This window comes from Spirosoma flavus (genome assembly GCF_054778555.1).
In genome coordinates this window covers 346,028-807,400 of record NZ_BAAGZL010000003.1, presented here as the reverse complement: position 1 = coordinate 807,400, position 461,373 = coordinate 346,028, and the positions used below count along the sequence as shown (strand labels likewise).

General features: G+C 48.4%; 351 protein-coding genes, 1 tRNA gene and 1 pseudogene. 170 read left to right on the top strand and 183 right to left on the bottom strand.

Annotation, left to right across the window (positions count from 1 at the left end):
• Window positions 1-53 precede the first annotated feature (53 nt).
• Complete coding sequence (locus tag ACYVF1_RS19790; protein ID WP_461082017.1) at window positions 54-785, top strand: 3-keto-disaccharide hydrolase; 732 nt, start codon at window positions 54-56, stop codon at window positions 783-785.
• Window positions 786-878: 93 nt separating this feature from the next.
• The gene (locus ACYVF1_RS19785) at window positions 879-1,751 is read left to right on the top strand and encodes a hydroxypyruvate isomerase family protein (protein WP_461082015.1); all 873 of its coding nucleotides are present in this window, start codon (window positions 879-881) and stop codon (window positions 1,749-1,751) included.
• 30 nt (window positions 1,752-1,781) lie between these two features.
• Here ACYVF1_RS19785 and ACYVF1_RS19780 read toward each other — a convergent pair whose 3' ends face one another.
• From ACYVF1_RS19780 to ACYVF1_RS19755, 6 genes are all read right to left on the bottom strand, one after another.
• On the bottom strand, window positions 1,782-2,660 hold the full coding sequence (locus ACYVF1_RS19780; protein WP_461082013.1) for a glycosyltransferase family protein: 879 nt from the start codon (window positions 2,658-2,660) through the stop codon (window positions 1,782-1,784).
• 94 nt (window positions 2,661-2,754) lie between these two features.
• Complete coding sequence (locus ACYVF1_RS19775; RefSeq protein WP_461082011.1) at window positions 2,755-3,882, bottom strand: endonuclease/exonuclease/phosphatase family protein; 1,128 nt, start codon at window positions 3,880-3,882, stop codon at window positions 2,755-2,757.
• 39 nt (window positions 3,883-3,921) lie between these two features.
• Entirely contained in the window at window positions 3,922-4,872 is a 951-nt protein-coding gene (locus ACYVF1_RS19770; protein ID WP_461082009.1) for a hypothetical protein, read from the bottom strand.
• Window positions 4,873-4,948: 76 nt separating this feature from the next.
• Window positions 4,949-6,331, bottom strand: a complete 1,383-nt coding sequence (locus ACYVF1_RS19765; RefSeq protein ID WP_461082007.1) for a sensor histidine kinase — start codon at window positions 6,329-6,331, stop codon at window positions 4,949-4,951.
• A complete protein-coding gene (locus ACYVF1_RS19760; protein WP_461082004.1) occupies window positions 6,331-7,011 on the bottom strand; it encodes a response regulator in 681 nt (226 codons plus the stop codon). The genes ACYVF1_RS19765 and ACYVF1_RS19760 overlap by 1 nt, the downstream gene beginning before the upstream one ends.
• A gap of 121 nt (window positions 7,012-7,132) precedes the next feature.
• Window positions 7,133-8,770, bottom strand: a complete 1,638-nt coding sequence (locus tag ACYVF1_RS19755) for a CotH kinase family protein (protein WP_461082002.1) — start codon at window positions 8,768-8,770, stop codon at window positions 7,133-7,135.
• A gap of 234 nt (window positions 8,771-9,004) precedes the next feature.
• Here ACYVF1_RS19755 and ACYVF1_RS19750 point away from each other — a divergent pair, with 234 nt between their 5' ends.
• Entirely contained in the window at window positions 9,005-10,237 is a 1,233-nt protein-coding gene (locus ACYVF1_RS19750; protein WP_461082000.1) for a hypothetical protein, read from the top strand.
• A gap of 2 nt (window positions 10,238-10,239) precedes the next feature.
• On the opposite strand, the gene ACYVF1_RS19745 is transcribed toward ACYVF1_RS19750, so the two are convergent.
• The 3 genes from ACYVF1_RS19745 to ACYVF1_RS19735 form a co-directional block, all read right to left on the bottom strand.
• Window positions 10,240-11,871: a CotH kinase family protein gene (locus ACYVF1_RS19745; protein WP_461081998.1), complete on the bottom strand. Its 1,632-nt coding sequence runs from the start codon at window positions 11,869-11,871 to the stop codon at window positions 10,240-10,242.
• 154 nt (window positions 11,872-12,025) lie between these two features.
• Window positions 12,026-12,595: a type 1 glutamine amidotransferase domain-containing protein gene (locus tag ACYVF1_RS19740; protein ID WP_461081996.1), complete on the bottom strand. Its 570-nt coding sequence runs from the start codon at window positions 12,593-12,595 to the stop codon at window positions 12,026-12,028.
• 133 nt (window positions 12,596-12,728) lie between these two features.
• A complete protein-coding gene (locus tag ACYVF1_RS19735) occupies window positions 12,729-12,890 on the bottom strand; it encodes a pyridoxal-phosphate dependent enzyme (RefSeq protein WP_461082308.1) in 162 nt (53 codons plus the stop codon).
• A 247-nt stretch (window positions 12,891-13,137) separates the two neighbouring features.
• Here ACYVF1_RS19735 and ACYVF1_RS19730 point away from each other — a divergent pair, with 247 nt between their 5' ends.
• Window positions 13,138-14,790: an autotransporter outer membrane beta-barrel domain-containing protein gene (locus ACYVF1_RS19730; RefSeq protein ID WP_461081994.1), complete on the top strand. Its 1,653-nt coding sequence runs from the start codon at window positions 13,138-13,140 to the stop codon at window positions 14,788-14,790.
• A gap of 51 nt (window positions 14,791-14,841) precedes the next feature.
• Here the strand turns inward: ACYVF1_RS19730 and ACYVF1_RS19725 are convergent, their stop codons facing one another.
• Window positions 14,842-15,579: a LytR/AlgR family response regulator transcription factor gene (locus ACYVF1_RS19725; RefSeq protein WP_461081992.1), complete on the bottom strand. Its 738-nt coding sequence runs from the start codon at window positions 15,577-15,579 to the stop codon at window positions 14,842-14,844.
• A 32-nt stretch (window positions 15,580-15,611) separates the two neighbouring features.
• Entirely contained in the window at window positions 15,612-16,685 is a 1,074-nt protein-coding gene (locus ACYVF1_RS19720) for a sensor histidine kinase (RefSeq protein WP_461081990.1), read from the bottom strand.
• A 269-nt stretch (window positions 16,686-16,954) separates the two neighbouring features.
• On the opposite strand from ACYVF1_RS19720, the gene ACYVF1_RS19715 reads away from it, so the two are divergent.
• Window positions 16,955-17,590 carry a dioxygenase family protein gene (locus ACYVF1_RS19715; protein WP_461081988.1) on the top strand — a complete coding sequence of 212 codons (636 nt, stop codon included), beginning with the start codon at window positions 16,955-16,957 and terminating at the stop codon, window positions 17,588-17,590.
• 124 nt (window positions 17,591-17,714) lie between these two features.
• On the opposite strand, the gene ACYVF1_RS19710 is transcribed toward ACYVF1_RS19715, so the two are convergent.
• From ACYVF1_RS19710 to ACYVF1_RS19670, 9 genes are all read right to left on the bottom strand, one after another.
• Window positions 17,715-18,353 carry an ankyrin repeat domain-containing protein gene (locus tag ACYVF1_RS19710; RefSeq protein WP_461081986.1) on the bottom strand — a complete coding sequence of 213 codons (639 nt, stop codon included), beginning with the start codon at window positions 18,351-18,353 and terminating at the stop codon, window positions 17,715-17,717.
• Between the two features lie 93 nt (window positions 18,354-18,446).
• On the bottom strand, window positions 18,447-18,593 hold the full coding sequence (locus tag ACYVF1_RS19705; protein ID WP_461081984.1) for a hypothetical protein: 147 nt from the start codon (window positions 18,591-18,593) through the stop codon (window positions 18,447-18,449).
• Window positions 18,594-18,596: 3 nt separating this feature from the next.
• Window positions 18,597-18,956, bottom strand: a complete 360-nt coding sequence (locus ACYVF1_RS19700; protein ID WP_461081982.1) for a glyoxalase superfamily protein — start codon at window positions 18,954-18,956, stop codon at window positions 18,597-18,599.
• A 200-nt stretch (window positions 18,957-19,156) separates the two neighbouring features.
• On the bottom strand, window positions 19,157-19,648 hold the full coding sequence (locus ACYVF1_RS19695; RefSeq protein WP_461081981.1) for a cupin domain-containing protein: 492 nt from the start codon (window positions 19,646-19,648) through the stop codon (window positions 19,157-19,159).
• Between the two features lie 379 nt (window positions 19,649-20,027).
• The gene (locus ACYVF1_RS19690) at window positions 20,028-22,700 is read right to left on the bottom strand and encodes an ABC transporter permease (RefSeq protein WP_461081979.1); all 2,673 of its coding nucleotides are present in this window, start codon (window positions 22,698-22,700) and stop codon (window positions 20,028-20,030) included.
• Between the two features lie 5 nt (window positions 22,701-22,705).
• Window positions 22,706-23,044 (bottom strand): PadR family transcriptional regulator, encoded by a 339-nt coding sequence (locus ACYVF1_RS19685; RefSeq protein ID WP_461081977.1) that lies wholly within the window; start codon window positions 23,042-23,044, stop codon window positions 22,706-22,708.
• 213 nt (window positions 23,045-23,257) lie between these two features.
• Window positions 23,258-23,644, bottom strand: a complete 387-nt coding sequence (locus ACYVF1_RS19680; RefSeq protein ID WP_461081975.1) for a VOC family protein — start codon at window positions 23,642-23,644, stop codon at window positions 23,258-23,260.
• Window positions 23,645-23,698: 54 nt separating this feature from the next.
• On the bottom strand, window positions 23,699-24,076 hold the full coding sequence (locus ACYVF1_RS19675; RefSeq protein WP_461081973.1) for a helix-turn-helix domain-containing protein: 378 nt from the start codon (window positions 24,074-24,076) through the stop codon (window positions 23,699-23,701).
• A gap of 8 nt (window positions 24,077-24,084) precedes the next feature.
• Entirely contained in the window at window positions 24,085-24,456 is a 372-nt protein-coding gene (locus ACYVF1_RS19670; RefSeq protein ID WP_461081971.1) for a hypothetical protein, read from the bottom strand.
• A gap of 216 nt (window positions 24,457-24,672) precedes the next feature.
• On the opposite strand from ACYVF1_RS19670, the gene ACYVF1_RS19665 reads away from it, so the two are divergent.
• On the top strand, window positions 24,673-25,413 hold the full coding sequence (locus ACYVF1_RS19665; RefSeq protein ID WP_461081969.1) for an SH3 domain-containing protein: 741 nt from the start codon (window positions 24,673-24,675) through the stop codon (window positions 25,411-25,413).
• Between the two features lie 45 nt (window positions 25,414-25,458).
• On the opposite strand, the gene ACYVF1_RS19660 is transcribed toward ACYVF1_RS19665, so the two are convergent.
• Window positions 25,459-27,843, bottom strand: a complete 2,385-nt coding sequence (locus tag ACYVF1_RS19660; protein ID WP_461081967.1) for a beta-N-acetylhexosaminidase — start codon at window positions 27,841-27,843, stop codon at window positions 25,459-25,461.
• 206 nt (window positions 27,844-28,049) lie between these two features.
• Here ACYVF1_RS19660 and ACYVF1_RS19655 point away from each other — a divergent pair, with 206 nt between their 5' ends.
• Complete coding sequence (locus ACYVF1_RS19655; RefSeq protein WP_461081965.1) at window positions 28,050-28,406, top strand: hypothetical protein; 357 nt, start codon at window positions 28,050-28,052, stop codon at window positions 28,404-28,406.
• 94 nt (window positions 28,407-28,500) lie between these two features.
• Here ACYVF1_RS19655 and ACYVF1_RS19650 read toward each other — a convergent pair whose 3' ends face one another.
• From ACYVF1_RS19650 to ACYVF1_RS19635, 4 genes are all read right to left on the bottom strand, one after another.
• Window positions 28,501-29,238 (bottom strand): DUF1223 domain-containing protein, encoded by a 738-nt coding sequence (locus ACYVF1_RS19650; RefSeq protein ID WP_461081963.1) that lies wholly within the window; start codon window positions 29,236-29,238, stop codon window positions 28,501-28,503.
• 14 nt (window positions 29,239-29,252) lie between these two features.
• Window positions 29,253-30,068: a molybdopterin-dependent oxidoreductase gene (locus tag ACYVF1_RS19645; RefSeq protein ID WP_461081961.1), complete on the bottom strand. Its 816-nt coding sequence runs from the start codon at window positions 30,066-30,068 to the stop codon at window positions 29,253-29,255.
• A complete protein-coding gene (locus tag ACYVF1_RS19640; RefSeq protein WP_461081959.1) occupies window positions 30,065-30,835 on the bottom strand; it encodes a cytochrome b/b6 domain-containing protein in 771 nt (256 codons plus the stop codon). The genes ACYVF1_RS19645 and ACYVF1_RS19640 overlap by 4 nt, the downstream gene beginning before the upstream one ends.
• Before the next feature lie 171 nt (window positions 30,836-31,006).
• The gene (locus ACYVF1_RS19635; RefSeq protein WP_461081957.1) at window positions 31,007-31,873 is read right to left on the bottom strand and encodes a helix-turn-helix domain-containing protein; all 867 of its coding nucleotides are present in this window, start codon (window positions 31,871-31,873) and stop codon (window positions 31,007-31,009) included.
• Between the two features lie 205 nt (window positions 31,874-32,078).
• Between ACYVF1_RS19635 and ACYVF1_RS19630 the strand changes: the two genes are divergently transcribed.
• The 13 genes from ACYVF1_RS19630 to ACYVF1_RS19570 all read left to right on the top strand — a co-directional run bounded on the left by ACYVF1_RS19630 (window position 32,079) and on the right by ACYVF1_RS19570 (window position 55,418).
• The gene (locus ACYVF1_RS19630) at window positions 32,079-32,915 is read left to right on the top strand and encodes an MBL fold metallo-hydrolase (RefSeq protein ID WP_461081955.1); all 837 of its coding nucleotides are present in this window, start codon (window positions 32,079-32,081) and stop codon (window positions 32,913-32,915) included.
• A gap of 72 nt (window positions 32,916-32,987) precedes the next feature.
• Entirely contained in the window at window positions 32,988-33,767 is a 780-nt protein-coding gene (locus ACYVF1_RS19625; RefSeq protein WP_461081953.1) for a patatin-like phospholipase family protein, read from the top strand.
• A 348-nt stretch (window positions 33,768-34,115) separates the two neighbouring features.
• Window positions 34,116-37,409 (top strand): SusC/RagA family TonB-linked outer membrane protein, encoded by a 3,294-nt coding sequence (locus tag ACYVF1_RS19620; RefSeq protein WP_461081951.1) that lies wholly within the window; start codon window positions 34,116-34,118, stop codon window positions 37,407-37,409.
• Between the two features lie 63 nt (window positions 37,410-37,472).
• Window positions 37,473-39,194 (top strand): SusD/RagB family nutrient-binding outer membrane lipoprotein, encoded by a 1,722-nt coding sequence (locus tag ACYVF1_RS19615; RefSeq protein WP_461081949.1) that lies wholly within the window; start codon window positions 37,473-37,475, stop codon window positions 39,192-39,194.
• Window positions 39,195-39,262: 68 nt separating this feature from the next.
• Entirely contained in the window at window positions 39,263-39,955 is a 693-nt protein-coding gene (locus tag ACYVF1_RS19610; RefSeq protein WP_461081947.1) for a hypothetical protein, read from the top strand.
• A gap of 81 nt (window positions 39,956-40,036) precedes the next feature.
• On the top strand, window positions 40,037-41,296 hold the full coding sequence (locus ACYVF1_RS19605; protein ID WP_461081945.1) for a monooxygenase: 1,260 nt from the start codon (window positions 40,037-40,039) through the stop codon (window positions 41,294-41,296).
• Window positions 41,297-41,692: 396 nt separating this feature from the next.
• The gene (locus tag ACYVF1_RS19600; RefSeq protein WP_461081943.1) at window positions 41,693-44,992 is read left to right on the top strand and encodes a SusC/RagA family TonB-linked outer membrane protein; all 3,300 of its coding nucleotides are present in this window, start codon (window positions 41,693-41,695) and stop codon (window positions 44,990-44,992) included.
• Between the two features lie 84 nt (window positions 44,993-45,076).
• A complete protein-coding gene (locus ACYVF1_RS19595) occupies window positions 45,077-46,720 on the top strand; it encodes a RagB/SusD family nutrient uptake outer membrane protein (RefSeq protein ID WP_461081941.1) in 1,644 nt (547 codons plus the stop codon).
• Between the two features lie 382 nt (window positions 46,721-47,102).
• The gene (locus ACYVF1_RS19590; RefSeq protein ID WP_461081939.1) at window positions 47,103-50,135 is read left to right on the top strand and encodes a SusC/RagA family TonB-linked outer membrane protein; all 3,033 of its coding nucleotides are present in this window, start codon (window positions 47,103-47,105) and stop codon (window positions 50,133-50,135) included.
• Between the two features lie 25 nt (window positions 50,136-50,160).
• Window positions 50,161-51,534 carry a RagB/SusD family nutrient uptake outer membrane protein gene (locus ACYVF1_RS19585; protein ID WP_461081937.1) on the top strand — a complete coding sequence of 458 codons (1,374 nt, stop codon included), beginning with the start codon at window positions 50,161-50,163 and terminating at the stop codon, window positions 51,532-51,534.
• A gap of 42 nt (window positions 51,535-51,576) precedes the next feature.
• Complete coding sequence (locus tag ACYVF1_RS19580) at window positions 51,577-52,434, top strand: hypothetical protein (protein WP_461081935.1); 858 nt, start codon at window positions 51,577-51,579, stop codon at window positions 52,432-52,434.
• A gap of 46 nt (window positions 52,435-52,480) precedes the next feature.
• The gene (locus tag ACYVF1_RS19575) at window positions 52,481-52,969 is read left to right on the top strand and encodes a hypothetical protein (RefSeq protein WP_461081933.1); all 489 of its coding nucleotides are present in this window, start codon (window positions 52,481-52,483) and stop codon (window positions 52,967-52,969) included.
• Window positions 52,970-53,048: 79 nt separating this feature from the next.
• Window positions 53,049-55,418, top strand: coding sequence for a M43 family zinc metalloprotease (locus ACYVF1_RS19570; protein ID WP_461081931.1), 2,370 nt, complete (start codon window positions 53,049-53,051; stop codon window positions 55,416-55,418).
• 43 nt (window positions 55,419-55,461) lie between these two features.
• On the opposite strand, the gene ACYVF1_RS19565 is transcribed toward ACYVF1_RS19570, so the two are convergent.
• The 4 genes from ACYVF1_RS19565 to ACYVF1_RS19550 all read right to left on the bottom strand — a co-directional run bounded on the left by ACYVF1_RS19565 (window position 55,462) and on the right by ACYVF1_RS19550 (window position 64,583).
• A complete protein-coding gene (locus tag ACYVF1_RS19565; protein WP_461081929.1) occupies window positions 55,462-56,175 on the bottom strand; it encodes a hypothetical protein in 714 nt (237 codons plus the stop codon).
• A 72-nt stretch (window positions 56,176-56,247) separates the two neighbouring features.
• Complete coding sequence (locus tag ACYVF1_RS19560) at window positions 56,248-59,556, bottom strand: PA14 domain-containing protein (protein WP_461081927.1); 3,309 nt, start codon at window positions 59,554-59,556, stop codon at window positions 56,248-56,250.
• Window positions 59,557-60,098: 542 nt separating this feature from the next.
• Window positions 60,099-61,454 carry a RagB/SusD family nutrient uptake outer membrane protein gene (locus tag ACYVF1_RS19555; protein WP_461081925.1) on the bottom strand — a complete coding sequence of 452 codons (1,356 nt, stop codon included), beginning with the start codon at window positions 61,452-61,454 and terminating at the stop codon, window positions 60,099-60,101.
• 30 nt (window positions 61,455-61,484) lie between these two features.
• Window positions 61,485-64,583, bottom strand: coding sequence for a SusC/RagA family TonB-linked outer membrane protein (locus ACYVF1_RS19550; protein ID WP_461081923.1), 3,099 nt, complete (start codon window positions 64,581-64,583; stop codon window positions 61,485-61,487).
• A gap of 395 nt (window positions 64,584-64,978) precedes the next feature.
• Between ACYVF1_RS19550 and ACYVF1_RS19545 the strand changes: the two genes are divergently transcribed.
• Window positions 64,979-66,253, top strand: a complete 1,275-nt coding sequence (locus ACYVF1_RS19545) for an OmpA family protein (RefSeq protein ID WP_461081921.1) — start codon at window positions 64,979-64,981, stop codon at window positions 66,251-66,253.
• Window positions 66,254-66,313: 60 nt separating this feature from the next.
• Complete coding sequence (locus tag ACYVF1_RS19540; protein WP_461081919.1) at window positions 66,314-66,976, top strand: endonuclease III domain-containing protein; 663 nt, start codon at window positions 66,314-66,316, stop codon at window positions 66,974-66,976.
• A gap of 9 nt (window positions 66,977-66,985) precedes the next feature.
• Here ACYVF1_RS19540 and ACYVF1_RS19535 read toward each other — a convergent pair whose 3' ends face one another.
• Window positions 66,986-67,513, bottom strand: a complete 528-nt coding sequence (locus ACYVF1_RS19535; RefSeq protein ID WP_461081917.1) for a hypothetical protein — start codon at window positions 67,511-67,513, stop codon at window positions 66,986-66,988.
• Between the two features lie 167 nt (window positions 67,514-67,680).
• On the opposite strand from ACYVF1_RS19535, the gene ACYVF1_RS19530 reads away from it, so the two are divergent.
• Window positions 67,681-68,229 (top strand): dihydrofolate reductase family protein, encoded by a 549-nt coding sequence (locus ACYVF1_RS19530; protein ID WP_461081915.1) that lies wholly within the window; start codon window positions 67,681-67,683, stop codon window positions 68,227-68,229.
• Window positions 68,230-68,244: 15 nt separating this feature from the next.
• Window positions 68,245-68,769, top strand: coding sequence for a DinB family protein (locus ACYVF1_RS19525; RefSeq protein ID WP_461081913.1), 525 nt, complete (start codon window positions 68,245-68,247; stop codon window positions 68,767-68,769).
• Window positions 68,770-68,840: 71 nt separating this feature from the next.
• On the opposite strand, the gene ACYVF1_RS19520 is transcribed toward ACYVF1_RS19525, so the two are convergent.
• Window positions 68,841-69,185, bottom strand: a complete 345-nt coding sequence (locus ACYVF1_RS19520) for a nuclear transport factor 2 family protein (RefSeq protein ID WP_461081911.1) — start codon at window positions 69,183-69,185, stop codon at window positions 68,841-68,843.
• A 186-nt stretch (window positions 69,186-69,371) separates the two neighbouring features.
• Here ACYVF1_RS19520 and ACYVF1_RS19515 point away from each other — a divergent pair, with 186 nt between their 5' ends.
• Both ACYVF1_RS19515 and ACYVF1_RS19510 read left to right on the top strand, forming a co-directional pair.
• A complete protein-coding gene (locus tag ACYVF1_RS19515; protein WP_461081909.1) occupies window positions 69,372-69,632 on the top strand; it encodes a hypothetical protein in 261 nt (86 codons plus the stop codon).
• A gap of 119 nt (window positions 69,633-69,751) precedes the next feature.
• Complete coding sequence (locus ACYVF1_RS19510) at window positions 69,752-70,483, top strand: SDR family oxidoreductase (RefSeq protein ID WP_461081907.1); 732 nt, start codon at window positions 69,752-69,754, stop codon at window positions 70,481-70,483.
• Between the two features lie 74 nt (window positions 70,484-70,557).
• On the opposite strand, the gene ACYVF1_RS19505 is transcribed toward ACYVF1_RS19510, so the two are convergent.
• The 3 genes from ACYVF1_RS19505 to ACYVF1_RS19495 all read right to left on the bottom strand — a co-directional run bounded on the left by ACYVF1_RS19505 (window position 70,558) and on the right by ACYVF1_RS19495 (window position 73,159).
• Window positions 70,558-71,304, bottom strand: a complete 747-nt coding sequence (locus ACYVF1_RS19505; protein ID WP_461081905.1) for an SDR family oxidoreductase — start codon at window positions 71,302-71,304, stop codon at window positions 70,558-70,560.
• Between the two features lie 33 nt (window positions 71,305-71,337).
• The gene (locus ACYVF1_RS19500) at window positions 71,338-72,174 is read right to left on the bottom strand and encodes an SDR family NAD(P)-dependent oxidoreductase (protein WP_461081903.1); all 837 of its coding nucleotides are present in this window, start codon (window positions 72,172-72,174) and stop codon (window positions 71,338-71,340) included.
• A gap of 82 nt (window positions 72,175-72,256) precedes the next feature.
• On the bottom strand, window positions 72,257-73,159 hold the full coding sequence (locus ACYVF1_RS19495; protein WP_461081901.1) for a helix-turn-helix domain-containing protein: 903 nt from the start codon (window positions 73,157-73,159) through the stop codon (window positions 72,257-72,259).
• 152 nt (window positions 73,160-73,311) lie between these two features.
• On the opposite strand from ACYVF1_RS19495, the gene ACYVF1_RS19490 reads away from it, so the two are divergent.
• From ACYVF1_RS19490 to ACYVF1_RS19480, 3 genes are read left to right on the top strand one after another with little or no spacing between them, the layout of a single operon-like run.
• Window positions 73,312-75,351 (top strand): glycoside hydrolase family 127 protein, encoded by a 2,040-nt coding sequence (locus ACYVF1_RS19490; RefSeq protein ID WP_461081899.1) that lies wholly within the window; start codon window positions 73,312-73,314, stop codon window positions 75,349-75,351.
• A 35-nt stretch (window positions 75,352-75,386) separates the two neighbouring features.
• Window positions 75,387-76,388: a glycoside hydrolase family 43 protein gene (locus ACYVF1_RS19485; protein ID WP_461081897.1), complete on the top strand. Its 1,002-nt coding sequence runs from the start codon at window positions 75,387-75,389 to the stop codon at window positions 76,386-76,388.
• 12 nt (window positions 76,389-76,400) lie between these two features.
• The gene (locus ACYVF1_RS19480) at window positions 76,401-77,714 is read left to right on the top strand and encodes a nucleoside hydrolase-like domain-containing protein (RefSeq protein WP_461081895.1); all 1,314 of its coding nucleotides are present in this window, start codon (window positions 76,401-76,403) and stop codon (window positions 77,712-77,714) included.
• A 56-nt stretch (window positions 77,715-77,770) separates the two neighbouring features.
• Here ACYVF1_RS19480 and ACYVF1_RS19475 read toward each other — a convergent pair whose 3' ends face one another.
• A complete protein-coding gene (locus ACYVF1_RS19475) occupies window positions 77,771-78,109 on the bottom strand; it encodes a winged helix-turn-helix transcriptional regulator (RefSeq protein ID WP_461082306.1) in 339 nt (112 codons plus the stop codon).
• Window positions 78,110-78,229: 120 nt separating this feature from the next.
• Between ACYVF1_RS19475 and ACYVF1_RS19470 the strand changes: the two genes are divergently transcribed.
• From ACYVF1_RS19470 to ACYVF1_RS19460, 3 genes are all read left to right on the top strand, one after another.
• Window positions 78,230-78,640 (top strand): DoxX family protein, encoded by a 411-nt coding sequence (locus tag ACYVF1_RS19470; protein WP_461081893.1) that lies wholly within the window; start codon window positions 78,230-78,232, stop codon window positions 78,638-78,640.
• An 88-nt stretch (window positions 78,641-78,728) separates the two neighbouring features.
• Window positions 78,729-79,646, top strand: a complete 918-nt coding sequence (locus ACYVF1_RS19465; protein ID WP_461081891.1) for a helix-turn-helix domain-containing protein — start codon at window positions 78,729-78,731, stop codon at window positions 79,644-79,646.
• Window positions 79,647-79,738: 92 nt separating this feature from the next.
• Window positions 79,739-80,623, top strand: coding sequence for an NAD(P)H-binding protein (locus tag ACYVF1_RS19460; RefSeq protein WP_461081888.1), 885 nt, complete (start codon window positions 79,739-79,741; stop codon window positions 80,621-80,623).
• A gap of 58 nt (window positions 80,624-80,681) precedes the next feature.
• Here ACYVF1_RS19460 and ACYVF1_RS19455 read toward each other — a convergent pair whose 3' ends face one another.
• Window positions 80,682-81,272, bottom strand: coding sequence for a Crp/Fnr family transcriptional regulator (locus tag ACYVF1_RS19455; protein WP_461081886.1), 591 nt, complete (start codon window positions 81,270-81,272; stop codon window positions 80,682-80,684).
• A 133-nt stretch (window positions 81,273-81,405) separates the two neighbouring features.
• On the opposite strand from ACYVF1_RS19455, the gene ACYVF1_RS19450 reads away from it, so the two are divergent.
• Window positions 81,406-82,290, top strand: a complete 885-nt coding sequence (locus tag ACYVF1_RS19450; protein WP_461081884.1) for an SDR family oxidoreductase — start codon at window positions 81,406-81,408, stop codon at window positions 82,288-82,290.
• A 51-nt stretch (window positions 82,291-82,341) separates the two neighbouring features.
• Here ACYVF1_RS19450 and ACYVF1_RS19445 read toward each other — a convergent pair whose 3' ends face one another.
• A complete protein-coding gene (locus ACYVF1_RS19445; RefSeq protein WP_461081882.1) occupies window positions 82,342-83,322 on the bottom strand; it encodes a GlxA family transcriptional regulator in 981 nt (326 codons plus the stop codon).
• A 132-nt stretch (window positions 83,323-83,454) separates the two neighbouring features.
• Between ACYVF1_RS19445 and ACYVF1_RS19440 the strand changes: the two genes are divergently transcribed.
• Entirely contained in the window at window positions 83,455-83,895 is a 441-nt protein-coding gene (locus tag ACYVF1_RS19440) for an SRPBCC family protein (protein WP_461081880.1), read from the top strand.
• Between the two features lie 62 nt (window positions 83,896-83,957).
• The gene (locus tag ACYVF1_RS19435; protein ID WP_461081878.1) at window positions 83,958-84,731 is read left to right on the top strand and encodes an SDR family NAD(P)-dependent oxidoreductase; all 774 of its coding nucleotides are present in this window, start codon (window positions 83,958-83,960) and stop codon (window positions 84,729-84,731) included.
• 163 nt (window positions 84,732-84,894) lie between these two features.
• On the opposite strand, the gene ACYVF1_RS19430 is transcribed toward ACYVF1_RS19435, so the two are convergent.
• Genes ACYVF1_RS19430 through ACYVF1_RS19420 form a run of 3 tightly spaced genes read right to left on the bottom strand, consistent with a single transcriptional unit; the run spans window position 84,895 to window position 88,844 of the window.
• Window positions 84,895-87,021, bottom strand: coding sequence for a xanthine dehydrogenase family protein molybdopterin-binding subunit (locus tag ACYVF1_RS19430; RefSeq protein WP_461081876.1), 2,127 nt, complete (start codon window positions 87,019-87,021; stop codon window positions 84,895-84,897).
• 13 nt (window positions 87,022-87,034) lie between these two features.
• Window positions 87,035-88,042 (bottom strand): FAD binding domain-containing protein, encoded by a 1,008-nt coding sequence (locus ACYVF1_RS19425; protein WP_461081874.1) that lies wholly within the window; start codon window positions 88,040-88,042, stop codon window positions 87,035-87,037.
• Window positions 88,043-88,061: 19 nt separating this feature from the next.
• Window positions 88,062-88,844, bottom strand: a complete 783-nt coding sequence (locus ACYVF1_RS19420; protein ID WP_461081872.1) for a 2Fe-2S iron-sulfur cluster-binding protein — start codon at window positions 88,842-88,844, stop codon at window positions 88,062-88,064.
• Window positions 88,845-88,984: 140 nt separating this feature from the next.
• Between ACYVF1_RS19420 and ACYVF1_RS19415 the strand changes: the two genes are divergently transcribed.
• Window positions 88,985-90,046 carry a S66 family peptidase gene (locus tag ACYVF1_RS19415; RefSeq protein WP_461081870.1) on the top strand — a complete coding sequence of 354 codons (1,062 nt, stop codon included), beginning with the start codon at window positions 88,985-88,987 and terminating at the stop codon, window positions 90,044-90,046.
• Window positions 90,047-90,220: 174 nt separating this feature from the next.
• A complete protein-coding gene (locus ACYVF1_RS19410) occupies window positions 90,221-91,231 on the top strand; it encodes an SDR family oxidoreductase (RefSeq protein ID WP_461081868.1) in 1,011 nt (336 codons plus the stop codon).
• A gap of 72 nt (window positions 91,232-91,303) precedes the next feature.
• Here ACYVF1_RS19410 and ACYVF1_RS19405 read toward each other — a convergent pair whose 3' ends face one another.
• The gene (locus tag ACYVF1_RS19405) at window positions 91,304-91,591 is read right to left on the bottom strand and encodes a hypothetical protein (protein ID WP_461081866.1); all 288 of its coding nucleotides are present in this window, start codon (window positions 91,589-91,591) and stop codon (window positions 91,304-91,306) included.
• Between the two features lie 123 nt (window positions 91,592-91,714).
• Between ACYVF1_RS19405 and ACYVF1_RS19400 the strand changes: the two genes are divergently transcribed.
• Window positions 91,715-92,656 carry a helix-turn-helix domain-containing protein gene (locus ACYVF1_RS19400; protein ID WP_461081864.1) on the top strand — a complete coding sequence of 314 codons (942 nt, stop codon included), beginning with the start codon at window positions 91,715-91,717 and terminating at the stop codon, window positions 92,654-92,656.
• 95 nt (window positions 92,657-92,751) lie between these two features.
• Window positions 92,752-93,498, top strand: a complete 747-nt coding sequence (locus ACYVF1_RS19395) for an SDR family NAD(P)-dependent oxidoreductase (RefSeq protein ID WP_461081862.1) — start codon at window positions 92,752-92,754, stop codon at window positions 93,496-93,498.
• A gap of 104 nt (window positions 93,499-93,602) precedes the next feature.
• Here the strand turns inward: ACYVF1_RS19395 and ACYVF1_RS19390 are convergent, their stop codons facing one another.
• The gene (locus ACYVF1_RS19390; protein WP_461081860.1) at window positions 93,603-94,166 is read right to left on the bottom strand and encodes a dihydrofolate reductase family protein; all 564 of its coding nucleotides are present in this window, start codon (window positions 94,164-94,166) and stop codon (window positions 93,603-93,605) included.
• 146 nt (window positions 94,167-94,312) lie between these two features.
• Between ACYVF1_RS19390 and ACYVF1_RS19385 the strand changes: the two genes are divergently transcribed.
• The gene (locus ACYVF1_RS19385; RefSeq protein ID WP_461081858.1) at window positions 94,313-94,741 is read left to right on the top strand and encodes an EVE domain-containing protein; all 429 of its coding nucleotides are present in this window, start codon (window positions 94,313-94,315) and stop codon (window positions 94,739-94,741) included.
• Between the two features lie 13 nt (window positions 94,742-94,754).
• Here ACYVF1_RS19385 and ACYVF1_RS19380 read toward each other — a convergent pair whose 3' ends face one another.
• From ACYVF1_RS19380 to ACYVF1_RS19365, 4 genes are all read right to left on the bottom strand, one after another.
• Window positions 94,755-97,289: a heavy metal translocating P-type ATPase gene (locus ACYVF1_RS19380; RefSeq protein ID WP_461081856.1), complete on the bottom strand. Its 2,535-nt coding sequence runs from the start codon at window positions 97,287-97,289 to the stop codon at window positions 94,755-94,757.
• A gap of 125 nt (window positions 97,290-97,414) precedes the next feature.
• Window positions 97,415-98,665 (bottom strand): efflux RND transporter periplasmic adaptor subunit, encoded by a 1,251-nt coding sequence (locus ACYVF1_RS19375; RefSeq protein WP_461081854.1) that lies wholly within the window; start codon window positions 98,663-98,665, stop codon window positions 97,415-97,417.
• Window positions 98,666-98,725: 60 nt separating this feature from the next.
• The gene (locus tag ACYVF1_RS19370) at window positions 98,726-103,234 is read right to left on the bottom strand and encodes a CusA/CzcA family heavy metal efflux RND transporter (RefSeq protein WP_461081852.1); all 4,509 of its coding nucleotides are present in this window, start codon (window positions 103,232-103,234) and stop codon (window positions 98,726-98,728) included.
• Window positions 103,235-103,337: 103 nt separating this feature from the next.
• A complete protein-coding gene (locus tag ACYVF1_RS19365) occupies window positions 103,338-103,670 on the bottom strand; it encodes a DUF6660 family protein (RefSeq protein WP_461081850.1) in 333 nt (110 codons plus the stop codon).
• Window positions 103,671-103,839: 169 nt separating this feature from the next.
• Between ACYVF1_RS19365 and ACYVF1_RS19360 the strand changes: the two genes are divergently transcribed.
• The 3 genes from ACYVF1_RS19360 to ACYVF1_RS19350 all read left to right on the top strand — a co-directional run bounded on the left by ACYVF1_RS19360 (window position 103,840) and on the right by ACYVF1_RS19350 (window position 104,987).
• Complete coding sequence (locus ACYVF1_RS19360; RefSeq protein ID WP_461081848.1) at window positions 103,840-104,025, top strand: hypothetical protein; 186 nt, start codon at window positions 103,840-103,842, stop codon at window positions 104,023-104,025.
• 291 nt (window positions 104,026-104,316) lie between these two features.
• Entirely contained in the window at window positions 104,317-104,769 is a 453-nt protein-coding gene (locus ACYVF1_RS19355; protein ID WP_461081846.1) for a PAS domain-containing protein, read from the top strand.
• Window positions 104,766-104,987 (top strand): cysteine-rich CWC family protein, encoded by a 222-nt coding sequence (locus ACYVF1_RS19350; protein ID WP_461081844.1) that lies wholly within the window; start codon window positions 104,766-104,768, stop codon window positions 104,985-104,987. Before ACYVF1_RS19355 ends, ACYVF1_RS19350 begins: the two co-directional genes overlap by 4 nt.
• 159 nt (window positions 104,988-105,146) lie before the next feature.
• Here ACYVF1_RS19350 and thrA read toward each other — a convergent pair whose 3' ends face one another.
• Window positions 105,147-107,603, bottom strand: coding sequence for a bifunctional aspartate kinase/homoserine dehydrogenase I (gene thrA / locus ACYVF1_RS19345; RefSeq protein ID WP_461081842.1), 2,457 nt, complete (start codon window positions 107,601-107,603; stop codon window positions 105,147-105,149).
• Between the two features lie 246 nt (window positions 107,604-107,849).
• Here thrA and ACYVF1_RS19340 point away from each other — a divergent pair, with 246 nt between their 5' ends.
• Both ACYVF1_RS19340 and ACYVF1_RS19335 read left to right on the top strand, forming a co-directional pair.
• The gene (locus ACYVF1_RS19340; protein WP_461081840.1) at window positions 107,850-108,563 is read left to right on the top strand and encodes a ferritin-like domain-containing protein; all 714 of its coding nucleotides are present in this window, start codon (window positions 107,850-107,852) and stop codon (window positions 108,561-108,563) included.
• Between the two features lie 18 nt (window positions 108,564-108,581).
• On the top strand, window positions 108,582-109,322 hold the full coding sequence (locus ACYVF1_RS19335; RefSeq protein WP_461081838.1) for a ferritin-like domain-containing protein: 741 nt from the start codon (window positions 108,582-108,584) through the stop codon (window positions 109,320-109,322).
• A 105-nt stretch (window positions 109,323-109,427) separates the two neighbouring features.
• Here the strand turns inward: ACYVF1_RS19335 and ACYVF1_RS19330 are convergent, their stop codons facing one another.
• A complete protein-coding gene (locus tag ACYVF1_RS19330) occupies window positions 109,428-110,999 on the bottom strand; it encodes an FG-GAP repeat domain-containing protein (RefSeq protein WP_461081835.1) in 1,572 nt (523 codons plus the stop codon).
• Between the two features lie 186 nt (window positions 111,000-111,185).
• On the opposite strand from ACYVF1_RS19330, the gene ACYVF1_RS19325 reads away from it, so the two are divergent.
• The 6 genes from ACYVF1_RS19325 to ACYVF1_RS19300 all read left to right on the top strand — a co-directional run bounded on the left by ACYVF1_RS19325 (window position 111,186) and on the right by ACYVF1_RS19300 (window position 128,555).
• The gene (locus tag ACYVF1_RS19325; RefSeq protein ID WP_461081833.1) at window positions 111,186-111,539 is read left to right on the top strand and encodes a ribosomal maturation YjgA family protein; all 354 of its coding nucleotides are present in this window, start codon (window positions 111,186-111,188) and stop codon (window positions 111,537-111,539) included.
• A gap of 48 nt (window positions 111,540-111,587) precedes the next feature.
• A complete protein-coding gene (locus ACYVF1_RS19320; RefSeq protein WP_461081831.1) occupies window positions 111,588-112,967 on the top strand; it encodes a neutral/alkaline non-lysosomal ceramidase N-terminal domain-containing protein in 1,380 nt (459 codons plus the stop codon).
• Between the two features lie 109 nt (window positions 112,968-113,076).
• Window positions 113,077-115,668: a glycoside hydrolase family 9 protein gene (locus ACYVF1_RS19315; protein ID WP_461081829.1), complete on the top strand. Its 2,592-nt coding sequence runs from the start codon at window positions 113,077-113,079 to the stop codon at window positions 115,666-115,668.
• Window positions 115,669-115,955: 287 nt separating this feature from the next.
• Window positions 115,956-118,829 carry an ATP-binding protein gene (locus tag ACYVF1_RS19310; protein ID WP_461081827.1) on the top strand — a complete coding sequence of 958 codons (2,874 nt, stop codon included), beginning with the start codon at window positions 115,956-115,958 and terminating at the stop codon, window positions 118,827-118,829.
• A gap of 223 nt (window positions 118,830-119,052) precedes the next feature.
• On the top strand, window positions 119,053-128,070 hold the full coding sequence (locus ACYVF1_RS19305) for a putative Ig domain-containing protein (RefSeq protein ID WP_461081825.1): 9,018 nt from the start codon (window positions 119,053-119,055) through the stop codon (window positions 128,068-128,070).
• Between the two features lie 197 nt (window positions 128,071-128,267).
• Complete coding sequence (locus tag ACYVF1_RS19300) at window positions 128,268-128,555, top strand: hypothetical protein (RefSeq protein ID WP_461081823.1); 288 nt, start codon at window positions 128,268-128,270, stop codon at window positions 128,553-128,555.
• Between the two features lie 55 nt (window positions 128,556-128,610).
• Here the strand turns inward: ACYVF1_RS19300 and ACYVF1_RS19295 are convergent, their stop codons facing one another.
• From ACYVF1_RS19295 to ACYVF1_RS19275, 5 genes are all read right to left on the bottom strand, one after another.
• A complete protein-coding gene (locus ACYVF1_RS19295; RefSeq protein ID WP_461081821.1) occupies window positions 128,611-129,822 on the bottom strand; it encodes an ATP-grasp domain-containing protein in 1,212 nt (403 codons plus the stop codon).
• Window positions 129,823-129,953: 131 nt separating this feature from the next.
• The gene (locus tag ACYVF1_RS19290; protein WP_461081819.1) at window positions 129,954-131,429 is read right to left on the bottom strand and encodes a leucyl aminopeptidase family protein; all 1,476 of its coding nucleotides are present in this window, start codon (window positions 131,427-131,429) and stop codon (window positions 129,954-129,956) included.
• 72 nt (window positions 131,430-131,501) lie between these two features.
• Window positions 131,502-132,578, bottom strand: coding sequence for an alpha/beta hydrolase (locus tag ACYVF1_RS19285; RefSeq protein ID WP_461081817.1), 1,077 nt, complete (start codon window positions 132,576-132,578; stop codon window positions 131,502-131,504).
• A gap of 89 nt (window positions 132,579-132,667) precedes the next feature.
• Window positions 132,668-133,069 carry a response regulator gene (locus ACYVF1_RS19280; protein ID WP_461081815.1) on the bottom strand — a complete coding sequence of 134 codons (402 nt, stop codon included), beginning with the start codon at window positions 133,067-133,069 and terminating at the stop codon, window positions 132,668-132,670.
• Window positions 133,070-133,521: 452 nt separating this feature from the next.
• Entirely contained in the window at window positions 133,522-136,023 is a 2,502-nt protein-coding gene (locus tag ACYVF1_RS19275; protein WP_461081813.1) for an ELWxxDGT repeat protein, read from the bottom strand.
• Between the two features lie 493 nt (window positions 136,024-136,516).
• On the opposite strand from ACYVF1_RS19275, the gene ACYVF1_RS19270 reads away from it, so the two are divergent.
• The 4 genes from ACYVF1_RS19270 to ACYVF1_RS19255 all read left to right on the top strand — a co-directional run bounded on the left by ACYVF1_RS19270 (window position 136,517) and on the right by ACYVF1_RS19255 (window position 142,829).
• A complete protein-coding gene (locus ACYVF1_RS19270; protein WP_461081811.1) occupies window positions 136,517-137,692 on the top strand; it encodes a DUF4856 domain-containing protein in 1,176 nt (391 codons plus the stop codon).
• 39 nt (window positions 137,693-137,731) lie between these two features.
• Window positions 137,732-138,943 (top strand): imelysin family protein, encoded by a 1,212-nt coding sequence (locus tag ACYVF1_RS19265; protein ID WP_461081809.1) that lies wholly within the window; start codon window positions 137,732-137,734, stop codon window positions 138,941-138,943.
• Between the two features lie 123 nt (window positions 138,944-139,066).
• On the top strand, window positions 139,067-140,416 hold the full coding sequence (locus tag ACYVF1_RS19260) for an HTTM domain-containing protein (protein ID WP_461081807.1): 1,350 nt from the start codon (window positions 139,067-139,069) through the stop codon (window positions 140,414-140,416).
• The gene (locus tag ACYVF1_RS19255) at window positions 140,394-142,829 is read left to right on the top strand and encodes a TonB-dependent receptor domain-containing protein (protein ID WP_461081805.1); all 2,436 of its coding nucleotides are present in this window, start codon (window positions 140,394-140,396) and stop codon (window positions 142,827-142,829) included. Before ACYVF1_RS19260 ends, ACYVF1_RS19255 begins: the two co-directional genes overlap by 23 nt.
• A gap of 222 nt (window positions 142,830-143,051) precedes the next feature.
• Here the strand turns inward: ACYVF1_RS19255 and ACYVF1_RS19250 are convergent, their stop codons facing one another.
• The 8 genes from ACYVF1_RS19250 to ACYVF1_RS19215 form a co-directional block, all read right to left on the bottom strand.
• A complete protein-coding gene (locus tag ACYVF1_RS19250; protein WP_461081803.1) occupies window positions 143,052-144,701 on the bottom strand; it encodes a SulP family inorganic anion transporter in 1,650 nt (549 codons plus the stop codon).
• A gap of 202 nt (window positions 144,702-144,903) precedes the next feature.
• The gene (locus ACYVF1_RS19245) at window positions 144,904-145,194 is read right to left on the bottom strand and encodes a hypothetical protein (protein ID WP_461081801.1); all 291 of its coding nucleotides are present in this window, start codon (window positions 145,192-145,194) and stop codon (window positions 144,904-144,906) included.
• 130 nt (window positions 145,195-145,324) lie between these two features.
• Window positions 145,325-146,692: a HAMP domain-containing sensor histidine kinase gene (locus ACYVF1_RS19240; RefSeq protein WP_461081799.1), complete on the bottom strand. Its 1,368-nt coding sequence runs from the start codon at window positions 146,690-146,692 to the stop codon at window positions 145,325-145,327.
• Window positions 146,693-146,694: 2 nt separating this feature from the next.
• Complete coding sequence (locus ACYVF1_RS19235; protein WP_461081797.1) at window positions 146,695-147,378, bottom strand: response regulator transcription factor; 684 nt, start codon at window positions 147,376-147,378, stop codon at window positions 146,695-146,697.
• 168 nt (window positions 147,379-147,546) lie between these two features.
• A complete protein-coding gene (locus tag ACYVF1_RS19230; protein ID WP_461081795.1) occupies window positions 147,547-148,608 on the bottom strand; it encodes a cytochrome-c peroxidase in 1,062 nt (353 codons plus the stop codon).
• A gap of 81 nt (window positions 148,609-148,689) precedes the next feature.
• The gene (locus ACYVF1_RS19225) at window positions 148,690-149,904 is read right to left on the bottom strand and encodes an exo-alpha-sialidase (RefSeq protein ID WP_461081793.1); all 1,215 of its coding nucleotides are present in this window, start codon (window positions 149,902-149,904) and stop codon (window positions 148,690-148,692) included.
• A 44-nt stretch (window positions 149,905-149,948) separates the two neighbouring features.
• A complete protein-coding gene (locus tag ACYVF1_RS19220; RefSeq protein ID WP_461082304.1) occupies window positions 149,949-152,261 on the bottom strand; it encodes a TonB-dependent receptor in 2,313 nt (770 codons plus the stop codon).
• 143 nt (window positions 152,262-152,404) lie between these two features.
• The gene (locus ACYVF1_RS19215) at window positions 152,405-152,782 is read right to left on the bottom strand and encodes a hypothetical protein (protein WP_461081791.1); all 378 of its coding nucleotides are present in this window, start codon (window positions 152,780-152,782) and stop codon (window positions 152,405-152,407) included.
• A 190-nt stretch (window positions 152,783-152,972) separates the two neighbouring features.
• Here ACYVF1_RS19215 and ACYVF1_RS19210 point away from each other — a divergent pair, with 190 nt between their 5' ends.
• Window positions 152,973-153,431 carry a hypothetical protein gene (locus tag ACYVF1_RS19210; RefSeq protein ID WP_461081789.1) on the top strand — a complete coding sequence of 153 codons (459 nt, stop codon included), beginning with the start codon at window positions 152,973-152,975 and terminating at the stop codon, window positions 153,429-153,431.
• A 38-nt stretch (window positions 153,432-153,469) separates the two neighbouring features.
• On the opposite strand, the gene ACYVF1_RS19205 is transcribed toward ACYVF1_RS19210, so the two are convergent.
• A complete protein-coding gene (locus ACYVF1_RS19205; RefSeq protein ID WP_461081787.1) occupies window positions 153,470-154,324 on the bottom strand; it encodes a hypothetical protein in 855 nt (284 codons plus the stop codon).
• 87 nt (window positions 154,325-154,411) lie between these two features.
• Here ACYVF1_RS19205 and ACYVF1_RS19200 point away from each other — a divergent pair, with 87 nt between their 5' ends.
• From ACYVF1_RS19200 to ACYVF1_RS19190, 3 genes are all read left to right on the top strand, one after another.
• Window positions 154,412-155,998 (top strand): McrB family protein, encoded by a 1,587-nt coding sequence (locus tag ACYVF1_RS19200; RefSeq protein ID WP_461081785.1) that lies wholly within the window; start codon window positions 154,412-154,414, stop codon window positions 155,996-155,998.
• Window positions 155,999-156,039: 41 nt separating this feature from the next.
• Entirely contained in the window at window positions 156,040-157,071 is a 1,032-nt protein-coding gene (locus ACYVF1_RS19195) for a galactitol-1-phosphate 5-dehydrogenase (protein ID WP_461081783.1), read from the top strand.
• A gap of 102 nt (window positions 157,072-157,173) precedes the next feature.
• Window positions 157,174-157,707, top strand: coding sequence for a CAP domain-containing protein (locus ACYVF1_RS19190; RefSeq protein ID WP_461081781.1), 534 nt, complete (start codon window positions 157,174-157,176; stop codon window positions 157,705-157,707).
• Window positions 157,708-157,709: 2 nt separating this feature from the next.
• Here ACYVF1_RS19190 and ACYVF1_RS19185 read toward each other — a convergent pair whose 3' ends face one another.
• From ACYVF1_RS19185 to ACYVF1_RS19175, 3 genes are all read right to left on the bottom strand, one after another.
• Complete coding sequence (locus ACYVF1_RS19185; protein WP_461081779.1) at window positions 157,710-159,203, bottom strand: hypothetical protein; 1,494 nt, start codon at window positions 159,201-159,203, stop codon at window positions 157,710-157,712.
• A 132-nt stretch (window positions 159,204-159,335) separates the two neighbouring features.
• Window positions 159,336-160,811 carry a sugar ABC transporter ATP-binding protein gene (locus tag ACYVF1_RS19180; RefSeq protein WP_461081777.1) on the bottom strand — a complete coding sequence of 492 codons (1,476 nt, stop codon included), beginning with the start codon at window positions 160,809-160,811 and terminating at the stop codon, window positions 159,336-159,338.
• On the bottom strand, window positions 160,808-161,833 hold the full coding sequence (locus tag ACYVF1_RS19175) for a Gfo/Idh/MocA family protein (RefSeq protein ID WP_461081774.1): 1,026 nt from the start codon (window positions 161,831-161,833) through the stop codon (window positions 160,808-160,810). Before ACYVF1_RS19175 ends, ACYVF1_RS19180 begins: the two co-directional genes overlap by 4 nt.
• 114 nt (window positions 161,834-161,947) lie before the next feature.
• Between ACYVF1_RS19175 and ACYVF1_RS19170 the strand changes: the two genes are divergently transcribed.
• The 7 genes from ACYVF1_RS19170 to ACYVF1_RS19140 all read left to right on the top strand — a co-directional run bounded on the left by ACYVF1_RS19170 (window position 161,948) and on the right by ACYVF1_RS19140 (window position 169,882).
• Entirely contained in the window at window positions 161,948-162,970 is a 1,023-nt protein-coding gene (locus ACYVF1_RS19170) for a GntR family transcriptional regulator (protein WP_461081771.1), read from the top strand.
• A gap of 28 nt (window positions 162,971-162,998) precedes the next feature.
• Entirely contained in the window at window positions 162,999-163,865 is an 867-nt protein-coding gene (locus ACYVF1_RS19165; protein WP_461081769.1) for a sugar phosphate isomerase/epimerase family protein, read from the top strand.
• On the top strand, window positions 163,862-164,695 hold the full coding sequence (locus ACYVF1_RS19160; RefSeq protein ID WP_461081767.1) for a phosphogluconate dehydrogenase C-terminal domain-containing protein: 834 nt from the start codon (window positions 163,862-163,864) through the stop codon (window positions 164,693-164,695). Before ACYVF1_RS19165 ends, ACYVF1_RS19160 begins: the two co-directional genes overlap by 4 nt.
• 126 nt (window positions 164,696-164,821) lie before the next feature.
• A complete protein-coding gene (locus tag ACYVF1_RS19155) occupies window positions 164,822-166,210 on the top strand; it encodes a glycoside hydrolase family 140 protein (protein ID WP_461081765.1) in 1,389 nt (462 codons plus the stop codon).
• 81 nt (window positions 166,211-166,291) lie between these two features.
• Window positions 166,292-167,233, top strand: a complete 942-nt coding sequence (locus ACYVF1_RS19150) for an ABC transporter permease (protein WP_461081763.1) — start codon at window positions 166,292-166,294, stop codon at window positions 167,231-167,233.
• Window positions 167,234-167,248: 15 nt separating this feature from the next.
• Window positions 167,249-168,250: a substrate-binding domain-containing protein gene (locus ACYVF1_RS19145; protein WP_461081761.1), complete on the top strand. Its 1,002-nt coding sequence runs from the start codon at window positions 167,249-167,251 to the stop codon at window positions 168,248-168,250.
• A 66-nt stretch (window positions 168,251-168,316) separates the two neighbouring features.
• Window positions 168,317-169,882 (top strand): M81 family metallopeptidase, encoded by a 1,566-nt coding sequence (locus ACYVF1_RS19140; RefSeq protein ID WP_461081759.1) that lies wholly within the window; start codon window positions 168,317-168,319, stop codon window positions 169,880-169,882.
• 438 nt (window positions 169,883-170,320) lie between these two features.
• Here the strand turns inward: ACYVF1_RS19140 and ACYVF1_RS19135 are convergent, their stop codons facing one another.
• Genes ACYVF1_RS19135 through ACYVF1_RS19115 form a run of 5 tightly spaced genes read right to left on the bottom strand, consistent with a single transcriptional unit; the run spans window position 170,321 to window position 174,719 of the window.
• The gene (locus ACYVF1_RS19135; RefSeq protein WP_461081757.1) at window positions 170,321-171,103 is read right to left on the bottom strand and encodes a LytR/AlgR family response regulator transcription factor; all 783 of its coding nucleotides are present in this window, start codon (window positions 171,101-171,103) and stop codon (window positions 170,321-170,323) included.
• A complete protein-coding gene (locus ACYVF1_RS19130) occupies window positions 171,100-172,251 on the bottom strand; it encodes a sensor histidine kinase (protein WP_461081755.1) in 1,152 nt (383 codons plus the stop codon). The genes ACYVF1_RS19135 and ACYVF1_RS19130 overlap by 4 nt, the downstream gene beginning before the upstream one ends.
• A 40-nt stretch (window positions 172,252-172,291) precedes the next feature.
• The gene (locus ACYVF1_RS19125) at window positions 172,292-173,209 is read right to left on the bottom strand and encodes a hypothetical protein (RefSeq protein WP_461081753.1); all 918 of its coding nucleotides are present in this window, start codon (window positions 173,207-173,209) and stop codon (window positions 172,292-172,294) included.
• Window positions 173,210-173,545 carry a YrdB family protein gene (locus tag ACYVF1_RS19120; protein WP_461081751.1) on the bottom strand — a complete coding sequence of 112 codons (336 nt, stop codon included), beginning with the start codon at window positions 173,543-173,545 and terminating at the stop codon, window positions 173,210-173,212.
• A 37-nt stretch (window positions 173,546-173,582) separates the two neighbouring features.
• Window positions 173,583-174,719: an acetamidase/formamidase family protein gene (locus tag ACYVF1_RS19115; protein WP_461081749.1), complete on the bottom strand. Its 1,137-nt coding sequence runs from the start codon at window positions 174,717-174,719 to the stop codon at window positions 173,583-173,585.
• Between the two features lie 125 nt (window positions 174,720-174,844).
• Between ACYVF1_RS19115 and ACYVF1_RS19110 the strand changes: the two genes are divergently transcribed.
• The gene (locus tag ACYVF1_RS19110) at window positions 174,845-177,253 is read left to right on the top strand and encodes a family 78 glycoside hydrolase catalytic domain (RefSeq protein ID WP_461081747.1); all 2,409 of its coding nucleotides are present in this window, start codon (window positions 174,845-174,847) and stop codon (window positions 177,251-177,253) included.
• A gap of 65 nt (window positions 177,254-177,318) precedes the next feature.
• On the opposite strand, the gene ACYVF1_RS19105 is transcribed toward ACYVF1_RS19110, so the two are convergent.
• From ACYVF1_RS19105 to ACYVF1_RS19095, 3 genes are all read right to left on the bottom strand, one after another.
• A complete protein-coding gene (locus ACYVF1_RS19105; protein WP_461081745.1) occupies window positions 177,319-178,401 on the bottom strand; it encodes a GntR family transcriptional regulator in 1,083 nt (360 codons plus the stop codon).
• 285 nt (window positions 178,402-178,686) lie between these two features.
• Window positions 178,687-179,094, bottom strand: coding sequence for a hypothetical protein (locus ACYVF1_RS19100; RefSeq protein ID WP_461081743.1), 408 nt, complete (start codon window positions 179,092-179,094; stop codon window positions 178,687-178,689).
• Window positions 179,095-179,108: 14 nt separating this feature from the next.
• On the bottom strand, window positions 179,109-180,344 hold the full coding sequence (locus tag ACYVF1_RS19095) for a sulfite oxidase (protein WP_461081741.1): 1,236 nt from the start codon (window positions 180,342-180,344) through the stop codon (window positions 179,109-179,111).
• 272 nt (window positions 180,345-180,616) lie between these two features.
• On the opposite strand from ACYVF1_RS19095, the gene ACYVF1_RS19090 reads away from it, so the two are divergent.
• From ACYVF1_RS19090 to ACYVF1_RS18995, 20 genes are all read left to right on the top strand, one after another.
• Window positions 180,617-181,015: an FtsL-like putative cell division protein gene (locus tag ACYVF1_RS19090; RefSeq protein ID WP_461081739.1), complete on the top strand. Its 399-nt coding sequence runs from the start codon at window positions 180,617-180,619 to the stop codon at window positions 181,013-181,015.
• Entirely contained in the window at window positions 181,005-183,119 is a 2,115-nt protein-coding gene (locus ACYVF1_RS19085; protein WP_461081737.1) for a penicillin-binding protein, read from the top strand. The genes ACYVF1_RS19090 and ACYVF1_RS19085 overlap by 11 nt, the downstream gene beginning before the upstream one ends.
• A gap of 144 nt (window positions 183,120-183,263) precedes the next feature.
• Window positions 183,264-184,742 (top strand): UDP-N-acetylmuramoyl-L-alanyl-D-glutamate--2,6-diaminopimelate ligase, encoded by a 1,479-nt coding sequence (locus ACYVF1_RS19080; protein WP_461082302.1) that lies wholly within the window; start codon window positions 183,264-183,266, stop codon window positions 184,740-184,742.
• Between the two features lie 99 nt (window positions 184,743-184,841).
• The gene (mraY, locus tag ACYVF1_RS19075; protein WP_461081735.1) at window positions 184,842-186,050 is read left to right on the top strand and encodes a phospho-N-acetylmuramoyl-pentapeptide-transferase; all 1,209 of its coding nucleotides are present in this window, start codon (window positions 184,842-184,844) and stop codon (window positions 186,048-186,050) included.
• Between the two features lie 124 nt (window positions 186,051-186,174).
• Window positions 186,175-186,618, top strand: a complete 444-nt coding sequence (gene rplM / locus ACYVF1_RS19070) for a 50S ribosomal protein L13 (protein WP_461081733.1) — start codon at window positions 186,175-186,177, stop codon at window positions 186,616-186,618.
• 6 nt (window positions 186,619-186,624) lie between these two features.
• Window positions 186,625-187,011, top strand: a complete 387-nt coding sequence (gene rpsI, locus ACYVF1_RS19065; RefSeq protein WP_461081731.1) for a 30S ribosomal protein S9 — start codon at window positions 186,625-186,627, stop codon at window positions 187,009-187,011.
• 153 nt (window positions 187,012-187,164) lie between these two features.
• The gene (gene rpsB / locus ACYVF1_RS19060; RefSeq protein ID WP_461081729.1) at window positions 187,165-187,998 is read left to right on the top strand and encodes a 30S ribosomal protein S2; all 834 of its coding nucleotides are present in this window, start codon (window positions 187,165-187,167) and stop codon (window positions 187,996-187,998) included.
• 214 nt (window positions 187,999-188,212) lie between these two features.
• Window positions 188,213-189,046 (top strand): translation elongation factor Ts, encoded by an 834-nt coding sequence (gene tsf, locus ACYVF1_RS19055; RefSeq protein WP_461081727.1) that lies wholly within the window; start codon window positions 188,213-188,215, stop codon window positions 189,044-189,046.
• Between the two features lie 496 nt (window positions 189,047-189,542).
• A complete protein-coding gene (locus tag ACYVF1_RS19050; protein WP_461081725.1) occupies window positions 189,543-190,148 on the top strand; it encodes an RNA polymerase sigma factor in 606 nt (201 codons plus the stop codon).
• Window positions 190,149-190,368: 220 nt separating this feature from the next.
• On the top strand, window positions 190,369-191,199 hold the full coding sequence (locus ACYVF1_RS19045; RefSeq protein WP_461081723.1) for a mechanosensitive ion channel family protein: 831 nt from the start codon (window positions 190,369-190,371) through the stop codon (window positions 191,197-191,199).
• A 65-nt stretch (window positions 191,200-191,264) separates the two neighbouring features.
• Entirely contained in the window at window positions 191,265-192,287 is a 1,023-nt protein-coding gene (locus ACYVF1_RS19040) for a DUF3078 domain-containing protein (RefSeq protein ID WP_461081721.1), read from the top strand.
• 72 nt (window positions 192,288-192,359) lie between these two features.
• Window positions 192,360-192,692, top strand: a complete 333-nt coding sequence (mscL, locus tag ACYVF1_RS19035) for a large-conductance mechanosensitive channel protein MscL (RefSeq protein WP_461081719.1) — start codon at window positions 192,360-192,362, stop codon at window positions 192,690-192,692.
• An 89-nt stretch (window positions 192,693-192,781) separates the two neighbouring features.
• Window positions 192,782-194,134, top strand: coding sequence for a UDP-N-acetylmuramoyl-L-alanine--D-glutamate ligase (gene murD, locus ACYVF1_RS19030; protein WP_461081717.1), 1,353 nt, complete (start codon window positions 192,782-192,784; stop codon window positions 194,132-194,134).
• A gap of 65 nt (window positions 194,135-194,199) precedes the next feature.
• Window positions 194,200-195,321 (top strand): FtsW/RodA/SpoVE family cell cycle protein, encoded by a 1,122-nt coding sequence (locus ACYVF1_RS19025; RefSeq protein ID WP_461081715.1) that lies wholly within the window; start codon window positions 194,200-194,202, stop codon window positions 195,319-195,321.
• A gap of 39 nt (window positions 195,322-195,360) precedes the next feature.
• Entirely contained in the window at window positions 195,361-196,452 is a 1,092-nt protein-coding gene (murG, locus tag ACYVF1_RS19020) for an undecaprenyldiphospho-muramoylpentapeptide beta-N-acetylglucosaminyltransferase (protein WP_461081713.1), read from the top strand.
• Between the two features lie 71 nt (window positions 196,453-196,523).
• Window positions 196,524-197,909, top strand: coding sequence for a UDP-N-acetylmuramate--L-alanine ligase (gene murC, locus ACYVF1_RS19015; protein WP_461081711.1), 1,386 nt, complete (start codon window positions 196,524-196,526; stop codon window positions 197,907-197,909).
• A 37-nt stretch (window positions 197,910-197,946) separates the two neighbouring features.
• Window positions 197,947-198,720 (top strand): cell division protein FtsQ/DivIB, encoded by a 774-nt coding sequence (locus ACYVF1_RS19010; protein WP_461081709.1) that lies wholly within the window; start codon window positions 197,947-197,949, stop codon window positions 198,718-198,720.
• Complete coding sequence (ftsA, locus tag ACYVF1_RS19005; protein ID WP_461081707.1) at window positions 198,717-200,138, top strand: cell division protein FtsA; 1,422 nt, start codon at window positions 198,717-198,719, stop codon at window positions 200,136-200,138. Before ACYVF1_RS19010 ends, ftsA begins: the two co-directional genes overlap by 4 nt.
• Before the next feature lie 75 nt (window positions 200,139-200,213).
• Window positions 200,214-201,698 (top strand): cell division protein FtsZ, encoded by a 1,485-nt coding sequence (ftsZ, locus tag ACYVF1_RS19000; protein ID WP_461081705.1) that lies wholly within the window; start codon window positions 200,214-200,216, stop codon window positions 201,696-201,698.
• A 60-nt stretch (window positions 201,699-201,758) separates the two neighbouring features.
• Window positions 201,759-202,463: a DNA alkylation repair protein gene (locus ACYVF1_RS18995; RefSeq protein ID WP_461081703.1), complete on the top strand. Its 705-nt coding sequence runs from the start codon at window positions 201,759-201,761 to the stop codon at window positions 202,461-202,463.
• A gap of 85 nt (window positions 202,464-202,548) precedes the next feature.
• On the opposite strand, the gene ffh is transcribed toward ACYVF1_RS18995, so the two are convergent.
• Complete coding sequence (ffh, locus tag ACYVF1_RS18990; protein WP_461081701.1) at window positions 202,549-203,868, bottom strand: signal recognition particle protein; 1,320 nt, start codon at window positions 203,866-203,868, stop codon at window positions 202,549-202,551.
• Between the two features lie 294 nt (window positions 203,869-204,162).
• Between ffh and ACYVF1_RS18985 the strand changes: the two genes are divergently transcribed.
• Window positions 204,163-204,465: a hypothetical protein gene (locus ACYVF1_RS18985; protein WP_461081699.1), complete on the top strand. Its 303-nt coding sequence runs from the start codon at window positions 204,163-204,165 to the stop codon at window positions 204,463-204,465.
• Between the two features lie 137 nt (window positions 204,466-204,602).
• Window positions 204,603-205,445: an endonuclease/exonuclease/phosphatase family protein gene (locus tag ACYVF1_RS18980; RefSeq protein WP_461081697.1), complete on the top strand. Its 843-nt coding sequence runs from the start codon at window positions 204,603-204,605 to the stop codon at window positions 205,443-205,445.
• 65 nt (window positions 205,446-205,510) lie between these two features.
• Here the strand turns inward: ACYVF1_RS18980 and ACYVF1_RS18975 are convergent, their stop codons facing one another.
• Complete coding sequence (locus ACYVF1_RS18975) at window positions 205,511-207,229, bottom strand: amidohydrolase (protein ID WP_461081695.1); 1,719 nt, start codon at window positions 207,227-207,229, stop codon at window positions 205,511-205,513.
• A 174-nt stretch (window positions 207,230-207,403) separates the two neighbouring features.
• Between ACYVF1_RS18975 and ACYVF1_RS18970 the strand changes: the two genes are divergently transcribed.
• The gene (locus ACYVF1_RS18970; RefSeq protein WP_461081693.1) at window positions 207,404-208,624 is read left to right on the top strand and encodes an NADP-dependent isocitrate dehydrogenase; all 1,221 of its coding nucleotides are present in this window, start codon (window positions 207,404-207,406) and stop codon (window positions 208,622-208,624) included.
• A gap of 139 nt (window positions 208,625-208,763) precedes the next feature.
• Window positions 208,764-209,171 (top strand): Dabb family protein, encoded by a 408-nt coding sequence (locus ACYVF1_RS18965; RefSeq protein ID WP_461081691.1) that lies wholly within the window; start codon window positions 208,764-208,766, stop codon window positions 209,169-209,171.
• A 96-nt stretch (window positions 209,172-209,267) separates the two neighbouring features.
• Here ACYVF1_RS18965 and ACYVF1_RS18960 read toward each other — a convergent pair whose 3' ends face one another.
• From ACYVF1_RS18960 to ACYVF1_RS18950, 3 genes are all read right to left on the bottom strand, one after another.
• On the bottom strand, window positions 209,268-209,507 hold the full coding sequence (locus tag ACYVF1_RS18960; RefSeq protein ID WP_461082300.1) for a T9SS type A sorting domain-containing protein: 240 nt from the start codon (window positions 209,505-209,507) through the stop codon (window positions 209,268-209,270).
• Window positions 209,504-210,421, bottom strand: coding sequence for an FG-GAP-like repeat-containing protein (locus ACYVF1_RS18955; protein ID WP_461081690.1), 918 nt, complete (start codon window positions 210,419-210,421; stop codon window positions 209,504-209,506). The genes ACYVF1_RS18960 and ACYVF1_RS18955 overlap by 4 nt, the downstream gene beginning before the upstream one ends.
• A gap of 71 nt (window positions 210,422-210,492) precedes the next feature.
• Window positions 210,493-214,434 carry a hybrid sensor histidine kinase/response regulator transcription factor gene (locus ACYVF1_RS18950; protein ID WP_461081688.1) on the bottom strand — a complete coding sequence of 1,314 codons (3,942 nt, stop codon included), beginning with the start codon at window positions 214,432-214,434 and terminating at the stop codon, window positions 210,493-210,495.
• A gap of 528 nt (window positions 214,435-214,962) precedes the next feature.
• Between ACYVF1_RS18950 and ACYVF1_RS18945 the strand changes: the two genes are divergently transcribed.
• Window positions 214,963-218,421, top strand: coding sequence for a M36 family metallopeptidase (locus ACYVF1_RS18945; RefSeq protein ID WP_461081686.1), 3,459 nt, complete (start codon window positions 214,963-214,965; stop codon window positions 218,419-218,421).
• Between the two features lie 48 nt (window positions 218,422-218,469).
• Here the strand turns inward: ACYVF1_RS18945 and ACYVF1_RS18940 are convergent, their stop codons facing one another.
• The 3 genes from ACYVF1_RS18940 to ACYVF1_RS18930 all read right to left on the bottom strand — a co-directional run bounded on the left by ACYVF1_RS18940 (window position 218,470) and on the right by ACYVF1_RS18930 (window position 221,946).
• Window positions 218,470-220,662 (bottom strand): S9 family peptidase, encoded by a 2,193-nt coding sequence (locus ACYVF1_RS18940; RefSeq protein WP_461081684.1) that lies wholly within the window; start codon window positions 220,660-220,662, stop codon window positions 218,470-218,472.
• Between the two features lie 101 nt (window positions 220,663-220,763).
• A complete protein-coding gene (locus ACYVF1_RS18935; RefSeq protein WP_461081682.1) occupies window positions 220,764-221,351 on the bottom strand; it encodes a YcxB family protein in 588 nt (195 codons plus the stop codon).
• Between the two features lie 190 nt (window positions 221,352-221,541).
• On the bottom strand, window positions 221,542-221,946 hold the full coding sequence (locus tag ACYVF1_RS18930; RefSeq protein ID WP_461081680.1) for a DUF4783 domain-containing protein: 405 nt from the start codon (window positions 221,944-221,946) through the stop codon (window positions 221,542-221,544).
• A gap of 135 nt (window positions 221,947-222,081) precedes the next feature.
• On the opposite strand from ACYVF1_RS18930, the gene ACYVF1_RS18925 reads away from it, so the two are divergent.
• A complete protein-coding gene (locus ACYVF1_RS18925) occupies window positions 222,082-222,594 on the top strand; it encodes a phosphoribosyltransferase family protein (RefSeq protein WP_461081678.1) in 513 nt (170 codons plus the stop codon).
• 63 nt (window positions 222,595-222,657) lie between these two features.
• On the opposite strand, the gene ACYVF1_RS18920 is transcribed toward ACYVF1_RS18925, so the two are convergent.
• The 3 genes from ACYVF1_RS18920 to ACYVF1_RS18910 form a co-directional block, all read right to left on the bottom strand.
• Window positions 222,658-222,834: a hypothetical protein gene (locus ACYVF1_RS18920; protein WP_461081676.1), complete on the bottom strand. Its 177-nt coding sequence runs from the start codon at window positions 222,832-222,834 to the stop codon at window positions 222,658-222,660.
• A 93-nt stretch (window positions 222,835-222,927) separates the two neighbouring features.
• Window positions 222,928-225,921, bottom strand: a complete 2,994-nt coding sequence (locus ACYVF1_RS18915) for a DEAD/DEAH box helicase (RefSeq protein ID WP_461081674.1) — start codon at window positions 225,919-225,921, stop codon at window positions 222,928-222,930.
• 283 nt (window positions 225,922-226,204) lie between these two features.
• Window positions 226,205-227,059 carry a DUF481 domain-containing protein gene (locus ACYVF1_RS18910; RefSeq protein ID WP_461081672.1) on the bottom strand — a complete coding sequence of 285 codons (855 nt, stop codon included), beginning with the start codon at window positions 227,057-227,059 and terminating at the stop codon, window positions 226,205-226,207.
• A 102-nt stretch (window positions 227,060-227,161) separates the two neighbouring features.
• Here ACYVF1_RS18910 and ACYVF1_RS18905 point away from each other — a divergent pair, with 102 nt between their 5' ends.
• The 3 genes from ACYVF1_RS18905 to ACYVF1_RS18895 all read left to right on the top strand — a co-directional run bounded on the left by ACYVF1_RS18905 (window position 227,162) and on the right by ACYVF1_RS18895 (window position 230,730).
• Entirely contained in the window at window positions 227,162-228,133 is a 972-nt protein-coding gene (locus ACYVF1_RS18905) for a Gfo/Idh/MocA family protein (protein ID WP_461081670.1), read from the top strand.
• Between the two features lie 83 nt (window positions 228,134-228,216).
• Window positions 228,217-229,383 carry an AIR synthase related protein gene (locus tag ACYVF1_RS18900; protein WP_461081668.1) on the top strand — a complete coding sequence of 389 codons (1,167 nt, stop codon included), beginning with the start codon at window positions 228,217-228,219 and terminating at the stop codon, window positions 229,381-229,383.
• A 66-nt stretch (window positions 229,384-229,449) separates the two neighbouring features.
• Window positions 229,450-230,730: a T9SS type A sorting domain-containing protein gene (locus ACYVF1_RS18895; RefSeq protein WP_461081666.1), complete on the top strand. Its 1,281-nt coding sequence runs from the start codon at window positions 229,450-229,452 to the stop codon at window positions 230,728-230,730.
• 85 nt (window positions 230,731-230,815) lie between these two features.
• Here the strand turns inward: ACYVF1_RS18895 and ACYVF1_RS18890 are convergent, their stop codons facing one another.
• From ACYVF1_RS18890 to ACYVF1_RS18875, 4 genes are all read right to left on the bottom strand, one after another.
• Window positions 230,816-233,905 carry an efflux RND transporter permease subunit gene (locus ACYVF1_RS18890; RefSeq protein WP_461081664.1) on the bottom strand — a complete coding sequence of 1,030 codons (3,090 nt, stop codon included), beginning with the start codon at window positions 233,903-233,905 and terminating at the stop codon, window positions 230,816-230,818.
• A gap of 97 nt (window positions 233,906-234,002) precedes the next feature.
• Window positions 234,003-235,064, bottom strand: coding sequence for an efflux RND transporter periplasmic adaptor subunit (locus tag ACYVF1_RS18885; RefSeq protein WP_461081662.1), 1,062 nt, complete (start codon window positions 235,062-235,064; stop codon window positions 234,003-234,005).
• Window positions 235,065-235,122: 58 nt separating this feature from the next.
• A complete protein-coding gene (locus ACYVF1_RS18880; RefSeq protein ID WP_461081660.1) occupies window positions 235,123-236,502 on the bottom strand; it encodes a TolC family protein in 1,380 nt (459 codons plus the stop codon).
• A 47-nt stretch (window positions 236,503-236,549) separates the two neighbouring features.
• Complete coding sequence (locus tag ACYVF1_RS18875; RefSeq protein ID WP_461081658.1) at window positions 236,550-237,164, bottom strand: TetR/AcrR family transcriptional regulator; 615 nt, start codon at window positions 237,162-237,164, stop codon at window positions 236,550-236,552.
• A 191-nt stretch (window positions 237,165-237,355) separates the two neighbouring features.
• Here ACYVF1_RS18875 and ACYVF1_RS18870 point away from each other — a divergent pair, with 191 nt between their 5' ends.
• The 3 genes from ACYVF1_RS18870 (at window position 237,356) to ACYVF1_RS18860 (ending at window position 241,638) form a co-directional block, all read left to right on the top strand.
• On the top strand, window positions 237,356-237,976 hold the full coding sequence (locus ACYVF1_RS18870; RefSeq protein ID WP_461081656.1) for a thioredoxin family protein: 621 nt from the start codon (window positions 237,356-237,358) through the stop codon (window positions 237,974-237,976).
• Window positions 237,977-238,096: 120 nt separating this feature from the next.
• Entirely contained in the window at window positions 238,097-238,654 is a 558-nt protein-coding gene (locus ACYVF1_RS18865; RefSeq protein WP_461081654.1) for a sll1863 family stress response protein, read from the top strand.
• Window positions 238,655-239,517: 863 nt separating this feature from the next.
• Window positions 239,518-241,638 (top strand): peptidylprolyl isomerase, encoded by a 2,121-nt coding sequence (locus ACYVF1_RS18860; protein ID WP_461081652.1) that lies wholly within the window; start codon window positions 239,518-239,520, stop codon window positions 241,636-241,638.
• Between the two features lie 112 nt (window positions 241,639-241,750).
• Here the strand turns inward: ACYVF1_RS18860 and rdgB are convergent, their stop codons facing one another.
• The 3 genes from rdgB to ACYVF1_RS18845 form a co-directional block, all read right to left on the bottom strand.
• Window positions 241,751-242,329: an RdgB/HAM1 family non-canonical purine NTP pyrophosphatase gene (rdgB, locus tag ACYVF1_RS18855; protein ID WP_461081650.1), complete on the bottom strand. Its 579-nt coding sequence runs from the start codon at window positions 242,327-242,329 to the stop codon at window positions 241,751-241,753.
• A 64-nt stretch (window positions 242,330-242,393) separates the two neighbouring features.
• Window positions 242,394-243,311 (bottom strand): FKBP-type peptidyl-prolyl cis-trans isomerase, encoded by a 918-nt coding sequence (locus ACYVF1_RS18850; RefSeq protein WP_461081648.1) that lies wholly within the window; start codon window positions 243,309-243,311, stop codon window positions 242,394-242,396.
• A 97-nt stretch (window positions 243,312-243,408) separates the two neighbouring features.
• A complete protein-coding gene (locus tag ACYVF1_RS18845; RefSeq protein WP_461081646.1) occupies window positions 243,409-244,440 on the bottom strand; it encodes a DHH family phosphoesterase in 1,032 nt (343 codons plus the stop codon).
• 179 nt (window positions 244,441-244,619) lie between these two features.
• Here ACYVF1_RS18845 and ACYVF1_RS18840 point away from each other — a divergent pair, with 179 nt between their 5' ends.
• Window positions 244,620-245,039, top strand: coding sequence for a nucleoside-diphosphate kinase (locus ACYVF1_RS18840; protein WP_461081644.1), 420 nt, complete (start codon window positions 244,620-244,622; stop codon window positions 245,037-245,039).
• A gap of 82 nt (window positions 245,040-245,121) precedes the next feature.
• Here ACYVF1_RS18840 and nth read toward each other — a convergent pair whose 3' ends face one another.
• The 3 genes from nth to ACYVF1_RS18825 form a co-directional block, all read right to left on the bottom strand.
• On the bottom strand, window positions 245,122-245,781 hold the full coding sequence (nth, locus tag ACYVF1_RS18835) for an endonuclease III (RefSeq protein WP_461081642.1): 660 nt from the start codon (window positions 245,779-245,781) through the stop codon (window positions 245,122-245,124).
• 132 nt (window positions 245,782-245,913) lie between these two features.
• Entirely contained in the window at window positions 245,914-246,165 is a 252-nt protein-coding gene (locus ACYVF1_RS18830; protein ID WP_461081640.1) for a hypothetical protein, read from the bottom strand.
• Window positions 246,140-246,739, bottom strand: coding sequence for an RNA polymerase sigma factor (locus ACYVF1_RS18825; protein ID WP_461081638.1), 600 nt, complete (start codon window positions 246,737-246,739; stop codon window positions 246,140-246,142). Before ACYVF1_RS18825 ends, ACYVF1_RS18830 begins: the two co-directional genes overlap by 26 nt.
• 452 nt (window positions 246,740-247,191) lie before the next feature.
• Between ACYVF1_RS18825 and ACYVF1_RS18820 the strand changes: the two genes are divergently transcribed.
• On the top strand, window positions 247,192-249,372 hold the full coding sequence (locus tag ACYVF1_RS18820; protein ID WP_461081636.1) for a tetratricopeptide repeat-containing sensor histidine kinase: 2,181 nt from the start codon (window positions 247,192-247,194) through the stop codon (window positions 249,370-249,372).
• A 24-nt stretch (window positions 249,373-249,396) separates the two neighbouring features.
• Window positions 249,397-250,275 (top strand): SAM hydrolase/SAM-dependent halogenase family protein, encoded by an 879-nt coding sequence (locus ACYVF1_RS18815; protein WP_461081634.1) that lies wholly within the window; start codon window positions 249,397-249,399, stop codon window positions 250,273-250,275.
• Between the two features lie 35 nt (window positions 250,276-250,310).
• Here the strand turns inward: ACYVF1_RS18815 and ACYVF1_RS18810 are convergent, their stop codons facing one another.
• A complete protein-coding gene (locus ACYVF1_RS18810) occupies window positions 250,311-252,143 on the bottom strand; it encodes an ABC transporter ATP-binding protein (protein WP_461081632.1) in 1,833 nt (610 codons plus the stop codon).
• Window positions 252,144-252,560: 417 nt separating this feature from the next.
• Here ACYVF1_RS18810 and ACYVF1_RS18805 point away from each other — a divergent pair, with 417 nt between their 5' ends.
• Window positions 252,561-253,133 carry a DUF4136 domain-containing protein gene (locus ACYVF1_RS18805; protein ID WP_461081630.1) on the top strand — a complete coding sequence of 191 codons (573 nt, stop codon included), beginning with the start codon at window positions 252,561-252,563 and terminating at the stop codon, window positions 253,131-253,133.
• 98 nt (window positions 253,134-253,231) lie between these two features.
• The gene (locus ACYVF1_RS18800; RefSeq protein ID WP_461081628.1) at window positions 253,232-253,513 is read left to right on the top strand and encodes a hypothetical protein; all 282 of its coding nucleotides are present in this window, start codon (window positions 253,232-253,234) and stop codon (window positions 253,511-253,513) included.
• Between the two features lie 138 nt (window positions 253,514-253,651).
• Here the strand turns inward: ACYVF1_RS18800 and ACYVF1_RS18795 are convergent, their stop codons facing one another.
• Window positions 253,652-254,578 (bottom strand): DUF6607 family protein, encoded by a 927-nt coding sequence (locus ACYVF1_RS18795; RefSeq protein WP_461081626.1) that lies wholly within the window; start codon window positions 254,576-254,578, stop codon window positions 253,652-253,654.
• Between the two features lie 166 nt (window positions 254,579-254,744).
• On the opposite strand from ACYVF1_RS18795, the gene ACYVF1_RS18790 reads away from it, so the two are divergent.
• Genes ACYVF1_RS18790 through ACYVF1_RS18770 form a run of 5 tightly spaced genes read left to right on the top strand, consistent with a single transcriptional unit; the run spans window position 254,745 to window position 258,834 of the window.
• Complete coding sequence (locus ACYVF1_RS18790) at window positions 254,745-256,832, top strand: TonB-dependent receptor plug domain-containing protein (protein ID WP_461081624.1); 2,088 nt, start codon at window positions 254,745-254,747, stop codon at window positions 256,830-256,832.
• Window positions 256,833-256,848: 16 nt separating this feature from the next.
• Window positions 256,849-257,553: a DUF4198 domain-containing protein gene (locus ACYVF1_RS18785; protein WP_461081622.1), complete on the top strand. Its 705-nt coding sequence runs from the start codon at window positions 256,849-256,851 to the stop codon at window positions 257,551-257,553.
• A gap of 26 nt (window positions 257,554-257,579) precedes the next feature.
• Window positions 257,580-257,939: a hypothetical protein gene (locus ACYVF1_RS18780; RefSeq protein WP_461081620.1), complete on the top strand. Its 360-nt coding sequence runs from the start codon at window positions 257,580-257,582 to the stop codon at window positions 257,937-257,939.
• Window positions 257,940-257,951: 12 nt separating this feature from the next.
• On the top strand, window positions 257,952-258,158 hold the full coding sequence (locus ACYVF1_RS18775; protein WP_461081618.1) for a hypothetical protein: 207 nt from the start codon (window positions 257,952-257,954) through the stop codon (window positions 258,156-258,158).
• A 43-nt stretch (window positions 258,159-258,201) separates the two neighbouring features.
• A complete protein-coding gene (locus ACYVF1_RS18770; RefSeq protein ID WP_461081616.1) occupies window positions 258,202-258,834 on the top strand; it encodes an HmuY family protein in 633 nt (210 codons plus the stop codon).
• A 69-nt stretch (window positions 258,835-258,903) separates the two neighbouring features.
• Here the strand turns inward: ACYVF1_RS18770 and ACYVF1_RS18765 are convergent, their stop codons facing one another.
• The 3 genes from ACYVF1_RS18765 to ACYVF1_RS18755 form a co-directional block, all read right to left on the bottom strand.
• The gene (locus ACYVF1_RS18765; protein WP_461081614.1) at window positions 258,904-259,434 is read right to left on the bottom strand and encodes a ferritin; all 531 of its coding nucleotides are present in this window, start codon (window positions 259,432-259,434) and stop codon (window positions 258,904-258,906) included.
• 113 nt (window positions 259,435-259,547) lie between these two features.
• Complete coding sequence (locus ACYVF1_RS18760) at window positions 259,548-259,904, bottom strand: hypothetical protein (protein WP_461081612.1); 357 nt, start codon at window positions 259,902-259,904, stop codon at window positions 259,548-259,550.
• Window positions 259,905-259,981: 77 nt separating this feature from the next.
• The gene (locus ACYVF1_RS18755; protein WP_461081610.1) at window positions 259,982-261,355 is read right to left on the bottom strand and encodes a peptidoglycan DD-metalloendopeptidase family protein; all 1,374 of its coding nucleotides are present in this window, start codon (window positions 261,353-261,355) and stop codon (window positions 259,982-259,984) included.
• A gap of 158 nt (window positions 261,356-261,513) precedes the next feature.
• Between ACYVF1_RS18755 and ACYVF1_RS18750 the strand changes: the two genes are divergently transcribed.
• Entirely contained in the window at window positions 261,514-262,314 is an 801-nt protein-coding gene (locus tag ACYVF1_RS18750; RefSeq protein WP_461081608.1) for an RpnC/YadD family protein, read from the top strand.
• Window positions 262,315-262,325: 11 nt separating this feature from the next.
• On the opposite strand, the gene ACYVF1_RS18745 is transcribed toward ACYVF1_RS18750, so the two are convergent.
• On the bottom strand, window positions 262,326-263,102 hold the full coding sequence (locus ACYVF1_RS18745; RefSeq protein ID WP_461081606.1) for a LytR/AlgR family response regulator transcription factor: 777 nt from the start codon (window positions 263,100-263,102) through the stop codon (window positions 262,326-262,328).
• On the bottom strand, window positions 263,099-264,163 hold the full coding sequence (locus tag ACYVF1_RS18740; RefSeq protein WP_461081604.1) for a sensor histidine kinase: 1,065 nt from the start codon (window positions 264,161-264,163) through the stop codon (window positions 263,099-263,101). Before ACYVF1_RS18740 ends, ACYVF1_RS18745 begins: the two co-directional genes overlap by 4 nt.
• 252 nt (window positions 264,164-264,415) lie before the next feature.
• Between ACYVF1_RS18740 and ACYVF1_RS18735 the strand changes: the two genes are divergently transcribed.
• The 3 genes from ACYVF1_RS18735 (at window position 264,416) to ACYVF1_RS18725 (ending at window position 268,883) form a co-directional block, all read left to right on the top strand.
• Window positions 264,416-267,085: a TonB-dependent receptor gene (locus ACYVF1_RS18735; protein WP_461081602.1), complete on the top strand. Its 2,670-nt coding sequence runs from the start codon at window positions 264,416-264,418 to the stop codon at window positions 267,083-267,085.
• Between the two features lie 60 nt (window positions 267,086-267,145).
• Window positions 267,146-267,739 carry a YceI family protein gene (locus tag ACYVF1_RS18730; RefSeq protein WP_461081600.1) on the top strand — a complete coding sequence of 198 codons (594 nt, stop codon included), beginning with the start codon at window positions 267,146-267,148 and terminating at the stop codon, window positions 267,737-267,739.
• A 208-nt stretch (window positions 267,740-267,947) separates the two neighbouring features.
• On the top strand, window positions 267,948-268,883 hold the full coding sequence (locus ACYVF1_RS18725; RefSeq protein ID WP_461081598.1) for a polysaccharide deacetylase family protein: 936 nt from the start codon (window positions 267,948-267,950) through the stop codon (window positions 268,881-268,883).
• A 108-nt stretch (window positions 268,884-268,991) separates the two neighbouring features.
• On the opposite strand, the gene ACYVF1_RS18720 is transcribed toward ACYVF1_RS18725, so the two are convergent.
• The 3 genes from ACYVF1_RS18720 to ACYVF1_RS18710 all read right to left on the bottom strand — a co-directional run bounded on the left by ACYVF1_RS18720 (window position 268,992) and on the right by ACYVF1_RS18710 (window position 273,768).
• The gene (locus ACYVF1_RS18720; RefSeq protein WP_461081596.1) at window positions 268,992-269,831 is read right to left on the bottom strand and encodes a ThuA domain-containing protein; all 840 of its coding nucleotides are present in this window, start codon (window positions 269,829-269,831) and stop codon (window positions 268,992-268,994) included.
• 109 nt (window positions 269,832-269,940) lie between these two features.
• Window positions 269,941-270,966 carry a sugar phosphate isomerase/epimerase family protein gene (locus ACYVF1_RS18715; protein ID WP_461081594.1) on the bottom strand — a complete coding sequence of 342 codons (1,026 nt, stop codon included), beginning with the start codon at window positions 270,964-270,966 and terminating at the stop codon, window positions 269,941-269,943.
• A 57-nt stretch (window positions 270,967-271,023) separates the two neighbouring features.
• Entirely contained in the window at window positions 271,024-273,768 is a 2,745-nt protein-coding gene (locus ACYVF1_RS18710) for a PQQ-dependent sugar dehydrogenase (protein ID WP_461081592.1), read from the bottom strand.
• A gap of 132 nt (window positions 273,769-273,900) precedes the next feature.
• Between ACYVF1_RS18710 and ACYVF1_RS18705 the strand changes: the two genes are divergently transcribed.
• The gene (locus tag ACYVF1_RS18705) at window positions 273,901-274,674 is read left to right on the top strand and encodes an NUDIX hydrolase (protein WP_461081590.1); all 774 of its coding nucleotides are present in this window, start codon (window positions 273,901-273,903) and stop codon (window positions 274,672-274,674) included.
• A gap of 49 nt (window positions 274,675-274,723) precedes the next feature.
• Here ACYVF1_RS18705 and ACYVF1_RS18700 read toward each other — a convergent pair whose 3' ends face one another.
• Window positions 274,724-277,030, bottom strand: a complete 2,307-nt coding sequence (locus ACYVF1_RS18700) for a TonB-dependent receptor (RefSeq protein WP_461081588.1) — start codon at window positions 277,028-277,030, stop codon at window positions 274,724-274,726.
• A gap of 234 nt (window positions 277,031-277,264) precedes the next feature.
• On the opposite strand from ACYVF1_RS18700, the gene ACYVF1_RS18695 reads away from it, so the two are divergent.
• From ACYVF1_RS18695 to ACYVF1_RS18685, 3 genes are all read left to right on the top strand, one after another.
• Window positions 277,265-278,386, top strand: a complete 1,122-nt coding sequence (locus tag ACYVF1_RS18695) for a PepSY-associated TM helix domain-containing protein (protein WP_461081586.1) — start codon at window positions 277,265-277,267, stop codon at window positions 278,384-278,386.
• Between the two features lie 34 nt (window positions 278,387-278,420).
• On the top strand, window positions 278,421-278,963 hold the full coding sequence (locus ACYVF1_RS18690; protein ID WP_461081584.1) for a YdeI/OmpD-associated family protein: 543 nt from the start codon (window positions 278,421-278,423) through the stop codon (window positions 278,961-278,963).
• A gap of 147 nt (window positions 278,964-279,110) precedes the next feature.
• Entirely contained in the window at window positions 279,111-279,833 is a 723-nt protein-coding gene (locus ACYVF1_RS18685; protein ID WP_461081582.1) for an SDR family oxidoreductase, read from the top strand.
• Between the two features lie 96 nt (window positions 279,834-279,929).
• On the opposite strand, the gene ACYVF1_RS18680 is transcribed toward ACYVF1_RS18685, so the two are convergent.
• From ACYVF1_RS18680 to ACYVF1_RS18665, 4 genes are all read right to left on the bottom strand, one after another.
• Complete coding sequence (locus tag ACYVF1_RS18680) at window positions 279,930-282,125, bottom strand: TonB-dependent receptor (protein ID WP_461081580.1); 2,196 nt, start codon at window positions 282,123-282,125, stop codon at window positions 279,930-279,932.
• A gap of 94 nt (window positions 282,126-282,219) precedes the next feature.
• A complete protein-coding gene (locus ACYVF1_RS18675; RefSeq protein WP_461081578.1) occupies window positions 282,220-283,506 on the bottom strand; it encodes a sensor histidine kinase in 1,287 nt (428 codons plus the stop codon).
• Window positions 283,503-284,186: a response regulator transcription factor gene (locus ACYVF1_RS18670; RefSeq protein ID WP_461081576.1), complete on the bottom strand. Its 684-nt coding sequence runs from the start codon at window positions 284,184-284,186 to the stop codon at window positions 283,503-283,505. Before ACYVF1_RS18670 ends, ACYVF1_RS18675 begins: the two co-directional genes overlap by 4 nt.
• A gap of 84 nt (window positions 284,187-284,270) precedes the next feature.
• Entirely contained in the window at window positions 284,271-285,242 is a 972-nt protein-coding gene (locus tag ACYVF1_RS18665; protein WP_461081574.1) for an aldo/keto reductase, read from the bottom strand.
• Window positions 285,243-285,350: 108 nt separating this feature from the next.
• Between ACYVF1_RS18665 and ACYVF1_RS18660 the strand changes: the two genes are divergently transcribed.
• Together ACYVF1_RS18660 and ACYVF1_RS18655 are read left to right on the top strand one after the other, a co-directional pair.
• A complete protein-coding gene (locus tag ACYVF1_RS18660; RefSeq protein WP_461081572.1) occupies window positions 285,351-285,647 on the top strand; it encodes a putative quinol monooxygenase in 297 nt (98 codons plus the stop codon).
• Between the two features lie 161 nt (window positions 285,648-285,808).
• Complete coding sequence (locus tag ACYVF1_RS18655; protein WP_461081570.1) at window positions 285,809-289,351, top strand: carboxypeptidase-like regulatory domain-containing protein; 3,543 nt, start codon at window positions 285,809-285,811, stop codon at window positions 289,349-289,351.
• 9 nt (window positions 289,352-289,360) lie between these two features.
• Here the strand turns inward: ACYVF1_RS18655 and ACYVF1_RS18650 are convergent, their stop codons facing one another.
• Window positions 289,361-289,894, bottom strand: a complete 534-nt coding sequence (locus ACYVF1_RS18650) for a hypothetical protein (protein ID WP_461081568.1) — start codon at window positions 289,892-289,894, stop codon at window positions 289,361-289,363.
• Window positions 289,894-290,403, bottom strand: a complete 510-nt coding sequence (locus ACYVF1_RS18645) for a GNAT family N-acetyltransferase (RefSeq protein ID WP_461081566.1) — start codon at window positions 290,401-290,403, stop codon at window positions 289,894-289,896. The genes ACYVF1_RS18650 and ACYVF1_RS18645 overlap by 1 nt, the downstream gene beginning before the upstream one ends.
• A 137-nt stretch (window positions 290,404-290,540) precedes the next feature.
• Between ACYVF1_RS18645 and ACYVF1_RS18640 the strand changes: the two genes are divergently transcribed.
• On the top strand, window positions 290,541-291,005 hold the full coding sequence (locus tag ACYVF1_RS18640) for a hypothetical protein (RefSeq protein ID WP_461081564.1): 465 nt from the start codon (window positions 290,541-290,543) through the stop codon (window positions 291,003-291,005).
• A 2-nt stretch (window positions 291,006-291,007) separates the two neighbouring features.
• Here ACYVF1_RS18640 and ACYVF1_RS18635 read toward each other — a convergent pair whose 3' ends face one another.
• The 5 genes from ACYVF1_RS18635 to ACYVF1_RS18615 form a co-directional block, all read right to left on the bottom strand.
• Window positions 291,008-291,655 carry a Uma2 family endonuclease gene (locus tag ACYVF1_RS18635; protein WP_461081562.1) on the bottom strand — a complete coding sequence of 216 codons (648 nt, stop codon included), beginning with the start codon at window positions 291,653-291,655 and terminating at the stop codon, window positions 291,008-291,010.
• A 39-nt stretch (window positions 291,656-291,694) separates the two neighbouring features.
• A complete protein-coding gene (locus ACYVF1_RS18630) occupies window positions 291,695-292,249 on the bottom strand; it encodes a leucine-rich repeat domain-containing protein (protein WP_461081560.1) in 555 nt (184 codons plus the stop codon).
• A gap of 108 nt (window positions 292,250-292,357) precedes the next feature.
• On the bottom strand, window positions 292,358-294,076 hold the full coding sequence (locus tag ACYVF1_RS18625) for a GMC oxidoreductase (RefSeq protein WP_461081558.1): 1,719 nt from the start codon (window positions 294,074-294,076) through the stop codon (window positions 292,358-292,360).
• Between the two features lie 106 nt (window positions 294,077-294,182).
• The gene (locus tag ACYVF1_RS18620; RefSeq protein ID WP_461081556.1) at window positions 294,183-294,896 is read right to left on the bottom strand and encodes a gluconate 2-dehydrogenase subunit 3 family protein; all 714 of its coding nucleotides are present in this window, start codon (window positions 294,894-294,896) and stop codon (window positions 294,183-294,185) included.
• Window positions 294,897-295,151: 255 nt separating this feature from the next.
• Window positions 295,152-295,907, bottom strand: a complete 756-nt coding sequence (locus tag ACYVF1_RS18615; protein WP_461081554.1) for a cupin domain-containing protein — start codon at window positions 295,905-295,907, stop codon at window positions 295,152-295,154.
• Window positions 295,908-296,276: 369 nt separating this feature from the next.
• Here ACYVF1_RS18615 and ACYVF1_RS18610 point away from each other — a divergent pair, with 369 nt between their 5' ends.
• Both ACYVF1_RS18610 and ACYVF1_RS18605 read left to right on the top strand, forming a co-directional pair.
• Window positions 296,277-297,050, top strand: coding sequence for a LytR/AlgR family response regulator transcription factor (locus ACYVF1_RS18610; protein ID WP_461081552.1), 774 nt, complete (start codon window positions 296,277-296,279; stop codon window positions 297,048-297,050).
• Window positions 297,035-300,082, top strand: coding sequence for a ligand-binding sensor domain-containing protein (locus ACYVF1_RS18605; protein WP_461081550.1), 3,048 nt, complete (start codon window positions 297,035-297,037; stop codon window positions 300,080-300,082). Before ACYVF1_RS18610 ends, ACYVF1_RS18605 begins: the two co-directional genes overlap by 16 nt.
• A 193-nt stretch (window positions 300,083-300,275) precedes the next feature.
• Here ACYVF1_RS18605 and ACYVF1_RS18600 read toward each other — a convergent pair whose 3' ends face one another.
• The 4 genes from ACYVF1_RS18600 to ACYVF1_RS18585 all read right to left on the bottom strand — a co-directional run bounded on the left by ACYVF1_RS18600 (window position 300,276) and on the right by ACYVF1_RS18585 (window position 302,082).
• Window positions 300,276-300,689 carry a hypothetical protein gene (locus tag ACYVF1_RS18600; RefSeq protein ID WP_461081548.1) on the bottom strand — a complete coding sequence of 138 codons (414 nt, stop codon included), beginning with the start codon at window positions 300,687-300,689 and terminating at the stop codon, window positions 300,276-300,278.
• Window positions 300,690-300,707: 18 nt separating this feature from the next.
• Entirely contained in the window at window positions 300,708-301,220 is a 513-nt protein-coding gene (locus tag ACYVF1_RS18595; RefSeq protein WP_461081546.1) for a DUF3592 domain-containing protein, read from the bottom strand.
• 99 nt (window positions 301,221-301,319) lie between these two features.
• Window positions 301,320-301,628 (bottom strand): hypothetical protein, encoded by a 309-nt coding sequence (locus tag ACYVF1_RS18590; RefSeq protein WP_461081544.1) that lies wholly within the window; start codon window positions 301,626-301,628, stop codon window positions 301,320-301,322.
• Window positions 301,612-302,082, bottom strand: coding sequence for a globin domain-containing protein (locus ACYVF1_RS18585; protein ID WP_461081542.1), 471 nt, complete (start codon window positions 302,080-302,082; stop codon window positions 301,612-301,614). The genes ACYVF1_RS18590 and ACYVF1_RS18585 overlap by 17 nt, the downstream gene beginning before the upstream one ends.
• A gap of 550 nt (window positions 302,083-302,632) precedes the next feature.
• On the opposite strand from ACYVF1_RS18585, the gene ACYVF1_RS18580 reads away from it, so the two are divergent.
• Complete coding sequence (locus tag ACYVF1_RS18580) at window positions 302,633-305,896, top strand: putative Ig domain-containing protein (protein WP_461081541.1); 3,264 nt, start codon at window positions 302,633-302,635, stop codon at window positions 305,894-305,896.
• Between the two features lie 212 nt (window positions 305,897-306,108).
• Window positions 306,109-306,867, top strand: coding sequence for a hypothetical protein (locus ACYVF1_RS18575; protein ID WP_461081539.1), 759 nt, complete (start codon window positions 306,109-306,111; stop codon window positions 306,865-306,867).
• A 65-nt stretch (window positions 306,868-306,932) separates the two neighbouring features.
• On the opposite strand, the gene ACYVF1_RS18570 is transcribed toward ACYVF1_RS18575, so the two are convergent.
• Window positions 306,933-307,484, bottom strand: coding sequence for a hypothetical protein (locus ACYVF1_RS18570; RefSeq protein ID WP_461081537.1), 552 nt, complete (start codon window positions 307,482-307,484; stop codon window positions 306,933-306,935).
• 243 nt (window positions 307,485-307,727) lie between these two features.
• Window positions 307,728-308,171 (bottom strand): response regulator, encoded by a 444-nt coding sequence (locus tag ACYVF1_RS18565; protein WP_461081535.1) that lies wholly within the window; start codon window positions 308,169-308,171, stop codon window positions 307,728-307,730.
• A 170-nt stretch (window positions 308,172-308,341) separates the two neighbouring features.
• Between ACYVF1_RS18565 and ACYVF1_RS18560 the strand changes: the two genes are divergently transcribed.
• The gene (locus ACYVF1_RS18560) at window positions 308,342-308,764 is read left to right on the top strand and encodes a response regulator (protein ID WP_461081533.1); all 423 of its coding nucleotides are present in this window, start codon (window positions 308,342-308,344) and stop codon (window positions 308,762-308,764) included.
• Window positions 308,765-308,854: 90 nt separating this feature from the next.
• On the opposite strand, the gene ACYVF1_RS18555 is transcribed toward ACYVF1_RS18560, so the two are convergent.
• The 3 genes from ACYVF1_RS18555 to ACYVF1_RS18545 all read right to left on the bottom strand — a co-directional run bounded on the left by ACYVF1_RS18555 (window position 308,855) and on the right by ACYVF1_RS18545 (window position 310,807).
• Window positions 308,855-309,331 (bottom strand): response regulator, encoded by a 477-nt coding sequence (locus ACYVF1_RS18555; protein WP_461081531.1) that lies wholly within the window; start codon window positions 309,329-309,331, stop codon window positions 308,855-308,857.
• A 314-nt stretch (window positions 309,332-309,645) separates the two neighbouring features.
• A complete protein-coding gene (locus tag ACYVF1_RS18550; RefSeq protein ID WP_461081529.1) occupies window positions 309,646-309,939 on the bottom strand; it encodes a TIGR03643 family protein in 294 nt (97 codons plus the stop codon).
• Window positions 309,940-310,105: 166 nt separating this feature from the next.
• Window positions 310,106-310,807, bottom strand: a complete 702-nt coding sequence (locus ACYVF1_RS18545) for an SDR family NAD(P)-dependent oxidoreductase (protein WP_461081527.1) — start codon at window positions 310,805-310,807, stop codon at window positions 310,106-310,108.
• 230 nt (window positions 310,808-311,037) lie between these two features.
• Here ACYVF1_RS18545 and ACYVF1_RS18540 point away from each other — a divergent pair, with 230 nt between their 5' ends.
• Window positions 311,038-312,459 carry a cryptochrome/photolyase family protein gene (locus ACYVF1_RS18540; RefSeq protein ID WP_461081525.1) on the top strand — a complete coding sequence of 474 codons (1,422 nt, stop codon included), beginning with the start codon at window positions 311,038-311,040 and terminating at the stop codon, window positions 312,457-312,459.
• 64 nt (window positions 312,460-312,523) lie between these two features.
• On the opposite strand, the gene ACYVF1_RS18535 is transcribed toward ACYVF1_RS18540, so the two are convergent.
• From ACYVF1_RS18535 to ACYVF1_RS18515, 5 genes and pseudogenes are all read right to left on the bottom strand, one after another.
• Window positions 312,524-313,150, bottom strand: coding sequence for an MOSC domain-containing protein (locus tag ACYVF1_RS18535; protein ID WP_461081523.1), 627 nt, complete (start codon window positions 313,148-313,150; stop codon window positions 312,524-312,526).
• 14 nt (window positions 313,151-313,164) lie between these two features.
• Window positions 313,165-313,509 (bottom strand): annotated as a pseudogene (locus ACYVF1_RS18530) (DUF1348 family protein); the annotation flags it as partial.
• A gap of 12 nt (window positions 313,510-313,521) precedes the next feature.
• Entirely contained in the window at window positions 313,522-313,710 is a 189-nt protein-coding gene (locus ACYVF1_RS18525) for a hypothetical protein (protein WP_461081521.1), read from the bottom strand.
• Window positions 313,711-314,038: 328 nt separating this feature from the next.
• Window positions 314,039-314,782 (bottom strand): IclR family transcriptional regulator, encoded by a 744-nt coding sequence (locus tag ACYVF1_RS18520; protein WP_461081519.1) that lies wholly within the window; start codon window positions 314,780-314,782, stop codon window positions 314,039-314,041.
• Window positions 314,783-314,874: 92 nt separating this feature from the next.
• Window positions 314,875-315,645 (bottom strand): SDR family oxidoreductase, encoded by a 771-nt coding sequence (locus ACYVF1_RS18515; protein WP_461081517.1) that lies wholly within the window; start codon window positions 315,643-315,645, stop codon window positions 314,875-314,877.
• 279 nt (window positions 315,646-315,924) lie between these two features.
• On the opposite strand from ACYVF1_RS18515, the gene ACYVF1_RS18510 reads away from it, so the two are divergent.
• The 15 genes from ACYVF1_RS18510 to ACYVF1_RS18440 all read left to right on the top strand — a co-directional run bounded on the left by ACYVF1_RS18510 (window position 315,925) and on the right by ACYVF1_RS18440 (window position 337,846).
• On the top strand, window positions 315,925-319,089 hold the full coding sequence (locus tag ACYVF1_RS18510; RefSeq protein ID WP_461081515.1) for a SusC/RagA family TonB-linked outer membrane protein: 3,165 nt from the start codon (window positions 315,925-315,927) through the stop codon (window positions 319,087-319,089).
• A gap of 14 nt (window positions 319,090-319,103) precedes the next feature.
• Window positions 319,104-320,516: a RagB/SusD family nutrient uptake outer membrane protein gene (locus ACYVF1_RS18505; RefSeq protein ID WP_461081513.1), complete on the top strand. Its 1,413-nt coding sequence runs from the start codon at window positions 319,104-319,106 to the stop codon at window positions 320,514-320,516.
• 29 nt (window positions 320,517-320,545) lie between these two features.
• On the top strand, window positions 320,546-321,244 hold the full coding sequence (locus tag ACYVF1_RS18500) for an SGNH/GDSL hydrolase family protein (RefSeq protein ID WP_461081511.1): 699 nt from the start codon (window positions 320,546-320,548) through the stop codon (window positions 321,242-321,244).
• Complete coding sequence (locus tag ACYVF1_RS18495; protein WP_461081509.1) at window positions 321,241-324,036, top strand: GH39 family glycosyl hydrolase; 2,796 nt, start codon at window positions 321,241-321,243, stop codon at window positions 324,034-324,036. Before ACYVF1_RS18500 ends, ACYVF1_RS18495 begins: the two co-directional genes overlap by 4 nt.
• 13 nt (window positions 324,037-324,049) lie before the next feature.
• Window positions 324,050-324,976, top strand: a complete 927-nt coding sequence (locus tag ACYVF1_RS18490) for an alpha/beta hydrolase (protein ID WP_461081507.1) — start codon at window positions 324,050-324,052, stop codon at window positions 324,974-324,976.
• Window positions 324,977-325,204: 228 nt separating this feature from the next.
• On the top strand, window positions 325,205-326,359 hold the full coding sequence (locus ACYVF1_RS18485) for a hypothetical protein (RefSeq protein ID WP_461081505.1): 1,155 nt from the start codon (window positions 325,205-325,207) through the stop codon (window positions 326,357-326,359).
• Window positions 326,360-326,366: 7 nt separating this feature from the next.
• Window positions 326,367-327,890 (top strand): GH39 family glycosyl hydrolase, encoded by a 1,524-nt coding sequence (locus tag ACYVF1_RS18480; protein ID WP_461081503.1) that lies wholly within the window; start codon window positions 326,367-326,369, stop codon window positions 327,888-327,890.
• Window positions 327,891-327,901: 11 nt separating this feature from the next.
• Window positions 327,902-329,536, top strand: coding sequence for a glycoside hydrolase family 28 protein (locus tag ACYVF1_RS18475; protein WP_461081501.1), 1,635 nt, complete (start codon window positions 327,902-327,904; stop codon window positions 329,534-329,536).
• Between the two features lie 21 nt (window positions 329,537-329,557).
• Window positions 329,558-331,069: a glycoside hydrolase family 28 protein gene (locus tag ACYVF1_RS18470; RefSeq protein WP_461081499.1), complete on the top strand. Its 1,512-nt coding sequence runs from the start codon at window positions 329,558-329,560 to the stop codon at window positions 331,067-331,069.
• 2 nt (window positions 331,070-331,071) lie between these two features.
• A complete protein-coding gene (locus ACYVF1_RS18465; protein WP_461081497.1) occupies window positions 331,072-332,790 on the top strand; it encodes a sodium:solute symporter family protein in 1,719 nt (572 codons plus the stop codon).
• Between the two features lie 25 nt (window positions 332,791-332,815).
• The gene (locus tag ACYVF1_RS18460; RefSeq protein WP_461081495.1) at window positions 332,816-333,517 is read left to right on the top strand and encodes an SDR family oxidoreductase; all 702 of its coding nucleotides are present in this window, start codon (window positions 332,816-332,818) and stop codon (window positions 333,515-333,517) included.
• Window positions 333,517-334,224: an RraA family protein gene (locus ACYVF1_RS18455; RefSeq protein WP_461081493.1), complete on the top strand. Its 708-nt coding sequence runs from the start codon at window positions 333,517-333,519 to the stop codon at window positions 334,222-334,224. Before ACYVF1_RS18460 ends, ACYVF1_RS18455 begins: the two co-directional genes overlap by 1 nt.
• On the top strand, window positions 334,224-336,323 hold the full coding sequence (locus ACYVF1_RS18450; RefSeq protein WP_461081491.1) for a heparinase II/III domain-containing protein: 2,100 nt from the start codon (window positions 334,224-334,226) through the stop codon (window positions 336,321-336,323). The genes ACYVF1_RS18455 and ACYVF1_RS18450 overlap by 1 nt, the downstream gene beginning before the upstream one ends.
• Window positions 336,324-336,362: 39 nt before the next feature.
• On the top strand, window positions 336,363-336,767 hold the full coding sequence (locus tag ACYVF1_RS18445) for a VOC family protein (RefSeq protein WP_461081489.1): 405 nt from the start codon (window positions 336,363-336,365) through the stop codon (window positions 336,765-336,767).
• A 62-nt stretch (window positions 336,768-336,829) separates the two neighbouring features.
• Window positions 336,830-337,846 (top strand): zinc-dependent alcohol dehydrogenase, encoded by a 1,017-nt coding sequence (locus ACYVF1_RS18440; protein WP_461081487.1) that lies wholly within the window; start codon window positions 336,830-336,832, stop codon window positions 337,844-337,846.
• Window positions 337,847-338,045: 199 nt separating this feature from the next.
• On the opposite strand, the gene ACYVF1_RS18435 is transcribed toward ACYVF1_RS18440, so the two are convergent.
• Window positions 338,046-338,771: a LytR/AlgR family response regulator transcription factor gene (locus tag ACYVF1_RS18435; protein WP_461081485.1), complete on the bottom strand. Its 726-nt coding sequence runs from the start codon at window positions 338,769-338,771 to the stop codon at window positions 338,046-338,048.
• Window positions 338,764-339,801: a sensor histidine kinase gene (locus ACYVF1_RS18430; RefSeq protein ID WP_461081483.1), complete on the bottom strand. Its 1,038-nt coding sequence runs from the start codon at window positions 339,799-339,801 to the stop codon at window positions 338,764-338,766. The genes ACYVF1_RS18435 and ACYVF1_RS18430 overlap by 8 nt, the downstream gene beginning before the upstream one ends.
• A gap of 192 nt (window positions 339,802-339,993) precedes the next feature.
• Here ACYVF1_RS18430 and ACYVF1_RS18425 point away from each other — a divergent pair, with 192 nt between their 5' ends.
• Window positions 339,994-340,800, top strand: a complete 807-nt coding sequence (locus ACYVF1_RS18425) for a hypothetical protein (protein WP_461081481.1) — start codon at window positions 339,994-339,996, stop codon at window positions 340,798-340,800.
• 38 nt (window positions 340,801-340,838) lie between these two features.
• On the top strand, window positions 340,839-341,996 hold the full coding sequence (locus tag ACYVF1_RS18420; RefSeq protein ID WP_461081479.1) for a DUF1624 domain-containing protein: 1,158 nt from the start codon (window positions 340,839-340,841) through the stop codon (window positions 341,994-341,996).
• Between the two features lie 497 nt (window positions 341,997-342,493).
• Here the strand turns inward: ACYVF1_RS18420 and ACYVF1_RS18415 are convergent.
• The 3 genes from ACYVF1_RS18415 to ACYVF1_RS18405 form a co-directional block, all read right to left on the bottom strand.
• Window positions 342,494-342,565 (bottom strand) — tRNA-Arg (locus ACYVF1_RS18415).
• A gap of 62 nt (window positions 342,566-342,627) precedes the next feature.
• Complete coding sequence (gene hflX, locus ACYVF1_RS18410) at window positions 342,628-343,926, bottom strand: GTPase HflX (RefSeq protein ID WP_461081477.1); 1,299 nt, start codon at window positions 343,924-343,926, stop codon at window positions 342,628-342,630.
• Between the two features lie 126 nt (window positions 343,927-344,052).
• The gene (locus ACYVF1_RS18405; protein WP_461081475.1) at window positions 344,053-345,438 is read right to left on the bottom strand and encodes an MATE family efflux transporter; all 1,386 of its coding nucleotides are present in this window, start codon (window positions 345,436-345,438) and stop codon (window positions 344,053-344,055) included.
• On the opposite strand from ACYVF1_RS18405, the gene ACYVF1_RS18400 reads away from it, so the two are divergent.
• The 5 genes from ACYVF1_RS18400 (at window position 345,431) to ACYVF1_RS18380 (ending at window position 354,883) form a co-directional block, all read left to right on the top strand.
• On the top strand, window positions 345,431-345,598 hold the full coding sequence (locus ACYVF1_RS18400; protein WP_461081473.1) for a hypothetical protein: 168 nt from the start codon (window positions 345,431-345,433) through the stop codon (window positions 345,596-345,598). The genes ACYVF1_RS18405 and ACYVF1_RS18400 overlap by 8 nt on opposite strands.
• Before the next feature lie 302 nt (window positions 345,599-345,900).
• On the top strand, window positions 345,901-346,446 hold the full coding sequence (locus ACYVF1_RS18395) for a GNAT family N-acetyltransferase (RefSeq protein ID WP_461081471.1): 546 nt from the start codon (window positions 345,901-345,903) through the stop codon (window positions 346,444-346,446).
• A gap of 93 nt (window positions 346,447-346,539) precedes the next feature.
• Window positions 346,540-353,337, top strand: coding sequence for a hybrid non-ribosomal peptide synthetase/type I polyketide synthase (locus ACYVF1_RS18390; protein WP_461081469.1), 6,798 nt, complete (start codon window positions 346,540-346,542; stop codon window positions 353,335-353,337).
• Between the two features lie 173 nt (window positions 353,338-353,510).
• On the top strand, window positions 353,511-354,356 hold the full coding sequence (locus tag ACYVF1_RS18385) for a sugar phosphate isomerase/epimerase family protein (RefSeq protein WP_461081467.1): 846 nt from the start codon (window positions 353,511-353,513) through the stop codon (window positions 354,354-354,356).
• Window positions 354,357-354,487: 131 nt separating this feature from the next.
• Entirely contained in the window at window positions 354,488-354,883 is a 396-nt protein-coding gene (locus tag ACYVF1_RS18380; RefSeq protein ID WP_461081465.1) for a hypothetical protein, read from the top strand.
• Between the two features lie 112 nt (window positions 354,884-354,995).
• Here the strand turns inward: ACYVF1_RS18380 and ACYVF1_RS18375 are convergent, their stop codons facing one another.
• The 5 genes from ACYVF1_RS18375 to ACYVF1_RS18355 form a co-directional block, all read right to left on the bottom strand.
• Window positions 354,996-356,363: a PhoPQ-activated pathogenicity-related family protein gene (locus ACYVF1_RS18375; protein ID WP_461081463.1), complete on the bottom strand. Its 1,368-nt coding sequence runs from the start codon at window positions 356,361-356,363 to the stop codon at window positions 354,996-354,998.
• Between the two features lie 54 nt (window positions 356,364-356,417).
• Entirely contained in the window at window positions 356,418-357,686 is a 1,269-nt protein-coding gene (locus ACYVF1_RS18370) for a hypothetical protein (protein ID WP_461081461.1), read from the bottom strand.
• A gap of 78 nt (window positions 357,687-357,764) precedes the next feature.
• On the bottom strand, window positions 357,765-359,408 hold the full coding sequence (locus ACYVF1_RS18365; RefSeq protein ID WP_461081459.1) for a SusD/RagB family nutrient-binding outer membrane lipoprotein: 1,644 nt from the start codon (window positions 359,406-359,408) through the stop codon (window positions 357,765-357,767).
• 21 nt (window positions 359,409-359,429) lie between these two features.
• The gene (locus ACYVF1_RS18360) at window positions 359,430-362,831 is read right to left on the bottom strand and encodes a SusC/RagA family TonB-linked outer membrane protein (protein WP_461081457.1); all 3,402 of its coding nucleotides are present in this window, start codon (window positions 362,829-362,831) and stop codon (window positions 359,430-359,432) included.
• Between the two features lie 554 nt (window positions 362,832-363,385).
• Window positions 363,386-363,931: an RNA polymerase sigma factor gene (locus ACYVF1_RS18355; protein WP_461081455.1), complete on the bottom strand. Its 546-nt coding sequence runs from the start codon at window positions 363,929-363,931 to the stop codon at window positions 363,386-363,388.
• A 927-nt stretch (window positions 363,932-364,858) separates the two neighbouring features.
• On the opposite strand from ACYVF1_RS18355, the gene ACYVF1_RS18350 reads away from it, so the two are divergent.
• Together ACYVF1_RS18350 and ACYVF1_RS18345 are read left to right on the top strand one after the other, a co-directional pair.
• Window positions 364,859-365,746 carry a gliding motility-associated C-terminal domain-containing protein gene (locus ACYVF1_RS18350; RefSeq protein WP_461081453.1) on the top strand — a complete coding sequence of 296 codons (888 nt, stop codon included), beginning with the start codon at window positions 364,859-364,861 and terminating at the stop codon, window positions 365,744-365,746.
• A 31-nt stretch (window positions 365,747-365,777) separates the two neighbouring features.
• Window positions 365,778-366,758: a PorP/SprF family type IX secretion system membrane protein gene (locus tag ACYVF1_RS18345; RefSeq protein ID WP_461081451.1), complete on the top strand. Its 981-nt coding sequence runs from the start codon at window positions 365,778-365,780 to the stop codon at window positions 366,756-366,758.
• A 744-nt stretch (window positions 366,759-367,502) separates the two neighbouring features.
• Here ACYVF1_RS18345 and ACYVF1_RS18340 read toward each other — a convergent pair.
• Window positions 367,503-368,222, bottom strand: coding sequence for a LytR/AlgR family response regulator transcription factor (locus ACYVF1_RS18340; protein ID WP_461081449.1), 720 nt, complete (start codon window positions 368,220-368,222; stop codon window positions 367,503-367,505).
• A gap of 1,146 nt (window positions 368,223-369,368) precedes the next feature.
• On the opposite strand from ACYVF1_RS18340, the gene ACYVF1_RS18335 reads away from it, so the two are divergent.
• Complete coding sequence (locus ACYVF1_RS18335) at window positions 369,369-369,833, top strand: hypothetical protein (protein WP_461081447.1); 465 nt, start codon at window positions 369,369-369,371, stop codon at window positions 369,831-369,833.
• A gap of 109 nt (window positions 369,834-369,942) precedes the next feature.
• Here ACYVF1_RS18335 and ACYVF1_RS18330 read toward each other — a convergent pair whose 3' ends face one another.
• A complete protein-coding gene (locus ACYVF1_RS18330; RefSeq protein ID WP_461081445.1) occupies window positions 369,943-371,688 on the bottom strand; it encodes a sensor histidine kinase in 1,746 nt (581 codons plus the stop codon).
• Between the two features lie 708 nt (window positions 371,689-372,396).
• Between ACYVF1_RS18330 and ACYVF1_RS18325 the strand changes: the two genes are divergently transcribed.
• From ACYVF1_RS18325 to ACYVF1_RS18315, 3 genes are all read left to right on the top strand, one after another.
• Window positions 372,397-374,655 carry a ligand-binding sensor domain-containing protein gene (locus ACYVF1_RS18325; RefSeq protein WP_461081443.1) on the top strand — a complete coding sequence of 753 codons (2,259 nt, stop codon included), beginning with the start codon at window positions 372,397-372,399 and terminating at the stop codon, window positions 374,653-374,655.
• Between the two features lie 33 nt (window positions 374,656-374,688).
• A complete protein-coding gene (locus tag ACYVF1_RS18320) occupies window positions 374,689-376,908 on the top strand; it encodes a hypothetical protein (protein ID WP_461082298.1) in 2,220 nt (739 codons plus the stop codon).
• A gap of 85 nt (window positions 376,909-376,993) precedes the next feature.
• Window positions 376,994-377,518 carry a DinB family protein gene (locus ACYVF1_RS18315; protein WP_461081441.1) on the top strand — a complete coding sequence of 175 codons (525 nt, stop codon included), beginning with the start codon at window positions 376,994-376,996 and terminating at the stop codon, window positions 377,516-377,518.
• Between the two features lie 110 nt (window positions 377,519-377,628).
• Here ACYVF1_RS18315 and ACYVF1_RS18310 read toward each other — a convergent pair whose 3' ends face one another.
• From ACYVF1_RS18310 to ACYVF1_RS18295, 4 genes are all read right to left on the bottom strand, one after another.
• Window positions 377,629-378,516, bottom strand: coding sequence for a sugar phosphate isomerase/epimerase family protein (locus ACYVF1_RS18310; RefSeq protein ID WP_461081439.1), 888 nt, complete (start codon window positions 378,514-378,516; stop codon window positions 377,629-377,631).
• A gap of 86 nt (window positions 378,517-378,602) precedes the next feature.
• Entirely contained in the window at window positions 378,603-379,379 is a 777-nt protein-coding gene (locus ACYVF1_RS18305) for an SDR family NAD(P)-dependent oxidoreductase (protein ID WP_461081437.1), read from the bottom strand.
• A gap of 3 nt (window positions 379,380-379,382) precedes the next feature.
• Window positions 379,383-380,408 carry a zinc-binding dehydrogenase gene (locus ACYVF1_RS18300; RefSeq protein WP_461081435.1) on the bottom strand — a complete coding sequence of 342 codons (1,026 nt, stop codon included), beginning with the start codon at window positions 380,406-380,408 and terminating at the stop codon, window positions 379,383-379,385.
• Window positions 380,409-380,448: 40 nt separating this feature from the next.
• Window positions 380,449-381,153, bottom strand: a complete 705-nt coding sequence (locus tag ACYVF1_RS18295) for an orotidine 5'-phosphate decarboxylase / HUMPS family protein (RefSeq protein ID WP_461081433.1) — start codon at window positions 381,151-381,153, stop codon at window positions 380,449-380,451.
• A gap of 233 nt (window positions 381,154-381,386) precedes the next feature.
• Between ACYVF1_RS18295 and ACYVF1_RS18290 the strand changes: the two genes are divergently transcribed.
• The 6 genes from ACYVF1_RS18290 (at window position 381,387) to ACYVF1_RS18265 (ending at window position 388,944) form a co-directional block, all read left to right on the top strand.
• Complete coding sequence (locus ACYVF1_RS18290) at window positions 381,387-382,211, top strand: HpcH/HpaI aldolase family protein (protein WP_461081431.1); 825 nt, start codon at window positions 381,387-381,389, stop codon at window positions 382,209-382,211.
• Between the two features lie 23 nt (window positions 382,212-382,234).
• Entirely contained in the window at window positions 382,235-384,325 is a 2,091-nt protein-coding gene (locus ACYVF1_RS18285; RefSeq protein ID WP_461081429.1) for a hypothetical protein, read from the top strand.
• Window positions 384,326-384,432: 107 nt separating this feature from the next.
• Entirely contained in the window at window positions 384,433-385,218 is a 786-nt protein-coding gene (locus ACYVF1_RS18280; protein WP_461081427.1) for a glycerophosphodiester phosphodiesterase family protein, read from the top strand.
• Window positions 385,219-385,234: 16 nt separating this feature from the next.
• Complete coding sequence (locus tag ACYVF1_RS18275) at window positions 385,235-386,611, top strand: purple acid phosphatase family protein (RefSeq protein WP_461081425.1); 1,377 nt, start codon at window positions 385,235-385,237, stop codon at window positions 386,609-386,611.
• A 94-nt stretch (window positions 386,612-386,705) separates the two neighbouring features.
• Window positions 386,706-387,860 (top strand): acyltransferase family protein, encoded by a 1,155-nt coding sequence (locus tag ACYVF1_RS18270; protein ID WP_461081423.1) that lies wholly within the window; start codon window positions 386,706-386,708, stop codon window positions 387,858-387,860.
• Window positions 387,861-387,981: 121 nt separating this feature from the next.
• The gene (locus tag ACYVF1_RS18265) at window positions 387,982-388,944 is read left to right on the top strand and encodes an Rpn family recombination-promoting nuclease/putative transposase (protein ID WP_461081421.1); all 963 of its coding nucleotides are present in this window, start codon (window positions 387,982-387,984) and stop codon (window positions 388,942-388,944) included.
• An 8-nt stretch (window positions 388,945-388,952) separates the two neighbouring features.
• Here ACYVF1_RS18265 and ACYVF1_RS18260 read toward each other — a convergent pair whose 3' ends face one another.
• The 5 genes from ACYVF1_RS18260 to ACYVF1_RS18240 form a co-directional block, all read right to left on the bottom strand.
• Window positions 388,953-390,116: a XylR family transcriptional regulator gene (locus ACYVF1_RS18260; protein WP_461081419.1), complete on the bottom strand. Its 1,164-nt coding sequence runs from the start codon at window positions 390,114-390,116 to the stop codon at window positions 388,953-388,955.
• A 127-nt stretch (window positions 390,117-390,243) separates the two neighbouring features.
• The gene (locus tag ACYVF1_RS18255; RefSeq protein ID WP_461081417.1) at window positions 390,244-391,509 is read right to left on the bottom strand and encodes an MFS transporter; all 1,266 of its coding nucleotides are present in this window, start codon (window positions 391,507-391,509) and stop codon (window positions 390,244-390,246) included.
• Window positions 391,510-391,533: 24 nt separating this feature from the next.
• Complete coding sequence (gene pafA, locus ACYVF1_RS18250) at window positions 391,534-393,171, bottom strand: alkaline phosphatase PafA (protein ID WP_461081415.1); 1,638 nt, start codon at window positions 393,169-393,171, stop codon at window positions 391,534-391,536.
• 76 nt (window positions 393,172-393,247) lie between these two features.
• Window positions 393,248-394,084: an ROK family protein gene (locus ACYVF1_RS18245; protein WP_461081413.1), complete on the bottom strand. Its 837-nt coding sequence runs from the start codon at window positions 394,082-394,084 to the stop codon at window positions 393,248-393,250.
• Between the two features lie 53 nt (window positions 394,085-394,137).
• Window positions 394,138-396,720 carry a family 20 glycosylhydrolase gene (locus ACYVF1_RS18240; protein WP_461081411.1) on the bottom strand — a complete coding sequence of 861 codons (2,583 nt, stop codon included), beginning with the start codon at window positions 396,718-396,720 and terminating at the stop codon, window positions 394,138-394,140.
• An 86-nt stretch (window positions 396,721-396,806) separates the two neighbouring features.
• Between ACYVF1_RS18240 and ACYVF1_RS18235 the strand changes: the two genes are divergently transcribed.
• From ACYVF1_RS18235 to ACYVF1_RS18225, 3 genes are all read left to right on the top strand, one after another.
• Window positions 396,807-397,904 (top strand): acyltransferase family protein, encoded by a 1,098-nt coding sequence (locus ACYVF1_RS18235; protein WP_461081409.1) that lies wholly within the window; start codon window positions 396,807-396,809, stop codon window positions 397,902-397,904.
• 39 nt (window positions 397,905-397,943) lie between these two features.
• A complete protein-coding gene (locus ACYVF1_RS18230; RefSeq protein ID WP_461081407.1) occupies window positions 397,944-400,364 on the top strand; it encodes a hypothetical protein in 2,421 nt (806 codons plus the stop codon).
• A gap of 104 nt (window positions 400,365-400,468) precedes the next feature.
• Window positions 400,469-401,386: a glycoside hydrolase family protein gene (locus ACYVF1_RS18225; protein WP_461081405.1), complete on the top strand. Its 918-nt coding sequence runs from the start codon at window positions 400,469-400,471 to the stop codon at window positions 401,384-401,386.
• Between the two features lie 102 nt (window positions 401,387-401,488).
• Here the strand turns inward: ACYVF1_RS18225 and ACYVF1_RS18220 are convergent, their stop codons facing one another.
• The 5 genes from ACYVF1_RS18220 to ACYVF1_RS18200 form a co-directional block, all read right to left on the bottom strand.
• The gene (locus ACYVF1_RS18220; RefSeq protein ID WP_461081403.1) at window positions 401,489-402,046 is read right to left on the bottom strand and encodes a DUF4136 domain-containing protein; all 558 of its coding nucleotides are present in this window, start codon (window positions 402,044-402,046) and stop codon (window positions 401,489-401,491) included.
• Window positions 402,047-402,448: 402 nt separating this feature from the next.
• Window positions 402,449-403,543 carry a hypothetical protein gene (locus ACYVF1_RS18215; RefSeq protein ID WP_461081401.1) on the bottom strand — a complete coding sequence of 365 codons (1,095 nt, stop codon included), beginning with the start codon at window positions 403,541-403,543 and terminating at the stop codon, window positions 402,449-402,451.
• Between the two features lie 13 nt (window positions 403,544-403,556).
• Window positions 403,557-404,186 carry a hypothetical protein gene (locus ACYVF1_RS18210; RefSeq protein ID WP_461081399.1) on the bottom strand — a complete coding sequence of 210 codons (630 nt, stop codon included), beginning with the start codon at window positions 404,184-404,186 and terminating at the stop codon, window positions 403,557-403,559.
• On the bottom strand, window positions 404,186-405,040 hold the full coding sequence (locus tag ACYVF1_RS18205; RefSeq protein WP_461081397.1) for a class I SAM-dependent methyltransferase: 855 nt from the start codon (window positions 405,038-405,040) through the stop codon (window positions 404,186-404,188). The genes ACYVF1_RS18210 and ACYVF1_RS18205 overlap by 1 nt, the downstream gene beginning before the upstream one ends.
• A gap of 82 nt (window positions 405,041-405,122) precedes the next feature.
• Window positions 405,123-406,865, bottom strand: a complete 1,743-nt coding sequence (locus tag ACYVF1_RS18200; protein ID WP_461081395.1) for an FAD-binding protein — start codon at window positions 406,863-406,865, stop codon at window positions 405,123-405,125.
• Between the two features lie 147 nt (window positions 406,866-407,012).
• Here ACYVF1_RS18200 and ACYVF1_RS18195 point away from each other — a divergent pair, with 147 nt between their 5' ends.
• Entirely contained in the window at window positions 407,013-407,531 is a 519-nt protein-coding gene (locus ACYVF1_RS18195; RefSeq protein ID WP_461081393.1) for a biopolymer transporter ExbD, read from the top strand.
• Window positions 407,532-407,540: 9 nt separating this feature from the next.
• Here the strand turns inward: ACYVF1_RS18195 and ACYVF1_RS18190 are convergent, their stop codons facing one another.
• Window positions 407,541-407,897 (bottom strand): hypothetical protein, encoded by a 357-nt coding sequence (locus ACYVF1_RS18190; protein WP_461081391.1) that lies wholly within the window; start codon window positions 407,895-407,897, stop codon window positions 407,541-407,543.
• 80 nt (window positions 407,898-407,977) lie between these two features.
• Complete coding sequence (locus ACYVF1_RS18185) at window positions 407,978-409,033, bottom strand: DUF4097 family beta strand repeat-containing protein (protein ID WP_461081389.1); 1,056 nt, start codon at window positions 409,031-409,033, stop codon at window positions 407,978-407,980.
• Between the two features lie 439 nt (window positions 409,034-409,472).
• On the opposite strand from ACYVF1_RS18185, the gene ACYVF1_RS18180 reads away from it, so the two are divergent.
• From ACYVF1_RS18180 to ACYVF1_RS18170, 3 genes are all read left to right on the top strand, one after another.
• Window positions 409,473-411,542: a tetratricopeptide repeat-containing sensor histidine kinase gene (locus tag ACYVF1_RS18180; RefSeq protein WP_461081387.1), complete on the top strand. Its 2,070-nt coding sequence runs from the start codon at window positions 409,473-409,475 to the stop codon at window positions 411,540-411,542.
• A gap of 13 nt (window positions 411,543-411,555) precedes the next feature.
• Complete coding sequence (locus ACYVF1_RS18175; RefSeq protein WP_461081385.1) at window positions 411,556-412,335, top strand: response regulator; 780 nt, start codon at window positions 411,556-411,558, stop codon at window positions 412,333-412,335.
• Window positions 412,336-412,487: 152 nt separating this feature from the next.
• Window positions 412,488-418,631 carry an Ig-like domain-containing protein gene (locus tag ACYVF1_RS18170; protein ID WP_461081383.1) on the top strand — a complete coding sequence of 2,048 codons (6,144 nt, stop codon included), beginning with the start codon at window positions 412,488-412,490 and terminating at the stop codon, window positions 418,629-418,631.
• Between the two features lie 93 nt (window positions 418,632-418,724).
• On the opposite strand, the gene ACYVF1_RS18165 is transcribed toward ACYVF1_RS18170, so the two are convergent.
• The 11 genes from ACYVF1_RS18165 to ACYVF1_RS18115 all read right to left on the bottom strand — a co-directional run bounded on the left by ACYVF1_RS18165 (window position 418,725) and on the right by ACYVF1_RS18115 (window position 432,008).
• Complete coding sequence (locus tag ACYVF1_RS18165; protein ID WP_461081381.1) at window positions 418,725-419,798, bottom strand: OmpA family protein; 1,074 nt, start codon at window positions 419,796-419,798, stop codon at window positions 418,725-418,727.
• A gap of 185 nt (window positions 419,799-419,983) precedes the next feature.
• A complete protein-coding gene (locus ACYVF1_RS18160; protein WP_461081379.1) occupies window positions 419,984-421,057 on the bottom strand; it encodes an OmpA family protein in 1,074 nt (357 codons plus the stop codon).
• A gap of 115 nt (window positions 421,058-421,172) precedes the next feature.
• Window positions 421,173-423,578: an ABC transporter permease gene (locus tag ACYVF1_RS18155; protein WP_461081377.1), complete on the bottom strand. Its 2,406-nt coding sequence runs from the start codon at window positions 423,576-423,578 to the stop codon at window positions 421,173-421,175.
• 189 nt (window positions 423,579-423,767) lie between these two features.
• Entirely contained in the window at window positions 423,768-424,061 is a 294-nt protein-coding gene (locus tag ACYVF1_RS18150; RefSeq protein ID WP_461081376.1) for a hypothetical protein, read from the bottom strand.
• 49 nt (window positions 424,062-424,110) lie between these two features.
• On the bottom strand, window positions 424,111-426,540 hold the full coding sequence (locus ACYVF1_RS18145; protein WP_461081375.1) for an ABC transporter permease: 2,430 nt from the start codon (window positions 426,538-426,540) through the stop codon (window positions 424,111-424,113).
• A 225-nt stretch (window positions 426,541-426,765) separates the two neighbouring features.
• A complete protein-coding gene (locus tag ACYVF1_RS18140; protein ID WP_461081373.1) occupies window positions 426,766-427,947 on the bottom strand; it encodes a serine hydrolase domain-containing protein in 1,182 nt (393 codons plus the stop codon).
• Window positions 427,948-427,998: 51 nt separating this feature from the next.
• Window positions 427,999-428,847 (bottom strand): DUF4097 family beta strand repeat-containing protein, encoded by an 849-nt coding sequence (locus tag ACYVF1_RS18135; protein ID WP_461081371.1) that lies wholly within the window; start codon window positions 428,845-428,847, stop codon window positions 427,999-428,001.
• Complete coding sequence (locus ACYVF1_RS18130; protein ID WP_461081369.1) at window positions 428,847-429,710, bottom strand: DUF4097 family beta strand repeat-containing protein; 864 nt, start codon at window positions 429,708-429,710, stop codon at window positions 428,847-428,849. Before ACYVF1_RS18130 ends, ACYVF1_RS18135 begins: the two co-directional genes overlap by 1 nt.
• Window positions 429,711-429,849: 139 nt before the next feature.
• A complete protein-coding gene (locus ACYVF1_RS18125; RefSeq protein WP_461081367.1) occupies window positions 429,850-430,686 on the bottom strand; it encodes a HEAT repeat domain-containing protein in 837 nt (278 codons plus the stop codon).
• Window positions 430,661-431,206, bottom strand: coding sequence for an RNA polymerase sigma factor (locus tag ACYVF1_RS18120; RefSeq protein ID WP_461082296.1), 546 nt, complete (start codon window positions 431,204-431,206; stop codon window positions 430,661-430,663). Before ACYVF1_RS18120 ends, ACYVF1_RS18125 begins: the two co-directional genes overlap by 26 nt.
• Before the next feature lie 229 nt (window positions 431,207-431,435).
• A complete protein-coding gene (locus ACYVF1_RS18115; protein WP_461081365.1) occupies window positions 431,436-432,008 on the bottom strand; it encodes a hypothetical protein in 573 nt (190 codons plus the stop codon).
• 433 nt (window positions 432,009-432,441) lie between these two features.
• On the opposite strand from ACYVF1_RS18115, the gene ACYVF1_RS18110 reads away from it, so the two are divergent.
• Window positions 432,442-434,031, top strand: a complete 1,590-nt coding sequence (locus tag ACYVF1_RS18110) for a hydrolase (RefSeq protein WP_461081363.1) — start codon at window positions 432,442-432,444, stop codon at window positions 434,029-434,031.
• 108 nt (window positions 434,032-434,139) lie between these two features.
• Here ACYVF1_RS18110 and ACYVF1_RS18105 read toward each other — a convergent pair whose 3' ends face one another.
• The 9 genes from ACYVF1_RS18105 to ACYVF1_RS18065 form a co-directional block, all read right to left on the bottom strand.
• On the bottom strand, window positions 434,140-436,530 hold the full coding sequence (locus ACYVF1_RS18105) for an ABC transporter permease (protein ID WP_461081361.1): 2,391 nt from the start codon (window positions 436,528-436,530) through the stop codon (window positions 434,140-434,142).
• A gap of 74 nt (window positions 436,531-436,604) precedes the next feature.
• Window positions 436,605-438,956: an ABC transporter permease gene (locus ACYVF1_RS18100; protein ID WP_461081359.1), complete on the bottom strand. Its 2,352-nt coding sequence runs from the start codon at window positions 438,954-438,956 to the stop codon at window positions 436,605-436,607.
• Window positions 438,957-439,048: 92 nt separating this feature from the next.
• Window positions 439,049-441,433, bottom strand: a complete 2,385-nt coding sequence (locus tag ACYVF1_RS18095; RefSeq protein WP_461081357.1) for an ABC transporter permease — start codon at window positions 441,431-441,433, stop codon at window positions 439,049-439,051.
• Window positions 441,434-441,729: 296 nt separating this feature from the next.
• Window positions 441,730-444,117 carry an ABC transporter permease gene (locus ACYVF1_RS18090; RefSeq protein ID WP_461081355.1) on the bottom strand — a complete coding sequence of 796 codons (2,388 nt, stop codon included), beginning with the start codon at window positions 444,115-444,117 and terminating at the stop codon, window positions 441,730-441,732.
• Between the two features lie 44 nt (window positions 444,118-444,161).
• Complete coding sequence (locus ACYVF1_RS18085) at window positions 444,162-444,329, bottom strand: hypothetical protein (RefSeq protein WP_461081353.1); 168 nt, start codon at window positions 444,327-444,329, stop codon at window positions 444,162-444,164.
• Window positions 444,330-444,390: 61 nt separating this feature from the next.
• The gene (locus ACYVF1_RS18080; RefSeq protein WP_461081351.1) at window positions 444,391-444,651 is read right to left on the bottom strand and encodes a hypothetical protein; all 261 of its coding nucleotides are present in this window, start codon (window positions 444,649-444,651) and stop codon (window positions 444,391-444,393) included.
• A 99-nt stretch (window positions 444,652-444,750) separates the two neighbouring features.
• The gene (locus tag ACYVF1_RS18075) at window positions 444,751-445,314 is read right to left on the bottom strand and encodes a hypothetical protein (RefSeq protein ID WP_461081349.1); all 564 of its coding nucleotides are present in this window, start codon (window positions 445,312-445,314) and stop codon (window positions 444,751-444,753) included.
• 250 nt (window positions 445,315-445,564) lie between these two features.
• Window positions 445,565-447,973 (bottom strand): ABC transporter permease, encoded by a 2,409-nt coding sequence (locus ACYVF1_RS18070; RefSeq protein ID WP_461081347.1) that lies wholly within the window; start codon window positions 447,971-447,973, stop codon window positions 445,565-445,567.
• Window positions 447,974-448,107: 134 nt separating this feature from the next.
• Window positions 448,108-450,531, bottom strand: a complete 2,424-nt coding sequence (locus ACYVF1_RS18065) for an ABC transporter permease (protein WP_461081345.1) — start codon at window positions 450,529-450,531, stop codon at window positions 448,108-448,110.
• Between the two features lie 59 nt (window positions 450,532-450,590).
• Between ACYVF1_RS18065 and ACYVF1_RS18060 the strand changes: the two genes are divergently transcribed.
• Complete coding sequence (locus ACYVF1_RS18060) at window positions 450,591-451,061, top strand: Uma2 family endonuclease (protein ID WP_461081343.1); 471 nt, start codon at window positions 450,591-450,593, stop codon at window positions 451,059-451,061.
• Window positions 451,062-451,084: 23 nt separating this feature from the next.
• Here the strand turns inward: ACYVF1_RS18060 and ACYVF1_RS18055 are convergent, their stop codons facing one another.
• From ACYVF1_RS18055 to ACYVF1_RS18040, 4 genes are all read right to left on the bottom strand, one after another.
• Window positions 451,085-453,517 carry an ABC transporter permease gene (locus ACYVF1_RS18055; protein ID WP_461081341.1) on the bottom strand — a complete coding sequence of 811 codons (2,433 nt, stop codon included), beginning with the start codon at window positions 453,515-453,517 and terminating at the stop codon, window positions 451,085-451,087.
• Window positions 453,518-453,654: 137 nt separating this feature from the next.
• Window positions 453,655-456,120: an ABC transporter permease gene (locus tag ACYVF1_RS18050; protein ID WP_461081339.1), complete on the bottom strand. Its 2,466-nt coding sequence runs from the start codon at window positions 456,118-456,120 to the stop codon at window positions 453,655-453,657.
• Between the two features lie 55 nt (window positions 456,121-456,175).
• The gene (locus ACYVF1_RS18045) at window positions 456,176-458,581 is read right to left on the bottom strand and encodes an ABC transporter permease (protein ID WP_461081337.1); all 2,406 of its coding nucleotides are present in this window, start codon (window positions 458,579-458,581) and stop codon (window positions 456,176-456,178) included.
• 195 nt (window positions 458,582-458,776) lie between these two features.
• A complete protein-coding gene (locus ACYVF1_RS18040; protein WP_461081335.1) occupies window positions 458,777-459,493 on the bottom strand; it encodes a DUF5020 family protein in 717 nt (238 codons plus the stop codon).
• Between the two features lie 126 nt (window positions 459,494-459,619).
• On the opposite strand from ACYVF1_RS18040, the gene ACYVF1_RS18035 reads away from it, so the two are divergent.
• Window positions 459,620-460,792, top strand: coding sequence for a hypothetical protein (locus ACYVF1_RS18035; RefSeq protein ID WP_461081333.1), 1,173 nt, complete (start codon window positions 459,620-459,622; stop codon window positions 460,790-460,792).
• A 1-nt stretch (window position 460,793) separates the two neighbouring features.
• On the opposite strand, the gene ACYVF1_RS18030 is transcribed toward ACYVF1_RS18035, so the two are convergent.
• Window positions 460,794-461,333, bottom strand: coding sequence for a hypothetical protein (locus ACYVF1_RS18030; RefSeq protein ID WP_461081331.1), 540 nt, complete (start codon window positions 461,331-461,333; stop codon window positions 460,794-460,796).
• Window positions 461,334-461,373 lie beyond the last annotated feature (40 nt).

The window sequence follows — 461,373 nt, the reverse complement described above, 5'->3', positions numbered from 1 at the left end:
GTGTCCTATTTTTTAGTACTATTGTCCCGACAAAATCCAAACGATTCTTAACTATGAACCATGTGCGTTTTTCGGCGGCAGGAAGTGTAGCAACTGCCCTGCTGGCCCTTACGTTAACACTCAACGCAAATCCAACTCCCAAGCCACAAAAAGTAGCCAAAGATGGTCCCTGGGAAAACATTTTCGACGGAAAAACCCTCAAAGGATGGCATACTTACCTAAAAGCCGGTGAGCCTATATCAGAAAAATGGACGGTCGATAACGGTGCGATTCACCTGACAGCCGGTAGAGCCGGCGATCTGGTTACTGATAAGGAATACGGTGATTTTGAGTTGGAACTGGAATGGAAAATTGCCGAAGGTGGTAACAGCGGAGTTATCTATCACGTTCACGAAGATCCAAAATTCAAAGCAACGTACCAGACCGGCCCCGAAATGCAGGTGCTTGATAATGAACGCCATCCGGATGCCAAACAAGGCCGCGACGGAAACCGCACGGCTGGTGCATTATATGATTTGCAGAAGCCAATTACGCTAAATACAGCTAAACCAGCTGGCGAGTGGAACAAGGCGCGTTTGGTCGTCAAAAAAGGCCACGCTGAGCAATACCTGAACGGCAAAAAAACGGCCGATTACCCACTCAGCGGACCCGAATGGGACAAGATGGTGGAGGAGAGTAAATTTAAGGGTTGGGAAGGCTTTGGGAAGTATTCGACCGGTCATATTGCCCTCCAGGACCACGGTAACTTAGTCTGGTTCCGCAACATCCGGGTTCGTGAACTTTAATTAAAGAGTGAAAGAGCGAATGAGCGAAAAAGCGAAAAGCTGACGCGAAATTCTTCGCTCTTTCGCTCTTTCACTCTTTCACTTTTTAAAACTATGCAACGCCGAACGGCCCTGAAAACCTTAACTGGTACGGCGCTTACGCTACCCGCCCTGACCAATTCGTTTGCAAGTTCCATGACATCTTCTGAATCAACTGCTCCGCTGCTGAAAGGACGTATCAACCACGCGGTTTGTCGCTGGTGTTACAGCAAAATTTCCCTCGACGACCTTTGCAAAGCCGCAAAGGATATGGGCATTGTCGGTATCGACCTGGCTGGTCCTAAAGAGTGGCCTACGCTGAAAAAATACGGATTGACATGTTCGATGCCACAAGGAGCCGGAAAAGGCATTCTGGAAGGATTTAATGATCCAAAACTTCACGACGAGCTGGTTGCCAGTTACGAAGCCATTTTCCCGCAACTGAAAGAGGCTGGTTTAAAATCGGTGATCTGTTTTTCGGGTAACCGCCGGGGTATGAGCGATGAGCAGGGCATGGAAAACTGCGCCATTGGTCTGAAACGACTGATGCCCAGCGCCGAAAAACACGGTGTTACCATGATCATGGAGTTGCTCAACAGTAAAGTAGACCACAAAGACTACATGTGCGATCATAGCGCCTGGGGTGTTGAGCTTTGCAAAAAGGTCGGTTCGGAAAACTTCAAACTGTTGTACGATATCTACCACATGCAGATTATGGAAGGCGATATCATACGTACGATCCGTAACAATCACCAGTATTTTGGTCATTACCATACCGGCGGCAATCCCGGACGAAACGAAATCGATGAAACGCAGGAACTCTACTATCCAGCGATCATGAAAGCGATTGTTGATACGGGCTACAAAGGCTTCGTGGCGCAGGAGTTCATCCCTAAACGCGACCCGCTCACTAGCCTCAAAGAAGCCGTTATGCTTTGTGATGTGTAGAACGCTGTAGAGACAAGGCATTCCTTGTCTCTACAGTAATTTATAATTCTTGTATTCGCCTATTCGCCAGCCGGTTAGTTTCTCGATGAAGGTTAGGAAACGGACACGGGGCGAATATTTTTTTTGGCGAGTATCAAACGAAAATTTCCAGTTCTGACGGTCTACGCGGGGCTGCATCACGGCCGGATGCTTGCCCGTAAAGGGAGCTAGTGAATCGATACCGCTGTAATCGAACGTTTCGAGCGATTGGTGAGCTTGCTCCAGGGTATCGGCCTTGTGCCAGAATCGGTTGGCGTAGCGAAGTCGCTTTTTCTGCGTTTCAGGTGGTTTCACCCAGCCGTAGTGGTAAATGTACGCATCAATTAATTTGACCTTGAGTTTCTGATTGTCGCGCGTGCGAAAACCCTGCGCATCTTTATACGATACTACGTTCCCCGTATTCCGAATCACTCTTATTTCGCGCCGGTACCACCGTCTGGAATCACCAACGTAGCTAAACGAACCATAGAAATGAACGTAGTTGAAGAGTAACCCATCTACGTTCTTGTCGTTCTGATACGTCTGCATCGCTTCCCGAACAACCGGTATCGAATCTTCATGCAGCACCTCGTCGCCCTGAATATAAAAAGCCCAGTCAGCGTCGGACGAAACGGCTGCGAGCGCTTTGTCTGTTTCCTGCGCCAGAACCCGCCCGCCCGCGTGAGCCTGCGCACTTTGGTCCCAAACGGTGTGAATGATACGTATTTTGTTGGACGGGATGGATTGAATCAGTTGCAACGTATCGTCATCGGATTCGCCAACGGCAACAATAAATTCATCGCAGAGGGGCAAAACCGACGTAATGGCTTCTACAATCGGGTAATCGAATAAAACGGCATTACGGATAAAACTAAATCCGGCTACTTTCATAAAACGAGCGAGTTGACTTCGACCCGGTAAAGATACGTTCGTTTTCTGTTCGCGATGAGCCTGCTACGTAGCGATATGAACGTAATGAGTGGATTTATTGAGCTTTCAATACGTACTGCGCCAGCACGGGAAAGTGGTCGGAAAAGGAAATGTCCGATAAGGTCTGGCAGGTTTTAATCTGCCAGTGGCGGCTAACAAATTGCTGGTCGATGCGGGCGCAGTAAGGGTGCCGATTTAGCGTAAAACCCAGTCCGTGACCCGCTTCCTCGAAGGCATTCTGGAAATTCTGACTTAGTTTTCCGTACGAATAACCGATGGGCAACTCGTTGAAATCCCCACAAATCAGAACTGGGTAACGGCTGCCCACTACGTACGATTCGACTTCCTGAAGCTGTTCGTTCCGGTTTTCAAAGCCTTCTTTCAGGCGGCTGAAAATGTCGACAAAGGCCGTAAAAGACTGACTAATACGTCCTGCTTTCAACGCCTTCGTGAGCTGATCTGTTCGCACGCCCATCGACCATAAATGCACGTTTACAACCCGAATCGTATCAGAATTGTAAGCAATGTCGGCGCAGAGAAATCCATTAATTTCCGGGCCATTATTTCGATCCCATATACGGCTATACTCTCTGACAATTGGATAATTTGAGAATAGAGCCAGCCCAACCTGACGGTCTTTATCGAAGCAGGTCAGTTTTTTAAGTTTATTAACGTACTGACGCTCAACCAGCACATTCGGCGAATATTCCTGAAAACAAGCAATATCGGCCTTCAGCGCTGTTGGGTCGAAGCCACGGCCGTGTGGATTGAGCAAGAACGTTTCGCTGTTGAAACTCAGTACGTTCAGTGGCTGACTATTGTCTGCATTCAATTTGCCGGGACTGTTTCCAACCAGACGTTTGGCCACGAGAATTGAAAAGAGAATCCAAATTAAACCTGCCGTAGCAACCAGCGATTGTTTTTTATAGAACAGATACAGGCAAGCCCCAAATCCGCCCATTGCAGCCAGGGGTAAACTCATCATAATAAACCCTGTCATCCAATGATCTATCATCGGATAATAGCAAAAAGCCATCGTAAAAAATAGATAACTAAGTAGGGTATAGGCAATCGGGAATTGCCGGTATTTGCTGACAACGTAGCGGACCAGATCACGTAACGTAATGACCGAACGTAGTATGGCCGGACGTAGTAAATCCGTAAATTCATTAGCAGCAGTCATGGTGGTAGTTGTTGGGAGGAATAAGATAGAACACCGTTCCTATTTGACCTCGAAGTGAGCGTCGCCTATTTTGTATCCTTCCGCATATAGTTCTACTGCGTAAAGTCCTGACTTATAAGGAGCTTCGCGCCGAAAAAAAATGTCAACCTGCTGGTCATTATTTTCGAAGGGGACCGACTGGCGAATGCTGTAGCCAAGTTCGTGGCCGTCGTACGTAATGATGCCCCCAAAACCACTTTCGCTCACCACGGCTCCATTAGCATCGGTCAGGCGTACGTAGATGTCTTTGTTCGTTTTCGACGCAACCGGATTCGAGGGCATGATAAACGAAAATTTCAACCGGTCAATACGCGATGATTTGTAGGAGCCACCCCGGCGCTCTTTCCCATTGGCCGCCACCGCCAACACTTCCAGATTGACCGCTTTCATAGCCCCTGCCAGCGTTATTTTATTCTGTAAATCAGCGTTTTCCAGCGAGTAATCGACCAGCGTTTTGGAGAGGGCGGCTTTTTCCTGCTTTAAACCTTCGTTCTCGCTGAGAATCGTTTCTTTTTCCTGTTCAAGCGCTTTGGTCCGGCTGAGTAACGTACCATTTTGGGCTTTTAACTCACGCATACTGACCTCGTTGTGAGCCAGAAAATTCCTGTAATCTCTAATTTTGAAGTTGTACTGCTGAACCGAAAAACTTAAATCGTACTTGAGCTTTTTTTTGTCGGCCTCTAACTGACGCTTGATACGTTCCAGCTCAACAACGCTACCACCCAACTGCCTGACTTCGATGATTTTCTTGTCCAATACATTCGAAATGGAGTCAAGGCGGGCTTGCGTAACGGCAAACTGCTCAACTTTGGTAGTCAGAAGCTTCTGAATTTCAAGCGTTTCGTTACGAGAGCCGATAAACAGATAAGCCAGCAGGGCCAGTATGCCCAGCAAAGCGCCAAGGATCATGTTTAGCGCGCCCGAACGGGTAGTTGTTGCCTGGATTTCCATAAATTACCTTGAGGAAGTAGTCCACAAAACAACAACACCGAACTTAAGGAGAGCTTAAGCCTACTTTAAAATCACCTTAAAATGATTCCGAACACGGGAGAATTAACGTGAACGTAGTGCCTTTCGAACTGGAATGCACTTGAATAGACCCTTTGTGGATTTGAGTAACCTGCCAGACAACGGCTAGTCCTACACCATGCCCTTTACTCGACTGAGCCGTTGCATTGCTTCGGAAGAAAGGCTGAAAAATATGCGGCAAATCGGCGTCCGGTATCTGCTGTCCTTCGTTGAAAACCGAAATCGTTATCTTGCTTTGCTTAGAGCGGAACTCTACGTTGGCCGTGTTGATTGGCGAAAATTTGCAGGCGTTGTCAATCAGATTCATGAGCAATACTTTCAGCGACGCGCGGTTCCCTGAAACAATCAGGGCTTCTTCCTCTTCCGGAAAATCGGGAAAAGTAAGCTGAACCCGATACGTTTCGTGCCACGCCTGCACCTGCGTTTTGGCTTCCCAAAGCAGCTCGTCCATCCGAACCGGCTCAAACGGCAACGTGTCAACCCGGATTGACGTATTGGCCAGCTCCAGCAACGTATTGGTTAGTTGCGTCAGCGTGCGCGCATCCTCCTGTAGCGAACGTAACGTTCGTTCGTAAACGTCAGAATCTCGTTTCTGAATCAGCGCTACGTCGATTTGCGAGTTGATTTTCGTGAGGGGGTTTTTCAACTCATGCGATACGTTGGCAATGAACATTTTCTGGGTGGTCAGCGCCTGATCGATGCGGTCGAGCAGTTGGTTGAACGTAGCGACCAGCAATCCGATTTCGTCGGAACGGTTTGGGTGCTCAACGCGTTTTTCGAGGTTAGCCGGAAAAATAGTGTTGACCTGCTGAATAATGCCTGACATCGGCGCCAGGGCGCGGTCGGCAAACACCCATCCCGACACACCAAGCAGCAGAATAGCAACCAGAATCATAACGGTCAGAATCTTCTTCAGGTCATCAAGTGCTTCTCTGCCGGCCTGATCAATACCGCTGACAATCACCCAATTACTAGCCTTGTTTGATATCAGATGAATAGCTACGATCTGATATTCATTTTTGCGCAGATACAGCGTTTGTTGGGCCGAGTCGAGTTGCGGAATAAACTGTTCATGGAACTGCGCATTGGCCGGATTGCTGCTAAACAGTACCTGCTTGGTTTTCTGATTATAAACCGAAATACTCTCCGATAACAACGGCTCTTTGTCCGACGCATCGATGACACGCAGCACCGTGCTGTCGGTTTGTTGCAAGTCAAAAAGTAGCGTTGTGGTCGTAACGGCGCGGTCCTGAAGGCGCTTGTAGAATCGTTTTTCGAGGTAAAGTTTGCTGAAAAAATAAACCCCAAGCGAGAAAAACAGCAACACCAGCGTTACCAGAGCGATGAATTGGTACGTAAGTCGGGTCCGAATATTTACCATTACGACGCTACCTTTACTACATAGCCCATGCCAATCTGCGTATGGAGCAGTTTTGGCTCAAAATCCTTATCAATCTTTTTACGCAGGAAATTGATGTACACTTCAATGATGTTCGTGCCCGTATCGAACGTCAGATCCCATAACCGTTCGGCCAGTTCCACCTTAGAAATAACCCGTCCCTGATGGCGTAGAAAGTATTCGAGTAGCTGGAACTCCTTGGCTGTCAGGGTGATTTCTTTGCCGGCACGTATCACCTGTTTGGTATCAGGATTTAATTCCAGATCGGCAATTTTCAGCAGATTGGTAGTTTGTACCATCCCGTTGCTCCGGCGCGTGAGTGCTCTGACGCGGGCCATCAACTCGCCAAATTCGAACGGTTTCACCAGATAATCGTCGGCACCGGCATCTAGCCCCACGATTTTGTCGTCGGTAGTACCCAGCGCCGTCAATAGCAAAATAGGAGTCGCTACGTTGGCTTCGCGCAGCTTTCGGCAAAGCTCCAGACCATTGATGCCGGGCAGAATAATATCGGAAATGATAAGGGCGTAATTCGAACGGGTCGCTAACTGAAAACCCATATTCCCGTCATACGCTACGTCGACCTCCCATTGGTGTTCTTCCAGCCCCTGTCTAATACTTTGAAGCGTTTTTACTTCATCTTCGATCAGCAGAATTTTCATAATACCGCTATTTCCCTGCCCGAATGTATGGAAATAACGTAATAAACGGCTGTTTTAGGATGGTTATCGATGGATCGGCGTAAAACCGATACGTAGCAAAACGCTTGATTTTAATAATGTCTTAGAAACGTACCATTTTTCGGCTAATGGGTTTGCCGTCGGCGTTGAGTTGTAGAATGTACGTACCGGGAGCGGTGGGCAGCGCATGTGCCGGTAAGATTGCTTCATGACCGCCCGATGATTGGTTGGGCCAGGTTAAGCGTTGCACGCTACGTCCGGCCGGGTCAATAATCAGCAGCTGAACCGTCGCCCGTTGAGCTAGTTCGTAACGTAGTGTTACGTTGTCTGTGGATGGGTTGGGGCTAACGGTTACGTCAAACGTAGCCGTCGGTTCTGCCGCCAGCGCTAGTGCGCCAACACCCAAAATAGCGTTATCCATCCATTCAAGGCGGTTTTTGACCCAGGTTTTCAGATAATAGATTTCTTCCTGATACGTTTTACCGACGAATCCATTCGGCCAGACGTAGACACCAATGACCGGCCACCGCTCAAAATTGCGCGTGCGTGATTCAGTCAATACGTTGGCTGTTGAGTCAATATAAGTGTGAATCCGGTCGGTTCGGAGTATATTTTTACGTAGCGTCTGGTATTTGGTCCGAACTTTCGTGGCGAAGGCCTTGTCGCTCAGTAGCTTGTCCCACCAGGTAGGGGGCTGGTAACCATCTTGCGGACAAATACGCGTAAAATCGAAAACCCAGTCTTTGTAGTCGCCCCCCGGGCAGTAGTTGATGTTTCCGTAAGTCAGATTATAGTCCCAGATTGGCCCCATAATCAACTTGCCGCCTTTGCTGTTTTTGTCCTTATAAAAAAACGTGCTGATGCGATACCCGTCAACGTTTTTGCACAATTCGGTAAGCAGCAAATAATCGACAAACGAGTCGTCGTTAATGTATTTTCGATACTCCGCCAGCGAGTCCTGATACTGCGACCCATTAAGTGCATTCTCAAAATCAGTGATAAACTGCTTGGCATACTGGAATTGTTCTTCCGCCAGATCTTCCGGCTTCGGACGGTCGATCAGAATAGGAACTGGTTTTCCACTCCCACTAACGTAAGGCGACGTCCAGGAGCGCGATGCCGAACCTTCTGTTTTGTCGATCTTGAAAATATACCCGCCCGTCAGCGCATCGCCCGAAATGTCAGTCTTTTTGATGTTGGAGATGTCAACGCGGTTTTTGTCACGCTTGATTTTCTCGAACAGGATGTAGATGCCGTTGTAACTCCCGTTCAAAATCACTTCACAATAGCGATAACGGGGCGTATAAAATTTGCTCAGTTGCCGATTCAGGTCGTAAGTAAGCGTCTCGCGGATGAGGGTTTTGTCATTATACGTAGCGTTGAGCACCCAATCGGACTCAGCGGGCATGCCCAGTACAGAGGCATTCACCGAGTTCAGGCCGGTTGAATCGCGTAATTCAATTCCGTACGGCTTTTTCGGAAACAACGTTTGCGACGTAGAGCCGCGCAGTTCGATACCAATTTTACTGGTGAAGGACGGTTTGTCCGTTACGTTGTTCCGTTTGCCCGCGCCATTGTCGATGATACGTAGTTCAGCCACAATTTTTGGTTCGTTATAAATCGTCTGACCGTTCGTGTTAATGATCAGAATGGGAAGGTTTGACGACGTAAACGATTGAGCAACAATTGTGAAGCTAATTAGTGAGAAGCCAATAAATAAGAGCAGTAGACCAAGCCGCATAACATCGGTGCAGATTTTGATCTATAAATATACGGTTATTTTTTTGGATGAAAGTATTTTGACGCTTAAGTGAAACGAGCTTCGAGGTGGTAAATTTTTGGGTTTATAGGCTACATAATAACGCTATTCTACCGCTTAGTAAAGTCACTGAAATTCTGTTACAGGAATGAAGAAATGTGATTGTAAATGCTTCATATTGTGGATTGTAACCGTAAAATCATACTTGTACAAACCATGAAAAATTTAACCCAGTTAATTGCTCTGCTATTCATTACGTTAACTGCCTCCGCTCAGGATAATATTATAATTACCAGCCCAGTTAGCGGAACCCCAGGCTTTCAAAATGTTATGATTGGCGTTAATATTCCACGACCCAGTTCATCTATTAACAGTAATGTGATTCTTGGGTATAGGGCAGCTGCTTTCACAAATTCAGTTGAAAGCAGTGTCATTATAGGTCCATCTGCCGGTCATACAATGGGCCCGGTAAGTAGTAATGTCATTATTGGAAATGGTGCGGGGTTTAATAACCGAGCATCAAACGTAGTAACGATTGGTCAAAATGCAGGAAAGGTCAACACAGGTCCTGGCAATATTTTTATTGGAAGCGAAGCTGGCCAGAACTATCAGGGTGAGAGCAGCGTAATTATTGGTTCAAGCGCTACCAGAAGCAGTACTACGGCACTTACTAAAGGACGAGGAGCCACATATATCGGTCATGAAGTAGCTCAGGAAGATAGCGCCAGTACAACGGGAACTTATATAGGCTTCAGAACGGGTTCTAATTTTCGGACGGGTGCGTCCAATACGTTTATAGGATCGGCTGCTGGTACGGGTGGCCTTGCCCCTGCTTTTGGACGTGGCAGCTTTAATACATTTATAGGCGATAATGCCGGTGGACTGATATTTCGTACCAATGAAAACGTATTTGTAGGTTACCGGGCCGGCTTTCTTATGTCCGAGGGCAAAGGTAATGTGGTTGTGGGAACAAATGCAGCCAGCGATCCTTCAGGTATTACGCCGAGTAGATTCAACGACATAGTATTGATTGGGAATAAAGTTCAGGCTAAAAATGGTATCCGCAATGCTGGGGCTATTGGGGCGGGCGCTCGGGTAGATACCAGTGACGCTTTGGTTTTAGGGAATTCGACAATGAGGGTCGGTATTGGCACTACCAAGCCCCAGAATCGCTTAGAAATTGTTGCAGAATCGGCGAACACCAGCGGCCTTCGCCTATCGAAGCTGACCTCCCAATCGCCCGCCGATGTTACCAGCGCAAAATACCTGTCGGTTAATGACCAGGGCGATGTTATACTGGTGAATAACCCCTCAACTGACGTTACGGCTATTTTAAATCGTCTGACGGCTCTTGAGTCGGCCAATGCCGATCTTACCGCACGTGTACAATTCCTTGAATCAAGGCGCTGTTTTATTTGCTTTCCCTGTAAACCAAAAACGGTCAGATAGATTTAAAACCGTACCATTTTCCGGCTTATGGGCTTCCCATCGGCATTGAGCTGAAGAATATACGTACCGGGTGCGGTGGGCAAAGAAGACGCAGGTAACGTTTCTTCGTGATCGCCCGATGCCTGATTTGGCCAGGTTAAGCGTTGCACGCTACGTCCGGCGGCATCGGTAATCTGTAGTTGAACCGTAGCACGTTGTGATAACTTATAACGTAGCGTTACGTTGTCGGTTGATGGATTGGGGCTGAGCGTTACGTTGAAATCAGGAATCAGTTCGGTTCCAAGTACCGATGAGCCGAAAGGAAGCACGGCCTTATCCATCCACTCCAACCGCTTCTGAACCCAGGTTTTCAGGAAGTTAATTTCTTCCTGATACGTTTGTCCTAACAGGTGCGTTGGCCCGATGGGGACGCCGATAATGTCCCATCGCTGGAAATTCCGGGTGTGGGCTTCGGTCAGAACGTTGGCGACGGAGTCGATGTAAGCGTGAATACGGTCAGTTTTCAGTACGTTGGTACGTAGCGACTGGTATCTGGTCCGCACATTGTTCGCAAACCGCTTGTCGCTCAAGAGCCGGTCCCACCAGAAAGGCATCTCGAAAACGTCGTCACCGCAGATACGAGTGAAATCGAATGACCAGCCTTCGGGCAAATCGGCCTGGCAGTAGCCGACGTTGCCAAACGCAAGATTATAGTCCCAGATGGGCCCCATCACTAATCGACCATCTTTCGAATCACGGTCTTTGTAGAAGAACGTACTGAGCCGATATGCGTCGATGTTGTGGCTGATTTCGTTCAGTATCAGGTAATCGACAAACGAGTCTTCTTTGATGTATTTCTGATAACCCACCGTGGCGTCCTGATACTTAGCGCCCGCCAGCGCATTTTCGAAGTCTGTTATGAATTTTTTGGCGTACTGAAATTGCTCTTCGGTCAGATCTTCAATTTTCGGACGTTCAATCTGGATATCGACGTCGATGCCGTTTGTTTTCTGCGTCGATGTCCACGCCTTCGATTCTTCGCCGGTATATTTATCGATTTTGAAAATGTAGCCCCCGGTTACGGCATCGCCCGAAATGTCGGTTTTCTTGATGCTACTGATATCGACGCGATTCTTGTTCCGTTTGATTTTTTCAAACAGAATGTAAAGGCCTTCGTAATTACCGTTCAATATCAGCTCGCAATACCGATAGCGGGGCGTGTAATATTTGCTGACCTGGCGGCCAAGATCGTAGATGAGTGGTTCGCGAATCAGGGTTTTATCGACATACGTAGCGTTAAGCACCCAATCAGATTCCGATGGCATACCCAGTACAGAGGCATCAACAGAATTTACCCCCGATGCATCGCGTAGTTCGAATCCGTAAGGCTTTTTCGGGAAATCCTGCGACGTAGAGCCGCGCAGTTCGATGCCAATTTTACTGGTGAAGGTAGGCTTATCCGTTACGTTGTTCCGTTTGCCCGCGCCATTGTCGATGATACGTAGATCACAAACAATTTTGGGGTCATCGGGAATATTTTGCCCGTTTGTGTTAATAATCAGTATAGGCAGATTCGATGAAGTGAGCGTTTGGGCATACGTAGTAAATGACAGTAGTCCAATGCTGAGGATAAAGAAAAGAGAAGTTAACCGCATATATGCCTGTTTCGGTTGAGCGATAAAAACAGTGATGAGTGACGAACGATTAGTTTACTGATGCTAACCTATTTTGACGTAGGATCAGTAAACTTGTCACCGTTCTGGTGACTAATTATCGTTCATCACTCATCACAAACTTCTCTACACACCGCTAAGCGTGTTGGCGGTCGTGTTTTCCTTCCCGGATTTCTTCAATCATTTTCTTGTTAAATGCCGGAATATCGTCGGGTTTGCGGCTCGTTACCAGTCCCTGATCGGTTACGACTTCCTCATCGACCCAGTCGGCACCGGCATTTTTGAGGTCGGTCTGTATGGACGGGTAGGAAGTTAGTTTACGGCCTTTCACTACATCGGCTTCGATGAGCATAATCGGCGCATGACAGATAGCGGCTACCGGTTTTTTGTTCTCGAAAAAGTGCCGGACGAACTGAACGGCTTTGGGCTCCGTGCGTAGGGTGTCTGGATTCATTACGCCACCAGGTAGCAGTAACGCATCGTACTGACTCGGATCGGCGCCGGCCAGCGGCAAATCGACCGGAAACGTGTCGCCCCATTCGGTTTCATCCCATCCCTTCACTTCGCCACCTTTCGGCGCAATGAGGTGGGTGGTTGCTCCCGCATCCTGTAAAGCCTGGCGTGGTTCGGTCATTTCAACCTGTTCAAATCCATCGGTCAGTAGAATCGCCACCTTCTTTCCCTGCAATGTTTGCTGCGTTTCCATAATACGTTGAAAAATGATTACGTACTAACAACTCATTGAAGCGGAGAAGGTTGGCAGAAAAACTGAAATGGAGCAGCTTATTTAGCGTATAAATCGCCCGGCAAGGATTTCATCACCGAACCGCGGGCGACCGTTACAACCGTTTTGCCAGGGCCATGCGGTCTTTACAGGAACCGGTGGGGTTGTAATATTCCAGCTTCACAAATACGTCGTCACTTTCCGGGCCTACAACTTTATTGAGCTTTACGAGCGGTGTATGGCCTGTGCCTGAAGTGTGCTGGCAGCCGGAGTCGATTCCATCGTCATAGTCAGTTCATCAGTAAAATACGTAGTAGGTTATACATTGAATAACTAAATTTTTCGAGCGGACAGAAACCGTTTTTACTCCGTTGCCTCCAGTATGAAAAATGAAAATTAAGGCCGTTTTAATCTGAATGACCGATCCCTCAAAAGTAGCGCGAAATACAAGCTAATTCGTTGATTGACAGTCGTAAGGTCGGTAACTTGTGTTCACTTCAACCCTGTTTTAACCGGACTGCCTTATGAACAAGCATTATCTTTTCCATACGCTTTTGCTGAGTGCCCTATTCAGCTTGCCGACTTGTGTGCTGGCGCAGGCCAACTACGTAGTGAACAACTTCGGCGGCAATAACACTACGTTGGGCACGTTCAATACGTTACTCGGGCCAACGGCAGGTGGCAGCACCATCACTGGCGACCGAAATGCGATTGTAGGGTATAGCGCGGGTCGCTCGATGACATCGGGAGCCAGAAATAGCTTTTTCGGCGTAGATGCCGGTCAGCAGAATACCAGCGGATACGACAATGTATTTATGGGATATGAAGCTGGTCGGCAAAATACAACGGGTTATTATAACACATTTATAGGCCGGGGAGCGGGCCTTAACACGACTACTGCCTATAACAATACGTTTTTAGGGGGCCTTGCTGGCTATTCGAATACAATCGGGACTAGTAACGTTTTTATAGGCTACTATACCGGATTCGCCAACACCTCAGGTTCGCAAAATGCCTTCATCGGTACGGGAGCGGGTGAATACAATACAACCGGAAGTGGTAATACATTTACGGGTCATACCGCTGGTTTTAAGAATACGGTTGGCACTAACAATGCCTTTGCTGGATATGGTACCGGGCAGTCTAACACAACGGGCAATTACAATACGTTTATGGGGAGCAATGCCGGTCTTTATAATTCGTCGGGCGACGCTAATTCCTATGTTGGGTATCAGTCGGGCTATTTTAATACGACAAGCGGTCAGAACACATTTATGGGCTATCAGGCTGGCCATTGGAGCACGGCTGGCAATAACACTTACGTTGGTTACCAGTCTGGTTACAACAATACGACTGGCCTAAACAATACCTTTTTTGGGGCTCGATCGGGCTACAATAACACTACCGGCAGCAACAATATTCTGATCGGCCCAAACTCGGGTAGCGCCGTTACCACCGGTAGCGACAATGTATTGATCGGTGGTAATGTTCAGGCTGGCGAAGGTGTCGGATGGCATCATGTCATTATCGGCGGAGAAGCGGGTGGAGGTCTTTGGGCAGGTAATGGTAATACGTTCATTGGGCATCAGACCGGATCGGGGTCAGCGCAGCTTCACCATGCAACGGCTATTGGCGCGGGGGCAAAGGTGTTCGTTAGCGATGCCGTTGTGCTGGGCAATCACGCTAACGTGGGCATTGGTACGTCGGCGCCTACCGCGCGTCTGCATGTGCGTAGTGAACAGGAAAATGAATCAGGAATACGTTTCGAAAACTTAACCAGCCAAAGTCCGGCGCAGGTGCAGACTGACCAGTTTCTGACGGTAAATGAGCGTGGCGACGTAGTGAAAGGACGGTATCAGTTACGTATCAATAGTGCAAACGAATGGAGTGACAAGGTTTTTGAGCCAGCGTATTCACTACGTCCTTTGGCCTCTGTAGCCGCTTTTATTGGTAAAAATGGCCATTTGCCAGACGTACCGTCGGCTAAACAGATGGTGAAAGAAGGTGTCGATTTAGTCAGGATGAACGCTACGTTGTTAGCGAAAATTGAAGAACTGACGCTCTATAGTATTCAGCTCGAAAAGTCGAATCAACGGCTTGAAGCACATGATAAACAGCAGCAGGAACGGCTTGATACGTTAGAGATGCTGGTGAAGCAGTTACTGGAAAAGAAATAGTAACATAGCATTGCGGATTATTCTCGATTTGATACGTGCCGGTACGCTACGTTACGACCTATGATTCAACAGCGATTTTTCGACCTCTTCCTTATAATTACGGCCAAATGGAATTTGCTGACTGTCAGTCAAAATCAGTCGGTTTCGTTCGATACGTGTTACGCGAGAAACAGCTACAATAAATGATTTGTGTACACGTATAAATCGATTTTCCGGGAAAATATCGTGCATAGCTTTGATCGAGCCTTTGATTACGATTTTGCCAGTTAAAGTGTAGATTATGGCGTAATCCTTTAATCCCTGGATGTACACTACGTCGCTAAAATTCAATTTGATACGTTGTACACCACTTTTTACAAAAACCGAATCGTCTTTTAAGAGATCGGTTGGAACGCCAGCGGCAGTGTTTTCTAATCGGGCGTTTTGCTCTTTCAGCGATAAAAAATCCTGGATTTTTTCGATGGCCTGCAAAAAACGAGGGTAAGCAATCGGCTTAAGCAGAAAGTCGATGACGCCCATTTCAAAACCTTCAAACGCATAGTTCCGGTACGCCGTTGTAAAAACAGTAATGGGTGGCTGCGACAGCGATTTTAGAAAATCAATCCCATTCATACCCGGCATTTCGATGTCCAGAAACAAGACGTCGGCGTCGTTACTTTCCAGATAGGAGCGAGCTTCAAGCGCGTTGCCAAACTGACGTATTAATTCCACAAAATCCAGACGACTTAGGTAGCTTTCCAGCACTTCCCGCGCCAGCGATTCATCGTCAATAACTACGCATTTTAGCATTGCTGTCGGCTTGATTTGTTACGGTTCCTCAATCAACCTATCTCCGCAAATTGAATCGACAAAGCCGCTCGATACGTATCAGGCCGGTCTTCTGTCTGAAGCGTGTAACGTCCGGGATAAAGCAATTCCAATCGTTTGCGCAGATTTGTCAGGCCAATGCCACCTTTCTGATCCTTTGTCTTCGCTGTCGGTTTGTTGTTTTCAACCGTCATTTCAACTCGGGTCGGCTTTAGTGTCAGCGTACTATGCAGCCACGAATGTTCGGCCTGTTTACCTACTCCGTGTTTGAACGCATTTTCGATCAGGGGCAGCAGCAATAACGGCGCTATAGACTGACCGTTCGGCTTCCCATTGATTTGCAGCGCAATATCGGAATGATCGCCACAGCGTATCTTCTCCAGTTCGATGTAATTCTGCAAATAGCTGATTTCCTTTTCCAGCGGCACCTGTTCGTCATCGCTGTCGTAAAGCATATACTCCATCATTTCCGACAGTTTCAGAACCATGTCGGGCGCCAGATCCGATTTTTTGAGCGTCAGCGCATAAAGATTATTCAGGATGTTGAACAGAAAATGCGGGTTCACCTGCGAGCGGAGGAAATTTACTTCGGCCTGCAACTGCTCGACCGCGACTTTTTGCAACATCCGCTGTTGTTGGTACCAGTCGATACTGAGTTTTAGCGGCACCATCAGGCCCAGATACCACAACGTACTGAAGAAATTATACGAAAGCGTTTCAATCCAGTTCTGGCTCCGAAAGGGATTGATGACGAAACCATAAATGATGTAATCGTAGAAAGCCTGAACAAGTAAATAACCAAAAATCGAGAGCAGTATCAGTCCAAAATATCGCCTGTATTGACCCGTCAACAGGTAGCGCGGCAGAAAGTAGTGCAAATTGAGATAGGCAATGGCAATGAGCAATACTACCCGAACAAATACACAAGCGGCAAAATAAGGTAAACCAGCTTTGTAAATAAGGTAACGTTTCTCGTACAGAAAAAAGCCGGTAATCAGCACCCAATAGGCCGTGTGAATGAGCGCATACTTCATGGTGGTCGTCCGGTTCGAAAGCGGGATTTTTATAGTTCGGTCTAGGAAGTCCATATCAGTGGCTTGAACGTCAACGTCCGGGCGAGAGTAAATCTGTTCAATCCCGGACGTCAACGTCCGGGCTACTCGTCTGTAAATGAACGTAAAAGGAGAACGTAGTAAAAATTATATCGACCAACGACAAAAAAAGTAGAGGAACAAAAAATCCTCTGTCACTCGTCTATTTTTATAACCGTTGATCTACTATTTTTTGCCATGAAATTCGGGCTTCGTTGCTTTGTTCAGGATTTTCGCCGACAGGCATCCGATAAACTTAATCGATCATGAAACGTCAACAAGTGATTCTGCTGGTTGCTATGCTGTTTGCTGCGCTACCGGGATTTGGTCAGGATAAAAAAGTAGGTGGCCCCTGCGAAGGCTGCGAAGCGATTCACGAAAGTCCGGTTTCGTTTGATAAATTGGAAGCCATGGTTAAACTTCCCGATGCTACGTGGACTGGTAAAAAACCGCTGGGTGTCAACGGTGTTGTCTACAAAGCTGATGGTAAAACGCCCGCGCCCGGCGTAATCATTTATATTTATCACACCGACGAAACTGGCCACTATACGGCAAAAGCGGGTGCCACCGGTTGGGAAAAACGGCACGGTTCCATTCGTGGGTGGATGAAAACAAACGAGAAAGGCGAATATAAATTTGTTACGTTACGTCCGGCGCCGTATCCCGGTCATTCTGATCCGGCACATATTCACGTCACAATCAAAGAACCAGGTCTGAATGAATATTACATCGACGAGTTTCTGTTCGACGATGATCCGCTTCTTACTACCGACAAGCGTCAGAAACTGGAAAACCGGGCTGGTAGCGGGATTCTGAAGTTGAAAGACGTCGGCAATATGTACAAAGCCGAACGTAACATCTACCTTGGAAAAAACATACCGAACTACCCAACGAATCAGTAAAATTTGCTACGGATGCGACAGGTTGTAGAGACAGGGCATGCCTTGTCTCTACGGAGATGTACTGCTACTAAGGCATGTCTCGGCACTTGAACAGAAGAATCAGTTTCAGAGGCTTCGATACGTTCTAACTCAGCAGTTCACGCATTTCCCTATCCTGCTCATTCAGAAATTCAATTGGAGACGTGCCGCCTTTATTAGGTGCGTTTTTGTCGGCGCCGGCTGCCAGTAGCAACCGTACACACTCGACTTGATTGTGGCGATTTTCGGGGCCACCAAACTTAAACCCATGAGCGGCCCAGAGTAGTGGAGTTCCTTCAAACTCAACACACCGTTTATTGATTTCTGCATCAGCTTCAATCAGTCGCTGCACGAGCTTATCCCGACCCGTCCACGCGGCCCAGTGCAAAGCTGTTCCGCCGTAACAGCCGGGATGATTAATCGTAGCGCCTTTTTCGACGTACAAAATGCCTACCTTCTCAGCGTGTAAGCTCGCAGCTGCTACCAATGGCGAATCCTGATTGTCAGTTAATTCGTTTCCATCGACCTTGGCGCCATGTTGCAGGAAAATAGTGGCAATTTCTACGGCTTCATCATCTGAATACGTAGCACTCATGACGCCATCGCAAATACGGTGTAGTGGGTGCGCTAGTGCCGTGTTTTTCTCATCGTAAGGAATCCCGTCGTTGGCGAGATCCGGATTTTGTTCGAGCGCTTGTTGGATTGCACCCAACTCTTTGTTAGCGATTAGATTACCTAGTGTCATAGTTATTTGTTGTTTACTGTCAAGCATGGAGCTTGTCATTAGTAGACGCAATATTAAGTGCTATTAAACGTAACCTTTTTACGTTCAGATTTTTTATAGCCAACCTGCTTTACGGCGCCATTTCTGAGAATCAGAATCAGTCTTTACATCGAATAATATTCCCTCCGCCAGCAAGCGTTCCCGAACAGCCAAATCGTGGTTCGCCATCCGAATAATTTCCTGCGCTATTTCGTCAATCATTGCTTATTCGTCGGATTCACAATCGATTCGGTGTCCGAAACAAAGAAGGTTGTTGTCAGGATCTTTGATGTACATTTCCCGAAGGTTCCAGGATTGGCTTTTGGGCGGAGATATAATAGTGGCTCCTTTAGCGACAATTGTTTTATAATAAGCGTCGACATCGTTGACAATCAGGCAAATCCATGATCTGGAATGCCCGTCTGGGCTGAAGAAAATTTCTACATCATCTTTTGCCACCCCACCGAATGTAGGTGGAGATTCCCACTCCCATTTATCGTCAAAACCCAGAACGTCAGTGTAATAAGTCAGGCTACGTCGTATATCTGATACGTATAGGACAGGCGTTGTTTTTTCCAGTTTCATCGTTTCTGTTGTTTAGCCTGCCCAATACTAAATTCGATAGAACATAACCTTTTTATGTTCAGCGAATTTGTAGACGTAATAAACGCCTACAAGCCAGTCTGATTACGCAGATAGGCGGATCCGTCAGCAACAGAAAACCTTACTATTTCGGGATTCTAGAGCCGGAATAGTAAGGTTTTTACGGGTCGAAAAATGACCTTTTAGAGATAGACGCCTAACTCTTCACCTACCGATTTAAGTGCTGTAATACGTTCTGGAGAAGGTGGGCCTTGCGGAGCCGGTGGCAGCATCAGCATATAAGCTGGTTTTGCCAGGCTAGGATGAATGAAAAATTGCTCGAAGCCAGCCGGGGCAATTGTCAATACAACTTTGGCCGTGGGTGTCAACACTTTAAAGCTGTGTGGAATGTTCTTGGGCATCAGTACGTAGTCACCGGGTTTGGCCGTAAATACGTGGTCGCCGATGGTAAACTGAACAGAGCCGTCGAGCATATAATACGTCTCGTCTTCACGAGTGTGCGTATGGGTCGGGGGCTCGATACCGGGCTGGAGCGTCATTTCGAGCTGGGCATAGCGACCGTCAGTCTGCTCACCATCGGCTAGTACGTTCACCAGCGCACATCCGTACCAATAAGCGTTTTGCAGTGTGTTGGCCTGTCTGGTTACAGGGGCCATAATTTCTTGTTCGATCATGAGTATTTGTTGGTTAAAAGAGAGAGTACGCCAACAGATTGTTCACCAGTCTGTTGTGACGTAGCAAAAGTAGGACGCTACCAGCCGGGCGCGGAACGTGTATGTCCATGAAACGGAAAAAGTTGCCCATGAACTGATACAAAGACGTAACAGGCATTTTTGTCGTATTGACAGGACATTGAAGTAGCATCAAAAAAAATTTAGAAAATTTCTAACAATCTGTGGTGCTAGGTGTTTTATATATGTATTCGCTGCTAGACGGGGATGCTGTGAAAGGCACCTGCTTTTTTCAAATTAACTGATCTATCTAGCGAACAAAAAAAGCCAGGTGACTTCGCGTCGTCTGGCTTTAGTTTTTGGTACAGGTAGAGACAATGTATCATTCACTGCGCAGGCTCTTGATCGGATTCGAGATTGCCGCCCGAATCGACTGAAAGCTGACGGTGAAGAAGGCAATGATAATCGCCAGTGAGGCCGTTGCAATAAACATCCAGACGCTAATTTCAATTCGGTACGGATAGTTCTGAAGCCACTTGTCGATAGCGTAGTAAGCAACCGGGAAAGCGAATACAAAGGAGAATCCAACCAGTTTCAGAAAATCAGAGGAAAGCAACTGAACCAGGCTCGACACCGATGCGCCCAATACTTTGCGAATACCAATTTCCTTGGTACGTCGTTCGGCGGAGAGAGTGGCTAATCCGAATAAGCCAATGCAGGAAATGAAAATGGTCAGGATGGCGCCGAAAAGCATGATCTGTTTCCATTTAGCCTCTGATTCGTAGCGCTTAAGATTTTCCTGATCCAGAAATTTGTAGGTATACGGACTAATTGGAAACAGTCTTTTGAACGTCTTTTCGATATGTTGTAAACTTGCTGTTTCGGTGCCGGGCTTGATTTTAATGAATACGCGGCCATAGTCATTTTTGGGCTTCATCGTGAACAACTGCGATTTGATAGGCTGGCTCAGTGAAGCGAAATGATAATCTTTCACGACACCAATGACCGTATACTTTTCGGATTTGTCCTCCTCAAGAGCGAAATCGACCTGCTGACCAAGCGGATTTTTCCAGCCCGCTTCCTTCACAAAACTTTCATTAACTAATACTGATTGTGTTGAATCGCTGGGGAAAGCGGGCGAGAAGTTACGTCCTTGCAGAATCGGAATTTTAAAGAGCGGCAGATACGTTTCATCGACCGTTTCATAAGCGTAACTGATCAATTTTTCACCCTTGTTGATTCGGGCGCCTGATCCCCAGAAACCACCGTTTTTGGGTGCTACGTCCACAATGTTAGGATCTTTCATCAACTCGTCTTTCAGCAAACGGGCTTCGCTACGTAGCAGCTTCGACTTATTGACCATGACCAGATTTTTATCATCGTAGCCCAGCTTTGTTGTCGTCAGATAATTGAATTGCGAATAAATGGTGAGCGTAGCGACGATAAGAAACGAAGCGAGGGAAAACTGCATGACTACCAGCGATTTTTGCAGGTAATTTTTACCCGAAAGGTTGAACCGACTGTATAACGTTTGAACTGGATTGTAACCCGACAGAACCAGCGCCGGGTAAAAACCGGCCAGCAATCCCGTAAATAGAAACAGGGCAACATAGCCAAGAATAAGTTTTGCGTCGATCAGGTACGAGAAAGAAAGAGCTTTGTTGGCCAGCTGATTGAACGTTGGCAGCACCAAAACGAGCAGCAGAATGGCCGTGGCGAACGCCATAAAACACAGCACGAACGATTCGCCCAGAAACTGGATAATCAGTTGTGTACGGCCTCCGCCCACTACTTTCCGAACGCCAATTTCTTTAGCCCGTTTCAGCGAACGAGCCACGGTCAGATTCACGAAATTGATGCAGGCAATCAAGAGAATAAACAGCGCAATGCCCGACAGAATATAAGAAAAGACCGGGTTGCTTTCGTCGACCAGGCCATTGTTGGCGGGTAGTTCTTTGCTGAGGTGCATGTCCATAAAAGGCTGAAGCTCATAGACGGTTTTCGAAGTAATGTCAAAGCGCTTCGCCATAGCTTTAATACTTTCTTTCGCGTCGGCCAGGTAAATCTGATTCATTTTCGCTTCGACTGCCTGAAGATTCGCGTTCGGACTGAGAACAACGAACGTGTTCTGGAATACACTGAACCAGTTTTCGTTATTGCTGTATTCTTCCGGATTAAACAATGTTGGCATCAGTACGTCGAATTTGATCGAGGAGTTCTGAGGGCATTTCTGAGCGACGCCCGTTACCGTATATGGCTCAAATTCGCCATCGTTTTTGAAGAGCAGAACTTTGCCCAGCGCGTTAGTTGTCCCCAAACTTTTCTGAGCCATTTCTTCCGAAATCACTACTGATTTTGGATCTTTCAACGCCGTTTTGGGATCGCCACTGAGCAGTGGAAAACTGAACATTGAAAAGAAATTAGTGTCTGCAAAAAACACCGTTTGCGACTTCACCTCGTTAGGAAGCTTCAGATCCCGCTGATTTTCCCGGTAGCGAACAAACGCTTTAATTTCCGGAACGCCCGCATGAAATTTTGGCCCCGGAAAAATGCCCGTATAAGGCTGCCGATGTTCGATAACGCCAGCCGGAGTTACGTTTTTGCTCGTAATGCGATAGATGTGCGGATTGTTGGCATGAAACCGGTCATAGCTGACTTCATCTTTGGTATAAAGAATAATCAGCATGGCAGCCGCAAGGCCGATGCTCAGGCCCGTGACGTTGATGCCCGAATAAACTTTGTTGTTGCTCAGCGTGCGTAGCGCGATGGTCAGGTAATTACGTAGCATGGCAGGTTGTAAAAATGAGGGTGATGGGTAATCAGACGATTTGTTGGTACGTTGGCGCGCTTTGAAAAAATAGGGATTAACGTAGTGCAGCACCGCCCAGACGAACTCACGACGAGCTTTACCTGCGCCAACTTCCCCAATACGTTTGTCGAACACTTCATGTAAGTCGCCCTGCACATCTTCCAGAATGTGCGGAGACAGGCAGGTTTCCAGAAGCCAGTCGGCCCAGCGGGGCGGATTCTGCGGTTTGCGTTTTTCGTGTATCATACGTTTTAGCCGCCAATCAGTTGAAATTTTCCCGGTGGAATAGCCTGCCAAAGACGGCTACGCATTGCCTGAATGTCGTTCAAGGCCCGAACGCCCAGTGCTGTGAGCGTGAAAAATCGCTTCCGTCGGCCACCGCGTTCGGCCGTTGCTCCGCCCATGGTTGAAGACAGAAATCCCTTTTCTTCGAGCCGATACAACGTAGCGTGAACGGCGCTCATCGTAATGGAGCGGCCCGTCTGTTGCTGAATGTCTTCCCAGATCGTAACGCCATACGCTTCAGCCGGACAGGCGGCAACCACCAGCAGGACAATCTCCTCAAACTCGCCTAAAAAAGCCCTTCGCATACGTAGCAGTACGTTAAGAATGATTAGTTGTAATTTTGCAAAACAAATCTCCTGCCAGAAACGAAAAAGGCCTTTTTGGATAAACTGAGCCCCATTCTATGTAAAATAGTTGTCCGAAATCGTACAACGTTTGTTCAAAGTCGGACGAAAAAAAGGACGTAGCAATTAAGCTACGTCCTCAAATTTGGCCCATTATACTTATCTAGAGACCGCTCAACTTACCTGAAACAACTGAATGTTGTTGCCGCAGGTGTCGTTCAAAACCGCCAACGTAACGGCGCCCATCGGGGTCGGTTTCATGCTGAACGTAACGCCTAATTCTGTCAATCGCTTGTATTCACTTTCTACGTCATCGACCAGAAAAGCGGCCAATGGAATGCCAGCCTCAAACAGCGCTTTCTGATACGTCTGGGCGGGAGCAAAAGCCATCGGTTCCAGGACAATTTCGGTGCCGTCCTGCTCCTCCGGCGACACAACCGTAATCCATTTGTGTTCGCCCAGCGGTATCTCCGTTTTCTTGACGAAACCCAGTACGTTCGTGTAAAACGCCAGGGCTTTATCCTGGTCATCGACCAATACGCTCAACAATTTAATTTTCATAAAATGTCCTGATTTACCGGGCAAAGGTCTGTTGAAACGGCGAGAACAGATTCTTCAAAATTGCTTTTTTGAGTAAACTGTAGGCGTAAATCCAGTGAATTTTTTGAAGAGGCCAATGAACGAGGTGACGCTGGCAAAGTTGAGAACGTAGCAAATTTCGGTAGTTGATAAACCGGTCTGTGCGAGTTGTCTGGCTTTAATCAGTCGTTGTTCGGTGCGGTACTGATGAGGAGTGCGCCCGTAGCATTTTTTGAATAACCGCAGAAAATGAAATTTCGACAGCGACGCTTCATCGGCAATGGTTGCCAGGTTGATAGTTGTAGTTAAGTCACTGTCGATGAATTGCTTGGCCCGCACCACACGCCTGATTTGATACGTATTTGGATAGTGTTCATGGCGAATTTTCAGTACTTGCTGTTCGTAAAATGTCATGGTGCCTTTTACTTCAAATAATACGTTCGAACAAGTTTCATTGCTTCCTTATCATCCTGAGCGCAAACGTTGCAAAATGTACCAATGCCATTTACTGGCCCTTCATACTCCCACGCAAACGTTTTCTGATACGTTGCCTTGTCATCAAACACCTTCAAACGGTTGCCCATCGGTATTACGTTGAGAACGAGCTTGTTCGGGAATTGCACCCGAAAACCGTTCCCGAATGAAGGCATCGTCTTACTCAGGAAAATCAGTTTGGTTTCTGTCCGATTTTTGCCGTAAACGTAACGAATATCACCACGCTGGCCATCTTTAGACCAAAAACTTAATTGTTCATACGTATCTGTGCCGGGCTCGCCGAATGAAAAGTTTGCCACTTGCATCTGGGCATTTGCCAACGTGCTGAAAAGTAAACAGAAAAGAAAAACAAACGCCAATTTAGTCATGCCTGCCATAATCATTAGGTGGATGTTGCTGTATTGGTAACAAACGTATCGGTGCTGTGTTTGAGATGGCCGCCCAATAAGTGGATTCGCCGGGTTGGTTGCAAAAGTGATAGATTAGCAACGTAACACCGGAAATCTTGTAACGAAATGCCTAAAATATTTCTCCTAATTTCTGTTTTGCTGTTTTATGTGCTCCCGCTAAAACACGTCGCTACGTCAAACTATAGATCGCTTATTGACAGGCCTTTACAACCAAAGGATATCGTTTACGTACACGCGCCCAATGGTCTGACGCTACGTAAAACGGCGGCCAAAGATGGGGCTAAAGTGGTCCTGGTGCCGTTTGATGGCGCTCCGCTAACCGTACTGACTTCGCCGGAAGACCAATATACGGCGGAAACGATAGGGGCTTTCAAAATAAAAGGCGGATGGGTGAACGTACGAACGAAGGCAGGTCAGGAGGGCTACTTATTCGAAGGCTATTTATCGCGGCATAAGCCATTGAATATGGAAAAAATGGATGGGGCCGTCTCAATGATCGATGCATTTTATCGGACGATTTCGCCGGTGAAGGGCAAGCGCACTACGTTACCGAAAAAAGACGGAAACATTGAACGGTATCAATACGTCTACGCTGATGGGGCGCGGTTTGAAGAGCAGCAGTATGAAGGGGGCGTTACGCAATTTCTGGAGTTGCCAAAAGAGAAATTTACCATGCAGGAAGTGCTGGTGCTTTTCCGAACATTATGGTTTCAGAAAGAAAAAACGACTGCTACGTTCGATGCCGCTAAACAACGACTAACCCTTGATTCCGAAGGTGGTTACTCACAGTTAATTATTCAACCAAAAGGAAATCAGTGGAATCTCCAGTTTTCTACGGCTGATTAATGGAATCCCACCTTCCTTGATAAAGAGGAATCCAGAACGAGGTAGTTAATTCACCTCAATTTCATCAACGGCCAGTTGAGCTGCCTTGCCCGGATTACGCAGGCCCGCCGGTACACGCCCGACTGTGTAGGCAATGATACGTACGTAGCGTGCGGTGGTCGGCTCAAACGAAAACGGAAGTCGGACAATGCCCCGTTTACCTCCCTCGGCGGCATTGGTTTTGGTGGTCAGCACCGGGCGATACGTTTTGCCGTCTTCCGAAACTGAAATATCAACCTGTTTGGGTAAGCAGATATTCCGGGCGGTGTACTTCAAAAAACCAACCCGAACTGTTTCAATAGATTGCGGCTGTCCCAGGTCGATGACGGCGTTGATATCGGTGGCAAATGAAACGACGCCCGCAACTTCATAGCCGCCAATGCCGCAGGTCGTGCCGTCGGTAAGGCTGTAATTACGGTCGGGACGTCCGGTGGTTGGCGGATTCAGCAGGGTATACGGTTTGCTGGTGGCTTTCGAGACGATAAATTCTTTTTGAACCTTGGCCGGTTGGCTCAGCGGCTGCCCTTCCTGAAAGGAGGCCGTACGTAGCGTTGTCGTTTTCTGGAGGATAATCGGTTTATCGTATCGGGGCGACTCACCCGTTGGGATGCTACCATCGAGTGTATAATGAATCGCCGTTACCGATTTCCCCGCCGAAAGAGTCACTTCTACGTTACCTTCTGTCGTAGGTTTTCCCGTCATTGCTACGTCGTAAAGGGTTCGTGAATAGTTTGTACTAAGATTGTTCAGCCGTTCGAAATGCACGGTAAGCCGACGGGTAAAATCATCGAAATTTTTCTGCGCTAACGGCGTCCAGACAACTTCGGCCAGAGCAGCCGCGCGCGGCCAGAGCATGTATTCAAGCTGGGCGGACGTGCTGATGTATTCTGTCCAGATGTTAGCCTGTGCGCCCAGAATATGCGCGGCTTCTTTAGGGGCCAATCCGGCGGGCGTTGGGTTGTAACTATAAACGATTTCCAATGGTAGATAACTACCAAAACCAGTCGGTTCCTGAGCGGGATCGCCCTGAAAATGATCGAGGTAGCAGAACTGTCCGGGTGTCATAATGACGTCGTGATGCTGGCGGGCAGCTTCAATTCCGTTTCGAATATTCCGCCAGCTCATAACCGTTGCGTTTGGCGAAAGACCTCCCTGTAAGATTTCGTCCCAGCCGATGATACGTCGTCCCTTAGACGTAACGAACTTATCGATACGTTTGATGAAATAGCTTTGCAGACCGTTTTCGTTACGTAGCTTCAGGCGTTTGATGAGCTGTCTGCAAAAGGCGCTTTTCCGCCAGACCGTTTTAGGGCATTCATCGCCCCCGATGTGGATATATTTTCCTGGAAACAAATCAATTACCTCTGTCAATACCTCGCCCAGAAAGGCAAACGTTTTTTCGGTCGGGCAGAACACATCATCGAAGACACCCCATTTGGTCGAAACCGTGTAAGGGCTAGTCGTACAGGCCAGTTCTGGGTACGCAGCCAAAGCCGCCAGGGCATGGCCAGGAAGTTCGATTTCGGGCACTACGTTGATATATTTAGTAGCCGCGTAACGGATCACTTCCCGCACTTCATCTTGCGTATAATAGCCGCCGTAAGGCTTTCCATCAAAGACCTGAGGGTCATATTCATCATAATGACCAATAATAGTCTCGCGTCGGTGAGCGCCTATCTGTGTCAGTTTGGGATGTTTTTTTATCTCGATCCGCCATCCCTGATCGTCGGTCAAGTGCCAATGAAACTGATTGAATTTATGCAGCGCCATTAAATCGAGGTATTTCTTAATATACGCCACCGAAAAAAAATGCCGGCTCACATCGAGGTGAAGTCCTCGGTAACTATAGCGCGGGCTGTCCTGAATTCGACAGGCGGGAATAGGTAAGGCAAGCAGCATGGAACGTATCGCAGCAGAAGAATTTTGCGGAACCGATTCCTTGTTCGCTGTCGCATGCCCTTTACTCAATACTACCGGCGGCAAAAGCTGATAAAGTGTTTGAACGGCGTAAAAGAACCCTTTCGGAGTACGCGCTTCGACAACGACCAGTCGATCTGTTACGTTAATTCGATACCCTTCTTCGTGGAGTGTGGTATCCGTAGAAGGCAAAAAATCAATTATGTTTCCGCTGGAAGTCAGCCGGTTTGTATTTCGAACCGGTACGTTCAGACCGGTACTCCGGTTAATGTGCGTGGCGAACGTATCAACAATGGCTTTCAGCTCCGTCTGGGCAACCGGCACCATAATGACTGTTGTGCGGTCGATAATAAATTCTCCGGTTTGTGGTTCGAGTTGAGCCGGGCGGGGGATAATGGTGTAACGGTCGACGGATTGGCAATACGTGGCGGGTAGGACAATAAAGACAAGAAGTACTAGCAACAGGGCACGCATAATACACTAGAAAATTTATTGTCATTAACGGTTAGAAAGGGCCAAGGGTTATCGAAGATTGTCTGTAACGATTAACTCGGCCTACCCCGCCTGACAATAAAGTCAACGTTTACGCTTATCCTAAAAATCTGCCGCTGATGTAGATTGACAAATTAAATTACTTTCGCTACTGTATATTGCATAGTTCCTTGTAAAACACTTATGCTATGAAATATTTATCAATTTTATTGTTGATTGTCAGCTCGTTAGTAGCTTGTTCAGACGGAGATATTAAAATCTCTGTTACGGATTCAGACGATACGTATGAGTTTTTCGCTAAATACGATAAAAAGAAAACCCAGCGCGTTCAGGATTTTATCAACCAAAAAATGGCACCCGGCAGCAATGTGACCGGCGATAATATCGATATTACCACTACGCTGGATGATAATACGCGCTTCGAACTGGAAGAATACCCGGGAAAAGTGCGGGTTAAACTCGATAAAGAAGACAATTCAGAAGCGTCTTACCGGCGGGTTAAAGACATGTGTGAGGGTGTGAAACGTATCGTTGGCGGAAAGTAAATCCTTAGCTCCTTATAACTCCTGAATCTTCTGAGGAAGACTTCATCTGCAAGTGAACAAAGTCTTCTTCAGGGGATTTAGGGATCCTGCACAATCACAACATTTTCGCCCCCACTACCTGCCCGGTATCCGTTCGCTGAACGTAGACCAGAACGGCACTCTGTTCAGGTGACAAATCATCCGGAGCCGCCAGCGTTACGTTGCCTGTTACATCGGTTTCATCGATAGTTTTGAACTGCCTGACAATGTTGGTATTAACCAGCGTTCGTCCTCCATTTTCACCGTTACGTACTGCTGTGCGAGCTTCTTTCTGTACTAAGGCTACGTTGACGCGATACGGCCCAGCTGCGGACAATGTGTACTGAACTGACAACTGGTTATCTTTTCGGCTGAGGTTTCCATCGATACCAATAAATGACGATAGGGGTTGTTGCTGAATGGCTGTAATGGCTTGTTCGATACGTCCACGCTGACCTCCTACAATATCCTGTCGACCGTTTACAACCAGTTGGGGCGTATACGTTTGTGTTTTCAACGTGCGGTCATATTGCCGCTGGCGGGCCGTATTTTCTTTCGTACTAAATGGATCCTTCCAACCTAGTCGATCCCAGTAATCGACGTGGAAGGAGAGGCCATAAACAGCTTTCCCTGAACGGGCGGCTTCCTGAGTGATGTCCTGCAGCGCTTTATCGGCAGACGGGCAACTGGAGCAGCCTTGAGACGTGAACAATTCCAGCACGACCACTGGCTGAGCGACTGGCTTTATCGGTTTATTGATTGGAAGGTGCGTCAAGATGCCGAATAGCGCCAGAAACATGAGTTTGATGTACATGATGATTGCCTGATTTATAATCCCACATAATAATCATAGCCGCGTTCGGCCCAGAAGTCGCGGGGGCGCGAGTCGGCGAAGAACATCCGACCGATACGTTTCAGATTTTTAACGCCGTACTTGACCGGAATAATTAATCGAAGGGGAGCGCCATGTGGGGTCGTAATCGGCTGGCCATTCAGTTCGTAAGCCAGCAGGGTTTGCGGGTGTAAGGCGCTTTCAATGTCGATGCCAACGTAGTAACCTTTGTCGGGTGTTTCGAGTCCAACGTACTTAAATAAATCTGCTGTATTTTCTGGATTGGGTGCGTTGCCGCTATGGGTACCTAGTTTGTATTTTTCCATGAAATCGGAAAGCCTCGCTCCAGACCAGTGCTGCACCTGACTCCACCCTTCGATACACTTGAAATTATACACGATCTCGTGTTTGGGGAGCGCCTTTACATCGTCGATGGTGAGTAGGAGGGGAGCTGAATCACCTCGGTCTATCTGCAGTTTCCAATCCTCAGGAATAGGCGATTTCAGTCCGTCATACCCATTGACACGCGCTTGTTTTGCGGCTGCTTCTACCGGAAACGTCGGTATTAAATGTGTATCGCTAAAATACGTTCGGGCGATGCTTTCATTTACGTTCAAGACGTTACGTAGCGGACGCTTTATACCCTGGGCACCCACACTATTTTTAACCCATTCGTAAACACCAAATGGGATGGCAGAAGCCAGCGCAAACCAGCCAAATGCTTTGATCATTCGCCGACGAGCAACCGATTCTGGAAGGTCATCTTCCGGCAACTGAGGCTCGGCGGAATTAGGTTTTGTCGGCTGGCTCATGATAAAGCTGGTTTAATCGGTGATGAAATGGGCTCGGTTGGTAAATCGTCTGGTTCTATTGGTGTATCAGGCTGATCATCAATAGGTTTGTGCATGAGCGGTCGGTCTGGATCATTTGGTTTGATGATCTCGAATCCAGTGACCATCGACTGGAAATTGTTCCAGCCAGCCCGGATCACCTGTGCAATATGAATAACGAAAAAAACAACGTAACCGAGCGTTAAAACAAAGTGTTCCAGTCGGGCGGCCTCGTATCCACCGAGCAGCGTTGTCAGCCATGAAAATTGTGTTGGTTTATAAATGGCATAGCCCGTCAGTACCGATCCAACACCCATGAGCATGATAGCGAAATAAGCGATTTTCTGGGCTCCGTTGTACTTGATAAATGGCGGTTGCGTTTTGCGCAAGTGCAGGTCATAAAGTGTTACCTGTATAGCTTCCTTGAACGAATTTCGGTTAGGAACCAGATGACGCCATTCGCCCGAAATGAATGTGTATCCGACGTAGAGAATGCCGTTCAGGATGAAGAGCCATTGAAATACAAAATGCCAGGCCATACCCTCGGCCAATCGGCGTGGCACGCCAAGGGCTTTATAGAATCCATCCGGAAAAAACGACACCAACGTATAATCGCCAATTTGGATTTTATAGGGATCGTAAGCCCAGTAGATCAGCAGTCCGCTCCAGATCATAACGAACAGAACCGGGAAGTTTATCCAGTGAAACCATCGAATGGCCAGCGGGTGTTTATGAACGATACGTTTCATGCAAAAGGAGGCTTTGTGATGCTATATATACTACGTAATCAGGGCGAATGGATTGTATATTTCCGTTACGTTTGACGATTTACCAGGCAAATAGTAGCGTAACAGGTTGGAAAGCTACAAAACTCATGTCTTTTGATCGGTATCTCAATGATTGGATTGCCTATGCTGTTATCAATTCTTCCCGAAATCTGAAATGGTAATCTGTGCTTTGTCTTTAAATTCAGAAGGAGGAAGACCAGTCTGGTTTTTGAAAAAACGACTAAAGTGAGCTACCTCCTCAAAGCCTAACGTAAAAGAAATTTCCTTGGTCGATTTATCAGTGTACAACAATAATCGTTTCGCTTCCAGTACAATACGTTTGTGAATCGTCTGTAAAGGACTTTGCTGGTTATAGAGACCGAATACATTCGAGAGGGTTTTTGGCGACTTGCTCAGTAAATCGGCGTAGTCTGTTACCGAATGCAGCTTTCGGAAATTAATCTCGACCAGTAAGTTAAAACGCCGGACAAGGTCAAAGTCTTTTTCGGTAAGCGAGCTAGTCAGATACTGCATTTTAGCCAACCGAGTGAGCTTGATAATGAGCCGCTTGAGCAACATTCGCAGCATTTCGCCCTGTATGGTATCGCGTGTGGCAAATTCATCATCGAAGACCATCACTAGCGCATCGAACTTCGCCTGCTCTGCGGAATCCAGCTGAATGAACATCGGAATTTTGGCTCCGTAAAACAGAAATCCAACGCACGAAACTTCCCGATCATGATCAACGATACAGTAAAACTCCCGGTCAAACTGCCAGGCAATAATTGTTTCCGGTTGCTCAGCCAGTACAGACTGGTTCATCATCAACGGTAACAACGCCTGCTTCGGAAACATATAAGGAAGATCATCGATCATGATCATCTGCGTTTCGCCTACATTCCAGGCAATAGTCAGAAAACGTCTGTTGCGATCACTAAAAACCTGCTGACAGGCGAGCGGCTCCCGACAAATCAGGTTTAAAATGCCTTCCGTTTTCGGATCATGGTAGGAATAAAGCATAATGCGGTAACTATAATCTGTAATCAGGGGAAGTTAAGCATAAAATAGGAGGGCTGATGTTTCGCGGTTAATAAATCATTTTTAGGAACGTAGTATGGTTTTGGATACGTAGTTAACCAATCCTCCTGAGTACATTGAGACCTAGCCCGTTGGCGTATACAATACGTAGTGCGGAGAAAATCCTATCTTGCCGAAAAACGTAGATATGTCTCTTCAAACCCTTGATACAGGCTTTTTTAAACTAGACGGCGGAGCTATGTTCGGTGTAGTACCGAAACCACTCTGGCAACGATTGAATCCGGCCGACGAGCAGAATCGGTGTACCTGGGCTATGCGCTGCCTGCTTTATGAAGCCGGAAATCGGTTGCTGGTGGTTGATACAGGTATTGGCAATAAACAGGACGCCAAATTTTTTGGTCACTACGATCTTCACGGTGATGCTACGTTGCTTGGCTCCATTCGGCAAGCGGGTTATTCAGAAAAGGACGTAACGGACGTATTGCTTACGCATTTGCACTTCGACCACGTGGGCGGGGCAGTGGAACGTAGCAATGAAGCCTTGGCGCCGGTTTTTGCCAATGCTACGTATTGGGTGCATCCGGCACACTGGGAATGGGCAATTCATCCAAATCCGCGCGAAAAGGCGTCGTTTCTGCGCGAAAATATAATGCCGTTGCAGGAAAGTGGGCAATTAAGTTTTCTGACCGAAAAGCCGTTTCCGTTTGCCGACATTAATTTGCACTACGTTGATGGACATACCGAGAAAATGGCGCTGCCTATTTTTCGCATCAATGGCCGTACCGTCGCTTATATGGCCGATCTGATTCCATCCTCGGGGCATATTCCGTTGCCGTATATTATGAGTTACGATATGCGCCCGTTGCTGACGATGGAAGAGAAAACGCAGCTATTGCAACAGGCCGCTGCCGAAAACTGGATTCTGGTTTTTGAGCACGATCCCGTTGTTGAAGCCGCTACCGTGGAGATGACCGAACGGGGTGCGCGGTTGAAGGAGACAGGGAGATTGACTGAACTTCTGTAACGCGTAGATCTTGTTCGCGTCACAAACCAACCACTAAAACGTAGCGTTATCCAATCAAAGAAAGTAGCGTTTATGAAAATAGGTTTGGTATTATCGGGAGGTGGTGCGCGGGGGATTGCCCACCTGGGTGTTATTAAAGCCCTTCAGGAAATAGGAATTTCGTTCGATCAGATTGCAGGTACCAGTGCCGGGGCTATTACGGGGGCATTTATTGCTCAGGGGTATTCGCCCGATGAGAGCCTGAAAATCATCGAATCGTCTTCATTTGTTCGGCACATTCGGCCCGCCTGGAATCGGATGGGGTTGCTGCGTCTGGATACCATTGTTGATATTTACAAGAAATACATTCCACATGATACGTTCGAGGAGTTGCAGATTCCATTGCACGTAGTGGCCGTTGATCTGAACGCTGGTGAACAGGTTATATTCGACCAGGGGGAACTTATTCGGCCGGTGCTGGCGTCCTGCTGCCTTCCGGGTATTTTCGAGCCGATGCTCATCAACAAACGACAATACGTTGATGGTGGCGTTTTAAATAATTTGCCCGTCGATACCATCGAGAATAAGGCCGATTTGCTGATTGGGTCGCACTGCAACGTATTAGGGCCGCGAAAACCCATTCGTTCCATGCGGGGCGTTATCGAGCGAAGTCTGGTGCTGGCGGTTCAGAGCAAAACGAAGGACCGGTTCGCCAAATGTCAGGTTTTGATTGAACCACCTGCACTGTCGCAATATAGCACGACCGACATCAGCAAAGCGCGTGAACTGTTCCGAATTGGTTATCAGTATACGCAGGCGATGGCGGATGACATCGAAAAAGGACTCGGCCGTCCTTCTATTGAGATGATGTAACTTTAGAGCGTAGACAATTCAACATCCTATAATGACTGAGCTGAAAGATCGGCTCAGTCATTTTTTTGTCTGGCTGTCAGGATAATTGGCTCAAAAGAGAAAATTAGTTATTCAGCAAAAGATATACTACTACGTAGTTTTATCGCCTTTATTGATATTTTGATAAAAAAGATACTAAGTATTTATAACTAAAAATAAGAATAATTATAGAAGAAATAATATTTTATATTATCTTCATATATTAGAATAATAAGTGGTAATTATTATTGTAAACAAAATATTTGGTGGATATAATGAATTTATTAGATTTGTGATAAGTGTAATCTTTCTTAACTTAATCTAATTATAATGAAGCAAATTTTACTAGTGAGTATGCTATTGGTATGCTCACTCTGGGCTCCTGCGTGGGCCCAGGAGCGAACAATTACGGGTAAAGTCGTCGCTAGTGAAGACGGCACGCCTTTACCCGGTGTATCAGTAGTATTGAAAGGTGGTTCGCGCGGCACCAATACCGATGCGGGTGGAACCTACTCCATCACCATACCCGGCTCAGGGGGATCGTTAGTTTTCAGCTTCGTAGGGTCGGCCACTCAGGAAATCCAGATTGGCAACAAATCCGTTATCGATGTTAAGCTGGTCAACGATGCCAAGCAGCTTGGTGAAGTGGTTGTGACGGCGCTAGGACAACAGCGCGATAAAAAGGCCCTGGCCTACGCCGTGTCGAACCTCAAGGGCGAATCGCTTCAGCAACGTTCAGAGCCTGACCCGCTACGTGCCCTGTCGGGTAAGGTGCCGGGCGTAAATATTACGGCTGGTAACGGTGCGCCGGGTGCTGGTACACGTATCACCATCCGTGGTAACAACTCGTTTACGGGCAATAACCAACCTCTTTTTGTTGTCGATGGTATTCCATTCGACAACTCGGTGAACTCTACATCGGGCTATAACCAGAACACCGTAACGACTAACCGCGCTTACGACATCGACCCCAATAACATTGAGAACATGACCGTGCTGAAAGGTGCGGCTGCTTCGGCTTTGTACGGTTCGCGGGCGGCCAATGGGGTTATTGTAATTACGACCAAATCGGGTAGTAAATCAGCGCGTAAAGGTTTGGAGGTCAACTTTAATTCCTCGTATTCCGTCGAGAACGTATCGACCATTCCTGATTACCAGAATACGTACACGCAGGGTTCTAACCAAACCTATAACGGTGGATTTATTGGGAACTGGGGAACCGTTTTTCCTTCTGAAGTTGATCGCGTCAATGCGGCTTTAGGTTTTGAGCGGTATTCAAAAGTTGTCGATCCGGATTACCCGGCGGGTACCATTCCGCATCCGCTGGTCGACCAGACCGTTGCGTATGGAGCCGCCCGTTACCAATCGGCTTTCCCGGAACTGTTACAGGCTAACGGACGCGGTATTGCCGTTCCGCTGGTACCTTATGACATTATTGGCGGCTTTTTCCGGCAGGGGAAAGTAATGGAAAATGGCATCCAGATTACGTCTACGGGCGATAAGACATCTTTGAACGCATCGGTTTCGCATATGAAAAACGACGGTATCATTCCGAATTCGTTTACCGAGCGTACTACGTTAAGTTTCGGAGGTAATGCTACGTTGAGTAACAATATCAACGTAGCGGGTAGTGTGGCCTACACCAATACCAATCAGCAGAGTCCGCAGTCGGGAGCCGGCTACTACGCCGATTACGGTGGTCTGGCGTCTGCCGGTTCTATATACGGTCGTTTATTTTACATGCCCCGAAATTACAACCTCGTTGGTTATCCGTTCGAGAACCCAGTCGACGGATCAAACGTATTTTTCCGCGCCCTGGATAACCCATTCTGGACAGCCAAATACAATCTTTACAATTCGGCCGTCAACCGGATTTACGGGAACATGACGTTGAGCTACGACGTAACGCCCTGGCTCAATCTGACCGCTCGAGGTGGTATCAACACGTATTCCGAAACGCGTAAAAACGTCATTCGTCCGGGCGGTACGTTCGTGCCGCTGGGTTCGGTTTCTCGTCAGGATTTAACGAAAACAGAAGTTGATTTTTCGTTCCTCGCTACGTTACAGCACGATTTCTCGGAGCGCTTCAACGCTAAATTACTGCTTGGTTTTAACCCCAACCAACGTACCTACACGGAATCGGCGGTTAGTGGCTCACCTGTTATTGATCCGAACGTATTGACAATTGGCGGTACGTTGAACCAGAACGCTGGCGACTATAAATACACGCGCCGTTTATATGGGGTTTTCGGCGAACTGACGATGGGTTACAACAACTTCCTGTTCCTGACCGCTTCGGTACGTAACGACCATTCGTCTACGCTGCCAACCAGTAACAACAGTTACTACTATCCGGCTGTAGCGGCTTCGTTCGTGTTTACGGAAGTGCTGAACATGCCAAAGAACATCCTGACGTTTGGTAAACTGCGGGCCAACTACGCTAAAGTAGGTAAAGATGCCGATCCGTATCAGGTATTTACGGCTTACAACCTGGGTCGTACGTTTTATAATGGCACGGCTATTTCGACCGCTACGTTGCCCACCCAGCTTAATAACATCGGCCTGAAACCCGAATTTACGTCGGAGGTGGAGTTGGGTACTGAATTACAGTTTTTTAATAACCGGATTGGCGTTGATCTGGCTTATTTTAACCGGCTTTCCACTGACCTGATTGTTACGCGTGAATTACCCCGCGCAACCGGTTTTTCGACGGAGGTAACAAACGCGGGTAAAATATCGAACAAAGGCTGGGAATTGGGGCTGACGCTCGTTCCGGTGAAGGCCGCCAGTGGCTTTACCTGGACTTCGTTCGTCGCGTACACAAGCATCAAATCGCTGGTAGAAGATGCGGGTCCGGGTGGTGAAATCTTCATCGGCGGTACCGGCCTTTCGTCGCTGGGAACCATCTTCCGCAATGGCTTGCCTTACGGACAAATTATCGGTTCCAAAAACGCGCGGGATGACAATGGCAATCTGCTGATTAATCCCAGCACGGGCCTTCCAATCCGTGCCGCTAGCTCAGGCATCATCGGTGACCCGAACACCAAATTTACGATCGGCTGGACGAACACGGTAAACTTCAAAAACTTCACACTGTCGGTACTGACTGATTACAAAGCGGGTGGTAGCCTGTTCTCAAGCACGGCGGCTTCGCTGCTGCTACGTGGTCAGCTCAAAAGCTCGGAAGATCGCGAAGGTATGCGCGTAATTCCGGGTGTGCTGGGCGATCCCGCTACGTATAAACCATTGCTCGATGATGCTGGTAAAACCATTAAGAACACCATCGCCATGTCGGCCTTCCAGTACCACTTTACGGATGGATATGGTGCTTACGGTGCTGATGAAGTAAACATCTATGACGCATCGGTGGTACGTCTGCGGGAGGTATCGCTGAGCTACAGTGTACCTAAATCTTTCCTGCAACGCTACGCCAAAGTGCTGGGCAGCCTGCGGATTTCGGCATCGGGCCGTAACCTGTGGTTCTACGCGCCCAACATGCTGAAAGGCCTCAACTTCGACCCGGAAGTGCTGTCGAACTTCGCTGATTCGAACATTCAGGGTTTCGATCTGGGTGCGTCGCCATCAACACGCCGTTTTGGAGTCAACCTCAGTGCGTCCTTCTAAATCAATTTGATACGCCGTGCAGACGTATCAAATTCTCAACTCACTGTTAACTAAGATATCACAATGATTCATATAAAAAGTTTCAGGGCACTGGCACTGGCTGGTCTTGTCAGCGTAGTTAGCTCTTGTAATATGACGGAACTGGATATTAACGTCGACCCAAACCGGCCTTCGTCGGGTTCGTTGGGGCTGTTGTTACCCGTTGCCGAAAATGCCGCCCGTAATGCGTTTACCTCGGTCAATGGCGATGCGATGGGTTTTGCTGGTCTTCGGAATTCGGCCGATGCCTACAATCTGAGCAACACCAGCTATCAGGGAACATGGAACACGGCTTATCAGAATATGCAGAGTATTGAAGAAATGCTGAAGGCTACGGAAGACGGAAAAAATCCGCGCTACCGAGGTATTGCGCTGGTACTCAAGGCTTACTCGATGGGCAATTACGTTGATATGTTTGGCGACATGCCTTACTCGGAAGCCTGGAAAGGAAATGCGGCCACACCCAATAAATCGCCCAAATTTGACAAAGACTCGGACATCTACGAGGACCTGCTCAAACTATGCGATCAGGCGGTTACCGAACTGGCTAAAGCGCAACCTGTTGCTGTAGTAAATGATTACATGGGTGCTGGAAATGCTACTACGTGGACTCGGATTGCGAAAACCGTTAAGCTGCGGTTACTACTGACTTCGCGTAAAGGACGTACCAACGGCAATGCCGAACTAAAAGCGGCTTTTGATGCAGGTGGATTCATTACCACGCCCGCTCAGAACTGGAGCTATCTGTATTCGACGCAGGTGTCGCCCGAAGACAACCGGCACCCCTGGTATTTTACGTATGCTGGCGGTGGCGACCCAACCTACATTAACCACCAGTTGATGGGCGAAATGATTCTGAACAAAGATCCACGGCTGCCTTTTTACTTTTATCGGCAAACATCGCGGGTACTGGATCAGAGCAACCCAACCGACCGGGGTACTACGCCGTTTGGCGGTTCGTATCTGCCGCTACGTGCTACGTTCCTCGATGAGTACAAACGAGTATTTAACCTCACGACCATACCTGCAACTGATTTGGCCTATATTGCTGGTTTCTTCGGTCGCGACCGTGCCGACGTATCAGGTGCGGCTTCCGACGGTGCACTACGTGCCGCTCCCGGTACGTATCCGGCCGGTGGTGTTTATTCCGACAAAAGCACATCGGCTGTCGCTTTAACGGGTCAGGCAGCGCTGAACTACGGTGGAAATGGACAGTGGCCACTAATTCACAGCTGGAACACAAAGTATTACCAGATTGAAGCGATTCTTGACGGAACCGGCGTAACGGGCGATCCCAGAGCGCTGTTTGAATCCGCCATGCGCGAACAAATCGACGTAGTGGTGGCTCAGGGGCTTAAGTCAGACCCCAGTAAGGCAAAGGCGCCTGCTGCGGCCGATGTTACAGCGTATGTGAATTCCTGGCTGGGTCTGTACGATGCAGCGACGACAAATGCGGCTAAACTGAACGTAGTGGCCAAACAAATCTGGTTCTGCTCGTGGGGCCAGGGAATGGATATCTGGAACCTGCAACGCCGGACGGGTTATCCGATTCAGAGCCAGTTCAAGCAATTCTCGGTGGGTATTCAAGCGCCAATTTCCAAGCCTCCCCGTCAGTACGCGCTTCGGTTACCGTATCCGCAGTCAGAAGGGGCGTTGAACCCGAACGCAGCCAAATACATCACAGACGTCGTTTTCGACCGCGACCCAATTTTCTGGGACAAAGTGAAAGTGAAGTGGGAATTTTAAAATCCTATCGATTTGCCGAGCCTCTACATAAAATGAATTTCGGCGAGTCAACCAACTAAAGAACAGCAATGAAAAATATCCTTATATACTCGCTGGCCGCTGCAATTATGCTTTTGGTCGGTTGCAAAGACGAGTCGCTTGATCCAAACAAACCGTGGGAACCTGGTGTACACGCACTAGGTGTTTTCGACGGTGTGGCCGAAGCCGCTAAAGCTAATTTTGCCGCTAACGCTAAAACGTTCCCGCTAACGGGACAGGATGCGTCAAAGATCGATTTTAAAATCAGATGGGTATCGCTCGATAATAGGCTGACAGTTAGCAAGATCGTTATCAAAGTTGATATGATTGAGTCGTATACCGACCCCGACGGTAACCCTAAAACGGTGTCGCTGGGTGGTGGCGGTAAAGTGGTGAAAACGATTGATGCGCCCGCCAAAAACCGGGAGTGGAATATGTTCAGCCTTGCGCCCAATGACATTTACAATCTGTTCAAGGACGTAACGGTGAAATACGACAAAGTGAATGCCGTGAAAGTTTTCGACAATCCGGCACGGCCTCGTCCGGCGGGTGCCCGTTTGCAGGGGCCGCAGGTTGTCGGTGGCAAAACCATTGCCAATGCCGATGCCTTCGTCGTTACGTGGGAGCTGACTACCACCGATGGGCTGGTTTTCAAAGTGTGGAACGAAGACAGTATTTGTCTTGATCCAACGCCAGTATCGCAGGCCAATTCAAACTGCCGCCTGAATTTCATTGTGAAATAATGGGGTGAGTTATTTTGAAAAGCAGTAATAGGATTGGCCTGTTGCTGCTTTTTTATGAATTTTTACCTTTCATCAATCAGTATGAATAATCGGCGAATTAGGTTTTTAGGGCTATTCGGGTTGATTCTAGCGAACGTAGCGATGGCCCAAACGCCTACTTATAATGCCAATATTCAGCCCATTATTGTCAGAAACTGCGCTACGCCCTGCCATCACCCGGGCGGTGTCGGTCCCTTTAGTTTGCTGACTTATGAGGACGCTGCAAAAAGAGGAAAGTTCATCGCAAAAGTGACCCAGATACGTTATATGCCGCCGTTTCCCGCCGACCGGCAATTTCAACACTACGCCAATGAGCGAGGTCTTTCCGATAAAGAAATCAATCTGATTCAGGATTGGGTGAAGGGTGGGATGGAGCGTGGGGCTGAGCATATGCGTAAGGACATAAGAGACGTAACGGAAGGCAAAGGGAACGTAGCGAAAGCCGAACCCGCTGCCCCTGACCTGGTACTACGTATGAAACCGTATGCCATCAAGGGCGATGGGCGAGAAGATTTTCGCTATTTCCACGTACCGATGAACCTGAAGGAAGACATTTGGGTAGAGTCAATCGAGTTTGTTCCAGGGAATCGGAAACTGCTGCATCACAGTCGATTAATGATTGATTCGACAGGTACGATGGCAACTATTGATGGGATAGCAGAAGATGACCCAAAGCTGCGCGAATTCCAGAAAACACCGCTGGCCGACGAGTTTCTGTATGGTTGGGTGCCCGGAAATGATCGTGTTACGTTCCCCAGCGGAACGGCCAAACGTATTAAAGCCGGTAGCGATTTGATCTTGAATCTGCACTATTCACCTTCGGCCAAAGCCGACGAAGATCAGTCGGAGGTCCGGTTTTACTTTGCCAAAAAATCAGTTACACGCCAGGTTAAAACGCTGACATTGACGGAAAACGACGTAACAAATCAGCCCTTTCTGCTGGAGGCCAACACAAAGCCTATTTTTTACATAAACTATGGGCCACTACCCGATACGGTACGTTTGCTGTCGGTAATGCCGCACATGCACAAGTTGGGACGTAGTGTTTGGGCGTTTGCGATTACACCTGCTGGCGATGCCATTAATTTAATTCGCATTCCCGACTGGGATTATAGCTGGCAATTGAGCTATTTCTTCAAAGAGCCGCTCACGCTTCCCAAAGGCTCTACAATTATTGCCGAAGCGCAATACGACAATACCGACAAGAATCCGCTCAATCCAAATCGGCCAGCTAAGGCAGTCGGCTACGGTTGGAACTCGACCAATGAGATGATGAATCTGGTATTTTACTACGTCAGGTAACTTCATTAGCAGGCGACTGGCTAACATTTCAAATACTCCTCAAACACTCAAAAGGCATTTTGACCGCTCATGTAAAAAAGCAGGGCAGGGTGCAACTTATTGCTCAATTAAATTGTCTTTACCTTCTTGCCTAAATGGGTAATTGTACTATTCTAATTTTAATGATTTTCTGCTGTAATTACTTAGTGCTATTATATTCTGTTTTTAGGTAACGTGAAATTTAATCTGAATTAAAAAATCTGATAAATACTATAATTGCGGAATAATATTTTACTTTATAAGTATTTTGGGTGGATGATGTTTGGGGAATAAATTGTACAAAAAATTTGTGTTATCTTTTTTTACTCATAGTTTTGTAGATAGAAAAATATTTTTCAACCTAATTTAATTTGTACTATGAGTAGAATTCTATCAGTAAGTTTTCTACTGATATGCGTATTTTGGTCAACTGCATGGGCGCAGGACCGACGTATATCGGGCAAGGTTACATCTGCCGAAGACAACCTGCCGCTGCCAGGAGTTTCAGTCGTGCTGAAAGGCACAACGCGGGGCGCCAACACCGACGCGTCGGGGACTTACAGTATCGATATCCCTGGTTCTGGTGCTGCCACACTCGTGTTTAGTTTTGTGGGCGTTGCTACGCAGGAAGTAGCCGTGGGCAACCAATCAGTAGTTGATGTGAAGCTGGTTTCCGACAATCGTCAGCTTTCCGAAGTCGTCGTAACAGGGGTCGGCGTTGCTACCGACAAACGTAAACTGGGTATTGCCGTTGAGGCCGTTTCATCAAAAAACTTACCGCAAACACCAACCGCTTCTATTGATCAGGCGCTGGTTGGTAAAATTGCCGGCGCACAGATTTCAAGCGGAAATGGTACGCCGGGAGCTCCCGTGAATATTGTACTACGGGGTATTAACACCATTAACCGGGGTACAGCTCCGATTCTGCTTATCGATGGGGTACAGGTCGACGCTACCAATTATGATTCGAATGGTAACCTCAATAACAACCCCACGGCGCTGCTGAGCAGTATCGACCCCAATACGATTGATCGGGTTGAAATCGTGCAGGGTGCGGCTGCCGCTACGTTATATGGTGCACAGGGCGCTAACGGGGTTATTCAGGTATTCACCAAAAAAGGAAAATCGGGCAAGCTCAATATCGACGTATCGTCGAGTATCACACGTAGCGAATTTCTGAATGTTGGGGGTGTAGCAAAAGCGCAAACGCATGGTTTCCAGACCGATGCGTCGGGTAACGTAGTGTATCAGTCGGGTACGGATGCCAACAAAAACCCGGTCTATTCTCCGCTTGCCTTCGATCCCAATACGTTACGTTTTAATGGAAACGTACTGTACGATCCGCTTGCCGTAACGAACAAGGCCGATAAACCTTATCAGGGTAATCTGAAATACTACGACCATTACGCGTATTTCTTCCGTCCGTCTAATACATACAACAATAGCATATCTCTAACGGGAGGTAGCGATAAGGTCGATTTTGCATTCTCGGTATCAAACAACCAACAGGAAAGTAACGTCATCAATAACGGCAATTACCAACGTAGCAACATACTGTCGAACATTGGCATTCAGTTGGCTAAAGGGCTGACGTTCCGTACTACAACGCAACTGGTTTATACCAAAAGCACCATCAAAACCAACGACCGGCTCATTCTGTATGCCGTAAACAATGCTCGTCCCTTTGCTGATTTTTCGGCACTTGATCCTGACGGAAATCCGGGTGTGTATTATGGCGATGCAATTGGTGTAAACCACAACAACCCAAGCTTTTGGCAGAAATACACCAACAACAAGGATAACAAAGTTGACATCATTCAGAACTTCAACCTGAATTACGTTATCAATAAGTTCGTGACGCTGGACGCCAAATACGGGGTTAACTATTCGAAGCAGGAAATCAATACCACCTATCCGAACCAGACCAAAAACCGTAACGTAATCGCGTCGAGTAATAACCAGTACAGAGGTTATTTCGCGAACGACCCATCGGGCGAAATTGATAACAACAGCATGACCACGACGTATCAGAACTTCCTGGCCAGCGCGTTTATCAACACCGATTTCCAGAACGATTTCAAACTGAACGTACCGATTCGGACGTCTACTCAATTGGCTTTCGATTACCGCAATCGGAATTTCCGCCAGTTCTATACCTATACGCTGGGTCTGCCAACGTATGAGCCATTTACGGCTGCACAGTCGTCTACATTCCGGGTCCCAGGCGTAGTAGCGCCAACCGCAGGTCGTGCAGGTTTGCCAGGTGGTGGTGACTATACCGAGCCATTCATTACGTACGGTTACGTCTTCAACCAACGTATCGACTTCGGTGATCTGGCCGGTATCTCGGGCGGTTTCCGGACTGACTACTCTTCTGCTTTTGGTGCTGGTTCTGAGCCTTTTACATTCCCACGTGGGGATGCTTACTTCCGGTTGTCGGCGTTGAAATTCTGGGAGAACGGTACGTTAGCTAATTTCTTCCCTGAACTAAAATTCCGGGCTGCCTACGGAAAAGCCGGTATTCAGCCGCGACCTTTCGACCGCTATCAGGTATTGAATACAGTAACGCTGGGGACAACCAACGCGTTTTATATTCCAGCCAGCCAGCCCAATCCGGATCTGGACGTAGAGGTATCCTCAGAATTGGAAATTGGAACTGATCTGGCTCTGACCCCATCGAAAACGTCGAACTGGCTGAGCAGCCTGCGGCTGTCGGCTACGTACTGGGATCGTTCGACCAAAAACGCCATTTACGACGTAAGTGGTATACCTTCGGCGGGTATCAACTCGATCAAGGACAATGCGTTCTCACTGGCTTCCAATGGTTTCCAGGCTTCGTTGAATGCAACCATCGTTCGGACGAAAGATTTCTCCTGGAACTTAACGACCAACTTTGGCAGACAGACGTCGAAAATCTCAGCCGTTAAAAACAACGCTGAAGTGGTAGTTCTGTCGAGCGCGGGTAGTTCGAACTACGTCCTGAAAGCCGGTGAAAAAATTGGTCAGCTTTATGGCTACATTACCGTTCATTCGCTGGATCAGAGAGACCCCAATGGCAACCTGTATATTCCAGCCGATCAGCAGTCGCAGTACACCGTGGCCAGCAATGGCATTGTCGTAAGTAAAGCGACCAAGCAGCCTTATTTCTCGGCCGGTAAATACAGCTTTGGTGATCCAAACCCGACATTTAATATGTCGTTCATCAACGAGTTCACCTTCAAAAACTTCCTGACGTTCGGCTTCCAGTTCGATTGGGTGCAGGGTAGCCACATTTACAACCAGACGAAAGAGTGGATGTATCGCGATGGTATCCATGCCGACTATGCAAAACCACTAACGATTGATGGGCAGGAAGGTGCCTGGACAGCTTTCTATCGGGGCGTGTATGCACAACGGCAGGCCAATGGTACGAAAGATTATTTCTATGAAGATGCTTCGTTTGTTCGGTTGCGGAACGTACAAGTTGGTTTTGACCTGAGCAAAGTGGCGAATATCCCCGTACTACGTCGTGCACAATTAGTGCTGTCAGGTCGTAACCTGCTGACGTTCACGAAGTACACCGGCTTCGATCCTGAAGTTAGCTCGGGTACAGGAAGCTCTGCCTGGGACCGTGGCACCGATCACAACACGATGCCAAACCTGCGCTCGTACCAGGCTACGCTGAACATCGGACTATAAATGAATAATAGACAATGAATAATGAGTGACCGGCTGACTATCAGATAGGTATACGTTATTCATTTAATTCTCAAGAATTTATCAATGAAAAAGATACAGATTTTAGTCGCTGCTCTGGTACTGGGGTTTGCTACGTCCTGTAAAGAAGAACTGGACGTAAAGAACCCAAACCAGCCAACGGTTAGCAGTGCCAATACCGAATCCGGGATTATTAACCTGGCGCAGGGTGCCGCTTACATTAACGGTGCCAAAGAAATCAAGACCGATTTATACGATGGCGTTCCCGGTTATTTCTGGTCGGGGGCAATGGGCTTCCACGAACTGATGGGTGACATTGTTGGTGAGGAAGCCGCTAACCAGTTTGGTAACCAGATTGGCGCACCCGATTATGTAATTCTGGATGACGGGACGAAAGTAGTGAACCCGAATGCGCCGAACACGCAGTATGCGCTTATTCGTCAGGCCAACGTGAACTCGAACCAGGGCTCAAACCCGCTGTTTCACGAGTGGTGGTACATGTATTCGCTGAATAGCCAGATGAACAAAATTCTGGCCCTGTCGGACGGTGTTACGTTCTCGGGCGATGCGGCTGCCAAAAAAGCGACAATTCAGGCGTGGGCGTACTGGTGGAAAGGATTTGCGTATTCACGGATCGGGTCTATTTACTACGCCGGTATTATCAACAGCGCGGCCAATGGCACAAACAGCGACTACGTAACGAAAGAAAAGATCATTGAAGAGGCCAACAAAAACCTTGACAAAGCGGCTTCATTGCTGCCCGCCAGTTCAACGGACTATACGGCCGTTATGACGCAACTGATACCGAGTTTCAATCAGGTTGGTAAAGGTGGTGTGCCTACGCCGGATATGTGGAAACGTAGCATTAGTACGTTAAAAGCCCGCAATTTGCTGGTAAATACGCCGGTTAAAACGATGACGGCGGCTCAGTGGGATCAGGTTCTTACCCTGGCCAATGCAGGGATTGGCGCTACGGATAACGTATTTACGGGCCGCTCGAACCAGAATGGCGACTTCCTGAATCCACAAACTGGTACGGTAGCCGCTAAAGCAACGGGCGATCCATCGGCAGGTGCTACGTATAAAATCAGCGAACGCCTGATTCAGGATTATAAAACCGGCGACCAGCGCCTGGCTAATAACTTCACTCAGCGGGCCTCTCCCTGGATTGGTGAAAGCAGCCGGGGGAATGCCTTTAATACACGCTGGATGCTGGTTGACGGAGGTAAGAAAATGGCTGGTGTCAGTACGTTGAGCGATCGGACGCCGGGCGGAACGGAGTTATATCTGGCTGGCAGCTACGAAGAAAACGAGCTGATGAAAGCCGAAGCGCTCATTTATACAGGTAAAATTGAAGATGGGCTGAAGTCGATTGATAACGTTCGGAAAGCGCAGGGGGCCGGACTGGCAGCCGTAGCTGGAACTAACCTCACGGCCGATCAGGCTAAGGAAGAATTGCGTCGCGAACGTCGGGTTGGATTAGCTTTCCGTGGTTTGTCATTCTACGATGCTCGTCGTTGGGGTGTAACTGACCCGATTGCGAATGGTGGTGGTCGCAAAGGGGCTGTTATTGTCGACAAAGTGGGTAAAGTTAGCACCAACGGAACCATTGAATACCGCTTTCTGGACTATTGGGACGTACCCGATAACGAGTTGAAGTATAATACGCCATCGGCGAATAGTGCTCCAACTACGAATCCGAAACAATAAATTCAATTCATGAATGCTTTTTTGAGGCTCTCCAACGTAATGGAGAGCCTCATTCTTTAATGACGATCTATCAACTCAATACTTTCCTAAAATAGGTGGGTTAGGGTTAGTAAAAAAGAACACACTTGCATCAAACTAGCGCTAATTGACGTAACAGTTAAAGGCAGTTTAAACCGAATCAGATAAAACAAAACCCTGTTTGCATAATTCAAGCTAAATCGAAAACAGGATATGGGTATATTGTTACCGCGCTTATACAAACGAGATTATTTTTTTCGTTTGAGAAAATACCAGCTTACTTCGCTTTTTTAGTATATTGTTTGGCCTAAATGGACTAGACTAACTCAACTCTAACGTCTTTATTTGAACTGAATACCTTTACATGAGAAAATTTTACAGCCTTATTTGCTGGTCCGTTTTATTAGCCATACTACCAGGCTGGCTGCTGGCACAGGGGGTACGTATAACAGGTAGAGTTACGTCGACGCAGGACGGACAGCCGATTCCCGGCGTCAATATTGTGGTGAAAGGCACCACCAACGGTGTTAGTACCGACGCCAATGGTAATTACACCATCAACGTAGCAGACAATTCTGCTATTTTACTGCTCACATCCATTGGCCTGGTAACGCAGGAAGTACCGGTTGGTAACCGCACTGTTGTTAACGTCCAGATGCAGGAGTCTATCAACGAGCTGGCGCAGGTGGTCGTCACGGGTTATAATACGACCCAGAAAAAAGACATCACCGGTTCTATTGCGTCCGTTTCCCCCGAAAAATTCAAAGACATTCCCGTTGCCAGCTTCGACCAGGCGTTGCAGGGGCAGGCAGCCGGTGTGCAGGTTTCCCAGTCGTCGGGTACGCCCGGTGGTGGGTTGATGGTACGTATTCGGGGTAATACGTCGATCTCAGCCAGTAACCGCCCTTTGTTTATCGTTGATGGGGTGCCCGTTGAGGATGGTGCGTTGACCGGACGCGATTTCGGTGGACAGACCGACAATGCTTTCTCAATGTTCAATGCCAATGACATTGAGTCGATGGAAGTGTTGAAAGATGCGTCGGCTAAAGCAATTTACGGTTCCCGGGCGGCCAATGGTGTAGTCGTCATTACCACCAAGCGCGGAAAGAATCAGAAAACGTCGTTTACCATTGATGTACAGCGCGGTTTGTCGGAAATCATCCGGCGGCCTGATTTGCTGAATTCTTCTGAACTGCTTGATCTCCAACGGGAAGCCGTAACCAATGCCGGGCAGGATCCCGATAAATTTGGCTTGATAAAGGGCGTAACCGATGCCCAGAATACAGATTGGATTAAATCAATACTTCGACGCGGGGTTTTTCAGCAATACCAGTTATCGACCCGGGGCGGTAACGACCGCACTCAATTTTACATCAGTGGCAGCTATCGCGACGAAGAAGGTGTGCAGCTAAATAGCCAGTTTACGCGCTACACGGGTCAGATCAAACTTGACCACAAAGCCACGTCGCAGCTTTCGTTCGGAACGAACATTACCATCTCGCATGTGAAGAACAAGCGGGTGAAAGGCGATAACTTTCTGGATGGCGTGTATTCTGGAGCTATTAAGAGTCTGCCGTACTACTCGCCCTACAACGAACAAGGTCGGCTTTATGGCCCCAACGATCCAGAATACGGTGGTTTCCCGAATTTCAATCCGGTAGCGCAGGCGTTGTTACCCCGTTTCAATACGTATACCGATAAGCTGCTGGCGGGCGTTTATGCCGAATATGAATTCATTCAGAACCTGCGTTTCCGCTCAAAGCTCAGCATCGATTATAACAACGTAACGGAAGATCAGTACGAATCCTCGCAGACGGCTATTGGCGGGTATCTCGAAAGCGTGGGCGGACAGGGTTACGGCGTTTTCAGCAGTACTACGTTGGCTACATTGATCAACACGAATACGTTGACGTATAACTTTCAAAGGGCTGAAAAACACCACTTTAATACGTTACTTGGTTTTGAAGTGCTGCAACGTACCGAACGCGGTGGAAACGTACAGGGACGCCTATTCGCCAGTGATGATTTTACCTACATCAATTCGGCCGGTATTGTGGATCAGGGTGGCTCAGCCGTTGCCAACAGCGGCCTTTTGTCGACGTTTGCCGAACTCCGTTATGATTATAACGACCGCTATCTGGCTACGTTGACAGCCCGCTACGATGGGTCGTCTCGTTTTGGTCAGAGTCGTCGGTTTGGTTTGTTTCCATCAGCATCGGTGGCCTGGCGGTTATCGGGCGAGCCATTTATGGAGCAGTTCCGCTTCCTTAACGACCTGAAAATTCGGGCGAGCTACGGCTTTACTGGCAATGAACGTATCGGCGACTTCCAATTCTTAGGTACTTGGGCGTCTAATACGTACAGTGGCGCCACGGGCGTAGGTCCAGCCGCGCTGGCCAACCCAACCCTTCAGTGGGAACGTACCCGAGAAGCTAACATTGGCTTTGATGCATCGTTTTTCAACGGGCGACTGAGTGTTACGGTCGATGCTTACGACAACATGACCGACAAACTCCTGTTTGCGCAACCGATTCCGCAGACTACCGGATTTAGCTCGGTTCAGGGAAACATTGGTAAAGTATCGAATCGCGGTGTTGAACTTACTATTTCGACGGTCAATACAAACGGCCCCGTTCGCTGGACCACCGATTTGAATCTATCGCATAACGACAATAAAGTTGTCGAGCTGGCCAGCAAGGAACCTGTTTTCCGGGGCTATCAGGGAAATGGCGTTTCAAACACGAACGTTATTTTGCCCGGCCAGCCGCTTGGTACGTTCTGGGGACTTAAGTTTTTAGGCGTTGACCCGGCCACTGGAAATGCGATTTACGACGATAAAAACGGCGATGGACGTATCAGCCCGGATGATGGACAGGTAATTGGCAACGCGCAACCCAAACTATACGGAGGTTTGACGAACAAAGTGTCTTGGAAAGGCATTGACCTGAGCGTATTTTTTCAGGGCTCGCTTGGCAACAAAGTACTCAATTTCACGAACGTAACGTTGTTAAATACCGGCGCCGATTTGCAGAATAATCAGTCGCGACAAGCGCTTAAACGCTGGCGGAAAGAAGGCGATATTACGAGCGTTCCAAAGTATGTTTATCAGGATACGTATAATAATTACCTGAGCAGCCGATTCCTGGAGGATGGTTCGTTCCTGCGCCTAAAGAACGTAACGCTGGGCTACAACTTACCGAAAAAGTGGGTAAGCAAAGCTAAAATTACCAATACCCGGATTTATGCATCGGCTACTAATATCTGGACGTTGACCCGCTATTCGGGACCAGACCCGGAAGTGAGCACGCTCGATGGATCGACGGCCGCTCAGGGAATCGACTTTTTTACGTTGCCGCAGGTTAAAACCGTAATCGTGGGCCTGTCTTTAAATTTTTAATTCGCGTTGTGTGCGGTATCTCAATATGACTCAATTCATTCGATATAGCCTTGCCATTCTGCTGATTAGCCTGGCTTCGTGTCAGCAGGTGCTCGAGCCACAACCCACTACGTTGCTGGTCGATAATCTGGTTCTGAACGAACCTAATGATGTACAGCCCGTTCGTATTGGACTTTACAGCGCCTTACGTAGTATGTCGGCTCCCAACATCATGGCGGGCGATTTTACGGCCGATTACGTTCAGGCCAATGGTACGTTTACCGATAACATTGAATTTGGTACCAAACGTATCACGGCTACCAACGGCATTGTAGACGCCTTGTGGGTGAGCATTTTTCGGACTGTTTACATTGCCAATTTTATACTGGAACGCTTGCCGGCCATTACTAATATATCGGATGCTACCCGCAAAACGGTGACGGCCGAAGCTCGGTTTATGCGAGGCTGGGCCAACTTTATCGGGGCTTATACGTACGGCGATTTACCGAAAGTAACCACAACGGACCCTGTATTGAATCGGACGGTACCGCGGGTGGCAAAGGCTACTATTCTGGCGTCGGTACTCGAAGATTATCAGGCTGCTTTGACCGATCTGCCCAACGTAACATCGGCTTCAACAAATGCCACCAATAATGCTACGTATCTGAATAAAGTGAACTGCCGCGCGGCAATGGCCCGGTATTATTTATACCTGAAAAACTGGGCGCAGGCAGAGGATTTGTCGACGCAGGTGATCAATACAAATGTTTACAAGTTTGAGCCGGACTATGCCAACGTCATCACGAAAGACTTTATTGCCGAGTCGATTCTTGAGGTTGGCTATAACCTCTCCGATGATCCTGGTACAAGCGCTACTAGCCTGAATAACCTGCTGGTCGGCCGCCGGGAAATCATTCCCTCTAACCAGTACGTTAGCCTGATGATTTCGGCTGAAGCTGGTACGCGTCGGGAAACCATTACGTTCGACGCGCAGCAGCAGCGTGGTAATGACAACGGCTGGACTGTCCGGAAATATGGAACCGCGTCGGAAGACAATAATAACATTGTGTTGATGCGTCTCGCCGAAATGTATCTGATTCGGGCTGAAGCCAGAGCGCAGCAGAATAAATTGGCCGGTACCAACGGCGCTATTGCCGACCTGAACGCGTTGAGAGCCAGGGCAAAAGCGCCTGGTGTTTCAGTGACGGCCCAAGCCGACGTAATACTGGCGGTTGAGCGCGAACGTATCTACGAGCTGTCTTTTGAAGGGCATCGATGGTATGATTTAGTACGTACCGGTCGGGCGCAGGCTGTCATGTCGGCCTTTTCGCCCAACTGGAATAACCGATTCGAACTCTGGCCCATACCTCAACAGGAAATTCAGCAGAATTCGGCCCTGACCCAGAATCCGGGCTATTAACCATCAGAATCAAGCATAAAGCATTTAGTCGATCTGACGAATATGAAACATATAGACAAACAGCCCTATTCGTTTTCTGCTGGCCGCTGGCTGCTGGTGCTGCTGACTGTTACGTTGGCGGGATGGGGCATCAGCGGTTGCGAAAAACAGGATCTCGATAAGACATTCGAGGGGCCTTACTTCGTTCGATTTACGGACACAACCCTGACCTTTAAGGAAAGTCATAGCCAACCCATTGCTATACAGGTGCATAATGTTGGTCCACAATTAACCGAAGCCATCACCATCAATTATACAGTAAGTGGAACCGCCCGTGAAGGCAAAGATTACACGATTGTCGGTACGAAAGGCAGAGTAGTTATTCCGGCCAACAAGAGTACGGGTGCGATCAGTGTGAAGCTTATTAATAACGCCAACAACATTCTGGATTCGCAATCGCTGACCTTTACGTTGACCAGCGTGTCGCCGGCTTCGTTGCAGGTTGGTTTCGGGAAAGGTGAAGTGCCCGTTGGCAAAACCTTTAAACTGGTAATTCAGGACGACTGCCTGTTTGGTGGTTCGTATACCGGTGTGGGCAAAGTGGGCAATCAGAACTACACAATTTCAGACGCGGAGATAACCAGTACCGATTGCAAAACCTACACCCTGAAAAACTGGAACATTGGCCTGCTGGATTTCAACGCCATTAAACCAACGCTCACGTTTGTCGATAATGGTGATAATTCGCTGACGATACCTTCGCAGACGAGTACGGAACTGAACTCAACCGACCGAATTTCAGGGACAGGAGCCTGGAATCCTGTAGACCGTAAGATTACCCTAAATCTTCAGTTTACGCTTCGAATGACCAACGGTAAAGACACTACTATTACGTACCCACAAACATATACACCTAAATGAAAAACAACGTACCGGCTTTCGAGCAGTACGTTTAATAAGCCTGATTATGCGACAATTACTACGTCTAATTTTCATTCCAGGTATTGTTTGGGTGCTGGGTGGATGCACCGAAAAACTGGAACCTAAACTTCCTACATATTCACGAATTTTGACCGGCACTGAGAAGAAAACCTGGAAAACAGTATCGTTTCAGATTATTGATGATGGGCAGGCTTCGTCAGTGATTCCAATTACTCAAAGTGGTGTGGATAACTGTATTACCGATGATTTACTCACGTTTTACGCAAACGCAGAGCATAAATTGGAAGCCAGCGAGGGAGCGACGAAATGCACATCAACAGATCCGGATATATACGTAACGGACAACTGGGCGCTGGTGAACGCCAACGCTACGCTGGAATTTTACCTGCCTATATTAAACGGTAAATATCCGTGGACCATTAAAAATCTGACGGAGACGTCGTTGACCATCGAATATTATTTTCAGGATATCAACGCCAGTTACCGTTTTACGTTGAACTCAACAACAAAGTAACGCGGCTATGTCCGCAATAAACGTTTATCGACAAAGCAAGGCAAGGCTACGTCATAAACACCCTCAACTAATCAGGCGTATGTTACGATTATTACTCAGTTTGCTAGTGTGTGCGCTTCTGTCGATCAGCGTATTTGCGCAGACGCCCGTTCGCCAGCAGTGCGTAACCATGGAAATGGACAGCCTGCTACGTGCCCGGCATCCAGAACTTGGTACTCTCAACGATTTTGAGCGGGATTTACAAGTGAAAATGCTCGAAATCAAAAAGAAAATGCAGGCGGGGCGGTTAGCCGCTACGGTCATTACCATCCCGATCATTGTTCACGTTGTTCATAATGGAGAGGCCATTGGCTCCGGACGTAACATCAGTTTGTCGCAGGTGCAATCGCAACTAGCCACGCTGAATGAAGATTTTCGCCGGAGAGTGAACACGCGTGGGTATAATACGAACCCTGTCGGGGCCGACATCGAAATTGAATTCTGTCCGGCCGTTGTGAACCAGCAGGGACAAACAATTGCTGAGCCTGGCGTCGACCGTATTAATGGCAACCGGGCCAACTGGAACCGGAATGATATTGAAGGTGTATTGAAACCCAGTTCATACTGGGACCCCGACAAGTATTACAACGTTTGGGTTGTCGACCTAAACGAACCCGTAGCAGGAGGAGGTTCGGTGCTTGGTTATGCGCAGTTTCCCAGCCAATCGAATCTGCCAGGTATTCCGACTTCGGCTCCGGGTAGTACCGATGGTGTTGTTATCGATTATCGCTCGTTCGGCAATTCCGAAAAAGGTAATTTTCCAACCATGCGCGCTACGTATAATCTTGGCCGTACACTTACGCACGAAACGGGACACTGGCTTGGACTGCGTCACATTTGGGGCGACGCTAACTGTGGTGACGATTTTTGCGCCGATACTCCACCCCAAGCTTCGGAAAGCCGGGGTTGCCAGCCCGGTCGGGTTAGCTGCGGAAGCACAAACATGGTGCAGAACTATATGGACTATTCGGACGACGCATGCATGAATATTTTCACGCTCGATCAGAAAGCCCGTATCCGCGCGGTTATGGATGTTAGCCCGCGCCGGAGCAGTCTGCTGTCATCGAACGTTTGTGGAACGCAGGTGGCCACGAAACCCATCTCGAATTTTCGCTCTGAAACACGCCGGGTGTTGTTAGGCGGACAGGTCCGCTTTACTGATTTATCGGGTGGATTCCCGACGAGCTGGAGTTGGACATTTGAAGGTGGCACGCCTTCAACATCAAACCAGCAGAACCCGGTTGTCACGTATACGCAACCCGGTAAGTTTAAAGTGACGCTGGTGACCTCGAACGCGGCCGGCCAGTCGGACCCACTGGAGCGAGTCGAATACATCGAAGTACTAAACCAGGGCTTGTGTGCGGAAATAACCAACTTCAATGGTACGCCAACCGTATTGCCTGAACCAAATGGACGCGGTTACGTAGCAGGGCAGAACAGTAAACAGAGTCAGGCTGTTTCGGAGTTTTTTGATAATTCATTGGGGTACAGCAATCTGGCAGGCGCTGCGTTACGTTTCGGCGTAGCTAAAGCGGCAAAAGGAGCAACTACCGAATCAGTAGTAACCGTAACCGTCTGGAACGGGCGCGGTTTCCAAAATGGGCCGGGCGCTATACTGGAGCAAAAAGATGTTCCACTGAAAGATATTCTGAACGACGTAGCAGCTAACCGCCCTACCATCGTTACGTTCGACCGGAACGTACCGTTGAGTGGGCTGCCTTTCCATATTGGTGTTACGTTGCCCTACGCAGCTGGTGATACGGTTGCGCTGGTGACCACCAAAAATGGTGAATCGCTTTTTGCTACCGCCTGGCGGCAGAATAAACAAGGTAGCTGGCTACGTTATGCGGATAGCTTGGGATTAAACGTAGCGCACAACGTAACGGCGCGGATCGGTATGAAAACGTCGGTACAGGTAGCTGCATCGGCCATATTTATAAATCCGGGCGAAACCGTTACGTTGAATGCCCGTGGAGCTGGTATTTATAACTGGTCGGGCACAGGACTGAATACGAATTTAGGACCGCAGGTAGTAGCCAGTCCCACGCAGACAACGTCTTACACGGTATCCGGTTCTGGTTCTGATTTGTGCAGTACGTCGGCGGTGGTAACGATCAACGTCCGGGCAGGAACCGTTACGTCTACCACGCCCCCATCGGAACAGGCTCTACTGATAACCCCCAACCCCAGCGACGGCCAGATGATGGTATCATTCACCAGTCCGTTACGTGGCGCCCTGACGCTCGGTGTCCGAAATGTAAACGGCGCCGAACTGATACGTCAGAATCACCAAAAAACGTCCGATACGTTCCAGCAAACCCTCGACATACGAAACGTAGCAGCCGGTTTCTATTTCGTCGAAATTAGGATAGGAGAGCAGGTATTCAGAAAACGAGTAGTGAAGCAGTAAACGTAGCAGGGGCCGGATTTCAGAAATCCGGCCCCTGCTACGTTTAATGAAGCTCTACTTTTTGAATACCCCAACGCGGGTTATTCAATTCATTGAGGACTAACTTTAGGGCTTCACCTGCTGCTGATCCCGTATCCATCCGAAACACAAAATATTCACCCTTATGTCCATGAGGGTAAAAATTGTGAATATACCCTTTCCTACGAGATTGATCCAAATCAGCCTGATGATTCCAGTTGCTACGTAAGGTTTCTATTCGATTCGTGAGTTGCTCTATTACCGATGAGTCTTGCACCTGCACGTAAAATTCTACGTCTAATGAAGCAGTATCTATGTAATCAACAAATGGATAGTTCAGATACAGCCCTAACTTTTTGGCCAGATCAACAGGTTTTTTTGGGGTGGGTAGCAGACTCGGAAGAATTAATTGTAACCAGAGAAAATGGACGTCATCTTGTGAAATTTCATCAGATGGAAGTACTAACTTTTTTAGGTATTTATGTTTCCAGGAAATAACCGCTTCACCTGCAAAGTTCGCAACTAAACGGGGACTTGCTTTTAGTAAAGCCTCGCCAGTTTGCTCAACGTAACTTAAATCGTCTTGAAATTCGATAAATAGGAAGCGTACATCAAACTCTTTATTCATTAATTTACTGTACTCACTTCGCAATTCTTTATCCATCAAAGTCAAGAATGATTTTGATGGCTTGTAGCGATATTCAAAATCAGACAACCATTTAAGATTACTTTTTGCCATGTCTAAATTGAGAATTATTAAAATCGAATTGAGTGCAAAGAAGGGCTCTTCTTTGCACTCAATTCGATTACTTTATTGTAAAGCAACGCTGATTAATATAGCTCCAGATGCGGCTAGGGCTGCCGCTGGAATTGTTGCTGTACCTACACTAGCAATCTCACTGATAATACCAGTTGTTACCTCTACAATACCGATTCCTATCAGAGCTCCGATTAGATTAGGGTTGGCCCTTACAAAATTAGTAGCTAAGTTTTTAGCGTCGTCTAAATTTAATGCCATTTGTTGCAGTAACTCTTTGAGCTTTTGCCAATCATTTTCAGTTACTGCGACAGGAGCGTTTACGGGGATAGTACCAATAAGATCATATGTAATAACTCCTCCCTCTGGCACTCTATCATCTAGGTATACGACCAGTTTTTTATTTGGAGTGATCCAAGGAAGTTCAATCTTTCTTGGGAAACTTGTTCCTTTACGCCAATTTCTGGCTGAATTGCAATACAAGGCAGCGTTGGCAATATAACGTTCTATTTCGATAACGCCTTGGTCTTTACCAACTACGCTCTTTATTTCAAAGATTTCCGATGTACTTAAATTGACTATATCTGCAAAACCAGTACCGCCATTTGGGCCACTTTGGGGAATTGAATATTCTAATTCTACCTGTTCATTAGCATGCACCTGTTTATAGTATGTCTGAATTATGTAGTGGGCTGCAACTCCATTCCCTTTATAATCATCATCGCCATCTGTAAAATTAGATGGGTAGCCATATCTGTCTGTTCCTTTACAGGATTCAGGTTTCTTAATAGGCGGATTTCTGGGATCAACTGGGTATGGATAATCTCCCCCCGGATTACCTGTCGTGGGCTTACTGCAATCGCTGGATGTTGTTCGGGTTCCAATTGGATTCGGATTGTAGATTGGCATGACCATCACCGAAAGAGGACGCCCTGTTTTTAAGTGATCTGGAATCTCCCAGACAAATCCACAATCAATCGGAATATTCGGATTATTAAAGTACGCCCGTATGTTCGGTCTCGATTCCTGATTAGCTTTTATAGTAGCCACTTTATTGAATTGCCCGTAAATATTAGTCGCATAAATATCCAGATAGGCGTATCCACCTGCATTAGCAAAGGCCCAACCAGAAATTTTCTGACAATCTATCTGTTCAAAATCGGCCGTAGTTGGAATTTGCTGGTCAGGGAAAGTTGGTGTACTTGGATTTGGATTGCCGGGATTGCCACCTCCACCTTCTGGATTTGATGGATTCCCTGGATTATTAGGTCCACCAGGATCGGGTATATAAATAGGGGGAAGGTAAGTAGGGCCGGTAGGATTACCACCTGATGATCCACCGCCACAATCATCCTGATCATCGCTATCTTGTGCCCTTGGTTTTGGTGTTTTAGGAATTTTAGGGCTAAGATTGGGGCACCTTGTCGGGTTTTTAGGCCAGGGCCAGATGCGTAAATTAGTGGCATATAACTTAGTCGTTGCATCCGTACGGATAATTAATCCATCAATCTGATAGTCATACACAGTGCCTACGTTAGCAACAAAATCATTGGAAGTGGGCAGAGAATAAAGTCGACAACTGGGGATAATTTGTAATCCCTGCCCGGGGTATTCCCAATAGAGCTGCGCTTGCGCTGCACCACCAAAATCGACGAAATCAACGACTACACTGTATTTCTGGCCTGCATTCAAATAAATACTACCTTGTTGCCAGGTAGGACCATGCCCGTTCCAATCATCAATAAGTAATTGCCCGTTTACCCATAGCCGAGTGCCATCATCATTGTTGGTTTTGAATGTATAATTACCACTGACTGGTGCTTCTACCTGCCCAAACCAACGCACCGAGAAACCATCATCGCTGACAACTCCCGGTATCGGTGATCCGCCCCAGGTGAAATTGAGTTGAGCATCGTTTCTAACTGCTACCAGGTTTTGTGCTAAGTCATTGCTGTTCGTGTAGAAACCCGTAAGACCATTTCCTGTGCCGCAGCCGCTGGATGGCGGATTCGGATTAGATGGTAGATTCGTAGAACCGTTTCGTGGGTCATTCTCCGCGAAACAGCCTATCCGGCTGGGGTCGAAGCCAGCAGCCTGAAGCCAGTGCTGTGGTTTGAAACCCTGAGAGGCATCCTGGTAAGCAGCAAACAGAATGCCGTTGTAGTAATGGGCGTAAATCTGCTCGTTGTAGAACGAGAACAGAAATTGGGCTTCGCTAAATCCGCAGTTTCCCGTAGCCGGTGGATTAGGGTTGCTGGGTGGGTTGGACGTAGTAGGCGGATTCGATGTGCCCGAACTCAGATTGCAACTGGTGGTAAAACTAATCGAAATCTGGTTGCCTGACTGGCTGGCATTTCCGCTTACGCTACGTCCCTGACGCGCGTCACTTGGAAACGTGTGCGTCGCTACGTTGTTGGCATACATGGTTCCAGCAAATATGCCAGGTAGTACTACGTTAATTGGCGATCCGTCACCACCCGTCATCTGGTATTGTAATACGCCTGAGTTACAGTCATAACTCACAATCTGGAAGGCCAGACTCCCGCCCGATGGTGGATTGGGATTGCTGGGCGGGTTCGACGTAGGCGGTGGGTTAGAGCCGCCCGAAGTCAGGTTGCAACTGGTGGTGAAGTTGACTGAAATCTGGTTGCCTGACTGATTCGCGTTTCCACTCACACTACGTCCGGTGCGGGCATCGCCGGGGAAGGTGTGTGTTGCTAGGTTATCAGCGTACATAGTGCCGGCGAAGATGCCGGGGAGTACTACGTTGATAGGCGAACCATCACCCCCAGTGAATTGATATTGCAACGTACCTGAGTTACAGTCATAGCTAACAATCTGAAAGGCCAAAGGCCCGGCGCTACGTGCTCCTTTGCTGAAGCGTGCTACGTCGGCGTCGGTTACGTTTACCACTAATCGCCCTTTATCTACGAACAGGCTGGAGGCATCGGCCAGTGCGTGGCTACGTAGCAGCCGGAATTCGTTTTTCGAGCCAACTTTGGTGAAGTAGCCCTTCAGTGTATACGTAACGGTGGGTTTGGCGGCAGAGAGATCGGCACTGACGTAGTCGACGTAATCGCCACTAGTTTGCACGAAGCCTACTGGAAGCAGCACTTTCAGCCGAAACGCATTGGAGCCAGCCATTGTAAACAGCAGGTTAGGGCTGATATTGAGGTAGTATGCAACAATGGTAATCGTGAGAGGTTCGCCCACAGCTACCTGCTGCTTGTCTGCTTTGAGGGTAAAACGGATGGGGTCATTCGTTTGTGGACGGCCTAGGAATTTTGGCGTGGGAACAGCCTTTACATGCTCTTGGGGATTCTCTGACTTTTTAGGATAATTACCATTGTGGGTAAATGACAAAAGGAAAAAGGTGAGAACTGGTAATACTTTAAATAAAATACGGATTGCACGCGCAACAAGTACGTGTTTCATCATAGAATAAAATGGTCGATTTTTGAGAAGAGCAAAAGTAATTTTTAAGCCTTATTAGGATATTATTAAATAGTATAATATGATATATACAGTGACTTGTTTATACTCAATACACTGATTCACGTTATAAAATGGATGAAACCTATCTCTTGTGCTAACTATTATATATTACTTACTTATTCTATTTATTTGCCTTTTGACGATTACAATTCTGTTTTAACGCTCAATAGTTAAATAATGAGTGGGCTTTTTTGTCATTCTAACGAAGGAAGAATCTTAACGTGTCCCCATTAGAGGGTAAAGAAACCTTAAGATTCTTCCTTCGTCAGAATGACAAAAAAACTACTCATGAAAATTTCAAACGTATACTATTCTTCCAAAACAAACGGCTCCGAAATCTTTCAGAGCCGTTTTGATTTTGAGAATTAAAAATTGCGTGCTCTTACGTGGCTGAGCAGGATCAATTTAGCCTAATAACCAGCGTTTTGAACCAATTTCTTGTTCGTGTCGATCTCCCGTTGGGGTATCGGCAACACAAGGTTATTTGCATTGGCAGGCGTTGTGCCCACCGCCGTGCCATTCCGTTTGAGTTCGGGCAGAAGCTGGCCTTCGAACGCTAATTCCAGCTTACGTTCGCGGGCAATCGCATCCAGGTTGAGTTGCGCGGCCGTTAACGGCGTGGCTTTTGCACGGCTTCGGATCAGGTTTATGTCGGCAAGTGGAGTCGCACCAACGCTGGTATTCAGACGAAGATTGGCTTCGGCCCGAATCAGATACATCTCAGCTAGCCGAACCACCGGAACGTCGCCAAACTGGTCGTTGAATTTGCTGGTGAACGTATTGATACTGGCCTTATTGATAAACTGCCCACGCACGTCGTTGGCTTCATACAATTGCAAGAAAGCCTGTTGCAAGCGAATATCACCCCGTCCCTGATTCAGCGTAGAGGCAAAAAAGGTATTTAGATCATTCACGCCATCCTGTTCCGATACGACTATCTTGAAAATTACTTCAGATTGATTGGTTGCATCAGAGAAAGCATCTCCAAAATTGCCGGTCAGTTGATACGTCCCCGACGTAATTACCCGATTGGCAGCATCACGGGCCGCGGCATAATTCTTTTGCTGGAGATAAACCCGCGCCAACATCGCCTGAGCTGCTCCTTTGGTAGCGAATCCAGTGCCGTTAGCCTGTACGGCGGGCAATTGAGCTTCCGCCTTTGTGAGGTCGCTTATTAGTTGCGTATACACTTCTGCAACTGTATTACGTGCCCGGTAATCGGCATCCGATATCGCTTGAGTTGGCGTTAGCACCAGCGGCACGCCCGGATTTTGAGCGGGTGTACCATCGTTCCAGTCTTTAGCAAAGGCTTTAACCAGTTCGAAATATAGAGCACTCCGAATGAAAAGAGCTTGTCCCTCAACATTACCCCGGTTCGCTTCGCTGACTTTACTTAATGCAGTCAGTACGCTGTTGGCCCTATTGATCGTACTATATCCAAATAGCCAGAAATCGCGCACCACCGTGTTCGACGTAGTAACCGCTTTTTGTGCCAACTCAGATAATGACGAATACGTACCGGCAAAGACAACGTCACGATTATTTCCGATTAATTCGCTGATGTATTGAATACCACCACCATACAGATTAATGTCGCTCAGTCCGTCATACGTACCGGTCAGTGTAATAACGACATCCTGCTCGGTATTAAGTGCCTGTGAAGCATCAATACTTTGCGTCGGAGAAACATCCAGACGTCCGGCGCAGGCCGTGACAAGCATCGTTGTCAGACCCGCGAGAAACCAATTTTTTATGAATCTATTCATGACTTAAAAATGCCTAGTGGAGTATGTGGACTAAAAACCAATATTGATACCTCCCGTAATGGTACGTGCCTGCGGTGCTGAGTAAAAATCATAGCCCTGAGCAATGTTCGTCACCGTATCATCAGCATTCACTTCAGGGTCCCAGCCGGTGTATTTAGTAAAGGTTAGCAGGTTCTGGCCCGTTACAAAGAGACGTACCGAATTCAATTTAACCTTGTTTATCAGTGCTCTAGGTAGATTGTAGGCCAACGTAGCGGTACGTAACCGAACAAAGCTTCCGTCCTGAATGTAGCGGCTGGAGGCTTGCGAGCCGTTCGCCCGGTAGAACCGTGCTTCTGGTACGTTTGTGTTGGGGTTCTCGGGTGTCCAGGCGGCTAACTGATCGGCGGTTTGGTTATCTTCGTAAATCCCGTTAGCCGATGAGTACTGACCCACGCCGAAGAAATTGATTTTGTTGCCGAAAATACCGTTGAAAAATACACTCAGACTGAGACCTTTATAGCTGAACGTATTGGTAATACCTCCCGTCCAATTGGGCAGTGGGTTACCAATAATGACACGTTCTGCCGAATTATAAACATTCGTTGTTGTCCGATCAACGGTGCCATCGGAGCTGGTCGTGTTCTTGTACCAGAGCGCATCGCCATTGGCGGGATTCACACCGGCATATTCGCGCGTGAAGAACACGCCCAGCGGCTGACCTTCTACAGCCCGGCTCATGGCCTGGAAACCACCTTCAATTACCTGACCCTGTAGGTTGGTAATCTTGTTTTTGTTCGTGGCAAAGTTCAGGCTCGTTGTCCACCGGAAGTCACCAACCAGGTTTTCGGTGTTGAGTACGAATTCGAAGCCTTTGTTTTCCAGATTACCTACGTTACGGAATTGCGTCGCAAAACCACTCGTGCCTGGTACGTTTACACTCAGCAACAATCCGGAAGTGATTTTCTGATAGTAATCGATTTCGCCGTTGATGCGGTTGTTGAGGAAACCAAAGTCAATCCCTACGTCGGCCTGATCCGTCGTCTCCCATTTCAGGTCGGGGTTAGCCAGTTGCGAAGGCCGTTGACCGGGCAAACCAGCGTACTTGGCATCGCCTGTGTATAGCCCTAATTGGGGGAAGTTTTCAACCGATAGATTCGAGGCCGTCAGAATTTCAGCATTGCCGGTACGTCCATAGCTGGCCCGTAATTTCAGGAAGCTAACCGCATTATTGTTCTTCAGGAAATCTTCTTCTGTTAGCACCCAACCTGCCGAAACTGCCGGGAAAAAACCGTAGCGACTGTTACGTCCAAAACGAGAAGAGCCGTCGACACGAGCACTTAGGCCGACTAAATAGCGGTCGGCGAGTTTGTAGTTGGCCCGCGCAAAATAAGACAGGAACCGGTACTGGGACTGAGAAGATGTACCATCGCTTTTGATGGCGGCACTGGCAATTTGCTGGTAGGCATCCGAAGGAAAATCCCGCCCTTCGATAAAATTGATGTTACGTTCCGATTGCTGGTACGACATCCCCAACGTAGCATCAATGGCGTTACGTCCCAGTTGGGTTGTGTAGCTAAAGAAGTTGTTTGTGTTGTAGTTGTCAACGCGGTTGTAGCGATTCTGACCCAATCCTTGCGGAGCGCTGGAATTACGCGCCGTTTTGCTGTTCCAGTACCTCTCTTCCTGCTGATTCAGAATATCGAGACCAAATTCAGAACGGAACGTAAGCCCTTTCATAATCTGCAACTGACCATACACGCTGCTAATGCTGCGATAAACGGTCGTGTTGAACTTCGTGTTGCCAAGGTTGATCAGCGGGTTGTAATAAAGCGGTATGGTTGCATCGCCAGGAGGGGTGCCGGTTGGTAAACCCGTTGCCGGATCCGTAGCAGGTGTAAGCGGAACCAACGCATTGATTTGCATTGGGTTATCGAACTGGCGGTCGCCCGACAGACGCTTGTTGAGCGTGCGGGTTATGCTCGTATTCACGCCAACTTTGATGCGATTGGAAACCTGATGATCGATATTAATACGTCCTGTATACCGGTTTAGCGCATTTCCGATCAGAACGCCCTTCTGGTCAAGCAGTTGGCCCGAAATATAGAACGACGTTTTTTCGTTTCCGCCGTTCAGGTTTAAGTCGTACTGCTGAAAAGGGGCATCCTGAAAAGCCAGATCTCCCCATTTGGTATCAACCTGATTAGTAGTACCGAACGTACCCAGTGATTGGGCATTAAAGAAATCCTCAATATACGTTGAATACGAATCTGGATCTGCCGGATCAATCTGGCTGATACGGTCGCGGTTAGCGGCTGCACGGCGATAGAATTTTACGTATTCATCAGCATTCAGAAACCGAACTTTATTCGTCGGCGTGCTGGCACCGTACTGAGCACCGAAATTGACGTTTGTTCTGCCTGCTTTTCCTTTCTTGGTCGTAATCAGGATAACGCCATTGGCTGCCCGTGACCCATAAATAGCCGCTGCGGAGGCATCTTTCAAGATATCAATCGACTCAATGTCAAGCGGATTAATATCGGCCAATGGATTCGTTGGGGCGCTGTTGATACTCAGGTTTTCGGTCGTAATAGGAATCCCATCGACAACGTATAGCGGCTGGTTCGATGCCGATACCGACGACTGACCGCGAATGTTAATGCGAACGGCCTGCCCTAACTTACCCGATCCAGCATTAACCTGAACGCCAGCGGCTTTCCCCTGAATAGCCTGGTCGAACGTAGTAACGGGCTGATCCTGAATATCAGATGAGCGGACTTTAGCGATATTACCGGTCAGATCCCGCTTAATTTGCTGGCCATACCCCGTTACAACCACTTCGTTCAGGTTGCGCACATCGGTGGCTAGCTGAACGTTAATCGTCGAACGATCGCCAACGCGCTCCTCAATGGTCGAAAAACCAATAAAGCTGTAAACCAACGTAGCATCATTTTCAACACTGATGCTGTAATTACCGCTGGCGTCGGTTAACGTACCAACTGTTCGGCCTTTCACGGTGATCGACACACCCGGCAAACCAGTGTTGTCGTCCGACGTAGAGACCTTACCCGTAACCGTCCGGGTTTGTGCATAGCTTACCTGAGTAATCAGGAAAAGCAGAGGTAGAATAACACGTAGGAGTTTATTCATATACTTGAGTTTATTTGATGTAACTGTTCGCAAAATAATCAATATAATCAAATATTAAATTAGGATTAATTGCTGAATATATTGTAGATAGGTGACTTGTCGAAACGATACAGTTATATCTTTAGAATATGCAAAATAAACAAAGGTAGATCGAGTATTAGACGTAAGAGCGATGAAAAGTAACGGGCCAACAGAAAACCAGTTTGTGATAAGTACGTCGATTGAAAAAAAACTGGTTGTAAATCTGATCAGGCTTCACCCTGCAACACCGCTTTTTGCACTTTTAGCAGAATTTAAAGGCGCGTTAATCACCAATTAATAATCAGAGGCTTAAACCTTAAACTACCTGGCGTAGTCAAACGTTTATAAGGCAAATGCCTTCCCAAACAACGACAATGAACCGCCTGATATCTCTCTCTTTGTTACTTATGCTGCTGGCGTCTGGAGTGAACGCCCAGGTACAATACACAACCGAATCGCCCCGAATAGATGATATTAACGACCGTGACGTAACGATAAAGCGCGTCGAACTGACGGATCAGTATACGATCATCTATATGAAATTTCAGGCTCCGAACGGCCAAAACCGCTCCTGGCCGTTTCCGATCCCTATGCCCAATGGTAAGACGATGGACCCAACTACCCAGAATAATATTGGGTTCCAGCCCAGTTCCCGGCTGTACGTAAATCAGGGTGAACGGTCCTACAAATTTATTCGGGCTGAAAATATTCCGGCTGAAACGCGTTTACGGGTGCAACCCGGTCAACGGGTTGATTTTGTGGCGTATTTTGAACGTATCGATCCCGGTTATACGACCTTCGATCTGTTTGAGTGCAGGGATAGTAAAGGATATATCTGCTTCAATTTCTGGGGCGTACATATCATCAATCCCAAAAAGAAAGAGCCCTATGCACAACGGGCACCGAAAACCCCAACCCCTGTTCCGCCAAAGGAGCAGCCCCGATATACGCCCCGGACAAAACCTGGAGTAGGTACCGACGAACCAGCCGAAACGCCTAAAAAAGAAGAAGCGCCAGCACCGACGGCGGTGGCTATCAACGGGGTGACACGTAGCGCCAAAACCAAAGAGCCAATTGTGGCCACCGTTACGTATCGGCTAATTTCGGGCGCGGAAGCCACTGCTGACGACGTTGCTGATTCGGTAGAAAGCATCAGTCCGACGGGTAAATATCGCATTCCCATCGAGCGCCGGGGTGTTTATGCTGTTATGGCTTCAGCAAAAGGATATTTCAGTCAGAGTGATACGTTAGCAACAAACCGCGTCGATGTAGCGCGTGACTTTAACCTCGTGCCTATCGAAGCCGGCGCAAAGATCACCTTGAAAAATATCTATTTCAACGTATCGAAGTTCGACCTGAAACCTGAGTCCTACCCCGAACTCGACCGGCTGGCGGAGGTCATGCAGTCGAATCCGAGTATGAACATTCGCCTGGAAGGACACACCGATACGGTCGGCGATTTTGATTCGAACGTAGAACTATCGCGCAACCGGGTCAACGAAGTGAAGCGGTATCTAGTCAGTAAAGGAATTAGTGGTGCCCGAATCGAAACGATTGGTTATGGGCCTTCTCGCCCGATCAATACCAATAAAGGCCTGAAAGAACGCCCCGAAAATCGTCGGGTTGAAATGGTTATTGTAAAAGCGTAAACATAAAGGGATGTTTCATGTTTCAAGTTCCAGGTTTATTAACTAACCTGAAGCCGGAACATGAAGCATCCCTTCGATCTTGATATAATGCTGGCCCGAATTGAGGAGGCCATTCGCCCATACCCGAAAGCGGCCATGTTCGATCTGTTCGAACGGGGTTACAATACGTTATTCGAACAACTGATTTCGTGCATCGTTTCCATTCGCACGCTCGACGAAACTACCATTCCGGTATCATTACGTTTATTCGAGAAAGCTCGTACGCCAGAACAACTGCTGACACTCGACATTCCAACCCTAACAGAACTTCTTTACGGCACTACGTATCCCGATCAGAAAGCCTACACCATGCGGGGCATCGCCGAACGTATCGTCAATGAATTTAGCGGCACCTTACCCGCCGATTATGACACGTTGACCTCGCTAAAAGGGGTCGGGCCGAAGTGCGCCAATCTGGCATTGGGGGTTGCAACCGGCCAAGCCGCCATTAGTGTCGATATTCACGTACATCGGGTAGTGAACCGCTGGGGATTTGTGCAGACCAAGCAGCCTGAGCAGACACTAAAAGTACTGGAAACCAAAGTGCCCCGTGAACAATGGGTAAACATCAATCGACTGCTCATGCCGTTTGGTAAACACATCTGTACCGGTACGTTACCGCATTGTTCAACCTGCCCCGTACTAGACTGGTGTGAGCAGGTTGGCGTAGAACGGCATCGCTAAACGTAGCTTCTATTGCTCGCCTTCCGTCAGAGCCTCGCGCAGGCTGGCTAACGTAGCACGGCAAGCCTGGTCAAGTTGCTCGTATAATGTAGTCTGTTGCTCAGCGGCTTGTTCGGCCACGGTTTGCGTACTACCTGATTTAACCAAATCGCTAACGGTAGCGCTCGTCGGTTGAAGGGGCACAAACATGCCATTGTTATCGGCAATTAAATCGGTTAACGTAGCACGGTATCGACCGTATTTCGGTTCGATCGTCAGCGTATAGCGAACGCTCTGCTTTCCAAACGGATAAGCTCCTTTGACAAACAAAACGTTATGTTCCTGATCGAAGTGCACCTCGGTATTTGAGGTATTGCCATACTGATCGTCGGCCCAGATCCGGGCTTGCTCCATAATTTTTTTCGCGGGTCGTTTGCTATCGGGTAATTTGATAATTTCCTGATACTGAACTTGTCCGCCTTCGTTGGCTGGAAGCTGAACCTGAGCGAAGAGCGTTGCTGAATAGCAGAGTAGCAAAGTGAAAAATATAAACTTCATAGACGTAGTAATAAATCGGGAATCACCATTCTGGATAAAATGGTTTTCTATCTCCGATTTCGGAAAGAATTACAAAAGTAAGCTACGTAGTAAAGGTTCGCTAATTGTTACGTTAAAACAAATGCCATATCCGGCGGTTGTTTTTGTACGTATCAACCCTGATTTGTATGCGAAAACTGATCTATGACGTAGCGGCTTCACTCGACAATTTCATTTCCCATTCTGACGGTTCCATCGACGGGTTTCTGACTGAAGGTGAGTTCGTTGGCGATTTTCTGGAACGTATCAAATCGTACGACGTAGCGCTGATGGGCCGTAAAACGTATCAGTGGGGCTACGCGTTTGGCTTACAGGAGGGCGAACCCGCTTATACGCAGGTCAACCCCGATCTGAAGAATTACATATTCTCGAAAACCCTTACGTTCGAACCGGGGCCGTTAATTGAAGTGATCAGTCACGATGAGATTGATTTCATCCGGCAACTAAAAGCTGGCGACGGTAATCCAATATGGCTTTGTGGTGGTGGCGAACTGGCCGCTACGTTGCTGGAAGCCCAATTAATTGATGAACTGGTGATCAAACTCAATCCGGTGATTTTGGGAGAAGGCGTGCCGCTTTTCGGGTCGAGTTCTGCCAACGTTACGTTGCAACTGCTCGACTCGAAATCGTATGAAAACGGGCTGATGCTGCTACGTTATCAGCTTAATTATCAATAACAAACCCTTTCAATCATGACTAATCAGGAACTAAGTAACGAACTCAACACGCAGTTTACGGAACTGCTGCGTTTACTCTTTTCGCTGAACGAAGATGAATTGAATCAGGTGCCTTTTGACGGAAGCTGGACAGCCGCGCAAGTGGGTGATCATTTGTCGAAATCGTACGATGTCATGCCTGTTCTGAGCGGAACTACTGAACCGGCGAATCGTCCGATTGATGAAAAATTGGACGGCATTCGGGCTGTATTTCTTGATTTTACGACCAAACTACAATCGCCTGACGAAATTGTGCCCGATAGCGGACCGTTTGAGAAAGCTGAATTAATTGGTCGATTAAACACGCAAACGCAATTGCTGACTTCGTTCGCGCAGCACAACGATCTGACGCTGGTTTGCCTGGATAGTGAATTGCCACAAACCGGTACATTGACCCGGTACGAATGGCTTTCGTTTATGGGCATTCATACGCAACGACACATTCACCAGTTGAAAAAGATAATCGAGCACCTGAATCAGTTTGAGAAAAGCGAAATATAGAGGTTATTGCAGGACGCAGCTTTCCGGGATAATATCTGTAAATCACTCTGGAAAGCTGCGTGCTATTCGGGTTACTTCTTCTCCAGAAGCGGTCGTGGGTCGAATAAAACCTTGAGTGATTTCACTTTTCCGTCCTCGGTATTATACCAGCCACTACTAAAGATTTTTGGGCCGCCCATGTCGATATTATACCACAGGCAGACATCAGCGCCATCGACGAACACTTTCTGAACGTCATATTTGAACTTCATTTTCTTCATGTCCTGAATGTACACGTCGCCCCCGTCGCGGGTGCCCATTACGCCTACGAACGACATATCATCGGTAAGTAAGTCGCGGGCGCCATCAAAATCTTCGTTGTTTAATGCGTTAATAAACGCCAGCACCGCGTCTTTGGCATTAGTTGTTGTTGTCATAGCTGTATTCGTTGAAAATCCTGTCTATTTATAATGCTTACAATGGCTTTTTGTTTGGTAAGCTTTGGTTATAGAAATGTCAACAATTGGTGTACAGCCTGGTTAGATAGTTTACCGTGTCTTACTAAAAACGCTGATTTACTACGTTAAAAGCTCCAGTAATTCATAACCTAAACGACAACGAAAATGAACCTGACCCGAATTTTCGACATCATAACTCCCCTCATGATTCTCGCCTTTATGGGTGTAATCATGATTGGCTACGGCTTCGTTGATACGCAGCGGGAAAACAATGTGCTTCAGTTTATTTTCGGAATTCCGATTGCGCTGGGCGCTGCCGGATTTCATTTCCTGATCCGGCGCGTAGCCCACGGTGATACGCGAACTATATGGATTGCCGAAAGCATCATTGTTGTCGCGCTCATACTGATTTATAATGCATCATAGAAAGGAGTACGTTACTATTTGAATCTTGCAACGATTGGTTTGAATCGCGCAACGTAACGCCAACCGCTGTAGCCTACCTTTGCTGACGATTTAACCAAATCAACGTTAACAAAAAGTACATGAACGTATCAAACAATAAAATTCTGATTACCGGCGGTGCGTCAGGCATTGGCCTGGGCCTGACCGAGCGATTTGTGCAGGAAGGCAACACCGTTATCATTTGCGGACGGCGTGAAGATGTGCTGCGTGACGTAGCAACAAAACTTCCATCGGTCATAACCCGTACCTGCGATTTATCCGTTGCTGAGGAGCGGCAGGCGCTTTATGAGTGGATTGCTGATGAACACCCCGATCTGAACGTACTGGTCAATAATGCTGGAGTTCAGCAATGGATAAACATAACCGACGAAGATTTTATGGAGCGCGCTAAAAGTGAAATCACCATAAACATCGAAGCACCGCTGCACCTGACGTCTCTCTTTGCCAAACTACCGTCGCTGAATGCTATTCTGAACGTAACGTCGGGGCTGGCGTTTGCACCGTTGGCCAAAGTGCCGGTTTATTCGGCTACCAAGGCGTTTTTCCGTTCGTTCACTTGGTCGCTACGTTATTTGCTGGCCTCAAAAGGTATCGAAGTAATTGAAGTGATTCCACCTGCGCTCAACACAGATCTGGGCGGCAAAGGTTTACACGATCAGGCGCCACCGGTCAGTGGTTTTGTCGACGCTGTATTTGAGCAGCTTAAGGAGGGAAAAACTGAAATCACCTACGGCACGAGCGGCACCCGAGCCAATGCGTCGATGGACGACCTGCGCAATTATTTCAATCAGATGAATCAGGCATTCAAATAACTGATGGATGACCTTAGCACTCAACACAGGTAGTGATAAAAAATGGGCAGGTTCTAAACCTGCCCATTTTCTTTCTATATATTCTTCTGCGTTACGGGCCGGACAACCAGCTCGTTAACATCTACATCGTCGGGCTGGCTGATGGCAAAAGCAACGGCACGGGCAATGGCGTCGGCCGGTAACGTAACGGTCCGAAATTGCTCAATGGCTAATTTCTTTAACTCCGGATCAGAAATGGTTTCGGCCAGTTCCGATTCAGTTGCGCCCGGAGCCACCAACGTTACCCGAATCGGTGGTTTTACTTCCTGACGTAACCCATCACTAAGCGCACGTACTGCAAATTTTGTTGCGCTGTACACCGCCGACGTTGGCCCAACCCAGCGATCACCAACCGACGTAATGTTGACAAACTGGCCGCTGTTTTTAGCTTCGAAAACAGGTAACGCAGCCGCAATGCCGTGTAAAACGCCTTTGATATTTACGTCGACCATCTGATGCCATTCGTCCACTTTGTAATTGTTCAGGTAGGAGAGAGGCATCAGTCCGGCATTATTGACAAATACGTCCAATTTCCCAAACGTATCGAGTGCCAGTTGAACGAATGCTTTCATGCTGTCGAGTTGAGTAACATCTAACGTAGTGAAAGCCGCTTTACCTCCAGTTTCCTGAATTTCCGTTGCAATACGGTGTAGTTTATCGATACGTCGAGCCCCCAATATTACGTTGGCTCCCTGACTGGCCAGATGCCGGGCGATGGCTTCTCCGATGCCGCTGCTAGCGCCTGTAATGGCAACCACTTTACCTTCAATTGATTGATTCATGAGTTGTTTGTGATCTGATAAATGAAATGTTGTCTACTGGAAATCAGTTGATTTGGTACGTTTCTCCTGTTCCTGGAAAGTTTGACGTAGCAAATCCAACTTCTGATTGGCGCGTAGATACGCGTCGCTGCCGAGAAGCAGGTGGATAGGCGGATTGGCTTCTTCGGCGAGTTGAATGAGGATGGCTACGGCTTTTTCAGGATCACCAGCTTGTGCGCCATCCATTCGTAGATACTTATCGTGCGTGGCTCGTATTGCCGTGTAATCGTCGATGCTATGTTGTGCCAGCACCAACGAGTCGGGCGTTAGAAAACTGGTCCGGAAAGCGCCGGGCGATACGACAGTTGCGTGAATACCAAACTCTTTGACGTCCGTAGCCAGCACTTCGGTGAGTGCGATGATAGCCGCTTTGGCAGCCGCATAAACCGACCAGCCCGTTCCCCCGGTAATCCCTGCAATAGACGAAATATTGATAATATGCCCTGACCGTTGGGCTCTCAGATGAGGCAACGCCAGCCTGATTACGTTCAGCGTTCCGAACACATTAACATCGAAGCTGTCGCGGGTTTCCTGGTCGGTTAGTTCTTCAATACTACCGCCGATACCGTAACCTGCATTGTTCACGATTATGTCGATTCGGCCGAACGTAGCAACGGTTGACTGAAGCGCTTGTGCTACGTTGCTTTCGTCAGCCAGATCGACTTCCAGGGGAAGAAATTTTGGAGACTCTTGGTTTACCGCCTGGCTCAGACTGCTTTTGCTACGTGACGTAGCAGCTACCGAGTAGCCTGCCTGTAGCAGTTGTTTGACCAGACTTAGACCTAGCCCTTTGGAAGCTCCCGTAACAAACCATACTTTTTGGGTGTCCATAACTTTGCTTGTTTTGTGAGTGCAAAATTATGGGCGCGGTCAGGCGAGGACGTAGCGTACACCAAACCAATACTTACGAAATTCAAACCTTGCGGAAGCCCGATGGTGTTTGTGACGTATTCTTTTTGAAGAAGTGATTGAAGTGAGCCGGTTCGTCGAAACCTAAGCTGTAGCTGATTTCAGCTACGTTCCAGTCGCTATGTTTCAGCAGCGCTTTAGCCTCCATAATAACCCGCTCTGCAATGTGGTCCGACGTAGTTTTGCCGGTCGTCGTCCGAACGGATCGATTCAGGTAATTCACATGGACAGATAATTGCCGGGCATAATCGCTGGCCGAACGTAGCTGAAACCGTTGTGTGGGTGTCTCGATGGGGAATTGACGTTCCAGCAGTTCGGTAAATACCGCCGTCAGCCGGGACTTGGCGTCGGTGTGCTGGTACAACGTGTCGGAGGGTTGCAGCTTAAGGGCGTAATGAATCAGTTCCGATACGTAGTTGCGAATCAGGTCATATTTATACGGATAATCGGAATCAATTTCGGTCAGCATCTTCTCGTATAAACCACCTACCTGCCCAAATTGTGATTCCGACAGCACATAGGCAGGCATACCGCCGGGTTTAAACATGGGCAGTTCATGAAGCCAATTCTGGCTTGAGCTGGCAAAAAAACCTTCTCTGAAAACGCAGAAAAAACCATTGACATGCTCCGAAACCGGCTCCCATGTATACGGCACCTGCGGGTTGAAAAAGATCAACGTAGTGCCATTGATCTCCACACTTTTATCGGCGTAGTGGTAAATATTATGACCACGTAGCAGACTGATTTTGTAAAACCCCCGCCGACTATATTGGCCCGGCCCTCCCGGTGACGCCGGATAATCTTCTAACCGAAACACGTTAAAATGGCCGAGGTCCTGCTGCAAATTCTCGGGTAGCCAGTTGAACTTATGTCGGTAAAAATCTTCGAGGCTTTCTGTCGTATTCATAGAGCAAAATTACACTATTCAAACCTGCTTTGTTCAATTAACAGGTGGCAAATTGGTATATATATGGATTTGAACCAAAATCATCAGGCTCGTCCGTGTTCTATTTAATCGGAAATTCCGTTAAAAATGCTCGGCATGAAGCTTTATCGGTTATGAAAATATCTATGCGACCCTTGCACTTAGGCACCACGCTGTTGCTTAGCTTGTCGATGCACGTAGCCGTAGCGCAGCCACGTACGCACATCATTCACCCGCTGAAGCTGGAGCAGGTGAGCGTGAACGACCTGTTCTGGAGCCCGAAATTGAAGGTCTGGGATTCGAAAACGGTGTATGATGTGTTCGACAAACTGGAAGGAAATTACGAGCCCGATCGCAAAGATTTGATTGAGGAAAAAGCGAAATGGGGCCGGACACGTAATGCTTTTCTAAATTTTGATCTGGTAGCGCAGGGGAAGAAAAACACCGGCCAGCACGACGGTCCGCCCTGGTACGATGGGCTGGTATACGAAACCATTCGCGGAGCCGCCGATCTGCTGGCCGAATATCCCGACCCGAAACTGGAAAAGAAAATCGACGCTTACATCGACCGAATCGCTGCTGCTCAGGCTGTTGATCCGGATGGGTATCTGAATACTTACACTACGTTGGTAAAACCTGATCAGCGATGGGGCACGAATGGAGGAGACGACAAATGGCAGCATGACGTGTATAATGCCGGAATGCTGATTGAAGCGGCTGCGCATTATTACAAAGCGACGGGCAAAACCAAGCTGCTCGACGTAGCGACCAGATTCAGCAACTTCATGTACAAGGAGATGGGGCCATTTCCAAAAAAGAACGTAGTACCCGGACATGGCGGCCCTGAAGAAGCCATCCTGAAATTATACTGGCTGTTTAAGGACGAACCGGCGCTGAAAGCGAAGATGAGCGTACCGGTCGATGAGAAGCAGTACTACCAGCTCGCTACGTTCTGGATTGAGAACCGGGGCAATTACGGCGACAAAGACGGTCGGCACGCGCGCAAAAGTGACGAATCCTACAATCAGGACCACATGTCGGTGTTTCAACAGAAAACCATTGAAGGGCACGCCGTTCGTGCTACGTTGCTGGCAACGGGCGTAGCGGCTACAGCGCTGGAAAACAACGACCCTCGCTACGTTGAAACAGCCGATGCGTACTGGGACAATATGATTGGCAAGCGTATGTTTATCACGGGTGGCGAAGGCGCCATTGCCGACGGAGAACGGTTTGGGAAGAATTACTTCATGCCCGAATCAGCGTATCTGGAATCCTGCGCGGCCATCGGCTCGGCGTTTTTCAGCCAGCGTATGAATCAGCTGGAAGCCGACGGAAAGTATGTCGACGAACTGGAACGGGTGCTGTATAACAATCTCTTATCCAGCATATCACTGAAAGGCGACAACTATTTTTACGAAAATCCGCTAGTAGCAACCGACCACAAACGCTGGGCGTGGCATAGCTGCCCTTGTTGCCCGCCAATGCTGCTGAAGATGGTGTCGGCCATGCCAGGTTTCATTTATGCCTATGACAAAGATGCCGCTTACATAAACCTTTTCATCGGTAGTCAGGCCGACATGACCGTTGCTGGGACCAAGATCAATTTGAAACAGGTAACGCACTATCCCTGGAAAGGTGAATCGGTAATTCTGGTGAATCCTGAATCCTCGAAATCGTTTACGGTCAATGTGCGTATACCGGGCTGGGCGCGTAGTCAGGAGAATCCGTACAATTTGTATACCTCCTCTGTTAAAGAGCCAATTACGCTGAAAGTGAATGGGAAAGACGTAACAGTGCAGCCGAAAAACGGATACGTAGCGATAAACCGGACCTGGAAAAAAGGTGACCGCATCGAACTGAACTTACCGATGCAGCCACGTATCGTCTCGCCCAGCGATTCAATCCAGACAATCAAAGGAAAAGTCGCGCTGGCATCAGGTCCCATCGTATACGGACTCGAAGGTGTCGATAATCCCAATCTGAACGACATTACGTTACCAGTTGCTGCGTCCCTGAAACTGACCTATAAACCTGACTTGCTGAACGGGGTCAACGTAATAACAGGACAGGCAACGGACAAAAACGCAAAACCTGCATCATTCACCGCCATTCCGTTTTATACGTTTGGAAATCGAGGTACTTATCCGTACAAAGTGTGGGTGGCCAAGGAGTAGTTTATGAGTCAGTTTAGTTAAGCCCTTAACGAGCTATGAAAAGTAATTGGTTACTTCTGGTAGGTTTTCTGTTGTTTTCGGTTGCCCTCAAAGCTCAGGAAAACAGGACGCGAGAGCCTAGAATTAACGTTCCGCTAGATTCAATTCGGTTGAGTGATCCGTTTATTCTGGCCGATCGTCAAACCAGTACGTATTACATGACCGGGACGGGCGGTCTGCTCTGGAAAAGCAAAAATCTAAAGCTTTGGGACGGTCCCTACAAAGTCGCACAAACCGACCCGAATTCCTGGATGGGCCCCAATCCGATGATCTGGGCTGCTGAGATTCACCCATACAAAAACAAGTACTATTATTTTGCTACGTTCACCAACCGCGCTGTCAACATCGATACCGTAAAAGGACGAGCTATTGAACGACGGGCCTGCCACGTATTGGTCAGCGATAAACCCGACGGCCCGTATGTTCCGATGCAAGACGCTACGTATCTGCCCCCGAACATGCCCACGCTCGACGGTACGTTATGGGTCGATACAAACGGTAAGCCGTACATGGTCTATTGTTACGAATGGTTACAGAATCTGAACGGAACTATCGAAAAAATCGAATTGAAACCTGATTTAAGCGGTTCAATCGGTAAAGGCCAGGTACTGTTTCGGGCCAGCGATTCGCCCTGGAGCCGCGAAAAAGACGATAATGGCAAGGATCGTCCGAACAAAGTGACGGATGGGCCATATCTGTTTCATACCAAAACCGGACGCCTGGGAATGATCTGGACCAGCTGGATTTATGATGTGTATACTCAGGGCGTGGCGTATTCGAAAAGTGGTACGTTGGATGGCCCCTGGATTCATGAAAAAGAACCTATTACGCCAGCCAATTACGGTCATGGAATGCTATTTAATACTTTGGATGGAAAGCTGCTCATGTCCATACATAGTCATAAAAGTATAAATGGACGTACCATCCGTTTTCCGCATTTGTTTGAGGTAGATTTGTCCGGCGATAAGCTGGTTGTCGGAAAACCATACATACCGTAGACGCCGTTTTTGATGGAAAATAAAAGAATGATGGGTCGACTATTGCTAATTTGTTTACTGTCAATTCATTCGATTGCACTGATTGCCCAGAAACCCGTGCCGATCAAGCCGCGTATTCTCGTCAGTACGGACATCGGCGGAACAGATCCGGATGATAATCAGTCGATGATTCATTTACTGATGTATAGTGATAAGTTTAACATAGAAGGGCTCGTTTCGTCTCCTTCGTATGGCGAAGGGTCGAAAAAAGAAATTTTACGCACCATTGATCTGTACGAAAAAGATCTGCCAAAACTTAAAAAACACGTAGCGAATTTCCCGGAGCCTGATGCGTTACGTGCCGTCTGCAAACAGGGTCGGCATGGAGCCGCGCCCTACGTTGGTTACACTACGTCTACCGAAGGTTCGGACTGGATTATTAAATGTGCGAAAAAAGAAAGCAGTCAGCCGCTGTGGGTACTGGTTTGGGGTGGCCTTGAGGACGTAGCGCAAGCGTTGCACGATGCGCCTGACATACAGAAGAAGATTAAAGTGTACTGGATTGGCGGCCCCAATAAAAAATGGAGCGTCAACAGTTACGCCTACATCGCAGCCCATTTCCCAGATCTCTGGTTTGTCGAAGTCAATTCGTCCTATTATGGCTTCTTCTCGAATAATGGCGTTCCTGACAGTTTAAACAGTAAAAATTATTACGATCGGTATATTCGTGAGGCTGGTTCTTTGGGTAAAGATTTTAAAGCCAATCGCTACAAAGGAAATGTTAAAATGGGCGATACGCCATCGCTCTTGTATATGATGGACGGCGATCCGAATACCCCGATGAGAGATAACTGGGGCGGTAGTTTTGAAAAATTTACGTACAGTCCAAGAGTGATTTATAATCGCGTTACCAGCACCGCTGATACGGCAACTGTCTATTCAATTGTAGAGTTACATTTTCAAGGTCCGAAAATCAAGATACGTCCTGATACGTCCTGTTTTACGATGGCCGTGAAGGCAGGGATTGGCGAACAAAAGTGGGCGGGTTATTACCTCGGCGATGGCCACTATGCCGTAAAATATGCACCCAAGCAAACCGAAACACTGACGTACAAAATCACCTCGAACGTACCCGGTTTTCAGGAGCAAAGTGGACAGTTAGTTGTCGATAACGTTTGGCCCGGTAAACCACGTAGTACAAATTATAAACTGGGTAACAACTGGTACACCGATCGAAAAGATCCGGCCTTGTTTGACGGCATCTGGCAGGGCGCCAAAACGGTGCTGAAATGGCGGAACGAGGTTTTGCTGGATTGGGCAAAAAGGTGGAAATGGCTTCAGGAGTAAGAAACGCCTTGTTTTGCGTGCTTCCTGCATCAGCATGAATAAAATCATAATGGCAATCATTTTCCTATGATTTCCGCACGATGTGCTAATCCCCAGTAGTGTAGTTCTTCGATCACTTTCTCCAGCGACAGGCCGTGGGACGTAATGGTGTATTCGACCGTAGGCGGGAACGTATCATGGACGCTACGTTTGACCAGTTTATTAGCCTCTAAACTTTTCAATTCTTTCGACAGTGTTTTGTCGGTAATGCCTGTAACTTCTTTGGCTAGCTGCTTGAACCGTTTGGGGCCGGAGGATAAAGCAAACAAAATCAGTAGTTTCCATCGGCCTTCTACGGCTTCAAGGGCGTCTTTGATAGAAAGCATACTCTTGGGGCACCCTCCGTTTATCAGCATGACGTTACGTTGTTTGCGTGCTACGTTACTATCGTATCGGATAGCGCTATCCAAACAGGAAGTGCTTTCGATCGGATAGCGAAGATACCTACTTTTGGGCCATCCTCGTAACGTAACGCAATGGCAAACGAACAAAAATCGTCGACAATTCTTCACGTAGCCCTTTGGGTTGTACAAGTACTTTTAGCGGCTAGTTTGGTCTGGTCGGGCTGGATAAAACTAGTTTGGCCTATTGCTCAACTGGCAGCCATGTGGCCCTGGGCCGGTCAGATGCCCGCTACGTTGGTCAGGGGGACTGGCGTGGTCGATTTAGTAGGAGCTGCTGGGCTAATATTACCTTCATGGCTACGTATGCAACCAAAACTTACACCTATAGCCGCTGTTTGCATTAGTATGCTCATGGTTTGCGCTACTACGTTCCATGTGCTACGTGGCGAAGCCGCAGTTATTGGCGTCAATATCGTTTTTGCGCTTCTTGCTACGTTTGTTGCGTGGGGAAGGTTTATGAAAGCACCGATAAAGCCAACGTGAAACGACTACAACAATCAGAGATTCAGCTACAATCTTGAATTATGGTAGGCGGACCTTTGTTTGGCTAACAATAATGATTTCCCGAAATATGACCCCGAATCAACCACGGCGATTTAAAAACATCAGCGAATTTCATCAATTCAGAGGATTGCCGAAGCCGGAACATCCGTTGGTGAGTGTGATCGACGTAGCGAACATGCGAAATCTGCTCGACAAGGAAACCAGCATGGTCTATGATTTTTACACCATTACGCTGAAACGCAATTTCAATGCCCGGATGAAATATGGTCAGCAGGAATATGATTTCGATGAGGGAATTATGTTTTTTATGGCGCCTGGTCAGGTTTTGAAAATCGAAGTGGGAGTCAATGTGCCGTTGGTGCATTCGGGATGGATGTTGCTGATCCACCCCGACTTTTTGTGGAATACGGCCCTGGCCAAAATCATCAAGCAGTACGAATACTTTGATTACGCCGTGCATGAAGCCCTGTTCCTTTCCGAAAAGGAAGAAACGATCATTTCTGGCATCATGCAGAATATTCAGCAGGAATACCATTCAAACATTGATCAGTTCAGCCAGAGCGTGATTATTGCTCAACTGGAATTGCTGCTGACGTATTCGGATCGGTTTTACCACCGTCAGTTCCTTACCCGAAAAATTACGAATCATCAGATTCTCAATCGGTTGGAAACGCTACTTGCAGATTATTTCAACAGCGATGATTTGATCGAGAAAGGATTGCCAACGGTTCAGTCAATAGCCGACGCGCTGAACGTATCGCCCAATTATTTAAGTGGCTTGCTGAAAGTGCTGACCGGGCAAAGTACGCAGCAGCATATTCACGAGAAACTGATCGAAAAGGCCAAGGAGAAACTATCCACAACCGATTTGTCTGTCAGCGAAATTGCCTATGCATTAGGTTTCGAACATTCGCAATCGTTCAGCAAATTATTCAAAAGCAAAACGGCCCTTTCTCCGCTGGAATTTCGGCAGTCGTTTAACTGATCGACTTAATGAAACGGCTACAACAACCATAGATTTGGCTACAGGCACCAGTTCCGGCATTTCGACTTTTGTACAAACAAAATCGAAATAATATGAATGTTGTCATAACCGGTTCACTGGGGCATATCGGCAAACCACTGACCGAAAATTTAGTAAAAAATGGGCATTCTGTTACCGTAATCAGTAGTAATCCCGAGCGACAAAAAGATATTGAAACGTTAGGTGCTACGTCGGCCATTGGTTCGCTAGAAGATGTTGATTTTCTGATCACTACGTTTACTGACGCCGACGCCGTTTTTTTGATGGTGCCGCCCAACTTTGCTGAAACGGACGTAGTGGCTTATTACCGTCGGCTCAGTAACAAGTATGTGCAGGCTATTGCTCAAACGGGCGTAAAACGAGTCGTTTTGCTGAGCAGCTACGGCGCACATTTAGACAGGAATACGGGCTTCATTCTCGGTGCTCACCATGCCGAAATCATTCTGAATCAGTTACCGAACGTAGCAATTACCCATTTGCGTGCGGGTTATTTTTACTACAATCTGTTTGGCTTTATCGACATGATTAAAGGCGCAGGTTTTATCGGGGCCAACTACGGTGGAGACGATCAAATAGCTTTGGTTTCGCCAAAAGACATTGCGAACGTAGCAGCGGAGGAGTTGGTGAAACCTGTTACCGGCCAAACCATACGCTACGTTGCCAGCGACGAACGTACCGCCAGCGAAATCGCTCAAGTACTGGGAAACGCCGTTGACAAATCTGATTTACAATGGCTTATCCTGACCAGCGAACAGATGAAAAAGGGAATGGAACAACGAGGATTGCCACCCTATGTAATCGCCAGCTTTGTGGATCTAGGCGCTAGCCTTCACAGCGGAGCTTTGCTTGAAGATTACGAAAAACACAGACCGACGCTGGGCGACGTAAAGCTGGAGGATTTCGCTACGGAGTTTGCAGAAGTGTATCAAGCTCGGTGATTTGATTATGTACAAAGTGAAAAGACCGTCTCGTACGAGACGGTCTTTTCGATAACAATCATCCTTTTACCCCTATCGCCTGTCCCTGCCGAATTCGGGTGAGTGTCTCGCGGGATACGCCCAGATAAGAGGCCACCATGTGCAGAGGCACGCGCCGGAAAATCTCTGGATACGTATCAATAAAATACTGATATTTCTCCTCTGCACTAGCGCTGATGTTCATCAGAATTCGCTTTTGGGTGATACCCATATTTTTGGTAATCAGCTTTTCGGAGAAGGAGTTTATCTCAGGAATGGCTGTTCTCAAAGCTTCAAAATCATCATGACTCCACAGAACGACATCGCTCTGTTCCAGCGCGTCAATATTTAATTCGGAAGGCGTTCGATTGAAGTAGCTATCGGAGTCAGTTATCCACTCGTGTTCCGAAGAGAATTTCATAATGTGTTCGCTTCCGTCGGCGCTAATGTTATAGGTTCTGAGCAGCCCCCGCAACACAAATAGTTTATGATTACAAACTTCGCCTTCGTGCAATAACAGCTGCCTTCTTCGAACTTTCCTGACAACCGACTTCGAACGTATCAGCTGCATTTGCTTATCTGTAAGCCCAGGTTCGTATTGTCTGAGGTATTGTTCAAAGTCGTCCAACATGATGAAAAGAAGGGTATTTGTGAATCACAACGAAAAATAAGATAAAAATGTCCTCAGAAAAATGAGTCAAATGTCCTCGCTCTGCGGGTTCAGGTCCCGCTAGTTTTGTGTAACTATTTTAACTAAAAACCATATGCGCGTATTCGTTACGGGAGCTTCTGGATTTATTGGCTCCGCAATCGTACAGGAATTATTAAATGCCGGGCACCAGATCGTTGGTCTGGCACGTTCGGAAGAATCGGCTCAATCGCTCACTAAAGCCGGTGCTGAGGTGCTGAGAGGCACTCTTGAAGACCTCGACAGTTTAAAAAAAGGAGCCGCCAATGCCGATGGCGTTATTCATACGGCGTTTATTCACGACTTTTCGAACTACGTAGCCGCTGCCCAAACAGACAAGCGGGCTATTGAGGCCATTGGCTCCGTATTAGCCGGTTCTGACCATCCGTTTGTCGTCACCGCTGGTATCTTGGGATTACGTACCGACGGCGGTTTTATTACTGAAGACGATTTCGCTCCGCAGGGCGGTCGGGCTTCTGAAGCAGCGGCCATGTCGCAGGCAGAAGCGGGCGTACGTGCGTCGGTCATTCGGCTGCCGCCTTCGGTTCACGACGCTGGTGACTATGGTTTTGTACCTTTTATTATCAACACGGCCCGAAAAAAAGGCGTATCAGCTTATGTGGGCGATGGCAATAATCGCTGGCCCGCTGTACATCGGCTCGACGCGGCTAAACTTTTTCGATTGGCGTTGGAGAAAGGAGCCACCGGAGCTCGCTATAATGCCATTGGTGATGAAGGAATTCCGCTTCGCGAAATTGCCGAAGTAATTGGCAGGCATTTAAACGTACCAGTCGTTTCGATTTCCCCCGAGGAAGCCGCCAGTCATTTCGATTGGATGAGCCGTTTCATTACGTTCGATAGCCCGGCAACTTGTACAAAAACCAAAGCAGATTTAGGTTGGGAGCCAATTCACCCCGGACTGATTGACGATCTGAATCAAGGACACTACTTCAGAGGCTGAACAACGTAACACGGCGCCTGCTACTCATAGTAAGCTACGAGTAGCAGGCGCCTACACCAAAGCTTCTTTATTATATCTCGCTTTATAGTCAATCGGCGACATGCCTGTGATTTTTCGGAACACTTCCCGAAACGCTTTTACATCCGAATAGCCGACGTCAAACATTACTTCATTAATAGTTTTTCGGGTGGATTCAAATGCTTTTTTTGCCGATTCAATTTTAACTCGTTGGGCATATTCGATGGGTGTATTGCCAGTTGCTTTGATAAATCGTCGGTCGAAGTTTCGTCGGCCTACGGCGAATAGATTGGATAGATAATCGATCGATATTTTTTCCTGAATGTTGCTTTCAATATAGTCCTGCGCCTTTATAACCATCTCATCTCCATGCCGTTTCTGGCCGGAAAAAATCGTAAAGGCGGACTGACTTTGGCGGTCTATTTCTATCTGAAATAGTTTCGAGCAGTAAATGGCCGTTTGGCGGTCGTAATATTTCTCGATCAGGTAAATCAGTAAGTTGAGAAACGAATAGGCGCCACCGTTTGTATAAATTCCCTTTTCATCCGTAATCAGTTTGTCGGGTTGCAGTTTCACGTTGGGGAACGACTGCCGGAACGTATCAGCCGCAGCCCAATGCGTAGAACACGTTTTGCCATCCAGCAAACCAGCAGATGCCAGCATAAAAGCTCCCGTACAGATGGTAGCGATTTCTGCCCCGTTCTTATACTGTTTCACAATCCAGCCGATTAACGTATCGTTTCCCTCCATCGCGTTCTGTACGTTGTGATTCAGGGAAGGAATAACGATGAGGTTGGTTTGGGCAATGGCGTCAATGTGAGTGTGCGGCTTCACTGTGAACAAATCACCCTCGAAGACCACAGCCGGAGAAATGCCTGCTAATTCGACCTTAAACAGGTCGTTGCGGCCGGTTGCCTTCCAGTAGACATTTGCTTCCGTAAACAGTTCGTAAGCGCCAACAATGCTGCTCAGGTTGTTTTGTCCATCGGGAACAACTATAGTAATGTGTTTCACGGCTTTTTTCGTGTAAAAGTAGTTGGCTTTTTTGTCCAAATCAACCCACTACAAAGTCTATTTTACACCCCTTCACTTCTCAAATTAGACAATAGTTTTGCCCTCGAAAAACACGTAAACAACTACGACACAATGACTACATCTGATTTTACGACTACGTTGCTGATCGACCAACGTCCTGAAACCGTGTTTAATGCGATCAATAACATACGCGGTTGGTGGACCGAAAACGTTAATGGCAGTTCTCAGCATCTGAACGATACGTTTGAGGTACGTTTCGGCGATGTACATTACTCCAGACAGCAGTTAGTTGAGGTAATTCCGGCCAAAAAGGTTGTCTGGCGCATTACAGACAGTCACCTCAATTTCATCAGCGACAAAAGCGAGTGGACCGGAACTCACGTTGTTTTTGATATCACCGAAAAAGATGGGAAAACCCAGCTTCGCTTTACACACGAGGGACTGACGCCTGAGATAGAATGTTACGGAGCGTGCTCCAATGCCTGGGGCGGTTATATACGTAGCAGCCTGTTCGACCTGATTACCAAAGGAGAAGGTCAACCTGCAAAGTGAGCGTACGATTGAGTTCCAGGTAAATATTTGTTCACTGTTCCATTCATTAAATCAATTATGTCATGAAAAAATTAGAAGCAAAAAAAGCGGTAGTAATTGGCGGTAGTCGCGGTACGGGGCTGGCTATTGTGAAGGCCTTGGTTGAGGAAGGAGCCAGCATATTGGTAGTGGGCCGAAATGCGACTTCGCTGGCAGAAGTTGCCACTTCATTGCCTATGGTACAGACGCTATCGGCCGATGCAACTGATGAATCAACCATCATCAGCATTTTTCAGAACGAACCGGATATTATTGTGCTAGCCGCCGGTGCCATGCCGCCCTACCAGCCTCTGCAACAGTTGGATTGGGATACGTTCAGCACGAATTGGAATACGGATGTAAAAGTCGCTTATCTGATTGCCCATTATACCCTCAACAAACCCGTCAAGCCCAGTACGTTGGTCATATTCATGTCGAGTGGAGCAGCGTTGTTTGGCTCACCTATCTCAGGGGGGTACGCTGGCTCAAAACGAACTCAACTTTTCCTTGCCAATTACGCTCAGGAATCGTCTAACCGGCTAAACCTAGGAGTACGTTTCTTAGCCGTTGCCCCGTTGCGACTGATGGAGGGAACAGGTGTGGGCGACGTAGTGATTCCGAAATATGCTACGTATAGCGGCCTTTCGGAAAGCGATTTTAAGGCACGAATGAGTTTTCCGCAAACCAAAAAAGACGTAGCAGAGAGCATCGTTGCTGTGGCTATCCAATCTCCACCACTGGAAGCTGGAAACGTCTGGTTTGTTACAGAAAAGGGCTTGATGACCGAACCAGAATTGAAAAAGTTAATGGGTAACTAGGTTTACAAACTGACGATTGTATTAAACCCGCCCATTCTCTAATGGTCAACAAATAATTTAAAAGCGCTCGGAATGCGATACAATAAAGAACCATACAGCCCTGGCTTCATGACGTAGCGTAAACCATTAAAAGATACTAAAAGTCAGGCAGTTATATTTTATCTTACAACACCTTGTCTGGTGTAATAGGCAAGTCCCGAACCCGTTTTCCGGTAGCGTTGAAAACGGCGTTGACCACCGCAGCGGCTACGCCTACTATGCCCACTTCACCGATACCTTTGACGCCCAATGTATTGACGTGCTCGTCTTTCTCGTTAATAAAAATCGCATCCAGACTACCAATGTCTAAGTTGGCCGGTACGTGATAATCACCAAGGGAACGGGTGACAAAATTGCCCCAGCGCGGATCAACGATTGATTCTTCGGTTAACGCCATGCCGATGCCCCAGACGTTGCCGCCAATAATCTGCGAACGGGCGGTTTTAGGATTCAGAATCTGCCCCGCACCAGTCACTGCCAGAAACCGATTGACACGTATCATGCCCGTCGATTTGTTCACGGCGACTTCCGCAAAATTAGCGTTGAAACTATGCGCCGAATATTCTTCAGCGCTTTCGGGCGGTTTGCTATCAACCCGCGTCTGGTAATCCGTTATTTTTTCGGAACGCATCATTTGCGCGGCTGTCGGAGGAGCGAAAAACTGCTTGCCCGACTTGGTGACCAGTTCTGCCGTAATTTTCTGACAAGCGTCGTTCACGGCATTGGCGTAACTGGCAGCGCCTACCGACCCCACCGCACCAGCCGCGGGAGGTAGATTTGAGTCGCCAATATTCACTTTTACGTTTCGAATGGGCAGCCCTAGCGCGTCGGCGGCTGTCTGGGCGAGTATCGTATACGTACCAGTGCCTAAATCCGCAGCGGCCAGCTCGATGGTGGCCGTTACGTCCTCGCCGTTACGTTTCAGCTTTACAGATGCCGACGTAGGGCGCTGGTGAGCCGGATACGTACCAGCCGAAACGCCGTAGCCAATCCAGTAATTACCCCGCTCATTTTGACGAGGTTCGAGTTTGCGCTTCTCCCAACCGAAAGCTTTGGCGCCTTCCCGAAGGCATTGAACCGTTGTTCGCGACGACCAGGGTTTGCCGTTGGACGGATCTTTTTCGGGTTCGTTTTTAATACGAAACTCAATTGGGTCCATTTTTAGCTTGTACGCCAGCTCGTCCATTGCCGATTCGAGCGCAAAACTGCCGGTCGATTTGCCGGGGCCGCGCGTATAGGTTGGCACAATTAGATTCATAGGCACCACCCGGTACGTAATGAGCGAGTTGGGCGTGTCGTACATGATTTTCGAGCAGTCGCCACAGGGTTCAACGAATTCGTCATTGATGGCGCAGTGTGTTGTGGTTTCGTGCGCCAGCGCCGTCAGTTTACCATCCGACGTAGCGGCCAGGCTTACTTTCTGACGGTTATGCTGCCGCAAGCCTACAGAATTGAACATCTGCTGACGAGTCAGCGCCAGTTTGACTGGTCGGTTCACGTGTTTGGCCGCTACGGCTGCCAGTGCTAGATTCGCCCACTGCCCACCTTTCGAGCCAAACCCGCCACCGATGTAGGGGGAAACGATACGCACCTGTTCAGGCGTCAGATTCAACGTGTTAGCCGCAGAGCTTTGCGCACCGTTTACAATCTGGGCACTGCTGTAAAGCGTTACGTTGTCGCCGTTCCATTCAGCAATAGCTGCGTGCGGCTCCAGTGGATTATGGTGTTCGATAGGCGTTTCGTACACTTCCTCCACTTTAATCGTAGCCTGACTGAGTGCAGTCTGCACATCGCCCCGCTTGGCGTCGGCCTTGTCTTTATCCTTCGGCAGTCGGGCTTGATCGGCAACTTTATCAAAATCGACTTTAGGTTCCTTTTTATCGTATGTTACGTTGATAAGCCGCGATGCGTAACGGGCCTCTTCAAACGTTTCGGCTACGACAATGCCGATATTCTGTCCAAAGAACTCAATTTCAGGGCTTTGTAGCAACGAACCTCCCCGCAGGCCACCCTTTACATTGAGTTTCATGGTGTTCTTATACGTAATAACAGCCAGCACACCGGGCGCTTTCTCAGCAGCAGCACTGTCGATGTCGCGAATCGTTCCGGCGGCAACTGTACTCTTAAACAGAATGGCGTACGCCGGATTCTTCACCGGATGATCCATCGAATAAGCCGCTTTGCCCGTCACCTTAGCAATGCCGTCGATGCGGCTGATCGGTGTGCCAATTGTTTTGTTCGTGTCTTTCATGGGATTTGTTACGTTACGCCTTACCGCCATTCATCGCCATCTGCAAGGCCAGAACGATGCTTCGATTGCCCAATTCAACTTTAAACTTATTATGTTCCAGTGGTTTGGCATCGGCCATTTCGGCATTGGCGGCAAGCTTGAAGTTGGCTTCAGTTGCTTCTTTACCCACCAGCATTTGCTCCGCTTTCAGGGCGCGCCAGGGTTTGTGCGCTACGCCACCCATGGCGATACGTGCCTGCCTGATTTTGTTTCCATCCATGTCCAGCGCGGCTGCTACCGACACCAGCGCAAACGCATACGAAGCCCGGTCGCGGACTTTCAGGTAATACGATTTATCAGCAAAACGGTTCTGAGGCAGTTCGATGGACGTAATGAGTTCGCCGTGTTGCAGGTTTGTGTCTTTTTCGGGTTGATCGCCGGGGAGCCGATGAAAATCAGCAATCGGAATGTTACGTTCCTGTCCGTTCGTGTTACGTACCTTCACCACGGCGTCCAGAGCCGCCAGCGCAACGGCCATATCAGACGGATAAACCGCCACGCATTGCTCCGACCAGCCAAAAATGGCGTGCATCCGGTTAATACCTTCCTTCGCTCCGCAGCCGCTGCCCGATTGACGCTTGTTGCAGGGCATCGACACTTCGTAAAAGTACGGACAGCGGGTCCGTTGCAACAGGTTTCCGCCGTTGGTGGCCATGTTACGTAGTTGGCCCGAAGCGCCCGCCAAAATGGCCTGCGTTAATAAAGGGTAATTTTGACGTACCAGCGGATGGTTCGCGGCATCGGTGTTTTTGCCGAGCCCGCCAATAGAAAGGCCGCCTTTGTTGGTTCCGGACGTAACGGTTTTAATATCAGACAAGCCCAATTCTGAAATATCAATCAGCGCGTTCGGGCGTTCTACGTCTTCCTTCATCAGGTCGAGGAGGTTGGTGCCGCCCGCAAGGAATTTGGCGTTCGGATTTTCAGTCAGTAATTTGATGGCTGACGTAGCGTCTTTGGCCCGGGTATAGGTGAAAGGTCGCATTGATACGTTTGAGAAAGGGTTAAACTGACCGGAAAACCTGTTCGATGGGCTTGCCGCTATGAACCTCCTGAATAGCTGCCACTATGTTTGGATATGCCCCACAACGACAGATATTTCCCGACATCCGCTCCCGAATTTCTTCATCGGAAAGCTTCATCGGTCCGGCTGGCTGACGGACGTTTTCGGTAACGTAACTGACATGTCCTTTCCGGGCCTCATCGAGTACCGCCACTGCTGAACAAATCTGGCCGGGCGTGCAGAAACCGCACTGAAAACCGTCGTGTTTCAGGAACGCTTCCTGCACAGGATGAAGTTGATTCCCCTGCGCCAGCCCTTCAATCGTTTGTACGGTTTTTCCTTCGCAACTCGCAGCCAATGTCAGGCACGACAAAACCCGATGGCCATTGACAATCACCGTACAAGCCCCGCACTGACCATGGTCGCAGCCTTTTTTGGAGCCGGTTAGGTCGAGCCGTTCGCGCAACGTATCAAGCAGCGTCATCCGCGAATCGACGGCGAGTTTCCGAGACGTACCGTTCACTTTAAACGCTACGTTCACTGCATTTTCCAGACTGGCCGGAGCGAGTTCCGCCGGAGCTGTTTCAGCCAATGGCCGGGTCAGCAATTGCTCGGCCACCGCCGATTGGGCTGCCAGAATTCCCCCACCCGCGAGACTTAATAGTTTGAGAAAATGACGTCGGTGAATGCCTGTATCGAGAATTTCGGTCAGGTCTTCGGGCATCAGATCGGCGAACAACCGTTTTTCGTCCTCCGTCAGTTCAGGTGATTCGTGTTCGTCCATCGTAAAGGTGTTGAGCGTGAAAGGGTTTTCGTTAAAAATGAGGGAACGTATTGTATCTGAAGAGATAAGTAAGGAATATTAACAGTCGGATAAAGGCTATTGTTTTAGCGTAATTCAAGTACTTCATCGGGAACGTAATAATGAATAAACAACTCCATAAACCTGAACCGCTTCAGCCCGGAGATACCGTGGCGGCCATATCGCTTTCGTGGGGAGGGGCTGCTACGTTCCCGCATCGCTACGCGGCCGGAAAAGCGCAGTTGGAGCAGACGTTTGGGCTTCGGGTTGTGGAAACACGCAACGCGCTACGTTCTGCTGACTGGCTGTATCATAATCCGCAAGCCCGCGCCGACGATTTAATGGAAGCGTTTGCTGACCCGCAGATTAATGGAATCATCTCGATTATCGGTGGCGACGATAGTATCCGAACGTTACCGTTTCTCGACGTATCGGTTATACGTAATAATCCTAAAATTTTCCTGGGTTTTTCAGACACAACCGTAACGCATCTGGCCTGCTATCGGGCTGGTTTAACTTCGTTTTATGGTACGTCGCTGCTGGTCGGCTTTGCGGAAAACGGTGGAATGCATGATTATCAGGTTGCCGATTTGCGTCGGACTTTGTTTTCCTCTGAACCCGTTGGAATTATTGAGCCAAACAAGGGTGGCTGGACGTCGACTTTTCTCGACTGGGCAGATCCCGCAAACCAGCAACTCGTGCGTCCGCTTACGGCGTCAACCGGCTGGCGTTTTTTGCAGGGGCAGGGTAGGGCAGAAGGCCATTTGCTCGGTGGTTGCGTTGAGGTGCTGGAAATGCTCAAAGGAACGGATTACTGGCCTGCACTATCGGCCTGGGACGGGGCTATTTTGTTTCTGGAAACGGCAGAATTTGACCTGAATTCGGAGCCCCTGATACGTCCGCAACAATTATCCTGGATTCTTCGCAACTACGCGGGAATGGGCATTTTGAGCAAGCTGAACGGAATAATGTTGGGGCGGCCGTACCATAATCGCTACGTTGATGAATACGATCAGGCGCTGCTACAGGTCGTTCGGGATGAGCAAGGGCTGGATCAGTTGCCGATCATCAGCGGTATGGACTTTGGGCATACGGCCCCGACGTTTACGTTGCCTTACGGTTGCAGCGCTCGGATCGATTGCGATAAGCAGACGTTCGAATTGCTGGAAAGTGGTTGTCGATAATAAAATGAAGCCAATTTTCAGATACCCTCTTTTGTTAAAAGCACCTTTATCCTACTAAATATTGCCCGAATATAGAAAAGTATAACCTTGATGTTCTACTAGTAGTTAGCGTCTATAGTCTACAGAAATACTGTAGAATTTAACGGTTAACCATACTCAACGTTAATAAGCAAAATGATAAACGACGATCAACTGAGCCGACGCCAGGTTATTGGCGGGATTGGCAGCGGTTTAGCCGCTTCTATGATGGCAACCACGGGGTTTGCCGCTTCGAGCCCGGAAAATACGACGTCTGCACCCGCAGCACCACTTGTCGATCCGACGACAAAATACCCTAAACCACCCTTCAATACGCCCATGCAACCGTTCCCCGGGTTGGCGAGCAAAATGAACCCACGACCCGACCACGGTGAAACCAGCTATAAGGGATCGGGCCGTTTGCAGGGACGGAAGGCGCTGATTACCGGTGGCGATTCGGGAATGGGCCGGGCGGCAGCTATTGCCTACGCCCGCGAAGGAGCCGACGTAGCGATTAATTATTTACCAGCCGAAGAGCCTGATGCTAAAGAAGTTATTGACCTGATTAAGAAAGAAGGCCGAAAAGCGATTGCTATTCCCGGCGATCTTCGGGACGAAGCTTTCTGCAAGCGGTTGGTTGATGAAGCCGTGAAAGGGCTGGGTGGTCTGGATATTTTGGTCAATAACGCAGGGCGGCAGCAGCAACGCGAATCCATTCTGGATTTGACTTCGGAAGATTTCGACGCAACGATGAAAACGAACATCTATGCGCCGTTCTGGATAATCAAAGCTGCTCTGCCACATATGCAACCCGGCTCAGTCATCATTGGTACTACGTCGGAACAGGCCTACGATCCTTCGCCTAATCTCTACGATTACGCGCAGACGAAAGCCGCAACGATGAACTACGTAAAATCTCTGGCTAAACAGCTCGGCCCCAAAGGCATTCGGGTAAACGGTGTAGCGCCGGGTCCCATCTGGACACCTCTACAGCCGAGCGGTGGCGCTACGGCGGAAAAACTCAAAACGTTTGGTGGCGATACTGCACTAGGTCGCCCAGGACAGCCCGTCGAATTGGCATCTATTTACGTACAGCTAGCCGCCAGCGATGGCAGTTTCGCGACGGGTCAGGTATATGGCTCATCCGGTGGTAAAGGCCAGCCCTGATCAAACTAAAGTCATCATGCTTAAAAAGCCGCTGTCAGTTTACGATGACACGGCTTTTTAAGCATGATGACTTTAGGGATAACAATAACTAAACTGAACAATAACCGGCTCGTCATCAGGCATATAGCCATACAAAGGCGGGTCGGTAATTTCCTCGATCTCAAGCTGTGAAGCCGAACCAGCTGCATTATTAACTGCTTCAAACGCGTAGCTTTTCGCTACCTGATGAATCAGGGCTAATCGGGAAAAAAGTGCACTCGTTGTTTCCTGACTTTCAATAAGTTGATTCAGTCGGCGATTGAATTCACTGGCGGGTATATCAATAGTCTGCCACTGCCGATTTTTCTGCTGCTCTGCCATGCCTCTCTAACTCCTATTAGCGGATGTTGTTGTCCAGACATCTGTTTTGACACTAAACGTATAACAACCTTGTTGTTTCGACAAAGCCGAACGGGCTTTCAATGATCGAAACAAAATATAGTTATGCACGGTAGCTTGCTGAACGATTGTCGGCTTCTGGGTTTAGATGATACAGATTCTGCCTTTCCTATAGTATTACCAAAAGACACGGCTCAGGAAATCAGGCAGTTTGATCTGTATAATACAGATGGTATTCGGAAAATTGTTGGCGTGAAGCCGTTAACCGCCTACCCCTGTCGGGTAAACTACAAGATAAGCCTGATGCAATCACGTAGCCGGGCTGAGTATGCCGATAAAGTCATTGATATTGAGCCAAACGCGCTTATTTTTTCCAGCCCGAAAATACCCTATCACTGGTTACCGCAGGATGTCAATCAGGCTGGGACGTTTTGCGCCTTTACGGCCGAGTTTCTACAGCCCCTTAAAAGCGGAGTCGTGCTGGATGACTTGCCGATCTTCAGGGCAGGCGGCTATCCGGTTTTTCAACTATCTGACAATGAGGTAGTCCGAGTCCAGTCCATATTTAAAAATATGCAGGAAGAACTGGCTTCCGACTATGTGTACAAGTACGATTTGCTACGTACCTACGTATTGGAACTGATTCATTTCGGTCAGAAACTGCAACCGGCCCCGGCCCTGCAACCGGCACACGGAGCATCGGCGCGGGTATCGTCGTTATTCGTTGAATTGCTGGAACGACAGTTTCCCATCGAGAAACCAGATCAGCAGTTGAATTTACGTACGGCAAAAGAATATGCCGACCAATTGGCCGTACACGTTAACCACCTCAATAAAGTACTGAAAGAAACCACCGGCCGCACCACCACTGAACTGATCGGCAATCGGATTGTGCAGGAAGCTAAAGTGTTACTCGGGCAACCCAACTGGACGCTGGCCGAAATTGCGGATAGTCTGGGCTTCACCGACGTAGCCCATTTTTCCAAATCCTTCAAACAGCAAACGGCGTTGGCACCCGGCGCATTCCGAAATCGGGCGTTGGTTTGATTGCTACAAAAAACGGATTGACTTCTACAACAGCCAAACTGGTTGATTAACTGACCTTTGCACCGTCTTTATACAGTTAATTAACACAGACGGAAATGGCTAAAATAGCTTTAGTGACCGGCGGAAGCCGGGGAATTGGTAAGAATATAGCACTGAGTCTTGCCCAAAAAGGAATTGATGTTGTAGTAACGTATCACAGCCAGCAACAGGAAGCTGAGGCCACTGTCGCCGAAATTGAAGCCATGGGGCAGAAAGCCGCAGCGCTTCAACTGAACACGGCCGAACTCACCAGCTTCGAGGCTTTTTCGGAGAACGTAACAAAAACGCTGTCGCAAACCTTTGGCACAGACCGTTTCGATTTTCTGATAAATAACGCCGGTACGAGCCTCAACGCGCCAATTGCGGAAATCACCGAAGCGCAGTTTGACGAGATGCTGAACATTCACCTGAAAGGGGTTTATTTCCTGACGCAGAAGGTGTTGCCATTCCTAAACGATGGTGGACGTATTATCAATATTTCGTCGGCGGTAACGCGAACTTCGTATGTGGGCGTTTCGGCTTATGGCATGATGAAAGGGGCGATAGAAGTTTTTACCCGTTATCTGGCACTTGAACTGGGGTCGCGGGGCATTGCGGCTAACGTAGTAGCGCCGGGTGCTGTTTTTGGGGGAGGAACCATGCCTGATACGCCCGAAATGCGCGCTTTTGTAGCTCAGAATACGGCGCTGGGTCGCGTTGCATTACCTGATGATATCGGCGGTGTCGTCGCGTTTTTGTGTACCGACGAAGCAAAATGGGTAAACGGACAACGTATCGAACTGACTGGCGGAATGAATTTATAAGTCGGCCTTAATCAGAATTCGAAGTAGTCGTTTTTTGTCATCCTTCCTACAACAGGATGACAAAAAACGCAACATGTTAATCTAAGAAAATCACCGTCTCTTTCTCAAATCGACTGGTAATGCAGCAACGTAATGCCACAGTCAAACGCCTTCGCTTCGACCAGCTTCAGGTTCAGTTTGTTATAGCTGTCTCCAAAAATTGATAATCCTTTTCCAAGCGCTACGGGGTTGACAAAGAGGTAATAATCATCAATCAGATTGTTTTTGATGAGCGACGAAACGAATTCGGCCCCACCATACGCAATGATATCGCCCCCGTCCTGACTCTTCAGCGCATTGACTTCTTCGACCAGACTGCCGTTGCTCACCGTTGCATTCGTACCCTCGATGTTTTCCAGCGTCTTCGAGAAAACGATTTTGGGCGTATTGACCATCTTTTCAGCGCCGGGATCGGCTGTTGTCGTGTCTTCAAGCCGCGATTGCCAGGTCGGAATAAATCCTTGAGCTAATTTTCTGCCTAACAGAATGGTATCGACAGGTTCGGTAATACTGCCGACGTAGCGCATTACGTCTTCGCCCCAATTGAACGTCAGCCAATCCATTTCGCCATTCGGCCCTCCAATAAATCCGTCCAATGAAATCTGTACCTGCAATTTTAGTTTTCTCATGATGTTCACGCTTGTTGGTTTAGAACGTAGCACTTGTTGATTCCGACGGAAATCTACAGCACGTTACGCATAAAATTAGACTCTCTCCCGAAAACAAATGTTATATTAATACCACAGCAGGACAAACAACTGTGGCTGAGCGACGAATGAGTAACTCACAACAATACTGGATTGTCGTGGCCTCAAAAGATCACGTAATGCGCGGTGTTACGGGCGGATTTATGCAGGCCAACCACGGTAAAGAAGCTCCTCTAAAACGTCTGAAGCCCGGCGATTGGGTGATTTTCTATTCGCCAAAACGAGAGTTGGAAGGTGATGAAAAACTACAGGCGTTCACCGCAATCGGTCAGGTTAACGATGCTCAAATTTACCAGCATACCATGAGCGATACGTTCGTGCCTTTTCGCCGGAACGTATCGTTTTATGATTGCCAGGAAATGCCCATTCAGCCGTTAATCGATGACCTTGCATTCATACAAAACAAGAAAGCCTGGGGCTATACGTTCCGCTTTGGCTTTTTTGAAATTGGCAAGGAAGATTTTGAGTTGATCCGTGGACGGATGACAAAAGATTAGTCAGATGAACGTATCAATTCGTTGATTTTCCGCGAAACGCCAGCAAACGTAATGCGTTGAAAACGACCACCAACGTAGAGCCTTCGTGAGCGATTACAGCCGGTCCGATACGGGCTATGCCGAAAATGGTCAGTGGGATCAAAATCAGCACCATACCGAGGCTGATAAACAAATTCTGGCGGATGATACGTCGGGCGGCACGGCTGAGACCAATGGCAAACGGTAGCTTTTCCAATTTATCGCCCATCAGCGCAATGTCGGCGGTTTCCAGTGCTACGTCGGAACCGGCGGCTCCCATCGCGATACCGACCGTACTTTTCGCCATCGCTGGCGCATCGTTCACGCCATCGCCCACCATCGCTACTTTGCCTTCCTGCTGCCGTAACTTTTGCACCGACTGCACTTTGGCTTCGGGTAGTAAATCACCAAATGCGTCGGTCAGACCCACTTGTTTGGCAATCCCGTCGGCCACGCGCTGGTTATCGCCGGTGAGCATAATCATCCGCCGGATACCCAATCCTCTTAGCGCTTCAAGCGTTGATTCTGCTTCGGGACGTGGCGTATCCATGACGCCTAAAATGCCCAGGAATGTATCACTCTGGCGCACAATCATGGCTGTGTGGCCGCTCGCTTCCAGTTCGTCGGCTTGGCTACGTACCGCATCAGTAAGCGTTTTCTGTTCCTCAAACAAGGCTTTGTTACCGATGAAAACAGGCTTTTCGTTCACCTCCGCCTGTACCCCCCGGCCTGTCAACGCTTTTAAATTCTTGGCATCGGGAACAGTCTTTTTCTCAAGCTTTTCGGTTGCTCCCTGAACGATGGCGTTTGCCAGCGGATGGTCGCTTAGTTTTTCAACGGCAACGGCTACGCTGAGAAGTTGCTCTTCCGTTCCGTCGAGAACTACGATCTGATTAAGCTTTGGTTTTCCCTGCGTTAACGTACCGGTTTTGTCAAAAGCAACAGCAGTCAGTTCCCCCAAATCCTCCAATGGCCGCCCACCCTTGACCAGAACACCGTCGCGGGCGGCTCGAGCCACACCACTCAGCACCGCCGATGGGGTAGAAATGGCCAGCGCACAGGGGCTGGCGGCTACCAGAACAGCCATCGCCCGATAAAAACTAGCCGAAAACGGTTCGTCGATCACCAGAAAAGCGAAACACAACGTAACAACCAGAATCAGTACGGCGGGTACAAACCACTTCTCAAAACGGTCGGTAAATTGTTGGGTCGGTGATTGTTGCGACTCCGCTTCGTTGACCAGTTTGATCAGCCGGGCCAGTGTCGAATCGCTGGCGGCTTTTGTTACCCGAATTTCGAGAACGCTGGTGCTGTTGATGGTACCCGCAAATACCCGATTTTCGGCTTTTGCTGTAGCCGCGTCTGCATCTGAATCAGCCAGCGAAATTTTGTCAACAGGTACGCTTTCGCCTGTGATGGGAGCCTGATTGACAGGACCGCTGCCTTTCACCACAACGCCATCGGCGGCAATTTTACTGTTGGGTTTTACGATGATAACGTCGCCAATCTGCAAATCCGCTACGTCGATTTCCTCCGTTTGTCCATTTCGACGTACCGTGGCCGTTTTGGCGCTCAGATCAGCCAGGGCGGCAATGGATTTTCGGGCGCGGCCCATCGCGTAATGTTCGAGCGCGTGACCAATACTGAATAAGGCTAGCAGTAGTGCTCCTTCGGCCCATTCGCCCAGAAAACCCGCACCTGCCGCAGCGACCAGCATCAGAAAATCAATTTCAAACTGGCCGCGACGAATGGTTTCGATGGCTTCTTTAGCCGTAAAAAATCCGCCGAAAAAGTAAGCCAGTCCATAAAGTGCTAGGCTAACCCAGTTTGGTAACCCCGCTACGTAAGAAAGCCCGTACCCAATACCCAGACAAATGGCGCACAGAATGGCAAAAATAAGTTCGGTATTGGGGCCGAAAATGCCGCCATGTTCGTGGTCATGTCCACCGCCTGCCGAATGCGAATGCCCCGTGTGATCATGCTTTTCACCGTGCTCGTGCGTATGCCCTTCGTGATTGTGTTCATGGTCGTGGTGCTCGTGCGACGAATGTGGATGCGCTACGTTCCCTTCCGACGTTTGGGCGGACGTACCGTTTTCTTTCAGGTGTTTCAGCAACGTAGCGAGGCTGGTTTTCTGCTGGTCAAATTCCAGATGGACCGCGCCCGACGCCGAAACCGATGCTTCCAGCACACCCTGCCAATCACGAATCTGTTCCGTCACAATCCGCGCATGACGAGCGTGGCGGATGCCGTTCAGGTAACCAACGTAGTGTCCATATCGGTGCGTAATTTCGGCACCGGCCTGCCGCGCCAGCGTCTGCACCCGATTGAGGGAAATCACCTGTGGGTCGTAATGAATGCAAAGCTGAGACGTATGGTCCGACGTAGTACGTTCATTCTCATCCCGAATGTGCACTTTATCGATTCCCGCCCGCTCTTCTAGCAAGTCAATCAACCGCCGGACGCAATGATCCTTTTCATCCGGCAAATCGGGCAGCAATACGGGTAAATCTATCTGTAGTTTTTCCATTACGTTATAGGCTTCGATAGGCTCCGGCCGCTTCGGCGGTCCGATGTCGGAGTCGCGTTAGCGACTAAAAGAGTAGCTACAACCGACATCGGACCGCCGAAGCGGCCGGAGCCTGTCGGAGCCTTTTAATGTGCGTGCCCTTCTTCCTCACCGCCAGCGGCTTTGAGTTGTGATAAAATTTCGTATGCACCTTTCAAAACAACCTGCGCTTTTGTCCAATCGATACGTCCGGGCAAGGTCACTTGCGAATAGCCGCCTTCCGTAACACCTCGACGTACCGGAATCTGCTTGAACACGGTGCCGTGTTCTTCCGATTTTTCTGCTTCGTGCTTTTCACCTGCTTCGTGTTCATGCTCGTGATGCTCAGGCACTTCATCGGTTTTTATGAAAATATAATCTTTTCCTTCAGCCGATACAATGGCGTCTTCAGGAAGAGCCTTTACGCTGGTTGCTCCCACATCCAGACGCGCGTCCAGGAACGTATTGGGCGTGAGTCGAGCATCAACCTGATCGAGTTTGGCGACGACTTTCACCGAGCGGTCATTGTCGATGGCGCGGTTGATGAACGCGATACGTCCGCTACGTTCCTTACCCCCTTCATTGCTCAGCCGGATGCTGACGCGCTGGCTTTCGCGAATCAGAGGCAGGTCTTTTTCAAAAACTGTTAACTCGGCATAAAGTCCCTGATTGCTGGTGAGATGAACAATCACATCGCTCGGCTGAACGTATTGACCCGCATTCACTGCTACGTTGGTCACGACGCCCGATGCGGGTGCCACAACGACGTAGTTGGCCGTGAACGTACCATTCAGCGCAGATTGCGGAGACAAACCAACCAGTTTCAGGCGCTGAGTGAGGCCAGCCAGTCGGGCGCGGGTAGCATTACGTTCGGCAGAGGTTTGCTGGAATACTTTTAACGCACCGACGTTCTGTTCGCTCAGTTCTTTCTGGCGGGCATACTCAGCATCCAGATAGGCCAGACGACTGTGATTTTCAGCGTAGTCCTGCTGCCATTGCACCAGTTCCGGGTTTTCGATGGTGGCCAACACCTGCCCTTTTCGAACCGGCTGACCGGGCAGCAACGGCAATTTTCGAACGAAACCACCTTGCAACGCCGTAATGGCCATCTGGCTCTGCGCGGGCACCGCTAACCGACCGTGAACGGCCAACTGCTGACCCATGTTTCGGTTTTCGATCTTACCCAACTCAACGCCACCGATCCGTAGCTGGTCGTCGGTAAGCTCTACTACGTCGGATGGACCTTCTGCGTGTTCGTGCTCTGCGTGGCCTTTTTCAGCACCGCCGTCGCTTTCTGTCGATGGGTTGCAGGCCGTAGTTAGCCAAAACAGGCTGACTAAAAAAACAATTGATTTCATTGTCAAGTGAGTGATGAGCGATGAACGACAAGCGAGAAAGAACGCATCGTTCATCACTCGTTATGGTAAGCCCAGTAATTGTTCCAGGCGAATGACTGATTGGTTGTACTGACCTAAGACGTCGACGTAATTGGCGCGCGTCTGATACGTCTGAGTAAGTGCCTGCGAAAGCTGGAGATAGCCCAAATCGCCCGACCGAAACGCGATGTTTGCTTTTTCGGCTAGAAGTTGCGCCGTGGGCAGTCCCGTTTGCTCGTAATAGGTCAGGCTGCTTTGCAATTTGCGAATCTCCTGAATCAACGCGCTGAGGTCGCCCTGTAGATTTCGCTGCGTGAGATCCACAGTAGCCTGACTCAACTGTTCGCCAATCCGGGCTGCTTCGACGCGGGCCTTCTGCGGTCGGGTAAACAGGGGAATGGAAACACCGGCTGTTACGCCCTGAAACCGCTTGCCTCCTCCGTAATAAACTTCCTGCTGGCCAACGAGATACGTACCAATCAGCGACTGGTTGAAGTATCCCAGCGAGAAAGCTGGTAGCAAGCGTGCCTGCTCCACTGCCGTTTGCCGGACCGCTACGTCGGTTTGCTGACGTAGTAATGCCAGTTCGGGGGTTTGGGCCAACGTAGCGGAATCGGTCAGGGCTGGCAGATTTCGACGCACTAACGTAGTATCAGCCAGTCGAATCGGTTGATTTGTATTCAGCAACGTTTGCAGCCGGCTGATCACAATGGCCTGATCGGCTTCGGTTTGCGCCTGCAAATTCCGGACTTCGCCCAACTGATTGGCCGCTGTAGCGACTTCAACGGCAGTGCCTTCGCCCGTCTTTAGCCGAAGATCTGTCGCATTTTTAAACGCGACCAACAAGCTATCCTGAGAACGTAACAACCGACGCCGTTCGGCCAGGTAAATCAAGTCGTAATAAGCCGCTTTAACCTGAGCGCGAAGGTTATTCTGGGTAACCTTCGCCTGTATTTCACTGCCTGCTACGTTCGCATCGGCCAGCCGACCCAACTGCTTGACAAGCTTTGGGTTAGGTAGGTTCTGTGACAGGGTGAAGTTGTTGTCGAAGTTGACGCTGTTGTATTGACCACCCATCCACGAAAAATTTGTTGCGCCAATGTCGCGGGCGGCACGTCGGCCGGTTTGTTGCTGGGCGATGGCGAGGTTATTGATACGTATTGCTACGTTGCTGGTTGTAGCCTGCTGCAAAGCCGCATCCAGCGATAAGGTTTTGGCCAGCTGGGGCCCCTGCGCCATTGCCTGCGAACCCGCCAGGCCACCCAGTAGCAACAACCAAAACGTTAGATTACTGGCAACCGGAGCAGCCGTTTGGGTTAGGTTTCGATCTCGCCGGTCGGCTTGTTTTTCCCACCACCAATACAGGCACGGTAGCACCAGCAAAGTCAGCAACGTAGCAGACAGCAGTCCACCAATTACCACCGTCGCTAGTGGACGCTGCACTTCGGCACCTGCCGTTTGCGCCAATGCCATCGGTAAAAAGCCCAGCGACGCTACCAAGGCGGTCATCAGAACAGGGCGTAAGCGAGTAGCTGTTCCCTCAAGGATGCGGTCACGTAGCGAAAGGTTTGTGCTGGCTTTCAGATGGTTAAACTCGCCGATGAGTACGATGCCATTCAATACCGATACGCCAAACAGAGCGATAAAGCCAACGCCCGCCGAGATGCTAAACGGCATCCCCCGCAGCCAGAGTGCCAGCACCCCGCCGATGGCCGAGAGCGGAATGGCCGTGAAAATCAGCAGGGTTTGGCGGATGGAGTTGAACGTAAAAAATAACAGTAAAAAAATCAGGCCCAGCGCCACAGGAACGGCAATACTGAGCCGGCCTTTGGCTTCTTCCAGATTCTGAAACTGCCCGCCATACGTAACGTAGTACCCCGATGGTAATTTGAGCTGGCTGTCGAGTTTTTCCCGGAGTTCGTTTACGACGCTTTCTACATCGCGCCCACGGACGTTGAAGGCCACAATGATACGTCGTTTGGCGTCTTCGCGCTGAATCTGGTTGACGCTGTTCTGGAACGTAACGTCGGCCAGTTGACTTAGCGGAATTGCTTGGCCCTCAACCGTTGTTATAAGCAGATTCTGAACGTCTTCCAGCCGCTGGCGACTTTGTTCCTGGAGACGTATCACCAGGCCGTAGCGACGTTCTCCCTCGTATACCAATCCCGCCGACGTACCGGCAAAAGCGGCCTGAAGGTAACGGTTAGCCTCTTCAATGGACAGACCGAAATGGGCCAGCGCGTCGCGGTTGAACCGAACTACAATCTGCGGTAGTCCCGATACTTTCTCGACGTACAAATCCTGCGCACCGGCCACGGTAGCCGCGATACGTCCGATTCGGTTAGCGTACTCACCCAGCAGATTTAAATCTTCGCCGAACAGCTTGATCGCTACGTCCTGCTTCACACCAGAAATTAATTCACTGAAACGCATCTGAATTGGTTGTTGAAATCCGAAACTAACGCCGGGTATCTGGTTTAACTTGGCCTGCATTTTATCCGCAAGTTCTTCGCGATCAGTAGCGGACGTCCACTCGGAACGATCTTTCAGAATCACCATCATATCAGAAGCTTCGAGTGGCATGGGGTCGGTCGGGATTTCGCTCGCACCGGTTTTGCCAACGACTTCAACGACTTCCGGAAAATTATCCTTAAGCATACGACCCGCCCGAAGCGATGCGTCGACCGATTGAGAGAGTGACGAACCCGTCATCACGCGCGTTTCAACGGCAAAATCACCTTCATCCAGTTGCGGAATGAATTCGCCCCCCAACTGCGAGAATACGAAAACAGACCCGACAAACAAGACAACCGACGTAGCCACGACAACTCGTTTGTGAGCCAGCGCCCAACGAATAGACGGGTCGTAGATGTGGTGGAAAAACGCCATGATACGTTCCGATACGTTTCGCGTGCCTTCACGACGAGGTTTCTTGCTCAGAAACAGCGCCGACGCCATTGGTACGTAGGTGATCGACAAAATAAAAGCTCCCAAAATGGCAAAGGCTACCGTTTGCGCCATCGGCCGAAACATCTTGCCTTCGATACCCACCAGCGCCAGGAGCGGTAGATACACGATCAGAATAATGATTTCGCCAAACGCAGCCGACGAGCGAATACGACTGGCCGATTCGTAGACTTCGTTGTCCATTTCGGACTGGGTTAAAGCGGGCTTTAAAGCGCGAAAGGGCGAAAGAGCGAAAGAGTGTGTTTTCAGATCGAAGTCTGCCTCACCATCTTTCGCACTTTCACTCTTTCGCGCTTTCGCTCTTTGATCTAGGTGGTGCAGTGTCGCTTCTACAATAATCACCGCTCCGTCGACAATCAAGCCAAAGTCGATGGCGCCGAGGCTCATCAGGTTGCCCGACACACCAAATAAATTCATCATCGCTACGGCAAACAGCATCGATAACGGAATCACCGTTGCCACAACCAGCCCCGCCCGCCAGTTGCCCAGCAGCAGGACAAGCACGAAAATGACAATCAGTGCTCCTTCAATCAGGTTTCGTTCGACGGTGCCAATGGCGCGGTTAACGAGGTCGGTTCGGTCCAGAAAGGCATGGATTTCAACGCCTTCGGGCAGCGATTTTCTGATCTGCTCCATTCGTGCCTTTACGTTGGCAATCACCTCCGACGAATTGGCCCCCTTGAGCATCATCACAATAGCGCCAACTACTTCGCCATCCGCTTTTTGTGACGCTCCGGCCCGCGACATGGCTCCGTAGCGAGCGGCATGACCAAGCTGCACCTGCGCTACGTCGCGGACGAGCACGGGAATGCCGTTTTTTGTTCGGTGAACTACAATTTTTTTGATGTCGGAAAGCGTGCTGATAAGCCCTTCCGAACGAATGAAATAAGCATTTGGTCGCCGGTCGATGTAGGAACCGCCAGTGTTTTGATTGTTGGCTTCGAGCGCTGCGTAGAGTTCATCCATCGTTACACCCGACGCCCGGAGCCGCTGCGGGTCAACGGCGACTTCATACTGTTTCAGAAAACCACCAAAACTACTGACGTCGGCCACACCTTTGGTGCCCAGCAATTGCCGCCGGACAATCCAGTCCTGAATGGAACGCAGCTCCATCGGCGAATACTGTTTTTCGTAGCCAGGTTTCGCCTGGATAACGTATTGGTAGATTTCGCCAAGCCCCGTTGTGACGGGTGCCAGTTCGGGCGTGCCAGCGTTGGCGGGTATCTGCGAACGGGCCTGCTGAAGCCGTTCAAACACCTGTTGCCGCGCGAAATACACATTAACATCGTCATCGAAAACAATTGTTACGACGGATAGACCGAAGCGCGAAATGGAACGTACCTCGACTAAGTCAGCCAAGGTAGCCATGGTTTGTTCGATGGGAAAACTAATAAGCCGCTCTACGTCGGAAGCTGACAATGAGGGGCTCTGGGTAATAATCTGTACCTGATTGTTGGTGATGTCGGGCAGAGCGTCGATGGGTAGGCGGGTGAGCGAATAACCGCCCCACACCAGCAGCGCCAGCGTAAACAACCCAATCAGCAATTTATTCTGAATGGAAAACCGGATGATGCGATCGAGCATAATCGAACCTGAACAAGTGAGTGATGAATAGATGCCGTGTACACGCGAAAAGCATACGTTTTGATGAAACGCAGTGATTGTCACCTGTAAACACGGAAATGGTTCAGGCCCGAAGCTTGGGCGGCTGCCAGATACCGGACGTTACGTCGGCATGGGTAGGGGAGAGGTACAAAAAAGCCTGCCGCACGGGCATCGATTCGGGCAGTTCTACAGGAATGTAGTACCGAAACGGTTGTGGCGTTGAAAAGCCCAGGCACGTAGCACAGTGGCAGAAAGGGCTGCAAGGCGCTTTGTGGTCATGGTCGTGGTCGTCGGCAGGGCGCGACGAAGACGTAGTGGCCGCTCGGTTTTCGTGTATGTGGCATTCCGCATCCGGACAGGGTAACCCTGACAGGAGCAAGAGCCAGACCGAAAAAACATAGACGACCAAACGCATGCTTCAAATGTAGAGATTGGACGAATGCAACAGGTAGTCAAAAAGCGAATAACTTACTGGACGGTGTGATTTTCAGAGAATTATCCAGAATTAAACTGGTAAAGGGTAAAATAAAGTCTTTAATTTTGACTGCGTAAATCACTCCTCCTTAATAAGAATCGATCAGTACATGAAAATCATCCTTATCGCCTGCCTGCTGAGCGTAGTCGCTACGTTCGGCTACGCCCAGCCCCCGATCTTTCGGCTGAGTGCAAAAAACAGCTGCGGAAACTGGCCTGCCTGGCCGGTAACTGGAAAGGCGAAGCTACCCGTAAGCCCGGCAAACCGCGCTACATCATCCTACTCAACCCATTAAAAAAGACGTGGGATGAATCCGGCGAATTTGGTCGGGATGGAAATCAGCAGTTTTAAATTATCGAATTGACTTTAGCGAAACAGGGTTGAGCTTTCGACATGGGCTCAGTAGCAACTACATTAAAAAAAATGTGTAATACGCTGCCCAAAACGCTCGCAGATTAGTTATTGAATCTGTATAGATTGATGACTAAGCCTTCAGCTAACCAGGCAGGAGGAATGTAGCTTTACAATTATGAATTTTTGTGGCCCATATGACAAACAACTCGCTAAACAGAAACCACTTTCTGTTGTGACTCCATTGCTGGCGGGTTGGGAGTTCTGGCAGAAACCAGGTTTATCTGCAGATAAAGCAGAACTGATGACGCTGGCAAAAACCCAGGATTGGAGCCTATCAAAATCGGTACGTGATGAACTGGAAAAAGATATCTGGGCCATCGTTATCACTGATAGCGACCAGAACATCCAATACGTTAACACCCGATTCGAGGAAATGACGGGCTACCTGAGGCAGGAAATCATTGGTCATCGGCCAACTGTATTGCAGGGGGCGCTGACTAGTTTAAAGTCGCGTTTACGGATTCGGCAGGCGGTGACGCAGCAAAAATCGGTGCGGGAGCGACTACTCAATTATCGTAAAGATCAATCGGTTTACTGGTGTCACGTTGTAATCAAACCCGTTTTTAACCGCCAGAAAGAGCTCGTTAGTTATATTGCTTTTGAACAGGAGATGCCCGTGAAATGAACTTAAAGCCTGAACATGAACCTACGAATTGCCCTCGCTGCGGTGGTTCGTTCGCTTGTCGGGCCGATACGATCGGCCTATGCCAGTGCCAGGTCGTTCGGCTGACAGAAGACCAGCGTCAGTACGTAAGCTCGTTATTTCAGGGTTGTTTATGTGCCAACTGCCTTCGGGCGCTTGGATCAGAATACGATTGCCGGGTTTATAAGCAAAACGCATAATCCAGAATCCCCAAACAGCTCATATCAGAGTATCGTAATATCGCTCAAATGGATGATTAGAACGTAGTACTGACGGCGGGATTTTAACCGGCGTCAGTACTACGTTTATGTACCTATTATTCAGGAGAAGTCATTCCGAATCCGACACTGACTTTTACACTACGCCAGATAACTTCCGATGCTCACTACGTCGGCGAAAACGCCTGAGGCTGTTACCTCGGCACCAGCACCAGGACCTTTTACCACCAATGGTCGCTCCTTGTACCGCTCAGTCGTAAACGACACGATATTGTCGGCACCAGTTAACTGGTAGAACGGATGATCAGCGCCCACCGTTTTCAGGCCAATGGATGCTTTGTTGTTCTCAAAACTGGCCACGAATCGTAGTTTTTCGCCATTGGCTTCGGCATCGGTGAGCAGCTTTTCGAAGTAGACGTTGTTACGTTCCAGTTCGTCGAAAAACGCTGGTACGGTGGGGGCAGCCAAACAGGTTTCGGGCAAAAGATTGGTGATCGTTATGTCTTCGGGTTCCAGGGCGAAACCAGCTTCGCGGGCCAGAATCAGAATCTTGCGCGCTACGTCCTGACCACTCAGGTCATCGCGCGGATCGGGTTCGGTGTAGCCTTTTTCTTTAGCTTCCCGCACTACGTCGGCAAAGGAGCTGCCGGGACGGAACGTATTGAAAATGAACGACAACGTACCAGACAGAATCGCTTCAATCTTTAGAAAACGATCACCCGAGGTCAACAGGCCCTGCACCGTGTTGATGATGGGCAAACCCGCTCCTACGTTGGTTTCGTAGAGAAATTTAACCCCCCGGTTGAGAGCGGTACGTTGCAGACGCCGGTATTCGCTGTAGGGACCGGAATTGGCTACCTTGTTTGGCGTAACGACCGAAATATTTCCGTCGAGCAGCGACTCGTAGAATTGAACAATGTCTTTGTCGGACGTACAATCGATAAATACCGAGTTGGGTAGGTTATAGTCTTTGATTTTATCCACAAACGCCGGCAGCGACGTAGTAACGCCTTCGGTCAGCAGCCGTTCACGCCAGTCGTCGAGCGAAATGCCTTTTGGGTCGAGCAGCATTTTTTTGGTGTTGGTCATGCCCACCACACACACTTTAAGCAGTTTTTCTTCCCGCAAAAACTCCGATTGGTCAAAAATCTGTTTTAGTAACGTCTTGCCAATCAGTCCTGTACCGACCAGATAGAGGTTCAGGACACGGGCTTCTGACTGAAAAAAGATGTTATGTAGCGCGTTGAGGGCTTTCGACAGGTTGTTCTTGTTGATAACCACCGAAATGTTGATTTCCGACGAACCCTGCGCCACCGCCACAATATTTACCCCGTTTTTACCCAGCACCGAAAACAGTTTCCCGGCAATACCAGAGCTTTTTTTCATGCCTTCTCCCACGGTCGCAATCACCGACAGGTCGCGCTCGATGGTGATGTTATCGATATGGCCGTGTGTGATTTCAGTGGCAAATTCTGCATCCAGAATTGCCTTTACGTGTTCGGCCCCGCGTGGGTCAATAGCGAAACAGATGGAGTGTTCCGAAGAAGCCTGTGAAATCAGGATAACGCTGATTTTATGAGCCGCCAGTACGCCAAATAACTTGGCCGAAACGCCCGCTACGCCAATCATACCCGATCCCTGTACGTTCACCAGCGCAATGTCGTCGATGCTCGAAATTCCGGTAATCGTGTACTGCCTCCGTTCGGCAGTTCGGCTCACGGTCGTGCCCTTGTGCGACGCATTGAACGTATTAAGTACACGGATCGGGATGTTACGGGCAAAGGCCGGTTGCAGGCTGGGCGGATATATCACTTTAGCCCCGAAGTGGCTGAGTTCCATTGCTTCGGCATACGTAATGGTCGGAATGTTGAAGGCGTTTGGTACTTTGCGCGGGTCGGCCGTCATCATGCCGTCAACATCGGTCCAGATGTCGATGACCGTAGCGTTCAGCGCAGCGCCAATGACAGATGCCGTATAGTCGGATCCACCGCGGCCCAACGTAGTGGTTTCGTTTTTCTCCGTCGAACCAATAAATCCGGTAATTAATTGTAAGTCAGAGTTTTTGCTGAAATATTCCTGAATTAACTGATTGGTCAGTGTATAATTTACTTCAGCATGACCAAACTGGGCATCGGTTTTGATGAGTTGACGGGCATCGCAGAATTGCGCTGGTATGCCCCGACTTTTGATGCACTCGGTAATGACCATCGTAGAAAGTCGTTCGCCGAAGCTGGTAATCAGATCGTGTGTGCGGGGCGATAATTCGCGAATCAGCGATACGCCACGTAGCAGATCTTCCAGTTCATTGATAGTACCTCGAATGTTGGCGAAAACCTTACTCTGTTCTTTAACCGGAATCAGGGCTTTCACTACGTTAAAATGCCGGTCTTCAATCCGTCGAACTAGCTCCATATAATCGGTTTCGCCCGATGTGGCCATCCGCCCGATTTCAATAAGCTGATTCGTGACCCCGCCCATAGCTGAGAATACGACGGCTATCTGATCGTTATTCTGGCGGTGATTGTCAATGATTTGAATAACCTGCTTTATGCTTTCTACGGACCCAACCGAGGTGCCGCCGAACTTAAGAACCTGCATTTCTAGGAAGTAAATTATATCCGTTTCGTCTGATGCTCTAGCAAACAGACTGCCAATCATTCGCGCAAGTTAATCAGGAAGCCCCGGATGACGACAATTTCGGGGACGTAAAGTGAGGGAGAGCATTTTTTTGGCGTTTTCTCAGAAAATCTACAAAGCGATAAATCCAACGCCTGATCGTGTTCGTAGATACACCGAGCTGTTGGGCAAACCAACGGCGCTTTTCGACACAACTCCGTTTTACTCATGGAAAAGAAACAGCATTCATCAGGCTTGACGATGCTGCCGGGTCAACTTGAGCCGGTTATGGTGGGCCGCCGATTATTTCTGCGTTATGCAGGCGCACTTACAGCAGGGGGAGCTATTCTGTCTGCCTGTGGAAATGAAGAAAACCCAACCACGGTTTCTGCAACCGTTGATCTGGGCACGGGCGATACGGGCATTCTGAATTATGCTTATGCACTGGAGCAACTGGAAGCCGCTTTTTATACACAGGTCATTGCCACGCCATACACAGGTATGACGGACGCCGAAAAAACGTTGCTGACCGACATTCGCGATCATGAAATTGTTCACCGCGAATTTTTCAAAGCTGCTCTGGGTGCATCAGCAATTGCTGGTCTGACCCCTAATTTTACAGCCGTCAACTTCAGCGACCGGGGTAGCGTGTTAGCAACTGCCAAGGCTTTTGAAGATTTGGGTGTCTCGGCCTATAATGGGGCTGGTCCGCTTATTAAGGACGTTAATTACCTGGCCTTAGCCGGTAAAATTGTTTCGGTTGAAGCCCGGCACGCAGCAGCAATTCGCGATCTGCTCAACCCAAAATCAGCCGATTTTGCGGGCGACGACGTAGTTGCTCCCACTACAGGCCTTGATGTGGCCGCTACTCCAGCCAATGTGCTGCCAACCGCGCAAAAATTTGTAACAACGCCCATCAGTGGAGCTAACCTCCCTAAGTAAACCAACCTGAACAACGTCATGAATTTATTCAAATTAATTGCCGATATTGAGAAAGCCGATCCTGAAGTAGGCGAGCGCTTTAGTTTTTACTCGCGCCGGAGCCTGCTCAAGTTTGGGTCAAATCTGGCCGCTGCGGGTATTCCGACCTTTATGGCCGCTACGTTGAACAAAGCGATGGCTCAGTCTACGACTCCATCGCAGGCCGCTATCGACGTAGCAAACTTTGCCCTCACCCTCGAATACTTAGAGGACGATTTCTACAAAGCGGGTCTGGCCGCTGCTAATTTGGTTCCAGCATCCGACCGTACGGTTATAAGCCAGATCAGCAAACATGAAACGGCCCACGTAGCACTCCTCAAAACAGCGTTAGGAGCAGCTGCCGGAGCCAAACCAACCTTTAAATTTCCGACCGGTACGTTCACAACTTACGCAACGTTTCTGGCAACCGCCCGTGCGCTGGAAGATACGGGCGTTCAGGCATATAAAGGGCAGGCTGGTAATCTAATCAATGACAAAGCGATTCTATTGACCGCCCTGCAAATTCACTCAGTCGAAGCCCGGCACGCATCGGAAATTCGGCGGATTCTAGGATTAAAAGGCTGGGTTTCCGATACAACACAAACGACTTTCACGCAGGGTGGCGTCAATTTGAAAACGCTTCCGAACGTATCAGCTATATCGGATGATAATCTTCGCGGAGCCTTTGACGAACCGCTAACCAAAGCTCAGGTACTGGCCATTGCGGCTCCATTTTTGTAGCATTGGCAAAAGTCTTATTAGGGAGACCGGGAAACCGGTAAGGGTGACGAAGGCATCGGGGAGATTCCCCGGTGCCTTTTTGATTGTCATAATTGACCAATACCTCTACCGAGTCGTGTTTTCCAAAACAACGACGGATGGGCCGCTCGTCAGCCAGCGCTTGCCGAGCCCGGTCGTATCGCCCTGTGGGATAAAATACACGAACGATCCCAGCACCAGATCAATATCACCATCGGCATCCATGTCACCCGCATCCATGACGATCCATCGGCCGTTTGGTGCTCCTGAAAATGAGTAATCGTCAAATTTCAGTTTTCCTTTATTCTCCAGATAGACAAAGCTTTCTTCGGGGTAGCGCTGGTAGTCTGGGAAGAATGAAATAGCGGCAATATCCAGGTCGCCGTCCAGGTCGTAATCACGTACCATCGCCTTATACGCGCCGTTCAATTGGTAGAAATACGACTGCTTAAAATTAGATTTTCCGTCATTCAGAAAGATATAAATACCGTGATACGTCTTCAGAATGGGTGTTTTGTCGGCGTTGTCTCCGCAGACATACACGATATCCTCGAAACCATCCTTGTTAAAATCGGCCAGTTCGATGTATTGAGAACCATTGAGCGGCAGGAAGCTCAGTAGCCGCTTTTCCTTAAACGTACCTCCGCCCTGATTTTCATACAGAAAAACACCCTCATCGCCCTGCGCCATGAGCACATATATATCCAGTAACCCATCACGATTGGCGTCTTTCAGAATGGCCGAAATAGCACCGGGCTTCTGGCGCAGAATTCGTTTCGTGTAGCCCCCTTTTCCGTTGTTTTCGTACCAGGCCAACTTGCCAGTCTGGTTGCCAAACTCACAGGCCACTACGTCCTCCAGACCGTCTTTATTCAGATCGCCGTACGCCATCGAAACGGGACGCTGCAAATCTGAAATGGCTGTATACTCTTTGTAACCTGGCCCTGCTACGTTCTTTTCCCAACGTAGTAGGGTACCACCTGGCGCATCGGTCGGGAAAACGCCCTTGCCAGCCGTTGTCAGATACGTTTCGTTTCCTTTTTCGTAAAAATGAGTTGGGGTTGCGGTCAATGGCAGGCTGTAATTTTCGCGGAGGTCGGGGGTTAAAAACGTTAAAACGTTACGTCGGCTTTTTCCATCGCTAAAAACAATGCCCCGCTTGTCAGGCAGGATTTTGACCATCGTGGTCAGTGCAGGGCGATGCGCAAAGGGAGATTCTTTATACGTGAAATGCTTTAAACCCATTCGGATCTTGTGTTGGCGAAGCGGAGGAAGTATGGTGTCGGGGGCGTTCTCCAGAAAATACTGTTCCAGTTTACGCCAGTCTTCTCTGGCCAGAATGGGCCTTTCCGGAAATATATTTGCCTCCCGAACAACCGAACCACTTTGGCCTTCATCAAATAAACTATCAGGTCTGAATCCGCTGCTGTAGATGCCCATGCGATGGCCCATCGCCGGAAGTACATCGCGCCAGTTTGATTTTGCCAGTAGCTCGGGCTTCACAAACGCATGACAACGGCTACAGTGGGTGAAGGCCAGTTGTTTGCCAGAAAGCCCCGAAACCGGTACGTCGACAAAGTCGGTTTTGTTATCTTGCTTCTTAGCCGTACATGAGCCAAGTAAGAAAAGTAGAATACAAAACGGGATAAGTTGTCTCATAAAAAACCGAATTCGAGCTACCTTTACCAAGTACAATTTCAGACGCCTTACTGGCTATTGGTATACGTCAGCCCGACGAAAAGTACTACTGAAAGCCCGAATTGTGGGAATTTTACCAGCAACTACCTTGAGATGCCCAAAGTAGCAGTAGTCAGAAATCGAGTTGTTTACGGATGTTTAACAATCGTGGTTCTCTTGATTGGTTTGGCTTCCAGACGATTCCTGGGCGATATTTCCTTTATTCGGTTGTACGTGGGTGATACGTTGTGGGCGTTGATGATTTTCTTTGGGTTTGCTACTATTTTCCGTCGTTGGTCAACCCGAACGGTTGCGATTGCCACGCTGGGGTTCTCGTTTGGTATTGAGATTAGTCAGTTATACCATGCGGCCTGGATCGACAGTCTGCGGGCTACCCGTTTGGGCGGATTAATTCTGGGTTTTGGCTTTCTTTGGAGCGATCTGATTTGTTACAGCGTTGGCGTCGGCATTAGTGCCATGGTTGATATGTATCTTGGTTCGGTACGTTACCGAGTTCGTTAAGGTGAAGTAAAATAATATATCAACAAAAAATGACAGTTACTTTTACGAATGGCTACTAAGCAAAAGGGAATAAAGTGGTTTTTAAACGTAGTGCTCAAAGTCCTCCTCGGGCTGGTTATTTTTATACTGATTTTTCTGGCGGTTAGTCTGGCCCCTGTCGATGATACGCCGTATCAGCAGATGCCGTACTACGTTCAGACCAAAGAGCGACTCGCGCAACTCCCGTCTGCACCGATTGCCAAAACGGCTATTCAGGCAGGTTGGGCGAAGGCAAACATCACACCGCCTTACACGACGCCTACTGGTGGCTACGGCGTTCGTCGCGGCAAGCATTGGCACGTAGTGAGCGATTCGATTTTTGCGCGAGCTATTGTTTTGAATAACGGTAATTCACCAGTGGCGGTGGTTGGTTTAGATTTGCTCATTACACCCCCAACCGTTGTTGAAGCCCTGAAAAAGCGGTTGCCGGAAGTAGGATTGCGCTGGGAGAACGTGTACATTGGAGCTATTCATTCGCACAATAGCGTAGGGGGCTGGGCACCCGGATTGGTGGGGACTTTGATTGCGGGTAAATACGATGAAAAAATCGTTACGCGCATCACCGATGGTGTGCTGGATGCTATCCGGAAAGCGCAGGCCAACGTAGCGCCCGTGCAGATCGGCTACGGTCAGACCGACGCTACTGATCACATCTACAATCGCATTGGTAAATCGGGGCCAACGCGCCCGCTCGATGGCCAAGTCCGGTTGCTTAAGTTGCAGAAAGCCAACGGCGAATCGGCCCTGTTGTGCAGTTTTGCCGGTCATGCTACGTTGTTCGACGGGGGCAACGGCGATTACCTCAGCCGCGATTATCCTGGTTCGCTGGTTGATCGGCTGGAGAAAAAGTCGACCAGTTTTGCGGTATTTCTGGCGGGCGCTGTAGGAAGTACAGGACCCGAATCGCGGGGCGTAACTGACTTTCAGGAAATTCGGAATTACGCGGGCGATCTGGCGGCACGTATCGAACGAACGGTACCTGGCATTCAAACAAAATCAGATAGCACGCTGGCCATGTTTACCTTGCCGCTGGGCTTGCGCGAGCCGCACCCGCGTGTGATTGGTAACTGGCGCGTACGTCCGTGGCTGTTCTACGCCATCTATGGCGACTATCCTTCCGATCTGAAAGCGCTGCGTATCGGCAACAACGTATTACTGGGCACACCCTGCGATTATTCCGGCGAATTTGTCGCTGATTTTGCCCCGCTCGCCAAGCAGAAAAATGTTAATCTCTTCATTACCAGTTTCGACGGTGGCTATATCGGCTACGTAACACCCGATGCCTACTACGATCGCCAGACCTATGAAACCCGCGACATGAACTGGTTCGGTCCGTATAACGGGGCCTATTTTGAGGAAATGATGATGGGGCTGTTGAAAAAGATTTAATAGAATGAATCGTTTAATCGTAGCGACAAGACATACCTCCGCAACGGCGGACCGGTCTCTACAGGCGCAACCACCAATTTTATAGACTCAAATCCCGAAAATTGGGATAATGAAAAATGGTCTGATCAATATGCCCGTTCGTTTATTCATAATCATCGTTTTGATAATCAGTTTCGTAGCTTTTGAAACGCGCCATCAGGAACCATCGGCCGTAATACGTATCAACTTGCTTGGATACCGGCCGCACAGTCCTAAAGTCGCCGTTTGGGGAAGCCTGACCGAAGCGAAAATCACTCGTTTTCAACTTGTCGATGAACAAACGGGAACGAACATTTATCAAGGTACATTAGGGCAGGGGTTTGGCGCGTATGGCCCGTTTCGGCAAACGTATCGGCTGGATTTTTCGGGCGTTCAAAAACCGGGAACGTACTACGTTCAGGCTGACGATGGAACCCGTTCGCCTGCGTTTCGGATTGGTGATGATGTGTATAACGGCACGGCTGATTTCTGTTTGCGCTACATGCGCCAGCAACGTAGCGGTTTCAATCCGTTTCTGAACGATTCGTGCCACACGCATGACGGCTACACGCTCTACGGCCCAATGCCCGACAGCACGCATGTGAACGTAGTGGGCGGCTGGCACGATGCGTCTGATTATTTGCAGTACGTCACTACGTCGGCCAACGCTACGTATCACCTGCTGGCAGCCGCTCGCGATTTTCCAACTGCTTTTAGTGATCAGCATCAGGGCAACGGTTTGAAAGGTGCTAACAACGTACCGGATATATTGGACGAAGCGCATTGGGGCCTCGACTGGCTTCTGAAAATGCACCCCACCGATGACTGGCTGTTCAACCAACTCGGCGACGACCGCGACCATGCCGGAATGCGAATCCCGAAAGAAGACAGCGCTTACGGCAAAGGCTACGAACGGCCTGTTTATTTTGCGACGGGGCAGCCGCAGGGGATGTTTAAATACAAAAATCGGGCGACGGGCGTGGCATCGACGGCGGGAAAAGTCAGTAGTGCGCTGGCGTTGGGGTATCAGCTGCTACGTTCCCGCGAACCCGCCTACGCCAGTCAGCTTCGGAAACGGTCGCAGTCGGCGTACCAGCTTGGATTGAAAAAGCCGGGAAATTGCCAGACAGCACCCGGTCGGGCACCGTATTTTTATGAAGAAGACAACTACGTTGATGACATGGAACTTGCTACGGTTGAGCAACTTAATCTGTCGAACGTAGCGAATAAGCAGGTACAGAAGTTTCAAAATACAGCACTGGATTTTGCCCAGAAGGAACCTGTTACGCCCTGGATGACCAATGATACGGCACGGCACTATCAGTGGTACCCGTTTGTGAACGTCGGTCATGCGGAACTAGCCAAAAAACTGCCTGCCAATCAGCGAAAAACCGTTACGGATTATTACAAAAAAGGGATCGAAACCGTCTGGCAGCGGGCGAAGGAAAACGCTTTTTATCGGGGTGTTCCGTTCATCTGGTGCAGCAATAATTATACTACGTCGTTTGCCACGCAATGTTACTGGTACCGAACCCTCACCGGCGATGCGCAGTACGTAGCGTTTGAACAGGCGAATTTTGACTGGCTGTTTGGCTGCAATCCGTGGGGAACGAGTTTTGTGTATGGGCTTCCGGCAAAAGGCGATACGCCCGCTGACCCGCATTCGGCGTTTACGCACCTGAAAAATTACCCGATTGATGGCGGTTTAGTCGATGGGCCGGTGCGAGGCAGCATTTATAGCAAACTAATCGGCATTATGCTTTATCAACCCGACGAATATGCAGCTTTTCAGAGCAACGTAGCTGTGTATCACGACGATTACGGCGACTACAGCACCAACGAACCAACGATGGACGGAACCGCTTCGCTGGTTTACCTGCTGGCTGCCAAACAAGTTGAAAAACCGGCATCGCTACGTAACAGCGCTACGTCAAAAAAGACGATAAAATCGCTTCCCCAACGTAGCAAAAAGCCGGTTATTGACCCAAAATCGACGTATTACAAAGGCGCAAAAATTCGGGGTGATACGTCGCTACGTCGGCTGTCGCTGGTTTTTACGGGCGACGAATTTGCCGACGGCGGTACTGTTATAGCCCGAACGCTTAAGAAACATGGCGTTCGGGCTTCGTTTTTTCTGACGGGGCGTTTTCTGCGAAACGCTACGTTCGCGCCCGTTATTCGTCAGCTCATTCAGGATGGTCACTACGTTGGCCCGCACTCTGATCAGCATTTGCTTTACTGTGATTGGGGAAAGCGTGATAGTCTGCTGGTTAACCGTGAACAGTTCGTTGCTGATTTGCTGGCTAATTACGCAGCACTTGCTACGTTCACCGGGAAAGCCAATTCTACTATGTTCTTTTTGCCGCCCTACGAATGGTATAATGACAGCATCGCTACGTGGGCTAAAGACGAAGGTATTCAGTTGATTAACTACACGCCCGGTACGCTTAGTCATGCCGATTATACAACGCCCATCGACCGTAATTATCGCAGCAGCGACGTAATTCTGGAATCCATTCGTGTCTGTGAACAGAAGAAACGCTCCGGCTTGAATGGGTTTATGCTGTTGATGCACATTGGCACTGATCCGCGTCGAACGGACAAACTGTACAATTATATGGACAAGCTGCTAACAGAACTTCGCGATAAATCGTATCGGTTGGTGCGGGTCGATGAACTTTAACTAATAGTGACCCTATTTAGGGCTTCGAAAAGAAGCTGAATAGCAGCGTTTTGCCATTCAGACTGGTCTGCTGGTGCGGTAGGGAAAATGGCAAATGAAATCCTCATGTTAAGCGTACGAAATAAACTTATCGTATATAAAAATCCCGATTTTAAACTTCAACGTATATATGGCGATTTATCCATAACCATAGGCGTAACTATCTATTTAATCAGTAAAATTTGGCTAAGTTTTTGTTTGATTATATGAAATCAGTTTAACCTGTTGGTTAAGTAGCGTAACTTCGAATGCGTCCCTGCGGCTTTATTGGTTTACTTCTTTTTTTTGGCGTTTTGCCTTTTCTCAGTCTTGCTCAGACTATCTCTTCAGTGATCGACGTGGGTGACACCACCCAGGTTCTTCCGTTGGGGCGCAGGTTAGCCATTCTGAACGACAAAACAGCTAAGCTCACGTTCGAGCAGGTTCGTCGGCGAACGGATTTTCAACCAAGCCAATCCGAAACATTTCAATATGGCTACAGCAGTAGTGCTTATTGGTTTCGGTTTCAGGTGTTGAACCAGAGTCAGGAAAATATAAAACACTGGTTAATAGGCCTTCTAGATGCATCGTCTATTGAATACGCCGACTGCTACGTCGTATATGCTGATGGGCGGGTGGATCACCAGACCGGTGGGTTGAAGCGCTCCTACGTAGATCGGGGGTTTTTTGCGACAACGCCCTTCTTTCGGGTCAAACTGCCTACTAACGAGCCGGTTACAGTCTATTTTCGCATTGAAAGCAGCTTGGCGATGTTCGGGAAGGTAACCATCTGGGAAGAATACCACAATCTGAGCAAAGGCCGGGTTATCATTTTTGCCATCTGGATGTTTCTGGGGCTGTTTATTCTGCGGTCGCTGAACAGCTTCGTGCTGGCCCGATTCGTTCCTAATCGGCAATTTCGCTTTTACACAGTCTGCACGTTTCTGCTCTACCTCGCTACGCTTGCCCGCACAGGTATTTATCCGATTCTGCTGTCGAACCACACTCAGCTGCTGGATTGGGTGCATACCGGTATGGGGCGACTCATGCCGTTTGGCTTAGCGGTCTGGCTGTATACGTTACTCGACAACCGCCCAATCTTACGGCCTATGCGCTGGTTGTTACTAGCTATCGCGTTTATTAGCTTCATCGGGGTGTTTTTGTCATTTTTTGTGCAGAATGCCGCCATCGGAAAGTTCTTTGCCACGTTGGTGCTGTTGACATATATTTTATTTTTCGTGGGCACCGGTATCATCTGGCGATTAGGACCACGGGCAGCATTAATTTTTGTATTGCCGATTGCTTTTTGTACTATTCCCTTTTCACTCTACCAGTTGCAGTCGTTAAATCTCATTCGATATCATCCGGCTATTAGTCAACTGGCGTTGCTGGCGCTGGCTATCGAAATGGTGTCGATGTCGCTGGTACTGGGACGTATCGTTCAGTCATACATCAAAGAACGGATAGCGGCCGCCAATGCCCTGATTAAGGAGAAGGTTGAGGTGGATAAGTTGCAGGAGCTGGATGCGCTGAAAACGCAGTTTTTCACCAACATCTCCCACGAGTTTCGAACGCCACTTACCCTGATCCTGGCTCCAATTACCGAACTCAAAGCCCGATACCCCGCCGAGCAGGTACTCTCCCTGATGGAACGTAACGGCCGACGACTCCTCAGCCTAATCAACCAGCTCCTCGACCTGAGTAAACTCGAAGCCGGGCAGTTTAAGCCCGAACTTGAACCCGGCGATATTGCTGTATTCTTCCGCACCTTAGCCAGTTCGTTCAGCTCGCTGGCCCAGAGCCGGCAGATCAGCTTCATCTTCGAGCAAACCGAAACGGGCTGGTGGACGCTGTTCGACCGGGACAAGCTGGAAAAAATCGTTACCAACCTGCTTTCCAATGCCTTTAAGTTTACGCCGGAAGGTAACCAGGTGCGCATGAATATTCGGTATCCCCATGAACAGCAGGTTGTTATCGAGATTAAGGATACGGGTATTGGCATTTCAGAGGCTAATCTGGCCCACATATTTGAGCGTTTCTATCAGGTGGATGGGCAGATGAACCGGGCTTACGAAGGAACGGGCGTTGGGCTGGCGTTAGTTCATGAACTGGTTCGGGTGCTGGGCGGAACGATTCAGGTAGCGAGCCAGGAGGGGGCGGGCACTACGTTCACGGTAAGCTTGCCGCTGGTTGCGGCTGTAGAACCGGCTCCCAATCAATCTGATGTCTCCCCAGACGTAGCGCCCGTTGCTGATACGTATCCAGATCTTGCTACGAATGGCACGTCTTCGAATGAGCCGCTCGACGTAGCATCGGCGAACGTACTGCTGATCATCGACGACAATGCCGACATCAGGTCGTATGTACGGAGTATATTTGAAGCAGAGTATCAGGTTCTGGAAGCAGTAGATGGGCAAGATGGCTTGGAAAAAGCTACGGCGTCGTTACCCAACGTAGTGATCTGCGATCTGATGATGCCCCGGCTAAGTGGGCTGGAGTTTTGCCGCATCCTGAAAACGCAACCGGCCACCAGCCACATCCCGGTGGTGATGCTGACGGCCAAAGCCACGATCGAAGATCGCATTGAAGGATTTGACTTGGGTGCCGACGATTACCTGACTAAGCCCTTCCATCGGACGGAACTCCACATCCGGGTTCGGAGCATTCTTGAACAGCGGAAGCGTCTTTATAACTGGTTTCGTCAGCAACCCAACGTAGTGGCCACCGTGGATACGGCCGACGTGGATACGGCCGACGTAGCAGCATCTGCTATGCCGGAAACCACTCCTGCCCTGGTTACACTCACTAATGAGCAGCTATTTATTAATCAATTGACAACGGTGGTTCATCAGCATTTGGCCGAAACCACTTTTTCGGTCGAATCGCTGGCCGAATCAGTAAACCTGAGTCGTTCGCAACTGCACCGAAAACTGAAGACTTTACTCGATACGTCGCCAACGCACTTTATCCGCGACATCCGGCTGGCGAAAGCGGCCGGATTACTCACAGAAGGTGATCGGAACGTAACGCAGATTGCCTATACCGTTGGCTTCGATAACCTGTCGTATTTCGCTAAAACGTTTCAGGATCATTACGGCGTTTCGCCCTCGCAATACGGCCGGCAGCCAGCCACGCCGTCGTAAATCAGCACTTTCGTCGTATCGAACAAAAAAAGCCCGGAAATCCGGGCTTTTTTTGTTCGATGCGACGAAAGTGTTAATGAATGCGACGAGAGTGTTAGCATAAGAACATATATTGATGGTATTTAGCACCCGCATTTAAGTATGCCGATGCAGTTTATTTTAAACAATATATATCCTTTTTGAAAAGAATATTAACAATTGCTTTTTCCTCATTTCAGGCTTTATGAAATCTAAACTTTTACTTTTTCTGCTGTGTTTCTCGGCGGCTTTTACGGCCTATTGCCAGGTTAGTACAGGACAAGATGACCCTGAGCGGTTATCGGTTCGTAAAACAAAAAACAGTAGGGCAAGGCAAGCCGCGGCTGCTGACGTATGCGCGGGCACTACGCTGGCGACATCTTATATTTCCAATAATGGTAGCCGGGGAGTTATGTTCGATATTGAAGCCACCAATACTGTCACTATCACTTGTTTCGATGCCAGTCTGTATGCTTCCACCACAGCTGATTACGAAATTTATTATAAAATAGGAAGTTATAAGGACTCAGAAACTACGGCTACCGACTGGACATTTGTGGGTAGAACTAATGCTGTTTCTTCGTTAGGTGTCTTTGTTCCCACTCCCCTTCCCATCCCTGTCAATGTGGTTATCCCAGCTGGACAAAAGGTAGGGTTTTACGTGACGAATACCGTAGATGGTGGTGTTAATTATACTACTTCTGCCACGGAAGGGGTGGTGGTGGGCTCTGATGCCAATATCACGATTACAGGCGGGGTAGGGAAACGTTATCCATTTTCAGAAACATTTAGATATCGTCTCCCCAACATTACAGCCCATTACGTATCACCTCTAGATCCCACTATCACAGGTTTTGCCGCTAGCCCAAATCAGGGCTGTGCAGGAACTCCGGTTACCTTCACCGCGACGGTAGGCAACGTAACGGGGAGTTATGCGTATACAATTACTAATGGAACGAGTACCACCACAGGCATTACGTCTACTACGTCGTTGAGTCAGAATTTAACAGCGGCTGGCTCGGGTCTTCAAGCCTTCACCCTGATCGTGACGGCCAGTGGTCAATCGGCATCGGCCACCACCAACGTAACCGTCAACAGTTCACCAACGGCGGAGTTGACTAACAATGGACCACTGAGCTGTACGATGACCAACGTAACGCTGACGGCTTCCGGTGGAAATTCCTACACGTTCGTCAATCCTAATGGAACCGTATTGGGTACCTCCGGCCCGACAACGACGCGGTCGGTGAGTCTGCCCGGAACGTATTCGGTGATAGTGGGGAATGCGAGTGGTTGTACCAGCACCACCAGCACGACGGTAGCCCGATCGAATGAGGTTACAGTCAACAATATACAAAAGCCAACCACCACTACTGCCACGGTGGGGACGCCGTTTATGCAGTCGTTCTCTGTTGTGTACGCGATCACCGAGCAGGGCCAGCAAATCCCACCTGGAACCACCGTTACGCTGGAGGATGGTACGTTACCGCCAGGACTAAATTTATCCAGTACAGGTGTTTTGTCGGGAACACCTACTCAGGCGGGAAGCTATTCATTGACGGTACGTGCTACCATACCCAGCAGCGGCTGTACCGCCGTGAGTCCATTGTATACGCTGGTGGTCAATCCGGCTGCCCCACCCACCATAACCGGCTTCACTACGTTGGACAACACGGTCTGCGTGGGCCAACCCGTCACGATCACGGCTACTATCGGCAATGTGACGGGCAGCTATGATTACACTATAGAGTTCAGTAATCACGTTCTTTTTAGCTACACCGCAACATCAGGTTCGTTTAGTCAAGGTCTTGCAACTCAAGTTCCTGGCAATCAAACCATTAAATTAACTGTCATTAGTAACGGGCAATCGACTTCAGCCCTCACCAACGTAACAATCAACAGTTTGCCAACGGCGGGATTAACTAACAATGGTCCACGGAGTTGTACGCTCACCAACGTAACGCTAACGGCTTCAGGCGGTACGTCCTACACCTTTGTTAACAGCAGCGGGAACGTACTGGGTGGTAGCGGCAACACCCGCTCGGTGAGTGCGCCCGGTACATATTCAGTAACGGTAGCCAATGCCAATGGCTGTGTGAGTACCACCAGCACCACGGTCAGTAGTAATACCGCTACGTTGTTTGTGACTAATCCGAATATAACCACGGCCACGGTGGGTACCGCTTTCAGCCAAACCTTCGTTACCTCGTACCTTAATATCGAGGGCAATACGGGTACTACCCGCTATTCACTGGCTAATGGTACGTTGCCCAATGGTCTGACACTGTCAGTGGGCGGTGTTTTGTCGGGTACGCCGACTCAGTCAGGGAGCTTTTTAATTACGGTACGGGGTACGGATTCCGTTAACGGCTGTACAGACGATGGTGCTACGTATACGCTGGTGGTGAATCCAGCCCAGGCTCCTTGCGGCACGGTGGTGTATGTGACCCAGAATGGGGCCGGCAGCCAGAACGGCAGTAGCTGGAACAACGCTTTCGCCGGTACGTCCCTGCAAACGGCCATCAACACGGCGGCCACCTGTGGAGCCCAGGTCTGGGTGGCTCAGGGAATTTACAGGCCCACCACCGGCACCGACCGCAGTATCAGCTTTGTGTTGAAAGAAGGAGTAGCTATTTATGGAGGCTTTAGCGGAACTGAAGGGCAACTGGGTGATCGGCCAGGAGTGAATCCGGTGACGGGGGCACCGTCGAGCAGCACCCTGTCGGGCGACATTGGTCAGCCTGACGACAACAGCGACAATAGCAATTACGTCGTGCGCAGTGATCCGGGCCTTACGGCCAGCGCCGTGCTGGATGGCTTCGTCATCAGGGGGGGGAGCAGCACTATTGGAACATCCACTATAGAAACTGATGGACTATACAATGTAAACGCCAGTCCTACCGTTCGCAATTGCTTTTTTGTGAATAACCTCGGACATGACATATTCAATCAAAACAGCCGCTTGTTGATTGCCAATTGCCGTTTTGAGGATGGCGGATCTTACGGCTCCATCCAGAACAATGGTCCGTCTAGCCTGACGATCACCGGCAGTCTATTTCGCAATACGTCAGGAGCCATTTATAATTCGGGTAATCAAAATGCCAATTCTTTGCTGATAAAAGGCACCACGTTTCAAGGTTTAACAGAATTTGGGGCTATCTATAATAGTGGAAATTCTAATTTTAGTTTGGAGATGGAGGATTGTGTGGTGCGGGATAACCGCACTTACACATCCACTATCTATTGTAGCGGAGGGTCCGTGGTACTACGCCGTTGTCAGTTCATTGATAATACAAGAATTGAGCAGGAAGGAGGAGCAATCTCTTTAAGCGGTGGCAACCTGGACGCGACGGACTGCTACTTTACGGGTAATTCGGCCTCTGATGGTGGGGGAGCTATTGCTATGTCCAACATCACAAGTACACTGCGATTGACGAACTGTGTCTTTGAGAAAAACAAGAGTACAGGTAGTGACTGGGAAGGGGGGAGTGTGGCTAGTAACGGTACTGCTATCATCATCAACACTCGTTTTGAGAGCAATACGGCGGCCTACGGGGGAGGGCTGGCACTTACCGGAGCGAACAATAATCAGCTCATTAACTGTTCCTTTGTGGGCAACGTCGCCACCCAACAGGGGGGGGCGCTCATTGCCAGAACTTCGTTACAAGTAGCTAATAGCTCCTTCCTGGGCAATCAGGGTTCTGAAGGGGGAGCCATCTACAATGGCATTGGAGGCACCACCCAACTGGTCAACTCGGTGCTGTTTAACAACGGCGGGAGCAATTCCTTTAAGCAGGATGAACCGCTGTCCAATCCGGCGCTGGTAGCTAGCTACAGTCTGTTTGAGCCCACCGTAACCAACTTTGCCGATGGGAGCAACAACCTGACTACCACCCTCTCGCCCTTTGCCTCGACTACCTCCACCCAACTGGCGAACTGTTCACCGGCTATCAACTCGGGCAGCAACACTGCCTACAGCGCAGCCAGCGGCCCGGCGACCGATCTGGCCGGTAATGGCCGCCAGTACAACGGGAGCATCATTGACCGGGGCGCCTATGAGTACCAGGGTATCCCCACCACGCTGACGGTGAGCAACCCAACCGTGAGCACCGCTGCGGTGGGGCAGGCCTTCAGTCAGAGCTTCACGGCTAGCGGTGGCAGTGGCGCCTACAGCTACTCGGTGGTCAGCACGAACCTGCCCGCCAGCCTGAGTCTGTTGGCTAGTGGCGTGCTGAGTGGTACGCCGACGCAGGCGGGCAGCTACTCGGTGCTGGTGCGGGCTCAGGATGCCAACGGCTGCGTGGGGATTGCCAGCCAGGCGTACACCCTACAGGTACTGGATCAGACGCCGGTTATCACCAGCTTTGCGGGCAGTCCGGCAACGGTCTGTGCGGGCAGTCCGGTTACGTTCACAGCCACAGTAGGCAACGTAACGGGCTCCTACAACTATACCCTCACCAATGGCGGCAGTCCCCAGATCGGCTCTGCCAGCGGCAACTTCAGCCTGAACGTACCGGCCAGCGGGTCGGGCGTACAATCCTTTACGTTGCTGGTCAGTAGTAACGGTCAGTCGGCAACGGCGACCACTAACGTAACCGTTTCCAGTCCGGCTAGTGCCACAATTGCTTATGCGGGATCGCCCTTCTCCACGACTGCCGTTCCGGTGAACGTAACACGCACGGGTACAGCTGGTGGTACGTATACGGCCAGTCCAGCGGGTCTGAGTATCAACGCCAGTACGGGCCAGATCACGCCCGCCAGCAGTAGTCCGGGTAATTATATAGTTACTTACACCTTTGCGGCTAGTGGTGGATGCCCTGTCTTTACCACCACCACGCCGATCAGTATTCAATCGCTTTCAGCCGACCTATCCATTACTGTTACCGATGGCGTAACGACGGCCATACCAGGTGGCTCGGTTACCTACACCATCACGGCCTCCAATGCCGGTCCATCGGCGGTTACCGCAGCCCGGGTCACGGATACCTTCCCGGCGGTGTTGACCTGTACCTGGACGGCCATAGGTTCGGGAGGTGGTACGGTAACCGCTTCGGGATCAGGAAATATTAACGAACTGGTCAATCTGCCATCGGGGGGATCGGTCACCTTTACGGCCACGTGTGCCGTCAGTTCGGCGGCTACGGGCACTCTGAGCAATACCGCCCGGGTAACGGCGACCAACGGCGAGAGTGACCCTACGCCCGGCAACAACGCGGCTACGGATACCGATACGTTTACTCCACAAGCTGACCTGTCGATCACCCTGACGGATGGGGCAACCACGGTAGTACCGGGCGGTTCGGTTTCCTATACGATTACGGCTTCGAACAACGGCCCATCCAGCGCACCGGGGGCCATTGTAGTGGACATCTTCCCGACAAGCCTGACGGGCATCAGCTGGACGGCGTCGGGCAACGGGGGGGCAACCGTAACGCCTTCGGGATCAGGAAATATCAGTCAAGCCGTCAATCTGCCCGTGGGTAGTTCAGTGGTTTTTGTAGTGACGGCTACGTTGAATTCAGCCGCTACCGGCACCTTGACCAACACCGCTACGGTCAGTGCGCCGGGTGGCGTGTCTGACTCATCGCTTGGTAACAATTCGGCTACGGACAGCAACACCATTAGTTCCCTGACACCCACCATTGCCGGTTTTTCGGGTAGCCCAAACTCGGTTTGTGCGGATAGCCCGCTCACCTTCACTGCTACCGTGGGCAACGTAACGGGTAGTTATAATTATACGCTAACGAATGGTGGCAGTACATCGGTAACGGGTAGTACGTCTACTAGTTCGCTGAGCCAGACGCTGATAGCGGCTGGCTCGGGTTCGCAGTCTTTCTCGTTGCTTGTCAGTAGCAATGGTCAGCTGGCAACGGCGACTACTAACGTAACGATAAATGCCTTACCGGTCGCTACGTTAACGGCGAATTTGGGCGGTACGTTGACCTGCGCCCAATCCAGCCTGACGCTGACGGCGACGGGCGGCACTAGCTACAGTTTCGCCGGGCCGGGAATCATCAGTCAGAATGTCAGTTCAGGCACAGCGGTCGTGAGTGCGAGTGGTACGTATTCGGTGACGGCTACCACATCGGGCTGCTCAAGCACGACCAGCCTGACAATTTTCCAAGACAGCACCGTACCGACCGTGAGTATTACGCCTTCGAGTGCTACGTTGACCTGCGCTACCTCGTCGGTGAGCCTGAGTGCTACAGGTAGTAGTGGGACGTATCGCTGGAACACGGGAGAAACATCCTCCTCCATCAGTGCTACGTCGGCCGCTACCTACTCCGTTACGTTGACAGCTACCAACGGTTGTACAGCAACGGCTTTGGCCCAGATTTCCCAGGATAGTAACGCACCACTGGTGAGTATCACGCCCAATAGCGCTACGTTGACCTGTGCCAGTCCAGTAATTAGCTTGTCAGCAACCGGCAGTGGAACGTACCGTTGGAGCACCGGCGCTACGTCCCAAGCCATCTCTGTTAGTACGGCTACTACCTATTCGGTTACGCTGACGGCAGCAAACGGTTGTACAGCTACAACCAGCGTTACCGTCGTGCAGGACAGCAATGTGCCCACTGTGAGCATCACACCCAGTATTGGAACGCCGACCGGCGCTACGTTGACCTGTGCAAATTCAACGGTTACCTTGACCGCTACCGGAACAGGTACGTACCGCTGGAGCACCGGCGCTACTTCGCAGACGATCACGGCGAACACCGCCGATACGTACTCCGTTACCATAACGGCTACCAATGGTTGCACGGCTACCGCTTCAATCCAGGTCTTCCAGGACAGCAATGTGCCTTCGGTGAGTATTACGCCTTCGAGTGCTACATTGACTTGTGCGAACCCGAGTGCTACGTTGGTGGCTACTGGCAGTGGTACGTTCCGCTGGAATACCGGAGAAACATCGGCCAGTATTTCCGTCTCCGCAGCCGCTACCTATTCGGTGACCATCACGGCTTCTAACGGCTGCACCGCCACGACCACCGCGTCCGTGGTTCAGGACAATGCCCTGCCCACCATCACCATCTCGGCCAATCCATCGCTGACTATTTCGGCTGGGCAAAGTGCTACGTTGACCGCTAGCGGGGCCACGGCTTACCGCTGGGACAATGGGGCTACGACTTCGTTCATCGTGGTCAATAGCCCCGGTACGTACTCGGTGAGCGGGACAGTAGGCAATTGCCAGGCCGTAGCTTCGGCGACGGTTTATCAAGTGTCTGCCCCGGCTGGCCCCTTCGCCATCACGGCGGTGGTGACCAACACCTGCCAGCAGATTGCTAGTAATCGCTACGTTATCAGCGTTACTCCGCAGTTTGCCGGCCTCAATGGCCAACCGGTGAGTGTGTCGATTGTCAACGAGATGTTTCCCACCACGGCACCGGGACCTTACACGCTGCAACTTTACAACGACAATCCGACAATTACCTTTAAAGCCCAGCAAAGCGGTACTGTTGGTGAATCTTCGTTTGCCTACAATTGGCTGGCTGCCTGTCAGAATCCTCAACCCAACACGCCACCACGTGTTAATCAGCCGCTGGCCGATCAGCAGGCGCGGGTCGGCGAGGGCTTTGGCTACACCCTGCCCCAGACCACCTTTACCGACAATGAGTCGCCCAATAGTCTGGTGGTGAGTGTCACGGGCTTGCCTGCGGGTCTCAGTTTCAACCCGCCAACGCAAATTGGTGGTGTGCCCACGGTGGCCGGCGTGAGTTCGGTGACGGTAACGGCTACCGATCCGGGCGGATTGAGTGTGAGCACGACATTCCTGCTGACCGTCTCTGAAGCCAATGCGACTAACACCCCACCCCGTGTGGTTAATCCAATTGTCAGCCAGGTGGGTATTCAGGGGCAGCCCTTCAGCCTGAATGTGAGTAATACGTTCACCGATTCGGAGACGCCCAATGCTTTAACGTTGACGGCTAGTGGCTTACCCCAGGGGTTAAATCTCGTAGGCACGGTTATCACGGGTACGCCCTCCCAGACAGGCACGTCCACCATCAATCTGACGGCGCTTGATCCGGGTGGCTTAAGTGCATCGACCAGCTTTGTGCTGACGGTGCAACCTTCCTCGGTGACCGCCAGCGCACCCTTCGCCATCACGGGGGTAAGCCCGCTAACCTGTACCCAGATTGCCAACAACCGCTACGAGATCAGCTTTACGCCCCGCTATTCGGGTCTGAATGGACAAGCGGTGAGTTTCTGGGTGGTGAATGAGTTGTTCCCCACTACGGCGCCGGGTCCCTATAGCTTGCAGCTTTACAACGATAATCCGACGATTTTGCTCAAAGCCAAACAGGAGGGAACAGCAGACGAAGCTAGTTTTAGCTACAACTGGCTGGCAAGTTGCAGTGCGCCCCAGCCCAACACGCCCCCTCGGGTGAATATTCCGCTGACTGATCAGACGGCGAAGGTCGGGCAGGAGTTCGGCTACACCATTCCGCAAACGACTTTCACGGATAATGAGACTCCTCATAGTTTGGTGCTAAGTGTGAGCGGCTTACCCGCAGGATTAAGTTTCTCCCCGCCGACTCAGATTGGGGGCGTGCCGAGTGTAAGCGGAGTAAGTTCGGTGACGGTAACGGCCACTGATCCGGGTGGACTTAGTGTGAGCAGTACGTTTGTGCTAACGGTGAATCCGGCCAGCAACACGGTGGTGACGCCCCCCACACCGGGTGCATTTGCCATCACGGGGGTAAGCCTGGTGGAATGTCAGGCGCTGGGTGCCAACCGTCGTTCAGTGCGCTTTACTCCGCAGTATTCGGGCTTAAGTGGCGAGCCGGTGAGTTTCTCGATTGTCAACGAAATGCTACCGACGACGGCTGCTGGACCTTATACGCTGGAGTTGTACACCGATAATGCGGTATTACGGATGCGGGCACAGCAGGGCAGTACTACTACCAGTTATGACTACAACTGGCTGGCAGCCTGCAATAGTCCGGCTCGGCAGGGAGTTGCCGAACTGGTTCCATTAGGTATTGTAGTACAAGGCAATCCGGTGGAGGGTGATTACGCCACCATTAAAGTAACAGGAGCCGATGGACAGCCATTGCAACTTCGATTAACCAGCGAACAGGGGCATTCGGTGAGTGAGCAGATGTTACCAGCGGTCGAGTCGACGGCTACGTATCGGGTCCGGTTGGGTCGTTCATCAGGCGTTTATCTCCTGGATGCCAGCACACCTACCCAACGGCAGGTCGTGAAAATCCTGAAGCGATAAAAGTCAGCGGATTATTACCTTTTGAACAACGTAACGCTTCCTTATGGGCCAGGCTTGGTCTTTAAGGAAGCGTTACGTTGTTATGCCTTGCTGAATACTCATTCATAGAAAACTGTTGACCAGGAAACGTAGTTTATAAGTAGCCATCTATCCGTTACGTAGCAGATGGCTATTTACTCAACGAATTATCTTTTCTTATGAAATTTATTCCCGTTTGTTTCGCACTATGTTTAGTCAGTGCTGTCTGTTTTGGGCAGGCTGATTCCTCCAAAACAACCCAGGAACCTGTTCAGAAACAGGTATCTATTCCGGGTGTTGACACACCTACGTCGGGGCCGGGGCTAACGGCGCAGACGCCGACGGTCACGCCCCCACCTCCGCAGGATGGGAAAAAGCGAAAAACTCTTCCGCCCAGCGACCCACGCGCGTTTGGCGTATCGGTTCCTATCGGAAAAGCTAAAAACGATTCATTACGTAAAGAGTAGTTAAAAAGAGTCGTCAGTCATTATGTACAGAACTGACGACTCTTTTTCGTTTAGCTTAACTGGTTGGTTTGTCGGGAACGGGGGCCGATGCGTGGAATTCCTGGTAAATCCGGTGCATATACGTATCGAGCAGCTCCAGAATACGTTCCCGGTTGTCGGCGTTGGCTATTAAACCGACGTGGTATTCCTTTTTCATACGCCACCAGATTTCCGATTCACTAAATACCGATAAATCAGGCCATTGTTGCCGAGCTAATGAGACAATCAAGCCTGCATGCTGACCACTATCTGTCGGCGGAACGTAGTGATCTTTGCGGGCCATAGCGACCTCCAGTTTGGCCCATTCCCGCCAGAGATTAACACCCGATGCGGCTTCAACCATTTCGGCAATGTGCGCTCCACCAACCCGCGAAGCCGTTTCCAGAAAATATAATTCGCCATCGTGATCGCCCCGGATATATTCCGAATGAGAAGCACTGAAGCGCATCCCAAATGCTTCCAGTACCTGATCGTTTATCTGACGTAGTGCCGCCGTTTCATCACTATCAAGGGGCAACGTAGCCGTCCGAAAGACGCCCCCGCCGTGCGCTACTTCCATCGGCGTCGCCAGATACTGACTAACCCGCGAAAAGACAGCCTTGCCGTCAACTGATAGAGAATCAACGTGATATACTTTTCCCGGTTTAAACGTTTCAATGAGGTAATGATGCCGAAGGTCGCCCAGCAGGTGAATGGCCGACCAGGCTTCATCCAGCGAATGCACTTTGCGAATACCCGTTGTCGAAGCTTCCGAGCGCGGTTTGATGAGCCAAGGGCCTTCGGTCGTTTGCAGGAAATGCGTAACGGTTTCGTCGTGAAATATGGGACTGAAGGTCGGTACCCGAATCCCTGCCGCAGCCGCCCGCGTTCGCATCGCCAGCTTATCGCGAAAATACCGGGCTGTCGTCTGCCCCATGCCATCAATGCGGAATGTTTCGCGGATGAGCGCTCCTTTCTCTACATCAAAATCGTCCAACGCCACCACTCGATCTATCCTGCGCGACCGCATCATATGAGCCAGCCCCACAATCATTTGCTCCAGATCATTGGGTTCGTTGCTGTGCGAGGGCAGAAAAAATAGTTCATCGATAGCCTCCCGTGGCCAGTCTTCGTTGGCCAGTTTCTGGTCGGTCAGCAGATAAACTGTGTTGCCCATCTCTTTGCAGGCCCGCATGAAATCATGTCCCTTGAAAAACGTAGCAATACACAAAATAGACAACTGGCTCATAGGAAGGGAGTTTGCGATCAAGAGTACTGTTCAGGTTTCAGCGGAGCCGCCGGACAGTGGGCCAACGCGGAAACCAGGAACAACGTATCGGAACTTAAAGTACGGCAAAAAGACTAAACTCGAAATTTTTCTTAATGCATTTCTGCAATCAGATTCCGTAAATAAGCGATTAATAGCCGAATTCCAAATCCGGTAGCATTCTTCTGCGAACCAAATTCAGTATCAGCGAAGGCCATTCCCGCAATATCCAGGTGCGCCCAGGCGGGGTGTTTTTCGGTGAAAACTTCCAGGAATTTGGCCGCGCTGATGGCTCCGGCAAACGGTTTTCCACTGAAATTTTTCAGGTCTGCTACGTCCGATTTGATGTCTTCCTTATAATTATCCCAGATGGGCAGCCGCCACAGTCGTTCGCCGGTCTGGTCGGCGGCTTCGATGAGTTTGCTGGCTAACGTATCATTCGGCGTAAACATCCCGGCGGCATGATAGCCTAGAGCGGCAATTACGTTCCCTGTCAACGTAGCGAGGTCGATTAGAATATCAGGCTGGTAATTGCGAACCATGTAGCCCAGTCCATCGGCCAGAATCACCCGTCCTTCGGCATCCGTATCAATGATTTCGATGGTTTTTCCCAGATACGACGTAATGACATCGCCCGGCTTGGTCGAGCGACCGTCGATGGCGTTTTCTGTGGCGGGAACAATGCCTATTACGTGAATCGGCAAGTTAAGTTTAGCCGCTACTTCAACCGCGCCCAGCACAGCCGCTGCCCCACCCATATCGCTTTTCATGAGGTGCATACTGGCCGACGTTTTAATCGAAACACCGCCCGTATCGAACGTAACGCCTTTGCCTACCAGCCCTACTTTCAATACGTTATCGACGCCTTCCGGTTTGTAATTGGCAATAATGAGCACCGGTGGAGCCTCGCTGCCCTGACTCACGCTCAGCAATGCCCCCAGATGTTGAAGCTCTAGTTCATTTTTGTCGAGAATCGTTACGTTGTAGTTATGCGCCCGCCCCGACGTAACGGCCCAGTCGGCCAGCGTTTGCGGTTTTTTCAGGTTAGCAGGGGCATTCATCAAGTCCAGCATCTGGCGCTGGGTCTGCGCAATGGCTTCACCACGTAGCAAAGCTTCCTGCGCCGAAGCTAACTGCACTTCATCGACGTAGAGGGTTATCTGGCCAGCTTCCGAAAAGATCGCGGGAACTTCCTGTTTATCAGTCTGATACAATCGCAAGTCATAGCCGCCCCCGCGAATTCCAAGTACAACTACTTCCACTACGTCGCCCGGAAAGCCCGTTAAATCGACACCCAGCGAAGGCAATAACTTGTTTTTTTGATCGAAAAAAAACTTCCGAAAAATGCGTAACCAATCCATCGGCTGCGGGTCGGTACCCAAACCGAGTAAGTATGTTCGGCTTCCATCAGGAACGTAGAACGTCGATACGTCTTTGGCTTCTGCCTTAAAATCGCGTTGAAGTGCCGACGTATCGATAGACAGCCTCGGGGCTAGCTTCGTTAGTTGTTCAGCCAGCGTTTCTGTCTGAACAACGGGGATAAGTAGTTCACCAGTGGTTGGTGATTGGGTATTAAGTGTTATCGTCACGGAAGAAAAATTTAATGTTGTTTGCGTTAAAGCGTGGTCGCTGCGCGACGAGATACTAATGCAAACAGCTTGTCAATAAAACAGCCATTCGATGGCTTTGGGAAATTCGCGGCTCCAGTGAAACTCCTGATGCGTTCCTTCCGGATCGACCGACAGATGCAAATCAATTGGATTGCCCGCGTACTGCTGACGAATCAGCGAATCTTTAAAGCGCTGAATATTAGGAACCATATATTTGGATTCCTGTTCACCACCATACGCATAGATTTTCATGGGTACTGGCGCCTGAAAGCGAATCGCGTCGAAATAAATTTTGGGTGAAATCCATAAGGCAGGCGAAAATATCATCAATCGGCCAAATACGTTGGGGTACATCAGTCCGGCATACAGGCTGATTAATCCGCCTAACGAACTGCCACCAATGCCTGTATTACTGGCGTCGGGTAGGGTACGGAATGACCGGTCAACGATGGGTTTCAGGGTGTGGCGGATGAAATCGAGGTAATACTGTCCCCGGCCACTTCCGGCTCGAGTCCGATGAAACGTAAACTCTCTGATACGTTCATCATCCGCGTGGTCGATCGAAATCAGAATGAGTTCGTGATGGTGGTGGGCGGCCAGAATCGCCATTTTCTGGTCAATTTCCCAACTGCCGTACCCCGATCCTCCCCCGAACAGGTTTTGTCCGTCGTGTAAGTATAATACGGGATAACGCTTTTCAGATTCGTTATAATCATGCGGCAATAAAGCGTGAACCCGCCGAAAACGGTCGATTGTAGGTACCTGAAACGCATCGCCAAGAAGTTCTATTTTCGGTAAAAACGCCGGATTATAGGGCATCCCAAACCAACGCCAGTGCGGCACGTATTCCCGCTTTATTTGGGTAGTTCGGAGCACAGTTCGATTGGGAGCCGACTCACCCAGGGCATTTAGTTCGACGTGGTCCCAACCGCCACGAGTGTACTTGTATTCCAGCTTTTCGGGCAGGGGCAACTCGTGAGGAAATTCGTAGGTGAACTGGCCCGGTCCCACTGGTGTCATCTGAAAGACCTCTATATCAGGGTACCAGTCACAGAAATTGCCCGATACAAACACCGGGCGATCGTCATTATCGGGAGTTGTTAATTCTAAACGTAGTGATGAAGACATACAGACAAAATCGGATACCAGCCGCAGTTGGTTCAGATTCAGTCCGTAAAATTAGGAAGACTCCCACGAATTCATTTGCTGACAAAGCATTAAGCCAACGCCCACTCCTCGGTTAATCCCTGCACCAGACCTACCAATTGCGTGTAGCTGCTTGGTTTAGTAAGGCATTTATTTGCACCCAGCGCCATACTCCGCTGACGATCAGCGTTGTCTGAGGAAGTTGTGAGCATAACCACCGGTAGTTTCGCAAATTTGGGCGAATTGCGTAATTGAGCGAGTGTTTCGAATCCATTCTGGCGAGTCATGTTAATATCGAGCAGAATGAGTTGTGGCAATGAAGTCGAATTAGTCAGCTTAGGCAATAACTGATCGCCGTCGTTGAGGGTAAGTACACTCACCGGTTTTGTCATGTCCTCAAATGCCGAACGTAGGAAGAGACGATCATCTTCATCGTCATCAACAATCCAGACGGAGGGGGGAGTTAGAGGCAAAGTGCTAGTTGAATAATGGAAAGCCATGCTTTGACACGTAATGACGATGATTGCAGAAAGCGGTAAGAAACTCACCGACTGATTACGGCGCCAAAAGAACTAAACAGAGAAGGCAGTAAATTGTCGCAACGGATAGGTTAGCAAACTACTCAGTACCTAAATCACGCAGCAAATAAACAAAAATAACGAGGTGTAGAACCCAGAAGCAGGAATCAAAGATAGTATATCTATGCGTAGCATCCAACCGAATGACTATCTATTTAATAGTGAATTAACATGTATTAATGACAATTAAAAACGGCTCAACAGGCCATTTTAATGGAATGTTTATATTTCTTGCTACCAGAACGTCAGTTAGTAAACAAACCCGGCACACTAATCATGATCGTGTGCCGGGTTTGTTTACTAACTGACAATTGTATGGTAACCTAATACTGCTCTCCGCCAATAAATTACTGCTTCACGATCTTAATGGAAATCACTTCCTGAGCCGTGCTGACATGTAACACATACATCCCACTTATTGCCTGGCCGATATGTAAGCGTTCCTCATGGCGTAGTTTGGTTACGTTTATGGAACGATCAATCAAGGGCCGACCATTTAAATCGGTCAGGAACAGACGTACTGATTTGTCCTGCGCATTATCGATTGTTACCGTAAACTCTTCCGCTACCGGATTTGGATAAACACCTGCTTTGAGGCTAGCTATCGGCTCAATAGTCGCACTGGCCGCAAGTCGGGCGCCTACGGGACATTGCGCCCGAATATCCCAGATATAACTTACTTCCGCGCCACTCTGACGGGCACGTAGCAGAAGTGGGACTGCATCGGCGGCTGTACGTAGCTCTACGTCAACGTATTGATTGGGATTAGTTGACCAGTCAGTGATGCCAATAGAGCGAAACTCAATAGGCGTCCCATTGCCGCCACTCGTCAGGAACGTAAAGGCGCCCGTCTGGCAATCGTATTGAGGTGCCAGCAATTGCAGATTGCTTCCGCCCGGATTTGGCGGGTTACCACCGACCGGACACTGCGCCCGAATATCCCAGATATAGGTGACCTCTGCGCCATTCTGGCGGGCACGTAGCAGAAGCGGAGCAGCATCGGCGGCTGTCCGTAGCTCTACGTCAACGTATTGATTGGGATTAATTGACCAGTCAGTGATGCCAATGGCACGGAACTCAATGGGTGAACCGTTGCCTCCGCTGGTCAGGAACGTAAAGGCGCCCGTCTGGCAATTGTATTGAGGTGCCAGCAATTGCAGATTGCTTCCGCCCGGATTTGGCGGATTACCACCAACGGGACATTGCGCCCGGATGTCCCAGGTATAAAACGCTTCCGACCCATTCTGACGGGCACGTAACAGGATCGGGGCGGCATCAGCCGCAGTACGTAGTTCAACATCAACGTACTGATTAGGATTAGCTGACCAATCAGTAATGCCAATGGCCTTAAACTCGATAGGCGAACCGTTGCCTCCGCTGGCCTGAAATGTAAATTGACCCGTCGCACAATTGTAGATTGGTGCTTTGAGCTCCAGGGCGCTGGAAACCGGTGGCTGTGGCGCATTTAATGTGTAGAGTTCTCTACCCTTAACCGGGTCCGTATGCGTGAAAAATAGGGTGCCGTTAACGTTCGTCAGATTAGCGGTTGGATCGCCCGATATATAGATACTTGTGGCTTGGTTTGTGGAAGGGTCTGTTTTAAAAATTGAACCAAGACCACTAACGAAATAAAGCGTGCCATCGACATTCGTTAGGTAAGTTGGCGCAAACGCACTGGTCACCTGTACTGTGCCCTCCAGCGTACCATTCGTTTTCCAGAGCTTATTGGCGAAAACGAAATACAGCGTTCCGTTGACATTAATAAGGCTCGTTGGCGAGGTTGCCTGATCGCCGGTGGCGCCGTAGGGAATATTATTACTAAGTGGGTTATCATTCGAGGACATAACAAAAGTGGCAAAAAAACCAGTGCCCGGATTATTAGTCCCGTTTGATTTGAAAATCCCCCAATAACTGGAGCCGCCCTTGGAAATCAGGCTGGTATAATACAGCGTTCCATTAACATCGGTCAGGTTAGCCGGATTCGGTCCTTCAGCCGGATTGGCGATTCCGTCAACTAGTTTCACGGTACCAGCGGCCGTGCCATCCGATTTCCAGAGCCGATGAAAATCGCCCGCCTGTCCGTCGTTCGCGGTGAAGAAAAGCGTCCCGTTGACATTGATCAAATGCTTAATTTTATTGTTGTCGGCTGGTCCTGGGGCAATCGTTTTCACCAATTCTGTCGAAGCGATTGTACCGTTAGACTTATAGAGACCGCCCCCGTATACGAAATAAAGTGTGCCGTTAAGGTTTGTCAGTTGGGAAATTTTAGGAAAGTTTGGTGGATCTGATGGGTAATACGTAATACGGATCGTTCCGGGCGAATTTGTGCCATTTGATTTAAGTAAACCTGTATAGCTGCCACCACCGAGCGCCAGTGTATTTGAGTAATAAAGTAAGCCTCCCACATTCGTAAGATTCTGAGGATCTTTACTTTCTGGCTTGCTGCCTTGTCCATCCAGCAGCTCTACCGTACCACCCTCTGTGCCATCTGATTTCCAGAGTTCGTTGGGATAAATGCCAAATTGAGGAACGGGAATTTTCGCGCTAAAAAACAACGTACCGTTTACATTCGTCAGGTTTTGAATATTAGCGCCATCGGCTCCCGGGAAAATATCTCTGACGAGCATGGTCCCTTGTTCAGTACCGTCTGACTTCCAGAGCTCTTTCCCGTGTACGCCGTCGTCGGCCACAAAGTACAGTTTCCCGTTGATGTTGGTGAGCTGTTCAGGCAATGATGAGCCAGCGCCGGGCTTAATGTCTTTAATAAGGGTCTGAGCGACAATCGGTAAGGTATGTATACCGATCAGGTACAGCATTAGCCCTAATACTCGTTTGTACAGTCTTTTCATAGTCGTATTTGTGTTTTGATAAATGGTAAAACCACTAGCTTGAAACCGACGTAGTGTCTTAGTAAGTACAAATCAAGAAAGCAGATAGCTACCATGCATGGAGGAGTTGATAACAGGTAGGACAGACTGAATAAGAGGATGGTTTTCCCCGTCTTTTACCATAAATCATACTTATAGATTTAAATCACGCTGGAGTAGTCAGGATAGGAACAATAGTGTCTGAGTGGCCTGCTCCAAACGTACTAGCGTATTCACCGTTCAGTAAGATGAGTGCCCAACTGACCAGTTAATCCGTTAATAATCAATAGGTAATTTATCTCGGCTGCAACAGACTGACAGGGCGCTTTTAACCCTGGAACAACCTACCAACAGACGTATTTTAAATGGCTTTCTGGACTAGAGCATCAAATAATTTCAAAAACGATTTTATAATCAGTCTAAATAGTATTTACATTTGTGGCGACAATCTGCTCACTTATAAAATCCATTACTTATGGTTCATCGCCATTTACCTACCAAATTTGCATCTCTGACCCTATTAGCAGTAGCTCTGGCAGCTTGCAGTAATCCAGACGAAAACCCGAATACTGTTTCTCCTCAACTTCGCAAAAGCGTCGATTACACCAAGCTGACTGATACGACCACCTACGCCAATTATTTTGTTGATGACAAAGGTGCCAAAACTGTCGATCTGACTGTAGGTAGTGCTCGTTTGGGTATGTTTCGGGCGATCAATACGTATAACGGAACTGCCGCCAGTGCAGGTGCTACGTTGGATGCGACGGTTCTGAAAAACATGTTCTCGAACACTGGAAGCCCGTTTTCGGGTACGGCCAACACCAGCCTGAATACATCGGGCGTTCAGCTTCGGAACGTAACGGCTTCGTCGTTAGCGGCTGCTGATGCTGAGAAAGAGCGGGCTACCATCGAAGCCGCTTTCACGCCAATGGCGGCTATCAGCAAATTTGCGTCGGCTACGGCTTCGGAAGGTAAGCCCGGTAAATTAGGTACGTATCTGGTTGATGATAAAGGGATTGAGTGGGCGCAGATTATCCAGAAATCACTGATTGGCGCTTTCCAAGTAGATTACATCGCCAACGTATTGCTGAGCGATAAAAATCTGGCGCTGGATAACCAAACGCTGGTGAGCGGCAAAAACTACACGGCACTTGAGCAGAACTGGGACGAAGTTTTCGGCATCATCACGGCTAACCCTGTTTATGGAGGTAAAGCTACCACTACGTCTTCGGGCGAAAGCTTTATCGGTTCGTATCTGTGGGAATACAACAAAGAAGATTTTCCGAAACTCCATAAAGCTTTGTTGACCGGTCGTGCTGCTATTGTTAACAACGACAAAGCGCTACTAAAAACGCAGGCAACGCTTATCCGGTCGGCAATGGAAAAAGCCATTGCTGCGGCTGCTCTGGGTTATCTGGGCAAATGGAAAACGGCGGGCACCAACACAGCGGCAGCTGCTCACGCGATGGGCGAGGGCTTAGGTTTCGTTTACAGCCTGCGCTACGCGAAAATGAATAATGTCGATGCCGCCTTCTCGGACGGCCTGCTTAATAACCTGGTTTATTCAGCGCCAAACGGTTTCTGGGGGCTGACTAACGCCAAAATTGATGCAGCCGCAACGGCCATCAAATCGAAATTCAACATGCAATAAAAAAATTGATTGTCTGCCGTTTTCGGTCATCTGTTGCTGATGCATTCACAGCAGATGACCGAAAACGGCAAACGCATTTATATCATGAATCAGCTCAGGTGGAAAAAAATCGGGTTTATGTGTGCGGTTGTAGGCACGTTATGGGCCTGTGGTGGCAGTGGCGGCACCGATACGCCGACACCAACTAACCCGACGACCCCAACCGACCAAGCAACGTCGGACCGGAAGGCCATGCTCACCAACATTGCCGACAATATCATTTTGCCCAGCTACGCCAACTTCAAAACCAAGTTCGATGCGATGCTGACAAAATCACAGGCTTTTACCGCCAAACCTGATAAAACCACACTCGCCGAGTTTCGCCAGGCCTGGGCCGATGCTTACGTAGAATGGCAAAAAGTTGAACTCTTCGACGTTGGCCCGGCCGAGCAGTATACACTACGTAACTTCTTCAATATTTATCCGGCCGACGTAGCAGGTATCGAATCGTACGTAGCGGCCGGCACGGGCACGTTCGACGTACCAGCTTCCTATCCCAAACAAGGTTTTCCGGCTTTGGATTACCTGCTCAACGGCCTCGGCTCGACCGACGACGCGATTCTGGCCAAGTACACAACCGCATCTGATGCCGCCAAACGTATTGCTTACATCACCCGTCTGGCAACCCAGATGAATGCAGTTTTCAACACGGTCAACGTAGCGTGGACGGCTAATGGCTACCGCGATACGTTCATCAACTGCACGGCTCTCAACGCGGGCTGTTCGACGTCGAAACTGGTCAATGGCTACGTACTGAATTACGAACGGTACATCCGGTCGGGAAAATTCGGTATTCCGTCGGGGGCCATGACCAACGGTACGGCAGCACCTGATAAAGTGGAAGGTTACTACAAAAAAGATCTTTCGCTCGCTCTGGCCAAGGCCGCGCACCAGGCTTCAGTAGACTTTTTCAACGGGAAAAACGTGAAAACCGGGCAGGAGGGTCCGGGTTTGAAAACGTATCTGAATTCGTTGGGTGCCAAAGACACGAGCACTGGTACGTCGCTTACCGAAACGATCAGCAAGCAATTCGACGCAATCACGCAGCAACTCAACACGCTGAAACCCAATCTGTATGATGAAGTCAAGGCCAACAACACAGCGATGGTTCAGACCTACACGCAGATGCAGAAAATTATTCGGATGCTCAAAGTCGATATGACCACCGCCATGAGCATTACGATTACCTACACCGATAACGACGGGGATTAAAGGTAGGGCCGTAGGTAGGCCCCGACAGGCTCCGGCTGTCGGAGTCGCGATAGCGGCTATCACAATAGCTACAACACAACCGACAGCCGGAGCCTGTCGGGGCCTACCTAACGACGTTCGTTCATGCAGGCTTATTTCAGTAAGACCACTTCAGCCGCTCCGCTAGCCGTTTTCAGAATCCTGTTCGGGCTGATGCTGCTGGGTAGTACGTTACGGTTCTGGAGCAAAGGCTGGATTGAGGAGCTGTATATCAGGCCGCACTATTTTTTTTCGTTCTACGGTTTCGAATTCGTCAAACCGCTGGGACAATATACCTACGTTCTCTTCGCCATTTGCGGAATATCGGCTCTGCTAGTGGCGATTGGACTTTTCTATCGGCTGGCTGCGGTGAGTCTTTTTCTGAGCTTCACCTACATCGAACTCATCGACAAAAGCACGTACCTGAATCATTATTATTTCACGAGTCTGGTTTGTCTGCTGCTCATTTTTCTACCTGCTCACGCTTATTTTTCCGTAGACGCCTATCGCCGACGCAGCCTGATTGCCGACCAGATTCCGGCCTGGTGCCTCGATTCGTTACGTTTGTTTGTTACGTTGCTCTACGTCTTTGCAGGACTCGCCAAACTCAACAGCGATTGGCTGCTGCAAGCGCTGCCGCTACGTATCTGGTTACCAGCCCATAACGACCTTCCGGGGGTGGGTTTCCTGTTTAATTATCGCTGGATAGCCTACGCATTTAGCTGGTTTGGCTGTGTATACGATCTGACCATCCCGTTTCTACTCTGGTATCGTCCGACGCGCCCCTGGGCATACGTAACGGTGGTTGTTTTTCACGGATTGACGGCCATTCTGTTCCCGATTGGTATGTTTCCGTACATTATGATCGTAACGGCGCTCATCTTTTTTTCGGCTCATTTTCACCAGACGATCATTCGGCAACTAAGTCGGTTGCTATCTGTTTCGGGTACGTTCCTGCTACCACGGCGAACGTATCAGTACAGTCCAATAGCAACAAAGTTTATTCTAAGCTTTCTGGGTATTTTCTTTGTGGCTCAGTTGCTGATTCCGCTACGTTACCTGCTTTATCCGGGCGAGCTTTTCTGGACGGAACAGGGCTATCGGTTCTCATGGCGGGTGATGCTCATGGAGAAAGCGGGATACGCGCAGTTTACGGTCAAGGATAACGCCGGTAATCGGGTAATTGTCAACAACAATGATTTCCTGACAACTTTGCAGGAAAAAATGATGTCGACCCAGCCGGATATGCTTCTGCAATACGCTCATTTTCTGCGCGATCACTACGCCCGACATGGTTTTCAGCGACCGCAGGTATATGTCGATTCCTACGTAGCGCTGAATGGTAGAATGGGAAAACCACTTGTCGATCCGAATACAAATCTGGCTAACGAACAGGAATCGTTCCAGCCAAAAGCATGGATAACTCCACTCAATGATACGATTTACGGTTTTTAATTTTTTTACGTTGCTGCTGATTTTCTGTGGGATCAACCGCCGTTCATTTGCGCAACACCAGCTTTCAGGAACGATACGGGCCCGGCAGGATAGCGTAGCCGTAAAAGGCTGCACGGTCTACTTGAACAATGGCCGACGTAGTGTTCAAACGGATAGTTTGGGGGAATTCGTTTTCGATAACCTGCCCAATGGCCACTACGTATTGCAAACCGCTAGCCCTGATTTTAAAGCTTCAAAACAGAACGCGAACATCAACGGACAAAATGAGGACGTAACGATTTGGCTGGCAGGCCGCCTGGAAACGCTGTCGGAAGTGACCGTTACAGATCGTCAATCCGACTTCGGTTTTACCCGGATGCGGGGCGTTGAAAACATGGGAATTTATGAGGGTAAGAAATCCGAAGTAATTATCCCAGAGCAACTTGTCGCTAATTTATCGACGAATAACGCCCGCCAGATTTACGCCAGGGTGGCTGGCCTGAACATTTGGGAAAACGAAGGCGCAGGACTTCAATTAAGCATTGGCGGGCGTGGTCTCGACCCAAATCGAAGCTCGAATTTCAACGTGCGGCAGAATGGCTACGACATTAGTGCCGACGCGTTGGGTTATCCCGAAAGCTACTATACCCCACCCATCGAAGCCGTGGGGCGGATTCAGATTGTGCGTGGGGCCGCTTCGCTGCAATACGGCACGCAATTTGGCGGATTGCTCAATTTCGTGATGAAAAAGCCCGTTACTGACCGAAAATTTGAGTTGACCGCCCGGCAAACAATTGGCTCATTCGGATTTTATAACGCGTTCACCAGCGCCAGCGGAACCGTGGGTAAGTTGAGCTATTACACTTATTTTCAGTACAAAAAAGGTGGTGGCTGGCGACCCAACTCCAACTTTACCAACTACACTGCCTTTGCCGACATTGATTATCATTTTTCGGAGAAAACAACGCTCGGCTTCGATATAACGCAGATGAGCTATCTGGCCCAGCAGCCGGGCGGCCTTACCGACGAAATGTTTCGCGCTGACCCACGCCAGAGTAATCGCGAACGGAACTGGTTTAAGGTAAATTGGACCATGCCCGCGCTTCACTTCGATCATAAATTCAACGCCACTAACGAGTTCAATCTGAGACTGTTTGGTTTATACGCGTACCGATATTCGCTCGGGTTCCGACCCAACCGCGTGGCCAGTGTGGATGATAACAGCGAGCGCGATTTGATCAAGGGCGATTTTCAGAACTGGGGTACCGAAGCGCGTTATCTAAAGCGGTATTACGTAGCGAAAAAGCAGGCAATTTTGTTAGTGGGCGGGCGCTATTACCACGGCTACAATCATAGTATTCAGGGGTTGGGAAGCACGGGTAAAGACGCCGATTTTACCTTTATCGACAATGAGCAGGCTATTCAATCCGACTACCAGTTTCCGAATCGGAACGTAGCACTGTTTGCGGAAAACATTCTCTACGTCGGTGATAAGCTGTCGATTACGCCGGGCCTTCGGTACGAGTACATTCATACCACGGCCGACGGTTTTTACGGTACCATCACCCGCGATCTGGCCGGAAATATTCTCAGTTCGGTACGTACCAATGAACAACGTACCAACAATCGACAGTTTGTGCTGGCGGGTCTGGGAATTAGTTACAAACCGGCTGCTACGTTGGATATTTACGGAAATCTGTCGCAGAATTACCGCTCCATTACGTTCAGCGACATGCGCATTGCCAACCCGTCGATGGTGATCGACCCGAATTTGCAGGATGAAAAAGGCTATTCGCTGGATTTGGGCATACGTAGCACGCAAACTACGCTGTACAATTTCGATGTCAGCGCGTTTTATCTCAATTACAACAACCGCATCGGTGAGGTGCAGTTTTACGATCAGAACGACCGCGTGCTACGTCGCCGGGGCAACATCGGGCAGGCCATCATTATGGGCCTTGAATCTTACGCCGAAGGTGATTTTCTACGGATAGCCAATCCGCAAAATCCGAACCTGAGTGGGGTCGTGTTTGCCAACGTAGCGCTGATACGTTCGAAATATAATGCCAGCGAAGTGGCGGGTGTGGTGGGTAACCAGGTGGAATTTGTGCCGAATGTGAACCTGAAAAGCGGGTTACGCTTAGGATACAAAAACTTGAAAGCATCTTTCCAGTACACCTATCTCTCCGATCAGTTTTCGGATGCAACCAATGCTCGGGATGGGGGTGTTTCAGCAGTCATTGGCCTGATTCCGGCCTACGCCATCATGGACGCCAGTCTGTCGTATCAGTTCAGTCGGTTTCGGCTCGAAGGTAGCCTGAACAATCTGGCCAACCGCGCTTATTTCACCCGCCGAGCCACCGGCTATCCCGGTCCCGGTATTCTTCCTTCCGACGGACGTAGCGTTTATGTGACGTTGCAGGTGAAAATTTAAAGCTGCGCGACTAAAAACTAATCCCGCCATTCTGAAATTTCATTTCAGAATGGCGGGATTAACGTGATCCGGAATTAGATTTAGTTTTTCAGTGAGTTGAGTAAACCACGATGTTTTGTTAAACTTTAGACGAACTGGTTACCATGCACTACGCGGCCACGACTAATTCCGGATTCACGTTAATGACTTATTCAATCATTAGCTAGTTTCTAACCTAGCGTTTTACCCTTCTACCGACGTAGTACGTATCCCCCGTAAACCAACTTTTGCGGTTTTATGCCGATACGTATTAAATAACTCTTTCGAGGTATAAATCGGTGCCTGATCAGTAGCGGGGCCGGGCAGAAAAATAAGTTCGATGTTACGTTGCTTGGCCGAAATGCCGAAGTTCTGAATGGCCAGTACTACGTCGCTATCAATATAGGAGGAGTTACTTCCGTCGATTTCCAGAATCGAATTGTCGGGCACGCTCTTCAGCAGTTTCATCAGCTTAGCCTTACTCAGGAACGATACGTGGTCGCCCAGACTCACGTGAATGCGCTTAATGTCACTATCCCATTCCGTACGAACGCGGTGTGTGTTGAGGTAGTGATCGCGCAGGATGAAGAACACGCCCGTTACCATGCCGATACCGATGCCCGTTAGCAGGTCGGTCATCACAACGGCGATTACCGTTACAACGAACGGAATAAACCGGGCCGGACCTTCGGCAAACGTCGTTTTGAACACGTCGATGCGGGCCAGTCTATAACCCGTCACCAGCAGAATAGACGCCAGACTTGCCCACGGCATTTTGTTCAGCAGCGTCGGCAACGTAATGACGCATACCAGCAGCAACGTACCGTGAATCAGTGCGGCCAGTTTGGTACGTGCCCCGGCGTTGATACTCACCGAACTACGCACAATTACCGATGTCAGCGGAATACCGCCGATCATACCACTTATGAAATTACCGACGCCCTGCGCTTTCAACTCGTGATTGGCCGGTGTTTTCCGTTTTAACGGGTCAAGTTCATCCGAGGCCTCAATCGCCAGCAACGCTTCAAGACTGGCAACCAGGGCAATAGACACCGCCGATGTGTAGACAAGCGGGTTGTTCCACTGCGAAAAATCGGGAAAGGTAAATAGCTGGAAGAAAGCCGCTACGTTCTCAGGAACGGGCAACTGCACCAGGTGATTTCCAGAGAGGGCGCGTTCGGGTAGTAACAGTTTCACCAGTTCGTTGATGCAGATGCCTAAAACGACGACAACCAATGCCGCTGGTACGTTCTTCACGATGGCCTTCTGCTTAAACGAAGGTTGTTCCCAGATAAAAAATATGGTCAGCGATACCACCGTAATCACTACGGCAATCAGGCTAAACTGGCCCATCGCCATACGTAGTTGTTCGCCGAGGTTAAAGCCATCGGGTTGGAAAAGGGCTAGCCCTTCGGCTGCGTCGGCATCATAGCCAACCAGGTGTGGTAACTGCTTTATAATGAGCATGACACCAATACCAGCCAGCATCCCTTTTATTACCGACGACGGGAAGAAATTACTGATCATGCCCGCCCGCGCAAAGCCTAATCCAATCTGAATGAGCCCGGCAATACAGGTAGCCAGCAGAAAAGCTGGAAACGAACCCAGCGCCTGAATCGCACTCAACGTAACAACAATAAGTCCGGCTTCTGGACCTGAAATACTCAGCGCAGATCGGCTAACCAGACCAACTACCAGACCGCCGACGATACCGGCAATAATACCCGCAAAGAGCGGTGCACCGGAAGCCAGCGCGATACCCAGGCACAAAGGCACTGCTACCAGAAACGAGATAGCCCCGCCCCGGAAATCACCCATGCGACTGTTTATATCAATCGGTTGAGAAACGTTCATTTTTGTGTTCATGTCAATAGTTCGTTGTATTCGTTGAGTAATTGGTTTATGTATGATGTAGAATATGTGTAATATGCTGTCAGTTAAATATTTATATAACATGCATCCTACTTCATACATCTATTTGTGCCTGCTGCAACCGTATCAGTCCAACCTCACAGCCTCACAGGTTTTAACCCGAGTTTGCAGCAGGGCTTAATACCTATAAATCCTGAGATGTTGGAAGTTGCTGATTCGCAGACGACTGGCGTGTCGAGAGCTTGTCGGCTGCGTTGGTTTTCAGTTTCTGCAGGCGCTGTTCCAGTCGAATCGTTTCTTTATAGAGTGAGTCAGCGCGCTGGCTTTCCAGCTTATACTGCGTTCGGTAGGCTAGTTTATTCTGGCGATTATCGAAATACAGGTTGAAGGCGATACAACCAAAAACAAAACCCCAGATTGTCAGCCAGTTTACGTACCTACTGCTTTTGCCGTATTTGTTCTTATCGATATTCATAGTTCAGAACAGTTGAGTGTGACACAGGTTGCGTCTACTAGGCAACAAAGTTCTGAAACGCAAGCACGTCGTTAATTAAGCGCTCGTTAGAAGGCAATGAGAAGGTAATTAGAAGTTGATTAGAAATCGATTAGAACGACTTGGGCAGTCGTACGGTAAACGTAGTCCCCTTGTCGAGCGCAGAGTCCACACTGATCTGTCCGTGGTGTAGCTGGACGATACGATACGTTAGCGGTAGTCCCACGCCATGCCCCTGAATACGTTTTACGTTTTGCGCCCGGAAAAATGGCTCGTAAATACTTTTAATATCGCCTTCGGCAATCCCGATGCCTTCGTCGCGGAACGCTACGGTAATCCACTTCGCAGAAGCGCCGAGCGTTACGTTCACCTGCTTGTTGGGCGAAAATTTGCAGCCATTTTCCATCAGGTTAAAAAAGGCCGAATACAGCAGTGATTTGTTGCCTGCTACGTTCAACGACGAATGAACTTTTTCCATTTCGCCCTCGAAAGCAAAAATTACCTTGTATTCGTTCTGGTGACTCATCAGCATCTGGGCGGCCTGGTAAATTACTTCGTCAATTGCCACCTCGCTGAATTTCAATGGAGTAGCTTCCAGGCTTACCTGGGTTAGATTGAGCAGGTTGTTGGTGAGCTTGTTCATTCGCTGGATAACGTCCAGGGCAGCTCTCCATTTGGCCTCGTGTTCTTCTACGGTACGTCGTTTTAGAAGGGTTACTTCAATCTGGCCCGTGATGATTGTGAGCGGAGTACGTAATTCGTGCGAGGCATTCGCCACAAAATTTCGCTGTACCTCAAAAGCTTCCTGCACCCGGTCGAGCATGAGGTTGAACGTACGGGCCAGTTGGGCAATCTCATCGTGGTCATTTCCGGCCGTTAGACGCTGATTTAAATTCGACGCCGTAATCAGGTCAACTTCGCGAATTACATTCGAAATCGGACGTAGCGACCGACCGGCATACGCCCAGCCCACCATGCCTACCAGTGCCAGGCTGAACACCAATCCGCCCACCAAAATGGTACTTAAATGGCCTATCTCTTCAATGCCATACTGGTCGTAGGCCGAGGCCACCAGTACGTATTCCTGCTCGTTATGTGTATAGATAAACCCCACAATCTCAGCCTGATTCTGCCGCAGGAAAATCTCTCTCTTTTGGCGAATCCGCTTTATAATGTCGGTCCCGACAATAGAGCTGGATTGCGTTGAATACACCATTTTACCCTGCTGATCATAGATATTGATTTGCTCTTTGGGCAAGGCAGTGAGGTTGTTTCGCTCAATAATGCGCAGCAGGCGCGTGTCGATTTCTTCCTCGTCCAGATAAAGCCGGGCGATGGTTTTCGCTTTGTCGCTTAGCCGAAGGTAAAAATCCCGCTGACGGAAGTATTCGGCCGTAGCGAAGACCACCAGCGAAAACAGCAGTAAAATGGCCGCCACGACCCCTACAAACGTGAACGACAGGCGTGTACGTATTCTCATAGCTACTGTTCAGAAGCCTGCATGATGTAGCCAATGCCGCTGATGGTATGAATAAGTTTGAGCGGAAAATCTTTATCAATTTTTCGGCGCAGGTAATTCACATATACATCCACTACGTTGGTTCCAGTGTCGAAATTAAGATCCCAGACCTGCTCCATGATTTCGCTACGTGTTAGCGCCCGGTTCTGGTTTTTCATGAAAAACTCAAGCAGAGCAAGTTCGCGCGCTGTCAGCAGAATTTTCTGATTACCACGCTTTACGGCTTTACTTTGCTGGTTTAATTCGAGGTCGGCAATTTTTAAGATGGGCGCTTCAGTTACTACGTGTCCATTCCGTCGGTTGAGCGCCCGCAGCCGGGCTACCAGTTCCCGAAACTCGAAGGGTTTTACCAGATAATCATCGGCTCCCGCGTCGAAACCTTCCAGTTTATTATCGGTGCTGCCAAACGCCGTCAGCATCAGAATGGATAATGATTCGTATTTGGTACGTATCATCCGGCACAGATCGAAGCCGCTGATGATCGGCAGATTTACGTCCAGAATAGCCGTATCGTACTCGTGCTGGGCGAGTTGCTGATGAGCTTCCATTGCGTTTCCGGCAATGTCGACAGTGAAATCGTATTCTTCCAGCCCACTTTTTATCAGCGAAGCCACTTCCCATTCATCCTCAACAAGTAAAATGCGCATAGTGAAGCTGATAGCGATTGATCGGCAAGAATCGTTACGTGCCAAACATCAAAGATAAACGGAGGAGTTATAAAGTGGTAAAGTTGTAGGGTTATAAAGTACGGAGTTGGGCCAATCTGTTGTTCCGGTTCACCGACAGGACTGTCGTAACTCAATAGCTCCGCAACTTTATAACTTCTCTCTGCGATCCAAGCCTTCTTTTTCCGCAAATCGGCAGTCCTGCAGAAACGAATCGTCGGTTAGGGTACGCAAAAAAGCGACGATGTCGGTCTGTTCTTTAGGCGTGAGCGAAATGCCGAGGATACCCGTTTCACGGTCTTTTTTCAGCAGATAATCCAGCGTTTCGCCGTGCTCGACTCCCGTATAATGCGCCACGACTTCCTCCAGCGTAGCAAATCGACCGTCGTGCATGTAAGGTGCCGTTACGGCTACGTTGCGCAACGTCGGTACTTTAAACTTGTACCGATCGTCGTTATTTAACGTAATACCGTACTGGCCCTGATCGTCGTTCTGCGTTTTAGGAAGGCCCGTATTTCGAAACGAAAAGTCGGTAAATAATGGCTCTGGATGGCAGCCGCTGCACTTTCGTTCTACCAGAATCCAGCCCGCCCGCTCCGACGGGGTGAACGTAGCGCCTTCGTGGCGTACCGCCCGATCGTAGCGCGAATTGGCCGACACCATCGTGAGCATAAACTGCGACAGCGCTTTCAAAAACCGATCATTGGTGATGTCAGGGCTACCAAACGCCTTGGTAAATAGCACTGGATACGGACGCTTTTTGCGGAGCTTCTCCAGAATATTCGGCATCGACTCATTCATTTCGGCCTCATTCTGAATGGGTACCATCGGGAATTGATCCAGATCGTGTACGCTGCCATCCCACCCAAAATGACTCGACCAGGCCAGATTGACCAACGGCATGGCGTTACGTTTGGTTGGTAAAGCGTTGATGCCGCGACTCAGCGCCTGACCAGACTGGGTAAAGCCCGATGCCTGCTGGTGGCAACTGCCGCAGCTGATGGTATTGTCTTTCGAAAGGAGGGCGTCGTAAAACAGGGTTCGGCCCAGTTCGATTCCGGCTTCGGTCAGCGGGTTTTTTTCAAATGGATAGACAGGAGCCGGAAAATGAGGTGGTACGTTGAAAAGGAGCGCTTTCTGATTGGCTGCAAAGAAAACCGCCATTACCAATATCGTAACCGACGTAACGAGTATCGTAATTTTCAACTTCATGAGTTCCAACCATCAATTCATCACCAAACCAGAAGAACGCATTTCACGAGCCGACTCGGCTCCAAAATGTCTGTTAAATTACTAAAAGGTCTCGATCCGACGTACCACAATAACTGGTTTCTGATTTTCCGGGGCCTGTTCGTAGGCCATCAGAAACCCTTTTTTCGTCGCAACAATAGTCGGATACGTAGCATTAACGCTTTCTGACGTAACGTATTTTGTCGGGCTGATCGTCTTTCCGTCCAGCACACGCATGCCGATACGTTGCACAAACGACCCCATTTCGCCAGAACCATCTTTCGAAACCGACTCATCCCAAAGCCAGATCAACCGCCCAGCAACAGTTACGATCTGCGGATGTTTCGCCCGATTGGTCATCACGCCATCAACAAGTTTTGTTACACCAGGTTGAGCCAGTCGAATGCCAGCAGCGCCTTCCTTTCCTGAAAACCAGGTCATTACTACGTTATTATTCAACGTAGCAACGGAAGGCCCGGCGTGGGGACAGGCATTTACCTGCCAATTATCCGCAAATACTACATTCGGTTTACTGAATGTTTGTCCGCCATTGGTCGATACGGACGTACTGATGTCGCGCGAAGCCACTACACCTGCTTTTCCGGATGGTAGCAAATCGCGGTACGTAATGTGAATCCGTTTTTGGGAATCAATAAAGAGGTTGGTCCGGCAGCACTGACAGGCGTTATCATCGACTTGTACGGCAGCACCAAAACCTTTTCCCTTGCTCGTCTGCGCAAACACAACAGGTCGCCCTTCCCGATTCGGTAATTTTTCGTCGAGCCAGACTGCCCCGATTTCGCCGTTGGGCAAACGTATCACATCGCTAAACGAATGGCTTTTTCCGGGTGTAGCGTCCTGATGAATGGGTTTAGGTTCCATCCAGGTTTTGCCCTCGTCGGTAGACATTGTGTAGAGCAGGTCACCGGCAAACCGTGAGGCTTCCGTGGGGCGAGGTACTTCAAAAACAGCCAGCAACGTACCATCGGCCTTCACTGCAATTTTGGGCATTCCTTCGGCATGAGCCGACAGATTCGAGGGGGCTTTCACCCGGATTTTTTCGCCAAACGTTTGTCCGTCATCGGTCGATACGGCGTAGTAAAACGAGCCTCCTTTTTCGCTGTCTGTCTCGACCCAACTCAGCAGTGGATTTCCGGCTGCATCCGTCGTCAAACGCGGCACGGCACCCGTGTTGTTTGAGTTAGAAATTGGCGTTTCAGCAGACGGCTGGATGTTCGTAAGCCAGATTAATAGTGGAAGTAATAAGGTGTATATCATGATTATGATGTTTTAATAGAACCACCCGGTAGTATTGAATGAGATTATTTGCCTGAGAACTCGTATTGAATGCCGAACACAAACGTGCACGGTGCCGCCGGGGTGTAGGTTGTCCGATCGGTGGCGTTGTTGCCACGTGTCGCGTTTGTGGCAAAGAGGGCGTTTGTTACGTTCAGTACGTTGGTAAATACCTCAATGCCTCTCCACTGATACCCCATCCGGACATTTGCGAAATCATACCCGCCGTAGCTGACCGTATTGGTCTGGTTCTGAAACCAACTTGATACGTGCTGCCACTCAACGGACGTGCGGAAGTTTTTGAACCAGCTCGGGTAATAACTGATTTCGGTGTTCCAGAGCGTTCTCGGGGCCGACGGCATATCGTTCCCGTTTACGTTCTGCACAACATCGGACGCCCGCTGGCTGAGGGTAAATTCCACAAATCGATGCACTGCGTGGGTGCCGCCAAATCGAAAAAATACCTGTTTCGACGGTCGATACGTAACGCCCAATTCAACTCCCCGGTGCAGCGTTCGCCCCGCCGACTGATAATCGAAGGAGTTGTCGGGCAGGCGAATGTTGAGCAGCTCATTAGTGCCATTCATCTGATATAGAGCCCCGTCAATGTACACTTTGTTGTTCAGCAGCGATGCCCAGCCGCCTATTTCCAGATTGTCGAATTTGGCCGGTTGCAGGTTGTAGTAGAACAGATCGCCGGTGGCCGTTGGGGTAGTCCGTTTCAGGAAAATAGAGGTGAGTGCGGGGGGCGAAAATCCTTTGGCGTAGTTGGCGTATAATCCCTTTCCGTTGCCCAAATCATACGTAGCGCCAATTTTAGGCGTCATCTGGCTATACGCTTTCCCCCCCGAACTCTTATCCAGCGCATTTGTGTAATCAAACGCCATCCGGTCGTAGCGCAAACCGGCCGATAATCGAAGTTTGGACAAAGGCTCAAAATCGTATTGCAAATAAGCGGCCGTATTGTGAATACCGGCCTGATAATTAGCCAACTGCAAATCGGGCCGCTCACGTAGCTGCGTGTATTTCAGCACCGATTTTTTATCGGGACGTAGTTCGGCCGCCAATTCGGTCTGGTACGCGTAATACGTGTTCGGCGACAGATCAAGCGTAGCACCGGCGATGAGCTTACTGTTCAGAAAACCAAACCGTTGCGTGTGCTGAGCAATGAATCCGTAGCTTTTAAAATCGTTGCTGTTAATCTGCCCGCTCGCCGTCGATGCGCCACTCGTCCAGCGTATCGAATACGTCGGATTCTGGCCAACGCTATTGTTACGTATAAAAGCCGTTATAAACGATTGCGAACCATTTTTCCAGTCGTGTTCCAGCGTCAGCCGACTACGTAGCGAGAATGTTTTTCGGTACGTAAAATCTGTCGTGCTAACGTACTGTCGGGAGAAAAAAGCTGCACTATCGACACTGCCGCTGGTTTGCGAATCGTAATTATTGTACGACAGCGTACTCGTCAGGCGGGTGCGGGACGTAACGGCGTATTCGAGTCGGGCGTAGTATGAAGATTTGGTGTAATCGGAAGCCGCCATCCACGAATCGCGCTGGCGCGACACAAAACCGCCGACGTAGATACCAAACTTTCCCTGTCGCGCACCGGCTCCCACCTGCAATCGCTGATAACCCCACTGATCGAACTGAATCCCGACCCGCGCTGTCGGAACTGCCGTCGGTCGTTGCGTAATAAAATTGACGGCCCCGCCCACGGCTTCCGGTCCGTAAATCGACGAAACCGGCCCTTTCACCACTTCGATGGAACTGACCGTAAACTGGTTCATTTCGAGCAGGGCGTTATGGTTGAAAACACCCATCGGCCGAACCGGAACACCGTCTTCTAAATAAAGAAAATAAGCGTTGGTGGTCATCGGCTGACGTATCGCCATCATATGCTGCTCGTTGTTCAGGTTGACCATCAGCACACCCGGCGTTTTGTTGATGACCTCGTAAATACTCGTCGGCTTTGTTTCGTTGATGAGTTTCGGCGACAGTTTGGAGATCGCAATGGGCGTTTCGGTACGTAGCGCGGCTTCGCGATTGCCCGTAACGACCACCGTTTGCAGATCTTCAACTGCCGGTTCGAGCGCGATACGTAGCGGCTGATCAGCCTGAATCGTTGCGTTCTGGGTTCTGTAACCAACGGCGGAAATCGTTAGTTGAGACGGAGCGCCTGCTAACGAAAAACGACCGTTTACGTCGGTAATAGCACCAGTTTTTCCACCCGACCAGCTCAGGGTTACACCGGGAAGAGGTTCTTTGGTTTGTGCATCGAACACCAGTCCCTGTGCGGGTGTCTGGGCGTATGCACAGAGGGTAATCGCAGCCCATAACATTATGGCTGTGAACAATATAGAGAATTTCACTAAGGAGATAGTTTAAGTCAAGATGTAAATGCGACTAGTGCTCTCAGCCACTGACAAGCGGTGAGAATCAGCACGTTTCAGCCGGCGAATGATATGCCGTCCGACGAATTAACTTAAACCTGAGGAGGGTGAAAAAGGCCCAGAAGCGGGGCCGAATAATTGGGGAAACGATACGTTGGTAACTGTGCCAGTTGTTGGATCATCCAGACCGAGGAGAACTGAAAAGGCTGTTCGACCTCGCAAAACAGGTGGATTACGGGGCTGTTCTGCACCCGTTCGGTGGTTTCTTTATCCTGTTTATCCTGCTGGGCTTTCAGACGCTTGGCCAGATAACATTGACCGTCGCAATGCAGATCAGGCCGATTCCGGTTCTGACAAAGTACGCGAGCAATATAATCCCGGTTGGCATGATAATACGCAATCGTTCCCCACTGGCTGACCGTTGGCAGCAGTGTTGCAACAAGCAGAACGTAAAGGAGCGCAGTTTTCATGACCCGACAAAGGTAGATTGAAATACGTATCGTTTGTGCAACCAACGCATAATTTCACGATCAATCATCCAGGGGGGCGCTACGTATCACTCATTACGTACAAAGCAAAATCTGAGCCGATGCGACGTAGCTTTTTAAAACTTTGCAACTCCTTTGCAGAAACTTATCTTTACTCGAAAGACATTTATCTATGCGCTACGTTATTTTTTCTGCTTTACTAATCGGGCTGGTGGCTTGTTCTGGAAAATCAGATGCCGATAAAGCCGTTCTGGAAGAAGCGGCTCGTTATCACAACGAAGCCACGGAAGTTCAGGAGCAATTGGAGCCGATGATCGACCAGATTGATTCGGTAAAAACGCTGCTTGCCGCCAAGACCACGCCCGAAGCGAAAGCAACGACGCAATCACTCGATAGTCTGAAAACGGCCTTTGAGCAGTGGGAAGAAAATTTGGTGGAGGTTCCGGGCATGAAGCATGAGCACCATGAACACGGCGAAGGTGAACACCACCATCATCACCACAACAATAACGACGCGAAGGATATGCCTGCCGACCAGATGCGCGATTTTCAGCGTGAGTATCTGGCCAACATCAAACTCATGCAGCAACAAACGCAGCGGGCCATGGAGCGGGCGAAAAAGCTGATGTAATGCCCTTTTTACCGATTAATCTTTTTACAACGAGGTAATTACAAACACAAATACCCAAACGTTTGCCGGTTGTTTTTGGTGATGGGCGTCGTGGTTCCGGTGAGGTAAAGCAGGACTGTTTGCTCCTGGCTAACAACTTTACTGTTGGCGTCGTAAATCGGCTTGAACGTCGATGATTCAATCATTGTCCGATTGTTGCTGCTGACGTTATAAAGCTTCTGAGTAACAGGAATGTTGACATGCCAGAAACGGCCGGGTTTAGCCTCAACCGCCTGACTGAGTGCAACTAACGTCAGGAGTGGCCGCTCTGTCAGGTGCGTGTAGGGCGACGGCTTCTGATCGAACGTATACTCTACCTCCTGTTCGGCCACCACGCCACCGGCCAGCACAGATTTACTTCGCTCGTTGATCAGATTTCCTGAATTATCATAGGTGAACGTATAAGTACGCTCCGTTGCCGATGAGCTAGGTGGCAGTATCTGTCGATTTTCAGTGATACGTGTCAGATTGCCCGTCGGCGCATAGTCCATGCTAAACATAGACTGCACTTTGCCGTTTCGGGTAAACGTAGCACTGCTGGGCAACGTAGCAGAACCGTAGGCTAGGGAAATTACATCCATCCCGCTTGTGGCTCTGGTTACTACGTTGTTATTGTACTCAACCTGGAACGTGGAAGTACTATATTTTGACTGTTCCGTAAGGCTTTTCAGCGCAGTACCATTGTAGGTAAAACTCCGTATCACTTCGTCGGTGAGGCTCCCGCTGGTTTCGACCAGTTGGTCAGTAGTGCTGGTCAATTGGCAGACCGGCGTGAACACGGGCTCGTCTTTCGGCTGACAGGCGAAAAAAATGACGGGTACTAGGAGGAAGTTCAGACGTAACAGAAGTTTCATAATCGTTGGTAAAGCAGTGGGTGAACGTACTGGCTAATCTACTAATTAACGATGAAAAATTGTAAATTTGTAGGGTACAACTTTCGTATGTTAATCGAAACTAATCAGCAGCTTCTCCTCGAACGCATCCGCGACATTGGCCATCCTGAAGCTGTCCGGCGCTTTTTCGGGTTGCTTAAGGAGTTGATTGACATTGTGAACCTGCCCAACGGCGATGCTCGTCTGGCGTTTACGGTACGTAAAGATCAGCGTGCTATTACGGCCAATATCAATTTTTTCTGGGCGTTACGTCTGGTGAAACCGCACCGGGGCGAACCCGAATTCTGGCTGACGGTCAAGAAATCGTGCCAGGAAGAATTACAGGTTTTCGACGAACTGGATTTCAGCACAATCAGTGAAAAGTCGTCTTACGTTGCGGCCATTATTGGACAATCGAATTCACATCTACTCTATAAACCAGCCATTCAGACCTGCTGGCACGATTGCCTGACCGAACTGGTTGAAATCGCAAAACGCGGGCCTCATTCGGCGCGGCACAATCCGGATGTGTATCGGGCGGCCGAAGATGAAGCGTATCTGAGTGAATTGATGCGCCTTGCCAGCAATCCTGAACTTGGCGAAACGCACCTGAACGGTCATTTGGTTGAAGAATCCGAATCAACGTATCAGCCCGAACCAGATCGACCGGCGCAACCGCATAATCTGATTCTGTTTGGTCCGCCGGGAACGGGCAAAACGTTCGCGCTTCAGCCGTATCTACGTAACGAAAACGCCAGCCTCATTACGTTTCATCCAGCCTACAGCTACGAAGAATTTGTAGAAGGTTTACGGCCGGAAAGCACGAACGGTCAGATTAATTACAAAATTCGAAAAGGTGTTTTTCACAGTGCCTGTCTGGCCGCGATCCGGCTGGCGGGTTATGCTACGTTGGCCGATTGCCTAAACGATACGTCGGAACACAGGCGCCAGAAATTGGCCAAAGCACCAGCGCATTACTTGTTAATCGACGAGCTAAACCGAGCGAACGTAGCAAGCGTATTTGGCGAACTCATTACGTTGCTCGAACCCGACAAACGGCTCGGTGCCGATAACGAGTTATGGCTTACATTACCCTATTCAAACGAACGATTCGGGGTGCCCGGTAATCTATACGTAGTAGGCACGATGAACACGACTGACCGATCTATCGCCTTGCTCGACATTGCGTTACGTCGGCGGTTTGCGTTTCGGGAAATGTTACCCGATACGTCGATGTTGGGCGTTATCGACGGTATTGATCTGGCGCAACTGCTACGTACCCTCAACGAACGTATTGAATGCCTGCTCGACCGCGACCACCAGATTGGTCACGCTTACCTGACGAACGTAACGACGCAGGCTGAGTTGTGCAGTGTTTTTCGCGACCGGATTATTCCACTTTTGCAGGAGTATTTTTTTAATGACTGGGCTAAAATTCAACTAGTTCTGGGCGATAATCCAGCCTGGGGAAAAGAACCGGACCAGCGTCTGATCTGGGTGAAAAAGAAGTACACGGCTTCGACCGCCAACAAACTTTTCGGCGAACTGCCTGAGATGCTGGATGAGTTGATTACGTATGAAGTCAATCCGGATTTACAGCAGGGCAATTACGATCAGATAACACCAGAGGTATTTATTCGCATTTATCAGAAATAACCCGGACAGGATGCTGGAGCGCCAGTTCAACTAAATTACGTATGAAAGCACTAGTTCTTACCGAATACAATCAGTTTGATCTTCAGGATCTTCCCCGGCCGGCCATTCGCTCAAACGAGGTATTGGTACGTGTGAAAGCCGTTGGTATTTGCGGCTCCGACGTTCACGGCATGGACGGTAGCAGCGGCCGACGGATTCCTCCCATTGTGATGGGGCACGAAGCCAGCGGAATCATCGCCGAAGTGGGTTCCGACGTGAAAAACTGGTCGACCGGAGACTGCGTTACGTTCGATTCGACGGTGTATTCGCTCGATGACTGGTACAGCCGCCGGGGGCAATATAACCTCAGTGATGGTCGCGAAGTAGTTGGTGTATCGACACCTGATTTTAAGCGGCAGGGCGCTTTTGCTGAATACGTGTCTGTGCCTCACCATATTCTATACGCCGTTCCCGACAATGTGAGTTTCACACAAGCCGCTTTGGTAGAGCCGGTTGCCGTAGCCCTTCACGCGCTTAGCCTGACGCCCATTCAGGTGAATGACTCTGCGGTGGTAGTCGGTGCGGGCATGATTGGCCTGTTTGTGATTCAGGCGCTGAAACTGGCGGGCTGCGGCATCATCATCGCCATCGATCTCGACGAGGATCGACTGGCATTGGCGCAGAAATTAGGTGCAACGCACCAAATCAATGCGGGATCAGGCGACGTAGCGAGTCAGGTGCAGGCGCTCACGCAGGGGCGCGGGGCCGACGTAGCGTTTGAAGTTGTTGGCGCTGGTCCGACCGTGAAAACGGCCATCGATTGCGTGCGGAAAGGGGCAACCGTTACGTTGGTTGGCAATCTGGCTCCAACTGTCGAAATGCCGTTGCAGTCCGTGGTAACGCGCCAGATACGTTTGCAGGGGTCCTGCGCCATCAACGGCGAGTACGAAGCTGCGCTGGCTCTGATTTCGTCGGGACGCATAAACGTCGAAGCCATTTTGAGTGCTGAGGTTCCGCTGGAAGAAGGTGCCGACTGGTTTAAGCGGCTCTATTCCAAAGAGAAAGGTCTGATCAAAGTGGTGCTGAAGCCCTAGTAGCTTACGTTCGCCAACGTATTGAGGCCAATAAGGAGTGATCTGTATCGTTAAAGAAACAGGCCATTTTTTATTGGCCTATTTTTTGGCTCTGATAATCGCATGAATCTAAAACGTATCGGATTGATCGCTTGCCTATTACCTACGCTGGCTTTGCCGATTACAATCAATCCCAGTTTCGGTAATCGGTCTGTTTTCCGCTCAAGCCGACAAAATCCGGTTTTAAAACAGGAGGTCAACAACATTTTCTCGGCTACCAACAACGCACGAGTGGCTAAAGGCAGACCGGCGCTCCAGCAGGATGCCAAATTGATGAAGGCGGCCCAACAATACGCCGAACTAATGGCCTCTCGAGAGGAAATGTCCCATACGCTTGGTGGGCTTACCCTGCTTGATAAAGCTCAAAAAGTAGGGTACTCCTTCCGAACGCTGAGTGAAAATATTGCTACCAATACGGATTTGGATGGCCAGTTTGTGGTCGATGAGCAGTGGATGAAATCCAAGGGGCATCGCAAAAATTTACTGGCGGATGACGTAACTCAGATTGGGATAGGCGTTGCTGGCCCCGGCACTCGCACGAAACGGTATTACTACTGTCAGATTTTCGGCGCTCCTTTAACGGGCCGTGTTCGCTGAAGCTATCTGTCCGCCAAAACGGCCATCAGCGCTTCGTTATCCAGTACCCCTCGCGGCCCGTGCGTTTCAAAATACGTTACTGATTCTGCCCCAGCCTTACGTAGCATGTCAAGACTAATCCGCGTCCACTCGGCAGCAAACTCAGAATTTTGTCGGAGGTCAGCGAGGGGAGTATAACCGAATCGATTTGCTGGTAGAGCCGGATTAAATCGGGGGAACAACGTAATAGGTGATACGTGGACAGGTTTATGACCAGTCAGATGTTTTGCCGTCTGGACAACGTCGAAATGGGCAGCTGCGTTTTCCAGAATAGTTTGATTATCAATCGCGTGGGCTTGAGGGTGAGCCGCAAACGTGACAAAATCGACCCGCTCAAACTGAAACGGATTTCGGTTAAATTCCGCAAAATTGGCGTCCGTTCCCCCGCCAATCCGAACGTCGGGCAGGTTGTTCCGTATGATAGGAGCCAGCTCAGTCAACAGCGCGTCAGACGTAGTATGATTGCTTAGATCAAACAGTGACAGACTTTGAACGCCGATACGTTCTGTTACTATAAACGCCAGAAAATCACGCAGTTTTGCTGGGGCATCCTGCTCAAAAAACAAAGCCAGTTCGAGCGGTACGTTTAGCAATTCAGCATCCAGCCAGGCGTTTTGAAGATAAGTCGGCCAGTCAGGATTACCGAAAAAAACATCGGCCCGCAGATGAGAAAGGTCCAGCTTTTTCAAACGGTTGGCTTCGTCGATAGTCAAAAGCGGCCCGTCGAGCCGATGGCCTAAACCTACCTTTATTTTCGATTTTGCTACGTCTTCTTCAACTGGTGAATTGCCAGCTGAAACGTATTTATCGGAAAGTTTAACCGGTTGAAAGCGAACAACTTGTTCAATAACTGTACCTGCTTGGACGGTTACTGGAATAGGGATTGATAGCGGAGTGGAGTACGTTTTAAACGACGCGTCTGTCCAGTTACGTTGATCTTCCGTTTCAAATACATCGCCCGAAAAATCGAGCTGCAACGTATCGCCAAGAGCTGTTTCCCATCGCATAGTCTGGATGTTCAGAAACGGCTGATGAGGAATGATGAATTTCGGAAAATGGCTTGACACTTGAGCTCCATCAGGACTCGTAATCTGGCAAGGCTGACCCGTAGTTGCCACAAGCGGATGCAGAATACACAGCCCAATTCGATTTCGCTGGAACGTATTGATTGCTTCGGCCCGGAATGCTACGTCGACGGAACCATCTGCTTCGCCCGTGATGCGCATGTGCCCTTTCACCTGCATGCCAAGGTCGTGGGCAAACCAGTCGTAATCAATCTGGAACGTATCATCTTGCTGGTCAATACGTTCATTGCTGATACGTGTCGAAGCCGTATCCCATTTGGAGTCGCGGAGAGCGAAATAAATCATCCGTAAAAGCTCGCGGGAGCCTACCGAAAATGTCCGCAAAAAACCGTTTTCATAGTGAACAGTAACGGGGCCAGCTTTCAGTTGCATAGAAAATTAAGTTTGTAGTCGATGGCATTTGTTGAGGTTAGCTACTCTATAAATTTCAGAATCAGCCTGCTAACTGAAGCGTACGGTTTATAGATAAAACTGACGACTATCAACTAAAGACTATCAATTCATTTATCTCGTCGCCAGTGCCATTATTTGTTCTTCAGTGGCTTCGTCTCCGTTAATTTCACCGGTCAATTGCCCTTCGCACATAACCAGAATCCGGTCTGATAAAGCCAGTAGCTCAGGCAATTCGCTTGAAATTAGCAAAATGGCTTTACCCTCGGCGGCTAACTGACGTAGCAGGGAATAAACTTCTGATTTGGCACCAACGTCCATACCGTGCGTGGGCTCATCGACCAGCAACACGTCAGGGTTGGCGAGCAGCCAGCGAGCCAGCATCACTTTTTGCTGATTTCCGCCACTCAATTTTCCGACCCGCTCACGAACTGACGGCGAACGAATCGACAATTTTTTTCGATACGTTTCCGCTACGTTCTCACTGGCAGTTTCATCAAACAGATTAATCGGCGTTTGGGACGGACGAATGGCGACAATATTCTGCGTAATCGTCTGGTCTGTAAATAGACCCAGCGTTTTACGTTCTTCAGGCAAATACCCAATTCCTAATTTGACAGCATCGGCCGGGTGAGTTGGGCGAATGGGCTGACCGCGTAGATAAATAGTCCCCGAACTCGTTTGACTAGCTCCAAAAATGGCCCGCGCCAACTCCGTCCGCCCAGCGCCGATTAGACCGGCCAATCCCAAAATTTCGCCTTTGTTTAGTCGAAAACTGATATTGCGGAAACCCGGTCCCGATACGTTGTCAACCACTAATACGGCTTCGTTTGCGGCAACCGACGGCTGGCGTGACATTGCTACGTCGCGGCCAACCATGCGCCGAATGAGTTCGGACGGGCTGGTTTCGTGCACAATTAATGTACCCTGATAACGTCCATCTTTCAAAACAGAAATGCGGTCGGCAATGGCAAAAATTTCGTGAAGCCGGTGCGAGATGTAAACAATCGTTTTGCCTGACTCCCGCAGTTGCGCAATCAGTCGGAACAAAGTCTGGGTTTCGCGTTCAGTCAGGGAGGCCGTTGGTTCGTCGAGCAAGAGTAAATCGGGCTCCTGCGAGAGCGCCTTGGCAATTTCAACCATTTGTTTCTGACCCGCCGACAACGTACCAACTAGTTGTTTGGGTGGCAAACCGTTTAAATTCAACCGGCTTAGCAATGATTCGGCGGCCCGGTATAAATCGTGATACTGAATCAAACCCCATCGATTTCGGGGTTGCCGGTTTGCAAAGATATTTTCCGCCACGGATAAGCTATCGATCAGACTAAGTTGCTGATAAACAATGGAAATTCCCTGCTGTGTAGCTTCTGCTGGACCGCTCAACTGAATAGGATTGCCACGTAGCAGCAACTGGCCTGAGTCAGGAGCAAGGTTGCCCGTCAGGATGTTCATTAATGTACTTTTACCCGCGCCGTTTTCGCCACAAAGCGCGTGAACTTCACCCGCCTGCAACTCAAACGATACGTTGTCCAGTGCTTTTACGCCCGGAAATCGCTTGCTGATACCCGTAAGTTGAAGAAAAGGGGTCATAAGAAAATGGTTTCGTTACGTTCAGCCGAGTCGTATGCGGCATAGACTAGTCGAATGGTTTCAAAGTTGTCAGCACCAGTTGTCTCGGCACCACCCCGGCCCTGTAAATCAGCCAGTAAATTCCGATTGCAGTCGACAATTGAAGCATGAACGATCGCATAATCTGGGTCGGCCCAGGGGTAGTGTGGGGGAGGGGCTTCTAGCAGATGCGTACCTGATTTAGTAGTAATACGTAGCTGAAAATCATGCGTGAGTACTACCGAGCCAAGATTGCCTTCTACCTGAACCAACGTTTGTGGAAATGATTCTTTTTCGAGCAGCGATGCATACGACATTTCGGCAAAGCAACTCAGGCCATTGCGCATTTTCATCAACACGTTCGCTACGTCCTCACCCTTAATTGTTGGATTAACGCGCATCGTCTGGCACATAAGCCACTCGGCCTCACCAAACAAAAACCGGCAAACGTCGAGAATGTGTGAACCAATATCGGTTAGAATAAATCGATCTAGTTCGGCTAGAAACGGCTGATTATCAAATACAGGGAAGGCAGAACAGAAACTTACCCGCGCTTTAAACGGCTGGCCAATTTCGCCCGAATCGAGAATAGATTTTAGCCGACGTAACGGTGTTTGCCAGCGAAAGTTTTCATGAATATACAAGCGCACTCCCGCCTGATGGCACGTATCGCGCATTTGTCGCGCAGCTTCCAGACTTGGCCCCATCGGTTTCTGGCAAATCACGTCGAGTCCGCGTCTGGCCGCTTTTTCGGTGAAAATCGGATGTGTATCTACATCAGTGATGATGTCCACAAAATTCAGATCATGGGCGTGCTGGTCGAGAAGCTGATCGACATTGTCATATACATTTGGCACGTTGAACCGCTGAGCTGTATCGGCGGCCCTGGATCGTGTCCGGTTATACACGGCTACCAGCTCAATGCCGGATAATTCTTTCCAGGCTGGAATTTGATAATTCGCCCAGAAACCCGTTCCGATGACGGCAAATTTTAAATTTTTCATAGATTGTTGCAATATACCGGAAATGTTTTGACATTTGTCAATACAATACTGTACTCTACTGTACTAGAAATAATTGACAGATATAGATCCGAACTCATCACTATCATTATCCTGATGCAAGAAACTCTTCCCGTACTGCGTGTCGATACGGCAAATGCCCAACCTAAATACCAGCAACTTGTTGACGCTGTTTTAGAGGCTATTGAGCGTGGTGTTTTCGACCGTGGCTATCAGTTGCCTTCTATTAACGAATTGGCTGATAAACAGGGTATTGCGAAGGTGACGGTGGCTAAGGCTTACGAAGAATTAAGGCAGCGGGGTATTATTCATGCGCAACATGGGAAAGGGTTTTACGTAGCAACAACCAACGTTCGAACGCCCCTGAACGTATTTGTGCTGTTCGATACGTTGAATGCGTACAAAGAAACGTTATACGATGCCCTGAAAGCGTCATTGCCGCCCGATACGTCCTTAAGCGTTTTTTTTCACCATTATAACCAGCCCGTTTTCGAGAGTTTAATTCGTGACAACCTCGGCCGCTACAAAGCGTACGTGATTATGCCGCATTTTGCGGAGGACGTATCGGAAGTGGTTGGGTTGATTCCGAAAGATAAACTGCTGCTTATTGACCAGTCACTTCCTGCACTAACGGGCGATTACGCAGCTGTTTATCAGGATTTTGAAGCGAATACATACGAAGCTCTGACGGCCGCCTGGGAGCGCCTTCAGCAGTTTGATAGCCTGACGTTGGTGCTGGCGAAAGATCATTTTCAATACGTTCCCGAAGGAATCCTCCAGGGTTTACAGCGATTTAGCGACGAGCGGAATTATCCTTGTAAAGTAGTCGATAATTACAGCGATAATTTGATTCAACCCGGCGGAGCATACCTGCTTTTTGCTGACCGCGACCTGGTTCAATTTATCAAATATCAGCTTCGGCAGGAATGGAAACTCGGGCAGGACATTGGCCTGATTTCGTACGATGATACGCCCATGAAAGAAATTCTGGCGGGCGGTATTACCGTGATTTCGACAGATTTTGCTCAGATGGGACGTACCGCCGGAGAGTTGATTACGGGTCGTATCCGTCAGCAGGTAGCCAATCCCGGCGGGCTGATATTGCGGCAGTCGCTGTAAAGTAAGTTCTATGCACACGTTATAATCTATGCTAGTTGGCTTGAGTTCATATTCATTTCCGTGGGCGGTGGGCATTCCGAACTACGTACCGGCGCAGCCCCTCACGCACGACGATTTGCTGGAACGGGCTATCGCCTGGAATGTGTCGGCGGTGCAGTATGGGGACAATTTGCCTCTGCATGTGCTATCGGCAGATGAATGGAAGGCGCTACGTTCGAAAGCAGAAGCTAACAGTATACAACTGGAGGTGGGGATGCGTGGTCTGAAGCCAGAAAGCCTTAAAACCTATATCCGGCTGGCGTGGGAAGCCCGGTCGCCGTTTCTGCGGGTGGTCATTGACGAAGGTGATTTTCAGCCGTCGGTCGATGAGGTGATTGCCATTATTAAGGAAAAACTTCCGGCGCTACGTCAGGCAGGCGTTATGCTAGGGATTGAAAACCACGACCGATTTTCGGGGCGCGATTTGGCCCATATTGCTCGACAGACTGACCCTGACTGGGTAGGATTATGTGTCGATACGACAAACTCATTTGGAGCGGGAGAGAGCGTACATGATGTGCTGGCCGCAATTCGTGAAGAAAACGTAGTGAACCTGCATCTAAAAGATTTTCGGGCTCAGCGCATCGACAATAAAATGGGCTTTCGGATCGAAGGTTGCGAACCGGGAACAGGCGTGCTGAAAATTGGTGAACTAATACTAGGGCTGTATGGGCTCACGAAATGGGCCGACAGGAGAACCTTTCGACTCAATAAACAGGATCGACCCATTACGTTAACGCTCGAACAATGGCCGCCGTTTCAGAATAGTCTCGACGAAACCATTGCGATGGAGTTGGAGTGGGCCGAAAAAGGTATTCAATGGATTAAACAAGCAATAACGGATTTACTCAAATGACAAAAATTGCTCTGGTAGGCGCGGGCGGCAAAATGGGCTGCCGCCTGACCGACAACTTTCTGAAACTGCCCGAATACGACGTAGCATACCTGGAAGTCAGCCCAAAAGGTATTGAAAATTTAGACGGCCGGGGCGTTTTGGTTAGTGAACAGAACGTAGTGATTCCCGATGCCGACGTAGTGATTCTGGCCGTTCCCGACGTAGCAATCGGCGCTATTTCCGAAGAAATCATTCCCACGATGAAGTCGGGCGCGTTGGTGATGACCCTTGATCCGGCGGCTCCCCTGGATGGCGTTATTGCTCATCGCGACGACCTCGGCTACGTAATAGCGCATCCCTGCCATCCGTCGGTTTTCAATTGGGAACCTACCGAAGCGGCCTTTCGGGATTTTTACGGCGGGATTTCGGCGAAACAGTCGATTGTCGTGGCCTTAATGCATGGTACTGAAGATCATTACGTTCTGGGCGAACGGATTTCGCAGGCTATGTATGCACCTATTAAAGATACGCACCGCATTACGTTAGAACAGATGGCGATTCTGGAACCTGCGATGGTCGAAACGCTGGCCCAGACCTGCATGGAAGTGGTGAAAGAAGGCTACGACCGAATTGTTACGTTGGGCGTTCCCGAAGCGGCTGCCCGCGACTTTGTGTTGGGTCATCTGCGGATTCAGATTGCGGTGCTTTTCAAGGAAGTAAACGGTACGTTCTCCGACGCGGCTTATAAAATCTCGAAACGCGCCAAACCGATTCTGTTCAAGGAAGGCTGGCAGGCTATTTTCGAAATGGACGATATCCGGCAGCAGGTGAAAGACATTACGGCCAGGTAATAAAAGTTGTACAGTTATAGGGTTATAAAGTTGTAAAGTTTTGTTGCACAGGAGCCAGCTCTACGACCTTTTAACTATTCAACCTTACAGCTTTATAACTCTACAATTTCCTAATCCTACCTTTTCATGAAAAAGATTATTCTCGTTGCTATTGCGTTGATAACCAGTTTAATTTCGTATGGTCAGTCACCCTTTTCGCATGGCCGCCTGAAAGTGTCGGATAATAAACGATACCTGGTTCATCAGGATGGTACGCCTTTCTTCTGGATGGGCGATACGGCCTGGGAGTTGTTTCACCGCCTGAATCGCGAAGAAGCTGATCAATACCTGAAAAAACGAGCCGAACAGGGATTTACCGTAGTACAGGCCGTAGCCCTCGCCGAATTTGACGGATTGGTTGAACCGAATCCATACGGCAACGTACCCCTCCAGGAAAAAGACCCGACAAAACCCAATGAAGCCTATTTCAGTCATGTCGATTACATTGTCGATAAAGCCGCTCAGTACGGCATCGTGATTGCTTTTTTACCAACATGGGGCGACAAACTGTTTAAAAATAAATGGGGACAGGGACCCGAAATTTTTAACGTATCCAACGCTCGCGTGTATGGGCGCTACGTTGGTAATCGGTATAAAAACCGCGAAAATATTGTCTGGATTATGGGGGGTGACCGTAACCCTCGCGATGGTTCGGACGACGTAGCGGTGTGGCGGGCGATGGCCGAAGGCATTCAGGAAAGCGTGGGCGGGGCCGATAAAGCCCTGATTTCGTATCATCCACAACCCAACGGCATGGACGGTGGTGCATCGAAATGGTTTAACAAGGAGGCTTGGTTCGATTTCAATATTCACCAGAATGGGCACTGTCGGTTCACACCCATGTACGACCACATCACATATTCGTACAATCTCCAGCCAACGAGACCTACAATGGATGCCGAACCGATTTACGAAGATCACCCGGTGTGCTTCAATGCCAAAGACTTAGGTACGTCGAATGCGTATGATGTACGTGTGTATGCGTATCTGGATCTGTTTGCCGGTGCACACGGACACACCTACGGTTGTCACGACATCTGGCAGATGTACAGCTCTAAACGCCCCGCCGTCAATGGACCGCATATATACTGGTCCGAAGCCCTCGATCTGCCCGGTGCCAATCAGATGCGCTACGTTCGAAAACTAATGACCGCCCGCCCTCAGCTCGACCGCGTTCCCGACCAATCGCTGGTTGTTGAAAATAATCTGTCATCTGCCGAACGGATTCAGGCCACGCGCGGGAAAGATTACGCGTTCATCTATACGGCTGTCGGTAAGCCATTTACAGTAAATCCAGGTAAGATTTCCGGCAAAACCATCACTGCTACGTGGTTCGATCCTAGAACCGGCAAAACCCAGTCGGCCGCTACGTTCGATAACCAGAAATCCCAGCAATTCACCCCGCCCTCCAAAGGTTACGGACAAGACTGGGTGCTCGTTCTGGATGACGCTTCTAAAAATTACGCAGGACTATAAGACATCTGACGTAGGAAATAAGATGTATGTCGCTGGACAATTTTATACATCATATTTCCTACATCCTACACCACAACTCCTATGCTTTTACAGGAGCGTATCTACTCGCTGATGTTGACGATTGTGCTGGTTAGCATAGGCGCGGCTGTGGCCTTTCCGCAAACCTTTCCTACGTTTGGCAACCTCAGTCAGGTACTTCTGAATTTGTCCATCGATACCATTGTGGCTGTGGGGATGATGCTCCTGCTCATTAGTGGCGTTTTCGATTTGTCAGTAGGCTCTGTGGTCGCATTTTCGGGCGGCATAGCGGCTTATGTAATGATGGCGCTGGGCTGGCCTGTGCCGTTAGCCCTTCTGGCGGCTCTGCTCAGTGCTGGCCTGGTTGGGGTAATTAACGGTTATCTAATTGCTTATCAAGGTATTAATCCCATGATTCAGACGATGGCCATGATGGGTATCGTGCGAGGTGGTGCTTTGCTGGTGAGTGGAACGGATATTCAGAATCTGCCGTATTGGTTCAATGCCATCGGGCAATCCAAATTGCTGGGGCTACAAATGCCAGTTTGGTACATGCTCCTGACCGTTGCTACGTTCGCTTTTCTGGGTCATCGCAGCGTCTTTTTTCGACGCTATTACTACATTGGTGGTAATGAGCGAGCTGCTGATTTATCCGGAATTCGCGTTCAACGGATGAAGTTGTACGGCTTTCTGATTACGTCGCTGTTGGCTGGAGTAGCTGGTATTTTGTTAGCATCACGATTGGGAACAGCGTTACCCACGGCGGGCCGGGGGCTGGAACTGAGGGTTATTACGGCGGTAATTCTGGGAGGTGCAAGCCTGTCAGGTGGGCAGGGAAAAATTGTCGGCGCCTTACTTGGAGCCCTTTTTATGGGACTTATCGGCAACGTAATGATTCTGGCGCGGGTGTCGGGCTACTGGCAGGAAATCATTCTGGGCCTCATTCTCATTTCGGCCATTTGGGGCGACATGCTGCTACGTCGGCGGACCGGTCTCTACACATGACAAACGTTTCATTCTATGAAGTTACAACTTATAGCCCTGCTGTTACTAACGTCAGCCTGCGAATTGCCGCAACGTAACGCCACACAGTCTGACGCCATACGTACTATAGAGGCTGATAACGTAGCAGACACTCGTGCGGAGGAGTATGTAATGGTAACAACGGCTGTGACCATGCCCATGTACGTTCACCACGATCAGGCGGCCTTTCGTCGTTGGGGGAAACAGCGCGGAGTGAACGTATCAATTCTCGGACCGGCCGAGTGGGACGTACCAGCTCAAATCAACACCATTGAAGAAGTGATTGGAACCCGCCCATCGGGTCTGCTCATCAACGGAACCGACCCGGCTATCGCGCCCGTCATCAACAAAGCTGTTGCGGCTGGTATTCCAACGGTGGTGTATGATTCGGACATTGTGAACTCAAAACGACACGCGTTTCTGGGCACCGACTGGTATCAAATCGGGCAAATGCAGGGTCAGGAAATGGTACGGCTGATTGGTGGAAAAGGTAAGATTGCTTACATGGGAATTCTTGGTCTGGCTAACATGGAAGCCGGTTTTCAGGGATTGCTCGACGTAGTAAAAAAGTACCCCGAAATTGAAGTGGTCGGAAAATACGATGATAAAGCGAACGTGGAGGAAGCCGCCCGTATCACGTCCGATTTACTAGCCGCCCACCCGGATCTGGCGGGTTTGTGCGGATTTGATTCGAATTCTGGACCTGGCATTGGACTGGCTGTTCGCGAAGCAGGGAAGGTTGGCAAGGTGAAAATTACTACGGTCGATTGGGAGCCGGAGCATTTGCAACTGGTGAAAGCGGGTGTGATTCAGATGCTGGCGGGGCAGAAACGCGAACTCTTTACGTGGTATGGCGCTCAGTTTTTGTACGATATGGTTCACCAAACCAACCGACTGACTGACCAGGCAGGAGCAAAAGGCCTCACCAACGTACCGGCAACCGTCAACACGGGTCTGCTACGTATCACGCGTGAAAATGTAGATTCGTTCATGAAATAGTGTAAGCGTGCAAAGGACGTAACGCTACGTTCACCAATTTTGCCTGCCATGTATTAACTTGTAGGCATGAAACATCTGCTTTACGCCCTCACAATCTGCTTTTTAATTACTAATTCTGGTTTTGCACAATCTGCAAACAACAATTTACCACGTATCGCCATTGCCGGTCTAGGCATTGAATCCAGTACGTTTTCTCCGGCAGTTACCAACGAAGAAGCTTTTCATGCCCGCTACAGTGGCGAAGTATTCAATGCCTATTCTTTCCTGTTGCCGGTTTCTCCGCTACGTAAACAGGCCATCTGGTTTCCTGCTGTTGTCGGAAAATCGCTGCCGGGTGGGGCTGTTACGCGTGAAGCATACGAATCGCTGGTGGGTAAAATGCTGGATTCGCTCAAAAAATACATGCCCTACGATGGACTGTATTTCGACATTCACGGAGCCATGAGCGTAAAAGGTCTGGACGATCCGGAAGGCGATTTAATTACGCGAATTAGACAAGTTATTGGATATAAGCCATTGATTTCTACGTCGATGGATTTGCACGGTAACGTATCGCAACGATTGGCGCAGAACACCGATCTGATGACGTGCTACCGTATGGCCCCACACGAAGATGCCATGCAGACGAAAGAACGGGCCGTGGTTAACCTGATTGAACGTATCAAAAGTGGTAAAGGAAAACCCGCTTATAAAGCGCTGATCAACGTACCGATTCTGTTGCCGGGTGAAAAGACAAGTACACGTATCGAACCGGGAAAAAGTCTGTATCAGGACGTAGCGCCACTAGTAGACAAACAGGATGGGGTTGTTGATGGTGGAATCTGGATTGGGTACGCCTGGGCCGATGAACCGCGCAACCACGCGGCTGTAATGGTGGTAGGCGACGATAAACCTAAAGTAACTCAGGCCGCCGAAAAGTTAGCCGCTCATTTTTGGGATGTACGCTCGAAATTCGGTTTCGTAGCGCCAACTGGTACGTTAGATGAATGTTTAAAGAAAGCAGTCACCAGTTCAACACGTCCTTTTTACATCAGCGATACGGGCGACAATCCTACAGCCGGTGGCGCTGGCGACGTAACGTGGACCATAACCCAGATTCTAAACCGCTCAGAGTTTAAAAAAACCGATGGCCCTACGTTGATTTATGCATCGATTCCTGATCCAGAATTTGTGAAAAAGGCCTTGGCTGCTGGAGTTGGTGGACGTGTAGAAGGGAAAGCGGGTGCCATTGTTGATTCCCGTTTTGCGGGACCAGTGTCGTTGAGTGGAACAGTCGAAGCTATTCAGAAAGGGGATAAAGATGCTGAGATTGAAGTAGTTGTAAAAGTAGGCAGTGTAAGGGTGATCGTAACACAGAAACGCAAACCTTACCACGAAGAAAAAGACTTCACCCGACTGGGCCTAAATCCCCGAACAGCAGATATTGTGGTCGTTAAAATCGGCTATCTCCAGCCCGAACTCTACGAAATGCAAAAGGACTGGATTATGGCGCTGACTCCGGGAGGGGTCGATCAGGATTTATTTCGTCTGAAATACAAACGTATCGAACGGCCCATGTTTCCCTTTGATGGGAATATGGCAACTCCAGATTTATCAGCCAAACTAGTGCCTTTGTCGGGTGCAGCGAAGTGAGTTTTTTTATGGATGAGTTATTTCGATTTTGTCCTTCTGACGAAGAAAAAATCTTAAGGTTTACCAATTCTCAGATTCGTAAGCTTTAAGATTCTTCCTTCGTCAGAAGGACAAAACCATACTCTAAATTGTCTCAAAACAAGAAAGCAGTCCAGCAAAGCCAAACTGCTTAATCCTATCTATAAATCTAAAATCGTTGGTGTTATAATACGTTGGCTATAGGTTTTGCTTAATTAGCGTTTGGGGAAGGCAATTGGCACAGGCTAAGAAATGAAGCCTGGTTAACCAATTTTCGAATTACATTCGGTGCCTGTTTTCTCGCAAATTAGGCCGCAATCGCCTACTGGAGCAAACCATCACGGCCAATTCCTGATTTTAGCGGGTCGAAAGTCCAATTTTGACGGTCGAAAAAATAGTTCTGCCAAGCTATAGAGCCACTTATTTTCCCAGCCACTTCTTAAAATCGGTCAGGCGGTCGGGGCTGACGAAAACCTCGTGCCGGGGGGCGGGATGTAATGTGAGATTTAACTTGCTGCCAGAGTACGTATGAATCGATTGGATAGCTGATAAGCTGACCAGGTAGGCGCGATTTACCCGGAAAAATTGATGAGGATTAAGCAGGCTTGTTACTTTATCCAGACTGTATTCAACTACCATATTTTGTCCGTCCTGCGTGGTTAGGTACGTAGTCTTTTCTTCATAAAAAAAGTACGCAATCTGGTCTACACTGATGCTTCTAATCTTCGTCCCGACCGTAACCATAAAACGATCTTTGTAGATGGGTTGGCTGGGCGTATCCTGCCAGTTTAATAGAGTCGACCATTGGGCAGGATTGGGCGCAGTAGGGCGCTGTTTCTGTTGCGTCCATTTGAATTTATCAATGGCGGCCGCCAGCTCGTTTTCGTCAATTGGTTTCAACAAATAGTCGACACTATTCGCCTTAAACGCTTGAATAGCATAGGTTTCGTAAGCAGTGGTAAAGATGATCGGAATCGTCAGTTTGACTTTTTTGATAATGCCAAACGCACTTCCATCTTCCAGATGAATGTCCATAAATACCAGATCGGGTTGATTGGCAGGGGTTTGGTCACTAAACCACTCAATCGCTTCAGTAACGGACGAAAGCACGGCTACTACCCGTATCGACGAATCATATTCCCATAAAAGCATTTCCAGACGCTGGGCGGACAAGGATTCATCTTCAACGACGACGACATTCATTGTAAAAGCGGGATACTAACGGTAAAAGTATTGTCATTCTGTGAAACGAGCACAGGGCGATCGGTGAGCAGTCGGTAGCGATTAGTGATATTCGCCAAACCGATGCCAGTTGAATTTTCCGGGAAAATCTCATCGGGTAGCCGAAGATGTATCGGGTTGCTAATCAGTAAATAACATTCTTCAATAGCCAACGTAACAATCAGTGGATGCCTGCGTGACATCTGGTTATGCTTGACCGCATTTTCCATCAGCAGTTGCAGGGTTAGCGGAGCAATGTTAAACCGAATGGATTCTTCTTCCGAAATGCTGTTGACGAGTTGAAGCCGATCGTTAAATCGAATTGTCAATAAAAAACAATAAGCATTTAAAAATTCAAGTTCTGTTTTCAGATTTACCCGTTCGGTATCCTGCTGCTCCAGAATATAACGGTATGCACGGGAAAGATGGTTGATAAATCGAATAGACAATTTCGGATTGACGTCGACCAGCGAGGACAGAATACTCAGACTGTTAAACAAAAAGTGAGGATTCACCTGGGTCTTCAACGCGTCGAACTGGGCTTGCGAAGCTTCCCGTTTTAATTGTTCAGCGTTTACCTGTAACTGGCTGACTACCTTATCTCTACGGCGATTTGCGGCTAAATAATACGCCATCAGTAAGGCCATTACAGTTAGTGCCGTTGTCGCTTTGTGCCGTCTTTGGCCTTCGTTTCTACGAAAGAATTCTCTAATTTCTGGCTTGATCGGAGTCGTTTGGCCGGGGAACATGGAGGTTTCTGTCTGATCGAACGCTTTACGTGCCTGGCTTAAATATCCGAAAAAAGCCCAGTCAAATCCGAACGATAGCACGGCCGCAATCAGCAGAGTCATTAATTGAACAACAAATTTGCCATCCCGCTGGAAAAGCCGCCCAGAACGGCCATTTAGTTTGTTTTCCAGCCATTCTGTAAGACTCAGCCAGAAGGTAAAAAGTGCAATGGTAATAGGAATTTCCGACAGCCAGATAAACCACCAGAAAGCACTAACTTTTTCTACATCGAGGGAATTTAAATTAATGTAAAAGCGGAGTGGCCAGTAGATGGCAAATACGGTAGCGGCCAGGCGAATTTTCTGGGGTAACGTCAGATTTATATTGTCGGATGCATCCATTTTTCAGAATAGCTACGCTACGTTACTGGAACGCTATTTATTAACTATTAAAGTATGTAGACTTTTTTAATTTATTGGGGCTTAGATAAATATATTCTCTCTTTTCGTCAATTAGTACGTTGAATCTTTTCAGGATATCGCCCCCGAGAATGCTTACTTTCTGATTGCCAATTTTTCCGGTAAAAAAACCTACTGATACGTTTGTTAATTTAGTGTTTCCAAGCGTAAACGATGGTAAAACGGCTCTTTTAGTTTTTACACTATTTCCGAACGAATCTTTTAATTCCTTTTCGCTAATGACTTTTAATTTTTTGTCGATGGTATTTTCGCTGACAAATGTGTCATTAAATAGAAGCGCGCCTGAATAGCCAGAATGAATTAGAAATCTATTTTTCAAAATTCGATTTTCGATTTCACAATTTCCTTCAATAAACATTAAATCATTCTCAACGTAAAGTTTAAGCTTCTTATATTTTTTAGATTTATCAGGCAAATCAGCATGAAGTATTAATTGATTTTTATTAAAATCCAACTCAATAACCCGGTCGACGAAAAGGTCGATGCCAAATTTGCCGTCCGTTTTTGGTCCTGAATTTTTGTTCTCCCAAATCGATACGTTTGTCCAGCTCAATGGCCCTAATTGCAGCGAATTATCTTTGCTGAAGCGTGAAGAATTGCCGCTACCGCCCCAACTGCTAACACTGTCAGCTCCGGCAAACGTAATGTTCTTTATTTTTTTAACCCCATCTTCAGTTAACGTAACAGCATTTGCTGCTGTGTGAAACATCAAATCAAGAGTGTCTTTTTGATTAAGAATAGCTTTGATAGAGATGTTATTATGCTCAGTTAACTGGAAAGGAATACTATATTTTTTCTCGATGAAGGCTCTATTTATCTGCGCGAAAATTGATTGGCAGCAGCTAAGCAACAGGATAGGTAAGAAAAAAATAAGCTTCATTTATTTTAAGGAGATTGCTATAAACTCACAAAGTAAAGCTGTAATTCCCAACGTAATGGCTAGTCGCGTTTGGCCAGTTTTATAAAGCATAAAAAACGCAAATCCAAATAACGTTAAAGCGAACAAAGACCGATAAGGAAATTCTAGTCGATACGTTGAACGAGGAGCCGCAAAAAATCCCCAAAGAATAGCCGCGGCCAGTGGGAGGCCAATAGCTAAAAGGTATTTTCCCAAGGTGTGCTGACTACTGAGGAAACCAGCGTATCCAAGGCTGGCCAACATACAAAGTTCAAGCAGAAAATAAATAATTTGATTCAGGATTTTGATGAGTTGCATCTATGTAATACGTTAAAATAGATAGTAAAGTCAAACGCTACGTCCAATAGACAAATTTCTTCTTTGTGAAAATTGATTTTGGAATCATCCCATGAACGCCCAGCGTCTGATCAACAACCTGGCTTACTTCAAAATCAACAGCGGTGCTGGCAATGGATAACGCTTCGTTGAACGTAAACCCCAACTCATCCCGAATGAATGCGCAGGTTTCCGAAAGCGCATTTTTCATGGCTTTATTCAAATCTTTATCGAGTCCGACGGTGATAAAATGTGTTGGCGTTTCGGCGCGGGGAACTTTTAAAGTGTTGCCTTTATGTACGATAAATTTTACCGTCAGATTGATAGCCGTCTCAATCGCTACGCCACTTACCTCGCCGTTACCCTGCGCGCCATGCCCATCGCCCGTAGTGAACAGGCCACCCGCTACCGAAACCGGAAGGTACAACGTAGCGCCTTTGGTCAGGTGTTTAATGTCCAGATTACCTCCGTAAAAATTAGGCGGAATTGAACTCTGACGCCCCATATCGGCCGGTGGCGACAAGGCCATTACGCCCATAAATGGTTTCAATGGAATATCGATACCCTCTTTCAAGGAAGCCGTTTTGCGCTTCATGTCGTACCGATAAACGAATGTCTCGCGGGTTTTTACTTCGTCGGGAATGCCACCGCCACCCGGCCAGACGCTGTTTACACCAAACGGAGCTGGGAAAGTCATATCGAGAATACGTATTTCAAGACTATCGCCCGGCATGGCGCCTTCAATGTAAACTGGCCCAGTCAGCATATGACCTCGGATACCAGAAGGTTCTGGTTTTACCGTTTTTAAAATGGCAATAACCTCCTGTGCGTGTTGATCTAGCGGTAGATTATTTTTGGTGTAAAACTCCTCTGGATTCGTTCGGCTGACACCCGACGGATTGACGGTCTGAATCTCTACTACGTCGCCATCTTTTACGTTGGCAACGGGTGGTACATCGGCCCCGTAATAGCCCCAAACCATATTTTCGGGTAGCGAACGTACCACGTTGTCAGGCTTGATGGCAGTGGTTTGGCGAGTGGATTCTTCTGAGAACTTAGTCGCTGCTGGTAACGTAGTAGCAAGGCCACTCGTTGACAACAAGGCCAGGCCGCTTCGGGAGGATTTCTGTAAAAAAGTTCGTCGTGAAGTTTTCATCAGGTTGTAGAATTAGATTTTGAAAGATAATACCTGAAAAGACGCAATTTCATACGGTGACTCGATTAATTTTGATCCACCCAATAGCTGAAGAGCTACTTATCGAAGAAGATTATTTTGCTTGTATGAGACAACTGCTGTATTCCATTGCCCTTTTAATCACTACGTTGGCGATTGGTTTCGCTCAGACGCCAGCTACGTCGTCGAATTGGACAAACCAGTACTGGCCCGCTCGCTGGATCGTGCATCCGACGGCCCCGGTTCGGCAATATGGCATTTTTCATTTTCGCAAAGCCATCGACCTGACCCAGAAACCCGCCAAGTTTGTCGTACACGTATCGGCGGATAATCGATATCGGCTGTTTGTCAACGGAAAATCGGTGGCGTTGGGTCCGGCACGTAGCGATCTGCAAAACTGGAATTACGAAACCATAGATCTGGCTCCGTTTCTACAGGCCGGACGTAACGTTTTGGCTGCGCAGGTGTGGTACATGGGCGATGGTGCTCCCTTCGCGCAGATGAGCTATCAGGTTGGTTTTCTGGTACAAGGCGATACCGACGCCGAAAAAATAGCGAATACCGATGCAAGCTGGAAAGTGCTTCATAACGTAGCGTATTCGCCCATCAAAAACGACATTCCAAAACTTCGAACGTATATCGTAGCTGGTGATGGCGACCGGGTGGATGCGTCCAAATATCCCTGGGGCTGGGAGCAATCGAACTTCGATGATAAAACCTGGGTAGCGGCCAAACCATTTGGCTTCCCAACAAAACCGCGTGGGCTAGGAACCGACGGCAACTGGGGTTTGGTGCCACGTAGCATCCCGATGATGGAAGAAAATGTGGTTCGGCTGACGGCTGTCCGGCGGAGTGAAAATGCTAAAATGGACGCTACGTTCCTGCAAGGGAAAGGGCCAGTTACGGTTCCGGCGAATACAAAAGCCACGTTCATGCTCGATCAGAGTTACCTGACAAACGCTTATCCCGAACTTACGGTTAGCAAGGGAAAAGGCGCGGTTGTTACGTTGTCGTATGCTGAAGCGTTGATTGATGCGCAGGGTAAAAAAGGCAATCGGAACGACGTAGAAGGACGTACCATGCGCGGTTTTGACGATCAATTTGTGGCGGATGGTAGCGATAAACGAACCTTCCGGCCACTCTGGTTTCGAACGTATCGGTACCTGCAATTGACCGTTGAAACCAAAGACGAAGCGTTGACATTAGACGATCTGGTTGGGCATTTTACGGGCTATCCGTTTCAGGAAAAGGCTCAGTTTACGACGAGTGATAGTACGTTGAAAAACCTCTGGAATGTGGGCTGGCGGACGGCTCGCTTGTGTGCGGGTGAGACGTATTACGACTGCCCGTATTACGAACAACTTCAATACACCGGCGATACGCGGATTCAGGCCATGATTTCACTCTACGTATCGGGCGACGACCGACTTATGCGGAAAGCCATTTTGGACTATGACCACAGCCGTTTCAACGATGGACTGACACAAAGCCGCTATCCATCTGCTGATTTTCAGGTGATTCCGACGTTTTCGCTGTTTTGGGTTTGCATGATTCATGATTACTGGATGCACCGTCAGGACGATGAATTTGTGAAATCAATGCTGACGGGAATTCTAGGCGTGTTGAACTGGCATGAGCAACGGATCGCCAAAACCGGACTGAATGGCCCGCTGGAATGGTGGAATTTTGTCGACTGGTCGAAGTGGCAGAATGCGAAAGACGAAATTTCCGGGGGCGTTCCGAATGGCGCGCGGAAAGGCGGTTCAAGTATTTTGTCGTTACAGCAGGCCTATACGTATTTTCGGGCCGCTGATTTGCTGGCGCACTACGGCCAGAACGAACGGGCTGAATATTATCGGGATCTAGCCCGCCGATTGAACAAAACCGTATATGCACAGTGCTGGGATGCTACCAAAGGTTTCTTCGCCGATACGCCCCTGATTCCCGCTGGTCAGCCTGGAAAGAACAGTTATAGCCAGCACGCCAACATCCTGGCGGTGCTCACCAACGCCGTTCCGGTGGAACAACAGGCCGCTTTATTACAGAAAACCATAGCCGATACGTCGCTGACGCAGGCTACGTTTTATTTCAAATTTTACCTGTTCGAAGCTCTCAAAAAAACCGGCTTAGGCGACCAGTTTGTTGCCCAACTCAAACCCTGGCGCGATATGCTGGCTATTGGCCTTACTACGTTCGCTGAAAATCCCGAACCAACCCGTTCAGATTGTCATGCCTGGAGTGCCTCTCCGTTGTATGAATTTCTGTCGATAACCTGTGGTATTCGGCCCGGCGAGCCTGGTTTTAAAGCGGTACGTATCGAGCCATTTTTTGGAGATTTGACGAGTGTAGAAGGGAAAATCCCGCATCCATTGGGCGAGATTGCCGTGCAGTTTCAGAAAACGCCATCGGGTGGGTTAACCGGTAACGTAACGCTACCTAATAATTTGCCCGGTACGCTACGTTGGAAAGGCAAATCGATGACGCTAAAAGCTGGCAAACAGGCTATTAATTTGTAGTGAGCCTGTTGTCTTACTGACACGAGACAACAGGCTCATTTTAAGAAATTTAACAGTTTTATTAGCTACAACGATCCACGACGTATCATGTAGAACGGGTTCTTAACCTTGATGCGTTTGTGATCGAGCAGGAGGGAAGCGGCCGTGTAGCCCATCGCTTCAAAATCAGTCGTGACGACCGTGATGTTGAGGAGTTCCTTCAACGTGGTTTCGTTGAAGGAAATAATGCCAATTTCTCGACCGAGTTCGTAATTCGATTGGCGGGCTTTTTTTACCAACTCCGACAAATCGGTTTCCTCGACCACTACGTAGGCTGTTCCCGGCTGAAGCTGCTCATTTAGAGCGCTTTCCTTGATGGAAAATTCTTTGTTGTAATTCACGCAGAACGTACGGAATCCATGCATGGTTTCGACGCAGTAATTACCGTCGCTAGGCAGCATGAGCACCATCCGGTTGTATTTATGCAACAGATCCTGCGCGTTTTCGAGCGCATCGCAAATGTCTTTGTCGAATTTCTGATGTACACTGAGGGGTGAACCGCTTAATTCGGGAACGTCTTTGTCGAGTAGAACTAATTCATCCGACGGAATCCGTTCAAGCACTTTCATATAATTTGCTTTGTCCAGATCCTGCGTAAAATGGGGCATTACTACGTAGTAATTGTATTTCCCCAAATTCTTCTCAATAATTTCCTGAAAGTGATACGCGCTGTAATGATGTATCTGTAGGTCAACGGTCGCGTGGTCGCCAAGCGCCTTCAGAAATGAGTAATAAATGATTTTCTTATAAGAACTTAATTTGTTGAATATCAACAGGATTTTCAGCTTGGGTGCTACGTTCACCTGGACGTAATATCCCTTTCCCTGCACCGATATAATATAGCCCAGTTCGCGAAGTTCCCGGTACGCCTTTTCGACGGTATCACGCGCCAGATAATACTCAACGCTCAGTTCGCTGATGGAGGGTAACTGCTCATTATTTTTCAGAACACCCCGTTCAATATCGGTAATGACCGATTGCACGATCTGTTTGTACTTTGGGGTTTTGTCTTTGGGATTAAATTGGAGTTTATAAAGTGGAGTTGTTGTATATACGTCAACAAAATCGTTTTCCTGCCGACGGTATTGGGAAGATGATTTAGCTAACATAAAAGATACAATTTGGATTATTCGTCGATACGTTCGAGTTTCCTCTTGTTCGTCGATTAGAAAGTATAATACAAGCTTGCAAAGAATAACATAGGTAAGGAAGAAAATGTCTCTTTTTTTTATGCAAACGTTACCGATAACGTTACCGAAAAGGATTTAAGTTAGATAATTTATAAAATATTAAATGCAAAAAAGTCTAAAATAAGTACTCTGTATATCTAAGCAATCTCCAAATTTAGAATAGAATTGTACTTATTCCGGAAAAAGGCTTGGCCTACAAGCAACTTAAGGAAGTTTATACCACTGAATATCCTTAAGTGGTGCCCGTCTGGGTGATATCGTCACCTGAGCTGATTGAGGGCCGTAATGCTTCTCCAGATAATCAAGTACCACTTTTTCTGACTCACCCAAATCCCAGAGTTTGTGGTATTTCTGCATCCAGCGGATACGTTCCAGCCAGCCTGCCCGCGTAAAACGGTGCTGTAAAATCAGTTTAGAGGAGTGGCAGGCCGTGCATTGGGCTTTCACCATCGTTAAACTGGCATCGAGTGCCAGCCCACTTTCAGGATCATTCTTTACCGTATCCATCGCTACGTTGGCTGACACCGACAGTTGACGCGGTGACGTAGTTCGAAAACTAAGCATCGCTATGGACACAAGCCCGATAAAAAAACTAAGTGTTATTACTTTCATGATAATGCTACGTACTAGGTGGCTTTTACTGCAATCCGGTGGCATGCGTTATTCAGATAACCGCCCGGATTCCATTGCGGAATGACCATGGGTTGCGAAGCACCGCTACTATCGGTAGCCCGTACCCAAACTTCGTAATACCCCGGCTTTGGAAAATTGATGTTAGCCGTCCAATGCTGCCAGGCCAGCCGATTTTTGGGAGCTGCTACGTTTGCTTTTTGCCAAGTTGCACCGTAATCGATTGATGTATGTACCTCAGCTACAGACCGATCGCCCGCCCAGGCATGACCACGTAACGCGAGCGCTTTCTTGACATCGAACATAGCGCCCGTTTGCGGATACGTGATCAGTGACTTCACCGGCATGGACTCGATAATTCGGAAATTTTCAGGCGTTTCGGCCAGCTTCTCGCCCGGCTGAACGGGGCGGATAGGCATCCGGTAACTATGCCCTTCCATCTTGGCACCATCGTGCTCTTTGTTACGTATCGCAATGGTATGCAGCCATTTACCCGATACCGACGCTGGCCAGCCGCCAATCACCAGCCGTAGCGGATAACCGTGAGCGAGTGGAATATCTTTGCCATTTACGGCCCAGGCAATCAGCGTTTCGTTTTCCAGCGCTTTTTTGATGGGCACCCCCCGCGAGATAGCTACTTTTTTGGGGTCCTGGCTCAGATGCGGGTCTTTTCCGTAGTACCCGATGTACACGGCATCATCTTTCAGTCCTACGTCGGCCAGAATGTCTTTCAGACGAACACCCGTCCATTCGGCGCAGCTGACGGCTCCCTGATCCCACGGGTTGCCAGTGGTTTGCGGCTCAAATCCAGAACGGCCATTTCCGCCACATTCAAGCACGAGTTGATACGTATGGTTGGTGAAACGTTTCTTCAAATCGGCCAGCGTATAGGTTTTCGGCGCTTTTACCGATTCTCCGTTGATGGTCAACGTCCAGGTGGCCGGGTTGATAGGTTCGCTGGGAATCAGACCGTTGTTGCGGATAAACATCTTTTCGACGGGCGTAACGGCATCGTCGAGGAAATGAACAGGCGATTCTACATTCCAGGGTTTATCGCCCAATACCTTCATACCCGGCGTTTTATCTTTCAGCGGGTCATAATCAAAGGCAATTGGTACGTGATTCTGAGGTATTTTATCCGCAAAGGCAATTTCAGTACCTACCCAGGTACCCAAAGCTGCTAGAACACTTTTCTGCAAAAATCCCCGTCGGTCGTGAAGGTCGCTGATCACTGATTTCTGGTATTTAACTAATTGTTAATTACTTAAGCTGCTAATCATTTTTGTCATGCCTCGTTCAGCACCAATAGCCTGGCTTGGAATGACAAATAGTCTCATTTCGGCTGGCTGCTGGGCAGCGTAGCCTATCCGGTCCACAAAAATAACGCTGCTTCGCCAACATAGCTGTACTCCATAAACGGTTAAAATTTGTATTTCTACTAAAATATCTGTGCAACAGAAGCGAGCCTTTTATTAATTTGTGTCTTTGTTCCCCCTAACCCATCATGGCTAAAAATACCATTCGGCGGCCCGCTCAACCTGCGCCCCAGAAGAAGCAACGACGTCGGCTCCAGCTGGCTACGTGGCTCAACGACTTCATTGGCCTTGACAGGCTTTTTGGCGAGGATAATGCCTGGCCTATTCGCTACATCGACCGGATTTTGTGGGTTACCGGTTTGTTGATTCTGTACATCTTCCTCAATCACAACGCCGAGCGACTGGTTCGACGTATTCAGCGCGCTAAAAATCAGACGGATGAATTGCGGGCTCAGGCGACCGTTTTACAGGCCGATTTCGATAAAAGCGGGAAGCAATCGGAAATTAGTAAGCATGTGAGCGGATTAGGCATTGTTGATAGTCAGAAACCACCCCAAAAAATCGTAGTGAAGGCAGATGAATATTAAGCAGGACATCATTGAACGGGCCAATCACATTTTTTATATCGTGATTGTGCTGGCCGTGGGCGTAATTGTACGGCTGCTGTATGTGCAGTATCTGCATAAGGATAAAAAAGGACGGCCATGGCACGACCGCGTCGCTACGACGGTCATTCATCACGATACAATTCGGGCTATGCGGGGGAAAATTTACGCCCTCAACGACAATCTGCTCGCTACGTCGCTGCCAACTTACATAGTTGGCCTAGATCCGATGGCCGCCAAAAAAGAATACTATGCGGAAAAAATCGATTCGCTTACCCTTATTCTGGCCCGTACGTTTCGGGAACGTAGTGCTTTTGAGTATAAGGCGTTGATCGATAAGGCTCGCAAAAATAAACGGCGTTACCTTCTGCTGAGTCGTCGGCGCATTACGTTCCAAGAACGGCAGGAGCTGCTTAAATGGCCATTTTTCCGGTCAACGGCGAAGGTGGCCGCGCGCGGGGGCGTGCTACGTCCGCACTACGAGCGGTATCACCCGTTTGGGCAAATGGCCGAACGTACCATTGGAAACCTCGATGCAAAAACAAATCGGGGACTGATCGGACTTGAAGCTAGTTTTCAGCCGGAACTGGCCGGTAAAAATGCCGTCGGATTTGTTGAAGTGCTGGCCGGTGGCGTACGTAAACCCGTGAACGACGGTCCTGAGATGACGCCGGAGCCAGGCATGGATTTATACACGACGATCGACGTTAATTTTCAGGACATTGCTGAGTCATCGCTACGTTCGGCGCTGGAAAAATACAGGGCAGCTACGGGCTGCGTCATTGTGATGGAAGTAGCTACTGGTGAAATCCGCGCTATTGCCAACCTGACGAAACAGAACGACCACTACGTCGAAAATTTTAACCACGCCCTGTCTGGACGTACTGATCCTGGCTCTACGTTCAAACTGGCTACCATGATGGCGTTGCTTGAAGAAAAAGCTATTTCGCTGAATCAGATGGTGGCTACAGGCGGAGGTTCCATGACGTATCATGGCCTGGGTATTCACGATGCGAAACGGGGTGGCTCCGGTACCATTACGGCCCGGCAGGTTTTCGAAAAATCGTCGAATGTAGGTACACACCTGCTCATGAAGAGTTATTTCTATAACCGACCCAAGTTATACTGTCAGTATCTGGCCAAGTTTCACCTGACGCAGCCGACGGGCATTCACATGAAAGGAGAAGCCGTTCCCATCGTGCGAAATCCGGATATGAAAGGCTGGAGCAAGGTTTCGCTAACGTCGATGTCGTATGGCTACGAGATGCAGATAACTCCTTTGCAGATGCTGACGTTCTACAACGCGGTGGCCAACGGGGGGAAGTGGGTACGTCCGATGCTGGTAAAGCAAATTAAACGCGGTGATGAATTAATCGAGGACAATAAGCCGTATATGCTCTCTGAAACCATTTGTTCCAGAGAAACCGCCCGGCTGGCGCAGTCGTTGCTGCGGGGAGTTGTGGTTGAGGGGACGGCCAAGCACATTAATAATGCTCATTACGCGATAGCTGGCAAAACGGGCACTGCTCAGAAAATTGTGAAAGGGAAATATCAGGTGGGAAAATACTACACCTCATTTATCGGCTACTTTCCGGCTGACAGACCAAAATACAGCATGATTACGGTGGTCGATACCCCGCAGGGCGATAATATCGATCTATTGTATGCTGGTGCCGTAGCGGCCCCCGTATTTAAATCGGTAGCTGACCGAATTGTAGCAACCGACATCAAAATGCACCCTCCCATGCGGGCTAAAACGTCGCATCCAATCTCGACAACCGAGATGCTGGCCGGTAATGCTGATGATTTGAATACCCTTAGCACTACGTTGAATCTGGGGGAAGAACCCTCAACCGACGGCTGGGTGGAATCGACCGGTAACGGTCGTTGGAAATCACGCCAGACCCGCTCCGACCAGGTACCCGACGTGCGTGGGCTTTCACTACGTGATGCTATTTTCCTGCTCGAAAACCGGGGTTTCCGTGTCTCGGTTGAAGGACGCGGCAAAGTAAAAGAGCAGTCCGTATCGCCGGGTGTAGGCATTGCCAACGTAGCAGGCCGAGCTATTAGTTTGAAGCTTGGATAGATTTATAACCACTTATTTCGGCCTTACGAATCTCGTGCTACGTTCAAAAGGATAATCCAATCAATCCGATTTCAGATTAGGCATTTCCGTGCGTAAACCGTTTTTTTGCAGCCGACAAGCGGACGTATCGTCTGTTCTATGGGTATGCAACTCAAAAATCTTTTCTATAAAATTCCGCTGCTTGCTACGTCGGGTAGCATGGATACCGACGTAACAGAGCTGACATTGGATTCGCGTCGGGCCGGACCGGGTAGTTTGTTTATTGCAGTACGGGGTACGGTCACCGATGGGCACAGCTTCATCGAAAAAGCCATTCAGAATGGAGCAACGGCTATCCTGTGCGAAGAATTTCCGTCTGAGTTGAACCCCGCAGTAGCTTACGTGCGTGTGCAGGATTCGGCCCGAACAATGGGCCTAGCAGCCGCTAATTATTACGAACAGCCTTCTCGTAAGCTCAGGCTGGTTGGCGTAACGGGTACCAATGGCAAAACTTCGGTTGCTACGTTACTGTTCCGTTTGTTCCGTCAGCTAGGGTATCGCTGTGGCCTCCTGTCCACCGTTCAGAATCAGATTGACGACGAGGTAATTCCGGCAACGCATACTACGCCTGATGCAATAACTACGAACCAATTGCTGACCAAAATGCTGTCGCATGGTTGTACGCACGTATTCATGGAGGTCAGTTCGCACGCAGTGGTGCAGGAACGTATCGCTGGGCTCACGTTTGCCGGGGGGATTTTCACGAACATCACCCACGATCACCTCGATTTTCACGGTACGTTCGACAATTACATCAAAGCAAAAAAAGGCTTTTTCGACCAGTTGCCAGCTACAGCCTTTGCGTTGACCAATGTTGACGACAAGCGGGGACTAGTGATGCTTCAGAACACGGCTGCCCGCAAGGAAACCTACTCCCTGAAAACCCTCGCTACGTTCAAAGGAAAATTAATAGCAGACGGTTTGTTCGGCTTGCATATGCTGGTCGATGAGCGCGAAGTCTGGTTTAAGCTAATTGGGAAATTCAACGCTTATAATCTGCTGAGCGTTTACGGAACGGCCGTTTTGCTGGGTGAAGACCCTACCGAAGTATTGACGCTCTTGTCGGGCATTACGCCCCCGCCGGGGCGTTTCGAGCAGGTTGTTTCAGACGATAAAATTGTCGGTATTGTTGATTATGCACACACGCCTGATGCCCTTCAGAACGTACTGGAAACCATCAACAATCTGCGACAGACCAACGAACAAGGAAACCTGCCTCAGGTGATCACGGTGGTTGGTTGCGGAGGAAATCGCGATGCGGCCAAACGCCCGGTTATGGCCGAAATAGCCTGCCGGTTCAGCAACCGGGTCATCCTGACGTCGGACAATCCACGTAACGAAGAACCGATGGCTATTCTGGAACAAATGCAGGCGGGTGTTCCGCCAACCGATTTTAAGAAAACGGTCACCGTTGAGGACCGGCACGAAGCCATACGTCAGGCGGTAGCCATGGCTCATCCGCACGATATTATTCTGGTTGCCGGAAAAGGCCACGAAACGTATCAGGAAATCAAAGGTGTGAAGTACGATTTCGATGACCGGGCCGTTTTGCGAAGCACTTTTACAGAACGTGCAAATCATTAACTTTGGCGTGTAACAAAGAGCGAAAGAGCGAAAGAGTGAAAGTGCGTAACGCTATTCCCTTTCACTCTTTTGCTTTTTCACTCTTTCGCTCTCTAAAAAATGCTCTATTACCTCTTCCAGTTTCTTGACGAACGTTATAACATTCCCGGGGCCGGGGTTTTTCAATACATTTCTTTTCGTGCGTTGGGCGCTGTTGTTACGTCGCTGTTCATAGCCGCTGCCTTTGGCCGGCGGATTATTGATACGTTGCGAAACCTGCAAATCGGCGAATCGATACGTGATCTGGGGCTGGAAGGTCAGATGCAGAAGCGCGGTACGCCGACAATGGGTGGGTTTATCATTCTGGCGTCGCTGCTGATACCTGCCCTGTTATTTGCCAAACTTTCGAACGTATACGTAGTACTTGCCCTCGTCTCAACCGTCTGGACAGGGATGATTGGCTTTCTCGACGATTATATTAAAGTTTTTAAGAAGAATAAGGAAGGGCTCCAGGGCAAATTTAAAGTAGTTGGGCAGGTTGGACTGGGGCTTATTGTTGGGCTGACGCTGTATTACAATGACTACGTTAAAATCCGGAAATACGCCCCCCGCCGGCTCAATACGTCGGACGTACCAGATGTTTATACTGACATAAAATCGACGCTGACTACGGTTCCATTCGTCAAAAACATTGATTTTGATTACAGTACGTTGCTTTTCGGGTTTTTACCCGATAGTTACACTTGGATTGTCTACGTATTGGTTTGTATTTTCATCATTACGGCCGTATCGAACGGAGCTAATATTACGGATGGTATCGACGGATTGGCAGCTGGTACATCGGTGATTATTGGGCTGACGCTGGGTGTACTGGCCTGGTTGTCGAGCAATAAAATTGCGTCGCAGTACCTTACCATCATGTATATTCCGAATTCGGGTGAACTGGTGATTTTCTGCGCTGCTTTCGTAGGGGCCTGCGTCGGTTTCCTATGGTACAATTCGTACCCGGCGCAGGTGTTTATGGGCGATACCGGTAGTCTGATGCTGGGCGGAGTTATTGCCGTTTTGTTTCTGGCGATACGTAAAGAATTGATGATTCCGCTGGTTTGCGGCATTTTCCTGGCCGAAAACATCTCCGTGATTTTGCAGGTGACGTATTTTAAATACACCAAACGAAAATACGGGGAGGGAAAACGTGTCTTCCTGATGGCCCCTTTGCATCACCATTTTCAGAAAAAAGGCTATCACGAGGCCAAGCTGGTGACTCGTTTCTGGATTGTCGGAATTATCCTGGCGGTTATGGCACTGGCTACGCTAAAGCTGCGGTAAAAGGATTTATCAGCATACCCTTGTTTTTCAGCCCTATAACGTCTATATTTGCACTCCCGTTTCGTAGGCGGGAGTGCTTTTTTACAAGCAAGTAGTTAGAAATCAACCAATTAGTCTCCATAAAGTGAACACACTCAGTTACAAAACCATCTCTGCTAACAAAGAAACGGCGCAGAAGGAATGGGTTGTGGTTGACGCTCAGGGTGCAGTACTCGGTCGGCTGGCCAGTCAAATTGCATCGCTGATTCGCGGAAAACACAAAACCAACTTCACCCCGCACGTTGATTGCGGAGATAACGTGATTGTCATCAACGCCGAGAAGGTGCGCCTGACGGGCGACAAGATGACCGACAAAGTTTACGTTCGCCACACGGGCTACCCCGGCGGTCAACGTTTTGCTACGCCCCGGATTCTGCTCGAAAAACACCCTGAGCGGATTATCGAACACGCTGTGAAAGGTATGCTGCCTAAAAATCGGCTTGGTCGGCGGTTGTATACCAACCTGTATGTTTATGCTGGTGAACAGCACCCACACGAGGCTCAGCAACCTAAAGCCGTAAAATTCTAAGTCATAATGGAACGTATTAATACCATTGGCCGCCGTAAAACAGCAATCTCGCGCATTTATATGTCGGCGGGTAGCGGAGCCATTTCGGTTAACGGAAAAGATTACAAGCAATACTTTCCGACCGAAGTTCTTCAAATTATTCTGAACCAGCCCTTTGCTACGATAAACGGTGTGGGCGGCTACGACGTAAAAGTGAACGTTCGCGGTGGTGGTGTGGCTGGTCAGGCCGAAGCTACGCGTATGGCAATTGCCCGGGCACTGGTCGAGATGAACGCTGAATTTCGTCCAGCTCTGAAAAAAGAAGGTTTCCTGACTCGGGATTCGCGGATGGTAGAACGGAAAAAGTATGGTCGTCGGAAGGCGCGCCGTCGGTTCCAGTTCTCGAAACGTTAATTGGCAGAGGGAGTTTGGTCATGGGCAGAGGGATTCTCCTAATGACTTGCCTTTTTACTCCTGTGCAAATCTGTCCAGACTGCGCTTAGATGATGCCGATGCGCGGTGCTGCGTACTAGTTTATTTAATCATTTTCATTGTTCATTATCAGAAATGGCACAAATCGAATATAAAGAACTCCTCGACGCGGGCGTGCACTTTGGGCACTTAACTCGCAAATGGGATCCCCGGATGTCTCCGTATATCTTCATGGAGAAGAACGGCATCCACATTATTGACCTCAATAAAACACTGGCTGCTCTCGACGAAGCTTGCAATGCCATCAAAGGGATTGTACGGTCGGGCCGGAAAGTGATGTTTGTGGCTACCAAAAAACAGGCTCAGGAAATTGTTTCGGAAGAAGCCCGTCGCCTGAAAATGCCATACGTAACTGATCGTTGGCAGGGTGGTATGTTGACTAACTTCGCAACCATTCGGAAATCGCTGAAGAAAATGCAAACGCTGGACAAAATGCTGAAAGACGAGGAGACCGTCAAAGGCATTGCCAAGCGTGAGCGTTTGACCCGGACTCGCGATAAAGAGAAACTGGAGCGCGTACTAGGCGGTATTGCCGATCTTACCCGTTTGCCAGCTGCTCTGTTTATCGTCGACGTAAAGCGTGAGCACATTGCTGTTGCTGAAGCACACCGTCTGGGTATCCCCGTATTCGCTATGTGCGATACCAACTCAAATCCTGATTCAGTAGAGTTTGCTATTCCAGCTAACGACGATGCGTATAAGTCGATTTCGCTTATTACGTTAGCCATTGGTAAGGCCATCGAAGAAGGTCTGATGGAGCGGAAGCAGGATAAAGACGATCAGCGCATTCAGGAAGAAGAGGAAGCCAAACGTAACGAGGACCTGGCTCAGGCTCGTGCCGAAGGTGAAACTCAACCTGAGGCTGAAGTAGCGCCAACTCCAGTTGCTGAAGACGAGCAAGAAGCCTAAAAAAGTTATAATGTTACATGGTTATAGGGTTGTAAAGATTCTTAGGGCAAACCCCAACTTTATAACCTTATAGCTTTACAACTCTATAACTTCACAAATAGCCCGTAGCCAGCCGCTATGGGCTATTCTGTAACTGACGAGGCTACCTGTAAAGTCTTTGTTAGGAAATCACAGAATAGAAAACAGAAACTTAACAACTGAAAATTTCACGAAGATGGCAATTACTGCTGCTGACGTAAACAAGCTTCGGCAAGAGACCGGAGCCGGTATGATGGATTGTAAAAAAGCCCTTACCGAAGCTGATGGTGATTTTGAAAAAGCAAAAGAAATTCTGCGGAAGCAAGGGCAGAAAATAGCTGACAAGCGTGCCGATAACACAACTGCAGAAGGCATTGTGCTGGCACACGTTAGCCCAGATGGCAAATCAGGCAAGGTAATCGCTTTGGCTTGTGAAACGGAACCCGTATCGAAAGTAGCTGATTTCCAAAATTTGGCTATGGCGGTTATTAGCACAGCAGTGGCTACCGATGCTACAGATAAGGCTACGCTGCTGGCAACACCCCAGGCTGATGGCCGCTCGCTGCAAGACCACATCACTGACCTTATGGGTAAAATCGGTGAGAAAATCGACGTAGCGTCTTTCGAAACCGTATCAGCCGACAAAGTTGTTTCGTATATCCACTCGAACGGTAAACTCGGCGTATTGGTTGGACTGGATAATACCAGTGGAACTGACGTAACGGAAGTTGGTCGTGATGTAGCGATGCAGATTGCCGCTATGAAGCCGGTTGCTCTGGACAAAGATGGCGTTGACGCGACCATCGTAGAGCGGGAAATTGAAATTGGTAAGGAGCAGGCGCGTCAGGAAGGCAAGCCAGAAGCAATGCTCGAAAAAATTGCCATGGGTAAGCTGAACAAATTCTATAAAGAGAATACGCTTCTGAATCAGGAGTTTGTTAAAGACAGCTCGCTGACCATTGCACAACTTTTAGAAAAAACCAGTAAAGGTCTAACCGTTTCTAGTTTTAAGCGGGTAGCAATTGGGTAATATATTTCTAATTTTTTTGAAAAATCCTGGTCTTGCGATCGGGATTTTTTGTGTTTTAAAAGGGTAAGTTATGTAAGGTATTCAAGTTGAACTATTTAAGAATAAATACTCGAAGAAACTGTGGTCTTAATCCATAAACTTATATACATCAAAAATACATCAAAACATACATTTCAATATTACAGGCATTATAAATAACTGAAATTCAGCATACTTTGCGAATTGTTTGATTTGCAAAGTATTGTTAGAAAAGTTGAGAGGGGTATCAATTCTGTAGTGGAATCTTCATAAAGGTTACGGAGAATTATCATTTCCTTTCAAGAGGAGATTTTAACGGGTTGGAAACGTATTTTTTGCACTCAACGAGACCTATAACGTGTTGTTGAGTGCAAAAAAATGGCAATCCATACGTATCCACTTTTTACTTAAACGGAATCGTCTCCGCTACTACGTTACTTTTCTAACTTTTTGTGTCTTAATCACCATTACGTGTACTATGGAACAGATTTCGGACGAGGAATTAGTTAGATTATATATTAACACGCAGGAAAATAGATACTTTGAGCGGATATATGAACGATACTGCGATAAAGTATACCGCAAATGCCTGTCGTTTATGAAGGACCCGATTCGGGCAGAAGATCTAACGCATGATATTTTTTTGAAACTGGTCGTTAAACTGAGCGGCTTCCGTGAGCAGTCGAAATTTTCGACCTGGTTGTATTCGATCACTTACAATCACTGCACAGACCAGTTACGTTCACCCCATCTACGTCGTGAAATTTATGTGGATGAAGGTTGGGAACGAATGAATGTTAGTAGCGATGAAGAGTTGGCTGATATTGAAGAAATGGAAGCGCAGCAACTTGAACAGGCTATTCAGCGATTGGCGCCCGATGAACAGACAATGTTATTGATGAAATATCAGGATGATATTAGCATCCGGGAAATTGCTGACATTAATGGATTGACCGAAAGCGCGGTCAAAATGCGGCTTAAACGGTCGCGCGATAAACTCCGCAAATACTACCTGGAAGGAGCCGTGTTCTGGTTATTACTGGCAATTAAAGCTGTACTGTCTGCCCGCGATTTTTTCCGCTGAAACTAGTTTGTTTGCCATGGATAAACCGAATCCATTTAAGCTAATAGAGCCAACGGACCCTTGTCCTCCACGTCTGAAAAGGGAGATAGTTTCTGAAATCGATTTGATTCGGAATGCTATCACCGTAATTGACGTCTTCATTGGCGACTTATTTAGTACGGCTTCTACACTGGCAAACCCACCACACTTACATGAGAAAGAAGAAAAATAGTTTGTATGTATGAATCAACTACCCGAATTAACTGAAATATTAAGGAACACCTTTCAAAATCTGATAGATCAATTTGTTGATTTTGTTCCTCGCTTACTCTTTGCTATTATCATTCTGGCCATTGGATTTGGTATCGCCCGTTTAGTTTCTTATATAGTTCTGCGGGTGCTGGGGCAGGTAGGTTTTGATAAAATTGGTCATCGGTTGAATGAAATAAAACTCATAAAACAACTTAAAACAGAAGTTAAACTGAGTGAAATTCTCTCTAAAGTACTCTATTACTTTATTCTGCTCGTTTTTATCAAAGCAGCTACTGAAAAGCTGGGTGTGGCGGCCATCACGGAGATGGTGGCCTCGCTCATACAGTTTATTCCCAAACTGATTGCCGCTGCTATCATGCTCCAGGTGGGTGTGTTGCTGTCGGATGGGATTCGGGCTGCGGTTTTAAGCGTTTGTCAATCGTTCAATATCGCTTCTGCCCGGCTGCTGAGTACCATTGTGTTTGTGTTTTTTCTAGTCATTACTATCATCAGCGCACTTGGTCAGGCCGGTATTAATACAGAATTATTGGAATCAAGTTTCAATCTGGTTATTGGTGGAATAATATTTGCCTTTGCGGTTGGATACGGCCTGGCTTCCCGCGATTTAATGGCGAATATTCTGTCTTCGTTTTACACGAAAAATAAATACAGAGAAGGGCAAATTATACAGATTGATAACGTGAAAGGGCCAATACTACGTATCGATAGTCTATCATTGACAATACAGACCGGTGATACAACCACGGTTCTCCCGCTGCAAACGCTGCAAACAAAAAAAGTAGAAGTATTCGATAATTAAGCTTCTTTTAAAGAAAGATTAGTAACGGGTTAATCCTTCTTTAGCAGCTAAACTTCTATACTTCAATGAAAAAAAGCGCGTTGTACGTAGTGCTAAGCTGGTTTTGTTTACACCAGTGCTGGGCACAGGATTCTGGCAAAACGGTATCACCTGATTCGATTAGAGTTACCAAAAATTTTAAGGACACGGTTGCCGTAAAACCCGATACGTCCTATTGGCAAAAGTCATTTAGTGGCGGCATCAATTTCAATCAGGCGTCGTTCAGTAACTGGTCAGGTGGAGGAGTTAATTCAGTTGCTCTCGGTGCAATTGTCGCAGCCCGTGCCCTGTACGAAAAAGGCAAAACATCCTGGGATAACACGGCTGATTTGCAGTTAGGTTACGTAACGCAGTTGGGTACAACCCGTAAAGCGGCCGATCAGATTATCGTCATTTCGGTGCTGGGCCATCAGATTGCTTCGAAATGGGATATGTTCGTTTCCGGTACGTTCAATACGTTTTTTGCACCAGGATACCGATACGACAAACTACCTGCCGACCAGACTCGCCTGAAGGTATCTAACTTTTTTGCGCCTGCCCAATTCACATTTGCCGTTGGTATTGCCTACAAACCTAATGATTGGTTTTCACTACGTATGAGTCCACTGGCTCCGCGTTTCACATTCCTTTCAGATCAGAGCGTGCGGGTGAGAGAATTGGCCAATGGTACGTTTGTGCCTGACCTGACGCAGAAAGCATATGGTGTCGATCCCGGCAAAACTACCCGAACCGAGTGGCTGGCGTTTCAGCTACAGACCGTACTAAATCGAAATCTTACAGAGAATGTATCGTTAAATGCTCGTTATCAACTTTTTACGGAGTATTCGCATCTCGATAACATCAACCACCGGCTCGACTTGATTTTGACGGCCAAAGTGAGCAAATACCTCAGTACTACGTTTGGTCTGATTGCGCTTTACAATAAGGATTTCAGCTCCGAATTACAACTCCAGCAGACACTTGCCATTGGCTTAGTTTATAACATCAGTTCATTTCGTACAAAGAAGGATAGTCAGAAATCGACGGCTCCATTGCCAGGACGTTTTTAGTTTGCGTTTTATTTTTACCTTTATCGCAATTGCTTTACCGTCAGTCATTTTTAACCTAAAACTAATCCATCTATGTTAAATGAATTTAAAGCTTTCATTGCGCAGGGAAATGTGCTTGACTTAGCCGTGGGTGTAATTATTGGTGCAGCCTTCGGTAAAATCACTTCGTCACTGGTTGAAGATATCATTAATCCGATACTGGGATTAGTATTGGGTGGAATTGACTTCAGTCAACTCAAATATGTGCTGAAAGAAGCTGTTGGTACAGAGCCAGAAGTAGCCATTCGTTATGGTAATTTTTTTAATACAGTAATTCAGTTTTTGATCATTGCGTGGGTCATTTTCCTGATCGTAAAAGCCGCTAATCGGATGCGGCTTTCATCATCGATGGCTACGAAAGAATAGCAATAACCGAAGAAATTTTATGGAAATGCCCTGGCTATGGTTGGGGCTTTTTTTTTTATACGTTACTTTGCCAATAGTACGTATCGAGTATGTCAGTTAAGCAATTAGTTATTCTTGGTGGGGGCGAAAGCGGTGTAGGGGCTGCGTTACTAGCGCAGGCTAAAGGTTTCTCTGTGTTTCTTTCCGACAAAGGAGCATTAAAAGAAAGTTACCGGACAACGCTGGAAAAAGCCGGTATTCCATTTGAAGAAGGTACGCATACCGAAGCCCGAATTCTGTCGGCCGATGAGGTTATAAAAAGTCCGGGTATTCCCGAAAAAGCGCCATTGATTCAGCAACTGCGTGCGCAAAATACGCCCGTTATTTCTGAAATCGAATTTGCGGCCCGCTACACGAAAGCGAAGCTCATTGGTATAACAGGTAGTAACGGTAAAACCACTACTACGTTACTGATTTATCACCTGCTCAAAACAGCGGGCTTGAACGTAGGCCTGGCGGGTAATGTAGGCGATAGTTTTGCCGAACAAGTGATTGCCGATACGTTCGATTACTACGTTCTCGAATTGAGTAGCTTTCAGTTAGACGATATGTACGATGTGCATCTGGACGTAAGGGTTCTGCTGAATATTACGCCTGACCACCTCGACCGTTACGGCTACAATTTCCAGAATTACATTGACTCGAAATTTCGGATTTTACAAAACGCCCGATCAGACGATACGTTCATCTATTTCGCTGAAAGCCAACCGATTCAGAATGAACTTGCGAAACGTAGCATAGTTGTGAATCGACTACCCGTTTCGTTGCAGTCGCCGGTGATGCCGGGGGGCTATATTCAGGATGGCAAACTGATTGCGCAACGTAACGGGCATTCATTTGCGGTAGCTCAGGCTGATACGCCCTTACGTGGTCCGCACAATGCCATAAACATGCTGTCGGCCATATTAGTGGCGCAGACGCTGGGCGTAACGAATGAAGCCATTATGGCCGGTCTAACGTCATTTCATAATGCCGCCCACCGTCTCGAACCGGCCGGAACCATAGCTGGAATTCAATTTATTAACGATTCCAAGGCTACCAATGTGGATTCGGTTTTTTATGCTCTATCGAGTATGGAAACGCCCACTATCTGGATTGCAGGCGGACAAGATAAAGGCAACGACTATACTCAACTGGACGACGTAGTAAGCCAGAAAGTAAAAGCACTTATTTGCCTGGGCGTTAATAATCACAAATTAATCGAGCATTTCGGACGTAAAATTGCCCAAATCTTCGAAACGCAGCAGGTAGACGAAGCCATCGCAAAAGGCCTGGAGTGGGGCGAATCCGGCGACGTAGTGTTATTGTCGCCCGCTTGTGCCAGTTTCGACTTATTCAAAAATTACGAGGATCGAGGCAATCAATTTAAAGAAGCAGTAAGAAAAAAAATGGCTGATATATGAAGTAGAATATATCTATCGCACTTCTGCATTATACATCATATATCTTACATCATACATTCAAAAACATGGCTCTTCGCGACTGGATTCGTACGCATCTCAAAGGCGATCGCCAGATCTGGTGGTTTGTGCTTTATCTTTCCATTATGAGTGTACTTGTCGTATACAGTGCGACAGGAACCAAGGCATTTCGGGAACTGGACGGAAATACCGAAGTATTTTTAGTAAAGCACGGGGCTCTACTGTTGGCAGGTATTGCCTGCACTTATTTCGCTCATCAAATCAACTACGTCCATTTCGCACGATTGTCGAAATATGGCCTTTGGTTGTCGATCCCGTTACTGTTATGGGCTTTTTTTGGGGGCGAAGCACGTAACGATGCCTCGCGTTGGGTAACGATTCCATTAATTAACCAGACGTTTCAGCCGTCTGACTTAGCAAAGCTGGCGCTCATCTCCAACCTGGCGGCCATGCTGGCGAAACGGCAAAAGTTCATGAACGATCCTAGTGTTCTGTTCAACCTGATTATCTGGATTGCGCTCATCTGTTCGCTGATTATTCTTTCCAATACGTCGACGGCGCTGTTGTTGGGCGCTACGTGTTTCCTGCTTATGTACATCGGACGGGTTCCGGTACGTTACCTGGGCTATATGATTGTGGCCTGTATTATATTCGGCGGTATCGCACTAGCCGCCGGACAGCGATTGGGGACGGCGGTGAATCGGGTTTCCATGTTCGCCAAATCAGACAGTATTCCATTTCAGGTTGAACAGTCCTATATCGCTCTGGCGAATGGCGGTCTCACCGGACAAGGGCCCGGTAACAGCCACCAACGTAACACCTTACCCAACCCTTTCTCCGACTTTATTTATGCCATTATTGTGGAAGAATACGGGCTGTTGCTGGGTGGAATTCCAGTGGTGTTGGCGTACATCTGGTTTTTGTGGCGAGGTATGAAAACGATCCATAAAGCTACCCGACCGTTTGGCGGACTTCTATCCGCCGGACTTACGTTTAGTATTGTTTTTCAGGCTTTTGCGAGTATTTGCGTTGCCATTGGTATGGCGCCGGTAACAGGTCAGCCGTTGCCTTTACTGAGTATGGGTGGTACGTCGCTTATATTCACGGGAATAGCCATTGGTATTGTGCTGAGCGTAAGCCGGGAAGAAGCCGACGAAAGCAAAATTTAGAAATTAAGTGGTCGTCAATGGCCAGAGACTTATAAACGAATGAAAGTTATCATCAGCGGAGGGGGAACCGGCGGGCATATTTATCCGGCCATTGCTATTGCCAACGAGCTGAAAACCATCGATCCCGCAACAGAGATTCTGTTTGTTGGGGCTGAAGGCAAGATGGAAATGGAAAAAGTGCCCCGCGCTGGCTATACAATTGTTGGCCTGCCGGTGGTTGGCATAAAGCGTGAACTGACGCTCGCTAATCTGGGATTCCCATTTAAACTGGGCCGGAGTTTGCTACGTGCCCGGCAGATCGTGCGTGAGTTTCAGCCCGACGTAGCGGTTGGGGTAGGGGGCTACGCGAGCGGGCCGCTGCTGTTGGCGGCTTCGCTTAAAGGAGTTCCTACGTTGATACAGGAACAAAATTCGTATGCAGGGCTGACGAATAAAGCGCTGGCTCGCTGGGCAAAACGTATCTGTGTAGCGTATCCGGGTATGGAAGCATTTTTTCCGGCCGATAAACTAAAATTAACCGGCAATCCAGTACGTAGTGACATCCAGTTTGCCGATCAACAGATAGTAGCAGGTCGTGAATTATTTGCTTTAGAAGAAACTCGCCCTACGGTATTAATTATCGGCGGCAGTCAGGGGGCACGAACGATTAATGAGTGCATTGAAGCAGGATTACAGCGTTTCGTTGATGCCGGTGTTCAAGTAATCTGGCAAACGGGTGCGGGTTTCATTAGTCGTGCGCGGGAAGTAGTAGCGGCCGTTGGCTCACCGCTGGTGAAAGCGTATGACTTTATTTACGATATGGATAAAGCCTACGCTGTGGCCAATATTGTCATCTCAAGGGCGGGTGCTTTATCGGTTTCTGAACTTTGTCTGGTAGGTCGTCCAGCTATTTTGGTGCCCTTTCCGGCAGCTTCGGAAGACCATCAGACCAAAAACGCGATGAGTCTGGTAAAGAATGATGCCGCTCTGCTCGTTGCCGATCGAAATGCGCGTGAAGAACTAATTACAGCCGCTTTGAATTTGCTGAATAACCCAACACAGCAGAAGCAACTAAGCAGTCAGATAAAAACGCTGGCGAAGCCTAACGCGGCTCGTGATATTGCCGAAGAAGTAATAAAACTAACCAAATAAAGTGGATAGCGTAAACACGAACGTAGCAAAGTAAAGTGCTAAGTTCTGTTCCTACCATTCCAACTGAACGAATGACGTTAACACAGTTCAAATACATTTATTTTCTGGGCATCGGCGGAATCGGCATGAGTGCGCTGGCCCGCTGGTTTCGCATCAATGAATACGTAGTGGCTGGCTATGATCGCACATCTACTACGTTGACGGAAGCGCTTGAAAACGAAGGAATAGCAATTCATTTTTCGGAAGATGTTGAACAAATCCCGGCCTTGTTCCGCGAGAACCCGGCCGAAACATTGATCATCTATACACCCGCTATACCGAAAACTCATGTAGAGTATCTCTATTTTGTAGAAAAAGGCTTTACGTTGCAGAAACGTTCGCAGGTGCTGGGCCTGATTGCCGGGCAGATGACAACGGTGGGCGTAGCCGGTACGCACGGGAAAACCACTACGTCGTCGATGGTGGCGCATATTCTGCGGGATGCTAATGTGAACTGTGCCGCTTTCTTGGGCGGAATTACTAATAATTATGGAACAAATTTTCTGCTGAATGAGCCTGCCGATGACCTTCGTTCAGTGGTTTGCGTGGTAGAAGCCGATGAGTTCGACCGGTCGTTTCTGACGCTGTTTCCTAAATACGCAATCGTTACGTCGACTGACGCTGATCACCTCGATATTTATGGGGCTCACGATGCTGTTCTCCAATCGTTTAGTCAGTACGTTAGCCAAATTGAGCCAGACGGAATGCTCTTTATGAAAAAAGGATTAACGCTGGCTGACAAAACATCTGCTACTGTTCGGGAGTATTCACTACAAGAAGGCGATTATTATAGCCAGAATGTTCGTATTGAACAGGCAACTTTTGTATTTGATTTAGTGCATCCGAACGGAATTATTGCAGATATTCGTCTGTCAATACCTGGTTTTCATAATGTTGAGAACGCAGTTGCTGCCGGAGCCGTAGCGCTGGAGGTAGGCGTATCACCCGAAGCCATTCGCTCGGCGTTGAGCAGCTACCAAGGCGTACGTCGTCGATTTGAATACATCCTGAAAACTGATTCTGTCGTACTTATTGACGATTATGCGCATCATCCAGCAGAGGTGAAAGCGTTTCTGACATCAGTAAAGGCGTTATACCCTGATCGGGAGTTGACGGCAGCTTTTCAGCCGCACCTGTTTAGTCGTACCCGCGATTTTGCTGAAGGGTTTGCCGAAAGCCTTTCGCTAGCCGATCATGTAATTCTGCTGGATATTTATCCGGCCCGCGAATTACCCATTGAAGGTGTTACGTCGGACTTGATTTTTCGGGGCATTAAATCGAAAACTAAACAAAAATGCACCAAAGACGAATTACCCGACGTTGTGCGACAAATGAAGCCGTCATTACTGGTAACTATTGGGGCAGGCGACATTGATCAACAGCTTTCAGCCTTAAAAAGCATTCTATCGTACCAATAGATAAAAATATATCGAAAACAACTCAGCTTATTTATAGATGTTTTCTACCTTTAAATCATCCAAAAAGGTGCTGTTGGTCACCACTGGGCTTTTAAGCCTGATCGGGCTAATTGCCTTTACCGAAGTTCGGCACGGGCAAAAGACTGTTCGACAGGTTGTGATTCAGCTCGATAAGGTTGAAGGACATCGGTTTCTGACCCGTCAGGATGTGATGGGGTATTTAACCAATGAAAGCGCTGACCCTATTTTGGGAAAGGATTATGCCGATGTTGATTTTCAACGGCTTGAAAAACGGTTGAGGCAGCATGGATTAGTGAAAAACTGTCAGATATCGCGTGACTTGAACGGCGATTTGCTGGTCGTAATTGAACAGCCTCGTCCACTGGCGCGATTGATGACTTCGGGCGATGGATTGCGGTCGGTGTCAGGGCAGTACGTGAGCGAAGAAGGGCGTTTTTTCCCAATTTCGATGAATTATACGGCGCGAGTACCTATTCTGACGGGGGCTTATTTCTCCCAGAACCGTTCGCTGGCGAATGAGCGAAATCGACCGTTGCTAGATTTATTGAAGCGTATTCATGACGACCCGTTCTGGCGTGCACAAATCGCTGAATTGTCGGTGGATGAGCAGGGAGAAGTTGTTATGTGGCCTCAAATTGGCAATCACCAGATTGAGTTAGGGCCGCCGACCGAACTGGACGCAAAGTTTAAGAAATTGAAGTTAGTTTATACAAACGTTTTACCGTCAGGTAATTGGGACCACTACCGTCGTGTAAACGTTCAATACCGAAACCAAATAGTTTGCCAATGACAACCATGGGCGTAGACGGAGAAATTGTAGTAGGTCTGGATATCGGTAGCACCAAAGTTTGCGCCGTAGCCGGTCGATTGATTCGCAATAAAAAGGACCAGGAGACTCTTGAAGTATTAGGAGTAGGCGAAACATCCTTGACAGATGGTGTTGCCAAAGGTTCGGTAGTGAACGTTCAGAACACGGTAAACGCAATTCGGCGGGCCGTGGAAGAGGCTGCAAACCAGTCGAACGTCGACATTGAGCGGGTCAATGTTAGCTTCAGTGGCGCACACGTTACGTCGGTGAAGTCGAGCGGGAGCATTACGCGCTCGTCATCGGGTGATGAAGTGCAGACCGAAGACATCGATCATCTGCTCAATGATATGTATCGTACCTCAATTCCGGCCGATAAGGAAATTATCCACGTTCTGCCGATGGATTTCGTGGTCGATACAGAAGTTAATGTCAACCAACCAGTTGGACGTAATGGTATAAAACTAGGAGCTGATTTTCAGTTGATTACGGCTCAGGCTAATGCGGCACGTAACATTCGTCGGTGCATAACCCGTAACAACCTGACTCAGGATACGATGATGCTTTCGGCGCTGGCCTCTGGTTTGGCAGTGCTGACTGATGAAGAAAAATACGCGGGTGTAGCTCTGGTCGACATTGGCGGTGGCACCACCGAAATGGCGATTTACTACCGCAACGTACTACGTCACGTAGCCGTGTTTCCATGGGCAGGTAATAGCCTGACGTCGGACATTCAGACGGGCTGCAAAATTCTGCCCAACCAGGCCGAATTGCTCAAGAAGAAGTTTGGCAGCGCTAACCCGTCGGACTATAACCTGAACGAGGTGGTAGGCGTACCGGGTCTGAGTAATCGAAAACCCAAGGACGTACTGCTCAAGAACGTAGCAGTAATCATTGAAGATCGGTTACGGGAAATTGCTGCGCTTGTGCAGGCTGAAATCATCCGCTCAGGTTATGAAAATAAACTGCTGGGTGGGTTGGTACTGACAGGTGGTTCGGCGATGATCTCGGGGGCGGAACAGATATTCAGTCGGGTAACTGGTCTGGAAGAAGTTCGGGTTGGCTACCCTGAGCACCTCGAACCCAATGGCCGCGCTGATCTAGTGGCCGATCCGGCGTATGCAACCGCTGTAGGCTTAGTTTGGGCTGGGTATAAGACGCTTGACAACCGAATTTCGTTCATAACCGACCCGAACCGACCACGTACCGAAGAGTCTCATTTAGGCAATGTACCCAACGGGCAAACCAATGGTGGGAGAGATAAACCATCGGGAACAAACGGAAAACCGCCTACTCCACCACAACCACAACCGGACTCAGAGGAAGAGGGTGGTTTGTTTGGCTGGCTTCGGCGTTTGACGCGTCCCATTCGCGGGAACGAAACCGACCATTATCCGGGCTAACAAACCGGGTTTCGCTTGACGTAGTAATCGTCGACAAAAGTTTTTGAAAACCAATAGACATCATTTACCCATACGATGACTAGTCAGGGCTATAGATTCGAAATGCCAGACAACAACCCCATTATCATCAAGGTTGTTGGTGTAGGCGGCATGGGCGGGAATGCCGTTAAACACATGGATAAAATGAAGATGCAGGATGTCAGTTTTGCTGTTTGCAATACTGATCGTCAGGCTCTTATGAATAATCCAGTGAAAACGAAACTGCAACTGGGCGATGGCCTGGGTGCGGGAACTGATTGGAAAGAAGGTGAAAAAGCAGCCCGCGACAGCATAGAAGAGATCGAAAACCTGCTGGCTTCTCCCACCAAAATGGTGTTCATTACCGCCGGTATGGGCGGGGGTACAGGTACTGGTGCGGCTCCAGTTGTGGCTGAAGTGGCTCGTAAAATGGGCTTACTCACTGTAGCCGTCGTTACAGCGCCGTACTGGTACGAAGGAACAGACAAAAAAGAACAGGCTCGCGAAGGTATCGAAAAGCTGAAAGATAGCTGCGATACGGTACTTGTAGTGCTCAACGATAAGTTAGCGGAACTCTACAGCGAGCTTACCTGGACCGAAGCTTATGCCCACGCCGACGACGTACTGGCCAATGCCGTAAAAAGTATCGCTGAGATTATCACTACGCAGGGCGATATCAACGCTGACTTTGCCGACGTAAAAAAGGTACTCGAAGGCGCCGGTCAATCAGTGATGGGTTCGGCGGAAGCTGCGGGTGAAGATCGGGCGCTACGTGCCATCGAATCCGCTCTGAATTCTCCGCTGCTCAACGACCACGACATCCGGGGCGCTAAGCGTATCCTGTTAACAATTTCGTCGAGTAAACAGCATGCCATGTTGTTGAAAGAGCAAATGGCGATCTCGGAGCACGTATCCAAGAAAATTCAAAGTGAAGCCAAGATGTTTAAGTTTGGCGCTATCACTGATGATACGCTCGGCGATAAACTTCGGGTTACGATCATTGCGGCCGGTTTCGATGGTACGTCTAAGCTGATGGAACAGCTGAAGAAACCCGATGATGAAGTAGTTCAGGAGAAAACGGCTGATACGAACCCAGTTGTTGATGACAAGGACAATAACAGCGGTGATGTTGACGCACAGTTAAACGAACCAACGGGCAGTCTGGAAGGTGAAGAAGAGCCATCGGGTGACTTGGTACTAGTCGATGATGAAGGGAGCGAGGTTGATGTGAAGCCGCCGGTTACGCTCAAAAACGACGATAAGAAAACGCCAACTGGCTACAATGGATCAACTATTGTTCTGAATGAGCCTATAAACAAGTCGTATCCCGAGCCGGATTTTGATGATGATACGTTGGTATTGGACGAAGAAGAGCGCCCTGATGATACTGACCTGATCAAGCGAACAATTGAAATGTTTGTGAAGGGTCAATACCTGGCTGCCGACCTCGACAGACCGACCTTTGAACGTAATAAAACGGTGTTGTACTCCATCCCAATGCTATCGGAACAGGAGTTTATTCGCTCCAAACTGAACGATTAATCGTAAGTATTCGCTAGATTTTGGCAGAGACTCACTCGAGTCTCTGCTTTTTTTGTGTACATGGAACAAACCTACCAGACTGCTAAAACTGCCATTATTGCGCTGGCTCAGCCGGAGCGAGCTGTAATGGTAGCCCGATTTTTTAAAACTGGTCCTGGTCAGTATGGCGAAGGAGATCAGTTTATCGGGCTTTCGTTACCACAGATACGCGCCATCGTGAAGCTATTTCAAACTCTGCCGCTTGACGAGGTTGAAAAACTGGTTCAGGATCCGATTCACGAATGCCGGATGGCTGGTTTGCTGATTTGGGTAAAGCAGACAAATAAAGCTGGTTCGATGGATAGAGCCACTATTTTGGAGCGATACGTAGCGAACCGACAGTTCATTAACAACTGGGATTTAGTCGATGTTACGTGTCCGCACATCATCGGGCGTTACGTTGTTCAGGGCGACCGGTCGATCCTTTACGATCTCGTTCAGGAAGAAAATCTCTGGAGTAAACGTATCGCCATTGTATCAACACTTGCCCTGATTCGACTTGGACAGTTCAGTGATACGTTCGCGCTGGCCGAATTGCTCCTGTCGCACAAACATGATTTAATCCATAAGGCAGTGGGTTGGATGCTGCGGGAAGTCGGAAAACGTAACGTCGATGCGTTGGAAGAATTTTTGCATGACCATATCCGACAAATGCCCCGAACGGCGCTACGTTACGCTATCGAGCGCTTCGAACCTTCTCATCGACGGTATTACCTGGATTTATAAAAATCGGGGTTCAAATTCCTGAGTTTATAACTTGGAATCTGAACCCCGAAACTTTGACCTTGCATAAAGAGTCAAGCCGACAAACCTAGCGCATCATCTTGTTCAGTTTGCCTGACGCCTGCATAGTATTCATTTTCTTCATCATCTTCCGCATTTCGTCAAACTGCTTCAGCAAATTATTGACCTGCTGAATGTTCGTCCCGCTACCATTGGCGATACGTTTTTTGCGACTGCCGTCGATGATGTCGGGACGTTGCCGTTCTTTGGGCGTCATGGAGCTGATGATGGCTTCGATGGGTTTGAAGGAATCATTGTCGATATCTAAGTCTTTGATCATCTTGCCCATACCCGGAATCATACCAAGCAGGTCTTTTACGTTACCCATCTTTTTAATCTGTTGCAACTGCGACAGGAAATCGTCGAAGTCGAACTGATTCTTCCGCATCTTGGCGTTGATACGTTTGGCTTCTTCTTCATCAAAAGCCTGCTGCGCCCGCTCTACCAGCGAAATAACGTCGCCCATTCCCAGAATCCGGCTGGCCATCCGGTCGGGGTAGAAAACGTCGAGGGCTTCCATTTTCTCGCCCGTGCTGATGAACTTGATGGGTTTGTTAACGACCGTTTTGATCGAAAGAGCCGCACCACCCCGAGCGTCGCCATCGAGTTTAGTTAAAACAACGCCGTCGAAATTAAGCCGTTCGTTAAAGGTTTTTGCCGTATTCACAGCGTCCTGCCCCGTCATGGAATCGACTACGAACAGTGTTTCAGTAGGCGAAATCGCACGTTTTACTGCTTCAATTTCCTGCATCATGGCCTCATCGACGGCCAGACGTCCGGCTGTATCGACGATGACGATTTTCTTGCCAGTTTTCTTAGCCTGATCAATGGCGTTTTTGGCAATGGCTACGGCGTTTTTATTCTCAGGCTCGGAATAAACCTCAACCCCAACCTGCTCGCCCAGCACTTTCAACTGGTCGATAGCGGCCGGGCGGTAAATGTCGGCGGCAACCAGCAAAACGTTACGTCCCTGCTTTTTGAGGTAGGACGATAGCTTTCCGGAGAACGTTGTTTTACCCGAACCTTGCAAACCAGCGATCAGAATAACAGCCGGGTCACCTTTGATATTGATTCCCTGCGCTTCGCCCCCCATCAACTCGGTCAGTTCTTCCTGCACGATTTTGACGAACAACTGGCCGGGTTCTACCGAAATAAGTACTTTCCGGTCGAGGGCTTTATCGCGGATGCGGTCGGTAATTTCCTTCGCTACTTTGTAGTTTACGTCGGCGTCGGTCAGTGCGCGACGAACTTCTTTGATCGTCGCTGCTACGTTGATTTCGGTAATGCGGCCTTGCCCCTTGAGGGTTTTAATGGCCTTATTTAATTTATCCTGAAGATTCTCGAACATAATTGTGGTAAACGATAGGACAAAGATAACAGTTTCCGGTAGGCAATACGTAGCGAGTTGGCCAGAGGAAAAAATTGTGTGAGCACACGTTTTTATTTATTTATTTTTCTGGATCGTTTTTGTGCAATAAATTTTTGGCACTATAGTTGATATAGAAAATAATAATTCGATTTCTATAAATTAAACACAACTCTATGGGGCAATATTACTGTTTTGGGTTATATTTGTGATGGACGCACGTTATGTGCAGGAATCGCGAATACGACGCCTAAGTGATTCTAAACCAATTGCCCCATGAGAACTCCTTTGATGAAAAAAACGACCGGCTATCTGGCAATGGCGTCGTTAGCGATTTCCTCTTTCTTTGTGTTTAATGCTCAGCCCGTGCAGGCAGCTCCCGCTGCGTTCATGTCCATCCTTATCGATGGTCGTAAATCGGCCGATGGCCCCGTGTTAGCACGTAATACGACCTCGAAAGCGGAAACCGCGACGAAAGATCAGCAAAAGCATGATAAAAAAACAATTAGCCGGTGCTGGAAACGTATTATTACAGCGATCCGGGAAGTGAATCACGCTCATCGGAATAACCAGAAATAACCAACCTACTGAGAATAGAATCCCCGCTACGTGAGGCAACGTAGCGGGGATTTGTGTTTGTTATGCGTTAATGAAATGCTGGAAACAGGTAACGAGTTATGATTACATTTGCTTTCTGAACCCTAAACTTTTTCGCTATGCGTTTAATGATGTATTGCTTATTGGGGGCTCTGTTGATGGCTCAACCTACAATTGCTCAGAAAATGGAACCCATCACCGTTGCTACCTATAATCTTCGCTATAAGAATAAAAATGACGGCCCGAATGTCTGGGATAACCGAAAAGAGAACGTAAAAGCGCTTATTCGCTTTCACGAATTCGAGTTGTTTGGTACGCAGGAAGCTTTGCGTGAACAGTTGAACGACGTTGCTGAATTACAGGATTTTGCGTTTATTGGTGCCGGTCGCGATGACGGTAAAGAAGCGGGTGAACACTCTGCTATTTTCTATAAAAAAGACCGTTTCAAGGTATTACAATCTGGAAATTTCTGGTTGAGCGAAACGCCCGATAAACCTGGAAAAGGCTGGGATGCTACGTGCTGTAATCGGATTTGCTCGTGGGCAAAATTCAACGATCTGAAGAACAAGAAAGAGTTTTATTTCTTCAGCGTTCACTTCGATCATCAGGGTGTCGAAGCGCGTCGGCAGTCAGGAAAGCTGATGGTATCTAAAATTAAAGAAATCGCTAAAAACGAGCCCGTTATTCTGGCTGGTGATTTCAATTCCACACCCGAAACGGAGCAAATTCAAACCATCAAAACCCTGCTCAGCGACGCTCACGACGTAACGACCACCCCCCCATACGGCCCGGAAGGTACGTTCAACAGCTTCAAATTCGACGCGCCAATGGACAAACGTATCGATTACCTTTTTGTTAGCAAGCCGTTCAAAGTTTTGAAATACGGTGTACTGACCGATGCAAAAGAACAACGCTACCCATCTGATCATCAGCCTGTGATGATTAAAGTAGTGATGAATTAATACAAGGGAACACCTACAAAACACGACGTGCCCCGATTACGTAATCGGGGCTAGGTTATTAAATTTTATTCCGAGCGAGACGAAGATACTTTTGATGCGCCCGATTTTTCTTTCGCTTTGTCTTTTTCAAGCTGTTTTTTCACGGCTTCGCGCTGATCATCACGTAGTGTCGGGTAGGTAATTCCTAGCTGCTCCAGATACGTTTTGTTCGTGGATGGGTCGTAATAAAACTTCTCCAGTTTTGGCTTAAATTCAGCCATGATCTTCTTATTCAGATAAATAGCAGGCTGTTCTTTAGGCGAGATCAACGGTTCGTACTTAATATCTTTCGTTTGCTCGTCCTTGTAATACGTCCATGACTCCTTAATAAGCTCAGGCTTCATGAGCAAGTCGAGGAGCGTCATGGCTTCCGCTTTTGCGCCGTAAACCACGCCTTTATGCGCAATCGGCGTAGCCATCGAAATAGCGTTGGCCCAGTGGTGGCCCGGCAGTCCTGGAATGTTACTCGGGTAACGTAGCACAATCGTCGGCAGTGACCAGGAAATGTCGGCAATATCGTCGGAGCCACCGCCCATGGGAGTCATGGCTTGTCCGCCCATCATCACTACTGGAGCCGATGACGTCGGCATACCCATCGAATCCAGTTTGGTAGCCAACCCATCAACTTTGGGGGCTGCCAATTCAATTTGTGAAGCTCTGGCCAGTAACTGGTCTTCTTCCGACCAGGTAGGCAACCCTACTTTTTTAATGTTTTCATAAGCCGCAGCTGCCATCACTTTATTGGTGTGCACCGGCCAGGCCGATCCCAGAATTTCGTAGGTAAACTTGGTGTCGGTCATCAGGGCGGCCCCTTCGGCTATTTTCACCCCTGTTTCAAAAAGCTTTTTGATTTTGGGGTACGTCCGTTCGCGGAAATAATACCAAACGGCGGCTTTCGAGGGTACTACGTTCGGCTGGTCGCCACCGTCGGGGATAACGTAGTGCGAACGCTGGGTCAGTTCAAGGTGTTCGCGCCGGAAGTTCCAGCCGATGTTCATCAACTCAACAGCATCGAGCGCGCTACGTCCGCGCCAGGGCGCACCAGCCGCGTGCGCAGCCTGACCTTCGAAGTTAAATTTAACCGAAACAAGGCCGTTGTTACCATTATCGCCCCACGATACACCCAGATTATTGCCGACATGCGTGAAAATACAGGCGTCAACATCCTTAAAATAACCATCGCGAACGTAGAAGGCTTTCGTGCCCACAAGTTCTTCGGCAACACCCGGCCAGAGCATCAACGTACCGGGAATTTTCTCCCGTTCCATTAATTTTTTTACCGCCAGCACAGCCACAATGTTAAGCGCCTGGCCCGAATTATGGCCTTCGCCGTGTCCAGGAGCACCTTCTACAATCGGGTCTTTGTAGGCAACACCGGGTTTCTGACTGGCTTTCGGAATGCAGTCGATATCGGAGCCAATGGCAATCAGGGGCTTTCCTGATCCCCACGTAGCAATCCAGGCGGTCGGAATATTTGCTACGCCCTTCTGGACTTTGAACCCTTCTTTCTCAAGCAATCCAGTCAGGTATTTAAATGATTCCTCTTCCTGAAAACCCAGTTCCGAGAAGCTGAACAGCATATCGTTAATTTGCTGGGCCATTTTTGCATTCGCTTCTACGGCGGCTACGGCTTCCGCTTTCAGCTTAGCTAGTTTGTCGTCAGACTTAGCCGCTTTTTTAGCTTGACCGAAAATCAAAGCGGGTGTAAGAATGAGAATGATTAAAAGATTTGTACAGTTTTTCATGGGTAAAGCCAAATTTTATTGTGTATATATAGGCTATAGCTCCTAAAAATACGGAAATATCAGTATTTGCACTAATAAGGGCTTTATGATTTTTCAATTTCCCCCATTATCCCTAATTCACTACTTTTGCACCCAAGTTTTCGTATCGTTTTCAATCGTTTATAAAAAAGTCAAATGGAAAAAATTAAGGTAGCGAATCCGGTTGTCGAACTGGATGGCGACGAAATGACCCGTATCATCTGGAAATTCATTAAAGACAAACTGATTCTTCCCTACGTTGACGTTGATATTAAATACTATGACCTTGGTATTCAGTATCGCGATGAAACCGACGATCAGGTAACGATTGACGCGGCAAATGCCATTAAAGAATACGGTGTTGGTATCAAATGCGCCACCATCACGCCCGACGAAGACCGCGTTAAAGAGTTCAACCTCAAGCAAATGTGGAAATCGCCGAACGGTACGATCCGGAACATTCTGGACGGTACGGTTTTCCGCGAGCCAATCGTAATGAGCAACGTACCACGTCTGGTTACAAACTGGACGGCCCCGATCATTGTAGGCCGTCACGCGTTTGGCGATCAGTACCGCGCAACGGATTTCCTGGTTCCTGGAAAAGGTAAACTGACAATGAAATTCGAAGGCGAAGACGGTACCGTACAGGAATACGAAGTTTTCAACTTCAAAGGTCCGGGCGTAGCGATGGGCATGTACAACGTCGACGAGTCGATCCGTGGTTTTGCGATGGCCTGCTTCAACATGGCGCTGCAAAAAGGCTGGCCGCTGTATCTATCGACCAAAAACACGATTCTGAAAAAGTACGACGGCCGGTTTAAAGATATTTTCCAGGAGATTTACGAAGGTCAGTTCAAAGCGAAAGGCGTTCATTACGAACACCGTTTGATTGACGACATGGTAGCGTCGGCGCTGAAATGGAACGGTAACTTCGTATGGGCCTGCAAAAACTACGACGGTGACGTTCAGTCGGATACCGTAGCACAAGGCTTTGGTTCGCTGGGTCTGATGACGTCAGTACTGGTTACGCCTGATGGAAGCACGATGGAAGCTGAAGCGGCTCACGGAACCGTAACGCGCCACTACCGCGAATACCAGAAAGGCAACAAAACGTCGACCAACCCAATTGCTTCGATCTACGCCTGGACGCGTGGGCTGGCTTTCCGTGGCAAACTCGATGATAACCAGGCCCTCATCGATTTCGCCAATGCATTGGAGCAAGTGTGCGTAGAAACGGTTGAAAGCGGCAAAATGACGAAGGATCTGGCTCTGTCAGCTTTCCCAAATAACACAAATCTGGTGGCCGGTGAGCATTACCTGTACACCGAAGATTTCCTCGAAGCACTGGACGAGAACTTAAAAGCGAAACTAGCTTAACTCACCTAGTCATCTGAACCGGGATTTAGCTGATTTTAGGATTTTCTGGATTTTGTTTTTCGCTTCAAAGAATCGCTTAATCAATAACAAAATCCAGAAAATCCTAAAATCAGCTAAATCCCGGTTCAGATATAATCTCATGAAACACCTCCTGACCCTTGTTGCGCTAAGTTTGTTGTCAATCACGACCTATGCGCACACCTTACCTGGCGATCCGCCTGCTAAAAAGATGAAAGCAAATAGCGTTCAGCATATTGTGCTGTTTAAGTTTAAACCTGAGACTACACAGGAAAAGGTAAACGAAATCGTGGCGGCTTTTGAAGCGCTCCCCTCGAAAATTAGTCAGATCAAAGGCTTTCAGTGGGGAACCAACAACAGCCCCGAGAAACACGCGCACGGCCTGACCCACGCGTTTATTCTGACATTCGATTCCGAAAAAGATCGCGACGCTTATCTGCCTCACCCTGCCCATGGCGAATTCGGTAAAATCGTTGGGCCGTGGATTGATCAACTGACCGTCGTGGATTTCACAAATCAGGCGAAGTAACGTAGTACGATACCTTTTTAGGCTATTAAGAAACCCCTTCAACTAATCTGAAGGGGTTTCTTGTTGTGTACGGTAAAATAGAATGAGTTGAACGTATTACTGCTTAATCAGTCGAATCTCCCTACGCTGGGTGGACGTACTAACTTGTAACAGAAATACGCCCTGTTCAGCAATAGGTACCCGGACGCGCTCCTTGTCTGCTACGTATTCAAGATGAGTTTGATATATTGACTGCCCTTTCAGATTCGCTACGTTCAATTGAACAGACTGGCCTTCTGCTCCAATGATTTCGAGTTCTACAAATTCGCCTTCTATTGGATTACCCAGTACGTTCACCTGCAACTCCGACCTCTTTTCGGCTGGGCTATTGCAGGCGGAGTGAAGTTGCCTGTACCATCGTTGATGCGAAGACTCACCGTACTAGCCCCCTGGTTGGCTACTAACAGATCCAGATCGCCATCGCTGTCTACATCGCCCAATGCTACGTAATACGGAGATGAACCTACGGCGGGATTGGGATTTGTGGTGGGTGCGGTAAAATTGCCTGATCCATTATTAAGCCGAACACTTGCCGTGCCGTTACCGAAGTTAGCCGTCACAAAGTCCAGATCACCATCGCCATCTACATCGCCCACGGCTACATGATAAGGGCTAAATCCTACGCCAGGGTTAGGGTTGGTAGAAGGCGGTATAAAATAACCTCGTCCCGTGCCGCCTGTTCCTACCGTAAACTGGAACACATGGCCCCGTGCCAAATTCACACCCTGATCACTTTGGGCTGCGGACGTAATCGTAGTAAATACCGTCTCCCCTGCTCTGAAATTAGTAGTTGGGTCGAATGTGATGGTGTTGCCGTTGACGGTGGTAGTGCCTCTGGCTCCGCTTCGCATCTGTCCACCGCGTTGGGCACTGTATACCCGCATGGCGTTCAGGGTTGTTATACTACTGCTTATGGACTGGCTAAAGGTCAATTCTACATTCGTACTGGCAGAAGCGTTGCGCAAATTTCGACTAGGGTTTAGACCTGTCACAGTGGGGGCTTGAGCCTGGGAAAGCTGTATGCTCAAAAGCCCTGATAAAGTACAGAGTAGATGCCCATTTTTTACGAGAGGAATTAGGTAGCGTAGCGCTTTCAGCAGCCCGATACGTTGCTTCCGTTGGATACGTAGCGTTTGGTTCATAACGATATACAATAAGACCGTGGCGGTTGAAGGAGCCACGGTTTCAAAGCTATGGGCGCTACGTTCCATAGACTTTCACTATTGTAACATCGGCTTGACCTAAATTGTAACCTGCTCAACAAAATTGAGAAAACAGGCTTTTAACTAGCCTGAGTGGCGTAATCGGAGGGAGTTATACCGTACAACTGACGGAAACTGCGGGTAAAATAAGCCGGGCTCTCGAAGCCTACCGCATAGGCTGTCTGGCTAACGGGTTGTCCCTGAATCAGTAATTGCGTAGCCCGTTTGAGCCGGTAGGCGCGTATGAAATCCGAGGTCGATAAACCGGTTAAGGTTTTCAATTTGCGATGTAGGTGCATTCGGCTCAGGTACGCTTTATCGGCCAGTTCATCAACCCCAAAACTCGAATCGTCGAGGTGGGTATCCAGCAACGTATAAAGCTGGTCCAGAAATGGATTAGAGACGGGCGTATCGGTTGCCGGTAACGTACCATCCGGACTTGTTAATTCTTTTCGGAGCTGCTCACGGAATCGACGCTGGCGTTCCAGCAGGTTCGTAATACGTAGTCGAAGTTCGTGCAGATTGAACGGTTTCGTCAGGTAATCGTCAGCGCCTTCGGTCAACCCCTGCAAACGGCTATCTATAGCAGTACGTGCCGTGAGCAGAACAACCGGAATATAATTGGTACGTGGGTCTTCCTTCAGTTTGCGGCAAAGCGTAAATCCATCCATGCCGGGCATCATTACGTCGCTGATGATTAAATCGGGCGCCCGTTTGAGAGCTTCCTCAAATCCCTGCAAGCCATTCGTTGCCTGATGAATACGGTACGTTGACGGGAGACTGCTGGTGATAAATTCCAGCAATTCGAGATTATCTTCTACCAAAAGGATGGTAGGCGCTTCGCCGTTCTGGTGGTTGGTTCCTGAATTCGCTGCTACGTCCTCGTGATACGTTACGGGCAGTTCGGTCACAGGCTGGTTTATCAATTCAGCGACAACCCGCCGATAGGGTAAAAACACCGTAAACGTTGATCCCCGCTCCACCTGACTCGCTACATTGATCGTACCACCCTGAAGCTCAATAAATTCTTTTACCAGCGCCAGACCGATGCCTGTTCCTGTTGGTTGACTGGCAGAAATGCTACGTTCATCATCGGATGCCAATCCAGGCCGAGCCAATCCGGGCTGAGCTTGATAAAACCGGTCGAAAATATGGTCTATTTTATCGGCAGGAATGCCAATGCCCGTATCAGAAACTGTTAAATAAATGCCCGGCTTTAACGTAACCGTGATACGTCCTCCCGGCAGCGTGAATTTTAGCGCATTCGCTACCAGGTTGTACAGAATGCATTCCAGCTTGCCCATGTCGAACCAATAATCACCCTCAATTTGAGATTGGTACGTGAGTTGAATGCCCTTCGATTCGGCTTCCGCACTGAACGACTGAATACGTTCCCCAATAAATTCACCCAGCGATCCCCGGCTGTCGTTGACGCTCAGATTACCCGATTCCAGTTTCGATAAATCGAGCAACTGATTGATCAGTCCCAGCAACTGGTTCGCATTCCGGTCAATAACATCGAGTCGGCGCTGGTCGATTTTCGACCGATCTTCCTGCATCATCTGACTGACAGGCGTTAAAATCAACGTTAAAGGCGTGCGAAACTCATGAGTGATGTTGGTGAAGAAACGCGTTTTCATCTCATCCACCTCGCGTAGCTGAGCCGCTTCCTTCTGTTTAAAGAGGATGGATTGCTGCAAAAACAGTCGATTGCGATACTGCCGGGCCAGTACGAACCCAATCCAAAGAATGAGCAATACGTAGCAGATGTAGGCCCAAAACGTTGCCCACCAGGGCGACTGAATGGTTAGTTGAAGCGTGCGGATATGAGAACTCCAGTGTCCCGACGTATTGGATGCGTTCAGACGTAGTACGTAGCTGCCGGGCCGTAAGTCGGTAAATTCAGCAACCGGGCGATCGGTGTAAATCCAGTCCTCGTTCAAGCCTTCCAGCCGGTATCGATACTGAATTTTTGTCTGACGATTATACTGCATGGCGGCAAATCCAACTGTCACAAAGTTCTGGTCATGAGGCAGAACCAGTTCCTGCATCGCCTGAACGGTGAGCGAATCATGGCTGGGCTGAAACGGGCGATTATTAATCTGAATTCCGGTCAACTGAACGTCGGGCTGATATGTATCCTCGCCGATCTGTTTTGGATCGAAGGCGGTTAACCCATCCACTCCGCCCAGAATAATCCGGTCGTCCGGCAGATGCAGGTTGTGAAACCGGTTAAACTCGTCGGCTTGTATGCCATCTTCCTGGGTATAGGTACGGGTTCGAAACGTAGTACGATCAACCCGGCAAAGTCCCTGATTCGTGCCGACCCAAATGCCGCCCTGCCGATCCGGAATGGCTGAGTACACCACGTTGTTGGGCAGCCCACTCTGCGTAGTTAGCCGTCGGCACTGGCCAGTACGTTTGTCAAACCGACACAGGCCGCTACCGAACGTACCAATCCACAACAGATTCGTATCCAGCGGGTCGTCAAATAAACCAATCAACTCATTGCTGCTCAACGACGTTACGTTGGCAGGCTGAGAAGCGTAATGACGAACCTGTCCGGTGCCGCGGTCAACGCGGTAAAGTCCTTTTGAGATCGTTGCCAGCCACAGCGCCTGTTTATCGACCACCAACTGATTGACAGGCAGACCCACCGTCGACCGAATCGAGAACGGAAAGCGTTTCCAGCGCCCATCTTCCTGATAAACAACTAATGTATCATAAACGGCCCATACCCGGCCATCTGGGTCAGTAGCCAGCGAAGCAGATTGATTTAAATTTAACTCGCTCGGATTCAGCGTTATTGGAAATTGGATCGGCGTAATCTGTTTGGTGGATGGGTTCAGCCGGAGGAAGGGCGTAGTACCCGCATTGAACCAGAGTTGCCCTTGTTTATCAAACGTATACCGAAATTTATACGGCGAAGAAAGCAGGGGAAATCCAGAAAATTGGTTGGCAGATACGCCCAGAAACGAGGTCACCAGATCATTCTGGAATCCCTTTTTATAAGGCTGGGCGTCGAAGGCAGCAGCTCGCAGATTATACTTCAGAATGCCGTGGCCGTTGGTGCCAAGCCAAAGCACATCGGATCGGTCGATAAACAGGCTTCGACAGTGGCGGGAACCGGGTAATTGTTCAATTGGCTGTCCGTCTAATTTAGGATTATAACGTAGCAGTAACGTATCGAGATTGAAGAACGTATTGCCCCGGCTATCGGTCGCAAAGTAGTATTTCCACTGACTGTGATAGGATGGTAAGGGTATATGAGTCAGTAAACCTTGCTGGGGGTGCAAAATGGTTAGCTGCTGATTGGATGCCAGCATCAACAGGCCGTCGGGACGAACGTAGAGATTCTGTATGCTGTCTGGTCGAGATTGATACGTTCCGGGTTGCGTAAACCAACTCCTAAACTGGCCTGTTCGCTTATCCTGCCTATATAGTCCTGTTTTTGTGGCTACCCAGGTCGTTCCGCTACGATCCTCGCGAATGGCTACTACGTCTTTTAAAGCAGGAAACCGAGAAATGCGATTGGTCGCCAGGTCAATACAGATAACCTTTCCCGGTTTACCAAGAATCAACCACAATCGGTTTTGCTGATCTGGGTAATACTTCTCGATACGTTCCGACCCAAGTGCGGGTCGAAAGAAGGGTAAGCGAGAAAAATTAATGAACGTTTCACGCGCTGGATCGAAAATATCGAGTTCTTTTTCTTCACTCAGAATCCAGAGTCGTCCGCTTGAATCGGTCTGAATATCAGCCATCGACGAGGACGATAAAGAAATTCGTTCGGACGATGGCTGAAACACTTTGAAGTTCCGGCCGTCGTAGCGGCTTAACCCATCGCGGGTAGCCATCCAGATGAATCCCTGCCGGTCCTGAACAATGGCGGGCACAAACGCCTGCGGTAGACCCTGCCGGGCGGTGATCAGTTCAGGGCGGGGAAGATTGAACGACTGCGCCCGAAGCGTTGGGTGAATGCACGCTGTCAGCAAAAGCAAATAGCCTAGCAGGAGCATCATCTGCTTTGCCCGGTTACTACGCAAAAGCCAGCTTTGATAAACCTTTAGGGCCATATATCGTCAATCGAGTGACAGGATACTGTGTTGATCTTAGTGTAGTTGGAAAGTATAGGAGCTATCAATTGTTTGTAAAATAAAGAAAATGAAAATAGATGATTTATGATTCACCATATTCTTTTAATCTGTAAGTAATTTATAACGAATATAGGTAATAATACTTTCTTCTGTTACTAGTGAATTCTGCGATTGAACTACACTATCCGGTCAGACTTTGGTAAACAGTATTACGTTGGGTAGACCAAAATTTTCTCCTGTTTTGATGAATGTTACAATACGTCAAGTCGATGTTACAATAATGAAAGCCTGACCATTCTGACACCCCTAGTTTTGAACCCGTGACTTATTGCCTGTCACGGGTTTTTGGTTTTAAGCCATGACCCAGCTTTGATAATCCTATCCCTTAACCTTTGCTCAAATAGCGTTCCTGACGTAATCGATTGCCAGAGGTGATCTAAACACAGCACAGTTATGAAGCACAACTACAAAAGAGTTACCAGACGATTATTGCGGAACGGCTTTCTTCTATTCTTCTCCCTATTTCTGGGACGTAGCGCCTATGCTCAGGACGAAGTTGAAATGGCTCGTCAATACGTAGCATCTAACCTTACTCAGCAAAAATTAACGCCAACTGATGTCGATGGATTGGCTATTTCGAGCGCTTACCTATCACCGACTACGGGCTGGTATCACGTTTATTTCAATCAGACGTATCAGTCCATCGATGTCTACAACCGGATGATGAACGTAGTGCTGGTCGATAATCAGGCTGCGCATATGAATCACAATTTTATTGCAGGCATCGACGCTGTGCCCAAATCAGGAAACACGAAAAGCGTTATCTCGCCATTAATCGCTTTGCAGAAAGCCGTTGCCACTGTAGGATTGGCAATGACGAATCTGGCGCCTATCCAGTCGTTGAGCGCCACCAAGTCGGCCAGCGGTATCCTGACCCGAAGCGTGTATGCGTTACCGGAACTGTCGGATGAAAAGATTGATGTAAAACTTTTTTGGTTGCCCGTTGAATCGGACAGCAATTCGGAGAAAGCTATGAACCGGTTAGCCTTGAGCTGGCAAGTTCATTTTCTGACCAAAGACGGCAAGAACGGCTGGACTATTCACGTAGATGCTACGTCGGGCGAAATCCTGCAAAAGACCGATGCCGTCATTCACTGTAATTTCGGCAAACCAGGCCATCTGGCCACTCCGCACGTATGCACCGGGCGCATTCAGGATGGTTCGGCGAGTTATTTTGGTATGAAGAAGGAGTCGAGCGCCTTTGCCGCCAACAGTTATACGGTCTTTGATTATCCGTTGGAAAGTCCTAATCATGGCTCTCGCACTGCATCAATTAGCCCATATACCCGATTTGTGCCTGGCGGTGTGGGGCCAGGAGCTACGAACGGCTGGCATGATGATGGCGTGACCAGTTTTAGCATCACGCGCGGCAACAATGTTTGGACGCAGGAAGATGTGAACGGAAATGATGGCGTTGGTACCAGTCCTTCTTCTGCTACGCTGGAATTTAATTTCCCCTACACAAAAGGGCTGAATACCGCAGTCGGCAATCGGAATGCAGCCATTACGAACCTATTTTACTGGAATAATCTGATTCACGACGTTTTGTATAAGTACGGCTTTGACGAACCTAGTGGTAATTTTCAGAAGAGCAATATGGAGCGAGGTGGCAAGGGCAATGATCACGTAATGGCTGATGCTCAGGATGGATCGGGTACCAACAATGCCAACTTTTATACACCAGCAGATGGTACGTCTGGCCGTATGCAGATGTATTTGTTTAGTGCAGAGAACGGTTATCAGCCGGATTCCGACTTTGATAACGGTGTCATTTCGCATGAATATGGTCATGGCTGGTCTACTCGCCTGACGGGTGGTCCGTTGAATTCTGGCTGCCTTTACCATGCCGAATCGGGGGGCGAAGGCTGGAGTGACTTTCTGGGCCTGATGTTAACAACCAGGTGGTCGTCATTGAGCGCCAACGTAACGAGTGCGAATATTCCCCGCGGTTTTGCTACCTATTCATTAGGCCAATCTACTTCCGGGGAAGGAATTCGACCTTACCGATATTCGTATGACATGGCCAACATCAATAAGGCCGTTACGTATGGAAAAGTGAAGGATGCTGTCAATTTTCCTCAACCGCACGGAATCGGTTCGATCTGGGCGACCATGCTGTGGGACATGACCTGGGAGATCATTCTGCAGGACAAGTATATCGCGCCCAACATTTACACCACGCCCACCAGCATATCGGCGATGCGGGGCAACATAGCCGCTTTGAAGCTGGTTACGGAGGGGTTACGCCTTCAGCCCTGTAGCCCGAGTTTTGTACAGGCCCGAGACGCTATTTTTCTGGCCGACGCGTTGTTATTTGGTGGTCGTTATCAGTGTGCAATAGGAAAAGCATTTGCCCGACGTGGGTTAGGCTTAAAAGCTTCCACGGGTTCATCATCAAGTGATTTTGTTGTTACTGAGGACTTTACCCCTTTTAATGGTCTGGCACTAACGAATATTCGCGCGTTAACCCTGTGTTCTGGTACTCCATTTAGTTATACCGCCACCGCTAATAATACGGGTGTAACATTTCGCTGGAGACGGGCTGCGGTAAGTGGTATCAGCAATGCCAGTGCAACGGGTAATTCGGCCAGAATCAATGAAACGCTGGTCAATACAGCCAGCGAACCTATTACGGTTCAATATTCATTTACTCTAACAGCCCCCTCCACGCAGTGTACGCCAACGCAGTCGGCTTCGATTACGCAGATTATTAGTGTCGTTGTTCATCCGGTTTTGGTCCCGCTGGTTAAGTCCTATTCGGTTTGTCAGAATACAACAGTACCTGCCGGGGAAGGCCTTGTTGTGTCTGAAAGGCTCGTCAATAGAACCAATGGATTATTGACTGCTAATTCGCCCAACTATGTTCGGAGTTCGGGCAATAACACATCGACGTACACAGCAGGCAAATCGGTTCGTTACCAATCATTTACGTTTACAGCCCCGATGAGCGGTTCGCAAACGTTCGAGATTCTTGCGTCTACGTTCAGTGATGGTGATTCTTATTTGTCGCTTTATCGGACATCCTTCAATCCGGCCAGTCCGGCCACCAATTTTTTACGTGGCGACGATGACAGCGGTGAAGATAATTTATCCAAACTCACCTATTCGCTAACCCAAGGAACAACCTACATACTCGTAGCTAGTTCATACAATACGGGCGTGACAGGTAGCTTTACGATGCGAGCCAGTATCCCTATCTTTTCAATTACTCCTTATAACTGGTTTGCTACGTCCACAGGTGGCTCGTTGCTGTCGACAGACCTGGTGTTCAATCCGGTAGGAATAACGGGTTCCGGAATCCCCAATACGGCTACCCCCGGCACAACCGTATTTTATGTGTCAAGTCCTAACCTTGGTCTCTGTCGTACAGCCACTACGTTTACTGTGTTAAATTCGGCTGCGCCCGTAGCTTCGCCTAGTACAACCATTACGTTAGGTAACTCGACGGTCCTGAGTGCCTCTGGCTGTAGCGGTACCGACTCAAAACAGATCTGGTATCAGGCTGTCGATGACGTAGCGATTAATATGCCCATTTCACCGACGGCCACAACGCAATATTACGCCCGTTGTCAGCGAAGATTTGGTTCAAAGACTTGCTTAAGTGACAAAAGCCAAGACGTAACAGTGACCGTGCTGCCGACATCCTACAATTCGGCTCAATCGGGCAATTGGGACGTACCAACTACCTGGAGTTGTAACTGCGTCCCCGACGGTACGTTGCCGGTTTGGATTATGGAAGCGCATATTGTTACAGTACCCGATGCATACACGGCTCAGACAAAGGGGATGAAGTTGCTGGGGACTGGCCGGGTTCGTCTGGAAGGAACCGGGAAATTGAAGCTGGTGAATTGACGCATTGCTGCCCCGCGCGGGGCAGCAATGCGTCTAAAACGAATTAGACTATAAATTCTTCTCGATAAACTCGGTCATCATCGTGTACAGGTGCAGACGTGTGTTGCCGCCGTAGATACCGTGATTCCGGTTGGGATAATAGAACGACTGAAACTGTTTTCCGGCCTCAATTAAGGCGTTTTCGAAAGCGATAGAGTTTTGAAAATGTACGTTATCGTCGCCGGTGCCATGAATGAGCAGGAAAGGGCCACGTAGTTTCGAAGCATGCGTAACCGGTGAGTTATCGTCGTAACCTGATGCATTTTCCTGCGGACGTTTTAGGTAACGTTCGGTGTAAATGCTGTCGTAATATCGCCAGTTTGTGACTGGCGATACAGAAATGCCTGCTTTAAAAACGTCCGCGCCTATGGTCATACAGAGAGCCGTCATGTAACCACCATAACTCCATCCCCAGATGCCAACCCTATTCGGATCGACGTAACGTAGCGTTTTCAGATTCCGCGCTACGGCTATCTGATCTTCAGTTTCGAGTTTGCCGAGCTGCGCATACGTAACGTTTCGAAAAGCGGTTCCCCGCGCGCCCGTCCCCCGCCCATCGACCGACACAATTACGTAACCTTTCTGAACCAGTGTCTGATACCAGAAAAAATCGCGGCTGTCCCAATCATTTTTGACGGTTTGCGAACCCGGTCCACCGTACACGAACATCAGAACCGGGTACTTTTTAGCACCTGTGCTATCGAAATCAGCCGGGCGTATCATCCATCCGTTCAGCGGAGTACCGTCGGCGGCTTTGGTCTGGAAAAACTTCTTCTGGGCAATCTGATACGTTGCCAGTTGATTCTTCAGCGATTCATTTGCTTCGAGAACACGTAGGTCATTGGTGGATTTGGTATCGCGGAGGCTGACCGTTACAGGTGAATTGGCCGAGGTATGATACAGGAGATAATACGAAAAATCGGGGCTAAACGTAGTGGTATACGTGCCGGCTTTCTGCGTGAGTCGTTCCTTATTTTTTCCGTCCAGACCAATCCTGTACAGGTGGCGCTCAAGCGGAGAGGGTTCGGTGCTGGTGAAAAAAATCGTGCCATTCTTCTCGTCGATACCCGCTACGTTCGCCACTTCGAACTCGCCCGACGTAATAGGACGGATGAGTTTGCCAGAAAGATCGTATAGATACAAATGTTTGTAGCCGCTACGTTCGCTGCTCCAGATGAATGATTTGCCGTCTTTCAGATAAGTTAAATCGTCCGTGAACTCGAGGTCGACATACGTAGCACTCGTTTCTGTTAATACGTTCGTCGTCTGGCCGGTAGTCGCATTGGCGTGCAATAGGTCAAGTTTGTTCTGAAGCCGGTTCATCCGACGTATCGATAACAGATTTGAGTTCTTTGTCCACTGAATACGAGGCAAATAGATATCAGTTTCTTTTCCCGTCTGCGCCATCACTTTTTTGCCCGTCACTACGTCAGCCATCCAGACCGTCACAATAGAATTTGCTTCGCCCGCTTTTGGGTATTTGAACCGATATTCTACCGGATACAGACCGCCCCAAAGCTGCATATCATACTCAGGAACACGGCTTTCATCGAACCGAATCCACGCTACCTTACGACTATCGGGCGACCATTCGAAGGCACGCGCCATGCTGAATTCTTCTTCATACACCCAATCGGCACCACCGTTGATGACGGCGTTACGTTTGCCGTCGGTAGTCAGTTTGGTTTCTTTACCTGTTGCTAATTCCACAGCAAACAGGTTATTGTCGCGCACAAAAGCGACCCGTTTGCCATCGGGCGAGAACGTAGCGTATTGCTGTTTACCACCTTTGCTGAGTGGAGATAACCGCTTGGGTGTAAGATCGTAAACATAAAATTCGGCTTTGCTCGACCGGCGATAAATGGGTTCTTCCTGCGTAGTGAGCAGCATTTTGCGTTCGTCGTCGGCCAGTTGGTAGCCTTCAATGCGAATCTTCTGACCCGTGCCGGCAGCCGTAACCTCCCGTTCATCAAATAGCGTTTCGACCGGTTGCCCGGTTGTAATGTTGAACTTCACGACTCGACCGGCATCCAGCGTTGTGTAAAAACCGCCCGCTTTCATCCAGTCAACAGCCGCTACGGTGCGTGGTGTAAAGATGCCCTGATTACGTCCCCAGACATCGTCGAGCGTAACCGGTTTTTTAGATTGGCCAATGGCCGAAACAGTGACTAAAAAGAAGAATAAAAAGTTTGTGATGCGCATAATCAGATGAACGAAAAAATCCAACTTCGCCACAGCCCGGCTGTAACAAAGTTGGAAATTTTGATACGTATTACGTAGTAGTTGAATAAATGATTAACGTATTACTTACTCACGGTTTCGGCTGGAACGGTACCGGGCAGCAGGCTCTTACGTTTCAGAAGTGCATCCATAAAACGCAGGTCATTATCGCTCGTAAAGATGTTGAATGGCAGATAAATAAACTGCGCTTTAGCTAAACCTTTCGTCACGGTTTTGGCAATCCAGCTAGCTTTTACGTTAGCCATAGCTTCAGCGTTGTCCAGAAACAGGATGTACGCGTCTTTATCTTTAATCACACTGTCAATCTGGCTCCATTTCAGAATACCGCCTTCTTTGGCATTGATGCGCATCAGAATCTGACGGCTATCAATTTCGTAAACGTATTTCTGAAAAAGCGCCTTGCTCTGCTCCATTTGCGAGATGCCCGTAATCTGTACGGCCCAGAAAAGTACGTACAGGATAGTCAGCAGCACAATGACGATGTAAATCCAGTAATTTGGGTAGACGCCGGTCAGGCTTAGCACTACGTTCAGCAGAATCAGGGCCAGCGGCACAAAAGCCCATGTCCAGTTTTGCTTTACCCACTGACGAAGGGCGATATTGATATACGTTTTTTGTTCTAAAGCGTATTTTTTGGTCTTAACAATCATGATACCTCTGCATAAAAATGCAAAGTTAGGGATAAAAGTCGGTAGTCGTCAGTGAATCGTTTTAATGATTGATGATTACGTACCGAAGCCCCACTTTACATTGAAAATCGGGCGCTACGTCGGTAAATTGTACCAATTTCTGTGCGCGTCTTCTATTCCGCTTCGTCACCTTTTGGCGAATAGCTATTAATTATTCTTTCCTGAAATGCAGTGCGTTGATTGTAAACTGATGATTGTCATTTTGCCGCATCAGTACGTATACCGAAAATGGCTGGCCGCCAGTGACATACGTACCAGTACTATACCGTAATTTATCAGACGCGCCCCGGTAAATGAATTGAAAACTCTGGGGTGGATATTTCTTGAAAAACGACCGGAGAATCAGAGCCGCATGCGTGGATTGCACCGACGTGAACTCGACGTGTTCGGTATCAATGACCAACTCAATGTTTTTGGCAAAACGTGTGGATAGCTGACTCGCATCGCCACTACGTAGCGAGGTCCCAACAGTTTGTGTAATGTCAACATCATTTGCGGCTACGCCGGGGAGTAGCCAGATTAGGGAGAGAGAGATAAAATTAAGTATAGCGTGCATGTCTGGTGAGTAGGGAGATGCTTTGCCCGACTAGAAGGCGAAAACTATGCCAACCGGATATCCAATACGCATATTTCATTGGCTATTCGCTTTTTCTCATCTTTGCAGCGTCAATTTCCCTGATTCTGATTGCCCATGACTACCAGCCAACCTACGCTTATTCTAAATGCTGAGCAGATTCGTCAGAAAATCAGGCGTATAGCGTTTCAGATATATGAAAATAATTTCGAAGAAACGACTTTGCTGCTGGCGGGTATTGCGGGTGAGGGATACTTCCTGGCGGAAGCATTGGCACAGGAATTGCAAACCATTGCCCCCTTTTCGGTAACACTGATACAACTTACGCTAAACAAAGCGCACGCTACGCAACCCGCCGTTCAAACTGATCAGGACGAAGTTGACTATACCAATAAAGTGGTCGTGATTGTCGACGATGTTCTCTATACAGGCCGTACGCTGGCTTTTAGTCTGCAACCGTTTCTGAACGTACCGATTCAGAAACTGCAAGTCGCCGTGCTGATTGATCGGAATCACCCGCGTTATCCGGTTGCCGCTGATTATAAAGGATATGAGCTAAGCACTACGCTGACAGAACACGTAGACGTAGTATTGAGCGATGCAGCCCGAATGGGTGTGTATTTACGGTAAGTCGATAGTCAGTAACCGCTAAATCAGTTACTGACTATCGACTAGATACAACTTGACGACTTTTTACGCTCTCGTGCTACGTATCAGGCTGACCCCTGTGAAGAAAAATATGGCTCCCAGGATGAGGTAAACGAAGGAAGCCTGAGCCACTCCGCCCTTAGTGAAGTCGATGCCGCCGTAAATCAGCCCAATCAGGCCGACGAGCGTTAAAACCATGCCAAATGCGCTTTTCATATTCATGACTACGTTGGTTTTTGTGTACAGAATAGTGTGTCGGCTATATAACTAACAACAACACAGAATGTCCCGAACGTAGCGAATTCTTTTGGGGAATTACTCCAGCAACACCATGATATCTTCTTTCGTAAGCGACTTCATGAAGTTTTCTTCGGTCGTGATGAGGCTGCCAGCGAGTTGCTGCTTGGCCCGCTGAAGCGATAGGATTTTCTCTTCGACCGTGTTTTTTGCGATGAATTTATACGTAAACACCGTTTTCTGCTGACCGATGCGGTGCGCCCGGTCAACGGCCTGCGCTTCGATGGCGGGGTTCCACCAGGGGTCCAGAATAAATACGTAGTCGGCGGCAGTGAGGTTGTGCCCCAGTCCACCGGCTTTGAGCGAAATCAGGAACAGTTTTACTGAATCGTCGGTCTGGAAAAGCTCGACCTGACTTTGGCGGTCGGTGGTGGCGCCGTCCAGATAAGCATATTTGATTTTTTGCTCTTTCAGGTATTGCTGTACTACGTTTAGGTGTTTAATAAATTGGCTGAATACGAGTACTTTGTGGTGGTCTCTCATCGCGCTTTCCAGCCGCATCAATACGTCGTCCAGCTTGCCTGAATCGCCTTCGTAATCGGCATCGACCATGCGTGGATGGTTGGCGATCTGCCGGAGTTTTGTAAGCCCCTGCAGTACAATCATTTGCGATTTGGCCATGCCTTCTTCTTCGATATGCTCCAGAATCAGGTTGCGGTAATACGACTTAGCTTCTTCGTACTGCTTTTCCTGATCAGGTGTCATCTCGCAATAAAGTACACTTTCTACTTTTTCGGGTAAGTCGGTGGCTACCTGCGACTTGTTACGTCGAAGCATAAAGGGCTTAATCAGACTGTAAAGCCGAGAGGTTTTCGCTTCGTCGTGCCGCTTCTCGATGGGAATCTGGTATTCATTCCGGAAAAACGACTGCGTTCCCAGCAAGCCCGGATTGATGAACGACAGTTGCGACCACAAGTCCATTGTGCTGTTTTCCAGCGGAGTGCCCGTCAGAATAAGCCGATGCGCTGTATTCAACTGCACTACCGCTTTGGTAATGTGCGACGACGGATTCTTGATCGCCTGCGATTCGTCGAGAATAACGTAGTTGAACCGATAATCGCTCAGCAAATCGATGTCGATACGTACGATGCCGTATGAGGTCAAAATCAGGTCGTAATTGTCGAACTGCGCCGTGTTTTTGTCGCGATACGTACCCGTATACACCATCACGCGCAGATCGGGCGTAAATTTCCGGGCTTCGAGTTCCCAGTTGTATAGCAACGACGTGGGCATTACCAGCAGACTCGGAGACGTAGCGCCGGCTTCTTTCTGACCTTGCAGCATCGCCAGCGTCATTACGGTTTTGCCAAGGCCCATATCATCGGCCAGACAGCCCCCGAAATTATACTGACGAAGGAAATTCATCCAGTCGTAACCTGCTTTCTGATAAGGACGTAACGTGCCCTTGAAGTGAACCGGCACCGGAAATGATTCGATGGTGTCGAAATCACGAAGCCGTTCCAGTTTGCGGCTTATAGTCGTGGTAGCGAGGTTGTTACGTTCAAGTTCCTGGACCAGTGCGATGTGGTGCTTTTGCAGCATCAACCGTTCGTCGGTGTCGTCGTCCAGGCGTTCCAGAAAGCCGAAAAGCTCAGAATAACGCGTGAACCAAACATCGGGGATGACCGCTATTTCGCCGTTTGGTAGTTTAAACTCGCGCTTTTTGTTCAGAATCAGATTACGCAGTTTCAGGAACGGAATCTCAAACTCGCCGAAGCGGACATTGGCGTAAATATCGAACCAGTCGCGCCCCTCCTGAATCGACACGCTGATGCTCGAATAGCCCAAAAAATACCGTTTACCATCCTGAACCGCCTGCCGAACCAGAAAACCCGATTCTTTAAGCTGCTGACCCTGTTCGGAGAGCCAGGAAAATGCCTCGGCTTTGGAAAGCGCAAGTCGCCCATGGTGCATCTCCAGACCTGTATCGCGCAGAAAACCAAGCTTTTGCTTTTCCAGTCGCTGGTCGCGACGTATTTTATGGAAGATGTATTCGTCGTTTTTCTTTTCCAGACTTACGTTGGACGACGGCCCGAAATTATCGAACCGGAAGTTGAAATCGCCGTACTGAAACGACAGATCGAAAACGATACGTTGGCTCGCTTCATCATCGTCATCAATCGTACCGACGCTCGACCCGTTCTGAAATAGCGGTGTCGATACGGTCCGGCTCGATTGTACCATCTCTGAAATGGTCAAAACCGGTACGGGCGGTAGAACCTCCGAGCGGATTTCAAACCCTTTTGGAAACACATCGTATGACGCAACGAGCTGAGTAACAAAACGTTCATAGTACTGTTGCTCGATGTTTCGAGGAATAACAATGTGGTTTTTGGCGAAAAACGGACGAAGTTTTTTGCCGTCTACATTCTTGCTGAAGTGATAGAGTTTATTACCGACCATCATGTAGGCCGGTTCATCGCAAATCATCAGCGCGTCTTTGAACTGAAAATCAACCCGTTCAGTCTCCACTACGTCGCGCCCGTCGGCCGAACGTATCGGGTACCGGATGATGGGGAAATAGTGCGTTGAATCCGGATTTCGGACAAAGTGAAAGTGTACCCGCGCGGGTTCCGGCATCCACTTGATACGTTCCCAGGCCGGGTTGCCGTCGTTGCCCATAATGTAGAAAGGCTTGTCGGGCAGGAGCGCCATAATCTGGGCTTTTATGTTTTCCAGATACCCACAAATGGCTTCTTGTACCAGTTTATCGCCTTTTTGCGGGTCATAAATTTTCAGGAAAAAATCGACGGCGGGTAGTTTGCGTGTATTGAATTTCTTGACGATGGTGTCCTGCTGAATGCTGTCGATAAGCTTGACCAGTTCGAAGTCTTTTTCGTCGAGTTCCTGAGCAAATTCACCCACGTTTTGCGTGGAGAGTGTCTGGTTTTGTAGCGTCAATTCACCCCGCGCATTTAGCTGAATAACAAACGCTTCGATTAAATAACCCAGAAACTCATGGTCGAGTAACGAGTAGACAATTTGAAACGGTTGCGCGGGCGATACTTTCATGGTAATACGTCACACAGAACCGACTTCATCAGAAGCGGAACCGGGGCTGGTATAGGTGAACAACTGGTATAGAACTGTGGCTGGATACGGGTGTCAGTAAACCGCAAAAAATGGTCATAAATAACTCAAATTGAGTTCATTATGCATAAAATACAGTTTTCAACGGTTTCAAATATACGAATCAAAACAAAATGTTCAAGGAAGATTTAGACAAATTATGTAACCAAATTTTGCCACCAGGCTAAACTTTATTTAACGGTAAATTCGGTTCATCGGACGACTCTTACTTCTTCTCATAAACCAGCCCTACCGTAAACCGAAAATCATCGTTCTGACGGCCCGGTACAACCAGACTTTCGTACGCATTAGCCACCGTCGAACGTAGACTAATGATCTCGGTCAGTTTCACCTGAACACTTAGGCTGGCGTTCCAGCGGACATTATACGTACCGAGGGCGGGCTGGTAGAAAGCGGTATGGGTAACCGTCCAGCGATCTTTATCGAACTTGTATTCACCAAACAGACGTACCGAATTCCGGAAAATATAAATATCATTGAGTTCAAAAAAATCGGTGTTCTCGTGAAGAATGACGTTGGTAAGTGAAATATAGGCCCGTTGTTTGTTCACCAGCTTGTATCCGATGCCAGCAGCGGCTGTCAATCGACGCGCAATCTGGCGAAGGTTGCTACGTTCATACGAACCAAAAGCCAGGTAATACAGTCGTTTTTCATGACGAAATGTGGTTCGTAGATCGCCAAACCATTCGCGCTCAGCCAGCAGACCACTTTGTTTGCCGTAAACAAATGACGGGCTGGTCGATAACTTGAAATAATGATTTAACTGATAATCAAAAGCACCTGTAAGCTGTAATAATCCGCGGTTGACATTGCCTGACGTAAAGGTGCCGTCGGCCGTAAACTTGTATCGATATTCAATCTGGGTCGAATCGGCCATGTCTGCTTCATCTTCGCCCTGGTCGGCCGTACCCACGCTACTTGAATCAGCATCAGACGTGGCTTGGGTGCTGTCGGGTTGGGAAGGACGTAGCGGATCGGGTTGTTCAACAATCTGGCCAAACGCTACGTATCGAGCCCCAAGCAGGCTGAAAAGCAGCAGTAAGAAGCGGATATTTTTCATGAAATGCTGAGTAGTGAACCCGCAACTTAGAAAAAACGATACATTTGACCGCAGTTTAAAGCCGCAAATTATTCTGTGAATCATTAATCACATTGTCTTTTTATGACTCGTTGGGGAGTACTCGGGCCGGGACGTATCGCCCATAAATTTGTGCAGGATTTATTAACTGTACCTGGTAACCAGCTTTATGCAGTTGCCTCATCGGATCAGCAACGCGCCGACGATTTTGCCCAGCAATACGGTGCACCGCATGCGTTCGGTACGTATGAAAAATTATTGACGCTCCCAGATTTAGACGTAGTGTATGTAGCCACTCCGCACGTCAAACACCACGAACACGTATTGATGCTGCTCAACGGTGGCGTAAACGTATTGGGTGAAAAACCGTTTGCCATGAATAGCCAGCAGGTTCGGGAAATGGTTGAAACGGCGCGGGCGAAATCCGTTTTTTTGATGGAAGCGCTCTGGAGTCGTTTTATGCCGAGCATTTTGCACGCAATGGAATTGGTGGAGTCGGGTAGCATTGGTAAAGTTGTGTCTGTAAAAGCCGATTTTGGTTTTAAAGCACCGTTTCTGCCCGAAAAGCGTCTTTTTAATAAAGAGCTGGGCGGAGGGTCGTTGCTCGATATTGGTATTTATCCGCTTTTTCTATCTTATCTATTGTTGGGAAAACCGGCTACGATTAAAGCTTCTGCCAATTTTGGAATCACCGGCGTTGATGAACAATGTGGCATGGTATTAACGTATCCAAACGGCCAGTTGGCGCTGCTCGACAGTACGTTGCTGGCCGATACAGATTGCGTCGGCCTTATTCAGGGCGAATCGGGGCAGGTTCGCATTCATAACCGATTCCACGAAAGCAAAAGCGTTACGTTGCACCGCGACGGCGAAGAACCCGTTACTACGTCATTCGACCGTACTACGTTCGGGTATGATTACGAGATTCAGCACGTAGTACAATGCCTTTCTGAAGGACGTACCGAAAGCCCGCTCTGGTCGCTCGATGATAGTTTGAATCTGATGGAGTTACTGGACGCAGTTCGGGCCGAAGCGGGAATAGCTTACGGAGAATGAATAATAGAAAATGGATAATGACAAAGTGAACCTGCGTACCTTTGCGCATTAGTTATTCGACATTATCCATTATTCCTTTCTGAATGGATCGCTATGCGCAGCGCGGGGTTTCCGCTAGTAAAGAAGACGTTCACAACGCCATCGCCCAACTCGATAAAGGGCTTTTCCCGAAAGCATTCTGCAAAATTGTACCCGATACGTTGGCGGGTGATCCTGATTTCTGTACCATCATGCATGCCGATGGAGCCGGCACAAAATCTTCGCTGGCGTATCTCTACTGGCGCGAAACCGGCGATTTAAACGTCTGGCGAGGTATTGCACAAGATGCGGTGGTGATGAATACCGACGACCTGATTTGCGTGGGAGCTACCGGACCAATGCTGCTGTCATCGACCATCGGACGTAACAAAAACCTGATTCCGGGCGAAGTGATTGCTGAAATCATCAATGGTACGGAGGAAGTGCTGCAAATGCTACGTGATCACGGCATCGAAATTTATAGCACAGGTGGCGAAACTGCCGACGTTGGCGATCTGGTACGTACCATTATTGTCGATAGCACCGTCATTGCCCGGATGCGACGTAGCGAAGTGATTAGCAACGACCGTATTCAGCCGGGCGACGTTATTGTAGGACTGGCTTCCTATGGGCAGGCTACCTACGAAACAGCATACAACGGCGGAATGGGCAGCAACGGCCTGACCTCTGCCCGCCACGACGTACTGGCGCATTATCTGGCCGATACGTATCCCGAAAGTTTTGATCCGGCTGTAGATAATACGTTAATATATAGCGGTTCAAAAAAGCTAACCGACACGATTTCGTCGGTGCCTGACGGGACGAATGTTGGTCAACTTATCCTCTCACCCACGCGTACTTACGCTCCCGTTGCGAAAGTGTTGCTCCATGAGCTGCGTGAGCACATTCACGGCATGGTGCATTGTTCGGGTGGGGCCCAAACGAAAGTGCTGCACTTTGTTGATAATCTGCACATTATTAAGGATAATCTATTTCCAATTCCTCCTCTGTTCCGGCTCATTCAGGAGGAAAGTAATACAGACTGGAAGGAGATGTACAAGGTGTTCAACATGGGGCATCGACTAGAAATTTATCTGCCCGAGAACGTAGCGCAACAGGTTATTGACGTATCACAGTCGTTTGGTATTGATGCGCAGATAATTGGTCGGGTTGAAGCGCATACAGGTAAGCAGGTGACTATCCAGAGTGAAGTCGGTAAATTTATTTATTGAGTTTACTTGAGACTTTTTACCATAATTTCTGTCGTAAGGGCTTAACCACCCTAACGTAACGTTTTTATGGTGAAAATTTACACCGTCTGTACACTGGCCCTACTGGGAATCACCTCAAGAATTTCGGCCCAAACTGTCTACTTCGATCAGAATTTTTTGGCGGGTGGTCCCGTTTCCAACTACGTTAGTGCAACCCCTAACAACGGTCAGGTTAACGGAATAGCGGGCCTGAGTGCTACCATTACAAATAATGCTGTTCAGTTTTCGCGCCCTACGGATAGTGGTTCAGGATATATAACGCGTACTACTGATTTTTCGGGGCCGCCGACCTCACTACATGTTCAGTTCAGTTTTGAGGCAATCTCAAACGACGTATCAGTGACGGGTACGAATGCCGTAGTGTTTTACGTGGGCAGCAATTTTGTTGCCGGTCAGTTAAACCCAGATGTTGCGGAAACCTACGCGCGATTGTCCATTGCTTTTTCGGCTGCGGGTTCTGGCCAGTTTCGTGTACGCACGGTTCCAAATGGGGGAGGAGGTGTCACTAGTGCCTCGTTTTCCGGCCGCCAAACTATTACGTTTGCCATGAACAATTCGGGTGCTACGCTTAACTACGTATCGCCCACGGGGTCGATGGAAAGTCTGCTTAACGATACGTATGACATATGGATTGGCACCACCAAGTTTGTTAATGACCAAGCTGTTTTAACTCCCAGTCAGACGATTAGTGACTTCAAATTCAGGATGAATGATGGTGTGGGTGTTATGCAGATTGGCAACATTCTTATGCGCGACATTAGTGGCGTGCTTCCTGTTACGTTGCTTGGGTTCTCCGCCAAACCCGAAGGCAATCGCGTTCAACTGGCCTGGTCTACTACGTCGGAACGTAACGCTGATCGGTTTGTCGTCGAACGTAGTAGGGATCTGAACGAGTACGTATCAATAGGGGAGGTGACAGCTAAAGGCACGACCGATCAGCGGCAATACTATGGCTTAACCGATTTCAATCCTGAACCGGGTGCCAATTATTACCGGCTCAAGCAGATCGATCTTGATGGTACGGCGCACATTTTTAAGTCAGTGTCAGCCATTACGCAAACCAACGAACCCGTCGTCTCGGTTTTCCCAAATCCAGCTTCCCCTGACCGGATTCACCTTCGCCTTTGGAATGCTGACGGTGCTGAGATACGTTTGCTAACCCCTGCCGGTCAAATCATAAATGGACATTTGGAACGCCAGTCTGGTGAAGCGGATTGGGTACCAGATCAGCCGTTGTTGCCAGGTATTTATTTACTGGAAGTTCGCGTAAATGGGCAACGAAGAACGACGAAGGTGCTGGTACGTTGAAAACTATTATGACAGAATCGAGTCAGGAACGAATGCCATTACTCTGATTAATAGCATTCGTTCCTGACTCGATTCTTGTGAGTTATTACGCTAATTCTAATTCTTCTGTTGGAACCGCCTGCACTTCTACGTTTGGTGGAAGTAGTTTATAAAGCACTGGCGTAACAATACGGGATAATAACGTGCTGGAAATCAGGCCGCCAATAAGTACCCAAGCCAGAGGTGAATACAGTGGATTTCCTTCAAAAGCTAATGGCATTAGCCCACCGATGGCCGTCAGGGAGGTCAGTACAATTGGTACAAAACGGACTTCACCCGCTTCTTTAATCGCTTCGACTAAAGGCATCCCCTCCGCCCGTAGCTGATTCGTAAAATCGACCAGCAGGATAGAGTTTTTCACTTCGATACCAATCAACGCAATCAGCCCGATTACGGCCACAAAGGAAAATGGATTGCCAGTCAGCAACAGTGCGATAATGGCCCCAATGATGCCCAAAGGAATAACCGATAACACAATCAGCGTACTTTTAATTGTACCAAATTCCAGAATCAGAACGGCCATGAACCCGAAAATAGTAATCAGAATAATGGTACCCAATCCGCTGAATGACTGCTCACGGCTTTCTAACTCACCCGCTGCTACGTAGTGAAAACCGGTCGGAAATTTCATCGCATTCAGCTTGTTTAATACGTCGGTATAGACATTATCGACCAGATGACCGGTTTTGACGAAGGCTGTTACCGTAGCAAATCGATCTTTATCGTAATGGCGAATCTGGCTGGTGCCGGTTTCAAACTCTACATCAGCTACCTGTTTTAATGGTACAGCCCCACCCGTTAATGTGTTAACGTACAGATTGTTAAGTACGGATTGATCTGTCGTTCGGCCCTTCGGTAACGTAACGTTGATGATGTAGTCGTCCGATCCGGCGCCCTGGGCATCGTTGGCTGGCTTGAAAGTGCCGACGTTCAAGCCAGCCACTGCTAGTCGGATTGTGCGGTTGATATCGGCAATTGAGAGTCCCAATAACCCTGCTTTCTCTTTGTTGACCTTGATACGTAGGTCCGTTTTGCGATTAGCGAGTGGATTGTTTACGTAAATCGTACCCGGTATTTGCTTCAATACCGTTTCAACGCGGGCTGCTACGCTACGTAGTGTGTCCAGATTCTCGCCAAATACCCGAATGGCTACGGGCGCTTCCTGTTGTGGTCCCTGCTCGAAGTCTTTAACCTCGATTTTGGCATTTGGATACTGGGCAAATTGCTCCCGGTATTTGTCGATAATCGCCCGTTTTTCGGCTGGTTCCACATCGTTCAATTGCACAAAAAACTGCGAGAAATTAGCCGATTCGTTACGTTGGGCGATGTTGTAATAGATGCGCGGATTTCCTTTTCCAACGTTGGTGGTGAAGTGCTTAACGGATGGTTCGCGTTTCAACTGGCTTTCAACGTAGCGGGCCACGCGGTTTGTTTCGGTCAGGCTGCTTCCATCGGGCGTTTCAATATTGATCAGAAATTGCGGTTTCTCAGAAGCCGGAAACAACCCAAAGCCTACTTTGCCTGCCATTGACAACGCTCCGCCAAAAATAGCCAGCGCTACCAGCAACGTAATAACTGGTCGATCGAGTGCTACGTTCAGCAGGCGGCTGTAGGAACCACTGATGCCTTTTTTCAGCGCACGCATAAAAATATTGCCTTCAGCATTGTGCTCCTGTTTAAGGATTCGGCTCGATAAAAACGGCACAATAGTGAGCGAAACGAGCAGCGATGCTAGTACTGTTGTAACGACCGCCATCGGCAGCGAACGAATAAAATCGCCGGATGCTTCGGGTAAGAACATGAGCGGCAAAAACGCCAAAATCAACGTAGTGGTACAGCCAATAACAGCCAGCGTGATCTGGCTGGTGGCCTTGATAGCCGCTTCCTTTTTCGAGAACCCTTCACGTATATATCGCTCGATGTTTTCAACCACTACAATACTATCGTCAACCAGAATCCCTAAAGCCACGATAAGTCCAACGATGCTTAACTGATTGATACTGTAGCCAAATACGTTCAAGAGTGATAACCCGATCGCCAGCGAAAGTGGGATGGAAATCATGACCACGACGGCAGCCCGGAAACCCAGCGGCAGCAAAGTGAGTGACACCAGCAAAATGGCAATGGCAAAGTCGGTGGCGAAGTGCGAAAGCCGTTTCCCCACGCTGGCAGCCTGGTCGAAATTTTTGACAAGCTTAATGTGGGGCGGCAGGGTTTTGGCAAAGTCGTCGATAACCGGGTTGAGCTGTTTACCAACTTTATCAATGTTTTCACCCAATTTCTGGCTAGCTGTTACCAGTACCGCCCGGTGGCCGTCAAGTCGGGTAATGTGCGTTACGTCTTCAAGGTTGTAGTCAACATCAGCGATATCGCGCAGGTAAATAATTTTCTGCCCATTGGTCGATACAATAGTGTTTCGAATGTCGTCTAATGATTGGTAATCGCCAGCGGTTTTTACGTTAAATTTCCTCGTTCCTACCTGAATACTTCCGCCCGGAATTACTGCGTTTTCAGCCTGTAATGCTCCGATGACCCGGTTGGTTGGAATGCCTTCCTGCGACATTTTGTCGATGTTGAGCGCGACCCGTACTACGTTGGCGGGGTAACCCCAGTCTTTCACGTTTTTAAGGCTGGTAATCTTCTCCAGCCGTTTTTTTAGGTCGTCGGCGTAGTTGCCTAACTCCTTATCCGAAGCCACTTCCGACTGTAGTGCCACCTGCACGATATTTACGTCGGAAGGGGAGAATTTCAGAATGTCAATTTTGAAAATATCAGCGGGCAGTTCACTACGTAGCGCCCCCACTTCACGAACGATTTCCTGATATTTTTCGTCGGGATCTTCGCTGTACTCATAAGTCACCCGAAACACCGCCAGGCCGTCATCTACATTGGTTACTACGTGTTTAATGTTGTCGAGTTCATTAAATCGTTTCTCGGCGGGATCTACGACAAGTTCCTCCATATCGAGGGCGTCGGTGCCGGGATAAACGACGGCTACGGCAAATTCAGGGGCCGTAAATTCGGGATCTTCGCCCCGCGGCATGTTCATTAATGAGTTGATACCCAAGGCTGCAACTCCTAGGAAGAGTACCAGCATGAACTGCCAGTTTTTGACGGAAAAAGAAGATAGATTCATAGTTTCTCTAAACGCAGGGCCACCAAGGATTGCACGGAGATCAGTAAGATTTCCGAATAGTCTATGGTTCTACTCTGTGCTCTCCGTGTTTAAGTGATTATTTAACAACGACGCTTGACTCTTCTGTCAAGAATGCGGAACCTGCTGTTACTACGTCTTTTACGCCGGATAACCCATTAATCAGCAACACTTTATCCTTTTCCAGGAAACCAATTTGGACGGGCGTTTTGCGAACGTGTTTATGATCGTCGGCCAATACGTAGACGAAGCCTTCTTTGCCATTTCCTTCAATGATAGATTCAACCGGAACCAGCGCATACGAGCGGCTTTGGACCGGAACAAGGGTTACTTTGGCAAACAGACCTGGAGCAAATTTCACAGCGCCGGGAGTGATACGTACTTCCACTTCGTAAAGCTTGTTAACTGGATCGGCAGCCTGAGCTAATTCGCTGACGGTGCCTGTAAACGTATGACCGGGATACGCATCAAGCGTGATGCTGGCTCGATTGCCCATCCGAAGTCGCGCCCAGTCTTTGTCGGATACGCCGACTCGAACGACCCAATCGCTGGGGCGGTTCGACGAAATCAGGTAAACCGATGCGCCTGCCGAAGCAAACTCACCCACATTGGTCAGCTTGCGCGTTACAGTGCCATCGACGGTGGCGTGGATTTGAGCGTAGCTACGGTTGAACTGAGCGATGGTTAGATTCTGTTTCGCTACGTTCCGACCCGTTGTGGCATTCTGGAGTTGTTCGAGCGTGGCTGCGGTATCGGCGTAGAGACTTTTTACACGACCTAAATCGCGTTCGGCTTTTTCGTGGGCAAGCTGCGCCTGACTGACCTGAGCATTAATTTCGGTTAAATCGAGCGTAGCAAGCAGTTGACCTTTACGTACCGTTTGCCCCTCTTCGACAAACATCTGGTTAATAATGCCGCCAATTTTGAATGACAGCCGCGCTTCCTTCGCCGACGAAACTAGTCCAGAAGCTATCACCGGCTCGGCACGTACCACTGTACCGACAGGCGTTAGTTTAATGGGCACTACGTTCTCGGAGGCTGTTTCGGTCGAGTGCTGGCGTTGATTATCACCAGCTTTAGTACCGCAGGCCCAAATGCCAACGGCAATCAGAGCAGAGAGAATAAATGATAGAAATTTCATGATAATGCTAGTTTACTGAGATAGTTTTATGATTTCTGGTTGCTTAAATAGAAGGCCATTATTGTACCGCCACAGCCCGGTCGAGGGCGGCCCGTTTAACCAGTAGGTCCATTCGGGCGAGCGAATGCTGCAGTTGAGCAGTTTGCTGGTCGTTCTGATAGCGTAAAAATTCAATCAGAAGAGACTGACCGTTGCGATATTTGCTGTCGATGACTCGTAATGTCTGGTCGGCGTTGCGCATCCCGCTTTCGGTAGCTGTCAGACTCTCGTTGGCTGCATTCAGGTCATAATAAGCCTGCAAAACCTGAAGCTGAATCTGACGTTGTACTTCAGTAAGCCGCGTCTGAAGGGCCTCCGTCTGCACTTTAGCCTGTTGAATCTTCGAGCGTTTTTCGTAGCCACGGAATAAATCCCATTGCAGACCGAGCTGCGCTACTACGTATGCCTGATTCTTAAACGTATACCCAAATCCCTGGAATCCAGTGTTAGCACCTACATACACATTCGGAATTTTAGCGTTGGCTTCGTTCAGCTTTACAGCTGTTTGGGCCGCGTTGAGGGAACCGTTCAACTGCATTACTTCCTGTCGGCTATGAAGCGCAGTTTGCTGTAAATCAGTTAGATTTTCTTTTGGCTCTGGCAAAATCTTCGTTAGTGAAGAATCGACATCAATACGTTGCGTGAGATCCCGGTTGAGTAAAAAATTGAAGTAAGCGCGGGCCGTCTCCCGGTTTTTTTCGGCCACGGCTAGTTGCTGATCAATTTTACTGACTTCATAGCGAGTCGACGTAACGGTTTCTTTGGTCGCTACGTTGTTACTGACCAATTTTTCGTTCAGGCGAGCCAGTTCCGTTAACACATGGCGCGAATTTTCGAAAATGCGAATGGCGTCGAGCGTTTGTAGATATTGATAATAAGCCGTGGCGATGTTATAGCGCAATTCGTTTTCAACAACCCGTCGGCGGGCTTCCTGCGCTGATAGTAATTGTTTCTGAATCAGAAAATTATATTGAATGTCTGTATTGAAAATAGCATACTGAATACTCAGTTTGGTGTCGTGAAAGTTATTAGGAGCCAGCAGTTGGTTTACATTCTCGATATTGGTTGGAAAGCGATCGGTACCAGTGAGCTGGTTGAGTGCTTTATACGCTGGATTGAGCATATCGCCCACCGGAAACTCCAATCGTCGCCCGCCAGCCGCCAGCGAATACGTCGGGTTAAAAGCCACTCGTGGATAAAACAACGACCGTGCCTGATTCAATGACTCCGTCACACGGCTGATTTCTAGCGATTCCTGACGTAGTGCCAGATTATTTGCCAGCCCCTCCCGAACGTAGTTCTCCAGAATAATCGACTGACCTGATGGCGCCGGTTGGGCTGCTGTACTGATTGGCAGAAGCAGCGCCAGATAATGGATGTATCTGTGAATAAGCCTCATAATCGATTGTTAGTTAATGAACAGTGTTTAGTGAATGGGTAAAAAATTTATAAGCCTCTTTTTATTGTTGCAATGAACAATTCGAACACAGTATCAACTAGCGTTTGAGCGTCTTCTTCAAACATACTCATGCGCTTCCGTAGGTGTAAGGCTACCAGCCCATGAACCGTGCTCCAAATCATTAAACCTGCCTGGTCAGCATTGGGGTGTTTGATTGCGCCAGCGTCAATACAGCGTTGCACAACCTGTTGTAAAAGTCCGAATGCCCGATGACCATCTTCCCAGACATCCTCCCCGCAGGCAAGGTTATCGATAGGAGCGGTCATAATGAACATCAGGTCATATAGTTCAGGGTTTTCAAAAGCAAATCGCAGGTAGATCCGGCCCATTTCGATAAGCGTTTCCATTGGGTCCTGAATGGTTGCGATAGGGGTGAATTCGTCGATCAGTTTTAGGAATGCTTTCTGATGCAGTGCAAAAAACAGTTCGTTCTTATCTTTAAAATACAGATAGATAGTTGCCGGGCTATACTCAATTTCGTCCGCAATGTTGCGAATGCTCACTTTATCGAAGCCATTAGTAAGAAATAACTTTTGCGCTCCTTCTAGAATGAGCTTCCGCATTTCTTCCCGTTCCCGTTCTTTTCGCTCTACAATACCCATAATTAATCTCAATGAACGACGCAAACTTACTGAACACTGTTTAGTAAACAAGTTTTTTCGCGAAAATTTTTCGTAACAAGTTTGATTTTCTCCAGACTAACTCGTCTACTGTGACAATTAATCCTTTTAATATGTTACGTATCTAATCGTTGATTAGGCTTTTACGCGGACGGAAGTCTGCAAAACTTAAGATGAAGAAATATTTTTTTCGGCTAATTCTGGTTCTATGTGTTCTGTTCCTAAACCAGCAAACTACATGGGCTCAACTCGCTAAAGGCTACAATCTTGGCGACGCAATTGCTGATTTTCAACTGAAAAGCGTTGATGATAGAACAGTTTCGCTGGCGAATTATAAGGGACAAAAGGGGTTGATTGTTGTGTTCACTAGTAATCATTGTCCGTTTGCCAAAGCCTATGAAGACCGTATTATAGCGTTAGACCGCAAATTTTCGCCACAGGGATACCCGGTACTGGCCATCATGCCGAACGATCCAGCTGCCTACGAAGACGATACGTTCGAACAAATGAAAATTCGTTCCCGCGACAAAGCATACCCATTTATTTATGCAATGGATGATACGCAAGCCGTAGCTCGCTCATTTGGTGTTATTCGTACCCCTCAGGTATACGTACTGAACCAACGCGACGGTCGCTTCATTCTCGAATACGTTGGGGCGATTGATGACAATCCGCAAGACCCAGTAAACGTACAGCGACGCTACGTTGATGAAGCAATAACGAGTTTGCTGACCGGACGACCCGCTCAGTCTCCACTTACAAAACCAATTGGATGTGCTATTAAATGGAAGTAAACGTAGTTGGAAAATGTACGTACTGCTACGTTATCAATTATTTTCTAGTTGCTTCTTCTTCTGTTTTGGCATGTCATTTGCCAATGGGGTTTGTAACAATCAAACTACACACAAACGGTTATGAAAAAGTCACAATTAATTATGAAACGGGTTAAGTATGTTGCTGGTACGTTGTTGCTGGTAGCTTCGCTGACATTTACACAAGCCTGTAGGTCAGATAATAAAGATGAGTCGCGAACGGAAGATGCACTCGAAAAAACCGGTGATGCCATCAGTGCTGACGCCAAAGATGCCGCTGCTGAAGCTAAAGAAGATATCCGAGAAGCAGGTGATAAAGCCGAAGCCAAATCTGACGAAATATCGGCTGATTTCAAGCGTGAACGCGATGAAGCCGTTGCAAAAATGAAAGTGGAAAAAGACAAACTGGACGCTAAAATCGCTGATATGAAGGCTGATATGAAGCGCGACGGTGCTAAAGCAAAAGCAGAATCAAAAGAGCAGCTCGCCAAACTTGAAGACGAACGTGAAGAGCTTGGTCATGATATCGACAAGGCCCAAAACGCTACCGCAGCTGCTTGGAAAGATATAAAAGCTGGCTTTAAAGAGGCCGGTAGAAATGTCGGTGATGCCTTCGATAAAGCGGGCGACAAGCTAGACCGTGATGGCAAAAAAGACTAATAGGTAATCTTATTTTGCAAAAAATGCCGACCTGTCAGGTCGGCATTTTTTGTGGAGTTTTGTGGCATTATGTCTACAGTTTTTTCTTGTAGAATCAGGCTGTAGAGATAGAGCCATACTTTTTATACATGTTTTTTAGTGGCCGAAAATTGCCGCTTTCATTACTAAAGCGACTGGCTAAATTGATTTGCTATCTGCAGATTGATTGTTATGTAACGGAACTCTTTTTGCCGAAAAATAACTCCTTTTTGTTCAATTAGACTTACTTATGCGTAGGTTCAAAATGAGACGCCTGTCTATATTATCGACAAAAAAGTCGCGGTTATTTAAAAAGCTGATTACTACTTTGGGTTTACTAACTGTTAGGAGTAGCTGCGTGGGTAAATGCGTATATTGATACGTTAAAGAATCGGTTCTATCCGGTGGGTCACGCGCCCCGCGGTTGGTACATCGCTCCGTTTGTGCGGTAAGCTAGTATGGGGTTTAGTTACCTTAGATTCTCCGACAATCACTGCTACGTTAAATGGGCAATATTATGCCATTCGCGCTTTTGGATTGGCGCGAGCCTACGATTTTTTAGTGAATACAATTAGAAACGTAACTTAGCATGGGCTATTAGGGCAATCGTTCTAGGAAAACAGGCTAAAAATATGTTACGATTTGACAAACAGTTTGGTATAAAGTTTGCCCATTAATGAGAGGAAATAAGCAGAGGAGAGCCAACTAAAACGTATGTTGATACACATTTGTTTGTTGCCAATTAACCATTTTTAGGAAAAAAGCCGGTACGCAGTTCCCAAAACCCTTGTATTCGAGGAGGGAAAATTGTTATTTTGCGGGCTAAATTGTTTGTTAAAAGCGAAATGTCTGTCATTAATAAGATCAGAGAGCGTTCAGGATTAGCAGTTGGTATTATTGCCGTCAGCTTGATTCTGTTTATTGTGGGTGGTGATTTGCTGGGTGGCCGCAGCCTTTTGTTCGGTGGAGATCAGCAGAAAGTCGGTGAAATTGACGGCAAATCCGTCGATTATCAGGAATTTAACGCCAAAGTAGATGAAATCCGGGCGCAGTATGAGCAACAGACAGGTCGCCCGCCGGGTGATCAGGAAATGACTCAAATTCGTGAGCAAGCCTGGAATCAGCTGCTGTTTGAAATTGCTTACCAAAGCGAATTCGACAAACTTGGTTTGAAAGTATCACCCGAAGAGTTGGTTGATATGGTACAGGGAAATAACATTAGCCCTACCGTACGTCAGGCCTTCACTAACCCACAAACGGGTGTTTTTGATAAAAGCTCGATCATCAGCTACCTCAAAGGGTTAAAGAATTTGCCCCCTCAACAACAGGCTGCCTGGGCAAGTTTTGAAAAAAACCTAAACTCGGATCGCCTGCGTGACAAATACGAAGGGCTGATGCGCTTGTCGGTTTATGCAACCACGGCTGAAGCACAGAAAGAATATCAGGCGCAGAATTCGAAGGCAAATGTAAAGTTCCTTTTCGTGCCTTTCCACACCATCAACGACACGACGGTGAAGGTAACGGATTCAGAACTTCAGGACTATCTGGATAAGCATAAGGATGAATATCCAGGTTCTGATAGCCGATCACTTCAATACGTAACGTTTTCGGTAACACCCTCGAAAGAAGACAGTGCTACGCTCTATAATGACATTAAGTCGTTGGCGCGTGGCTTAGGTGCCGCTAAAGACGATTCAGTTTTTGCTCAGCAAAACAGCGATGTTCGCGTACCGCTCTACCTAACCGCAGGAGAAATGCCTGAACAACTACGGGCTTCTATTGCTACGTTCGCGCCAGGTGGTATTTATGGGCCTTTCCGTGAAGGAAATACGTATTTCATCTATAAATACGGCGGCACGAAAAAAGATACCAGCTTTACGGCTCGCGCCAGCCACATCCTGATTCAGACCAAAGGACTGGCAGATTCGGCTAAAGTCCAGGCGCGTAATCGGGCCGAAGCCTTACTGAAGCAGATTCAGGGTGGCGCTAATTTCGAAGCTCTCGCACAAACCAACAGCGAGGATGGGTCGCGGTCGCAGGGTGGTGACCTCGGTTATTTCAAAAACAACGGGCAAATGGTTAAACCGTTTGAAGCGGCTGTGTTTGGCGCTACGTCGGCCGGTTTGATTCCCCGTCTGGTAGAGACCGAGTTCGGTTATCACATTATCAAAGTAACCCAGCCGAAAACCAACGTATTATATCGCATTGCGGGTATTGGCAAAACCATCTCACCAAGTCAGACAACTCGTGATGAGGCCCTTCGGAAAGCTGACCAATTTGCGTCGGAAGTTCGGACAAAGGAGCAATTTGATGCAAAGGTGAAAGAAGATAAATCGGTGGTTGTTGCCACGGCAGATCGTTTACCCGAAAGTGCTGCTCAAATCAATGCTTTGGGAGGAACTGAAGTTCGGCAGATTATCCGCTGGGCTTTTGATAAAGGAACCGACATTGGTGAGGTATCAGAACCATTTATTGTTGGTGATCAATACGTTATAGCTGTGTTAACCAAAAAGTCGGAAAAAGACAAAGTGACCGTAGATGATTTCCGCACGGAATTAACGACGAAAGTACGTAATGAATTGAAAGGTCAGCAGATCGTCGCTAAGCTTGGAAATGCTACTGGTTCTCTGGAAAGTATCTCGCAGAAATACGGTGCTGGTGCGCTGGTTGAAACTGCCGACGATATTAATCTCGCAACTGGTTTCTTACGTAGCGCTGGTGTTGATCCTGTAGCTTTAGGAAAAGCATTTGGTTTAAAAGTTGGCAAGCGGTCGAAGCCGTTTGTAGGTGAAGGTGGCGTTCTAATTATGGAAACAGAAGCCATGATTCCAGCACCTGCGATTGCTGACTACAACATGTATAAGACGCAGCTTCAGCAAAACAATACGTCGCGGGTTGGTTTCTACATTAATGAGGCTATTAAAGATGCTGCTAACGTAGAAGATCGCCGGGCTAAGTTTTATTAGTCATTTGCTTAAGTAAATCGAAACGCCCGCTTCTGACGTTCAGAAGCGGGCGTTTTTGTAATGTGGATGGTAATCCGCAGTATCAGGCTCAAAACTGCAAGTATTATTCACGTTACTTAATTTGTTGCTGCAGGTACGTTATCATCTTTGCCAGTGCACGTGAGCGATGGCTAATACCGTTTTTCTCAGTAATGCTCATTTCGGCAAATGTACGGTCATACCCATCTGGCTGAAAAACTGGGTCATAACCAAATCCTCCATTGCCACGCGGCTCCAACTGGATTTGCCCCGTAATGATACCTTCAAATTGGTGTTCAACGCCATGCAAAATCAGCGTAAAAACGGTTCGGAATTGTGCTTTTCGGTTCGTTACCTCCGAAAGGTTTGTAAGTAGTTTCTCAACATTTTTCTTGAAATCCCGGCTACCGGAGTAAAACGCAGAGTCTACTCCTGGTTCGCCATTAAGGGCGTCGACTTCTAAGCCTGAATCATCGGCAAAACAGGAAATTCCGAAATGCGTCCAGACATAATCAGCTTTCTGGCGAGAATTACCCGGAATAGTACCAGTAGTTTCTGGCAATTCCTCATCGCAGCCAATTTCACGTAGCGTTTTCAGAGCGAATAACTGGCCAAGCTGATCAGCAACTTCGTCTATTTTGTGTTGGTTATTTGTGGCAAAGCAAAGTTCCATAGTAAACAAAAAAAGCCGTTTACAGCTAGATCTGCAAACGGCTTTTAAATGAAATAAGAAAAAATTAGCGACTTGGAGGTGCTTGCGGCATACCTGGCTGAGGAGCCTGCCCTTTCTGAATATCCATTACTTCAATATCAAAAAGGAGAACCGAATTCGCTGGAATTGCCTGATTTCCACGAGCTCCGTACCCCAACGTTGATGGAATAATGAGCGTCGCTTTTTCACCTTTATGAAGTTGCATAATACCGTCTTCCCAGCCTGGAATAACCATCCCAGCACCTAATTGAAGCTGGAAAGGTTTGCCCCCCGCTTGTGGATTAGTGCGTGAGTTATCAAACTCTTTTCCGTTCAGTAATCGACCTGCGTAATGAACCGATACTACGTCTCCCGGCTTAGGATTGGGTCCCGAGCCAGGCTGATTTACAATGTAATAAACTCCTGATGGTGTTTTCTTCACTTTATCCGTCATTCCGTTTTTAGCAACATAGGCTTCAATGGTTTTGGCATCGATACCTTTTTGTTTTTCGAAATCAGCGGCTTGTGTTTTCTTATACTCGTCTTCGGTTTGAATGTTCAACACCTTCACGGCAATGCCGATGTCAGTGCCTTTCTGAACGCCCGGAGGCAGTGGCTGCATGGCTTTGGTGAAGATAGAGTCGGCGCTTACGTAGAACGTAGCACTATCGCCTTTGCCCAGCATAGTCAGGCCTTCTTCATAAGATCCTTTAAAAGGAGGAACTTGAAGCAGCATCTGAAAAGGAGCTCCTTCTTTGTGCGTATCCCGTAGCACCGAATCCTTATTGTTCAGCAACGTAAGATGCAGTGTCAATATATCACCAACTTTACCTTTGCGGCTTCCTTCCGATTGTTCGTGAATTTGATACTTCAGGCCGTTGTCCGTCATCTGGACGCGGTTTTTACCGCAGGCAGCTACTACAGCGACGATCAGGGCGGCTTTCCCGAAATTTTTAAGAGACATGAGAGATTGCTTGGTTGTTATGTTGTTTTTTATTTCAGGGTTAACGTATCAGGCTTTACAGAGGTAACAGCATTGGCGGTCTGGAACCTACAACAGATTATACAGTTTCCAATAGTTTTTGCTGATAAAGCGGAATCACTTCTAGTAATTTCTGTTCAGTTTCTACCAGCGATAGTTTTGAACGACCACCTGCAGCATTTCGATGGCCTCCACCTTCAAAATGTGTGCTAGCCAAATCGCGTACAGAAAAATCGCCAATAGAACGAAAGGACAACCGAATTTCATCGATCCGATCGATGAGGATAGCGGCCATGACAACGCCCTCAACGGCTAGTGCATAATTAACTATGCCTTCGGTGTCGCCCATCTTTGATCGATATCGTTTTAATTCGGTATCTGTTAACGTAATGTAAGCGAACTTGTATTCGGGCAGAACCTTCAATTTTTCATTCAGAACGTAGCCCAGCAATCGAAACTTATCGAGTGTTACGTTATCGAAAATACGTCGGTGGATTGTACTGACATCAATCTTTAAATCAACGAGTTCGGCGGCCATCCGGTGTACGTTACCCGTCGTATTTGAGTGCCGGAATGATCCCGTATCTGTCATAAGACCTGAATAAAGACATTCCGCAATCGGTACGTCAATAAGTTCTTTATCGCCTAACTCGACGATGAGCCGAAAAATGAGTTCGGCCGTGGCCGCTGCCTCTGGGTCCCAAAGGGTCAGATCAGCAAACGATTCGGGTTCGAGATGGTGGTCAATAAGAATCTTACGTGCCCGCGACTGACGTACCATAGGAGCCAGTTCGCGAATACGGTCGAGACTCGAAAAATCAAGGCAGAAAATAATATCTGCTTCGTCGAACAGCTGACTAACAGGAATACGTAATTTCTCTTCAAACGCAATAACCTCATCATTACCTGTCATCCAATACAGATTCGACGGGTAATCGGTTGGGGTAACAACAGTAACGCGATGGCCTTTTTTCCGAAGGTAGCCTGCCAAACCCAGTGATGAGCCCATGGCGTCGGCATCGGGATTCTGATGAGTCGTAATCAGGACGGTTTGCGCGGGTCCGTTGGGTGGTTGCTGAATAGCCGCGCCAATCGCTTCAATATCTTGCATATGTAAACGGGCACAGCCGTAATCGAAACACAAAAGTACTAATTATTTCTATATGCGGGACCTGCCGATCTACAGCGTATAGTGTGCTATGCGCTACGTGTTTTTTAAGACTTTGCCTACTGCTAAATCAAATCTGCTTACCTTTGCGGCCAAATAAAATTTGGACATAACTATTTAGAATGGCAACGAATCGCACATTCACCATGATTAAGCCCGATGCCGTAGCGTCTGGGCATTCTGGAGCAATTATTAAGATGATCGAAGAAGCAGGTTTTCGTATCGTATCGATCAAAAAAACATTGTTAACCAATGAACGCGCTGGTCAGTTTTACGCTGTTCACCGGGAGCGTCCTTTCTACAACGACCTCCGAACATATATGTCGTCGGGGGCCATTATTCCGATGGTTTTAGAAAAGGAGAACGCCGTAGCCGATTTTCGGAAACTGATTGGTGCCACAAATCCGGCTCAGGCAGAGGAAGGAACAATTCGGAAATTATATGCAAAGTCAATGGAGGCAAACGCAATCCATGGTTCTGATTCGGATGAAAACGCCGAAATAGAAAGCAATTTCTTCTTTGCTGGAACAGAGCAATATTAACAAATATCGATTGTCTGAACCGGGGTTTTTAGGATTAAAAAAATTACGGGTTTTTATCGCCTGTAATTGATAATGAATCTTTTTAATCCTGTAAAAATCTTGGTTCAGATTTCTGATAGTATTTACAGAAATCCTTCAACTCGCACACTCCGCAACGAGGGGCGCGTGCAAGGCATACGTAGCGTCCGTGTAAGATAAGCCAGTGATGTGCTTTTGGAACGTACTGCTTCGGAATATAGGGCATAAGTGCCTTCTCAACGGCTAGAGGAGTGGTTGCCGTTAATGGTGCTAAACCAAGTCGATGTGAAACACGAAACACATGTGTATCGACAGCCATGGTCGGCTCATTATACACGACTGATAAAATAACGTGAGCCGTTTTGCGGCCTACTCCCGGTAAAGTCTGAAGCTCTTCCAGTGTAGCCGGAATTTCCCCGTTAAATCTTTCCATTAAGGCTTTGGCCATACCGACCAAATGCTTTGCCTTGTTGTTTGGATACGAAACACTACGTATGTACGCAAAAACTTCGTCGACGGAAGCGGCTGCTAATGACTCGACTTCCGGAAAACGGGCAAACAGCGCCGGCGAAATCTGATTGATACGTTTATCGGTGCATTGCGCCGATAGAATAACCGCCACCAGCAATTCATAAGGATTGCTAAAGTTCAGCTCCGTTTTTGGCTCTGGATAGTGTTGGGTAAAGTAATTGAGGAAGCGCTGGAAGCGTTCTTTTTTAAGCATAACAAGAAAGTAGCGCGATTAGAAAATCGCACAGCCAAAGGATAACCTCATAGTTGCTATTCTACAAGCCTCTACCAGATTAACCTACGGCTAGACGGTTTTCCAATCGCGTTACATGACCCACCGACTCGCCTACAACTGAGGTTGGCGAGTTGGTGGATTTGACGGATGGTTCTTAGAATAATTAAGAATAGACTGAATCGTATTGACCCGTGGTTCCCGTTCTATCTTATTCATCAGCGCACGAAGTTCCAGCGCTTCCAGAAAGAACGTCATCAGGTCCGGCTCCGACATCAGGGCGTCTTCAATGAGCAGATTCTCCTCAGGTGAGGTCTCCTCATAGACATATCGGATTACATCATCTTGGGTAAATGTTTTTATCATAACTCGGCGAACGTTTGCTCAGTTGTTTGCGCAGATTGATCAGCGCATAACGCATACGTCCTAATGCCGTGTTAATACTGACGCCGGTTGCATCGGCAATCTCTTGGAAACTCATTTCCTCGTAGTGCCGCATGATGAGCACTTGACGTTGTTGTTCAGGCAGTCGCTGAATCAATTCGCGCAAATGCTCGTGTGTTTCCTGGCGAATTTGTAGCGATTCAACCGAATCTTCTGCAAACTCAAGCGTGTTGAACACACTGCTTCCGTCCTCAAACACTACATTAGGGTAGCGTTTATCTTTTCGGAAATAGTCAATGGCCAAGTTGTGAGCGATTCGAATAATCCAGGGTAGAAATTTTCCCTCCTCGTTATACCTACCCGACTTAAGCGTGTCCACGGCCTTGATGAACGTGTCCTGCATTAAATCTTCCGCCACATACTGGTCTTTTACAATCAGATAAATGGTGGTGTAGATTTTCGATTTGTGCCGTTGCACCAACTTCGCAAAGGCTTTTTCATTACCACGGATGTACAGGGAAATCAACTCACTGTCGTTTACCTGGGTTTTTTCCATTTTCAGTAAGACAATTAGGTAACGTAGAGCTGTGTTCCGATAGTGTGCAGGTGGTTATGTTTTTTAGAAAATTATTGAGAATCCAGTTTTAAAAATAATGGCTGGCTACCTAAAATCCAAATAAATAGTACAAAAAATCTGCCAAACGGTAGTTTTTCCTCTTAAAATTTAATTCTTGACGAGAAAAAATGCTGACTACTATACTTTTTGACAAATATAGCTTATTCGTAGAATTAATTGTACTTACGTTTGATGCTGCAATATAGATTCAATTTAGCAGATGTTCGTTTAAATCAAAATTATCTTTTTTTCAAATTGTGTGCTGGGGCCCTTTATCTAAATGCATCCTATGATGCTTTACAGAATAGCGATTTTGCATAAAACATTGATTTACTGGGGTAATTGGCTATTTTTAGGTTTTATTTTGCTAAGCATTAAGGGGTTGATTGTCTATGAGGCTGCTTTGGCTTGCAATTATACTGTTTAGTTGGCAGATAAGCTGCCTCGGGCAAAAATGCCCGACTCTGCCCGAATTAGATTTCGACCGGCGGGGCGATGCTGCTTATATGGACAGTCTATTGACAATAGGCCGGGTACATCGTCACATTTCAGCTAGTCTACCTCGCAATCAACGTAACGATACGCTACGTTTGGAAGGCCTTCGGTATATGTCGGTCGTTTTTAAGCAAATGCGGGGGCAACAACGTGACAGTACGTTTTTCTACGCTCAAAAACTTGAGGAAATCGCCCGGCTTTATCGTAATGACTTATACGTAGTACGCGCTATGATGCTGGAGGAATATTACCTGCGCACTGTTAAAGGCGATTACCCCCAGGCACTTGTTATCAATCAGCAAGCTTCGGAATGGTGTGTGCGCTTGCCTCGTGACAGTTCCCCACGATGGCAGGTATTGATGAATATGGGCGATATATATATGGTGCAGAAAGAGTATACTAATGCTCTGTCCAGCTATCAGTTATCGTTGAAACTGCTAGGCTTCAATACATCAATGACACCCCGAAATCGGAAGTTACTCATCAGTCAGGCAATAACACAGATTGGAGAAGTGTACGAAATTCAGGGGCAATACGATCAGGCTCGTCAGCAGTTTGAAGCAAGTCGGCAAATTGCGTTGGAGGTACATTCGCAGGTAAATATAGCCTATGCCGGTGAACGTTTGGGCGATTTTTATGTGAGTCGTCATCAACCAGAACAGGCCATTAAATTTTTCCAGGAAAGCTTAGCTATTTGGAATCAGCTAAACGAGCGGCCCGGCCAAGCGGCTGTATGGGCGAGGCTTTCGGAATGCTATACTCTGACATATCAACCTGCGCTGGCTATCGAATTTGGAGAAAAAGCCGTTACCATAGCTCGTGAAGAAGGGTATAACCGAATTCGGCAGATGGCCACCCAGTCACTATATCGGGCCTATCGAATTGCAAATCAAGCCGCAAAGGCATTGGCTATGTATGAAGAATACAGCATGATTCGTGATAGCCTGGATAACCTCAGACGAGTTGAAGAATTGGCGGCTCTTCAAAAAAAATACGACATCAATCAGATCCGCATGGCGGCTGATAAAGAACGATTTATCCAGCAACAGCAACTACTGGATGTGCGTCGGGAGAACGAACTGGAGCGGCTGCGTGCCGAGTCAGAACGGGGCCAGTTGATAGGGGAGGCTCGGATGAATAAACTCCAGCAACGTATCGAAACCGAACGGCTCCGAACTAAGGCCGAAAAAAACCGTTTGACTCAACAGGCGCATATCGCTAGGTTGAATCACGATATTGAAGCTGGCTATTTGATGCGGGTTATTCTGGTAGGAGGCCTGGCTATGTTACTGGGCTTCGTAGCTGTATATTATCGGAAAAATCGCTTGATATATCGGCAAAAGCGCGAAATAGAAGTCTTGAACCGGGATCTGGAAGATAAAGTGCTCGCCCGAACTATGGAGTTGAAGTTGGCAAATGATCAGCTACGGGCCAAGAATCGGGAGATTGAAGAAGCGTTGCTACGTGGTCAGACGCTGGAACGGAAGCGGATGGCCGCCGATTTGCACGACAGTCTAGGCGGTTTGTTGGCGGCTATCAAAACGAGCCTATCGGCCCTAAACCCTGCGAAAATGGCCGACCGGGAACAACAAATTTATTATAATTTATTGAATATGAGCCAGGAAGCGTTCGCTGAAGTTCGTTACCTGTCGCATAACCTACAGCCCGATGAATTAGAAAAACAAGGATTGGCCGAAGCGTTAACTCGTTTGATAAATAAACTGAATGTAAGTCAGAAGATTGTATTTCGTTTGGATGCGGCCGAGTTACCCCGGATGGACAAAACCGCTGAGTTCAATCTTTATTCAATCTGTATCGAGCTGTGTAGCAATATTCTCCGGCATTCGGAAGCCACGGAAGCGGACATCATTTTCCGACGGTTCAATACAGAATTGAATATGATTGTAAAAGATAATGGTTGTGGCATGAACCCTTCTGACGCAACCGGGATGGGTCTCCATAATATTCAAGCTCGGATGGATTTGATCCGTGGACGTTACGAAATTCATTCGAGCGATGGCGAAGGCACTACCTTTATTTTTATATTGCCCGTTTCCGTCGATGAGGTAGCTGGTTGAACCAGTTCTACACATTAAATTATTATGCGTACATCTTACACACTATTTCTTTTGATTTTCCTAGTGTTAGGGAAATTGGCGCAGGCGCAAAATGGTATTGTCGTTATTCAGTCTGATTTTGGGTTGAAAGATGGCGCAGTTTCGGCTATGAAAGGCGTTGCATTGGGCGTATCACCATCGCTCAAACTGTTCGATCTCACCCACGAAATTCCTGCTTATAACATCTGGGAAGCCGCTTATCGCTTACACCAGACCGTTACGTATTATCCAGCCGGAACGGTGTTCGTATCGGTTTGCGACCCCGGTGTGGGCACTGACCGGCGCTCGGTAGTATTACTTACAAAATCAGGTCATTACATTGTTACGCCTGATAACGGTACGTTAACTCTGGTGGCCGAAGACTTAGGTATTAAGGAGATTCGGCAAATCGACGAAGCCATTAACCGTCGGAAAAATTCTGGTGCTTCGTATACATTTCACGGTCGCGACGTATATGCCTATACGGCCGCGCGGCTGGCAGCACACGTAATAACCTTTGCTAAAGTTGGCCCTAAGCTTCCGAATAACGTAGTACGTATCATTTATCAGAAACCAGAAGTTAGTAAGAACGTAGTAAAAGGAAATATCCCAATCCTTGACAGTCAATACGGGAATGCCTGGAGTAACATTCCTAAATCTTTAATTGACCAGATTGGCGCAAAAGCTGGCGATAAAATTCACGTTCAAATTATACGTAGCGGCCAAACAGTTTACGACAAAAACGTTCGCCTGGTCAATACGTTCGGCGAAGTACCAGTCGGCGACGACGTAGCGTATATTAATAGTCTGATGAATTTTTCAATAGCAATAATCAGGGCAATTTTGCGGACAAATATAAAGTTGCGAGTGGAGCGGAATGGCTGATTACAGTGAGTAAATGATATGCCCTATCACCTGAGTTACACATTCTGCATCGTACTTAATTTCCGATAGAAACCTTCGTCTAACGTTAGCAGTTCGTCATGGCGGCCCCGTTCAACGATACGTCCCTGATTCACCACCAGAATTTCATCGGCATGTTGAATGGTACTGAGCCGGTGGGCAATAACCAACGTAGTACGGTTGGCCATCAGTCGTGTGAGCGCTTCCTGAACCAGTTTTTCGGATTCGGTATCGAGGGCCGACGTAGCTTCGTCTAAAATCAGGATGGGTGGGTTTTTAAGAATAGCCCGCGCAATGCTGATACGTTGTCGTTGCCCACCCGATAGCTTTCCGCCCCGGTCACCAATAATAGTTTGATAGCCATTTGGTTGAGTAACGATAAAGTTGTGGGCGTTGGCGATACGCGCTGCTTCCACAACATCGGCTTCGGCCGCATCGCTGCCAAATGCAATGTTATTGAAAATCGAATCGTTGAACAGAATACTTTCCTGGGTAACAATGCCCATATGCGCCCGTAACGATGCCATCGTACAATCGCGAAGATCCACACCGTCAATGAGAATGCGCCCGCCTGTTGGGTCGTAAAACCTTGGAATCAAATCAGCAATAGTCGATTTCCCGCCCCCCGACGAGCCCACTAGCGCTATTGTTTTTCCTTTCGGCAAATCGAACGTAACATCGCGCAAAACCGGCGTATCGACATTATATGCAAACGACACGTTCTGTACAGAAATACGGTCGGCGAAATGGGTTAACGTAACGGCATCCGGTTTGTCTTGAATAACGGACTGCGTATCAATCAGTTCGAGAACACGTTCGCCGGAGGCAAGTCCGCGCTGCGATCCGCTGAAGGCGTTTGAAATGTCTTTGGCGGGGCGCGTTACCTGCGAGAAAATGGCGATGTACGAAATAAATTCGGCGGCTGTCAAATCCGATTGTCCGTTTAGCACCAATGAGCCGCCATAAAGCAAAATACCCGACACCACCGCTACGCCCATAACTTCCGAAAAAGGCGATGCCAGTTCTCGCCGGTTAGCCAGCGAACGTACCGCCTGTCGATAGCCTTCGTTCTCTTCACGAAATTTGTTTAGGATAAAGCCTTCTGCCACAAAACCTTTCACCACACGCATGCCGCCAAAAGTTTCGTCAAGTAAACTCACCAATCCGCTTAAACGTTGTTGACCAGCTTGCGCGTCGCGTTTCATTCGACGTACCAGAAAGGCAATAAATCCGCCTGATACAGGGATTACCAATATGGCAAATAAGGTGAGTTTAACCGAAATGCTCAGGAGGGCAACGATGTAACTAATCAACAAAAACACCTCTTTAGAGGCCGCCGATAACGTATTGGCAATCGAATTTTCAACTTCCTGTATGTCAGTAGTGATACGTGAAATGAGGTTACCTTTCCGCTCATTGGAGAAAAAGCCCAAGTGTAGTCCAATTGCACGGCTAAACACAGTTTCCCTTAATTTAGCGACCATTCGTGCTTTGAATGACTCTAACTGCCTAACAGAGAGGTATTTGAACAAATTGCTGCAAAGCACTGACGTAATAATGACGGCACACACAAATTGCAGCGCCCCTACTTTTCCGTAGGTCTGAAACACCTGTGCGAAGTAGTAACTAAAGGCATCGACTGGCGACGTAGTGAACGAAGGGGCAGGCTGATTCAAGAAGGCCTGCATCTTCTGCGTATCGACTTTATCGAACAAAACACTTAGCAGCGGAATCAGCAGGGTGAAATTTAATACGCCAAATACGCTGGCCAGCAACGACGTCAGGACAAATGGCGTCAGAAATCGGCCCAGGGGTTTGGCAAATGAGAGTAAGCGAAGGTATGTTTTCATTTAGACCACAAAGATAACCGGGATTGAGCAGATTTAAGGATTAGCAGGATTGTCTGAACCGGGATTTACAGGATTGGAAGGAGTTGCAAGATCAATTGACGCCTTACCAAGTTGCGCAGAAAACAAAATCCGGTGAATCCTTGCATCTGCTAAATCCAGGTTCAGAAAGGGTATTAAAACGGGCTTTAATCTGACTCGTTAATTGTACTAAAAAAATGACGCAAAAAGCTTGTGTTAAAAATCGTTAAAGTTTAAATTAGACTTGATAATCAAAAGGTTATACTGGTGTAGGACGTAAGAGATTGCTTAGCCACATCGAACGAATTCAGCCGATTTTTAGTTATTAAGATGATGTATACGAATGACCTTTTCTTTAGCGTTTAATAGTCATTTGATACTCATAACGACTCAATATCCATGAAACTCAAAGGCATAATCAGCAGTCTGTTCGTCGTCGGTACGCTGGCGTCCTGCGCCCCCGCTATTACGGTTAAGTACGATTACGACCCCAAAGTGAATGTTCGGCAGTTTACTACGTATCGTATTGAAGCTGACCGGCAACGTAATGCTGACCCCATCGTGGGCAGTAACCTGAACCAGCGTCGGATTGCCGATGCGCTGGAACAATCATTAAAAGCTCGTGGCTACAAACCTGTTACGCAGGGGGAAGCTGATCTGATCGTTCGGTTCTTTATGGACTCGAAAGACAAACAGCAAATCCAGTCGAACAATATGTATTCGCCCTACTCATGGGGATGGTACGGTGGTATGGGTAACAACGTGTATTCTCGTCAGTACGAAGAGAATCGTGTTGTAATTAACGTATCGGATGCTCGTACTAACGATATTATCTGGCAAGGTTGGGCTACGGGTCAATTGAATAGCCGGAACAAAGAACGCGACCGCGATCAGGCTTTCCGCGAAACGGTTGCCAGTATTATGAAAAACTTCCCAGAAAGTGCTGGCCAGGATTACGGGGCCGCTCGCTAAAGAAGTCATACCATAAAAAAAATACCTGCTTTCCCGACGGAGGCAGGTTTTTTTATGGACTTAGGTTTTTGTTAATTTGCGGCTTTCCCTAAGTAGTCATGAACGCCGTAAGCCGAGGAGTGGTTTATTCACTCGCAACAGCCATACTCGTGTTGCTGTTGTGCATTATGGCATTGTTGGGCGTTGCTTACAATCGTCATCAGCATCTCGAAGATGCCGCCGTTGACCTCAAACGCAATCTGTCCAAACAGGAAAGCAAAATTGTAGAATTACAGGAGCGATTGGAAGATTGTGATACCGTGTCAAAAGTCGTTCCGGCCGATACGTCCTGGAGTACTCCACCGACTGCTACTACTCAGGCTCCTCCACCCAAATGGTAGGGTTTGTTTTAACGTTACGCCAAAAGCGTTTTGTCCTGCTGAGAAACGAAGTGTTTCAAGGTACCCTTACTTCAAAGCAGGAATACATTAAGATACTTCGTTCCTCAGCAGGACAAAAAATGACTAAAAACAAGTCACTTATTTCAGGTATTTCTCAATAGTTTGCCGAATGAGCTGGCGGCTTGTGGCTGAGTTGTACGTACCTTTCTGTGCTGTAGCAGCCAGTTCGTCCAATTCCCTGCCCATCACTTGACCTTTTACCTGGCCTTTAATGCCCACTGCTTCGCGATTAGTTAATACGTCATTCCACACGGCCCGCACATCGGCCCAGTAAGCGCGGTTTTTAGCCCACCAGTCTTTTGCCGCCTGGCATTTTTTATCATCTGTCCGCTTGTATGTATTGATCCCTTTTTCAGAAGCCAGCAGTTGATCGCCCGCTTCTGAACGTATCACTTTATCATTGTCCTGTTCATGCACATAGCCATCTGGACGTATTTCGTGGTGATTCGTCCGACGCATTACGTTGTAGTCAGTACGTTTGGTGTATTCACGACGGGGTAGGGGAGCGTCAACAGTGCTTTCCCAATAGTGCCGCCCATCTGCGTGAATCCAGGTCGCCGTCCCTTCGTACCGAGGGCTGTCATCTACCTCAAATACTTTCTGTGTCCACTGGCCTTTTACCTGGTCAGGCGTCAGTTTCTGGAGTTTCCAGGAAGCGTTCTGGTCGAATTTGAGCAGGTTCGTGTTTTGATAGACCCAATCTTCGCGCCAGTGTTTGACGATCATCGAATCGCTGACAACCAGCAGGTGCTGAATCACGATTTTATTGGGCCGAGACGCCGGACCGGACTCTTCTTCCACAAATACCAGCTCAGTGCCTTTTGCCGTGTAGCGATCTTTAAAAGCATAGGATTTTTCGGGCGCGAATGTCTCTGCGTAGAGGAAGTTTACATCGTGACACCCACACTGACTTTTAATAGCAGCTATGTCTTCATCTTTATTTGATTGAGCTATAGCTCCACAAGTGATTAATGAAAGAGCGGCAAATAATAGAGGCAAACGCATGATAAATAGTGTATTACGTAGATAATGATTACGGTTGCAAACCTACTTCTTATTTAGACTTTTTACAAATAATTTTAAAAATTGTTTTGAACCATTCTAAATAACCGCTACGTTTGCGCTATCAAATCCCGATAGCCGGCCATCGGGAGTATAAATTCCCTCTTTAATGCCACTCGCTTTATTTCTTTATTTATCACTATTTCAGCCAACGCCCACCGATACGTTGAAAACACGTGCGCTTGACGAAGTTGTGGTTACGGCAACGCGCAATGAACGACCAATGGGTGCCCTGCCATTGCCGGTAACCGTTATTAGCGCGAAGCAAATTCAGCAAATGGGCAGCCTGCGACTGAACGACGTATTACGCGAACAGACGGGTTTGTCTATTGTAACGGATCACGGGCAAGGGCTTCAGGTACAAGGCTTTGGCCCTGATTATACACTCATTCTGATTGATGGTGAACCCGTGGTAGGACGTACCGCTGGTACACTTGATTTAACCCGGCTGGCTGTGGGCAACATTAAACAGATTGAGATTGTCAAAGGTCCATCGTCGAGTTTGTACGGTTCTGAAGCGCTGGCGGGGGTTGTGAATATCATTACGCAGGCGCCAAACGTAACACGAGGCAACGTATCGGCCCGGTACGGGGCCAATCAAACCAGCGATTTGTCGGCGGATGTAAGTCGGCAGTGGGCGATAGGGCAATCGGGTAAGTTAGGTCTTTATGCTTTCGGTAATAGGTATCAATCGGCAGGCTATTCACTTTCACCCGAAACCGGTAGCCAGACCGTAGCGCCATTTACGAATTATACAGGAAGTGGACGCTTGACGTATGAATTCTCACCCAAACTGAAACTCTCAATTTCGGGACGGTACTTTACTGAAAATCAGACGAATGACTTTCTGGTTAGCTCAACGTTACGTGTATCGGGGCCGGGTATGGTACGTGATTACAACCTGAATCCGGTGCTAACGCATCAAGTAACTGATCGCTGGAAACTCATTTATCGATTTTATAGAACTGGCTATTACACAAATACCGATTTGCGTTACGCTGATACGCGTCAGGAATACGACGCCAGCTTTTTCCGGCAAACGTTTAACCGCCCGGAAGTAGTAACCGAACGGATGTTTAATCAGAAGAATATTCTGACAATTGGCGCAGGTTTTATCGACGAAAGTGTGGAAGCGACGCGCTATACCGAGCGTAAACAGTTTAACACTACGTATGGATTTGCCCAATATGAATGGATGCCAACGCTACGTTGGACGGTCATTGCTGGTGGTCGTTATGATGCGCACAGCCAATATGCTAGTCAGTTTAGCCCAAAATTATCGGCGCGTTACGCGTTGAGTCAGTCGCTAGCGCTACGTGGGAGTGTGGGCGTTGGTTTCAAAGCGCCTGATTTTCGACAACTGTACCTGAATTTTGATAATGCCGTTGCCGGCTATAGCGTGTTTGGGACGCAGGAGGCTGCTGCCGGAATTGCTCGACTAACGCGGCTGGGACAAATTGCCGAGATTGTTCTTGATCCTGCTCGATTGGCTACCATTCAGGCCGAGCGTTCGGTGGCGTATAATCTGGGCGCACAGTTTAAATCAATTCAAATTCCGTTAACGGCCAGCATAAACTTATTTAGGAATGACATTCGCGATTTGATTGATACGCAGGTCATTGCGCGAAAAACGAACGGTCAGAACGTATTTAGTTATAACAACTTAAGTCGCGTCTATACGCAAGGTGCCGAGCTGGAAAGCAGCTGGCGATGGACATTCGGTAGCGGGCAATTAACCTTAAGTGCTGGGTATCAGTATCTAATCGCTAAAGACAAAACGGTTGAAGCCAATATTGACGCCGGAAATGTGTATCGCCGGAACCCGACGACGCTAGTGAGTGAAGTTGTAAAACCGTCGCAGTATGGTGGGTTGTTCAATCGCTCGCGGCACATGGCCAATCTCAAACTCTTCTACGAACAACCAAAATCAGGCTTTTCGGCTTCGCTACGTAGTATTTACCGTGGGCGTTACGGCTTCGGGGATCGCGACGGAAACCTGATTCTGGATGCTGATAACGAATACGTTAGCGCATACGTAACCTATAATCTATCAGCCGCTAAAACCTGGAAAGCTGTTACGTTACAGGGAGGCATCGATAACTTCACAAACTATACTGACCCCCAATACATCCCCAATCTGGCTGGCCGATTGTGGTACGTATCGCTACGTTGGACGTGGTCGGCCAAACAGATTTAACCAATCAAACCATTTCATGAAACGAATTCATTTTCTGCTCACGCTGCTTTTGCTGACCCCGTGTATGGTGCAGGCGCACGGCTACTGGATAGAACTAAAAGGTAGTGGTAAGGCTAACGAGCCGGTTCAGGTTCAGTTGTTTTTTGGCGAATACTCGCATGGTTTACGCGAAAAGGGTGCTACGTTAGGCAAGATGTCGGATATCAGCGTGTTTGTTCGCGATGCCGACGGCAATCAGACGCCGGTTGTTATGACGCAGACAGATACGCACTGGCAGGGTGAATTTACGCCGAAAAAAGATGGTTATTACCAGATATTAGGTATCAACGACAAACGCGATGTGCAGGACTGGACCAAACGTGGATTTGGTATTGTGCGTCCGGTTCAATACCTCCGAGCCGATTACATAGTGGGCAATGCCGAACGTAGCGCTACGGCGCAAACGCTTGATGTAGTGGCTAATCCGCAGGAAAATACGGTTGGCCTACGGGTTTTCAAAGACAAAAAAGCGTATGCCAATTCATCGATAAAAGTTGTCAATCCAGACGGTTGGGAGAAAGTTTGTGATACAAACGAGCAAGGGCGTGCCAGCTTCGTTCCCAATAAAAAAGGCCTTTACGTTGTCGAGCTGGAATGGATTGACAAAACGCCTGGTACGTTCAAAAACAAGCCATACGATACCATCCGTCACCGTTGTGACGTAACGTTCGTGGTCAATTAGGAAGTGTCGGCATAAAACCAAACTGTATGAAATGTCAATGTCATTTATTAGCCGATTCTGTCAGCGGGCGCATTGTACTGTACGGCAATGCTACGTATGATAACGCCAATGAGTCTGACAATCATACCATTTCGTTGCAGTTCAACAACATTTCTCAATGGCTTAGTTATGAGGACTTTCTGGCGCTGGAATGGAATGTTCGAAGTATTGATACTGTCGCTTATTTCGATGCCTATCCGTACGAAGAACGTATCCATCTGAGTACTCCGCTACGTTCGATATCTTTCTGTTTCCGCCCACATGAACTGATCGAACTACGGAAAATGCTCAGTAGAGCGGTGGCGCGACTGCACTGGATTGAACTGCTTCGGAAATCTCAGAACTAAGATTAATGACGCATGAATTTGCTTGCCTTTCGAACCAACATAAATACCGATGAGCGAGTCCATCGGGCGGCTTGCCGATTATGCAAACTGCGGGGTGTTTGTCGATGGAGCATCGACCTTGAAGACTGTGTACTACGTATCGAAGCTGACTCCCTGACCGAAGCCGATGTTATTCGGCTGCTGACCAAAGCAGGCTTAGAATGCAACGTACTGAATTAAGAATACAACCATTTAACAATCACAATTACGAACCAATACGATTATGCGTATCACTCCAATTTTGCTTTCCGTTTGTATCAGCACCGCATTTGTTGCTTGTAAGAAAGACGATAACTCTGTCGTAGTTGCTCCTCCTACGGCTGTCACGATCAGTAGTTTAGCTGCTAATCCAACCAGTGCTACGTCGACCAGTGGCCAGCAACCCGTCCCAGCTACCGGTAAGTTTACCCTGTTTAGTTTTAAAGACGGCAAGCAGATTGCCAACACCGATTCAGCAACTAACAAATGGGACGTTGGCTTCCGGGCAACGACAATCATTGTCAACGGTGGACCGATACGTAGCGGACAGGGTGGGGCTTACGTATATACGGGTACGTTCAATGCTTTGACCTCGGTGCCCGCTTCTGCTACGTTTGCTCAGGACCAGAGTGCTACGTCCTTGGCTATTACGGCGGCTTCAGGTCAGGGATGGTACAACTACAACACGACAACCAACATTATTTCGCCTATTCCCGGAAAAGTGCTGGTAGTACGTACTGGCGATGGCAAGTATGCCAAAATGGAAATCCTGAGTTACTACCAGGGCGCGCCAGCTAATCCTGATGCGAGCAGTGCTCAGCGCTATTACACGTTCCGGTATCTGTATCAGCCCGATGGAAGTCAGAATTTGAAGTAACTATTCCAAAACCCTGAACAAAAAAAGGCATCCAGTTCGGATGCCTTTTTGCGCTTAATCATAGGTTGGTTATTCGAAAACGTTGTCCTCGTACGTAACGCTGGACAGTTTTTTATCAAGGTAATACACCTGATCAGCCGGAATCTGATCGATCAGATCGAGGCAACGACGCGCGATGTATTCTTCTTCTACTTGCTCTTTAACGTACCATCTCAGCAGTTCTTCAGTGGCGAAATCATTTTCGCGACGGCAGATGGCAATAATACGGTTGATGGAGTCTGTAACAGCAATTTCCTGCTCCAGCACAGTTTCAAATACCGAACGCAGTGAATCAAACTCCTGATTTACAGTAGGTATTTCGGGTGAATATGCCGTTGCACCCTGGTCGCACAGGTAATGGAAAAGCTTCATGCCGTGCTTCCGTTCTTCTTCTGATTGCTTGTAGAAGAAGCCAGCGCTATAGTCGTAACCCATCCGATCGCACCAGCCAGCCATTGCCAGGTATTTCGACGAGGCTGTCAATTCCATTTGTATCTGCTGGTTCAGGGCCAGTTCAACGGTTTCTTTTATAGATGTTCGTAGTCTTGCTAAATCTTTCATGATGTGTTCCCGTTTTCCGGTGAGCTATTCGTATGACAAAACAACATAAAAAAACCGGTCGTTGTTGCACAGCCGGTTGATTCTCAGAAAATTTAGAAGAAGTCTATTTATGTCTATTCGGCCATTGTACAGCCGCATTCGCGAAGCATAGAATTTAATTCGAGCATGAGTCGGGCGCCGTTGAGCAGTTCGCGCAAATGCACGATTTCGCATAGAGTCAATACGTAGCAGCGTTCAGAACGGGGAAGCGCCAGAATTTCGATGTCGTATTCAGCGGCCGTACTCAGCGCCATTTTCCGAACATCGACCGTTTCAACCATCCGACGAAACTGAGCAAAATCACGGGCTGAAAACTGAGTGCGTGTATCCCAGAATTCAAGAATCAGCCGATGGGTTGCATCGCACTGATAAACAACACCTTTATCTGTTTTGAAAACTTCCTGATACGTTACGGGTACGTTACTGGTCATGACTGCGAAAATGAACACACAAAGATAAAACGCATTCGTTAATTAAGAATATTTCTAAACAGTATTTTTGGAACATTTTAACGAACGGTCGTTGTCGTAGGCTTATTGGTTGCCAGCGGCAGATATAACCAGCCCGTTTGCCCGTTCGCGTTACGTACCAATTGATACGAATTCGTCTGGGCTAATACGTCGACGGCGGCACCCGCAGGCATTGTATTCATAACGGCGGCCTGATTATCAGCGGCATCCAGCAGGTTGCCCGATGCCGCTAATGTCAGCCGACGTAGCGGACGATTATTCGTTTCGGTGGTGCTGCCTGCTACGTATCCGGTCAGTCCATCGGGGAGTTCAACGCGGAGCCATGCTTCCGTACCGCCAATGATGGTCATGGCTGATGCTTTGGCTAACTCGCGCAGGATGGGTGCATCACTAGTGGGAGCCAGTCTAATTGGGGAACGAACCGCCGAAACACGTACTGAATCGCCCAAACGGGAAGGCGATAACATCACCTGTTTGGCGGGGCCACGGCCCAGTCGAATATACGGCAATGGGTCGGTGGCACCATTGCTGAAGCCGTAAATACCAAAATGCAGGTGTGGCCCGGTGGTACGTGCATTGCCGGTATTGCCAACAAAACCGATGGTATCGCCAACCGATACGCGTTGGCCGTTCGTTACGTTCCAGCGGTCGAGGTGAGCGTAGTAAAGCCGGATGTTACGTTCATCATCCGACAGAAATGCTACGTTGCCGCCCAGGCTATTGGTGCCAACGCCGGTAACAATTCCATTAACACAAGCCACGGCAGGCGTTCCTTTAGGAGCAAAAATATCGACACCTTCGTGCCGGCGACGACCGCCATCGCGAGGGGCGCCGAAATAACTACTAATCTGGCGACTGTCACGCCCTTTTACCGGGAAAGCCAACGAAGGTTCGCGGGTGATAGTGATAGTATACTGGGCATTACGTAGCAATTCGGGCTGAATGCGAATGAGGTGCGTCTGCGTTTGGCGAGGTTCCCAAATCAGTACGTTCGTATCGGCTTTGGAGGCCGTAATCAGGTCCAGACGATTTCGTTTGTCGATGGCAAATACATCGATAAAAACCTGCGCTGTTTTCTGGCCCTGCGTTTCCACTTTCACCAGAAAGCGGTCGCCCCGTTGCGCATCGAGCCGGTAGCCCACGGCAAACGCCTTATTGGCAGAGAAATAGCCACTTTCACGGTAGGGAATTGTAATCTTGAGTGAGTCGCGTAGCGCGCGTTCACCGGCTGAAATCCAGTCGGTTCCTAACGCTGTGCGGTCGAGTTTCGCTTCTTTCAGCGATTGTCCGTATTGATCGTGGGGCGATGAAGGGCGGAATAGATTTGCAGTAGGCCCTATTCCCGTACAGCCGCTGAACCAGGCTGCTAATAAACCAATCGTAAGAAAACGGAGTGAGTTTTTTAATACCATAGTTGTGCTATAGTCTTTAACGGCTTTGGGGCCTATTTAATTCCCTGCTGAGACGTTGAGCCGAGTTTTACGTCTTATAAAACGTAACGTCGACAATTATATGACACCACTTGCGAATTGGAGGTCACCTGCTTCGAAAAGTAAGTTTTACCAGTGAGATGAGAAAGAAAGAGGACAAACGGGAGGGAAATCAGTACGACAAAATTGTCAAAGAAAATATTGAGAGTATTATCCCTGCGTTAATGAACAGCGTTTTGGGATTCAAAGTCAGAGATGCCGTAACTATCAAAGAAAAGCTCCAGCAAACTAAAGAAAAAGAAGCGGATGCGTTACGTATAATTACTGACCCAGCAGGCCATAAATTTATTCTTCATTTGGAGTTTCAAGTCGATAATTATTCAAAAATGATTTATCGAATGATTGATTATTGGGGATTATTAAAATCGAAATATGGACTTCCCGTTCGTCAGTTTGTAATATTTATCGGTAGTGATAAACCTAATATGCAAGCAATGCTGGCCGAAGATGGCAACTATTTTCAATTTCAGCTTATCAGTGTTCATCAATATGATTACTTGCATTTTTTATCATCCAACAGTCCTGAAGAGGTGATTTTGGCTATTTTAAGCGATTTTGGTGAGGAGAAGCCAGAGAAAGCCCTAAGTCAAATTATACACAGGCTGGAAGAAACCACTACTGACCAGCAAACTTTTCAGAAACACCTGCGACAATTGCGGGTCTTATCGAAACTGCGTAAATTGGATTTAAAATTTGACGATATGATTCGGAACATGGACAAATACATTGATGAAGAGAATGATTATCTCTACATCAGAGGACAACAGAAAATTGTAGCAAATCTGCTCAAAAAATTAAACCTGACCATTGATCAAATTGCCGATATTGCTGAGGTATCCGTTGATTTTGTAAAGAAAGTTCAACAGACGTTAAATAACTAAACGCTACGTTCCTACAGCCAGCGGCTTATAAAATCACCGAAAACGTCTTTGTATTGGTCACTGACGGGAATGGTAGTGGGACCGATCTGTACCGTATTTCGGGTGACGGCGTTGATACGGTCAAGGGCGACGATAAACGACCGGTGAACCCGCATAAATTGACGGGTAGGTAATTTTTCTTCCAATGTTTTCAGGCTGGTTAACGACAACAAAGGCTTTCCTGGATCGCTTTGCCGGTAAACTTTTACGTAATCTTTTAGCCCTTCAATGTATAAAATATCACTGTAAGCAATTCGTACCAATTGATATTCGACTTTCAAAAATAGATAATCGTCCGTAACCTCAACCGGAATCGTCATTGGCGTTGCAACAGACTGAGCGATGGGCGCGGGTTCGGTACGTTGTTGCACCAACTCAAAATACGAACGGGCTTTGCTGGCAGCGCGTAGAAATTCTTCGTAGTTGAACGGCTTCAGCAGGTAATCCAGCGCGTCGACCCGAAAGCCATCGAGGGCAAACTGATCGAAGGCAGTTGTAAAAATGATACGTGTAGTTTGCGAACCTCGATTGTTACGTTCCAGCACACGAGCCAACTCAAGACCAGTGAGATCGGGCATCTGGATGTCAAGAAAAATCACGTCGACCGGGTTCTGCAATACGTGCTGTAATGCTTCTACGGCGCTACTAAAACGGCCCGTCAGTTTCAGAAATGGTGTTTTCTCGATGAAGGCACAAACTAGTCCTAATGCCAGCGGTTCGTCATCGACGGCAATGCAGGAGAGGGTCATTGCAGATTTAGGGTTAGGTGGACACGGTATTCGCCATCACCTGGTTGATCATCAATTGTCAGCGCGTATTGATTCGGGTATAGCAGGTCGAGCCGTCGCCGGGTGTTCACCAAGCCAATTCCGTTGCCAGCTTCAAGGGAGGTCGATTTCTGGGGAAATAACGTATTGCGGACCTCCATCAAAAGCTGGCGCTCACGCTGTTGAATCTCAATGTGAATCCAACTTGGTTCGAGGGCACTGACACCATGTTTAAAGGCATTTTCGAGGAACGGCAAAAAAATCATGGGCGCGATAGGCTCGTCGCGTAGGGGCGAGGGCGTATCGAACGTAACGCTCACTTTGTCAGTCAGTCGGAGCTGCATGAGCTGAATATAATCCCCCAGAAAAGCAATCTCTTTACTCAATAACGTAGTGCCCGACTGGGTTTCGTAGAGCACGTAGCGCATCATGCGCGAAAGCCGGTGGAGTGCTTCGCGGGCTGTTTCTACGTCAATCAGCGTGAGGGCGTAGATGTTGTTTAACGTATTAAAAAAGAAGTGCGGGTTAATCTGCGCTTTTAGAAACGAGAGTTCCGACGTAGTTTTCGCCTGTTCAAGCGCAGTTCGAAGATTGGCGTCGGTTTGCCATTTCTGAAGCATCGCAATGCTCGTGCTGATGCAGAGAACCAGCACAATGGCAAATAAGGAAGGTTGTATCCATCCGTATAGTTTGGGGCGGCTGTTGCCATCGGGATGGAAGGTTCGGTGCATCAGCGTGGGTAAATCGAAACTGTATTCAATGCCAGCTAATATGGCCATCAGCAGGACGACTATTCCCAAAACGGTTAGCGTATAGCGGGTGGTTTGGCCGGGCAGCAGCAGGCGCGGTACTAATACATGCGCATTCAGATAAAACGCACCGATCATCAGCCCAAAGAAAATAACCTGTCGAATCCAGAATATTGTCGGAAACCGAAATTCAGAGGTTAATCCCTGAAAGAAAAGAAAATAACCCAGCAGGAACCAGCCCAGTACGTGACTCAGGAGCGGAACGTAGCGTCGGGGAAATGATGTTGCGGCCATAATCAATTGAAAGCTACAATTTTACAGTAAAATGCCGAATCGCGCCCGTGTAATCGTCTGTTGCCCCGATTTCCCCGATGGTTCGGGCCTTTCGTCCGATAAACGGCGTTACTACATTAATTACCTGTGTATAAAACCATTCATCGGCTAAAATTGACTTTCTGCCGATACTTTTGGTTGCTCGGTCTATTCCATTTTATGGATTGGAACCCCGTATGTTGTTTTGCTTCCGAAATTTTGAATCGAAACACAATGCGCAAGCAACAATTACTTTTCTTATTAACAATCGGACTCTGGAGTGGTTTGACGCAAATCCAGGCAACCTACGCTCAATTTGGCCCTCCGGGTGGTGGTCCAGGCGGCCCCGGTGGATTTGGTCGGCAGCAGGACGGACGCCGGCAGAAAGAAGAATTTACGGGGGTGGCCGACGATGCGCCAAAAGGCAATGGTAAAATATCGGGTCTGCTGATCGATTCGCTTTCGGGAAAACCGGTTGAATTTGCTACCGTAGCCCTTATCAGCACCAAAACGAACAAACCCGTCGACGGTACTACGTCCGATGCGAAAGGAAATTTTACGTTAAGCAAGCTGGCTCCGGGCGATTTTCGGCTTCAGTACTCGTTCATTGGCTATAAAAATACGGATTCCCAACCCTTCACAATTGCGAAAGGAACCGACCTGAAAATGGGTTCGGTAAAACTATCGCCTGATGTTCGCACGCTGGGCGAAGTTGTGGTAACGGGTCAGGCCGCGCTTATTGAAGAGAAAGTGGACCGGCTGGTTTTCAATGCTGATAAAGATATTGCTGCCAAAGGTGGCGATGCCAGCGACATTCTGAAGCGCGTCCCGATGCTGTCAGTTGACCTCGACGGGAACGTATCGTTACGTGGTAGTCAGAACATTCGGGTGCTGATTAACAACAAACCGTCGACCATCGTAGCGGCCAGTGTAGCCGACGCGCTAAAGCAACTGCCCGCCGATATGATTAAAACGGTGGAAGTAATTACCAGCCCATCGGCGAAGTACGATGCAGAAGGTGCCGCCGGTATCATCAACATTATTACTAAAAAGAATACGCTGCACGGCCTGACGCTGAACGTAGACGCTGGGGTTGGTTTGCGTGCTTCGAACCTCGGCCTGAACGGATCGTATCGGCAGGGTAAGTTAGGTATTACGTTGGGCGGCTTTGGCCGGATGATGTATAACCGGGCTTCGTCGACGCTCGATCAGACGACACGTTCTGGCGCGACACCGCTACGTACCCTCCAGGATAACTCAGCCTTTGATAAGCCCATATTTGGTCAGTACAATTTAGGATTCGATTACGATCTGGCGAAAAACCAGTCGCTGTCAGCCAACGTGCGGTTTGGTACGCGAAATTTCGTTCAGGAACAGAATCAGTTGACCAGTATATATTCGGGCCAATCACTGATCAACCAGACGAACCGTGACGTGGACCGGAAAGATTTGTCGAACTCGGTGGACATGAACCTCGATTACATTCGTACGTTCAAGCCGCAGCAGGAGTGGAGCATTTCGACCCAATACAGCCGTACGAATCTGACCAATAACTTCTTTGCGGACCTGCTCAATAGCTCTGGTTTGTTAACTGGTCGCCAGCAGAACCTGAACAACAACGTCAATCAGGAACTGACTATTCAGTCTGATTATCAGACGCCGATTCAGAAAAATCAATTGCTGGAATTTGGTGGCAAAGCCATCATGCGGAAAGTAGACAGCGATTATCGCTACCTGATTGGCGGGGGATCGGGCGAGTTGTCCATCGATCCGAACAACCCGACGGGTGCTTTGTCATACAATCAGAATATCGGCGCTGGCTATATTTCGTATACCTACGTAACGCCCAGCAAATACACCTTCAAAGCGGGTGTGCGATACGAACATACGAGTATAACGGCCACTCAATCGACGGAATCTGTGCAGAATAAACCGTTGAATATTCCGGGCTACGGCAATCTGGTGCCCAGCGTTAACGTATCGAAAAGTCTGGGCGGTGGTACTACGTTAAAAGCAGGCTACAATCGACGGATTCAGCGCCCTGGTTTACAGCAACTTAATCCGAACGTAAACGCTGCCAATCCGCAGATGTTGATGAGTGGTAATCCGAACCTCAGCCCCGAACTGACCGACAATGCGGAGATTAGCCTAAGCTCGACCATCAAGAAGACGTACCTGAACGTATCGGTGTTCGGCCGCCTGACCAACAATGCGATTACGCAGGTTCGGATTCCGGTTGATACGTCACTTTATAATTTTCCGGCGGGATCGATCCTTACTACGTTCCAGAATATCGGCGTGCAACGTACCATGGGCGCTAACGTATTCTTTAACACCAATCTGACCCCAAAATGGAGCCTGAATGGCGGATTTGATGGGTACTACGTTTATATGCAGGGAGCAACGCAGGGTACGGATGGTAAGTCGGTTACGATTAGCAATACCGGTATCAGCATTGGCGGTCGGTTGATGAGCCAATTGCAACTCGACAAAGGCTGGAGCGCGCAGGTTTTCAGCTTCTTCCGTGGTCCGATGCCGCAATTGCAGGGAACGCAGGGTGGTTTTTACATGTACTCGCTTGGTGTTCGGAAGGATATTGCGAACAAGCGCGGAAGCATTGGCCTGGCGGCTGAAAACTTCATCGGAAACGGCGTTACGATGCGTACGGAACTGAATTCTCCGCTATTGTCGCAGGTGAACGTGAACCATCTGTACAACCAGAACGTGAAGTTGACTTTTACGTACCGTATCGGAAAAATGAGTTTTGATGCCCCCCGTCGGAAGGCTCGCTCGGTGAATAACGACGACGTAAAAGCAGGTGAAGGTGGTAACGAAGGTGGCGGACAGCCTCAGCAACAATCGGCTCCGGCTGGTGGTGGACAAGGCGGTGGCCGCCCACGGTAAATTTTAAGGCAAACTTCCTTTTAGATTAAAACCAACAATAAACCAACCACTTAATTACCAATGAAGAACCAGTTCAAACCTTTGCTAGTAGCGGCATCAATGCTGCTGACTTTTTCAACTTCCTACGCTCAGTGGGCTTTGGACAAAGCTCACGCTAAAGTAGGATTTACGGTGACGCACATGATGCTGGCAGAAGTAGACGGCCATTTTAAAACCTTCGAATCCAAAATCACATCGGCCAAGCCAGACCTTTCGGACGCAGTTTTTGAATTTTCGACGGATGTTAACAGCATTGATACCGGCAACGAACGTCGGGATGGAGATTTGAAAGGAGAGAAGTGGTTCGATGCGGCCAAATACCCAAACCTGACGTTCAAGAGCACGTCGTTCAAAAAGGTAGCCGATAATAAATACAAAATTATGGGCGACCTGACGATGCACGGTGTAACTAAGCCTGTTACGTTGGATGCCACGATGATGGGCCCAAAGCAAATGCAGGGTCGTGATGGTAAGCCAGGTCCCGAAAAAGTAGGTCTTAAAGCAACCGGAACGGTAAAACGTACGGATTTTGGTATAGGTGGTTCGGGCGCTATGCCAGTAAGCGAAGAAGTAGAATTGCGGGCAACTGGTGAATTTACCAAGCAGGCCATGTAGTATTTCAAAAATAGTTATAAAGTTAAAGAGTTGTAATGTTGTAAAGTTGGAAGGCTCTCGAACCAACTTTACAACATTACAACTCTTTAACTTTATAACCCTGTAACTTTCTCTATCTGATTTGGCCCAAAATTTGACTAATAATTTTCGGCGTACTATACTAACATCATTCTGGTTTTACTTAAGTTTGAAAGAATATTCATAAACTATGTTTACGCGAAAAGTCTTATCGCTCTCTACAGCGCTTATCCTCTCTATTGTAGTTTCCAACAGTCTCACGAGTTGTCAATCAAAAGGTTCGACCACCAACGAAGCTACCACCGAAAAAACGGCTACGTCGGCTCCTGCTGATAAACCTAAAGCGGCTGAAGCTGAAGCTACTGCGTCTGCCCCTGATCCTTCAAGTATTCCGGCTGATAAAATAGCGGATGCGGCTACGATTCTGGCGCGTCCACAGATTCCGGTTTTGTGTTACCATCAGGTTCGCGATTGGCGGGCGAGTGATTCGAAAACGGCGAAAGATTACATCATTCCGGTGGCATCTTTCAAAGAGCAAATGCAAATGCTGGCCGACAGCGGTTACCATACCGTTCTGCCCGATCAGGTGTATGCGTATCTGGCAACGGGCGCTAAGCTGCCGTCGAAACCGGTCATGCTTACGTTCGATGATGGCGATTTGGACCAGTATGAAACAGCCGCGCCGATTCTGGAAAAACACGGTTTCAAAGGGGCTTTTTTCATCATGACGGTAGCGATTGGTCGTCGGGGGAAACAACCCTATATGGATAAAGCGCAGATTAAAGACCTGTCGGATCGCGGGCATACCATCGGCGCGCACACGTGGGATCACCACAACGTAAAGAAATACCAGGGCGACGACTGGAAGATTCAGATTGAAGAGCCCAAAGCTAAGCTGGAAGCCATTACGGGCAAACCGGTAAAATACTTCGCATATCCGTTCGGTCTGTGGAATAAACAAGCATTGCCTGAACTACAGAAACGGGGTTACGCAGCTGCCTTTACGTTGGCCGATAAACCCGATGATCAAATGCCGCTTTACACCATCCGACGTATCATTGCTGGTGGCCAGTGGAAAACATCGACGATGTATCGGAACATGATTCAGAGCTTCGACGGGAAATAGAAAGAGAAGTTATAGGGTTATAAGTTGCAGGGTTGTAAAGTTGGCTGACGCATCTATTATTCTTGCGCCAGCCAACTTTACAACCCTGCAACTTTATAACCCTATAACTTAAAACCGCCCTGCCCATTCAATACCAGCTACAATGTGCGGGAAAGCATTTTTATCGGTGAATGTTTCGTCGGTGTGACCCAAGCCCGTGTAAAAGATACGTCCTTTTCCGACAGTATTGACCCACGAAATTGGATGGTCGCCACCCATCGCCTTGGGAAACGTAGCTTTATAGGTCGCTTCATTTAGCGTCAGCAAAACCTTGATACTGTCTTTGCCGCGCACACTCTGTTTGAAGTTATACCACTCGTCTTTTCTCCGCCATTTCTCAGGTAAGTGTTTAGTCGTCGGATGCGTCCGATCGTCGGTGATGATCTCGGCTTCGGGCGTATGTTCCGGGTAGAGCGGATGGTCGCGGAAGTGCGTGCCGAGCATATGGTCGTACCAATCCCAACTGTATTCCGTGTCCGAGGCCGCGTGAATACCGACGTAGCCACCGCCGTTTTCGATAAAGTTCTCAAACGCTTTCTCATGTTCTGTCGTCAGAATATCGCCGGTAGTTGACAGGAAAACCACCACTTTGAATCGGCTCAGATAATCGTCGTTGAAAAACGCGCCATTTTCGGTGGTACGTACATCCCAGCCTTTTTCCTGACCAGCTTTTTTTAATGCTTCAATTCCCGGTTCGATGGATTCATGTCGAAAACCATTTGTTTTGGAGAAAACCAGAACGCCTTTGTTGCCCACTGCGCCCGGATCGGCTGGACGAACCGTATCGAATTCGGGTTTTTGCCAGGGTAGCGTCCGGGTAACATACATGCCGAAGACAATAAATCCACCAATGAGGAGAACCAGAACGCCTATAATGCCCAGGAGTACTTTCAGTAGTTTTCGAGCCATGAGGAAGTTATAAAGTTGTAAGGTTATCGAGTTGTATGGTTATAAAGTTATTGTTAGTACGTCAGCCAACTTTACAACTCGATAACCTTACAACTTTATAACTTAACTATTAAGCCAGTTCCGTGCGAACACGCTCCAGCAACGTTTTGGTAGCTTTAATACCGTCTGTAGCAGATAGATAACCGGCCGTCGGATTGTACATATTCATTAAACCACCTTCGTATTCAATACCTACGTAACCATTGAAGCCCGCGTCTTTGATAATCTTGAACATACGCAGAAAGTCAATTTCTGTTTCGTTGCCCTGCGCGTCGAACTTATGCGTTTTGGCGCTGATGCCTTTGGCATAAGGCATCATTTTCTTCACACCTTCGTATTTGTCAAACTCCTTCAGGCATTTGGTGCCCATAATGCCCTTGATATCATTCGTTTCGGGTTTGCTACGTTGCTGACAGAAATTTCCAAAGTCAGGTAGCAGCCCGGCGTTTGGCATATTTACCTGCTTCAGAACGCCCACCAGCCAGTCGATGTCCGTAGAGTTGCCGAAGTGATTTTCAACGATTACGTTCATGTTCGACTTGGCCGCAAATTCGAGCAGTTTATGATAACCATCGGCCGCTGATTTAGCCGCTTCTTCGGCTGGATCGTCGGGTGTCCCGGTCAGGGCTTTGGAGCTGTCTCCCAGGTTGACCCGGATGGAACTGCATCCCAGAAATTTAGCCGCATCAATCCAGGCGTAGTGCGATTCAACGGCTTTTTCGCGCTTGGCGGCATCCAAATCCGCAATGTTGGCCCCGTCGACCATGATGAGGTTGTTTTTCATTCCCAAATCATCGCAGCGTTGTTTGAGGTCTTTCAGATACGCCTGATCGGTATGTTTGTTATTGAAAAACATCGAAACGTATTCCAGAACGTTGATGCCGAAGTCTTTCTTCGCTTTGGCCGGAAAATCCAGATTGGTCATCTTGCCCGACATGATGTCCGGGAAATACGAAAACTCGGCCAGCGAAATCTCAAAGTTGAACTTCTTAGCAGACGTATCAGCGAATGAAGGCATAGGAATCACAGACGATAGACTCACACCGGCGGCTGTCAGACCGAGTTGATTCAGGAATTGACGACGAGATTGGGACATGATTAGGAAAGAAAAGTCCCTCTCTGTTAGACTAGAGAGGGGTTGGGGTGAGGGAAATCAGTTAGAAAACTCAACAGTAGCTGGAACGAACAAAGGTGATTTACCCGCTTTTTCATTTTTGAATACGAAGTATAAATCGTGCTGACCGCTGACGGGTGTTACGTTCACTTTCGCCTTGCTCAGCTTGAAAATGTCGGCGGGGTCATTGCTTTGATTTTGCGTCAGTTCCTCCGTTTGACCAAGTAATTGCCCTTCGGGCGAATCAAGGTGTACCTCAATACGTCCGCCTACGCAGATGAGCTGCGCTTTCGGAACCGCCACCGCAAACTCCATCGACCGAATGCCGGTCATGTCAATTTTGTTGAACGCTACGTTGGTTCCCGACGCCATCACAATCACAATTGGATAAGGCTGGGTCGCCATCTTGAACAACGTAACACCTTTCGATTGGCTATTGCTGGAGCCCAGCGCCACTACTGGATTACGTAGCATCAGCGCTTCTTCCGAAGTTTGAGGAGCAATGCCGTTGGCACCTTTGTCTTTATAGGACGCCTGCAACACCAGATTTCCTTTGTCCTCCTTACCGGGCGTATAAGTGCCCTTTGTGGGAAGCGTTGGCGTGGCAACTTTCTTGTCCGACAACGTAAGGATGTATTTCACAATTTCGCCAGCATCGGCTGAGGCTAACTGCGGGTGAGCCGTCATGATGGCATCGCCCCACACGCCACCACCGCCTTTGATGATTTTATTCGACAGGCTTGCTACGGCATTGGCGTCGCTTTTATAGCGTTTTGCTACGTCAACAAACGCCGGTCCAACCGATTTTTTGTCTGTGAAATGACACGCTTTGCAATCGCTTTTTTCCATTAACACTTTGCCGGTGCCGAGATACGTTGCCTCTGAAAATTTATGCCCTGCCTCACTAGCGGCCGACGTACCCACTTCATTCTGATACGTTGCCCGAACCACCACCTGCTTCGATTGTATTTTGTTATTAGCCAGACTGCCGTCTTCTTTGTCCGATACGTTAACCTGATACGCAATCGGTTCGCCGGGGAAGTAAAAACTCTTGTTACCTTTTGTGATGGCTAACTCAACGGCCGGCGGTTGGTTGCCCGCTAATACGTCGATTTCGCGGGAGTCTTTAAGGCCGTGCGCATCCGTCACGGTTAGAATTGCTTTATACTGACCAGGTTTCTGGAACGTAAAGCTTGGATTTGGGCCGTTTAAAAGTGTCTGCTGGCTTCCGGCTTTCGACCCTCCAGTCCGGGACACAACTTTCCACTGATACGTCATCGCGTCGCCGTCGAAATCTTTCGTTCCTTCCGACGATAGGGTGACTTTCAGGGGAACTGCGCCAACTTTCTGGCTAGCTGATGCCACTACGTTCGGTTTACGATTTCCGGCGTTGAATTCGATTTTAACCAGTCGGGAGTCGTCATTTTTCAGGAACCAGCCAGTGCCGTATTCCAGTACGTACAAATCGCCGTTCGGACCGAAAGCCATATCGATAGGGTGGCTGAACGCCATGTTGGGCAGGAATCGCTCTACGTTAGTCATCTTACCTTCGCTATCGTAGCTTACAGACAGAATCATGTCGCGCATCCACTCGAACAGGAATGTCTTTCCGTTGTAATATTCTGGAAATGCGCGCTTTGCGCCTTTGAAATCATCCTGGTAATACGTTGGGCCAGCCATCGCGCTACGTCCGCCCGTACCCATAAACGGGAATTTCTTGCTGTCGGCGGCCGGGTAAAAAATCATCGCGGGCTGGGCTGGAGGAAGATCGCGCAGCCCCGTGTTGTTGGGGGAATCGTTGAACGGGTGCGCCGGGTCAAACTTTTCGCCTGGTTTATTCGTGGCGAAATCAACATCGTTATAGGCTTTGTTATCGCCCACAAAATAAGGCCAGCCGAAATTTCCCGCCTTACGCGCCTGGTTGTACTCATCCTCCGCCTGTGGTCCGACGCCCGCCGAATCAACACCCGCATCAGGGCCTACATCGCCCCAATACAAATAACCTGTGTGCTTATCGACCGAAATCCGATACGGATTCCGATGTCCCATTGTGTAAATTTCGGGGCGCGTTTTGGCTGTGCCTTTCGGAAACAGGTTGCCTTCAGGAATCGTATACGTACCGTCGGCTTCGGGATGGATACGCAGTATTTTGCCCCGCAGATCGTTGGTATTACCCGACGATTTCTGGGCATCCCAAGGGCCACGACCGGGGCGTTCGTCGATAGGTGCGTATAACGTAGCGCGTGGGCTGGTGTTGTCGCCGGTCGAAAGATACAAATTGCCGTTACGGTCCCAATCGATAGAGCCGCCGGTGTGGCAGCATTGTTCCCGCTGAACAGGCACCTCCAGTAACACTTTTTTCGACGAAAGAACCAGCTCATCGCCTTTCATCTCGTAACGCGTCAGGATATTTTTAGGCTCGGCACCAGCGGGCGAATAGTACAAGTAAATCCAATGATTTTTCGCAAAGTCCGGGTCGATATTTACCCCTAGTAAGCCATCTTCGGCCTCAGTTTCAGTCCCTTCCTTATCTTTATACTTCGTGCTGACCGGAATCGTAGCGATGGTTTTTACCTGCTTCGTCGTTGGCGAATAAAGTTGAATAGTTCCATGCCGCTCGATAAAGATGACACGCTCATCGGGCAAAATTGCCATTTCGAGGGGTTCATTCAGTTTCTCGGCCAGTACTACTTTTGTGAAACGATTTTCGTCGGGTTTATCTCCGGAAGCCGTCAATGGCCTTGTCGAATATGCCCAAAGACCGATAGCGCCTATGCTAAGCATAGCTGCTACTCTATAAGGTTGGCGTAAAGAAAATTTATTTACCATAGGGGTTGTGTAACTTTTACACAATGATACGTATTTCTTTGTCAATGTGTATTGTGTACACACTATATTTGTTTTTAAAATTTCTTCATGGAATACAAAAATCAAGTACAGAAACTGATTCAGGAATTTAAAACAGACTTTTTGCCGTCAGTATCGGTTGACCTGGTCATTTTCGGGTTTCATGCTGGGCAGCTAAAAGTGTTGTTACTACGTTGGAAGAACACCGACGATTGGTGTTTGCCGGGAGGACGTATCCGCTATGAAGAAAGTTTAGAAGATGCGGCTTACCGAAGTCTGCACGGACGTACTGGCCTGACAGAGATTTTCTTACAGCAGTTTCACACCTTTGGCGATACCCGGCGCTACATTCATTTCAGTCAGCAGGAAACACTGAGAAGATTGGGCTTATCTGAAGCGGATTTGCTGGAGTTTTCCAGCCGTGACGTATCGGTTGGTTATTATGCTTTGGTCGAATTTGCCAACGTAGTACCGACCCCCGATTTCTTTACCGACGAGTGCCGCTGGTGGGACATCAATCAGGTACCGCCACTTTTGTTTGACCATAACGACATGATTACGCTGGCACTGAAAACACTACGTCGGCAATTAACGTATCAGCCGATTGGCTATAATTTGTTGCCCGAGAAATTTACAATGCCTGATTTACAGCAGCTTTACGAAACCATTTTGGGTCAATCGCTCGATCGGCGAAATTTTCAGAAACGCATGCTTGGCTACGACATTCTGGAGCGGCTGGAGGAACGAAAAACTGGTGGCGCCCACAAAGCGCCGTACCTGTATCGGTTCAATAAAGAGAAGTACGAAAAGGCCCTTGCTGATGAGATTTTGTTTGTGGGGTAATATGGCCTAAAATTTTCACGAGCGGCTTCGTCAGAATGACAAAAACTGCTTAATACGAATACGTAAAACTCAAATTAAATCGAGCGCCGTTGCCGCGTGTATACGTAGCATTGGCCGCATAAAATTGGGATACAACCGGGTAGTACGATTCATTCAACAGGTTTTCGACACCGAGATTGAGCCGCGTAGATTTCGTCGTTTGCCAGCCTGCGCTAAGGTTAACCAAATCGAACGCATGAATTGGCCCTTCACCCGACAGATATGCCCCATTGGCTTGTGGCTTAAACCGGTCGCGGTTGCCTGAGTGAATCCAGAACAGCCCCAGATTGACCGATTTAATCGGCGAGTACCGTAGCGAAGCCGTGGTTTTGGGAGGGGCAATGCGAGTTGTGTTCAGATACGTATCGGCATCACCATCAAACTGCCCGTCATTATTAGAATCAACTTTGCCTTCGATGTATGCATAGTTTCCACCCAGTGTCAGGTTGCGTAACAGGTTCAGATCCAACGAGAATTCGACGCCTTGTACACGTTCTGGTAAGCGTTGTGGCGTGAAAATGCCGTTCGCGTTGGCAACCAGACTGGAACCCAATTTGGATGTACTCAGATAATAAGCCGCACTAAACTCCGCAATGCCCCGGCGGCTGCTGAAACCAACCTCGTAGTTATTGACGATAATCGGTTCCGTCTGCAATAGAGAAATCGTATTTTGGGTAGCGGCACGTAGCACCCGGCCCAGATCATAAATCGAGAAAGCCTGCGAATAACTCACGAACGGATTAAACGCCTTGAACTTCGTATAGCGCAATCCTGCATTGAATACCAATGCATTATAATTCAAATTGCCGCCTTTGACCGCTACGCTACCTTTGCCATCTGCCCCGGTTGCCAACGTAGTATAATCCGAAACGTTCACCTGAATATTTTCGTAACGAACGCCACCTTTCGCGATCAAATGTTGGCCAATTGTGGTATTTGCCTGTGCATAAGGCGCTTTATTATTCATGTTCATATCGGGTACCCACAAACGGCCATCGACTAAATATTGCGATGTTACGTCGTTCAGCAAATCAAAACCATACGTAACATCGCCGATCAGTACGTTGCCTGCGGAGAAAGGTGTTGTCAGATTCAGCCGGACGCCTTTTTTGTCGGAATTAATTTTCGACTGACCACTGCCGAAAAACGAGGTTGAATTGCTGTAAACCGTTTCGAATTTCTGCATGTACAGGTTTACTTCCAGGTCGGTGCCGCCGATCAGGTCGCGGCTTCGGTACGTTACGTAAGCGTTGTGGTTGAACCGGTTACCTTCATCAACGCCGATACGGGTGCCGAGTACGCCGATGGCTGGTGTTGTGGGGTATTTACCGGCTTGCAGTACGTAGTTCGAATGCTGGTTGCTGCTGTAGTAATTGTACATAGCCTCAATCCGGTCGCGACCCTGCCGACTGCCGAAGTTCAGGTCGTAACCCAGCTTGACAAAGCCTTGATATTGTTTAGTTTCGCCCAGACCGTACTCCGGTGAAATCACTTCACCCTTTGCATCGTAGAAAACCCCCGTTTTGTCGTAGAGACCACTTACTACGTAGTCAAGCTGACCGACCTTCCCGTAAAATTGTTGTGTAAAACGACTTCCGATGGAGTTGTTAAGGTGAAACAAATTGCCCGTCATTCCAATCGACGTAGCGCCACCAAACGTTTTGCCAGCCACAGGCTTTTTGGTGATGTAGTTGATTAGTCCACCGTCGGCACCGTTGCCATAAATCGACGTAGCGCCTTTGATAACTTCTACGCGCTCAATAACCGATGGATCAATGGTCCGAATGTCGCGGCTACCGGCACGTAGCGGTGTCGATTGTGGAATTCCGTCAATGAGTACCAATACGTTACGTCCCCGAAGCGTTTGCCCAAACGTGCTGGTTTGGTTGGTACTCAACGCCAGTCCCGGCACAGAGTAGGCCAGTACGTTGCCAATATTCGGGCTAATCCCCGATTGAAGCTGTACGTCGCGGCTGTTGATGACATTGACCGAAGCGGGCGTTTCGGCCAGCGTTTCCTGCCGCCGGCTCGCCGATACAATGACCTCATCGAGAGATGAAGTCATTTCGCCGAGCGACAAATTCAACGTAGTGTTTTCGCCAGATTTCAACGTAACAGCCTGCCGGACTGTCTCGAAACCGACTGCTGAAACTAATAATGTATAGGTTTTTGTAGGTGCTGCTAATGTAAAGCGCCCATCTTCGGTCGTCTGGGTAGCGTAGCGCGTGCCGATTAAACCGACCGTAGCAAATGGAATGGGTTTGCCAGATGCATCAGATACCGTGCCCATTAAACTGGACTGGGTTATCTGTGCCATCAATTGGAGACTGATCAGGAGGCTAATACAAATAGGCAATAAACGTCGTAACATTTTCGGGAGTGTAGAACGAATCTAAATAAGGTCGCAAAGTAAACCCCTGTTTAGATTCGATACAAATAATGGATCGTTTTATTTGGAATATATCTAAAGAAGAAAGATTTTTGTCGTTTGCCTGCAAGCACATACAATCTGATGCTGGGCGAAATATTGAGCCTCGTCTGATACGTATACATGAAAAAATTAGTTGGGAAACTGCATCTCTGGTTTGGTCTGTCGGCCGGTCTGATTGTGTTTATTAGCAGCATAACCGGCTGTATGTACGTATTCGAGCAGGAGTTGCAGGGAATCATCCATCGCGACCAGTTATTTGTCGAAGCCCAAAATCGGCCTCTGCTACGTATAAGTCAGGTATACGAACTGGTAAAGCGTGATGTGCCCAAAGCGACGATACAACGTATTACGCGCCAGCACGAACCGGGTGGAACGTATCAGGTTTTGCTGAAAGACAAGCGGCTCATCAGCGTAAACCCGTACACGGGCGAGTTGCTGGGCACGCGGAACATGAAGCGCGATTTTTTCGCCGTAGCGCGGGAAATCCACACGAGTCTGATGCTGGGCGATACCGGAAAAGTGATTATTGGTACGTCGGCTCTGATTTATCTATTTATGATGCTCTCCGGCCTGATTTTGTGGTGGCCGCAAACCAAACGGATGCTTCGCCAGAAATTCACTATCAAGTGGGAAGCGAAATTTCCGAAAATCAATTACGACTGGCACAGCGTTGGTGGGTTCTATGCCATTCTTTTTCTGCTAATTACGGCATCGACGGGTCTGATCTGGGCGTTTCAATGGTGGGAAAATGGGTTGTACGCCATCACCGGCTCTCCCGCACGTGATCGGCCGAAACCGCGTTCCGTTTATCAGGCCAACGCCAAACCAACGCCGATTGACAAGGCTTATGAGCACGTAGCTTCTCTGGAACCCAACTCCACGGAAACACTTATTAATTTTCCGACTGATTCGGTAGGGGCGATTCGGGTGCAGCTTCGCTACGATGAATCGTCGTTTTACCGGAAATACACCAATTTCTACTTCGATCAGTTTTCGGGGAAAGTACTATACGGAAAGCGTTATCAGGATTTTTCCAAAGGAGACGTAGCACGTGGGGCGGCTTACGATATTCACACGGGCGGCTGGCTGGGATTACCGGGTAAAATTCTTGCGTTTTTTGTGAGTTTATTTTCGGCTACGTTGCCCATATCGGGTTTTCTGATCTGGTGGAATAAACGAAAAATGACCCGCAAACAGGCGAAGAAAGTCACTAGAAAACCAGAACGGGAAAAAGTTGCCTGAATGGAGTTATTTTGTAACTCTGTTCTTGTCAATCATGCCCACGTTTACAACGATTCTCCAGAAGTTCGGCGAAAAAGGTGATAAAACGCGCTGGACATACATCGAAATCCCAATCGCCATAAGCGAAGAATTAAAGCCTGGCCACAAAAAATCGTTCCGGGTCAAAGGCACACTGGAGGATTATCCAATCCGTCAGATAGCGTTGCTACCCCTCGGTCGTTCGGTAGAACGTATCACCGACGGGCTAGAAGGCGGGTTTATGTTGCCCATCAACGCAGCTATGCGTCGGGGAATGGGAAAACACGACGAAGGCGCAACCATCCGCGTTACGTTGGAAGTTGATGATCAGCCACTTCCTCAATCGGCCGATCTCCTTGCCTGTCTGACTGATGATCCTGACGCCAAACGGCAGTTTGATTCGCTTCCCAAAAGTCATCAGCAGTATTTCAGCAACTGGATTGAAGACGCCAAAACGCCCGAAACCAAAGAAACGCGACTTGTGCAGGCGATACGTGGACTAGCGATGGGTATGAACTACGGGGAAATGATTCGGTATTTCAGAAAACAGAAAGAGTGACTATTGATTCATTGTAAAGAAGCTGTTTAAACTTCTTCCCTCTTTATTTCGGAAAGATTAAACAGCTTCAACGGGAACAAAAGAGGTCGCTACGTTCTTTGCAAACTTTACGTATACCTTTGCGCTTCTTCAGCTCAGAAAATCAGCATGAACGTAGAAAATAAAACGGTTATTATCTCGGGAGCATCACGCGGTATTGGCCGCGCAACGGCCCTGATGCTGGCTCATCATGGTGCCAACGTAGTGGTTACGGCACGTAACGCCGAGGAGTTAAATACACTTCAAAAAGAAGCTACCGACGGTCACGTTCGGGGGAAAATTGTGGCTGTTCCGGGCGACGTCAGCAACGAGGCCGATGTGGCGAACGTAGTGAAAACCACCTTCGACCAATTTCACCGTATCGACGTAGTGATCAACAATGCCGGATACGGGGTTTTCAAAAACATTGATGAGATTTCAGTTACCGAATGGGACGACCTGATGGCGACGAACGTAAAAGGAACCTTTCTGCTGACTAAAGCCGCGCTGCCTTTTTTGAAAGAGCAACGTAGTGGACACATTGTCGTGGTAGCATCTGACGTAGCGAAACGGACCTTTGCCGGTGGGGCGTTGTACACAGCCAGTAAGTACGCACAGGAAGCGTTTATAGGCGCGTTACGTAAGGAAGTCCGTTCCTTCAACATTAAAGTGACGGGCGTTTACTCTGGTCTGGTGGATTCGAGTTTTCATGCCGAAGGGCACCGACAGGAGAGCCGGGGAAGCTGGCTCAAAAACGAAGACATGGCTGAGTCAATGCTATTCATCGTGAGTCGGCCCGCACACGTAGTGATTGATGAGTTTATGGTACATCCGCTTTCGCAGGAGTACTAATCAGGGCAAACGTATTTAATGTCTGATCTCTACCGTATTGCTGACGCCTGTCGAAGCCACAGGCGTCAGCAATACGGTGTGTATACATAGTTTTTTCTACAACGTATACTTCAACGCTACGTTCGCGATACGTCCTTCCAGCGGTGCCCAGATGGGACGGAAGCTCGGTTGTGAAAGAGGACCGCTTACGACGGTTTCGTAGTTGGCCTGTTTGATGTTGAACAGGTTTTCGGCATTTACTACCAGCCGCCAGTGGTCGTTGTAATGATATTCGGCGGCACCAGCGAAAAACCAGTAATTCGCCACTTTTTGATTGTTGTAAAGGTATTGGGTGCCGACATAACTGCTCTCGATACCAAAACGAAAATGGTCATTTTCCCACGCAATCGTAGTTGAGAATTTGTCTTGCGGAGCCAGCGGCAGATAACTGGTATCGGTAGGGCCATCGCGACGGGCGAGGGTATGGTTATAGCCAAAATACAGTTCGTAAGCGTTGTATTCGAGTCGAACATACGTATCCGTCCCCAGGCTGAGCATGTTGTAGGGCGCATTTATCAACTGCGTATAAGCTCCCAGATTGTTGGATGTACTGGCAAAGGTCGATACCACAGGCGACCTGACATACGTATAATAAAACGCCTGATCGACCTGAACCGAGAAACCGCTCTCAAACGTCTTGGAGTAAGCAATATCGATATTGGTTCCTACGGATTTCTCTGCTTTCACTACGTTCACATCAATCGGCAGCAGACGGGGGAAAATCAAACTAACGCCCAGTTGACCGGGTGTCTGATTCACAAATAGATTGGGTGTTTTATAGCCGGTTCCGACACTCAAACGTACTGTCCAGGGATCTGAGGGTTTCAACTTGACCGACAGGCGTGGAAGTAAGAAACTTCCGAACGTATTGTGGTGGTCGAAACGAAGGCCGGCCTGTAGTGCTACTTTTTCTCCCAGCTGCCAGTCGTCCTGCACGAAAGCCCCAACGGTTTGGTACGTATAATCGACCAGCCGGGTACTATCACTGTTCCGCCGAAAGGCTTCAACCGTATAATTGATTCCGCCAATCAATTGGTGATTGCCGAATTTTGCAAAATCATTGGCTTCAAGATAAACAGATGATTGGCGGCCGTCCGAACGTTTCTGGTAATCGGTATTTTGTCGGTGAAAGGTACTGAGGGCTCCTTTGAACGTTAATGAATTAAGGTTCGACGTAGCGTGATTGGCGTCAAAATCAATCGTATGTCGTTGTAAATCAGTGATGTTCTGATATGCATTCGGCTGAGTGCCTTCGAGTGCAGGCAGGTAACCGCCCGCCCGGTGTTCGTTGGTAAAGGCGTAACCGATATTCAGTTTTGAATGGTCAGTTGGGTTGTAGAAAAACTTGGGATGGAAGTTAAACTGCTTGATTTCCGGGCTGTCGGTGAAGCCATCGTTTGTTACGTCGACGGCTTGTTGATTCGTATATCCACTGAATAACGTCAGTCCCGTTTTGCCGTAACGTTGCGAATAATAAGCATTTAGGTTCGTTTCTTTCAGATTTGAGCGGTTGAGCAGGGCCGTGAATTCCGGTTTTTCGGACGTTGGCGACTTCGATACGATATTGATCATTCCGCCGATAGCACCACCGCCATAGAGCGTCGAAACAGACCCTTTCACAACTTCAATCTGCTTCAAATCCAGCGGTGGAATCTGGAGTACGCCGAGGTTTCCCGAAAACCCTTCGTATAATGGCAAGCCATCACGTAAAATTTGGGTGTATTTTGGATCAAGCCCCTGCATCCGAATGGCCTGATTTCCGTTCACTGCCGAGGTACGCTGGACATGAATAATTGAAATATCGCCCAGAATACTACTCACATTGCCCGGTACGACAGCGCTTTCCTCGTCCATATCCTCCTGCCCAAGCACTTCGACTTTAATTGGCAAATCTTCGATACGCGAATTGGTACGTGTGGCCGTAACGGTCACTTCATCAATGGATTCACTTGCCGTTTTAAGAAAAAAGACAAGCGTATCGCTACTTGTAGTTATCGGAAAACGGGTCGTTTCGTAACCAACCGCACTGACGATGACAGACGAAACGGAAAGTGGGATGGCGGGTAGCGTAGCAAAACCACTGGCATCGGTAACGGCACCCATAGTAGGTTTAATCTGGGACAGTACCCGAATGGTTGCGCCAATAACAGGCTCGTGGGTAGCACTGTCCTGAACTCGAATAATTCGGTTGACTTGACTGTATACTGACTTGGTAGTCAGCACAAAAAGAAGAATAAAAAATAGCTTTTTCATTTCCGGCGTTATGCTCGCGTTTACTTGTGCGAGGCATCTAACCGCAAGTTTCGGAAGCAATTATGAAGAGAATTTGAAGAAGAAAACGCTGCGGCTATGGAAATGTCAGTTGAAAGGAGTGCATTGCTTGCTGCGTGTCGTATGCATACGATATTGACATTCGGTAGCGGTCACAAATCTGTTTAACTAAAGCCAGTCCTAAACCCGTAGAGTCGGGGTGGGCAGGATTTTTGACAAATCGATTGAATAGCTGGCTGTCCGGAAAGGGGAGGGGTTTACCCGTGTTCTGAATAATTAACGAATTCGTTGTTAGACTCATACGTATCATTCCCAACATATCGTCTGGACGTGGACAGCCATGTCGCACCGCATTTTTCAGCAGATTTGTAACGAGTATACTGGCTAACTGACTGTTCATGCGTATCCGTACGTTGGCCGTAATGGATTGCTCGGTAGCTAGATTTCGATGGGCAAAAAACGGCTCATAATCCTGAATAGTTTGTTCCAGTAATTCGCTCAGATTCACTACGTCTTCATTGATAAATTGATCATTTTCTACCTGAGTGAGCAGCAGCAGCGAACGATTCAACTGGCTTAATCGGCTCAGCGAGTCGGTAGCGCGTTGTAGATGGGCGTAGTCATTCTCTCTGAGATGATCTGACTGCATCAGGAAATCAAGTTCCGCTGCGGCTATGGCCAACGGCGTTTGCAACTCATGCGATGCGTTTTCGGTGAATTGCTTTTGCAGCGAAAACTGCTGCCATAATTTTTGCGTCAACTCTTGCAAAGACCGATTTAGCAAATCGAACTCCCGAATTCGGCTGACCGGAAACATCGGATTAGCAGCCTGATCGAGTCTGAATTGGCCTAGTTGGTGAATTGTTTCGTGGAAAGGGCGCCAAAGACGACCGGCCAGCCCCAACCCCACGACGACCGATAAAGCCATCAAAATCAAAAATCCCCAAATGACACCGACTGACATGATCCGGGCCAGTTCGTCGAATTCGTAATACGCCTGCTGGACCGTTACCTGATACGTTTGTCTATTAGCTGCTACGTTCGTTTTTACCTGACGAAATGTGATTGACTTCTCTTTATGAGCTGGATCGGGGAGCGATACGTCTGAAAACTCAGGTCGATTTATGGACCCAGTCGCGATGCGTATCACCTGTGGATTATTGTCCCAATCGGTACGTAACGGCGTGTTCGCGGGTAGCAATTTCAGTCGCTGCTCTACCTGCTCAACCTGACTCATCAGAATCTCATCAACTTCGTGTTGAATGGTTCGGTGGATCAACACATAAAAGCCAACAGACCCAACCAGCGCAATTGCTAAAGCCGTGAGCAACAGAAAGCGGGCCGTCTGCGAAAGAAGACTCATGACAGTCGGGTCGAGAAAACATAGCCAGCGCCATACCGGGTCTGGATGTAGTCAGGGCAACCGGTTGCTATTAGCTTTCGGCGTAGATTTTTCAGGTGCGTATACAAAAACTCGTGTGAATCGACCATGTCCATGGCATCGCCCCAGACATGCTCAACGATGGCTGATTTCGACAGTAATCGGTCCGTATTCGTCACAAAGAACAGCAGCAACTCATACTCTTTGCCGGTCAGCTTAACGTCGTTCGAATGAACACGCACGCGTTGCTGATCGGGCCATAAAGTAAGCTCGCCCGCGTGAACCTGCGACTGACCGCCAAACAGCCGACGACGTAGTATAGACCGTAATCGGGCGTTCAATTCGGGCAAATGAAAGGGTTTAGTCAGGTAATCGTCGGCGCCTGCATCGAGGCCGGTTAGTTTGTCGGCCAGTGCATCTTTGGCCGTAACTACAATGATACCAGCGGTCGATTGTCGATTTTTCAGTTCGCGAACCAGATCGAGACCATTCCCATCGGGCAGCATCAAATCGACAATTAGGCAATCGTAATCATAGTCATGCGCTTTAATGACCGCTTCCCGGTACGTAGCAGCCGTTGTCACTACGTAGTTTTCGCCTTCAAGATAGCGTTGGATTGACGCTTGTAAAGCGGGTTCGTCTTCAACCAGGAGAATTTTCATGCCTGCAAATAGGAATGAATACTGGGTAATGTAAAATATTAGCTACGCCAATTAATTATTTTACATTACCCAATATTTACAAAACTACTGGCTCCAGCTCGTTGGCGTACGGTCCCAGCGATGACCTTGTAATTCACGTAGTAGTTCGGGGGAGAGGCTGTTACCGTCGCTGGCGGCAGTGTTGGCTTCTACGTTACGTATCTGGCGCATTCCGGGAATGGTCGTGTGAACATCAGGATTGCTCAAAATGAAACGTAGCGCCATTTCGGGCATCGTCATGCCGTTTGGAATAAGCGGTTTCAACGCGTCGGCATGCTCGACGCTGGCGTTGAGATTTTCGGGCACGAAATACGTTGAACGCCAGTCGTTGGCCGGAAACGTGGTTTCTTTGGTGAACGTACCGGTAAGTGTACCTTCATCGAACGGTACGCGGGCAATTACGCCAATGTTCAATTCACGACAAAGTGGAAACAGTTTGTCTTCTGGATTCTGGTCAAAAATGTTATAGATGACCTGAACGGCATCAATCAGCCCGGTACGTAGCGTATTCAGGCAGTTCTCTGGTTCCCAGCGATTTACCGATACGCCCCAGGCCTGCACTTTTCCCTCTTGCGTAAGTTTGGTAATAGCTTCTTTCCACTCATCCTGCTCGGCCCAGCCATCTTCCCAAACGTGAAATTGTTGTAAATCGATTGTTTCGACTCCGAGATTTTTCAGGCTTTTTTCGGTGTACTCTACAATGTAATCTGCCGGAAATACGTCGCTTAAATCGTAGTCCGGCTTCGACGGCCACTTGCGGTTTTTAGGCGGAATCTTAGTGGCAGCGTACAGTTTTTTATCGGGATGATTTTTCAGAAGCTGGTTCAGCACTTCTTCGCTAACGCCGTCGCCATACGCCCAGGCCGTGTCGAAAAAGTTGCAACCCAATTCAACGGAGCGTTCGAGGGCACGGAGAACTTCCTGTTTATCAGAGCCTGTCCAACCGGCCAGCCCCCACATACCGTAACCAATTTCAGAAACCTGCCAGCCCGTTCGGCCAAAAGTGCGGTATTGCATGTCGAAAGAAAAATGAATAATGAAAAATGAAAAGTAAAGTAAAGTCTATTTTTAACCGGACTCCGGTCGCCATTTTTCACTATCAATTTTTCATTGTTCATAAAAATTATGCTCGTACGTATTGTTCGCATGACGTTCCAGCCGGATAAGCTGGCCGATTTTCACGTTATTTTCAACCAGTCGAAGCGGCAGATTCGGGCATTTCCCGGCAATCGCCACCTCGAACTCCTGCGGGATCCCGACCATCCCAACGTACGTATGACGTACAGCTTATGGGAGTCGGCCGATGCGCTCGAAGCGTACCGACGTAGCGAACTGTTTCGCACAACATGGGCTGCGACAAAAATCCTTTTTGCCGAGCGGGCCGTAGCATTTTCCGGGGAAAAGCTGGAGGACGTAACGTAGCTGTTCTTACGCATCGCTGGCTGCTACGTTACTCTGTATAAATGGTTCACTCAAATCTTTGAAAGTCAGTTTTCTACTTCCTGTCTACGTTGTTTCGCTACGTTAAAGTTATAGGTATAATTACGTTGCCGTATTCTTTAAAAAAGGGTAACTTAACCGCTATGCGTTGCACGTGCTTCATCGGCTGGATTACTGTCGTTCTATTGCTAGGATCGACCCGGCTGATTTATGGACAAACGACGACTACTTTTACTGGCTACGTTGTAGATGCCTCGACAGGAAAAGCCATGCCGTTTGCCAATGTGTATGTGAACGGAACAACGAGGGGGGCGCTTACCGACGAAAACGGCTATTATACGCTGGCTGGAGTGCCGCTGGGTACCGTCGAAATTGCCGCTTCGTTTGTTGGTTATCAACCCGCAAAGAACACATACAGAATTGATAATGCGACTCCTCTAAAGGCTAATTTCCGTCTGAAGCCAAGTGAACAAACCCTTAATGCAGTAACGGTTCGGGGGAATCCGAAACGCTGGGAACGGCATCTGCGCCAGTTTAAAAGAGAACTTTTCGGGGAACCGTTTGGCGGACAATGTCTGCTTGTAAACAGTGAAGTGCTCAATTTTAAGGAAGAGAAGGAACACCTGTACGCAACAGCTACGGAGCCACTCGTTATTGATAACCAAGCTCTTGGGTATCGACTAATCTATGATTTACAGCATTTTGATGCTTCCCTAGGAAAGGTTTACTATGCTGGTAATGCCCGTTTCGAGGAATTGAAACCGGAGAACGAACGACAGGCCAACCGATTTCGGCGTAACCGGCTGGTTGCGTACAAAGGCTCTATCCGACATTTAATGGCTAGCCTGGTTGATAATACATTCGAGCAGACCGGTTTTCTGGTATATCAGGAAGATGCCAGTAAAACGATTTCTATGGAACGTCGGCTGATTACCCTTGCGGCTGCGGTCAATGATTATAAGCGCCTTGTTCCGATTCAAGTCGCTACGTTGATTCAACCGGGCCGATTAGCGACCGAACGACGATTGGTTTCACCCATGAAACTGATCATTTTTAACACCAACTCATACTCCGCTTTTTCGCCTTATTCCGATGCTCGTTATGCTTATACCGAAATGAAATTACCTAGCGGTCAATTACAAATGACCACTGATGGAGTGATTACTATGCCCGAAGGCATGGAAGTCAAAGGGTCAATGGGCAACGACCGGCTGTCGACCATGCTGCCCGCTGACTGGAAACCCGAGGGTAATGAAAAAGAGACGCTCAAAAACGGTCCGTTGGCCATTCAGGGGAAACTTGCTCCGCCGGATGCTCGCCTGGGCCGTATCACGACAGCCTTCAACGACCGGTTCAAAGTACTGGCTCCCAGCCTGTTTGTGCACATCGACAAGCCCTTCTACGCCACCGGTGACCGGCTCTGGATGAGCACCTACCTCCTCGACGCACCCTCGCACCAACGGGCCGGAGGAGAAACCGCTATCCATGTCGATCTGCTGAGCTCGGCGGGCAAGCTTGTTCAGCATCAATGGGTGCGCATCATGGACGGACGGGGCGAAGGTAATTTCCGCCTGTCGGATACGCTCTCGACGGGGACGTACCGCCTGCGGGCCTACTCCGATGAGGACGACGCCCAGCGACGACCGGCTTTCGAGCGGTCGGTGGCGGTCTATAACCTGTTTAAAAATGATATTTCGCTACGTAGTGATTCGGTTTCTGAGCCGGTAGACGTTCAGATTTTGCCCGAAGGTGGCCGCTGGATTGTCGGGCTACCAGCCCGATTGGGCGTGAAGCTGGTGCAACCCAATGGACGAGGTTTGGCCACGACAGGACGTATCATTGACGACCTGGGGGCTGAAGTCGCTCGTTTCAGCACCAATCCGCAGGGGATGACCAGCGTAACGATGGAGCCCAAGCCGCAGCGGGCCTACTATGCCGAGGTCGTCTATAACAACCAGCCGCAACGAACGCCTTTACCCAAACCCGAAACCGATGGGCTGCTGCTCTGGGCCGATGCCATCAGCGATACGACTCGGCTGGCATTGACCGTACTGAGTACGAATAAAGTGGTTACCGACTCAGTGTATATCCTGATTCAGCAGCGCGGCCGGGTGATCGATCAGCGAAAGATTCTGCTGCAAAACGGGGTGGCGAAGGTAAGCCTGCCGATGCAGAACTGGTTGCCAGGTCTGGCGCAAATCACGCTCTATGATGCCATTGCCAAGCCCCAGGCCGAGCGATTAGTCTTCGTACCCGAATTCATTTTGCCGATACGGGTGCTGATGGGTTTCAACAAAAAGCTGTATCAGCCTCGCGAGCAGGTCATTCTGAGTGTTAATCTGAACGACAATGGCTTACCCGCGCAGGCGGCTTTATCGGCATCGATCACCGATGCTGGCCAGGTGCCCGATGACAGCGCTGATGCTACGTTGTCAGCCCACTTGTTACTGACGGGCGAGCTGCGGGGACGTATCGAGAATCCGAACCAGTACGTAGTGCGTCCTAGTGGCGAAACCCGTAAAGCGCTGGACGACCTGCTGTTGACGCAAGGCTGGCGACGGGTGAGTGGTACGCCCGAAACCGAATTACTTGGTGGCGTGTCGTTCAGGGGCCGTATTTTGAATGCGAAAAACCAGCCGATTCCCGGCGCTCAGCTCATATTAGCATCGACAGTGCCGGGGCAGTCGTTCGTAAAGTCGGCGGGTGCCGACGAGCGCGGGCGCTTTCGATTGGCGGGGATGGCCATAGCTGATACTGTTCAATTGATGATGCAACTTACTGACCGTCAGTTGAACGATATCCCTCCAAAAGAAGCCTATATGGTTCAGGAAGGACTTGGTAAAGGATGGGAGAATGTAAAAACAACTATTGCACCGGACTGGTCGACGTTGCGGGCTCAACTGGAAGCGGCTCGAATTCGGCAGGAAGCCAATGCCGATTTTTACCGCGACAAAACCGTGAAAGTGCTGAAAGAAGTGACGGTTCGGGGAAAAAAATACGACGATCGTCCTGACGATATTCAACGGCGTAGCCTGCATGCGAATGCCGACGCCACAATTATATTCGATGAAAAATCGCCGGTATACCCAAATCTGTACGAAATGCTTGTAGGGCGTGCTTCGGGAGTTATGGTTACCCGGTCGCCAAATACGGGTGGTTATCAGGTTGTGATAAGGGGCGTGGGTAGTTTGAAAAGCAGTACGCAGCCATTGTTTCTGCTGGATGGAGTACCCATTCAGGACCAAGATGGAACCGCTTTACTGAGCTTTAGTCCTGGTGATATTGAACGTATCGAAGTGTTAAAAAACGGTGGTACGTCGGGTATCTATGGCGTTCGGGGGGGCAACGGAGTCATTGCTTTTTATTCCAAAAGTACCCGATCACAGCAGGGTGTTCAGAAAATCAAGGCGGGGATGGTTCCAGTTCAATTTATTGGCTACCCATCCGTGCAGCGCGAATTTTACGTACCACGCTATGACACAGAGGCAACCACCAATACCATTTCTGGCCCCGTCGATTACCGGGACGTATTATATTGGAAACCAATCATGCAAACCGACAGCCAAGGACGTAGCCAACTCCGTTTTCCGCTATCGGACGTAGTACGGACACTACGTGTTGTGATTCAGGGTGTTACAGCCGATGGGCGTCCGGTGCTGGGTGTTCAGTTGATTCGGGTTCAGTAACGTAGCCGTTCACTTACCCCAGGCAGGGGTTAGCGTCGATGGATCGAATAGCTCATCAACGTAGTACGTTCGTCGGGAACGTTTGTCGCATTCATCGTCGCCAATCGGGTATCGGCACGTAGCATACACTGTTACGTTGTCAGGGTTCATCAAACTGACAAAAGCGCCCTTCGGAAACTTGTCTGTTTTGTGGGCTCGATTGAGCAGACAATGGCCTAATTCGTGAAATACTAGAGATTCTCGTTCTTGCTGACTGGCTTTCTGCCAACAAAAATCATCGTTATTGAGTACAATACGTGGCGTTTTTCCCGGAATACATTCCCCGCAGACATCTTCTCCTAAAGCAGTGCCAAACGTAACGATCAGGTTATTTGTAACCACCGTTTTGTTCCGTTGCTGAGCCTCCTGACGAAAGGCTTGAATAAACGGCTCAACGTCGGCCGGTACGTTGTACTGAGTAGGTTCAGGCTGTGAATTGGTCTGACAACTCAATAGGCCAATTAACAGAAAAAAGACTAATAGCGTCTGGATTGGCTGATTCATCAGGAAAAGTTAATGACGTAGTATTGGCAAAGAAACGACTGGCCAAACTCCTGAATTTGACGCTGATACGTTGGCTGGAATCCGTGACGTTCGTAAAAAGACATCAGCTTCGGTCGTGTAGCGTCCGTTTCCAACTGCAACGTAGCAATGCCCCGTTTAAGACATTCCGTTCGGCAGAAATCAAGAATAGGAACGAACAGGTTCTGACCGGCAAAAGGTCGACGAATGGCCAATTTGTGAACGAAGCCAGATGTATTTGGCGGTACGTCGGGCCAGAAAAGTGGGTCTTCCCATTGCAGAATCAAAACGACTGCCGGTTCAGGAGCTTTACCTTCTTCCTCGGCATACATGACATAGAGATTACCGGTGGTATATTGATCCAATAAGTTTTCAGGTGTGAGCGTTTGAATTTCCCACATTTCCTGATTGGTATCGACAAGCCACTGACCTACTTCGCGCATGATGTCGATGGCCAGGAGGGGTTGGTCATTACGGAGAGAATACGTCATAGTGAATACGTTAGGCCCCGACAGGCTCCGGCTGTCGGTTGTAGGTACTGGGTCAGTCGCTAACGTGGCTCCAACAGCCAGAGACTGTTGGGGTCGAGTATAGGTAACATTTCGCGACCCTGGCAAGTTAAGCACGTATGACGAAACTAAACAAAACAATCTTGCCCGCGCTGGGCGGTGGACTAGTCGGAGCTACCGTACTCACAGCGCTCCACGAAACGGCTCGCCAATTCATTGACGAGGCTCCTCGTGCCGACATTCTTGGCGAACGCGCTATTAAAAAAGGCCTGAAAAAAGCGAAACTGAAAGTACCACCGCAGGATGAACTTTATTTCTGGACATTGGGCGGTGATCTGCTCTCTAACGCTTTGTATTACAGTCTGGTTGGGTTGGCAAAACCTAAACACGCCGTTCTAGCAGGTGCTACGTTAGGATTAGCTGCCGGAGCTGGAGCGGTGGGTTTACCCGGCCCGATGGGATTGGGCACCGCACCTAGCAGCCGAACCCCCGCAACGGCCGCCATGACAGTTGGTTGGTATCTGATTGGTGGGCTGGCAAGCGCAGGGGCTTATTTGTTGCTGAAGCGGAGGAGACGTCTATAGATTTAAGGTGCTACGTTGATTCCTTCATCGGCCAGATATTGACCGATGTTAAAAATCTGACCGTCCCATAATTCGAGGTCGCGGTGCCAATCCATTGTGAGCCAGGCATCCGCATTACGTTCGGCAATCATAACCTGCTGCGAACTCGTGAAAATCCAGATGACTTTATCTGATCCGAAATCCAGAAGCTTTTTTGTTTTCCGATTAACGTAGTTGAAGTCAGCTACTTTTGATACGTCGGCTTTTACGTCTATTTCAATCGCGACTTGAGCAGGCACCTTAACGTACTGAGTGTTAATTTTATCGGCTGTCAATACGTTCCGGTCGTAAATTGCGACGTCGTGCGAGAGGTTGTTTTTGTGGTCGATGTGAACGCCTGCTTCGTTCGAGGCAAAACGGTATTTTTTTCGATTCAGACCTAAAATCATGATTTCCATAAAATAGGAAACCAGCACCCATTGTAAAGAACTCGAACCCATTATTTCTTCTGGTAATTTCTTGCCTGCCAATACGTCCTCATAGCCGAGGTAATATAACGGACGTCCATCCAGCACTTCATATACCAACGACTCCAGTGCAACCGGTGGCTGTTTTCGGGTAGCCTCCGGGTTACGTCGTTTGCGGGGGTGCTGTTGTGCTACGGTTTGCATAGTTATTTTTTAGCAAGGTAATACATTTTTGACATCTGGTTACCAGTGCAAGCCCCAGCGTAGTGCTTCCTGCCGGAGTTCCCTAGCCGCGTTATAGTCTCTTTGAAGTAATAATTCGGTTTCTCGCTCGTCTGCTTTTTTCAGATCGTTTTGGTATTTGCCGATGAAAGGCATCTCCCAGAAACCGTCTGGCCACGCCTGGATTGGATTATTCCGTACATCTAGGCAAACCAGTGAGCGAAGGCGGCTGAGGTTTTTTGGTAGTTTCGTCAGTTGATTTCTCGACAAGTATAAGCGCTTCAATTTAGGCAGGTCGCAAAGCGATTCCGGTAGCTCCGTAAGTTGCTGCCCCATCAGATTTAACTCTTCAAGATTAGTCAGTTCGTGAATGCGTTCAGGTAGTCGACCAATGGTTGCAGGGGCGATCGTACCAATACGCAATATTGTTACCTGTGGGTAGTCGAATACTACGTCTGGAAAAGCGGTCAGATCGAGTAGGCTAAGGTTAATTGTAGTGGACAAACACGATTTGATATCAAATAATCGCTTGTCGACAGTTTCAGGCTCGTCGTCCTCTTCTTCAAAAAAATACATCTGGCTGGCTATTTATACCTTTCAAGATACGAAAAAAAAGCCATAAATGCCAGCCTGAAACCCTCTAAATCTCGTGTTTAAACAAAGATTTAGAGGGTTTTGAAGGTACTATAAATTCATCCGCTTTAACTCTTTGACGGCGAAATCAGCTGCGCGGGCGGTCAGGGCCATGTAGGTCAGCGAAGGGTTCACGCAGGACGATGATACCATGGCGGCACCGTCGGTCACAAATACATTTTTTGCGCCCCACACCTGATTGTTGGCATTGAGTACAGACGTTTTCGGGTCGCGTCCCATGCGAGCGGCTCCCATTTCGTGAATACCAATACCCTGATTTTTATCGGTATCGTTACGTGTTTTCACGTTTTTAAGTCCTGCCGCTTCGAGCATTTCGGCGGCATCGTTGGCCATCGCTTTCCGCATCCCAACCGTATTTTCGCCCCAGCCGGCGTCGAATTCAATAATCGGTAAGCCCCATTTGTCTTTCTTATCAGAAAGGCGCATCCGGTTGTTGGGGTCGGGGAGGGTTTCGCCGAATCCACCGATGTTAAACTCCCATTTTCCCGGTCTGGTGAGGTTGTCTTTAAATTCTGGCCCAAAACCATCTTTCGACGCCCCTGCTACCCAATCCTGACGAGCTCCACGTCCCTGATAACCAAAGCCCCGAACGAAATCTTTCCGTTTATCGTCGCCCCAGTTGGCGAAACGGGGAATGTAAATGCCGTTGCCCCGCCGACCATAATAATACGTATCCTGCAAACCATCGAATTCGCCCGAAGCGCCCGCGCCCAGATGATGATCCATCAGGTTGCGTCCTAACTGGTCAGAGTCATTACCCAAACCGTTTTGGAAACGCTTGGATGTCGACTGCATCATGATCCAGGCGGTGTTCATAGTCGACGCATTCAGGAAAATGATTTTACCGTAATATTCCTGATGCTGCTTCGTATTCTGGTCGATGACGCGTACGCCAACGGCTTTATTTTTTTGGTCGTCGAAAATTACCTGATAGGCAATTTTATCAGTAATAATCGTTAATCGCCCGGTTTTCATAGCCGCCGGTAACGTAGAGGATTGCGTACTAAAATACGCCCCAAACGGGCAACCCCGTACGCACAAATTACGGAACTGACACGACGCCCGCCCACCGGCGGTATGGATTTTCTGAGCCACCGAAAGGATAGCCGGACGTCCAATCACCAGATGCCGACCTTTGAAATTCTTTTCGATACCCGCCTTCGCGTGTAGCTCAATACTGTTCATCTGCATGGGCGGCACAAAATCACCGTCGGGTAGTACGGCCAGCCCGTCTTTATTCCCCGAAACGCCCGCAAATTTTTCTACGTAGGAGTACCAGGGCGCAATGTCTTTATAACGTATCGGCCAGTCGATGCCATGACCATCTTCAAGATTGGCCGTAAAATCGCGCTCGTTCAGTCGGTAGCTTTGGCGCCCCCACATGATCGAACGACCGCCCAGGTGATACCCGCGAATCCAATCGTAGGGGCGTTTTTCGATGTACGGTACGTCGACATCCTTGGTGAACATATGCCGCTGATCTTCGCCGGGTTTACCACCCGATCGCGCATTGGCCCAATATTCTTCGGCGGCCCATAGTTCAATTTTACCCCGGTGCGGAAACTCCCAGGGGTCTTTCATCGCGGTGGGGTAATCCGTTACGTGTTTAAGGTCCGGCCCGCGTTCGAGCATGAGTACTTTGAGGCCTTTTTCGGTCAGCTCTTTAGCAGCCCAGCCCCCTGATATACCGGAACCAACCACGATAGCATCGTAGGTCATTCCTTTTTTAGCGTCAAGATTAAGGTTCATTCTTTTTGAAAAAGTTATAGGGTTATAATGTTGTATGGTTATAAAGTTGTCGATTCCGTGTCAGCGGAACTTTACAACTATTTAACTCTACAACTTTACAACTTCACTACGTTGCCCAGGCTTTCTGGCCTTCTTTTAGTTTAACGACGCCTTCGTAGCGACCCGGAATTTTTACGTACTCAAGGGCTTGCGTGCAGCCAATCTCAGAACTGAAATAGCCTAGTACGGTCAGCTCTTTTACGAGCTTGAAGAACGGAATCAAGGGGGCGTTTTTCTTTTCGTCCTTTACCACAGTACCGGTTTCGGCATCCACGAGTTTGGCTTCGGTTTGATCGCTGCCTGCTGGAGCAAAAGCGCCAAGCGTCGTTTCTGGGTTTTTGGCCAATTTTTCCTGGCCTTTTGGGTGTTGCTTAGCCTCGGCTTTCGCCATCTGCTCAAACTGTTTCAGGATGGCTGTTTTCTGCTCAATCGGCAGGTCTGCGAACAATTTGTTATGGACTTTTTGACTTTCGGCATCGACCGCATCCAGCCCTTTCAGGAAGTGCTCCTGCTGGTCGGGTTTGTAACAATCTTTCAGAATCAACTGAATGGTTTCGCCCACTTTAGCGGCTTTGGCACCCGGCGTAGACGTAGTAGGCATAATAACCTCCGTTATTTCGTCCAGCAGCACTACCTGATTGGGTTTCAGCGCGAACGTGGAAGGTACTCGTTTGGCGGCCCGATGGGGTTGGTATCCTTCTACAATGGCCGCCATTGATGGAGCAGACAAGGCGCTTCCCATCGTGAGGGCTACCTGAAGAATGGCTTCTCTACGGTTCATGATACGTTCTGATTAACAGCCAGTAATGTGCGTCACAAGCATCGGTTACGACCGACCGGATTACCATTATTCAGCTTTCTGTAAAACTACAACACTTGGTGTACAAGTCATTCTTTTAAGAAGAAAAAGAATGCTAAACCTACTTGAAAAAGTCCGATTTTTTGGTGAGAATTTACCAAATCCGGGCTTACTTTTTGTTGAAGAAATCGCTTTATACCTTAAGAAACTGGTATTGAAGAAGTAGCTGGTTTGGGCTTAAAACTGAATGGATAAAATAGTACTGCCTTCCTCACCGCTCGGTTTAAGGGTATAAGGTATTTCGGAATCAACAAAAATGATGTCTCCGGGCTTCGCTTCTTTCAAAACGCCATCAATCTGAACCTGAACCGCATGGTTTAGAGCGATCAGAAGTGCGGCTGCCCGGTGGTTGGGTAAGCTATCCAGTTTCGAGCCAGAACCAAAGGTGGTCTTTTGTAGGGTAAGCCGGCTGCTCATTACGCTGACGCAACCGTCCATCCGTTGACTACGTCCCTGATGATCTGCCGCCGGAGCAATGCCCTGCCAGTCGATCCAGTAGGAATTCCCGAGCAGGCTATACAAATCAAGATCTGGCATTTCATTAGATGTGTAGCGTATCTGATAGAAGCTGAGGGGCTGATTGGCCTTATTCACAACCTGAAATTCATCTCCTGGCATGATCACAACCAAGTTACCTGGCTTCAGGGTTTTGTGTTTATCGCCAATCTTCACAGTCAATTCTCCTTCTTTAACGACCAGTATAGTCTCTTCGTCAAGCAGTTGGGGCGATTGGCTAGGTTGATTAGGCGGGAAAATGATATGCTGAACCATTACGTTAGAATAATCACGGGTGGTGCCCTCAAACAGGGTTTGCTCCTGGTAGCCTGAATGGTTGGGAAGCTGATTAAGGGCGTATACGTTCGACGTAATGACCTGCGGAAAGGCTGGCAAGGTGATCAAAACAATTACCAGGAAAAAAAAGCAGGATTTCATGGGTAAACGATTTTATGACTTTTCATAGCCAGGCCTAGTTCTCAACGTGTCTGGTTCTGGCCGATTGCCTGGACGTAGTCAGTCGAAATTTGTGCAAAAGGGATTAATACTAAAGACAGATTCGCAAAACGGACGTACTCTATTTTTCTCTGTACGTAGCACCATCAGGTACGGCGGAATAAAAGCGGTCATAAAAGAAAAACTCCTCCACAAACCTGATTCAGTACAGTCAAAAATAACGTAGTACGCAGAACGGTTCATGGCTATTTCTGCGTCATTTAACGTAACATCAAACGGTTCATGGCTATTTTTTTGCAAATCAGCAGGGAAAAATAAAAATTTAAGCTGTGGTTTTATTTTCCTCTTTTTATGAATGCCCTGATTATAGAAGACGAAAAGCTGGTAGCGCTGGAACTGGCTGCGAGTATTGCCGAAGTGGCGCCCGACATACAGATTATCGGTACGGTTGGCAGTGTAAAAACGGCGCTACGTTGGTTTTCAGAAAACGCCGAACCCGATTTGATTTTTGCGGATGTACAGCTATCCGACGGCGTCAGTTTTCGTATTTTCGAGCAGTTTCAGCTATCGGGATTAATTATTTTTACAACAGCTTATAACGAATACGCGATCCAGGCCTTCAAGGTCAACGGCGTTGATTACCTGCTCAAACCCGTTGATCGCGATGAGTTGAAGCGTGCCATTTCTAAAGCGCAGTCGCTGATCAAAGCCAAGTCGAACGTAGCACTCGATGTACACAAACTCCTGGAAGCTATGAATACGTCGGTCAGCGTCCGGCCGTCGTACAAAGAGCATTTTTTGGGAAATGCCCGAAATAGTTGGGTGCCCATTAAGGTGACGGATATTGCGTATTTCACTCGCGATCAGTTGAATTTTATGGTTACGAATGCAAACGAGCGATACATTCTCGATTACGATACCCTCGACCAGATCGAGACGTTGCTCAACCCGAGCCAGTTCTACCGAGCCAATCGCCACTGCATTGTCAACATCGACGCCGTTCATCAGGTCAAAGGGATGGCTAACCTTAAACTTAATTTAAAACTCAAAGCGCCTAACCACCAGTTCGATATTGAAATCAGCCGTGACAAGGCTCCCTCGTTCAAAAAATGGCTGGAAAAGTAAGGATAAACCGCTGGCTACGGATCGGGATGCTGGGTTGGCTTATCGGCTGGTCCCATTGGCTGCTGGCCGAAGATCGCCCGGCGCAGTTTGAGTTTCGGCACATTCAGGAAAAGGATGGGTTGAGTTTTAATTTTATCAACTGCTTTTTACAGGATAGCGACGGTTTTCTGTGGATTGGTACGTACAACGGGTTGAATCGGTACGACGGTAATCAGTTTGTCCAGATCAAAAATAAACGGAACGATCCCCATTCTCTGCTGGATAATACCGTCCACGATTTGTGTGAGGATCGGCAGGGAAACATTTGGATGGCGGCTGATAAAGGAATCAGTCGTTACAACAAGAAGACGGGAAAATTCGTCAATATCACCGCCGTTGACAAACGTAATTTAGGATTTTGTACCAACGTGCTTTGTGATCGCCGGGGCGATATTTGGTTCACGAGCCACCTCGTCGGGTTGTTTCGGTACACTGCCAAAACGGGTCAGATTGATTATTTTCCGTACCAGGTCGATAAGCTGTCGTATATCTCCAAAAACGGCTTGCTGGAAGATCCGACCCGCAACGGTCTGTGGGTGGGAGATGGGTTTGGCATGCGTTATTTTGATATCGATCAGCAACAGTTCGAGGATCACCGGCATAATCCCCGCAAGTTGCCTATCCTGACGAATCATTACGTCTCCGCCCTGGCTCTCGACGGCGATCGGCTGCTTTTCGCCGATAACCGGGAGCGGAAAATTGTCGTTTACAGCCTCACTACGCATCAGATTCTCAAAACAATAACTCCCGTCAGCCGACAGCCTAACCGCAACGTATTTGAAATGGCCACCATTTTTGTGGACCGGCAACACAACATATGGACCAGTTCGTGGAATTACCTGATGTTTCATATTGCGGCTGATACGTACCAAATAACCGAATTGCAGCACGACGAAGCCCGCCCCACATCGGTCGCTTCCAATTTTTTCTGGGACGCCTGGCAGCACCCCGATGGCTCCGTCTGGCTTGGTACCGTCAATGGCATTTCCTACACCAATCCTGAGCGGGCGTTTTACACCGCCTACAACCTGGGCGAACAGTTTCCTGCCCTGAACGACGAACGGGGTATTCATGCATTTGCCGAGGACAGTGACGGATCGTGGTGGCTGGGTACGTCCATTCGCGGTTTGTTGCACTACTACCCCCAAACGAACCGGCTTGAGGTCTATAAATTACCTAACGCCACTGCCGAGCGTCCCTACGGTATGGTTCTTTCTTCGCTCTGCTTAGCCGGTGATACGTTATTTATAGGAGCTGAAACCGACCTGTTTACGTTTGACAAAATTCATAAAACCTTCTCCCGGATACCGTTTCCGACCGTCGTCAAACAGCGTAACGCCCGACTGTGGAACCTGCTGAAAGATGGGCCATACCTCTGGGCATCGGGCGAAGCCAAGCAAGCCTTCCGCTACCACCTGCCGACCAAACAGTGGGAGAATTTCCCCATGCGGCCAGCCAATGACACCCTGAGCTACATGCTGAGTACGTTCGTGATGGACCAGCAGAAACAGCTCTGGGTAGATTTATATCCGGGTGGCCTCGCCCGATTTTCGCCCCAGGAAAAGTGCTTTGTGGTGGATAAACCATCGAGCCGGGGACCGTTTGAGAATAATACCACTTCGTTCAGCAAAGACGCGCAGGGTAACTTCTGGATCAGCACCAATGGAAATGGTTTGCTACGTTACAACACACGTAACCACCAATTTACCCGCTGGACCGAGGATGAAGGACTCGCCTACAACCACTGTTTAGACGCCCTTCCTGATCGATCGGGCAATATTTGGGTAGGTGCTTATAATAAATTCTCGGTTTTTTCGCCCCGGACCAACCGATTTGTCAATTTCTCGCTGCCCTACAACCAAGCCAATCTGGAATATATGAACCGGCTGTTTTTACTCCAAAACGGTCATATTCTGGCGGCTATGAAAGGCTACTTAGTCGAATTTATTCCAGAAAAAGCGGTCAAACAGTCGGCCTGGCTGCCTGATCGGGTTCTGATTAGCCAAGTTGGCGTTGGCGATTCTACGCTATTGAATCATAGTGGTTTGGAAGAAGTAAAACTGAGAGCGGGTGAAAGCGCTTTTGCTGTACATTTTAGCACCATTACAACGACTTCAGAAGCAACGTTCGATTACTTTTATCAACTTGAAGGCTACGAAGACTGGCAGCTCGCTACTGGTGCTCGCTACGCTGTTTATACGCGGCTTCCCGGTGGTGACTATACGTTCAACGTCAAAGCTGTCACCTCTGACGGACGCCAAACGCCGATCAGTACGTTGGCTATTCATATCGATACGTATCTCTACCAGAAAATGTGGTTTCAGGTATTGCTGGCATTCATCGTATTAGGGTTGGTAATTGGCTTTTTAATGTATCGTGCCCGGCAGAGTGAACGGCTGCACGATTTGCAGGTACAGGCCAGCCGGCTTGAGCGGGATAAGACTGAAATTCAGTATCAAAACCTAATCAATCACCTCAATCCGCACTTCTTATTTAACAGCCTGACCTCGCTCAACAGCCTGATCAATATAAATCCTCCACAGGCATCCGTTTTCCTGCGTAAGCTGTCGATTATTTACCGGTATATCCTGCAAAACAAAGACAATGAACTTGTTACGTTAGAGAGCGAACTAAGCTTTGTTCAAAATTACATCGACCTGCAAAAGTCCCGCTTCGAGGATGCTCTTCATATTGAGGTAAACGTACCGGAACATTATCTTACCCAACGTATCGTACCGGTGACCATTCAAAATTTGTTGGAAAACGCCATTAAACACAACGCGATTGAAGAAGAAAATCCGCTGGTAATACGTATTTATGCTGAGGGTAGTTTTCTGTACGTAGTGAACAGCCTGCAAAAGAAAAGCTTTGTGGAAACGTCGAACAAGCAGGGCCTGGCTAGCCTAAAATCGCTCTATCATTACCTGAGCCGACGGGAAATTGATGTGCAGGAAACGCAAACCGAATTTATCGTGAAAGTACCACTGCTCTAACAGTCGTCCCTTTTCGTTCTAAGAAACCTCTCATTACCAGATTGCTACGTTTCGTCGGCGTTTCTGCGGCTGCCGGTTTGATACGTTTTGTCTGCCGCTCCCAATGTCTTCATTGGCTGGCTTTGTGGAACGGACAAGTTTGGAATTCGCTGCTTTGGTTAACGACTTGTATTCTGACACTTAATATCGGCTGTCATGCCAGTTTGGTGCCTAGTCGTTCCGTAATTTCCTGCTCCAGTGCTTTTAAGTGGGGCAGTCGTTCGGGGGGAGTTCCGCTGGTTAACTTGACGGCTTCGTCCAGAATCTGCATTACGTCGGTGCGGCCGAGCAGTTCGAGCAGCGCTTCGGCACAGTTGCAGCGGATAAGGTAATCAACCGCGTCACGCTGTAATACCCGGAACATCGTCCAGCCAGCCTGTTGCAGCGTGGCTTCTTCGGCCAACGTATGCCAGATCATATTATAATCGCCATAATCACCCCGCTCGATACGTTGGAGAAGATCCGTAACCGCTAACGTAGCATAGCGATCCTTTTCGTTCCCGGCAGCCTGTTCGTACTGTTCCCGCCAATCGTAGGACGGCGTCTGGTCGTGCTGGTCTGCTTTCATTCGATCAACGTGAGAACTCTAGATTTTGAAGAAAGAAAAGGCCATGCCCAACGAAACAACGGACATGGGTAAGCCAATGGCAATCAGGACAATCGGTACCAGCCAAAGGTTCATGAACTCATCTACCTGCGCATCTTCCGGGTCGCTGGGGAGGTAGCGAACACCCACTTGTTCGCCAATGGAATGGCTTCGCTTCGAGGAGCCTACCGATGAGGTGAACGTAACGTCCTGACCTGCCTGCGTGTGGAAATGAACTGTCGGATGATAGTATGTGGTCGTCCGATTTTTCTCGTCGTCGTATTTCGTCTGGCTTTCATAGTCGATTACTTCGCCAGTTACTGTGTACGAGCGGGCTATCCACGTCCATGTTTGTTGAAAAGTAATCAAACTGCCAAGTACCATGCTAACGCCAACAAAGCCAAATACGGCGATGACTATATTCGGGGACGTCGCAGGAATGCGACCGCTCATGAAACTATAAACCCCAGCAATCAGGGTAATTGTATCGATTATTAGCAAAAGGCGAATCATGGTAGTAGTGAATGGTAAGGGTATTTTGTGGTTAAAATGATCTGATTAGGTAGGTTTTACAGGTAAATGGGTAACCCATATGATTTGGCAGGCTGGTGGCTACCGCCAGTTTTTGATGGGTACGAAAAGAAACGCGATAACCAATAAGATTGGCCAAGCCAGATACGCCAGCAACAGCATTTTAAAGCCTGCCCCAACTCTTTCTTGTATGACGGCCAGGTAATAAGACCAGCCTAGCAAACCCAACGCGGTTATTGAGATAAGCAGGAATGCTATGCTATCCCAGGCGAAGCGGAATGATCCCGCTTTAAAAAACAATTCATACAACATCGCAAAAAAATAGAACGCACTCGCTAGTACATTCACAATCAGTACAACGTAGTAAACAACCTTAATAACCGGGTGCATAACTGATAGGGTAAGGTTCCGTCGGACGTAGTGTGGAGATAGGCAGACGCGGGGCATTTATCATCGTGTCGGCTAGCAGCGCGTAGCAGGCCGTCCAGGCTTCCTGCACTTCGGGTGTCCAGTCGACAGTGAGCGTCTGTTCAAGGGTACGTAGCAAAGACTGGCCAACGTAGACGTAGTGTTTTTCGGTGATGCCATAGCGCTGGTGACGCTGAGCCAGCGCCGTTACGTCCTGTACAATGCTGTCTATTTCATTAAGTCGGCTGACCACGTAGGTCAGCAAAGCCATAAACTTGACTGATTGTTCGGGTAGGGGCGTTCGGCTGAACAGGGAACGTACCTGAGGAGCAATGTCGAATAAGTGATGGTAAAATAGGCGCCCAACCGCTTCGGGTGCTACGTCGGCGATGCGTTGAAAAGTCTCGCGGACCAGTCGGGCTTGTTCAAAAGTCATGTGTCGTTGTTTACGTATCAGGACTCAAAACTAGGATCATAGCCCCGGTCTAGTCAAACGAGAGTTGCTAGGATGCAATTAATTGGTAACAAACGACGCAGAATGCCTGATGAATTGCGAAACGGTTTTCCAGCTATACGCTTTCTCCTTCTGGTTTTCTTAATTTTTTGCTTGTTTATGCACCTTCTTTCTGCGGGTAGTCTATTTGCTGTTTGCAGCTGCTACTCGCGTTGGCGTTGTTGAACTACCCCGACGTATTAATCAGTCGGAAGTGGGTCTGAGAATTAATTTCTGCCAGTAGCGCATACCAATGAAACGGGCTGCCCAGGATGATTATCCTGGGCAGCCCGTTTGCGTTTAAATCAACCTTGATAGTCAGTGCAGACCGTGTTCGGGCGGAGAGTCAGTAACGAAATTTTGCCCGATCCTTTTCAGCAATTCAACTCAATCGGCTAACAATTCGTGAACCGTCCTGCGTCATTCGATGCTAAATTTTTGGTCTGGGGTGGGCTGTTAGACCACTTTTGACGCTAGCAAACGCTATTGCACAATGACAAACACAACTACGTTAATGAACCTTCAAGCACTACGTCTCTCCATTGCCGAGCTACTCAGCGCTACGCTTTGGCTACTAATGCCTCTATTTTTCAGCGCAAATTCAGCGCTGGCCAACACGTCGCCCGGCGGCAAAAACGGATCTTATTGCACCTATACGCTTGGCAAGCCGGGGATCGTCAATAATACTTTATGCCTTAGTACATCAACCTACGTCTCCTATTCATTGGGGGATTGTGCTTACCCACCATCTACCGGAGTTGGCATTCTGCTTTCAGACAGTCAGGGTAACTTTGATCCTGATTTCACCAAAAACATAGTGGGTAGTGGCACCAATAACGGGGGAGCCGTCTTTATATTGGTAAATCGAGCGCCAGGAGCAGGATATCGAATTAAACTACTTGCCTTCACGCAAAATGCTGGTGGCGATTTTAATATATTGGCCGAAAGTCCGGTAAGTGATCCGTTGACAGTTAAGGCCCCTTCCTTTAGCGGACCAGCTAGCGTAAACAGCAACCAAATATGCGCTGGCAGCAAAATAGACGTTCAAGCCCAGGTTGGTAGTTGTGACTTCCCGTTCATAAGCGTGTTTAGTGTTGTTTTGTCCGATGCGCAGGGAACATTTAATTACCAAATACCCACTGATAAGCCCGTACAGAATGCTATTGGAGTAGGGAGCGCTCCGGACAAAATAATTGCTTATATTCCGAACAACCTTCCGGCAGGAAGCGGATATAGAGTCAAGATTATAGCTCAGTATATAAATGACCCTTTTAATCCAGTAGCCACCTTTGCCAATAGTGTATCCGATGCCAGTGCGCCGTTTACTATTAAGTCTTCCTGCGGGGTGTTAGCTAACATTACGTCACCCAATCTTTCCTTTTTTAGTCCTGTAGCAGGTAAGTATTCTGATTATCAGGTCATCACACTTGCAAAAGTGAATCCGGCTTTGCCCTTGACGTTAAAGCCAAATTCAACCGGTAGTTTCAGCATTAGTACCCAGGCTAACGCGAACGGTATCACCCCAGGCGACCAGACTATTACCTGGCCGGCCAATAGCCCTACACTTACTTTGTATGTACGCAGCACGCGCTTGCCAGCAGGTCCATTCAATGACATACTTCAACTCAGTCTGTCAACTGCACAGGGGCAATCTGAAACAAAGACTCTTTTTCTGGAAGGATATGCTCAAAAAGATCCTACGTTAACGCCCATTGTTGCTGCACAGTCCATTCCCGATCAGATGGCAACCGTTGGCCAGCTATTTACTCTATTTCTGCCAGAAAATTTGTTTAGTGGTTCCTTATACGGTATTGATGTCAGTGGGCTGCCTAATGGAATGACGTACAGTGAGGGCGGACTGGGAGGTGTTCCCACTACACCCGGTACGTATACGGTGACAATCTTTGGCAGTGATTACAACCTGAATACTGCCGAAGTTAAGTTCAAGATAACGGTCAACTCCAGTGGCGGGTCTAACCTGGCACCATATTTCACCGGAATATTTACCAATCAGACAGTTAAGAAAAATAGCCCGGTAAACATTGAACTTCCGGCCAATGCATTCACCGACCCTGAAGGACAAGCCCTAACCTGGTCGGCGACGGGCTTACCCGATGGATTAACGCTCAATGGACATACGATTACAGGTACGGCACCTAGCCTGTTTGGCATCGACATTACCACCCTCATTACCATCACGGCTACCGATCCCGGCGGGCTGTCGGCCACTGGAGGCTTCCTACTGACGATCACCGCAGCTGATGAGCCTGAACAGCCGCTCATCAGCGTTATACCCTCCATGCTAAGCGAATTTTCAACAACCCCGGCGGCTCCGTCAGCTATTAAGACGTTGACTATCACGAAAATCAATGCCAATGATTCCTTTGACATAGGCTTTGAGCTGAAATCGGGTTATGAAGCAAGTTTCAGTGTTAATGGACCCTATTACGATGAAGACGATGCTCCTTTTATCAATTGGCCAGCTAACGAGTTATCAACGAAATTGCTGTATATCCGCCTGAAATCGGGCTTAACGCCGGGCAATTACAATGGCAATATAGGCGTGTCTACCCTAGTAAATGGGGTTATAAAAGAGGTAAAGGTCCAGGTAAGCGGTGTTGTCAATCCGGGCCCTGTCGGGGGCGGCCTGCAATTGCTGACCCCTGATTATAATTGCCAGAGCGGTGCCTTTACGTTTCTGACGACGGGCGGCAACGGTTCTGCTGTTGAGTTCAGAGCCATCGGTATTACCGACTGGACCACCAATCCGAATCAATACGTTGATACCGAACTACGTACTGCCGCCGATGCTGCACCGATTTTACTACGTGCCCGCCAGAAAAATGCAGCCGGTATGTGGGAAGTGACATCGCTGACCTGGGACATTCGGGCGCAGTGTCCGGTTGGAAATAACCCTCCGCAGCCAGGCGGTAATTCGCTCCAACTTGTGGCGCCAATGTACAACTGTCAAAGTGGCGCCTTTACGTTCCAGACAACAGGTGGCAACGGGTCTGCGATTGAGTTCAGAGCTATTGGTATCACCGACTGGACCACCACTCCCAATCAATACGTTGATACTGAACTACGTACCGCAGCCGATGCTCAGCCCATTCTGCTATGGGCGCGTCAGAGTGGCCAGACTATTACGTACCTGTGGGATATTCGGGCGCAGTGTCCGGTTGGGGCAAATCCGCCAGCTCCTAATGGTAATTCGTTGCAACTGGTGGCGCCAACATACAACTGCCAGAGCGGTGCCTTTACGTTTCTGACGACGGGCGGTAACGGTTCACCGATTGAGTTCAGAGCCATCGGTATTACCGACTGGACCACCAACCCGAATCAATACGTTGATACCGAACTACGTACTGCCGCCGATGCTGCCCCACTGTTGCTACGTGCCCGTCAGAGTGGAGCTGAGGTGATGTATACGTGGGACATCCGGGCGCAGTGCCCCGTGAATGGCGCGCGCCTGGCAGCCAGCCAATTAACAGAGATTTCTAACAAACTGGACGTAACGGTTCTGGGTAACCCGCTGACCAAAGACGATATAGAACTGGAAATTCGGGGTGCAGAGGGCCAGACCGTATCGCTAATGCTGGTCAACGAGCAAGGGTACCTGATCACTGAACGGAAAATCGAGCGGGCGCAGGCAAACGAACCGCAGTCGATCAATGTGAGTCAACAGCCGTCGGGTATATTGCTGCTACGTGTCAGTAGTTTAGTAGGTAGTAAAACAATCCGAATTATTAAACCTTAAATTAGCCGCAATCCCCGGCACCTGTGACAGGTGCCGGGGATTGCTTTTTTAGAGCTATGCACCTTGATCACCACGTTCACCCAGTCGTTAGTTGGCTTTTTGCTGCTACGTTCTACAAGCAGAAGAGCTGACTGCCGGAAATCATTTAGAAGTTAACAGAAATTAGATCAATACGTCGTTCGATCAACCGCTTGAAAAAGCAACTTATTTGTATGAAACTACTATTCTTTACACTGCTCTTGGTGGTTGCACTGGCCTGTTCACAGGAAGCCGAAAGACGCACAGACGAACCCTTTTCAGCTCCAAAAGATACGGCTATCTTCGCCTGGGCCACCGAATTGTGCGACTTCCAGAGTACCTATAACCCTACCCAATATACGAAGCAGCAATTAGAAAATACGCACGCACTCTGGCTCGACAACTGGTATCTCGAAGCTCCAGCCGTGGCGACCACACCTGATGAGCTAACCAGTCTTAATCTAGATTCGCTCCGCCGGGACTACGAGCAAATGCGGGAGCATTTGAACAAGCATACTCCGGTTGATGTACCTTTCTGGCAGCAGTTAAAACAGCAGCGAATCCGGGCGATGGACTCAGAATATACGCTTAAAAAACTAGCTATCAGCGCGTATCAAAATCCAGCATTGCTACGTAAGAGCAAGTATGACGCTGTAGGGTCAGTTTACGTAGAAGCGTTAATCTCCGGAGATACGACCGCTTTGCTAAAGGCCTGGAAACGACTTAATGAGGAACAGAAAAAAGCTAGCGGCCTGCCCGAGAAGTTAGAAGACGCATTTCAGGAAAAATACAAAGCTTCCGACCGATTGCTGTTTGCGAAGGTAGAACTAATGGCCTACGGCTGGTGGAATCATGTTAGACAGTCGGTGCCGTATGTAGAAGTCAATCAACGGATGGAAACCGAATTCAAAAAGCTATTTAACGAAAATAAAGCCACTTGCAGCGAGCCATAATTCAGGATGTTTGGCTTGCTAGAAGTGGATTTAGCGACTGCTTGTCGACGTAGCAAATCAACGTATCAGGGTTGAGCAATTTCCAGTTTGATGATACGATTTAATACACTGCCATCGTCAAGCTGCTGTTCCGGAACGTAGTGAATGCGCACGGATAATCCATCACGCAAAGGAAATCTGGGCGAGTCTGTATTATTGAATCCGGCCATCACTACGTTCCGGAAATACCCAAACGTTACGTTGTTGACCTGAAAGTTTTCGTAGCTATGCCGCCGTTTCTTCCCGTTTACACGTTTGGTCCATTCTTTTTCCCAATGGTCATGAATGACGCCCTCTGCCAACTTAGGTTGTTTTCTTAACAACTGATTTCGATCCCAGTAAGGCATAACTACCGATACCAAAACCGCAATCAGCGCAAAAGCAAATAGACCATATCGGCCCGCATTATGACGCGTAAAACAGGCGACCGTAGCCGCTGCTATGGCCAGGCCAAGCGGTAACACTAATGTACGCCAGGTGAAGGCAGGTTGAGCTGCCAAATCATAAATAGTTGTATAGTTCACGGTAAAAGACGTATCGTCACTGGGTAACTGACCAGCGTATTGGCTAAGGGGCATGATTCTGACGTAGTGATCCTACAGATCTGGTTTGGTGAATAGATGCCGTCGTACAGACGTAGCTAATCCGTTGTAAATCTCAGACTTAACGCTGTGGATAATCAACAATATCTGCACGAGTGGCTCATTTTGACTATGCAAACGTTAGTGGCAGCAAACGAGTCGTAAAGTATCGCTCCGGCTTAGGCAAGAAAGAGAAAGCGGCTGACGAAAGTGCCGGGCGGAATGGCGATCTACACGATCTTACCAGGACTCTTTTTTGTATATGATGGGGGGCAGCGTAACGGTTTTAACCCAATATATGCGAAGTTGCTCTGCGTATTGTTTCCAGTCCTCGAACGTTTCAGGCTTTCGGATAAAACTGGAGGCACCATCCTTGTAGCTATTTTGTACATCCGATCTGAGTTGGCTCACTGTCAGAATCACAACCGGGAGCACTTGGGTTATAGGGTGCTCTCTTAGCGATTTCAGAAGGTCAAAGCCTGTCATTGAATTCCCTAGGTTGATATCCAGCAAAAGCAACTGTGGACCATCGCCATCCAGCTTACTAAAATAATCGAGAGCATCCGACGCTGAATAAACCTGGACATAGCTCGCTTCAGGAAACCTTTCCTGAGAAGCACGACGCAGAATATCGACTAAATCTGGGTCATCATCAACGAGCAGAATACGAAACGTAGTAGACAAGGGCGGATTTTTTTATGTAGGACTCGGTGAGCAGGCAAATCTAATTAATTTAGAATAACCAATAGGATAACCACTAACAAATGGTAGCTTTACTAAGTGTATTAGGCAGTATATACTCTGGCTGATACGCTCAGCGACATCCAACCGCTTATTCTTATTAGCTATCCGGCATGACCACAGAGCGCCCATTGACTATCTTAGTAATTGATGATGAGACACCCATCATCGATATTTTGCAGCGGATTGGCCAGCAAGTCTTTCCAGAGGCCAATTTTATTGGTGTTGTCTCGCCCCAACAAGCTTTCGCTTATCTTGACGACATGTCGGTTCAGCAACCCAGGCTGGTTCTGTTGGATATTGATTTTCAACAGGCTGTAAACGGACTTGATATTCTTCCCCGCTTACGGACACAACTACAGGGTAAAGCTCCCATCATTATGTTTAGCATGCATTCTACGGACGCCAATATCATACAGTCTTATGAAAAAGGAGCCGTCGCATACATCCAGAAGCCGCATGATCTGGCTGGTTGGCGAGTGTATCTCGAACGACTGAAAGCGTACTGGCATCAAACGGCAATCCTACCAGGCTAGTTACCATTAGGCTGGCTTTAACCCTTTGCCTGATTGTCTTCGTTTGTCAGTCTGGTAGAAGCCGGGGGGGATAAAAGTAACCCCCGCTGCTTACAGATCGTAATGAATGGGCGGTAATGATACGGTTTCCCACCAGTAGGAACGTAACACTTGACAAAAAGCCTGCCAGCTGTCCAGAGTAAGCGGCTTTGTCAAATAGGTGGCAGCGCCACGCTCATACGATAGTGAAACGTCGTCCTCTTTATCGGAAGGCCCATAGACAATAATTGGAATCCGGATGAAAGGGCCTGGCATGGATTTAATGAGGCCAATCAACTCCCACCCGTCGATATTTCTGGGTAGGTAGAGATCCAGCAAAATGAGTTTAGGCAGTTCCCATTCCTGCTCCTGCCATGAGTTGAGTAGGGCCTTTGCCTCCTGAATAGTAGCTACTCGTTGGGTAGTAACTTCCCTAAGAGATTGCTGCAGAGCGCTTTTGAAGAGTTTCCATTGATCGTCATTATGTTCAACGATCAGTATTTTAGCATTGTTGAAATTGGCTTTAATACGCGTATCCGCCGTGATCATGACCACTAGTGAGATTTGTTAAAAGACGAATCAAACCAGCTATTTTAATCGTGAGTACATAGCTTATACCACAAACTGTGTGTAAGCCTTTTGTGTTTGCGGGAGGCAATTTCCCTTAGTTGATACGTGTAATCTAATCAGTTTCTGAAATAGTATAGAGCGAATTGTTGATAAACTCTTTTGATAAATCGGCTTGATAAACAGAAGAATAACTTCTTGTTAGTTGATAATTTGATTGGCCATTTACGCTGAATTGGCTTCGTTGGTACCAACGGCGCTAGTTTGAGCAAATTAAAAGGATTCGCATCAACTGCTTATCGTTTAGCGAGTTTATTATGAGTGATAATTCGCTGCTGATTTGATTTAAAGCGTGCATCGTCGACTACAGATAAAGCTGCATGTTTGGTTGTTCGTCCCTGTACCCGAGCTCGCCACCTCCGCCACGAAGCAGGCTTTAACTGAGCACGCATAAGTTCAATGACTCCTTGTTCCGATAAGCCAAACTGAATCTGGATGGCCTCAAAGGGAGTCCGGTCTTCCCAAGCCATTTCAACAATACGGTCTACATCGACTTCGGACAAAGTGGGAATGTGTTGGTTCGTTTTCATATACAGACAACCCCTTGAATTTGTAATTGTTAGGACGCGGCAAACCAGATTCAACGCTTGTCGCTAGGTCAGGATACAGCTTAACATAGTTGATCATTAAGATAGACCCGAAGGGTTGAATAACTCTTTAGCCTTACTGTAATGTTGATGCTCGAACAGAACGGTTTTATTTTAAACTACCCATCCCGCCATCGACGCCGATTATCTGTCCTGTGATCCAACTGGCCTGGTCGGAAAGCAAGTAGGTGGCCATACTGGCAATGTCGTCTGGGGTACCAACGCGTCCGAGAGGATGCCGTTTGTTGGCCGAATCCCGTTTTTCGTCGTTACTCAACAGCATCTGTGCTAATGGAGTGTCGGTGAGAGAGGGCGCCACCGCATTGACCCGAATAGAGAAAGGAGCAAACTCTGCTGCCAATGATTTCGCCATCCCTTCTATTGCCGACTTGGCGATGGACACCGACGAATGCATCCCCATGCCTAGTTTGGCAGCTACCGTACTGAATAGGACTACGCTGCTACCTTTGGCCTGTTTTAGTGCCAGATAGGCTGCCTGTACAGCTGCTACGGCTCCTATCACATTGATCTCTAAGTCCTGGCGATAGTCGTCGATGGTGAGTCGGTGAAAGGGTTTTAGGTTAATGGTACCTGGACAATACACCAATCCATGTAGCACAGGGGGAAGTTGGTTGAGCGCATCAGCTCCGGATTGCCGAGTAACGTCCCAACTCATGTGTGTTGAGGTGATACCTTCGGGCACCTGGCGCCCCGCTGTGAACAAATTTACCCCCTGGCTTTGCAGTTGGTTAGCCAGGGCGTGACCAATTCCTGAGCTAGCTCCTACAAGTAGAACATTCTTTCCGTTCATACACATCACTTTTTAAAATTGTATGAGTGACTGGTTGTAGAATCAGAAAGTTTAAGTTGAAGTCTGAAAATTGATTTTAATGAGCTTATCTGTACAGCTAACAGCCCATGTAGCACATATCAACAGCTAAATAGTATGGAGTAGTATTGTTTGTAGCATTATGTAAACAATTCGCTTATACGTTGCTTAACTCAATGGCTGGACTTCAGATACAAGCGAATAATTTAATTATGACTGATACCATTATTTTCTGGTTTCGACGCGATTTGCGTTTGTCGGATAATGCCGCTTTGCGGGAAGCGGCTAAACAGGGCACTGTTTTAGCGATCTATATACTGGATGAACGTACCGAGTTTAGCATTGGGGGAGCCAGCCGATGGTGGTTGCATCATTCATTGGCGGCTTTAAACAAAGCCCTTGCGGGTAAGCTACTCTTGTTTAAAGGCGATGCCACCCAAATCATTCCCCAGTTAGTCACCTCAACTAAGGCTAAGGGCGTTTACTGGAATACCTGCTACGAGCCTGCTTATTTAGCGACCGATCAGACTATCAAGCAGCAGCTTTCCGATGATGGACTAAACGTTCAGACCTTTGAGGAAAGTTATTTGTGGCCGCTATCGGAGGTGGTCAAAAAAGACGGTACTCCCTATAAAGTGTATAATCCCTTTTTGCGGGCTCGCCTGGCCGCCACACCACCCGCTCTACCCCAACCCAGACCCCGGGGGTTAGAATTGGCGTCCACTCAGCCAACCGGGTCCGTATCTCTTGATGCTCTGGCCTTATTGCCCACTATTCCCTGGGACACGGGCATTCGTCAGGCCTGGACACCGGGTGAAGACTCAGCTCAAGCCCTGTTAAGCTCGTTTGTCGCCACCAAACTTGACCACTACGGTTCTGAACGAAATTATCCAGCCCGCGATGTGCTTTCCCGTTTGTCACCCTATCTGCACTATGGTGAGTTATCGCCCAGGCAGATTTGGCATGCCGTCTATGCAGCCAAAGCCGAGAGGGGACAATCGGCCGAGAATGTAAAAGCATTTATCAGCGAAATATGCTGGCGTGATTTCGCCTACACCCTTTTATTCCATTTCCCGGAGACTAGTACAGAGAGTTACAATCAGCGGCTAAAGCGATTGGAATGGACGTACAATGAGGAGTTACTGAAGAAGTGGCAACAGGGGCAGACGGGCATTCCCATTGTCGATGCGGGGATGCGACAGCTCTGGCAAACGGGCTATATGCACAACCGGGTACGGATGATCACGGCCTCTTTTTTGATCAAAAATTTGTTGACCGATTGGCGGGTGGGTGCGGCCTGGTTTCTGGACTGTCTGGTGGACGCCGATCTGGCGGTCAACACCTTGAATTGGCAGTGGGTAGCGGGTACAGGCTTGGATGCGGCTCCTTTTTTTAGGGTGTTTAACCCCGTGCTTCAATCCCGGAAATATGATTCGAAAGGTGATTATATTAAGTCCTATGTTCCTGAATTGAAAGACCTTCCAGCCAAATACATTCACGCGCCCTGGCTAGCGCCAGAATCGGTACTCGACAAAGCTAACCTGCAACTGGGTCGAAATTATCCGGCGCCCTGTGTTGATCTTCAGGCATCGACGCAAGCTGCTTTAGCTGCTTATCGAAAAACGGCTGGCTGACGTTTAGCAGTCTGATCCTATTTGTCAACAGTTATTCAAAAATTGGTCCTGTGAATGGTTCTGATTAATGCACTAACATCTTCTTTAACGAATCTGGTAAATGCGGTAGTGAAACTATCTGAGCCAGTAAGTCAGCATCGGCCTGGCGAGTCAGTACGATTTGATACACTTTTTGAATGGTAATGTTTGTGTTGGCGGCTTCAATCAGGGTAATCACATCGCTAGCCTGCACGGTGCCTGGCTCAACGACTCGAAAATAAATGCCGGATCGTCCTTCACGAGCAAAGTAGCGGGTCATGCCGGGATCATCAAACCGAACGTTTAGTTTATAACAGGGGAACCGGGGCTGTACCGCTCGTACTAGAGCCGACCCAATCCGAAATAGGTCACCAATATGTACTTCCGATTCAAGCATCCCTTCTGTGGTCAGGTTTTCACCAAATAAGCCTGGTTCCCAGTCATCGCGTTCGAGTTGTTGCTGCCAGTGTGTATAATGCAGCTTATCATAAGCATAAACCGCCTTGTCCGGTCCACCGTGCACCTTCAGGTCTGCTTGTCCATCCCCCACGAAGTTAAGCGGCTCCAGATAAACCGACCCCTGACTGGGACGCTTAAAAATACCGGTAGTTATCGTTCGCCCAGCCCATTCGACAGAACGGGGCAGGCCTACATTGACCGAAAGAATGTGCATGAATAACTTGATAGCTAAGAATTGGTCATTGAAATAGTACTAATACGGCGCTCATCGGGTTGAATGGGGAGGTCGTTAATGCTGGCATATCGTTTTCTCACCAAGCCATTTTGATCGAATTCCCAAAGTTCATTACCATAGCTGCGATACCATTGCCCGCTTCTATCATGCCACTCGTATTCGAATCGAACCGCTATTCGGGTCTCACCAAAGGACCACAATTCTTTCTTTAGTTTGTACTCGTGCTCTCGTTCCCATTTACGGGTCAAAAACTCTTTAACTTCTGCTCGTCCATTAATGAATTCAGTTCGGTTGCGCCACTCGGTATCCTCGGTATAAGCTAAACTGACTTTGTCAGGATCTTTGCTGTTTCAGGCATCTTCGGCTATCTGTACTTTTTGCAAAGCCGTATCAAGTGTAAATGGCGGTAGAGGTGACTGTAAGGCTGGATTGTAAGGAGGTTGAGCGAGTACATCGTCCCACATCGTGTCTCCGCAGGCTTCGATCACAAAAGGCCGACCGTCATCGTCGAATGGTCTACTGAGTTCCGATGCGTTCATGGTTTAAAGGTTAAGTGATTATCTGAGGGGTTGAGCAGGCATAAAGTTTGCCAAAAGCCGGAAATAATTTTCAACAAATTGAGAAAATAATTCGAGCCTCGTAGTTCACGGATTACGGTTGAAAGCAATTGACAATTGAAGTTAGTTTACCAGAAAGAAGCGAACGTTTTTTATAAACGGTTCTGGTAGCTGGTTATAGTAAGTTCGATTTTTGAACGACTACGAATGAGACAGTTTGTGCGAATTTGTAAGTAGTAGCACTATGAATTCTAATGGTAGTTGGGTTATCAACACAACAAAATCTGTTCGATAAGCCTGTTTTTTAATCTCAGGAGAACGCCGATAACCGTCTACTAATTAATTGTGCAGCAGCTCTTAATTCGGATTCAATGTTTTTGTTTCTGTCATCACTAAACCGAATTTCAGGCAAGAAAATACTTAAACTGGCTATCACCTGATTATGCCGGCGGACGGGAACAGCTAACCCTATAATGTGCGTTTTTGACCGCGTAACGCATAGCTCATTGGCTTGAATAGATACTAATTCGGCCTCTAATCCCTGAGACGTAGTGGCCTCGGGCCAAACATCGGGCCCCGGATACCCAATCGCGTTAATGAGGCTTTCCCGCTCTTTAACCGAGATAAAGGCTAACAGAAGCCGACCAGATGCTGTCTCATATATGTTACGTTCGGTGCGACTACGTACCTGAAGATCCTGATCGCTATTCACTAAATGGACAATGAATCGTTTCTGATTGCGAAGAACCCCCAGAATAGACGTTTCGTTGAGACGCTGGGTCAAGTCTTCCATAATATCCTTAGCCACCAGCACCAGATCCTGGCTGTACGACAGATTATTGGTCAGATTATACGCCATCGGGCCTAGCCGATAGCCTTTCTTTCGCCCCAGGTGTTCCAGATAATTTTTTTCGACTAATGTTTTTAGGATGTTCACGCAGGTGGCCTGATTCATTTGCAGGGTTTCGGCAATCTCCGTGAGCGAGTGCGCCCGACCGGGATCTTGCGCAACAAGTTCCAGAATATCCAGCGCCTTAACGATAACTAATACCATGTGGAAGTTATATATGAAGTATGATATAGGAGGTATATGTAGACGTGACGGATGCAGTTTGATATATCATACATCCTATATCATACATTCTGTTACCGCCCCATCCATCCGCCGTCAACCGTAATTACGGTGCCATGAACGTAGCGGGAGGCTTCGGAAGCAAGGAAAACCGTAACGCCTTTAAAATCATCTGGTTCACCCCAACGCCCGGCCGGTATACGAGCTAGAATGCTTTGGCTACGTTCGGCATCCTGACGTAGTGCTTCGGTGTTATCGGTTGCTATATAGCCTGGTGCAATTGCATTGACATTCACATTTTTCGAAGCCCACTCGTTGGCAAAGGCTTTTACCAGACTGCCAATCGCACCTTTGCTGGCGGCATAACCCGGTACGTTAATTCCGCCCTGGAATGTCAGTAAAGAGGCCGTAAATATAATTTTGCCAGAGCCCCGCTCGACCATACCCCTACCGATTTCGCGAGTCAGAATGAAAGGTGCGTTCAGATTCGTGTTAATTACCGTATCCCAGTAATCGTCCGGGTGTTCAGCGGCTGGTTTTCGTAGAATAGTTCCGGCATTATTCACCAGAATATCAACAACAATCCCATCGGCTTTCAAAGCTTCGAGAAAGGTGTAAACACCAGAGCGATCACTTAAATCCGCCTGATAAGCCCGGAACGACCGGCCCAGTTTCTGTACGTCCTGCTCAACCGCGCTGCCTTGGGGCTCGAGCGATGCCGAAACACCAATTATATCGGCACCTGCTTCGGCGAGAGCTACGGCCATTGCTCGTCCAATACCGCGTTTGCAGCCAGTCACCAGCGCTGTTTTTCCAGATAAGTCAAATTGCTTCAAAATACTCATACTGTATCATTGTGATAGTAAATGCAAGTTTACTCGATTAAAGTAGAATTACAAAGACCATATTTACAGAAAAGCTTAATCGTTTGTACTTTTTTAAGATAAAATCGCTGGATTTCTACACGGAAACGGGTTTACTTATGATTATTCGGTTAGTCACTCAAATAAAAATAGTCCAAAAAAAAAATAAATAAGTAAAAATAATTGACATTAAAAGGTTGGGATTATAGTATTGCAATGGTAAATTTAAATTTATCATTGATAAATAATAACTAAGCTCTGATGAATAACCTCTCACTAAATCGAAGTCGAGCCTGGCTATTGGGATTGGTCTGGCTGTTGACAATAAGCCAATTATTGGGTCAATCTGCCAATACAATTACGGGCCAGGTTTCTGACGAAACGGGCCAGCCCCTGCCCGGTGTAACTGTACTTGTGAAGAATACTAGTAACGGTACGACAACCGATGCCAAAGGAACGTATCGTCTATCCGTTACGTCGGAGAGTGCAGCTTTAGTTATTTCGTATGTAGGCTACACGAGCCAGGAAATTGCCATCAACAAGCGTTCAGTGATCGATATTCAGTTGGCGCCCGACAATAAATCTCTGAACGAAGTGGTTGTAATTGGCTATGGTACACAACAGAAAAAAGACCTGACTGGAGCCGTAGCCTCGGTATCGGCCAAAGACATTCAGCGCCTGCCTGTTTCGGGCTTAGATCAGGCTTTGCAGGGACAAGTTCCTGGTTTACAGATTTCCTCTACGTCGGGAGCACCGGGCGGTAATACCAATATTCTGGTACGTGGTATTGGCTCGGTTTCTGGCGGTAATGATCCTTTGTTCGTTGTCGATGGATTTCCAATCAATAACTCTAACGCGGGTAATGGTTCTGGGGTGGTGGGTGGTAGTGCTGGGGTGACCAATCCACTTAATTCAATTAATCCGGGTGATATTGAATCTATCGAGATTCTGAAAGATGCGTCAGCCACGGCCATATATGGTTCACGGGGATCAAATGGCGTCATTATCATAACCACGAAGCGCGGAAAGTCTGGTAAGGCGCAGATTACGGTCGATGCCTATGCGGGTGTTCAGGAACCGGCTCGGGTACTGAAAATGATGAACTCGCGGCAATTCGCCGAATTCGTAATTGAAGGGCACAACAACGGCTGGCTCGACAATGGTGGCCCTAACGCAAAAATTACCGATCCCAACAGTGTCCGCTCTACGTCGTATCGGATACCGGAAGAATGGCAGAACCTGAACAGTCTGCCGAACATCGATACCGATTGGCAGAAAGTTATTTTCCGTACAGCTCCCATCCAGAATTATCAGATCAGCGCCGTTGGCGGTAATGACAAGTTACGTTATTCTATGTCGGGCGGGTATTTCAACCAGAAAGGTATTTTGATCAGCTCAGGTTTCGAACGCTATACAGCCCGGATCAATCTCGACGGTCAGCTTACGCCCCGATTAAAGGTGAGCATGAACCTGGCCCCTACGTATACATCGACCGACAACGTACCGTCGACGGGTCATTACAGCGATTTTAATATCGTTTCTTCCGCTTTATCAATGCCACCGCTCATTCCGGTTTACAATCCGGATGGTACGTATGGGAATACAAATGCGCTGACCAACGTAGGGATGGGGGCGATTCCAAATCCGGTTCAAATTGCGAACGAGTACAAAACCTCTAACTCACAATTCCGGATATTGGGTAGCTTATTCGGTGAATACGAAATTGTTAATGGCTTAAAATTTAAAGTGAGTGTAGGAACAGACTTCAACTATTACACAACTAACCTCTTTAAGCCCTCTACGTTGTCGAGTAGTGCTTCGGTATCGCCAGCTACCGCTTCTATCATCAATACGTCAGATGTGAACTGGCTAAATGAAAATACGCTCAATTACCGACGGACATTCGGCGCCCACTCGATCGATGCCCTTGGAGGTTTTACCGTCCAGAAATCAACGACATCGGCCTCGACTACGAATGCTACCAATTTTGCCGACGATCTGCTCGAAAACATCAATGGCGGTCAGATTACGGGAGGGAGTTATGGGGTTGGTCAATGGTCATTGATATCTTATCTGGGTCGGGTCAACTATGCGTATAATGATCGCTATTTAGTCACAGCGACAATTCGTTCAGACGGCTCATCGCGGTTTGGTTCTAACAATCGCTGGGGTACGTTCCCTTCGTTCTCGGTCGGCTGGCGTTTGTCGGAAGAGCCATTCCTCAAAAACCTGAATCTATTTGATGATTTCAAGATTCGGGCGGGCTACGGTCTTTCGGGAAACAACGCCATTGGCAACTACCGCTATTTGGGTCTGTTGTCGGCAACGAACTACGTACTGGGCAATACGCAGGTGCCGGGTTTGTCGCAGAATAGCTTCACCAACAATAACTTAGGTTGGGAAACCAGTAAGCAGATTGATATTGGTTTAGACCTGGCTTTCTTCAACGGACGGCTGCAATTTACAGGCGACTACTATAACCGACGTAACACGGATATGCTCCTGAATAAAGCCATTCCGTCGGTAACGGGGTATACGTCCGCCTGGGTCAATATCGGTGAACTGGAAAATAAAGGTGTTGAACTCGCTTTGTCGGGCAAGCCGTTAGCGACTAGCAATTTTCAGTGGACGAGCAGCTTCAACATTACGTTCAACCGCAACAAAGTGCTACGTCTCGGTACGGATGGCGAACAGCTCTTTTCCGACGGAGGTCGTGGCGATGTCAGCATCACACAGGTAGGTCAGCCCATCGGTAGTTTCTATGGGCATCAGGTCGAGGGAATTTTCACCACTCAAGAGCAACTATCCTCTCACGCAACCCAAACCGGTGCTAAGCTAGGCGATTTTATGTACAAAGACATCGACGGAAATGGTGTCATCAGCGACGCCGACCGGACTATTCTGGGTAACCCACAGGCCAGAGCATTTTACGGCTTCAACAATACGTTCACGTACAAAAACTGGTCGCTGAACATTCTGATGAACGGTGTGCAAGGGAAAGACGTATTCTGGGCGGGGGCTGTGTTTGTACGCGGGTATCATGGCGTACAGAATAATCTCGCCAAAGTGATCGAGAATTATTACAAATCGCCCTCGCAACCCGGCGATGGCAACTCACCACGTATCATTCGGGGTGCGTTGAATAATAACCTGAGGTACAGCTCTTTCTTCAACTTCGACGGCTCGTATCTGCGGGTTCGGAACGTAACGCTGAACTACAACTTACCGCAGAATCTGGCGAAACGTATCGGTATGCAGGGCGGCCGGATTTACCTGACCATCAACAACCTGTACACGTTCACGAAATACCCTGGCTACGACCCTGAAATCAGTAACTCCGGCGACAATATGCTGGCCTCTGGTATTGATTATCTGGGTTATCCGCCCGCTCGTTCATACACGCTCGGTTTAAGTCTCACCTTCTAACCAGCTCATTCCTTATGAAAGCCAAACACCTTTTTCTAGCACTATTGAGTGCAAGTCTGCTGACGAGCTGTAACGATAATTTCCTGGCACTTACGCCCCAAACCGACCGTAACACCGTCAACTTTTATCAAACAGCGGCCGACTTCAACAATGCTGTTGTGGGTGCCTATGCCTCGCTCAAATTGTCGGGCGTATATGGTACGTCCCTCTACTGGATGGGCGAAGTATCGACCGATAATGCTGATTATGGCGTCACTACGCGGCAGGCCGTCAATGTCGATAATTTTCAGTTTGTTGATCGCACGTATACGTCACTTAACGACATTATTTATACTGCCTGGCGCGATCACTACGTTGGTATAAGCCGCACGAATGCCATTCTGACCCGTATTGAAGGGGCTAGTATTGCCGATAACGTAAAGAAGCAATACAGAGGAGAGGCCCAGTTTATTCGTGCCTTACTTTATTTCGACCTCGTCCGTTTGTTCGGCGATGTACCGCTGGTGACCTCTGAAATTACCTCGCCCGATGGAGCCAGCAGCCTGACCCGTATGCCGGCGGAAGATATTTACAAGCTAATAATCAGCGATCTACAAAGCGCCGAACAAGCCTTACCCGTATCGTACGGGACAGCGGATGTCGGCCGTGTGCCTCAGGGAGCCGCCAAAGCGCTGCTTGGCAAGGTATACCTGACCCGGAAAGACTGGACCAATGCCGCCAGTAAGCTGAAGGAAGTAATCACGTCGGCTAAATATCAGCTATTGCCTAAATATTCCGACGTTTTCAGTTTCGCTACGCCCACCAATGCAGAAATTTTATTCAACGTACAGTATAAATCGGGCAATACGGGTCAGGGAAGCAACTTTGGACCAGTACAGGCTAGCGAAGGGGCACGTATTACGGGAGGTAGCATGCGCTACCCAACCGCCGATATGGATGCGGCTTATGAGCCAGGTGATCTGCGCAAAAGCTTTTCGATGAAATCGTCGTACATCGACGCAAACGGGCAGACGATCAATCAGCGCTACGTTAGTAAATACGTCCAGTTTGGCTCGTTGAACAATGACTCCGATATCGACTTTCCGGTGCTACGTTACGCCGACGTATTACTCATGTATGCCGAAGCCCTGAACGAAGTAAGCTTCAACCCCGAAGCCGTTACATATCTAAATCAGGTTCGTAAGCGGGCTGGGCTGGCCGACACAAAAGCGACAGATCAGACCAGCTTCCGACTGGCAATTGAGCAGGAGCGTCGGGTGGAGTTCGCTTTTGAAAATCAACGCTGGTTCGACCTGGTTCGGACGGGGCGCTACGTTGCCGTTATGACCGCTAAAAAGCTGCCTGTCAAGGACTTTAATACGTTCTATCTGATTCCGCAGCGTGAAATTGATCTGAACAAAAATCTGAAGCAGAATCCGGGGTATTAAGTACTACGTGTCTTCAAAGCTTACTGTTCATGAGACTTTCCAAAATTATCCTCGTTCTCCCGCTCTGCTATTTGCTGCTCAGTGCTACGTCGTCCTTGCCAAAATTGTACGTCATTGGCGATAGTATTTCGATGCGATACGGGCCGTTTCTGGAAAAATACGTGCAGGGCGTTTGGCAGTACGACCGGAAAAGTGACGATGGACAAGCCGCTAAAAACCTGGACGTACCTGTTGGGGCCAACGGGGGCGATTCGCGGATGGTGTTGGAATACCTGAAATTGAAAGCGCCCGACAAGTCGTTTCAACCGGATATTCTGCTTTTGAATTGTGGTCTGCACGACATCAAGCGAAACCCGGAAACGAACACCATTCAGGTGGATTCGGCCAGTTACCGCAAAAATCTGGAGGCTATTTACCAACTGCTCCACAAACGGAATATTCGACTGGTTTGGATGCGCACTACGTCGGTGGAGGACGAACGGCACAACACCCGCTCCAAAGCGTTCAAACGCTACGCTCGAGATCTGGATGCCTACAATGCTATTGCGGATGAGGTAATGCAGAAACATGGTGTTTCGGTCATCGATCTCTATACGTTCACGCGCAGTCTGGGCAGCGAGCATTTTGTCGATCATGTGCATTACGACGATTTCGCCATGCAATTACAGGCAGGCTACATCGCTGGATTTTTACAGGGGTTACTTCCATTAACCCAAAAACGAAAATGAGCGCATTCAAACACTCTTTTCTATCAGCTAGTCTGCTCGGTTTAACTTTAGCAGCAACCTTCGGACAGGATCCTCCCACGCCAAAAGGCTATCAGGAAATCGGCCAGCTACGTCCGCGTTCGGCTAAAGAAATAAAAGCATCAACCTGGTCCATCGGTGGCGAAACTCTTGACCGTGACTATACTGATTACCAATCTTATAAGCCTTATTTAGGGCCACTGGGAGCCAAGCGAATTCGGTTACAAGGCGGGTGGTCCAAGTGTGAAAAAGTGAAAGGGCAGTATGATTTCGCCTGGCTCGATGCGGTGATCCCGGACGCTTATTCGCGGGGTGTGTCGCCCTGGGTCGAGCTGTCGTATGGCAATCCGCTTTACAACGGTGGTGGCGAAGCCAAGTTGGGTGGACGGATTCCAACGTCGGAAGAAGGACTAGCGGCCTGGGACAACTGGGTTCGGGCGATGGTTTCCCGGTATAAAGCGCAGGTTCCGGAGTGGGAAATCTGGAATGAACCCGATCTGAACAAGCAGAATACGGGCGAAGAAGTAGCTGATTTTTACATACGTACCGCTAAACTAGTGAAGTCGATCCAGCCTAATGCCAAGCTCATTGCGCTGGGTGTAGCCGGTGTTCCCGCAACAGCTTTCATGCAGGCGTTTTTGGGCCGTATGAAAGAAAAAAACGCGCTTGACCTGATCGATATTCTGACGTATCACGGCTACGCACCCGTTCCCGAAACGTCGTACCCGAAGATTGAGGAGATGCGTAAATTGGTCTGGAGTTATAACCCAAAAATTACCTTCATGCAGGGTGAAAACGGGGCTCCTTCTACGTTGAGTAACGTCAACATCGGCGCTTTGCGGCAATTTGACTGGAGCGAACTGAGTCAGGCAAAATGGGATTTACGCCGGATGCTGGGTGATCATGGACGCGGTATCGCTACTAACCTCTTCACAATCAGCGATATTCATTACGCAGCTGGCGACCACATGACAGGGGTCAATACGAAAGGAATCCTAAAAACGAACCCTGACAAAACCATCGACCGGCCGAAGATGTCCTACAAAGCGGCCCAGCACGTATTTACTACGTTCGACGATCAGATTGAACTCCTCGACAAAAGCAAACCTACTGTTAGTCAGCCGACTGTCTCGGCGTTTCAGTATCAACGTAGTAAGAATGGCGGCAGTCTCGTTACGTTGTGGAGTGGAGAAGCACGACCCACCGAAACGTATGAGCCCAAATCGACCGACGTAACGATTGAGGGGAAATTTACTACGCCCGTTTATGTCGATTTGATTTCGGGAAAGGTTTACGAGATTCCGAAAAATAGCTGGAAAAAAACCGGAAATAACTACACCTTTTCAGCAGTTCCGGTACCTGACTACCCCGTGTTGATTGCCGAAAAAAGTGCTCTGCCACTGACCACGCCTACAGGACAATCGGCTAACCCAAGTTTTAAATATCTCGGCAAAATTGCCCCGAAGAACTCGCGGGATATTCGCTCGTCCAACTGGTCTGTTGGAGCCGAATACATGGACCGGGATTACACAATTTATGCTAATTGGAAAGAATATTTGGGCAAACTCGGCGTCAAAAAAGCGCGGATTCAGTCGGGTTGGGCGAAGTGTGAGAAAGTAAAGGGGCAGTATGATTTTGCCTGGCTCGATGAGATCGTAAATGACATGGTGAAGCAAGGTGTAACGCCCTGGATCAACTTGTCGTACGGCAATCCAGTTTATTCGGGTGGGGGCGGCACTACGTTGAATGCGGCTATTCCGTACTCAGGTGAAGCGCTGGAAGGCTGGAAAAAGTACGTAACGGCTATTGTCAATCGCTACGGCGATAAGGTTCAGGAATGGGAAATCTGGAACGAACCTAACTACAAAATCGCCATTCCCGACTACGCTAACTTTTTCATTACCAGTGCCGAAACCGTGCGTTCGGTACGTCCCAATGCCAAAATAATTGCCTTCGCATTGGGCAGTGGCGTCGATTACAAATTCGCCGACAACGTACTGACAATTCTTCAGGAAAAGGGTAAACTCGATTTAGTAGACGAAATCAGCCATCACCGACATATTTCGAATCCTGATAATCGGGATCCGGAAATCGAGCTGGAAAAGGTTGTTGCCAAATACAGCCGGAGCGTTAATCGCTCGAAAATCCGAATTCGGCAGGGAGAAGCGGGTTGCCCATCGGAATGGAGTAACCACTTCGCGATGAGCAAATATCCTTGGACGGAACTGACGCAATCGAAACACATTCTACGACGGTTATTGACCGATCTGGGGCACGATAAAGAGTCGTGCTGCTTCACGATTATGGACGCTAAAACGCCTGAAGAGTGGAATCATAAGGGTTTGTTGCAAGCGAAGGAAGACATGACGGTGGCCTACGCTAAACCCGCTTATTCCGCCTTTCAAAACCTGACTTCCGTATTCGACGACCGGCTAAATCGGCTGGAAACGTATCCCTATACGACCAAAAAAGAGGATAACAGTAACCTTTCGCTGTATGCTTTTGCCGATAAAGTCAGTCAGCTTCAGGCGGTAACGGTCTGGATTAAAGACAACGTACCGTCTAACGACAATGAGCAGACCTTATGCGATTTCACCTTTGCCAATGCCCGATTCAAAAATCCAGTTTGGGTGGATTTGGCTGCTGGAACCGTGTATGAAATTTCAAAGGATAGCTGGCAAAAGAAAGAGAATCTATTCCGTCAGATTCCCATCTACGATTCGCCAATTCTGATTGCTGATAAGTCGCTTATCAGTCTATCCGAAAATCAATAAACTGCTACGTTCCATGAGCGCAATAATGGTACAAACAATCTTTCTTCTGCTGGCAGTAACTCTGCTGCCTGGGCGAATTATGGCCCAGCAGGAGTCCGAGATACCATTATATCCCAATGCCATTCCAAACTCAGTGACCAGCAGGCAACCAGAAAAACGTACGTACGATGCCGAAAAGCGATTAACGGCCTTATCCAATGTGATTATCCCGCGATTAATCGTTTACCGGTCTAGTTCGCCCAATGGTACTGGTATCATTATTTGTCCGGGCGGTGGCTATCGAAATCTGAATACCGAAAACGCCCGATTTATCGCGCAACGTCTGAATCAGTGGGGCGTTACGGCCTTCGTGCTAACGTATCGTTTACCCGCCGATGGCCTGATGCAGGATCGTTCAATTGGCCCGTTTCAGGATGTTCAACAGGCGTTTCGTGTGGTACGTCAACGGGCAGCAGAGTGGGGTATTCAACCGAATCGATTGGGTGTATTGGGCTCGTCGGCTGGGGGACACGTAGCGGCTATGGCAGCAACCCAGTTTACGAAGGCATTTGAATCGGGAAAAGACACCACTTCACTACGTCCAGATTTTCTGGTATTGTGCTGGCCTGTCGTTAGTTTTCGACCCGACATTGCCCATCAGGGTTCGGTCAAAAACCTACTGGGTGAACATCCGACGGAAAAGCAACTGGCCGATTTCTCACCTGAAGAACACGTAACAACGGCTACGCCACCAACATTTCTGGTCCACGCGGGCGACGATCCTACGGTGAAATTCAGCAATAGCATCCGCTTTTACGAGGCTCTCAAAAAAGTGAATATTCCTGCCGAATTACACCTCTACGAAAAAGGCGGCCACGGTTTCGGCATCAAACCCGATCTGCCCGATTCGTGGATGACGCAACTGGAAATCTGGCTGCGCAATCGAGGTTTTCTGAATTGATCATGATGGTCTAAGAACATATTAAATTGACGTAAATCATGGATATTAATAAAGATAAGATTTTGATTGATAGAGTATTAAGGATATTTTTTGTCATCCTGACGAAGGAAGGATCTTAAAGCATCCTGACATTCAATTAAGTATGCTTTAAGATCCTTCCTTCGTCAGGATGACAAAAATTCTCAGCCCATTATTTACGTAAACCTTAACCCGAATACAACCAATAACATGATGGAAACGCCCGGTTATCAACGTATTAAGAAAGTATCGCTGGATTTTGTTAACGCCATGAAAATCGGCGATACACCCGGCGTATATCGCAAAGAACAGGGCGAGGGCGAAAGTTTTTATGGCTCCTATCACGCTGCCCACGTACTGGATTTATTTGGCGAATTGCACAATCGTCCGGCGGCTGATCTGGATATCTGGGCTAACCAATTTCAAAGCCGCCAAACTGAACAGGGTTTTTTCTCTGGAAAAGCATCGGAGTTTAGCCGCTTCCGCACCTTGGAAGAACTGGAACCGGTCTGGCACTACACACGCGGGAACATTTGGGCGCTACGTGTGCTCGACCGCAAACCCGAACGGGAACTGAGCTTTCTGGAACCACTGCTCAATGCCGGCCGACTGTACCGCTGGGTGAAACACTACAACTGGCGTAATTCGTGGTCGGCTGGCAATCAGGTGCTAGCGGCTGCTACGGCCCTGTTTGCTCTGCGGGATTGGTTTGGTGCATCGGAAGTGGATGCGCTGATGGAGAAAGCCATGTTCCCGGCGCTCGAAGAATTGCAGGACAGCCGGACTGGCTATTGGGGCACACAGTTCGGCGCTGATCGCGATAATGGGTTGTTTGGTACCATCCACGTCATCCCTATTTATTTCGCCTTAGGTTGGCCACTTCGGCATTTGGAACGTTCCATCGACTCAACGCTGGCTTGCCAGTTACCCGATGGTTCGTTCTGGCCGGGTGGCTCCGATTGCCCTGATTTCGACGGGGCTTACCAGTTAGCCAATCTGGCCGCCCTGACGGATTATCGCCGGGAGGATGTAGAAGCCGCCTGCCGTCGGTATCTGGCGCATGCCCTTCAGCACGAAAGCCCGGATGGTGTTGGCTGGTTACTGCACCGGAAGGACAGCCAGCCCAGCGACTGGGTTCCGCGTCCGCACTGGATCTGGCAGGAGGGCGAAACTTCCGCCCGAGCCGAACTACGGGACGAAGACCCAAATCGCACACACATCATGTTGGGTTCCTGGTTTTATCCACTTTCGATTGCGCTGGTGAGCCACCTGCTCGGCGATACGGGATACGAAGGACCTTATCATTTCAATAGTCACTCGCTGCACGTCTGCAATGTGTTCAACGAACCATTAACTAGCTACTAATCAACGCATGGAAAACAACCGCCGTAATTTTCTGAAGACGCTGTCGGTGCTCCCACTTTCGGCATCGCTCGATCATCTTGAGTCGAACGTATCACAACCCATTACGCAACCCGAAGCTAACGTAACGGTTGCCCCCTTAAACAAAATCGGTACGATTCGCCTGAAGAAGCCAACCGAAATTAAAAGCTCGCCCCTGGGCATCGGCTGCGAAACACTGGATCGTGATCTGTGGAAACCCAAAGAAGTCTATCCCTGGATTGATAATTTACCCATCAAATGGGGACGTTTGCAGACCGGATGGGCGCGCGTAGAGCGGGAAAAAGGTAAGTACGATTGGGGTTGGCTTGACGAAAGCGTAGATGGGTTGGTAAGCCGGGGTGTTAAGCCGTTTTTCAACGTCAGTTACGGCAACACGAATTATCAGGCAGGCGAAGTTGGTTTTTATCCGTCGGCCGCTGACCCCGTGGCGAATGCTGCCTGGCAGAAGTTCGTTGTTGCCGTCGCCAAGCGCTACAAAGGGAAAGTTCAGCATTACGAAATCTGGAATGAGCCCAACCTGACAGGTTTCTGGAAACCCGATAAACCCGACCCAAAGAAATATGTGCAGTTAGTGCGGGAAACGGCTCCGCTCATTCGGAAAAACAATCCTGATGCGATCATCGTCGGGGGCGTGGTTTCGCGCATGCCAATTACTTACGTTCAGGAGCTTTTTAAAGCGGGATTGGGTGATTTGATCGATATTTTCTCGTTCCACCCGTACACAACATTGCCCGAAGCGTATACCGAACGGACGAAAGCGTTACGTCAGTTTATTGATCAATACAATCCTAAAATAAAAATCTGGCAGGGTGAAAACGGGTTTCCTTCCGATCCAAACAGTACCGGATTCATAGGTGAAGGTCCCTGGACAGAAACCATTCAGGCGAAAGTAATGCTACGTCGGCTGCTGACCGACTGTTCGCTGAATCTGCCGATGACGCTGTGGTTTCTGATCGTCGACCTGCACGATTATCCGAAGGGGTCAGGCAATACGAATTACAAAGGTATACTCCGTCAGAAGCCGGAAATTAAGCCGAAGATCGCCTACAAAGCCCTTCAACATCTGGGAAGTCTGATTCATGGAGATGTACGCGCTCGCACTACCATTGTGCACGCAATGTCTGGAAAAGAAGCCGCGACGGAGAAAGAATATCAGGCATTTGGCAACGGTGTCAGGAAGAGTCTGCCAGGTATTTGTACCGCTACGTTGAATACCGACAACGGTCCCGTACTGGCTTACTGGTCTGATCAAAAAGCATCCGACAATCCAACGACCGACACGATTCATCTAATTCTCTGGGATTGGGAGGGCCGGGGTTTTACAGACCCTGTACTGATCGACCCACTTTCGGGAGAGATATTGGAAATACCTGATAAACAGAAGTTATCAGATGAAGGGAAAGGTCGCGTGGAAGCCGAAGCGCAGATTTTCCGGCAGCTTCCTGTATCGGATTATCCAATGATGATCATGGAAAAAAGCAAAGTAGTTTAACTCATTTGTCAATGACGCGCTTGTTCAATAGTTTCCTTCTCTGCCTTGTCGTAGCAACCTGCGGTTTCACCCAAAGCCCATCCGGCACCTGGGACGTTTTCCGTACGGGCGCGAAAGGCGATGGCAAAACGATGGATACCAAAGCCATTCAAACGGCTATTGATCAATGCCACTCGGCCGGGGGAGGGAAGGTATATCTGCACAACGGTACGTTTCTGTCGGGTACGATTTACCTGAAAAGTAACGTAACGCTTTATGTCGAAGCGGGTGCTACGTTGCTGGGCAGCCCCAAAGCAACTGACTTCCTGGATCAGGCTTCCGACTACCCAACGTACGACGAGCATCCGCTCACCAGCAAAGCCTTGATCTATGCCGAAAACTGCCGAAACATTAGCATCGAAGGACGGGGAACCATCGATGGGCGGGGCGACTTGATCGACAATCGCGGACCTAACGATCCATACCTACGGCCTTCGTTCAAATACCGCCCGCGCATTCTGCATATACGAGGCTGCGAAAATGTGCAAATCAAAGGTGTTACGTTGCAGAACTCGGCGTCGTGGGTGCAGACGTATCAGGCGTGTAAAAACATGGTTATCGACGGCATCACGGTCGATAGTCGCGAAAATAAAGACGTAGAGAATCCGAATCGCGAACACACCGTCAAGCATCGGAATACGGACGGGATGGATTTGGTTGATTGCGAGTTTGTGCGCGTAACGAACTGTTTTATCACGAGTGGTGACGATGGCATCTGTCTGAAAAGCTTTTCGCCCGATAAGGCTTGCCGAAATATCACCATTACCAACTGCGTCGTCAGCTCCGGTGCGAGTGGCATCAAGATCGGGACAGAAACGGCCGGACGTATCGAAGACATTGTGGTTCAGAACTGTACTGTTTTCGATACTTGGGGCGATGGGTTAGGGATTATGACCGTTGATGGGGCACAAGTCAGACGTATCACGTTTTCAGATATCAGCCTGCGAAATATCAAACGCTCCGGAATTTTTATTCGTCTTGGAACACGTAACAAGAAATATGGCGGTAATACGGTTGTCAATAAACCGGCTCTCCAGGACGTAATGATTTCCAATATTCAGGGAAGTCGGCTGGCTACGTTGGGTTGTTCGATCACCGGAATAACCGACTATCCGATTGAAAACGTAGCGTTACGTAATCTGAACTTTGAGTTTGACGGTGGTATCACCGACGTTAAGTCATCGACTGTTCCCGAAAAAGCAGATGCTTACCCATCCGGGTCGATGTTCGGTGCTACGTTGCCTGCCTATGGGTTCTACGTTCGCCACGCCCGAAATGTTACGTTCGATCAGGTGCAACTGCGTTTCGCCAAAGACGATCAGCGTCCGGCGTTAGTTTTCGACGATGTTGAAGAACTGGAAATTCGGGGTTTAAAAGCGCGAACTGTAGCGCAAACACCGGAACTGATTCGACTCATAAATACGCAAAAAACGACTATTGCTGAGTCTCGGCCAACGGAAACCGTTGCTTCTTTCGTGTCGGTTTACGGCGAAAAATCAGCCGCTATTGCCCTGATTAATAATACCTTGAGCCAGTCCCGGCAAACGTGCTTTTTCGAAACGCCATCACTGAAATCAACTGTCAAAGAATCTGGAACGATGCAGTAATCGGCCAAACCCATTGTTACTATGAAGAATCTGGTCAACATCTTTTGCCTCTGCCTGACGCTCACTACAGCCGGTTTCTGCCAGAAGCCTACTGGTGTATGGGACGCCTTTGCGTATGGAGCAAATGGTGATGGCAAAACGATGGATACAAAGGCTATTCAATTGGCTATCAACCGTTGTCATGAAGCAGGCGGAGGAAAGGTTTATCTACACAACGGTACGTTCCTGTCGGGTACAATTTACCTGAAAAGCAACGTAACGCTCTACGTCGAAGCGGGTGCTACGTTGCTGGGTAGCGCCAACGTGAACGACTACCCAAGTACGGCTTCAAAATACCCGGCCTATGGCGGGGAGCTGGTGACGGAGAAAATGTTCATTTACGCCGAAGAAGCCCGAAACATTTCGATTGCCGGGCGGGGAACAATTGATGGTCGGGGGGATGATTTCAACGGCCCGTATCTGTCGCCTTCATTTAGTGGTCGCCCTCGAATTCTTCATTTTCGCAACTGCGAGAACGTACAGGTGCGCGACGTTACGTTACGTAATTCGGGGTCGTGGGTACAGTTTTACCAGTCGTGCCGAAACATGGTTATTGACGGCATTACGGTTGATAGTCGGGAGAATAAAGACATCGAAAAATCCCGTCATGCCGATGCCAAAGGACGTAACACGGATGGCATGGATTTGGTCGATTGTCAGATTGTACGCGTATCCAACTGCTTCATTAACAGTGGCGACGATGCCATTTGCCTGAAAAGTCTATCGCCCAACGAGAGCTGCCGGGATATTACGATTACCAATTGCATTGTCAGTTCTAACGCGTCGGGAATTAAGATCGGTACCGAAACGAGCGGAGCGTTTGAAGATATTACCGTTCAAAATTGCACCGTGTTTGATACGCGGGTCGATGCGATCAGTGTAATGACCGTAGATGGTGCCCGTATCGAACGCATCAACATCTCGAATATATCGGTCCGCAACGTTAAGGGAGCTGCCATTTTCGTTCGGCTGGGGGCCCGAAACCGGACGTACCGGAAAAATGCCAAAGCCACTACGGGAATCCTAAAAGATATTTTGATTGAGAATGTGCAGGGCACCCGAATAGGCGGCTACGGTTGCTCAATTACCGGAATTCCGGGCTTCCCGGTCGAAAATATAACCCTGAAGCAAATTCGGCTTCGCTTTGACGGGAGCAACAAACCCCTACTGAGCGACGATGATACGAGAAAACCAGTACCGATCGCTCCACCAGCTGTAAACCATACAGTTGCAGAGAAGATCGACGCTTACCCGCGCGGTGAAATGTTCGGTCGGCTACCGGCTTATGGGTTTTACATCCGGCACGGCAAGAATATTACGCTGGACAATCTTACCCTCGATTATGCCGACGAAGAAAACCGGTCGGCCATTGTTGCTGATGATGTTGATACCCTGCAAATCAATGGCTTAAACGCGAAGGCCAGTCCGAATGGCCCGGAAATAGTCCAGTTTAAAAACGTTCGAAATTCTCCCAACATTCCTAAATCAAACTAACCGTGCAAACGCTTCAACAACTGGATTACTGGGCCATTGCCATTTACATGCTTCTGATGGCAGGCATCGGGCTGTTTCTGGGCAAATTCGTCAAGAATATTGGCGACTATTTCAAGGGAGGAAACGCCATTCCGTGGGTGTCGGGAGCGATCAGCAACTTCATGACCAAGTTCAGTACGTTCATCTTCGTGGCCTATGCGGGCATTGCCTACCAGCACGGATTTGTGGCCCTGACGCTGATCTGGAGTACGGTTTTGCCGGCATTGGTTGGCGTCGCAATTTTCGCGAAACGCTGGCGTCGGGCGGGGATCATGACGCCGATGGAATTTCTGGAAACCCGCTTCAACGCCCCCGTTCGCCAGACATTCTCCTGGATGGGCGTGCTGTTCAAAATCCTGGATAACATGGTTCGCCTGTACGCGCTTGGCCTGTTCGTAAAAGCGGCAACGGGTCTCTCGCTTGAAGCATCCATTCTCACCTGCGGAATCATTGTGGCGCTCTATACGGTTGTGGGTGGCCTATGGGCAGTCGTCGTAACCGACGTAGTACAGTTCATTATTTTGATTGTTGCTACGTTGATTCTGGTACCGCTGACGATTCAGGCGGCTGGCGGTTTGCCCAAGATGATGGCGACGATTCCCGATCATTTCACCTGGTTCAATGGGCCCAAAGGAATGCCATTATATATGACGGTCTATTACCTGATGATACTCGTTAAATACAGCGGCAACTGGACATTTATCCAGCGATTCTACAGCGTTCGAGACGAAGAAGCCAGCCAAAAACAGGGTATGTTAACAGCGGTATTTTTCTTTCTCTTTCCCGTCATTTTTCTATTCCCCTCCATTGCCGCCAAGGCCCTGATTCCGAATCTGGAAAACCCTGAAATGGCTTACGTCAGTGTTTGCCTGAAGCTGCTTCCAGCCGGAATTATGGGCCTGATGGTCGCGGCCATGTTTGCGGCTACGATGTCGGTATTGAGTGGCGAATACAACGTAACGGCCGGTGTCCTGACACGCGACATTTATCACCGCTTATTCAACCCCAAAGCCACGGACAAAGAGATGCTTTGGGTAGGTCGATTGATGACGCTGGTCCTTGGTGGACTCATCACTATTGGGGCGCTTTACGTTGGTGGTTTCGGTGGGGCTTTTGAGGCCAATAAACTGTTTACGGGCCTGTTCGCCATCCCGATGACGTTGCCGCTAGTATTGGGTATCGTGCTCAAACGGCCGCAGCCCTGGGGGGCATTTGCTACGTTATTGGTCGGCGTAGCTTTGGGACTGGTACTCAATTCGATGCCGCAGGTTTCGTGGGAGTGGGCTACGTTAATCGAAATCATTGCCTGCGTGGTGGTTTTCCTGCTGTCGGGCGCTATTGGTTCTCAAAGCGATACGTATCGCCAGCGTGTCGAGGCTTTCTTCCGTCGCTTAAGTACGCCGTTGACGGAAGCCGAAAAACCTGCTGAAAATCCAGGATTTATGCAGACCATGAATCGGTTATACGCCGTCGCGTTGGTCGTAACGGGCATTCTGTTTATGGCGATGAGCGTACCATCACTGAGCGAAACCAGCGGTCAGGTCGCCATAGGTGCCGGCCTGCTTTGTCTGGTCCTTTCGGCAATCATGTGGTACCGAGCCAGCCGACCGATTTCTAATGCATCCATTACGAACGTAATGCATCGTCAACAGCCTGTTGACACAGCGGTTAATAATCACTGAAAAATTCAAGCGATCTTATCTGACTATGAATAATTTACAGGACAAAGTCGTCTTCATTACCGGTGCATCGAGTGGCATTGGAAAAGCGGCTGCTATCGCGCTGTTGGAACAGGGCGCTAAAGTTTTTGACTTCAGCCGAACCCATCAACTAGCCGACGAAGTGAGCCACGAAAATCTTCGCTCATTTAAAGGCGATGTCAGCCAAGAGAATGACGTAGTAGCTGGTTTTGCTACGTGTCAGGAGGCCTTCGGCCCGGTCGATATTCTGCTCAACAACGCGGGCATTGGCCTGACGACCACCGATCTGTCCATGACCGATCTAGAGACCTACGAACGGATGATTACCATCAACATGCGGGGTGTTTTCCTCTGCAACCGAGAAGCACTTAAGCAGATGAAACCGCGCAAACAGGGTCATATCGTGACGGTCATTTCGATGGGTGGCCAACGTACTAATCCAACAGCTCCGGTTTACTGTGCATCTAAGTTTGGCGCTCGCGGACTAAGTAGCGGCCTGGCCGATCAGGTCCTCAAAGAAGGAATTCGAGTCACCGACGTCAATCCGGGGCCAACCGACAGCAACTACTGGGGTGATCGGAACGTAGCACGCGAAAAATTCCTGAAAGTGGAGGACGTAGCACGGGTTATTCTCTTCGTGCTCAACCAGCCCGAGTACGTCCTCATTCGGGAAATCAATTTTGACAACATGAAATTTCTGGCACAATAATGAAATCCAACGGAAAACACCACCCGGACGGTAAGAAGCCCGTTCCTCCCTTCCCAATCCCCGTGTCGGAAATGCGGATGCGCTATCTGCAACTCTACACCGGAGCGATTAACGACGTACTACGTTTCAATTACAGCATGCACGCGTCCAGCCTACCTGCGGCCTTTGCTCCACTTCGCGAGGAAATGAAAATGGCGGGGATGGCTTTCACGGTCAAAGGTGGCCCCGATATTACAACTGATGGCGAATTTGAGCTGCGGGCGCAAATGCTCGAAGATCTGCACCAGGATTCGGTCGTCATCTGGGATTGTACGGGTGATACTGTTACCTCGCAATGGGGTGAAGTTATGACGATGGCTGCGCTCAAAGCCGGTTGCCGGGGAGCGCTAATTAACGGCATTCGGGACACCAAAGCCATTCTGAATCTGGACTTCCCGGTCTTTCACAAGTACAAAACAAGCACCGGAATGCTCGGCCGGTTCCGTATGTATTATTATCAAAAACCGGTGCAGATTGGCGAAGTAATCGTAAAACCCGGTGACTGGATTTTTGGTGATATTGATGGGGTAATCGCTATACCACAGGCGATTGCATACGATGTGTTGGTATCCGCCGAAAAGATCGTGCATAAAGAAGAAGGCATTAAGGAAATGGTCGAAAGTGGCATGACGCCAACGGAAGTCGTGCGCAACGGAGGGTATTTCTGATGGTAGCCGTAAAAACACCAGCTCTGTTTCTAACCGAAGCCGAAAAATCCGCGATTCTGTCCAGCGAGAATACCGTTGTCCGGCAGTTTCGGCAGGCGCTGGCGCTTCGGGTAAATACGCGGCTGGCAACGACTTGGCCTCATGCCGAAAGTCCGACGCTTGGCCGGGCCGCGCTTGGCTGGTGGTATCCGGCGGCTGAGTACCTATCCGACGCGGCAATGCAGTATGCGCTTGAACCTACGGCTGAATTGTCGTCATGGCTACGAAATACGACATTGCACATTGCCCGACTGCCAACAACCGAATGGGTTGGTCCCTGGTTTCGCAATCATGTTGAACCGTTTACGGGACATCTGGAAACGGCGCATGTTTGCTGGGGAATAGCGGCTGTATTGATGTTAGCCGAGGATATTTTCAGCCAAGCTGAACGGGACGAAGTTCGGCAGGCTTTACACGACAAAGGTATTGTTCTGTGCCAGCGCTGGTTGGCGAAAAACAACCATCTGGCTAACTGGCGGGGTATTATGGCATCCGGTGCGCTGGTTGCTTCGGCGGCTTTGGGCGATGAAGAGTTGCTCATAGAATTGCTTCCCGACGTAGTACGTATGGCGCAGGCGTTCCAGCCCGATGGGTCGTATGGTGAGTCGTTGCAATACGGAAATTACCTGGCAAATGCCCTGATGTTGGCGTACGAATCGCTAATACGTTCGTATCCGGAGTTAGCTCATCAACTTGATATAGATGCGTATGGACGCGGAATGAGTTGGATGGCGCAAAGTATGTTGTACCGCAAGCCGATGGACAATTGGGGAGACTCACCACGAGCCAGAGCGGTAAATTTCAACGACTCCGCAGCTATATTCCGACCCTCTGGCGACTTGCTCTTACACGTAGCGGCCCGTTCAACCGAAACGCTTCAGGCAGGGTTAGCGCGATGGATTTTTCAGGAATATTACGAACCGGAGCCAGAACAAGGCCCGCACGATCTTGCCACGTTCGGCATGGTGAATGATTGGGGCTTTCTGACGTTGCCCCTGTTGCTACGTTCTCCCAAAGCGATTTCGCCAGAGGAAGCGAAGCTACCTTTAACGACATCGTTTTCAAACGGTAATACGTTGGTGCGTGACTCCTGGAACGGCAAATCCGTGCTGGCCATTCAGGCGGGAAATAATGACGGCGTATTTGCACCTGGTCATTTGCAGGGCGATTTGAATAGCTTCATGCTGGTCTATAACCGCGAACGGCTCCTGGCCGACCCCGGCCATAGTTGTTACCGTAACCTGATTCACGGACTGGAATGCGCCACCCAAACGCATAATACCTGTACGTTTCTGCTTGAGCAAGATACGCTGGGTTTGCAGGAAGACTTAGCGAAAATCAAGTTGCTTGAACAGCGTAACGTATTAACTCGTAGGCAGATACATGCTGATGGTTCCGTTAGTGCACCAGTTAATCGCGGAGGTCGACTGCTTACGGCTCAGCGAATTGATAACGTATCGGTAGTGGTTTCGGAAGTAGCTGCTACGTATGGAAATCCTATTCAGGAGTTTACACGCTGCTGGATTCAGGTTGGCGCTCACGTTACGTTCGTGATCGACCGAATTCGGGCTAGTGAACCCGTACGTACCGTCTGGAACTGGCTGTTGAATAACCGGGATGGAGAATCAATTATTCAGACAGAAGGAAACGGTCTGACTATGTACCGCCATCAGACAGGATTAAAGTTATGGCATATTGGGCAAGGTACTCTGGCAGGGCCGGTTTACGCTTACCTGCACGATGCGTATCATCCTGAACCTGCTCAACGGGGTGAAGGTCGACCCGGAAGCGGGTTGCTATTCCGCCATACAGACGATAAGAAAGCGACATTCATAAATCAACTGCATATCCTGAATGCCGATGAGCTTGCAACTATTAATGATTGGGAAATGCAGGCAGAAATGAACCAATGGATCGTTCGTAAACCGGGCGTTTTCATCCAGCTAACCGGTTCCTACGAAGACAAATTATCGCTTTCGCTGACGGTTAATAAGAAGACGTATGCACTGGCTGAAAACGAAACTGGCTTCACGCTTGAACTAGCCGAATCAACACAGTAAACGTAACACTCAACAGTTGAACTCCTTTCTATTTCCACTATGAACGAATCCCGTTTTCTGGGCGTCGATCACCCCGCCGTTGCTGCCGATGATGTCGAAGCGCTAACCGATTGGTACTGCCGGGTGCTTGGTTACAAACGCTGGTTTCGTCACCGACCCGTCGGACCGCTCAAACCCGTTTGGATGCTACGTGCCCCTGATCAAACCTTACTGGAAATCATGCCGAAAGATCAGACGCTACGTCCTACACGTACTACCTGGACGCCCGGATGGTCGCACGTAGCACTCCGTGTCGCTGATATTGATGAGGCCATCCGCTGGCTCGACTCACAGGGCGTAAAGTGGGGTGGCGAATTAACTAATGCAATCGGTGGAGGCCGCGTCCGCAACTTTTTTGATCCCGAAGGCAACATGCTCCAAATTCTTCAACGAGTGCAAGAGTGAATCAGCGAAGTCTATTCGGCTAATTGCTCATTCACTCTTGCGCTTATTTAATTTTTTAATATATGAAAGCTGCTTATTATTCTGGTAATCAACTATTTGAGGTTAAATCTACCGAACCCGAACCAACTCCAGCAGGTATGGTGCGTTTAAAGGTCGCCTACTGTGGTGTCTGTGGTACCGACATTCATATTTATCATGGCAAAATGGATCAGCGCGTTCGGATGCCGCAAGTGATCGGACATGAAGTGTCAGCCGAAATTGACCAACTGGGCGAAGGTGTTACGGGCTGGCAAGTTGGTGATAAAGTAGCGGTACGTCCTTTGCAGCCGGGTACTGACGACCCATCCGACAATGGGCAGCGGCATATTGGGAAGAACCTGAAATTTATCGGTATTGATACGCCTGGTGGCATGCAGACGTATTGGAATGTGCCTGCGTATACACTACACCGTTTGCCCGAAACGATGTCGCTCCAATTAGGAGCACTAACCGAGCCGTTGGCCGTAGCCTGTCATGATATCCGGCTCAGTCGACTGCAACCGGGCGAAAACGTAGTAGTCATAGGGGCTGGACCGATTGGCGTATTGATTGCACTCGTTGCTCGTCACAAAGGAGCCAATGTACTTATTTCTGAACCGAACGCGGCTCGTGTGGCCTTTTGTCAAAAATTGGGTTTATCGGCTGTAAATCCAATGATTGCTGATCTGGCGAAAGAAGTGGAAACGTTTTCAGATGGAGCAATGGCCGACGTCGTTTTTGAAGTATCGGGGGTGACTGCAGGCGTGCAAACCATGACGCAACTAGCGCGAGCACGGGGTCGGATTGTGATGGTCGCTATTCACAGCGAACCCAAACCCGTTGATCTGTTTCGTTTTTTCTGGCGCGAACTGCAACTCATTGGCACCCGCGTTTATGAACCTGAAGATTTTGATGAAGCTATCCGGCTGGCTGCTTCTGGAGAACTTCCGCTCGATTCGCTTATCACACAAGTTTCTGCACTAGATGATATTCAATCTCTTTTCGAAACCATTGATAACAATCCAACAGGTATGAAATATTTATTGAAGTGTGCTGAATAACACTAAACGTTTGATAGGGTTGTTCTCTCATAAACGGGTATGGGTGTGGCAAAACACAACTAGTTGTCTTTGAGCTAGTTTCCTGTCTTCAACTATGGTAGGTACAGGTAACTTCCCCGGCATCGGGTACGCTTTTTCTGCTCAGTACGGAGGTGATTATCAACCATGTTAGTGCCAGTTGGAGCGGGAAGCCAAGCTATCATTTCTCAATGAATTGGTGGCCTCCTGTTTGAATCTTTCGTAAAAATGCACCTTTGTATAACCGGCCCAGCGGCAGTGTATATGACGATAAAGTGACCTGCTCAGCGTTGTAACTGATGAGTTTATCCCAGGCAATAATAAACGATTTGTGCACCCGGATGAACTTATCTTCAGGAAGTTTCTCCTCCATATACCCTAATTTTTCGGACGCTACGTAGGACTTTCCCTTCGTGTGCACCTTGATGTAATCGCCCAACCCTTCAATAAAAAGAATGTCCTTCAGGAAAATTTTTATTTGATCCCGGCCAACCTTGAAAAACATATATGTTTCCTCATAATGACTGGTAATCAGTGCCGGTAGCTCAGGGTTGTTTTGAGAATGCAGGTACTTAGAAACGGCTCGCATGAATCGTTCCTGGGTGATCGGTTTAACTAAATAATCGACAGCATCCAGTTCGAAAGCCGTGGCCGCGTATTCCCTGTAAGCCGTTGTTAGAATGATCTTGGGGCGAACCTTCAATGATCGTATCAAATCTAGGCCAGACATTTTCGGCATCTGAATGTCCAGGAAAGCAAGGTCAACCGGGTTAGTTTGCAGAAAGGTGAACGCATCGACCGCGTTATCAAAGGCGGCTAAAACGGTAAAACCAGCAAGATTGGAAAGATGCTCCATGAGCAGCGCTCTAGCCGGGGCTTCATCATCAACTAGTAAGCAGTTAGTCATTTTTCAACGTATTAATCGTCAAACTAATCAGGTACGAATGAGGCTCGTCAATAATGGTTAAATCATGTGCATTGGGATAAATCAATGCCAGTCTTTTTTTTACGTTCGACAAGCCGATGCCGCCCAGATCGGATACTTGGATAGCACTTTGTTCGTCTTTACTATTAGCGATCTTAACCGAAAACTGACCAGATCGTCTGGCAATATCGATACGTATCCAGCTTAATCCTGGCGAGTTAGCCACGCCGTGTTTAAAACTGTTTTCGACCAAAGGCAGTAGGAGCAAAGGAGCGATTTTGAGATCATGGATGGGCGTATACCTATTAATTGATACGTCCAGTTTGGGGCCATACCTGTTTTTTTGCAGCTCGATATAATGTTCAATATAGGAGATTTCTGTCGCTAAGGGCACCGTCGCCTGGGCTGATTCATACAAATTGTACTCCAGAAAACCCGACAAGTGCGCAATCAGCGAAGCCGTCTCTGGACTGCTTTTCAGGGCAGTTGAGTAGATATTGTTTAACGTATTGAAAACAAAATGGGGCTGAACCTGGGCTTTCAGTAAATTCAATTCCGCCGTTGTAGTCTGTTGCATCAATTGGTGTACGCGAAAGCGTTCTTCATACCAAGATTGTATAAAATAATACAAAGCATACAAGCCGGTTATTGCGTACAAGTTAACGAACTCGACCAGCATTTTTCCCGCCGAAAGAAAAGGCATATGCTGGGCTTGTGGGAAGTACGTCGGGTAAATAAGATAGTAATTAATATACCGTCTGACTACAAGTAAAAAAAGGGAGAAAAGAACTAAATACACCCAATCTGTTACCTGGCTAGTTTCCGCCAAACGCTTCTTAATCAGAAAATAAACGGCCAGCCTGGAAAAGAGAAAGGCAACAGGCAGAGCCATACAGGCATTAATAAAGTAGTCGTGGTAGTTGCCATAAAGAGACGCCAATCCCAACCACTGATACAGGAAATACAGCAGCCAGAAAACAACATTAAACGTAACATCTCGATGTAAATTCATGAGTTATCCCTCCCCAACTAAGGTAAACGTTTTGACGGTCGATAAACAAAGAGGATACTCGATTTTCGATCAACGACCCTTTTTTTCGGTAAACGGCGAATACCGATGAATTGGGTTGTGTACAGACAATACGTCTGGACGTATCGACTGATGGCTACTTTTGAACGTACATCAATTGGCACCTAGATTACCATGAAACTACTGATACGAATCGGCCGGGCTTTCTATGCGATCGCTCTTTTTGTGTATGGGTTTCAACAAATTTATTTTGGCAGCTTCCGGGATGTATTTTTTTCGGTCTATCAGCAACATCTGCCTTTCCTGAAGGTATTCGCCTGGGTTTTCGGACTCTATCTGATTATCACCGGTGCTTTGTTATTTGTACCCGGTGCTGGTAAAAAATCGTCACTCCTTCTAGGGGTAATCTGGATGTTGCTATTCCTGGGAACCCATATGACCTATGAACTCATTTCAGAGCCTAATAAATTGTATCATTTGGGCTTGTGGACGACGCCATTAAAGGAACTGGCCCTGGCTGGCGGGGCCTTTGTTGTGGCCTACTCGTTCGAGACGCCGTTAACTGGTAAGCTGACGGTTTTGGGGAAAATCATGCCCTATGGCAATTTGTTTTTTCTCTATACCATGACCAGCTATGGAATCTCACACATTATTTATGCTGAATTTCTGGTCAACACCGTTCCCGGCTGGATGGCAAACCACCTTTTTTGGGTAAATCTGACGGGAATCGCCCTAACCGCTTCCGGTATAGGCATCATCCTGGGCATACGAATACGCATCATCGCCTTATTGCTGTCGCTGATGATCTTTCTGTGGTTCTGGCTGGTCCATGTCCCCGGCGCTATGTCAGATCCGGTTGGTAATCGAGGAAATCTCCTGGCCAGTGCGTTTGATGCGCTGGCGTATAGCGGAGTGGCGTTGCTGATCGGCCTCACCATGAAGAAGCAGAAATGGGTAGAGGACGTCGAAAGTTGGCAATGATTCTACCTGGCGAATTGATTAGAGAAATACCAAGCATAATGAAACGAAACAACAGTATTGATATCATGCGCGGTCTGGTGATGATCATCATGCCATTGGACCACGTGAGGGATCTTTTACATATTACCTCGTTGACGCAGTCACCTACGGACCTGACCACCACCACACCAGCCTTATTTTTTACCCGGTGGATTACCCATTTGTGTGCACCAACGTTTGTCTTTCTGTCGGGTACCTCCGCTTTTCTGTCTATGAACGCTAAAAACGACCTGGCTGCTTCCAGACGTTTTCTGCTATCGAGGGGCATTTGGCTGGTGCTGGTAGAGTTCAGTGTGGTCAATTTCGGTATCTGGTTCGACCCGGACTTCGACGTTCTGATTTTTGAGGTGATCGCAGCCATTGGAATTGGGTTTCTGATCCTCAGTACGTTGCTGAAATTGCCTCCCCGGACGGTAGGTTTAGTTGGGTTAATGATCGTAGTCCTTCATGCGTTGGCTGGCTTGATTCCAGCTCCCCAAAATGTGCTCTTGAAAGCTTTAATGGCCCTTTTTTCCCCGACGGCTTTTCCGTATGCTGGCAGTAAACTATTTCTGATCGCCTACCCGCCTGTTCCCTGGTTGGGCATCATGTTGATCGGTTACGGTGCTGGCTATTTTTTTGAATCAACCGAAAATGGTCAACAACGTATTTTCTTGAAAATAGGGGTGCTGTCGCTGGGCTTTTTTGTTGCTCTCCGGGTTATGAATTTATATGGAGACCCAGTTCCTTGGTCGTCCCAAAAGAATTTGCTCTATACCTTTCTCTCGTTCATCAACGTGACCAAATATCCCCCATCGCTGCAATTCTGTCTTCTGTTTCTAGGGATCATGTTTCTGATTCTTTCGCGGTTACAGAGCCTGAAAAGTGGCTTGACGGATTGGGTGAGTGTCTATGGCAAAACTCCCCTGTTCTATTTCCTGGTGCATTGGTATTTGATACATCCCCTTGTTTTTGTGATGGTCTTCCTGCAAGGATTCAAGAGTTCCGATTTGGTATTCGGCTCGAACTTCGGCCGGCCAAAGACAGGTAGCGGAGTTGAATTATGGGTGATTTATTTAATTTGGGCCTTGATCGTTCTGGCAATGCACCCGCTCTGTCGATGGTACGGAAGCTATAAGAAGCGTCATAAAGAGCAAACCTGGCTACGCTACATCTGAGTGAAGCCGACAAAGCGTTGCTAAATCAGGGCCAATACACTAAGAGAGCCAAGTAAATAAGACGAACAATAAACACCCCCGACAATCACACTTTTTCGCTGTGGCTATGACACTGAAGTTTTGTAGGAAAACAAGTATATCCTTAAAAGCAACATGATAAATGTTCGGGTTTGAAATCTTTAATGGTAGTTGATTACGTGTCTTTGACTGAAGTTATGGAAAATTCAGTTTGGACGAGCCCCTATTTACATGAATAGGTCAGCGCATTTCAACATCAACAAAAAGGAACCTAGTAGCTATTGCTGAATCGAGTTATGATCTTGCCGGTTACATTATGACTAAGTACCGTCTCAGTAAAAACGCCCGTTTCTCTAAGGCTGCTGCCATCACCAGCGAAGGCCACCATTTGATTTAGCTCATAGTCGCCATTTATCGAATTAAACGGAACAATAAAGCCTCTAACTTGCTGTAAGTTAGAGGCTTTGTGTTATAGGGGGTGGTCTCGACGGGAATCGAACCCATATCAAACGTTTAGGAAACGTCTATTCTATCCGTTGAACTACGAGACCAAAAGTATCCCCTCCTCTGTACCCAGAAGAGGGGAGTGCTTTACAAAATTGCCGAAAATCCCTTAACTCACCAAACCGTCACCATACTCAGCTGATTCCGAGAGTGGTACGTTCACCCAATTCGGATAAATCTGGTAATGTTTCTCTTTCACTAACTGGTAGAGCAATTCACGTAATTCACCCACGTTTTCGCCAGTTTGGGCAGAAATAAACGTAACGTAATCAGCTTTCGCCGACAGATACGTTTTACGTAGATAATCCAAAGCGGTACGTCTCCGAACGGCTACTGGAATCATAACTTCTTCTGACGTATCGTTTTCCGTGTACGTATCGTCATCATTCGTCGATGGTTTCTCGGCCCATTCTTCTTTCGGAACAAACTGGTCCATTTTGTTGAAAACCAGTATCATAGGTTTTGTATGAGTTGGCGTACCAACGGCTTTGATATCGGCCAACGTAGCATTTACTACGTCAACCTGCTCCTCAAAATTCGGATGCGATACGTCGACTACGTGAACGAGAATATCAGCTTCACGAACCTCATCAAGCGTCGATTTGAATGATTCAATCAACGTAGTGGGCAGTTTACGGATAAACCCAACTGTATCGGTCAGCAAAAACGGTATGTTGCCCAGTGTTACCTTACGTACTGTCGAATCGACCGTAGCAAAGAGTTTATTTTCAGCAAATACATCGGCTTTGGCCATTGTCCGCATTAGCGTCGATTTCCCTACGTTGGTATAACCCACCAAAGCGACACGTACCAGCCGGTCGCGCTCTTTCCGACGCGTTACGCTTTGCTTATCGATTTTGGCGAGCTTCTCTTTCAGAAACGCGATTCGATCTTTTACGATCCGACGGTCCGTTTCCAGTTCTTTCTCCCCAGGCCCCCGCATCCCCGTTCCGCCTTTCTGACGGCTCAAGTGCGTCCACATACGGGTCAGTCGCGGATAAAGATACTGATACTGAGCTAACTCCACCTGAACACGTGCCTGCGCCGTTTGCGCCCGCATCGAAAAAATGTTCAGAATAAGTAAACTACGGTCAAGTACCTTAATTTCCTTGAATTCCGCTTCAAGGTTACGTACCTGAGCAGGCGTCAGATCATCATCAAAAATGATCGAGTCTACTGGATTGTCGAGGATAAACGTCTGGATTTCTTCCAGTTTCCCCTTACCCACAAAGGTGCGGGTATCGGGTCGGTCGAGTTTCTGGGTAAACGATTTCACGGTTTTTACGCCTGATGTTTCGGCCAGAAACGCTAATTCATCTAAATATTCTTTGGTCTGATCCGCTGATTGCTTTTGCGTAATCAGCGCTACCAGAACAGCGGTTTCGGGTTGTTTATGTGTATCGATCATAAATCTCAGCTATAAGATGTATACTGTAAGATAGGTAATGTATGAATTGGGCAGACCATACATCTTCTATCAGACATTCTACCTAAAATAAAACTTGCGCTTTGGGGTAAAAGTTCTGCCCTACAATTACACCTGAACCGTTTTCCAGCGACCTCGACGGAACACCAGAATTGAAATGATAGCCAGCAACGTTTCGCTGATAGCTACCGACCAGAACACACCCGATGGGCCAAAGTTGAATGAATTCGTTAATACGAAAGCTAGTGGAATCTGTACCATCCAGAAGCATACAATATTAATCAACGTCGGTGTTCGGGTGTCGCCCGCTCCGTTGAGTGCCTGACTCAGTACCATACCATAAGCCATGAACAGGTAACCCAGACAAAACACTCGTAAACACTGTACCGCAATATCGACAACGCGCGCATTGCGGTCGAACATACCCACGATTTCGGACGCCCACAAGTAGAATCCAACCCCGACGGTGGCCAGGAAAATCATGTTGCAGAAGGCTGCCCGCCAGGCCGATGTCTCAGCCCGCGCCGGTTCGCCCGCGCCCAGATTCTGCCCTACCAACGTAGCAGCGGCATTGGCCATCCCCCACGACGGCAGAATCGTAAACACAATAATCCGAATGGCAATGGTGTAGCCCGCCACTACGTCGCTTCCGTAGGTCGACAGGATACGTGTCAGAAATATCCAGCTCGCCGAACCTACCAGAAATTGACTCGTTCCACCAACGGCCAGACTGAGCAGATTCCGGATGATGGCGCTATTCGGAATAAAATCGCTCTTTAACACCTGAATACCCCCTTTTGAACGTGTGAGGGCATAAAGTTGGTAAAGTACGCCAATGGTCCGGCCAGTTGTTGTGGCTACGGCAGAGCCCATCACGCCAAGTGCCGGAACTGGTCCGAATCCGAAAATGAAGACCGGACACAGTACGATGTTTACCCCGTTTGCAATCCACAGTGAGCGCATGGCTACCGACGCATCACCCGCTCCGCGCAGGCAACCACTGAGCGTATACAGCAGGATAATTGCTGGCGAACTGGCAAAAATCATTCGGGTAAAATTGGACCCGTTAGCAATGAGTTCGGCTTTGGCACCCATTAATTGCAGGATGTTTTCTGCGAACAAAAAACCGGGTAAACCCAGAAGTATGGCAAACCCAAGCGAAACCAGTATAACCTGCCCCACTGTGTGGCCAGCGTCGCGTCGGTTTTCTTCACCAACACGTCTGGAAACCAGTGCGGTAGCGGCCGTACTGAGGCCAATAGCGATGGAGTACACGATTGTTAATACGGATTCCGTCAGGCCAACGGTGGCAATGGCTTCGGTGCCGATTTTAGCCACAAAAAATACGTCGACAACGGCAAATAACGACTCCATGACCATCTCCAGAATCATTGGAACCGATAGCAGAAAAATAGCCCGGTTGATACTACCGGATGTGAAATTGGTTTCTGAACCACGTAATGCGGCCAGGAATAACCGAAAAAACTTGGTCATTAGTGATAAGAATACGACGCTGTGCCCCGTAGAGACGCAGGTAGTGAATGAAGTAAAAAATGAGAGAGCTGCCTTAGTGGCAGAACTGATTGAGAAGGAAGAAAACCTGCGGGAGGTTTTTAAGCGAGGAACTTCATCGGCGTTGACCGTCCGACTGTAGCGGACGCAGTTAAGGCTGCAAAGGTAGGCGTTTACTTTTTAAAAATCCAAATTGGTTTGAGTAAACGGTCGATAAACAAATGGATACGGTTATGTAGTAACTAGTAAAGGTGTACTGAATTCACTAGTTCTGGACGATTTGTCATCGACGGAAAAGCCTTACTAAAAAATACACAAGCAAGAAAGGTAGAAGTGATAGATTCTTTTTACCACTATGGGTGACATGATAACTATTTGTCGTCTAAAGTGATAGCGTAGCTTGGAATTCTACTACGTAGTTACCTACCCATATTTGAAGTAAACATGAATATTGACTGTGGGCCATGCGCTATTCGCTCATGGCGTTTTGGCGATGAGGATAATTTACACCAGCACGCCAATAGTAGGCCCATCTGGCTTAATCTCCGCGATAATTTCCCCTATCCCTACACAGAAATCGACGCTCAGCGGTGGATACAATACGTCGTTGATCCTGAGGTAGAAACTAACTTCGCTATTGATGTTGACGGCGAAGCGGTGGGTAATATTGGCCTTCGCATCGGCGAAGACATTGAACGTTACTCGGCCGAAATATGGTACTGGCTGGGCGAAGCCTTTTGGGGACGTGGTATTGTATCGGCCGCCCTCCGGACCATCACCGATTACGCATTTACAGAGTTTTCGCTGACTCGGCTATATGCAAAACCGATGGCCCACAACGTAGCATCTATTAAAGTTCTTGAGAAAGTCGGTTTCCAGCGGGAAGGGCTGCTACGTTGGAGCGTCGTAAAAGACGGCGTGATGATGGATACGTACATGTACTCGTTTCTGTCCAGCGATTGGCTGGAGGAGAACAGCGGACTTGCCTGATATGTCGGCAACTACGTTCTGCTAATCGAACGCAGAGTGTGTAACCAGCAGAAAAACAGCGTAATACGTAGCGAACTTTGACATTTCCCATAAATGGATACCACTCTATACTCACCATCTAGTGCCTCAGAACAAGTTGCCTATCCAAAGCATAAGACCCTTGTCGACCTGTTGGCCGAACAGGCTCATAAGACGCCCAGCAGCGTAGCAGTTACGTTTGGAAATGAGCTACTTACGTATCAGGAACTTGATGAACAATCGAACCAGTTGGCTCATTACCTGCGCAAACTGGGCGTAGTTGAAGAGTCGCTGGTGCCGATCTGCCTGACTCGCTCCATCAATATGATTGTGGGCATACTAGGTATTCTGAAAGCCGGTGGCGCGTACGTACCGATTGATCCCGACTATCCAGCCGACCGTATCAGCTACATGCTGGCCGATCTGAAAGCGACCATCGCCGTAACGGATGCAGCTTCCCGGCCGATGCTGGAGCCAATGGCTGAAGGAGTAAATCTGGTATGTCTTGACCAGAATAAAAAAGCTATTCACGCTGAATCCACTACGTTCGTAACCACGCAGTTAACGCCAAAGAGTCTGGCGTACATCATCTATACGTCTGGTTCGACAGGCCGCCCGAAAGGCGTGATGATTGATCATGAGAACGTAGTGAGGCTCTTCGTCAACGATGCCCCGCTGTTCGATTTTGGCGAGCAGGATGTCTGGACGATGTTTCACTCATTCTGTTTCGATTTTTCCGTCTGGGAAATGTACGGAGCGCTACTATTTGGTGGTCGATTGGTAGTGGTTCCGAAGCACGTAGCGAAAGATGCTACGTTGTTTGCTACGTTGCTGGCGACGGAAAACGTAACGGTACTCAATCAGACGCCGTCGGCCTTCTACGTTCTTCAGGAACAGGCGGTTAGCAAACAAGAAAAGCTGGCCGTTCGCTACGTCATTTTTGGGGGAGAAGCGTTGAATCCGGGCAAGTTGCGTCCGTGGAAACAGGCTTATCCCGGTTGTGCGCTGATCAACATGTACGGTATCACTGAAACAACCGTACACGTTACGTATCTGGCCCTGACAGATGAACACCTTTCCCAGCCCAGCAGCCTGATTGGCCGACCTATCCCCACGCTGTCAACTCATGTGCTTGGCACTGATCAGCAGCCGGTTGCAGTAGGTGAAGTAGGAGAATTGTACGTTGGTGGCGCTGGTCTGGCACGTGGCTATCTCAACCAACCAGAGTTGACAGCCAAGCGGTTTATTCCGAATCCATTCAGTGATCATACCGGCGACCGACTTTACCGAAGTGGCGATTTGGCGCGGCTCTTACCCGATGGCGATCTGGAATACATGGGCCGGATTGATGAGCAGGTCAAAATTCGGGGTTTCCGGATCGAATTGGGGGAAATTGAGCAGGTTTTGCTGCTTTATCCAGGCGTAAAACATACGGTTGTTGTCGCTAAAAAGTACGCCGACGACGATGCTCGACTAGTAGGCTACGTAGTGCTGGACGGGCCTTTCGACAAAAAGGACGTAACAGACTTTCTGGCGACTCGGCTACCGGATTATATGGTTCCGAGTTTACTAATGCCTATCGAACACATCCCGCTGACAAGCAACGGAAAAGTCGACCGTAAAGCATTACCTGAGCCGGATGCATCGGCTGGTTTGACCACTACGTATGCGGCTCCGGGCAATCCGATTGAAGAAAAACTCATCAATGTCTGGAAAGATGTTTTGGCTGTAAGTCGGGTAGGTGTGAACGATAATTTCTTCGAACTGGGCGGAAATTCGCTGCTGGCCGTACGGACAGTGAATTTGCTGAAGCAGTTGCACAGGTACGATGTCCCGGTTACTAAACTCTATCAATTTCCGACGATACGTTCGCTGGCGAACTACCTGGATGGCGGTCAGCAGACAAAACCACGTAGTACAGGCCGGAAGCCAAAAAAACTGGAGTCGGACGACGTAGCGATTATCGGGATGGCTGGTCGTTTTCCCGGCGCTGACTCTGTTGAGGCACTTTGGGACGTACTGAAAGCGGGCCGCGAAACCATTCATTTCTTTAAAGACGCAGAATTAGATTCCTCACTACCAAGTGATTTGACAGAAGATTCTGCTTACGTAAAGGCGCGCGGTATTCTCGAAAAGGCGAATGAGTTTGATGCTGGTTTCTTTGGTTTGAGCGCGAAACTGGCGGAAGTAATGGACCCGCAGCACCGGGTTTTTATGGAAATTGCCTGGGAAGTGCTTGAACAAACGGGCTATTTGCCACATCAACACGGCAGCAGTATTGGCGTTTGGGCCGGATGCGGTAACAATACGTATTATCTTAACAACGTACTGGCAAACAAAGAGGTACTGAACCAAATTGGCAGTTTCCAGGCGATGACCGTCAATGAAAAGGATTTCATTGCGTCGCGAACGGCGTATCAACTCAATCTGGGTGGTCCGGCGGTCAGTGTTTATTCGGCCTGCTCTACGTCGTTGCTGGCTGTCGCACAGGCAGTTGACAGCATTCGGTTGGGCCATTGCGAACTGGCGTTGGCGGGTGGAGCCAGCGTAACGGCGCCCATTCACAGCGGCCATCTTTACGAAGAAGGAGCCATGCTAAGCCGCGATGGTCACTGCCGACCGTTCGATGAAGAGGCTACCGGAACTGTTTTCAGCGATGGCGCAGGGGTAGTTCTGCTGAAATCGCGGGAAGCCGCCGAACGGGATGGCGATACAATTTACGCGATCATTAAAGGCGTGGGCGTCAACAATGACGGTGGCGGGAAAGGCAGTTTTACAGCACCCAACGCCGAAGGCCAGGCCATCGCCATCCGAACAGCCCTAGAAGACGCCCGTATCGACCCGGCAACGATTAGCTACGTAGAAGCGCACGGAACAGCTACACCGCTAGGCGATCCAATTGAGATTGAGGGCTTAACGATGGCGTTCGGCGACGTAGCACAGCGTCAGTTCTGCGCGCTAGGTTCTATAAAAAGTAACCTCGGTCATTTGACCGCAGCGGCTGGAGTGGCAGGTCTGATTAAAACGACACTTGCCCTGCGCCATAGAGAGTTACCGGCTTCGCTTGGTTTTGATTCGCCTAATCCGGTTATTCCGTTTGCCGACAGCCCTTTTTACGTGAACGACACGCACCGCGAATGGACAGCCACTGGTCCGCGCCGGGCGGGGATAAGCTCGTTCGGGGTAGGGGGGACCAATGTACACGTAGTGGTGGAAGAATACGTACCAACCGAGCCCGTTACGCAGCCACAAACCCCCGTTAAACAGCGTCCTTTTCAGCTTTTTCCATGGTCGGCGAAGTCGGGACAAAGTCTGACTGACTATGCCTTACATCTCGCTGATCATCTGCGTCAGCAACCGGATTTGAACGTAGCAGACGTAGCGTCGACGCTTCAAAATCGCCAATTGACGCATGCACACCGACGCTACGTTATCGCCCGAACGCAGGATGAACTAGTCACTACGTTGACCGCACCAGCCGCACCGCAAACCGTTACGTCAGATGCTGCTGCACCCAACGAAATCGTCTTTTTGTTTCCGGGACAGGGCGCGCAATACGTCAATATGGGGCACGAATTGTACGAGAATGAGCCTGTATATCGGCAAGCTATTGATACATGTGCTGACGAATTATTGCCTCACTTGGACATAGATATCCGAGACGTATTATATCCGGAAACGCCTGATCAGGCTGCTATTGATCGGCTGAAAAATACGCGATACACGCAACCAGCCCTGTTTACAACGAACTACGCGCTGGCTCGGCTTTGGCAAAGCTGGGGGGTAGAACCGACCATATTCTGCGGCCACAGCATTGGCGAATTCGTCGCGGCTCATCTGGCGGGTGTTTTTACGCTGCCTGATGCGCTAAAACTGATCGCGGCTCGCGGTAAACTCATCAGTGAGTTGCCATCGGGAGGTATGCTTTCAGTACGTCTTGGAGCTGATCAGATAACGGCTATGCTGCCTGATATGTTGTCATTGGCCGCCGTAAACAGTCGCCAGCTCTGTGTGGTGGCCGGGCCAAATGAGGCCATTGCTACGTTTGCAGGCGAATTAGAAAAACAGACTATTCCGAATCGACTGCTGGAAACGAGCCACGCCTTTCACTCGTCTATGCTCGATCCGATTCTGGATGAGTTCGAAAAAACGGTACGAAATGTTACGTTACATCGGCCGCAGAAACCGATTGTTTCGACTGTTACCGGTACGTGGCTGACTGATAGCGACGCGACCAATCCGGGTTACTGGACCACGCATATGCGGGCAACCGTGCGTTTCGCCGATGCACTCGAAACGCTCTTCACGCTAAAAAACTCAATTCTACTCGAAACGGGGCCGGGTAACGTAACGGCAACGCTGGCCCGCCAACAGGCTACTCCGCGTAAGATTAACGTAGTGGCCAGCCTGGACGGGGCTAAAAACGGTCAAAGCGATTATGAATCAGTGATGAAAGCTCTGGGGCAGCTGTGGATCAAAGGTGTGAATCCCGACTGGCAGGCGTTTCGGACTAGCCATTCCCCGCAGATCGTTACGTTGCCCACGTATGCTTTTGATCGAAAACGTTGCTGGGTTGATCCGCCCAAACAAACTGCCTCTTCGTCAGCGCATTTATCACCGGCAACAGTCAGTGAAATACCTACCCAACATGTGATAGCTCAGCCCATAATGAGAAAAAACAATATACAATCTGCTGTAAAAACGTTGCTGTACGACGTAACAGGCGTCGAAGCGAGCAACGTAGTGCCGACAACCAGTTTCCTTGAGCTGGGGCTCGATTCGTTGATACTCACCCAATTCTCGTATACGCTTCGTAAGAAATTCGGCTTGCCGATCTCATTCCGGCAGTTGAACAATGAATTCGGTACGTTGGAAACGCTGGTCGATTATCTGGATCAGGGACTTCCCGCCGATGCCTATCAACCAGAAACGCCTGCTCCTGCACCAGTAGTTTTGCCAACTCCAACGCCCGCACCAACTCCGGTAGTTACTACGTCGGTACAACCTCAATTGAAGACGGTTGCGCCAGTCGCTCTTCCTGTGATGGATGGTTCGGGTACGACAGATTCCATTATGAATTTGTTTGAGCAGCAGTTGCAGATCATGGCGCAGCAAATGGCCATACTACGTGGTCAGGAAGCCGGTTCGGTGCCTGCGCCGATTCCACAACCCATTGCTGCCGAAGCCAAGCGTTCAATGCCAGATCCGGTAATGAATGGAGCTGTCAATACGCCTGCTAAACCGGCTGGCGCGATCCAGGCGTTTGGGGCTGGGGCCCGTATCGAGCGGCAATCGTCGGCGCTGAACAAAACGCAGGAAGCTTTTTTACAACAGCTTATCCAACGATACGTCCGCAAAACATCAGCGAGTAAAACCAATACGCAGGAAAACCGCCAGTGGCTGGCCGATCCACGGGCGGTTACTGGTTTCAAGCCGCTTACCAAAGAGCTGGTTTATCCGTTGGTTGTCGATAAATCGAAGGGAAGTCGCTTGTGGGATATTGACGGCAATGAATACATCGACGCGCTAAATGGCTTTGGGTCAACGCTGTTTGGGCATCAGCCGGAGTGGCTTACTAAGGTGCTGCACCAACAGATTGATCTGGGATATGAACTCGGGCCGCAGCACAAACTGGCCGGCGAAGTAGCGCGCCTGATCTGTGAATTTACCGGCTTCGAACGAGCTGCCTTGTGCAATACGGGCTCCGAAGCCATTATGGGCACGATCCGTATGGCACGTACCGTAACGGGCCGCTCGCTGATCGTTACGTTTGCGGGATCTTATCACGGCATTTTTGACGAAGTGGTTAGTCGCGGAACCCACGACCGAAACGCTACGCCAGCCGCGTTGGGTATCATGCCCGAAGCCGTTCAGAACGTATTGATTCTAGACTACGGTACACCGGAAAGTCTGGACATTATTCGGTCGCGGGCTTCAGAAATTGCCGCCGTTCTGGTTGAACCTGTGCAAAGCCGGCGGCCTGAATTTCAGCCGGTTGATTTTCTTCGGGAACTTCGAACTATTACGTCCGATGCGGGTACGGCTCTTATTTTCGATGAAGTGATCACCGGTTTCCGCATGCATCCGGGCGGCATGCAAAAATTATGGGGTATACAGGCTGATTTGGCTGCCTACGGAAAAGTGGTTGGGGGCGGCATGCCCATTGGCGTAATGGCGGGCAAATCACGGTTCATGGACGCTTTGGATGGCGGTTTCTGGCAATACGGCGATACGTCGTTTCCGCAGGCCGACATTACGTTCTTCGCCGGTACGTTTGCGCGGCATCCGTTGGCGTTGGCGGCTTCCCACGCTTCGTTACGTTACATGCGCGAACAGGGTCCCGCGTTACAGGAACGTCTGACCGCGAAAGCAAAACGGCTGGCCGATACGTTAAATGCATTTCTGAAACAGCATGAATTACCGATACTAGTTGCCCAGTTTGGTTCACTCTGGAAGATAAAATTCACGCAGGACGTACCGTATGGTGAACTTGTATTTACCCTGATGCGGGAGCGAGGCATTCACATCTGGGATGGCTTCCCCTGTTTTATGACTGAAGCCCATACTGATGCTGATGTTCAACGAATTGCCGAAGTTTTTAAAGACAGTATCCAGGCGCTAATTGAGGCACAGTTTTTACCTTCGTCAAAACCCGTATTGCCCAAAGTAGCCCCTAAACTGACCAATTTGGTTAGTAGTGTGGACCATCCTCCGGTTGCCGGGGCTAAACTCGGGCGCGACGCGCAGGGTAACGTAGCGTGGTTTTTTAAAGATCCATCCCGTCCCGGAAAATACCTCCAGCTAGTCATGAACAATCCTGAAATCCACCTGAATGGCGGGTCAACGAATGGGTCGAGCAACGGCAAGCATTAACGGTTTGGTATAATAATAGATAAGTTAAAACACTACGTCCCGGATGTCATTCGATAAGTCAATGACATCCGGGACGTAGTGTGTAAAGTAGAAACGCGGTTACTGACTCCTTATAAAAGGACTTTTAACACTACGTATATTTTTGCTACCGCATTCTCATTTTGAAAAATCGTATGATACGTATTACCTTTTTCCTTAGCCTACTAGTTGGCATGGCGTCATTAAGTCAGGCGCAACCTTTTGGCAAACTCGTGAAGCAAACGCCTGGCATTGTTTCATATACCATGCGTGACAGTTTCGGAAAAGACGTACCGGGCACGTTGGACAAGATTAAAGCCTGGGGCATTACTAACGTCGAATTTTCGTCGCTGTTCGGAAAAACGGCTCCTGAACTGCGTACTCTGCTCGATCAGCGTGGTATGCGCTGCACCAGTTATGGGGTGAGTTATGATGCTATTGACCAGAAACCCGATTCGATCCTGCAGAATGCGAAAGCGTTGGGCGTGAAGTACATACGTATTGGCTCGATCCCGCACAAAGGCCCTGCCACGCTCGATATAATTCAGAAAGCGGCTGAAGTATTCAATCGTTTTGGCAAACAGGCGAAAGCACAGGGAATCATGTTCTGCTACCACAATCACGGCTTTGAGTTTCAGCCTCACGGCGACGGTACGTTGTTTGACCTCCTGTTGGCGAAGACAGACCCAGCCCTTGTTGGCTACGAAATGGACGTAACATGGACGTACCTGCCCGGCCAGGACCCGGCAAAGTTACTGACGAAGTACCCAAACCGGTTCAAGCTTATTCACCTTAAAGACGTAGCGAAAGACGTACCGCATAGCGATGCGGGTGGAATGCCAAATGAAAAATCGGTGGTATTGGGAACGGGGCAAATTGACTGGCCTGCGGTTTTGAAAGCCGCCAGCAAAAGCTCGATTGAATATTATTATATCGAAGATGAAAGCAAAGCTGTTGAGCAGCAGGTGCCTCAGAGCATAGCCTATCTGAAGAGTTTGTAAAACGTCTTTTCGAAGTGCTACGTGCTTGACTATGTATCGGTTAGAGAACAGCGTATTAACCAAATGGCTTTAATGTTGGTTTAATACGTATCAACTACTCAACTTGAACCACGTAGTATTGTGGCACCGTTATGAAAGGACTATTCGCTATGCTGTTGCTGGTGAGTTTATCGGCAACTGCTCAAACAAAACCCGAGTCGGCAGTCCCGCCTGCCATTGTCGCTGTTGTGGAAAGTGTTTCGGGGAAACACTTTGTTCCTGATACGTCTTTTGCCAGCTTTTCGGAGGAAGATAAATCGCTACTAGCTAAAGAGCCTGTTGCTAATTGGAGCCTGCTTCAGGAATCTGATAACATGGCTTATTCGAATCTGGTAGTCGGCAGTCGTTCTTATCAGCTGGTGATCAGACGTTTACCGAAAGCGTCGTATCCAACGGCTACCGTGTTACGTTACACAACGCCCCAATCTAAACCCGAGCCAATAGTACGGGGAACGCTTCAGGCAAAAGGCGAAGAAAAAGCGAAATAAATCTGAACCGGGATTTTAACAGGATTAAAAAGATTCACAAGATTTTGTTTTCTGCTCCACTGGCAATCAATCCTGTGAATCTTTTTAATCCTGTTAAAATCTCGGTTCAGATTTATTTCAAAAATACCTCGTCATTATCCGTCAGGAACATACGGGTGCTTTCGGTGTAGGTGCCGCCTGTGGGCGATTTATATTTCAAATCGACATAAAACGCCCGATACCCTGAAGCAGGGAAAGCCTCGCTTACAGAGATCTTGTTTTTGTTACTGATACCCAGGTTTTTCCCTTCCCATTTCTCGTCCTGGAAAATTCGATCCGTCGAATTGGCGGCCCAGACCGTTACGTCCTCCAATTTATCCGATGTTGCTTTAATGGTGAGGTCCACACCTTTTTTCGTGCTCGTAACCGTGTATTGGCAAGTCGGATAGGGCTGTTTGGTTAACGTAGTGCCGAAGAAAGCATTCAACGCTTCGAGTGCCTGCCGTTTGTCGCCCAGATCATGACCGACGTTGGGAACGTAGTGAATGTAATTCTCGCCCGGAATCTGGCCGATGTAATGCTTCACGGCATCGACCGTCCAATATTCGTCATTCGTACCCATGAACAGCATTTTGGGCATGGTCAGCTTTTTGCGATACGAATACGGGTCAATCATTTCGTTGATGGCATCACCTTCCTTACTGTGAACGGTTTGGGGAATGCCCAGTTTTACGTAGTCGTCGATCTGCTCGCTGTATTTATTCCAGCTTTTCATCTGATAATCCAGATTGACCGGCATGTTCAAAATGTCGATAACCATCGGTGCAATGGCCACAGCTCGTTTGTCGCTGGCGCCGGTTAGCCAGGTTGTCCAGCCGCGTTTGGAAGCGCCCGATACGACAAAGTTTTTGACCTCTTTGTTAAGCGTTTTTTTGGCTAGCTCCTGCACCGCGTCCATCGCGCGAACCGCACTTTTCACCATCGGGAAAAGCAACGGCCAGCTATAATCACCGTCTTTCTTGAACTGGTGCAAGGTATAGGAAATCAGCGCGTCTTCGGTCAAATTGTCGTAAAGAGGCTGGTTGGGCGTTTGGCGTAGTACGGCCACAATAGCGTTGTTTTTACTAGCCAGCGTGCTAATCGCCCGGTTGAATTTATCATCGTGACCATTCCACCGGGGTTCGCCATCCTTGAGCGACCCGCCTGTGATAAATAGCAAGGCACCCTCGTGTTTGATTTCTTTCGGCACAAGCACCGTCAGTTGATGTTTCCAGGTGTGTTCGCGCCATTTTTGGGAGGTTAGCAATACTTCATGAGCAGTAATATCGCCGTAGGTATACGTATCTTTTGTTTCCCATTTGAACGATTTGTCATCATTGTGAAGATAACTTTCAAGCGCGGTCGATGGGGTGATTCCGTCATTTTTATCAGGGAGATCGAACGCGAAAAGGGCGCTGAGGAAGCCAGCAAGGGCCACTGTTTTGAGGAAGTACTTTTTCATTTAAAGTAAAGAGCGAAAGAGTGAATGAGCGAAAGTACGCTCTGTTTGTTGAGCCTATTTATACCCATCGGCCTTGGGCGAATCGGCGATTAATTTCAGGGCTTCGGTCATATAGATTTCGGCGGTGTTTTCGCCGAGGCTGGTGCGGCTGATGTAATCGTACCGCTTGAAACTGTTGAAATCAACTTTGGTGAGCATGTAGCCAAAGGCATCATTCGTCAGGCCAAAGAGTAATGGTACGTTGGTTTTCATGTGTCGCTTAACGTAGTAGCCCACGTTCGGCAGCGCTTCTCCCGGAATGGTGAGCACCTGAGCGGCTCCTATATTCAACAGATTGACCTGCGCCACTACGTTGTCACCCGGTGCTACGTCGTATTTCAGGGGCGACTTTTTAACTATGTATTTCATTACGTCCGATTCGATTGGGAACGTAACCTTGCGAACGGTGCAGTAAAGTGAAGGATTCGATTGAGCTTCGGCGGGGCTTATAATACGTAGCGCTTCGTCGGCGAGAAGTTCACCGATTCGGATGCACTCTTCCCACGTATTGGCTTCTTTTCCGCCTTCGCGCCGGTTGTCAGCGGTTACCATTCCACCCTGTGCGCCGTTGACAAACAGAGCTATTCCACCAATTTTCGATTCAATACGTTCATAGAGTGGGCCACATAAATCAGGACTCAGAATTCCCCGGCCCGATCCAATAATTTCAGGGTGAATAGCGTAATTGACCAACGTAACAATCGGCTTTCCTGCATTGCTTCCCGACGTAGCAATGGCCTGAATTACACCGCAACGCGGGTCATACAAGTCAGGCGCGTAGTAGTTGTACGCGATTTGCCCTTTTGCGTTGCCAACAGCCGTTTTCAACGTAGCGGGCGCTAGTTTGGTAACGGCTTCATTTACTGCGTCGGCAATGGCGTGTACACATTTGTCGAGGTAGGGCAGGTCGGCGAAGGATTCTCCTTTTTCGTTCGGGAAGCCATAGGCATCGGGGCCGCTGTGTGTGTGCGTGCAGCCAATCAGTACGTTCTCGGGCGGAATATCTTTGATGAGTGCTCGGGATTTATTGCCCAATACCGACGGCCAGCCTAGATTGTCGACGCTGACGATAGCAACTCGGGTACCCGCTTTCTCAAATACGCAGGCTCTTACGTACAAATCTCCTTTCTTCTCAACCGCTTTTTTAGGCGTACCGATGCCCCCCGAAACAGGTAAGAGTGGGTCAGGCGTGATCAACCGAACAGCCGCCCCCGCTTTAAACTCCTGCGCGAGCGACGAAAGGCAAATCCCCAAAAAGGCTAATAAGACAAGAACATGTTTCATGGAAGCCCTTTTATAAAACTTCCCGAAAGCCTGTTGCTCTCGGGAAGCTGTTTTATGCTGTGGTTTATGCGATCAATCCTACCAGGGCTTGCCGGTTCCCTGAACGAGCCACTGTTTCGACCAGGCGCTGTTTTTACCATCAGCCTGCGAATTGGCGGTGATTTCGAGTTTCTCAATGGCCGTACCTGAATTGGCTTTGTTGAGGTTCAATTCATCTCGCATGTAGTAGAAGCGGACCGGCAATACTTTGCGCTTGGCAGTAGGTCCAGCTTGCAGGGCAGGCAAACCCGTCCGGCGGTAGTCGAACCAGGCTTCGGTAGCACTGGTCCAGCTCGCAATCCACTTCTGCGTCAGAATTTGCGCCTGTGTACCGTCATAAGCTACCCCCTTTTGCGCGATGAACGCATTGTAGCTACTGGTTAATCCCCAGGCAGTTAGCGATGCTTTTATCGCGTTTTCGTAGCGTGTTTTCGCGTCGCCTGCTGCCCAGCCTTTCTGTGCCGCTTCGGCCAGAATGAAGTTCACTTCAGCCGCCGACACCAGACGAGATTTTAGCAAAGTACCTTTTGCCTGCGTATAAATTTCGTTCAGGTACGATACGTGCGGATTCACCGAAGTTTGGCCGGGAGTCGGGTTGAAATTATAGCCCGACGGCAATTGCGAAATACTTGGGGGTAAACCAACGTAGTTCGGGTCCTGATCGATAGGCGTATTACCCACTTTATCGGGCGAGAGATAACGAACGCCATTCGTGATTTTGTCGGTTCCGGCGGGTAGCGTAGCATCTACTTTCAGCGGAATTTCTACTTTTTTCGCCCATATAGCCAACCGAGGATCGCTGGTGGGTTGCATGGCTTTCAGCAACGTAGAGCACATTTTGACCCGTCGGTAGTTACTGCCGCTAATATCATAAACCGAGTTTGAAGGCCAGGAATCGCCCGAGTTATTGCCAACATAAGCCATCGTCGCGTCAGCCGATGCATCGTCGATGATCGGGTACTGCGCAGGGCTCGCAACGATCTTCTCAATACCCGCTTTTGCTACGTCGGGCTGCTTGGTCGAAATGCGCATCAGATACCGAAGTTTCAAAGAGTTAGCCAGTTTAACCCATTTGGTTGGATCGCCAGCGTAGTAGAGATCAGCGGATTCAACAATACTCGTATAAGCAGATTTCGGCTTCGAAAGCAACGTACTGGCTTTGTCGAGATCGGACAGAATACCCGCATAAATCACATCCTGACTATCGTATTTAGGGGCAATATCATCAAGACCACCCGACTCGCCTTTCAGGGCGCTCGTGTATGGAGCGTCGCCCCACAAATCGGTGACTAATCCGAACAACATCGACTTCATGACCAGGGCTACACCCTGTTGAAATTCCATGTTCAGCGCTACGGCTCGCTGGTAAACCAGATCGTTGTTACGTAGCAGATCGTAGTAGGCAGTCCAGCTTTGGTCACCACCCCAGTCGTAATCGTTATGACCGCTGAACCAGGCGTCTTTTTGCGTATGCTGCACTACACCGGCAATATCCTGAAAACCAAGGTTGGTGTATAGCTTGGCCGTTTCAGAAAGCACCGTAGGCAAGACCAGATTAGGGTTCACCGTTTCGGGTTGAACACCGTTAGGATTCACGTTCAGCTGCGTCAGATCTTTGCAGGCAAACAGGCCAGCCAGAAACAGCGTGAGTAAGGCCGTATATGTTAGAGTTATCTTTTTCATGACAGAATGCTTTGAAAAGGCTTAGAACGTGAGACCAAGTTTGAAACCAACCGGAATAACCCAGGGCGTTACGTTGTAGCGCTCGATACCTTGTTTGAACTGCGTACCCGCCTGCGGACCTGCCTGTGGCTGGAAGGCCATTTCGGGGTCGATGTTGATTTTAGCGGCTGTCCACAGAATGATGTTGCGGCTGTAAACCGAGAATGTAGCGTTCTGTAAACCAATCGATTTCACGAAACGAGCGGGTAGATCGTAACCCAGCGAAATTTCACGTAGCTTCACAAACGACGCATCGAATGTAGCGGCCCGGGTGAAATCCCACGGATAGTTGTCGCCGTAAGGTATGATTTTGGTGCCCGATGCGCCCAGATTTTCGGTGTAGCCAGTGATGTTGCCCTGTGCGTCGTATTGCGCAATCACACCCGGATTGAACACACCGTATGCGTACGTTTTGCCGCCAAATTCAAATGGATAGCCGCCATACGCAGCCGTTGGTCCCCCCACAATCGGGAAGTGGTTGCCCTGAATCTTAATATACTGATCGGCGTTCTCAACCAGCCAGTTACGTAGCGCATCGCCCGTACGGCCACCCGGATTAATCAGGTTATCCAGGAAACGCTGCGAACGCAGATCAGACTCGGAATACCGATACGTTTGCGATACGAAATCACCACCTGACCGCCAGTCAAGCGAGAAATTCAGCGTGAAACCCTTGTATGACAGCGAGCTTTGTGCACCCAGAATAAAATTCGGGTTGAAGTTGCCGATTTTGTTCTTAACCGTGCTCGCGTTACGTGACTGCCATGAACCATCTCTATCGAGGATCGGATAACCGTAGTATTTTGAATTCGGATCAGTCACCGTAACGATTTCGGCGTCGTATATATCGCCCACTTTGTCACCTACGTAGGTCCAGGCACCGCCTTTGGCATCGGTCCAGAGCGTGTAGAACGGAATGCCGGGTGCCAGTTCTTTAATTCGTGTTACGTTCTTCGTGAAGTTGGTCGTCAGGTCCCAGCGCAGGCCGCCCTTGTCGATGAGTGTACCACCGAGCGAAAGCTCAACACCCCGGCTTTCGAGCAGACCAGCGTTGATATTCTTGGTCGTAAAACCGGACGATGGGGCAATTTGCGACGGCAGAATCTGGTTGCGGTTTTCCGATACGTAGTACGTTCCCGAGAACCGGAGCCGGTTGCGGAACATGTTGTAATCGATACCCACTTCGTAGGACGTAGCGATTTCCGGTTTCAGCTCGGGAAGCAGAATACTACCCGACTTCGACAAACGCGTTACGCCGTTCCAGGCACCGGCATCGCCCAGGGTAGGGTAGAGGCTATACGGATTGGCATCATTACCAACCTGCGCCACACCCGCCCGGAGTTTAAACATGTCGACGGCGGCCGGCATGTGGAACATTTCGTTCACCAACAAGCTCAACGAAGCCGACGGGTAGAAATACGAACGGTTGTTCACCGGTAACGTACTGGACCAGTCGTTGCGGGCGGTCAGGTCCAGGTAAATCATGTCCTTGTAGCCTAGGTTCGCTGTTGCGTAAGCGCTGTAAATCGCCTTTTTGTACAGGTAATTGTTATACTGAAGGTTATTTGGGGCGATGTTCTGAATTGTATACAAACCCGGAATAATTAGCCCGGCGCCGTTCTTGCTGCTATTACTAATGTCTGTCGATTGCGAATACCGGTTATTTCCACCCGCCGATACAACCACGCTTAGTGCGTTGAAACGCTTGGTATACGTAGCGAGGAAGTCCATGTTACGTTCGTAGCGCTTCAGGTTAATCAGCCCGTAAGCTCCGTTCGGTTCGCCGGTGTAGCTTTTAGCGATTTTGGTTTCGCGCTGTTCATTATACGTATCGAGTGCGTAACGGCCCATCAACTTAATTTCCGGGGTGAGCTGCCATTCTGCTTTCAGGTTTCCGAATAACCGGTCGCGCACGAAGCTGTTGTTGACTTCATAAGCCAGAAACCAGGGGTTGTTGTAATTGCCTTTGCTGGTCGTTTTCTGCTGAATACCTTCCTGTCCCGGTACCCAGTAATCGCGCAGGTCATTAATGTCGACGTGTGAACCGACCGCGTAAGCCCATTGCATCGGGTTCGTACCCCGCTCGCCCGCAGGACGGTTGTTTGAATTGCTCCGGCTGAAATCCAGATTTGTGCTCAGGCTCAGTTTGTTACTGACACGTACTGTCGTATTGATAGCCAGCGTATTTTTAAACAGATCCGAATTGGGGACAATCCCCCGGCTGCTCATGTTCGAGTACGACAACCGATACGTTACTTTCTCCGAGTTGTTCGAAATCGATACACCGTTGGTGCTTGTAATCCCGGTACGGAAAAAATCTTTAATGTTATTGGGGTGCGAAACCAGTGGGAGAGGTACTTTATTTCCGTTTGCATCGGTTGGGCTGTTCCACTGAATAGCGCTATATCCTTTATCCAGCTCAGGGCCGATACCACCCGCCGAGCTTTCGTCGATTTGCAGAATGCCGCCCGGATACGGGTTTGCGTCGGGTGTAAAAGGAAGAATACCCGTCGCGAAGTTTTTCGTCATTTTGAGGTATTTGTACGGCTGATCGAAAACGGTATTCGACGTAACAGATACCGTCATTTTCTGCGCTCTGGAACCGCTTTTGGTCGTAATCAGCACGACGCCGTTACCCGCCCGCGAGCCATACAGAGCCGCTGCGCTGGGGCCTTTCAGAATCGAAATATTCTCTACGTCATCCGGGTTGATGTCGGAAATAGCATTCCCGTAATCGACACGGTTGTCGCTACCGATCTGGCTGACGTTGTTGAGCGAGTTCGCAACGGGGACACCATCGACCACAAACAACGGCTGATTATCCGTATTAAGCGATTTAGCACCCCGGATAATCATACTCACCGACGAACCCGATGGCCCGGTTGAGCTGATCTGAACACCCGGTACGCGTCCCGCCAGCGAGTTCAGTACGTTCTCCTGCGCTACCCGGCTCAGGTCTTTGCCCTGTACTTCACCAACAGCGTAACCCAGCGAACGGGCTTCCCGCTTGATACCGAGGGCTGTCACAACGACTTCGCCCAAAACCTCGTTATTTTCGACCAGTGATACGTCGATAACCGATTGATTGCCAACCGGTATTTCCTGCGTTTTGTGACCGATAAACGAAAAAACCAGCACCGCTTTATCTGTATTAACGGTAATGGAATATTTTCCAGATTGGTCGGTGACAGTTCCTAACTGCGTCCCTTTTATCAGAACGTTGGCTCCGGCAATTGGCTGATTATTAGTGGCCAACGTAACGGTTCCGGTGATTGTTTTGGCTGGTTTACCTTTAGCCAGCGCCGGTATAAAGCAGATACTCACCAGCAAAGCGATGGTAAATAGTTGCCTTATAATCAACTGAATAGGAGAAATTAAGGTCATACGTGTTCAGCGATAAGTGGTTCGAAAAATTCGTACATGTGAGATGGAATCGGGATGCCCGTGCGGTAAAATGGATAATGAGTAATCTGAATCGCCAGGGCTGTTAATCAGGTTAGTACAGGTCCTCGGGTTTGTCCTCATTCAGTTTACATTCGTCATTATTCTTTTCAGAAGGAGGACTGTATTGGTTTAGCAGTTCGTTAAAATGAGTTTCCAGTGCATCTGAGTAGGTCTGCAAACTGGATTCGTTATGCAGGCCCGCTAAAAATTCGTCAAGTTCGGCCCTCGACAGCTTATTGTTAAGTAGCTGTTCGATTAGATAGCTGCTGCCATGATTCGACATTATCTCTCATCCGTTAACAGTTTTCCCATAATACGGTGAGATAGGGCTAAAGGACTATCAGCGAATAGGTTAATTTTTTGTGAAGCAGGAAGGAAGATTGGTAATGAAGAGTCAATGGAGTTTTGTCAGGCTGGCGTAGTAAGCCTATTAAAGGATCCTCACTCGCTGGTTTAGATACGTTAAGATGCTTCTTTCGTCAACCTGACAAAAACTAAATAAGCGCGAAATCGACTTTTTCGCGGAGTAGTTGTTTCGCTTTAACAAGTTGATTTTTAACGGTATTCTTGGAAATACGTAGCAGCTCAGCGATTTCCTGATAGGATTTACCGTCTTCGACATTCATACGTAGAATCAGCTTCCGCTTTTCGGAAAGTGAACTGATGGCAACCTGAAGTAATTGAATTCGAGCCTCCTCCTCGTCGGGGTGCTCGCTATGCATCACCTGCATACGCTCTACATAGCGTTGCTTGAGGAGCTGACTTTTTTCCAGCTGTTTCAGGTGGTCGAACGCCAGATTACGCAGGCAGGTGAAAAGATAAGAATTGAAATTAAGGCTAGGATTGATGGTCGCTCTACGTTCCCATATCTTTATAAATACGTCATGCACCATGTTTTCGGCGTCTTCTGTATCCTTTAACAGTGATACACAGAATTTAAGGGCAGGCGTGCGGTAGTGCCGATAGAGTTTGGCAAATGCAGTCTGATCGCCTTGAACAACCTGATGAAGAATCGATTCGAGGGTATAGTTAACAGTCATGTAAAGGAATTGTAAAGTCGTAGTACGATGGATATGATTAAGCGCGAGCGGCAAAGCTGTTCTGAACGTATTATCTTATACGCCCATTCGACAGTCGGACATAATTGCTAACCGCTCATATTTCCTGAAATTGACTGGTTTGAGGAAATTTTATTATTAATTCAAGTTGATTTCCCAAATAATAATTGGATAATACAAGCGAAAGGATTTATCGAATACAGGTAACAAATCCTTTATATTAACTTAATATAGGCTAAATAGCCAAATTAAATTTGGATTTTGGGAGCTTGATGAACAAATATAGAAGACTTATGAGCAATTAAATTTCGCACTTTGCGTAAAATTACCCTCAATTTGCGCAGTGCGAATACCTCTTGTTTTATTGATGTATTTGAGTCGATTAAGAATGATTTGTAGGAGGATAAATTGATGCCATTGCTTCGTCAGCAGGACAAATATACCCGGTCGCGCCTGGTCGTAATGCGTCGGCAAAATCTACCAGTAGGTAAATACAACTTCTCTAGCCACCGCATCAATAACTTCACCTAAAATACTGGCCCGAAATTTGTCACCGATAGAGCAAAATCTTTGCCGTTGTAAACAGGGAAAAGAGGAGATTACAAGCATCGGATGGAATTTAAATGAGATTTTGTAAGCGAATACTATACGTTTGTAGTAATAAAGTCCGAATAGATAACAAAATAGCTTGTTACTGGTATGCGTAAGATAGGCTAAAAATGGTCGTTTTTCGTTAAAGCATCAATCAGTTACTTACTTTTCGCAGTTAAGGGTATCGAACTGCCAATTCATGTCATTATCGGTTTGAAAAAGGGGGGTTACACGTACCCTGTCACGGATTTTGTGTCCTAATACAGCAAATGACCAAAACCTGGTTATTGTGCTAACACCGACGAAAGGGACATGGACATGAAGAAAAATCTTTACGTATTACTGCTTTTGATGCTACCAGGGCTTAGTCTGGCTCAGAAAGGTCGATTTGCAGTTCAATTTAATGTGAAATCCTTGGATTGTAATACGGGGAAAGTTGTCATTCGCGTACAGGTGAAGGCGAACTCAGCGGATAGCACTTTCTTGATGGGCGACGCGAACTATCGCTTCGATTACGATTCGCAGATCATTCGCAATCCTCAGATTATTAGTCAGGAGAACTTTTCGAATCAGGCACCCGCCAGTGACTCCCGATACAATCAGCAGAACCTGAACGGGAGCACAGCAGGACCAACCCTCGGAACGGTTTCGCTGAATACAGTGTATGGGGGTAGCGGAACCGGCGCTAAACAGGTTGGTACAGATTGGATAACGGTAAGCTGTATTCAGTTCGATATCATCAACACGCAGGTCGTTCAGAATAACTGCTTTGGTTTGCGTTGGCATACAGATACTACGTTCCCAGTGACTGGGTTAAGCGAAGTAGTTGCAAAAAAAAATGGGTCAACGATAGACAGTTACGTAGTTAAAGCAGGTGGTATTTTTCAAAGCCTTACTATTAATCCGGTTAAGGAAATCTGTGGAGGTTTTGGGTTTGCAAATGCAAATGATCTTATGATTCCAGAAGGCTTTTCGCCTAATGGAGATGGAATAAACGACTTTTTTGTAATCCATCACTTGGGAGCCCTTAAAGCAGACGTAACAATATTTAATATGAATGGGCATATTGTTTATGCCAATCCTAACTATCAGAATGACTGGGGTGGGCAGAATGAGCAGGGGACCGTACCTGATGGTACATATTTCTATAGTATCCACCTTAGTGATGGCCGTTCATTCCGTAGGTCAATGACCATCACACATTGAAAAGTGATATGTTTTTTGACCGATAATATCGATGGGATACAAGTTATTAAGGAGACAGTGGTTAGGGGTACTGCTGGTAATCCTAGGGGTTACCAGTGGCCAGGTGCGGGCTCAGCAGGATAAGATGTTCTCCCAGTACATGTTCAATATGCTTGCGATAAACCCTGCTTACGCGGGGAGTCGGGAGGTACTAAGTATGGCTGCCCTATACCGCAATCAGTGGACAGGAGTTCAGGGTGCTCCTCAGACAGCAACGTTCACTATGGACATGCCTTTGAATCAGGAACGGATTGGGGTTGGTCTACAGTTCTATGGCGATAAAGCCGGAGTTATTCAAGAAGCCGGAGCTTTTGCTTCATATGCCTTTCGTATAAAAGTTGGTACTAAGTCAACATTGGGCTTAGGGTTGCAGGCAGGTGCATCAAGTTATCAGGCCAATCTGGCGGAAGTAAGAACTTCCCCTTCTGGCGTAGGTTTGAATGATCCAGCCTTTGCCAGCAATCTCTCAAAGGTGCTGCCCAATTTCGGTACTGGTATTTACCTGAGTAACGACCGCTCATATCTGAGCTTTTCGGTACCTCGTCTGATTAAAAATAAGCTGAGCGAATACAATACGGGAGTTTATCAATCAGTCCAGCGTCGTCATGCTTACTTGGCAGCTGGTTTTGTGATAGGTTTGAGTCCGCTTATCAAAATGAAACCTTCGATGTTAGTAAAGTATGCCGAGGGTGCTCCAATTGGTTTCGACGGTAACATCAACTTCTGGTTTGCGGATCGTATTGCTCTGGGCGTTTCGGTTCGGCGCAATCAGTTTTCTACCTGGAGTAGTTCAACAACTGATGCCATTGTTGGAATGTTGGAAGTCCAGTTAACGGACCAATTTCGGTTTGGTTATTCTTATGACCGCACGATGAACAATTTTCAGAGTGTAGCTCCGAGTTCGCATGAGATCATGATCCGGTATGAACTCGGATTTGGTAAAAACAGCGTTCTAACCCCGCGCTATTTCTAAATTTTTTAAAAAGTAAGTTACTATAAGCATACATTTTCGTCTATAGATTTTCGATTTATCAATTACTTTTTACACAAGGTCACCGGAGTTTAATTCAAAATTTTCTGATTCCCAAACGATAGGTCTAGCCTATTGAGTTAGCAATTATCGTTTAGGGAATGATTGTTATTATTTAAAATGAATCGTTTCGATAACAGTTGGTATTGCCAATATATATATTCATTGGTTATCAAATTTTTAACTATAATTCCGACATACAGAGATCGCCTGTTTTTGAGCTGGAGTATTTCTTCTCTTAGTTTGGTTTTCAGTATAACGCAAATTCTTTTCTTTCTTGGATATGTATTGACGAACTGGTGTTCGTTTCAACAGGTTGCTTTTTTGCACTGGGCTGGTGTTGTAACCACTAGTTGCTTGTTAACTACTTGGTTATGGGGGACTTGGTATCTTGTTAGGTTGGTCATTCTCTATTGGATTAAAGACTGGCTGCCCTTATGGATGAATGGCTCATTGATTAGCTGCGGACTTGTTGCGAGTGGTGTTTTTAGCCTATTTTGGAATAGAACAATTATACTAATGGGCGGACAACTGCCGATTAATCAGTTTCATTTTCTGCTGCTTGTTAGTTTTGGATTTGGAGCTTTACTGCCTACGCTTAATAATCAGCGTGTCACAAATATTTATTTCGCTTGATAATATAAAAGTAAACTTCTTGTCAATATAAATGTAGTTTAAATAGTTGCTTCACGAATCCTGATCATTATTACTGAAAAGTCTTAAAATGCCTTCTAGCTTTGGCCGGAACGATACACCAATAGGAATTTTAAAATTATGAACCCACAGTGCACTTCGGTCATAGCTGGTAATTTTAGCTATATTGATAATAAAGGATTTATGCACTCGTAAAAACGTATGAGTGGGTAATAAATTCGTCAATGTTGCTAAACGTTCGTTAACAACAAACGAATGATTATTAGAATAAACTTTCGAATATATTCCGTAAGCTTCGATGAAATCAATGGTCTGAAAATCAAATCTTTGTACCTTGCGCCCCATCTTTAAGAAGATATAGTCTAAACTAGAGAAACTTGTTGAAGATGCTTGTAGCCCTAAAGCACGGTAAATAGCGACTAAAAGTCGTTCAAAAGAGAAAGGCTTTAGTAAGTAATCAGCTGCCTTTCCAATCTCGTAGCTTTCCAACGCAAATTCGGGGTATGCACTTGTAATAATAACAGGCGGCAGTTCGATACCGGATTTAAGTAAGAATAATCCTGATTGGGAGGACAGCTTTATATCAAGTAAAATAAGATCGACTGATTCAGCTGCTAGCAGTTCAACAGTTGATTCAAGGGTTGAGCATGTACCTACTAACTGTAAAAAAGGGAGTTTAGCCAATTGTAATTTAAGGTCTTCTACATCGGATTCTACATCATCGACGATAATATATTTTTGAATTTTCATCATTATAGAGGCTTATTGTTACTAAAAAAGTGTTTATGGACTGTTAAATATTCAAATAGCAAGTATTCATTGCTTAGGTACAAACTTACCCATTAATAAAACTGAAAGCTTGGTGAAAAAAATTATCATGAACACTGAATACCAGCTTGATCATTATTGCTGAGTATAGTCTAAAGTAATGACTGAATCAAGCATCTGTTCAATATACTTATTTAGCATTAGTACAGATACTGACAAATTATAACAAAATCTGATGAATAAAAACAATTGAATGCTGGATAAAAGGCTGGACTTTTTCCATTTATTTCTTTACAAAAGTTTAACCATTTTTTTTAAGTTATACAGAAATTATGTTCGATAACTGCGATTAAACTAGCAGTTCATGTATTAATTCAACTACTTGATGTATTTAAAGTCAATGTTTATGTATTTTTTAAGGATGGCAATTATAAATCTTCAATAGGTGATGTGCAATCTTACAGAACAGACTAAAAGTTGAGGTACGAACAAGATTCAGCCTAAAATTGATGAATTTCTGTTGTAAACTTATAGTTGTGATTAATAAACTTATTAGATAACTCTTTATTCAGCATATTAAACTGATAATTTGTGTAATAAACTTATCGTTTAAGCTAAGTTACTTTAAATGTATCTAAAAGAGGCAATATAATTGCTTTAAGGTTAATCAATCCTGATTTTATCACCATCCAGCAGGTGCCTTATCGCATGAGTTCTTATGATGAATTATTTAGTTCAAATCACTGGCATAAATATTGGATAAACAAACCTCAATCTCTGCATAATCTATTTGTACTGAATAGTCACGTTATTAAACCTCATATACTCCGTCAGAGCATTCGCAAGGCTATAAAAGGCCATAAGTCGCTTTTTGAAAGTAATTTGCCTATATTTTTTCGTCATGGGGTGTCAGGGGGCACATATGCTACCGCCATACCCGAGTTTTGTCAGCTGGCAAACCAGCCTGGTCGTTCTGTCACTCGGATACAAATCGACGTATCATCAGCACTTTCACTATCCTCGCACCAGTGGTATTTGATAATCCGATATTGCCTGTTTTGTCTCAATCTGTCAAATTCGGCTGCTATTGTATTATTTCCTCCTGAAGGTGCGTTTGAGTTGAACTTATTCATGATCACTCCAGTACGCTATTCCTGGGAATTGAGCAGAGCCGAAGATCAGAAAGTCATTTATCGAATGATTAGTCTGCAAATTGCCCTGTGGTATGTCAGATCGAAAACAGGATATAACTCAATGAGTGCTAAAGAAGAAAACATCTCACTCCCTGGTGTGGGTTCTTCTGTTACGTTCGTGACGTGGGCTATGTATAAACTTCTAACTGTGCAGCGGGTTGAAACGATTCATCAGTTGGCCGAACAACTGCGTGTCAACTATAAAATTGAATCAGACTATTTGTTCAATGACTATTCATTTAATCGGTTACGTTTTCGATATAATCACTGCGCCTGGATAAATATTGAAGATATTTTTCTGCACGTTCTGGATCTGAGAGTATGGCTGGACTTCAACAGGTTGACGCGTAATAGCCCTGTCAGCGCCCGAATTTTGACAGGGATAGATTGTATGAGACAATGAAAAAGACTTGTCCGAGACGGTTTGATTGCCAGAATCGTAAGGAGGCAGGAACGTTTTAAAAAGAGAGCGTAGCAGAATTTATAGTTGGGAATAGTATTGTTATGCCGCGTTATTGCGCAACAGACGGCGTATTGGAATGTATCGCTTCTTGGGCGAGGGTCAGTCTAATTCGGACGAAGGTCCCCGTTCCCTCCTGGCTCTGGATCTGTAAATTACCGTTTTGCCGTTCCAGCATTTCCCGGCAGATACGAAGCCCCAGCCCTGTGCCTTTTTCACCATGTGTACCAGTGCGTATTTCCGGGGCTGTATATAAAGAGGTCAGCTGGTCTGCCGACATACCTACCCCAGTATCTCGGATTTGTAATTCAACCCAGTCCTGCCCGGTAATACTGACCAGACGAATGAAACCACCCGCCGGAGTAAATTTGATCGCGTTCGCCACTACGTTACGGACCACAGCCCGAAGCTGATGCGGATCGGCCAGGGCCAGATGCGCTACGTTGACCTGATTGATAAAGCCGAGTCGCTTTTGCTCGATGAGATCGCTGGCCTGACTAATCACCTCTTCGGTCACATCGGATAGACGTACCGGTTGTAATATTGATTGAAACCCTTTCAGTTGGATCATCGACCAATCCAATAGGTTGGTTAACAGCGTCAGTACGTTATCGACCTGCTTGTCCAGTCGGTCCATCAAAGTAGGAAACTGATCGGTCTTCTGGTTAAATGTACGCATCTGGCGAAGGCCATTTTTTAGACCGGCGACCGGGCTGCGTAAATCGTGACCAATGAGCGAGAACAGCTTGTCTTTAACCGCATTGGTTTCGGCTAATTGACTGGCTGTTTGCTGGAGTAATATTTTCTGCTGGGTCAGGAGTGCGTTACTACGTCTGGACTTTCGCAGGCCGTACATAATCAAGGCAAGCACTACAACGAGTAAACCAATAACGAGTCCTGCTGCCAATTCGGTACGCCAGGCCAAAGCGAGTTCTTCTTGTTGCCGAAGCACATTGAGCCGGTTGATTTGGTCGTTCTTTTGAAGAAGCTTAATGGTATTTCTCTTTGTTTCGGTATCGAACTGAGCCTCCATCTGAGCTATTTTCTGAATATTGGCCTCAGCATATTTCTGCTCTTTCAATTTCTGCTCTTCCCGGTAGTACTGTAAAGCCTGTTTGTATTGACCTTGAGCTTCTAAAATGGTACCTAAGCCATTGATTGAAGCTATAAGACCATCCATTTCTTTATTTTGCCGAGCTAGCAATAGCGCATAGCGTGCCTCGCGAAGTGCTTCCTGAGAACGCTGTAACACCAGATAAGTTGCCGCCAATTCTCGTTTTGCAATACACATGTCGCCTAAAATATTCATGGCCTTGGCTTTATCAAACGCGCGTTGAATCAATACGATAGCCTTTTGATAATGTCCTTGTTCACGTGCGATGGTACCCAATGATTGCAGTATGTAGGATATATAAGAACTTAAGACGGGTGTTCGACTGGCAAAATATAAGGCTAGTCGAAAATTGACTTCTGCTTCCTTAAGTTTTCCTTCGTTTGTAAATGTTTCTGCCACATTTATGTAGGCTATTATTTTATCTTCTACTGGCCAGGAGCGTTTGTCTAAGGCTGCATATTTTTGCCAATACAGCTTTTGCATAGCTGTATTGTTCAGCTTCTCAAACAGATTTATCATCAACAGGTAGTTCGCTGCTCTTGTTGGCCCATCGTCGTGTTGTTGTAGGTAGCGTAAATTAGCTCCAATTTGATCCACTGCTTTCGACACATCTCCTGCATCAGAATAAAGCACCGCTAGATAGTATTGTAATTCGGCAATACGTTTCGGATTTCGATTTAACAAAGCATGATCAACAGACTGCTGACTAAAGGGAATTCCTTTTCTATACAGCCCTTTGTCCCGGTAATATCTGGACAGGAGAAAATTCAGTTCGCTGGCATATAAATGCGAAGTGGATTTAGGTAAGAGTTTTAATCCACGCTGTACATACGGATACAGGCTATCGTACTGCGTTTGGTCATAGTACTGTTGGGCTATGGACAAACAGAGCCGTAGCCGTGTGCTGTCGAGTATATCCTGAGCTAACTGCTGTTTAAGTGTACTAATTGTTGATAGGCGTTCTGGCTGGGCTAAAAGTGTTCCAGCTTCGAAAAATAAAGCCAACGCCAAGAGGAGCCGACATATAAATTGCATAAGTGGACAGAAGAACTGGCTGGTAAAGGTTTAGGATTAGTGAGGTTCGTTGAATAGGAAGTGAACGCAACCTTTTGGTATAAATGTACTACAAAACGATTTCTAAATAATAATGGCCAGCAAGGCGTTTATCGCTTTTCACTCTATGTTTCTACAAATCAAATAGTGAAGCAAAAAAGGTGCCCTTATAAGTCCCACCTAAAATGTCACGTACAAACCATTGAGAAAAGAACGCTGACTAACGTAGTAGGTCCTCCTGAATCAAATTTATTGCCCTTCAAATAGCCCGATGCCTGGCTTAGTACGTATTACAATTGCTTTTGTATTGTATTTCATGCGTTGCTTTTAGTGATAAATATGCGCCAATTCTATTGTCAATACGTTGCTTTTCTGGCTGTCTGGCTGCTTTGCGTTGCCTGCCGCTGGGGCGATACGGGCACTGACGTAGCAATTGGCAACGTAGTAACGTATCAGGATAAACAGTTCGAGCAGGAATATCACGAACCCTACCCGATCATTGTTAACGGGCAGGCCGCTGAGATACGTAGCATTGCTGTCGATAGTCAGTCAAACGTATGGACTGCTACGTCGATGGGTGTGTTCAGAAAAGCGGCCAGTCAGCCGATCTGGATAAACGTATTGAATGAACCTGAAAACGGTCCTGCTTTTTCGGTGGCTGTCGATGCACAATCAACTATTTGGTTTGCTGCGTGGAATGGCGTATTCCGGTACAAAAACGGTGCGTCCGAACGTATCGATGGGCCTGAATCGCCTATTGCTGTCATTTGTCCAGCAAAGGAAGGGGTCTATGCATTAGGCCCTAAAGGCGTTTGGTTGATTACCAATCAGGGAAACCAGAAACAGACGTATAAACTACCCCGTTCGGTACGTAGTGCGATTTCGGATAATGCTGGCGGACTTTTGGTGGCTACCGATGTTGGGCTGTACCACGTAACGAACGGGCAAACGCAGGTGATTCAGAAAAATGATGAATTGCTGAGTGCGTCGGTAAAAGGCTTGGCAATCGATACGCGTCAGAACCTTTGGGCGGCTGGCCTGGGGGGCGTTACGTTACTAAATCAGGACAAGAAAATCCAGACGTTTACACCCCAAAAAGGAATCCCATCTATTTACGTCAATTCCGCTGAGCGAGCGCCCGACGGAAGTATGTGGGTCGGCACAGACGTGGGCGTAGTACGTTATCAGCCTGATGGAAGCCATACTTTACGATTTACCCGTCGATGGCTACTGGATGACCGCGTGAACGACATTACGTTCGATGCGCAGGGAACGGCCTGGATTGCAACGGCTAAAGGCGTTAGCGCCATCCGGAAACGTAGCATGACGCTGGCGCAGAAGCAGGATTATTTCTACAACGTACTGATGAAACGCCACATCCGCGATCCGTGGATTGCCGGACAATGTAAACTGAACATACCGGGCGATACGACTTCGTGGGCACCCGACGATGACGATAACGACGGCGAATACACGGGGAATTATCTGGCAATGGAGAGTTTTCGATACGCAGTGACGAAAAGCCCGGATGCGAAAGAGAAAGCCAGAAAAGCGTTTCAGTTTCTGAAATTGCTTCAGGACGTAACGGGTACCGATGGCTTTTTTGCCCGGACGATTGTTCCCGCCGACTGGACTCGTGTTGACGATGCGAACCGCACCTTTACTCTCAAAGAACGGGCTGATGAACTGGTAAAAGAGCCTCGATTTAAACCGGTAGAAGTTCGCTGGCGACTATCGAAAGATGGCAAATGGCGCTGGAAAGGCGATACGAGTAGCGACGAACTCTGCGGCCACATGATGGGCTATTATTTCTATTACGAACTCGTTGCCGACGAAGCCGAGAAAGACATAGTTCGTCGGCACGTAGCCCGTATCGTTGATCACCTGATTGCCTACAATTTCACCCTGACCGACATTGACGGTACACACACACGTTGGGGCGTCTGGTCGCCGGATAAGCTCAACCGCGATTCCGATTGGGCACCCGACCGAAGTCAGAATTCGATGGAGTTGCTGGCGTTCTTGAAACTGGCGTATCACGTAACAGGACAGTCGAAATACGAACAGCAGTATCGCCATCTGATTGATAAAGAGGGTTATCTGGACAATATGGCCAACATCAAAAATCAGAATCCGGCCTGGTTCATCTACTTCGACGTCATGCTGGCGGCTTATGTGTATCCGATTTTGCTACGTTGCGAAAAAGATCCCAAACTGCTGGCTTTTTACGAAAATCACATCGACCAGTGGCTGGGGCAACGTAGGAATGACAAAAATCCACTGATTAATTTCCTCTACTGCTATTCCCGAAATAAACAGGTGGAGCTAGACGAGTCGGTTGGTTTTCTGATTGATACGCCCCTCGATTTAGTCAACTGGACAGTCGATCATACCAAACGGGAAGATATTCAGATCGTTCGAACGCCTGTTCTCGATGAGCTTCAGGTGAGTGAGCTGCCGCCCGCCAGCATCCGGACGGTGGTACGTTGGGACAAAAATCCCTGGGCTGCCGTAAATGGTACGCCCGATATTGAGCGTGAACCTGTGTTCTGGTTGCTGCCCTACTGGATGGGCCGCTACCTGAAAATGATTCAATAACTGCTGAAAACAACCTCTTCTATGCGATTACCCATGTTTTACCGAACCGTTTGTCTCTACGTTTTATCTCTTCTCTCAACGGTTCCTGGTTGGGCGCAGTCCGTTTATCAGGACAAACCGTTTGCGCAGGACTACAGCATCAAATACTACGTTAACAAACCTGATGCAAGCCTTACTGGGTTAGCCTGTGATCGAAATGGCGTTATCCAGATGCTGTCAAGCGATGGTTTGCTACGGCCGTCGGGAGGGCAGTTTCAGGTTCCCGGTACGTTGATGGCCGATAAAACGTATCGCCCCATTTCGGATATGAAACTGACGGCTATTGACGTCTACGACCAGCAACTTATCTACCTCACTACCAAGGCGGTATTGAGCAATGCCTGGGCCGGGAAAATATTCATTCCGCACCAGCTTCCTCAAGCGAAATTGTTCACCGGCGGAGCCGATTTTGCCTTTCTGGTTTCGGATGGAAAAGCGCTGCATCTGGTAAAAGGGGCCGACGTAATGTGGAAGGGCAATCTTCCTGACGATGAAGTTATTAAGATTCGCTACCAATCCGCGAAAGATTTGTTCTGGATTTTAGGAAAGAAATCGCTGTACACGCTTTCGGGCAAGGAACCTAAACTGACGAAGGTTTTTGAGGGAAGTAATTTCACTACGTTCGATCTGTCATCTAAAAGCCAGAAAATCATTATTGGTACGTCAGACGGTTATCTGGAAATTGATCCGCTGACAAAAAAACAGATTGGCGCTGTTCATCGGAAATTACCCGTGACAGATATTACTGCTGTGGCCGAGGTGAACGGAAAACTGTGGTTTGGTTCGAAGGAAGGCGCTTTTTCGCTACGTCCCGATGGGAAATTCGATTACTTCAATGGCGAACGCTGGTTGCCGGGTAACCACGTAACAGAGATCATGGCCGGCCCCGAACGTAGCGTTTTGCTGCTGACTACCGCCGGTTTAACCAAACTCGAAACCAAGCTGCTCACTTTACACGATAAGGCGAAATTATACGATACCCAGGTACGTAAGCGCCACATTCGCAATGGGTTCAATGCTACGTTGGTGCATATGGAGAAAGGGGACGTAGCAACGGGTTACCTGGAAGATTCGGACAACGATGGGCTGTGGACGTCGATGTATCTGGCGGGTGAGATTTTCCGGTATGCGGTTACGAAAGATAAAGAAGCGCTGCAAAACTGCCGCGAGTCGTTGGATGCGATGGAGCGGTTATATTCCGTAACGCCCGTTCCCGGTTTTCCGGCGCGGTCGTTCGAGCGGGCGGGCTATATCGCCAAACTGCATGATACCGAACGCTGGCAACATTCACCCCAACCCAACTGGGACTGGAAATCAACCACGAGCAGCGACGAGGTAATCGGTCACATTTTTGCCTTCGGTGCGATGGCTGAGCTGGTCGATGATAAGAACCTGAAAAGCCGCGCCATTACGTTGATTGATACGTTGATGAGCCACATCATCAGCCACGATTTGTATCTGATTGATTTCGATGGAAAGCCGACCATGTGGGGCAAGTGGAATCCTGAATACGTGAACTCTTTCCCGATTAACGTAGGCGACCGCAAGCTGAATTCATCCAATATCACGGCGATGCTGCAAACGGCGTATCATTTCACGAAAAAGGAAAAGTATAAAAAGAAGGCGTTTGAGTTACTGCAAAAGCACGGTTATTACGAAAACCTGATGCGACCCATGAAAGTGATTGGCAAAGCTCCAGAGGACGCTGATGAGCACAGCAAACACATGTCGGACGGCTGGAATCACTCTGACGACGAGATGTACTTTGTGGGCTATTGGGGCTTATATCGGTATGCATTTAATGATACGCTTAAGGCTAATTTCAAAAAAGCCATTCTCGACCATTGGGAAATTGAACGTCCTGAAAAAGACGGTGCCTGGAATATCTTCACCGCTCTGACCGGCACCAAAAACTTCGATCTGAATGAGGCTGTCTGGTATCTACAGGAATACCCGCTCGATCTGATTGATTGGGAAATCAAGAATAGCCACCGCAAAGATATTGAGCTGCTCCCCGAAAACTTTCGTCGGCAAACTACCAAAGAAGTCCTGCCACCGGCCGAAACGCCTATTCAACGACATAATGGCAATACGTTTAATCTGGATCGCGCGCGTGGCAACGGAACGTCGGAACATAGTGCGGGTGACATCTGGCTGTTGCCCTACTGGATGGGCCGCTATCTGGGCGTAATCAGTGCGCCAATGAGTAAGTAAAAACCCAGTATTTTCCGCAGACGCTACGTATAACTTCCCGAAAGTTCTCAACTTTCGGGAAGTTATGTTTATGACTAGTAAAGCAATGGATAATCGTAAGTTTCCCATCGGACAGTTTGTTGCACAGGATATATATTCGGCAGACGAACTGGCTAATCTCATTACCATCATTGAAAACAGCCCCGCTACGTATCGTCATTTAGTTGAAAATCTCTCGGTAGATGATTTGGCGAAAACGTATCGGGAAGGTAGCTGGACCGTTCAGCAACTTGTTCACCACGTCGCAGATATTCAGATTCTGCATTTTCTACGAATGAAAAAAGCACTGACCGAGCCTGACTACGAAAACGTTACGTTAATTAATATGAACGGCTGGGCCGCTACGTCCGATTCAATCGAAGCACCCATCGAAGATTCATTAGTGATGTTTGAAGGCGCCACCAAGCGCTACGTCTGGTTGGCTAAGTCGCTAAATGAATCGCAACTAGCCGTTACGTATTACCATCCGGTTCGTGAGCGGCACTATTCGCAGGCGCAGGCACTGGCGATGTCGGCCTGGCACGTGCAGCATCATCTGGCCCATATTAAACTTGCGCTGGACATCTTGTAAAAGCTTCCCACTTTTTTGTCCTGCCGACGAAGGAAGTATTTCAACATTTCCATACTGCGGGTAATGATATATAAAGATGCTTCCTGTGTTAGCAGGACAAAAACGCTACGTTACGACGGCCAGTATTCGGCCATTTTTTGGCGGAGAAACGCGACGCTACGTTCCAGTTGAGCCATGCCATCGACGCCGTCTTCAATGCTGATCCAACCATCGAATCCGACACGTTTGAGTTCGGCGAAAATGGCGTCATAGTCATTTAGTCCTTTGCCGATTTCGCCATGACTGAGCCGTTTGGCATACCCAGCCGCACCACCTTCTTCCCGGCGCAAATCGTCGATGGTACCTTCGAGCAGATAGCGGTCGCTGGCGTGCATCGTGACTACCCGGTGTGACACGCGATAAAGCAAATCGAGTGGGTCTTCACCGGCCAGATACGTATTGCTGGGGTCGTAGTTTACGCCAAAGTTGGGATGGTCGATACGGTCGACCAACTGGCAGAATACGTCCATTTTCTGGGCAAATTCGGGGTACGTCCAGAAGTCGTCTTTGTAATGATTTTCGAGGATGAGCGTAATGTTACGTTCCTGCGCATACGGCAAACAGGCCTCGATGCATTCGGCGGCCAACGTAACGCCTTCATCAATCGAAAGCTCCGGCCGGCGCTGCCCTGACAGCACGCGACAATAGGACCCGCCAAGAACGTAAGTCATGTCGATCCAGCGTTTCTGTTTCGCAATTTCGTTGGCACGAAAATTTGGGTCGGGGTGCGTAAAATCGGGTGAGCAGCACATCATCGGAATCACCTTGCCACGGGCTTCGACTTCCTGCCGAAACAGGGGCCAGTTGGCTTCGTCGGCCATTTCCAGAAATCCAGCGTACCATTCCAGTCCGTCGATATCGAGTTGGCTGGCGAGGTCGATCCATTCCGAAACGCGCATGGTTCCGTCCTTACATAACTGCTGCATAAATGCCTTCGGAAAGGCGGCTAGTTGAGGCATGTTTTAAAGAGCGAAAGAGTGAATGAGCGAAAGAGCGATTGACGTACCGAAGCGTTTTAACCGCTCTTTCGCTCTTTCACTCTTTGTTAGAGTTTTGGTAAAAATCTGCCGATTACTGGAAACTGTTCTAAGTCAACGATTTGTCCGCTGATTGGGCCGCTTTCATCGGCGAGCCAGTAGATGGCTGCGGCTGCAATTTCGTCGGGCAAAAGCATGCGTCCAGCGGGCGATAACGAAGTCGATAGCGTAGTGTACCAATTGTCGGCAAAACCTTGCTCGCGCTTGCGTTCGAGTTCTCGTTCGGTCAGTACCCAGCCGGGGTTGATCTGATTCACGCGGACGCCTAGTTCCCGGTGCAACGTATCGCCCAGGTTGCGGGTCATCGTAACTAAAGCGCCTTTCGATACGCTGTACGCCATCAGACCGTGTTCGCCAGACCAAGCATTGACCGAACCAATGTTGAGCGCGCAGCCCCGTTGTGCCTGTAAGTAGGGTAAAGCTGCTTTTAGCAGTGCAAACGGCGCTAACGTATTCACATCAAGCACCTTACGAAATAGCGCCAAATCCGTTGTCTGAATCGTTGATGAAGCCACCAGTGCCGCGTTGTTGACAATCGCGTCCAGTTTACCGAACGTAGCAATCGCCAGATCGACCAGATGCTGAGGAGCGTGTTCGTTCGTGATTTCTTCGATGTGTAACACCGCCCGGCCCGCGCCTAAATCGGCAACGAGTTTTTCGCCTAAATCACGTTCAAGGCCGTGAATCACTACGTTGGCACCTTCGGCAACACAGCGTTTGGCAATGGCTTTACCGATGCCCGTACAACTTCCGGTCACGATTACCGCTTTATCCTTCAGGCGCATCGTTTAAACAGGTTTAAGCACGCTTTTCACTACGTCGCCCCGGTGCATTTTGTCAAAAGCCTCGTGCCAGTCCGTAATCGACCAAACTCCGCCGATGATGGGTTTTACGTCGAGCTGACCGCTGGCGAGCAACGAAATAACTCGTTCCCAGATAGGCCAGTTATGGCTGAAACTACCCTGTAACGTAACGTTTTTCTGAACCAGCGGATCGAGCGAGAAATTGAGCGGCTGAGGCCCCCAGCCCACTTTAGTAATATGCCCGTTGGGACGTACCAATTGCATGGCAATTTTTAGCGTAACGCTGGTTCCGGCGGCATCAATCACGCAATCAGCGCCCAATCCGTCGACTTTTTTGGCCCATTCGGTAGCGTCGCCAACTATGGCCGTACAGCCATATTTTTCAGCAATTGTCAGTCTCTGACGGTCGGCTTCCAGGCCAACAACTGCTACGTCGGCACCACATAGTTTGGCCACAGCCGCACATAAAATGCCAATGGTTCCCGGACCCAGCACGATGACCCGGTCGCCGGGTTTCAGCCGCGAATTTTCAACAACTGCGTTAAACGCTACGCAACAAGGTTCGGTGAGGCAGGCTTGTTCAAACGCCAGTTGGTCGGGTACGTGGTGCAGGCAGCGGGCCGGTACGCGGACGTAGCGCGTCATGGCTCCATTCACGCCATAACCAAAGCCTTTGCGGGTAGGGTCGAGGTTGTAGAGACCCCGGCGTGTCATTGGGTTTTGTGGGTCGATGACGGCCGCCGTTTCGCTCACTACGCGGTCGCCTTCGCGCCAGCCCGATACGCGGCTGCCCAGCTCAATGATGTGCCCGCCAAACTCATGCCCCAACACAACTGGGTAGTTTACGGGCCAGCTATGATCGGCTGTCCATTGGTGGAGATCGCTGCCGCAAACCCCCACATTGGCTACCTCCAGTAATACGTCGTCGTCACCGATTTTGGGTCGCTCAATTTCCCGAATTTCAACAGAGCCTTTTTCGGGAGCGTAGTTAACAACCGCAGCAGATTTCATAAAGAGTTTGATAAGAAAGGGATTAGGAGATGGTCAGAATTTAGTGGCCAACCGCTACGTCGCCATACGCATGAATTTTTTCGCAGATCAGACGTAGCGATGCTTCCAGATTGCCGTCGGCAGTTTTAAACGCGTCGGCGTCGATGGTTAGCGGAGCACCAAGCACAACCAGCGGAGCACCATATTCGGGACAACGAATGGCCTGTTCCAGGCTAAGTCCGCCTACGGCCTGAACCGGTACGCGAACTGCCTGTACTACGTCGCGAAGTTGATCGAGCGGGCTAGGCATCCGATGACCCTGCGCAGCAATACCTCTACGTTCGTCGTAGCCAATGTGATGAATAACGTAGTCGCAACCCAGATCTTCAAGCCACTTTGCACCGGCTATCATGTCGGGACAAATCATGTTATCGCCCATTACTTTCACCCCAAAATCCTGTCCCGCTTTCACGACGCATTTGATGGTTTCGGCGTGGGCTCGGGCCATCACCACGACGTGCGTAGCACCGGCTTTTGCCATCATTTCGGCCTCCAGATAGCCGCCATCCATCGTCTTTAAATCGGCTACGATAGGCACGCCCGGAAATGCTTCGCGAAGCTTTCGAACGCCATGAAGTCCCTCGGCCAGAATGAGTGGTGTTCCGGCTTCAAGCCAGTCGACACCGGCCCGCATGGCTAGTTCGGCAGTTTTCAGAGCCTCATCAATGTTGGTTAAGTCAAGCGAAATTTGAACAATTGGTTTCATCGAAAATGATACGTAGCGGTAGTGATTGGAAAGGCTAAATCATCGGTTCACAATGATTTAGTGGAATAGAGAATCTGTATTTAAGCCTATTCGCTTCTGGAATAATACTACTTGCTACATAGCGTTTCGGGCTACTCAGTTTGCATTAAATTTCAGTGAGGCAGTAGCCTGAATGAAAGGTGCGAACGTAGTATGACTGGGGTCAATCTACTTCCTAAACCCTTGCCTTTCTGATGAGCCATTCATCTAATTTAAGCCTGCTTCAAAAGCTCAAAAACGGCCAGAACGTTTACGGGACATGCATGACATCGACCGGGCCAATGTGGCCGAAAGCAGTGAAGCAGATTGGCCTCGACTTCGTTTTTCTGGATACAGAGCACGTTCCGCTAAATCGCACCGAACTGGCTCGTCTTTGCCAGCAATTTCGGGCGTTGGGAATTACGCCCATCGTCCGCATTCCGAGCCCTGATCCGTATCTGGCTTGCCAGGCAATTGACGGAGGAGCGATTGGCATCGTAGCGCCATATCTCGAATCCGTCGAGCAGATTCAGACGTTGGTTGGAGCGACGAAATACCGTCCGCTAAAAGGTGAAAAATTAGCCAAATATCTGAGCGGTAAAGAAACGCTGTCGCCGGAAATGGACGCTTATATTAAAGCGTACAACGCCGATCACATCAGCATTGCCAACATTGAAAGCGTACCTGCGCTGAATCAACTGGATGAACTGTTATCCGTTCCGGGTCTCGATGCTGTGTTCATTGGTCCACACGATTTATCGGTGAGTTTGGGATTGCCCGAACAGTATGACCACCCTGATTTTGAGGATGCAGTACGTAGCATTATCCATCAGACGCGCCAGAGAGGGTTGGCGATTGGCATTCATTTTTCGCTCGAACCCGAACGGCAGATCAAATGGATACGGGAAGGTGCGAATATCGTGGTGCATAGTTTCGACATTGCTCTGTTTAGCCAGCGCCTGCGTCACGATCTGACGGTTATCAAAGACGCCATTGGCGATACGTATGATTCGGCATCTGATACATCGCTGATTATCTAAGGCTTATGGTCGCTGTAAAAACCTTGCAGACTTCAATCTGGCGCAAACCGGCCCTGTTGTTGAGCGGTTTAGCGCTGTCGATTGGCTGGGGTATCCGGGGTAATTTCGGCCACGAATACGGAGCGGCTTTTGCCGGATGTCTGTCCGCCATTGTCGTAGCGCTCGTATCGGGGCGTAGCGACTGGCGGCAACGGGTATTGTACTTCGCATTTTTTGGTGCAATTGGCTGGGGTTTCGGCGGTTCCATGTCCTATATGCAGGTAATTGCGTATACACAGAGCGGTCATGGATTGTCGCAATGGTATGGCTACGTAGGGTTGTTTTACCTGGGTTTTTTATGGGCGGCATTGGGGGGTGCTGGTACGTCGTTGGCGGCTGTAGCTGAGCGAGAACGTTTGGTGCAGTTGTTTAAACCGATTCTGGTTCTGTTTGTGGCCTGGTTCATTCAGGATTTAGTTGAGGATTCTATTGCCGAGTGGATTCAATCCGGAATTCCATTTGATAGTACGTGGTCGCGACACAAAAATCCACTCTATTGGCTCGACGCCGATTACATGGCCGCTTTGTGGGCGCTGCTCGCGATGGCACTCTATGATTTATATACACGGGCTGAAAAAAACGGCTGGTTATTGCCTGTTTTCGCAGTAGCGGGGGCATTGACTGGCTGGGGTATTCAGGTTATTTTACACGTAGCAGGACTTGATACAAAACTTGCTTCCTCACTAACGTACCCATTAGGTGATCCCACCTACATAAATCCCGAAACCGGTACGTTGGCTTTCGATGCACACAATTTTTTGAATAACTGGCCCCAGTGGTTTGGCGATTATCCACAGCATATTGGCTGGGTAACTGGCTTAATAATAAGCGTTACGTTCTATTTTGTTCGGTTTGGAAAATTTCGGGATGGAGCCTCGCTGATTGTCTACATGGCTGCTGGCTGGTTGCTTTTTTTTCTGGCAATTCCTGTATTGGGCAGCAACTTATTTGCCAATTATGGTGGCCTCCGAATGACACCGCCACGTAGCGACGACTGGGCTGGAATCACAGGCGTTTTCATCGGGGCTATTCTCTGGTTTCGACGTAACAAATTGCTGCCGGTTGCGGTGGCTTCAGTTATCTGCGGCACCATTGGCGGACTTGGTTTTTCGGGAGTTCAGTGGATAAAACAACTGATGATGGCACCCGGCAATCCGCGTCGATTACTTGGAAATGGCCTTTCACCCGATAGCATCGAATTCAAAACCGTTACGTCTAGCTGGGCCGATTGGCAGCATCAAAACTGGCACAGCTTTCTGGAGCAGACTTATGGATTCGTGAATGGCATCGCACTTATTGTCGCATTGGGGTATCTGGCTATACGTATTCCGTTTCATGACGAACCGCGCGAGACAACACCGGCAAGCGGAAAATGGACATTGGGCGTAGCAACTGTTTTTGTGTGGCTGGCACTTCCGTATGTTAATCTGATCAAGAATGTAGAGGACTGGAGCAAGGCCTTAAATCCTGACGTGTGGACACGCCCTGAAGCACCTGGATCCGCAGAAACCACGACTGCTTTATGGGATATTCCTTATCTGGGTAACTTACCTGGTGTCGATTTGCAATTAACGCCAACAGGCTGGTTCAACGTAACCTGGTTACTCGTATTAGTGCTGTTAATTGTGCTGATACGTCGGCATCTCCGGGAGCCATTAGCCATCATTCCAGCATCCTGGCTAGGGCGCGGGCAATTGATTTATCTGGTATTACTCTGGCTCATGGTGATCGGTAATTTTGAACGCGCGCTCGTCGCATGGCACCCCAATCGATTGCTGACGGAATGGGTGATTACAGTCAATGCCATCCTATCGACACTGCTCATATTAATTGTTCCGCACGAACGTGAAACAGTTTCGATTAAGGAGCCCGTATCATTCGCTCCACTTTATCAAAAAGCCTGGGTACAGGCGGTGGGCGCCATAGCGATTTCAGGCGTATTGTTCGTAGTAACGAATCGACTTATTTACCATTACCCCGCAAATGAGAAAGCAAATGCGATGATACACACCCGTTTTGGCCCCGAAGCTGATTGGCGCGCCAAACCCAACCTAAAAAACGCACAGCATAAGTAATGTATAATGAACAATGAGATTTTTTTAAAACTAAGATGTTAATTATAAGAGGTTTATCATTATTTATTTTACATTGTTCATTGTCGATTCGTGGATACGGTCAGTCTGTGTCAGATTCAATTGATTACTATCGAAACCAGTTTGTTAGGAACACCAAAATGGGCGTTTCGGCACATCGGGGAAATTCGAACGTAGCGCCCGAAAATACGCTGGCAACGTATCGGGCTGCGTTGCCGATGAAAGTCGATTATATTGAGATTGATGTTCGGACCACCAAAGATGGCAAGCTAATTATTTTGCACGACGCTACGTTGAACCGCACGACGAACGGTTCGGGGCCAGTAAGTGAGCAGACACTCGAGGAACTCAAAAAATTATCGGCAGCAAAAGGGACCAGTGCTACGTTCAAAACAGAACAAATCCCTAATTTAGACGAAGTTTGTCAACTAATCGCAGACTGGAACGCCCATCACTCCTCAAAAACAAACCTTTACGTCGATTGCAAAGCCGTTGCACCCGAACCTATGGTTGCAATTCTGACAAAATACGGATTATTGAATGACGCTGTTTTTTATGGCTCCGATACGTATTTACGGCAGTTAAAAGATGTAGCGCCAACGGCTAAACTGATGCCTTCGCTACGTAACGCCGAAGAAATGATGGCTAAAATTAATCAGCTACATCCGTACGCATTTGACGTAAACGGTGCAACACTGAATGCTACGTTAACTGCTCAAATTCACCAGCAAGGCATCCGTGTTTTTGTGGATTTATTAGATGAAGGTGATACGTCGAATCACTACGTCAAAGCAGCCCATTTTGGCGTCGATGTTATTCAGACCGACCATGTTTTGAACGTCTATCGAACCTTTTCTACGAATACAACCAAATAAGTTTAACTTTCTCTTTATGAAATTCTTTTACGTTACGTTACTCGCGCTGTTGATGGTTATGCAGTTGCGGGCACAGACGCACAAAGACTACGTACCAACCGTTTATCCAGACCGTCTGATTTTGGGCTGGCAGGAAAATCCGGCTACGTCACAATCCGTGAATTGGCGGACGGATTCGACCGTAACGAATGCCGTGGGGGCTATTTCTGAAGCCGACCCTTCTCCTGATTTTGTCAGCAAAGCCACTATAGTTCCGGCCACAACGGAGCGTATCATGCTCGACGGAAAAACAAAACTTTATCATTCCGTTCATTTCAAAAATTTAAAGCCCGCTACGAAGTACACGTATCGGGTTGGCGACGGTACGTACTGGAGTGAATGGTTTCAGTTTAAGACAGCGCAGAGCGGGGCAGCACCATTTTCGTTTCTGTATTTTGGTGATGCGCAGAACGACATTCGTTCGCTTTGGTCGCGGGCGATACGTGGCGCTTATTCGACTTTGCCGACTGTAAATTTCATGATTCACGCGGGCGACTTAATCACTACGTCGAATGCCGATTGGCAATGGGGTGAATGGTTCGAAGCGGGTGGCTGGATCAATGGCATGGTACCCACGCTGGCGACGCCGGGTAACCACGAATATTTTAAGGATGAACAGGGAAAATCACGCGTATCGCGTCATTGGCGGCCTTCGTTTATTCTGCCCGAAAACGGCCCGAAAGGTCTGGAGGAAACAACGTATCAGTTTGACTATCAAGGAACCCGATTTATTTCCTTAAATTCACAAGGTGCCCTGCTCGATTCGGCAGTAATGAATGCACAAGCTAACTGGCTTACGCAGGTACTGAGCAACAACCCGAATCGCTGGACGGTAGTCACGCACCACCACCCCATTTACTCGACGAAACAGGGTCGCGATAACGACGAATGGCGAGCTAAAATGGAGCCGATTTACAAAAAATACAACGTGGATTTAGTGCTCCAAGGGCATGATCACACCTACGGTCGTGGATTGAACATGCCGTTGGGAAAAAGCCGCAAACATCCTGATGGGCCGATTTACGTAGTATCGGTGAGTGGCCCGAAAATGTACGATATTGGGTTGCAGAATTGGATGGATCGGGCGGCATCCAATACGCAGCTTTACCAAATCATTTCAATTGACGGTGATAAACTATCGTACCAGTCATACACCGTAACGGGTGAAAAATATGATTCGTTTGAACTGACTAAGAACGGTAAAGGCCAGAATACACTCGTTGATCAAGCGCCGTTATTGGCTCCCGAACGATTGGAATTACCCGCTGAGTATCAGAAACGGTATAAGCCCGAGGAGATGGAGCAATACCGAAATCGTTTCCAGGAATACAAAGCCCGCAAAGGCATCAAATAAGAAATAATATATGAAGTATGATGCAGGATGTATGTTAATTATCTAAAAGCCAAAAAATTATACATCATATATCACGCATCATACATAAACCCCTATGCAAACAACTACTACCGCTACGTCGTCAGCTGAGCCAACCATTGCTCAACCTGCCCCCGTCAAACGATTGCTCTCGCTCGATACGTTACGTGGTTTCGACATGTTCTGGATCATGGGCGGGGAAGATATTTTTCACGTGTTGGCGAAAACAACGGGTTGGGCCTGGACATTGGTTATAGCCGACCAGTTCACCCATCCCGACTGGAATGGTTTTCGTGCCTACGACCTGATTTTTCCATTATTTCTCTTTATGGCGGGTGTATCAACGCCTTTTTCGATTGGGAGTAGACTGGATAAAAACGCAAACAAATCAGAGATCGCCCGGAAGATTATTACTCGTGGACTTATTCTGGTTCTGCTTGGTATAATTTACAACAATGGCCTATTCGTTAAAGCCTTTCAGGACACGCGTTTCCCAAGCGTACTCGGACGTATCGGGTTGGCGGGTATGTTTGGGCAGCTGATTTACCTGTACAGCCGACCACGTACTCAATACATCTGGTTCGTGGGCTTGCTGCTGGGATATTGGGCGATTATGATGCTGGTTCCCGTGCCGGGTTGTGGAGCGGGTCTACTAACGATGGAGTGCAATCCGGCCAGCTATATCGATACATTGTTAGTGCCCGGTCGTCTGTATAAAAAGATTCATGATCCTGAAGGTTTGTTCTCTACGATTCCCGCCATTTGCAACGCGTTGCTGGGCATTTTTGCCGGTACGTTCCTGCGCGCACCCGGGCGAAATGGAAATCAGAAAGCGGTTCGATTGCTGGGCATTGGTGCGGGCTTTGTTCTCTTAGGCTGTCTTTGGGACTTCGTATTTCCCATCAATAAGAACCTGTGGACCAGTTCGTTTGTGCTGGTGACGGGAGGACTGAGCCTGATGCTACTGTCCATTTTTTACTGGATTATCGACATAAAAGATGTAAAAGGCTGGACTTTCTTTTTCACCGTTATCGGTATGAATTCCATCCTGATTTACTTGGCCGGCGAATTCATCGATTTTGGTTACGCAGCCCGTTTTTTCTTTGAAGGACTGCTGAAACTGTCTTCATCAGAGGCCGTACTTGAAGTAGGATTGGCCCTGGCACTCATTGCTGTTAAATGGGCGTTCCTGTATTTTATGTATAAGAAAAAGACGTTCCTGCGGGTCTAGACTATCAGTATTAATAGACTGCGGATTGTTATGCTACTTATGATTACTGCTGATCATAAATAGCCTAACGATCCGCAGTCTTTACTTTTTAGGCGTTACGTAGTTGGCTTTTTCTCGTCATATGAGCAAAGCTAAACCTGAAATGAAGCGTGATGATACGTTATGGAAAGCCATTCTGGAAGATGTATTTGACGATTTTCTCCGATTCTTCTTCCCCGATGCCGATGAACTATTTTACTTTAACAATGGGTTCGAATACCTTGATAAAGAGCTTGAACAGTTATTTCCTCCCGAACAGGATACGTACCAACCCCGCTACGTTGATAAACTGGTAAAGGTCTTTACCCAAAAGGATGGTAAACCTACTGAGCAATGGATTTTGATACACATTGAAGTGCAGGGATATAAAGATCCTCAGTTTGCAGAGCGGATGTTTCAGTATTACTATCGGATTTTCGATAAATACCGCCAGCCAATCATTGCGTTTGCTCTTTTTACGGACAATTACAAAGGGTACCATCCGAGTCAATATGAGCGGTCTTATCTGGGAACCGAATTGAGTTACCGCTACAATATTTACAAAATTCGCGATCAGAACGAGGACGATTTATTGGCGAGTGACAACCCTTTTGCGTTAATTGTACTAGTAGTCCAAGCTGCTTTAAAATCAGGTAAATTATCCGAGGAGGAGCTATTAAACCTGAAACTTAGCATTGCAAAGCGCTTGTTAAACAGCCAAATATCCAAGAATAAAATCAGGAGTATATTGAACTTCCTGCGGTACTACGTACGCTTGGAAAAATCAACAGTGAACAGTAAGTTTGAGAAAGAGATTGATACCTTAACACAAAGCAACAAGACAATGGGCATCGAGGAATTTTTGCTCGAGAGAGCCAAAAAAGAAGGTATTAAAGAAGGCCTTGAAAAGGGTTTGGAACAAGGAGCCGAACAGGAAAAACGATCCTTGGTAACACGTCTACTGACTATGACAGCCTTTTCCAGCGAACAGATTGCTGACATTGTGAATGTATCTGTTGCCTTTGTTGACCAGGTCAGAAAAGACCTTCCACCTTCGATTATCTAGCCAATTATTTATTTCCCTGCCAAATACCGATGACGGTATTCGAGTGGTGTACAACCCTTTATTTGCTTAAACTGGCGAGCAATGTTTTTCGTATCGTTAAGCCCTAGATCCATCGCAATCTCAAAAACAGCCTGATCAGTTTCCAGTAGTTTCTTTGAGAATTTTTCAATCCGCAGGTTCTGAATATACTTGTAAATCGGATAGCCCACAACCTGCTGAAACCGCATCTCCAGCGACCGTCGGGATAAAGGAACCTGCTTTACTACCTCATCGACCTGTAAGTTTTTATCGATGTTCTGGTGGATATATTTCAGTGACGACGCAATGTACTCATCCTGCGTTGCGTAGATGTCGGTCGATTGGCGGGTGATGATTTGCGTAGGCTCAACTATAATGTCGTAGAATTCAGTTATTTCCTTGCGAATCAACCGGTCCAGCAAATGAGCGGCATCGTAACCACCTTTTTCTGCGTCCTGCATAATGCTGGATAGGGGAGGGTCCGACAGTTCGCAGAGCGTTTCGTCATTATCGACGCCTAAAACGGCTACTTCTTCAGGGATGCGAATGCGCGAATGCCGACAGGTTTCGGTTATGTGCTGGCCCATACGGTCGTCGCAGGTCAGGATGGCAATAGGTTTTGGTAACGATGACAGCCATTTGCTTAGCGAACTGGGTTTGTAATACCACAAATCGCTGGAGCTGTATTCTTCATGTTCGAAATAATGCACCTGGCAACCAGCGCGTGACACTCGCTCGTCAAATCCTTCAGCCCGCTCCCGCGACCAGACAATGTGCTTGAATCCATAGAACGCAAAATGTCGAAAGCCTTTTCTGAGGAAATAATCGGCCGCCATCGCTCCCGTAGCTCGATGAGCACCCGTTATGTTCGGAATTTCGGTAAATCGCTCTTTAAAATCCTGCGCAATGACCGGAATGCCAGCCTCAACGATCTTTTCGACGCTGCTATCATTATATAATTGCCCAATAATTCCATCGGCTTCCCAATCGCGTGCCCAGTTCAAAATCCCATCGACACCCAGTGTTTCCCGATGAAAAAGAGGCATTTGGCAAAATACCCAGGGGCCATGTTCGCGGGCGTATTTCGAAATCCCTTTCAACAGGCTCCGGCTGTAATCCTCCGCAAAGTCGATGAGCAAAATGATTTTGTGCATAGATAAAGAGCGAATCGGGACGCCGAACCGGAGCGAAAGAGTGAAAGAGTGAAAGAGTGAATGAGTGAATGAGTGAATGAGTGAAAGTACCTGCCGGACGATTTGCCGCCGGATGGCTTTCGCTCTTTCACTCTTTCGCTCCGGTTCGGCGTCCCGATTCGCTCTTTAAACTAATCGTTGCGTTCGTTACTAATGGTTTTGCCCAGAGACCGATGCTGAAAATGTAGCCGAGCGTAATCAGCATGACCAGCATTGCCCAACGTAGACCAACCCATTCGGCAAGCCCACCGATGATAAGCGGAACAATGGCACCACCGACAATTCCGGTACACAAGATACCTGAAAAAGTACCATGATGATGTGGTACGGAATTAAGCGCCAGCGAAAATACAATCGACCACATAACTGACGCAAAAAAACCAGTTCCCGGTAAGGCAAACAGTGCCCATTCTCTAGGTCCAAATAAGCCAAGTAACAATAAAAAAACGGCACCTATAGTAAAGATCATCAGTACTTTACGGCTGTCGGCAAGTTTGAGCAGAACAAGTCCCAATACGCAACCAACGGTCATTAAACCCCAGAAATAGGCAACAGCCGTAGCCCCTTCTGTAGCCGGATCGACGCCGTGATACAGTTGTAGAAATTTCGAAATCCAGTTGGCAATACCCTGTTCGGTGCCGACGTACGCAAAAATTCCGGCAAAAAAAAGTAGTACGGTTTTGTTACGTAGTAGTTCGGAAAATACGCCACCAGCTTCGATACGTTCATCGTCCTTTAAGTCAACTTTAGGAAAGTTAATTATGGCTACCACCACAATCATGAGCAACGTAGTAAGCGCGAAAACCCAGTAGAGTGACACCCATTCAACATTTACGGGCACTACGTTGTTGAGCCACTGAATCCAGAACGATGTATTTTTGGTATGAATATTTTGAACGAAATAGCTGTAAAGCAGTGGACTAAAGAAAGAAGCCGCGCCTGAAAACAACTGCGCCAGTACCGAATTGAACGCAAAATGTTCTTCGCCCCCAGCGACACGTAGCAGTGGGTTAATCGCCACTTGCAACATCGCCATCCCGACGCCAATCGAAAACAAAGACGCCAGCGCCACCGAAAATTTCGGAATCAAAGCGAACACCAGCGACCCCAAAAATGCCAGAATAAATGCGCCAATCAGCACTGGTTTTTCGCGGTATTTTTCAACTAGCATCCCAGACGGGATGGAAACGCCATAAGCCACAAAAAACGCAAACGGAAGAAACCCTGCCAGTCCGATACTCAGATCAAAACTTTCGACTAAATCGGGAATAATTGGTCCCAGAATGTTAGTCAGAAAGGAAATGACAAAGAAAATTAGAAGGATCAGGATAACAATCAGCGTGTTTTGTCGCATAGGGTTTGGGCAAAGGGTATTAGGCTATCGCAGTGCTTCATGAACGGCGTTTCCAACGGTTCCGCTCGGCGGCAGGATGTGCAACAAATTCGCGATGGTGGGAGCAATGTCCGCGATTGTGGTGTAACGTAGCGTTTCGCCTTTGTTGACACCCCAGCCATACAGCACAAACGGTACGTGCGTATCGTAGTGGTAGGGCGAACCGTGGTTGGTGCCCGTGCCGCTGTTGTCAATCCAGCCGGGTTCGGGAATGAGTTGGATATCACCGCTACGTTTGGCATGGGTCATATTCTTATACAACTCAAGCAAATGCGAATTCAGATTAGACGTACTCATGTTCTTTAAATTCAGTACGTCCGCAATCCCCGGCATGGGAAGTAGTGCGTCTCGAACAACGGTGTAAACCGCATCGACGGTCAATTTCTTTTGCGTCAGTACGGACCGATTCAAATACAACTGCCCATTTTCGAATCCTTCTATAAGATTCTCATTTCCAAACGCATCTGTCAGTGCTTTTTTGATGGCATCATTTGTCTTTCTACCATTCAGCAAGCCCGCAGGCAGATTATGCTGTTTCCAAAAGCCCGGTACGTCCATCACGCCATGATCGGCAGTTAGAAACACGGTGTAATTATTTTTGCCTACCCAGCCATCCAGAAATGAAAACAGGTCAGCAAAATCCAGATCGAGACGTAGGTAAATATCTTCTTCCTCAACTGAATTTGGACCAAACGCGTGGCCAATGCGGTCGGGAGTAGAGAAGCTAACTGCCAGAAAATCTGTTACGTCGCCTTTGCCCATGTTTTCACCTTTGATGGCCGCAATCGCCATGTCTTTGGTCATGGTATTTCCACCCGGCGACGACAGAACGGCGCCAAATGCATCACCCGCCTGGCTTACTAATTCATAGGGAAACACGGGTTTAGTCGATCCTGATAACTTGGCTTCGTACGGCTGGTCATCGGGCGTACTTTCAACGTATTGACTGATCGGCAAAAGCGTTTTCCAGCCTTGTTTAGCGTATTCAGCGGGCAGCTTACGCGCGTTCAATTCAGAGACCCATTGGGGTAAATCGGCTCGGTAATACGTACTGGTGACCCAGTTCCCGGTTTTTGAATCGTACCAGTACGCGCCCGATGCCGCATGACCCGCTGGCAAAATAGAACCCCGATCTTTTACCGCAACTCCGATGGTTTTAGACCGAAATTGGGTAGCAATACGTAGCTGATCGGTAACGGTGCTGACCAGCAAATTTCGGGGCGACATTTTACCCACGCTGGTGTTCGTGCTGCCAACCGTTTTAACCGTACTGTCTTCGACGCAATAGACGCCTTTGTGGGCAAATGGATCATACCATTCGTTGCCAATCATGCCATTAATAGCTGGTAATGAGCCGGTATACACTGCTGCGTGGCCAGCCGCCGTTACGGTGTGTGCGTAGTGATAATGATTGTTGCGGCAGTTGAAACCTTCGTTCAACATCCGCTTGAAACCGCCTTTGCTGTATTTATTGTAAAAGCGGTAGAGGTAGTCGTATCGCATCTGATCGACCACAATACCAACCACTAATTTAGGTTGCTGTAACGTCGATTTGGGGCCTTCCTGCGCTCTAAGCAGTAACGGAAGCACGACGTAAAGAATTGAAAAGAAAAGTTTCTTCATAACTAATGAGGTTTCCAACCTAAGTTATTTTCATATCGTTTTGAGCCAACGTATTGACCGATGGACAACGATTCAATCAGACCAATTGCCGAACGAGAGCCGCTGCACCTAATAGCGCAATGTTCTCATTTTCAGACTGAAAAATCTTTAATCGACGTAACGTTACCGGGTACGCAAAATCGGACATGCTCTCAAGCATTGCCGATTGGAAAAGTGGATACGCTTTGGCAATAGAACCGCCCAGTATAATCACCTCCGGGTCGTAGGTATACAGCACAACTTTAACGGCATTGCCAAAATGTTTGCCGAACTCCTTCCACAAATTCAGCGCTCGTTCGTCGCCCTGAAGAGCAGCCTGGTTGGCTTCTCTGGCCGTTGTGTCATGTATGATTTCAAAGAAATCACCAGCGGCATACGACTCGATGTTTTTGTCAAGATAGGGCAGCAAGCCGATCTCGCCAGCCCCGCAGTTACTTCCCGTATATAATTGATTGTCAACGATTATTCCGGAGCCGAGCCCGGTGCCAATCGCCATTCCAACCGCTGACCGATACCCTTGCGCCATGCCAAACTGGTGCTCACCAAGGATGAAGCAATTGACATCGTTATTGACGAAAACAGGTATATCAAACTCTTTTTCCAGAATATCACGTAATGCCACTTCTTCCCACGACGGGATATTCGCTACGTTATAAACAACGCCCTGCTCAATATCGACCACCGACGGAACACCGATGCCTATGCTGTTGATAGACGGCTCGATAAACGGACGTATCAGATCGATTAATTGAGCTAACGTCGCCGGAAGCGAATCTTTCTGTTCCAACACTTTGCTCCGCTGGTGAAGAATAACCCCATTTCTGACCAGCCCCACCCGAACATTTGTTCCACCTAAATCAACCCCAATAGTCATGTTGGAAAATTATTTTGTGCGTAATGAATTGATAGTCTGTAAGATTTAGGCTCTTACAGATTTAACACCGCCGAGCGGCTTGACCGGCCAGCAGCATCAAAACTTCTCAGTTTTATAGTACCAGAAACCTTAACGGGTTTCGTGTATACCGTCGATTGTGCTGTCGGTTCTGAACCGTCGGTGGTATAACGAATAGCGAGACCCGGTAATTCGACATTGGCCTTCAACAAACCGTTTTCGACGATAGCGCCGGGCAAAGGTAGTCGGTAATTGTATCCGCTATTGATACGTGCCAGCCGGGGCAGATCTTTTTGCGCTAACGTATTGGCAAATACGTTCCAGCCCGTATTTATGGCTTTTTCGCGGGCTTCGCGGTTCTCGATGGTCTCCCACGAACGCTCTGGCGCCCAGGCACTTTCCGCAAAACCGAGCAGTTTAGGTAAAATATCGTACTCGGCCATTTCGCGGCCTTTTACGGTTTCACTCCAAAGCTGCGACTCAATTCCCCGAATATTTTTGCGCGCTCCAGGCTTCATTCGTTCCAATCCGGTAAACGTGAGTGGTTTACCCATCGACGTTCGATACGTCGTTTTGAACATATCGTAAGGTGCAAAAGCCCAGTTGTTCCGCGTATCGACATAGCCAGCCCAGTAAAGTCCCGGTTCCTGCGGATCGTTGTTATAAGCCATGTCGAAGTAAAAATTCGATACGTTGCAGAGTACCACCGGATACCCCGCATTCACCAGCCGATTGCCCAAATCGAGGTCGAACAGGTTATTCCAGACGTAGGGCACCACGTTCTTACCGACAAATTCTGGATTCGGTACGTATTTCCCGTCGGCGGTTTTGTTCAGAATGGCTTCTTCCCAGGCGTGTACTTCCAGATTGCGTTTGGCAAGCCGTTCGCGCAGTTTTCGGAAGAAATACGTCTGTAGATTTTTCGGGTCTTTTATGGTTGGATTTTCTTTCAGAATCTTAGCCGCTTCCGGCGATTTGGTCCAGGAACCTTCCGGAACTTCGTCGCCACCCGCGTGCATGACGTCCATTGGTAAGCCCGCTTCTTTGTACATTTTAGTGATTTCCTCGACCACTTTTTCGTAGAAATGATACGTTGATTCGCGACCGACGCTCACTACGTTATCGGTATAACCTTGCGCTGACAAATAAACTGATTTATCATTAGGGTCGATGAGCCGATACTCATTAGCTTCCTGCTCCTTGCCTTCTTTTATAAGCCGCTGATAACGAGCTTCCATTGCCTTAATAGCCGCCCGCGCGTGGCCCGGTAAATTCAGTTCGGGTATCACTTTGATGTGCCGTTCCTTCGCATATTTCAGGATTTCGATGAAATCAGCTTTGGTATAAAAACCGCTACCATGCTTGCCTTCGGCGTACGCTTTCGGCCCCGAACCATAGGCCGGATGCAGTACAGGCGTTTCTTTGCCGGACGTATGTTCGCGCTGTGCACCAACTTGCGTCAACTCAGGCAAACCATCGATTTCGAGCCGCCAGCCTTCATCTTCGGTGGTGTAAAACAGGAAATGATTGATTTTGTAATAGGCCAGCAAGTCCAGTAGCCGCAGAATGGTTTCTTTCGTCTGGAAATTCCGGCTGACGTCCAGATGCAATCCCCGAAAACCAAACCGGGGCGCATCTTCAATTTGTGTGAAAGCCAACGTAACACCAGCCGACGGATTCAGATACGTAGCGGTCGGCATCAGCGCCAGCAAACTCTGAATGCCGTAGAAAACCCCAGCGGCATCGCTACCCGTAATCGAAACACCATTTCCATCAATGGTCAAATTATACGCTTCTTTCGCAAGGCCATTGACTTGTACAGGACCGGTTTTTAGAAAAATTCCTTTCGCTGTTGACGTACCAGAAGCAACTGAGAAATCCTTACCTGTCAATGCTTTCAGCTTTTGACTCAGCAACTTTGCTTCATTTTCAAGCCCCTTGTCAGCGTAAATCGACAGCGATGCATCGAACGCCAGCGTTCCCGGCAACGTAGTGAGTTTGACAGGCGACGGTATAATTTTCTGTAACTGGCTGGCGGGCAGCAACGTAGCGTTCAGGTTGTTTCGATACGTATTTTCGGGACTTGCCAGCGTGTACATATCGCCGGGACCACGTAGCATCTGCTCTTTCCGCGTGAAAGGCTTGATCGTATAATCAGCGATCTCGGTGATACCCTCTTCCTTGCCTTTTGCGTCGTACATCACAACGTAGAGACCCAGCGGTGCATCGGTCACTTTGGTAACGGCTTCGGTGCCTTCGTAATGAATCTCGGTTGATGAACCCGGTTTCAGGCTGAATCCTTTGTTTGGAACAAGCTTATACCAATCGCCATTAATGTGTTGAACAGTAGCCGGTTGAGGATTTTTGGCTGGAAGAATCGGCCGGGGTGACATGTTGAAAAATAGCGCCCAGTTAGCGTCGGTCAATTCTTGATCGCTATTATTGGTCAATATAAACCGCGCTTCAAACCCATCTTTAACCGAGGTGAAATTGCTCACCAATTCCCACGAAACAGCCAGTTGTTTTCCTGATTCGTTTCCTTCCTGCGCCGTACGCTGACAGCTGTTTACGCCAAGAAAAAAAAGCAAGGACAGTATAACGTAGAAACCAGCACGCATAAATAGTCAGGTTAAGTAGCCTTAATAGTACGGAAATCAGTACTAAAGATACTACTGCCGGAACCGCGCTTTTTTTACTTTTTTTAATGATATCACAACCCGCCCGACTCATTTCGCTCGATGCGCTACGTGGCTTTACCATCGCGGCCATGATTGTGGCGAATTTTCCGGGAAGCGAAGACCATGTGTACTTTACGTTACGTCATACAAAATGGAATGGTCTGTCATTCACCGATTTAATTGCGCCGACGTTTCTATTTATTGTTGGCGTTTCCATTGCACTGGCGTATACGAAAAAGCTCACGGATGGCAGCCCCAAGGGTGGATTGTACCAGAAAATTGCCATTCGCTCATTGAAGATTTTTGCTGTGGGGATGTTCCTGAATCTGATGCCCGATTTCGATTTTTCGAACGTACGCTGGACGGGAACGCTGCACCGAATCGCCATTGTGTTTCTGGTTTGCGGCATCCTGTTTCTGACTACAACCTGGAAACAGCAACTCTGGATTGGCGTCATTACGTTGGTGGCTTACTGGCTGGCGATGACGCTGATTCCTACTCCCGATGTTGGCTACGTAATACTGGAGCCTGGTCAGAATCTAGCCGCCTGGCTCGACCGAAAATTCTTACCCGGACGTATGTGGCAGAGCACCTGGGACCCTGAAGGCATTCTCAGTACGTTCCCATCATTTGTAACGACGATTACGGGAATGCTGGCTGGCCGTTTTATGCTGACGAAAAGTACGCCCACCGAAAAAGTGTCGTACCTGATGACTGCCGGCTTGTTTACGGCGGCTGCAGGTTATTTCTGGGGTCTCACTTTTCCCGTCAATGAAAATCTCTGGACTAGTTCGTTTGTGCTTATTACGTCGGGTTTTGCCGCTATGTTACTCGGGGCGGTCTATTTTCTGGTCGATGTGCTGGGTTATACGAACGGCACAAAACCCGGCGTCATTCTCGGTGCTAACGCCATAACCGTATACGTACTGGCCGACATTTTCGCGCTATTTTTTTATCGGTTCAAATTCGGAAGCCAATCGCTCAACGAGCACGTAGTAAACGGCTTAATCTCGATTGGCGTACAACCCGAATTGGCGAGTTTGTTGTATGCCCTATTTTTCATCGGCGTCAATTTTATACCGGCCTATGTGCTGTATCAGCGAAAGATTTTTATCAAACTGTAACTGTAGAGCCAAGGCATGCCTTGGCTCTACATAATTCATATGCGACTTCAAATTCTTGTCTCTGTCTTTTTCTATTGCACATTTACAACATCCCTGGCAACTCCAATCGACCTGTCGAAGGCACGTATCGTCAATACCATTACGGATAAAAAAGCCATTGGCCGAACGGTTGAAATCCTCCAGCAGGAAGTTCAGAAACGTACTGGAATTCAATTACCTGTTGCTACCAAATTTCCAAGCGATAATCAGCCTGTGATTGCATTAGCGCTGGAAAGCAACGTAGCGCAGTTGCCTGCTACGTTCCGAACCGCAATTCAAACGCTACCTAAAACGAAGGCCGAAGGTTTTAGACTGGTAACTAGTTCTCAAAACAACGTAGTACTACTTGTTGGGCACGATGCGCGCGGACTGCTGTATGGCGTTGGAAAACTCCTTCGTAAACTGGAGATGCGAACGGGTAAAATCGACGTAGCAGAAAAGTTGTCGATAGCTACCAGCCCACGCTATCCGATACGTGGTCATCAGCTGGGATATCGTCCTAAAACCAATGCGTACGATGCTTTTTCGGTAGCGCAATTCGATCAATACATTCGTGAACTGGCGTTATTTGGTGCGAATAGTATCGAGATTATGCCGCCACGTACCGACGACGACTTTACCAGTCGGCACATGAAATTGCCTGCCATCAAGATGATTGGCGAACAATCTCGGATTTGCGCTGAGTATGGATTAGATGTCTGGATGTGGTACCCGAATATGGGTGAGAATTATTCGCACCCGGATTCTATTCGGAAGGAACTGGCCGAACGTAATGAGGTTTTTGCCGCCGTCCCAAAACTCGATGCGGTCTTCGTGCCCGGTGGTGATCCGGGCGAACTGGAACCCGACATACTGTTTTCGTGGCTCGAAAAAGAAGCACAGGTTTTGCATAAATATCATCCTAAGGCCAAAATCTGGGTTTCTCCGCAGGTTTTTCGTCCGACACAAGCTTGGTTCGAAGCATTCTATAAACACGTTAATCGTGGATACGATTGGTTTGATGGAGTCGTTTTTGGGCCGTGGGTCAAGGTGCCCGTTGATGAACTTCGGAAACGTATCAACCCGAACGTCCCGATTCGGCATTATCCCGACATTACGCATAATTATAGTTCACAATATCCAGTGCCGCATTGGGATTTGGCCTGGGCGATGACGCTCGGGCGGGAGAGCATCAATCCGCGTCCGCATGACGAAAAAGCCATTCATAACGCGCTTGATGAATACGGGGCGGGTAGCATCAGTTATTCAGAAGGGACGAATGATGACGTCAATAAATTCGTCTGGAGTGACCAGGACTGGAATCCCGAAACACCTGTTATTGAGACGCTACGTGACTACGCCCGGTTGTTTATTGGGGCTGATTACAGCGAATCAATAGCGCAGGGAATTCTTGCTTTAGAGCGAAATTGGCGCGGAAGCCTGCTAACGAATGACGCCGTCGACCGAACGATGATGCAGTGGCGAGCGATGGAAAAAACGGCCCCTCGTAACGTATTACAAAACCCTCGTTTTCAGATGGGTCAGATTCGGGCCTACTACGATGCGTACACCCGCCACCGGCTTCAATACGAAACCGATCTGGAACGACAAGCCCGTGAGCGGCTGGAAAGTATTGGCTCTGGCGGCTCATTAACCGCGATTCGGGAGGCCAATGCAATTTTGGAAAAAGCCTGGAAAATCCCCATTCTGCCAACGTATCGACAAACCTGCTTTGCCTTAGCTGATTCGCTATTTAAAAGCATCGGCGCTCAGTTGACCATTGAAAAGCACGGAGCCATGTCGGGACGTGGAAATTTTGTGGATAATATTGACATTCCGCTTAACGACTCTCCCTGGTTGCAATCGCAACTGGCGCAGATTGAAAAAATAACGGATGAGCAAGCGCGGCTACAGAAAATTCGGGAGATGCTTCATCGTACCGACCCTGGCCCTGGTGGGTTCTACGATCATTTTGGTGATCCAGCGAGTTGGTACCGCGTCGTTTCGGGAGAGCCGTGGGACAAAGATCCGGGCAGTTTACGTTCGCCCAGAACTGGATTTGGTGTGGGATTGGTGGGTGTTGAATGGGTAGACGAGATAAAAGCGACGGGTTTTAAAGGACAGATTACGCCCCGCGTCTGGATGAAACAGGCCAAAACATTGTATGATCAACCCTTAAAAATCGCTTATTCCGAACTTGACCCGACCGCTACGTACCGCATACGGATTGCCTACACCGGGCGCTTCCGTTCGCGTATGAAGCTCACCACCGACGATGGCTCAACAATCCACGATTTTATCCAAACGGGCGAGCAACCCATTTACGAATTCGACGTACCGAGAACAGTGTCGGCCGATGGTTCTGTTACGTTCATCTGGACCTGTGGCGAAGGTGAACGTGGCTCGCAGGTAACCGAAATCTGGCTAATCAGGAAACCATAAAAAATCGCTCTACAGCAGCTTCTATTCTGCTGTAGAGCAAACGGGCATCTATTAGTAACTTGGCGGAATCTTATTCCAAACGCTATCTAATTTTCTGGACATTGATGAAACATACGTACTGGCTCCTGTTACTGGGTTTTCTGATGAGTTACACGTTACCCAAAGACGTACCGGAAGCTGTTGAAGACCCAGAATTTCCGGATGCGATTGTCAACTTTACGCCTTACAAAAACAACCCTGTTTTCAAAGGAACAGGTACGTCTACCTGGGATGAAAACATTCGCGAACGGGGCTACATTTTACACGAGGGCGATACGTATCATTTGTGGTACACGGGTTATAAAAAAGGCAAAGGTGAACCCATGCAACTGGGTTATGCTACGTCGCCGGACGGGTTGAACTGGACGCGCTACGCCGGAAATCCGATCCATACCGAAACCTGGGTTGAAGATATGTCGGTGATTAAAGTCGATGGAACGTATTATATGTTTGCCGAAGGTAAGGGCGATATTGCCCATTTGCTGACCTCAACAGACCGGATTCACTGGCAGGAACGTGGGCCGCTCAATATTCACTACGTTGATGGCAAACCACTCAGTGAAGGTCCTTTTGGTACGCCCGCTATCTGGAAAGAGAAAGATATGTGGTATCTCTTTTACGAACGTAAAGACGAAGCTGTCTGGCTGGCGACATCGAAAGATTTGAAAATCTGGACGAATGTGCAAGATGAACCGGTACTAAAAAAAGGACCTGACACGTATGATAGTCACGCGGTGGCGATGAATCAGATAATTCGGTATAAAGGCCATTACTACTGCTATTACCATGCTTCGGCCTTCAAAGATTGGCGCGAATGGTCGACCAACGTAGCGATGTCAGACGATTTAATTCACTGGAAAAAATACTCCGGAAATCCTATTGTCGGCAATAATTGCTCCAGTAGCATTCTCGTTCCCGATGGTGATACGTACCGTTTATATACAATGCATCCGGCAGTGAATGTATATTTCCCGAAACGATGAAAAGGTACTTATTGTAAAATGCACCAACTATCACTCTAAAACGAGAATAAAATGAAATCGCGTTGTTCAACAGAACAACGCGATTTCATGAAACAAGAATAATTAATAGTTATCGGCGCGGTAGGAAAACTGATTGAAAATCAGATTAACAGCTTCCCTGACTTTGCCTTGCTGACGGTCGAAACCGTTGTCGGTTGTCAGACCTGACGCCCATCCTGTCCAGATTACCTGATCGGTCTTGGTATCGACAAGATTGATCAGAATAGTACCTGCGTCGACTTTTACATCCTTTTCTTCTCCAAGCGTCTGTACCTCACCGGGTCGGAAATAATCGGTTCCGCTGTTCGTGTATCCTCTGATGGTGGCTGGTTTGTCGAATACCCGAAAGTTGATCATGAGATCACCATTTTGGGGTAGGATTCTATAGCCCCGGCCGTCCATTGCAAAAGCCACTGCTTCCCGAACTTGTTTCTTTAGAGTCGCGTCGTTGAGGAAATAAAGACCAGCATCCTTTTTGCTCCCTATCTGCGATGCCCAACTATATGTTTTATAGCGACTAAAGTCTGTGTTGGGTTTGGCTTCGCTACTAACTACGACATTCTGTGCTTGTGTCAGGCTGGCAGATAGGGCCAGCACTGTGATGAAAAATAACCGTTTCATGTTTGCTTCGTATTAATTTAGGTTTTATTCTCTTTATTAACTTTATCCTAATGTAAGGTGCTTATTAAAAGGTAGTTAAATCGAAATTTGGATCATATGCGTTATCAATATCTACTGTATTCCAAGCGTAGCTAATGCGTTTGTTATGAGGTGCTATAACTGCTGCCGAGCAGTATAAATATGCTTTGTATGAATACAACGCGTAAATAAGCCGGGCTCTGAAACGCAAAGAGTGACGTAACGGAACCCGGCTTGTTCGCTTAAAATGTATGTATTTCATGTACTCTTCTGGCAAAAGTTAGCCATTCGCTACACGCCAGTTTTTGCCCGAAGTGTCTTGGGCATACGTATCAAAGAAGTAGATATAAGTTAAAAGGCTAGGCAGGGGTTCTTCGAAACGGGTTAATAATCGTAAATGTGCTCAATCTTCACCTGCTGGTCCTGAACGTAGCGGATGGTTTTATCCAGCCGGCCGACAGTGGTGACCAGGGCAACGCGTTTTGTACCGGGTTTGGTTAAGATGGGCTGCGTAAAAACGACCTGAAAATCGAGCAGATTCGGTTGCCAGGATTCCGGGCCAAGAATGGTTAGTAAAAGAGCGGAATTGTTACCCGCGATTTCTCGGAACGTAACACCTTGCTGGACCAATGCCGATGCGGCCGGATTAAACGCTTCGTAGCGGGGGAGAAGCAACAGCGCTGAGCCGTCGGGATAGGTTTGCAGTGTCTTGGACTTAGCAGGTAACGTAGCAGGGGCTTTATCGACAATGACGGCTGTCGTTAGGAGAGCTTCGTCATAAGCGGCTTTCGTGCCAAGTTTAATCAGATAGCCATAGCCTGCTTTTACCAGTAACTCCGTCAGTAACATGTACTTCCGTTCGCATTTTCGGAAGAAGTGCGGTCCCCAGAATGAGGTTTCGCGAAAGAGTCGGGGAATGCGTGATTTGAAATCAAATTCATACCAGGGCAGCTCCCGAATAAAATCGACGTAATCCTGCGTAAACTGCGCGTTGAATTTGTCTTCGTCAGTCACTACGTCGCCATTAGGTGGGTCTGTCAGTCGGCCAACGACCGTTTCGTAAAGTGCTTTCAGGGCGTACTCAACGGAGGTGCTTACGCCAATCACCCAAATCATGACGTGATAGCCCGTGTTGAACGGAAACGCTTCTTTAATCTGGTCATACATAATGCCGTAGCTCTGCCAGATCTGCCGAACGTGACTCATGTATGGGAACGTAGTGGTGGTGTGAGAATGGGCGTAATCGGCAATTTCGGCGGGACTGTGTACCAGAAACCATTCTGGATACGTCAGAAACGTCTGGTCGGCGGGGCGAATATGTTCTTTGGGCGTGACCGGATGCTGGTTACTCACCAGCCAGTCTTTAGGAACAACGCACCCTTTCCCTGCCGGAATAGTCAAGTTATTACGCTTGCCGCGAAAAAACAGGAAAATAGCCAGCACAGCCATAATCACTGCAAGAATCGGAAGTCGGAGCATAAGTTACGGAAGGTTAATAATTCCAGGTTAAATTGGCGATTCGGAACGTAATCTGGCGCGTACCCTGCCCGGCAAATTCAACGTCGACAGTCATGTTTCGGGATGCTTTCAATTGACGGATAAACTCCTTTTCAGAATCGAAAAAAATTACATTGGCACTTCCATTCTCAGCTGCCGAAAATGCATACTTAACAGGTGGCCGACTATCGAAACGAACGCGGGCATTTCCGCCCTGAAAACTTCGGTTAAACTGCCCTTTTGATACCTGAATGTACACGTGCGTATCACTTTCCCGTTTGCGCAGCGTCAACGTAGCAACCGAACCGCCCGAATACGGAAACTCAAACTCCAGTAATTTCGGCGACGTAATGGACGCTTTATAAACGGTACGTCCTTCTTTATCAACTCGGTTACTATACTGCCACGTATCGCTTCCGGCTACGTTCCCTTTACCAGAAACCTGCGTTTTTGTTACGTTGTCAACGGGCCGTACCGCATTCGTATCCGACGTAATGGCCGACGGTTTTGTGGCGGTCGATGGCGAGGATTTCTTTTTCTCGGCGCAACCCAAAAAGGTGAAAAGGATTACCAAAAGAACCCGGCAGCTCGAACCCAACGTAGCGTTTTTTGAATCGCCAATCATCACTTTTTGGTGAACAAAGCCATCGTATTATCCGACGGGTCGTTGGCCTGAAGCAACCGCTTTCCGGCGTCGGTAAATCCAGCCTTTTCAATGATTTTACTCCATTCCTCAATGGGTTTGAAGTCTTTGTAATCCTTCTGGTCGACTTCCCAGGTGATATTCAATCCCAGATTAAAAACCGTATGTACCAGCGACACGAACGTAGCCATATCAGGGGTCTTAACGTCGTGGTCGCGGAGGATGAACCACCCGCCCGGCCGCAGAATCCGATGAATGGACGCCAGAAATCCCGGAAGTTTTTCGGGACGTGTGTGGTGCAGGCCAATCAGACACGTAACCAGGTCGACGCTCGCGTCAGGAATTTCGCTGGGGGTGATCGGGTCAAAATCCTGCGATTCGATGAACGTACCCAGTTTAGCTAATTGCCCCCGTTCCATAATATCAGCAGGGCTGAAACTGGGCGCTTCATTGTTAATCAGGTAAATAGGCCCACTCACAGGCAGGCTTTTACGCAAATCGCTGATATATCGGCCTGTTGAACCAATTTCGACGTAGCCATTGACCTGCGCACCGGCGGGCAGTAATTCCAGCATTTGCTTGGTCATTTCCTTTTTCTGAACCTTCAGCGCCGGTAGCGCATAGGTCAGTTCCGACAGAAACGGCTTGATGCTGGAGAGTTTATCCTGGATTTTTTTATAGATCCGTTCATCTGTGGTTTCGGTTTTGGTGACCTCGCCAATCAAATGATGGAACTTGTCTTCAGGGTATAAATGAAACACGACCTGAAGGAAGCGGTAAAACGCATCACGGGGTTTGGTGTTGTCAAAAACGGCGTGAAATTCTGAAGTTGCCATGTGGTTTTAAAGTTATAGGGTCATAAAGTTGTAGGGTTGTAAAGTTGTAGGATTTGAAGGCACGCCAATCAACTCTACAACTTTATAACTCACCTGTATAATACGTATCCCAAAATACATTTCGAAACCGGAAATCCGGGTCCAGTTTTTTCTTCAATGCAAACAGTTTGCCCGCGTTTGGATAAGCCCGATGAAACTGCTCCGACGTAGCATGTGCCTGATAGGGAAGGTAATACGCTCCTCCTACCGAGACAACTGCGTCAATCAGTTCGCGGGTCCATATAGCAACCGCGTTTTTGGCGACGTTGTTTGTGCGCTGCTTGTAGTACACCACAAACGCAAAGACTTCTTCGCGTGCCCAGGCGAGATACGAGCCCGCATCAGGCAAGGCGTGACGTACCGATACGTTAATCACATTGACCCGATAGCGATTAAAAATCTCGCTCATTTTCGCGGCAAATTCCTCGAAATGACGTACCGGAATAAAGTACTCCTGCAAAACGTAGGTGCGCGATGACCGCGAACGGGGTTCCAGTTCCGCTACGTCGTAACCAGCCTCGTAGTTGCGCCAGTGGATAGGCTTGGACATATACAGAAGCGGATCAACAATATACTCGCGACGCCATCGGCCGAACATGGTTTCGGTAAATGCCCACATGAAATATCGCTCCAGCGGATAGGATTCGCGTAGCGGCATCAGGCGGGTTTTTACGGTTGGTTTTTTATCTGTTTTCACCCACGTAACGGCCCGCATGTTCATGAACGCGGGCGGATACATGTCGCCGTTGTGAAAAACGGCTTCGGTATTATCCCGTATAGAATTCAAGAAATATTGACGATACTTCGAATAGGTCAGTTTGTGAAATTGGCGTTCTACGGCAACGTTATCTTCCAGATCCAGCTCGGCCGTTACGATGACGCCCAGCCCATTGTAACCGCCAATTGCTCCGAAAAAAATCTCCGAATTTTCCGTTCGGCTGGCTTTTACCAACGACCCATCGGCCAGCACCAATTCGATCGAACGCACCGACAAAATCAGTGGCCCGTGTCCCATGTAACGCCCGTGAACATTTACACTCAGCGACCCGCCAACGGTAAAATTGGCGTATGTCTGCATGATTTTGACACTCAGATCGTGCTGGTCAACGTAGCGTTGGATGTCGCACCAGCGAATACCGGTTTGCACCAGAATCGTTTTGGCTTCTTTCGAAAAATTCAGCACCTGATTCAATCCGCGCATGTCGATGTGGAGACTGTTCGGGCTGGCCGTTTGCCCACCCATGCTGAAGCGCCCGCCACCGACTGAAATCGGCCCGGTAGTCGTTCGAATACGTTCCTGTAATTCTGCAATTGACGCCGGGCGAAATGCGTCGGCTACGACTACCGGATTCAGTTTCGTTACGTCGTTGATGATACGTTCCGACGTAGTGCCGCCCGGAACCGGCAGTCCGTTGTCGTTTTTTAGATAGTCAGCGGCTTCATTCGGAACGGTACCGAATTGATTTTTTACTTTGTCGCCCCGCCGAAACCCGAGTCGATAAATTAACCAAAGAGCGCCAAGTACCGGAATTAAAACGGCTAATAACCAATACCCTGAGCGGTTGGTATCGTGCAGCCGTTTGGTGGCTGTGGCCGTTAAAGAACCAAGCAGAAGCGGATAGAGAACATACGTAGCGCCTTCGCCGAGACCATCATAAAGAAGCGTGTGCAGTACGTAAAACGTACTCCAGATAAATACCGAAACGAGCCAGTACGTCGACCGGTTGATACGTCCACGGAGGGTAAACAGAAGGTAGCTAAGGGGTAATTTGTCTTTCAGACGCATAGGTCTGGCAAATATAGCCGGAAACCAATCAGTTGCCTGATTCACAAGGATTCACCTTACTGAAAGGCAGCGCTGAACGTGGTTGATCCTGTTGATGTATGGAAAAATGGTATTATCACCATCAACTGGCTAAAACACATGTTTGTTATGAGAAGACGCCGAACCTACGTACCGCTACGTATCGATTTTACACCATTTGTATCAATCGCGCTGTTGCTGATTATCTTTTTCTTCTGGACGAAACTAGCGGCAAAACCGAATGTAATGCGGGCCTATCTGCCGGAACGGTTTTGCTATTGGGGAGCGGGCCTGGTGCCTGATGCCAATATTTTGCTATTGAAAAATAACCGTATCGGTTTTCTGACTTATAGTGCCGACGGCACCGAGGCCGAACTTGTAGAAACTGGCTTTTCTGCGAATGGACTCAAAAAGAAATTGGCCGGTATTATGTCGAATCACGATTATGGCGCCGTTGTCATGGTTACACCTACGAAAGAATCAACCTACAGGAATCTAGTTGATATACTGGATGAACTGCGAGTTGCCGGTAGGATTTGGTATCAGCTAAATACGTCGCTAACGCCAGAGGAACAGGCACTTCTGCGGCATTATGATCATTATAAAATCAGTCAGCCTACCCAAACGCGCCTTCTGATTCGGAAATGAACGTATCAATCAACGCGGCTGACTCCGATCCAGAATCCGTTTCAAACGACCGCCGATAAAACTGCCCACAAAAGTCAGAATCATGGAGCCGTACAGACTGAAAATTTCTACCTCACTATCTACATTATTGGTCGGATGCTCCAGAAAAAAGGTGTAGACAATCCAGATGGTAGCCGCCTGTATAATTGCCAGAAACCAGCCTCTACGTGGCTCCAGCACACCCACTGCCGTGGCCGTCAACGTAGCAACTAGGAAAGGAAGGTGAGCGGCTATGGCAATCTTGATACAATATAATAATAGCGCACATCCAAGAAGGGTGAGCGCTACGTTCAGGATAAGTTTTCGGTCGAAAAAAGAAGCATTCATAGGTGACGAAAAACAAAAGTGAATAGTAAAACATGCACAGCCTCAGCATGCTCTACTATTCACTCTACATTTTTCAGTTCTTACTGGTTCACGTAAACGCTGCCGCTGCTGGCCGATAACGTAACGGGAATACCACCGCCGTTGAGCGTCCCTTTGATGCGGTTTTTATCGGTGTCGCCACTGAAGTTGTTCAGCGGGATTTTGATGTTGTTACCGCTCAGGTTGAGGGTCAGGCCTTTATCGAGTGGCATTCGTACGTGGATGCTGCCTGCACTGGTGCTCAATCGAACGTATTGACCAAGTTTCGACAACGATACGTCGACGCCACCGGCGCTGGTGCTGGCGTCGATGCTGCCTGCTACGTCGGCCAGTCGAATTGACCCGCCTGACGTACCGGCTTTTACGTCGCCTTCGATGCTTTCGCCGTGTACGCTGCCGCCACTGGTTTGCGCATCGACGTTGCCTTTCAGATCGTTCAGGCGGATGCTGCCACCCGACGTGTGCAGGCGCATCGCTCCCGAAGACGATTTTGCTTCAATCGACCCGCCCGATGTTTGCAGATCTAGCTGGCCCGACGGACCGGCTATGCAACGGTCGAGGTGAATGCTGCCGCCGGAGGTTTGCCCGTTTACGTCGCCTTTAATGTCGTTCATGTGCAGGCTGCCACCGCTGGTGCGGAATTTCTGATTTCCCGTCAGCGACGCCAGATGAATGCTGCCTCCCGACGTACGCAGGTCGGTTGTTACGTTGCGAGGGGTGTAGAATTTAAAGCCAATGCTGAGCGATTTTTTCCAATTGTTGTCGTTGCCTCGGCGTTTGGCAATGGCCACAATGGTGCTGCCTTCCTGAGCGATGGTAATGTCGTAATCCTTCAGGCGTTCTTCGATTTCTTCTTTATCGAGTTTGTTGTTCCAGTTGTTGGCCCGCACATACATTTCAACTTTGGCGTTCATGTCGGTGCCGCCTTCAATGGTCAGGCTGCCGCCCGATGTTTCGGCACGCACTGCGTTGATGTTGCCCGAGAAGGTTTTGGTTTGGTAAGGAGTATCGCGGTCGTCGTTGCCATTGTTGGCCAGGGTGGTTAGCGAGAAGGTTGCTACGCCAAGCAAAGTCAGAAAGAATTGATTTCGTTTCATACGATGTTGTTTAATATACGGCTGAAAGATGCCGCTCGCTTGACGAAGGTTGCATGAACGGTTTCAAAATCTGCCATCTCGACCAAAACTATTTTAGTAGAATTCGGTGGTTTATATAATTACGTATGTTCATTTTGAGGGTATAATAATTAATTTTATGTCTAGAAATACCTATAGCCGTAGCATTGATACTCACTCTTGAAGAAATTCATTCACTGTGATTATTTGCCAGATATAGTAGGCTGATCTTCTTCAATTGACTATTTTTTGGTTTGAATTAAGCTATGAGCCTAAATAACCTTTCGAGAATAAAGAAAACAGGAACGTTTGTCCTTCTGACGAATTCCTTCGCTTGACACAAGTTTATCCAGGCTCAATAAACAGGCCCTAGTCGTTAATTAGTAATTGTCTTATTACGTATCGTGATTCTTAATCCTCTATGAACCACGTTTTTACCCGAATTCTCTTACTGGGCTTTTTGCTGGTCAGTACCCAGACGACAAAGGCGCAAAATGCGGTGATTGATAGCATGCGCCATCGGCTTTACGTCCCCATGCCTGATACGTCCCGCATCTACGTCTACTACGATGTTGTTTTATATTTTTATAAACGTAACCAGCTCGATTCCACTACGTTGTATCTGGAAAAGATGCTGCCTATTTGCCAACGGGCACGTTTCAAAGCAGGTTTGGGCTACTATGAAATGATGACCGGCCTACTGGACCGTATACGGGGTAACTATGAAACCGCAGTAACCCATTTACAAAAAGCCCTTACGTTGTATGAACAGAGTACCATGCCTTCCGATGTAGGTATGGTTTACATAAGCCTGGGTTATTTGTATAAACAGATGGGAGAAATACATCATCTGACCGATTTAAACCGGAAAGCCATTCATTATTTACTACTCGGTGTTCCTATTAATAAGGCCTCGCCTGTACTGTATCGGCTGGTGCAGAATTATATCAATCTGGGTATAAACTACGAGGATCTGAATGAAATGGAAACGGCTCATCATTACTACCTTTTGGCTCAGGAGCGGGCTGAAAAAATTCCTGATGGTGAAGATTTTTTACGGACTGTTCTAAATAATATCGGCAACCTTTATCTGAAACGACGGAAACCCGAACAGGCTATTCCCTATCTAAAACGATCGCTGGCTATCAACCAGAAGCTCCGCCGGCCGTCCAGTATGGTGCATAATTACCGGAACTTATCAACCGCTTATCTGGACATTAATCAGCCAAAAATTGCGCTGGATTATGCGCATCAGGCTCTCGCTACGTTGCCGCAAACGAATGATGCTACGTTAAGCCCATCGGTACTTCGGGTATTGCGTCAGGCACTGGCTGCTACGGGTCAATATCAACAGGCTTACGAGTATTTTCTTAAAGAGAAATTGGGCGAAGACTCGTTATTGACGATCCAGAAAGCGCAGGCAATCACTAAGTTGCAGGGGCAATACGAACAAAAAAAAGCGCAGGAACTGGCCGCTATTCAGGCTCGGCTCGAACTCGAAAAAACGCGGGAAGTGTCGCAAATAGAAGCCCACAACGCCCGCGAAATTGCGCAGATTGAAGCCGATCGTAAACGGCGGGTTGCCCAGATTACGGCTCAGGCCGAAGTGGAGAAAACCCGCGCAGTAACGGAGGTACAAACCCGTTACGAAACGGCTAAAAAATCGAAACAGATTGTTGAATTAGACCAGCAGAATACCCGTAGAATGAATCAAATGGCCTATCTGGGTGGCGGGCTAGGGCTGGTTTTGCTGCTGTTGGGCGTTAGTGTTGCTCAGTATCGAACCATTCGAAAAACGAACGGAAAGCTGGTCGATCAAAACCAGATTATCGTGACCAGTAACGAACAATTGGCCGAGCAATCCGACCAGTTGCGGACGTTGATACGTGAATTGCACCACCGGGTCAAAAATAATCTGGCCATTGTGTCGGGATTGCTCAGCCTGCAAACGTATCGCCTGACGGATTCGGGTGCGATTGAAGCCATGCAGGAGAGCCAGCGACGCGTGGAGGCTATGGCGCTGATTCACCAGCGATTGTACCGAACCGACAAAACAACGGCGATCGATATGGCGGCATACATCACCGAATTGGCTGACGGCCTGCGGGTTGCTTATGGATATGAACCGGATGGATTTGATTTGACCGTTCAGGTAAGTGCCGCAAATCTGGACGTTGATGTGGCGATCCCATTGGGGTTAATTCTGAATGAACTACTAACTAATTCGTTCAAATACGCTTATGCGCAACGGTCGGCGCAGGGCGAAAAACCAGTTTTACTAGTGGCTCTTCACGGTAAAAAAGAACTTACGCTCGAAGTTCAGGACAATGGACCGGGGGTAGATTTAAACATTTGGCAGAATCCCGATGTTGAATCGACTTCGTTTGGTCGGCAACTGGTTTGGGCTCTCACCGAGCAGCTTGAGGGAAATCTTTCGGTATTGAACCGCCCTGGAGCTTATTTCCGACTGACAATTCCGCGATTGAATTAATCTGTAAACCCTGATGGGAAGCGAGCAGCTACGTATTTTGATTGTTGAAGATGAAGCCATTCTGGCCCTCGACCTGAAAGCCAAGCTACAGAGCGAAGGGTACGTAGTAGTCGGTACGGCTCCAACCGGAGCGCGGGCATTGGAGATTTTCGGGCAGCAACCCGTTGATTTAGTCTTGTGCGACGTGCATCTGAAAGGCGAAATAGATGGCATAGAAACCAGTCGGCAACTGCTGGCGATTCGGGTGGTTCCCTTAATTTACCTCACCGCTTTTTCGGATGCTGATACGTTACGTCGCGCCAAGCAAACGGCTCCCGCAGCGTATCTGGTCAAACCCGCTAACATTGCCCAGCTACGTATCGCCATCGAGTTGGCCATTAGTAATTTTGCCCGGATTAGTGCAACGCCAGCCAGTAAGCCTGTCTCCGACGTAGCGCCTGACGGCGACCGCGACTTGAATCGGGATACGATTCTACGTATTGAAAATCAGATTTTTATTAAAAGTAATCAGCAGTTTGTACGTATCAACCTGGCCGACGTACTGTATCTATCTGCCGAAGATATCTATACGACCTTCGTTACGTCGCAGAAAAAATACGCGCTACGTCTGTCGCTGGGGCAAGTGCTAGAACGTATTGATTATGGATGGTTTGTCAGAATTCACCGTTCGTATGCTGTAAATATCGGCCATGTCGACGCCTTCAACGAGCAGGAAGTGAACATTGGAGCCATGCAGATTCCGCTGGGGCGCTCGTATCGGGAAACGTTTATTCGTCGGTTTACTTTTCGGTGAATATAGTTTCAATAAGTTCACCTACCAAACCAGGTTATTTACCTACCATAGAGGGACGCTGACCTACATTCTACAGCAAAAAAGTGCCCAAATGAGCAGATTTGACGAGAGAATGCAACCTGCACCGGTTGTTCACCTTCCTCAAAATGCTTATGATTACTTTTTACTTCCATCGCCTAAAACGCCAGTTTCCTCGTAGAACAGGACCGTTTGCACTGCTCCTGTTTATGCTGGCTTTCCAACCCGTAGTGGCCCAAACGATCCGCTACGTGAAAACGAGTTCGTCTGGTTCAGGGAACGGGTCATCCTGGGCCAATGCCACGAGCGATCTCCAGCAGGCCATCAACGCCAGTAACGCCGGCGATCAGGTCTGGGTAGCCGCCGGAAGTTTCAAACCGGGACCCGCTGGCAATACCGATCGGACAATCAGCTTTACGTTGAAAAGCGGGGTATTAATCTATGGTGGTTTTGCCGGAACCGAAACCGCGCTAGGCCAGCGCCAACTCTCCAGTCCGTCGTCTACTACGTTGTCGGGCGAACTAAAAGACCCGGCGAGCCGACTCGATAACAGCTATCATGTGATACGTAACACGGGCGCACTAGCTAACGGTACTACGTTGGATGGCTTTACCATCAGTGGTGGGTATGCCGATGGCGACGGTGCAAACATGTGGGGTGGCGGCTTGGTCAATACGCCAGCGGCCAACCTGACGGCATTCATCAAATTGCTGAACTGCTACTTCACCAATAACTACAGCCGAACAACGGCCGGGGCTATTTTGTCATTCGCCACCACCAATGGATCGACTACGCTGGAATGTTACAACTGTACGTTTGATGCGAACTCGACCAAGTACGCTGGTGGAGCTGTTTTTATGGGCCGAAACGAATATGACCAGCAATACATGACAAACGCTGGCACCAACAAAGGAACCTTTGAAGACTGCGTATTTAAAAACAACAAAAACTTTCAGGAAGGACAGGGAGCCGCGGTTTTTCTGAATAATCGTAACGACCAGAACAGCATCAATACCTTTAGAAGGTGCTTTTTCAGAGACAACCTGTCTACCAACGAGTTGAATGGACCCAAGAATAATACGGAAGCGGGAGCCGTATACAATCTCGATGGGTCACCCAAGTTTATAAGCTGCGGTTTTACGGGGAATTCAGCCAATAATGGTGGGGCGTTCACTACCTATAATAACAACCAGTCTTCGCTGGCCCGGCCGACATTTACCAATTGTAGTTTCACGAAAAACGTGGCTGCGGGCAGCTTTCCGGAAGGTAGCGTTTTCTATGTAGGAACTCGCTCACGCGTTCTTCTGGAAAATTCGATTGTTTTCGACAACGGAGGCAGTAATACCATTCGCGTTTATGACACCGGATTTTCATCGGTGTCGGCCACGTCATCTTTATTCGACAATACGGTTACGACCTTCACCGGTACCGGCAACAACGCGACCGCTACCAACCCATTTAGTAATACGACTACGCTGGCCACGCTCCCTTGTACGCCTGTCCTAAATGGAAGCTATCCGGCTCTGGCGACTCCGGCGCTGATTGGCACGATTGATTTAGCAGGGAACCCCCGGCTGGTCGGCAATGCGGTGGATCTGGGCGCTGTAGAATATCAGAGTGCACTCACTACTGCCGCAGGCGGAACGATCACTTATTTGAACCGAACCGGCTCGACAACAATTTGTGCTGGAGCCAGATTAACAACCCTTCGCAGTGGCGACGATGGTTTTGCTCCAAAGGGCTATGCCTGGGAAAGTAGAACGAATGGCGGCTCCTGGCAGACCATCAGTGGGCAAAATGGTACTACACTACCCACTATAGAACAAATAGTGAATGGGCAAACCAGAGAATTCCGGCGGCTTTCAATCGATTGCAATAACACACCCGTCTATAGCAACGTACTGACGTTTGTTCCTTCCAGTACGGTTATTTCGCCCGGCAGTATTAGTGGGCCGCCCTTAGTACCCGCACCACAGGAAGTAGTGCTTTCGTTTACCAGCGTAACAGGCGGATCGGCTGAAGCATCGCCTTTTACTACGTACTGGCAGCAAAGTGATGATAATGGCGTCAGTTGGGTAACGCTTTCCAACACAAATGCGCAAAGCACTACGTTACCCGCGCTGAATGCCGGCGAAAACACGTCCAAAGAGTTTAAATTCAGACGTATCACCTCGAACGTTTGTAGCCTGACGGCGGCTTCGAACGTAGTGACCGTGAAAGTTGTGAACACGGTTGGGCTTATTTCAGGAAAGGTAGTTAGTCGCGACGGTATTACGCCGGTTGGGGGCGTTACAATTACGGCGGTACGTAACACGACGGGATTGGCCGGTAGTCCGGGAACCATGACCTACACCGCCGTAACGAGCGATGGCAGCGACGGGGCGCAGGGAACGTATCGAATTCCGGTATACTGGGGGATGACGAATACCACAACTCCGGCTTCGGTAACCGCATCGCTGTTTACCATTACGGCCAGTTTTACCGGGCATACGTTTTCAGACCCGCAGAATCGGACGCTCAACCAATTCAACTCGCAGGTGAGTGACGTAAACTTTACAGACTATACTACGTTCTCGATCAGTGGTTCTGTCAGCCAAACCTGTCCGGATTGTATTACGGGCACCACTGGGCAAACACCAGGAACCGGTTTTGTCAGTTGTCCGCTCGATTCCGTTCAAATGGAAGTGCGTGGTGTTGGCTATTTGAACCAGAGCCAGAGCGGCTTTCAGAATGATCAGTATGGGCGGTATGCGCTGGTCGTGCAGAATCCGACATCTTACACCGTGTCGGCATCCTACAAAAACCTGACGTTTACACCGCCTACGCAGCTGATTAACGTAACGAGTGATGTGTACAACTTAACCTTTACGTCGCCCACTTCCCGAACCATCGAAGGGCGAATCTCGGCGGGTTGCGACGATGCGATTGGCTCGGCTGTTTTAGAATTTGCGGATATTTTGCCAAATGCCGCCGACGGTACAACACGCACCTCGTGCTTCCGAAAACAAATAAATACGACCAGCGACGGCTATTTTCGGGTGGCGCTGCCTGCCCGCAAGTACAAAGTCAGGGTAGTCAGTTTTACGGCAAGCACAACTTCTGTAATAGGAACGGACGTAGCACCATTTATCAACACACTTCCAGGGGATTCGCTCATTCGCGATCTGACCAGCACGACCGCCGTTACAAAACTCAACCTCGTTTTTCAGCGCCCACCAACCCTGGCATTGGTAGGTCTACCAGCGGCTTGTAACCTGCAAACACCAGCGGTACTGGAACAAGCGCGGCCTTATTCGCTATCCGTAGTTGCTTATCAGGGGCCGGTTAGCAAGGGATGTTTGGTGCCAAGTGCTCCCGTTGCCAGCACGGCTACCAGTACGTCGGCCAGCAATACGTCGGCCACCAGCCAGACCGTGCTGGTAAAGACAGACATACGTACCGGCGAAGACGAAGAAGCGAAATTTAGTTTGGTGAAGTCAGTAGTGAGCCTGACCATTACGCCGGGCGTGCCCAACATTATCAGCCCATACACCCGGTCAATTAATGCGCAGTATACAGATGCCTATGGGCGATTGGCTACTATCGGGCCTGTTCCGGTTGTGGTGACGGGTTTAAAATCTGATACCGCTACGTATACTACCTCCTCTCCCGAAATACCGCTGTTAGTATTGCATGATCCCCCGGGAGACAATAGCTACAGTAAGTGGAGTAAGAGCACCTCGCAGGAGCGGGCCGTGAAGTTTTACAGTGCCACGAATAACACCACCAACGCCTGGCTGGAAGCCAAACTGGGTACGAAGTTTTCGACGGGAATAGGAGTCGAAATTGAAAATGAAGTGTGGGGAAAGTTGGGCGGCAACGTAGAAACGTCGGTTAGTAGAAACTCGGGAGGAGAAACAATTCTGAAATCGACAATTCAGGACGACGTATCAACGTCTGGCTCCCCCGATTATATTGGCGATGCGGCCGACGTATTTATTGGTGGTGCCCTCAATTTCTTCTACACAACGGCCACGGTTATTTCAGTCAATCCGGCTTCGTGCAGTGTGGTGTCGACCAAGCAAATCGTTATGGCGCCGAATGGCATTAAAACGCAGTTTTACTATACGGATGACGACATTCGGAATCTGGTTATTCCGAAACAGCGACTGATTGCTACGACCAACCCAACCAGCCTGTCGGCTCAGGAAGCCCTTCGGCAGATCAATGTGTGGGAGCAGGTGCTCAAACGGAATGAAGACAATAAAAAACAGGCTGAGTTTGTCGAAAACAGAACGTTCGGTAGTGGCGTTGAAATCAGTAAGACCCTGACGCGCTCGGCTTCGAAATCCACGACGATCGAATTTGCAATGTATATCGATGCGGGTGTTGCTGCGAGCGCAGGTCTTGAAATCGGTGGTTCAGGGGGCGAGCTTGGGACTTCCGTTAATTTCAAAATGGAGTCGGGCGGTAGCAATACACAGACTGAAACCGAAGAAGTTAGCACGGGGTATTTCCTGAAAGATGACGATCCGCGCGACAACATTACGGTCGATATTAAAACCGACCCGGCCTACGGCACGCCTGTTTTCTCGGTGCTCGGTGGCGAAACCAGCTGCCCGGCTGAACCCGGTACCATAACGCGCGATTTAGCTCAGTTCAACGCTCCAGTTACAACGGTTAGCAATGTTGCGGCTACGGGAACGGCACAGTTCTCCATTGTGGTGGGCAACATTAGCCAGATAATTACCGACCCTAGCCGAAATTACATTGTGCGGTTTGAGCCGAGTAGTAATCCGGGAGGGGCAAGAGTCCTGATCAACGGTAGCCCAGGTCCTGTGTCGGTTCCGGTGAACCGGCTGACGCAAACGACGTTAATCGTAACCGTGCAGCGTCCTGATAATGGCAGCTCTAACGTCTTTGCGTTTGAAGGGCTACAATTCAGGATCACAGACGGCTGCGACTCCGACCTGGGTGCCGACGGCCGCGACATTGCCAACCCAATTCTACTGTCGGCTTTCTTCCAGAGTCCGTGTAGTTCGGCTAGTCTGGTTACGCCCGAAACCGGCTGGATTTCAGCGCGCGCTGATAATGACCGCATTCCGGTTCAGATTGCGGGCTACACGCAGGCGAATCTTAGCAAGATTACGCTGCAATACCGCGAAACCGGGGGCGGCAACTGGCTCGACGCGTTTAGTCTGAATGCGAATCAATTGGCCAACAGCGTAAACGGTACGCAGGCAACGATGAACACCAGTAGCATAGCCGACGGTGGTTATTCGTTACGTCTCAAAATCGAATGTCCAACGGGCAACGGCGGTACCAATATTACGTATTCGACCCGGGTTGACGGCGTTATTGATCGGACACCGCCCGAGCGTTTTAGTAATACGTTGCCGGCGAATGATACGTATGCACCGGGTAGTGTCATTGGTATTACGTATAACGAACCGCTGGCCTGCGGACGACTCACGAGCAGTAGCGCTACGGTCAAACGAGTATCGAATGGACAGGTGATTCCTGTATCGGTAGGATGCTCGAACAATCAGGTTGTGCTGTTGCCATTAGCCAGTTTGTCGCCTTACATGGGTGAGTTGATGAGCGTTACGTTAACGGGCGTAGCCGACCAATACGGCAACGTTCGCTCGACGGCCGATAGCTGGAAGTTTGCGGTGGGTAGTGCCGCTGTCGCAACGGGGAATACGGCGCTGTCGGTAACCATTAGCAACAGCCCGATTTCGGAAAGTGCGACTACACCGATGAGAGTTGTCTTCAGGTTACCACAGCAGACGACGAATAACGTACTGGTAAATTTCAGCATGGGTGGTACTGCTACGTTCGGCACTGACTATACCGTTACGGCGTCAGGCAATCAACCGGTCTCAGCGAGCATCAACGGAGCACTTGGCTCAATCATGATTCCGACCGGTAGTACGTCTGCTACGTTGCTCATTACGTCCGTTAACGACGCCATCTATGAACCCGATGAAACGGTGATTATTAATCTGCTCGAAGGCGGAAACTACAGTATCAGTGCGGCTTCGTCGGTAACGGCGGTCATTCTGAATGACGACCCGCTGACTAATCCAGATGTGATCACCAGCGTACGTAACGGTAACTGGGAAGACCCTTCAACCTGGGATTTAATGCGATTGCCTTTAGCAACGGATCAGGTGATTATCAACCAGAATCACACCGTTACGTTGTCGACAGCAGGATCAGCCAAAAAGGTAATACCCAAAATCAACTCTCGATTACGAATGCCGTTGTCAACATCAAAATTGCGGTTGGCGTTGTAGCGAATTGGGGAACTTTGAGGTAAAAACAACGTAGCATACGTCAAGGACGTATGCTACGTTGTTTTTAGGCTAGATTTAGCTAGAGTTCTACGTTCAGCGTATTGTAATTTCGACGCGCCGGTTTTTACTACGTTCGCCCTCCGTCAAATTACCAGTAATAGGCTGCTTCCCGCCCAAACCTTCGGTCGTGATACGTTCCTGATCGATACCACGTCGGTAGAAGTAATTAGCCACTACGCGCGCCCGATTTTCTGATAGTGCTACGTTCAGACGAGGATCACCCACATTATCAGTATGGCCTGCTACGTGAATATGCCAGGCAGGATTCGCGCTCATTGCCTGAACCACTTTGTTCAGCTCATCGGTCGATTCGGGCAGCAAAACGTAACTGCTTTGCTCAAACTGCACATGCCGTAGCACAATTGTCTGACCGGGTTTTAGTACTAACGACGCTTCAGTAACTGGTTTTGGGGTAATGGCCGGTTTGGTTGTCAGCGAATCGCGGGTACTTATTTTTTTCGTTTGAGACGGTTTAATATCTGGTGTTTTTGTCCTGATCGCCAGTTTTTTCGGTGGAATTACTTTTGGTGGTATAACAGCCTTGGTCGTTGGAGTGACCGTTGCGGGTTTGGTTGATGGGGGAGGGGTGGGCGCCTTTTGGCTATAATACTTTGCGGTGATGAGCTCTCCGGGTGTCGTGAACTTGTCTATGATAATGCGTTTAGTGTCAGGGCGTTGCCAGTAAAGCTGAATTTCGCCCCCCATCATGTCATTGAAATAATCCACGCGTAAATCATAGTAACGGCCAGCTTCCAGTGTAATGCTTCCCGTGTAACTATTGCCGTCGTTCAACTGCCAGGAGTCCAGTACTTTTTCGTTGCCGACCCAAACCCGGATACCATCGTCGACACGGGTATAAAACTGATAACGGCCCGTGGCCGACGCCAGTAGTTTTCCCGACCAGCGAACGGAATAATAGGAGTGCGGAATACCCTTACCGGGGCTACCAAATGTCCAGTCGAAACTGATTTGCGGATCGATGCGCGAAAACACTTTTCGTTCAAATTTCATGTCCGCATAGTAATCACCCCGCAGCCCCGACTGCGCGAACGCCTGTCCGAAAATGAGCCCGAATGCTATCACCCAGAATGTAACGGATCGTCTCATCGGTCGTTTTTTGTGATAAAGATGACACTTGGTAAAGGCTGATTGTTTGCTGGTAGTCGGGCGTTAAGAAACTTTAACTTATTCTGTTCGAGAGGTTTTTGCTGGAAAGATTAATGCTTCCCGATGAGCCGGTGCCAAACCAAGTAATTAACCTGGAGAATCGAACGACGGATTTACGAACCATTTTACTTAATTGTAATCTCGACGCGCCGGTTTTTGCTACGTTCCCCTTCTGTCGAATTGTCTGAAATGGGTTGTTTGCCGCCAAATCCTTCGGTGGTGATACGTTCCCCGTTGATGCCATGTCGAGTCAGGTAATTAGCCACTACGCGTGCCCGATTTTCCGACAGTGCTACGTTCAGCCGGGGATCACCGACGTTATCGGTATGGCCCATTACGTGAATATGCCAGGTCGGATTGGTGGTCATCACCCGAACAAGTTTATTTAACTCATCAGCTGATTCGGGTAACAATACATAGCTGCTCTGTTCAAACTGCACATGACGTAACACAACTAGCTGGCCGGGTTGCAAGGGCGTCGGAGTTTCAGCGGGTGGTTTTGAGACGGTTGCAGGCGTGGGAGGTAACGTATCTCGGGAAGTGATTTGCTTAACCGGAATTGGTTTAACAACTGGCTTTTTTAGAGTAAGAGCCAGCTTTTTTGGAGGAATCGTTTTCGGCGGTATCGAAGCCGTAACAGTCGGTTTTGGTGGCGCAGGCTTTGGAGCGAGGGGAGGAACAGGCTTTTTTTGAGAGAAATACGTTGCTGGAATCAATTCATCTGGTGTTTTAAATCTGTCCAGAAAGGTCAGTCGGGTGTCGGGTCTTTGCCAGTAAAGACGGATAGCACCCCACTCGATGTCGTTGAAATAATCTACCCGCAAATCATAATACTGTCCAGCTTCCAGCGTAATGCTTCCGGTGTAATTCTTATAGCTGTTTAACCGCCAGGATTCGAGTACTTTTTGATTACCGATCCAGACGCGTATGCCATCGTTGACGTGGGCATAAAAACGGTATTCACCACTAACAGGCGCCAGTAATCTACCTGTCCATCGAACGGAATATTCGGAACGGGGAATCCTTGGATCGGGGCTGGTATTCGCCCAGTCAAAGCTGATTTGCGGGTCAACTCGGGACATAACTTTTTGCTCGAAGTCAATGCCCGCATAATAGTCACCCCGTAGCCCGGACTGCGCCAATAACTGGCCCGTCAATAGCCAGAGCAAGGCAATTGATAAAGTAGTCAACCAGTTCATTAGTAGTCGTTTGGGATTACTAAGTAGGCGTTGTATTTCTTTGGGAATCAGTTGTTAAGAAGTATCAGCGTAGCGAACGAATTTTCGTCAATCATTCGCTACGTTGTCGGTCGGATTATTCGGTTCGAATACTTTTGGCAGGGTTGGCCAGCGCAGCCCGGACTGATACGCGCCCCACGGTTAGCAACGTAATGCCTGTAACCAATGCCAGTGTTAAGACAAATACCCACCAGCCGAGGTCGATGCGGTAGGCGTAACTTTGCAGCCAGCCATTCATTAGAAACCAGCCAACGGGCGCAGCCAGCACAAAGCCAATAAGCAGAAGCCACGTAAACTCACGTCCGAAAAGCCAGATTAGTTGCTGGATACTAGCTCCCAGCACTTTCCGAACGCCAATTTCCTTCTGCCGGGTTTCGGCCATGAACAGCACCAGGCCGTATAAACCCAGGCAACCAATCAGGATAGCGACGAGCGAGAAAACTTGTGCCAGGGCCAGCAAAATCCGTTCGGTAACGTAGAAGTTGTCCAACTGCTCATCCACAAAAGAAGCTTTGAAAACGTACTCAGGAAACAGTTCATTCCAGGTACGGTCAATGGCGGCAAGCGTAGCTGTTACGTTGGCAGGGTCGATACGTAGCGCGGCCATGTCGTTCTCTTTGTAATAGTTAAGCAGCACCAGGGGCTGAAGCCCGATACGTAGTTCGCCCATGTAAAAATCGTTGATCACACCCACAACAGTTCGGTCGGCACCCCAGATATTGATTCGTTTGCCTAAGACGCTATTCATCGATGACACACCCAGTTGTTTCACCATCGTTTCGTTCACCAGCACCTCGTTATTGGTAGTATCGTTGTTGCGGAAATTCCGTCCGGCCAGCAGTTTTAGGTCAAACACCGATAGGTAATTCTTGTCGCCCACCTTCACCCGAGTCTGGAATTTCTCGGGTTGCGTGTGCGTGTCGAACGTAAATGGTAACGGCGGGCGATGGGGTGCGGCCGGCGGCTCTACACCCAACGTAACAGCCTCAACACCTGGAATTTGCCCTAACCGGGCACGTAGCGTCTGCTGTTTAATGGGATTGTCAGTAGGAACGGGAATCGTGAGAATGGATTTTTTCCGGAACCCCAGATTAGCCACCTTCATGTACCCAACCTGCGTCATCATCACGATAACGCCGATGCAGAACAACTGTGTGATAAAGAACTGCGTAACCACCAGACTTCGGCGCACCCGTAAACCACCAACCTGTTGCGAAGTCATTCGCCCATGCAGCGCCACCACCGGTTTGAAACGCGCCAGTACCAGCGACGGATACAATCCCGCCAGTAAGATGACTCCCAGAACCAGTCCCACAAACCAAATCAGCGACCGGGGAAGAAAGAGATCGAGGATGGAGAGGTCGGCATTGAGCATATGGAGAGCGTTGTTCAGCGCTGGTAGAGCCAGTTGCGCCAGCAACATCGCCAGTAACGTAGCCGATAGTGTGAGCAAAGCTGTTTCGGTCATGAACTGGCCGACCAGTTGCCAGCGCGTACTACCGACGGCTTTCCGAACACCAACTTCCTTCGCCCGTTTCAACGCGTGGGCGGTTGCTACGTTGATGAAGTTGATGCAGGCACCGCCCACTAGAAACAACCCCACCGCAACGAGCACATAAAGAATCATGTAGGGTGATTCGCCCCCGTATTGTGGGTTATGGCTCAAATCGCGGAGGGGCAAGACGTGGAAATCGAGTGCTTTGGCTTCTTCGGTACGCAGGTATTTCTGGCGGATGGCGGGCAATACGTTGGTAAGCTGGGCAAGGGGCGTACCTTCGCGCAACGTAACGAAACACACAGTGGTTACGTTTTCCCAGGATTCCATATCCTGTTGGCCGTTACCGCCTGACAACGTGGGGATTGTGCTATAGGAAACGAGACATTCGTAACGAAGTTTGGTGTTGGAAGGCGGGTTTTTAATAATGCCTGTAACGGTCAAATCAACCTGATTATCGAAACGTAGTACCCGCCCAACAGCCTGCGACGTACCGAAATATTTCTCAGCGTATCGTTCGGAAAGGACTACCGTATTCGGAGCCGATAAGGCTGTTTTTGGATTTCCCTCAAGCCAGGCTACGTCGAAAACCTCAAAAAATTGAGGTTCTGTGAAGCAGAGCGTGCGCGATTCTTCAAACTTTTTGCTCATCCCACCTTTCCCATCGGGTACGCCCACTACGCGCCTGAACACATTCTCCAGCCGGACGGCGCTCTCCACAAACGGATAATTCCGACGTAGCACTTCGCCTAATGGTCGGGGGGTAGCATCGGTTGGTGTTACGTTTTCGTGCCGGATGTCGGTCACAACCCAATACGTACGTTTCGCTTTGCTATGATACTGGTCGAAACTGAACATGTAGCTAACCAGCAGAAAAATGACTATTCCACACGCTAGTCCAATCGATAAACCGATGATACTGATGAGGTTGACCCGGCGATACCGCCAGAGATTACGTAGCGCAATTTTAAGGTAATTCTGTAGCATGGCTTCGGCTGAATTGAGAATATATAATGAGCAAATATATAATTTTCTTTAATATAAAGAATATAATATTATTAATGATACTTTTATTTTGTTTCGAAGGTTTCTCTTCTTTGTAGCTTACATGAAGCCATAAAAAAACAGGCTACCGTTTCGAAACGGTAGCCTGTTTTTTGTTTGTTGGTCAGTAGATTAATGCGACATCAGCAGTCGACGCTGTTTCGCTAAATCTTCTTTCTTCACGAACGTAATGGGCACAAAATCATCGGTGGGCGAACCAATGTAATAGAGTGTCCAGTCCTGATCGTAACCGGCTAGCATCTGTCGGATGCATTCGACCCGGTCGAAGGTAGGCACGATGCAGTCACTCCAATAGAACAACTCCACGCGGTAATGGAGGGCTTGTTTTTGCCCGTTAATGGTTACGTCGATTTCGATTTCCTGCTTTCCAGGCATCGAAGAAATGGGAATGGCGATGTAAGACATAGGTTTTAAAAGTTGTAGAGTTATAAGGTTATTTTGTAGAGACCGGTCTCTATCCTTCCGCCCGCAAACTTTCCGTTGGGTTGGTTAAAGCCGTTCGGTACGTTCGCCAGCCGATGGTGAGACCGCCCAGCACTAGCATGGTACCAAAGCAGGCCCCCAGTGTACCAAAGCCGACAGAGACATGGTACGCGAATGTCATCAAAAAGAAACTCGTCGCCAGATATCCCAAAGGCATGGCGATAGCTCCCGCAATCAGCAATAGTTTGAGGAAATCCCAGGATAACAGCCACACAACCTGATCAACCCGGGCTCCCATCACTTTCCGGACGCCTACCTCTTTGGTACGTAGCTGTGTGGTGTAAGTAACCATACCCAGCAAGCCAAGGCAGGCAATCGACAGGGCGAAACCAATGAGCAAACCCATAAACGAAATATCGTCGGTGTTACTATGCCGGTTGCTCAGAAAATCATCGTACCAGACGCCGGCGAACGGTTCGTAGGGGTTTAGCTTTTTCCAGATCTGAGCAATATTGGCTTTGACAGCTTCAGGGTTGCCATCAACCACTTTTACGTTGAGATACCGAAAGTGATCAGGTTGGTAGTGGAGTATCAGAGGGTGTATTTTTCGAGCCAGCGTAGAGAACTTGAAATCTTTCACAACACCAACTATCTGTACATCAGTACTATCATTCAGCCAGAGCGTTTGCCCTACCGCGGCACCAGGTTCGCCGAGCTTGAATGCCCGGACGGCTTCTTCATTAATAAGTACCAGCCTGGATGCCGAGTCCGCGACCGAAACCGGCATATTCTGACCCGCCAGCAGGGTAAGACCAACTGTTGAGAGCAGTTTGTCATCTGTCGCAAAAACATCGACGACAGAGGAATCTCCGCCCGATTTTTGACGATGGGCAACTTGTTCGTAAACACCGCGATCGCCAAACAGCGCTGCCGTTGCTGATATCCGCTCTACACCGGCCAACTGATTTAACTTAGCAGTTAACCGATTAGCGGGCAAACCATTCAGGGGGATCGTCAGTACATTTTCGCGCTCAAAGCCGTAATCGGCCGTTCCCATGTAATGCTGCTGCCGAGCCATTCCCAGCAGAGCAATCATTGCCAGCAAGGAGATCGAAAACTGCGCAACAATCAGCGACTTACGTAACGTAATGCCCCGAAAAACGCGCAATCCCGTCTGACTACGTAACACCTTCGCGGGCTCAAATCCCGACAGGACCCGAGCGGGCAATACACCAGCCAGCAAGCCGGTGACAATACTGAACGTAATGAAAACCAGCCATACGCGGGCATCATTTTCCCACTCCACACCGCCAATCAGCCATTGCTGCACGAACGGCATGGGCTTCACCAACTGAAGCATGCCATACGCCAGCGCCAAACTAAACAATGACAGAAAAACCGATTCGGCCATAAATTGACCCATCAGTTGCCAACGTAGCGCACCCGACACTTTGCGGATACCCACTTCGCGGGCGCGACTCAACGACCGGGCCAGGGTGAGATTAATGTAATTGAAAGCCGCCAGCAACAGGGTCAGTAAACCAACGCCCATTTCGGTAGCCAGTTTGCCAACGGTCGGTTCGTTCGTGCCAAACATCAGTTCCTCACGGGCGGGGGTAAGTTTCGCCAGCGACTGACTGCGAAACGAATAACCCTTCTCGTTGGCGAATCGTATGCCTTTGGTTACTCGTTTTGCCAGCGATGGTAGTACCTCATCCAGTCGGCCAGCCGACGTATTGGGCTTCAGTACTACGTAGGTGTAGCCTTGGTTATACAGTTTCCAACTGGTTCGGGTACGTTCCCAATCGGAGCCGGAAAGCGTAGGCATCGAAACCAGTATGTCAAAATTGAGGTGGGTTTTGGCCGGAGGATCGGCCAGTACGCCAGAGATCGTTAAACCACCCAACTGCGGATGATCGATACGTTGGCCGACGGGATTAGCTGAGCCGAAAAAAAGCTCAGCTGTTTTTTTTGTAAGAACTGCTGTTTTAGGGGTGATTGCCGCCTGACCTTTCGCCATTCTGAATCCGAAAATGCGGAAGAAACCCGCATCGACGCTGCTGTAGACCATCGGCAATTGCTTCCGGTTGGCAGTAAAATCACCGTTATTTCGGATAATTCGCGTTATGTCTTCAAAGAACGGGTACTGTTGTTTCAGCGTTTCGGCGAGGGGTAGTGGCGACGTAGCAAATCCATATTCGTCGTTGGTTTTGGTCGTTACGTCCGTCAGAATCCGGTACGTTCGGTCAGGGTGTGGGTGGAAAGAATCGTACTCAAAAGCGCCTTTAATGTCGATCATCGCCAGCAAACAAACCAGCATGCCCGAAGCCAGTCCGAACACGTTGATAAAGGAAAACAGCTTGTGTTTCCACAGATTTCGAAAGGCGGTTTGGAGGAAATTGCGTAGCATGAGCCAGAGTGCATAAAGCAGTTGTATGCGCTTTTTCAGCCTCTGCTTCATACTGTGTTTTGACTACGCTCAAATATTATACCATTGCTTGTAAGATTCTGAATATGAATATTTTATAAAGAAAAGGTGAACGTGATACGTCCGAAACCGGACGTATCACGTTCACTTGCGGACAAGCGAAAATAGAAGGCGTGAAGGTGGGGTGGAAAGCAGGGAGCCTGGCACGTGGATTCACTATTTCCTGCTATCCACGTGGTCACGCTTTCTGTTCCGCATCTATCTGGGCAACAGGACGGCGCGTTCGTCGAGGGATTTGGCGATTTGATTAGTCATCGACGTAATGCGTTGGGACGTAGTGCGGTCGCATTCGTTCGTGAGCACAATAATGCCTAAATTAAGTTCGGGGTAATTAACGCATAAGCTGCTAAACCCCGGAATGTTACCGTCCTGCCAAATGACCCGCTTATGATCGGTTTGAATCATTTGCCAGTTTAAGCCCGCCGAATACGTAGCCCCATCGCTCCACGTCGGCTGGTGGGTCAACCGAACCGTTTTACTCTGTTCTGCTACGTTCCAGGAAATGTATTTCAACATGTCGTCAACGGTCGATTTCAGTGCACCGGCCGCCTGAAGATCATCGGTATCCGAAGCGGTTATGTTGCCACAGGAATCATAGCCCTTTGCCTGACGGCTTTGTTCTGATATTGATAGCGAAATTTTAGTATCGCTCATAGCTAGCGGCTCGGCAATTTTCTGTCGAACAAGTTCTTCGAACGGGAGGCCGTAAACCTTCTCCAGAATAAAACCCAGCAACTGAGCGCCTGTGTTGGAATACCGAAAACGATGGCCCGGAATGGTATCGAGTTTGACCTGATGCAGATCGGCGTAAAAATCGTTACGTGGACTATTGATACGTTCCTGCTGCATGGAAATTGCCGAAGCCGACGTATTGGTGTTTGTTGATACGTTCGGGTGGCTGGGCAGCAGGAACGGCAATCCTGACCGGTGATTCAGCAGGTGAAATAATCGAATTGGGTGCCCTTTGTATGCTAGATTCAGGTAATCGCCATCAAGGTATTTTCGAATATCGTCGTCGAGATTCAGGCGTTTTTCTACCACCGCCTGCGCCAGCAACGCACCCGTAAACGTCTTGGTGATTGACGCAATGGCGTATAGCGTTTGGCCGGTTGGCAGTTGCGCCCGTCCTTTCTCCACCGAGCCGTAATTGTACACCTGCGTTTGCCCATTCTGGACAATCCCGAGCGAAAGGCCAACCGCCTGTGGCGTTCCCATGAATTGCTGAATTGCCTGATCGACAAGGGAATCGACTCGGTTTTTCAACGAATTATCGGAAAACACTTTTGGCGGTCGAGCTGTCAGCTTAGGCAAATGCTTCGGCTGAACGGGCTCTGCCAACGTAGTGACGAGCAGCAGGGCGAGTGTAAACCAGGCATTCATGATGGTGATGAGAGATGAGTGATGAGTGGCTTGACCCACTCATCACTTGGTTTACTTCGCTTTCCGGACGTAAATATTGCCGTTCATGTTTTTCATCATGATCTCGCGGCCCCCTCCGTTCACTTTACCCTGTACCCATTCGTCGATTGCAACCCGGTACATACCATTTTGATTGCTCTTGTTAACTTTCGAGGCCGTTTTGTCCACGTCCAGATCGAAATCAGTAAACATGTCGCCCCGGTCCGATTTGAGTTTCAGATTCATTTTGGACGAGGCCGGGAACGTAACGTCAACATTGCCGTTGAGGGTCGAGAAGGCCATTGGAGCATCGTTGTTTACACTTTTGAACGTAGCAATCACTCCGCCATTGACCGTATTGGCAACCGCTGAACCTGATACGTTGGTCAGCTCAATTGAGCCGTTTACGTTGTTGACTTCCAGTTCACCTGATACGTTATCGACCGTAATCTGGCCATGATTGACCGTGCTGATACGTAGCGAAAAATTCTGTGGTACTTTTATGTTGAGGTCAATCGTTTGATTTATAGAGTTTGCCTCAACAGTAATCGTGTTGCTTTTCTCGCGGGCGCTCACATCGAACGGATTGCCAGGTGCGATACGTTTCATACCTGCCGATGCCCGGTCGCTGGGGTGATCATCGTCATCGCGTCGCCCCCGTTTTGAACTGTTGCTGGACGTAATGTCGACGATAACATCTTTGCCTGTGTGGCCTGTTACGTGGATGGAGCCATTGATCAGCCCCGCCCGTAACGTACCGGGTTTGCCCGGATCACTAAGAGGAACGACCAGTTGCTCTTTCACATCGTTCTGAGCGAACAGCGAACCAGCAGTAAACAGGCTCATAATCAGAATTCCAATCGTCAATTTAATCGTTTTCATCAGGATTGTTTTTTAATGTAAATGCTGCCGTTTAGTGTTTCAAATTTGAAGGTCTTGCCGCCACCACCGATACGAACGGCGGTGTTTTTGTTGAGTCGATAGGTTGTACCGCTGCCCGTTTTCTGTTCGGTTTTTGTCGGCTGCATGGAGAGAGCTTCTGCGTTCGGGAAATCGGTGTAAAAGCTTCCGTGCATACTTTTGAATTGCAGATCAGCCGACAGATTAGCGGGGTACGTTACCCGAATGTCTCCATTAATGGTGTGGTAATAGGAGTTTTCGGGAGGGTTGGCGAGGTAAGTGATATCGACCGCACCGTTAACCGTATTGGCGTCAGTTGTGCCTTTCATGTTTGTCAGTGTAATGGCGCCGTTCACATTCCGTGCTTTCACATTACCGCTAACATCCTTCACAGTAACTTCGCCATGATTGACGGTTGATACCACCAGGTTCATGTGATTCGGCACTTTCACCGTAAAATCGAGGTTAAATTCGTACTCAATGTCGCGGTCGTTATTCCAGCGGTCTCGTTGCCGACGGGGGCGCGAATCGAAAGGCTGAGCGATGTAAACGGTCACGCTATCACCTTTCTGGTCGAAACCAAGTTGAAATTCCTTTTTGCCAATTTCCAGATCGCCGTTGTTTTTAGCCGTGATCGCTTTGTCAACTTCAACGATAATCTTGTCGCCTGAATAGCCTTCGACTTTAACAAAACCATTGATGTTGTAAAGGGCGAATACGTTGTTGGCGCCTTTCGAAACCGTAAATTCTTTACGGATTTGCTCTTTGGCTTCCTGAGCATTGGCTGGCGATTGGGCACAAGAAAGGGCCACCCCCGCCAGTGCGGAGATTAGTAACAGTCGCATAGTGTATTTGGATTTAAAAGGTTTGTTTGGGGAAGAAAGCGATAGGACAAAAAAATAAAGAAGTAATAAATTGAAATTCAGCGTGAATGGTGGACTGCGTTTTCGTTCTTCTTTTGTCTTTTCGCTTTTATCTGATACGTCAGGATAACTCCCGGATGGTCTGTTCAATTTTACCCTTGACCAGGTGGTTTGTGTTGTCGTCGTGGAGCAGTTGCCGGAGTGGTTTGATGGACCGTTTTTCCTGCAATTTCACCATCACATCAGCCAGCGCCGATTGTACCAGGGGCGAATCTTGGCGAGTAATCGACTGAACCAGCCCTTCCCGAACCGTCGGATTATCAGCTAGTTTGGCTAGCGCTTCCAGCGTCACCAGCCGGACGTTTACATTTGCATCGTTGTTTAATGTTGTCAGCAGGGCATCGACGACTTTATCATCGACCTGATTAATTTCTTCCGTGTAACTCACCGCCCGAAGTCGCTCCGAAGCCGCCGGATTTTCCAGTAGCGAAAGCATCATCATCTGCCGCATTTCCTGAACCTGCGACGACAACGTATCGATCTGTTGCTTGTACGCTACGTTCGGACCGGTAGCGTGATTGAACCAGTAACCTGCAAGAATACCAACGCCCACCAGCGCTACGCTGTAAGCCAGCCGGACAGCCAATTTCGGCGTAAAGAACTCCCGGACTTTTGTGAGCAGATTGTCGAAAACGCTCTCCGGTTTATCCGCAATCGTTTCTTTATACGTATCAAGCATCGTCTGGAACCGAACGCGCGCCATCGGACTTGGCTCGGGGGTAGGCAATTGCCCCATCATTTGCCAAAGCTGCCGCATCGAATTGGCTTCTACCTGACAGGCCGGGCACCGGGCGATGTGCTCGTCCATAATGGCTCGCTCGGCAGCAGGAAGCTGGTTGCTGAGCCATTCGGTCAATTGCTCCTGTGTCTGGTTACAGTTTATAGGCAGGTTTTCCATTTTCAATAGTCAGGTAAATTTTTTTCAACTCATTCATTGCGCGGTGCACCCGTACTTTTATGGCGCCTTCGGTCGTATTGAGCACTCGCGCAATTTCTTCGTACTTCAACTCCTGAAACCGGCTCAATACCAGCACTTCACGATTGTCTTCACTTAGCCTGGCCATTGCCTTGTGAAGCGTTTCCAGTTCCTGATTTTTCTGAAACTGTTCGTCGGCCGCAGGACCTCCGCCAATTTTCTCGGCTACGTCGGCCAAATCATATTGCTGGGCCGAACGCTTGTTTTGCTTGCTGTGATCGACCATTACGTTACGTGCCAGGTGATACATCCAGCTTCTGAATTCACCGTCGCCCGTAAACGTATGGCGGTATTTCAGCATGCGATAAAAAACCGTCTGCACCATGTCTTCGCTGGCTTCGCGCTGCCCCGTCATGTGAAACAGGAAACCGAACAGCGGCCGATTGTAACGCTCGAATAGTAAGCCCATCGTATCAATACGGCCGGCTTTTACCTGCAGCATAAGTGCGTTGTCTGTCAGAGCGTTCAAGCGAGAAAGTACTGGTTTAGTGGATTTTGGACTGGAAACTTGGGAAGTTGAACAAGGTTACAGAAAAAGTGAAAAAAAATTTCTGTAGGGGTGTCACTGTAGATACCCTGCCCTGAAAAACAAAAGCTGCCCCAAGTGAGCAGCTTCTGTCTGGTAGAAATTAACGTGTAAATCAACTAACTTAATCTATACTCTTTAGGGGCTATTGATTGCCCAGTTTAATGCCCAAATTGCGTTCAGTTTCTTTGATGATGGCTTGCTTTTCGCGCTCGCTCTTACCTATTACGTTGGCCGTGCGCTCAATGATTAACTCCTCGCCGTCTTTCTCGAACGTATACTGCATCCAGAGCCGACCGTTTTCTTTGTCTTCCTGTACGCGCACCGACGCCGGTGCTACGTCGCCTGGAGATAAGGTTGTCGATGCATTGGCTTCTGTCGAAAAGTCGTAGGAAGAGCTGGTTTGTGCCGTTTTATCGGTGCAGGTGCTCTTCTTTTTCAATCCATGAGGTTGTGGATCGACAGAAGCTACCATGGTCTGGGTAGCCGTAGCTTGCTCCAGCGAATCAATGATGCGATATTCCAACGCTTTTACAGCGCTGGCTTCCATATCCGATACATTGAACGACGCATTGAAGTGGACTGAGCGTCCAGCGTCCTCAATATCAACACGAATACGTAACTGCTGACCGTCGGTCGTTACGTGTTTGCTAGACGACCGTTGGGCAATTGCGCCAATGCTAACAATAATCAATAGTGCGGTAAATAGCGTTTTCATGAACCGGCAGAGGAAAAGCGACTAAGTTAAGTAAGTAGAATTACTCTCTGCTATCATCGTGCCAATAGTATAATGAATTGTACATCAGACAGTTTCATATATATGACGGAATAAAATGTCCGCTTTCGGACAGATTCGGACAAATTTTGTACGCCAGTGGACAGGAGAAAGTATACAGCTTCTGTTGACACTATAAGTTAATCTGCCTGTTTACCGTATACTCATAACTAGTACGAAAAACGCTACTTAGTGAAAAATACCTCTATATTGTTGGCTATTGTTGTGGAGTGGTAACAAATTGGGAGTGACGTTTTAGTCAAAATGCCAAATTCGATACACAATTGTTTAATGTAACCATAATATAATTAGTCGAATACTCTTTTTAGAGAGCAATACCTTTGTCTGTACTATTTTCATAAACTATCCTAATTCTATGTTCAAACTCAATAAATCGAATGGTATTTATGTTGCCTGTCTGGTAGCAAGTTTGGTGGTCGGTTGTAACTCGGTTGATAGTCTGACGCCCGCCGTCAACGATTTCTCCAGCCGTGGTTCGGCAAAGGCTCTGGCTATATCGCTGTCGGAAGGGTTTGAAGTTGGGTCAACCAGCCCAAAAACGGCTTATGACGTATCACCAACTGGTTCATCAAGTGGCGATAACGTAACACTTCAGACAAAATCCTGGAATTTATACGATGCCCTGATCGGCAACCTGAGTGGCGATAAAAAAGCTGGTTTGTGGTCGGCGCGGATTCGGAATACGGGTAAAATTACGATGCTGTTCGACGTAACGTCGGGGGCAAGCACGGTCACGGTGAAGCACGCTACGTATGGTACCGACGGCGTAAGTCAGTGGGGATTGTGGTATTCGCCAAATGGTGGCAGTAGCTGGACGCAATCGGGGTCGAACGTAACGTCGGGGTCTACGCTTCAAACGCAGACCTTTACGCTGAACGTAACGGGCAATGTTCGGATTGAAATCCGGAAGCTGACGGGTGGCACTGACCGTCTCAACATCGATGACATCGTTATCAACGACAATGGCGGCACTAATCCACCAACCGGAAAATCATTCCTGTTCGACGCTTCCAAACGCGAAAACGCCGGTAGCGCCGACTGGCAAATTGACGCCGACGGTACCGAAAGCGTTCCCATTTATACAGGTGGTACAACCGTAGAAACGAAGGCACAACGTACCCCAACGCCTTCCTACACAGGCATTACGGCCAGTACGTCCGAGACGTATTGGAAGGGCGCTATTTCGGCATGGGCTGTTGATCTGGTGAAGCGGGGCAATCTGGTTGAATCGCTGCCGAACGGTGGCGCCATTACGTATGGTAACGCATCGAATCCACAGGATTTGAGCAATTATGCCGTTTTTGTCGTGGTCGAGCCGAACCGATTATTTACGGCTGCGGAGAAAACGGCCATCATGAATTTTGTGTCGAATGGCGGTGGGCTGATGATGATTGCTGATCATACCGCGCCCTCGCTAACGGGTACCGATCCAAACGGTTATACGCCTTCGGATCGTGACGGCGATGGCTACGACTCGCCCCGCGTCTGGAATGATTTGATGACGAACAACGGCGTCAATAACAGTAATCCGTTTGGCTTCGTCGTCGACTACGTTGATATCAGCGAAAAGCCAACCACTAAGGTGTATACTGGTAGCAATACAAATGCGCAGAAAGTGCTGGGGGGTATAGCTGGAACTGCTTCTAAACTAGCCTTTTACGATGGCTCAACTGCTACGTTGTATCCGGCTAATAATGCCAATGTTCAGGGCCTGTTCTGGCGCATGAGCAGTTCAGTCGGCAGCAACACGGGCGTTATGGCCTTATTATCAACCTACGGTAGCGGACGTATCGTCTTCATCGGCGACAGCTCTCCCGCCGACGATGGTACGGGCGACACTAACGACAACCTGTTCAACGGCTGGTCGGGGGATGCGCCATCGGGATACACCTCGCACCCGGCCCTGCACATCAACGCATCGCTCTGGCTGGCGAAAATTCAGTAAGTAGGAAGTTATAAAGTTGTAGGGTTATAGGGTTATAGGGTTGTAAAGTTGGCTGACGCGCTCATGAACTTTACAACCCTATAACCCTACAACTTTATAACTCCTGGTTTACTCCGAACGTAGCGATTTTACTGGGTTCGTCAAGGCAGCTTTGATACTCTGGAAACTAATAGTTAGCAAAGCGACGCTGAATGCCAACAAACCCGCCAGCGCAAACAACCACCAGGGCATGTCAATTTTGTAGGCAAATCCTTGTAGCCAGAGATTCATACAGTAATAGCCAACGGGAACGGCTACCAGCATGGCGATGAGCACCAGTTTCAGGAAATCTTTCGATAAGAGCGTTGTCAGGCTCATGACCGATGCGCCAAGCACTTTTCGGATACCGATTTCCTTAATACGCATTTCGGCGGTGAACGTAGCAAGGCCAAACAGCCCCAGACACGAAATCAGCACCGCGATAACGGCAAAGGCGTTGAACAACGTAGCAGTTCGGGCTTCGGTTTTGTATAGGCGGTCGAATGTCTCGTCCAGAAATTTATAGTCCAGCGGTCGGTTTGGAATCATATCGCTCCAGATACTCTGAATCGCTTTTAACGCTTCAGCTTCTTTGCCGGGAACAATTTTTACATAAACTCCACTTCGCCAGCCCGGATTGTTGAAGAGAACCAGTGGGGTGATTGGCTCGTGAAGGCTTTTGAAATGGAAATCTTTCACAACGCCGATCAAAATGCCTTTCATATCCTGAAAATGAAAGCGTTGGCCAATCAGGGGTTTGCGTAGGTTGAACTTTCGAACGGCGGTTTCGTTGAGGACTACGTTCTGCTCATCAGCTTTATTATTTGATTCGAACCAGCGGCCCTGCGCCATGTTTAGCTTGAAAACTTTTTGATACGTTGGTTCTACCGAAAGCTGACCGACGGTCGGTTGGAAATCTGCCGGTCGCCCATCCCAGTCGAGACTGCCGCTGTGCGAACTGTTGATTTCGACAATATTCTGACTGGCAAGGGTTGCATCAGCAATACTCGACTGCTGCAAAAGTCTGCTTTTAAAAACCCCCGCATCAACCTTCGGTTTGGTATTCCACGGAATGGTGAGCGCCACGATGTGATCGCGGTCATAACCAAGTTTGGTGGTACGGATGAATCGTATCTGCTTATAAACCACCAACGTAGCAATCAGGAAAACGATGGAAATCGAAAACTGAACCACCACCAGACTCTTCCGGAAAACGCTATTGCTCGAACCCAAAATGTTGAGACCACGTATCGCGCGAATGGGCTGAAAAGACGATAACAGCAAAGCTGGATACACGCCGGTGAGTACGATCGTAAGCAGGGTTGTTCCACCCAGCACCAGCCAAAGGGAGGGCGTTGCGAAACGAAGCGAAAACGTTTTATTAGTCAGGTTGTTGAAAACCGGCAGAAATCCATAAACCAAAAGAAGCGCTATGCCGAGTGCCGCCAGACACATCAGTACAGATTCAAGCATAAATTGCCCGAATAACTGCGTAATGCCTGCACCAATGATTTTTTTAACGCCCACTTCTTTCGCTCGAATGCTGGCGCGGGCCGTTGTCAGATTTACATAGTTGATGCAGGCCATCAAGAGAATCGCCAGCGCAAGTCCTAAGAAAATATACACCGTTCGCCGATCACCTTGTTCTACGTTGCTGCCGTAACGGTCAATTGTGTCGAAGTGCATATCGGCAAGCGCTTCCAGTTCAAGCGATATACTCGTATCAGGTTTGCCCGTTTTTTCGTCTTTTTTGTCCTGACGAATAATCGTTGTGATCTTTTGTTCGGCCTTTTTAACATCGGCATCCGGGCGAAGGACTACGTAGGTTTCGTAGTTGTAATTATTCCAGGTGTAATCATTTTTATAGGCATCCGGTTTCGCCAGATGGGCAGCAAGAGGCACCAGGCAATCGAACTGAAAACTGGAATTTACCGGATTGTCTTTCATCACCGCCCGCACTACGTAGTCCAGCGTGTCGATACGTATCAGCTGTCCAACGGCTCTTCCCGAACCAAATAGCTGAGTTGCTTTTGACTCGGTCAGGGCTATACTTCGGATATTGCGATTGAAATCCGTTAAGCTACCATCAACAACGGCATAATCGAATACCGAAAACCAGTTTTCATCGACACAGGCGGCTTTTTCGATTCGGGTTAGCTGATCGCCGATCTTCACGGTCAGGTCTGGCCAAAAGGGCTTTGTAAGCAGTGCTACCTTCTCAATTTCAGGTACTTGATGCAGGTTCTTAGCGAGTAAAAGGGGAGTTGTAGTCCAGTGCCAGGTTTCTTCCTTATTAACCTTATTGTGTGTGATAATCAATTTGGTACGTTCTGCTTTCGCGTGATACGTATCGAAGCTCGACTCGTTCTGTACCCACAGCAAAATAAAAACCGCAGCGGCCATACCCACCGCCAGGCCCGTTACGTTCAATAAACCGAAAACTTTGGTTTTGAGCAGATTACGAATAGCAAATCGAAGCATAGGAGAGGAGGTTTGAGGGTTTTCAGGTTGAGGCCGGTCCGCCGTTGCGGAGGCATGCCTTATCTAAACGTGGGTTATTCCGAACGTAGCGACTTCACAGGATTGGCCAGCGCGGCTTTTACGCTCTGGAAACTTAACGTAACAAACGCAATAACAACAGCCAGCAATCCCGCCAGCGCGAACATCCACCATTCCAGATCGGCACGATAGGCAAAGTCCTGAAGCCAGCGATCAGCGGCCCAATAAATTAATGGACTGGCAATCAGAATAGAAAGCAGAACCAGCTTGAGGAAATCGCGCGAAAGCAGGACAATGATACTGCTTACCGATGCCCCCAGGACTTTCCGAACGCCGATTTCTTTCGTCCGGCGTTGCGTGGTGAAGGCTACTAACCCAAACAATCCCAGACAGGAAACCAGTACCGTTAGTCCGGCAAAACCGTTGAATACCGAAATCATCAGGCGGTCTTTCCGATACTGTTCCGCAAACGAATCATCCAGAAAACTGTACTCAAATGGATAAGCGGGATAGTGTTGCTGCCAAATTGATTTCACTACGTCGAGATTCGCCGGTTTAATACGTAGCATCACATTGTTGATTGGGAACGTATTGTAAATCAGTACTACTGGCTCTACTGGATTATGTAAAGATTGATAATTAAAGTTTTTAACCACACCCACTACTTCGCCTTTATGCCCAAATCCATCAATAGTCTGCCCAACGCCGTTTTTCCAGCCCGCGAGCTTCATGAAGGCTTCATTCACCAAAAAACCTCCTTTCAGGTCGGATTTTGTTTGTGATGACAGATTCCGTCCGGCTTTCAAATGGATGTTCAGTAACGGCAGGAACGTATCGTCGATGAACATGTAATTGCTCATTACCTCGCGTTTTTTGCCGTGCGAAAGAATAGTTGTCGAAGCCATCACCATCGGCCCGTTCGCCAAACCCGATCCCAACGTAACGGCTTCGATTTCGCTACGTTGTTTCAGGCTATTGGCTAATGCGGTTGCCCCGGCCCGCACTGTAGAATCTTCAGGCAAATACATGCTAAGTATCTGATCGCGCGTGAAACCGATGTCGTATGTCTGCATGTAATCCATCTGTCGATGAATCACCAGTACGCCCGCAATCATGGTAACGGCCAGCACGAACTGAAAAACGATAATCGATTTTCGAAACCAGGGGGCATGACCATAGCCGCTCAACGTGCCTTTCAGCACGGCTACAGGTTGATAACCTGACAAAACAAACGCCGGGTACAAACCACCCAACAACGTAACAATCAGCCACGAGCAAGCTGCTAATGCTAGTGATTCCTGCCAGGAAATCTGTAGTTGAATCGTGAGCAGATCATTGAAAAACGGAATGGCGAGCTGTGTCAACGTAACGGCAAAAAGCAGCGCCAGGCCACTCAACAGAAACGACTCGAATAGAAACTGGCGAACTAATTGTGTGCGTTTTGCTCCGTTGGCTTTGCGGATGCCTACTTCTTTTGCGCGCTCGGTGGCTTTGGCCGTCAGCAGATTGATGTAGTTGAGCAGGGCGATTGCCAGTACAAAAGCGGCCAGAAAAGCAAATAAATAGCCATACTGCTTATTCCCTTTGGGCGTGTCTCCTATTTTATCCTGGCTGTAATGAACGTCCCGCAATAACTCTGTCGGGAACTGCATAGAATAACCGTCTGCGCCCATTTTCTTGAGTTCAGGATTGACATATTTCGCAGCCAGCAAGTCCATCTTTTTCGCGAAATCGGCCAGGTTGGGCTGATTCCTGAAGAGCACGAAGGTATAAGCCGGAAAATCTTCAGCTAACCATGCTTTGCTCGGCGACGGTTTTTGGGAAAGGAGAGCTCTAATGGGTAAATCTGAATTGCTGAGTGGATTGGCAATGACGCCCGTAATCTGATACGTTTCTTTGTTGATTTCGATGGTTTTGCCCAGAATATCGGTTCGCCCAAAATAGGAATTGGCAAACCGTTCTGTAACGACCGCACTGTTCGGATTAACTAGTGCCTTGGTTGGACTGCCCGAAAGAAATTGGAAAGAAAATACCGAAAAAATGTCATTATCAGCGTAGTACACATCTGGCTCACTAATTAGCTTGGTGGGCGTTTTGACAGTTGCTACGGTAATCCGAAAACGAACAGCGGTTTCTACTTCCGGATAATCCCGTTTTAGTACTTCGGCCAGCAACATGGGCGCTGACGCAATCGACAAGGGCGATTCCAGCGTTTTCATGTGCGAAGTTATTCGGGCAATCCGGTCGGCTTTCGGATGAAAAGCGTCGTACGTAAACTCATGATTGACGTACAGAACCATGACCAGGCAAGCCGCTAGCCCAATTGCTAGTCCGCCGATATTCAGGCCCGTATAGAGCTTATTCCGCCAAAGGTTTCGAATCGCGATTTTGAGGTAGTTGAGTAGCATAGGATTTATGTAGAGACAGGGCATGCCCTGTCTCATGGCCGGATGGTTTTGGCTGACGCGAATGAGACAAGGCATGCCTTGTCTCTACGTGATTATTCGCTACGTAGTGATTTCACTGGATTGGCCAATGCCGCTTTCATGCTTTGAAAACTGACGGTGGCCAGCGCAATAATGACCGCCAGCAAACCCGCCAGCGCAAAGACCCACCAATCCAGATTGACCCGATAGGCGAAATCTTGCAACCATTGATTCATAGCGTACCAGGCGATGGGCGTGGCAATGATCAGGGCGATACATACCAGTTTCAGGAAATCTTTGGAAAGCATTGTAACGATGCTCATGACTGACGCGCCCAACACTTTGCGAACGCCAATCTCTTTGGTACGTTGTTCGGCGGCAAAAGCGGCCAGGCCAAACAGACCCAAACAGGCAATCAATATGGCTAGAATTGTGAATGTCAACAGAACTTCGCCCTGCTTCTGTTCGGCTTTGTACTGCTTCGAAAAATTCTCGTCCAGGAAATGAAAATCGAGCGTGCTGGCTGGGTCGAAGGTGCGGTAAACCGACTGAATATAGGCCATTGCTTCGGTCGCTTTTTCGGGCTGAATTCGGACATAAACGTTGTCTTTGTCAGCAGGAAGGGGCATTTGCAGCACCAGCGGCTCAATTTTATGCTGAAGAGAATAGATATGAAAATCCTTGACAACCCCGACAACACGGGCTTCGGCGGTATGTTTTTCGTTATCGATAAAGTAGCGTACACGTTTGCCAACCGGCTCTTTCCAGCCGAGTTCTTTCACGAGCGTTTCATTCACCAACACCGAGTTTTGCTGATCGCTTTTGAATGATTCTGAGAAATTGCGACCGCTTAACAGCTTAATCTGCATGGTGTTGAGAAAGTCTGAATCGACCGAGAATTTCTGCACGAACTGCGGGTTGGCCGGAATCGCTCCGTTTTGCTCGAAGAACATGCCATTGCCGCCGATATTATTATTGCCAATCGGGTTGCTGGCGCCTGATGCTCCCTGAATAACCGGATTGCGTTGGAGGGCTTCCTTAAGTGCGTCGACCCGCTGCCGAACATCCTGGTTATCAATGTGAAATGTAAGAACCTGCTCTTTGTTAAACCCTAAATCCTTGTTCATTACGTACCGCATCTGCCGGTACACGATGCCCGAACAGGCAATCAGGGCAATCGTCGCGACAAACTGAAAGATCACTAGACCCTGCTTAAAAACAATGCTACCAGCCTGACTGCCAAGCTGTCCCTGCAAAGCGGATACGGGCCGAAAGCTGGATAATCGCAGGGCTGGATAAAGCCCGCTCAGCAGGCCAATCACCACTGAGAAAACCAATACCGTCAGTAACGTAGTAGCTAAGCTACCCATCGACAGCGACTTGTCGGCTATCTGATTGAAATAGGGCAAAGCCACTTTGGCCAGTATAGCACTAACAAAGCCAGCCAGTAACGTCATCAGCATCGATTCAGTCAGAAATTGCCCAATAAGCTGGCTCCGATGTGAACCAATGGCTTTCCGGACGCCCACTTCGCGGGTACGTTTGAGTGCCCGGGCGGTGTACAGATTCACGTAGTTGATGCAGGCAATGATCAGGATTAGAAGGGCTACCACCGCAAAAATGTAGACGGTACGTGCATTGCTATTGGCGCTGGTCTCGTAATCGAGGTGGGAGCTAAGGTGGATGGACGTAATGGGCTGAAACTCCATACGATAATCAATATCACCCATTTCCTTTCTTAAGTACTTCTGGAAAAAACCGGGTATTTTGGCTTCCAGCGCTTTAGGGTTACTGCCTTCCGTCAGGAGCAAATACGTATAAAGATCTGAAGCCTGCCAACCGTTGGTGTAATTCTCCGGTAGGGAACGTAGCGCCCGAAATTGCAAATGCGAATTCGTTGGTACGTCCTCGATGACGCCTGTTACGGTGTTTGGATAGTGATTGCTGAATTCTATTACCTGACCAACGGCTTTGCGAGCGTCACCGAAAAGGTTATCTGCAATACTTTTGGTTAAAACAATGCATTGCGGTTTGGTTAGCGCCGTGGTCGGATCGCCATAAAGAAAAGGGAACGTAAAAACGTCAAAAACCGACGGGTCGGTAAAGGAAATGTCGTTTACCTCAATTTTCTTGTCCCGATACGTAATGACGCCACCGCCTTCGGGATGAATACGTACTGCTTTTTCAACTTCCGGATAATCGTTTTTCAGCGCCTGCGCAAACGGTGCCGACGTTGGCGCGAGTTTCAGATTGCCGCCCTGCCACTGCGCGTACTGCACGACCCGCACGATACGGTCGGCGTTGGTATGAAACCGATCGTAACTTAATTCATCGAGAACGTAGAGCACCATCAGCCAGACAGCCGCCATGCCAATTCCCAATCCTACTACGTTAAGCCCACTGAATAACTTGTTTTTCCAGAATGTCCGAACCGTGATTTTTATGTGATTGCTGAGCATGACGGGTAACGAGTTGAGGTTAAGAAAGGAGCGTCGGCGAAAGTACGTAACGCTTTTGTTTTATAGATACCCAAATGCCATACCAAACCCGTAAATCGCTGATTATTAAGAAATTTTAAGGCTTTTATAAACGTAATTGTCCGCAAACGGACGTAGCAGCCGACCATTTGCGGACAATTCAGAACCGGGATTTAACGGATTGATGGATTTTCTGGATTTTGTTTTCGCTTCTGTGAAGCGCTTTATCAAAAAACAAAATCCAGAAAATCCATCAATCCGTTAAATCCCGGTTCTGACTATTCCGAACGTAGTGATTTCACTGGATTCACCAACGCGGCTTTTACACTTTGGTAAACCACTGTTGCCCAGCAAATGAACAGGGTGAGCAGGCAGGCAGCTATAAATATCCAGACGCCAATATCAGTTTTGTAGGGGAAGTTTTGCAGCCATTTGTACATCGAATACCAAGCAATGGGAATAGCAATGGGAAATGAAAACAAGACCAGTTTCGTGAAGTCTTTGGAAAGCAGCATGACTACGCTGCCAACCGATGCGCCCAGCACTTTGCGAACGCCGATTTCTTTGATACGTTGTTCCGTCGTGAACGTAGCGAGTCCGAACAAACCCAGACAGGCAATGAGAATGGTCATAGCCGAAAAGGCGGTGAAAATCTTTCCGCGCAGCTCATCAGCTTTATACGCCGACTCAAAATCCTGATCCAGGAAACGAAACTCATACAGCCGGTCGGGGTAGGCTTCTTTCCATTTCTGACCGATAAACGCGACCGTTTTTTCGACGTTTTGTGGATGAATTTTAATGTGCGTAACCGGCAAAGCCCGACCGCACAGCATAATCAGCGGCTCAATGGGGCTATAAAGCGATTGCTGGTGGAAATCCTTCACAACACCGATAACCTGAGCCGTTGGTGGTCCCTGCTCTCCTTTTTGCGGTAAGCTACCCAGCATGATTTTTTTGCCGAGCGGTTGTTTCCAGCCCATCCGTGTTACAACCGCCTGATTGATAATGACCGAGTTAAGCGTATCGGCTGGTATTTTTTCGGAGAAGTCACGACCGCTTATGAGCTTCATGCCCATCGTTTTCAGGTAGTTGTAATCCACGCGCATGGGCTTAAATCCCATCTCTTTCAAGCCCGTATTCGACTCAACCGTGAAAATGACCCGACCGCCGATGTTGCTGGTGGGTGACGAGGCCGAAGCTACCTCTCGAATGTTCGGATTTGTCAATAGCTCATTTCTGAAAGCGTTGTACGTAGCGCGGGGCTGACTGTCCTGATAGTTGATCGTTAACACCTGATCCTGATCGTAACCCAGGTCGTGATTACGCATGAAATTCAGTTGTTTATATACAATCCAGGTGCAGATAAGCATGGTCAGCGAGATGGTGAACTGCGCAACCACCAGCGCTTTCCGGAAGAAACTCCCCCCTTTGGCGTTGAAAGCTCCTTTGAGTACAGTCGCCGGTTCGAATGCCGATAAATAGAAGGCTGGATAACTGCCACTGATGAAGCCTGTAAAGACAATTATAGCCAGCGCAATCAGCAGAAACTGAGGACGTAGCAACTCCCGGAACTCAATTTCTTTTCCCGAAACACTATTGAAAAAAGGCAACAAGGCAACTACCAGCACTAAACTGGCGATTAGGGCAATGACGGTCAACAACACCGATTCGGTCAGGAATTGCGCCATCAAACGACCACGTAACGAACCCATTACTTTCCGAAGACCAACTTCTTTGGCCCGTTTAGCCGAGCGGGCGGTCGCCAGATTCATGTAGTTGATGCTGGCAATCAGCAACATAAAAAAGGCCACGGCACTAAAAGTGTACACATAACCAATATTGCCGTTCGATTCCCCTTCCATACTTGAGTAAAGGTGGATTCGGGTCAACGGCTGTAATTCATAAGTTACCTTAATACCCATCCGCTTGAAAATGGGACCGATGTATTTGTCGTACACTTCCGGAAATTTACTTTCGAGAATCTTCGTGTCGAAGTTTTCGGGCAATACCAGATAGGAGTAGAGATAAAAACCGCCAAAGTTATTGGCCTGGCTACGTTCGTTCTGGCCGATGGACATCAGCCCGTTAAAGGTTAAGTGCGAGTTCTTCGGGACGTCTTCCAGTACCGCCGTCACTTTATAGAACGTAGTATCGTTGGTCTGCAACGACTGCCCAATCGCGCTCTTTGAACCAAAGAATTTCTGCGCCGATTTCTGGGTCAGTACTATGCTACCGGGTTGAGCCAGTGCCGTTTTAGGGTCGCCTTCGATGAATTTATAACTGAAAATATCGAACACGGTAGAATCGGCGGCATAGATATCCTCTTCGTAAAACCGCTTCTCACCCTGCCGAAACATCACCCGGCCATACGGAAAAAGCCGAACGTAATTTTTAACGAACGGGTAATCTTTCTTCAACGTCGGCGCCAGGGCAGGCTGCGTACTGCTCCAGCGGTTCACTTTATCCGGTTCAGTAATATGCGAGACAATCCGATAAATCTGCGATGCGTTTTTTTGATAGCGGTCGAAGCTCAGTTCATCCGTTACGTAGAGCAACAGAAGCAAGCCACACGTAACGCCAATAGTCAGGCCGAGAATGTTGATCAAACTGTAGAATTTGTCTTTTCGCAAATTTCGCCAGGCAATTTTCAGATAGTTAAGCAGCATATAGGTAGGGGTTTAATCTTGAAGAGACAAGGCATGCCTTGTCTCTACGGAGTGTGTTTATTCGGAACGTAATGATAGTAGACGATACGTCCGTCGGCGATTTCGTGCACACTGGAAGTCAGGCCAAGGGCAAGCCCTAGTACGTTGATGGCCGAAAACGTTTTGTTATGGATGAAATTCCGCCCGGCGATTTTAAGATGTTTACGTAGCATCGGGCATGGGGGCTAGGGTATTGGGCAGAGGGTTGGTTATTTGGTCCTCCGCCCGTGCTACTCAGAACGTAGTAATCTGTCGGAGGAACGACGTACTTGCTTCGGTAAATGCGGCTTTTTCCATGGCTAAAATAGGGTTCGACGGGATGCACTGGCGTATAATCCGAAGCCGCTTGTTTATGTCACGAAGTTCTTTTCGGTATCGGTCATAACTCGTAGGGTCACTTGTTTTGAGCGTATGATTAGCCAGAAAATGCTGACTGATAGCGTCCCGGCGGGTACACATCTGGTGATAGACTTGTTCGAGTGTTTTTGCGTTCATGGTCGTATTTGTGTTAAAAGAGCTTAGGGCAATGGGCATGGGCAGAGGGTGGGATGGCGCTGGTTTTCCTTTTGCCAGAACCCCTCTGCCCCATGCTAACTACTTCGTCGGAATGCCGATGGATTTTTCAATGTCCTCAATCATTTTTTGTCGTTCATCCTGTGATTTATTCTGAGCATCAATCGTGCGCTCGTATGAAACTTCGTCGCCATCTTTATTGAAGCGGTAACGCAGGTACAATTTTCCAGAATCGGAATTATACCGTACTACTTTTGAGAAGGGTTTGTCGCCACCGGCCGTAACGGCTACTGTTTGATTATCACCGTTATTGACTGATATTGTCGAGCCGTCGCTACTGTTGATGGAAATCGACTCACGAGATCGCAACTCCCTGGGAGCACGCGGTGCTCTGGGCGCGGGAGGGGCTATAGGCATCGATACGTTCAATGAATCCAGTACACGTTCCCGTAACGCTGTCCGCTCTTCCTTTGTCAGATTGGATACGTCAAATGTGCGGTCATAATCAACGTCCTTACCGTCGACGGTGCCGTTAACCCGAATCGATAAGGTTTTGCCGTCGTCATTGATATTGCGACTAATGTGCTGTTGAGCAATGGCGAACGTACTGGTCAGCAGGAAGGCACTAAGGAGGAGTTTTTTCATGTCGATAGTTATATTTATTCTGCCCTCAAAGACGTAACCGAATTACGTAACGCTGCTTTGGTCGATTAAAAACTTACGGTAACAAGCACAATTCGACATTTACAAAACCAGGTTATAACTCAGACTAGGTGCAATGCCTATTTATAGACCCATTACGTCAGGCTGCGTTTTCAGGAATCTTTTTTCCAATTCGGTCGATCAACTATCCGGTTGTAGAGACAAGGCGTACCTTGTTTCTACGTAGCGTGTGTTATTCGGAACGTAGCGACTTCACTGGATTCATTAATGCGGCTTTGATGCTTTGGAAGCTTACCGTTAACAGGGCAACGCTTAATACCGTAAGGCCCACGAATACGAAAACCCACCCGGTCAGCTCTATTCGATACACAAACGTATCGAGCCAGAAACGGGCAGCGTACCAACCGATGGGCGCACCAATCACGAAGGCAAATGCAATCAGCTTTAAAAAATTGACGGATAGATTCTGGGTAATTCCCAGAGAGCTGGCACCCAGCACTTTACGGATTCCGATTTCCTTTGTTCGCTGTTCAATCGTCAGGGAAACCAGCCCGAATAAACCTAATCCGGCAATTAGAATGGCCAGCAACGTAGCATACGTAATGAGCTGTTTCCAACGGGCATCGTCGGCGTAATCCTCTAAACGGTCGTCTTCCATAAAATGATAGGAGAACGGTTGGTAGGGAATCAATCGTTTGAATGTACGCTCAATCGTTTGTAGGCCTGTTTGCGCCTGCCTGGGCGTTAATTTGACGTATAACTGATTCATTTGTTCGGGCTTGCCGAGCTGAAACAAAACAGGCTCCGGTTTGTCACGTAGCGAGCGATATTGATAGTCGCGTACAACACCAACTATAGTCAGATTAGAACGAGTATTATCGTCCGTTTGCCGTTGAATAATCTGTCCAATAGCCGATCGGTTCGGGGCCAGAAATTGCCTGGCAAACGTCTCATTGACCAGAATATTAGATACACTATCTGTAGGATTAGCTGCACTTAATCCTCTGCCTTCCAGAATGGGAATATTTACCAGGTTCAGATATTGGTCGTCGATCCACTCATTTCCAGATTTGACCGATTTATTATCGACGTAATACGTACCCGCCCGATGACCACCCGATTTTCGGGCAACCGACTCAATGCCAATCTGTTGCCGAAGTGCCTGCTTCACTAGTTCCCCCTGTTTTTCGCGGCCCCAGGGAACATAAACTCGTACACGATCGGCGCGTTCGTACCCTACATTTGCTGTTTGAATGTACTCGAATTGTTCATGCAGCACAACGGCTCCAATCATGAGTATGATTGCAATCGAAAACTGAAAAACAAGCAGCCCTTTTCCTACTTTATTACTCCCGGCCAACCGAAGGCGACTATACAGAATCTGCGTAGGATTAAAACGAGATAATACCCGAGCCGGGTAAAAGCCAGCCAGTAAGGTAACCAATATGACCAGACCAGCGAATAAACCAAGAGTTTGCGGATTGGTGAGATAGGTTATTTCTAAGACTTTATTGGTGAGAGTTGAAAATTGCGGAAGCAGGAGGTACACCAATCCGATTGCTGGAATTAAGGCCAGCAATGTGAGAAGAAACGTTTCACTCACAAACTGCCCGATGAGTTGCCAACGGGTACTTCCCGTAACTTTACGAACACCGATTTCTTTGGTTCGACGTAGCGACCGGGCCAGCGTCAGGTTAATGAAATTGATACTGGCGAGCAACAAAATCAGCCCGGCGATGCCACTCAGTATGTATGAGTACACCGACGATGAGCCTCGTTGCAACCCATTGCCCATGTCGTAACGGGCATCGAGATGCATAGCCGTGAAAGGCTGGAGATGATACGCCAGGGTGAATGAGCTATGCTCTTTACGCAGTTGCGCGAGCATTTGACTGGCATATTTTTCAAACACCGTTGCCAGTTTCCGTTCCGACGTAGCAGGGTTGGCGTCGGAGCGCAGTAGTACAAATGTGTTTAGAAATCCATCCGACCAATCCTGTTCGTGCCAGTCTTTGTGGTCAGGTGGAAGCGTTGCTACAAACGGACGTAGTATGTCGAATCGAATGCTTGAATTGATGGGCGGTGTTTTTACGACACCGGTTATGCGATACGTTTCGAAACTTCCTCCCGCGTCGATGGTCAGAAGTTGATTTAATACGTCTGTCGTACCAAAGTAGTTGCTGGCCATCTCATCGGTGATCACAACGTTACCTGGATCGTTCAGGAGAGTATTTGGATTACCTGCTAGTAAATCGAAACTAAATAGGCGTAAAAAAGTAGGATCTACATACATTACCTGTTTATACGCTACGTCTTCTTTCTGGCGGACAAGCATCTCGTAACCTTGCACCCGGCAGAATTCAACTACTTCTGGTAACTCAGCTGAAAAGGCTGGCCCCTGCGGAATGCCCGTTGCGCTTGTAAAAACTTCATTACCTTCCGGCGTAATGGTGTTCAATACGACCCGATACAACTGATCACGTTGCGAATGGAAGCGATCATACGATACCTCATCCTGCACAAAGAGCAGAATAAACATGACGGCGGCCAGACCAGTACTCAGACCAACAATGTTGATCGTACTGATCGCGCGATTACGTAGCAGGTTTCGCCAGGTAATTTTGAAGTAGTTAAGAAGCATAGTGGTAAAGGGTTGGAACCAGGATTTAGCTGATGTAGGGATTCTCAGAATTTTGTTTTCATCTGATTAATGCGCTTCGAAGAAGCGAAAACAAAATCCTGAGAATCCCTACATCAGCTAAATCCCGGTTCATATTATTCAGAACGTAACGACTTCACCGGATTCATCAACGCGGCCTTGATGCTCTGGAAGCTTACCGTTATCAGGGCAATGCTTACGGCCAATACCGCTGCCAGTACGAACATCCACCATTGGATATCGATTTTATACGCGAAATCCTGCAACCACCGACTCATAACGTACCACGCCACCGGGCTCGCCAGTACAATCGCGATGGCCACCAGCCGGAGGAAATCTTTGGACAACAACGTAACGATACTGCCCACCGACGCGCCAAGTACCTTCCGAACCCCGATTTCTTTGGTACGTTGTTCGGCAGTGAACGTAGCGAGGCCAAACAACCCCAGGCAGGCCACAAAAATGGTCAGCCCCGCGAATAGTCCCAGAATACGTCCGGTTTTCTGTTCGGCCAGATACGTATCGTTAAACCGCTTGTCGAGGAACGAATACGTAAAAGGCGCATCGGTAGTGAGTTTTTTCCATTCTTTCTCCAGCGAAGCCAGCAGGCCAGCTACATCCGTCGTTTTTGCCTTGATAATCACTGCTCCAGAGTTCTCGCCGAGCGTCATCACCAACGGAGAAATCGACTCGTGCAACGACCGAAAATGAAAATCTTTCACAACGCCAATCACCTTGTATAGTTTCTTCGCGCCCTCATTTTCGGCGTGGCCGATAGTTTTTCCAAGGGCATTGTTCTTCCAGCCAAGCGTTTGGGCGGCTGTTTCGTTGATAATCACGCCCGATGAATCGGTGCCATATTCTTTGGAAAAATTTCGGCCCGCTGCCATCTGCATACCCAGCGTCGGAATGTAGTCGTAATCAACATTGTACCGAACCCCTTTCACATACTGCGTCGGATTACTTTCCGGAAACATCATGTAGTTGTTATTATAGCTCGGCCCCGCTGGCAGATAGCCTGACATACTGACGTTTACCACGCGAGGGTCCTGCATAATCTGGTTGCGGAAAACCGCTTCATTTTTAGCCAGTTGCCACGTATCGGGCAGTACTAAAACCTGCTCTTTGGAATAGCCTAATTTCTTGTGCTGGATGTAATTCAACTGTTGATAGACAACGGTGGTGCCGACCATAAGAATGATCGAAATGAAAAACTGAACCACTACCAAACCGCTACGTAGCCCAATGCTTTTCCGGTCGCCGGTAAATTTGGTGCCTTTGAGTACGGCGATTGGTTTGAACGACGACAGGAAAAAAGCAGGATAACTACCGGCCAGAATCCCTACGATTATGCCCAGCATCAGCAGACCAGGTAACAGCCAGTTATTACCACCAAAATTCAAGGCCAGTGCTTTGCCCGCCAGTTCATTGAAGAGCGGCAACGCCATATACACAAGGCCAATTGCCAGCACCAGCGCAATCATAGTGAGCAATAACGACTCAATCAGAAACTGATTCGTCAGACTTTGCCGTACCGAACCCATCACTTTGCGAATACCCACTTCCTTGGCCCGTTTCGAAGCGCCAGCCGTGCTGAGGTTCATGAAATTGATGCAGGCAATCAGCAGCATGAACACGGCAATGGCTCCGAAAATGTACACGTACTGAACATCGCCGTTGGCTTCTATCTCGCCCGTCAGATTCGAGTGCAGGTGAATATCGGTCAGGGGTTGAATTCTGAAACCAATCTCATTTCCTTTCTGGCGAAATTGGGTCATAGTCATACCAAACGCCTGCTGAAGCTGTGGCCCCATGTATTTGTTGACCATCTGCGGCAGTTTGGCTTCCAGTTGTTTTGGATTGTATCCTTTGGCCAGCACCAGATACGTAAAGAAACCCGACGTCATCCACGAGGGTGATTTCGCATCCGAAACGCCCGCCATCGACATCAACATATCGAAATGAAAATGGGAATTGACTGGCATACGGTCAATCACACCGGTCACCTTGAAGAGCGCGTTCCAGCTTTTTATCGTTACAACTTTGCCAATTGGGTTTTCATTGCCGAAACATTTTTGGGCCATATCCTGCGTAATAACAGCTGTATTGGGTTGCAGCAAAGCCGTTTTGGCATCGCCATGAATCAGGGGCAGTGAGAAAACCTGAAAGAAATTTGAATCGACGTAAGCCAGGCGATCATCCCGGAACGTTTTTTCGCCAACCATAATGCTGGGCGAGCCAACGGTATGTATTCGGGTAGCTGCTTCGACTTCCGGATAATCAGCTTTCAGGGTTGGCGCAACGGGCGGCATTACGTTCGCTTCATTAATTTCCCCACCGTTCATAACAGCGTGAAACACAACGCGTACAATGCGGTTGGCCTTATCATTATACCGGTCGTAACTCAGTTCGTCGAGCAGGAACAAGCTGATGAGCAGACACGTAGCGAGCCCGAAGGCCAGCCCAACGATGTTGATGGCCGAAAATGCCTTGTTACGTAGCAGATTCCGCCAGGCGATTTTTAGGTAGTTTGTAAGCATCTTGCTTGGTTTTCGTTACCTTTATTAAAAAGCTCGTCTTGTAAAAACGTCCTTACACTATGGAGACCGTTATCGAACAACCCATCGACCTCGAAGACGAAAAAATGTCGAGCTATAACCATTCTGAAGTACAGAGTCGGTTGGCCTTTTTATTGATGCTGGCCTACCGTACTCAATATAGTATCCTTACTGAACTTGATTTCGATTTTGCATCTGGTAAAACTCGCCCTGATCTTTCCATTATGCCGAAACGCAAGGTAGATTGGCTGGCTGATGAAATCATAGTCCAGGACGTACCATTAACAACCATTGAAATTCTCTCTCCCGAGCAAAGTTTAAATAGCCTGACTGACCGCATCTATAAAAAGCACTTTCCGGCGGGTGTAAAGTCGGTGTGGTTAGTTGTGCCAACCGTACAAACTGTTTCAATCCTGCTCCCTGACCGTCAACAACTCAATTTCTCATCCGGAATAGTTGCTGATCCTGTGACGGGCCTCCAACTCAACCTAAGCGAAATCTTCGAGGGCTAACTGTCAAGACCGGTCTCTATAAATCATTCACTACGTAGTGATTTCACCGGATTCACCAGTGCGGCTTTGATACTCTGAAAGCTCACGGTTAGCAGCGCAATCGCGATTGCCAATAGACCGGCCAGCGCAAAAACCCACCACTCAATTCCAATTCTATACTGAAAATCCTGCAGCCACGACCGCATTAGATACCAGGCAATCGGCGAAGCAATGACAATCGCCACGAAAACCAGTTTCAGGAAATCTTTGGAAAGCAGCGAAATAATACTGATCACCGACGCCCCCAGTACTTTCCGAACGCCAATCTCTTTGGTACGTGCTTCGGCCGTAAAAGCGGCTAGTCCAAACAGGCCCAGGCAGGCAATAAAAATAGTTAGCCCGGCAAAAACCCGATAAAGCAGTCCCATTTGCCGTTCGGCTTTATAATAGTTGTTGATGCTTTCGTCGTAGAATTTCCCATTGAAAGCCACCTCCGGGAACGTTTTTTCAAAGACCGACTTAATTTTATCAACGGTTTGCGGCAAATTTCGCGACTGGATTTTGATGCCTCCATCCCAGTAAAATCTATCGGAAATCGTAATCAGTAATGGATTGATCGCTTGCCGGGCCGATTCTGTATGGAAATCTTTTACGACGCCAATAATTGGCTTGGGTTCCGAGCCGCCGACGCGAAGTTTCTTGCCAATTACGGATTCGGGATTTTTGATGCCCAGCTTCTTGAGCAGGGTTTCATTCACTACCAGCTTGTTGATTGTATCATTGACGGCATAGGGACCGCCGGCCAGAAACTTGATGCCATACGTAGTGAAATAATCCCCATCTGCGTACTTCATCGAAATTTCAAAATCTTCTTCTTTCGACAGATTTGTGAACGCGAAACTACTTCGCCAGTTATTTTCAGAAGACGGGTGATCAGACGAAAAGGACACGGCTTTTACTTCCGGCAAACCTAGCAGTTCGTTACGGAACGTATTATATCGCGAACGGTACTCGGTATCCATATTGAGCGTAAAGACGCCTTCTTTTTCGAAGCCGAGGTTGAGTCGGTTCAGATAATCCATCTGCCGCAGGTTGATAACAGTACTGATAATCAACACGAGCGCTGTTGCAAATTGAAAAACGATCAGCCCCTGACGTAGTGACACGCCCCGCATCCAGCCTTTCGACAAACTCTTGCGAAATACCTCCAGTGGCGAAAACGACGACAGAATCAACGATGGATACAGGCCCGAAAGCAGCGTGAGCACCAACAGTAATCCGATCAGATAAAGGCTCGTTTCAGGGGTAAAATAGAGCGATGAGTCGGCTGGTATGTCGAAGACTTTTTCAATCAGCGGGAGTGCCCAGTACGCCAGCATAACGCCCAGACTAACCGATGCCAGCACCACCAGAAACGTCTCGATCAGGAATTGAAACACCAGTTGCCATTTATGGCTGCCCAGCACTTTCCGCACACCCACTTCTTTGGCTCGTCGGGTTGCCAGCGCCGAATAAATATTGATAAAATTGATGCAGGCCATCAATAAAATCAGAATGCCCACCACCGCAATATTCTGAATACGTTCTTTGGGGATCGTTTTGCTGGTAAAATTGGCTAGACGTTCGTCGAAGTGCATATCGGCCAGTGGACTCAGAAAATGCGTTTTTCGATCATTAGCCTTCCGGTCCTCATAATGTTTCAGCGCAAATTTATCGAGCAGGGAGTTGGCTGTAGCTACCGAAAATTTTTCTGGCATCAGCACAAAAATCTGGTCATTGCTGCTTGTGCTGCCCCAGTTGTTGAAATCCCCAAAACCAAACAGGTCAGGTCGGGCGCGTTTCGAGGCATAGGAAATCACCAGATTTACCGGAAAATCAGTTGTTTTCGGCGCGTCTTCCAGTACGCCGACCACCTGCATGGTTGTCTGGTTGTTGATACGTATGTATTTCCCGATAGCCTGTTGGTGATCCTTGAAATATTTCTCAGCAAATGTTTTCGATAATACTGCTACGTTCGGACGGCTCAGTACGTCTGGCTGACCAAGAATCCAACGGAAATCGAAGAGGTTAAAAAAGTCTGGTTCAACCAGAATGCCTTCTCCTCGCTCAATAAATTTTGAGTTCGAATTGGTCGCTTTCGAATCGCTGCCTAATACCGTAACCTGCGGGTCAAGTGTACCGAAAACGGGCACAACCTTTTCAAACTGAGGAATATCGGTTTTGAGTGCCGCAGCTACCGGGAGTGCACTGCCCGGAGTAAAACTCTCGCTTCCGTTTGGATAAATATCGTGGCGGGCTACCCGATAAATCCGTTTGTAATGCGTATGGAACGTATCGAAACTCAGCTCATAACGTACCACCAGAAACAACAACAGCGCAGCCGCTACGCCCACGCTCAGTCCCAACGTATTAAGCAACGTAAAGGCACGTTTGCGGACCAGATTCCGCCAGGCGATTTTGATATAGTTAGTAAGCATTTATATAGGGTGTTGGAACCGGGATTGAGCAGATTGATGGATTTTCTGGATTTTGTTTTCGCTTCTTCGAAGCGCATTATCAACTAACAAAATCCATCAATCTGCTCAATCCCGGCCGCGTCGGCGGTTCGATCAGATTATTCACTACGTAGTGATTTCACTGGATTCATCAGCGCAGCTTTGATACTTTGAAAACTGACTGTGATGAACGCAATGCCCAACGCCAACGCTCCGGCCACCACGAATATCCACCACGGAATATCAATTTTATACGCGAAATTCTGCAACCATTTGTCCATCGCGTACCACGACACCGGAGAGGCAATCAGGATGGCGATAACAACCAGCGTCAGAAAATCTTTGGAAAGCAAAAGCACTATGTTTGTCGTTGAAGCGCCTAATACTTTCCGAACACCGATCTCTTTGGTACGTTGCTGAGCCGCAAAAGCCGCCAGACCAAACAGGCCCAGGCACGAAATCAAAATTGAGATAGCTGTGAAGTAGCTCACGATACGTGACGTTCGGGCTTCGGCTTCGTAATTTTTCTGAAAATCTTCGTTCAGAAATGTGTACTGAAACGGCTCATCGGGACGTAACGCTTTCCATTTCTGCTCCAGAAAACCCAGCACGTTCGTCATATTGGCCGTATTTACGTGCACAATAATGTAATTATAGTCAGGCCGGCTATTCAGCAGGAATGTAAATGGCTCGATCGTCTGATGGAGGTTTTCGTAATGAAAATCCTTGAGAACGCCCACAATTTCGAAATGGTGCGTTTTACCCTGCCAATCGAAATTCAGCTTTTGGCCAACCGCTTTATTCAGTGGAATCTGGAATTTACGTAGCGTCGCTTCATTCACAACGAGCCGGTTGTTGGTATCGCCCGGAAACTGGCGGGAAAACAAACGGCCTGTTGCCAGTTTAAAACCCATTGTTTGCAGGTAGTCGTAATCGACCTGATTCGTTTTGACGCTGCGGCCGTTCAAGGCCGTTTCTTCAGGTTTGTACAAAAGAAAGTCAGTCGCATTATTTATTCCCGGATAATACTGAGTTCCGGCCGCACCAGCTACCTGATTGTTTTGCAGTATTTCGTTGCGATACGCTGTATAAACCTCGTGCGCTTCCCGGCTGCTGAGCGAAATAGCAATCTGTTGATCCTGCGTGAAACCCAGCGACTTATTACGTAGGAAACTCATTTGCTCCTGTATAACGAACGTAGCCAGTACGAGGCCAACCGAAATTACGAACTGAAACACCACCAGCCCGCGACGTAGCGCGACTGCCGATAACGTATTACTGAATTTGCCTTTCAGCACCTGCGCCGGATTGAACAACGACAGATAAAAAGCGGGGTAACTACCGGCCAGTATACCCGTCAGTAGCGCTAATCCTAAAAACGTCAGTACAATACGTGGTTCGAATAATTCTGAAATCTGTAATGATTTGGCAGTCAGTTGGTTGAAAACGGTTAAAGTTACCGCTACCAACACGACGGCGATCACCAGTGCCAGTAACGACAGTACCATGGATTCGCCCAGAAACTGCCCGATGAGCGAACCTCGTTCGGCCCCCATCACTTTCCGAACGCCAACTTCAGCTGCCCGTTTTGCCGAGCGGGCCGTCGACAAATTCATGAAATTAATACAGGCAATGAGCAACGTAAACAGCGCAATCGACGCAAGAATATAAAGGTAGGTAGTGGTATTGGTGGGCGTAACAATGGTATTTATTTCATCGAAAAGATGCAGTTCAGGTACCGGAACGAGGAACAGTTTTTTGTCGAAACCCACCGCTTTCAGGTCGTTGCTGGCATACTTCTTCATAAAGGCCGGAAACTTCTGCTGCAACTTGCCCGGATCTGCACCGGAACGTAACTTCAGGTACGTAACAAACATATTATTGCAGCAGAAATCCACTTTACCCTCGCGCAAAAAACCGCCGACCCAGCCTGCCGACATCGGTAAAAAGAACTTGGCATCGATATGCGACCGGGCGCTTTCATCCCGATATACGCCCGTTACTTTAAATTCTTCACCGTTGCCCGTTGTGCCGCTGATACGTATCAGTTTGTTGAGCGCCGACGTAGTACCAAACAGTTTATGGGCAATTTCTTCCGACAATACTACCGAGTTGCGGTCAGCTAAAGCGCTACGTGGATTTCCTTCCGTGAACTGATACGAAAGCAAGTCAAAAAAGGTTGAATCGACCTGGTAACCTTTGGTTTCATAAAATGATTTGACCGCTTTCCCGCCTTCCCGAACCTGAAGCAGTGCTTTATCGTCGATCAGGTTCATCCATAAGCGGGAAACTTGTTCGATTTCCGGAAACTCTGACTTTAACGAAAATGCATAGGGAGCCGATGCTGTAGCATTCTTTTCGCTGCCTGCGCCTTTATTACCTCTTCCGATGATGGTTTCCTGACCTAACAGATACAGCCGATCGGCATACTGGTGATGTTTATCGAACGATAATTCGCTACGTATATACAGCAGCAATAGCATGCAGCAGGTCATTCCGACCGACAAACCGAAAATATTGATAGCTGAAAACGATTTGCTACGTAGCAAATTTCGAACAGCGATTTTGAGATAGTTGAGAAGCATATTACAGAAGATTTACGTAGAGACCGGTCCGCCGTTGCGGAGGCATGCCTTGTCTCTACTCGCTACGTAAACTCTTTATTGGATTCGTCAGCGCGGTTTTTACGCTTTGAAAACTTACGGTTAGTAGGGCAATCAGGATCGTTAGGCCGCCCGCCAGCACGAATACCCACCAATGAATGTCGGTGCGGTAGGCGAAATCATTCAGCCAGTTATGCATGGCCCACCAGGCAACGGGCGACGCGATGACCAGCGACACCAGGACCAGTTTCATGAAATCCTTAGAGAAAAGCGCCACCAGACTAATTTCCGACGCGCCCAGCACTTTGCGGATACCGATCTCTTTGGTACGTTGCTCGGCCATGAACATCGACAGGCCAAACAGCCCCATGCACGAAATTAGAATGGCAATACCGGCAAAAACGCTGAACAGCGTTTGCTGCGTCTGCTCGCGGGCATAGAGTCGACCGAAACGTTCATCCAGAAACTGATAGTTGAAAGGGCGACCGGGGAAAAAGCGTTTCCAGACTGATTCTACGTTTTTCACGGCCGTCGGTACGTCGCCTTTTAGGGGAATCGACAACCAGTTGAAATTGTCAGTGCTCATGACCATAGCCAGTGCCGCCATTTGCTGGTGCAGGGACTCGAAATGAAAATCCTTTGTCACGCCAATAATCTGTCCTTTTGCCGAACCGTACTGGAATGGCTTGCCAATGGCCTGTTCGGGTGTCCAGCCTAACTGACGTGCTGCCGTTTCGTTCAGCACAACCATTGACGTATCGGTCGAATAGTTGCGGGAAAAATTACGTCCGGCTGCCATTTTGATTTGATACGTCGGAATGAAATCGTAATCGACACGTAACCCGCGCAGATTGATTTTAACCGGAGTCATCGTATCACCTTTCATTGCCTTCGCATCCTGCGAATCGAGCAACCGTCCCGACGGTATGCGCGACGAACGGCCTACGCCACGTACCGAACCTGTCTGGATAAACTGCTCTTTAAGTGTTTCGTAATTGGTCGTAGAATCGCTCGCATCGTGGATAATCAGTACCTGGTCTTTGGCGTAGCCCAGTCGATAGTCCTGAATGTACTTCATCTGATTATACACAATGGCGGTGCTGATAATAAGTGCAATAGCGATGGAGAACTGCGTAATTACCAATACCTGCCGCAGTTTACCGCTGCGCATGGTTGAGGCAATCTGGCCTTTCAATACGCCCAGCGGCCGGAACGACGTCAGGAAGAAAGCCGGATAACTGCCTGCTACCAACCCCGTCAGTAACGTAATACTAAGCAGGATGGTAAGAAAAACTGGATCAAGCAATTGATTGAGTGCCAGTTGCTTTTTCGTAAAATCGTTTAGCGTAGGCAGTCCGAGCACCACAAGAAATATAGCTATTATCAGGGCAAAAATGACCAGCACAAACGACTCGCTCAGAAACTGGCTGATGAGCTGGGTGCGCAAAGCCCCTACAACTTTGCGCATCCCCACCTCTTTGGCGCGCCCCGCCGAACGGGCCGTCGCCAGATTCATGTAATTGATGCAGGCAATCAGCAAAATGAACAAGCCGATGGCCGAAAAGAGATAAATATAACTGATGTCGCCGGTGGGCTCTACCTCTGAATCAGTATGGGAGTAAAGATGAATATCCGCTACGTTTTGCAGGTTCAGCACCGACCAGGTCGACGGCTTTGCGCCTTCTCCAGATGGAATATGTTTGTTCTGAAAGGCCGGGAAAGCTGCTTCAATGCGTTTTGGGTCAACGCCGGGCTTGAGGAGCATATACGTATTAAAGGCGTTGTTGCCCCAATTGGTACGTAGCTGTTCGGCCCCATAAACGCGGTTATCGTTGAACGTACTGAAGGAAATCAGAAAGTTAGGATGAAAATGTGACTGGGTAGGCAGGGGTTCATACACACCCGTTACGATCATGTCGAACTGGTTGCCGATCCGAACCGTTTTGCCAATCGGATTTTCTTTGCCAAAATATTTCTCAGCCATTGGCCGGGAAAACATGATTGAAAACGGATTGACCAGCGCCTGATCCGGATTACCGCTAGTGATCTTAAAATCAAATACTTTAAACAGATTAGCTTCTGCAAAGAACACGTCGTCTTCGTTGAAGGAATGTTCCCCATATTTAATCAGGGCGCCGTTGTCGATGGTGCGCACAACCTGTTCGGCTTCCGGAAAATCCTGCTTAATCAAGGGCCCAAACGGTGGAGCCGCCTGCGCTAGCTTCAGCGAAGGGGTACCTTCCGATGAAAGGAAGGTACGGGTAACGCGATAAATGCGATCGGCATTGGCGTTATAGCGGTCGTAACTGAGTTCGTCTTTAACGTAGAGCGCAATGAGCAGGAAACACGCCAGCCCAACGGCTACACCCACAATGTTGATGAAACTGAACGCTTTGTGTTTCCGCAAATTGCGAAAGGCGATGAGCAGATAATTTCGTAGCATAACAACTTGAAGCAGGTTCACATCTAGTTGCCCAAATGCCGTACCAGAAAATTAAAGTACTGATTATCAAAGAGTTTTATGTCAAGTTTAAGGGCGCATTGTCCGCAAACGGACGCAATTCGGACGGTTACGGACAGCAAACCATCCGGCCATGAGACAAGGCAAACCTCCACAACGGCGGACCGGTCTCTACGTTTAAAACTGATTTTTTAGCGCCAGCGTAGGATAAACCTGCACCTCATTCGCATTGGTTAATGTATGGAAAAACAGGTTAACCCGCGTTCCAATAGAAACCGTTTTCGCTACTTTTACCCAACATTGCGGATCGCCGAAAAAGGCTATTTTCTTTCCGTTCAGGTCTTTCGTGAATTCATTTCCCTGATTTCGGTTTTCGCTCCACGCGACCAGACTACCCGCAATCATAATTCGGTAATTGAAAAATCCCCTCCCGAAGTAGAACGTAAGCTGTGGATCGTAGCTGGGTTTCGGAAAAGCATTGTAACGATAAACCAGACTGGTGCTGAACCAGGCTCCCCGCCATTGAAACGGATACGCCACGCCAGCACCAAACGTATTGGTCAGGTAATAGCCATAAGAAGGTGGCGCAACGCCCAGCCCACCCGTATAGGTTAAGGCCAGATATACCTTTGGTTTCCAGAATCGTATATTCTTCGATACCTGTAAAAAAAGCTGCCCAACATTGTTATTTTCGCCCGAGAAGTCGGTTTGCATTTTAAGCAGAAATGATCCCGTCGAATCGTTGCTTTTGAAATACTCATACGACAGCGACGCGAAATTTCTGCGGTTCAGACCAGGGTCAATCGAATGCCTGAAATCGTAATGAAACTGAAGTTGCTGAGCTTGAATAGTTACGAAAGAAAGGCAGAGAAAGAACAAAAAAATGGTTTTCATGACCGACGAATTTTTCGGTAAAGCTTCGTCGGTGAGCACAAATCGGACGGAATTTGAGCGGAAACGTTACGGAAATGTCAATTCCGGCGTCTAATTGGCGTTAAGCAGTGGGTAACCCTTTTTTCTATGGACGAGTTTGATCGGCGAGTGTTTTCCGAACTGTTGAATGCGGTGGTGATGAAATGTTTCGGCCACCCGCTGAACAGCCCATTGTCGGAGCCGGAAAGTAAACATCTGAGCAACGAAATTGAAGAAAAAACCGGCCTCGTTATCGGCTGGCGAAGCGTTAAAAATTATGCTACGTACGTTCTCAATCCAACGCTTGGTAAGCAGGAAAATCCGTCAATTGCTACGCTCGATACGTTAGCGCGTTACGTATTCGACGCCCCTGCTACGTCGGAAGCTGACCGAAAAAAGACCGGCGAACATTTTTCGTATTGGTTTCGCTATCGCGACCAGCATCTTGCTGCCCCAAAGTCTGAGCGTACTACGTTCCGGACCACAAAAAATGAGACATTCTGGTACGTAGCAGCTTTGGTCGTCATTGGAGCTGTATTTGGCTATCTGTTTTTGCATCAGGATAATCGGGAGCAAATTCAGGAAAATTTTCGAGCTATCGACGATGCCTCCTTGGCACGTAACGGCTGGTTTCTGAACGATAAAAATGCGGTATACTGGGAAAAGCGGGGACAGAACGCCGGCCTGCTGACTTTATTCACGCTTCAGGGCGACAATTGGCCAAAAACGGGCGAGACTGCCCGTGTGCAGAATTTACTGCTACGTTCCGTTCAATCCAATTGCTTCCGAACGGAGGTGCATTTTACTGATTTTGTTCCGGCCGGTAATTGGCAGCAGGCGGGACTTCTGTTGTTGGAAGACACTCTGTTCACCGGGAAAAGCATTCGGCTGTCGCTCTCTTACAACAACTTTTTCGGTGGTCTGAAACAGCCTGCCGAAATTCTGATTCAGGCGACAGCATCCTATGGAAAAGGTGACCGAAATCTGGAAGAATTCATCCATCAGCCTTTGTTTCGGATTGGTAACACCAACGACCAACGTATCGCCGTGACTAATCTGAAAAACGTAGCATTCAGAATCGAGAAGCAGGGGCAAAAATTCAGGGTTTTATATTCTGTCAGTCCTGTCGATAATTTCTCATTTAAGGAAGTCACTACGTATACATTCAACATGAACCCCAAATATATTGGCCTGTTCGCGCTGAAGGGCTATGTCGATTCAACGGCAGTAATGCCGGTAATGGTCAAATATTTCCGTTTGGATGGGCAACGCTGTGAATGAGTTATTTATCAGGCAATAAAGCAATGTCCATAACGCTTCGGTAAAAGTCGGCGAACAGATCTGCATGGTACGTTGCCCGCATGGCGCACAATACGTCGAACGCCCCCAGGTGCACCCATTCCCAGAGCATCGTACCAAAATTATAGGCATACATTTGCTTCCCCACTTCGGCCCGAATCGACGTAATGGTTTCTTCTGTCAATCCATACGTAGCGAGCCGAGCTACAATGCGCTGATGTGTTTCGTCAGTATATTCAGTATCGAGGAAAGGCTCCAGCAAAGCGTCCCAGATATCATCCCGTTTAACAACAGGAATCTGATTTTCCTGGGCAAACAGAACCAGGTCATCTTTATGTTTTGCTGAAATAAAAACCAGCTCATTATTCACTCGTAGGGCTGGTGGGGCCGCCGATACGTCGATGTTGATTAGATCCGATGCAATAAACCGATCTTGCCGACAGGCGATGGACGGCTTGAAGGGGTAGTTGGGAATAATAAGACTGGTTCCTTCGATGAGAATATCAGGCACGGAAACGAGCATCTGAACCGGGATTGAGCTGATTAAAGGATTTACTGGATTT

Excerpts from the sequence above, each read along its gene's own strand:
- ACYVF1_RS19520 (WP_461081911.1), bottom strand. The coding sequence starts at position 69,185 with ATGACAACAACAACTAATGCCAAAGACGCGGTGCTGGCGTTTATTAAC.
- ACYVF1_RS18630 (WP_461081560.1), bottom strand. The coding sequence starts at position 292,249 with ATGTATTTTTTTGAAGAAGAGGACGACGAGCCTGAAACTGTCGACAAG.
- ACYVF1_RS18070 (WP_461081347.1), bottom strand. The coding sequence starts at position 447,973 with ATGCTTCTTAACTACTTCAAAATTACCTGGCGAAACCTGCTACGTAAT.
- ACYVF1_RS18180 (WP_461081387.1), top strand. The coding sequence starts at position 409,473 with ATGAACCACGTTTTTACCCGAATTCTCTTACTGGGCTTTTTGCTGGTC.
- ACYVF1_RS19275 (WP_461081813.1), bottom strand. The coding sequence starts at position 136,023 with ATGAAAAGACTGTACAAACGAGTATTAGGGCTAATGCTGTACCTGATC.
- ACYVF1_RS19770 (WP_461082009.1), bottom strand. The coding sequence starts at position 4,872 with ATGGAAATCCAGGCAACAACTACCCGTTCGGGCGCGCTAAACATGATC.
- ACYVF1_RS19540 (WP_461081919.1), top strand. The coding sequence starts at position 66,314 with ATGAAGCATCCCTTCGATCTTGATATAATGCTGGCCCGAATTGAGGAG.
- ACYVF1_RS18750 (WP_461081608.1), top strand. The coding sequence starts at position 261,514 with ATGAGAAAGAAAGAGGACAAACGGGAGGGAAATCAGTACGACAAAATT.
- ACYVF1_RS18145 (WP_461081375.1), bottom strand. The coding sequence starts at position 426,540 with ATGAAGCAGAGGCTGAAAAAGCGCATACAACTGCTTTATGCACTCTGG.
- ACYVF1_RS19200 (WP_461081785.1), top strand. The coding sequence starts at position 154,412 with ATGTTAATCGAAACTAATCAGCAGCTTCTCCTCGAACGCATCCGCGAC.
- ACYVF1_RS19195 (WP_461081783.1), top strand. The coding sequence starts at position 156,040 with ATGAAAGCACTAGTTCTTACCGAATACAATCAGTTTGATCTTCAGGAT.
- ACYVF1_RS19605 (WP_461081945.1), top strand. The coding sequence starts at position 40,037 with ATGAATAATCGGCGAATTAGGTTTTTAGGGCTATTCGGGTTGATTCTA.
- nth (WP_461081642.1), bottom strand. The coding sequence starts at position 245,781 with ATGCTTAAAAAAGAACGCTTCCAGCGCTTCCTCAATTACTTTACCCAA.
- ACYVF1_RS19705 (WP_461081984.1), bottom strand. The coding sequence starts at position 18,593 with ATGATTGACGAAATAGCGCAGGAAATTATTCGGATGGCGAACCACGAT.
- ACYVF1_RS18075 (WP_461081349.1), bottom strand. The coding sequence starts at position 445,314 with ATGAAAAAACTCCTCCTTAGTGCCTTCCTGCTGACCAGTACGTTCGCC.
- ACYVF1_RS19425 (WP_461081874.1), bottom strand. The coding sequence starts at position 88,042 with ATGCGACCTTTCACCTATACCCGGGCCAAAGACGCTACGTCAGCCATC.
- ACYVF1_RS18870 (WP_461081656.1), top strand. The coding sequence starts at position 237,356 with ATGAAGAAATATTTTTTTCGGCTAATTCTGGTTCTATGTGTTCTGTTC.
- ACYVF1_RS18450 (WP_461081491.1), top strand. The coding sequence starts at position 334,224 with ATGGTAGCCGTAAAAACACCAGCTCTGTTTCTAACCGAAGCCGAAAAA.
- ACYVF1_RS19310 (WP_461081827.1), top strand. The coding sequence starts at position 115,956 with ATGCGTCCCTGCGGCTTTATTGGTTTACTTCTTTTTTTTGGCGTTTTG.
- ACYVF1_RS18380 (WP_461081465.1), top strand. The coding sequence starts at position 354,488 with ATGAAAGGACTATTCGCTATGCTGTTGCTGGTGAGTTTATCGGCAACT.
- ACYVF1_RS18085 (WP_461081353.1), bottom strand. The coding sequence starts at position 444,329 with ATGCTACGTAAACATCTTAAAATCGCCGGGCGGAATTTCATCCATAAC.
- ACYVF1_RS19420 (WP_461081872.1), bottom strand. The coding sequence starts at position 88,844 with ATGGACGAACACGAATCACCTGAACTGACGGAGGACGAAAAACGGTTG.
- ACYVF1_RS19475 (WP_461082306.1), bottom strand. The coding sequence starts at position 78,109 with ATGCTGATAAACGGAGGGTGCCCCAAGAGTATGCTTTCTATCAAAGAC.
- ACYVF1_RS18115 (WP_461081365.1), bottom strand. The coding sequence starts at position 432,008 with ATGAAAACGCTATTTACCGCACTATTGATTATTGTTAGCATTGGCGCA.
- ACYVF1_RS19505 (WP_461081905.1), bottom strand. The coding sequence starts at position 71,304 with ATGAATCAATCAATTGAAGGTAAAGTGGTTGCCATTACAGGCGCTAGC.
- ACYVF1_RS19415 (WP_461081870.1), top strand. The coding sequence starts at position 88,985 with ATGAATAAACAACTCCATAAACCTGAACCGCTTCAGCCCGGAGATACC.
- ACYVF1_RS18825 (WP_461081638.1), bottom strand. The coding sequence starts at position 246,739 with ATGGAAAAAACCCAGGTAAACGACAGTGAGTTGATTTCCCTGTACATC.
- ACYVF1_RS19210 (WP_461081789.1), top strand. The coding sequence starts at position 152,973 with ATGCGCTACGTTATTTTTTCTGCTTTACTAATCGGGCTGGTGGCTTGT.
- ACYVF1_RS19110 (WP_461081747.1), top strand. The coding sequence starts at position 174,845 with ATGAGACAACTGCTGTATTCCATTGCCCTTTTAATCACTACGTTGGCG.
- ACYVF1_RS19125 (WP_461081753.1), bottom strand. The coding sequence starts at position 173,209 with ATGAAGCTTATTTTTTTCTTACCTATCCTGTTGCTTAGCTGCTGCCAA.
- ACYVF1_RS18650 (WP_461081568.1), bottom strand. The coding sequence starts at position 289,894 with ATGAATCAGCCAATCCAGACGCTATTAGTCTTTTTTCTGTTAATTGGC.
- ACYVF1_RS19440 (WP_461081880.1), top strand. The coding sequence starts at position 83,455 with ATGACTACATCTGATTTTACGACTACGTTGCTGATCGACCAACGTCCT.
- ACYVF1_RS19485 (WP_461081897.1), top strand. The coding sequence starts at position 75,387 with ATGAAAAGTAATTGGTTACTTCTGGTAGGTTTTCTGTTGTTTTCGGTT.
- ACYVF1_RS19595 (WP_461081941.1), top strand. The coding sequence starts at position 45,077 with ATGAAAAAGATACAGATTTTAGTCGCTGCTCTGGTACTGGGGTTTGCT.
- ACYVF1_RS18265 (WP_461081421.1), top strand. The coding sequence starts at position 387,982 with ATGAGCAAAGCTAAACCTGAAATGAAGCGTGATGATACGTTATGGAAA.
- ACYVF1_RS19640 (WP_461081959.1), bottom strand. The coding sequence starts at position 30,835 with ATGAAACGTATCGTTCATAAACACCCGCTGGCCATTCGATGGTTTCAC.
- ACYVF1_RS19460 (WP_461081888.1), top strand. The coding sequence starts at position 79,739 with ATGAATGTTGTCATAACCGGTTCACTGGGGCATATCGGCAAACCACTG.
- ACYVF1_RS18440 (WP_461081487.1), top strand. The coding sequence starts at position 336,830 with ATGAAAGCTGCTTATTATTCTGGTAATCAACTATTTGAGGTTAAATCT.
- ACYVF1_RS18170 (WP_461081383.1), top strand. The coding sequence starts at position 412,488 with ATGATTACTTTTTACTTCCATCGCCTAAAACGCCAGTTTCCTCGTAGA.
- ACYVF1_RS18365 (WP_461081459.1), bottom strand. The coding sequence starts at position 359,408 with ATGAAAAAGATAACTCTAACATATACGGCCTTACTCACGCTGTTTCTG.
- ACYVF1_RS18635 (WP_461081562.1), bottom strand. The coding sequence starts at position 291,655 with ATGCAAACCGTAGCACAACAGCACCCCCGCAAACGACGTAACCCGGAG.
- ACYVF1_RS19635 (WP_461081957.1), bottom strand. The coding sequence starts at position 31,873 with ATGCTTTATTCCTACCATGATCCGAAAACGGAAGGCATTTTAAACCTG.
- ACYVF1_RS19285 (WP_461081817.1), bottom strand. The coding sequence starts at position 132,578 with ATGTCTTCATCACTACGTTTAGAATTAACAACTCCCGATAATGACGAT.
- ACYVF1_RS19400 (WP_461081864.1), top strand. The coding sequence starts at position 91,715 with ATGCACGGTAGCTTGCTGAACGATTGTCGGCTTCTGGGTTTAGATGAT.
- ACYVF1_RS18045 (WP_461081337.1), bottom strand. The coding sequence starts at position 458,581 with ATGCTACGAAATTATCTGCTCATCGCCTTTCGCAATTTGCGGAAACAC.
- ACYVF1_RS18150 (WP_461081376.1), bottom strand. The coding sequence starts at position 424,061 with ATGTCTTACATCGCCATTCCCATTTCTTCGATGCCTGGAAAGCAGGAA.
- ACYVF1_RS18360 (WP_461081457.1), bottom strand. The coding sequence starts at position 362,831 with ATGACCTTAATTTCTCCTATTCAGTTGATTATAAGGCAACTATTTACC.
- ACYVF1_RS18520 (WP_461081519.1), bottom strand. The coding sequence starts at position 314,782 with ATGGTATTAGTTATCGTTAAGGCGCTGGATATTCTGGAACTTGTTGCG.
- ACYVF1_RS19180 (WP_461081777.1), bottom strand. The coding sequence starts at position 160,811 with ATGACCCCTTTTCTTCAACTTACGGGTATCAGCAAGCGATTTCCGGGC.
- ACYVF1_RS18690 (WP_461081584.1), top strand. The coding sequence starts at position 278,421 with ATGCCCACGTTTACAACGATTCTCCAGAAGTTCGGCGAAAAAGGTGAT.
- ACYVF1_RS18495 (WP_461081509.1), top strand. The coding sequence starts at position 321,241 with ATGAGCGCATTCAAACACTCTTTTCTATCAGCTAGTCTGCTCGGTTTA.
- ACYVF1_RS19090 (WP_461081739.1), top strand. The coding sequence starts at position 180,617 with ATGGCTAAAAATACCATTCGGCGGCCCGCTCAACCTGCGCCCCAGAAG.
- ACYVF1_RS18260 (WP_461081419.1), bottom strand. The coding sequence starts at position 390,116 with ATGCACAAAATCATTTTGCTCATCGACTTTGCGGAGGATTACAGCCGG.
- ACYVF1_RS18760 (WP_461081612.1), bottom strand. The coding sequence starts at position 259,904 with ATGACCAGTAACGTACCCGTAACGTATCAGGAAGTTTTCAAAACAGAT.
- ACYVF1_RS18390 (WP_461081469.1), top strand. The coding sequence starts at position 346,540 with ATGGATACCACTCTATACTCACCATCTAGTGCCTCAGAACAAGTTGCC.
- ACYVF1_RS18245 (WP_461081413.1), bottom strand. The coding sequence starts at position 394,084 with ATGACTATTGGGGTTGATTTAGGTGGAACAAATGTTCGGGTGGGGCTG.
- ACYVF1_RS19545 (WP_461081921.1), top strand. The coding sequence starts at position 64,979 with ATGAACCGCCTGATATCTCTCTCTTTGTTACTTATGCTGCTGGCGTCT.
- ACYVF1_RS19785 (WP_461082015.1), top strand. The coding sequence starts at position 879 with ATGCAACGCCGAACGGCCCTGAAAACCTTAACTGGTACGGCGCTTACG.
- ACYVF1_RS19105 (WP_461081745.1), bottom strand. The coding sequence starts at position 178,401 with ATGTTAGCTAAATCATCTTCCCAATACCGTCGGCAGGAAAACGATTTT.
- ACYVF1_RS19170 (WP_461081771.1), top strand. The coding sequence starts at position 161,948 with ATGCAAGAAACTCTTCCCGTACTGCGTGTCGATACGGCAAATGCCCAA.
- ACYVF1_RS19600 (WP_461081943.1), top strand. The coding sequence starts at position 41,693 with ATGAGTAGAATTCTATCAGTAAGTTTTCTACTGATATGCGTATTTTGG.
- ACYVF1_RS18445 (WP_461081489.1), top strand. The coding sequence starts at position 336,363 with ATGAACGAATCCCGTTTTCTGGGCGTCGATCACCCCGCCGTTGCTGCC.
- ACYVF1_RS19240 (WP_461081799.1), bottom strand. The coding sequence starts at position 146,692 with ATGAGAATACGTACACGCCTGTCGTTCACGTTTGTAGGGGTCGTGGCG.
- ACYVF1_RS19585 (WP_461081937.1), top strand. The coding sequence starts at position 50,161 with ATGACTCAATTCATTCGATATAGCCTTGCCATTCTGCTGATTAGCCTG.
- ACYVF1_RS18965 (WP_461081691.1), top strand. The coding sequence starts at position 208,764 with ATGAAACACCTCCTGACCCTTGTTGCGCTAAGTTTGTTGTCAATCACG.
- ACYVF1_RS19120 (WP_461081751.1), bottom strand. The coding sequence starts at position 173,545 with ATGCAACTCATCAAAATCCTGAATCAAATTATTTATTTTCTGCTTGAA.
- ACYVF1_RS19765 (WP_461082007.1), bottom strand. The coding sequence starts at position 6,331 with ATGGTAAATATTCGGACCCGACTTACGTACCAATTCATCGCTCTGGTA.
- ACYVF1_RS18475 (WP_461081501.1), top strand. The coding sequence starts at position 327,902 with ATGACGCGCTTGTTCAATAGTTTCCTTCTCTGCCTTGTCGTAGCAACC.
- ACYVF1_RS18340 (WP_461081449.1), bottom strand. The coding sequence starts at position 368,222 with ATGATGAAAATTCAAAAATATATTATCGTCGATGATGTAGAATCCGAT.
- ACYVF1_RS19470 (WP_461081893.1), top strand. The coding sequence starts at position 78,230 with ATGGCAAACGAACAAAAATCGTCGACAATTCTTCACGTAGCCCTTTGG.
- ACYVF1_RS18515 (WP_461081517.1), bottom strand. The coding sequence starts at position 315,645 with ATGAGTATTTTGAAGCAATTTGACTTATCTGGAAAAACAGCGCTGGTG.
- ACYVF1_RS18220 (WP_461081403.1), bottom strand. The coding sequence starts at position 402,046 with ATGAAACGGTTATTTTTCATCACAGTGCTGGCCCTATCTGCCAGCCTG.
- ACYVF1_RS18765 (WP_461081614.1), bottom strand. The coding sequence starts at position 259,434 with ATGAAAGATTTAGCAAGACTACGAACATCTATAAAAGAAACCGTTGAA.
- ACYVF1_RS18940 (WP_461081684.1), bottom strand. The coding sequence starts at position 220,662 with ATGCGCATCACAAACTTTTTATTCTTCTTTTTAGTCACTGTTTCGGCC.
- ACYVF1_RS19550 (WP_461081923.1), bottom strand. The coding sequence starts at position 64,583 with ATGAATAAACTCCTACGTGTTATTCTACCTCTGCTTTTCCTGATTACT.
- ACYVF1_RS19395 (WP_461081862.1), top strand. The coding sequence starts at position 92,752 with ATGGCTAAAATAGCTTTAGTGACCGGCGGAAGCCGGGGAATTGGTAAG.
- ACYVF1_RS19335 (WP_461081838.1), top strand. The coding sequence starts at position 108,582 with ATGAATTTATTCAAATTAATTGCCGATATTGAGAAAGCCGATCCTGAA.
- ACYVF1_RS18680 (WP_461081580.1), bottom strand. The coding sequence starts at position 282,125 with ATGAAAAAGCTATTTTTTATTCTTCTTTTTGTGCTGACTACCAAGTCA.
- ACYVF1_RS18710 (WP_461081592.1), bottom strand. The coding sequence starts at position 273,768 with ATGCTTAGCATAGGCGCTATCGGTCTTTGGGCATATTCGACAAGGCCA.
- ACYVF1_RS19365 (WP_461081850.1), bottom strand. The coding sequence starts at position 103,670 with ATGCGTTTGGTCGTCTATGTTTTTTCGGTCTGGCTCTTGCTCCTGTCA.
- ACYVF1_RS18985 (WP_461081699.1), top strand. The coding sequence starts at position 204,163 with ATGAGAACTCCTTTGATGAAAAAAACGACCGGCTATCTGGCAATGGCG.
- ACYVF1_RS19300 (WP_461081823.1), top strand. The coding sequence starts at position 128,268 with ATGAAATTTATTCCCGTTTGTTTCGCACTATGTTTAGTCAGTGCTGTC.
- ACYVF1_RS19675 (WP_461081973.1), bottom strand. The coding sequence starts at position 24,076 with ATGACATTTTACGAACAGCAAGTACTGAAAATTCGCCATGAACACTAT.
- ACYVF1_RS19630 (WP_461081955.1), top strand. The coding sequence starts at position 32,079 with ATGTCTCTTCAAACCCTTGATACAGGCTTTTTTAAACTAGACGGCGGA.
- ACYVF1_RS18535 (WP_461081523.1), bottom strand. The coding sequence starts at position 313,150 with ATGCACATTCTTTCGGTCAATGTAGGCCTGCCCCGTTCTGTCGAATGG.
- ACYVF1_RS18185 (WP_461081389.1), bottom strand. The coding sequence starts at position 409,033 with ATGAAACGAAATCAATTCTTTCTGACTTTGCTTGGCGTAGCAACCTTC.
- ACYVF1_RS18485 (WP_461081505.1), top strand. The coding sequence starts at position 325,205 with ATGATGGAAACGCCCGGTTATCAACGTATTAAGAAAGTATCGCTGGAT.
- ACYVF1_RS18195 (WP_461081393.1), top strand. The coding sequence starts at position 407,013 with ATGAGAAGACGCCGAACCTACGTACCGCTACGTATCGATTTTACACCA.
- ACYVF1_RS19255 (WP_461081805.1), top strand. The coding sequence starts at position 140,394 with ATGATACGATTTACGGTTTTTAATTTTTTTACGTTGCTGCTGATTTTC.
- ACYVF1_RS19155 (WP_461081765.1), top strand. The coding sequence starts at position 164,822 with ATGAAAAAGATTATTCTCGTTGCTATTGCGTTGATAACCAGTTTAATT.
- ACYVF1_RS19380 (WP_461081856.1), bottom strand. The coding sequence starts at position 97,289 with ATGGAAAAACTACAGATAGATTTACCCGTATTGCTGCCCGATTTGCCG.
- ACYVF1_RS18370 (WP_461081461.1), bottom strand. The coding sequence starts at position 357,686 with ATGAAACATGTTCTTGTCTTATTAGCCTTTTTGGGGATTTGCCTTTCG.
- ACYVF1_RS18585 (WP_461081542.1), bottom strand. The coding sequence starts at position 302,082 with ATGACTTTTGAACAAGCCCGACTGGTCCGCGAGACTTTTCAACGCATC.
- ACYVF1_RS19555 (WP_461081925.1), bottom strand. The coding sequence starts at position 61,454 with ATGAATAGATTCATAAAAAATTGGTTTCTCGCGGGTCTGACAACGATG.
- ACYVF1_RS19235 (WP_461081797.1), bottom strand. The coding sequence starts at position 147,378 with ATGCGCATTTTACTTGTTGAGGATGAATGGGAAGTGGCTTCGCTGATA.
- ACYVF1_RS18865 (WP_461081654.1), top strand. The coding sequence starts at position 238,097 with ATGAAAAAGTCACAATTAATTATGAAACGGGTTAAGTATGTTGCTGGT.
- ACYVF1_RS18165 (WP_461081381.1), bottom strand. The coding sequence starts at position 419,798 with ATGAGACGATCCGTTACATTCTGGGTGATAGCATTCGGGCTCATTTTC.
- ACYVF1_RS18275 (WP_461081425.1), top strand. The coding sequence starts at position 385,235 with ATGAAATTCTTTTACGTTACGTTACTCGCGCTGTTGATGGTTATGCAG.
- ACYVF1_RS19100 (WP_461081743.1), bottom strand. The coding sequence starts at position 179,094 with ATGAAAGTAATAACACTTAGTTTTTTTATCGGGCTTGTGTCCATAGCG.
- ACYVF1_RS18420 (WP_461081479.1), top strand. The coding sequence starts at position 340,839 with ATGAAACGAAACAACAGTATTGATATCATGCGCGGTCTGGTGATGATC.
- ACYVF1_RS18255 (WP_461081417.1), bottom strand. The coding sequence starts at position 391,509 with ATGCGACAAAACACGCTGATTGTTATCCTGATCCTTCTAATTTTCTTT.
- ACYVF1_RS18405 (WP_461081475.1), bottom strand. The coding sequence starts at position 345,438 with ATGACCAAGTTTTTTCGGTTATTCCTGGCCGCATTACGTGGTTCAGAA.
- ACYVF1_RS18755 (WP_461081610.1), bottom strand. The coding sequence starts at position 261,355 with ATGGTATTAAAAAACTCACTCCGTTTTCTTACGATTGGTTTATTAGCA.
- ACYVF1_RS18935 (WP_461081682.1), bottom strand. The coding sequence starts at position 221,351 with ATGATTGTTAAGACCAAAAAATACGCTTTAGAACAAAAAACGTATATC.
- ACYVF1_RS19450 (WP_461081884.1), top strand. The coding sequence starts at position 81,406 with ATGCGCGTATTCGTTACGGGAGCTTCTGGATTTATTGGCTCCGCAATC.
- ACYVF1_RS19295 (WP_461081821.1), bottom strand. The coding sequence starts at position 129,822 with ATGAGCCAGTTGTCTATTTTGTGTATTGCTACGTTTTTCAAGGGACAT.
- ACYVF1_RS18810 (WP_461081632.1), bottom strand. The coding sequence starts at position 252,143 with ATGAAAACATACCTTCGCTTACTCTCATTTGCCAAACCCCTGGGCCGA.
- ACYVF1_RS19435 (WP_461081878.1), top strand. The coding sequence starts at position 83,958 with ATGAAAAAATTAGAAGCAAAAAAAGCGGTAGTAATTGGCGGTAGTCGC.
- ACYVF1_RS18030 (WP_461081331.1), bottom strand. The coding sequence starts at position 461,333 with ATGCTCGTTTCCGTGCCTGATATTCTCATCGAAGGAACCAGTCTTATT.
- ACYVF1_RS18510 (WP_461081515.1), top strand. The coding sequence starts at position 315,925 with ATGAATAACCTCTCACTAAATCGAAGTCGAGCCTGGCTATTGGGATTG.
- ACYVF1_RS18120 (WP_461082296.1), bottom strand. The coding sequence starts at position 431,206 with ATGCTGCAGGTAAAAGCCGGCCGTATTGATACGATGGGCTTACTATTC.
- ACYVF1_RS19510 (WP_461081907.1), top strand. The coding sequence starts at position 69,752 with ATGAACGTATCAAACAATAAAATTCTGATTACCGGCGGTGCGTCAGGC.
- ACYVF1_RS18860 (WP_461081652.1), top strand. The coding sequence starts at position 239,518 with ATGTCTGTCATTAATAAGATCAGAGAGCGTTCAGGATTAGCAGTTGGT.
- ACYVF1_RS18665 (WP_461081574.1), bottom strand. The coding sequence starts at position 285,242 with ATGCAATACCGCACTTTTGGCCGAACGGGCTGGCAGGTTTCTGAAATT.
- ACYVF1_RS18605 (WP_461081550.1), top strand. The coding sequence starts at position 297,035 with ATGGCTGGAAAAGTAAGGATAAACCGCTGGCTACGGATCGGGATGCTG.
- ACYVF1_RS18550 (WP_461081529.1), bottom strand. The coding sequence starts at position 309,939 with ATGAAAACGAACCAACACATTCCCACTTTGTCCGAAGTCGATGTAGAC.
- ACYVF1_RS19695 (WP_461081981.1), bottom strand. The coding sequence starts at position 19,648 with ATGATCGAACAAGAAATTATGGCCCCTGTAACCAGACAGGCCAACACA.
- ACYVF1_RS18200 (WP_461081395.1), bottom strand. The coding sequence starts at position 406,865 with ATGCGTCTGAAAGACAAATTACCCCTTAGCTACCTTCTGTTTACCCTC.
- ACYVF1_RS18090 (WP_461081355.1), bottom strand. The coding sequence starts at position 444,117 with ATGCTGCTTAACTATCTGAAAATTGCCTGGCGAAATTTGCGAAAAGAC.
- ACYVF1_RS18955 (WP_461081690.1), bottom strand. The coding sequence starts at position 210,421 with ATGGAACGTAGCGCCCATAGCTTTGAAACCGTGGCTCCTTCAACCGCC.
- ACYVF1_RS19025 (WP_461081715.1), top strand. The coding sequence starts at position 194,200 with ATGGCTCTTCGCGACTGGATTCGTACGCATCTCAAAGGCGATCGCCAG.
- ACYVF1_RS19620 (WP_461081951.1), top strand. The coding sequence starts at position 34,116 with ATGAAGCAAATTTTACTAGTGAGTATGCTATTGGTATGCTCACTCTGG.
- ACYVF1_RS18900 (WP_461081668.1), top strand. The coding sequence starts at position 228,217 with ATGGATCGCTATGCGCAGCGCGGGGTTTCCGCTAGTAAAGAAGACGTT.
- ACYVF1_RS18230 (WP_461081407.1), top strand. The coding sequence starts at position 397,944 with ATGCGACTTCAAATTCTTGTCTCTGTCTTTTTCTATTGCACATTTACA.
- ACYVF1_RS18780 (WP_461081620.1), top strand. The coding sequence starts at position 257,580 with ATGAAATGTCAATGTCATTTATTAGCCGATTCTGTCAGCGGGCGCATT.
- ACYVF1_RS18110 (WP_461081363.1), top strand. The coding sequence starts at position 432,442 with ATGTTCAAACTCAATAAATCGAATGGTATTTATGTTGCCTGTCTGGTA.
- ACYVF1_RS19320 (WP_461081831.1), top strand. The coding sequence starts at position 111,588 with ATGGCTACTAAGCAAAAGGGAATAAAGTGGTTTTTAAACGTAGTGCTC.
- ACYVF1_RS19140 (WP_461081759.1), top strand. The coding sequence starts at position 168,317 with ATGAAACATCTGCTTTACGCCCTCACAATCTGCTTTTTAATTACTAAT.
- ACYVF1_RS18625 (WP_461081558.1), bottom strand. The coding sequence starts at position 294,076 with ATGAACCTTAATCTTGACGCTAAAAAAGGAATGACCTACGATGCTATC.
- ACYVF1_RS18100 (WP_461081359.1), bottom strand. The coding sequence starts at position 438,956 with ATGCTACTCAACTACCTCAAAATCGCGATTCGAAACCTTTGGCGGAAT.
- ACYVF1_RS18840 (WP_461081644.1), top strand. The coding sequence starts at position 244,620 with ATGGCAACGAATCGCACATTCACCATGATTAAGCCCGATGCCGTAGCG.
- ACYVF1_RS18080 (WP_461081351.1), bottom strand. The coding sequence starts at position 444,651 with ATGAACGCAAAAACACTCGAACAAGTCTATCACCAGATGTGTACCCGC.
- ACYVF1_RS19375 (WP_461081854.1), bottom strand. The coding sequence starts at position 98,665 with ATGAAATCAATTGTTTTTTTAGTCAGCCTGTTTTGGCTAACTACGGCC.
- rpsI (WP_461081731.1), top strand. The coding sequence starts at position 186,625 with ATGGAACGTATTAATACCATTGGCCGCCGTAAAACAGCAATCTCGCGC.
- ACYVF1_RS19700 (WP_461081982.1), bottom strand. The coding sequence starts at position 18,956 with ATGAAACTGGAAAAAACAACGCCTGTCCTATACGTATCAGATATACGA.
- ACYVF1_RS18620 (WP_461081556.1), bottom strand. The coding sequence starts at position 294,896 with ATGAACCGTAGAGAAGCCATTCTTCAGGTAGCCCTCACGATGGGAAGC.
- hflX (WP_461081477.1), bottom strand. The coding sequence starts at position 343,926 with ATGATCGATACACATAAACAACCCGAAACCGCTGTTCTGGTAGCGCTG.
- ACYVF1_RS19350 (WP_461081844.1), top strand. The coding sequence starts at position 104,766 with ATGAACTTAAAGCCTGAACATGAACCTACGAATTGCCCTCGCTGCGGT.
- ACYVF1_RS19305 (WP_461081825.1), top strand. The coding sequence starts at position 119,053 with ATGAAATCTAAACTTTTACTTTTTCTGCTGTGTTTCTCGGCGGCTTTT.
- ACYVF1_RS18795 (WP_461081626.1), bottom strand. The coding sequence starts at position 254,578 with ATGCGTTTGCCTCTATTATTTGCCGCTCTTTCATTAATCACTTGTGGA.
- ACYVF1_RS18700 (WP_461081588.1), bottom strand. The coding sequence starts at position 277,030 with ATGGCACAGATAACCCAGTCCAGTTTAATGGGCACGGTATCTGATGCA.
- ACYVF1_RS18430 (WP_461081483.1), bottom strand. The coding sequence starts at position 339,801 with ATGAATTTACATCGAGATGTTACGTTTAATGTTGTTTTCTGGCTGCTG.
- ACYVF1_RS19315 (WP_461081829.1), top strand. The coding sequence starts at position 113,077 with ATGAAAAATGGTCTGATCAATATGCCCGTTCGTTTATTCATAATCATC.
- ACYVF1_RS18820 (WP_461081636.1), top strand. The coding sequence starts at position 247,192 with ATGAGGCTGCTTTGGCTTGCAATTATACTGTTTAGTTGGCAGATAAGC.
- ACYVF1_RS18460 (WP_461081495.1), top strand. The coding sequence starts at position 332,816 with ATGAATAATTTACAGGACAAAGTCGTCTTCATTACCGGTGCATCGAGT.
- ACYVF1_RS18560 (WP_461081533.1), top strand. The coding sequence starts at position 308,342 with ATGACCACAGAGCGCCCATTGACTATCTTAGTAATTGATGATGAGACA.
- ACYVF1_RS19650 (WP_461081963.1), bottom strand. The coding sequence starts at position 29,238 with ATGTACATCAAACTCATGTTTCTGGCGCTATTCGGCATCTTGACGCAC.
- ACYVF1_RS18130 (WP_461081369.1), bottom strand. The coding sequence starts at position 429,710 with ATGCGACTGTTACTAATCTCCGCACTGGCGGGGGTGGCCCTTTCTTGT.
- ACYVF1_RS19565 (WP_461081929.1), bottom strand. The coding sequence starts at position 56,175 with ATGGCAAAAAGTAATCTTAAATGGTTGTCTGATTTTGAATATCGCTAC.
- ACYVF1_RS18065 (WP_461081345.1), bottom strand. The coding sequence starts at position 450,531 with ATGCTTACAAACTACCTAAAAATCGCCTGGCGGAATCTGCTACGTAAC.
- ACYVF1_RS19135 (WP_461081757.1), bottom strand. The coding sequence starts at position 171,103 with ATGAATGTCGTCGTCGTTGAAGATGAATCCTTGTCCGCCCAGCGTCTG.
- ACYVF1_RS19480 (WP_461081895.1), top strand. The coding sequence starts at position 76,401 with ATGGAAAATAAAAGAATGATGGGTCGACTATTGCTAATTTGTTTACTG.
- ACYVF1_RS18675 (WP_461081578.1), bottom strand. The coding sequence starts at position 283,506 with ATGAGTCTTCTTTCGCAGACGGCCCGCTTTCTGTTGCTCACGGCTTTA.
- pafA (WP_461081415.1), bottom strand. The coding sequence starts at position 393,171 with ATGAAGAAACTTTTCTTTTCAATTCTTTACGTCGTGCTTCCGTTACTG.
- ACYVF1_RS19710 (WP_461081986.1), bottom strand. The coding sequence starts at position 18,353 with ATGACACTAGGTAATCTAATCGCTAACAAAGAGTTGGGTGCAATCCAA.
- ACYVF1_RS18385 (WP_461081467.1), top strand. The coding sequence starts at position 353,511 with ATGATACGTATTACCTTTTTCCTTAGCCTACTAGTTGGCATGGCGTCA.
- ACYVF1_RS18615 (WP_461081554.1), bottom strand. The coding sequence starts at position 295,907 with ATGAAATCCTGCTTTTTTTTCCTGGTAATTGTTTTGATCACCTTGCCA.
- ACYVF1_RS19270 (WP_461081811.1), top strand. The coding sequence starts at position 136,517 with ATGGTTCATCGCCATTTACCTACCAAATTTGCATCTCTGACCCTATTA.
- ACYVF1_RS18470 (WP_461081499.1), top strand. The coding sequence starts at position 329,558 with ATGAAGAATCTGGTCAACATCTTTTGCCTCTGCCTGACGCTCACTACA.
- ACYVF1_RS19040 (WP_461081721.1), top strand. The coding sequence starts at position 191,265 with ATGAAAAAAAGCGCGTTGTACGTAGTGCTAAGCTGGTTTTGTTTACAC.
- ACYVF1_RS19230 (WP_461081795.1), bottom strand. The coding sequence starts at position 148,608 with ATGAAGTTGAAAATTACGATACTCGTTACGTCGGTTACGATATTGGTA.
- ACYVF1_RS18235 (WP_461081409.1), top strand. The coding sequence starts at position 396,807 with ATGATATCACAACCCGCCCGACTCATTTCGCTCGATGCGCTACGTGGC.
- thrA (WP_461081842.1), bottom strand. The coding sequence starts at position 107,603 with ATGCAGGTTCTTAAGTTCGGCGGCACCTCGGTTGGGTCCGTAGAAAGC.
- ACYVF1_RS18815 (WP_461081634.1), top strand. The coding sequence starts at position 249,397 with ATGCGTACATCTTACACACTATTTCTTTTGATTTTCCTAGTGTTAGGG.
- ACYVF1_RS18670 (WP_461081576.1), bottom strand. The coding sequence starts at position 284,186 with ATGAAAATTCTCCTGGTTGAAGACGAACCCGCTTTACAAGCGTCAATC.
- ACYVF1_RS19590 (WP_461081939.1), top strand. The coding sequence starts at position 47,103 with ATGAGAAAATTTTACAGCCTTATTTGCTGGTCCGTTTTATTAGCCATA.
- ACYVF1_RS18580 (WP_461081541.1), top strand. The coding sequence starts at position 302,633 with ATGACAAACACAACTACGTTAATGAACCTTCAAGCACTACGTCTCTCC.
- ACYVF1_RS19490 (WP_461081899.1), top strand. The coding sequence starts at position 73,312 with ATGAAAATATCTATGCGACCCTTGCACTTAGGCACCACGCTGTTGCTT.
- ACYVF1_RS18715 (WP_461081594.1), bottom strand. The coding sequence starts at position 270,966 with ATGTCCCAATCTCGTCGTCAATTCCTGAATCAACTCGGTCTGACAGCC.
- ACYVF1_RS18725 (WP_461081598.1), top strand. The coding sequence starts at position 267,948 with ATGTTTACGCGAAAAGTCTTATCGCTCTCTACAGCGCTTATCCTCTCT.
- ACYVF1_RS19610 (WP_461081947.1), top strand. The coding sequence starts at position 39,263 with ATGAAAAATATCCTTATATACTCGCTGGCCGCTGCAATTATGCTTTTG.
- ACYVF1_RS18995 (WP_461081703.1), top strand. The coding sequence starts at position 201,759 with ATGGAACAAACCTACCAGACTGCTAAAACTGCCATTATTGCGCTGGCT.
- ACYVF1_RS19575 (WP_461081933.1), top strand. The coding sequence starts at position 52,481 with ATGCGACAATTACTACGTCTAATTTTCATTCCAGGTATTGTTTGGGTG.
- ACYVF1_RS19645 (WP_461081961.1), bottom strand. The coding sequence starts at position 30,068 with ATGAGCCAGCCGACAAAACCTAATTCCGCCGAGCCTCAGTTGCCGGAA.
- ACYVF1_RS18975 (WP_461081695.1), bottom strand. The coding sequence starts at position 207,229 with ATGAAAAACTGTACAAATCTTTTAATCATTCTCATTCTTACACCCGCT.
- ACYVF1_RS18345 (WP_461081451.1), top strand. The coding sequence starts at position 365,778 with ATGGGATACAAGTTATTAAGGAGACAGTGGTTAGGGGTACTGCTGGTA.
- ACYVF1_RS18805 (WP_461081630.1), top strand. The coding sequence starts at position 252,561 with ATGAAACTCAAAGGCATAATCAGCAGTCTGTTCGTCGTCGGTACGCTG.
- ACYVF1_RS19150 (WP_461081763.1), top strand. The coding sequence starts at position 166,292 with ATGCTTTTACAGGAGCGTATCTACTCGCTGATGTTGACGATTGTGCTG.
- ACYVF1_RS18095 (WP_461081357.1), bottom strand. The coding sequence starts at position 441,433 with ATGCTCAGCAATCACATAAAAATCACGGTTCGGACATTCTGGAAAAAC.
- ACYVF1_RS18655 (WP_461081570.1), top strand. The coding sequence starts at position 285,809 with ATGCGTTGCACGTGCTTCATCGGCTGGATTACTGTCGTTCTATTGCTA.
- ACYVF1_RS19385 (WP_461081858.1), top strand. The coding sequence starts at position 94,313 with ATGAGTAACTCACAACAATACTGGATTGTCGTGGCCTCAAAAGATCAC.
- ACYVF1_RS19455 (WP_461081886.1), bottom strand. The coding sequence starts at position 81,272 with ATGTTGGACGACTTTGAACAATACCTCAGACAATACGAACCTGGGCTT.
- ACYVF1_RS18305 (WP_461081437.1), bottom strand. The coding sequence starts at position 379,379 with ATGCGCCTGAAGGATAAAGCGGTAATCGTGACCGGAAGTTGTACGGGC.
- ACYVF1_RS19085 (WP_461081737.1), top strand. The coding sequence starts at position 181,005 with ATGAATATTAAGCAGGACATCATTGAACGGGCCAATCACATTTTTTAT.
- ACYVF1_RS18785 (WP_461081622.1), top strand. The coding sequence starts at position 256,849 with ATGAAACGAATTCATTTTCTGCTCACGCTGCTTTTGCTGACCCCGTGT.
- ACYVF1_RS19730 (WP_461081994.1), top strand. The coding sequence starts at position 13,138 with ATGAACAAGCATTATCTTTTCCATACGCTTTTGCTGAGTGCCCTATTC.
- ACYVF1_RS19390 (WP_461081860.1), bottom strand. The coding sequence starts at position 94,166 with ATGAGAAAACTAAAATTGCAGGTACAGATTTCATTGGACGGATTTATT.
- rdgB (WP_461081650.1), bottom strand. The coding sequence starts at position 242,329 with ATGGAACTTTGCTTTGCCACAAATAACCAACACAAAATAGACGAAGTT.
- ACYVF1_RS19690 (WP_461081979.1), bottom strand. The coding sequence starts at position 22,700 with ATGATACACGAAAAACGCAAACCGCAGAATCCGCCCCGCTGGGCCGAC.
- ACYVF1_RS19050 (WP_461081725.1), top strand. The coding sequence starts at position 189,543 with ATGGAACAGATTTCGGACGAGGAATTAGTTAGATTATATATTAACACG.
- ACYVF1_RS18190 (WP_461081391.1), bottom strand. The coding sequence starts at position 407,897 with ATGAATGCTTCTTTTTTCGACCGAAAACTTATCCTGAACGTAGCGCTC.
- ACYVF1_RS19465 (WP_461081891.1), top strand. The coding sequence starts at position 78,729 with ATGACCCCGAATCAACCACGGCGATTTAAAAACATCAGCGAATTTCAT.
- ACYVF1_RS19045 (WP_461081723.1), top strand. The coding sequence starts at position 190,369 with ATGAATCAACTACCCGAATTAACTGAAATATTAAGGAACACCTTTCAA.
- ACYVF1_RS18875 (WP_461081658.1), bottom strand. The coding sequence starts at position 237,164 with ATGGGTATTGTAGAGCGAAAAGAACGGGAACGGGAAGAAATGCGGAAG.
- ACYVF1_RS18685 (WP_461081582.1), top strand. The coding sequence starts at position 279,111 with ATGAACGTAGAAAATAAAACGGTTATTATCTCGGGAGCATCACGCGGT.
- ACYVF1_RS18310 (WP_461081439.1), bottom strand. The coding sequence starts at position 378,516 with ATGCCTCAACTAGCCGCCTTTCCGAAGGCATTTATGCAGCAGTTATGT.
- ACYVF1_RS19430 (WP_461081876.1), bottom strand. The coding sequence starts at position 87,021 with ATGAAAGACACGAACAAAACAATTGGCACACCGATCAGCCGCATCGAC.
- ACYVF1_RS19190 (WP_461081781.1), top strand. The coding sequence starts at position 157,174 with ATGAATCTAAAACGTATCGGATTGATCGCTTGCCTATTACCTACGCTG.
- ACYVF1_RS18730 (WP_461081600.1), top strand. The coding sequence starts at position 267,146 with ATGAAGAACCAGTTCAAACCTTTGCTAGTAGCGGCATCAATGCTGCTG.
- ACYVF1_RS19330 (WP_461081835.1), bottom strand. The coding sequence starts at position 110,999 with ATGAGACAACTTATCCCGTTTTGTATTCTACTTTTCTTACTTGGCTCA.
- ACYVF1_RS18105 (WP_461081361.1), bottom strand. The coding sequence starts at position 436,530 with ATGCTTCGATTTGCTATTCGTAATCTGCTCAAAACCAAAGTTTTCGGT.
- ACYVF1_RS19570 (WP_461081931.1), top strand. The coding sequence starts at position 53,049 with ATGTTACGATTATTACTCAGTTTGCTAGTGTGTGCGCTTCTGTCGATC.
- ACYVF1_RS18775 (WP_461081618.1), top strand. The coding sequence starts at position 257,952 with ATGAATTTGCTTGCCTTTCGAACCAACATAAATACCGATGAGCGAGTC.
- ACYVF1_RS18160 (WP_461081379.1), bottom strand. The coding sequence starts at position 421,057 with ATGAACTGGTTGACTACTTTATCAATTGCCTTGCTCTGGCTATTGACG.
- ACYVF1_RS18125 (WP_461081367.1), bottom strand. The coding sequence starts at position 430,686 with ATGGAAAACCTGCCTATAAACTGTAACCAGACACAGGAGCAATTGACC.
- ACYVF1_RS18920 (WP_461081676.1), bottom strand. The coding sequence starts at position 222,834 with ATGAATATGAAAAGCGCATTTGGCATGGTTTTAACGCTCGTCGGCCTG.
- ACYVF1_RS19680 (WP_461081975.1), bottom strand. The coding sequence starts at position 23,644 with ATGAAAATTAAATTGTTGAGCGTATTGGTCGATGACCAGGATAAAGCC.
- ACYVF1_RS18790 (WP_461081624.1), top strand. The coding sequence starts at position 254,745 with ATGCCACTCGCTTTATTTCTTTATTTATCACTATTTCAGCCAACGCCC.
- ACYVF1_RS19260 (WP_461081807.1), top strand. The coding sequence starts at position 139,067 with ATGCAGGCTTATTTCAGTAAGACCACTTCAGCCGCTCCGCTAGCCGTT.
- ACYVF1_RS18140 (WP_461081373.1), bottom strand. The coding sequence starts at position 427,947 with ATGAATGCCTGGTTTACACTCGCCCTGCTGCTCGTCACTACGTTGGCA.
- ACYVF1_RS19530 (WP_461081915.1), top strand. The coding sequence starts at position 67,681 with ATGCGAAAACTGATCTATGACGTAGCGGCTTCACTCGACAATTTCATT.
- ACYVF1_RS19760 (WP_461082004.1), bottom strand. The coding sequence starts at position 7,011 with ATGAAAATTCTGCTGATCGAAGATGAAGTAAAAACGCTTCAAAGTATT.
- ACYVF1_RS19185 (WP_461081779.1), bottom strand. The coding sequence starts at position 159,203 with ATGCAACTGAAAGCTGGCCCCGTTACTGTTCACTATGAAAACGGTTTT.
- ACYVF1_RS19010 (WP_461081709.1), top strand. The coding sequence starts at position 197,947 with ATGTTTTCTACCTTTAAATCATCCAAAAAGGTGCTGTTGGTCACCACT.
- ACYVF1_RS18455 (WP_461081493.1), top strand. The coding sequence starts at position 333,517 with ATGAAATCCAACGGAAAACACCACCCGGACGGTAAGAAGCCCGTTCCT.
- ACYVF1_RS18175 (WP_461081385.1), top strand. The coding sequence starts at position 411,556 with ATGGGAAGCGAGCAGCTACGTATTTTGATTGTTGAAGATGAAGCCATT.
- ACYVF1_RS18895 (WP_461081666.1), top strand. The coding sequence starts at position 229,450 with ATGGTGAAAATTTACACCGTCTGTACACTGGCCCTACTGGGAATCACC.
- ACYVF1_RS19775 (WP_461082011.1), bottom strand. The coding sequence starts at position 3,882 with ATGACTGCTGCTAATGAATTTACGGATTTACTACGTCCGGCCATACTA.
- ACYVF1_RS18335 (WP_461081447.1), top strand. The coding sequence starts at position 369,369 with ATGATCACTCCAGTACGCTATTCCTGGGAATTGAGCAGAGCCGAAGAT.
- ACYVF1_RS18040 (WP_461081335.1), bottom strand. The coding sequence starts at position 459,493 with ATGAAAACCATTTTTTTGTTCTTTCTCTGCCTTTCTTTCGTAACTATT.
- murG (WP_461081713.1), top strand. The coding sequence starts at position 195,361 with ATGAAAGTTATCATCAGCGGAGGGGGAACCGGCGGGCATATTTATCCG.
- ACYVF1_RS18540 (WP_461081525.1), top strand. The coding sequence starts at position 311,038 with ATGACTGATACCATTATTTTCTGGTTTCGACGCGATTTGCGTTTGTCG.
- ACYVF1_RS19665 (WP_461081969.1), top strand. The coding sequence starts at position 24,673 with ATGCCTAAAATATTTCTCCTAATTTCTGTTTTGCTGTTTTATGTGCTC.
- ACYVF1_RS18890 (WP_461081664.1), bottom strand. The coding sequence starts at position 233,905 with ATGAATCTATCTTCTTTTTCCGTCAAAAACTGGCAGTTCATGCTGGTA.
- ACYVF1_RS18850 (WP_461081648.1), bottom strand. The coding sequence starts at position 243,311 with ATGTCTCTTAAAAATTTCGGGAAAGCCGCCCTGATCGTCGCTGTAGTA.
- ACYVF1_RS19685 (WP_461081977.1), bottom strand. The coding sequence starts at position 23,044 with ATGCGAAGGGCTTTTTTAGGCGAGTTTGAGGAGATTGTCCTGCTGGTG.
- ACYVF1_RS18375 (WP_461081463.1), bottom strand. The coding sequence starts at position 356,363 with ATGAAAAAGTACTTCCTCAAAACAGTGGCCCTTGCTGGCTTCCTCAGC.
- ACYVF1_RS18215 (WP_461081401.1), bottom strand. The coding sequence starts at position 403,543 with ATGCTCCGACTTCCGATTCTTGCAGTGATTATGGCTGTGCTGGCTATT.
- ACYVF1_RS18745 (WP_461081606.1), bottom strand. The coding sequence starts at position 263,102 with ATGACCCTCTCCTGCATTGCCGTCGATGACGAACCGCTGGCATTAGGA.
- mscL (WP_461081719.1), top strand. The coding sequence starts at position 192,360 with ATGTTAAATGAATTTAAAGCTTTCATTGCGCAGGGAAATGTGCTTGAC.
- mraY (WP_461081735.1), top strand. The coding sequence starts at position 184,842 with ATGCTCTATTACCTCTTCCAGTTTCTTGACGAACGTTATAACATTCCC.
- ACYVF1_RS19500 (WP_461081903.1), bottom strand. The coding sequence starts at position 72,174 with ATGGACACCCAAAAAGTATGGTTTGTTACGGGAGCTTCCAAAGGGCTA.
- ACYVF1_RS19745 (WP_461081998.1), bottom strand. The coding sequence starts at position 11,871 with ATGCGGTTAACTTCTCTTTTCTTTATCCTCAGCATTGGACTACTGTCA.
- ACYVF1_RS18290 (WP_461081431.1), top strand. The coding sequence starts at position 381,387 with ATGAGCCATTCATCTAATTTAAGCCTGCTTCAAAAGCTCAAAAACGGC.
- ACYVF1_RS19580 (WP_461081935.1), top strand. The coding sequence starts at position 51,577 with ATGAAACATATAGACAAACAGCCCTATTCGTTTTCTGCTGGCCGCTGG.
- ACYVF1_RS18660 (WP_461081572.1), top strand. The coding sequence starts at position 285,351 with ATGCTCGTACGTATTGTTCGCATGACGTTCCAGCCGGATAAGCTGGCC.
- ACYVF1_RS18545 (WP_461081527.1), bottom strand. The coding sequence starts at position 310,807 with ATGAACGGAAAGAATGTTCTACTTGTAGGAGCTAGCTCAGGAATTGGT.
- ACYVF1_RS18610 (WP_461081552.1), top strand. The coding sequence starts at position 296,277 with ATGAATGCCCTGATTATAGAAGACGAAAAGCTGGTAGCGCTGGAACTG.
- ACYVF1_RS19340 (WP_461081840.1), top strand. The coding sequence starts at position 107,850 with ATGGAAAAGAAACAGCATTCATCAGGCTTGACGATGCTGCCGGGTCAA.
- ACYVF1_RS19655 (WP_461081965.1), top strand. The coding sequence starts at position 28,050 with ATGAAATATTTATCAATTTTATTGTTGATTGTCAGCTCGTTAGTAGCT.
- ACYVF1_RS18425 (WP_461081481.1), top strand. The coding sequence starts at position 339,994 with ATGAAACTACTGATACGAATCGGCCGGGCTTTCTATGCGATCGCTCTT.
- ACYVF1_RS19495 (WP_461081901.1), bottom strand. The coding sequence starts at position 73,159 with ATGAATACGACAGAAAGCCTCGAAGATTTTTACCGACATAAGTTCAAC.
- ACYVF1_RS18300 (WP_461081435.1), bottom strand. The coding sequence starts at position 380,408 with ATGAAATCTGCTGCGGTTGTTAACTACGCTCCCGAAAAAGGCTCTGTT.
- ACYVF1_RS18225 (WP_461081405.1), top strand. The coding sequence starts at position 400,469 with ATGAAACATACGTACTGGCTCCTGTTACTGGGTTTTCTGATGAGTTAC.
- ACYVF1_RS19725 (WP_461081992.1), bottom strand. The coding sequence starts at position 15,579 with ATGCTAAAATGCGTAGTTATTGACGATGAATCGCTGGCGCGGGAAGTG.
- ACYVF1_RS18590 (WP_461081544.1), bottom strand. The coding sequence starts at position 301,628 with ATGCACCCGGTTATTAAGGTTGTTTACTACGTTGTACTGATTGTGAAT.
- ACYVF1_RS19790 (WP_461082017.1), top strand. The coding sequence starts at position 54 with ATGAACCATGTGCGTTTTTCGGCGGCAGGAAGTGTAGCAACTGCCCTG.
- ACYVF1_RS19245 (WP_461081801.1), bottom strand. The coding sequence starts at position 145,194 with ATGAATATCGATAAGAACAAATACGGCAAAAGCAGTAGGTACGTAAAC.
- ACYVF1_RS18980 (WP_461081697.1), top strand. The coding sequence starts at position 204,603 with ATGCGTTTAATGATGTATTGCTTATTGGGGGCTCTGTTGATGGCTCAA.
- ACYVF1_RS18800 (WP_461081628.1), top strand. The coding sequence starts at position 253,232 with ATGAACGCCGTAAGCCGAGGAGTGGTTTATTCACTCGCAACAGCCATA.
- ACYVF1_RS19215 (WP_461081791.1), bottom strand. The coding sequence starts at position 152,782 with ATGAAAACTGCGCTCCTTTACGTTCTGCTTGTTGCAACACTGCTGCCA.
- ACYVF1_RS19250 (WP_461081803.1), bottom strand. The coding sequence starts at position 144,701 with ATGAACGTTTCTCAACCGATTGATATAAACAGTCGCATGGGTGATTTC.
- ACYVF1_RS18325 (WP_461081443.1), top strand. The coding sequence starts at position 372,397 with ATGCGCCAATTCTATTGTCAATACGTTGCTTTTCTGGCTGTCTGGCTG.
- ACYVF1_RS19525 (WP_461081913.1), top strand. The coding sequence starts at position 68,245 with ATGACTAATCAGGAACTAAGTAACGAACTCAACACGCAGTTTACGGAA.
- ACYVF1_RS19750 (WP_461082000.1), top strand. The coding sequence starts at position 9,005 with ATGAAAAATTTAACCCAGTTAATTGCTCTGCTATTCATTACGTTAACT.
- ACYVF1_RS18350 (WP_461081453.1), top strand. The coding sequence starts at position 364,859 with ATGAAGAAAAATCTTTACGTATTACTGCTTTTGATGCTACCAGGGCTT.
- ACYVF1_RS19225 (WP_461081793.1), bottom strand. The coding sequence starts at position 149,904 with ATGATATACACCTTATTACTTCCACTATTAATCTGGCTTACGAACATC.
- ACYVF1_RS18845 (WP_461081646.1), bottom strand. The coding sequence starts at position 244,440 with ATGCAAGATATTGAAGCGATTGGCGCGGCTATTCAGCAACCACCCAAC.
- ACYVF1_RS18210 (WP_461081399.1), bottom strand. The coding sequence starts at position 404,186 with ATGATTGGCGATTCAAAAAACGCTACGTTGGGTTCGAGCTGCCGGGTT.
- ACYVF1_RS18490 (WP_461081507.1), top strand. The coding sequence starts at position 324,050 with ATGAGCGCAATAATGGTACAAACAATCTTTCTTCTGCTGGCAGTAACT.
- ACYVF1_RS18155 (WP_461081377.1), bottom strand. The coding sequence starts at position 423,578 with ATGCTACAGAATTACCTTAAAATTGCGCTACGTAATCTCTGGCGGTAT.
- ACYVF1_RS18050 (WP_461081339.1), bottom strand. The coding sequence starts at position 456,120 with ATGCTTCTCAACTATCTCAAAATCGCTGTTCGAAATTTGCTACGTAGC.
- ffh (WP_461081701.1), bottom strand. The coding sequence starts at position 203,868 with ATGTTCGAGAATCTTCAGGATAAATTAAATAAGGCCATTAAAACCCTC.
- ACYVF1_RS18570 (WP_461081537.1), bottom strand. The coding sequence starts at position 307,484 with ATGCCCCTTAGCCAATACGCTGGTCAGTTACCCAGTGACGATACGTCT.
- ACYVF1_RS19780 (WP_461082013.1), bottom strand. The coding sequence starts at position 2,660 with ATGAAAGTAGCCGGATTTAGTTTTATCCGTAATGCCGTTTTATTCGAT.
- ACYVF1_RS19755 (WP_461082002.1), bottom strand. The coding sequence starts at position 8,770 with ATGCGGCTTGGTCTACTGCTCTTATTTATTGGCTTCTCACTAATTAGC.
- murC (WP_461081711.1), top strand. The coding sequence starts at position 196,524 with ATGACGTTAACACAGTTCAAATACATTTATTTTCTGGGCATCGGCGGA.
- ACYVF1_RS19715 (WP_461081988.1), top strand. The coding sequence starts at position 16,955 with ATGAAACGTCAACAAGTGATTCTGCTGGTTGCTATGCTGTTTGCTGCG.
- ACYVF1_RS18600 (WP_461081548.1), bottom strand. The coding sequence starts at position 300,689 with ATGAAAGCAGACCAGCACGACCAGACGCCGTCCTACGATTGGCGGGAA.
- ACYVF1_RS18525 (WP_461081521.1), bottom strand. The coding sequence starts at position 313,710 with ATGAACGCATCGGAACTCAGTAGACCATTCGACGATGACGGTCGGCCT.
- ACYVF1_RS19130 (WP_461081755.1), bottom strand. The coding sequence starts at position 172,251 with ATGGATGCATCCGACAATATAAATCTGACGTTACCCCAGAAAATTCGC.
- ACYVF1_RS18695 (WP_461081586.1), top strand. The coding sequence starts at position 277,265 with ATGAAAAAATTAGTTGGGAAACTGCATCTCTGGTTTGGTCTGTCGGCC.
- ACYVF1_RS18315 (WP_461081441.1), top strand. The coding sequence starts at position 376,994 with ATGGATAATCGTAAGTTTCCCATCGGACAGTTTGTTGCACAGGATATA.
- ACYVF1_RS19370 (WP_461081852.1), bottom strand. The coding sequence starts at position 103,234 with ATGCTCGATCGCATCATCCGGTTTTCCATTCAGAATAAATTGCTGATT.
- ftsZ (WP_461081705.1), top strand. The coding sequence starts at position 200,214 with ATGACTAGTCAGGGCTATAGATTCGAAATGCCAGACAACAACCCCATT.
- ACYVF1_RS18645 (WP_461081566.1), bottom strand. The coding sequence starts at position 290,403 with ATGACGTATTCTCTCCGTAATGACCAACCCCTCCTGGCCATCGACATC.
- ACYVF1_RS18355 (WP_461081455.1), bottom strand. The coding sequence starts at position 363,931 with ATGACTGTTAACTATACCCTCGAATCGATTCTTCATCAGGTTGTTCAA.
- ACYVF1_RS19175 (WP_461081774.1), bottom strand. The coding sequence starts at position 161,833 with ATGAAAAATTTAAAATTTGCCGTCATCGGAACGGGTTTCTGGGCGAAT.
- ACYVF1_RS18055 (WP_461081341.1), bottom strand. The coding sequence starts at position 453,517 with ATGCTTACTAACTATATCAAAATCGCCTGGCGGAATCTGGTCCGCAAA.
- ACYVF1_RS18575 (WP_461081539.1), top strand. The coding sequence starts at position 306,109 with ATGAAACTACTATTCTTTACACTGCTCTTGGTGGTTGCACTGGCCTGT.
- ACYVF1_RS19410 (WP_461081868.1), top strand. The coding sequence starts at position 90,221 with ATGATAAACGACGATCAACTGAGCCGACGCCAGGTTATTGGCGGGATT.
- ACYVF1_RS18705 (WP_461081590.1), top strand. The coding sequence starts at position 273,901 with ATGGAATACAAAAATCAAGTACAGAAACTGATTCAGGAATTTAAAACA.
- ACYVF1_RS18505 (WP_461081513.1), top strand. The coding sequence starts at position 319,104 with ATGAAAGCCAAACACCTTTTTCTAGCACTATTGAGTGCAAGTCTGCTG.
- ACYVF1_RS18880 (WP_461081660.1), bottom strand. The coding sequence starts at position 236,502 with ATGAGGCTTATTCACAGATACATCCATTATCTGGCGCTGCTTCTGCCA.
- ACYVF1_RS18240 (WP_461081411.1), bottom strand. The coding sequence starts at position 396,720 with ATGCGTGCTGGTTTCTACGTTATACTGTCCTTGCTTTTTTTTCTTGGC.
- ACYVF1_RS18740 (WP_461081604.1), bottom strand. The coding sequence starts at position 264,163 with ATGGCCGCAACATCATTTCCCCGACGCTACGTTCCGCTCCTGAGTCAC.
- ACYVF1_RS18035 (WP_461081333.1), top strand. The coding sequence starts at position 459,620 with ATGGACGAGTTTGATCGGCGAGTGTTTTCCGAACTGTTGAATGCGGTG.
- ACYVF1_RS18270 (WP_461081423.1), top strand. The coding sequence starts at position 386,706 with ATGCAAACAACTACTACCGCTACGTCGTCAGCTGAGCCAACCATTGCT.
- ACYVF1_RS19205 (WP_461081787.1), bottom strand. The coding sequence starts at position 154,324 with ATGAAACTTCTGTTACGTCTGAACTTCCTCCTAGTACCCGTCATTTTT.
- ACYVF1_RS19625 (WP_461081953.1), top strand. The coding sequence starts at position 32,988 with ATGAAAATAGGTTTGGTATTATCGGGAGGTGGTGCGCGGGGGATTGCC.
- ACYVF1_RS18905 (WP_461081670.1), top strand. The coding sequence starts at position 227,162 with ATGACTCGTTGGGGAGTACTCGGGCCGGGACGTATCGCCCATAAATTT.
- ACYVF1_RS18060 (WP_461081343.1), top strand. The coding sequence starts at position 450,591 with ATGGAGACCGTTATCGAACAACCCATCGACCTCGAAGACGAAAAAATG.
- ACYVF1_RS18950 (WP_461081688.1), bottom strand. The coding sequence starts at position 214,434 with ATGATGCTCCTGCTAGGCTATTTGCTTTTGCTGACAGCGTGCATTCAC.
- ACYVF1_RS18435 (WP_461081485.1), bottom strand. The coding sequence starts at position 338,771 with ATGACTAACTGCTTACTAGTTGATGATGAAGCCCCGGCTAGAGCGCTG.
- ACYVF1_RS18930 (WP_461081680.1), bottom strand. The coding sequence starts at position 221,946 with ATGCACGCTATACTTAATTTTATCTCTCTCTCCCTAATCTGGCTACTC.
- ACYVF1_RS19740 (WP_461081996.1), bottom strand. The coding sequence starts at position 12,595 with ATGGAAACGCAGCAAACATTGCAGGGAAAGAAGGTGGCGATTCTACTG.
- ACYVF1_RS18910 (WP_461081672.1), bottom strand. The coding sequence starts at position 227,059 with ATGAAAAATATCCGCTTCTTACTGCTGCTTTTCAGCCTGCTTGGGGCT.
- ACYVF1_RS19660 (WP_461081967.1), bottom strand. The coding sequence starts at position 27,843 with ATGCGTGCCCTGTTGCTAGTACTTCTTGTCTTTATTGTCCTACCCGCC.
- ACYVF1_RS18320 (WP_461082298.1), top strand. The coding sequence starts at position 374,689 with ATGTTTTACCGAACCGTTTGTCTCTACGTTTTATCTCTTCTCTCAACG.
- ACYVF1_RS18395 (WP_461081471.1), top strand. The coding sequence starts at position 345,901 with ATGAATATTGACTGTGGGCCATGCGCTATTCGCTCATGGCGTTTTGGC.
- ACYVF1_RS18735 (WP_461081602.1), top strand. The coding sequence starts at position 264,416 with ATGCGCAAGCAACAATTACTTTTCTTATTAACAATCGGACTCTGGAGT.
- ACYVF1_RS18295 (WP_461081433.1), bottom strand. The coding sequence starts at position 381,153 with ATGAAACCAATTGTTCAAATTTCGCTTGACTTAACCAACATTGATGAG.
- ACYVF1_RS18925 (WP_461081678.1), top strand. The coding sequence starts at position 222,082 with ATGACTACCAGCCAACCTACGCTTATTCTAAATGCTGAGCAGATTCGT.
- ACYVF1_RS18480 (WP_461081503.1), top strand. The coding sequence starts at position 326,367 with ATGGAAAACAACCGCCGTAATTTTCTGAAGACGCTGTCGGTGCTCCCA.
- murD (WP_461081717.1), top strand. The coding sequence starts at position 192,782 with ATGTCAGTTAAGCAATTAGTTATTCTTGGTGGGGGCGAAAGCGGTGTA.
- ACYVF1_RS18945 (WP_461081686.1), top strand. The coding sequence starts at position 214,963 with ATGAAGCACAACTACAAAAGAGTTACCAGACGATTATTGCGGAACGGC.
- ACYVF1_RS19220 (WP_461082304.1), bottom strand. The coding sequence starts at position 152,261 with ATGTTATGGGCTGCGATTACCCTCTGTGCATACGCCCAGACACCCGCA.
- ACYVF1_RS19615 (WP_461081949.1), top strand. The coding sequence starts at position 37,473 with ATGATTCATATAAAAAGTTTCAGGGCACTGGCACTGGCTGGTCTTGTC.
- ACYVF1_RS18915 (WP_461081674.1), bottom strand. The coding sequence starts at position 225,921 with ATGAAAGTATCGCCCGCGCAACCGTTTCAAATTGTCTACTCGTTACTC.
- rpsB (WP_461081729.1), top strand. The coding sequence starts at position 187,165 with ATGGCACAAATCGAATATAAAGAACTCCTCGACGCGGGCGTGCACTTT.
- ACYVF1_RS19165 (WP_461081769.1), top strand. The coding sequence starts at position 162,999 with ATGCTAGTTGGCTTGAGTTCATATTCATTTCCGTGGGCGGTGGGCATT.
- ACYVF1_RS18595 (WP_461081546.1), bottom strand. The coding sequence starts at position 301,220 with ATGATTCGCCTTTTGCTAATAATCGATACAATTACCCTGATTGCTGGG.
- ACYVF1_RS19145 (WP_461081761.1), top strand. The coding sequence starts at position 167,249 with ATGAAGTTACAACTTATAGCCCTGCTGTTACTAACGTCAGCCTGCGAA.
- ACYVF1_RS19535 (WP_461081917.1), bottom strand. The coding sequence starts at position 67,513 with ATGAAGTTTATATTTTTCACTTTGCTACTCTGCTATTCAGCAACGCTC.
- ACYVF1_RS19720 (WP_461081990.1), bottom strand. The coding sequence starts at position 16,685 with ATGGACTTCCTAGACCGAACTATAAAAATCCCGCTTTCGAACCGGACG.
- ACYVF1_RS18770 (WP_461081616.1), top strand. The coding sequence starts at position 258,202 with ATGCGTATCACTCCAATTTTGCTTTCCGTTTGTATCAGCACCGCATTT.
- ACYVF1_RS19360 (WP_461081848.1), top strand. The coding sequence starts at position 103,840 with ATGAAAATCATCCTTATCGCCTGCCTGCTGAGCGTAGTCGCTACGTTC.
- ACYVF1_RS18720 (WP_461081596.1), bottom strand. The coding sequence starts at position 269,831 with ATGGCTCGAAAACTACTGAAAGTACTCCTGGGCATTATAGGCGTTCTG.
- ACYVF1_RS19515 (WP_461081909.1), top strand. The coding sequence starts at position 69,372 with ATGAACCTGACCCGAATTTTCGACATCATAACTCCCCTCATGATTCTC.
- tsf (WP_461081727.1), top strand. The coding sequence starts at position 188,213 with ATGGCAATTACTGCTGCTGACGTAAACAAGCTTCGGCAAGAGACCGGA.
- ACYVF1_RS18500 (WP_461081511.1), top strand. The coding sequence starts at position 320,546 with ATGAGACTTTCCAAAATTATCCTCGTTCTCCCGCTCTGCTATTTGCTG.
- ACYVF1_RS18885 (WP_461081662.1), bottom strand. The coding sequence starts at position 235,064 with ATGAAATTTCTATCATTTATTCTCTCTGCTCTGATTGCCGTTGGCATT.
- ACYVF1_RS18970 (WP_461081693.1), top strand. The coding sequence starts at position 207,404 with ATGGAAAAAATTAAGGTAGCGAATCCGGTTGTCGAACTGGATGGCGAC.
- ACYVF1_RS18640 (WP_461081564.1), top strand. The coding sequence starts at position 290,541 with ATGACGAAACTAAACAAAACAATCTTGCCCGCGCTGGGCGGTGGACTA.
- ftsA (WP_461081707.1), top strand. The coding sequence starts at position 198,717 with ATGACAACCATGGGCGTAGACGGAGAAATTGTAGTAGGTCTGGATATC.
- ACYVF1_RS18205 (WP_461081397.1), bottom strand. The coding sequence starts at position 405,040 with ATGGCAACTTCAGAATTTCACGCCGTTTTTGACAACACCAAACCCCGT.
- ACYVF1_RS19160 (WP_461081767.1), top strand. The coding sequence starts at position 163,862 with ATGACAAAAATTGCTCTGGTAGGCGCGGGCGGCAAAATGGGCTGCCGC.
- ACYVF1_RS19080 (WP_461082302.1), top strand. The coding sequence starts at position 183,264 with ATGCAACTCAAAAATCTTTTCTATAAAATTCCGCTGCTTGCTACGTCG.
- ACYVF1_RS18555 (WP_461081531.1), bottom strand. The coding sequence starts at position 309,331 with ATGATCACGGCGGATACGCGTATTAAAGCCAATTTCAACAATGCTAAA.
- ACYVF1_RS19405 (WP_461081866.1), bottom strand. The coding sequence starts at position 91,591 with ATGGCAGAGCAGCAGAAAAATCGGCAGTGGCAGACTATTGATATACCC.
- ACYVF1_RS18830 (WP_461081640.1), bottom strand. The coding sequence starts at position 246,165 with ATGATAAAAACATTTACCCAAGATGATGTAATCCGATATGTCTATGAG.
- ACYVF1_RS18135 (WP_461081371.1), bottom strand. The coding sequence starts at position 428,847 with ATGAAAACGATTAAATTGACGATTGGAATTCTGATTATGAGCCTGTTT.
- ACYVF1_RS19115 (WP_461081749.1), bottom strand. The coding sequence starts at position 174,719 with ATGAAAACTTCACGACGAACTTTTTTACAGAAATCCTCCCGAAGCGGC.
- ACYVF1_RS19265 (WP_461081809.1), top strand. The coding sequence starts at position 137,732 with ATGCATTCACAGCAGATGACCGAAAACGGCAAACGCATTTATATCATG.